We start from the raw sequence: 452436 nt of genomic DNA, 5'->3' as shown, positions 1-452436 counted from the left end.
GGGAGTTGATTGCTGACGAGGCGGTTCACTCGATGAACGCCGTCAATGTTATCCGCGCGCGCTACCGCGACCGCATTGGCCAAGTGGACTCAATTCTCGATAATCTAATCCGCGCGACCGAAGGTCTAAGCTATTCCGGCACCTTCGTCCTCGACTACTTCGGCGCAGTGTACTCTAAAGAACTGCTTGCCGACTCTCGCATCGTGACCATGAGAAATATCGCCAGGCCATTCTCTGTGTAGAGCAGAATGTTGACAGCGAGCCTATCGACACTTGAGTCGGCGCCACTTCGCCGCCCTTCCCCGTCGATTTCCGTTGTGCCAGTTGGCTCCAGCTTCTCGTTTGCGTTCGAGCGTTTCGAATTTCGACGATCGCATCGGGAACGCCCGATCTTGTACAGGTCCGCCCTAGCTCGATAGATGCAGTTGTCGTCACGCGCGATGTTGTCGGACCGGCGCACCGGCGATTTTGCGTCGTCGCGGATTTACGAACTGACGAGACGCATTCTAGCGAAAACGCCATCACGCTTCTGGAGATACTAGATCGGGCCACCCCATGTCGAACGAGCTAGATCCGCGACTACTCTCCAGGCAGTGCAGCACCACCTCATTCCTGTTTACATCGATGCTACAAGCTGACGCCGCGTAAGGTTCACGTCCTTCATGCCGATCCAACAATCGGTAGATAGAACGCTATCGCAACGATCATCAGGCTCACGATTGATCCTTCGACGCCCGGCCTTCCGGCTACTCACGAACCTGACGTAAATCACGAGAAGGAGCGATTACTTGCTACTCTCAGCGTGCGCCGACGTCTCAGTCAGACCGCGCAACTCGCTCGATGTTGAAAACGTTGGTCAACCTGATGAGCTCTCGCGTCTAAAATTCAATTACCCTTCTTTCTGCCATGTTCTCACCCAAAGCAGTGACGCGCCGATTGCGCACTTCGCGCGCGGCAAGAGCGAGTGCCTCAGGAGAATTCGATGGTGAAGCCAGTTGTGATTGTGGTGGGTGCAGACAAGGGAGGAGTCGGCAAGACGACCGTATCACGAACGCTGCTGGACTACTTCAGCGTCAACAACGTGCAAACACGCGCCTTCGATACGGAGGTCTCCGCGGGGAACGCTGAAGCGCTTTTATCCCGAGATCACAGAGATCGTCGACATGACGACGACCGCGGACCAGATGAAGATTTTCGATACCCTGAACTCCGGGCTATCTGTCACCGTCATCGACGCTCGCGCCGGATTACTGTCCTCAGCGCTGGCCTCCTTGCGCGACATCGGATTTCTGGATTCGGCTCGGTCCGGCCAGGTTACCTTTGCCGTATTCCACATTCTAGGATCGTCTATCGCTTCGCTCGACGAGATCGAGGAGACCGCCACCTTCATGAGCGGCGCAAAGTACTATCTGGTCAAGAACTTCATCAATGACACTCAGTTCTTCCAGTGGGACCAGTCGACCTATAACTCCTATTTTCACCGCATCAAACAAGCGACCGAGTTGACCATCCCGAAACTGAACGAGATGGCATATGAGCAGGTCGAAGTCGCATCCGTCCCGTTCATAGATTTCGTGGCAAACAAGGGCCGCAACGATGAGCCCGCGAACAACTCTTTCGTGCTACGCGGTTATGTCCGGCACTGGCTGGCAAATGTCTGGAGCGAATTTGATCGCATCAACTTGACGGAATTGACCGGCGCCAAGTCCGCTACGCGGAGTGGCGAGAAGTAGTCGCATATTCTTGCGGGCCAAGAGCAGGCCCATATACGAAACGAGATTGATCTGCTGGCTATGGTAGCGACCCCTATCTACATCATCTGCTCTCCTAGCCCGCAGGTCGGAAAAACCCTCATCGCTCGCGTCCTGAGCGAGTTCTTGCTGCTCAAAGACGGCGCCGCCCTGTCGTTCGATGTCAATCTAAAAGAGCCATCACTGCTCGATTACCTGCCTATGATCACCGAGACCGCGGATGTGACCGACACTTACGGCAAGATGCAGTTGATGGACCCGCTTATCGTCCACGACCGGGTACCCAAGGTGATCGATCTCGGCTTCCATGCCTTCGACGAATTCTTCAAGATGTGCGAGGAAATCGGCTTCATAAAGGAGACGGCGCGCCGCTATGTCGCTCCTATCATTCTCTTCATCGCAGGCGCTGACCGCATTTCCTTGCGCGGCTATGACATACTGCGGCGGCAGATTCCGCCAGCATCGCTGGTCACCGTCCACAATGAATTTGCGCTGCGTGGCGGATTACCTGAAGTCATGGATGGCGAGCGGGTGCTCCGGATTTCCGCGCTACCGCCGTTTCTCAAGAGATATATCGACCGACTTGGCTTTTCCTTTACTGGATATCTGCGGGACGAAAAGGACTGGTCCACCGAGCTGCATCAGTGGATACGACGGAACTACACAATGTTCCGCGATCTAGAATCGAGTTTGTTGCTGCGAAGATCCTATCGATCGCGGGGGACGAACATCGAGAGCCTGCGTTGCACAAAGGCAACTTGAGGCTGAGACTACTCGCCATCCACTCGTTAAGCTTATGAGCAGCCGTTTGACCGGCCGCCAATGGCTTTGGCCATATTGATATGCACTGTGCGAATCCCCGTCTGGATTGGGTGCAATCAAGCGTACTTTTTGTTGAGCTCATCCGCCCCCAATCGCGCGACCGGCAACTGCCCTCTTGGGCTTTGCGGGCGACGAGACGCATCGATGATGCCAGCGGAGGAGCTCATAGCTCGAAGCCGAGCTCCCCGAGCACCCGGTCCATGACCGCGCCTTTGATCTCGCGGGCGATCTCGTTGCGTATCTGGGCGCCGAGCACCCGCTCGGCATCGGCGTCGCCTGTCAACCCATCTTCCGCCAGCCGCCGATCCAAGCGGGCTTGAAACGGCTCGCCCATCGCATCGACGAGCCGTTCCTGCATCTCAGCATAGTCTTCGGGCGCGATGCGCCTTAGCACACTTTCCCATGGCTGCCATCGGGTCGCCAGGAACTGCGCAAATTCGGTCGCTTCCTGGTTCCGCACTGCCGTCTCGGCCCTGGCGACATCGTCCCCGGTAACGTGAGAGACGCTCATAAAGCGCATATCGGGAGCGATGTGCCGCAGCTCCAGCGCATCACGCAATTGGGTTTGGTAGGCAAGGTAGACCTCGATCTCATCGACGTCCGTGTCCGGATCGGTTCGACGAAGCGAGTTGACGGTCTCGCGCGCGATTCGGTCCAGGGCCTCCAAGCGAAACATGACGCGGCCGTGCTGGAGCAGTTCGCCAAGGCGTCCGTCATAGGCGCCGTCCTCGACATCCGCGTTCACACGTGCGCTCTGCATGCCGTTCCAGGTCAAAGTGATGCGATCTTCGCAGCTCGCGCTCGCTCCGGAGGCCAGTTCGAAATACTGCTCGCGTAAATTCGGCCTGATGACTGCCTGCCGCAGATCTTCGACGACCGCGTGCCGGAACGCGTCGTTACCATAGTTCACGGTGCCGCGGAGCCTGTCGAGAAGCGTGCATAATCTAAGGCACCCGGCTCTTCGGCGAAGGCCTGCCAAGCGGTTATTGCTGCCGGCTCGCCCTCGAGCCAGTGCGCGACAACCTCCTGCAGCGACCGCGGCTCAACTTGCACCGCGCCTGCGGTGTTCGAGAAGAAAACCTGCGGACCGGCATAGTCTCCGGCATGCATGGCAGTCGCCAGGCCGGCCAGCACCGCGTCGGACAGAGGATTGTTCTCCAGATCAACACTCGCGTCGCGGCTTAGCTGTGTCAGCATAGTCTCGGGCACGCTGGTTAGCTGGTTGTTGCTGGCGCCAAGCCATAGCAGCTCGGCCGGAAACGTCTCGGGCAGACTGGTCAGCCGATTATGGCTGGCACTAAGCCATTCAAGCCCGGCCGGAAGAGGCTCGGGCAGATCGGTCAGCTGGTTATAGTCGACATTCAGGTGCTCGAGCCCGGCTGGAAGCTCGGGCAGACGCGTCAGCCGATTACCCGAGACGTCCAACTCCTGAAGCGTCGCTGGAAGGCGATCGGGCAGACTGGATAACTGATTGTTGTCGACATTCAGGCGCCGCAATCCAGGCGGCAGCTCTGCGGGCAGGCTGGACAGCCCATTGCTAATGGCATAGAGCCGCCGCAGACCGGGCGGAAGCTCGGGCAGGCCGGTCAGCCGATTATTGTTCGCGTAGAGCCGCTGCAGACTGGCCGGAAGAGTTTCGGGAAGGCTGCTCAGCTGATTGTCGTCGACATTCAGGCGGCGCAAGCCGGCCGGGATCGGGGCCGCCAAATTGGTCAGTGACAGGGACGACAGATCTATTGGCTCATTGAGATCGCCCGTGTCACTCCAGGCCCTCATTCGACTTACCTGCCGATCCTCATGCTGCCCCTGCCCGTCTTCGGCAGCCCAATCCGTCAAGACCTGATCCGGCAAGTCGGCAGACGCCTGCGCTTCCGTCAAGGCTTCGTCCCATTGCGATGAGGCCGGTGACCCTGGTTCGGAGCTTTCCCAATCGGAAGCTTCGGAAGGAGCCCCAGTGCCAAGCTGTTCTGCATTCACAGATGTCGTCTCTTCGGTTGCTAAAGGAAGCAAATGCACCGGGGCGGCGTATCATGAAGCCGGTAGAGCCCCGCTATGGATGCGCTTCATCGGCTGACGAGAGCACATCACGAATCGGTCGCCACGCAGGGCTTGGTGCGATTACTCTGCGCCCGATGGCGACCGAGGACCAATCTCAAGGGGCCTCGCTCGCGGATCGGGTTGATACTGGAATCCATCTCCCCTTTCCTGCCATGCCTGAGCACATCGAGCCGGCCTTGCCAGCAATTCGGGACATTCAGCCTACGAGATATAGCTGTCGACAAGCTGACAGCCTCGAAGCGATGATCAATGCGCCGCCCAACTTTCCTTCGATGTTTCTCGACGCTTAGGCGCAGCGCTCCGCAAAAAGTCCGACGGGAACGAAACAGTTTCCAGCTCGGTAAATTTGGTGTGCGAGCGGCGGTACGCCGGCAGCGTGATGCTGACAGGACGGCGACGCTGCCGCTCCTGTGCGGTCGAGGCTACCCTTCTGGGAGACGTTGTGTTGATCGACGAGCCGAACGCTAGTAGATTTTTGCGCGTAACGCGCTCGCTCTTCACCGATGGCCAAGGCGCACACCCAATCAGCAAAGCCGACCTGAATGATTAGCCTTCAGCTACTAACGACCGCGGACATGATCCTCAAGCTCGACTGGCGCTTTCGCGGCTTGCGGCAAGCAAGCGGTGATTCCGCTCGGGGATCCCTCCCGAGTCGAACAGACACCGCACATCACTGTCGGCATCGAATTTCCTTACATTGCGCTCAGTGTAGCCAACCCTCACCGCGACCAACGAACTCAAGCACCGACTGCGCTTGGTTGATCTCGCGCGACACGCGCTTCAATATCCGTATTGCGACCTCTTCCGTCGCGATCAACCCCGCTCTTTCGCAGGCCAGCCCGAAATGATACATCACCTGTTCGTCGGATGGCGCGATACGATTCTGAAACAAGCTGATCGTCAATGATGAGAGCATATGCTCGACGACGTCGTTTTCAGCCTGACTCACGAATCTACGTCCTTCTGATTAGTCGCTCAATATTGTACAATATGGGCGTCGCCGATAGAGCTATGACACCTCTCATTGTTCCGGGTTGTCGTGCCATGGCATCGCCCCATGAGTATCGAACACCACTAGCTGGCGCTTTCTTTCCTCGATCGCCCCATCTGGTAACATCGCTTCTCCTCTCAGGGCCTACGCGGTCTCAGACGCGAGTTGCAGCTCCCTGACGATCTCGGTCACCCTCCCTTGCCCGGCGGCGTGGTGCGGCCACTTGCTAAAGCCACACAGCAAATTCTCCGCTTCCAGCTTGGTAAAATTAAGGAGCCTGATACCGCGGCCAAGGACCTCATTGACGATCGTGATCGTGGCTTGGCGAGCGGCACTTTCTTGTGGCGATCTGTTGAAGCCGATCAGCAGGCCCCTGAGATCCTGGGTAGTGAAATCCGAGAGCCCCGTCCTCCGATCGGCGCGGCGAAGGACCTCGCCTGCGAGCACGACGGTCACTTGACCGCACGGCAGCTCGTCCGGCCAGTTACTGAAGCCGCTGACTAGGTTCGCAAGTCCCTGCTGTGAGAACTCGCAGAGCTGAGCGGCGCGGCGCAGGACCTCGCGAGCGAGTGCGACCGCGGCTCGGCGAGACGCGGCCTCTTCGGGCCACTTACTGAAACCGTTCACCAGGTTTGACAGCCCCTGCTGAGTCAGATCGGGGAGCTGAGCAGCACGGCAAAATACTTCACCTGCGATCGCGACCGCAGCCTTACGGCAAGTCGCATCTTCAGGCCATTTGCAGAACCCGTTCACCAGGTTCGCCAATCCTTGCTGGGTATAATGCGGAAGCTGGACGGCACGGCGCAGGAGCTCACTTGCGATCGCGACTGTTGCCTGACGAGATGCATTCTCCTCTGGCCATTTGCTGAAGCCATTCACCAAATTCGCCAGATCCTGCTCGCTGAACTCGTGGAACCGCGTCGCACGTCCAAGCACTTCGATTGCAACCGCGACGGTGACTTGACCACAGGGCAACTCCTCAGGCCACTTGCTAAAACCGTTTACAAGGATGGCCAACCCCTGCTGAGCGAAATCGGCGACCCGTGTCAAACGCCATCCGGAACTGCCCCCTTTGCGTCATGAAGAACTGCCCCCACCATCGGGATTATGATCTCGGTTGAAGGTTGGCTCCGCCGCTGACGGGACGGAGGGAGGCGGAGCCGACCGGAGGGCCGTCAGCGGCGGGCGGCTTGATGAGGCCGCTCTTGCGCTTGGCTCGGAGCCGGTAGCTGTCGCCGCGGATCGTCAGCACGTGGCTGTGGTGCAAGAGCCGGTCGAGGATCGCGGTGGCGACCACGGGATCGGCGAACACGGTGCCCCATTCGGCAACACTGCGGTTCGAGGTGATCAGCATGGCGCCAGTTTCATAGCGCCGACTGACCAGTTGGAAGAACAGATGCGCCGCGTCAGGTTCCAGCGGCAGGTAGCCGAGCTCGTCGACGATCAGCAGCTTTGGCTTCGACAGCGCGAGCAGCTTCTCGTCCAGACGCCGTTCGCCATGCGCCTTGGCAAGGCCCGCGACCAGCGTCGTCGCCGTGGTGAACTGCACCGTGTACCCGGCCAGGATCGCCTCTCGCCCCAGCGCGATCGACAAGTGCGTCTTGCCGACTCCGGGCGGCCCGAGCAACAGCACGTTCTCTCCGTTAGCGATCCAACGTGATGCGGCAAGGTCGCGGATCTGCTTGGGATCAATCGAGGGCTGCGCCTCGAAGTCGAAGCCTGCGAGCTCCTTCACGGCCGGGAAGTGTGCAAGCTTCAGCGCCATATCGATGCGGCGATGATCCTTGCGCGCGATCTCACGTTCGCACAGCAAGATCAGCGTCTCACGCGCCGACAGGTTCGCGCGCGCCGCCTCGTCGAGCAAACTATCAAGCTGATCGCGGATGCCGGAGAGCTGCAATCGCGCCAGCATGCCATCAAGGGGATCAGTCGGTGCTTCGGTTGCCTTCTTTGCGCGCGTCATCAGAAGCTTCCCCCGATCACGGCTTCATATTCGGTAAGCGGACGCAACAACGAATGCGGTGGAGACGATCCCGGCACCGCCGCTGCAGTCTCCGGCCGGCGGACCGCGCCATTGCGCCCGGCAACACCGTCGAGATGAACCGGATCGACGATCCGCAGCCGGCGCCCCTTCGATTGCTCGTGAACCGCGACCTGGTGCACGCCATGGCGGATCCGCACCTCGCCGGCCGCGATCGTTACCGCTACGCGCTCGCCAATAAGGCGCCACGGCACCGAGTAGCTGTTCGTATCAATCTCGACGGCGCAATCATTGCCGACGACGCGGGTCAGTTCACGCAAGGATCCGAACGACGGCTGCCCGCCGAGCGGCTTCAACCGATGTATTTCGTCACGCGCGAAGCGGATGATCGGCGCCTCGCCGGTCGTGCCGTGGATACGAACGTTCGCGACCTCACGCTCCCACCTGTCGAGATGCGCCTCGAATGCTTCCCAACTAGGGAAGGAATGACCGGCGATCGCGTTCTTCTTCACGTAGCCGACGCCGTTCTCCGTCTTGCCCTTCGTGCGCGCCCGATATGGCGCGCACGCGCGAGGACGGAAGCCCCAATGTTTTGCGAAGGCTATCAGCTTGTCGTTGAACTGAACCGACCGGCTCACCGCGTCGTGGCGCACGACAAGCGCGCGTGGATTGTCCATCAGCACTTCCTCCGGCACACCGCTGAAGGTCGTGAACGTGCTCTCGAGCCCGGCGAACCAATGCTCCTGCCTCTCGGCCCGGAACGCACGCACATGGAGCCGTCGCGAGTGTCCAAGCGTTGCCACGAACACGAATGCCTTGACTTTCTCCCCTCCGATCTCGACCAGACGCTCCCCGAAGTCGATCTGCAGCTGCCGGCCCGGCGGCGTCTCAAACCGCGTCGTCGCCAGCGCCTCCGCCTTCAGCGCTTGGCGATAGGGCTGCACGGAGCGTTGCAGTGTCCGTCGGCTGACGGCCACGCCTTTCTCGGCCAACAGGTCCTGGCGCACCACGTCGGCATTGCCGCAATGCCGAATGAGCCTCTCGCGCAGCCAGCCCTCAAGGCCGTCGAGACGCTTCGGCCGCTCAGGCGACTTGAACGGCTTCACCCCGCCCGCCGCCACGTAGTCCTTCACCGTGTGATGGCTGCAGCCAAGCTGCCGCGCAATCCGCTTCACGCCCCACCCGCACGCTCTCAGGCGCATCATTGCCGCCACGTCATCCGGCGTCTTCATCACCTGCCCCCGTGGATCATTCCACGGCGAGCCTTCAGTGATTCGTTCCCGCTTCATTCACTCTCTCCTCAGCTATCCGAGGAGGGGGCAATTCCTCGTGACGCTGAGGGGGCAGTTTTCCATGGCGCGCGACAACCCGGCGGGGGCGCCGCAAGATTTCCAGTGCAAGCGTGGTCGCGGCTTGGCGCGAGGCCACCTCTTCTGGCCATTTGCTAAATCCGTTTACCAGGCTCACCAAGCCTTGCTGTCTAAATTCAGAGAGCTGATGGTGGCTGCCCGCTCGGCGGATGACCTCGCCCGCGATTGCAACCGCGGCCTGTCGAAAGTCACTCCCTTCCGGCCACTTGCTGAAGCCGTTTATCAGCCCTGCCAGGCTGAGATTGTTCAATTCTTGAAGCGATCTGCTTTCCTCGCGACAAAATTTGGCTATTCGGACCGCCCCATGGCGACATTCCGCTCTCCTGGCGTGCCTGCCGAATGATGCCGCAAATATGGAAAGCGCCCTGATACCGATCTTCTTCATCAGAGCATGGTCCAGCTGCGACACGCGAGAAGCTATTCTCTCGCAAGTATCCCGACCCGCCTGACCTCCGGCCCTTCGGCTCACCGCATTGCATGTCGTCGCATAGCCCCACGATTTCTCTGCACGGATGCTTTCCTCGAAACTCGGTAGAAATCTGGATTGAAACTCAACGGCTGCTTGTTGCAGAAACACCGGTAGGTCCGCCTTGCACAGTTGCTTGTCGCGCCTGACGACTGCAGTCGAGAATTCAACAATGCCGACAGCGCGATCGATTTCGCTTAACGCCGTCGTGAGACTAGTTTGAACGGACATAAGACCTTCCGAGCTTTCATCGAAGCACCCTGCGGCTATATGCAAGCAGTCATCGTCTCTGGCTGGATATTAATCGTCCACGCTCTTTGCAGCATCTGCCTGCGAGCGCCGGGCTGTTCACTCTGCGCACTTGCCCTGCGCAACCAAAAAACGTGATTGCAGTTGTGGCCAACCACATTTTGCTGCCCGTTTCATCTCATCGTTCCAGCCATATGGCGACACCATTTGCCAGCCCTTGACAATGGCTGGCCCAGCGTTCCCGTGGCGATGGTGCAACTGCCCTTCCTGGCCATCGCCTGAACAAGATTGGCAATCAGCCAGCCATTCCCCCTCATCTCGATTTGCCAATGAGCCGTCGACGCGCGCCCCATCCCGAGCTTTGTCTTGATCCATCGGCAAGTCTACAACCTGTCGCAGCGTGAGATTCAAGCTGTAAATCGACCTCCTGAGGCGCAGGCGGATTGTACAAGGCGGATATCGATTGCAACGATTTGCGGTGGAGTGGCTATTCAGCTCGACACCGCGTCCAGCTACATTTGCCGTCGATAGCTGAGATTCCACCCTTGGCTCATGCGCTTTGTTTGATCGGTTCGCGAGCGCCGTCGGTCGCGCTCAGGCCCGCCCCACCCTTCCCCGCAGGGAGAACATCTCCGCCATGCCATTTCCCATGCTGTGGATGAGGGCCCTCAGGTCGCGCCCAGCCTAGACAATCAACAAAGCCACCGGACGCTTGTAGGTTTTGGTGCCATAAGGACCTTCGCGACATGCGCCATGCTTTACCAGCTCATGCTAAAGCCACCTAATGCCGGACGTGACTTAGCATCTCACCATCCTTGGTATCTGATACGCACAAATAAATTGTAGAGCGCAGGAATTGTGCAAGATACGCCATCACGGCGCAGTGAAAACCCGTGGAACTGCCACGATTTTTCGTTAGACGCGGGCCGCAAGGTGATATCGATTAACAGGAGCCTTGTACCAATCCAACTGCTCGCCACATCTGCGGAGAAACGGGTGGGAAGTCGCAAGTCCTCAGACGGAATTATTCGACATGAATGCGGCGGCACCGGTACTCATGACGATCCGCGTGCGTAATGCTCGAATGGCAAAGTGAACTACATCTGCAATGACTTCGATCGACGATAGATTAAGTGAGATCAGGTGGCTGCGGAACGAGATCTGGCGCTGCCGTCGGTTACTTAAAACGGGCCTATCTGGCGCAGAGCGCAAGGGCATTGAGAAGCACCTGCTCGAACAGCTGTCTGCCTTTGAGCGGCTCTTGTCGACGACGTTTCCTTTGGCCTTGAACCCTAAAGTGAATTCGACCAAGAGCACCACGCCCCCGCCAAGCGGCTCCTCTGAAGCGCCCATCGAAAACGCCGCAATGGCATCAAGCAGTTCCTTCTCGAATTCGATTGGGAGCTAACCTCAGCAGTTTCTCGGCTCGATTCGCACTCTCCAGCCCAACCTAATCCAAAGGCGACGATATCTGGAAGAGCGCGATCGAATGTGCCCAACGCGAGCATTCCGGCCATCTTTTGCCAAGCATAGTCGATCTGGTCACCTGCTGGAAATGCTAGGCTGCCGACAGCAACGCCATATTAATGGACAACACGAATTCCTGAACGATGTGCGGCCTAACGACTTCCGTCGTTGAACCGGATTCGTTCGTCGGACCATTTCCAGCCAGACGGCGGTAACTTCGCGGTTGCCTTGTCCGACGAACGGACTGCAGCGCCGGCATCCGCCGTAGTAGCACATCGAACCTCAGAGCGCACCATGACCTCGTAACACGGGTGATGGCCCAGTCGATCGCCGAATGAGGTCAATCGAAGTCCAGTGCCGCGGTTGGATGAGCTCCGACTCGGTAGCGTGACGCTCCAGCGCGATAGACTTTCGAACAGCAAGCTGGTCAAAGTCCGGCGCCAATCAGCCTGGAACACGGCACCGTGCGTCTACCTCTGTAACCTCTGCTCGGACGGCTCACTCTCGATGAAGGACGATCGGAACTCTATTGAGGCGTCGTTTCGGTCCGCCGTTTCTGTCCGCCGCAGTTGGCATCGCGCGGCGACATTCGACGCCCAAGCTTTTGAAATTGTCCCTAAGACAAAACATGGCTGCGTCTACATCCCTCCGTCCTGTGAAGCGCTCACAGAAGCGCATTACGTCTGGTCTGCACGACGTGAGGACCTCTTCGGCCCGCCGATCTCGCGCGCATGCGTATCCTGGGCACCACATGGCTGCGATCGCGATCGCAGCAAGGGTAGTTGCGCAGCGGCCATTGTAGGTCCACCCCATTCGTCGCTCTTGATTCACCAAACCCTTCTTAAGCCGCATATCCTTCACTATTGTTATTTTCCCAACGAGCATCATCTGTTTTCCAGGAACCAGGCGGCAGCTCGGCAGCAGCCGTCGTGGCGCCGCCGCAATCATTACGGTCTCCCGAATCATCGTCTCACTACGCGCAACGCGTTCACTGCGAAGACCGAGAGGTCGGTTGCGCTTTGCAGCGCGCGCAATGCGCTCCAGCCTTTGTGACATTCGCGAAGCTAGTTCCCAATGTGGCGTCCCCTGGTGCGAGAGTTCTACTTCGCAATGCCTACAACCTGACGCTACGATCGATTCAAGCATTTTGAGCGTCTAGCGAGCATAAATACGCCCTGAGACAGGCACATCCGCATTGTGGACGAACTCCCGCCAGCTGCACGCTTCACCGGTGCAGTGTACGACACGTCACCGGTGTTGGTCGATGATCGCTCGGCTTGGTGTTGAGATTGAAGGCGCAAAGGACACCCGCTGGGACGATCGGCGAGAAGTTGTCGCCGAGTCGGCTGGCTTGTTCGTCGTCCGAGCCAATGATCTTACCGTGGATTCCGCAGGCTTAGATTGCTTGCTGCTATTCCAGGTTTGCAACTGCTCGACCCCAGCTCAGCGGCTTCGACCTTGAGCCACGTTGGCACGGCAGTTGCTACTCGGCGCGTGAGCTGGGCGCAGCCTAGCCGCAACGCTGAAGATATCATTCGTCGTTGATTGCTGCGAGTCGTTCTTCGGACGGACTGAGTCGCGCGCACCGCTCTATGTTCGCGATTGCATAATCTACGACGAACGAGGCTTAATATGAGGAAACCAGCGGCAGACGGGCTTTACATCGTAGGCAAGCTATTTGTCGTGGCTATTGCCATTCTGGTTTCGTCAGCGGCAGGTGCCAATGATGATCTAATGAGCGCCGCCAGGCGACTATTCAAGCCGATCCCCTCAATGGTTCCAGCGGTCAAGGACAACCCGATCACTCACGAAAAGGTCACCCTTGGCAAATCCTTGTTCTTCGATCCGAGGCTTTCGGCGAGCGAGGTCATTAGCTGCAACACGTGTCATAACGTTGGGATGGGCGGGGTAGATGCCGGTCCGACTTCGATCGGTCATCGCTGGCAGCAGGGTACACGTCGCGCGCCAACCGTCTTCAACGCGGTCTTCAACGTGGCACAGTTCTGGGACGGGCGCGCGGCAGACCTCAAGGCGCAGGCCGCGGGACCTATCCAGGCCGGAGTCGAAATGAATGCGACGCCCGATCGCGTGCTCAGCACGTTGAATTCAATGACGGAATATGTCGTTATGTTCAGTAAGGCGTTCCCCAACGATGCGGCGCCCGTTACCTTTGCAAATTTTGCCAAGGCCATCGAGGCTTTCGAGGCGACCTTGATCACACCCGCCGCCCCTTTCGATCAGTACCTTGAGGGCGATGGATATGCTCTTAGTGACCACCAGAAAGCCGGGCTAAAGCTATTCATCGAAAAGGGATGCTCCTCTTGCCACAACGGAATTAATGTCGGTGGACAGGATTACTTCCCGTTCGGCGTGATTGAAAGGCCCGCCGCAAACTTGCTTCCGAGAGACGATAGGGGACGTTTTGCCGTCACTAAGAATCCTAGCGATGAGTATGTTTTCCGCTCCGCACCATTGCGTAACGTCGCATTGCGGTCTCCCTACTTCCATTCCGGTCAGGTCTGGAGCCTCAAACAAGCGGTTGGCGTAATGAGTGAGGTTCAACTCGGTATAAAACTGAGTGACAAAGAAACTGACGAAATTGTCGCCTTTCTAAACTCGCTTACCGGGCAGTTTCCGAAGATCGACTATCCGATACTGCCCACACGCACCAACGTCACCCCAAGGCCCTCTTTAGACAAATAGGCCGTCACGATCGCGACACTCCGTGTGATTAGCGTGAACGCAGGAGCTCGAGCACGAAAGCTTCTAGACCTCCAAGTCAAGCCCCCCAGGTTGCGAATAAGCCGACCATCTCCTCCGGAGGATCAGGTCTGACAAACTGGATCATATCGCTTTGTGCGTTATTAGCGAGTTTGACGGTCGCCTGTTCGCCAACGCACCGTTTCCAAAGCGCAAGTGACGATGGTACCCCGCCCCGCTTCCATCTCATCGCCCTGCATGTGCGGTTGATGACGCGATCGTCCAAAACCCTACCATAAGATACGACCATCTTTGACGTCGGGCTGAGACCGATGCGAAGCCCCTTTGTCACGCCAGCCGCGCACCATATTCCCAGCAACGGCACGCGGATTGCTGGGCAAGGACTAACGTGCTGGCGCGAAGAAGGCGGCCGCAGCGGACCCGGAGTCAAAGATGAGGCTTATTCGATTGATCTTGATCGATCTGACGTTGATGCTGCTTGCACCCGGGAGCGCAGAAGCCACGATTTTGGGCGCCGGCGTAGCCTTCACATCTGCTACCAAAGCTGTGGCGTCATGGGAGGGGATTTCGGCCGCAGAGCCAATCTTGAGCTCTGGCGCGAGCCGACAGCCTTCCCGTCAAACATCACAAGCGGCGCCAATTCAGCTTGCAACGAACACCCTCGGCCACCCGGCCAAGCCGGCTGAGCATTCCACGATGCTGGAATTGGGCTCTCCCTGCGTGATCGGCAAGCGCGCAGGGCAGCGTCCGATTACCTCGATCATCAACGGCTCGGAGATACTCAACAAGCCGCTGACACCATCGATCTGTAATGCCGCAGCCACGCGTTATGGCCCCCTTGGGGAGGAGACACCGCGCTGGAACGCAACAGACTGGACTCTCGGAGGCATGGTGATCGCGGCGATTCTGCTCGTGATCTTGGTAGAAAGATACATCACAGGCGCGGGCACGTGAGAGAAGCAAAACCTGGCTTTATCGAATTCGCCTTCAACGGCTCTATCGCAAACATCCCGTTAGTGGCCCAATTTAGCGTACCCGCGAAAGGCGTCACGGCAATTTTCGGCCCGCCTGGCTGCGGCAAGACCGCGGTCGCACGCTGCATCGCCGGCGTGCAGCGTCTGCCGGGTGGATTTTGCGCAATCGATGGCGAGATTTGGCAAGATCAAACGACGTTTCGGCCGCCTCATCTGCGTCCGGTCGCTTATGTATTCCAGCGCCCAATTCTTTTTTCTAATTTTTCCGTCAAGCGTACCCTTCTGTTCAACGCATCGAAATCGAAACCGACACTGATCGATTTTGATGGGGTGGTCGAATTGCTCGCCCTTACCCCACTGCTCGAGCGTTCGCCATCGCATCTTTCTGGCGCCGAGCGACAGCGCCTTGCCCTGGGCAGTGCGCTGCTAGCACAACCTCGACTACTTTTGCTTGACGACCCGCTCACTTTGCTCGACCGCTCCGCCAAATGCGAAATTTTGACATTTCTCGAGCTCATGCGAGAAAAGCTCCCATTGCCCATGATCTATGTCAGCCATGACATGGCTGACATCGAGCGCTTTGCCGATCATCTCGTCATGATGAAAGATGGCATTGTGACTGCGGCCGGGCCACTCAACGTCGTTCAGAGCGCCCCGGCGCTTGCCGCGCGCGGCGATGCGGCGGTCTGCCTTGATACCGTGGTCGGCGGCTATGACGGGCGCTATGGGCTCGTCATCCTCCGCCTCAAAGGAGCGCGCCTGTTGATCCCTGGAGCGCCTCTTAGGCCGGGCGCACAGCTGCGGCTGCGCGTCGCAGCCGACGATGTCAGCATCGCTTGCGAGCCACCGCGCGCCAGCTCTATCCTCAATGTTTTTCCAGCACGCATCAAGGCTTCTCTGCCGTTCGACGATGCCGAGGTCACCTTGGTCCTAGCTCTCGAAACTGGCCGTTCGGGCGTACCGCTTCTGGCCCGCATCCCACGTCGCTCCTTTGATGCGCTACGGCTCAGCAATGGCACTGACGTATTCGCCGAGGTCGCGCGCGCCTTGCCGGTCGTAGTCCCAGAGCGGTTGCTCGTAAGGCCTTCCACATCAGCAGGAGGCGTTCGACAGACGAGCGCCGATACGAGAAACGAACAGCAATCGGAGTACGACAGTGAGCGGCAATCTTGATGAGATAGATCCGAAGCATATTGCGGCCGTGTTCGACTGGCCAGACAATGTAGATATGCAGCAGGGCGATTTGGCCCAGAATCTCGCGCGGCGAGGCGTACGCGTCGGCGGCATCATCTGGCGACGTTTGACGGGCGCACACGGTACGCCCTGCTTGGTCGCAGGGGACATTACGTCAGGGCAACAAATCTCGATTTGCGAGCAAGTCGGCAGCGCAGTCTTGTCTTATAAGCTCGATATAAATGGACTTGCGAAGGCCGCAGCTATCGTTTCCCGAGCGCTTCGCCACCTGGTCAATCTCCTCGCGACGAGCACATTTTGCCGGCAGCAAGCAGCTGGCAGCAGCCTGCGCGCCGAATTCGTGGACTCAATTGGCCGTGGCGTACCACCTATGATAGCCGTTCTGGTTACATGCCTTGCCGCCCGGCGAACTTGCACGGGTGATGTTGGCACGTTGCTACTTTGCGATCGCCAAATCGTTCAGCGATGGTGGCGCGATCTCCCCTCGCGCCTAGGACACAGCTGGGCTTTCATCCCGAGCCGCGACTATTTAGGCACTGTGATACCGGAGCGTTTGATGACGACTATACGACCAGCGGATACGTCCGCTCCGAAATAGCCCGTCGGGCTCCTTCGCCGTCTCTGAAAAAAGCCTTAGCTCGGGCCTCCGCTCCTCGTTACGAGACACCATGATGCATTATGCTTTGCGAACGCTCCGATTGCGGACGTTTAATCGGCGGGGAGTCGCAGTTCAAGCAGCTGCGCGCGCTATTCGGTTGAAGCCGACATCAGCCCCTCAGTCTGTTCTGCAGTGCCTGCCGATCGACGACGAGGTCGCTAAGGTTCAGATCTGGCTGCCGTCTTCCCGCCAACCGCCTGACCAGCGCCTGCGTCCCGTCGACCACAAAGACGCCGCATCATAGCCGTTCCTCTGCTGGCGTACGGAGGCGTCTTGCAGCCATCCGCGCTACGAGCATTGCTGCAGGTCTGTCGTTTTATCAGCGCGCGGAGTCGTAGTGGTAGGCAACCGGCCTGGCGCAATCGCGGCGGTCCACCAGCAACAACGACCAATGGGAGCCGCGGTGATCGAGGTCCGTGGCGCTGGCATCATTGACCGGCAAGAACAGGAAGTCGACCGACCTCTGCTTCTTGTTGCGCGCGCTGCAACTCCTGCTGCTCAGCGTACCAACATCCAATAGTTCGGATCGTTATAGACCGGTTCCACACCATTCTCCTTTGATGAGATGACTCTTCACAGCTGCACCAGCTCGCGCTCCGGTGCACTAATCACGGAGCCTCCGGCCTAAGGAAGCCGGACGCCAAGCTCGTCAAATTGAACAAAAGCGACTGTCCTCGCGCTCCTCTCTGGGCGCACGCATCACTCTTATCTGCCCGGCCCTGGCTGCTGCAGAGGGCGCTCCGGCCTCCAAGGCAATAGGTGCTTGCTGGATATCCTCAAAACAACCAAGAGAAACGAAAGCCAGATACTTGTCATTCGAAAAGCAAGGCGTTCGGCCACCCGCCCGGCTGGGGTCGCATGCGGCACATCGCGACAGAAAGCGGGCCGCGCCATTGCCGCTGGCCCCCCCGGATCTGCTATTGGCACTGCAGATTCTGCTTTGTCTCGACCCTTCAGTTTACGTCTCACATTAGCTACAACCAACCGGGTCGTACCTGCACAGAACATACTCCCGCGCACCATTAAAGGACCTGACATACTGAAGCCTCTCCTCGTGCTCACGAAGCCTCAGAGCCATGCCCTATGTACGATTGAAACTCTGCAACCTGACGCTACGTAGACTTCATGCCTTCGTTGCTGCCGCCGCGAGCCTGGTCGGTTATCATTCCCGTTTCAGGTGCGGCAAATCCTTGCAGCTTGGTGAGCTCCTGCCGTTTCGAGCGGGCTTAATGCGCGAGGGGGAAATCTGCAGCCAAGCCGCTGCGCGGCGCAACTAGGACAATCGGCTCTTGAAACTGATGGCATATCGTTTGCTTCATCAGCGTGGTCACCATGTCAGGAAAACAAACGTGTGAGGACCGCATGCTTGGAATTGGAAGTCAATTGCCGCCGTTCGAGATCACAGGCGTGAAGCCTGGCTTTCACGCGCACGAAGAAGATGGGCAGAGTGCATTCGAGACATTGACCGAAGCTAGCTTTCCAGAAAAATGGAAGATCATCTTCTTCTATCCCAAGGACTTTACCTTCGTCTGTCCGACCGAAATCGCCGAGTTTGCCCGGCTTTCCAAGGAATTCGTTGACCGCGATGCAGTGATACTGGGGGGCTCGACTGACAACGAGTTCTGCAAGCTTGCGTGGCGACGCTCACATGTCGACTTGCAAAATCTGCCAATCTGGCAGTTTGCCGACACGAAGGGGACCTTGGTCGATGGCCTTGGTGTGCGTTCCCCCGAAGGGGTCGCGTATCGCTACACCTATATTGTTGACCCCGCCAACACGATCCAGCACGTCTACGCGACCAATCTCAACGTCGGACGCAGCCCCAAGGACACACTGCGCGTGCTGGACGCTCTCCAAACCGACGAGCTCTGTCCCTGCAATCGCGAAATCGGCGGCGAAGTCCTGAAGGTCGCTTGAGGCAGCATGTCGTCGATTGAACAGTTGAACGAAAAGATCCCCGATTTCGCCAAGGACGTCAGGCTCAATCTGACTTCCCTGATGGCCGATGAGACACTCTCTCCGCAGCGGCAATACGGGCTTCTGCTGGCGAGCGCAATTGCCACCCGCAATGCAGACGTAATTGCCGCAATGGAATCCGCCGCGGCCGCCATCATGACGCCCGTGGCGATCGCCGCAGCGAAATCCGCCGCCGCTGTGATGGCGATGAACAATGTCTACTACCGCTTCGTTCACCTGGCCTCCAATCCGGAATACAAGACGATGCCGCCACGGCTGCGCATGAACGTGATTGGCAGTCCAGGTGTTGACAAGTCTGATTTCGAGCTATGGTCGCTTGCTGTGTCCGCCATAAACGGCTGCGGTGCTTGTATCGATGCCCACGAGAAGACACTGCGAGCTGCGGGAATCAGCTCCGGAGTGATCCTCTCCGCCGTGCGATCTGCTGCGATCGTCCAGTCAGTGGCGACTGCAATCGAGGCCGCTCGGCCGAGCTCATCCCAGGCAACGGGCTGATTTCTCCTCTGCCATCCGATCGATAGAGTGTGGCGCCGTTCCGTATCGCCACACCGGTTACCTTGAAACGTGCCTAGCTCGAATTGCTCGCGCCCGTGCCAGAGGCGGAACGCGCGAATATGCTAATATTCGGACGCTTAGGGGCGGTTCGTACCACGGCTTCGTTCCATCCTCACCTTACCCTCAGCCAAACTTGAACAGCACCCCATATCCGCCGCGCGGGTAACTCCACTGGATATCGCCGGTGGGCTCGGCGATCACCCGGCAGGTACCGCACTCGATACAGCCGTCGACAGTCACCTCGACCCGCCCCTCATCGTTCAGCTCATAGCATCGCGCGGGGCACGCTTTCAAAAGCGCGACTAGCTGCGGCGATGGGGACGTGTGTGCGCGAACCTTGACGTGCGGACGACCAATGTCGACAAGGTAGCGGTTGTAATACAGCTTGTCTTCCACGCGCACCGAGGGCTCGGCATCCATGCTTTGTCCTTCCATACTTGGAACTCACACTGTTGATAATTAGCGCCAGGCTCGCGCAAAACGACATGCATCGCCGAACAGACCGGTCCATGAGCGCGCCTTGACAAAGGATTTCAAGGTCGCATTCTCCTTCTCAACCTTGGGCGTACCATCGACCCGCACAAAGTTTTGCATTGCCTTAGAGATGAGCTGCGGATAGGTGAGAAAGAAGTTTTGTGAGTGAGTATGCATCAGGGGCGGCAAATCCTTGTACTTCTTGAGGTCCTTGATGACGAAGGACTCATCCAACATCTTCTTGTAGAGCGACAGATTTGTCGCTGTCATCGGCTCGCCGCGCGATTTAACCAGGCCGATCGCGTCGGCCGCTATGCGACCTGAGGTCATCGCGAGATTGGACCCCTCGCGATGAACGGCATTGTTGAGTTGCGCCGCATCGCCAACGACCACCCAGCCTTCCCCGTAGAGCTGCGGGATCGATTTGTAGCCTCCTTCAGGGATGAGATGCGCTGAATATTCCTTGACTTCGGAACCTGCTAGCAGAGGCAACACAGAGGGATGCCTTTTGAATTGATCGAGCAAGCCGTAGGGCGTCTGGCCGGTGCGCTGGAAATCGGCGACGAGACAACCGATGCCCAGCGAAATACACTCTTTGTTGGCATAGATGAAACCCATTCCGGTCATACCGCGGGAAATGGTGCCCGCCGCCTCGATCACGACGCCTTCTTCGCCCTTAAGATTGAAACGCGCTTCGATAGTCTCGCGAGGCAAGAAGTGCATTTCCTTGACGGCGAGCGCAACGTTATCGGGTGTCGGCCGCGCGCGCAGGCCCGCGCGCGTCCCAAGCAGACCATTGACCCCTTCAGCGAGCACGACGACATCGGCGTGTATTTCGCCGTCGCGGCGATCTGTACGAACGCCGACAATCCTTTCACGCTCGTCGCGTACGAGCTCCGTCACGGTCGTCTCGCAGAGCACGGTCGCGCCGGCTTCGCGCACCTTTGACGAGAACCATTTGTCAAACTGCGCGCGTATGATCGTGTAACGGTTCGGCCGCTCCTCGTTGAAGTCGTCCGAGCGGTAATGCATCCCGACATGCGAGCGGTCGTCCATCATCCAGAACCGTTGTTCAACCAGATGACGTTCGAGCGGCGCCTCTTCGCGAAACTCGGGAATTAGCTTTTCCATCATGTCCGCGTAGAGGATTGCGCCCTGCACATTTTTCGATCCAGGATATTCGCCGCGCTCGAGTTGCAGCACCTTCATGCCTTGCCTGGCCATGGACAGCGCCGCCGCGTTACCAGCCATACCGGCTCCTACCACGATGGCATCGAACCTCTCTTCAATCATCATAATCTCCTCTAGACCGCGATCCGGGCGCGCGAATTCGGCAAGAGCCGAGCGCGAAATGCCGCCGTCAGCGCCGGCAGCAATTGCATGGCATCACTGACGATCGCAACATGGGCGAAGTCGAAGATCGGAGCACGTTTGTCAGTATTGATGGCGACGATCAGATCCGCCCCCTCGACACCCACCCGGTGCTGGATCGCGCCGGAAATACCGGCCGCAATATAGAGCTTTGGCCGGATCGTCTTGCCGGTCTGACCGATCTGCCGATCAGACGTAACCCACCCCTTCTGCACCAGAGGACGCGAGCAGCCATATTCAGCGCCAAGAAGAGTTGCGAGCTCGCGCACCAGCCGGAAGTTCTCAGGCGATCCCAGTCCCAAGCCACCCGCAACCACGACGTCGGCATAGGCTAGATTTGATGTCTCGGAATCACGATCTGGGAGGAACGACAGAACTTTCGTGACAATATCGTCTTCGACAAGGCCGAGCGGATGGACGATGATACGGGCAGCATCACGTTCGACGCGCTCAGGCATCGGCATGACCCGCGGGCGCACTGTTGCCATCTGCGGACGATAATTCAAGGTATAGATCGTGCAGAGTAACGAGCCGCCAAAGGTCGGACGCGTCGCCGCAAGAGAACCATCGGCGTCGACATCGAGCGCGGTGCAGTCGGCAGTGAGTCCCGTTGACAAAGTCGTCGCCACCGAACCCGCGAGATCGCGTCCCAGCGTTGTCGCGCCCAACAGCAGGATCTCGGGCTTGTAGGTATTGACGAGTTCGGTGAGCGCCTTGGTATAGGATTCATTACGGTAATCCGCCAAAACGTTGTCGCTCACGAGATAGGTCAGATCGGCCCCATAGCAAAAGGATTCAAGCGCGGCGTTACGGGTGGACTGCCCCTCCGGGCCGACAACGACCGCGGCGAGATTCACCTTCAGCTTGTCGGCAAGCCTGCGCCCCGCTCCCATGAGCTCCCAGGAAACCGGATGCACCTGGCCGCGCTCCAGCTCGACGAAAACCCAGACATGCTTGTAGGCCTTAAAGTGCTCCGGCAGTTCCTTCTTGGCTGCTGCCCGGCCGGCCGCCGCAGGCACAGCCGTTTTGGTGACATTGCTCATGCTTTAAAGTCCCCTCAAGAATACGCGCGCCCGCGCCACAGGTTTGTATCTAGATTCAGTTGACTGAGGATCAGTTCTGATCAGCAGATGGCCGGCTGCTCGGCTGCCCGGCCCGCTTAGTGCAAACCGACCAGGCAGTAAAACTCGTCATCGACGTAGACGCTCCGGGCGGGCCAGAGCCAGAGATGTCCTCGACGGTAGTGCCTCGCGCGCTCGGTTCGACAAGCGCCACGGTGCCCGCGACGCCGCTACGGCATCTGTGCCCGGAAGAGTTGTTGCGTCCGCCTGCTCTGCAGTATCGGCGCCTCGCTTTCGGCCCAGCGCTCTGCACCGGGTGCGCCCACCAAAGCGATCGGATCTGCGCACCTGTCATGCACTGCGTGGTCAGCCTCCAGCCCCGGCACCTTGCATCGGCCGAGCTTGGCGCCTCCGCCGGACGCATGTTGCTATCCGCATTGCGACGAATGCCACTTTGCGCGCATCCGCGGACTCGCTCGACGCTGACGACTATGTACATGCCCTCTCCAGATGTTGCGCAACGGACGACTTAGCCACTGACCACCATCTCACGGTCGGTGTCGGCCTCGTTCGCATCAAAGGCCATATCGAACGGACCGGGCGCGAGCGTGAGCCGCGAGATCATGCCGCATCGCTCGGCAGGCGGTAGAAGCAGCGTCATAGGTGTTCCTTTTTCATCTCGGACGACCGCCATCTGTCAGCATCGATGACGGGATAGGCACGACGACAGCAAGTGTCGTACCACTTGCAAGAACCATCAAAAGTCAGGCGGAAGCAATGATTTGACAGAAACTTAAATGCTCGCTCAGGGCATTGGACACGATCAGTCCGGACATGGGTCGGGAATGCGACAGCGTCGCTCGGGTCATGGCTGGCGGAGAGATGATCCGGATGAAGGAGCTTTCAGACCGCACGGCAATCGTTAGAGAACACCTCATTACGGCGGAGCGCGAAGTCACTTCAGCTCGCTCAACGGAACAAAAGCTGTCGGTTTGCCTGGGCCTGCAACCGCGTCCTTCAAAACCTTGAATACTCGTTGATCAATCGGCGGCGATGCCACGAAATCAGCATAAGCCTGCTCCAGCATCGCTTTGCACCGAGCTCTGATTTCCGGCTCTGTGGCGCCAGAGAATTGCTCTTTGGCGAAATATTGTCCCATGCGCTTTAGGATGTGAAGGCGCGCGACATTTACAATCTTCGGATCATAATCGACGCCAAGCAGCGAAAAGAACTCCTCTGCCGACGAGGCGTTGCTAAGCCGGTCCAGGATAGGGGCTGCCGGGGATGAGTTGATCATCGAAAGGTCTCCTTTGGATCAGCTCTCGGACGCCAAATAAGATACTCTTAGCGCCTGATGATATTGCCGCGGTTCTACCTCGCACAGCGGGTGCGCATCGCCAACGCCCGCCCCTGGAACGCCGAGGCGCTCAACTTCGCTCTCCAGATCTGCAGGTTCGGCTGGCGCCGACGTCAGCCCGGATGAGGAAGGAGCATGAACGGCCAAACCGCAATCGGTGCTGATGCTCGTCGGACCGGTGGTCGGGCGGGACAGCAGCCTCAAGAGAAGACGTCGCTTGGCAGTCCGCGGACCGCTCGCTGCTGGATTGCAGATCACAGCATGTATGCTGGAATGGTCCGCAATAACTGGAGCGGAGATTTGCGGCCGGCGAATCGGCCTGAGGAAGAGGGGTATTTTTGCGCCGGTCAGTGGCATCGGATAGCCTCCTTGCGACACACTTGGTCTCTCGAATAGTCGGCGCAAACGTTGCTAAGCACGGCTCTTCACCCGCTTTGGCTGGCTGGGCATCCGCACACGTCGCGCCAGATCGCCGCCACCGTTTTGCGCTCGACTGGCAGCTTGTGCTCGATCGCATGCTTGCGAACTTGCGACAGGATCTGTCTGGCTTGATCGGCGCTGGCGGCCAGCTTGAGTTCATCGAGCAACGCCGTAATCGCCGCAAGTCCGGAATGCTTGCCGATCACAAAGCGGTTGCGGCGGCCAAGCAAAGCCGGATCAAGCGACTGATAGGTGCGCTGATCCTTCAAAAGGCCATCGACATGAATGCCGGATTCGTGCGTAAATACGTACTCTCCAACGATGGCCTTATTCAGAGGAATGGCACGCGCGGCTGCCGCAGCCACCAGTGCGGCGACGTTCTCGAGCTCCGGAAATATGATGCCGGTCTCGCGCCCGTAGAGCTGCTTGAGTGCGACCGCGACTTCCTCGAGCGGCGCATTTCCGGCCCGCTCGCCTAACCCGATGACGGTCACCGAAGCGTGGCTCGCGCCAGCTTTGATGGCTGAGAGTGTATTGGCGGTTGCGAGTCCGAGATCGTCGTGGCCGTGAAATTCCAGTTCCAAGTCGGTGGTCACACGCAGTTTCCTGACCAGCGCGTAGGTTGCGTCGGGATCGAGCACACTGAGCGTATCTGCAACACGAAAACGACACGCGCCCGCGGCTTTTGCGACTGCAATCAGCCGGATCAGAAACTCGACGTTGGCGCGCGAAGCGTCCTCGCCACCAACAGAAACTTGAAGCCCCTTCTGACGAGCATAGCCGACCAGTTGCCTCACCTGTTCCAGTGCCAGGCTGCGATGACCACCGAGCTTGGCTGCGATCTGCACATCGGAAGTCGGGATCGACATGTTGATCATGGACACCCGGGCTTCAATCGCCGCATCGACGTCCGCTTTCCTCATCCGGCACCAGCCTATCGTCGTCAGCGGAAGATCTGCTTCGACAATGGCGCGGATTGCTGTGATTTCCTCATTGCCCATCGCGGGCGTTCCCGCCTCGATCTCCGTGACCCCGGCCCGCGCAAGCGCCCGCGCGATCGCCAGCTTTTCCTTCGTGGTGAACGCAACACCGGGCGCCTGCTCCCCGTCCCTTAGCGTCGTATCGTTAAGCACGGTCGGCTTCGCGCGTTCTTGATCGAACCATGAGGGTTCTTCGCTAGAGGCGATCACGCAGGCTGACCCCTTATCCTTGACCACATCCCCTTCAGCAACCCGCACGCCACTGCGCTATCCCTGCCAACGGATTGAAAATCTACGCTTCCTTCCTTAACCTCCTCCCGCCAATGGATTGTCGCAAACGCGACTGGCTCATGAAACGGGCGCTTTTGCCACTCCCAGGTCGAGTTCGAAAGCCAAGGCGATTGCAGCGCGCCGCGATGTTGCCGATTGGTCCCGGAGCAATTCAGGCCGGCATGTCTTGGATCCATGGTCACTTGCTCGCATTAAAGCGGCGTTTATCCGCACGATGACATGCTGCGGGGATCGCCAGATCCTGGAAGCGTTGTCGCGCTGCAACGCACGAGAACATTTGTGGCAAGTCAGATGGGCCAATCAGCGGTGACCTGCTGGCGAGCCGCCTCCAGCAACTGGTCGCGCCGGCGCTCGGCCATCCGGCTCTCACCGCTTTCTTCGCCGAAACAAAGATTGAAGTCGTTACATTGCGTGCACACTGGTGTTGTGCACGTCGCGAGGCCTTCATCCTCGCAAAGCATGCGATAGAAGAAACGCTTCCAACGCATATTGTTGACATTGCGCGCGGCGAGCGGCGCGTAGTGACGGCTGAGCAGCCGAGAGAGCTCGCCACGATTGCGCAATCCGAGATCTTCCCATAGATGGTCTGGTTCGATGGCTCGTCGGGCGATCATGGCAGCCAGCCAGCGGCCGAGATCTCCTTCCGTCGAGCGGTGCTTCAGCAGAAGATCGCGCACCATTGCGATTTCGTCGTTCTCGTTGCATTTGTACCTTAGGAGCTCATCTGGAAGGTCGACCTCAAGTGAGGGAAAGTACTGCGCGAGCAAAGCCGCGAGTTCATCGCCCGATAGGCCAGTCTTCTCCGGAAGAGCGCCGCCATCCATCGTGGCAGCCGCCAGAATAGATGCCAAAGCGTGGCGGTCGAAATGACTGTCACTGGCAATGTCGGCATCCGCAGGAAGTACGCCGGTGAGGAGGCGGTAGGCTACAATTCCGTTGGAACTGCTCGCATCAGGCTCACAAGCAGCCATAAGCGGAAGGAAGTGCACTTCGGACATGATTTTGTGGGTCTCTATAGCGGCCAGGTTTGCCTCGCCGCGTCCTGGTCCCGGCCGGGAGCGCTGATCAGAATGCCGGCCTCCCCGGATGGGGGGTGAGGGAGGCCGGCATCCGTCGCGCGCCTTCACAAGGCCGCGACTCACGACCTTTACGAGGCCGCGAGTTCGGCGGCAGTTTTGCCGATGATGGATTCGTCGACCGGCTTCATAATGCCATGCTCCATCAGCATGTCCTCGAGCTCGTCCATGGAGATCGGTGTCGGAATGATACCCTTGCCACCATTGTTGTGAACCTTGGCAGCGAGATTGCGATAGTGATCGGCCTGCTTCGAATCCGGCGCATACTCGAGCACCGTCATGCGGCGGAGTTCGGCATGCTGGACCACGTTGTCGCGCGGCACGAAGTAGATCAGCTGAGTGCCTAGCTTCTTGGCCAGCGCCTCCGCCAGTTCCAACTCCTTGTCCGTCTGTCGTTCATTGCAGACCAGGCCGCCCAGCCGCACACCGCCCGAGTTGGCGTATTTCAGGATACCCTTCGAAATGTTGTTGGCGGCATACATGGCCATCATTTCACCGGACATCACGATGTAGATCTCCTGCGCCTTGTTTTCACGGATTGGCATCGCAAAGCCTCCGCAAACGACGTCGCCGAGCACGTCATAGGATACGTAATCAATGTTCTCATAGGCGCCGTTCTCCTCGAGGAAGTTGATCGAAGTGATAACGCCACGACCGGCGCAGCCGACGCCCGGCTCAGGACCACCGGACTCCACGCATCGGATGTCCTTGTAGCCGACCTTCATCACGTCCTCGAGTTCAAGATCCTCCACGCTGCCGGCGCTCGCCGCCAAGCTCAGAATCGTGTCCTGCGCCTTGGCGTGCAAGATCAAGCGGGTCGAGTCCGCTTTAGGATCGCACCCGACAATCAGGATTTTCTGACCCATCTCGGCCAGCGCCGCCAACGTGTTCTGGGAAGTCGTCGACTTGCCGATGCCACCTTTTCCGTAGAACGCGATTTGCCTTAGTGAAGACATGTTGCTCTCCATCAACCGATTTGCCAAAAGTTGCGCGCTTCTGACGCGCGAGCTTGTTTCTCTCTCTCAGAAACGGGGCACACGGGTTCAAGGGAAGGAGCACATCGCTCGTCTTACGCGTCGGCGTGCACTCAGCCCTCACTCAGTGTTGCTGCCCGATATTAGCAACCGCCGTGCCAACGCTCGTAAGCGCTGCCCAAGTCTTTGATTACATTTAAAAAGCCACCTGCCCGCAAGAGCGCCTGGCTGTTTTGGAACCTATCGGTCAGCGCGGCTGTCGGAAAGCGAACAAGAGCGGCAACCGCTGACACGAAGCCCATTTGCATCGGCTGTCCCATATCTTCAGCCACGGAATGGGACTTGCTACTCCACTCGTGAACCGGCTTTCTGGGACTTGAGCGGTGCGACAATGTCGGTTGCGATCCAGACTGACCGGACAGCGGATGCCAGCGGCGCTTGCCAACTGACATTGAAGATAATCGGCAAGACCATCGAATGGGCGTCGAACGCAGCAGCGACATGGCCATCGTTCAGCTCAGCGCTGCCAACATAGGTATGACATGGCGACAATCACCTTTTATCGAAAGCCCGGCTGCGCGACCAATGCGCGTCAGATTCAAGCGTTCAACGCTGCCGGTCACGACATCATAGCCAAAGATATTTTGATGGAGCCATGGGCTTCGCAAGAACTGCGCCGCTTCTTCGGCAATACCCCGGTTGCCTCCTGGTTCAATCAAGCGGCCCCCCGTATCAAATCAGGCGAAGTCAATCCCGCCATGATTGACGCCCAGCGCGCACTGGCGTTGATGTTAGACGATCCGCTCCTGATACGCAGACCTCTGATCGACGTCGATGGATCACGATGCGCCGGATTCGATCATGAGCTTGTGCTGTCGCTGCTTGGCCGCAAGACCCCAGATGATCTCGAGGGATGTGTGCATGACGCAAACGAGGACGCGCTGTCCGCAAACGTGAGGCTCGGACAGAAGGCTTTGATGCGAAGAAACACATTTTTTGCGTCCGGCTTGGTTCGTGACCTCCGACTCGGACCCTCGCTGAGAAGGCCAAGCTGGCTGTTCCGTAACACGGATCTGCCGATATTGCGCCTCGGGTGAATGCTGCCTCTACCGGCCCTGCAATGTGCGAGGTTGCTGCATTGTCACTTTGATTTTGCATGGCCCAACGGGCATGGATTGGACCGGGGCATCAAGCCAACAAACACTCTCCTGAAGAGATTGGACTCAGCACGGACTATGAATCGAACAGCTATCAAGCCAGGACAACGACGCTTTTAGCCGTGCTTCTTATGCAACTCAGCCGCATAATTCCGGTGAGCGCGCCACTATTTTGATCCGCATCAAATCCTCCGCCGCTTGTCATGTGTGACAGAGATCTCGCGCGCCTTATCGCGCGACTTTTGGAATGGAGAATTCGATGAGAACAAGAACAATTCTGACGACGACGTCGCTCCTCACGCTCGCGATCTCGCTGGCCAGCATCTCGGCACAGGCTGCAGATCTCGGTCCGGCGCCGGTTTATTACAAAGCCCCCCCGATCGAACCGTTCAATCCATGGATGATCCGCCTGCGAGTGCTCGGCGTTTTGCCGGATACCGCAGGCAGTTCAGTCCACGTCTCCGGGGTACCTTCGCTGTCTTCTCCCAACTCCGGTCTGTTGATCAGCGATCAAGCCATACCGGAGCTCGACATCACCTATTTCTTTACGAAGAACATCGCGGCCGAACTCATTCTCGGCGTGACCCGCCATCACATCAGCGGCACTGGCGCGCTTAATGGACTCGATATCGGCAAAGCCTGGCTATTGCCGCCGACGCTGACCCTGCAATATCACTTCAACGATTTCGGCCCACTGAAGCCTTATATCGGCGCAGGCATCAACTACACTGCATTCTTCAATCAGTCGGCGGCCAATACGTCGCTCGCCGGCCTTACCGTGACGGATCTGCACATCAGCAACCAGTTCGGCGCGGCGGTCCAATTTGGCTTCGATTACATGCTTGACAGTCATTGGGGCCTCAACTTCGACGTGAAGAAGCTGTGGCTGCGGCCAGACTATTCTGCGACCGTAAACAATGCGATTCCCGTCTCCGGGCGCGCCAATATCGACCCATGGCTCATCAGCGGCGGCATCGCTTACAAGTTCTGACGTCAGAACAGGATCCAGAGAGAAGAGACAAGGTTGATCAAATCCGGACGCGGCGAGCCACCGAGCGCGTCCTTCAACCGCACCGCAGTTCATCCGCGAGCGAGATGGCGTGTCAATGACGCGTCGTCTCGCGAAGATCGTGAGCGCCATCCGCGCCTTGCGCTTGCGGCGTGCTGCGTAGGGGACAGTATTAAGTGACGCGAACAGATTGATCGAACAGCCATCGAACGAAACACGTTCTTGCTTTGTCAGCCGTTGCGACCGTGCCAGTTGCCGATCGGGTCTGAAAATTCAAGGCGCCGCGCTGCGCCGTGACAATGATAGTCTGACAAGGGAGTTGACGCTCAAGGTTCAGGGCCCGGGCACGAGCAGCGCTCTAATCTGGGCCCGTCTCACCGAACATCTCAAGGAGCGCCATAACGACAAGCTCCATGACGCGCTGTTCGAACGTCCTGACCCCTGAGGGCCACCCGGTCACCCTGAGCCGACCGACGTACCGAGGGAACAGCTCATCGACGGAGAAGCTGTCCATGCTTGATTGCCCGGCCAAGCGGCGCGAAACAAGGCGTTTAGCTGCGCTTTAGCACCATCACGAGGCGGTCGACACGTTTACCCTGCTTGAGATGGGATTCCAGGATTTCGTCGACGTCTTCCGGCGTAGTCGCGCGGTACCAGATTCCGTCAGGATAGACGACCATCAAGGGACCGGAGTTACAATAGCCGAGGCAGCCAGCCATCGTGAAACCGATATCGTTAAGGCCTTGCGCTTCGATCGCCTTGCCCATTCGATCCCACAATGCTTGCGCGCCAGAGGCGCCGCAACTGCCGTGCGGATGAGTGGGCGGACGCTGCGTGTTGCAGGCAAAGACATGATGCCTATAAATTTGGGGGAGCTCGAATTCGGTTTCTGAGTCCATGCGCTTATCCTGTGATCAATGCGAGCGATCCGAAAGAGACATGGCCCGGGCTCGCATCGCCCTCACAGGGTCTCTTGCTGTCGAACGCCGCATCGATAGATTGATGCTACTGATTGCGATGCGCGCCTGCGAACGCAGGCGAAATGAGCGAACGCAACACTAATTGTAAACGCTGAAGATCAGCCACAGATCACTCACGTCTGGCACAAGCTTCCTGATTCGTTTCAACGTCTTCTCCTACCATCGCAATCTCTTCGCTCCTACATTGCTCAACCATCCGATTGCTGCAAAGCAAGTTCCACACCAAATGCAGAATCCTCGCGTTTTTACGACTAACTCTTGTTCTGCCGAGGCGCTCCTCATCGTTGATGCTGGAGTTCCGACAATGTCGTTTTTCTTCTGTTCTGGACAGGACAATCGTTGGCTTCGCGTTTGACGCCCCCCCATTCTGCTCCAGCCGTTCGCACGCATGATGTGCGCTCCGCTGTTTCCGATCTATTGTTTACCTCAACAGGATAGCGCCTGGCGCAAACGCCCCGACAGTCAGAGTGAACGCGGACCCGCGTTCAAGGCTATAGGTTAAGCTGCCCGGAGATCGTGTCCCGTTGCGTGGTGTAGCTGGCGGCGGGAGACCGCGTTCACCGGCAAGAGCCGGGCAGGTCAGCTGGCGATCGCCGGAAGGCTGACAGTGGGATCATCGCTCAACGGCGCGATGGTTTCCAGCGTCATATAGCGAGCGCGCTGGACGGCCCATTCATCATTTTGCTCGAGCAGGATCGCGCCGATGAGGCGGACGATGGCGTCTTCATTGGGGAAGATGCCGACGACCTCGGTGCGGCGCTTGATCTCGCCGTTGAGGCGCTCGATCGGGTTGGTCGAGTGCAGCTTGGTCCGGTGTTGCGGCGGGAACGCCATATAAGCGAGCACATCGGTCTCGGCCTCGTCGAGGAAGCCGGCAAGCTTGGGCAGCTTGGGACGAAGCTGGTCGGCGACCTTCCGCCACTGTGCTTGTGCGGCCTCGGCATCGTCCTGGGCGAACGCCGTGGCAATGAAGGCGGAGACGACGCGGCGGCCGCTCTTGCCGGCATGGGCCAATGCATTGCGCATGAAGTGCACGCGGCAGCGTTGCCAGCTGGCATTGAGCACCTTGGCGACGGTGGCCTTGATGCCCTCATGGGCGTCGGAGACGACCAACTTGACGCCACGCAAGCCCCGGCGAGCGAGCTTGCGCAGGAACGCCGTCCAGAACGTCTCGGCCTCGGAAGGGCCAATATCCATGCCGAGAACTTCGCGCCGGCCGTCGCTGTTGACGCCAACAGCGACGATCACTGCGACCGACACGATGCGCCCCTGCTGGCGCACCTTCACGTAGGTGGCGTCGATCCACAGATATGGCCAGTCGCCCTCGATCGGCCGGGCGAGGAACGCCTTCACCTTGTCGTCGATCTCCGCGCAGAGCCGGCTCACCTGGCTCTTGGAGATGCCGCTCATCCCCATCGCCTGGACCAGATCGTCGACCGAGCGGGTCGAGACGCCCTGCACATAGGCTTCCTGAACTACGGCGGTGAGCGCCTTCTCGGCCATCCGGCGCGGCTCCAGGAAACCCGGGAAGTAGGAGCCCTTGCGCAGCTTGGGGATGCGAAGCTCGACCGTGCCGGCCCGGGTCTCCCAGGTCCGGTCGCGGTAGCCGTTGCGCTGGGCCAGCCGTTCGGGGTTCTTCTCGCCGTAGGCTGCACCGGTTTGGCCTTCGACTTCCAGCTCCATCAGCCGCTGGGCAGCAAAGCCGATCATCTCGCGCAACAGATCGGCATCAGGGGTCTTCTCCACGAGCGTGCGCAGGTTCATCATGTCGTCGGTCATCGGTGGTTCCTCGGTTGCGTTGGCGTGTCGCAACCCGATCCTACCGGAGAACCGCCGGTGACCACCGCAAAGCCGCCCGCCCGCTACGGCGCTAGTTGAGGCGCGCGTCCGGGCGGCTTTGCTCTACCGAGCTACACCACCACCGGGGACACGACCTGCCCGGACTTGATCGGCCGTCACGAAACCGGCAACACAGCGGTCCTGGATCGCGCCCACAAGCCCTCCACGATACCGTCAAGGCGCACTTGCCGCCTCAATGCCGAACAGCGAACGCGTGTTCATTCATGCATGCGTCCGTAAACCGGCGGCCCCCGAAGATCGCGGCGCCACTCGCTGAGAGGTCACATTGAGGCGTTTGGCATCGCAATTGCAGCGCAGAAAATAAGCCAGCCGTCGCTGACGGCCAAAAGCTTCTGACACAGGATCGTCATTCTTCCTCCCAAACGATCCTGTCAGTCTGGGTCTCCCCATTCTCGCAGCCCAGACGGTGTCCTCGGCGGACTTCCAGCCGCCGAGGACATTTCTTGAACATGTTCTATCGACCGGCAGCAAGAAGCACGTCCCGCCTGAGAGATCCATTTGGCGAGTTGATGTAAGAGCAACCTTTTGTTGGTACGGCAGAGCCCGCTGGCGCCCGGCAGCAAGGCGTTGGACTGCCGTTTGCTCTGACACGCTAAGAGAGCATAATACCCATCTGCACCAACGCTTAGGAGCGACGATTTCGTCCTCCGATAAAATCCCTCAGCCAACTTGAACAACAGCCAAACGATACGCCGTCAATCCGGATGGATCGTGATATCCATTGTTTCTTCGCTGTCCTCGAAGCGCTCGGAAGCCCGATCTTCCTCCAGTAGCTCGACGCCGCATAGGCAAACGTCACCTTCGATCACGGCGAGCGCTACCGGCTCAAGCGCTTGTCCATTGCAGGGACCATCGATGCACATTCCGGTCTTGATCTCGAACCTTGCACCATGCCGGCCGCATCTGAGAAAGGAATGGTCTGCCGAGAAAAACTCGCCGGAGCCGATGTTCAGCCAGACGCCGTCATGCGGACAACGGTTCACATAGCCAAAATAGTCGTCGCCGAAGGTGCGCACCACAATAATGGAAAACAACCGGCTCTCGCCGCTATCATCGATACGCGACAGGCTAAAGCCCCTGGCGCCACTCCGCTCGATGGCATCGGCCGGACAGACGGTAAAAACCTCGATCTGATCGCCCATTGGGTTCCCGATCATCGCTTGGCTCATCCCGGCCTCGCAGTTTCCTGCTTGAAGGCTTCGACCGTAGTACGGCTCAATCGGAAGATGCCACGGCCACGAGCGAGCGGTCGATATGCCGAGCTAGCGCGGGCGTTGAGAACTTCAAACCATTGGTTCGGCGTGAGCTTTGCCGGGCGCTCGCTGATCTGGACCACCCTTCCATTCGGAGCGAAGCGGACGTGAATGATGACTTCTTGTACGTTCATAGTAATCTCTGTTTGACTAACTTGAGACACAGCGTGCTCGGATTCGAGCATCTTGGCGCGTAGGCCTTAAACCACGGCGTGGGCACGACACTTTGCGACGATCGAGCAGGCTTTCTGCGAGGAGCATTTTCCCGCAGCTTCCCGAACAGTACATGATGCAGCGGCATGCGACGTGTTCCGCATTTATGCGGATATCTATCCGCCCGCGGGGCATCGCATGACATGCGCTCGATTGATTTCTCATCTCGCGCACGCCCAGAGCTACGATTGTGCTCAATCAATCCTCCTTTCATGTGGTGCACAAAGATCATCTTAGTAGATCGCCGCACCTGCGCCCACGTTGATCGAGGCATCTTTCATGGTCTCCACGATAAACGCGATCTGCTTGTTCGTGAGATGGGTGTGAAACGGCAGCGCTAAAGCACGATCGGCGACCTTTTCGGTAACCAGGAAATCGCCACGGCGATAGCCGAGGTCAAAATAGTGGCGTTGCAAATGCAACGGCTGGCTGTAGGCAGCGGACTGAATCTGGGCGGCGCGCAGATCATCGATGATGGCGTCCCGACCGGATCGCGTGAAGCGTGTCCCCAATTGAACGAGATAAAGCATCCAGTTCACATCCGTCACATCGGGAGCGACATAAGGCGGCTTGATGCCTTCAAATGACTGGATATGCGCGTTATAGAGCTGCTCGATGAGCCGACGCCGCTCCAGGATTTCATTGAGACGCGTCAGCTGCGCCAGCCCCAAGGCAGCCGTGAGATCGCTGATGCCAGCCTGGTAAGGTGCTGTGCTCGCGACGACGACTGAGAATCGCTCGTCCAGGCGGTGGGCGCGATGGCGGCGCAACCCAAGCGCAATATCGATGTCATCCGTCACCACCATTGCGCCTTCACCGCAGCTTAGGGCTACCGGCTGGGCAAAGTCGAACACGGCCAGGTCGCCAAATCGGCCGACGAGCTCCCCCTTGTAGCTCGACCCGATCGCCTCGGTAGAATCCTCCAAGAGCAGCAGCCGGTGGCGCTGTGCGACCGTCCGCAGTTCTGCCCATGGCGCAGGATGACCGTTGGGATTGCCGGCGACAATCGCCCGCGTGCAGGCCGTAATGCTCTCTTCGACCTTCGCTGGAACCAATGTTCCCGACCAATAGTCGACGTCGGCAAATACCACCCGTGCGCCTGCGAGACTGATGGCATGCGCTGTTTCGCGAAAAGCGTAGGGCGAGGCGATGACCTCATGTCCTGCTCCGATCCCGAGCACCCTGAGTGCAAGCAGGAGCCCAATCGTACCACTCGAAACCGCAACGGCATGTTTGCGGCCCAGATAGACCGCGAAAGCCTGCTCGAACGCCTCAGTGATCCGCCCGCTGGAAATCTGCGACGAACATAGCAGGGTTTCAACTGCAGAGAGCTCAGCGACGGTAATATCCGGGTCCGACAGTGGGATAAAGGATGCATTATTCTCCACATTGTGCGGGCCATCGCACGGATGCTCTGCGAGCTCAGTGCCGCTCACTGCGCAGCGCTCCTTTTGGCCAATATGATGCCAGTCGCCCGTGCCGGATCGGCCGTAATCTGCACGCAGTGATCCGATCCATCGATCAGATGGAGATCGAAACGCACAAACTGCCGGAATGGCTGCTCCGGCATATCCGACGCATCACAGCGCACACAAGCAAGCTGCGGAAAGCGGCGCCGCAGCTCGACAAACAGCCCCTCCTCGGCCCTGTCGGCCGCAAGCAGCTGCTCGATTTCAATCAATTCCTGCCCAGTGAGCGTCATCGTGGCTCCTCTGTGACCCCTCAAAAGCCGCCCCTCATTGCCAGAACAGACGCTCCGGATCCGCGTTCAATTCGTCGATCGCTGAAGTCAGGCGGTGATACAGGCTGTAAAATTCCCAGATTCCTTGGGCGTGGTTCTTGCAAAACACCTTCCAAATTCCGCTCACGCGATCAAAAAGAATCAGCGCGACGTCGATTAGCGCGCCGTCCTTGTCAATATTGCGCGAGCAACAGGGGCTCTCGACGAGGTAGCCGCCTTTCACCGGTGTCACCTTCGGCGAGACGTAGAGATAGCGCGTACGGGAGCTCAAGCTGCGCTCGATCCGCTTGCGATCAAGCTCGTTGGGGTGCGCCACCAGCCCGGTCTTGACCTTCCTCATCAGCCCGGCATTCATCGCGAAAGCCTCCCTTCAAAGACCTGTGATTTCTTCTTCAAGACAGCCGATGAGCAACCGTTCTCCAAAATCGACAGTATAGATCGGAACGTTCGCATCGGTATGGATGGCAACCCTGATGATCTCTCCGGCCACTCCGGCGCCGAGCAAGACGCCGTCAGGCGCCGCATTGGGAAAAGAGCCGTCGTTGATGATATCGACTGTGGTTTTAACCCGCTGGCCCCGCCGATATTTCAGAAAGCCGGGTTCACTCACGACACGGCCTCCTCCGGCAATGGCAGATCATCGATCTCCTCGCAGGCATCCACCGGCACGAGTTCCTTGCGCTTCATGCCAACGCGGTAGCCGCTTTCCAGAAACTCGACACTATATATGTAGAACTGCTGCAGGAATGTCCCGATCGAGATGACGTAACCGACCTCTCCTTTCTTGACCAAAATGTCGCCAATCTCCTTGCCACGAAAGGTGCCATCATTCCGGATGGTGCGATTGGCTCGTACCTTTTGGCTAAAACTGAAGACAGGCGGCTCGTCGAGCTCGACGACGTCGCTGTCGCGAACAATACCGCTCATGTAGCGCTCCTCATGCATCGTTGCTGGTAGACATCAGGGGTGCTGCCGGTCCGACCAGGAGCCATCCTCCACAATTGTGCTCATCCCTCGCCGCACTCAGCCGATTCGCTCTCCGCAATGCGGTTCGCCAGTTCGTGTCGACGTGCTGACCAGGATGTCGCTGTAGGGCAGTTCGTGCTCCGCGTGACAGCCGTTCTGCGGTATCTAGCCGCGCTCTAGCGTATTGGCCCGTAGCTACACCAAGTAGCCCCGCAACGGCAGCGCGACGCGGTACGATGTGGCGGAACTGGACGTCCTCAGCGCAGATCGATTGATTGCGGAGCTGCGGGGCCAAGTGGCACGCGAGGACGTCGCCAGCTCCTTGTCGGTCAGCATCGGCATCATTTCCCCGTACGAAACGATGTTGCGGCTGGGGAGACGAGGCTTCTATGGCCATCAAGCATCGACGATAAGACGACGGCATTAGCCTGCGTGGACACGATCGCTCAGACCTCGACCTCTGCGCGCCATGTGCCGCCATTGCTGAGCGCGGGATTCCGCCGGGAGACGTGCCGGAGACGTAGCCGGCACAATCATTTGTGCAAATAGCCGAACGCCGGCAGTCGCAGCCCCTCTTGCGCGACGGACGAGCGCAGGCCCTGTAATTGGAGTGATGCCCCAGGGCGGTGTTGCCAATGTGGTCGATCTTCGGATTGGCTCCTCCGCTCCAGGACGTCCGCGAACGATTCGGTACCGATGGTGTCAGACGGTTCGAGTTCGAGCAGCTTGGTCGCGGCCTCGTCCCTTCTTCCCGATTGCCTGCCCATATCGGCAGGCCGGCGAGGTCCTTCAACACGGCGGGATGCAACCGCGGCATGATGATATCGGCGTGATCAAGTGCAGCATCAGTCGCGTTAACCATCCGCCAGTCTTGGCCCGGGACTTCGCCGAACAAAGTGCGCGCGATCAGCGTTCCCTGACCGGCAAATGGCAACCTGGCTGCGGCCTCGAAGGTCATCGGCAGCTTCGTTCGCCCGGCGCATTCCGCGATGTTGCGGCTCGGTAAGGCTGATCCCGCCGCGCATGCGCCGATCAGCGTGATCTCGTCAGTCACATCAACGATAGTGGCGCGGCCCAGAAGCCTACGCTCGGAGCTGAGAGGCGTTTTTGGCCTGCCGCGCCAAATGAAATGCCTGCCAACGCTCCGCTGCCGGCGAGCAGCAGCACGATCGCAGGGACATCCGGAGCAGCCGCCTTCGCGACGGGAGACGCGAAGGTCGAGACCTGCGGTGTCGACAACGCGCCGCACGAAGTTTGCAAATTTTTCAGCCGCAGCTCTTGGCATGCCGTTCATGGAAGCTCGCGTCCTAAGCTGGCGCCTGATAGCGGGGTAAGGACGTGTCAATTACGCAGGTGTTGTCGACCGGACAAGCCGCGGCGCATTGCGGCTCGTCGAAATGGCCAACACATTCGGTGCATTTCGTCGCTTCGATGACAAAGCTTCCTCCCTTTTCCGAGATGGCAACGTTCGGGCATAAGGGTTCGCAAGCTGAGCAGCTGGTACACTGAGAGGCGATGATCTTGAATGGCATATACCCCCCTTACGCCGCGGAGATCAGAGCTCCCTGGCGGATCGCGGCGTCGCCGCGCTCCTCGTGCTGGACATCGCCGCTCTTTACCTTGTCGAGATAGGACCTGAACCAGGCGATCGTCGACTTCTCGATGAACTCATGCGCGTATTGATCGACTGGCTCGATCCCGGCCTTGATCAGGTTGCTTTTTGGGCAGCCACCGATCTTGGCCACGAACACCGCATGGCAGTCATGGATGCCACGAATGATGGTCGAAAGCCTGTCCTCCTCGCCATAACCGTCCTGGCAGTAGACGTCGACGCGACGGTGACCGATGAATTTGGCGCCGGATGTAGAAAGTTCATATACTTGGAATTCCTTTGTATGCCCAAAGTGCTCGTTGATGAGTCCCGCACCCTTGGTTGCGACCGCCACCAGAACCGTGATCGCGCTCGTCTCGCCGGCGAACTGTGAAAGCTCTTGTTGGTGGGCCACGACGCTGGCGGCCCGCTCGTCCTCCACCCTGTCTTGATAAGCCTTCCGCGTCCCAAGGTCGTATTTGACGTCCATTTTCATGATCTGATCGGCACTGAACTCTGCGCTGCGATCCTCTCCGATCAGTCCGACAGCATCAGCGCGGCACTGGCGACAATGCCGCATCATGTTCATCTTCCCTTCACAAGCATCCTGCAGCGTCTTCAATTCCTGCGCCGTCGGCCCCCGCTGACCGTTTAGGCCAAACACCGTGCCGTACTCAGGCGCGGAGATCAGCGGCATGATATTGTGAAGGAAGGCACCGCGCGCCTTCACCGCCTTGTTGACCTCGACCAGGTGCTGATCGTTGATGTGGGGGATCATCACCGAGTTCACCTTGCACAGGATCCCACGTTCGCTAAGCATCTCCAGTCCTTGCAGCTGACGGTCGGTGAGTATCCTCGCCGCGTCGATGCCGGTGTAGCGTTTATGGTTGAAGAAGATCCAGGGATAGATCTTGGCGCCGATTTCGGGATCGATCGTGTTGATAGTGATGGTGACGTGGTCGATTCTGGACCTGACGATCGTGTCAATATGGTCCGGCAGAGCCAGTCCGTTGGTCGATAGACACAGCTTGATGTCGGGCGCCGCCTTGGCGACCAGTTCGAATGTCTTGAACGTCTTTTCTGGATTGGCGAGAGCATCGCCGGGACCAGCGATTCCGAGCACGGTCATCTGCGGAATGGCGGTCGCGACCACGAGCACTTTTCTCACCGCCTGCTCGGGGGTAAGCTTTTCGCTCACTACGCCCGGGCGAGATTCATTGGCGCAGTCATATTTGCGATTGCAGTAATTGCACTGGATGTTACAGGCTGGCGCGACCGCCACATGCATGCGGGCGTAATGATGATGCGCTTCTTCGCTGTAGCAGGGATGGTTCTTCACCTTTTCCCAGATTTCGCTCGGCAGATCGCCTTGGCTTGTCTGTGACCCGCAGCCTGCCTGGGCGGTCTTGGCTGCGGTGCGACAGCCCTTATGCTCGGCGGCAGACTGCATCATCGTGCCGTTATCCAGCGCAGCTTTGGCGTATCCTCCGCTCCCCACGATCGCATTCATTCTCTTTCTTCCCCGCAGGCACATTGGCTTCCCAGGACCATCCGTGAGCGAGCCTCAAGACGAGGCGTAGCAACTCACATGCCACGGCGCAGAAGACGATATTTGGTCAGCATGTCATAGCGTTATCGGGCCACGACCGACGTTGAGACATGTAAGAGCGGCAATGATACGCTTGTTAAGAATGCGACAGATACGTCCTCATCCTCACTCAGAACTCTGCTGGCTGGCGCATCAATGATGGTGCCAAAGCGCGCGCAACACCCGGCTTCATCCGAGCGGGCGTTTCGTCCATCGCGCCATCTCACAACTGGCGATACCAGTTGGGCATCGAGCTTCACACATCTAACGGGTGAGCAGTATCTCAACCGCGCAAGGGAGCCGAATCGCAAGCGGCGACAGACCTTGTTCGAGTAGAAAAAGGAACTCGTTGCGCGACAGCGTATCCGGATCGACGATCGCATAGCGGGGGCCACCCGAGCGCTTGATAATCTGCCGCGCATAGCTGCGCAACAGCTGGTCGTTAAAGCGACAGCCGATGAAGAGAAAGGTCCGTCCGCTCCGCCTTTCCTTGATGATGTCCGGAATTGGCGTCTGAATGTCGATCTCGGTCAAGGCCTCGACATAGTCAGCATCGGAGATCAGGAAGTTGTTGGCCGGGTGCACGCTGCCATGCGGCTTATAGAGCACCGTCGCCCAGCTGCCGGCCATGGCACTGTCGACCTCTTGGCCACAGGAATCATAGAAGCGATACCAACGATTCTCGGCAATGCCGGCACGGGTAATGCCCTGAACTTCACCCCATCCCTCGCGCTTGCCCAGCGCGGCGCGCATCGCCCCATCGTACCATGCATCGACGATGACGGGCGGCGACAGGGACGCGAAATGATGATGTAACGGCGTCGGCTCCGCTGATCGAGCGAAGGCCTGCACCATCAATGTCGTCAGCGTAGAGCGATGTTTGCTGACCTCGATATGCTGCGCCGACGCCCACGCATTGCCTTTGATCCGCCGAGGCAGCGCAACCTTGCGGGCGAAGAAGTCGGCCAGCGCCTCGGGCGAGGTCGGCACATCGGATCTGGACAGTCCGGTGAGGCCAGGACCGAGATAGGGAACCACGCGCGCAGCCCTTAACCCGGCAGCGATGTCCGCGAGCATGGTCTTGGCATCGGCTGCATCGACAAAGTCGACCCGCCGAGGCCCCTTCACGGACCCTCTCCGTCCGCGCTCCGCTTTTTAGCGTCGATTGTGATCGGTAATTTTGTATCGCTCGCCATCTTGGGCAAATCGAGTACCCAGCCATTGGCTATTTTGATCCACCCGCCCCAGAGGGTCTCATATTCGGACTCGACGATCGGCTCTTCGAGATCTTTCTTTGGTACGTAGATCGACAGGCCCGCGTCCGGAGACCGGCGGATCATGATTTTCACGTTGAACTCCTTGACTGTGAATCATGGCTGGCCAAGCGGGCCGACTCCCGCGAAGTGGCGCGCAGACGAGCCACGATGTCAGACACGGCGCACACGACCTCGTCGACCTCCGCGAATGAGGTTTCTCGCGATAGCGAGAAGCGCACCGCACCGCGCATGCTCCACGCCGGCACCCGCATGGCCTGCAAGACATGCGATGGCTCCATTGAGCCCGCGTTGCAGGCTGATCCGAGCGACACAGCAATGCCGGCCCGATTGAGATGGTGGGCGATCGCTTCGCCTTCGAGATGGTCGAAGGCAATATTGGTCGTGTTCGCTAGCCGGTTGCTGATATCGCCGAGCGCAATACACTCGCCAATGTGCAGTATTCCCTGCTCGAGGCGGTCGCGCAACGCAGCAATGCGAACGCGCTCAGGTTCGAGCCGCTCCGCCGCGAGCTCTGCAGCCTTTCCAAGGCCCACGATTGCGGGAATATTCTCCGTGCCGCCGCGGCGCCGTCGTTCCTGCGATCCGCCCCAGATCAGCGGTCGGAAACTTGTCCCCTTGCGCAGATATAGCGCGCCGATGCCTTTGGGTCCATGCAGCTTGTGCGCGGATAGCGACAGCATGTCGATCGCACTGTCCTTAAGGTCTACGCGCATCTTGCCGACGGCCTGGACCGCATCGGTGTGAAACAGCGCGCCCGCCTCATGGGTCAACCCTGCAAGGAACTCTACAGGAAATATCGTACCGGTCTCGTTGTTGGCCCACATAACGGAAGCAATCGCTGTCCGTGGCCCGAGAGCGCTGCGAAACGCCTCGATATCGAGCCGGCCGCGGGAATCTACCGGTACGACATGCGTCTTGACTCCGCTTGCCCCCAATTGCTCCGTTACGGCAAGAATGGCAGAATGCTCGACCGAGGTGGTGACGATCTCGTCGCGGCCCTCTTGGGTCGCAAGCGCAGAGAGAATCGCGGCATTGTTGGCCTCGGTCCCTCCCGAGGTGAAAACGATCTCATGATCGTATGCGCAGCCTAGCAACCGCCGTAAGCTACCCCGGGCCTGCTTCACGGCGACTGCGACTTCGCCGCCAAAGACATGCGTGGATGATGCGTTGCCGAATTGCTCTGTGAAGAACGGCAACATGGCTTGCACGACGGATGGATCGGTCCGGGTCGTTGCATTATTGTCGAGGTAAATCGGCACTTGAATCCCGCTCAATCCAGCGCCTCGCCGACAGCCGCAATCGGGACGAGACGAACGCATTCGCCTATTTTGTCGATCAGCCTCGTCTGAATGCGGTCCAGCGTCAGTCTAGGACGCTTACAGAACGCGGATGCGCCGTTCAGACTGGCGATGGTCCTGTGGCTATTGGTCCGGATGAGCCGACGGTCGCCACGATCGCCATGCAGATCCGCTCGCATCTGTCCGATTGCGTCGCGAATGCGAAGCGCTCTCGCAGCCGACGACTGCCATACTTCTTCCGGTTCGGCCAGCATGCTGCGATGTTTCCTCTTTATTAGCTGAACGATTTGCCGCAGGAGCAGCTCGCGGCGGCGTTCGGGTTTTGAAAGATGAATCCGGAACTATCCGGCGCCAGGACGAAATCAATGGTCGTGCCGATCAGATGCTCATGGCTCTTGCTGTCGACAAATACCTTCAGACCCCCGCGTTCGATCACGGTGTCACCAAGCGTCGGCACCTCGGCCAAGCCCATCTTGTATTTGAACCCATTGCAGCCGCCTGCTTCGACCAAAATGCGCAGGCCGCCGGTCGGGTGCATTGATGATGCCATCGCGCCTTTGATGGCACTCACTGCGCTATCTGTCAGGTTGATCATGGCTTACCCTCTCATGAGCTAGGTCTGCCCGACAATGGCAAGTCATGTGCCAGCGTGCACAGCTTGATCCCGCTTACTTTTTTTGGTGGCATCTGTCGGCTTCATCAGCGCCGGTGTCGAGTTTGTGACAACGCTGCCTGGGACGATCGCCTCTCGCATAGGCGTTTTGTTTCGCGGCACGGCTGGAGGTCGTTACAGAGGCGGCGGCAAGCAACTTGCATCGCATCTGGCATCGGCCAGCGCGCCGGTGAAAAGCTCAAATCGAGGACGAATTTAATGACTGCAATCGAGAACACCGCACTCGGTCGACTTGAGAAGGAGGGCCGCCTGCTCAATGCTGTACTCAAGGGCGGGACGACCAAGCCTGGCCGGTTTGGCTTTCGCGGCGACATAGCACTAAAATTTCAGACGCAAGTCGCGGACGAGAAGCGGCCGCCGGACTATTCGATCGAACAGGTTCTGACGATCGCGCAGGACGGAGAACGTACTATCCCGGTGCTGGCCGGCTACCTGCACTCCTTCGCTTATCTTGCTGACGTCGCGGCCGTGCTTGACGGTGCGTTAAGCCAAAAGGGCAGTTATTTCTTGTTCTGTAACAACGTCGATTTGCTGGCGAAGTACCACATCAAGCTCGGTGGCATTACCTTCCACGTCCTGCCGTGCGATGAATCCACTGTTTGGAAGGAGATGATGGACCTGGTCGGGCTCAACAAGGACGACCTCAAGAAGCTGGATGCGGGCGGCAAGCTTGATTACCTCCTCGATGCGGCGAAGGCTCTCGACCTATCTTACGACGAGATCTCCTATGAAGACGGGCTGGAGAGGATGGAGCCGGTAAAAAACCGCAACGAGAACCGGCCGGTTTGAGCGCGGACTTCATTCGTCCCGGGACGCGCCGTCTTCGACAAGACGCACGCCGACGACACAGATATCGCCATCCAGCACTGTCAAGGCGATTGGCGTGAGCGTTCTGCCCTTGCACGGACCATCGACGCACAGCCCGGTTCCGAGCTCGAAGGTGGATCCGTGTTTGCCGCACATCAGCCGGACGCCGTCTGGATCGAGGAACTCGTTTCGTTCCCAGTCCAAAGCAACGCCGTTGTGCGGACATCTATTGAGATAGCCAAGCACCTTCTTACCCCAGCGTACCACAACGATGGACCACGGCCGGTGATTGCCGTCATGATCGAGGACCATAAGGTGAAATCCCATGGCCTTGCGGCTCGGAATGTCGTTAAAACCACAAATCGCGTAAATAGCATCTACTTGCATTCACTGCTCGCCTATCACAAGGGCTCTGCCCTGTTGCTGTGCCTTGTGCTGCAAGAATCGTCGGAGTTCTGCTCGGCGTTCTCTTAGCCCAACGCGCAGCCTTAGCGGTGCCGCACGACTTGACCGGCTAGCAGAACCGCAAGCGCGTGCGCAGCTCGTTGCTCCTGGCGTAGGGGATCCATTCCGGCTTCCCAGCGTACGCGCATTGGTACTCCCAGGGTCTCTATAAAACAGGGTCTCTATAAAACTGATGCTCTATTGTACTGATAATTACATCCATTTGCTGGACGAGCCCGACAAGACGCTCGATCGTATGCTGGAACGCTCGCTTGGTCGCACACCCGATGGGGCACCTCGCGCTAGCCGTCGCAGAACGATTTTCACGATCGCCAACTTCGCAACCCGTTCAGTGATACCAGATTCAACGGAAGTACTGACATCGTGAGCGCAATCGGTTCCCGCATTTGCCTCAGATTGCCGCTCAAAAGCCGGATTAAAACAGGTCCTCTCCCAAACCGCACACCAAGGCCCTGCTGGCTAGGCGAAGCAGGCCCCCCGGCTCGATGACACAAGGCCGGCCCAACTCCACCAACCAACTCGCGAACTGGCATCTGGCAAGCATAAGGGAGCGCGACGTGGCGCGCGCTCCCCTCAAGGCTACGCCTTCTGCTCGTACGCGAGCCAGGGCGAAAAACCCATCAGTTCCGCCTCACTCCCATTATTCCGAATCGCTTTCAACAGCCATTCGTCGAAGTTCACGCTCCAAATAAAACGAGGGATCATCGTCAGATGAGTCCGTCTCAACGCTCTCTCGACGACCGCTGCCGGCTTCTTCGACCTTGGAAAGATATTTTGTAGGCTTGCCTATTCGCTGCCACTCGTTGTTCTCGTTCTTCGTCCACACTTCGGGATTCTGGTGAGGGTCGAGCACCCAGTGATTGCGACCCACGTGAACAAAACCCATTTCAGCTAGACGGGGCTCCATCCCCGGTCGGGCAGGACGCGACAATACCAATGGATGATCGCCGTCCAAACGCAATTGATGCTCGAGCAGGATATCGCCTGCGTTTTCGACAAGCGGGTGAGTAACGCGTAGATTTACTACGGACGTGATATCGTTACGCCCGAACTGTTCTCGAAACCGGTCTCCCTTGATCCGGACCGGGCCACCCACTGCTAGCAGGCCGACACTTTCCTCACCCAGCTGATAGCTGAAAAACTTCGCGGGGTTATTCGGATCACGGTAAGTGTTGGCATAGGATCCAGCAACAGTTGCAGCCCACTCAGCTTTCCTCGAAACAAACTCAGAGTACTCTTGTGGGTTGTCGGCGATGTCCCTGATATCGCGACGCAAGTATCTCTCCACGAGATCCATGAAGTCTTCTTGTTCGTCGATTTTGATAATGGGTGGATCGGAACTCAGAGAGTATGGCGCCGCGGCCCCCGACGACGACCCACCTCGCTCCATGCGCGCAACTGTTTCCGCAAAACGGGGGCTATCTCCCGCCTCGCTCGAATCATCAGCTTGATTCGCGCTCGTGGACTGGCTGGATGAGCCAACGATTCTGCCATACATCCGGATCGCTCTCCTATCGGCGAATTGCACGCAATCGAGCTCGTGCCGCGCAAGCTCTGCAATGAGGATACAATCTCTAGCTGACCACAAGCTTACCGCGCCACCGGCCCACTACGGGGTCGGCAAGGCATCCGCCGGAAGACAGACAACGACTCGGCCGCCCTAAGGCTCCACTGGATAGGTGAACCGCGCGTCCCTTGTCGCGGACGGGCGATCAACGACGTGCCGCTCGACGTTGTTGCTCTCAACCAGTACTAAAATACCCGATCAATCATTTCCAAGTCACTTAGTCTCGGAGGTTTGAGCACGATGGCCTGATCAAAGATGCGAGCTCACTGATCACGTGCGCGTCACCCGCCCAGGTCGCGCATGTGATTGCACTATCCTTTCCTGCTGCTGGACGAGGCGGTCCTCGCTCACGTGACTTCAGCTCCGACTGAGGTGTGGATCTGACAATTGGCCGGGCACACTCTTGCGCAGGCGCCGCAGCCGATGCAGGCGCCCTGATCATTTAGAACCATGATCTTCTTTTCGATCTCATCATCCGCGTCATCGTCTAGATCGACAAGCTCGCCCTCTTCGCTGATTCCCTTCAAAGTCATGACATCTCGACCGCACACCTTGAAACAGCGCCCACAACCGATGCACTTCTTGTCATCGATCGATGTCAAGTATTCTGGTATCCACTCGCGGCCATCGCGCGCTGCAAATGACATGAGTCAGCCCCTCTGGTTATTTTCCAGCGCCTTCAAATCATGGCTCTTGCGCTCGAGTTCGGCATAGGCATCGTACGCCTTCTGCGCCAGCGTCATAATCGAGCTCCAGTTGACAGGCAATTCCTCCGACAGATCGTGCAAATCCATTTTGGCTTGCAGCGCTTTGCCAGACAGTTTCTTCAGTTCTGCTTTCAATGCTTCGCGATCGCTCATGAGCGCCCTCAATAGTTAGCCACGTCCGGAAATCTGCGAATCATCTCGATTCCGTCGTTGACATATTTGTCGCCTTCCTGTGCCAGCTTTACGAGATTAACGAAGCCGAAACGATGTACATCGCGTAGCTGCTTGCTCACGGCGATCAGCCGTCCTGCGATCAACACCACGCGGCCGAAGCCTTCATGATGCAGCTTCATAATGGGCTGGATCATCACGCCGGTGACCCTCTCGATCGAGAGCGCGACCGCGTCGAAGAATAGCTCAAGCCGCCACAGCGTGTCGGGATCGGGATCGCCGACAATCGGCAAGGCGCGCCGCTTCTCCTTGTCCAAGATGTAGGGTTCGAGCAGGTCGAGATCGCCCTTGCTCGCCCAGGCGCCGTTGGCATCCTGAGCGCGCCAAATCTTGATCAGCTCCACGAGGAACGGCGCGTCGATGCCGCTACCCTGCCGCACGATTTCTTCGGTCATCTCACCTCATTCGTCGAACTCAAACGCGCGGCGCTGGTCCTTGGCCATGGCCTTGCGCAGCCAGGGAGGTGGCGTTCCCTTCAGTACGTCCTGAAGCTTTTCAAGCAGCATCAGGATGCTTTCCGGCTTGCTCACCTTGATAGGATGGATCTTGTTGGCCACCACCCTCGCGGCACCAGCACCGCCGATGGCGGCGACGTAGAGAATTGCACAATCCTTGATTGCATCGATCTTAGGCGCCAACTTATCGTAGTTGCCGTCTTCCTTGAGATCGCCCTCAAACTCAATTGCTTTAAGAAAGACGTGCCCGCCCGGCGCGACATCATAAATTGCGATATTCTTCGCCCAACCAAAATGTGCATCGACCCGTCTAAGATCTTGCGTAGCGAATGCGACCTTCATGCCGTCGACCTCTCAGCTGCGCCACTCGAGCTGTGGCCGGCTCGTCGTGGCAGTGCGGCCGGAGCCCGCCAGCTATCCGGCGTAGGCTGATGGTTCTCCTCGCGGTCAGCAATCACGAGATTGGCGATATCGAAGATCATGTCCCGCGTACCACGGTAGCCGACGGATAGTTGGTGTCCTGCACCAAGCCGATCGAACATCGGAAAACCTGCGCGATAGAACGGAATTTTCAGCCGAGCCGCCGCTTGCCTACCATGCGAATGCGTGACCAGTAGGTCGCATTGCTTGGTTCTGGCGAGTTCTTTTAGGTCCTCGAGGTCGCCAATGAGGACCTCCTCGGTCTTAACTCGCTCAAGAACGACCGACTGCGTCGTTGTCACTGCTGCGGTCACCTGCGCACCCATGTCATGCAGCATACTGGACAGGTCGAAGAGGAGGTCTGGCTCGGCGGCGATCGCAACTCTGCGACCACCAATATGGAAGTGCGCGTCCAGCATTGCATCGGTGAGCTGGCCACGCTGACGCCGATATTTCACCGGTACGGGGCGGCCGCTGATCTCGCTCAAAAAGGCGATGAATTCGTCGTTAGCATCCAGACCGCAAAGCCGTTCGAACAGACGAAATGGCACGCCGCCCTTGGCCTGCAGGACCTCCGCCGCGCGTCGCATCTGTGCGCCAATTGCGATCGTCCATTGAGCGCGTCCCATGCTCGCAATTTCGTCGATGCCGATGCCGCCTATGGTTGTCGGCGTAAACTCATCGGGGATATGCCCATCAAGCGAGCCTGCCAGATCAGGCAAAAAGGACGGCCGCAACCCGAAATCCTCCAGGATGGCCCGGAGTTCGTCTAGATCACCGGGGGTGAGGTGGCATCCTGGAAGAACATTCACCTTGGACGGGTCGCGCAGTCCACTCACGCCCGGCTCCTCGACCAACGCCTCCACAATGCGCGCCACAGCCTTCTCCCAGCCGTCCTGGAACGCTCCCTTGAAATCTGGTGTCGAGACATAGACCAGCGGCAATTTTGCAAGTTGCGGATGCTTGTCCCGGATCAGCTTGAGGTAGGCATCGACATCGTCGCCATTGGTCTCTGTAACCCCGGTTGAGCAGATCCCCACGATCTTTGGCTTGGCTCGCCTGTGGATATTGAGTATCGCCTGCTCGAGATTCTCGTAGCCACCGAGCACGGTTGCGACCTCGCTCATAGCGGTGGTTTGCAGCGGTACTGCTTCCTTGAAGTGGCGCACGAAGAGCGTGAGCCCGAAGGATGTACAGCCTTGCGAGCCGTGCAGAAGCGGCATAGCCCCACGCAACCCCATAAAGGCGAAGGCTCCGCCGATCGGCTGGCTCATCTTCAGCGGATTGACCGCACAAGATTTAGTAGACGCTTTGACGAGGGCCATAACAGGTCCTTATTCTGCGGCCTGTGGCAGGGCAGATGGTGAGGCCGCCAAGATTCCCTCGATGCGTCTGTTGCAGCAGCCGCCGACCGCATTGGTGTGCTCTCTGACAGCTTCCACGCTGATCAAGCCATGGGCGGTGATCGCATCCTCGATTGTTCCGAGATCGACCTTGTTGCAGAAGCAGATCTCCTTGGCTCGGCGCGCCGTTTCGCCGAGCACAGGATCGCAGGCGATCTCGGCCAGCGGTGATCGCATCTGCACCATCGCCTTCGCCAAGAATTGCCATGGCGCAGGTCGACGCAGCTGCTCCCACATCGGATTGGAGAGCGACTTGTCGATCTCCTCCACCAGTTTGACCGTTCCAAGATAGCCCAGATAGGCATGGCACCGCTCTTGGTTGATATCGATCCAGGGCATCGCCGCCTTCAGTGCGACAAACTGCGATTTGCCGCCCGACAGCATGATGTCCGCTTCCGCTTCTTTCAACATTCTGTACATTTCGCGCGGCGTCATCTCCTCGATCATGTGGGCATCCTGCCCCATCAGCTCCTTGATGCGTTCCTTGTCCTCCCTGGTCGATTTCTTCACGCTGGTTCCGACCAATTCGAGACCGGCTTCCTGCAGTGCCGCCACGACCGACCATGACTTGACGCCGCCGGTAATCAACAAGGCCTTCTTGCCTTTGAAACGTGGCTTGTACGGTTCGATGGCAGCCCAGGCGCGCGTTTCCTCGCGCGCGATCACCGCATCAGTGCGCCCGAGCAACTCTTGGGGGGCGCCGCGCTCGACCAATAAGCGGGCGATCTGGCGAAGCGAATCACTCGAATCCTGGATACCGTAGAACGACCCCTCGAAGAACGGGATCCCGTAGCGTTCCTTCATTTTGCGTGCGACGTTGATCATAGATTTTGAGCATGCCAACATCGCCGCCCGCGCACGATGAGAAGAAGCGACCTCGCGATACTTTCCGTCGCCAGAGATGCAGGAGAGAATCCGGACTCCGAGTTCGTCCAGCAATGGCTTCACTTGCCAGAGCTCTCCTGAAAGGTTGTATTCTCCGATCAGGTTGATGTCGTACGGCGTTGTGTAGTCCGGCTCCTGCGTTCCGATGACATGTTCGAGCAGGGCCTCGCCGGCGAGCTTGTTACCCAGGTTTTTGGAGCCAACGAACCCCGGGGCATTGATCGGTATAACTGGTTTGCCGAACCTTTGAGACGCAGCCTTGCAAACCGCATCGATATCGTCGCCGATCATCGCCGGGATGCAAGTCTGATAGACGAAGATCGCGGGAGGGTCCCACTTATTGATGATTTCTGTGATTGCCTTGCACAGCCGCTGCTCGCCTCCGAATACGATATCTGTTTCGTTCAGGTCGGTTGTGAATGCGGTCCGCCACAGATTTGAGCCAGACGACGCCGAGCCGCGATTGTCCCAGGAGTTGCCTTCGCACGCAATCGGACCGTGCACCAAGTGAGCGACATCGGTAAACGGCTGCAGCGCGATCTTGGCACCGTCGAAAGCGCAGCCGCCCGCGGCACTGCCCGGCTGCAGTTGCCTGGTGCAGCCCTTCCTGCGAGCAGCCTTCGACTTACTGCCATTCTTGGCGCAGCCCGGCTCGTCGAAGATATTCTGGACCGTGGCCGCTAGCGAACTCATCCGTTTTCCCCTCAGCAAACTAATTGGAGATTAACCGCCGTGCATTTGTGCCACCGCCGGGTTTGGCGATGGCACGCGCACCGTTCGTCATCAGCGAATGATGTCGAAGCTGTAGTCGGTTTTGCCAAGAAGGTTGGTCTTCTTGTCGATTTCGTCGAAGATCTTGTCGAGGATCTTGACCAGCACATTCAGGCCACCCTGATAACCCCAAACGGGCGAGCGGTGATGGTGATGCCGATCAAAGACTGGAAAGCCAATTCGGATCAGTGGCGTTCCAGTGTCACGCTCGAGGTACTTGCCGTACGTGTTGCCAATCAGAAAATCGACCGGCTCGGTAAATAGGAGCGAGCGCAAGTGCCAGAGGTCCCGGCCAGGGTAGACTTGGCAGCTCTGCCCAAACGGCGAGCTTGCAAGCAGCGCCGCCATTTTTGTCTGCCATGCCTTGTTGCCGTTGGTGGAAAGCACATGGGTTGGCTCGGCGCCCAGTTCGAGCAGAAAGGCAGCTACCCCGTAGCAGAGATCCGGATCACCATAGATCGCGAACTTCTTGCCATGGATATGCGCACTGGAATCGGCGATGGCATCGACCAAGCGGCCACGCTCTCGTGCGAGTTGCTCCGGAATGTCCTTGCCGCCGATCCGCGATAACGCCAGCAGCAAGTCATCCGTTGCGGATATGCCAATCGGGTAGTTGAAGGACACGACATCCTGCCCATGCTCGGCCACGAATTGCAACGTTTTCTCCGTACACCACTCCTGCATGGAGATTGTCGCCTTGGCGTGAACGGCGTTGGCTGCGTCTTCCAGCGTGGTGCCACCGTCATACATCCGGAACTCGCCATCTGTCGGGGTGTCGAAGACTTCGGAGTTGTCGGCGAGTATGGTGTGCTGGATTCCCATCAGTTCCAGGATGCGCCTGATCTCGCGAAGGTTTCCGACGGTATAGCCATCGAAACCGCCGATGATGTTGATGGCCTGGTTCGGCCTGCGCTCCAGCTTCGGCACCGTTCCGGCCTTGCCGTCCCAAAAATGCTCCAAGATGCCCTTGAGCGCGTTGTCGTAGCCGGTGACGTGGCTGCCGACGAAGGCCGGCGTGTGGGCGAACGGCACGTCGAACTCCGCCGGAACCGAGCCCTTCTCTTTGGACGTCTTGATGAAGGCGTTCAGGTCATCGCCGATCACCTCAGCCATGCAGGTCGTGGAGACCGCAATCATCTTGGGTTTGTACATGTTGTAGCTGTTTGCGAGCCCGTCGATCATGTTGTTCAGGCCACCGAATACAGCAGCGTCCTCGGTCATCGACGAAGAGACGCAGGAACACGGCTCCTTGAAGTGTCGCGACAGATGGCTACGATAATAGGCCACGCAGCCTTGCGAGCCGTGAACGAAAGGCAGCGTGCCTTCAAAGCCGACGGAGGCGAATACGGCGCCAAGCGGCTGGCAGGCCTTGGCCGGGTTTATCGTTAGCGCCTCCCGCGCAAAATTCTTCTCGCGGTACTCCGGCGTTTTCGTCCATTCCTTGATACGCTCGACTTCGGCGGGCTCGCGGGGATCCTCGAACATCTTCTTCTTGTCCAGCATCTGCTGGTATTCTGGACCGCGGAACAGTTCGAGATGATCGAGCACGTGCTCGGCACTTTGCGCCATTATTAAGATCCTTTTAATATCGAAATTGACCGCCCCGCTCTCCGCTGAGAGCGAGACTTGTTGCCCTATTCTGCAGCCAAGAGCTTGGCCCTCGGCGTTTCCTTCCAGGGCGCCTTCGTCTTTTTCCAGACAGGCGAGTTGACAGCCATGTCCATGTCGCGCGCAAAGATCGCAAAGCCGTCATAGCCGTGATATGGACCCGAATAGTCCCAGGAATGCATCTGCCTGAACGGCACACCCATCTTCTGGAACACGTATTTTTCCTTGATGCCCGAGCCGATGAGGTCAGGCTGGAGCTTTTCGACGAAGCGCTCGAACTCATAGCCATTGACGTCGTCATAGATCAGCGTGCTGTCCTTTACGTAGTTCTGAGCGGTGCGCTGATAATCGTCGTTGTGGCCAAACTCGTATCCGGTGCCCACGACTTCCATCCCGAGGTCTTCGTAGGCGCCAATCACATGACGCGGACGAAGCCCGCCGACATATAGCATGACCGTTCGGCCCTCCAGGCGCGGGCGATACTTCGCAACCACCGCGTTGACGAGCGGCTGGTACTTTTCAATCACCCGCTCGGCCCCTTCCTTGATCTTGTCGTCGAAATAGGCCGCAATCTTCCGCAGCGATTCTGCGATCTTTGAAGGTCCGAAGAAGTTGTATTCGCACCAGGGGATGCCGAATTTCTCTTCCATGTGGCGGGAGATGTAGTTCATTGAACGGTAGCAATGCAGAAGGTTGAGCTTGGCTCTCGGAGTTGCCTCGAGTTCAGCGAGTGAACCGTCCCCGGACCACTGCGCGATCACCCGCAGGCCCATTTCCTCCAGCAGAATTCGCGATGACCAGGCATCACCGCCGATATTGTAGTCGCCGATGATTGCAACATCGTAAGGCGTCGGCTCGAACTTTGGTGCGCCGTCGGGCTCGAGCTTGTCGAAGATCCAGTCACGCACCGCGTCGTTGGCAATGTGGTGACCTAGTGACTGCGACACGCCACGAAAACCCTCGCAGCGGACCGGCACGATGGTCTTGCCTCCATACTCCTTGGATTTAGTTCTTGAGACAGCCTCGATATCGTCGCCGATCAGTCCGATCGGGCATTCCGATTGGATGGTGATGCCGTTGTTGAGGGGAAACAGCTCCTGGATTTCGTCAAGAACTTTGACCAGCTTCTTGTCACCACCGAATACGATATCCTTTTCCTGGAAGTCGGAGGTGAATTGCAGGGTCACGAAGCTATCGATACCCGTCGTACCAACGTAATAGTTGCGGCGCGATCCCCACGAATACTGGCCGCAGCCAACAGGACCATGGCTGATATGGACCATGTCCTTGATAGGTCCCCAAACCACGCCCTTGGATCCCGCATAGGCGCAGCCCCGGATCGTCATCACGCCGGGTATGGATTTGATGTTGGACTTCACCCCGCAGTCGGACTTGCCGGCCTGGTGAACGTTGAGGTGCTTGGCACGCCTTTTCGCGGTTTTCTCCGGATAGACCTTCAGCACCTCCTCGATCAGCTGTTTGTTGCGAGCCCTGATATCTGCGATACTCTGGGTCGTGGCGAGACTCATCTGATGTCCTCAAGGTTAGCTGTTGCAAGAGCGGCTTCTGACCAGAACTTTTGCAACCAGCATGCCAGCGCTTCGCGAACACAAAACCCATAACGATTAACGGCAGTTAGCGCGTCTCGCGCGGCGGCAACGCCGTTGTTGCGAACGCGACATCGCGCTTTGCTCGGAGGCTTCTTGGTTTGACCTGTTCGAAACGGAACAAGGGGGAGCTATGTGCGAAATGGCCCCGCTCAGCTATCAGCGCGTGTTTTCGTTCTAGGCGTGAACCCACAAATCTGCCGGGCGGACGGCTTGCCAGAATCCGCTATGGCCCGATAGCGACCAAATTCCGCAGCGCGACGAAATAACGCGAAGGGTGAGGAGCGGACGTCAGCTCCAGTTCACGCTACTCTATAAACTTGACGCAATCTCAGACCTGATCCATTCCACGAAGGTCTGCAAAGCGCGGCGCTGACGGCCAGCGCGCGGGAACACTAAATGATGACCAACGTAGCGGATGTCGGTGGAGCGGCCAGCCAGGGGCGCTATCAGGCGCCCCGATGCTATCTCACTTTCAGCCAACCGAGTTGATTCCAACGTCACGCCAACCCCGCCGCAAGCCATGGCTATTGCGAGGAAGCTGCGGTCGAATCGCATTCCATGGATCGCTGGAGGTTCGAGCCCGTTCGCGGCGAACCATTGATACCATTGAACCTGCTTGACGTCGGAGCGAATAAGAACTTGGCTCAACAAATCCTTTGGCTGGCGGATTCTCTTCGCAATCTGAGGAGCACACAGAGGGGTGACGGTTTCTTCACCAAGCGGGATCACTTCGAGGCCCTCACCGCGAGGTGAACCGTAGACGATGTCCAGATCGAAATCGTCGTTCGTGAAGCGGGCGTACTCCGTATTGGCGGCGAGCCGAACCTCCAGTTTCGGTTCGGCCGCGAGAAATTTGGTCAGGCGCGGGGCCAGCCATTGCGCTGCGAAACTTGGGGCACAATGCACCCTCAGGAGCTGCGGCCCGCGACCTGCGACTTCTTCGATCCCGCGCCGCAAATTGTCGAAGGCCGCACCGGCGTGGCGCATCAGGTTCTCGCCAGCAGGCGTTAGACGGACGGAACGAGCACTCCGCTCGAACAGAACGGTGCTCATGGTGCTTTCCAGCTTGCGGATCGCGTGGCTGACGGCGCTCGGCGTCAAATGCAATTCGTCGGCCGCGTCGCTGAAGGAGCCGGTGCGCGCAGCCGCTTCGAAGGCCCGGATAGCGGAGATCGGGATGCTCGACAGCAGCATACCCATAAGTGAACCAGATTCACACATCCAAGACAACTGCGCGTTTGTCCCGGCCGGCCCCTCGGCTCTAGCAATGGGGCAAGAGGACCGGCTGCCACCCGCGGCGTCCAAAACGACAGGGACAGGGAGGATTCGAATGCTGCTTCGCGGCAAAACGGCGATCATCACAGGGGCGGCCTCGCCCCGCGGGATTGGCCTCGCAACTGCCAGACGATTTGCCGAAGAGGGCGCGCGGGTTGCCATCCTCGACATCGATGGGACCGCCGCACAAGCCGCCGCGCAAGGCCTCGGCGGCGCTCATATCGGAATTGCTTGCAACGTCGCCGACCAGGCTTCGTGTCAGAAGGCAGTCGAAGCTGTCGTCGACGGTTTCGGCCAAATCGATATCCTGATCAACAACGCCGGCATCACACAGCCGGTCAAATTCCTCGACATCACGCCGGCCGACTGGGACCGTATCCAGGACGTCAACCTCAAGGGCATTCTGTTCCTGTCCCAGGCAGTGATCCCGCATATGCGGAAGCGCAAGTCGGGATCGATTGCATGCATGTCGTCGGTATCGGCCCAGCGCGGCGGCGGCATTTTCGGTGGTCCGCACTACTCGGCGGCGAAGGCGGGGGTCCTTGGGCTTGCCAAGGCGATGGCTCGGGAATTTGGCGCCGATGGTATCCGCGTCAACTGCGTCACGCCGGGATTGGTAGGCACCGACATCACCTCCGGCAAGCTCAACGACGAGATGAAAGCGAAGATCCTGGAAGGCATTCCGCTCGGACGGCTCGGGGAGGCCAAGGACGTTGCCGGCATCTACACGTTTCTCGCATCGGACCTCTCCGCATACGTCACCGGCGCCGTGATCGACGTCAACGGCGGGATGCTCATTCACTAAGAGCAGCAATGGAGAGACGGATGTCCACGAGTTTACTTGTCAACGCGCCTAGCCTTTCGCAGCGTGCGTGCAACATTCGCCGCAACGCCCTGCGCATGGGCGAAGTTCAAGGCCAGGGCTATATCGCGCAGGCGCTCGATATTTCCGACGTGTTGGCGGTCGCATATTTTCACGCGATGCGCTACCGGCCCGAGGAGCCTACCTGGGAAGATCGCGATCGTTTCCTCCTTTCCAACGGTCACTACGCGATCGCCCTTTATGCCGCACTGATCGAGGCCGGCATTATCCCCGAAGTCGAACTCGAGACGTATGGCTTCGACGAAAGCCGCCTGCCGATGTCGGGCATGGCGTCCTACACGCCCGGCATGGAAATGTCCGGCGGGTCCCTGGGGCTCGGACTGAGCATCGCGGTCGGCATGGGCCTCGGGTTGAAGCGCAAGGACTCCAAGAGCCGTGTCTTCACGCTGTTCTCGGACGGAGAACTCGACGAGGGTTCGAAGTGGGAAGCGATGATGTCGGCTGCACACCACAAGCTCGACAATTTGATCGCGATCATTGACGTCAACAACCAGCAGGCCGACGGCCCTTCGAAACAGATGATGGGGTTCGAGCCGTTGGTCGACAAGCTCGAGGCCTTCGGCTGGTTCGTACGTCGAGTCGACGGCAATGACCTGGACGCCGTCGTGGCAGCATTCGACGCAACGATTTCGCACCCCGAGCCGCAACCGAGGATCATCATCGCCGACACTGTCATGGGCAAGGGAGTTCCGTTCCTCGAACAGCGCGAAAAGAACCACTTCATTCGGGTCGAAGCGCACGAATGGAAGTTGGCGCTGGCAGAACTTGATGCGGGAGACAGGTCATGAAGTCGGTTACCTCAGCTACGCCCCGGAAACCGCGGCTCACAACCTCCGCGATGATCGCGTCGATCGCCGCCGAGGGACAAAAGACGAAACCGGCGCCGTTCGGTCACGCGCTCGTCGAATTGGCCCGGAGCCGTCCCGAGGTGGTGGGCCTCACCGCCGATCTGGGCAAGTACACGGACTTGCACATTTTCGCCAAGCAGTTTCCAGACCGCTATTATCAAATGGGTATGGCGGAGCAGCTCCTCTACGGTGCGGCTTCGGGCATGGCGGCTGAAGGATTCTTGCCCTTCGCTACCACTTATGCGGTGTTCGCCTCTCGGCGCGCCTACGATTTCATCCACCAGACGATTGCAGAGGAAGACCGCAACGTGAAGATCGTCTGCGCCTTGCCAGGTCTCACCTCCGGCTACGGCCCAAGCCACCAGGCGGCGGAAGACCTCGCGCTGTTCCGCGCAATGCCGAACATGACCGTGATCGATCCCTGCGACGCTCATGAGATCGAGCAGATCGTTCCGGCCATCGCGGCGCATCACGGGCCCGTATATATGCGGCTCTTGCGTGGTCAGGTGCCCCTCGTCCTGGACGAGTACAACTACCAATTCAGGCTCGGCGACGCATCCTTGATTCGGGACGGTCGGGATGTCCTGATCATCTCCTCTGGAATCATGACCATGCGGGCGCTGGAAGCCGCAAAGGAACTCGTCGGTGATAGCGTGGACGTGGCCGTGCTGCATGTCCCGACAATCAAGCCGCTCGACCACGGAGCGATACTGCGCGAAGCAGGGAAACCTGGCCGTCTCGTCGTGGTCGCCGAGAACCATACCATCATCGGCGGGCTCGGAGAGGCGATTGCAGCGTTGTTGATGCGCTCCGGCGTCCATCCCACCTTCCGCCAGATCGCGTTGCCCGATGAGTTCCTTGCCGCTGGGGCGCTTCCCACGCTGCACGATCGTTACGGCATTTCGACTGCCGCAGTTGCAAGGCAGATCAAGGAGTGGCTGCGCTAGGCGCGCACCTCGATACGTCAAGTTCGACTGAGGGAATAATCGCTTACGCGGCGTCGCCGCGGAGAACGATGGCCACTGCCTGGCGGTCGGTGCCCGAGAACCGGCGGGAGCAGAAGCGTGCTGCTGGCGATCAATATACCGATACTCAACAAGGAGGAAGCAATGACCAAACGCAAATCGACTGCCATCACCCGTCGCAAGTTGCTCCTGGCCGGCGCGGCCGTCCCCTTGTGCGCCATCCTCAGCCGCCCGGCCGCCGCCGCAGAGTTCACCTACAAGCTCGCGACCGGGCAGGACCCCGCGCATCCGGTGAATGCTCGGGCCAAGGAGGCCGCCGATCGCATCAAGGAAGCGACTAGCGGTCGCCTAGAAATCAATCTCTTTCCGGCCAACCAGCTTGGCTCGGATACGGATCTGCTGACGCAGGTTCGCAACGGTAGCGTCGAGCTTTTCAACCTCTCCTCTCTGATCCTCGCCACCCTTGTACCCGCCGCTGGCATCGTGAATCTCGGCTTCCTCTTCCCCAACTACGATGCCGTCTGGAAGGCCATGGACGGCGAACTCGGCGCCTACATCCGCGCGCAGATCGCCAAGACGCCCGTCATGGCGGTGTCCAAACCTTGGGACAATGGCTTCCGCCACATCACGTCGTCGGGTCGTGAGATCAAGACACCGGACGACCTCAAGGGCTTTAAGCTCAGGGTACCTGCCGCACCCAATCTGACGTCGCTGTTTCTTGCGCTCGGAGCCGGACCAGCGCCGATCAACTTCAACGAGGTCTATTCCGCGCTCCAGACCAAGGTCGTGGACGGTCAGGAAAATCCCCTTCCGATCATAGCAACGGCGCGCCTGTATGAGGTGCAGAAGACCTGCAGCCTGACGGGTCACGTCTGGGACAATTACTGGATCCTCGGCAACAAGCGCGCGTTCCAGAAGCTTCCGCAGGACGTGCAAGAGATCGTGACGCGCGAATTCGATCGCTCGGCCAACGATGAACGAGCCGACATCGCAAAGCTCAGTGAGTCCCTCCGCACCGATTTGACAGCCAAGGGGATGCAATTCCTCGACGTCGACCGATCCGCCTTCCGGCAGGCGCTGGCAAAGACGAGCTTCTATGCCGACTGGAAATCCAAATTCGGCGAGGAGGCCTGGGTTCAACTTGAGAAAGCCGCGGGCAAGTTGGGGTGAGTCATGGAACATGCGCACATGGACGGGGCGACACTCGCTCTTCCTGAGCCTGCCTCCGGATGGCGCAAGGCTGTTGTGAACCTGAACAAGGCATTGAAGCCCGTCGTCGCCATTCCTGCCGCACTGTTGGTCATTGCGGAGGTGATCGTCCTTTTCGTCGGCATCGTCTCTCGCTACGTGCTCCACACCCCGATTGTCTGGTCGGATGAGCTCGCCGGCATCCTGTTTCTATGGCTGGCGATGCTGGGATCGGTCGTCGCCTTCCAGCGGGCCGAGCATATGCGGATGACGGCCATCATTGGCATGATCCGACCGGAAGCCAGGTTGTTCCTTGACGTCTTTGCGACGGCTGCCGCGTTCGCGTTCCTGCTTCTGGTAGTTCGCCCCGCCTACGAGTTTGCGGCCGCCGAAGTCTTCGTCACAACTCCGGCTCTGGGAATAGTCAACACTTGGCGCGCGGCCGCCCTGCCGGTCGGCGTCGGCTTGATGCTGGTCGTAGCCACCCTGAGGCTGGCAGCCACAGCCAATGTGAAGCACCTTGCGGCTGCAATCGCTGCGGTAGGAACGCTGATCGGGGTTCTCGCGCTGCTCGCACCAATCCTTAAACCCCTCGGCAATCTGAACCTGCTGATCTTCTTCGTGTTTATCGTTGGCGCTATGGTTTTCGCAGCGGTGCCGATCGCCTTCGCGTTCGGCCTGGCGACCATCGGCTACATAACACTGACGACCAACACACCCGACGTGGTCGTTATCGGTCGCATGGACGAAGGCATGAGCCATCTCATCCTGCTCGCGGTACCGATGTTCGTGTTCCTCGGCTTGTTGATCGAAATGACCGGCATGGCCCGCGCTATGGTCGGTTTCCTCGCCAGCCTGCTCGGCCACGTTCGGGGCGGCCTCCAATATGTGCTGGTCGGTGCGATGTATCTGGTCTCGGGTATTTCGGGATCCAAGGCGGCCGATATGGCAGCAATAGCGCCTGTGCTCTTCCCCGAAATGACCAGACGCGGCGCGAAGCGTGGTGACCTCGTCGCGCTCCTGGCGGCGACCGGTGCTCAGACCGAGACGATCCCCCCATCATTGGTGTTGATCACGATCGGATCGGTGACGGGTGTGTCGATCGCGGCCCTGTTCACGGGCGGGTTGTTGCCGGCGATCGTGCTCGCGGTCGGACTGTGCGCGGTGGTGTGGTGGCGGTACCGTCGAGAGGATTTGTCGCACGTTCAGCGGGCGACCAGGCGTGAAATCGGCCGTTCCTTTCTGATCGCGATTCCCGCCATTGCCCTTCCATTTGTGATCCGCGCCGCAGTGGTCGAGGGGGTAGCAACAGCCACCGAGGTCTCGACGATAGGCATCGTCTATTCCGTATTGGCCGGGCTTTTTATCTATCGCCGGTTCGACTGGCGTCGCCTCTATCCGATGTTGGTTGAGACCGCGGCTCTTTCCGGCGCGATCCTCTTCATCATCGGTGCGGCGACGGGGATGGCCTGGGCTTTGACCCAGTCGGGCTTCTCGGCATCTCTTGCGAAGTTCATGACCTCCTTGCCGGGTGGTGCGCCGATATTTCTGATCGTCACCATCCTTGCGTTCGTCGTCCTGGGAAGCGTGCTCGAAGGCATCCCTGCCATCGTGCTCTTCGGTCCGCTGCTTTTCCCCATTGCCCGTCAGGTGGGGGTGCATGAGGTCCACTATGCCATGGTCGTCGTTCTGGCGATGGGGATTGGACTTTTCGCGCCGCCATTCGGCGTCGGCTACTATGCGGCGTGCGCCATCAGCCGGATTCATCCCGACGAAGGCATGGGTCCGATCCTGGCGTACATGCTGGCCCTGCTCCTCGGCACGGTCATAGTGGCTGCAGTGCCGTGGATTTCCATAGGTTTCCTTTAAGATCCGCGAAACGTCTCAGCTGCGCGGAGATCGTCCGCAAGGTGAGCTTCTGGCGAGCTAGACAGGTTGTTCGCACAGTTCTTTGCCCCTCGTGGAGGCAACGATCCGGGCGCGAAGCGACACACGGCGTTCAGGGGCATACCCGACTATGGATCGCGCATCGACCAGATCACCATGCGAGTTTTCGAAAAGGCCTGACGTGAATGCGGGTCGTCCTTCGCTCGAAGCTCCGATTACTTTCACGACAGCGCGACTAGCCTCTGAAAGGCCGATCCTACGTCATGTCCACTTCGATCATGGACGACCGGGTCGAGCCACTAGCAAGCCCGGCCAAGTCCGCTATGCCGCCGAAAGCGGAAGCATATGCAAAGCGTTACCGGTACGGCCGCGGGGCGTTGCCGATTGATGGCCGGCCCGAAACATGATTCAAGCTCCGAATTTGGAGCCTCGAATCATGCGCTACGAACTCAGCGATTACGAATGGACCGCCATCAAACCGATGCTGCCGAACAAGCCGCGTGGCGTTCAGCGCGTAAATGTCCGTCGCGTGCTTAATGGCATCTTTTGGGTCCTACGTTCAGGTGCGCCATGGCGCGACCTGCCGTTAGAACTACGGACCCCGCGCTCGACGAAGGCGGACGCAAAGGGAAAACGGCTGCAAGGTGCCCTGGCCGACCAGGCTTGCCAATGCGAACTTAGCTTGCCGAGAACTCAGGTGTTGATCTTCTGCGATGACGATGATCAGGCACGACGTCATTCTACTTCGCAACTCAATGCGGCCTCCCTCTCACCTTGACGCAGCACGCCCGCCGATCACGCAAATAGCTGGCGTGCCTTGATAAGTGCGCGCGCGAGCACATCAATTTCTTCACGGGTGTTGTAAAGTCCAAGGGACGCACGGCATGTTGCCAGTGTGCCGAAGCGCTTGAGCAGCGGCATCGCGCAGTGCGCCCCCGCCCGCACCGCTACGCCGGCGCGATCGACGACGGTGGCAATGTCGTGCGCATGCGCACCTTTCACATCAAACGAGATGATCGGCCCCTTCTCGGCCGGCGTCCCGATCATGCGCACAAAGTTGATGTCCCCGAGCTTCTCCTGCGTGTAAGCGAGCAGTGCGCTCTCGTGCTTGCGGATCTGCACCTTGCCTATCGAATTGATGTAATCCACGGCTGCGCCCAACCCGATCGCCTCAACGATCGGCGGCGTACCCGCTTCGAACCGGTGCGGCGGATCCCCATAAATGACGCCGGAACGCGAGACCTCGCGGATCATCTCGCCGCCGCCATTGAAAGGCGTCATCGATGCCAGATGCTCGGATTTTCCGTAAAGCACGCCGATTCCGGTCGGACCATAGAGTTTGTGGCCGGTCATGACGTAGAAATCGCAATCAATGTCGCAGACGTCGACGCTCAGATGGACGCATCCCTGTGAACCGTCGACCAGCACCGGGATACCACGAGCATGTGCGACCCTCACCAGGTCTTTCACCGGCAAGACCGTGCCGAGCACATTTGACATCTGTGTGATCGCAACCATCTTGGTGCGCGAGGTCAGCAGTCGCTCAAAGTCATCGAGCAAGAAGTTACCGTCATCATCCACTGGTGCCCATTTGATCACTGCACCGAGCCGTTCCCGAAGAAAATGCCACGGCACAATATTGGAGTGGTGTTCCAAGATTGACAGAACGATCTCATCACCCGGGCTGATGCGCTCACGACCAAACGTCTGCGCGACCAGGTTGATTGCCTCGGTGGCGCTGCGGGTGAAGATGATCTCTTCGTTCAAATGCGCGTTCACAAACCGCGCCACCTTGGCACGGGCACCTTCATACGCCTCGGTCGCCGCATTGGCGAGATAGTGCAAGCCGCGATGAACGTTGGCATATTCGCTGGAGTACACCTGCATCATGCGGTCAAGTACCGCATTTGGCTTTTGCGCGGACGCAGCGTTATCGAGGTAGACAAGCGGCTTGCCGTAAACGGTCATGGCCAGCGCCGGAAAGTCACTACGTAGACGGTCGACCTCGTAACGACCATCGCTGACCGCGGGATGTTCGCTCACAGCCGTTCCTGCAGCCAGTGTTCAGCTTGCGCGGTCACAAAATCGCGCAGGTTATCGGCGAATATCTCCTCAATCGACTCTCCAATGAACGCTTTAATGAGCAACATCTGCGCATCCTTGTCGGATAGCCCCCGCGCGCGCAGATAGAATACGAGATTACCATCCAGCGCTCCTGAGGTCGCTCCGTGGCTGCAGGTCACGTCGTCGGCCGAGATTTCAAGTTCCGGCTTATTGTCCGCCTCGGCCTGATCGGATAAGAGCAACGCTCGGGTCGACAGGCTGGCGACGGTCTTTTGGGCGACGGGACGAACAACGATTCGGCCCTGAAACACCGAGCGGCCGCAATCATCAACGACCGCGCGGAACTTCTGCCGACTGGTGCAATGCGGCACGGCGTGGTCGACCACGATTGTTGTGTCGGCGTGCAGTTTATCTTTGATGAGATTAACCCCGTTCGCAGAGAGCTTGGATCCCTCGCCACCCAGCGTCACGAATCCCTGATAGCGATTGATGGAGCCGCTGCACGTCATGCTGAAGAGATCGAGCTTAGCTCGGGTGCCGACCGCGATGATCCCCGACGAGATGTTCACCGCATCAGCGGCGTCAGCCGCTATGCGGAGATGCGAAAGGCTCGCCTCGTCCCCAGCCAGGGCGATTAAGACATCGTTGGCCTGATAGCCGCTCGCGCCTTCGGCCGAGATGAAACTTTGCACCACGGTCGCATGCGCCCCTTTATCGAGCTGCAGATATGAGCGTGTAAAAGCGGACACCGACGATCCCGTTGCGACCTGAACGATTTGAATAGGGCGTCTAATCGTGTTGCCTTCGGCAATCGAAATTACCAGACCATCTGAGGCCATTGCCGCATTGAGCGAGATCACCGCATCGTCCGTCGTCGAAAGCACCAACCCGGCCATTGCGCCAGTGGCCGAATTCTCCAACACCTCTCGCAGTGACTGCACATGGAGCTCGTTTTCCAGCTCGCCGAGATCCGATAGCTCAGGCGCGAATATGCCGTCCACCAAGACCAATTTGACCGCCTGATCGACAGCCACTCGCCTGGCCGACGCCTTTGCGCGCGCCAACGCCGCTGCATCCGGTCGCGGAGCGAGTGGCAACACCTCGCCGATCAGGGCACGCAGATCCGTGTATCTCCAGGCCTCCATGCGCCGATGCGGCAGGCCGGCGCGCTCATAGGCTTCGAATGCCCTCGCACGGATATGGGGGACGAGGCCCGCGCCAGGCAACCGTTCGAGAGCGGCTGCGAGAAAATTGCTCGTTGCGCACCCGGCATCGGCCTTAGCCAATACTTGCTTCATGGGGAAATCCCTTGAGCCGTCAGGCCGCGGTTTCGAACTGGGCGTAGCCACAGGCCTCGAGTTCCAGCGCGAGTTCCTTGCCGCCACTCTTCACGACGCGGCCTTTCGACATCACGTGCACATAATCGGGCACGATGTAATGAAGGAGCCGCTGATAGTGGGTGATCACGATCATCGCCCTTTCCGGCGAACGCAGGCCGTTGATGCCGCTCGCGACAATACGCAGAGCGTCGATATCCAACCCGGAATCGATCTCGTCCAGGATGCATAGACTCGGCTCGAACAACGCCATCTGCAGTACCTCGTTGCGCTTCTTCTCGCCGCCCGAGAAGCCGACATTGACGCCGCGCTTGAGCATATCCCGGGTAATGTTGAGTGACCCGGCCACCTCACGGACCTTTTTCAGAAATTCGGGCGTGGATAATTCCCCTCGGCCGCGCGCCTTGCGCTGGGCGTTCAGCGCCGTGCGCAGGAAGTTCATGGTGGTGACGCCGGGGATCTCGACCGGGTACTGGAACGCCAGAAACACGCCCTTGGCGGCGCGCTCATTGGGCTCCATCTCCAGGAGGTCCTCGCCCCTGAAGAGGATCTGGCCGCCCGTGACTTCATAGCCCGCCTTGCCGGCGATGACGTGCGACAGCGTCGACTTGCCGGAGCCGTTCGGCCCCATGATCGCGTGCACTTCGCCCGCATTGACCATAAGATCGAGGCCACGGATTATTTCACGACTGTCGACATCAACATGCAGATCTTGGATTTCGAGCAGCGTCATTTTTGATCTGATTCCTCAAAATGCGTCGTCCGGAACGGCGAGCCGCGTTCGGGCTCGCGGGACGTTTGGTTATCCGACAGATCCCTCGAGAGAGATCGAGATCAGCTTCTGCGCCTCCGCTGCGAACTCCATCGGAAGCTTTTGCAGGACATCTTTCGCGAAACCGTTGACGACAAGGCCGATGGCCTGTTGCTCGCTCAAGCCTCTTTGCGAGCAGTAGAACAGCACGTCCTCGGAGATCTTCGACGTCGTCGCCTCATGCTCGAACGTCGCCGAGGAGTTCTTGGCCTCGACATAAGGCACCGTGTGCGCGCCGCACTTGTCGCCGATCAAGAGCGAATCGCAGGCGGTGTAGTTGCGCGCGCCGGTCGCCTTGCGATGGGCACTAACGAGGCCGCGATAGGTGTTCTGCGACTTGCCGGCGGCGATGCCCTTGGAAATGATCCGGCTCGACGTGTTCTTGCCGAGGTGAATCATCTTGGTGCCAGAGTCGACCTGCTGGAAGCCGTTCGAGATCGCGATCGAATAGAACTCGCCGCTCGAATTGTCGCCGCGCAGGATGCAGCTCGGATACTTCCAGGTGATCGCCGAACCGGTCTCGACCTGGGTCCATGAGATCTTGGAATTCCGGCCGCGGCAGTCGCCACGCTTGGTGACGAAATTGTAGATGCCGCCCTTGCCTTCCGAGTTACCCGGGTACCAGTTCTGCACCGTCGAATACTTGATCTCGGCGTCGTCGAGCGTCACGAGCTCGACCACGGCGGCATGCAGCTGGTTCTCGTCGCGCTGCGGCGCGGTGCAGCCTTCGAGATAGGAGACGTAGGAGCCCTTGTCGGCGATGATCAGTGTGCGCTCGAACTGGCCGGTGTTGCGCTCGTTGATGCGGAAATAGGTCGACAGCTCCATCGGGCAGCGCACGCCCGGCGGCACATAGACGAACGAGCCGTCCGAGAACACAGCCGAGTTCAACGTCGCGAAATAATTGTCCGACGTCGGCACCACGGTGCCGAGATATTTCTGCACTAGTTCGGGATGCTCGCGGATCGCCTCCGAGATCGGCATGAAGATCACGCCGGCCGCCTTCAGCTCCTTCTGGAAGGTGGTCGCAACCGACACCGAATCGAACACCGCATCGACCGCGATCTTGCGATTCGGCACCTGCTCGCCACCGGGCGTCGGCTCAACGCCTTCCAGGATCGCGACCTCGCGCAGGGGAATGCCGAGCTTCTCGTAGGTCTTGAGGATTTCCGGATCGATCTCGTCGATCGAGGACAGCGTCTTCTTCGGATTCGGCGCCGCGTAGTAATAGATGTCCTGGTAGTCGATCTTCGGATAGTCGACGCGCGCCCAGGTCGGCTCGGTCATGGTCAGCCAGCGGCGATACGCCTCCAGGCGCCATTCCAGCATCCAGGCCGGCTCATTCTTCTTTGCCGAGATGAAGCGGACGGTGTCTTCCGACAGCCCCTTCGGGGCCTTGTCGGACTCGATCAGCGTCTCAAACCCATATCGATACTGGTCGACGTCGATGCGCCGGACGCGCTCGACCGTCTCTTGTACAGCTACCATTGCCCACTCCGTTCACGCATGGACGATTCCCGGCGGCAATGATCGCGTCGCCTCTCCTCCGAGCGGATCGCGCAAGTCACGGCCGACTCGAGGCCAGTTTGGGAAAGAACCAGGAGACGAACCCAAAAGGGAGCCGCCCTCGATAGGGTTTCGATCATGTTTTGCGCCGGAGTGCCACCCGTAGGCTATGCCGGCACACAGGTATCAGGAACCGGACAAACGACGGCGCATTGCGGCGCATCAAAATGCCCTTCACATTGAGTGCACTGGCTCGGATTAATCACATATATGTCGTTCTTCAGGCTGATCGCGGCGTTAGGGCATTCGTACTCACACGCACCACAGACCGTGCATTGTGACGCGATTATTTTGTAGGCCATCACTACGATTCCATAAGCAAAGGTGCGAGACGACGCCTTGCTTTCAAGTCTCATGCCAAGGAGTCTTGTGCTTGATTTGTCTTGGCTACTTTCGATAGCGCAAGCCGCCGCCTCGACCAGGTGTCGTAAACCCTACAATCGGCATCGCAGCTGCTTGTTCTCGTAGCTTGCGCATTGTCGAGATTTCGCGATAGCCAGCGATCATGTGAAGGGGTTCGCCAATAAGAAGCAGCTCGGCTCGACCTGACGTGGCGGCGGAGCGCTTTTGAAGTGGTATCGATTGTAGCCGTGCCACCGTCTTGGCGGGATCGCAGATCGCCCTCTGGTGATGGTTCTGCTCACCCGGACAGCGGCAGGGAAGGCACCACGATGTCAATCGGGCAACGTCGTCATCGGCTCAAGCAACGTCTCCATACCGCAACCAGAAAAATCGTCGCGATGGCGCTAAATGGAGCCGAGGGCCCCCTGGCCGAGCTGGCGCACGCAAATGTTCAAATCTCGCAGATTACAGCCGCGCTCGGCGTCGCGAATAAATCTCAGCGGACCCCAGCAGATTGATAGAGCCGAAAAAAAAGCCACCCCGGAGGGTGGCCCAAGTCAGGGAGGAAACGCCCATAGGGGCCTCTGGGATCAGGCTGCAGCCTGCTCGATCGGTGAGAACGGGAGCCCGAGACTGTCGGCCACCGCCTTGTAAGTCAGCCGGCCTCGATGGACGTTGAGGCCTGCACGCAAATGCGGATTTTCCAACACGGCGGAAAAACCCTTATTGGCTAGAGCCAAGCCAAACGGCAGCGTGGCGTTATTTAGTGCCTGGCTCGAGGTCAGCGGCACGGCGCCGGGCATATTGGCCACGCAATAATGAATGATGCCATCCACTTCATAGGTTGGATCGGCGTGAGTGGTTGGGTGGGAAGTCTCAAAACAGCCGCCCTGATCGATAGCGACATCCACGAGCACGGCCCTCTTACGCATCGAGCTCAGCATGCTCCGGCGGATCAGCTTGGGCGCACTCGCACCTGGAACGAGCACGGCACCAATCACAACATCGGCCGCAAATACCTCTTCCTCCACAGCTTCGATGGTCGAAAACCTGGTTCGAACGCGCCCTTCGAATAGCTCATCCAACTCGCGCAACCGAGGTATCGAGCGGTCGATGATGCTCACCTCTGCACCCAGACCGGCCGCCATCCGTGCCGCGTGCGTACCAACGACGCCACCACCGACCACCACGATGCGGGCCGGCTGAACACCGGGCACGCCACCGATCAACAGCCCTCGTCCGCCTGCACTGCGCTTTAGCGCGCTACCCGCCGCTTCGACCGCGAGCCTGCCTGCGACCTCGCTCATCGGAGCCAGCAGCGGAAGGCCACCATGCCCATCAGTCACGGTCTCATAGGCGATTGCCGTGCATCCCGATTTTAGAAGCCCCTTGGCCTGCTCCGGGTCCGGCGCCAGATGCAGATATGTGAACAGGATCTGGCCCTCCCGCAGCTGGCTCCATTCGGACGGCTGAGGCTCCTTGACCTTCACAATCATTTCGCTCGATGCGAATACCTCAACTGCAGAATCCAGAATCGCTGCGCCGGCGCTGCGATAATCGTCATCGGTTGCGCCGATGCCAGCGCCGGCATTGGTCTCGATCATTACGCGGTGTCCTGCTGCCGCGTATTCGCGGACGGCTCCAGGGGTCAGGCCCACTCGATATTCGTGTGCCTTGATTTCCTTGGGAACTCCGACCTTCATTTGCAAACTCCTTGCTAGTGCGCCTTTCTAATTGAAAGAGCGCAGCGATATTGCGACGCAGCAGCCCAAATTGCGCAGGAATTCAGCGATCTTTGACCAGCCGTGCAGGTTTTCGATGCCGAATGGGTTGAGCGACCGTGCTCGCTAAGCTTAACCGTCGTACTCCGCGATGGAGATGACGCGCTTAATCGGATTCTCGGCTCGCGGAAAAGTTAACAACGATTCCAGTCTTGCCGACATTGTTAAAGAGCGAACAACGTAGTCTGCCAGTGAGGCAGGATTTGCCCAGCGGCTGGATTGCTTGCCACCGCTGATGGCCAAATGACCATTGATCATCAATCTGATTCTTAGATGCGCACGCTTGACGCCTTCATGCTCGTCGCAAATGGGCGTGGATTGTTCAACATATCCGAGGCAACTGTTCGCCTGACAACCAATCGACGATCCGTCCGCCGCCGAAACTGGTCGCTATCTGCACAAATTTGTGATCGTCAGCTACCGTCTCGCCAATATCAGCAGCATCGCGTCCGAGCGGATGCGCCTTCATAGCTGCAAGCACTGCATCGGCCAAATCGGGCGCGACGATCGCAACGAGCTTGCCCTCATTGGCGACATGGATCGGATCAAGCCCAAGGAGTTCGCAGGTTGCCGCGACCGCTGCCTTCACCGGAATGGCTACTTCCTGTAGACGGAAGCCAAGGCCCGATTGATGCGCAATTTCGTTGAGGGTTGCGGCAAGACCGCCGCGCGTGGGGTCGCGCATCACCCGGATGCCGGCGCCGCCAGCCGCAATCATAACGGCGACAAGGTCATGTAGCGCTGCGGAATCCGACACGATCTCGGTTTGAAACGCGACGTTCTGGCGTTTTGACATGATCGCCACGCCATGGTCGCCAAGGCTGCCGGACACCAACACACGGTCCCCGACCATAGCCTTATCGGCGGAGAGATCGAACCCATGGGCCAGAGCCCCGATTCCGGTCGTGGAGATAAACAGACCATCAGCCTTGCCGCGCTCGACGACCTTAGTGTCCCCCGCAATGATGTAGACGCCCGCGCCGCGTGCTGCCGCGCCCATCGAATCCGCAATCGTCTTCAGATCAGACAGCGGGAACCCCTCCTCAATGATGAAGCTGGCCGACAGATAGAGAGGGCGCGCGCCGGACATCACGACGTCGTTGATCGTCCCGTGCACAGCGAGTGAGCCGATATTGCCGCCAGGAAAGAACAGCGGCGAAACCACATAACCGTCGGTCGTCATCACCATTTTACCCGTCGCAACGTCAAAGGCCGATTGATCATTGCAGCGGGCAAGCCATTCATTACCGAAGGCTCGGTGAAAAAGGCTGGAGATCAGCTGTGCCATGGCTCGTCCCCCGGCCCCATGGGAAAGATCAACGCGTCCGTTCTCGATATCGAGCTTGCGTTGATAGCCCTGTACGCTCATGACGTTCGCCTCACCTGATCATCGCGAACCCGGCCATATGTCCAATACGCCGCACAGGCGCCTTCCGATGAGACCATGCAGGATCCTATGGGAGTTTCCGGCGTGCAGAGGGTTCCAAACAGCTTGCAATCGACTGGCCGCTTGGCGCCGCGCAGGATGGCGCAGCACTCGCACGCCGGATTGTCGGCGACCCGCAGTTCGTGCATCGCAAAACGCGCCTCCGCGTCGAACCGCGCGTAGGCCTGCTTCAGCTTCAGTCCACTATTTGGTACGAAACCGAGCCCGCGCCATTCGAACTGCTCACGCGGTTCGAATGCCTGCGAGACCTCGTCTTTGGCGCGCCGATTGCCTTCACGCCTCACTGCACGGCTGTATTGGTTCTCCACGTCGTAGCGGTCTTCGTTCACCTGTCGCACCAGCATCAGGATCGCCTGCATCACGTCGAGCGGTTCAAATCCCGCGATCACGATCGGCTTGCCGAATTGTTCCGCCAGGAGCTCGTAAGGCTGCGTCCCGATGATCGTGCTGACATGTGCAGGCCCGACGAAACCGTCGATTGCAGCCCCGCCGATATTGCGGATCTTCGGGTTCTCGAGAATGCTCTGCATCGCAGAGGGTGTAAGCACGTGGTTGCAGAACACGCTAAGGCTCTTCAGCCGCTTCTTCTCGGCTATCCGGATCATCACGGCCGTCGGGGGTGTCGTGGTCTCAAATCCGATGGCAAAGAACACGACCTCGCGGCTCGGCGCCTGTTCGGCGATCCGGATAACGTCGAGCGTCGAGTACACCATCCGGATGTCTGCGCCGAGCGCCTTGGCTCGCAACAGGGACTGTCCTTGCGAGCCGGGCGCCCGTATCAGATCGCCGTAGACGCAAAGGGTGACCTCCGGCCGCTCGACGAGACGAATCGCCATGTCGATCCGGCTGGCAGGTAGAACACAGACCGGACAACCGGGCCCGTGGATCATGCGCACATTCGCGGGCAGCAGATCCTCAAGGCCATAGCGTGATATCGCATGAGTGTGTCCACCGCAGAATTCCATGAACCGATAGGCTTTTTGCCGATCGGCTTCGGCGCTAATCGCAGCGGCGAGCCCCTGCGCAAGGGTCTTGTCGCGAAATTCGTCGGTATATCTCATGGCCGGAGTTCCTGCCCTGTGCTGCCTAGCTCCTGCAGGAGCTCCAGCGTGCGCGTGGCTTCTATCGGATCGATCTTGGCCAGCGCATACCCAACATGGACAAGGACGTGATCACCGACGTCGAGCTCGTCGATAAGAGCAATCGATATCTCCAGGCTAACACCATCGATGCACACGGCGGCCATGTGGTCAGGAAGAATTTTTACGATCTTTGCCGGAACCGAAAGACACATATCAGCCTCTCCCTTCGCTGGCGGACGACTGTTCAGCAATCTGCAAAGCGGCAATCCAGGCTTGGCCAAGGCTCAAACCACCGTCGTTGGGCGGCACCCGCTGTGGCACCAGCGGGGTCAGGCCGGCAGCGCAGCACCCGCGCCAGATTTCATCCATCAGTATCGCGTTCTGAAAGCAGCCTCCGCTCAGAACGACGGTATTGACGCCGGTTGTCCGCGCGGAGCGCATGACCCAGTCAACGCAGGCAGCGGCGAAGGTGCCATGAAACAAGCCGGCTCCGCCCGCAGCGTCAATGTCGTCCGCAATCAACCGCGCAAACAGCGGACGAAGCGACAGAACGCCACCATCGATCGTCCACCCGGCCTCTAGAATCGCAGTCCGCCGCACTAGCGCCTCAAGCTTGATCGCGGCTTCTCCTTCATAGCTCTGCCAACTCACAATCCCCAGCAGCGCCGCCACCGCGTCGAATAGCCGGCCCGCGCTGGTGGTGGTGGCCCCGCCCGACTGATCGAGCAAGGCCGAGATACATCGAGCTTGCCGTTGCGCTGCAAAGCGCGGCGCGATTTCGTTACCCCGTCCGAGCCAGTGTAGTATCGCGCTCGCCATGCGCCACGGCTCACGGGATGCGCGATCACCACCAGGCATTTGCAGCGGCGCGAGATGCCCGATGCGTCGGCACATCGCGCCTTCGCACAACAATAGCTCGCCACCCCAGTTACCAGTATCCGAGCCAACGCCATGGCCGTCGAGCACCAGAGCTAGCGCCGGTCCCGCATGGCCATGTTCAGCGATCACGGCGGCGGCGTGTGCGTGGTGGTGCTGGACTGCAATCAGCGCGCGGCCGCTTGCTTGCGCAAAGCGGGTGGATGCCATGTCGGGATGCAGATCATGAGCGATGACGACAGGCTCTACGTCAAGGATCGATGTAAGGTGTTGGATCGTCCCCTCGAACACACGGATGCCTTCGGGCGTATTGAGATCGCCAATATGTTGGGAAACGAACGCTTGGTTGTCGCGCGTGATGGTGACGGTCGATTTCAGCGCGCCGCCGACGGCGAGCACGGGCGGCACAGATTGCGCGAGCTGGATCGGTTCGGGAGCATAGCCACGAGCGCGACGAATGAATTGGGAGCGGCCAGCCACCACCGCGACCACGGAGTCATCAGCACGCGTTAAAATATCCCGATCATGGGTCACGACAAGGTCGGCGATCGCCTCGAGTCGGCGCTCCGCCTGCGCGTTGTCGATCAGGAGCGGCTCGCCGCAAGGATTGGCACTGGTGACGACAATGGCCGGGCTTGGTTCCGCAATCCACGCTCCTGTCGAGCGAAGCGCATGAAAGATCAGATGATGCAGCGGGGCTACAGGTAACATGACGCCAACGCGAGACAAGCCGGGCGCTATGGCGGGCGCCAGACATTTGCGCGAAGTTAAGAGCACAATGGGCCGCGCTGCGGATTCGAGTAGGGCGAGCTCGAGAGCGTTCGCTTCCGCGATCTCGTTGACGCACTCTATGGAACCGAGCATAACTGCAAACGGCTTCTGACGGCGCTGCTTTCTGCTGCGCAGGCGCTGCACAGCGTCCTGGTTACGGGCATCGCAGAGGAGCTGGTAGCCGCCGAGACCCTTTATGGCTATGACTTGACCGCCTGCGATTGCAGCGACAATGGCGTTGATCCCATGGCTAAGCCGAGGGCCGCATTCTGGACACGCGATCGCCTCCGCATGAAACCTGCGGCTCGCCGGATCCGCATATTCGGCCGTGCAGGCGGCGCACAGCCTGAACGCCTTCATCACCGTGTTGTGGCGATCGTATGGGAGCCGCCCGGCAATAGTGTAGCGTGGACCACAATGGGAGCAACTAATGAAGGGATAAAGGTAATGGCGATTCTGTGGATCGAATAGCTCGCTGAGGCATTGCCCGCAGGTCGCGGCGTCGGCGATAATGTGCGTTGACAATTTTCCGCCTTCGCTCGCGCCGATCGAAAAGTTTTCTGTCGCGAGCGCCGCTGTCTCCTGAACGCAGATGTGGTCGATGCGCGCCAACGGAGGCGCCTCGAGCGGCAATGTGGCAAGAAATTCTGACGCACGGCCACCTTCGACTTCGATTGTGACGCCCTCCGGGCCGTTGGCGACAAATCCCGCCAATCCGTACCGCGTAGCGAGGCCATAGACGTAAGGACGAAAGCCGACCCCTTGCACCGCTCCGCTCACGCGCACGCGCAGTCGTGTTTGGTCGCAAATGGTTGCGGCGCTCATCGCCTGGCGTCCTCTACGGCCTGCCTTTGGTGGGCCACCTGTCTATCGATCCAAGCGTAGAGCGCGCCAAAACCCTCGCCGGTACGGGCCGAGACCGTGAGCACTTCGATCTTTGGGTTGGCGCGTCTGGCATATCCAATGGTCTTGTCCAGATCGCACTCAAGCAGTGAGGCCAGATCGATCTTGTTGATCACCATGAGTGAAGAAGCCGCGAACATATCGGGATATTTCAGCGGCTTGTCTTCACCTTCGGTCATCGACAACACAACGATCTTGCAGGCCTCGCCAAGATCGAAGGCCGCGGGACAGACTAGGTTACCGACGTTCTCGATGAAGAGAATACCGCGCGTGAGCCGCGGCAAGCGGCGATAAGCCTCGCCAATCATTGCAGCATCGAGATGGCACCCCTTACCCGTATTGACTTGAATAGCTGGCACACCGGCCGCTCGAATGCGTTCGGCATCGTTTGAGGTCTGCTGATCGCCCTCGATGACTCCGGTCGGATAGCTGAGCTTGAGCTCGGATACGGCGCGGACGAGCAACGAGGTTTTGCCCGCACCGGGACTCGACATAAGATTAAATACCAGCAGCTCATCGGCCGCAAAGAGCGTCCGGTTGGCGGCCGCGATCGCATTGTTCTTGCCGAGGATGTCACGCTCGACCCAAATGATGCGTTCGCGGCTCGTGCCCTTGACCTTCAATCCAGCTGGGCCGGCGCCGCAGCTCAGAAGCGCTTGCCGACCACCATCACTCTGATAATGTTCGAGATCATGACCGTGGCGGGCATGGGACGAATGCTGCACCCTCTCGTCGCCGTGAAAATGCGCGTCATGGCGCTCGCCATCGTTCTGCTTATGAGGACAGCAACGGCCTTGGCTCTCCGGATCACGCCCTCTGGCAAGTTCGAACGAAGACGTCGCTTGGCTGCAACCGCAAACGGTACACATCAATCGATCTCCAGTTCTTTCACTCGCATCTGTTCGCCGCCGGTTACTTGCAACTGGTAGCTCCCGCAGCAAGGACAGGGGTCACCGCGGCGAGCAATTTCGACACTGCTAGAACAGCTCATGCACCAGGCGACCCCCGGGAGTTCGAGGATCTCAAGAGCTGCCCCCTCGGCAATCGTTCGCGTTGCAACGACAGCAAAGCAGAACCTGATCGCATCAGGCGCGACATGGCTGAGCGCCCCGATTTCGAGACAGATGCTCCGCACCCGCGACAACGATCGGTGACGCACCTCCTCCTCGACGATTTGGATGATGCCCAGACAAACCGCCATTTCATGCATCTTCAACTTTGCGAAACCTGAGTGTGAATCCGACACAGGGGTCGAGCGATTCAATCACCGCACGAACCGCTTTCTGATGCCGTCTCGCCGTCAGCGCCGCGCCCTGCAGGTTCCGGACAACCGGTCCGCTCCTATGGAAATTCCATTCCGTCGGAGCAAGAAATTCGAAGCGGCATATCTGGCCCTGAGGATCAAGCTCAACCGCGTGATAGAGCCTGCCCCTGGCGCATTCGACCGCGGTCGCGGCGCGTCCCGAACCCAACCGGTAGCTTTCGATGATCCCAGGCTCCGCTGAGTCGATATGAGCGCCGGACTTGAGCCAATCGCAGAGCCGAACGATCTCTGCAATTCTGGCCTTCAGCCGCTCGACCGCACCCGACCGACCCAGCCAGAGCCGATCACGCGTCATTTGGCGTGCCCATGGACCCGTCTCGGGCGCGCGCCCCCCAAGGTCGGGACAATGACAAAATGTCGGATCATCGCCGAGCAGCCGTTCAATGATGTTTCGGTCGTCGGCAACGGACAGGAACGAGTGCGCGATCCGGATCGATTTCAAGTCGATCTCGTCCAGCGCGGCTATACGAATTGCCAATGGGCTGCCGGGCCTGGGCGCGCCATCTCCGTTCGGCATGCCGATCGCGGCCAGCCCAGCCACAATTCTTGCCGTCGCTTCGCGTCGAGCAGCACCGCAGGCCGGTTGTCCGCTGCCGATAAGTGCGGACATTCCCTGCATCACGGAACGAATCGCGGCGGCACCGGCGATGTCCTGCGCAAGGTGTCCGACCAAGAGGCCCCGCAGCAATTCCGCGATGCGCTCGGCAACGACCAGCGCAATACGATGCTGTTTCGTCGTGCGGGTAATCGCTTCGTCCCGCGCCGTCTCGATCGCAAACAGCAGCGCGGTTTGTTGCGCAACAGCACACAATGCGAAGAGCCGGGGGATCTGTTTGAGCAGCGACGAAGCCGGTCTGCCGGCGAACAGCCGCGCCAGCAGTGGCCGGGCTCGTGGCAGGATCTCGACCGCGGCAATTACGTCGGCAGCAAGCCAGACCGTGACATCGATTTTGTTGCGGATCGCGAAGCTCATATGCACCGCTGCGTCATTAGCTTGCGCGGAACGGCAGCCGCGCTGTCTGCGAGATCCCGCTGGATTTCGAGTATCTTTAAGTTCTTCATGTGAGGTACGCCTCCATAATTGCCTGCAGGCGCCCGGCGGAGTCCTCGAAATCCTCGTCAGCAGCCAAGGCTACGATCGGCACGTCTCCCACCTCCACCGTATCGAGGATGACGTCGTCCAAAGAATTGAAGTACTGTACCGACCAGACGTTCCTCACCCCGGTCGCCTGCACGCGGCATGTGCCGTAACCGCGGAAGATGAGCTGGACCGGACCATTGCCCAAACTTTGCTGCAGGAACGCCATGTCAACAGCACTCATCGGCAGCAACGTCAGATTGATAACATGCGCCCGCATGCCTGACCGCCAGACACGCGCCCGCTCGCGTATTTCCGCAAGTACCGCGAGCACGTTCATGGCGCCGTCCGGCGCCGCGCCGATCGGAAAGTCGGCAGACGTCAACTCAGTTGCGGCGCGCTGCACAATCTGCGGGATTGCCCCAACCTCGACATATTCGTGCGTCGGCTCGGACCCGATACGCACGCGCCAGATTCCTGCAAGGACCGTCTCCCGGAGTTGCGCAAAAGAGCCATCTGGCAGCGCGACCACGCCGGCGACCTCGCCCTCCCCGAGCACCTCGCCAATCAGCTTGCGCTCGAGCTCGCTGAGATTGGCGAGTCCGTACAGCTGCGTCCGAGTGCTCTGCCTCTGGCCGCGAGCGGCAGCGGCGACATTCGACAACAGCACCGTGACATTCGGATAGTTCCTTGCAAGCTCGTTGCCGTCGCGCTGGGCGCGCTTGACTACCGCCTCCATAGTCGTCAGGCCGCGATGGAATACATCGAGACTTTCCGTCCCCCTGGCAGACTTGCTCACCACCTGCTCGACGTCCCCGGATACGACGCGGACCGCTGTTTTCATGATACGATGTCCCGTTGGATCTATCGGGAGGCATAGCCGGCACAAATGCTACCCGCGTACAGCCAAACGATCGGTACGACGATGCGGTTCATCTTGACCAAACGGACCAGGCGCCTGCCGATCAGGCAGAGCGTATCGTGCCGATGGCACAAATTGGTGTCGATCGACGACGCGGGCCGAGTCTTTTGACCAGCTTTCCGGTCAACGCATGCGCAGGCCCTGCGCCTTGCACGCAACGCCGAGAAGCCTTGATCAATTAAAGCCTTGATCAATTCAGGAAGGGATAATGCGACATGGACGGCCCGGAGCGAATGCATGGCAGCGACCGCCAGCAGCACTTCGGGCGCGCTCGCGGAAGCGTGCGTGGCCAGGCGTGCATGCGCGCTGATGCTCTCCACCTCGGACGGACAGGTTGCGAGATCATGCCGCGCCGGCTGGAACTTCATCAGACTCCCTTCAGATAGTCCTTGGTTTGAGCTAGGTGAGATGTAGCAAGGCACGTGCCAATCATCGTCGCGCTGTGAGGGAGACTGGAATCATCGCTCGAAGCATTGACCTTTCCATGCGGAAGGTGCGCGCGATTGATCGATTCGCGAGCAGGCTTAGTCACCGCAACATCCGCAGCAGAACCGCTAACGTAGATGCTCGGGCAATTGCGGCTCACGACCGACCAGGTCCGCAAAGAAGGGGCCGCAGTCCTGGCCGTTACGGCTGGCGTCAAGCCCGTCGAGTGCTTCCGAGATCAGTCTTGCTTCATCCTCATTCAAGAGTCGCACGGCGGTGTCGATATGAACGAGCACCCTGGCACCGACCGGGGCGCAGTAGAGCAGCATGACCGAGACACGCCGCTGTTCGTTGCGATACTCACAAAGTGCCGTGATGCCGTCCGTCTCAACAATCATCATTGGTAAGCCAAGGCACATGATCAATCGCGGGCCGCTAGATCGGCTGCGCTCCCATCTCATAACTTGCATGGTCGATATTGTTCGCCAACAGCCGTTCTGATGCAGGCAGCGGCGCCGTTCGCGGTGCGGCCGGCGAGCCCCACTGCGCCAGGAGTTTGCAAGCCAATTCGATCGCCGGCGCAATCTGGAAGCGCACCGGAGCCGTCAGCGGACCGCCCCAGTGCTGCAGGTCCAGCGCCTGACATCCGATGAGAGCGAGGTCTCGCGGGCAGCGACCAAGCAGATCGGCCGCGCTCAAGACCTCCTGAAAGCCGGTCTGATGTAGACTTATCTTCTTGGCACCAGCAAATTTTGGCACCTCGGCATCCCGCATGAGCTTCAACTCTCCGGGCGGGAGTGCAAAGTCGATGGCATCGAACACGATCAGGCAATCGGCCTGCTCAAGATAACTCACGAGGTAGAGCCCCTGCGTGCCGCCATCAAGGATGGTGACGTTGTCAGCGACTACATAGCGGCGATGGAACTCCTCTACCGCCCGCACGCCGAACCCCTCATCGGCCCACAGGATATTGCCGATGCCAAGCACAAGGATCCGTTGCTTGTTCTCCGGAACTAGTAACCGCGTGCTATTCAATCGCGAAACTCGCGCTCACCCGAAATCATGGAGGAGATGCTCCGGCGCGACATGATGTCCTCTCGGATCACTGCGTAGATGTGAACCAGAACAAAGACCAAGATCACCCACAGGCCCAGATGATGCCAGGTATGGACGTCCTGGCTATTCGGCCAGATTGAAAACACCCAGCCGAACAGCCTGTCCTGCCAACTGTCGCTACCGGCGCCCTGCCCATAAAGTGCAAAGCCTGTGACGATCATGAACGTGATCGTTTGCGTAAACATAAGGAACATTGCGAGCTGAGCCAGGGGGTTGTGCCCGACGCGTCTGTCGGGCTCAACTGCAAGGAACCCGTACCGGCGAATCTCGTGGTGCACCTCGCGCCAAAAGCACCCGCGCCAGAGCGGAACACAAAAGATCTGCGTGGCATGTCGATTTCCAATCAGGGCCGAGTAAATGCGCAGAACAAAGCCGACGCTGAGGACATATCCCGCAGAGAAATGCGCAAATCGGATATAGCCGAACAGGAAATTGCCGCTTGCTTGTCCCGACATCGCCGGTGTGCCCGTTCCAATCAGATAGCCGGTTAAGGCCAACATCAGAATGGCCGCCGCATTGACCCAGTGCCACAGTCGCACCGGCGCGTCATAAACGTAGGCGCCGCGATGGCCGATGCCGCGCTCGGTCGGTGCCGCATCGACGGCAGCGGGAGGCTGCGGAGCCTTGTTCAGCATGGCCCTAACGAACATTGACTGAAGCCATCTCTTGGCCGTCAAGACTCATCACATGGGTCGAGCACGCCAGGCACGGATCAAAGGAATGGATCGTACGCAAGATCTCCAGGGGTCGCAGCGGATCGGCCAACGGGGTGCCGATCAGCGAGGCTTCAAAGGCGCCAATATTGCCCTTGGGATCGCGAGGAGATCCGTTCCATGTCGTCGGCACGACACATTGATAGTTGTCGATCTTTGTGTCCTTGATCTTGATCCAGTGTCCAAGCGCACCGCGCGGCGCCTCAGCGAAACCGTAGCCCATGGCCTCCTTGGGCCAGGTTTCCGGCTTCCATCTTGTGACATTGGCAGTTGCCGTATTGCCTGCCTTGATGTGGGCGACCAACTTATCCTGGAAATAACGCAGCTGATGCGCCGCCCACTGACATTCGAGTGCCCGCGCCGCGGTACGGCCGAGCGTCGAGAACATCGCCGTCAGGGGAAGATTCAGTCCCTTGAGCAGTCTGTCGGCCGGCTCCTTGAACTCGGCTTTGCCCTGCGCATAGCCGATGATGTATCGCGCCAAAGGCCCGACCTCGACGGCGTGGCCACGCCAGCGCGGCGCTTTGATCCACGAATACTTGCCGCCTTCGTCGAGTTCCTTGATATCAGTCTGACTGCCCTTGACTTTTGGCCCGAGCTCGAAACTCGGTTCGGTGATGCCATCCCATGGATGCAGTCCACAGCAATCGTGCGGGTATTTATACCACGAATGCGTGACGAACTCCTGGATCTGCTCCGGATCACTATGGTCGATCGGCAATATCTCCGTGAGGTTGCCATCAAGGATCACGCCGCGCGGCAGCTTGAGATTGTTCGAAGAACAGTCGTTGGCGTTTTCGAGGATGTCGCCATAGGACATTACGCTTTTGCTTGAAAGTCCGCCGCCATGGAGCCAATCCTTATAGAACGAGCCGATCATTGCGACGTCGGGCAGATAGACCTGCTCGACAAACTCGATCGAACGGTCGATGATCGAGGATACGAGATTAAGGCGCTCCATGTTGAGCGCACCCACCGCACCAGTTCCGTCGATGTTGATCGCACAGGGCACGCCGCCGACCAGCCAGTTCGGATGCGGATTCTTGCCCCCATAGACGGCCTGGATTTTGACGATCTCCTTCTGGAAGTCGAGCGCTTCCAAATAATGCGCCAGGGCCATCAGGTTCGCCTCCGCTGGAAGCTTGTAGGCCGGATGCCCCCAATAACCGTTCTTGAAGGGACCTAATTGCCCTGATCCGAAGAATTTAGTCAGCCTGATCTGCAGATCCTTAAAATAGCCAGGAGACGACAACGGCCACGGCGAGATGGACTGCGCCAGCGCGGAGGTCGACTTGGGGGCGGCCTGGAGCGCGGAGACCACGTCGACCCAATCGAGTGCGTGCAGATGGTAGAAGTGCACGAGATGATCATGCACGAGCAAGCACAGCTGCATCATGTTTCGGATCGAATTGGCATTCTCCGGAATCGTGATCCTTAACGCATTCTCAACCGCGCGCACGGAGGTCAGCGCATGGGTGCCGGTGCAGACACCGCAAATCCGCTCAGTAAACGCCCAGGCGTCGCGTGGATCGCGCCCGCGCAGGATGACTTCGATGCCACGCCACATCGTCCCGCTCGAAACCGCATTGCGGATCACGTTGTCGGCATCGACATTGGCTTCGACACGCAGGTGGCCTTCGATGCGCGTCAACGGATCGATGACAATTCGCTTGCCGGAGCGATCGAGATTGAACCCATTTGGTATCTGTCCGGCCACCGTCGCCCTCTTCTCAATTCCGTTTACTTTGGTGGAGCTGTGCGATCCGGCTTGTTGGTCAACCGCTTCACGGCGGTGACCGCCGCATGGGCGGCGACGGTCAGCCCAACCACCCCGGCAGCAGCCATACCAATCTGATCGGCGTTCTTCTCAATGCCGAACTGCTTGATGGTCGTGAGTCGGTCGTAAAATGAACCCTTGTCCCAAAAGTCGTCTTCGGAGCAACTGAGGCAGCCGTGGCCGGATTGAATGGGAAATGAAACACCGCCGTTCCACCGAAGGGCCGAACAGGCATTGTAGGTGGTTGGCCCCTTGCAGCCCATCTTGTAGAGGCAATAACCCTTGCGCGCGCACTCATCGTCCCACTCTTCGACGAATTGGCCGGCGTCGAAATGGGAACGTCGATAGCATTTGTCGTGAATGCGCTCGGAATAAAACATCTTTGGGCGCCCTTGGCGATCGAGCTCCGGAAGCTTTCCGAACGTGGTGATGAAAGTCACCAAGCCGCTCATGACCTCTGCGATAGGCGGACACCCGGGCACCTTGATGATCGGCTTGTTCTTGATCACCTGATCGATCGGCGCAGCGCCAGTCGGATTGGGCTTGGCCGCCTGGACGCATCCCCAGGACGCACACGTGCCCCAAGCGATGATCGCCATCGACTCTTCCGCCATCGACCTGAGCTTTTCAACGAACGGCTTGCCGCCGTCAATGCAGAACATGCCCCCCTGCTTCAGCGGCGGATTACCTTCGACCGCAAGCACATACTTTCCTTTATACTTGGCGCGGGCTTCCTCCAGGATGGCTTCAGCCTGGTGTCCAGCTGCCGCCATGATCGTATCGTCATAGTCGAGCGAAATCATCGACAGCAGCGTGTCTTTGATCAGCGGATGGGCCGAGCGGATAAAGCTTTCCGAGCAGCAGGTGCACTCGAGCCCGTGCAGCCAGATGACGGGTACGCGCGGTTTGGTCTCCAGGGCATCGGCAATAGTGCTCGCGGCAAGCGGACCAAGTCCGAAGCTTGCGGCCGTCAAACTGCAGAATTTGTGGAAACTACGACGCGTGATGCCCTGACGTCTGATCACGCTGTAAAGCGTCTCCGTTGCCCCACCCATGAACCCTTCCATGTGAGTCGTCGTCGGCAGTAACGAACTGCTGACACAGCAGCAAGAAACAGGCCATCGGAGCGCAACACTTGACTGGTTGCCAAGCCAGCCTTTCGACACTTGCCCTATCGGCGGGCCGGCCAGCCTGCCACAGGCTCGCACCGTCGAGCCCTGTCATACCAGTGATGTCGGGCTTTGAACGTCGATGTGAGAACTTCAACAGAGCTGCACAATGATTTGCCAATCCAGGGCGACCACATCATACTCACTTTTGCACGATCGGAACACGCGCGCGCATGCCCATTGTTGAAGGAGTTGGTGCAGTTGACGGGCACCGCGCCAGCCGTCCATCTCAATCAGACTTGCTCTCTGCGGACCAATGGCGGGTTCGATCCGCGTCATAGTCCGACTGCGGAAACACGCCAAAGTGGCGGCCCAGCGCCGCACAGAACGCGATGCCGAGCCGCGCAGCGTACATGCTTTGATTTGCAGGGCGGATCGATCCGATCTGTCTGTCATTCAATGTGGCTGCCGCACGGCATTACCACGGGATCGAGCGCGAAGGTCTGGATGTTCTGAAGCGATCATCTAGGAGTGCATCGCGCGAACCAATCGACGGCAAGGCGCGGTCCTCTTAGCATATCACGACACCGCACTCACCTGCGAGAGTCTCTTCGCGATGCCGGAGGCGTCGCGTTCGTTCCTAGCACCGGCGCAATCTGGCCGAGTATAGCGGGCGCTGACGTTCAGTCATCGGTGTCCAGCGGCAACGCCGGTTGCCAACTAGCCAAAAACCGTCGTCGGGCTCGTTCAACGCCGGGCAAATTATCGAAGTATTCCAGCATAGACGATGTACTGGACTTGTTCGCGATAGTACTTCCGGATTTCTCCGGGCGCGGCCGTTCCGACGACCACGATCAGACGCTCCTTCGGGTCGCAGAAAAATTGTGTTCCGTAAGCGCCGGTCCAGGTGAACTCACCTGGATTGCCCGGAACCGCCGAGATACCCTCGCTTATGCGCACAGCCACTCCGAGTCCAAAGCCGAAGCCGGCACGATGCGCCTCCACATTGGCGACCTTATTCTTGATCTCCGGCCCGAGGTGGTTGGAGATCATGTGGCGCACCGTCTTCGGGCCGAGAATGCGCTGCCCATCGAGCTCCCCGCCGTTTAGCAGCATTTGCCCGAAGCGCACATAGTCACCGACGGTCGCAAACGCGCAGGCTCCTCCGCAGTCAAACATTGTCGGACTTTCGAGGAGCTCGATCTCTTGAGGCTTTCCAGTCAGCGGGTCGTCTGGAAACGGATGCGCGAGGCGCTCGCGTTGTGATGTGGATAAATGGAAAGTGGCATCCTGCATCCCGATCGGCTTCCACAGGTTGCTGGCAAGATAGTCGCCCAATCGTTGTCCGCTGACCTGTTCCACAACAGCTCCGAGCACGTCGGTCGAGAAGCCGTATTCGAATTCCGTCCCCGGTTGGTGCGCTAGCGGCAACTTGGTAATGGCCTGGATAAAAGTCTGCTTGTCACCCTTTAGCGGCGGGGCTGCAAAATTCGGGTACAGACGCGCCACTTGGTCTGGACTATCTGGAGGCGCGCCATAGGTGAGACCTGATGTGTGCCGATAAAGATCGTGGATGTAGATCGGAGAACTCTGCGCTTGATACTTTAACGAACCGTCAGGCCGTGGCACCGCGACCTTCATGTTTGCGAATTCCGGGTAATAATCCGTGAGCCTGCTCCGTAGAGGCAGGCGACCTTGCTCCATGAGGGTGAGCCCGGCAACGGCCACCATCGGCTTGGTCATAGATGCAAGCGCGAACATCGCATCGAGCCGCATCGACGATCCTTTTGCAGGATCAAGTCGGCCATACGCCTTGTAATGAATCAGCTTGCCGTCTCGGGCGACTGCAACCACCGCGCCCGGCACGCGCTTGCTTTCGATCTCACGATCGAAGAACTCGTCTAGCTTGGCAAGGCGTTGCTGAGAAACTCCAACGTCATCGGCCATGGCCTCGGGCAGAGGCGCTGAATGCACTGAATTGAAGCCGATTCCAGCAACCACTGCGGCCATAACAAGCTTGTTCATTCTATCCTGGCTCGCGCTGCTCCAGCTCTGGCATGTCTGGTCTGACAAGCCGAAAGCCACTCGATCCGGTCTGGCGCGCCTGCGCTCATGTGCTTCTCCTGGCACCGCGTCTGTCGAGGAGAGCTAAGGTGAAGATGACCGCAAGAGCGAACATCACCATACCGCCCGCAACTACAGTCGCCTCGCGCCAGCGTGACGCTTGGACGTAGTCTATGACGTAGGCCGACAACACCTTGGTGCGCCCGGGAATATTGCCGCCGATCATCATCACGACACCGAATGTGCCGATCGTATGAGCAAAGCCAATCACAGCGGCTTTGACAAACTCCAATCGCGCCAGCGGCAAACCGATGGTAATGAAGGCATGCAACGGAGAAACCCGCGCCGCGGCTTCCAGCGGAGGGTCGCCCATCGCAACAAAGGCGTTGCGGATCGGCTGCACCACCAAAGGCAGCGCCGAGAGCACCGATCCGACTACGATTCCTGCGAAGGTAAAGGCGAGCGAGCGCTCGCCCCAGAAAGAAGCGAGAAGCCCCCCCGGTCCGGCGGGCCCGAGCAGCACGAGGACACAGAAACCGAGTGCCGTCGGCGGTAGCACCAGCAGAAGCGTGATGATCGCTGCCACCGCCTCGCGCAGAACAGTATGTGAACGCGCTAGCCACCACGCGAGCGGCGCACCAATCACCAAGAGGATGATGGTCGTCACGCTGGCAAGCTCGATCGTAAGCGCAACGGATTGCCAAATCTCTGCCGAAAACGCATCCATAGGCGTCAGCCCCCCAGTGAGAGACGGTCGCCGTCTCGGGGCAGTGATCGCCTACACATCCGGCGCGCCGAGGCGTGGGGCGCGCAGCGCCTCTTAGTGGTGCGGACCTTCGCGGCGACCACTACATTGACGCGCGTCGTTTTCGCGAGCAAGAGCAGCGTCGCACACTTCATAGGAAACTCCTGCACGGGGCCGCGTCGACCGGTCTGACGGCTGCAGCTCCTCGTTTGTCATCCAGCAATCCCTGTGCCGCTTGCGCAATGTGGTGCATTCTAGGCTCAACGGGAGAAAATGCGCACAGACGACGAGTTCGCTGTGGAGTGGGTCTTGCGCTCTGTCAGGTTTCCGGCATCTTTGTTCCCGAGCAGACAGCGACGGCACAATGATTGGCAGAGTTTGACGCCCTCAGGGTTGTTATTGGATCTTACGGCGCTTAATGATCGCTCGACGCGATCCTTAAGTGGATTCTGTTTCGAAAATTGCCCCGGCCACTTGGAGTTCGCTCGAACGCGGGCGCGGCTGAGCGCGAGCACAACCCGCCGCATTCCCATTTACGATAGGGACGCGGCTGCTAGCAAGGACATCGGAATTAATGCCTTTGCTGGACATTGCCGGAAACGACCGTCAAGCGGAGACGCCTTCATCCGGCATGCAGCCCGTTGTGCAGGGGCCGGGACCTGCCGCCGAGAACGGTTTGCAGCGAACCTACAGAGCGTCCGGGCGGTGCCGTATGTCGACCGTGATAGTGCCTCGGGCGCAAAGATCTTTTCGTTCGCGCGTTTCTGCGGCTCGCTGAAGAAGACGTCGCGGTGGTCAAGCTCACCGTCGGTCTTGACGATGTCGATGGCGCAAACGCCACACTCGCTGCGCACCAAATCGCCGAAGCGCGCCTCTGCGCGATTTACGATAGTGGCAGCCCCTCCCCCGATGCGCATGGTGGCGTGAAGGCGCGTTGCTCAAGCATCGCGCACGCTTGGACAATCCGATAAAAACGACAGAATCAGCGCGCCCAATCATCTTGCGGCGCGCCGCATGCGCCGTGCTCGGAGATTCTCATCAAACGACGATGCGGCTCTGCAGTGCGCGCCTACATGCGGGAGCTATAGAGCATGTGCGGCGTTCCCATTCTGGTCAACCGCGTCGAGCAGCGACGACGGTAGCCGGTCTTGAGGGGCCACGCTGCCGCTGAACTCGGCAACAGACGGCAGGACTTCAAGGGCCATAAGATTCCCTCTTCTTGGACGACCTCTGCGGGCTCTTGTGCGCACAGCCAGATGTCCGCCTTCTGCTGAACTGTGCGGTCACTTCACCTGGAGACAAATGCCCCGCGAACGGACATGCTCTGCCGCTAGCGAAAATGTAGCACCTCCATCACAGATTTGCGAGGCAATATGGGGTTCTAGATCTTCGATGTGCCAGACTTCCATCGTGTGAATGCCTACGATCGAAACTATGGATTTTACCAATCTCACGCAGTGTTGCATCAACCTCATCAGTCGGCGCATACCGATCACGCCAAGCTTCTAGGTCGAGACGTGCCCGCGTTACGCCCAGCCGACCAAAGATACGCAATATGCTGCAATGTCATGTTCGAGCTTGCGACCGCGGTCGGAGCGCCTGGACCGAGCCAACGGTGAGAGACGGTTTATCCGCGGGCACTTGATTCGCCGCAGATCGGGCATCTGGTGCATATCTTGCTTAGCGAAAAAAGATAACGTAACTGAACGCCTGCCTTTGGGATGACGCGCCGCCTCTCGGATCGTCTTCTATCGGACACGGCTAAAACAACGAGCCTCGCATGATGCTGTCGCCTCTCAACGGCGCGGCGGCTTGCATTCGAGTATATTCGGGAAGGAAGCGTCATGACCACCATGGCAACCGCGGCACCCGCGCGCGCGTCGCAGACTTGGTATAAGATCCTCTACGTCCAGGTGTTGATCGCCATCGTGGTTGGTGCCTTGGTCGGTTGGCTGTGGCCATCTGTCGCGACCAACGATTGGGTCAAGGCGCTCGGTGACGGATTCATCAAACTCATCAAGATGGTGATCGCACCGATCATCTTCTGCACCGTCGCATCCGGCATCGCGCACATTCAGGATGCAAAGAAAGTCGGTCGCGTCGGCGTCAAGGCATTGGTCTATTTCGAGATCGTCTCCAGCTTTGCGCTGCTGTTGGGCCTTATTATGGGTAATCTGGTCCAAATCGGTCGTGGCCTTGCAGTCAAGCCGGACGCGGCAGCGGTCGCCAATTACGTCAAGCAAGCGGAAGCGTCCAAGAGCGTCGATTTCATCCTCAACATCATTCCCGATACCGTGGTCGGCGCGTTTGCTCGCGGCGATGTTTTGCAGGTACTCCTGTTCGCGATCCTGTTCGGCTTTTCTCTGATGGCGCTAGGAGAACGCGGGGAGCGGCTGCGCGGCATGATTGACGACGTCGCGCACGCGGTGTTCGGCGTAATCGGCATCATCATGAAAGCGGCCCCGATCGGGGCCTTCGGCGCCATGGCCTTCACGATTGGCAAGTTCGGGCCGACGGCGCTCGGCAATCTGATCGGTCTGATCGCGCTATTTTACGTGACGGCTGCGCTTTTTGTGGTGGTGGTGCTCGGCGTTATCGCACGGATCGTCGGCTTTTCGGTTTTCAAGTTCATTGTCTATATCAAGGACGAGCTTTTGATCGTGCTCGGCACTTCGTCCTCGGAAAGCGCGCTGCCGCAATTGATGGAGAAGCTTGAGCGGCTGGGCTGCTCTAAGCCCGTGGTCGGCCTGGTGGTCCCAACTGGGTACTCCTTCAACCTCGATGGTACCAACATCTATATGACGCTTGCCACATTGTTCATTGCCCAAGCACTCGGAGTCGATCTCACTTTTGGCCAACAGCTCACGATCTTGCTCGTGGCCATGCTGACCTCCAAGGGGGCAAGCGGCGTCACCGGCGCGGGCTTCATCACGCTCGCCGCAACATTGTCGGTCGTCAACCCAGCGCTGGTACCGGGTATGGCAATCGTGTTCTCGATCGACAAGTTCATGAGCGAGGTACGCGCCCTTACCAACATCACTGGCAACGGCATTGCAGCCGTGTTCGTATCCTGGTGGGAAGGCGAGCTAGAGCACGCGACGTTGCACGCTCGGCTCGACCGGCCCACCACTGTGGACACAAGGAGGTAGGCCCCGGCTCTCGGTCGCCGTCATTGCCAAGACGCGTCGAATCCAAGCGCAACCGCATTCACAATGCTTCGCAGTTCAAGTCGGCACCGTGCTTGGACCGGCGAATCGAACCTTCTCCCACGGCATCCCCAGAACGCAGCTCTTGCTCCGCGTCACGCCCCCGGCAAGAGCCTGTGAAGGGTTACCGTACGCGAGAAGGAGCTGCGATTTTAGAAAGTCATTCTCAAGCGTGGTCTTTCAAGGTCAAGGCTCCTGACCAGCCGAGCGCCTATGCAACATTGCCGAGCCAGGTAGTAAGATTGCGAAAGAACGGATCCAGCGTGACGGACCAAGGTGTTGGCCTGCCCACAATGCCCATGTGCGTGGTCACCGCACTTGCCTTGCCCGGCCGACAAGGTGGTAGCATCCTCCACGTTCAACTCAGTCATACTACGGTGCGTAGCAGATCGCGATGGTGTCATCAGCGTGGACTAGATTGGCACCTTGACTGAGACGAGGCGGCTAGCACATAGCTAGTATTGGCTCGGCGTCATATACGCACTCTCGATTCCGGCTAACGGCTCGTCGGCACCGAGCCTGGGCGGAGATGGCCGCGAGGCATAGACAGCAGTTGCATAACTTCGCCTTTCTATCTCGGCACATTACATTGCTCCCTTCCGCATGATCGATCGCGAGATGCGTGGTCGCGCAGCTTGCACCCGTCCTTTCCGGGCTCGGCGAGGGAGCCTGCTTTTTCGGCCGCGACGTCCTGGCTAAACTGGAGTCCTCGTCCTCGTCGTGAGTGCCACTGGGTCGCGGCGGTCCTCGGCCGCAGCCTCGAATGCCTGCCCCGAGGTCACCGGCAGCGGAGGAAAGCAGACAACCCAGCCTCGATTGTACAGAGGTCAGCGCGGAATATTGAAAGGTTTAGGACAACTATACGTACGTTTGTAATGCGTCTTCCTTCGGCGCGTGCTGAGTTCAATGGAAGGCAATATCTCGGAACCGCGCACGAGCGTCTGTCGGCACGGAAAGAATTGCCTCATTTTTGCCTAAAATGTTATAGCTCTCCCGCCGAGAAAGGCCGGACGATATAAAAATGCGTAGCCAGATCAGCAGTTTGAAAGTTTCAGCGCCCCAGTTTACCTTCGGCAGCATAACGTTGGCCGTGGTAACGCTGGCCTGCTTGTACCTTCACGCGCAGTTCGCTGCGACGGCGTTCGCCTATTTGTTAGTCGTATTGCTGTTTTCGTTGATGGGCAGCCTCATCGCGTCATCCGCGCTTTGCGTCGTGGCGATCGCGGCTTTAGCTTACTACTTTGCGCCGCCGGCGTTCAGTCTGCGGATCGATGATCCACAAGATCTTCCGGTGGTCTTTGCGTTTTTCGTTGTCTCGATCGTCGGAACGCACCTGATGGGAAAAGTCCGCCAGGAAAGCCAAGCCGCGCGTGAGGCCGCAGCCAAGCTCCGGATCAGCGCGGCCGATTTGGAGGACCGCGAGAAACGCTGGCAAGCGATCTTTGAACACAATCCGGCCATGTACGTCATGGTCGACGAAGCCGGTACCGTCCTCAATACCAATACGTTCGGCGCGGCACAGCTCGGCTATGCGCGTTCCGAACTGATCGGCCACTCCATCCTGGGAGTCTTTCTGGAGGAGGATCGCGAGTTAGCTCGCGAATGCATTCGCGCCTGCCTTGAAGATATCGGTCAATCGCGAACCTGGGAGGCCCGGAAAGTCAGGAACGACGGCTCGGTACTGTGGGTACGTGAAAATGCCAAAGCCATGATCTGGGCTGATGACCGGCCCATTGTTCTGATATCCTGCGAAGATATCACCGAACGGAAGCGGACCGAGTCTGCCCTGCAGCGGAGCGAAGCACATTTGGCCCAGGCGCAGGAGCTGAGCCATACAGGCAGCTTCGGCTGGAATGTCGTCACCGGCGAGGCCTTCTGGTCAAAGGAGACGTTTCGAATATTTGAGTTGGACCCGCAGACCGTTCCGTCGCCGCACCTCGTCGTCGAGCGCACCCATCCAGATGATAGGGCTTCGGTTCAAGAGGTCATTGATCGGGCGATGCGAGATCCGAAGGATTTCGAACATGAATACCGGCTGTTGCTGCCGGACGGCTCGGTGAAGCACATCCATGCGCGGGCACGAGCCACGAGAACCGCCAGCGGTGATATTGAGTTTGTCGGAGCAGCGACGAATGTTACCGCGGAGCGGCAAGCAGAGCAGAAGCTGCGCCGCAGTGAGGCCTATCTCGCCGAAGCCCAGCATCTCAGTCACACGGGCAGTTGGTCCTGGGACGTTCATGGGCTCGATTTTGTGTATCGCTCCGCCGAGGTCGATCGTCTGTTTGAGTTCGATCCGCAAGAGACTGTATCAATAGAGACCATTCGCTCGCGCATCCATCCAGACGATCTCCCCGGGCTCCAGGAGGTTCAGCGCCAGGCTATCGAGCTCAAGAAAGATCGCTTCGAGTATGATTTTCGAATCCTTCTGAAAGACGGCGGGATAAGGCGCATACACTCCGTTGCGCATATCGTGGTCGGCAACGATGGCAGCGTGAGCGAACTGATCGGAACGCATATGGATGTGACCGAGCAATACGCCGCCAGAGAGCGCCTGGAAAACACACTGGCTGCGCTGCGCGAAAGCGAGCAGCGCTTTCGCGATTACGCTGAGACGGCTTCCGATTGGCTCTGGGAGACCGGGCCTGATCACCAGGTTACGCGCTTGTCCGAGCACACCAGCGCTGCGGGAATCTTAGCGACAGGATTGATGGGCCTGCTCCGCTGGGACATTGCGTGCGATGTGGAAGAGGAACCTGAGAAGTGGCGGCAGCACCGGGCCACACTGGAGGCGCATCTGCCGTTCCGGGATCTGGTCTACCGTACTGTCAACCGGACCGGATCTCCGATCTACATTCGGACGAGCGGCAAGCCCTTTTTTGATCCGAACGGCAAGTTCCTTGGTTACCGCGGCGTCAGCACCGACATCACCGCTATTATTCGCGCAGATCAAGCCGAACAACAGTTGCGGAAGGCACAGGCGGAACTTGCGCATGTGACACGTGTGACGACGTTAGGAGAGCTGACAACCTCCATTGCCCATGAAATCAACCAGCCACTCGCTGCTATTATCAACAACGCCGATGCGTGCCTCGGTTGGATGGGCCGCGAAACTCCTGATCTTTGCGCGGCGCGCTCTTCGGTTGAGTGGATCATCGATGACGCAATACGGGCAAGCGAAGTGATCCGTCGCGTGCGTGCTCTTGCGAAGAAGGGCGAGATCGAGATGGTGCCGCTCGATATCAATGAGGTCGTTGGGGACGTCATTGCGCTGGTGACACGAGAGCTGGTGAGCCACCAGGTGGCGTTAAGAACCGAGCTGACGGCAGCGCTGCCTATGATTCTCGGTGACCGGATTCAGCTGCAACAAGTGATCATCAATCTGGTGATGAACGGGATCGAAGCCATGGACGCAGTCACGGACCGGACGCGTGAGTTGCTGATTCAGTCATCTATGGACGATATAGGGCATGTGCAGGTGGCCGTGACAGATTGGGGCGTCGGGATCGCCGAGAATGATACTGACCGCGTGCTAGATCCTTTCTTCACCACGAAGTCCAGCGGCCTTGGAATGGGTCTTTCGATCTGCCGGTCGATCGTTGAAGCTCACGGAGGACGGCTGTCAGTGGTGCGCAAGCAGCCGCCGGGCGCGACCTTCCAGTTTGCCCTGCCGTTGCATGAGGAGGTCGTCTCGTGACGCGACGCTCGCCAACCAGCAAACCCGAGGCTTCGACAACGGCGACCGTCTTCGTCGTCGAGGACGACATCTCCATGCGTCGGTCGCTCATCAACCTTTTTCGATCGGTAGGCTTGGACGTCGCTGCATTTGGATCGGCCCGCGAAATGCTGCAGAGCGCACTTCCGGATGTTGTTAGCTGTCTGGTTCTTGATGTCCGGCTCCCAGGCTTGAGCGGCCTGGAGTTCCAGACTGAGCTGGCGAAGTTGAACATCCATATTCCGATCATTTTCATTACCGGCCATGGCGACATTCCCATGACCGTCAGGGCGATGAAAGGAGGCGCGGTCGATTTTCTTACCAAACCGTTTCGCGATCAGGAATTGCTTGACGCGGTGATCGCTGCGACCGAGCGCGACCGCAAAAGACGGGAGGCCCAGCAAACCGTCGCGGAGCTGCAGTCCCTATTTGAGACCCTAAGCCCCCGCGAACAAGCGGTGATGAAGCTGGTCGCTGCCGGCCTGATGAACAAGCAGGTAGCCGCTGAGCTTGGGCTCGCCGAGATTACGGTCAAGATCTACCGGGGACACGTAATGAGAAAGATGCGTGCCCGCTCGCTGGCCGATCTGATCAGAACGGCTGAGACTCTAGGGATCGGCGCCAAATCGTCCTGAACAAACCTAAGTATGATTTTACAATTTCGTCACTCGAGCCCACTTTTCGCCCAGGGTCGCTAATGCCTCGGCAACCGTTAGTCCCGCGCCAGGAGGAATCGTCTTGTCCACGCCTTTGATTTCTGTCGTTGACGACGACGCATCTGTCCGTGCGTCGACGGAGAACCTATTGAAATCGCGCGGCTACATAGTTCAAACATTTACATCGGCGGAGGATTTTTTGACATCGCCGCGGTTGAACGAGACCTCTTGCGTAATTACGGACGTGCAGATGCCGGCTATGAGCGGCTTGGACCTGCTGGCGGAAATGCGGACTCGCGGTTACGGGGTGCCGTTCATTTTCATTACTGCCTTCCCGAACGACCGCGTGCGCGCCTCAGCCTTGAGCGCAGGAGCGATTGGCTTCTTGGCCAAGCCCTTCGCCGGACATGCACTGATCGAGCACCTCGATGCCGCACTGAAGGAAAACCGCAACGGAGGACGCACTTGAAACCAACAGCCGGCGGCGAGTTATTTCAGCCCTGAATGTTGAGATTCGGTCGCGAGCCCGGCGCGATCTTATTGAAGCGGGCTCTCCGAAATCAGGTGGCACCAGCGGCAGTCGATGTCGTATTGCCTTCTTGGCCCGTGAGCTGTCCACCAGGCATCAGGCCGCTCAGAACGACGTTGCCACCAAGAGTCGGTATACTTGGCACCTCTAGACGCCGCTCGTCTCTGCTTTTTGGCACTTCAGGTGACCTTGCGCAGAAGTTATTCGACAAGCTCAAGCGCTTCTTCGCTCAGATTCGTAGCAGCTAAATGCGATTGCGACATACCGCCTGGCGCAACAAAAGAGCTTCGTTCAACTCAGAAGCTCTCTGTGGGGCCATCGTGAGAAATCACGCGTGTTTTGGGTGACATTGATTGGCGCGCGAAAGCTCTGCGCGAGCTCCTTTGGCTACGGCGCCAGTCGGCATATTTTTGCCCTGCTTGTCTATGGTGCCTGGCATCGCTCCGCGCTTTTCTTCAGACCACCCCTTATGGTGGCCTCTTCGACCCTCCCCAACTCCTGCGCATGTTAGATGGTGTACAAGACCTCCACAGCCAAGCCGCCCAGATACTCATGCGAAACGCCCGGCAGCCTAACGGCGGCCAGGCGTATCTTGGTATGATCCGACGCAGCCCATCACCGGATGCGAGCCATTCCATTGCGCATCGGATCGGCTGCTCAGTAGACACTAAGTCCGGCGACGCGGCTGCACTCTAGACGGACTCGAAGCCAGCAGGCTCTCTACGGGCTGCGGCCGCAATAGGCCGCTTAGTAACGCAAGATTTCCGAAGAGCGGCGCTAAATAGTCTAGACGACGATCTTATGTAAAATCCTCCCGTCACGTGAAATCGTCCTCGTAGTCGTACGTTGACGAGCTTACTGCGTTCTCGTCATCGCTACCGTCACTGTCGTCGGCTTTTTAAAGGTACCGGCCAGTGGTGCCTTTCCGCTGCCATTCACCATCACTGTTCCTTATCCAATTGGCCGACTTTTCTGGGTCGAGAACCATGTCGTCTTCAATCAACCTCGACGACCCCCATCTTTGCCGCACGGGCTCTTGCTTCCGGATTAGCCGGACGCAAATTGAGCAATGGCCTTTCGCCGTCCATTCGGAGCTGGTGCTCTCAAGATATCGCCGGTGTTCTCGACAAGCGGATGAACGACTTGAAGGTCCACAGTTGATGTAGTCCCAGTTCGCCCAGGAAATAGCTGCTGCCATCTCTTGACGTCAAACTCCGTCATGCTGTCGCCGCCCTCCATTCTTAGAAGTCCGACACTCTTGTTCCCCAACTGGTAGCTGAAGTATCGCGCGTCGTCGGGGCCTGCTGACTCCAAGCGGATCGTTGGCTTTCCAAACTCCCACCGCACCGCCTCATATCCCGTTCTTCGTTTCGATGCTTCAGTGCAGGTCGTAAGCGGGTCGTCTTAAATAGATTGACGATGTCCAGGCTTTGACCGGCGATATCGCCTATCTAACGGCGGCTCGTGGAAGCGCGCCCTTTGTCGGCGTCAGCGCTCATTTATCCAAATCCGCATTTCGCCTTCGCCGCGGTTAGCCCAGCTGAACCACGGAATGAATGTCAACCGCTGCGGTTCTAGCTGTCCAGGCACCTTGTCGTAGTGATAAAGTGCCGCTTCTTCGGATTGCGTGTGTTGCAGTCGCACTCCGTCAGCCTGCAGCAAAATCTTGCCCTTGAAGAGACCAGTTCCGTCGACAAGCGAAAACTGGCTGTCTGCATGAAGCCAAACGTTGTGTAACTCGGTCCCGTTGTCGACTTCCTCAAGGCAATAAACTAACGGGCCACGCTCTATGGCCACCTTGCCGGCCAAATTGCGAACTTGCGGATGGCCGTAGACGCGACGCACTTGCATCGGCAGCAATAGTTTGACGCGATCTCCCTGCCTCCATGTCCGGTGAATGTGCAAATAGCCATTTCGCGGCTCGCAATTGATACGTTCTCCGTTCAGGCTCGCCGCCGGCGCGCTGCACCATTGTGGAAGGCGCAGAGCGAGCGTGTGAGAAATTGGCAGTGCGGATTCGACGGCGATCTCCACCTCGTCTTTCCAGGGATAGTTGCCCTTCATGAGCAATCGCAGCTTAGCCCCGCCGACCGACATTTCCACCCTATTGCCGACGTAGAGATTTACATAGAGCGCATCGGCGCGGAGCGTATAGATATAATGACCAATCGATGCGAAAAGCCGTGCGATGTTCGGCGGACAGCACGCGCAGCCAAACCAGGGCCTTCGCACCGGCGAGACATGATTATAAATGCCATTGGACCTCAGCGTTTTGGGATGCATTTCGAGCGGGTTAACATAGAAATAATGACGACCGTCGAACGCGATACTGCCGAGAACGGTATTGTAGAGCGCGCGCTCCATCACGTCGGCATATTGACCATCCAGCTCCAACTCCAGCATACGACGCGCGAACATCATTAGGCCAATGGACGCGCAACTTTCCGCGTACGCCGTATCGTTCGGCAGATCGTAATCGCAGCTAAACGCTTCGCCCGCGCTTTGCGAGCCGATGGCTCCGGTGATATAGATCTGGCGCCGCACCATGTTTTGCCACAGCCGTAGGCAAGTCTGGCGTTGCTGATCGTTCTGACGCAGACGCGCAAGATGCGCTACCCCAGTCATGAGGTATACAAAGCGAACCGCATGGCCGGTGGCAGTCCGCTGCTTGGAAAGTGGCAAATGCGCTTGGCTATATGCTTTGTTTTTTAACATCCAGGGCAGGCCGCCTGATTCTGTGGCACAGGATTGCCGGCGCTTCTCGTACTCAATGTCGTAAAAATGTGGCTCCGAGCCGCGTTGCTCCACGAAAAAATTGGCTAGCGTGAGATATCGCTGCTCATGCGTCACTTCGTAGAGGCGCGTCAATGCAAGTTCAATTTCCGGGTGGCCATCGTAGCCATGTAGCTGATCGCGTTCCGGGCCGAAAACCGTGTCGACGTGGTCAGCAAGTCTGCAACCAACCTCGAGCAATCGCCGTTTGCCAGTCGCCTGAAAAAAAGCGACACCCGCTTCAATCAAATGGCCGGCGCAGTAAAGCTCGTGGCACTCCGCTAGGTTGCTCCAGCGCTCCTGAGGCGCGTTCAGCATGAAATAGGTGTTAAGATAGCCATCGCCACATTGGGCGGTTGCAATCAATTCAATCAGCTCGTCGGCAGCCTTCTCCAGCTCTGGATTGGGTGCCTGGCATAGTGACCAAGCAACCGCCTCTAGCCATTTTGCGACGTCACTGTCCTGAAAAACCGTTCCATGGAACGCGCCTCTCGCATCTCCTGCGGCGATGCGGAAGTTCTCCACCGCGTGGCTCGGTATCGCCTCGGGATTGCGATCGTTCAACACCTCCCATTGGTAGGGAATTGCCACTTCCCTTACCAACTGCTGACATTTCCCAATCAGCGGATCCAAGACGTGTAGGTTGTGAAGATCGATTTCGGCCACATTCCGCTCACTCATTTCGTTCCTCCCTGTTGGGTCGGAAGGACGCCTAGCAAGGCAAGCCAACTCACCTTGTCTACGTTGCTGGGGTTGCGACACTGAGGTTTGCGGCTGCACAGTCCTATTCCCGAAGCAAGCGTTGCAGTGACAGAAATGGAGAGGGTTCTCCTGCGGCGTCGTACGACCAGACATGTGCGGGCAGCGGCCCGTTCGAGGAGCGGGCCAGCAATTCCCATGCCGAGAATGAGGGCTGTTCTTCTGGTCGATCCGATCTGCGGCTCTGCGAGCGTCCGTTGGTCCGCCCAACCAACCGGATTTACCAGTCGAGCTAAATCCCGCATCGCCGCAGCGCTGGGTCGATCCTGGTATACGAACCGATCGGCTGTCCCCGGGCAGATAATCGCCCAGGGCCCTCGCCAGCCGCAGATACAGCCGGAACGCCGCTCCTTTCGTCGCGACAAGCCGCCCGCACCTGATCCGAGGCCTTTAATGCGCTGCGCGGGAATGTCCGGTTTCGAACAATCCTTTGATGACGCGTGGCAGGTGGGCGGACCGCAGGGCGCGTGAAACCCAAGTCGGATCGAATGGGCCGCCGCTACGCAGGATTCAACGGAGACGCTGGGGCGTTAATCCTAGGCAATCCCGACGGGTCGAAGCGCATGCTCGTGAGCGTCACGAGAGGATCACCGGTTCCTGGGCTTGACCTGCGCGGAATGCTCTGGATAGCACGGTCGGGATGATTGACGCCGCCGGCGCGCGATGATGGGTTGATCACGGTTCGGAGCGGGCAACGGGGATCAGAATGACCAGCGAGTCGCAGCTGCGCGAGAAGCTTCGGAAGATCGAGGCGTTGTTCGTGGGTGCCGGAACTGCTGGTGAGCGCCTTGCAGCGGAAGCCGCACTGCAGCGGGTGCGGGCCCGGGTCGAGGAACTTGCTCGCCACGATCCACCGATCGAACAGCAATTCTCACTTCCCGACCAGTGGTCTCGGCACTTGTTTCTGGCGCTTTGCCGCCGATATGGGCTGCGGCCGTTTCGTTATCGCCGGCAGCGACGCAACACGGTGATGGTCCGTGCGTCACGGGGCTTCGTTGATCGGGTCCTGCTGCCGGAGTTCACAGAGCTTGAGGGTGCGCTACAAGTGTATCTGCACGAGGTGACGCTGCGCGTGATCCGCGAAGAGATTTACGACGACGCCAGCGATGCGCAGGAAGTTCCCGACGCCTTGCCGTCGAACTGATCAAGCAGCGATCTTTGCGTCGGAACCGTCGCGCTCGGCTTTCCAATGCCACGGCAACAGCGTGTTCAGCTGATTGATCTTGGTGCGTCCGGAGACGATGCGCTTGAGAACGTCATTAACATAGTGCCGCGGGTGGATGTCGTGAAGTTTTGCCGTGTTGATGAGCGCGCGAGAATGGCCCACGTCTCGGTCCCGCGTTCACTACCGGCGAACAGATAGTTTTTCTTTCCTACCCCGATCGGCTTGATGCTGCGCTCGACCGTATTGCTGTCAATCTCGATGCGCCCATCATCGATGAATCGCGTCAGGCCTTCCCAATGCTTGAGAGTGTAGCGGATCGCCTTGCCAAGGCCGGATTTCTTCGAGACTTCCAGCAGTCGCGCTTCGAGCCAGGGCTTGAAGTCCTCGATCAGCGGCCTCGTGTCGGATTGTCGCACCGCAACTCGTTGCGTCGCCGGCAAACCGCGAATGCGATCCTCAGCGGCGTAGAACATCGCGATCCGCTGCAGCGCTTCCGCAGCAATCGGCGACTTCGTCGCGACGTGAACGTCCCAGAACTTCCGCCGCGCATGCGCGAAGCAGAACGCCAGCTGCATCAGACGGCTGCCGCTCTTGATCAGGCCCTTGTAGGCGGCATAGCCGATGGAGTGGACGCCCCCCGACGGCATCGATTGTGCCAAGATGTGGGTGTTCAAACCCGGTAAGGAGGACGTCCGTGGACGAGGTTAGCATCATTGGTTTGGATTTGGCTAAGAACGTGTTCCAGGTCCACGGAGCCGGGCGGGATGGGAGGACAGTTCTGCGTAAGAAACTCAATTGCAGCAGATTGCTTGAGTTTTTCGCGAGGTTGCCGAGGTGTGTGGTCGCGATGGAGGCCTGCGCCAGCGCCCATTATTGGGGACGGGAGATTGGTAAGTTTGGCCACGATATCCGGTTGATCCATCCCTCGTACGTGAAGCCCCTCGTTAAGCTTCAGAAGAACGATGCGGCGGATGCCGAAGCGATCGCCGAAGCCGCGTCCCGACCAACGATGCGCTTTGTCGGCGTTAAGAGCGCCGAGAAGCAAGGCTCCTCAATAGCGTTCAAGGTTCGTGATCTCTTAGTTCGACAGCGCTCACAGGCGATCAATGCTTTGCGCGGACATCTTGCGGAATTCGGTTTGATCGTGGCTCAGGGCGTGAGACATATCCCCCGATTGGATGAGCTCCTTGCAACATATCCGGACCTGCCCGATCTAGCCCGCAGCCTTTGCCAGAATCTCTTGACGCATGTGAAATCCCTGTCGGAGCAGATAGCAGAGCTGGAGAAGGGACTACGGGTGCGCGCGAGACAGAACGAAGTCGCCTCTCGCTTGATGACCATTCCGGGAATCGGCGCAATCTGCGCTACAGCGATAGAGGCGTTATCGCCGTCGGCGGAGACCTTCTCGAAGGGGCGCGATTTTGCGGCCTGGATTGATCTCACGCCTAAGCAGAATTCTTCCGGAGGCAAGGATAGGCTCGGCAAGATCTCCAGGATGGGCCGGCGAGATCTGCGACGCCTCCTTGTGCTTGGTGCGACCGCCGTTGTGCGATGGGCAAGACGCTATGGATTGCCAGCAGGATCCTGGCTGGCAAGAATGCTCTCGAAGAAGCCTCCAAAGCTAATCGCGGTCGCTCTAGCGCACAAAATGGCGCGTATCGCCTGGGCCTTGACGGTCCGCGGTGGCGCTTACCAGGCTCCAGCGTCTGGCGCTGCTTAACGCAAGGCCAGAAGCCGAGAGACATCGGGAATGTGGTAAGGTCTAACGGAGGGTTATGGGCAATCGGTCAGGGACTGGGATTGGAAGAATCAACAGGTCGATGAGTGCCAGCGAGCACGCGTAGCTGAATTGGATCCAATCCACGCATTCCATAAGGGCCCGCGACGTGTCGAGGTCGCATTCCGAGGCCGGACACACGTCAGCACCCGACCACATGCCTGGTCCGAAGTTATATTTTGCTTGCATTCACTGGGGCGTCCACACACATCGACCTGCAGGATGCCGCGGTACTCTCCGAACAGCCGCTTGGCGCGGATCGCCTTGCGATCCTCGGCGAACACGTAGATCACCGCCGGCGGCGCCGGGCCGCCCCATGGGCGGTCATCGGTGGCGATCGCCCAGAACTGGCAGACTTTGGTTCTGCCACGGCCGGGATCGAGGACCGGCAGCGGCGTCTCGTCGGCAAACAGCCGCGGGTAGGACATCACCGCGTGGTGCAACAGCGCGTGAAGCGGCTTCAGCCACCAGGCGAGGCGGCCCATCCACGAGGCCAGTGTTTGCCGGTTGAGCGTGATGCCTTGGGCGGCAAACATCTGTTCCTGGCGATACAACGGCAGCTGGTAGCCATATTTCATCACCGCGACGTGGGCCAGCAAGGCTTCCGTCACCATTCCACCGTTGATCGCCTGGGCCGACGCGGGTGCCTGTACCACACCCTGGCGGCAGCCCCGGCAGCCGTACCGCGGACGCACGATGCGCTTGATCCGGTACTGCATCGCCATGACGTCGAAGGCTTCCTTGACGGTCTCCGCGACCTTGTGCAGCTGCTCGCCGCAGCAGGGGCAGCCGTGGCTCTCGATATCGATCACGACGTCGATGCGCGGCATATGCTCCGGAAGCTTCCCGCGGTTGCGTCGCGCCGGTCGCTTTCCACCGCCCTCCGCTCCGTCAGGCAGCCTGCCTCCAATCACATCGTCGTTGGCGGCGGCACGAGCCGCCTGTGCGCTGATGGTGAAGAGAGACAGCTGTCCGATATCCAGTGTCTCGGAGCGCGCACTGAAGATCGCGCGCTTGTACTGGGACATGATCATCAGGAGCTTGTCGTTCTCCTGGATCGCAGCGTCGCGGTGAGCGATCGCTGCATCACGCTCGGTCGCCAGCGTGCTGCATTCCTCCGACAACGCTGCAAGCCGTGACGATAGCGCCATCACGGTTTGTCGGAGCAATGCTGGATCGGAAGGCCAATCACTCGTGCAGAGTAATTCTACAACAACTCCGCATGAGTGACGAACGCCTCTTGATAATGATCAACCAGCTCGTACCGGCTGATCCACAGGTCGCATCGGCACACGCTTGCAGTCCGAGCCATCGCCGACCTTCCCGCTTCGCGTCTGCACGAATTGCTGCCCTGGGAATGGAAGCTCCCGCACCAAGCCGACGAGCCCACCGATCAGCAAGCTGCCTAACCTTCACGCAGCGATATCACAACGCTACCCGGGTTCGATCCTAGGTCTTGATCGCAAGCCGCAGATGTCGGTTGGTCTGCGCTCCTAGCTCCACCTCGTTCATGGATTGGGGAGATCTCACGTCACATAAAGTCTCCATCCGAGTCGGACTCTGACGAAGATTCAGGATCGCTGGCGTATTTGGAAAGATACGTCGAATGCTGGGTATCACGCTGCCATTCACCATCCCTGTAGCTCCAGGGTCCGGACCGGGTTGGGTCAAGTACCATATCGTCTCGGTCCACATGGACGAAGCCCATTTGTTCTGCACGGGTTCTCGCTTCGTCATTCGCAGGACGCCAGTTCACCAGAGGCCGTTCGCCGTCTCGCCGAAGTTGATGCTCGAGCAGAATATCGCCGGCATTCGAAACGAGCGGATGAGCAACCTGGAAATCCACGATGGACGTGACGTCAGTTCGACCGGGAAACTGTTCTCGCCAGCCTTGGCTGTTGAAGTCAGTCATAGGAAATCCGCCTTCCGTTCTTTGGAGACCGACGCTCCTATTTCCGAGTTGGTAGCTGTAATATCGGGCGGCGTCCGAATCTCTTCGGATGCCATAATCCCTAGCGACGTCCGCCGTGCGCCTAGCCCTTTCGGATACAAATTGTGAGTATTCCTGTGGATTGTTGGCGATATGATCGATTTCTTCGCCATGAAAAGTCCTCACCTCTCGCCGGAATCTCTCTTGGTTGATCTCGATAATAGGAGGTCTTGGATTGTTGTAATAACTTGGACCCGAGGATGAGCTGGCGTCGGAATCCTGCAATCGCATTCTAGAGAATGCGTCCGCGAAGTCGTCGGCATTCCCGTGCTCCGGAGAGCTTGCGTGATGATATTCATCATCGGATGGAACACCCGACCAATTATTAATTCGACCGTACATGACGACCACACTCCTATGGATGTTGCATTGTGTTCAGGCCGTTAGACCTGACTCCGCTGATAAGCAGCTTAGCTGTCCGTAAGCTGACGCGGGCAAATAAAGGGAGAGCTAAATTCGGTGAAACGACAGGGCCAGGCCCGCAGTCCGGCGCCGCGCTCGCGGGGGCGTCTTCATAAGTGTCGGCCGTGAAGAAGTGTCCAAGCCGTTGAGTGAGAGTCGGTTTTTGGCCCCGCTGCGATACGAGATTGCAAGCTTTTCACGGCGGAAGGCCGGAAAGCCTGCAGAATAGCCAGCCGTGATTCCATCGTAGCGGAGGCGCGCGATGCGCCCGAAGAAGCCGGAAACGACGGGGGAAGGCGACCTGTTTCGCGCCAGGTTCGATCGGATCATCCACCTGAAGCACGAGCAAGGGTTTACTCGTTGCTTTCTTGAGGCGTTTCCGTGATCAGGATCTTTTCGATGCGGTGCGACTTGGCATGGAACACGACCAAACTCAGTGGCTCTGCGTCGCCATTCAGGGAGGATGAGGCCTGACCACGGGCCGATCTTGAGTAGTCGATTAATTGTAATTGCGAAGTTCGGTGTCATACGTCCTGGTGCGCGTTAGACTCAGAGCAGGGCCGAATGCGTCAACGCTTATTCGTTCCTGTGCCTTGCCAGAAAGAAAGAGGAGACATCGGCAGACATTATAACGACGAGCGGCCCCTGAGGGATCGGCAGTCACCTCCGATTTTTTCTGCACTATCACCTCGCCGCAATCAGCCCGCAACGTGATGACGCTGTTCACAAACAGGAAGGGGCCGCCGCTGTTCGGCTCAACAAGGAGCCGCTAAGCGATGGCGCCCGCAAGTTCGTTAGTATCCGTCCGGTGAAGCTTTCAATTACCCACAAGCCATTGAATCATTTGGGGTGTTTCCAATCTTAAAAACTTGCATCGGATGAATCGGTTATGATTCATTGCTGAGCACCTGAATCGCGTCGACGAGGTGCATCATGCGTCCGAGCAGCGTCAGATTGAATGGTTTAGCTTCCCGGAATGGGCGCCCTGATGGCGGCGACTCGCACGAGGTCGAGCACTGGACAAAACACGAGATTGACGAAGACGCCTTCAAAGACGCCCCCCTAGGCCGACGATTTGGCGAACTGCTGAGGCAGATTGGCGACAGCATGGGCGAGAGCATTCCGTTTGCTTGTCAGGATTGGGCGAGCACGAAAGCAGCTTACCGCTTCTTCGCGAACGAGCGCGTTGAGGAAAGCGATATTCTGAGCGGCCACTTCGCGGCTACGCGCGCACGTTACGATGACAGCAAGGGCCCGGTCCTTCTCATCCAGGACACGACGGATTTATCCTATCAACGCGCAAACCCGCACGCGATCGGCATTACCAAGAATGTCAATTGTGGTGAGCGGAAAAGAGACGGCCGCTGGCGTCAGCACACCGTTTGCGGAATGTTGATGCATACGAGCCTCGCAGTGACGTCCGAGGGACTGCCGCTGGGATTGTCGGCCGTGAAATTCTGGACGCGAAAGAAGTTCAAAGGCATCGTGCAACTTAAGCAGAAGGTCAATTTGACCCGCCTTCCGATCGAGAAGAAGGAAAGCATTCGCTGGCTTGAGAACCTTCGGCAATCGATCGAGCGGCTTGGCGACCCACATCGCTGCATCCACATCGCAGATCGTGAGAGCGATATCTACGAGTTATATTGTCTCACGCAGGAGCTGGGCACTCACTTTATTGTTCGTGCCTGTGTTGATCGACTTGCAGGGGATGGCGGACACACGATCGCAACTGAGATGGAAGAAACCAGTATCAGGGGCTTGCATCACATCGAATTTCGAAACGATCGCGGCGAGATGACGAGGGCCGCTTTAGAAATTAAGTTTAAGCGGATCAAGGTCCTGCCTCCGATTGGCAAACAGAAGCGCTATCCTGGGCTCAATCTGACCGTCATACATGCCAGCGAACGCGGAGCCCCAAGAGGCCGGAAGCCGATCGAGTGGAAACTAATAACGGATCTGCTGGTGCACGGACGCTCCGAAGCGATCGAAAAGATCAACTGGTACGCTCTGCGATGGAAGATCGAGGTGTTCCACAAGATTCTGAAATCGGGCTGCAAGGCCGAGGACCCAAAGCTGCGCACGGCTGATCGTCTCGCCAATCTGATGGCGATGTTTTGCATTCTCAGCTGGCGCATCTTGTGGCTGACCATGCTAAACCGCACAGACCCCAACAAGTCGCCCACTACGGCATTCACTGGCGTCGAAATCGCTCTGCTCGACGCGCTCGTAAACGGCGTCGGTAGCCGCAAGTGCCGCATAGCGACGCTCGGCTACTACCTTGTCAAGCTCGCAAGACTAGGCGGCTATTTGGCCAGAGCCAACGATCCACCGCCCGGAAACATTGTCATGTGGCGTGGCTTATCGAAGCTTACCGACATCGAGCTCGGCGTTGAACTCAGCACAATCAAAAATGTGGGTAATTGAAAGCCGGTGAAGGCCGCCTTGCCGAATGAGGCGCGTTGTTGAGAACTGTCCTTATGGACAGTGATAGGCGCAGTGCCCAAGTCGAGCGGCTTGAGGTGGTGGACACGGGCCGGCGGCGGCGCTGGTCCGAGGACGAGAAGGTCAAGATCGTCCTGGAGAGCTTACAGGCGCCGCGCCAGGTCGCGGCGACAGCGCGGCGGTATGGCGTTTCGCGCTCATTGCTGCTGCGATGGCGACGGTCGTTTCGACCTGAGCCGAAGGATGCCGCCGATCAACCTGGCTTCGTACCGACGATGGTGGTCGCGGAGCCGACGCCTTGTCCAGTCGCGCCGGCCAGTAGCGGCGGGGCGATCGAGATCGAGTTTGCGAGCGGAACTCGGATGCGGATCACGGGTGCGGTCGACGCGGCGACGCTGAAGGCCGCCGTGGCGGCGCTGGCATATGGGCGCCTACGGTGATCCCCATTGCGTCGGGCTTGCGGGTGTGGATTGCGACCGGTCACACCGATATGCGTCGCGGCGTGAACTCATTGGGCTTGCTGGTGCAGGAAGTCCTTACGACTATCCTTGGACATTGTGACCTCGCGACAAGCCATTCCGCGAGATCTTCCTAGCCGCCCAGATCAACCTTCAGGCGAGGTCTCCTCATGACGCTCACCACGCTCAAGTTGGCCGACATGGCGCGCATGCTGTCATTTTGAAAAAAGTCAGTTGCCGCGCCTACGCGCTGCCAATGAGCTAGCCGCGGTGGAGGAGCCCGAAGCTCCCTACGCCGGTCTGCTCGTCGGTTTCGGCAAGGGCGCGAGGATACAGAGCATCGGTTCTGAATCGGCTTCAGGCTGATTTGGCCCTGTAGGAAGGGGGGGGCCTGGTCCCCATCAGCGTTAGTCAGGGGTTAACGATGATAACCCAAACAAGATTGAATCTGCTCGTCCAGCTAATCGGTCTATGATTGACCTGTTGATGCCGGGATCGTTCTCCTTCGAAGCTCACCTGTCTGGCCGATCAGCGGAGCCAGGGGCGGCGCAACAGGATTGCGTGAGCGCGCAACCAGACAGAGGCTACAAGCAACTTCGGATGCAACTACATCGAGAACTTGTCCGGCTCCGTCATCCACAACCAACACAACGGAACGCAAACTTAACAGCCCGATGCCGAGGCGGGAGGCTCCGACATTACCACTGCGGCTTCATTCGACAGTCACCGATTTGGCGAGATTACGTGGCTGATCTACGTCCGCGCCTCTTACGAGGGCGGCATGGTAAGCCAAGAGCTGAAGCGGAATGGCATAGACCATCGGCGCAAAGTTTGCGACCATCTCCGGCAGCACAATGGTCATGAGCGTGTCTAGCGTCGCTTCCAAAGCGCCCTTCGCATCGGTGATCAAAACGATCTTGCCGCCGCGAGCTGCAACTTCTTGCATATTCGATACGGTCTTCTCGAAGAGCTCGTCGTAAGGCGCAATCATCACCACAGGCACGGCCTCATCGATCAAGGCGATCGGTCCGTGCTTGAGCTCACCGGCGGCATAACCTTCTGAGTGAATATAGGAAATTTCCTTCAACTTGAGTGCGCCCTCCAACGCCAGGGGGGCCGACGTGCCACGGCCGAGATAGAGCACGTCCCTCGCGTTGGCGATATCACCCGCGAGCTTTTCGATCTGCGGCTCAGTCAACAGCGCCGCAGCAATCAACCCCGGCACTTCGATGAGCTCGCGCACGAGCTTCGATTCATGGATCTCTAACAGCTTACCGCGCTCTTTTCCTGCTGCGACGGCAAGCACCGCCAATACCATCAGCTGGCAGATGAATGCCTTCGTAGAAGCGACGCCGATTTCTGGCCCCGCCAGCGTCGGCAGCACGGATTCGCTTTCGCGCGCAATCGTCGACGTAGAGACGTTGACTACAGATATCGTGTGCAGGCCTTGGCTCTTGGCGTATCGCAACGCAGCTAGTGTGTCAGCGGTTTCGCCGGACTGCGAGATGACGATCGCGAGATCACCCTGGCGCAAAGGCGCCTCCCTGTAGCGAAACTCGGAGGCTACATCTATCTCGACAGGCAAGCGAGCCAACCGCTCGAACCAGTATTTGGCGATGTGACCGGCATAGTTTGCCGTTCCGCACGCGGTAATCGAGATGCGCTGAATGGAGCTAAAATCGAACGGCAATGTGAGCGGCAGGGCTACGCGCTCGCCTGACCTATCAAGATAATGCGCCAGTGTCTTGCAGGCCACTCTCGGCTGCTCGTGGATTTCCTTGGCCATGAAATGGCGATAGTTCTCTTTATCCACAAGGAGTGACGATACGCCAGGCTTTGATGTCTCCCGCTGGACGACTGAGCCGTCTGCGCCATAGATCACGCAGATCGCGCGGGTAAGCACGGCCCAGTCGCCGTCTTCAAGATAGGTAATGGTGTCCGTCAACGGCGCGAGCGCGATCGCGTCCGACCCCAGATACACTTCGCCGTTGCCATGTCCGATCGCGAGGGGCGATCCCTTGCGCGCACCGATCAAAAGGTCGTCGTGGGCCTTGAAGAGGAATGCAAGCGCGAAGGCTCCGCGCAGCCGCGGGAGCGAAGCTTGTACTGCATCCTGCGGCGAGTAGCCATTCTTGAGATAAGATTCGACGAGATGCGCCACCACCTCCGTGTCCGTCTCTGAGCGGAAGTTGGCCCCATCCCGCTCCAGCTCGGCTCGCAACTCGCGGAAGTTTTCAATGATCCCGTTATGAACGACCGCGACATTTTCCGTAGCATGCGGATGAGCATTGCTCTCGGTCGGTTTTCCATGAGTAGCCCAGCGGGTATGACCGATACCGGCATGACCCGCGGGCGGACAATAGCGCAGCCGCTCCTCAAGGTTTCTCAGCTTACCTTCAGCCCGCCGGAGCTCGATACGTAGCCCTTCGAGCGTCGCAAGGCCTGCGGAGTCGTAGCCACGATATTCCAATCGCCTGAGCGAAGCGACCAACTGCCCGACGACCGGACCACGCCCCAAGATGCCGACAATTCCACACATATCGACTAATGCCGCCCAAGCTCAAAGAGCCCGACGTCCCCGACAGGAAATCTGGTCATGAAATTCGCTTTCGACAAAGACTGGCTTTCGCTGGATAGCGACGACCGCGTCATCGCCGCACAAGGCCGTCGCAAGAATACATCGCGCAAGTAGTGTGGCGTCACCTTACAACGTCCTGCTCTCGCCTTCACGCAACCGTCCTAGGGTTTGTCGCGCGGGTGTAATAGGCTCATCAGCCTCTGACGGTTTCCAGCTATGTTGGTCGGGATGAGACTAAACAATTGGCACCGAACCTCCATTGTACGGACGTAAGTTTTCGATATCGAACTTGTTTGAAGAACTATACCAACGTTTGCTGCGTTCTCACATTTCGTGCTTGCGTCGACCATCCGCCGCTTACGCGAGCGGGCCGTCAGCAGAAGAGCGATGATCATCGTCGATGATCCTGCCGCCCAAATTATGGGTTCCATTCAGAAGAAGGATCGGGGCATTTTGTAGGGCCAACGTTGTTGATGCGCAGGCTTCGCCGTGCGCTTGCTTGCGTGCCAGAGTTCAGACGAATACATCGACTACCGCGGCTTCAGCAAGTCACCCTCTTGCACCACGGCCACACCGAGCGAATGCACCCATGCGCCCAATGAAAGATAGAGAACACAGACTTTCGGCCTCTCTCATTGACGTGCGCACGTAACGGGGTTTCCCATCTGCGAGCGTTCGTTGGCCTTCATTTTGGAGCTCGATGGCAGTCCCCCTCCAGCACGATATAAATCAATGTATGTAGTGTGCGTTCCTGCGCGATGTGTATGACTAGATCTAACGATCGGCTTCCTCTGATTGCGGGTGAAGTGCGCCGGAAGCCCGTTTCGCAAAGGACGATTCGAAGGGAAGCTTTCTTTCCAGCGCAGCTAAGAGAGACCATGGCGGTTCAGGATTCGAAGCGGCGCGTTGCGCTGATCACCGGCATCACCGGGCAGGACGGCGCGTACCTCGCCGAATATCTGCTTGGGCTCGGCTATACCGTGCACGGGATCAAGCGCCGCTCGTCCTCGTTCAACACCGCCCGCGTCGACCATCTCTACCAGGATCCGCATGCCGACAACGTGCCGTTCCTGATGCACTATGGCGACATGACCGATTCGACCAATCTGATCCGGCTGGTGCAGCAGATCCGGCCGACCGAGATCTACAACCTCGCCGCCCAGAGCCACGTCCAGGTCAGTTTCGAGAGCCCGGAATACACCGCCAACGCCGACGCCATCGGCGTGCTGCGCCTGCTGGAGGCGATCCGCATCCTCGGCATGGAAAGGGAGACCCGGTTCTACCAGGCGTCGACCTCGGAGCTGTACGGGCTCGTGCAGGAGGTGCCGCAGAAGGAGACCACGCCGTTCTATCCGCGTTCGCCCTATGGCGTCGCCAAGCTCTACGGCTACTGGATCACGGTGAACTACCGTGAGGCCTACGGCATGTTCGCCAGCAACGGCATCCTGTTCAACCACGAAAGCCCGATCCGCGGCGAGACCTTCGTGACGCGCAAGATCACCCGCGCCGTGGCCCGCATCGAAGTCGGTCTCGAGACCAAGCTCTATCTCGGCAATCTCGATGCCAAGCGCGACTGGGGCCACGCCCGCGACTATGTCGAGGGCATGCACAAGATCCTGCTGGCGGACGAGCCCGGCGACTTCGTGCTCGCGACCGGCGAGACGCGCTCGGTCCGTGAGTTCGTCGAGCTGGCGTTTGCCGAGGTCGGCCGCAGCATCGAATGGCGTGGCAAGGGCGTCGAAGAGGTCGGCGTCGACAAGGCGACCGGCAACACCCTGGTACAGATCGACCCGGTCTATTTCCGTCCGACCGAGGTCGATCTTCTCATCGGCGACGCCAGCAAGGCGCGCGCCAAGCTCGGCTGGACGCCGAAGACGCCGTTCGCGCAACTGGTAAAGGAAATGGTCGCCAGCGATCTCGTCGAGGCCAGGCAGGATGCGGCCAATGGCAAGCGCGGCGTTTGAACTGAAGGGCAAGACGGTTTTCGTCGCCGGCCATCGCGGCATGGTCGGCTCGGCGCTGATGCGCCGGCTGGCGCGCGAACAGGCGGATCTGCTGACCGTGTCGCGCGGCGAGGTCGATTTGCGCGACCAGGCCGCGGTCAACGCCTGGTTTGCCGCGAAGCGGCCGCAGGCGGTGTTCCTCGCCGCCGCCAAAGTCGGCGGCATCGTCGCCAACAACACGCTGCGCGCGGAATTCCTCTACGACAATCTGGCGATCTCGACCAATGTGATCCAGGCGGCCCACGCCAATGGATGCGAGAAGTTGATGTTCTTCGGCTCGTCCTGCATCTATCCGCGCCTGGCGCCGCAGCCGCTGCGCGAGGATTCGATGCTGACCGGCCCGCTGGAGCCGACCAACGAGCCCTATGCCATCGCCAAGATCGCCGGCATCAAGATGGCCGAGGCCTATCGCAGCCAGTATGGCGCCGATTTCATCAGCGTGATGCCGACCAATCTTTACGGTCCCGGCGACAATTATCATCCCGAATACAGCCACGTCGTCGCCGCGCTGATCCGCCGCTTCCACGAGGCCAAGGTTTCGGGGGCTGGTAGTGTCGTGGTGTGGGGCACCGGCACGCCGCGCCGCGAATTCCTCTATGTCGACGATCTCGCCGACGCCTGCATTCATCTGATGAAGACCTATTCCTCGCCGGAGCTGGTCAATATCGGCACCGGCGAGGACATCACCATCGCCGAGTTCGCACTCATGGTCGCGGCCGCCATCGGCTTTCGCGGCGAGATCAGCTTCGACACTTCGCGCCCGGACGGCACGCCGCGCAAGTTGCTCGACGTCAGCCGACTCGCCAAGCTTGGCTGGCGCGCGCAGACTTCACTGCAGGAGGGCATTCAGTTCGCGTATCGGGCGTATCTCGCCGGCAGCAGATGGACGGCCCCAGAGTAACCGCGTGTCTCGACAAGCGGGCGCAGGGCCGATCCCAGAATTACTCGGCGGTGAACGTCCCAACATAGCCGGGCTAACCGCTCGCGCAAACGATCAACTTCGCCGCGCAGTCCACCCAGTTCGCTAACAACAGCGCTCGGTGGGACGCCCAACATCCGAGTGACCGGTGTGTCAAAGCCACGGCTCAGCCAGCCGACTTGCAGGGACAGAGGCATGATCGACGTGCTGTTCTACACCCATCAAGTTGCGAGCTATCGACGCTCGGCACGAACGCCGCCTCGCGACCGGTCATTAGCTCGACGCGCGTCGCTGTTTCCTCTGGCCCGACGCTTAGAGAGACTCTGCCATCACCTTCCGCGCCGACAGCGTCGCGATGCACATGAGCACGCCTAACATCGCGAACGCCAACGGCAAGCCGACCATGTGTGCGACGAGCCCGATGCTGGCGGGACCGACCAGTATACCCGCATACCCGGCTGTGGTGATGACTGCAATCGCAACGCCTACGGGCATCACTTTCTGTTTGCCGGCGCGTCGACACAGTACGGGTACAACATTTGAAATGCCCAATCCAATAAGCAGGAACCCCGCCATGGCAATCAACGCAATCGGCGCGACCACCACGGCCAAGAAACCGGTCAAGATTGGCACGGTCCCGAGCATCAATGTGGCACGGTCGCCGAATCGAGCTACCATGGTATCTCCGCTGAGACGGCCTACGGCCATCGCAATTGAGAAGAGCATACAACCAAGGCCTCCGTGCGCCTCTGCGAGGAGGCCTTGTCCAACGAGAAGCAAAGCGCTCCAATCAAGCATTGCACCTTCGACGAGAAAGGTGATAGCCGCGAGTACGGCTACTAGCAACACACTGCGATTGGGCAAGACAAACAACGGTTCCTGCCGTCTCGAACTCATGGCGAGCAACCGCGGCCAAGCTGACATAATCGCGATCATCATTATGGCCGAACAGACCAACGTCGAGATAAACGGGCCACGCTGCAGCGAAAGGAACGAGGTCACCGCGGCAGAGCCGGTGAATTCGCCAATGCTGTACTGGGCGTGGAAGCCGGACATCAATGGACGTCCAGTGGCGTGCTCCAATTCGATCGCATGAATATTCATGGCTACATCGATCGAACCAAGTGAAACACCGAAAGCAAACAGCATGGAACCGAGGCTGAGAGGTGTGCCGGCCACTGCAAGCCAGGGCAGGATGAGCGAGATGCCAAGCCCACCCGCGATGATGATGGGCTTGCTGCCATAGCGCGCATTCGACACACTAGTCGAAAGCATAGCGATGACGGACCCCGCTCCGAGACAGAGTAGCAGAAGACCAAGCACGCGGTTATCCACCCCGAGCCGCTCCTTCGCGAGCGGCACCAAAGGCGCCCAGGCCGCGAGGCCGAAGCCCGCCACGAAAAATGCGAGCCGCGTCCCGAGCAGGCCGGCAGACCAATTGGAAGATGGTATCACAGGCACTCCTGAGAGGGCGGGCTCGCGAGCGCGGCGCCTTTCATCCCGTGCGCGAGGCCTGCAAGCGGCCCGAAGCTCGATGATGAAGGGCTCAAGTTGACCATCTTCATCTCTGCAAATGCGATGCCGTCGCAAAACTGGCCCAGGTCCTGGCGCGCAAACGCCAAATGAAAGTGATTGTCGAGCTCCATCCGGCGTGTCGCGCAATCTTTCTGGGATAGACTAGCCCTACGAGTGACAATCGTCCTTGCTGGTAACCGACGGTCGGAAGCGCAGCGTTCACGGATCCTTGTCGCAAAACATACAAAGCCCAACGCGTCCTGCCCGTATTGACTTACCTCGAACACGGTCGTCAGTTTTTATGACAGAACTTTTCAGCCAATCTGGAAGCTCTCATCATGAGCAACCGCACTGCGTTGCAAGATCAATACAACGAGCATCACGAGAGCGGGCTTACAGATCAACACCTAGCTTTATTCGGCACTGTCGCGAAGGCCAAGGACTCCTTCATTCGTGCGGCGTGCGCGACGCCTCGGGCCTTGCGTCTGGCTTCTCCGCAAGCGCTTCCGTCAGCCCAATGAGCTCAGCGAATTGCCACCTCGTTATCTGGGAGAGATCGCGCCGAATGCGACGATGGTAGAAGCTGAGCAGGCTGAACGTGCGCGCAGAGATCTCTCGGACGCAATTAAGTCCCCGCTGATGACGAAAAGACATCTGCGCCGATAAAGCCCGCCGGGGACGATTGAGCCGTAGTGAAAGACGATGACCGATAGGACGGCGGTCGCGCGCAAGCCGTCAATGTCGGTCCGATACTTGTGAGATTCCATTTATTTCCAGCTTCAGGCTGGTGATTCCCTATGCCGTGCCAAATGTCTTCGTATTTCGGGTGATCCGCTCTTTCTGGGTAGTGTGCACTGACGAAGATCACCACCATTTCGAGTGAAACGGCGAGAACATCAGCCTCGAAATGTTCTGGGTTTTCCTCTGATTTTGGATATCTGGCCCGTGCGTTGGGTTGTCTTGGAGCAATCAACCGGATGTCCATGTCGTTCCTGTCGACCCCGAAAAGGGCCAGCGCGGTGTCGCGAGCACATCAATGAGCTCTGCAATCGCTTGGCCAGGTCCAGGACGGGTGCCTTCGACATCAAGGCGCCCGCTGGCATCGTTCAAGCGCTTATATCCGCAGCTTGCCGAGGTCGCCGCTCAGACCAGCTCGAACGGCGCGTGGTAAGGAAGGAATATAGCAACCAAAGATCGATCAATATCGTCGCCGCTAGCACGCTATAAGCCCATGCGCTCTGCACTAGATTGAGCTCGATCAGAACCCGTGACAAACCAAAGCCCACGATCCAAGCATCGAAGCTCATGCAGATGCGTCGAAATATCTCCGGATCAAGTCGGCGAATGACGTAGGATCCCAGCGGGATGCCGAGCGCAACGCTGGGTACTAAGACATGGAGAAGACTGCCGCTTTCGGAAATGAACAGACCGAGCTTGTAATAGACGAAAGCGGTCACGCTCGATTCCGCCACGCGCACCAGGGCAAGGCCGGCGCGAAATTCGTTTTTGACCAGGCCTTGGTTGTTAAACAGCATCGCCAAGGGCGGGCCGGAAATAGTCGTGACCGAATAGAGGATGCCCAGCATCGCTCCGAATGGCAGACCGATCAGCCAGCTTGCTTCGATAGGGCGGCGCCAACCGGCGGCTTGCAGCAGGATCAAAGGTAGAATGATCGTGTAGGTGGCGAATTTGATCCAGCCCGGCTGCAGTGAAGCCAATGCATAGCCGCCAAGCGCAATGCCTGGCAAGAGTCCAACCAAGATGGGAAACACGCGTCTCCAAACCGCCGGTACGCCCTTCAGATTGATGAGGAGCACGTAAACGTTGACGAAGACTTCGACGATGACAATGGCAGGATTGAGAATGCGATTGGTGTAGAAAATCAGCGCAAGCGGCACAGTGAGCGACGAAAAACCGTAGCCGATGGCTCCGTTTACGAAAGCCGCAAAACACGTCGTTGCGGCCAGGAACCAGATAGAAGCATCAAACCCAGGCATTTCCTTAACTTTCTCACGCCAGATGGCGTCCAATCCCTTCGGGGAATCAGACGTAAACATTGGTCTTCAGGATTGCGAAAGATTCTGACCACTCGCTTACGAGCTCCCGCTGCCTTGGCCGTGGTCAAGTGCAGAGCTTCTACATTTGCTCCCTGTTATGGGCTGCAGTTGTGCAACAAAAAGCGGCGCTGTACTTCCCGCCACCTAACTAAATCACTCAGCATGCGCCTCAGTTTGCTCCACCAATGGTCTTCGTATCGAAACCGCAACTGCGTCGGCATCCGTATAAGTGCGGACAACCAGTTCTCCAACCCCACAGAATTACACGTGTCGGCAGCCACGCTAAGGCGGATCAGACTGGAGTTCATCTCGTTCAGCTAGCAATTCAACGCGGTCAGATGAAAGCAAATAAATTCTCCTTTAGGGGCAATTTGGATGATGGAGGAGCTGCCTTTTTCTCGAGAACGCATTGTTTCTCTCCGGGCCCCGGCGCAGTGAGCCAACGTTCGGCTGCGGTAAACGTCGGCAATTCATCGTGGCGAAGCAACAGCGGATTGTTGACGTGTTCTTCGAGCGTCCGATTCGCACCAATCTCGGCAGCAATGGCGCGAAGATCTCGATGCAGGCCGTTCGCCACGCCGACACCTTGAAATGATAGTCTTTTGCCGCGGGCGAACGATAGGTCGAGAGGAGCGCAGCCGCGAGGGACCGTCCTTTGGTCCCGTCACGAATTTCGGGCGCGTCAGATCACCGCGTTGCGAGTAACGCCCTGGCCTAGCAGCAATCGGTCAATCCGGCCTGATCTTAGCGTCATTACTCGGCCGGCTGGGCCTCAGCAGTGCTGGTGAGGTCGAACTTGGGGCCCTTCTTCGCGTGACCGGCACTCGCATCGAAACGGTGATCGGAGGCAATCGCGACATAGACCGCCGGCACGACGAAGAGCGTGAACAGCGTGCCGATAGACATGCCCGCGACGAGCACCAGCCCAATCGAGAAGCGGCTCGCGGCGCCAGCTCCTGTTGCCGTCAACAAAGGTACCAGGCCTGTGACCATCGCCGCCGTCGTCATCAAGATTGGACGAAGTCGGACGCGAGCCGCCATCTCTATCGCCGAGCGACAATCAAGTCTCTCCTTGAGCTGCACCTCATTGGCGAACTCAACCATCAGGATCCCGTGCTTGGAAATTAAACCGACGAGCGTCAGCAGCCCGACCTGAGTGTAGATGTTCATCGTCGCCCAGCCAAAGAATACCGGTATTAAGGCGCCGACAATTGCCATGGGTACACTGATCATAATAATGAGGGGATCGCGCAGACTTTCGAACTGCGCCGCAAGCACCAAAAATATGACGATCAGTGCAAATGCGAAGGTGATGGCCAGTTGGTCACCCTCGTGCACATATTGCCGGGCGTCGGCAAGGAAGTCGTGGCTGAAGCCTGCGGGCAGCTTCTTTGCCTCCGCCTCCAGGAAGTCCACGGCTTGACCGATCGTGACCCCGGGCATCGGCACGGCCTGAAAGGTCGCGCAGTTGAGCTGGTTGTAGTGGGTGAGCGCGTTCGGATCAGTCGCAGTCTCGACCGAGACGACGGTAGACAGCGGAAGCATCGAGCCCGTCGCTGTCTTTACATAATAGTTCCCAATCGCTTCCGGAGCCATGCGTTTCTCGCGCGGCACCTGCGGGATCACCTGGTAGGACCGGCCTTGCAGATTGAAGCGATTGATGTAGTTTCCGCCAAGTAGGATGGCGAGCGCGTCACCGATATTCTGCATGGTGATGCCAAGATCGTTAGCCTTGGACCGATCGACCTTGATTCGCACCACCGGCTGGTTGAACTCGAGGTCAGAGTCGCTGATCATGAACAGACCGCTCTTGCGCGCGGCGTCCTTCAGTTTCGACATCTGCTCATAGACGGATTGGAAGCCCAGCGTCGAATTGATCACCATCTGCACCGGTAGGCCGTCCGATCCGCCCGGAAGTGCCGGCAAGTTAAAAGCAAATGCGTTAATACCTTCGATTTTGGACAGCTCGGCTTGAACAAGGGACCTAAGCACGATCGATGATCGCTTACGCTCGTCCCATGGCTTCAGCAACATTCCGGCCATGCCTGCTTGCGAGCCGCTACTACCATTGAGCACGAAGGTCAAATCGGTCTCTCGGAAAACTTCCGGAATGCCCTTTCGAGCTTGGCGCCGTAATAGTCGAGATAGTCAATATTGGCATATTTCGGCGCCTTCGTTAGTGCGAATACGATACCTTGATCCTCCTCGGGTGCAAGTTCCTTGGACGAATGCATGTAGAGAAAGCCGACGAGGCCCAGCATGGTCAGCGCAAACAGCCAGGTAATTGGGCGATAGTCGAGCGAGCGATCGAGCTTGCGGCCGTACCAGCATGTCATGGCAGCGAACACGCGGTTCACGAATCTCGCAAACCGCCCCTCCTCGGCGCTCTTTAGAAAGACCGAGCACATCATCGGCGACAGCGTCAAAGCGATCACGCCAGACACGATCACCGCCGCGGCCAGCGTGAACGCGAACTCGCGGAACAGCGCACCGGTGAGGCCACCAAGAAAGCCGATGGGGGCGTATACGGCCGCCAACGTAATCGTCATGGAGACAACGGGGACCACAATCTCGCGCGCTCCCCTCGTGGCGGCCTGCAGGGGCGGCCGCCCCTCTTCTAGATGACGATGGATATTCTCCACCACGACGATCGCGTCGTCGACTACAAGACCGATCGCGAGCACCATCGCTAGGAGCGTCAGGAGGTTGAATGAAAACCCCAGCGCCAGCATTATGCTGCAGACGCCAACGAGCGACAGCGGAATGGTGACGACGGGAATGATGACCGATCGCAGCGAGGCCAGGAACAGGAAGATCACCACCATCACGATCACGATGGCCTCGATGAGCGTCTTTTCCACTTCGTCGATCGACGATTGGATGAATTTCGTTGAATCGTAGGCCACCTTCATCTTTAGCGATGGCGGCAGGTTACGCTCCATTTCTGGAAACAGCGCGCGAACGCCTCGCGCTATATTCAGCGGATTTCCTTGCGGGCCCGCCTGCACGCCGATGAAGACCGCATGCTCGCCGTTCATGGCCACACTGACGTCTGCGGTCTGCGCTGCAAGCTCGACTGTCGCAATATCCTCAATGCGCACAAAGCCCCCATCAATGGCTTTGACGATCATGCGCTTGAATTCATCAACACTCCGTAGATCGGTATTTGCCGTGACGTCGGAGATCGTGAAATATCCCTTGGTCTGGCCGGCCGCCGCCTGGAAGTTATTGGCGGCGATTGCAGCCGAAACATCAGCCGGCGAGACGCCGCGCCCTGCCATTTTCGCAGCATCGAGCCATAGCCGCATCGCAAGACTTTGGCCGCCCAAGATGTCTGCCGCGGCGACGCCGTCAACGGTTGACATAACCGGTTGCACGACTCGCGAGAGATAGTCGGAAATCGCGCTGGCCGTCAGTTCCTCGCTGGAGAAAGCGATATACATGACAGCGGTGGCCTGACCCGTTGCCTTAGTGACGACTGGATCGTTTGATTCCTTCGGGATTAAATATTTGATTGAGTTGACCTTAGAAAGCACCTCGGTGAGCGCCTCGTTGGGATCGAAATTCAGCTTTATGTAGACTTGGATCGTCGACTTACCGAGCACCGATGAAGAAGTGATGTAGTCGACGCCCTCAGCGGAAGCGACGACCTGCTCCAGGGGAGCGGTGATGAACCCCTGGATCATGTCGGCGGAGGCGCCAGGATAGGAAGTCGTGATATTGACGACCGTATTGGACAGCTTGGGATACTGCCGGATCGGCAGAACGGTGGCCGCGCGAAGTCCGATCAGCAGGATCAGGAGACTGAGGACGACAGACAACACCGGACGTTTGATGAAAAGTTCGGTAGATGCCATCTCAACTCTCATTCAAGGTAACGCAAATTCGCGAGCAGGTCGCGCTACCCGCGGCTAATGCGCGTAATATTTGGGAACTGGAAACACCTGATCCAAAGGGACATACTCCCAACCAGGGAGCTCAGTTCTGCGCCTCTTACATCGTGGTTGCTTGGATGAACATCGGCCCTGCCCTTCTCGTCACTGACCGCGACCTCAAATTGCGGAGCATTTCCCAAGTTAAACATCCATGTCTTTTTTGCGCCTAAGTAGCCTGCGGCCCGCCTCAAGACGTGGAATTGGGCTCACCTGTTTCCATGTAGTTTCGTCCTCAGGCCTTGATGGAACACAACGACTTCCAGCAAGGAATCAAGCCAGCTCAAGGCTTCGCTTCGATCGCTCGTTCGTATGATCCAGCTTCAATGTCGAAAGTAGAATCGACCTGACGGATGCTCAACTCTACAAAGGTGAGTGGGTAATATAGGATGGGCTGTCAAACCTATACCAAGGTTTGTCAAAAGGAACGCTGAAGCCTAATCGCCCCCTCACCACCAGTGAAGAGCTCGCTGGGTTGGAAAAGCCTCTCTTTTGACTCCGCGCCGGCGCGGCCTGCTGATTCTACGCACGTCGCTCGTTTTCATAAGGACACATGATAACTGCGCCAAAGCAAGCCCTTGGACCGAATTGACGCTTCGAGCTACAGAACGGGAAGCGGAGAAGTCCAAAGCGCGGGCGCGGAAGCGTGACTGAACCTTGCCGGAGCGGCAGACAACCTGTAACGATGCCAGCATGCCGCGCCGCCGCCTTTCAGTGGCGGGGCCTGTAGCTCAATGGTTAGAGCCGGCCGCTCATAACGGTCTGGTTGCAGGTTCGAGTCCTGCCGGGCCCACCAGCGGCGATTTCCTTCTTCTGGTCTTCATGACTGTCGAAAAAGCAGATCAACCAAGTTCACCCGACTGCGATAGAGACCTACGGTTGATTAATCGCGACAGGTGACCTCTATTATACGACGCATGTCGCGAGGCCACGATGACTGCTGCAGCCGAGACCCCGGCTCCAAAGATGCCAGGCAATGATCTCCGGAAGGTGGCCGATTTGCTCGGCGGCCGCGCATCCTGTCACGCCGCATCACGAGCACCCTGGACGCCCACGAACTGCTGCCGGACGGCCTGCCCGGCTCCGCGCTGACCCGCTTGGTCAGTCACCTCCTCTTCATTCAAGTGGACTCGTTGGAAAAAGCCCTCGGAATGAGCCTTCGCACCTTTCAGCGACGCAGGGGTGCTCCAGAAAAGCCGCTCAGCCAGGAGCAAAGTGGGCGGACCTGGAGGTTTGCCGAAATCCTGGCCAAGGCCACGGACGTGTTCGGTTCGCAGGAAGAGGCAGAGCAGTGGCTCGAGCGTCCAGCCATCGGTCTTGACCAGCGCCGCCCGATCGATCTGCTTGCCCCTCCGGTGGGCATCGAACTCGTTGAACAGTACCTCAAACGCCTCGCATACGGCGTCTATGCATGACGCCTTCTACAGAGCGATTAGGAGGCGGTAGGCTCATCGCTTGGCGTCTCGACCAGGCACGCTCTGCGTCGACTTCGGACAATGGCGAGGGCGCGTTCCAAGGTCGGCGGCCGATGGAACAGCAAAGGCGCTCGCGTCGTGTATTGCGCTTGATCCTGCGACCGCGATCCTCGAATTGGCGGTTTACAAAGGCTTCAAAGCACTCGACACTCCGCCGCGTTTTGAACCGAGCTTCATATCGCCGACGTGTTTCCCTCGCTCGCGTCTTGCAGGATGCGGTCATAGAATCTTCGGCAACAGGAGTGCCGACGATGAGAGCCACCGATATTGCAGCCTACTTTGTGAAGAAGATCGCCAAGCCAATTCAGTTTGATCTTGTTTGTGGAAGCGACCACCGCTTCTATGCAATCGAGCCGACTGCAGTCGAAGACGACGTCATCCATGTGCTGGTTTCGCTGAAATACGAGATGTGGGGGCCCGAGAAGCGGAAGCGGGACGAGTATCTCGGGGCAGTCGCGATCCCCTTTTGTGACGGCGACACCGTGGAAGGCGTCTTCGATACGGCCATTGCAGTCGCCGCCTTTGGGGAACGAAGTGAAAAGATCCACACCGGCGGAGACGACGACAACCGAATCCGCCGGGCCTACGCAAAGTATGTGGAGCGTTCAGAAGCGCAATCAGCGCGACCGCGGATCTAGATCTGGGCAGCACCAACCTCAGTGGTTAGCCAGGGAGGGCCTCGGAACGTGGCCGGGATCTAGAACCGGGCTCATCTCCTCGATTTTGGCATCGATCTTACTAAGAACAGCGGCCGGAACGACTTCCCGCTCTGGGAGCTGCCACCAATGGTCGTTCACCAACGATACGACCTCCTCGACGGCCGAGATGACCGCCGGTTCGGGTAGCCGGGCGCGATTGGCGAACTTTCGCCAGCGGTCCGGAGTAAGCGCTTTGAAGGATTTCTCTCCTCCCAAAGAGAGCGCCATATCGTCCTTCGGAAAATAAGCGGTGGTTGATAGGACGTCGTACACGGGGGCGATGGCCGGAGTGCAACCATCACCTGGGTATATTGTGGACCAGTTCTTCAAGTGCATGTCGCCGTTGCCGACAAGTGCGGCAAGTGCCAGTCGGCGAACGAATTCGAGTGCGGCGTCGGTCGAAACCGCCACGTTCAGCGCGGAGGCGATGTCGTGGTATGATGCGTCATCGTATTTTTTGGATGGCTGCCGACCAAAGATCTGAGCGAAGTCTTCGATGTGAATTCGGGTACCTTTGGGCCCACGGTCGAACCGCTTCACCAGCAAGAACTTGCCGGTCGACAGCGTATTGAATTCTTCGGGAATTCCCTCGAAATCGGATTTTTCGACAAGCTCGCGTTCCGGCACATCCATTCCGAGGATTTCGGAGAGCGCCAAAATGGCGAATTCGTTTTCCGACAATCCGACAAGATTGGTCGAGGGGAATTTTGCGATGTACTGTCCTTGCTCGTCGCCGATAGGCAAAGTCAGCCCGCCACCCTTGCCCGTGTTTTTCATCACGGAGAGCTTCATCTGAACTCCGGCCAAGGAAAACCGCGCTTTGATCTCACGTGGATTGGCTTGAACGGCTATCGTGGTGCTACCGTCGCTCGGCACGACGCGCACTGCACCTGGCAGGTCTTCGCCAAGCGCCGCCAGGAGGTCGAAATCGTTTCCTTGCCTCACTGTTCCCGCGTGGTGCTTTTCCATCGCCTCGCGAAGCTTGTCCTCGGGCAACATATTCGCGAAGAACGCGGGCAGCATGTGTGCTGCGGGCTTCGGATCCTTGCGAAGGCCACCATCGGCGGAGCGGAGCGAGAGGCTTAGTATCGGGGGCTTCGCCATAGCTCGATAGGCCGGATCGAGACTGAAGGCATTGAAATCGCCTGGCGTACGCACGACCGTTCCGACCTTGAGGTCTTGAAGGAACACGTCCAGCGACTGGATGGTGTTAGGGGCGCGGACCCGGGTGCTCATCATCATCATCCATATCGGTGGTGAACGCTGGTCGGTCCTCGTCTTCGGACGGCCGAAGGAGTGCGTTGACGCCGGGCACCATGGCCTGTGGGATCAGCATTAGCTCCATGCCGAGAGCGCGCGCGACGTTAACCAGCGTAGTCGCCCGCGCAGCGGCGTTGCCCTGCTCAATATCGCGGTAACGCGGCCGGGAAATGCCCGCACGTTCGGCCACCTGCTCTTGAGTTAGGCCTGCTTGCTTTCTTGCATCCCGGAGGAGGCGTCCTAGCTGTTGGGTTGCTTCCGAGTTCCGTTCCATGATCTGTTTACGCATCTTTTTTCTAAGATACGCAAAGGTATCATTTGTTGCCAACTTCGTCAAGGCTTAGATCTGTTTACGTATCATTGCACAATAAAAAGATCCTCAAACGTATCTTCAAAGCCAAAGCGCGGTTCCCAATGCCTAAAGCAATCTTCGACCAGCGCTGGGCGAACCACCGCGTCCGCATGGACTTCTACGACTCCCGCCGCCCAGCCAAAACGGCTGTCGAGCAAGTCTTCGACGGCGCCGGCGACACGCCAAAATCAAGGAATTTTTTCAGTATTTTTTCAAGTGCAGGCAATAGGTTCGCCGCGGGCGGTTTTGCCCCAGAGCAGATCCAAGCTGGTTACCTACGCCGGTAGTTTAACTCCGGTCAGCTTGCCCAACTTATCGATGAGTTCGTCCTGGAAGCTCGGATCAGTCGCCTCATTGGCCGGCTCCTGTCGCCGGAGTTGATGCCAGTAGCGGCCGCTAACTAGCGCGGCCGGATCGTCGCTCACGGCCAACCAGGCTTGCGTCTTCTGACCCGTTTCGACATCTACCGGGCCGCCCGCGCCACCCATCTTCGTGCGCGCTCAGCCTGGATCGACCGCGTTACTTAGGACGCTTGGCCAGCGTCGCGCCAGCGCGGACGCAAGCGCGACGAGGTGCAGCTTGCTCTCGGCATAGGCCCTGGCCGAATCCCAAGACCTTTTGGTCCAATCAAGGTCATCCAACGAGCCTTCCCCGTCACGATGCAGCCGCTGGTGAGATAGACCAGTCTAGCGGGGCGCTCGATCAGTGCCGTCAGCAAGTAGGGTGCACGAGTATTGATCGCCAGCGTTCCAGCATGGCCTTCTGGAGTCGAACCACGACTCCGCCGTGTGTAGACGCCCGCGTAATGGATGATCGCATCCATGCGCCCGATCGCGTTCATTTGGTCCGTGATGCCTTTCGTCTCGGCGCCGCTCTGCAGGTCCCCGACCACAACTCGTTCGGAGCGCAACGCGAGCTCTCCGAGGGCTGCGGCCCGGTCGACGCCATCGCGCGTGTAGCACCACTCCGATGCCCCTGATCGAGAAGCGACTGCGCCGCCGCCCAGCCGAGACCATCCGTACTGCCGGTAATGAATACGATCGCCATGCGATGCACCTCCGGATGTTTCGGAACGCACTCTACAGCACCAACGCATCACTACCGATAGCGCTCGCCGCTGACGTCCCGCGTTGAGGGGGGCAAAATCGCAACGATTTGCCAACCATAGATGCTTTCCGAGCCGGCCGCTAACCAATCGAAAATCGATCCGCCTCATGTTCGCGTCTCGAAGCTGAATGGGAAGAACAAACATGACGGGATCGGCAATTCTTGAAAACGTGCGTCGCTACCGCGCAATAGCTTCGCTGTGCCGTCAAGCCGCAGCATTCCGCCCAGTCCAACGAATTTCATTGCTGACACAGGCCGACGAATGGGAGCAGAGAGCGGTTGGTGAGATCGAAGAATACTTTGACGCCCAAGACTGTCCGATATCGGATGCACCATCGGCTGCATGATGTATGAGTTCAAGGCCCTTCAGAGAGAGCAAGACGACGCAGAAGGCTCATCATCGGCCCAGCGGTCATCCGCTCAAGGCAGGTCACGGCTTTGACAAACGCCGGAAACGCTGTGCGTACTCCAGCAAGGTTCTTGTCGACTTTTCGCGGATCAAGATCAAACCCATACCGATGCCGGACGACGTGACGGAATCCCTTCAACTCGACAAGGAGGCCGTAGAGTTCGGAGTCAAACAAGGGAGGACGTTTGCCATCGATCCGCGGCCGACATCTGATCCAGCAGGTCCTGACGAGCCGACTCGCCAGTCGGCACATGGCCGTCAATGTCGTTTGCGAGGAGTTAATGGATTTTGTTGTCCCTCCCCCTCGCGGCCGAAAGCTCGGACGGCTACGTGCCGCCGGCCATCGCCGATATGTCCGCTATCTTGCCGCGGTTCTGCTTGGCCCAGAGCGATCGTGCTAATCCTTCCGGGACCTGCTCTCTGAACTTTCCGACCTTGATGTTGGCGACGAATTCCGCGACGTCCTCGGAATCGATCTCCCGCATCTGCGCGAGCTTGTCCAAGATCGGGCGAAGCTCCTCCTGTTTGATCTTGGAGACCGAAACGCCCAGTTCGTGAACGCCGGATTTGAGGCCGGCCATCGCCAAGGCTGCACTGAAGACCGCGGTCGCTTGGGATCCTCTCCATAGAAAGACGTGCATGTCCCGGTCTTCCGGCACCAACCATCGATGTTCCAGATCGAGACTTCTGAACATCTCGCGTCCTTCGGACAACAGGACCTTGGCCTTTTCGTCGAGGTAAGATGGCACGTCGTTCGCGAGATAGACCGATCGCATTTCCGCTATTAGCCTGTCGTGCGCGGGCTCGCCGGTCGAAGGTTCGAAGCGCGGCACGACGCCGCCCGGAGCCAACAGCCGTCTTCTTCGTGACGGCCGGTCAGCCGAGCGCAGGCATCGTCGAGGAGCCCCTGGCCGACCTCCTGCCAGACGGACTGGGGACCGTACAGTCGTAGCGCTGGCGCCCGCCGGTCCTTTGTCCGAATCCTGGATGTCCCGATGGCGCCATTACATCATCTGCCCCTCTCTCGGGAGGCCCTCAATAGCGAGTTCGGGAAGGCAGGAGATGATGAATATCCTTATCGACCTCAATATCGAAGCAAAATGGCGGATCCAATTATCGCCAACAGGATCGCTCTTGATCTCGGACCCGCCCTAGCTGCCATTCGACAGATAAGGCTCCGTTTAAAGCGCCTTGAGAAGACGGCGGGAGTCTTGCCGTGGACATGGACGCCGCTGGTCTGATCGAGACCGTCGACCTCCCGACAGCACACCTCCTGGTCGCTCTAGAGCATTTTCCGACGGGAATGAATCGGTAGGGATTCCCAAAGCAGCACGAGTCAGATTCAAGGGACATGCTGACGAAGGAGGTCAGCATGTATGACCAGGGCGCTTTCAGTTGATCTTCGCCAGAGGGTGGTAGCCGCGATTGACGGTGGCTTGTCCTGTCGACAGGCCGCGGAGCGTTTTGGTGTCAGCGCGGCGAGCGCGATCCGCTGGCGCAGTCGCCTCAAGGAAGTTGGCGACATCGTTCCTAAACGCCAGGGCGGTGACCGCAAATCGCAGCGCATCGAAGCACATGCACAGTTGATCTTGGACGCGGTGACAGCGAAGCCGGATATCACGCTCGCCGAGTTGCAAGAACTATTGAAGCGTTGTGGCATATCGGCCGGCATCGCGTCGCTCTGGCGTTTCTTCCAGCGCAGAAAGATCACACTCAAAAAAAGACAGCGCACGCTGCCGAGCAACGGCGCCGCGATATAAATGCCGCGCGTGAGGAGTGGTTCGAAGGGCAAATCGATCTTGACCCAGAGCGCCTCGTCTTCATCGACGAAACCAGCGCCAACACCAAAATGGCGCGGCTTTACGGGCGCTCGCCACGCGGCGAGCGATGTCGCGCGGCCGTCCCACATGGACATTGGAAGACGACGACATTCACCGCTGGATTGCGCGCAAACGGTCTAATCGCGCCGCTTGTTCTGGACGGTCCAATGGATGGCGACGCTTTCCTGGCCTACGTCGAACAATTGCTCGCCCCATCGCTGCGGCCCGGCGATACCGTTATCATGGACAACCTGCCCGCTCATAAGGTCCATGGCATTCGAGAGGCCATCCAGGCGGTCGGCGCAAGCCTGCTCTATCTCCCTCCCTACAGTCCGGACTTCAACCCGATCGAGATGGCCTTCTCTAAATTGAAGGCGCTGCTGCGCGCCGCGGCCGCGCGCACCATGCCCGATCTCTGGCAAGCAATCGCCAGCGCGCTCAAACGCTTCTCACCCGAGGAATGTCAAAATTATCTCGTCGCGGCTGGTTACGACGCAACGTGATCGGAAAATGCTCTAGCATCGCCACCGGCAATGGAGAGCTATTCCACAAGAGAGACATCTCATGTGCGCCAAGGTTGGCAAGGTTCCCCTAAATTCGACTTACTCTCCCCCCTCGTAGAAGAGCTCCAGCGGCAGACCGACCAGCGACTTTCCGATCCAGTCGCGCGCGATGACGTTGGAGGGCCCCATCGCGATCGCTGCACGGGCGTCGCGATAGGCGCGCTCGATCGGACCGCGGTGATAGCCGTAGCCGCCCGTCACCGTAAGCGCCGTCGCCGCGACCTTGTTGGCGACCTCGGCAGCATGCACCTTGAACTCGGTCAGCGGGATCAGGATTTCGCTTTGCGGCTTGCGGGCACGCCAGAGCGCGTCGAGCTTGCCCGCGAGTTCGTTGCGCCACGGCCGCAGCGTCTCGACCAGCACCTTGGCTGCGCCGAGCTCCTGGCGGATTGCCTGATAGTCCGACAGGCTCTTGTTCCTGTCCTTGTGCACGAAGCTCGTGGTGTGGGCGATCGCAGCGTTCAACGTGCCGCGCGCGACGCCTTCCCAGACCGCGCCGAGCCCGATCAGATAGACCGGGGACACGCCGTCATAGATGATCTCCTTGCCCTGCCCTTCGGCACCGAGCCGGTCGCGTTGCGGCACATGAACATTGCTGTAGCGGATCGCCCCGGAATGGTTGGCCCGCACGCCGAGCGCATCCCAGGGCCGGGACTCGATCCCCTCTGCCTTGCCGTCGACGATGAAGAAGATGATGTCGGCCTGATCCTTGGCGCCCGGTGTGCGCGTCTGCACCACGTAATAGTCGGCCTGGCCCGAGCTCGTTGTGAACGACTTCTCCGCGTTGACGCGATAGTCGTCACCGTCGCGCGAGGCTTCGGACAGATTGTACCACCAGTGCCCGCCGGTGGCGCGTTCGCTGGTCGAATAGGTGCCGAGCAGACTGCTATTATTCGCCTTCAGCCAGCGCTCCTTCTGGTCGGCGTTACCGAACAGATTGATGGTCTGCGCCGCACCGACATGCATGACATAGACCAGGCCGGTGGAGGCATCGACCTGCCCGATCCGGTAGGCGGCTTCCGCGAAGTCCAGATGGCAGAGGCCGAGCCCGCCGAACTGCGGCTCGTTCAGCACACCGGTCCAGCCGGCCTCCGCTAGCGCGCGAAGATTCTCGCGCGGAAAGCGGCTCTCGCGGTCGTTGCGGTCGGCATTCACCTTCACCGTCGCGTCGATGGCGGCATCGAGCCTGGCATAAACGTCGTCGTCGATCTTGCGTGCGAGATAGTTGTTGGCCATGGTCAGTTTCTCCGGGTTGCAATCATGCGACAGCTTCGCGCGGCTGCCTCCGGCCCTGATCGCCCTGCGACGATCCGCCGAGATAATGGGTCTTGATGTCGGCGCGCTGCCGCAGTTCGGCCGCGCGGCCGGCCAGCACGCCGCGCCCGTTCTCGAGCACGACCGCGTGGTCGGCAAAGCGCAGCGCCACGGTCGAGTTCTGCTCGGCGACCAGGATCGACAGTCCCTGCTCGCTGTTGAGCTGCTGGAGCACGCGAAAGATTGCCTCGACGACCAGTGGCGCGAGGCCCATCGACGGTTCGTCGAGCAGCAGAAGCCGCGGGCGCGACATCAGGGCCCGGCCGATCGCTGTCATCTGCTGCTCGCCGCCCGAGGTCAGTCCGGCGAACGTGCGGCGATGCTGCTTCAGGCGCGGAAACAGCTGATAGATGCGATCGAGGTCCGCGGCGATCTCCGCCCGGCGCGCATCGCGCCCCATCGCGCCGGTGATGAGGTTTTCCTCCACCGTCAGCGAGGCGAAGCAGTGCCGCCCCTCGAGCACCGGCACGAGGCCGGCGCGCACCAGGGTTGCCGCCGAGGTGCCGGCGATTTCACGGCCATCGAAAACAATCCGGCCCGCGGTGATCTGGCCGCGCCGCGCCGAGAGCAACGCCGAGACTGCCTGCAGCGTGGTCGACTTGCCGGCGCCGTTGGCGCCGAGCACGGCGACGATCTCGCCGCGCCGCACGGCAAGCGAGACGTCGCTGACGGCCGCGATCGCGTGGTTGTAAGTCGCGGCCAGGCCTTCGACCGAGAGCAGGGTTTCGCTCATCTGTTGATCCATCGTCTTGAGGGACGCGGGAGCCGGACAGCTCCCGCGCCCGTTGCGGCGTCAGTTGCTGACGGGATCGTCGCCGGAGGTCCGCACCTTGATGCCGTGCTCCTTGGCATAGGCGGCGGCCGACTTCTCGATGATCGGACGCAGGAAGGCCCAGTCCGGCGCGATCCAGCCGGAGACGACCTTCCACTTGCCGCCGTCCCACTGCTGGAAGGTGACGCGGCCGTCGCCCTCGTGATTGTCCCAGGTGACGTTGATCGAGTGGAACAGATCCTTGGCGCCGAGCGCTTCGACCCGCGCCGGATCGAGCTGCAGATGCTCGAAGCCCCTGCGCACTTCGTCGCCGGTCAAGATGCGCTTGCCGAACTTCGCCTGTGCGATGCGGATCGCCTCGACATTGAGGATGCCGTTCACGATGCCCAGATTGTGGTAGACGCTGCCGATCCGCTTCTTGTCGTCGAGATTGCCCTTGCCGGCGCCATAGACCGTCTTGATCACCTCCTGCAGCACCGGATACTGCGCGCCCGAGGCCTGCGTCGTGATCGCGATGTAGCCCTTGGCGGCGTCGCCGGCCGGGATCACGTCTTCCTCGGAATTGGACCAGACGTTGCCGATGATGTGGTCGGCCGGAAAGCCGACCTTCTGCGCGGTCTTCAACGCCACCGGGTTCATCACGCCCCAGCCGCGCAGCACCACGTAATCGGGCTTGGCGCGGCGGATCGACAGCCATTGCGACTGCTGCTCGTTGCCGGGATGCGGCACCTCGATCTGCTCTAGACTAAACTGGTACTTGTCGGCCAAGAGCTTGTAGATCGGGATGGTCTCCTTGCCGTAGGGCGAGCCGTGATAGAGCACGACGATCTTCTTGTCTTTCAGCTTGTCGACCCCGCCCTCGCGGCTCGCGATGTAGTTCACGATTCCGGAGGTCTCGCTGTAGGGATTGAGCAGCAGCGGGAAAACGTAGGGGAACACGCGGCCGTCGGTCGAATCGGTGCGGCCGTGATTGATGGTGATGAGCGGCACCTTGTCCTTGGTGATGCGGTCGATCATGGCGTAGGCGATGCCGACCGACAGCGGATTCCAGGCGGCAACGCCGGGCCGCCCCTTCAGCCGCTCATAGACCTCGACGCCGCGCTCGACCTCGTACTGGGTCTCGCCCTCGTCCCAGGTCAGCTTGACGCCGTTGACGCCGCCGTCGCGGATGTTGATCAAATTGAGATAGTCGATGAAGCCGCCGAAGAAGCCGGTGCCGCCGGCCGCATAGGGACCGACCCGGTAGCTCTGCAGCGGGAAGAACTGCTCGTCGGCCCGCGCCGCCGGTGCTGCGGCCAGCACAGAGGCCACCGCCGCGGCGAAGGCAAATTTCAGATATCTCGATTTAATCATCTTGGGTCTCTCCAGTGGTGCGAAATGTCAGGTGTTGCGGATGGCGGCCGGCCGCGCGACCGCTCGCCAAAGCCGGTCCCACAGCGCGATCAGGCCGCGCGGTTCGGCGATCAGGAAGGCGATGATGAGCACGCCGACGACGATGCGCTGGCTCATCTCCAGCACGCCGGAATCGAACACGCCGCCGAGCAAGGCCGCGCCGGCGCGTGACAGGATCAGCGGAAACACCACGATGAAGGCGGCGCCGAGAAATGCGCCGCGCAGCGAGGCCAGCCCGCCGATGATGATGATGAACAGGATCTGGAACGAGCGATCCAGATTGAAGCCGGCCGGCTCGACCGTGCGCAGATAGGCGAAGGCCCACAGCGCGCCGGCAATGCCGATCAGGAACGAGGAGACGCCGAAAGCGAGCAGCTTGGTGCGTAGCAGCGGCACGCCGATCACCTTGGCGGCGAGTTCGTGGTCGCGCACCGCGATGAAGTTGCGGCCGCTCTGTGCACGCAACAGCCGCAGCGTCAGGAACGTCGCGACCGCCACGACACTCAGCGAGAACACGTAGCGCCCTGCCGGGCTGGTGAAGGTGAAGCCGGCCACGCTGAGCACCGGGGCATCGATCACACCGGACGGATTGTCGTTGGAGAACCAGCCGAACTTGGTGAGCGCCCATTGCACGAAGAACTGCGCGGCGAGCGTCGAGACCGCGAGGTAAAATCCGCGCAGCCGCAGGCTCGGCAATCCGAACACGATACCGATCGCGGCCGCGATGAGGCCGGCGAGCACCAGATCGACCAACAGCGGCAGCTCCGGCAGTCGGAGGTGAAGGTTGTAGGTGGCATAAGCGCCGACCGCGAGGAACGCGGCGGAGCCCAGGGACACCTGCCCGGCGTAGCCGGTGAGCAGGTTGAGCCCGACGGCCGCGAGCGCCAGCGCGAGGAACGGCGTCAGCACCGCGTCCATCAGATAATCGGAGCCGAGCAGCGGAACGGCGCCGAAAGCGATGGCGGCCCCGACAGCAATCGCAAAGGCTCCGGCGCCGGGCGAGAGCTGTGCGGTCGATGGTGCTGCGCTCATGGCCTAGACCCTTTCGACCAGCTTCTGCCCGAACAGCCCCGACGGCCGCACCAGGAGCAGCACCAGCGCCATGACATAGGCCGCCCAGGCCTCGATGCCGCCGCCGAACAGCGGCCCGACATAGACTTCGGAGAGCTTCTCGATGGCGCCGATCAGCAGACCGCCGATGATCGCACCGGCGATCGAATCGAAGCCGCCGAGCACCAGCACCGGCAGCGCCTTCAGCACCACCAGCGACAGCGAGAACTGCACGCCGAGCCGCGCGCCCCACAGCAGGCCCGCCACCAGCGCGACGATGCCGGAGGCGGTCCACACGCTGGCCCAGACCCGCGGCAGCCGCAGGCCGACGGCCAGCGCCGCGAACGGATCATCGGCGACTGCGCGGAACGACAGCCCGGTGCGGGTGTAGCAGAAGAACAGCGCAAACAGCGCCACCAGGCTGCCCGCGACCGCCGCGGCGAACAGGTCGAACCGGCTGATGAGGACCCCGGCGATGTCGAGCGGCACGTCGTTGATCCCGATGTCGAGGCCGTGGACCTGGGTGCCCCACAACAGCTGCGCCGCGCCCTCGATCACATAGGACAGCCCGAGCGTCGCCATGAACAAAGTGATCGGCGGCTGGTTGACCAGCGGCCGCAGCACCGCGCGCTCGACGCTGACGCCGAGCACGACCATGATCGCGAGCGTGATGACGAAAGCAACCGGAAACGAGATGCCGCGCTCGATCAGGCTGACGAAGGTCAGCGCCGCGAACAGCAGCATCGCGCCTTGCGCGAAATTGAGTACGCCCGAGGTCTTGTAGATCAGCACGAAGCCGATCGCGACCAGCGAGTACATCACCCCCGACAGCAGGCCACCGACCAAAACCTCGATCAGAAACTGATAATCGAACATCAGACCGCGAGCTCCGTGACGTCCTGATGCGCGACACCGAGATAGGCGTCGATCACCGCCTGGTCGGCCCTCACCTCGTCGGGCGTGCCGTCGGCGATCTTGCTGCCGTTGTCGAGCACCGCGATCCGGTCGGAGAGGCCCATCACCACACCGATGTCGTGCTCGATCAGAACGATGGTGGCGCCATAGAGGTCGCGCGCATTGCGCACGTGCTCGGACAGATCGAGCTTCTCGCTCAACGTGACACCGGCGAACGGCTCGTCGAGCAGCAGCAGCCTCGGCCGCGCCACCAGCGCCCGCGCCAGTTCGACCCGCTTCTGCAAGCCATAAGGCAAGCTTCCGGCGGCGCGCTCGCGGACGTCGCCGAGATGCAGGAAACCGATGACGTCTTCGGCAGCGGCGCAGTTTTCCGCCTCGATCCGGCGCGCCAGCGGCGAGCCGATGATCTGGCGCAGGAAGCCGGCGCGGACGCGGTGCGCGAGCCCCATCAGGACATTGTCGAACACCGACAGCCCCTTGAAGATCGCGAGGTTCTGGAACGTGCGCGCAACGCCGTGCGCCGCCAATCGCGCCGTCGGCACCTGGGCGAAGGCGCGTTCGCCGAGCCAGACCCGGCCGCGGTCGGGCCGGTAGAGCCCGCTGATGACGTTGAGCAGCGAGCTCTTGCCGGCGCCATTGGGCCCGATGACGGCACGGATTTCACCCGGTGCGACCGCAAGGTCGATGTCGCGCAGCGCGGCGACGCCGCCGAATGTCAGCGCGATATCGCTCAAGGCCAGCACCGGCCATGCCACGCGATCTGCGGCCTGCGCAAGGCGCCGATCGGGAGCATCGGTCGTCGCCGTTGCGAGCGCCCTGCCTTGCGCCGGGGCCGCCTCCAGCGCGAGGACGCCGGCATCTGTCGCTATCGCCGTCACGCCGCGCGACTCCCCGTCACTCGGCTGCCTGGGCGTGCACGGCGGTCTTCGCCTCCAGCGCACGGACCAGCGGAATGACGCGGCGGCCGAAATACTCGACCTCCTCCTGGAAGTGCAGGAAGCCGAGCAGCACGAGATCGACCCCTACCTCCTTCAGCGCGACGATGCGCTCGGCGATCTGTTCCGGCGTGCCGATCAGATTGGTCTTGAAACCGTCATTGTACTGGACGAGATCCTCGAAGCTGGATTGCGCCCAATTGCCCTGACCTTCCGGCGAGGCCTTGCCGGCATTCTTCACCTCATGCCCGAACGCGTTGACCGCCTCCGGATCGGCCTTGACGATGATCTCGTCAAGCACGGCGCGCGCCTCGGCCTCGGTGTCGCGCGCGATCGCGAAGGCGTTGACGCCGATCTTGACCGAATGATTGTTGGCGCGCGCCTTCGCCCTGATGTCGTCGACCTGCTTCTTGATCTCCGCGACCGAATTGCCGTTGGTGAAGTACCAGTCCGACACCCGTGCGGCCATGTCGCGCGCGGCGCGCGAGCTGCCGCCCTGGAAGATCTCGGGCAAGGGATGCGCCGGCTTCGGCTTCAGCGTGTAGTCGGAGAAGCGGTAGAAGTCGCCGCGGAATGTGAAATTGTCCTGGGTCCAGATTCCGCGCAGCGCGCGGATGAACTCCTCGGAGCGGCGATAGCGCTCGTCGTGGTCGAGCCAGGGCTCGCCGATCGCGGTGAACTCGCCGCGGAACCAGCCGCTGACGATGTTGACGGCGACGCGGCCCTCGGTGAGCTGGCTGATGGTCGCGATCTGCTTGGCTGCGACCGCCGGATTCCACGGTCCGGGCAGCAACGCCGCGATCACCTTCAGCTTCGTGGTCGCGGCGAGCAAAGCGTGGCTGAAGGCGACAGGCTCATGCTGGAACTCGGCGCCATAACCGGCGGTGAAGCGGATCTGGCTCAGCGCATAATCGAAGCCAGCCTGCTCCGCGATCTGCGCCAGGCGGCGGTTATAGTCGATGTCCCATCCGGTTCGCTGTTCGATCTTGCTGATTACAAGGCCACCGGAAACATTTGGAACCCAGTAAGCGAATTTGACCTGATCATGGCTGGTAGTCATTGGAATTGCCTCAAACGTTGGACGTGACGGGGTGAAGAAGGCAGCACGAAGCGTTCGCGCGGGCGCCCATCCAGTGGGTTACAGCGCGGCTCATGCGAGCTGCCGGCAGATTTGAACTAGGGGAAGGGTGGCCGATCAGTATCCGTGATACGCGCCGGCACACGCTCGCTGCGTCAACAACACACCGTTCGATACGATGTCAGCGGCGCGGCGCGACTTCGAGATCGGTCAAACGGGCCATTGCAAGTCATCCGCATTCCCCTCGCAGGCAGCATCGGCGAACGATCAATAGTCTCAGAGAAAGCAGAGACGAGCGAGTCCAAGGCAATCTCTTTTTCAGCCAGTCGGGGAAAGCGGTATTCTTTTGTTGATGCAAAATGCATCGTTTGATGCTGAGCGGTCGATTTTCTTCGGATTGAACGTGCCGCTAAACACCGAGCGACGCTTATAACGCGCTGGTATTGCGTCTAGCCCCGAGCCTTGCTGCTCCATTCGGTAAGGCGAGCATGCATGCGCGAAGAGATGAGGAGCTGACTATCGCGGACCAATGTGGGTTTTGGCGCCTCCAGGAGGTGTCGGCACATTATTCCAGCGATTAGTAGTTGCCCGATGAAGCCAAAAGCATTTCTCTGTCGAAGCCAATATCAATTACCGCATGGTAGGCCGGAGTGGCCGTCCGGTTAGAGATGCGAGCAATAATCGGGATAGCTTTTTTTGTTTTTCTGCGTGGCAACCGAAGCCACGGTATCAAAAGCGATATGGCAATATGTGTTTTTGTATTTTAAGCTCGATCTGTAATGCTCAGGAGGTTGCCAGCATGGATGGTGCAGACTCGATGTCTGATTTGGTCGATTTCGCGTTCGAGATCGCTGGAAGCGCAGGTTCTCACGCCACCGAATGGTTTCGACGGCCGATAGACATCAACACGAAGGATGACGAGAGCCCCGTTACGGAGGCAGATCGGCGTGTCGAGGAAGCCATCAGAAGGGCGATTTCCGCTCGATTTCCAGAGCATTCGATTTTCGGTGAAGAATACGGGATCCAAGGTGATCTCGATTCGCCTACGTGGGTGGTCGATCCCATAGATGGCACGCGCAGCTTCATTTCCGGGTCTCCGCTTTGGGGAACGCTGGTCGCGCTCGCTATCCAAGGGCGTTCACAGATTGGCGTCGTCGAGATGCCCGCATTGCGGGAACGCTGGACGGGCGCAACCGGCCTGGGTAGCTGGTTTGTCAACTCGAGCGGCATTCGCACAAAATGCCAAGTTCGCGACTGCCGGCGCCTCGCCGACGCGAACTTCTACACCACGTCGCCGCTCTATTTTGCAGAATCAGAACGCGATCAAATCCTGGGCATCAGCCAAACTGCCCGGATGTGTCGCTTCGGCGGCGATTGCTATAATTATGGGTTGCTTGCATCGGGACACATCGACCTCGTCATCGAGACGCGGATGGAGCCTTACGATTTCATGGCGCTGGTGCCGGTGATCGAAGAAGCCGGCGGCATTGTCACCGACTGGGAGGGCAAGCCGCTCACGATCACCTCCGGCAAGCGGGTCATCGCTGCAAGCACGGCAGAACTTCACGCCGAAGTTCTGCCGTTGCTCTAGAAACGATAGAAGCGCGGCTGAGTCGGTCAGTTACGTGGAAGGATGGGCGCCAGCATCATGTCGGTTGGACGCATCGAGCCTATTGTCGTATCGCGCTATGGCCCGAAGCCGACGATAGAAACTGCTAAGATACTGGGGAACATCTATGTGGCAAGAGGAACGACGGCGTCACATTCGATCGATGTTGGCAACGTTCGGCACGCTTAGCGTTGATCGGCTGACGGAAGATTTTGGAGTGTCGCTCGAAACGATACGCCGCGATCTCATGGAAATGAAAGAAAGCGGAGAACCCCGCCGGGTCCGCGGCGGAGTCGTTCCGGTTGCCAAGGACAAGGAGGCTGCCTGCCAATTGCGCACTGCCGTACGTAGCCGCGAGAAAAGAGCGATTGCCAGGGCAGCGGCAGCAATGGTCGAGGCCGGTCAGACGATCCTTCTCGACGCGGGAAGCACGACAACCACCCAACGCTCAGCTCAGATGGAAGGGCTCATTGTCGTCACCAATTCTCTGAATGCCGCCAAGTGCTCAACTTCCGCGGGTGATTGCACGCAGCGCGGAAACAGAGGTGTAATCCTGGGTGGGCACGGACGATCCGTCCGCAACGCTCGGGGCGATTACCGTCAATGAGATAGCACTCGCTACCGAGAAGATTTAGCGATGGTCTCTCCGTTCGGTCTCGATGCGACCGCGGGTGCGATGAGCTACATCCCGACGAAATAGAGACAGCGAGAGCGATGTTTGATCATGCGCGGAAGCGCGTTATTCTCGCCGACTATTCCAAAGTGGGTGTCGTTAGCCGGGTTTCGTATTGCGCGCTGGTAGACGCAGACTGCGTGATCGTCGACGTCAGGGCCCGTCAGAACGCCATGTTTCCGCAACTGTGCTCAGTCAATCCGAACGTAGTTGTCGCTTAGGGACTGCGGCGCATCGAGAGGCACGCGAGGCATTTCCTCCATCCCAACATACCTAGATTCCAAATTTGTAAAAACTTAGCGACCGCTTGCGGCTCGCGCCATTGTGCCGCCATCGAATTGCTCAGAAGTGAGCGGAGCGCGTGTCCGATGTAGCGCAGCGCCGTGCTGCCTTTGCGATACAGCCGCGCATCCGGATCGCTCGTGGACACGTGTGCATGGTTGCTGCGCGATTGTCCGCGGAAGTCGCTGCCGCCCTCGTCATCGCCGTCCTTCTTGAACCTCTTCTGCCCGGCCCAAGCCTAGATCAACGTGCGATCCACACTGAAATTTTCGCCCGACAACCAGCCCCGGTCATTGGCGATCTCCACCACTTTGTTGAACAGCGCGATCACCGCATCGTGTTCGATCAATCGCTCGCAGTTCTTGCAACCTTGGCCGGCGCCGTTTGCCGACCCAGCACGAGGTCCAGATGGCTGTCCTTAAGCCGGCTCAGGGCGCCGTGTCGCTCATGTTCGCTCCGTCGGTCGCATCGGGCGACGGCGTTGCGCCGGATTGGACCGACGGCAGTGCGTGCACGCCATCGCCTCCCGCGCGTTCAAGCCGGCGCACGCTAGCCTCCCCCCGCGGCGTCGCTGCGGTAGCGGCTGGTCGAGGTCTGGTAGTACTGGGCGTGGATGGCCGCCATGGCCTCGATCAACGCTCCCCACGGCGCGGGAAAGCGTTCTTCCGCCATCAGCCGATACAACATGCGCGTATGGCCGGCCAGCTCGTCGTTAAGGAACTCCACGACAGGCATAGCCGGATAGCGCTGCAGCAACAGGATCGCCGCGTTGCCGGCCTCGCCGGCCGACCTGTCCTTGTCCCGTCCATGCAGATCGTTCTGCAGGCGCCCTATCGCGGAGATGAGCCGCAGGACCTGGCGAAACGCCGGACGCGCGCGCAAGGTCGCCATGTCCAGCCCCCACAGCAACGACAGGCAACAGAACACGTTCGTGTAGGCGATCGAATCGATGCCGTTGTGCAGGTACTCGGCGTAGGACCAACGTTCCGCGTCTGCCGTCTGCGCCTGTCCGGCGCGCAGCGCCGCGCAGTAGCGCCGGGTATCGTCGAGAAGCTGAGCATAGTCGCGACGATCGTAGGCAAGCGCAGCCAGCGAAGCGCGCAGCACAGCGCAGCCCTCGAATCCGGGGAGCGCGCACGGCTCGCCATGTCCCAGCGCCTGCTCCACCGCGGCGAGTTGTTCCGGCGCGATCAGGCCAAGGTCGTTGCAATCGTCGAGCCAGAACAGCAGCGCCAATTCGCGATAGAACGCCACGATCAGCGTTTCGTCCTGCGGATCGCGGCCGGTTCGGGCGCTGATTTCGCGCAGGCTCGGGTGGATGCGCTGCAGGATGTACCGGCCGCCCCTGACGGCTTCCATGGCATGCTCGTCGGCGAACCCGGTCAGGGAACGCCCCCACTCCAGCACCTGCTGCAGCGCGCGTTCGGGCTGGATCATGGCGCCGCTCCTGCTCCCTCGGCCAGGACCCGCCGCTCCCAACGAAGCGCCAGCCACAACCCGGCGAGTTCGGCCACACGCACGACCCGGGTGGGGCAATACAGTTCCTTGCCGATCCACAGCGGCGTTTGCGGCAATGCATGCGCCGCATGGCGGGCGAGCATCCAGTCCAGCGCACGTGCGACCGCCTGCGCGATGCGCCAGCGCCCTGTCGGCTCTTCGCTCCCGTCCATCACGCGCAACGCGAACAGCGCATAGGCGGTTTCCTCGAATGTGGACGCGCGACCGGCGCCCCAGCCGCCGTCGTCACGCTGCGCCTGTAGCAGCGCCGCCAGCGTGCGCTCGTCGCGCCACTGCGGCTTGCCTTGCGCCAGCGCAGCGAGCGCATGCGCAGTGGGATACAGCCACGAAACGTGCCATTTTTCGTTGTCCCATAGACCGTGCGGGTTGCGATTGGCCTCGACGTAGGCGCTGGTGCCGGCGGCGGGCTTTCCCAATAGTCGCAAAGCATGCAGGGCATGGATGTTGGTCGACACCGAAGCATTGCGCTCGCCGGGGAAGGTGGCGAAAAGCCCGCCAATTTCGAAATGGCGCAACGCATCTACCGCCGGGTCACGGCCAGCAAGTCGCAGGACGCACAACGCAACCGCGGTGTCGTCCGCATCGGCCGCGAAGTGCAAGGCCGGGCCCAGACCGCGCCCGCTCAGACGCGCGTCAAGCTGCGCGACGATCACGCGCACCGCCTCGGCGAGCGCGGGATGCGCGAACAGCCCGGCCAGATGCAGGGTGTACAGCGACCAGCATGGCTCGAACACATTGATCGGCCAGACGTTGGGAACGACCCCTTCGATGCCGCTGCGCGTCGCCCGCGATGCCGTCTGCAAATACGCGTCGGCGCGCCCGACCTGCGGCGTGCTCCTCTGTGTCACGGCGTGCGCGCGCCACGCGGCGGTGGCCGCCGGACTGATGCCGATGCTGCCGTCCTCATCCGGGAGTGCGGTGGTCGGCGACGTCCCCCAGGCTTCCCAGGAGTGCAGCAATGGATGGCCGCTCGGCAACGTCGTCACCGCCGCCAGCTTGACCAGGCGCGTTTGCCGCAACGGCAACAGCGCCGGGTGGCGCGGAAACGCCACGCCGGCCAGCGAGGATGTGGCCTCGCCGCAAAACTGCGGCAGGATCAGCTCCGCGCCGATCGGCGCGTCTTCCGGGACCGCATGCGCGTAGGGATCGGGCTGGCGCTGGAGGAACCGGATTGCAGCCTGGACTGCGTCGGCAGCGCCGGGAAGAGGATAGGCGCGCTGCAATGCCAGCAATGCCGCCCACGTAGGCGCATGGCGGAACAGCGGGAAGTCCGCGCTTCCCCATCCGCCATCGGCCTGTTGCTGCGCCATGAGCCACGCGTATGCATCCTGCCGACCGGTGACGTTGCCATGGAACCGCAGAGCTCGCGCCGTGTCGTAGACGGACGGACCGACGCTGCCGCCATCGCTCATCTCGCTCAGCAGGCGACGCAATTCGGAGAGGATCTGTTCGGACAGCGCGTTCACGCGGGATGCTCCTTCAGACGGATGGGCAAACGTCGCGCGCATGTCGCCGCATGGCCGTCGCTTAGGCAGTGCCGGACGGCCGCCCTGCTCCGGCGCGGCGACCACCCCAATGCTGGCGCCGGCCCGCCGCATAGGCTTGCGGGCAGCGCGCCCGCGTGCGCCGCGGCCGTGCCGGGCAACCGCTGCGATCGGCGCCGGAGACTTCGCACATAGTGCAGCATGCACCGCTGCCGCCGGCCAATCGCAGCGGCACATGAGCGTCTCCAAGCGGACGGGCACGCTCATGCGCATGGCGCGTGCTTGAACAGATACGCGTTGGCCCGCTGCAGGATTTGCGCCAACCGTTCTGCACGCGGCCCCAGCGGCGCGATGGCCTCCCCGGCATCGCGCAACAGATCCAGCGCGAACTGGCGCGCTGCCTGCAGTCCCATGATCGACGCGCAGGTCGGCTTCTGCGCCGCCGCGTCCTTGCCGGGGGTCTTGCCCAGCGTCGCGGTATCCGCTGTCACGTCGATAATGTCGTCGATCACCTGCAACGCCAGGCCGAAACAGGCGCTGTAGCGATCGAGCGCACAGTACAGCGCAGCGTGCGCGGCATCCTCAGCGATGGCGCATAGCGCGCCCATGCGAACGGACGCGCGCACTAGCGCTCCGCTCTTCATCCGGTACATCGCCACGATCCTGTCCAGCTCCACGTGCTTTCCGACCAGCGACAGATCGATGGCCTGCCCGCCTGCGGCCCCCTCGGCGGACACCGCCTGCGCCAGTTCGCGCACGAGCGCGATACGGTAGTCGCTCGGCGCATCCAGGCTCGCCAGGGTCAGAAAGGCGTGCGCCTGCAGCGCATCTCCGACCAGGATCGCAGTAGCTTCGCCGAACTTGACGTGCACGGTCGGTAGGCCGCGACGAAGCACGTCGTCGTCCATCGCGGGCAGATCGTCGTGGACCAGGGTACAAGCGTGCATCATCTCGATGGCGGCGCCGACGTCGTCGAGCATGTGCGCCGGCTTGTCGGCCAGTGCGCCGGCAGCCAGACAGAGCAAGGCGCGGGTGCGCTTCCCGCCATGCAAGGTGGCGTAGCGCATCGCCGTCATCAGCTCGGTCTCACCGTCACGTTCGGCGCAGAGAAGGCGCGCCAGCACCTGTTCGACCCGCTTTGCGCCGTCCTGCATCCAGATCTCGGGCAGCAGCCCGCCGGATGCGCCGCGCGCCTGTCCGCCCAATCCGCCGAGCGCGGAATCACCAGTCCTGTCGTCCTGTGGCGTGGAACCGGTCTGCATGTTGTTCATGTCCTTGTTCCTGACAGGCGAGCCGCCGAGGTGTCGTCCGCGTCGCACCGTGCGCGCGCGGCGAGTGCAGCAATGCCGCGCGTCGCCGGCACCGCTGCCTCGCCACAGGGGCATGCGGTGCCAGCTCATGAGAATCCGATGCGGATAGTCATGGACGGATGTGCGGTCGGGTAATACCGCCGGCCTTTTTCGACGCTGCTCAGCAACCGCGGCCGCACCCCGGCCTCGTGCATGGTCAGCGCCAAGGCGATGCAGAACTGCACCAGTTCCAGCCATGCCAGGTGGTAGCCCATGCAGACGTGTGGGCCGGTACCGAATTGCAGCATGTCCACCGGACGGATCGGCTCGGTGCGTTGCAGCCACCGCGCCAGCCGAAACTGATCAGGTGCGTCATGCAGCAGCGCCGAGGTCGAGAAATGCAGCAGCGGGATGCACAGATCGGTGCCCGCGGGAATGCGCCGTTGGCCGAGGCGCAATTCACGCACTGCGCGACGCACTAGGAGGGGCGTCGGCGGATGCACGCGCAGCGTTTCGCGGAACAGCGCCTCGGCGACCGGACACTGCGCCAGGTCCGCGTGCCGGGTCGGCACCGCGCCCACGCGTTGCGCCTCCTCGACCAGGGCGTCCCACAGCCCAGGCTGCCGCGCCAGCTCGATCACCATCCAGGCCATTGTCGAGGCGGTGGTGTCGTGCCCACCAAGCAGCAGCAAGCGGATATTGGCGACCAGGACGTCATCGGTAAGCGCATCGTCGCTGCGATCGAAGTCGCTCACCATGTCGTTGATTAACCCGGTGCGCGAGACATGTTCGCGCGCGGCGCGGACGAACTCGCGCAACCGCGCATCGATCCAATCGCGGGCGGCGCGGCCGCGCCGCAAGGGCAGCCCGGGCAGGTCGACCGGGGGCGCGACGATCAAGTGCAACAGTTGCCGGTACTTGCGATGCCATCCCGGCAGGTCCTGCGCGGGGATTCCCATGAGACTGAAGATGAGCTTGAGCATCAGATCGCCGGTTTCACGCAGGATAGTTACGTCGCCGCGGTCGCGCCACCTCTGCACGCGCGCCCGGATGACGGGCGCGAACAGCTCGCCGATGCCGGCCTGGGTCAGCCCCTTGGGCAGGAGCGCCGCCTGGATCGCATCGCGCGCCTGCCGGTGCGCGATGCCGTCCTGGGCGACCAACGTTCCGCCAAACAATTCGGGCGCGATGTCTTCGATCAGCGCCGATGACACGTCCTTGTGCCGGAGCAGTGCGAGAGCATCCGGGTCCAGACTGGTCATCAAGTGTCCGGCAGGGCCGAAATCCAGCCAGAATTGGCTGCCCAGCGTCCGTTCCGCGCGCCGCAGCAGGCGCGGCAGGTCGCAGACGACGGCGGGAAGATGCCCGACCAAGGGGAAAGCACCCGGCACGACCGGGATGTCGTGCCGCAGGCGATGCCGACGGTTCAGCGGGTTGAGCAGCATGTCCATCAGCAGCGCCGCGACGCGTCCGCCTCGGCGGTCTTGCCGGAAGGCCGCGCGGCGCGGCTGTTGCCACCATCGGCGTACGTCGGCACATGCGCCAGCATGCCGCCGTCGATGCACACGACTTGGCCAGTAATGAACGCAGCATCGTCGGAGAGCAGGAACGCCACCAGCGCGGCCACGTCTTCGGGGCGGCCGACGCGCGGCAGAAGCTGGTGCCGGCGCAGATGCCCTTGCGTGCACTCGTCCAGCTTGGCAAGGAGACGATCGGTCATGATGAGACCCGGCGCAACCGCGTTGCAGCGGATCTGCGCATGACCGTACTGGGTGGCGAGCGAGGCGGACAGCATGTTCATCGCCGCCTTCGACGCGGCGTAGGACGTCTGCGCGGTGTCACCGCTGAGCCCCTGGCACGACGACATGTTGACGATCGCGCCACCACTGCGGGCGATCATCCGTGGGATGGCCTGCCGGCAGCAGAGCAACGTGCCGCGCAGATTGGTCGCCATTGTCTGATCCCAGACCGCCAGGTCCAGGTCGAGGATCGCGCGGTCGCGCGGAGTCAGGTGCATGGCGCTCGCGTTGTTCACCAGCAGGTCGACCCCACCGAAGTGCCGCTCCGCCGTTTCGAATAGCGCAGCCACCGCCTGCGCATCGGCGATGTCTGTGGCCAAGGCCAGCGCGTGGTCCGCTTCGGATGCAATTTGCGCGGTGCAGGCGATAGCCGCCGAGCCATCAATGTCGGCGACCACCACCCTGCCTCCCTCGCGCGCGATAGCGAGGGCGCATGCCTTGCCGATGCCGGCGCCGGCACCGGTCACCACGGCCACCTTGCCTTCAAACCGTCCCATGGTGTCCTCCTGGATGGCGTTGGTCTCTTGCGGCATGCCGCTCGGCCTCCGGTGGAGAAGGCGGAGGGTCTGTGCTGCCGCGCTCGTCATCGCCAGCGTCGCTTTCGATGACCCGAATGGCGGCGACTGGGCACTGGCTCGCCGCGAGCCTCACGGCGGCGTGCAGCGCCTGCGGGACCGTCGCCACGCACACTTCAGCCACGCCGTCCGATTCGCGCTGGCGAAAGGTGCCCGGCAGCGTCAGCACGCACTGCCCGCTGGTTCCGCACAGATCCTGGTCGACCACGACGCGCATCTCAGCTCCGCTGCGCATGCATCCGCACCGGCAGCGCGCGGAACGTCCGAAGGAATGCGGAGGGCTCCCGGGTCGGCTCCCCGGCCAATGCCAGCGTGGGGAAACGGGCCTGGATCCGCGGCAGGCTCTCGGCCAACTGCACCCGGGCCAGTTGCGCACCGAGGCAGAAGTGAATGCCGTGGCCGAAGCTCAGCATGATCTGCCCGTCGGTCGACATACCTGGACTGGTGCCGTAGAACCGCGCCGGATCGAAGCGATCGGGATCGGCGAAGGCGTCCGGGTCGCGATTGCCGGACGCGATCAGCACGCGCACGTCCGCGTTCTTCGGGATCACCACGCCGCCCAATTCTATGTCGCGCTGGGCGATACGCGGAATGGAGCTGAACATCGCGGGCGCGTCGCAGCGCAGGACTTCTTCGACGAACGCCTTCACCCCCACGGCGTCTCCCTGCAGCCAGTGCCTCTGTTGGGGATACGCCAACATCGCCAGGACCGCATGGTCGATGGTGGCAGCAGTGGTGGCGAAGCCGCCCAGCAGCATGCCCCACAACATGCTGATCAACTCCGCATCCGACAGCGTGTCGGCATCATCGTCGTGTGCGCCGACCAGCATCGACACGATGTCGTAGCTGGGATCGGTGCGCTTGCGCTGTATGAGGCCGCCGAAGTAGGCCTTCACTCTGGCACTGGCCGCGTCCGCCGCGGCGATCTGGGGATCGCTGGCGTGCGGGCTCAGGCCTTCCAGAACGGCGCCGATGCCGGCGGCGAGTCCGAACATGTCGTCCTGGGGCATGCCAAACAGTTTGGCGAAGACCAGCATCGGCAAGGCCAGCGCGAATTCCCGATGCAGGTCCACGGCCTCCCCGCGCTCCAGTGCGGGCGCCATGCCGTCCAGGCGCGCGGCGACGATGCGCGCGATGCTCGGCCGCAGGTCGTCGATTTGGCGCATGGTGAAATCGCGCGAGATCAGCCGGCGCAGACGCGTGTGCGCCGGTGGGTTCTTCATCGCTAGCGTGGACGCCAGCAGATTGAGCGACAGGCTGGTCGCCGCATGCGGGAAATAGCGCGCCAGTTCGCCTGGCGCCGGTCCCAGAAACGCATCGCCCGTGGCCTTGAGCGCCCAGTAAATGTCGGCGTGGCGGCTCAACAGAAAGAGGCCCGACGCCGCGCGATGCACCGGATCGTGCTCGCGCAACCACCGCATGAACGGATACGGGTCGTGGATGCACGCCGGCGACGCCAGTTCGGCGAAGGCGTCCCGGTATGCTGCCCTAGTTTCTTGCACGTCCATCCTGATTACCTGTCGGCGGCTTGATCTGAGCGGCGCGCCCCAGGCGCGTCGGCAAATTGCGGAGAAGATCGCGATCCGCGGCGCGGTCCGCGCATCACCAGAGCACCGGGAACTCCTCGAAGCCGCCAGTAATGATCTCCTTGCGCAACTTCAGTTCTTCAGGCGCCACGGCCAGACGCAGCGCGGGAAAGCGCTGGAAGATCGAACCGAACACCGCCTTGAGTTCCAGCCTGGCCAGCGCCCCGCCGATGCAGGAGTGCGGCCCGTAGGAGAACGCCAGGTGCGGCTCTCCCTGGCGTTCGATATCGAAGATTTCCGGGTCATCGAAATGGCGCGGATCGAACGACGTCGCCGGTAGGCCGACCAGCACTTTGCTCTCCGCGGGAATATCCACGCCCGCGATGGTCACGTCGGTCCTCGGATATCGCATGATGCCGTCCCAACCCGCGCCCGGCGGGTACATGCGCAGGATTTCCTCCACCGCCTTGTCTACCAGGGATGGGTCGCCGACCAGGCGTTCGCGCTGTTGCGGATGGCGGAACATGGCCAGAAGGCCGAATTCGATCTGCGCGACGGTGCTCTCGTGCCCCGCCACCAGCATGCCCGCCGCCAGGCCGATCGCCTCTTCCTCGGTCGCCTTGCCCTGGTCGACCGCCGCGAGCAGATCCGTCAGCAGGTTGTCGCCCGGAGCCTGGCGCTTGTCGCGCATCTTGCCGCGCATGTAGGCGCGCAGTTCTTCCCAGGCCCGGCACGACTCACTGCGCGGGCCGCTTTCATGCTGGTGCGTCATCACCTCGTCGGACAGCCGGGCGAAAAAGGCGCGATCCTCGTAGAGCACGCCCATCAGCGCGCTGATGACCATGGCCGGAAGCGGAAAGGAGAGGTGGCGCCTCAGGTCGGCGGGCTGAGGCTGGGCCGCTAGTTTCCCAAACAACTGCGCGGCGATCGCTTCGACCTGCTGCGCGAGCAGCTTCAACCGGCGGTTGCTGAAGGCCGGCGCCACGATCGTGCGTAACCGAGCATGCTCGCCCCCCTCGTGCGAGACCAGCCAGCCCGGCGAACCGAGAATCACCGAATCCGGGGTGAATGCCGGCGGCGGCATTCCCGCGGGCCGGAACGCCGCGTCGCACAGCACCGCCTTGGCCTCGTCATAGCCCGTCACCCACCAGCCTTCGTGTCCGGACGGGAAGCGCACGCGGTGGATCGGACCGTTGGCGCTTAGCGTTAACATCTCCGGCGAAGGCTCGATGTGATCGACGCGCCACATCGGCAGCGTCGGCAAGGATTGTTCGGACATGGTGGCACTTCATTCTCTAAGCGATGAATGGGCGGAAGGTTACCGATAGGAGCCGCGGGCAGCGAATGCGCAAGACGGCAGGTAGACGACATCCTCCCCGGCGATGGTCAGCGCCAGATCCCCCATCCGCACGAGCGGCGCGAGGAAGGCGCAGCGCAATTCCAGGCGTGCCAGCGCAGCGCTCAGGCAGAAATGCGGCCCCTAGCCGAACGAGAGGTGCGGGTTGTGCCGCCGCATGACATCGAACCTGTCGGCATCGCCATAAATCGACTGACCGTAGGGATCGGTGAAGGAGGTCGAGGTACCCGCCACCGACTTGTCCGCCAATATAGCCTCCGGGTCGCACACTTCCCGTGGCAGTTTCACTGGCTCCCAAAAGAAGAACTCTAGATCGCATCCAACCCTTCCCTGCATTTGCTCGTCCACAACCGAGCGCCAAGTCATTGCACAGCAAACCGTCGGAACGGACGAAACGCGAACAGCGACGCGCGCCGTGTCCCGAAGACCATCGCACTGCGATTGGTGATGATGCCGTAAACAGAGCAAATCGCGTGCCGAGGTGAATTCGCAGGCTCAGCAGGCACTTCGTAGCGCGCGTATGTCAGGTTTCTGGCATTGGGTTTCAATGCCGACAATGGCGCAGCAAGTGCCCGACAGAGGTCTGCTCTCGCGCTGAATGTGCGGGGCGGCCTTGCGCGGATTTCAAGCAACCGGATTGGCTGTGGAATGTGGTTCGCAGGAAACCACTGCGATGTCGGAGGTAGTTATCCCGAAAATGAAACCCGCCTCTCCGACATCTCGCTGGGTTGGATGGCGCATGCGGCCCAGACCTTTCCCGACCGCAAGGGGCCCGACGGATTCGGCATCAAGGTACACGATAGATTCCTGAAGCTGAATGCGGATCGCTTGGTCTCTGGCGCGACGAGCGCGAACTCGGTCACTTGCGGCTGCAAGTCAGGGGCCGTTTCCCCCCAACACATGAGAGCGCGGTGCGGCTCTGGCTGCACGCGCAAAGACCTAAGCGAACGTGATGCTGGCCATCCTGCAAGAACCGCTCGGCATCTTTCACAGGGATCTCAGAATTGGGGAAACCTTGTCCTCTGCTTACAGGGAATCCGGCCTTGTGCGAGGAGCCGGAACAGATGGCGGACCACAGGATTCGTCGTATTCGAGGTCTACTTCAATGCTGATGACTACTGAACGAAGGCCGACAATACGGACGCTCTGGGGACGGGCGATCCACGTGCTCCATAGCGGGCGCCATCCGCGAGTGCGAGGAGCACGGTTGGATGCAGGACCGCGCCGATCCGCATGCACGAGAGCGGGCCTTCGATATCGCCCGTCGAGACCCGCTAATAGGCGTTTCCGCTGGGGCAGCGGAAGCCGCGGTTCGCGACGTGCTGGACTCGATTGGAGACACCTGTCCAGAATGCCCCCAACGAGGAGGACCGGCACTAAGCATCCACGCCAATTCGTCTCCGACTCAGCGGCCTTACCGTTCCCCCACCCGCTTGCGCGGTTGCCGACCATCTTGACGGCCTTCTTCACCGCCGGTGCCGACTTCCGGTCTTCTCCGCCTCGTACTGTACTTCGTAGTCCTGCCCGCCTGCCCCCCGCGCCCGGTCCTGGTTTCGTCCGCGCGCCGTCTTGCTCTTCTTCGCTGCCGCCATCGGTGCCTCCTGTTGTGACATTGAAGCAACGCGACAGGGATTCGCAGGTTCCGGAACGATTCGAACCGTACGTGGAGTTCTTCCAGTGGCGTTTCAGCGTAACAAACCGATGGCGGCCGACGGCACGACCGACTTCTCGATCCTGCAGAACGAGCTCAAGGGCAAATCGAAGAGCATCATCCTCGTGGCGTTCGATAACGTCAGGCTCAAGGAGACCCGGCCACTCGGCTGGTGCGCGCGTGCGCAACGGCTACGGTTTCAACAAATGACCACGGACCGCACAAGAAAAGACTCGGCCAAAATGCAAGAATGCGATCCGACTCAAAAGACAATGCAGCGAAATCAACGAAGCTACTCGTTACCCCGTTGCTCATCACGGTGTGCTGCGGGAATTGCCGAGCCTGTCATCTGCGAGAGCATAACGCCTGCTCAGATCTCAACGCTTCCGAGAAGCTATCGAATTTTCTTTCGATCATATCCAATTCTGCGATCGATGTCCAAGAAACCTACCCTTCTTGAACCGCTTGCAGCATCCTGGCGTTATGAAGCGAGCGAAAGCGAAGGAAGTTCTTCATCATGCACCACGGTGTGTAAACTCACCTGGAATAGATCGTGCCTTGGTCAAATTCGTTGAAGCCCTTGCAATCGCCGATGCGAGGCGCGATCATCTCTTCGAGAATGAGCGGCTGATGAAAACTCATATTGACGCCGCCAGCGAGAAACGCATCAGCGGTGGTGTTCAAGATGAAGTCCGCAGCGGTTTATGCTCGGTTCTCGACCGAGCTTCAAAACGAAAAGTCGACTGAAGATCAGATTGCTCTGTGTAGGGCCTATGCGGCCCGTCATCAGCTCGACGTCGTTGCGACCTTCGAGGACAAGGCTCGTTCTGGAGCCTCTGTATTCGGCCGCGATGGCTTGATGCAGCTTATGGATGCGGCGCGCCAACAACGTTTCTCCGTCGTCATTGTGGAGGCGTTGGATCGGCTTTCTCGTGACATGGAAGACCTGGCCGGCATCCACAAAAGACTGTCTTTCCAAGGCATCCAAATCCAAGCCGTTCATGATGGCACCGCGGACTCGATCTTGATTGGAATTCGCGGCCTCGTTGGACAGATGCAGCGCGAAGACGGAGCGAAGAAGGTCCGTCGCGGTATGGCCGGTGTGATACGCGACGGTCGACACGCCGGCGGACGCGCCTACGGATATCGAGCTATTCCCGGCAAAGCCGGCGAACTCGAAATCGTCGAAGACGAAGCTGCGATCGTCCGGCGAATTTTCACGGCCTATGCCGGGGGACGAACGCCGCGGGACATCGCACACGATCTCAACCGAGAGAACGTTCGTCCGCCGCGAGGCCGGCTATGGAACGCGTCGACGATCAATGGGAACGCCGAACGTGGTGCTGGGCTCATCTTGAACGAACTCTATGTCGGGCGGATCGTTTGGAACAAGGTCCGGATGGTCAAGGATCCTGACACCGGCAAGCGGCTGTCTCGCCCGAACCCTCGCGAGGAGTGGCAGAGCATCGAGGCGCCTCAGCTTCGGATCGTCGAACAGTCCGTTTGGGAGCAGGCTCACGCTCTGAAAACCGAGAAGAGCCACTTGGCCAGCCACGTGAAGCGGCGGCCACCGCACCTCCTTTCCGGTCTCCTTCGCTGCGGTTGTTGCGGATCGGGGATGTCGGTCCATGACCGTGACAAGACTGGAAAGACCAGGATTCGCTGCTCGGCGGTTCGCGAGAGCGGGAGTTGTTCGAATCGAAAGATCATCTACCTGCGCGACGTCGAAAGACTTGTGCTCAGCGGCATGGCGGAAGAACTGAAAGACCCGCAGCTGATCGAGACTTATGTCCGCAACTACAACAGTGAACGGGAGCGGCTTGCTGGGCACGCGGTCGCAGTGCGCGCGCGATTGGAAGCAAAACGTGATCGGATCGAAGGGGAGCGCCAGCGCAACATTGATCTCGTGATAAAGTACTTAATTTCCGAGGAGGACGCCAAGCAACGGATCGGGGACCTGAAGGAAGAGCGATTGCGCGTCGAGGCCGAACTAGCCGCACTCGAAGAAGCTCCAGTCTCCGTCGCGCTCCATCCAGCTACTTTGGACCGCTACATGATCACGGTGAACGCACTTGCGGAGACAATGGCCGGCCACGCCGAGGCGAAGGACGACCGAGGTTCCCTGGTCGACGACTTTCGGGCGCTTGTGCACAGCGTCACGGTCCACCCGAAAGGGCCACGGGAAGGGTTCGAGGTCGAGGTGAAAGGTAAGCTCGCCGCGCTAATCGGCGGGGACGCCTTTCCGCAGGCCCACCGCGATAGTGGGTTATACATGGTAGCGGGAGAGGGACTCGAACCCCCGACCCCAGGATTATGATTCCCGTGCTCTAACCAGCTGAGCTACCCCGCCATGGGCTCGCGATCGGCGGCATGCAAGCCGCGGGTGCGAACGCGCGGCATATAAAGAGTGGCATGCGCGCCTGTCAAGCAAACCCGGACGCGGCCGCAAACTATTGCAGGCGGGGGTTATTTCGGCCTGAGCGAAGGATCGCCGCCGGGGCTGCCGGGCGGTGGAATCACGGGCGTATTGCCGCCTGGCGGGGTTGGCGCACGCATTTCGGGATCAACGCCGGCCGGCGGGCACAGCACCCCGTCCGATCTGGCGAGTTTGTCGCCCAGCGGCTCCCTGGCCTGACCGGTAGTGGTTCCCTCCGGAACCGCCGGACCGGGATGCGAAGGCTGCTGCGGCGCGCAATTCGCGGCGGCACGCGACGGCGCCGGCGGCGCGGTCTGGGCCGGCGGCGTGGTCGGCGTGGGCGGCGCCTGCGCCGCGGCAACGACGGGCGCCATGATCAGGGCCCAGGACAACGCGAGTGTTCGATTGATCCTCATGACGAGAAAACCGTGACGACGCGCCGATGTTCCCGATCAAAAGCGCCGCAGTCTCACGATTTGCGGAAACGGATCAGCGAGAAATGCCCCATCGGCGGCATCGGCCGGCGTTCTGCAAGGCTGACGCCGCCATGCTTGGCGGCCCAATTGGTCAGCCGCTCCCACGGAAATTCCGGACGCCAGCCGAGCCGCCGCGCCAGCGGCGCGAAGGCGACCTCGAAGATCCGGCGCGGGCCGCTCTCGGCGCCGATGTGATTGACCAGGATCAGTTCGCCACCCGGCTTCAGCACGCGAATGAAATCATCCAGCGTGGCTTCGGGATCCGGCACTGCGGTGATGACGTATTGCGCGACCACCGCGTCGAAAAACGAATCCGGAAATGCGAGGTGCTTGGCGTCCATCACCGCCAGCGTCTCGACATTGCTGAGGCCCAGCGCGCGCACGCGCTTGAGCGCCCGCCGCAGCATCGGCTCGGAAATATCGACGCCGCACAGTTTCGTGGTGCGCGCATATTCCGACAGCGACAGCCCGGTGCCGACGCCGACGTCGAGCACGCGTCCGCCGATCCGGTCGGCCTCCGCGATCGTCGACTGACGGCCCTGATCGAACACCTTGCCGAACACCAGATCGTAGATCGGCGCCCAGCGGCCATACGCCTTTTCGACCCCCTCGCGGTCGATGTCCCCAGCCATTCCCCTGCCCCGATGCTTCTGCTGTCTAGCCGCGAACCGCTTCCGCGAGCGGCGCCATCGCATCCCGCGTCGCCGCCCGCGCCGCGCGGCTCGCGCTCGCACTTCTGATGAAGCCGCCGCCGAGCACGCGCGCCTGCCCGGAGGCCGCGTCGTAGAACACGCAGGCCTGGCCGGGCGACACGCCCTCCTCGCCCGCGACGAGTTCGACCTCATAGCCGCCATCCGTGCCGCGCAACCATGCCGGCTGCGGCGCGCGCGTCGAACGCACGCGGACATGGATCTCGATGCCCCCGCCGATCACGCGGTCCAGCGCGCCGTCGCCGATCCAGTTGACGTCGCGCAGCGCGATGCGATCCATGCGCAGCGCCTCGCGCGGCCCGACCACGACCCGGCGCGTCGCCGCATCGAGCTTGACCACATAGAGCGGGTGGCTTGATGCGATGCCGAGGCCCTTGCGCTGGCCGACGGTGAAATGAACGATGCCCTGGTGCTGGCCGATGACATTGCCGGCGAGATCGACGATGTCGCCCGGCGCGATCGCATTCGGCTTGAGCCGTCCGATGATGTCGGTGTAGCGGCCGGTCGGCACGAAGCAGATGTCCTGGCTGTCCTGCTTGTCGGCGACCTCGATATCGAAGCGCCGCGCCAGCTCGCGGGTCTGCGGCTTGGTCATGTCGCCGAGCGGGAAGCGCAGGAAGTCGAGCTGCTCGCGCGTGGTCGCGAACAGGAAATAGCTCTGGTCGCGATCGGCATCCGCCGCGCAAGTCAGCGAGCGCGACCCGTCCGCAAGCCGGCGCGAGGCGACATAATGACCGGTGGCGAGGGCCTGCGCGCCGAGTTCGCGCGCGGTCGAGAGCAGATCGCGGAACTTGACCGAACGGTTGCATTCGATGCACGGCACCGGAGTCTCGCCGAGCGCGTAGCTGTCGGCGAAATTGTCGATCACGGATTGCTTGAAGCGGCTTTCGTAATCGAGCACGTAATGCGGGATGCCGATCCGCTCCGCGACATTGCGCGCATCGTGGATGTCCCGGCCGGCGCAGCAGGCGCCCTTGCGATGGGTCGCGGCACCATGGTCGTAGAGCTGCAGCGTGATCCCGACCACGTCATAGCCCTGCGACTTCAAGAGCGCAGCCGTCACCGACGAGTCGACGCCGCCGGACATGGCAACGACGATCCGCGTGTCTTCAGGGCGGCCTTCAAGATCCAGACTGTTGAGCATCTCTAAGCGGTCATTGGTCATTGTCGCGGCGAGCTTATGCGCTCCGTGACGAAATTGGAAAAAAGCCTTTGTCCAGAGAGCCTTGGAACGCGTCCAAGGCCGGTTCGGTCGGTTCGGGACGCGTCGGAGGCCACCTTTAATATAGGCCGTATTCCGGCGAGGCAATCCGGCGGAATCCGTGTCTTGCCGCGCGCGAACGGCAAATCTTGCCGCCGGGCAAAAAGGAGACCTGTCTGGAACCTGTTCCGGGGCGCACACGCAAACCTTAACCAATTGAAATAATTCACTATTTGTAACGCCCGATGATTGGCCCACTCCTTGCTGACAAAACGCCGGAAGTCTCATTTGCGAGGGTTGGCAGTGGTCAGCGTGACGTCGGAAGCATTGGCAAGCCGGTCTTTTCAGGGCGCGGCGCCGCGGTCGGCGCGGCCCGATCCCGCCTCGCAGGCGGGGAACGACGGCTTTGCCGCACTGGTCGACAGCAATTCTGCGTCCACGAGCGACAACACCAGGCACGACACCCAACCGTCGCCCGCGCGCCGGTCCGACGATTCGACCTCGACCACCGATGCGCGCTCCCGCGACACCAGCACGGCCCCCGATCGGACGTCGCGGGATTCCGGCAGCTCGCGCGAAGAAAACAAGGTCGATAGCAGCAGCGACGCGCCGCCCAAGACCAAGTCGAAATCGAAGTCGAAATCGGACGATTCGCAGTCGAGCACCGATGCGCAATCCACCGGCGACAAGGCCACGGCGCAAGCCGTGCCGCAGCCGGACCCAGCCAATGCGGCGGCGGCCAGCGCCGTGGTTGCCGTTCCCGTCGCCGCCGCACCGGCGACTGACCCGACAGCGGCGACCGCGCCAGCCGGCCAGCCGGCCGCACCGCTTGCGATCGCGGCTGCGGCCATCGCGGCAAGCTCCGCCCTCGCCGCGACCGGCACGCCGGCCGGCAGCGGTGCGCCGGCCGGCGCCGACCCCGCAACGGCGGCGACCACCGCAGCGAATGCCGACAAGGTCGCCAAGGCGGCTGGCGTCAAGGCCGAGGGACAGGTCATCACGACAGATGCGGCAACGGTTTCCGGCGCAGCGACGGCGACCGGCGATGCGACACTCGCCGCCACGGTTGCCACGGGAACGCCCGCCACGAAGACGACGACGCAAGCCAAGGTACAGGTGGCCGCAAAGGACGCGACGGCGACAACGCCAACCGGCCAGGACGGCGCGGCGCAGGGCAACGCCAACACCGCGCAGGCTGCTCCGACCAACATCGTTCCCGCAGCCACGCAGCCGGCGGCTATATCCGGCAAGGCGAAGGCCACCACGGACGGCGCAGCCGATTCCATCAAGGCCGATGCGAGCGGCGACGGCAACCCCGCGCCGACGCCGACGCCTGGCGGCCACGCGGCTGCCCAGGCCCAGCTCACGACACCCGATCCCGGCGCGCAGGCGGCGAATGCGCTCCAGGCGCAACTGCCGGCCAGCCAGACGACGCCGTCTGCGACCGCGCAATTGACCGTGACCAACGCCGCGCAAACCGCCGCCGTGCCGCTCAGCGGACTTGCGATGCAGATCGCCGCCTCCGCCAAGAGCGGCAAGAGCCGCTTCGAGATCCGGCTCGACCCCGCCGAGCTCGGCCGCATCGATGTCCGCATCGATGTCGATCGCAACGGCCAGGTGACTTCGCATCTCACCGTCGAACGCCCGGAGACGCTGTCGATGCTACGCCAGGACGCCAACCAGCTGCAGCGCGCGCTCGACAATGCCGGCCTCTCGACCAGCAATGGCGGATTGCAGTTCAGCCTGCGCGATCAGTCGCAGTCGGGCCAGAACAACAACGGCCAGTCCAATCCGAACGCCCACCGTTTGATCGTCACCGAGGAGGACAGCGTCCCCGCCGCAGCGGCGGGCCGCTCCTATGGCCGCGCAACCGGTGCCCTCGGCGGCGTCGATATCAGAGTGTAAGGAATTCACCATGGCAGTCGATGCAACCATGCCGACGCCGGTCGTCTCAGCGCCGGGCACCAGCAACGGAGCGAACTCCGGAAGCGGCAGCAGCACCGGCAGCGGCCTGACGACCTCGTCGCAGGGCATCGCCGACAATTTCCAGACCTTCCTGACGTTGCTGACCACGCAGTTGCAGCACCAGAACCCGCTCGACCCGCTCGACACCAACCAGTTCACCCAGCAGCTCGTGCAGTTCGCCGGCGTCGAGCAGCAGCTGAAATCCAACGATCAGCTCAAGCAGCTGATCGCGATCGAGAAGAGCGCGCAATCGACCCAGGCGCTGGTCTATGTCGGCAACACGGTCGCCGTCGACGGCAGCAAGACGCAGCTCAACAAATCCGCGACCTGGAACCTGGTGTCGCCGCAAGCCACCAGCGCCACCATCACGATCACCAGCGCGACCGGCCAGACCGCCTATTCCGGCAATTTCAACCTGAACCAGGGCAACGCCAGCTTCGTCTGGGACGGCAAGGGCACGGACGGCACGCAGTGGCCGGCCGGCACCTACACGCTGACCGCGACCGGCAAGGATTCCAAGGGCAACGACCTCGCCATCTCGACCGAGATTCAGGGCGTCGTCGACTCCGTCGACCTGACCGCCTCCCCGCCGCTGCTCTCGATCGGCGGCCAGACCTACACGACCGACAAGATCAAGCGCGTGGTGCGCGGCGCGACGAGCAGCAGCTAAGCTTTGTCGCCTCGACTTGCGCCGCGCCCATGATGGCGGTGGTTCTCGATTCACTATCGAACATCGCGGTGTCATCACCCGCGCATTGTCTGGACTCGAGACATGGCTGACACCTGTTCCGACACATCACTGACCGGTTCGCCATTGGTCGATTCGATTGATTCGACCTGCCAGCTGGCGAAGAAGATTCCGTAGTTGCCGTCGCGATCGAGTGGATCGCTGGCCAAGATAGTTTGCGCGATGCGAGTTCCAAGCAACCATGAGACCTGGGCGGTCGATGGGTCCTGCGGATTGTCTCGCATCGTCGCTCGATCGCTCCATCTGCTCTTGCAGCTCCGGGTCGGCTGACGAGCGAGCCCGCCGACCAGACATAAACAGCAATAAATTACGACACGTCAGCTTCCTGTAAGCAAGCGGACGTTATCTTCAGATTCCGCGCTTGAACGCCGCTTCCGCCCTGAAACTCCGCGGCTGCCCAGGCTGCGCGCCTTGACCGCCGGCAAGAGCTAGCCTGTGACGCCGACACGCCCGACACCGCCAGAACGCACCCAGACCACTCCAAGCCGTGCCGGGGCACCCGACCCGCAGCTTGCCGAGACAATGACCGAGAACGCGCGCCTCAGGACCATCGCCATCACCGTCATGCTCGAGATCGCAGCGCTTCGGGAACGGCTGCCGCCGACTGCCGGCGAGTAGCAACGCGGCCGGAGTGGAATGACAAGGCGAGGCTGTCTCGCCGCGCTCACGAACCCCGAACGCCAGTCATGGCTGGCAGTCTGGGCACTGTGGCTCAGCTGGCCGCCTTTCGGGCAAGCCGAACGCCGCGCGGAGAATCGCCGAAACGAATTCGGAACAAGCGATTGAAATGCGAAACATCCGAGAAGCCGACCTCCAGCGCGATATCGGAAATCCGCTGGCGACCGGCGTGAGACCCGGTCAGCAATTCGAACGCCCGCTGGAGACGCAATTCGTTCAGGCGCTCCGTGAACGATGTTTCCGACGACGCCATCAGGCGTTGCAGATAGCGCGGCGAGATGCCCTGGCAACGGGCGACCGTTTGAACGCTGAGCCCAGGCTCCTGAAAGTGTGCGGTGATGTAGTCGAGGGCTGCACTGTGCCGCGCAGCCATCACGGCGCTCGCGCTGCTCTCGCCCAAGGCAGAACACTCGTCGATCGCGAGTGCGACGAGATCGTGGATGTGGATTACGACCGTATAACGAAGTTTGGGGCGGTCAGTGCTCTCGCCTTGAGCACCGACTTCAGATATGCCGCGAATAGCCGGAATGCTTCTTTTCGGTGCCCGATCGGCTGCATAGCCAGGCTTTCGACATCCGATACGCGCTGCTCAAGCTCCGCGCGCGGCACCGCGAGACCAAATAGCAATCCATCAACGTAGGTAACGCTGGCGGGCTCGGAATGCAGAATTGCGATCGCATCGCCGGCGCGAAGCTCAACTTCCCGGCAGCGCTGCGATAGCTGACTTCTGCCGGGAGAGCAGAAGATGACGCCGACGGAATCATCGCCATCGGCGAGGTTCGCCTGCGAACGCTTGAAGCGCATCGACGTGCCCTTCAGCGCGAGCATCCGCAGACCTTGAATCGCCTGTAGCGACGCATCGGCCTGGATCGGAGCGTTCGACAGCGGCTCGATATCGGCGTGCACGACGCATCGTCCAAAGTGCTCGCGCCATAGAGGGAGACGAATACGCTCCGGAAGGTCGCGCGTCGAAAAACGATGCGATGCAAAATTGGCTGCGTCCGTAGACATGGGGACCTCCAGCCTTCACAGAGCATCAGGATGAAATGCTGCGGCACACCATTTTCAATGTCTGCATTTTGCAATTCACGCACCGGCCCTCTCAGGGTCCGTGCGCACAAGTCCAAGAAGCCATGCTATCGATCTGCTAGTCTGATTTGCCTGTGATCGATGCAGATGTGAACTGGTTCACCTGTCGGTCAGAATATTACGCTTATACTGATCGCGAAAGTCGCGGCCTTTATTTCTCCCTTAGGAGGAGACGGTCGTGATGGCTCTATCTGTAATTGCCGCCAACGGAATCATTGGACATCCCTGGCGGCACGCAAGCGCAGATCGGCTTGATGCCCCTGTTCGCACTTGATCCGATTTGCGGAGCCGCGGGCAGGTTGTTTTGAAAGATTGCCGGTACCGATTGTAGTTCGCTGCTCTAGCCAAATCGCTAGGCAGAATTTGTGGGACATAAAATGCCTGCGGCACTGTTGGCTTTTGGCCGCCGGTTGAAATGGTCGAAATGTGTCACGTGGGAAGTCAACCTCAGTGATCAAGAAGGCGTTCGATCATGTCCATCATATTCGACATGCTTTATCACGAGTACTGTCGTGCCCGCCTCGCCGAAATGCGAAAGCAGCTTTTGATACCGCTCGTCGGCGAAGTCCTGGCGGCGCCGACGGAAGACGGCGAGCGTTCCGGGCCTCTTGATTGCGGCTGGCCGGCGAAAGCGCCGCCAACCCTCGGGTAGCCGGAGCGTCCAATCCCATGGCTCGGCCGGAGGCTGGTCCGGCACGCGCACGCCCTGGAGCATCCAAGTGTTCCTGGGATTTGCGCCCGACGAGGCCGCGCGCACGCCGGACAGATCGACAGATGCATGATCGAACCCACACCTCGAAGCGATTGATCGACGAAACTCCGCCGGAATTCAGATCGACCGGCCGCGACCCGCGCATCGACGTCTGTCGCGGGATCGCGTTATGGTGGATCTTTCTCGACCACGTTCCAAATAACGTCGGAAGCTGGCTGACGCTGCGCAACTACGGCTTCTGCGATGCTGCCGAAATATTCATGTTCATTTCGGGCGTGACTTGCGCGCTGGCCTACGGCAGAGCCCGTCAACGTGACGGCTGGAGAGGCGTGATCGCCCGTTCGCTGCGGCGGGGATGGGATATCTATGCCGCCTTTCTCTTGCTCGCGCTCGCTTGCGCCGTGCTCGTCTACGTCGCGGGCAGCGATCATCTTGCCGATGACAGCAATACGCGGATTCTGTTCGAACGTCCGGGCGCGGCGCTTGCGCACGCCGCAATCCTGCAATTCCGCCCTGTCAATACCGATGTCTTGCCAGTCTTTGTGGTCTGCCACGTGTTGTTCGCACCGTTGTTGTGGCTTCTGCTGCGCGCACCAAACGTTACGCTCGGCCTTTCGCTGTTGCTTTATGCGCTGGTGCACGTCTTCGGCTGGCGCGTTACCGCCTGGCCCGACGGCGTCTGGTTCTTCAACCCGCTGGCATGGCAGTTTCTGGTCGTGCTGGGCGCATGGTACGTCATCAAGGGAAGGACAATCCGGGATCGGATAACGTCGCGCCCTGCGCTGGTCCTTTCCACCCTCTTTCTCGCGATGAGCCTGGTCCTTGCACTCGGCCAGCACGTCAAGCCGGTGGTGCCGCAGGCTTTGACGGACCTGCTATTTCCATTGGACAAATCGAATCTGAGCCCGTTGCGGCTACTGCATTTCCTGGCTCTCGCGATCGTGGCGTCATGGCTTATTCCCGAGTGTTGGCAAGGACTATCGACGCCGATGCTGCGTGGCGCGCGGTGGTGTGGCGAGAATTCGCTACCGATCTATTGCCTCGGCGTCCTCCTGGCGCTGGTCAGCCAGTTTGATCTGTTCAACATCCCGAACCGGCCTGCGATGCAGATCGCGCTCAGTCTCGGCGGCGTCTTGATGATGACCGCCGTCGCGGCGCTCCTGAACGCGCTCAGCACCAAGCGCAAGCCTGCGGTGGATACCGTCGACCGGGAAATGTCCGCCGCCGTTACGAACCGGAAAGTCGAGGATCGCGCACGCCGGACCGTTCCTGATGCACAGCTGAGAGCCGTCACCGCTTCGTCGACGTACTGCCCTTGATGAAATTTGGATCGTGCCGGACATCGGCTGTTTGCCACGTTCTCCCGCACACGCATTCGCGACGCAACCATTCCGACCTCTCCCACACGCGGGGAGAGGCGAAAACGGAGCTCGCTGCCGAAGCACGCTTGCCGCCGATACTCACTCCGACCGGCCCGCGGCCTCGAGGATCAGCCGCGCAATCGGCTCAGGCTGCGAGATCAACGCAAGATGGCTGGCCTTCACCTCGATCGTGGTGGCGCCCATCCGCTTGGCCATGAAGCGTTCGAGATCCGGATTGATCGTGCGGTCCTCGGTCGAGACGGCATAGTAGCTCGGCTTGCTGCGCCAGGCCGCGTGGCTGGTCTTGCCTGCCAGCAGTTGCTTGTGGAACGGCTGCTGCACGGCATAGAGCACCTTCGCCTTGGCTTCCGGCAGGTCGCCGGCGAAATCGCGCAGGAACGCCTCTTCGCTCAGCCGACCCTCGTCGCCATCGAACACGATGCCGGCGCTCGCGGGCGGCGTCGGATAGGTTTTGGTCAGCGCGGTGTAGTCCTCCTCCGCATCGGGTGCGCGCGCGGCGACATAGACCAGCGCCGAGACATTCGGATGCACACCGGCCTCGGTGACGATCATGCCGGAGAAGGAATGGCCGACCAGAGCGGTGGGGCCATCCTGACGATCGAGCACACGCTGCGCCGATGCGACCGCTTCCGGCAGCGTGGTCAACGGATTTTGCACGGACGTCACATTGAGCCCTGCCGCCTGCAGGCGCGGAATGACTTCCGACCAGCACGAGCCGTCGGCGAACAGGCCGTGCACCAGCACGACGTTGCGTGCCTTCACCGGCGGCTGCGTTGCAGCGATGCCGCGCGAGGACACCAGCGAAGCTGCAGCTCCGGCAAGCAAGGCGGTCGAGAAAGTGCGTCTGTTCATCATCATGACAAAGGCTCGGATGGAGTGATTGGGAAACGCGCCCATCTGCGGGGAGCGGACAACGGCTCCTACGCACACGTGAGCACGTCGTTACGGCGCTACGCTGTTGTCAAAGAGAAGTGATGACGGTCCGTCCGGCAATCTTTCGACACACGTCGTGACGCACGACGAGATTGTGAAAGCGAGATTCATGTCAATCATCTCGCCCGGGGCCACCCCTCTCCCCAGCCCTCCCCCTCAAGGGGGGAGGGAGCCCGATAAGTGTGCTCATCTCACGTTGAGCAACCCAATTACATGAGAGGGACGCACTGGCGGGCGGGTTCCCTCCCCCCTTGCGGGGGTCCGAGGCGAGCGAAGCTCGCTCTCGAGGTTAGGGAGAGGGGTGCAGCTTGTTCCGCCGCCGGATGAAACGTGCGCACAACCGGCAGCGCACGGCTCCCAAGCCCCCGATCCGCCGCCCTGTTCCCGGCCGTTCCAACGAGATTCGTATTGAACGCTTGGGCTTAGGCAAATTTTAAACCGGTAGGCGTAGGTTACCTCCTGCGAGTTCAGTGGTTGAGAGTTTGTGAGTACGCCATGACAGAACCCCATCGCCCGAGGGTGAAATACGTCATCGGGCCTGACGGCAGCCCGTTAACGATTGCGGACCTGCCGGCCCCCGGTACCAAGCGGTGGGTCATCCGCCGCAAGGCCGAAGTCGTCGCTGCGGTCCGCGGCGGCCTGCTCTCCCTTGAGGAGGCTTGCAGCCGCTACACGTTGACCGTCGATGAGTTCCTTTCCTGGCAGTTCTCGATCGACCAGCATGGTCTGGCCGGACTGCGCACGACACGTATCCAGCAGTACCGGCAGTAAGTTTCGCCCAAATAGCGGTATTTGACGAAAACCGGCCTCGCTATGCGAAGCCGGTTTTTTTCATGTCCGCGTTTTTGCCGCGGTTCTTAACCTTCGTTAACCATATGGAAACCATACCCTAGGCAATATTTGCCCAGTCGGACCCGCGTGGGCCGAATCCCTGGGGGCCGTTGGTGCAAAGTCTGGTTGCTTTCTTCAGAGGTCTTGGTGCGGCCCGCCTCGCGGCCATGGTTGCGGTCACCGCGGCCCTGATCGGTTTCTTCGCGTTCGTCATCATGCGCGTCACCACGCCCCAGATGACCACCCTCTTCACCGACCTGTCGACCGAGGATTCCTCGGCCATTATCAAGGAGCTGGAGCGCCAGGCGATCCCGTTCGAGCTGCGCAGCGACGGCGCCGCGATCATGGTGCCGAAAGACAAGGTGACGCGGCTGCGGATGAAGCTCGCCGAGGGCGGCATGCCCAAGGGCGGCGGCGTCGGCTACGAGATATTCGACAAGTCGGATGCGCTCGGCACCACGAGCTTCGTCCAGAACATCAATCATCTGCGCGCGCTGGAGGGCGAGCTCGCCCGCACCATCCGCGCCATCGACCGCGTCCAGGCCGCGCGCGTCCACCTCGTGCTGCCGGAAAAGCCGCTGTTCTCGCGCGAGACGCCGGAACCATCGGCCTCGATCGTGCTCCGGGTGCGCGGCGCGCTGGAGCCGCAGCAGATCCGCGCGATCCGCCACGTCGTCGCCTCCGCGGTCAACGGGTTGAAGCCGCAGCGGGTCTCGATCGTCGACGAGGCCGGCCAGCTGCTCGCCGATGGCGCCCAATCCGATGCCGATGCCGCGGTCGGCGACGAGCGCCGCGCCGCCTTCGAGAAGCGGATGCGCAAGCAGGTCGAGGACATCGTTTCCTCGGTGGTCGGCGCCGGCCGCGCCCGCGTCCAGCTCTCCGCCGATTTCGACTACAACAAGATCACCCAGACCTCGGACAAGTTCGACCCCGAAGGCCGGGTGCTGCGCTCGACCCAGACCCGCGAGGAATCGAGCCTCACCGCCGACAATTCCGGCCAAGTCACCGTCAACAACGAATTGCCGGGCAACCAGAACCAGGACAACGCCGCCCGCGCCCGCGACCAGAGCAAGAAGAGCGAGGAAACCAACAACTACGAGATTTCCCGCACCACCAAGACCGAGGTGACCGAGGCCGGCCGCGTCAACCGCATCTCGGTCGCGGTGCTGGTCGACGGCGCCTACGCCAAGAACGAAAAAGGCGAGATGGTCTACCAGGACCGCACCAAGGAGCAGCTCGACCGCATCGCCGCCCTGGTCCGCTCCGCGATCGGCTTCGACCAGAAGCGCGGCGACCAGGTCGAGGTCGTCAACCTCCGTTTCGCCGAGCCGCCCGCAGCGCAGCCGATCGCGGAGCCGACGGGCCTGCTCGGCATGCTGCAATTTACCAAAGATGACGTGATGTACGTCATCGAGCTAGGCGTCATGATGATGCTCGGCCTGGTCGTGCTGTTCATGGTGGTCCGCCCGCTGGTCAAGCGCATCGTGGCCGCCGACGTCATTCCGGCGCCGGGCGGTGCGGGCGTGCCCGCGCTGGCCGAAGCCCATGCCGAGAGCGCCGGTGCGCCCGGCCAGGCGCTGATCCCGAGCGGCAGCGGCGCGGCGCAATTGATCGACGTCGCCCAGATCCAGGGCCAGGTCCACGCCCAGGCCGTGCACCGGGTCGGCGAACTCGCCGAGCGCAATCCGAACGAAACCGTCTCCATCGTCCGTCAATGGCTGAGCGAGCCGGTAGAGAACTGACATGGCCGCCGTACCCCAGACCACCAACGCCAACGACATCGCCACCGTCCTCTCGACGCTGGCGAACCGGCAGAGCGCCCGGCCCAAGGGCAAGCCGCTGCCCGGCCCGAAGCGCGCCGCGATCCTGATGCTCGCGCTCGGCGAGCAATACGGCGGCAAGATCTGGTCGATGCTCGACGACGAGGAGGTCCGCGAGCTGTCGGTCCACATGTCGACGCTCGGCACCGTCGAGGCCGACGTGGTCGAGGACCTGATGCTGGAGTTCGTCTCGCGGATGTCGGCCTCGGGCGCGCTGATGGGCAATTTCGACGCCACCGAACGGCTGCTGCAGCAATATCTGCCGGCCGAGCGCGTCACCGGCATCATGGACGAGATCCGCGGCCCCGCCGGGCGCAACATGTGGGAGAAGCTCTCCAACGTGCAGGAAGAGGTGCTCGCCAACTACCTCAAGAACGAATACCCGCAGACCATCGCCGTGGTGCTGTCGAAACTGAAGCCGGAGCACGCCGCGCGCGTGCTGGCGATCCTGCCCGAGGACATCGCGCTCGACGTGGTCGGCCGCATGCTGCGGATGGAGGCGGTGCAGAAGGAAGTGATCGAGCGCGTCGAGCAGACGCTGCGCACCGAGTTCATGTCGAACCTGTCGCAGACCCGCCGCCGCGACGCCCATGAGGTGATGGCCGAGATCTTCAACAATTTCGACCGCCAGACCGAGACCCGCTTCATCACCTCGCTGGAAGAGGAAAACCGCGAATCCGCCGAGCGCATCAAGGCGCTGATGTTCACTTTCGACGACCTGATCAAGCTCGACGCCGCCTCGGCCCAGACGCTGATGCGCAACATCGACAAGGACAAGCTCGGCGTCGCGCTGAAGAGCGCCAACGAGGAGGTGCGCAGCTTCTTCCTCGGCAACATGTCCTCGCGTGCCGGCAAGATGCTGATGGACGACATGGCCGCGATGGGCCCGGTGCGCCTGCGCGACGTCGACGAGGCCCAGGCGCTGCTGGTCAACCTCGCCAAGGACCTCGCCGCGCGCGGCGAGATCACCCTGACCAAGAACCGCGCCGACGACGAGCTGGTGTACTGATGGCTGCACCCGCAAAATTCCTGTTCGACACGGACTTCTCGGCGCCGGATCGTTCGCGCGAGCGCGCGCCGACCCCGGCCGAGGTTGCGCAGAAGGTCGCCGACGCCGAGGCACGGGCCTATCGCGCCGGCTACGAGGCCGCGCTGCGCGAGGCCAAGGTCGAGAGCGACCGCCGCGCGGCGCAGGCGCTGGAAGAGATCGGCACCGCGATCAAGGGCATCGCCGCGCGCTTTGCCGGCATCGAAACGCGGATGGAGACCGAGGCCGTCGATGTGGCGGTCGCGGTCGCCCGCAAGCTCTGCTCCGAACTGGTCGCACGCGAGCCGCTCGGCGAGATCACCGCGCTGGTCTCCGACTGCTTCTCGCATTTGGTGGCGACGCCGCATCTCGTGGTCCGCATCAATGACGCGCTCTACGAGGCGGCGCATGACAATATCGAGCGGACGGCGGCACAGTCCGGCTTCCAGGGCCGGCTGGTCATCCTGGCCGAGCCCACGATTGCGACCGGCGACTGCCGGATCGAATGGGCCGACGGCGGCGTGGTGCTGGAGCGCGCCGCGATCGAAGGCAAGATCGACGAACTCGTCGGGCGCTATCTGGCGTCCCGCAGCCAGGCCGGCTGAAGGATTGAGGGCTGAACCATGAGCGACACCGACACCCAAGTCCCGCTTCCCGATCTCAACGGCGCCGACGCGCCCGGGATCGACGACATCGGCTACAACGAGGACGAAAATGCCGCGCGCATCGCCGCGGACCTCGAGGCCGTGTTCGACGTGCCGGTGCAGGTCTCGGCGGTGCTCGGCCGCTCCAAGATGGATGTCGGCGATCTGCTGAAGCTCGGGCCCGGCACCGTGCTCGAACTCGACCGCCGCGTCGGCGAGGCGATCGACATCTACGTCAACAACCGCCTGGTGGCGCGCGGTGAAGTGGTGCTGGTGGAAGACAAGCTCGGCGTGACCATGACCGAAATCATCAAGGCAGAACGCTCTTAAACGAACGCAACGGTAGCGCGCGGAACCTGCGCGACCAGACGAACAGGAGATCATCATGCGGCTTCTCATCGTTGGCACCCTGAAGGGCCAGCTCACGACCGCGACCAAGATCGCGATGGACAACGGCGCCTCGGTGACCCACGCCGAGGCCGCCGAGCAGGCGATGAACGTGCTGCGCAGCGGCAAGGGCGCCGACCTCCTGCTGGTCGATGTCGGCCTCGACATCCGCGACCTCGTGATGCGGCTCGAGGCCGAACATATCCACGTGCCGATCGTCGCCTGCGGCATCTCCAACGATGCCCGCGCCGCGGTCGCCGCGATCCACGCCGGCGCCAAGGAATACATCCCGTTGCCGCCCGACCCCGAGCTGATCGCAGCGGTGCTCGCCGCGGTCGCCAACGACGCGCGCGATCTCATCTACCGCGACGAGGCGATGGGCCGGGTGATCAAGCTCGCGCAGCAGATCGCGGGCTCCGACGCCTCCGTGATGATCACCGGCGAGTCCGGCACCGGCAAGGAGGTGCTGGCGCGCTACGTCCATTCCCGCTCGGCCCGCGCCAAGCGGCCGTTCATCTCGATCAACTGCGCGGCGATCCCTGAGCACCTGCTGGAATCCGAGCTGTTCGGCCATGAGAAGGGCGCCTTCACCGGCGCGGTGGCGCGCCGCATCGGCAAATTCGAGGAAGCGACCGGCGGCACGCTGCTGCTCGACGAAATCTCCGAGATGGATGTCCGCCTGCAGTCCAAGCTGCTGCGCGCGATCCAGGAGCGCGTGATCGACCGCGTCGGCGGCACCAAGCCGGTTCCGGTCGACATCCGCATCATCGCGACCTCGAACCGCAATCTGTCGGAGGCGGTGCGCGAGGGCTCTTTCCGCGAGGACCTGCTGTTCCGCCTCAACGTCGTCAACCTGAAGATCCCGCCGCTGCGCGATCGTCCGGCCGATATCCTCGAATTGGCGCAGCATTTCGCCAAGAAATATGCCGAAGCCAACGGCGTGGCGGTCCGCCCGATCTCGACTGAGGCCCGCCGCGTCCTGACCGCGAACCGCTGGCAGGGCAACGTCCGCGAGCTCGAGAACACCATCCATCGCTCGGTCCTGATGGCGCAGGGCGACGAGATCGGCGCGGACGCGATCCTGACCCCCGACGGCGACCGTCTCGACCTCGCCAAGACCGCGCCCGCGGTCGCGCACGCCACGCTGGCCGCCGAGCAGGTCACCCGCGCGCTGGTCGGCCGCACGGTTGCCGACGTCGAACGCGACCTGATCCTGGAAACGCTGAAGCACTGCCTCGGCAACCGCACCCATGCGGCCAACATCCTCGGCATCTCGATCCGCACGCTGCGCAACAAGCTGAACGAATATGCCGACGGCGGCATCCCCATCACCCCCGCCGGCAATGGCGCACCCGATTATCAGCGCATGGCGAGCGCCGGCTGAGAAAGAGGAGCGGCGGGACGATCCCGCCGCGACCGCCGCGCCTCACGAATAGTTGGGCGCATCGGGCTTGCGAAAGATCCGGATCGGATCACCGGGTGTGATGTCGCGGCCGGTGAAGGTCACATACGCATAGAGCGCAAGATAAGCGACGGCGATTGCGCCGACGAGATAGAACAGCCAAGCTCCCACGCGCTTCATCGTACCGTCACGTCTGCGAAACATCCGCGGCTTTTAGTGCGCTTGCCGGCAAAGCGCCACGGCCAACATGCCGCCCCGGCCCCCTGCCGTTCCCTTGCCATTCATCCCTTGAGTCTCGCGGCCAGCTACGTTATTCAATCTCCTATTGTATTTCTATCTTAGACAACTGGAGAGTGATATGGCCCTTTACGCGCAGACCAGCGGCACCCTGTCCACCACCTCCGCGACGTTCACGGCGATGCAAGGCCTCAGCCTGACGATCCCGGAGGGCGTCGGCACCACCGCGATCATCACCCTCAATGTTCCGAATCCCTACGCCACCGGCAACGATATCCCGGGCGGCATGTTCGGCATCACTGTCAATGGCGCGGTCTCGCCGGTGGTCGCGAGCTTCACCTATAACGAGACCCCGTCGAGCTTTGGCCGCATCCCGACCACGCTCGTCGTCGGCATTCCGCTGGGCAATTCGGCTCAGACCATCCAGGCCGTATGGGCTGGCGTCCGCGGCAGCACCGTGATCATCGACAGCCCGGCGTCGCTGAGCGCAGTCTTCTGACGCCTGATCCGGACAAGCAGCGCGCTAGCGCACGCCCCGGGGATGAACGTGACGTGACGGCAGGCTGACCTCGGCCAGCCTGGCGGCGTCTTCGTCGCGGTCGATCGCAACATATTCGCCGTGCCAATACGCCAGCGCGGCGGTGCGCTCCGATGCGATCACATCGAGCACGCGACCGATGACGATCGCGTGCGAATGCCGCTCGATGACCTCCTCGACCTCACAGTCGATCGCAGCCAGTGCCCCGACCAGCAACGGCGCGCCTGAGGCGCGCGTGGTCCATTCGGCCCCAGTGAACCGGTCGGCGCCCTTCAGGCCGCCCTTGCCGGTAAAGCGCTCGGCGATGTCGAGCTGATCCGCGGTCAGGATGTTGACGCCGAACACGCCATGGCGCGCGATCAGCTGATATGACGAGGCGGCGCGGTTGATGCTGACGATCAGCGACGGCGGCTCGACCGACAGCGACGACACCGAGGTCACCGTCATGCCCGAGATCTCCCGGCCGCGGCCCGCCGTGATGACGCTGACGCCGCCGGTGAGATGGCGCATCGCGCCACGGAATTCATCGGCCGCCACCGCGGGCTCGATCGAAACATTGCGGACGACGGAATTCATGGCGACCTCACAGATCGGATGTGTCTTCGCTGCCCTCGAGCAGGTGCTTCAGGATTTCGCCTTCGAGTGCGGCGAGCTCGGCCGAACCGCGCCGGCGCGGCCGCGGCAGGTCGATCGTGACATCCTCGGCGATCCGGCCGTCCTCGATAACCAGCACGCGGTCGGCGAGCGCGACCGCCTCGGCGACATCGTGCGTCACCAGGATCGCGGTAAAGCCCTGGTCGCGCCAGACCCGCTCCAGCAATTGCTGCATCGAGATCCGGGTCAGCGCATCGAGCGCGCCGAGCGGCTCGTCGAACGCCAGCACGCGCGGCTGGCTGACCAGCGCCCGCGCCAGGGCCACACGCTGCTTCTGACCGCCTGACAGCACCGACGGCCACTGCCCGCGCTTGTCGCCGAGGCCGACCTCGACCAGCGCCCGCTCGGCGCGCGCCTGCGCGTCGGCAGATGAGCGCTCGCGCCCAAGCCCCACCTCGACATTGGACAGCACCCGCGCCCAGGGCAGCAGGCGCGGCTCCTGGAACATGACGCGGACGTCCTGCGCCCGGGGTTCTTCACCGAAGGCAATGCTTCCCGCCGTCGGCGCGTCGAGGCCGGCGATCAGGCGCAGCAGCGTGCTCTTGCCGCAGCCGCTGCGGCCGACGATCGCGACGAACTGGCCGGCCGGGATGTGCAGGTCGATGCCGCGCAGCACCTCATTGTCGCCGAACGCCTTGCGCAAGCCGCGGATGGTCATCGACAGGCCGCGGGCCGCGCCTTCCGCCACGCGCCGCAAATACCGCGCCTTCACGGCGATGTCGGCGTGCTCGACCGGTTCGGCGTCGACCGGCTGGAAACGAAGCGCTTCTTGCATTCTCATTCTCACTTCTTCTGGAAGGCGGGATGCCACGACAGGGTCAGCCGCTCCAGCGCCCGCGAGGCGCTGTCGGCGAGCTTGCCGAGCAAGGCGTAGATCAGGATCGAGAGCACGACGACGTCGATCAGCATGAACTCGCGCGCCTGCATCGCCATGTAGCCGAGGCCCGACGAGGCCGCGATGGTCTCGGCGACGATCAGCGTCAGCCACATGATGCCGAGCGCAAAGCGCAGCCCGACGAAGATCGAGGGCAGCGCACCCGGGAAGATCACCCGACGGAACAGTTCGCCGTCGGTCATGCCGTAGATGCGGCCCATCTCGATCAGCTGCGGATCGACGGTGCGGATACCGTGCAGCGTGTTGAGATAGATCGGGAAGAACACGCCGAGCGCGACCAGGAACAGTTTTGCCGACTCGTCGATGCCGAACCACAGGATGACGAGCGGGATCAATGCCAGGTGCGGGATGTTGCGCACCATCTGCAGCGTGGTATCGGTGAGCTTCGCCGACAGCTGCGACAGCCCGTTGGCAAGGCCAAAGGCGAAGCCGATGCCGCCACCGATCACAAAGCCGATCGAGGCACGCCAGAAGCTGACCCAGATATTGCGAACGAGTTCGCCCGAGAGCAGCAGCTTCCATCCCGCCAGCGCGACGTTGGTCGGCGCCGGCAGCACACGCGAGGGCACGAAGCCGGTGACGCAGGCAAGCTGCCAGACCAGCACGATCGCGAGCGGCACGATCCAGGGGATCAGGCCGTCGACCTTGGGGAGTTTCGGCGCGCCGACGCGTGGTAATGAATCGATCAAGCTCATGATTGCGATGCCTGCTTCTGCGGACGGTAGTCGTTGCCGATGGTTTCTCCGAACGGCCCGGTGTTGACGCGGATCGGCGTCACGTTGCCCGGCTGCGCCAGCGACAGCAGCGGGAACACCAGCTCGGCGAACCGATAGGCTTCCTCGAGATGCGGGTAGCCCGACATGATGAAGGTATCGACGCCGACGTCCTGATACTCCTTGATCCGCGCGGCGACGGTCTGGGGATCGCCGACCAGCGCGGTGCCGGCGCCGCCGCGCACCAGCCCGACGCCGGCCCAGAGGTTCGGGCTGATCTCGAGCTTGTCGCGCCGTCCGCCATGCAGCTGCGCCATGCGCTGCTGGCCGACCGAATCCATCCGCGCAAAGATCTTCTGCGCGGCAACGATGGTGTCGTCGGTGACGTACTGGATCAGTTCGTCGGCGGCGCGCCACGCCTCCGCGTTGGTCTCGCGCACGATCACATGCAGGCGGATGCCGAACGAGAGCTTGCGGCCGCGTTGGGCGGCAACAGCCTTCACCTTGGCGATCTTCTCGGCGACCTGCGCCGGCGGCTCGCCCCAGGTCAAATATTTGTCGACGGTGTCGACCGCGACATCGATGCCGGCGTCCGACGAGCCGCCGAAATACAGCGGCGGGCGCGGCGACTGCACCGGATTGAACAGCAGACGGCCATCCTCGATCCGGATGTGCTTGCCTTCGACATTGACCGTCTTGCCTGCCAGCAGATCGCTGTAGACGTTCAGGAACTCGCGCGTCACCGCGTAGCGTTCGTCGTGGTCGAGGAAGATGCCGTCGCCCTTGTTCTCGATCGGATCGCCGCCGGTGACGACGTTGATCAGCAGACGACCGTTCGACAGCCGGTCCAGCGTCGCGGTCATGCGGGCGGCAACGCTCGGCGACTGCAGGCCGGGCCTGACCGCCACCAGATAGCGCAGCCGCTCGGTCCAGGGCGCGACGGCTGAGGCCACCACCCAGGAATCCTCGCAGCTCCGCCCGGTCGGCAGCAGCACGCCGTAATAGCCGAGCTGGTCCGCGGCCTGCGCGATCTGGCGCAGATAATTGAAGTTCACCTCGCGGCCGCCGATCGACGTGCCGAGATAACGGCTGTCGCCGTGGGTCGGCAGGAACCAGAGGATGTTGGCGTTGGTTGGGGTGCTCACGTGCCCGGCCTCCATGCGACGTCGGAAATCTTGATTTGTTTGGGGATCAGGCGGAGCGCGAAGAACGTGTCGGCGACCTGTTGCTGATCCGCGATCACGGCGTCGGTGACCGGCTTGATGCCGTAGGCCTGCCGCTTCAGCGCGACCTCGACCACCGGCACCGACAGGCCGATGCTCGGCGCGAGTTGTTCGGCCACGACGTGGATGTCGCCCTTGGCCCAGTCATCGACCTCGCTCAGCTGCGCCAGCACGAGCTCGACGATCTTCGGATCGGTCTGCAGGAACTTCTTCGAGGCGAAGTAGAACTGATAGTTGGCGACGATGCCGGTGCCGTCGGCGACGGTGCGCGCGCCGGTCGCGGCCTCCGCCGCCGCCTGGAACGGATCCCAGATCACCCAGGCATCGACCGCGCTGCGCTCGAACGCCGCCCGCGCATCGGCCGGCGCCAGGAACACCGGCTCGATCTCGGAATATTTGACGCCGGCTTTCTCCAGCGCCTTCACCAGCAGATAGTGGACGTTGGAGCCCTTGTTCAGCGCGACCTTCTTGCCCCTGAGATCGGCGACCGATTTGATCGGGCTGTCCTTCGGCACCAGGATCGCCTCGCCTTTCGGCGCCGGGGGCTCGTAGGCAACATACTGGATCGGTGCTCCGGCGGCCTGCGCGAAGATCGGCGGCGCCTCGCCGGTGTTGCCGAAATCGATCGCACCGACATTGAGCGCTTCAAGCAGCGGCGGGCCCGACGGAAATTCGGTCCACACCACCTTGGTGCCGACCGATTTCAGCTTCTCCTCGAGCGAGCCCTTGCTCTTCAGCAGCACCAGCTTGCCGTACTTCTGATAGCCGATGCGGACAACCTTCTCCTGGCCGTAGGAGGCGCTGACGGTGGCGGCGACGATGCTGACCGACAGCACCGCGCGGGCGACCCAGCGCCGAAATAAACGCGTCATGGGAATGTCCTCTGCATATGAATTGACCAAACGCGCCGATCAGGTCTGGGTGTTGCGCCAGACGATGTCGCGGATCGCGATCTGCTTTGGGATCAGGCCGAGCTTGAAGAAGCGGTCGGCGACGCCCTGCTGGGTCGCAATGATGTCGTCGGTGATGGGTCCGACCGAGAAGCCCGCGCGCTTCGCCGCGATGGTCTGGATATCGAGCGGCACGCCGGTGACGGCGGCCAGCGATTTCGCGACCTCATCGGGATGCGCCTCGGCCCATTTCGCCGTCGATGTCGTGACATCGACGATCTGCTGCAGCAGGGCGCCGTGCCTGTTCGCGAAATCGCGGTTGGCGATGTAGAACGCGTTGGTCTTGGTGATATCGCTGCTCTTGACCAGAATGCGACCGTTCTGCCTGGTCTCGGCGATCGCAAAATACGGATCCCAGATCGCCCAGGCGTCGATGCCGCCATTGGCAAAGGCAGGACCTGCGTCCGGCGGCGTCAAATAGACCGGCGTGATGTCGTCATAGGTCAGCCCGGCCTTCTCCAGCGTCTGGATCACGACGTTGTGCGCACTGGATCCCTTGGTGAAGCCGACACGCTTGCCCTTGAGATCGGCGATGGCGGTGATTGCCGAATTCTGCGGCACCAGGATGCCCGAGCCATTGATGATGGGCTGCGCGGCGGCATAGACGATGGCCGCGCCCGCGGCCTGGGCGAAGATCGGCGGGGAATCGCCGACAGCGCCGTAATCGACGCTGCCGACATTCATCGCCTCCATCATCGGCGGCCCCGAGGAGAACTCGACCCATTTCACGCTGACGCCCTGCGGCTTGAAATGATTTTCCAAGGCCTCACGCTGGCGCGTGATAACGAGCACGCCGTTCTTCTGATAGCCGATACGAATTTCTTTCGCGTCCGCCTGGGCCTGCGCGCGCCCTGACAGCGCAGCAGCAGCTGCTGTGGCAAGCGACAGCTTGAGGAACTCACGACGCTTCATTCCAAGACTCTCCTGACGATCAAGCGCGCTTCTCAACACGCGATCATGCGTTGTCAGGATGATGGGGCGCGCGAATGAAGCTGTCGAGCACCGCACAAAAATAGCGATGCCGGCACTTCGGTGCAGGCATCGCACGTGCCGTTTCGTTCAAGGCGCGGGTCGCGCGTAGCGAATTATTTTCTTCACGCGATCGCGAGGTCGCTGCTCAGGACGAAAACGTGATGAGATCAGAGCAATCTCGAGCAACGTCGGTTGTTCACCTCTCCCTTGGGAGAGGTCGGCGCGCAGCGCCGGGTGAGGGGTCACGGTCTCTCGCGGGAGCTGCGGCCCCTCACCCGATTTGCTGCGCAAATCGACCTCTCCCCGTCGGGGAGAGGTGGACCGAACACGCGGCCACACCGATTGAAGCTACTGCTCTCGATCAGCCCGCGGCTGCGGTCTTCGGGCCGACATTGACCGCGAGTTTACCATAGCGGTCCGAGAACGCCTGGGTGTCGATCTCCTCGAGCTGAATCGAGCCGTCAAGCACGCCCTTCTTCCAGGCATCGTGCTCGGGATCGTGCTGGAACTCCGGCATCACTTCCTTGGCGAACAGCTCGAGCGACTCGCAGATGTGCTCATGGGTGTTCTTGCCGGCCTGGTTGAGCAGGATCACCTGGTCGATATGCGACGCGCGGAAGCGCCGCAACTTCTTGGCGATCGTTTCCGGCGAACCGATCAGGCCGCCGCGCAGCGCGGCCTCCTGCGCCTCGGGATTCTCGCGCTTCCACTTGTTGTACTCGTCCCACATGTTGACCGTACCGGGCGCCGGCCGCTGCCGGTTCTGCGCCTGGCCGTAATAGCGCAGCGCGAACTGGAAGAAGGTCGCGCCGTCGGCGCGCCTCCGCGCCTCTTCGTCCGTCTCGGCGCACATGAAGAACGAGACCAGTGCCATGTTGGGATTGATCTCGTAGTCGGCGAGCTTCTTCAGCCGCTTGGTGATCGCATTGTAATAGGCGTGCACCCAGGCATGCGCCGCCTCGGCGCTGACGAACTGGAAGCCGAGCGCACCAAATCCGTTCTGCCCGGCGCGTTCGATCGTCGGCAGTTGCGAGCAAGCCATCCAGAGCGGCGGATGCGGCTTCTGCACCGGCTTCGGCACGACATTGCGCAGCGGGATGTCGAAGTACTTGCCGTGATGTTCGGTGCCGACCCTGGTGAACATCGGGAAGATCGCACTCACCGCCTCCTCGAACACCTCGCGCTTGGTCTCCATGTCGCGGCCGAACGGCGTCAGCTCGGTGATCGAGGCGCTCTCGCCCATGCCGAACTCGCAGCGGCCGTTGGAGAGCAGATCGAGCACCGCCACCCGCTCGGCGACGCGCGCGGGATGATTGGTGGTGAGCTGGAAGATGCCGTGGCCGAGCCGGATGTTCCTGGTGCGCTGGCTCGCGGCGGCGAGGAAAGATTCCGGCGCCGGCGAGTGCGAATATTCCTCGAGGAAGTGATGCTCCACGACCCAGGCGTAGTCGTAGCCGAGCCGGTCGGCGGTCTCCAATTGCGTCAGCGCGTTCTGGTAGAGCCTGAGCTCATCGCCGTCGTTCCAGGGGCGCGGCAGTTGCAGCTCGTAAAAGATGCCGAATTTCATGGCGTCACTCCCAAGGTCGCGTGCTTGACCATTTGTCGTGGTCTCCGACCATTTGTTGTTTTGCGGCAGTCTAGTGCCACAGCCCCCCAAAGTCTAGCCTCGGGGACGAAACCCCAATTCCGCGCAGCGGAAGCCGGCTTGATCGGCACGCACGAATGGTTAGCTTGTAACGAGCTGAGTCGCGGCGTTATTGATCGCGCGCTCACCCTTCCGAAAGCTCATGACCACCTTTACGCCGCACCAGGACTCCGCGCTGAAAGCCGTTGCCGACTGGCTGAAAGCCAAGCCCGGCCAGAACGGGACGCCGCCGGTATTCCGCCTGTTCGGCTATGCTGGAACCGGCAAGACCACGCTCGCCCGCCACATCGCCGAAGGCGTCGACGGCGAGGTCAAGTTCGCGGCCTTCACCGGCAAGGCGGCGCTCGTGATGCGCAACAAGGGTTGCGACAGCGCCTCCACGATCCATTCCCTGATCTACCGCGCCCGCGAGTCCGGCGTCGAGCAGCCGAGTTTTGAGCTGTGGGACGACGCTCCGGCATCAAAGGCGAAGCTGATCGTGATCGACGAATGTTCGATGGTCGACGCCGAGCTCGGCCGCGACCTGATGTCGTTCGACTGCCCGCTGCTGGTGCTCGGCGATCCCGCGCAATTGCCGCCGATCCAGGGCGGCGGCTTCTTCACCGACGCCGAGCCGGACGCGATGCTGACTGAGGTGCACCGCCAGGCGCAGGACGATCCGATCGTGCGGATGTCGATGGATATCCGCGAGGGCCGCGAGCTCGAGATCGGCCGCCATGGCGAGAGCGAGGTGGTGTCGCGCAAGGAGCTCGATCCGGACCGCGTGATGAGCGCCGACCAGGTGCTGGTCGGCCGCAACAACACCCGCCGCGCCTACAACATGCGGGTGCGGCAGCGACAGAACATCGAGGATCCCCTCCCAGTCGCCGGCGACAAGCTGGTCTGCCTGCGCAACAACCGCAAGAAGGGCCTGTTCAACGGCGGGCTGTGGCGGGTCAAGGCGCGCGCGCAGTCGAAGTCGAAGATCATCACCATGCGCGTGATGCCGGACGAGGATTTCGGCTACAAGGTCACCAAGGTCTCGGTGCGCGGCGAATGTTTCGACGGCGGCGTCGAGGGCGTGCCGTGGGAGCAGCGCAAGCCCTATGACGAGTTCGACTACGGCTACGTGCTGACCGTGCACAAGTCGCAGGGTTCGCAATGGGACGACGTGGTGCTGTTCGACGAGAGCTTTGCGTTCCAGGACTCGCGCGCGCGGTGGCTGTACACCGGCATCACGCGGGCGGCGAAGCGACTGAGCATCGTGGTGTGATGGTCCCGCGCACTCTGCACTTCCTGGAACCCATCATCCCGAGGTGCGAGCGGAGCGAGCCTCGAAGGATGATCGGCCACAGCCGGGCCGTGCATCCTTCGAGACGCCGCTCTGCGGCTCCTCAGGATGACGGGTGCATGGCACCTCCACGGCACCTACACGTCTGAATAACCAGCATTTTGCTCACGAAACCGTGTGGCCGGCGCCGTAACAAAACGCCCCCTCGTCCGTATTTTGAAGCGTCGGAGCAGCCCGGCCCGATTTGCCAATGCCGGCTCCCGCTCTAGACTGGCCCCCAATTGCGATCCCACGAGGAACCCATGCCCAAAAGCTCCCTCAGCCGCCTCTCGCTTTACGCCGCCGCGATCGGTGCGCTGGCCGTCACAGCTTTTGCCGTTGCGCCCTCGCTTGCCGCCGAGGACGCCGTGGTCATCCCGCCGCCGGCCGCGAGCGCGCCGGAAACCGGCATCAAGACCGCGGTGCTTGCCGGCGGCTGCTTCTGGGGCGTGCAGGGCGTGTTCCAGCACACCGCCGGCATCGTCAGCGCGGTGTCCGGCTACTCCGGCGGCAGCAAGGCAAATGCCGATTACGAGAAGGTCTCGACCGGTACCACCGGCCACGCCGAATCCGTCGAAATCAAGTACGACCCGCAGAAGATCTCCTACGGCAAGATCCTGCAGATCTTCTTCTCCGTCGTGCACGACCCGACCCAGCTGAACCGCCAGGGCCCCGACTCCGGCACGCAATATCGCTCGGCGATCTTCACCACCAGCGACGAGCAGAAGAAGGTGGCGGACGCCTATATCGCCCAGCTCAACGCGGCCAAGGTCTACAAGAAGCCGATCGTCACCAAGGTCGGAACGCTCGAGGCGTTCTATCCGGCCGAGGGCTACCACCAGGACTATCTGACGCTGCACCCGAACCAACCTTATATTGCGTATAACGACATCCCGAAGGTCGAGAACCTGAAGAAGATCTTCGCGGAGAATTACATCGAGAAGCCGACGCTGGTGAGCAGCACCAAGGTCACCAACTGAGCATCTCGCAAAGGAGGTCGAATGTCCGACACCAAGACCGACGGCAAGGTCCGCAAGAGCGAGGCCGAGTGGCGCCAGCAATTGACGCCGATGCAGTATGCCGTGCTGCGTGAGAAGGCGACCGAGCGCCCGTTCACCGGCGAATATGAGCACGATCCCCGCAAGGGCACCTATGTCTGCGCCGGCTGCGGGCAGACGCTGTTCGAGTCCGACCAGAAGTTCGACTCCGGCTGCGGCTGGCCGAGCTTCTCCAAGCCCGCGGCCGAGAGCCATGTCGACGAGGAGCGCGATATCAGCCACGGCATGATCCGCACCGAGGTGCTGTGCTCGAAATGCGACGGCCATCTCGGCCATGTCTTCAACGACGGCCCCGGCCCCACCGGCCTGCGCTACTGCATCAACTCGGCGGCGCTGAAGCTGAACGAGAAGAAGTAACGACGGCAGCGAACCGGCAAATCACTCGCCCTCGCTCCGATCGCCATTTTCGCCCCGCGTGACCCAGGACCGGCCGCGCGGGGCTTAGTTTTGGCCGCCCCCGGGGCGCCCAACAATATCCTCGTGATCGGCCGGCGGCCTTAACGACTCGCGCCCCGGAATGTGCTTTGCTTGGAACCTGCGGGGCCGTAGGCGTCTCGCCATGCGGCTGCCGCCTGTTCTGAGGAGGGCGCCATGTCGCTTGGACTGATCCTCATCATCCTCCTGCTGATTATCCTGCTGGGCGGCTATAGCGGCCGCATCCGCGGCTACGGCTATGGTCTCGGCCACTCCGGAATGGGCCTTTTCGGGGTGATTTTGATCGTGGTCGCGATCCTGGTCTGGCTCGACAAGATTTAATGGCTATAAGCCATTGAAATAAATGGAGTTATTTTGACCGACCGCGTGCCATGCGCGGATTCAGCATGTGCCCTGCCGGGGGCACTTCTGGGGTCGCATTTTTGTCAAAGAGGCCTATATTAGGGATCGAAATGACATGCACGGCACGCCGCCGATCATAGGCCGCCGTCCCCCAAAATCCCTTTCGCCGCTCTATGCCAAGAACACAAGAGGTCGTCGACCATGCGTCCCCTGCGTCCGTTCAACTATAACACATCAGCCGAACTGTTCCCTGCCGCGATCCGCAAGAAGAAGCGGGCCGGCTTCGCCTATCGCCGCTTCGGCACTGCCGCCGAAGCCGTGCGTTTTGCGATGGAAGAGCTGCCGGCGGACTCGCTGAACGGCGCCTATCTCCAGGTCGAGGAAGCCCGTTTCGACCAGAACGGCATCCGTTCGCTGTATGAGAGCGAAGGCTTCCCGCTGCCGCGCCGTCCGCGCCCCGAGCCGGCCCAGACCGACGCCGACGCTGCATAGACCTTCTACTCGTCGCTAACGAAAAGCCCTCGGACCGATCCGGGGGCTTTTGTTTTTGAGGTTAGAGCGTTTTCGAGCGAAGTGGACACCGGTTCGCGTGAAGAAAACGCGTCAAAACAAGATTCTAGAGCTTCGGTTCTGATTCAATCAGAACCGAAAATGCTCTAGAGTCTCGGCTGCTTGTCGAGCCAGCGCCGCAGCATCCGCACATTGCGGATATTGGCGCGGAACATGACGTCGAAGGCATCGCCCGCCACCGGCACCATGCCGACCACGCCGTCGACCGCGACATTGGCAAGCATCCGCGCGGTGATGTGCCAGGGCGCACCCAGCAGACGGGCCTCGCGCACCAGCCACAGCGAGATCGCGGTGGTGATGAGATCGCCGATCACCGGGATCAGGCCGATCAACCCGTCGATACCATAGCGGACATTGGTGCCCGGCACGACGAAGGCGACGTCGAGCAGCTTTGCGATCATCTCCAGCCGTGCGAGCCGCTCCTCGCGCGTCAGATTGCCGAACGGGTTGGCGGTGGAGTTGCGGAAGTCGAAGCTGAAGCCTTCCTGAAAGCCTTGGAATTGCGGATGCAGCGGACCATCGCCGAGCTCGCGCCCGTCCTGATCGATGACCTTGTTGCGCGCCTGCGCCCCGCCGAACGGCGGCCGCGATCGCGTGGCGTGGGGGGAGAAAATGTCGTCTTCGGGCATGGCCATCAGATGGTAAGGTAGGCAGGTGGTTCAAGTTGCGTCACATTACCACTGTGTCACGTTCAAGGCCGTTCAAGCCGCGTCACGTGCCGCGCGCCGCCGACGGCGTCAAGCCGAAGCAACGGCGGACGGGAATGTCCGCCATTTTGCGTGCAACGACCAGCGAGAGGTTTTCGCGCGAAGCGTGAATTGGCGAGATGCTCTGTTCGCCTCGCCTAATAGACGCCCTTGTTCATGGTTCTGAGCCGCTGGGCCAGCGTCCTCATCACCTTCAAGGCAAAATGCGGCGTCTGGCTGACGAGGAAGAGGAACTGCTTTTCCGAGACCGGGACGAGTTCGACATCCGTGAGCGCCGTGGCGGTGGCACTCCTTGGCTCGTTGTCGATCAACGCCATTTCGCCAAAGATCGTGTCAGGCGCCAGCTCAGCCATGGTCTTGTTACCGACCTGAATGCGCACATAGCCGCTCTTGATCACGAACAGCTCGTTGGCCTGCTCACCCTCGCGAAAGATAAGGCCGCCGGCGCGGACTAGGCGTGTTTCGATGTCGTTGCCCGTCAGAAGACTGAAGCTTGCGTCTGCCACTCGAAATTCCTTTCCCCGAATCCGGATGCAGATCTCCTACATCCAGTTGCCTTGCTGCTCCGGCTAAAACAAATGCGCGAAAACAAAGTAGAGCAGGCCCGAGATCAGCATCGCCACCGGCAAGGTCAGAACCCAGGCCATGGCGATGTTGCGGACTGTCGACCATTGCAGGCCGGATCCGTTCGCGGTCATGGTGCCGGCGATGCCGGACGACAACACATGCGTCGTCGACACCGGCAAGCCGTACCCGTCGGCCGCGGCGATGGTCGCGGCCGCCGTGATCTCGGCGCAGGCACCCTGCGCATAGGTCAGATGGGTCTTGCCGATCTTTTCACCGACCGTCACGATAATCCGCTTCCAGCCGACCATCGTGCCGAGGCCGAGCGCGATGGCGACCGCAATCTTCACCCAGGACGGGATGAATTTGGTCGCGGCATCCAGCGAGCCCTTGTAGCGATTGAGCGTTGCGACATCGGCATCGTTCAGCCCATTGTCGCCGCTCTTCATGAGCAAGCGCAACGCCTCCGACACCAGATATATGTCGTTGCGCGTGTTGCCGACGGCCTCGGCCGGGAATTTCGCCAGCGAACCGTACTGAACGACCTGGTCGCGGATTTCGCCGACGAGAACGCCAAGTGACGGATAGGTATCGTCGGTGAGTTGCCGAAGGGCGATGTAGTTCGTCACCGCCGGACGCGGGTTGCCCGTCACCCTGCGATCGGCTCCCCTATCCTCGATCACCTTGCTCGCCGCCGCCGAATTCGCGGAGGTCTTGCCGGCGCCCGTCGCGCCAACGTCCGCATAGATGCTGTAGGCCACGAACAACAGCGCGGCGCCGATCACGCCGAGATAGATGATGCCGGTGAGAGGATGAAAGCCTTTCTCGAGATCGGGCCCGCCGCGCCGTGCGAGCTCGATCGAACCAGGTAACGCCACATCGCTCATGGATCGCCCCTCACAGCCGCGGGAGGACAAAAGCGGCCATGTGACATTGGGACTACGTTTACATGACGCCCATATGACAATTCCATGAACGCCGATGCGGCCGGCGCCTAATCCATTGACAAGATTACTATAATTACGCGACCCGCGGCTCGCCGTGCATTGGCATGGCCTCTTCTCCGGCTGCGATGCGCTGATTGCGCCGACCGGCCAGATATCGCCAATCACGTCGAAGCTAACAACTTCTGTTTTCAAGAAGCAATGAGTACGTGCCCTAATGCTGGGATGCCGGCGTCGCCGGCACGTGCTGCTCCTCGGCATATTTGTGCGCCAGCCAGGACGTGATCACACCCGGGATGAAGCCGACCATCCCGTACAGGATGAACTGCACGGCGCCGCTTTCGGAGCCGTGCGAGGCGTAGGTCAGCGCTGCGCCGACGAACGCTACGGCGCCTACGATCAGCATCCGCACCGTCGGCGTGATCCGCCGCATATGCATCAGGATGTCGTCGACCGCGCCGAACATCAGCGACGGCACGATGCCGAACAGATAATTGTATTGCAGCGACTTCACGAACACGACGAGCAGCTTCGTCACCTCGCCGCCATTGATCTCGGTCCAGTAGCCGGACTGATAGGTGGTCATGAGCAGTAGCAGGAAGCCGCCGATGAACGGCCCGATGGCTGCGAAGATCAGATAGCGTTTCATGGCGTGCCCCTGCCCGACATCAGGCGAGTGTAACGCAGTGACGCGACGGTTCTAGGGAAAATCGAAAGCGCCCGGTAATGTTCCGGGATCATCGCCTCGATGCGCTGCAACAGCCGGACTTCGCTGCGATACGGAATCGCCCGGACAGTGCCGGGCGATGAGAGCGTGAGTACCGAGGTGAAGCTGTTACTCACCCCAGGCCGCGAAGGCGTCGTTGAAGGCGCGCTCGCCGGGGGCGCCCTTTTCGATCGCGATGATGGCGCGGCGCTGGTTGGTGTAGACCAGCGGCACGTCGAACCAGGAGCGCTCCTTCAAGAGCTGCAGATTGCGCGAGCGATCGGCGTCGACGTTGGAGAGGCCGACCAGGAAGAAGCCGTCGGTGACCTTGACCGCGAGCCCGGCCAGCGGCGTGCCGCGCGCCTGCTCGTTGGACTTCATCAGGATGCCCGGCACGTTGCCGACGCCGCCATTGGCGAAATCCTGCGGCAGGATGAAGGTCAATTCCGCGGTGTGGCTCGCCGGCAGCGATGAATCGGTGTTGCGGCGGAACGACATCGTCATCTTGAACTTGCGATCGGGGATGTCGATGTCGGCACGCACGGCGATGTCGGGCTTCTGGTTGCCCGAGCCCTTGATTTGCTCGGTGCGCCAGACCACCGAACCGACATATTGCTTGCCCTTCGGATCCGACGGGTCCTCGTCATAGAGCACCACGCGCTGCGCCACCGGAGCGACCGGCTCGCCGGACGAAGACGGCTGGCCGACGCGGTCGGTGATCTTCTTGCTCGAAGGCGTCGCCGCGGCATCCTTCGGCGCCTCGACGGGGGCGGAGGATTTGAACAGGCTGCTGACGAGGGTGGCGGCCTGCTGGTGGAACAGAAAGCCGGTGCCGACCAGGATCAGCAGGATGCCGATCGCGATCGCGGTCTTGAACGGGAACGTCGAACCGACACGCGGCCGCTTCGGCTCGCGCTCGGCATTGCTGACCCGCGCGCGTGGCGGCGGCGCCTGGGGCGGCTGCGGGGCGTAGCGCTCTGCCTCCTCGATCGATTCCTCGTAGGAATACGGCGCCTCGGGATCGCCGCCGCGGTTTTCGAGGCTCGGCTCGAGCCGGTCGAATTCCGGCGAGGGCGACGGCACGTTGGCGTAGGTCTTGCGCGCGTTGCGGCTGGCCTGCGCGGCGGCACGGCCGAGATCGTCGGCGTCGGCGGTGATGTCGCGGAAGCCGCGCACACCGGGGGCTGCCGGCGGCGTCTGGGGCGGCGCGCCTTCGGGGCCACGGCGCGGCGCACCTGGCCGGGCGGGCGTCGCCTGGGTATCGGTGCCGGCAGCAACCTGTGGGTTCTGCGGCCGCGGCGGGGCCGGCGGCGGCGCGTCGGGGCGCAAATTGCGCGGCGGGCGGGGTTCGGCTGGCGGCCGCGGGCGCGCGGCATTATCGGCGGAATTGGCCTCGGGCGGCCGTGTATTTGCCTCCGGCGGTCTTGGATTGGCACGGCGCAGCGGGTCGCTGCTGCGGGCCGCCCCGCCGCCGGGCCGCGAGGCCTCGCGGGCGCGCTGCGCGGCCTCGGACTCGACCTTGCGCACCGCCTCTTCCAGCGACAGCCGTTCGCGGGTGATCTCGGATTCGGAGAGCGGCGGCTGCACGCCGCGGAGTTGCTGGATCAACGCCGTCCGCGCCCGCGCGTACAGCGCACGGCGGGCTTCGCCGGGGGCGTTGGGGTCCAGTCCGGCGATGGCACGGGCGATCAGCGGGTAGTAGTCAGCCATTTCCACACAATTGGTGGGATATAGGTAATATCCCGTTAAGCCTCGAACGGATTCTGTACCAGAATAGTATCTTCACGTTCCGGGCTGGTGGAAAGCAGGGTGACCGGGCACCCCACCAGCTCCTCGACCCGGCGGACATATTTGATGGCCTGGGCCGGCAGGTCCGCCCAGGACCGCGCATTGGCGGTCGGCTGCTTCCAGCCCTCGATGATCTCATAGATCGGCTCGATGCGGGCCTGCGCGCCCTCGCCCGCCGGCAGGTGGTCGATTTCCTTGCCGTCGAGCTTGTAGCCGATGCAGACCTTGATGCTGTCGAACCCGTCGAGAATATCGAGCTTGGTCAGCGCCAGCCCGGCAATTCCGCAGGTGCGGACGGTCTGCCGCACCAGCATCGCGTCGAACCAGCCGACCCTGCGCTTGCGCCCGGTGTTGACGCCAAATTCCTTGCCGCGGCGGCCGATTTCCTCGCCGATCTCGTCGTTCAGCTCGGTCGGGAACGGACCCTGGCCGACCCGGGTGGTGTAGGCCTTGCAGATGCCCAGCACATAGCCGACCGCGCCCGGACCCATGCCGGTGCCGGTCGCGGCCTGCGCCGCCACCGTGTTGGACGACGTCACATAGGGATAGGTACCGTGGTCGACGTCGAGCAGCGCGCCCTGCGCGCCCTCGAACAGGATGCGCTTGCCCTCGCGGCGCTTGATATCCAGCAGCCGCCACACCGTCTCGGCATACGGCAACAGTTTCGGCGCGAACGCCGTCAGTTCGGCGAGAATGCCCTTGCCGTCGATCTCCGCCAGATTGTTGCCGCGGCGCAGCGCATTGTGGTGCGCCAGCAGGCGTTCGATCTTGTGCGGCAGGGTATCGAGATCGGCGAGATCCATCAGGCGGATGGCGCGGCGGCCGACCTTGTCCTCATAGGCCGGGCCGATGCCGCGGCGGGTGGTGCCGATCGAGGTGACGGCGTTGGAGGATTCGCGCAGCGAGTCGAGCTCGCGATGCAGCGGCAGGATCAAGGTGACGTTCTCGGCGATCCGCAGATTGTCCGGTCCGACCGCAACGCCCTGGCCCTTCAGCTTGGCGACCTCGTCGAGGAAGGCCTGCGGGTCGAACACCACGCCGTTGCCGATCACCGCAAGCTTGTTCGGGCGCAGCACGCCGGAGGGCAGCAGCGCCAGCTTGTAGGTCTCGCCATTGATCACGAGCGTATGGCCGGCATTGTGGCCGCCCTGGAAGCGCACGACGATGTCGGCCTGTTCCGACAGCCAGTCGACGATCTTGCCCTTCCCTTCGTCACCCCATTGGGCGCCGACGACGACAACATTGGCCATTGCGAAGATGTTCCCTTCAGATGTTTCAGAGACCATGATCACGGCGAAAACGCGTCCGCCCAGGCGACCATGCATGATATGCCCAGCCCAAACAGCGGCGGCCGGCCGCGCGCATGCAAGGCGCCTACCGGATAAAGGAAGCGGGTCGGCTGCGCAAGCAAGAAGGGGGTCGTTTACGCCTTTTGGAGGGGCGACAAGCCTTTGATATCCCCGGAAAATTCCATGCTGCGCCCGGCTGCGGCGGACTGGCGGGAATTTAATGTTGGGGTGGCCTGACCCTGACCGTACGGCCGATTGATCGCCGGGCTCATTGCGGCGATCATTCGCCCGTATCAACCGGCCCGGACCATGCCCAATTCGACACAAGCGACGATTGCACTGCGCAAGCTAGGCATTGCCTTCAAGCTCCACACCTATGTCTACGATTCCAGCGCCGAGAGCATCGGGCTGCAGGCGGCGGAGGCGCTCGGGGTCGACCCGAACCGCATGCTCAAGACGCTGATGGCCGAGGTCGACGGCAAGCCGGTCTGCGCCGTGGTGCCGTCCGACTGCGAGGTCAGCATGAAGAAGCTTGCCGCGGCCCTCGGCGGCAAGTCGGCCAGGATGATGCGCCCGGCCGATGCCGAGCGGCTGACCGGCTATCATGTCGGCGGCATCAGCCCGTTCGGCCAGAAAAAGAAAGTGCCGACCGCGATCGACGAGACCGCGCTCACCCATGTCACCGTGTTCGTCAATGGCGGCCAGCGCGGCCTGCAGATCGAGATCGATCCGAACGACGCCGCGCTTGCCGCCGGCGCCACGATGAAGGCGCTGGTGGCGACGCAGGATTAAAGCTTCGATTCCGATTGAATCAGAATCGCAGCTCTAGATTCTTTGTTTTTAAGCGTTTGCTTCACGCGAACCCGTGCCCACTTCGCTCGAAAACGCTCTGCGCGATCAATGCGAGGGCTTGTCCCTGTTGTTGAACTCCGCGCCGACATAGTCGGACAGGCCGGACAATTCCTCCGCCGAAATATCGTTGACGTTGAGCCTGAGTTGCATGATCGCGAGGTCGAGCAGATGTGCGGCGAAGGTCGCGCCGGCCGCCGTCACGATGCTGCGCTGTTCGATCAACACCGCGATGACGTCGCGCAAGCTGCGCATTTGCACTTGATCCATGGCCCTTTGCCCGATGCCGGCCGTCGTGATGTGTGTTGTCATTGGGATACCGATTGTAATGTGCTGATGGACGCCGCGCCGGCGGATGAAATGTATGGCAGCCGCTCGGCTTCCTCGCCGAGATGCAGGATGCGCGATGGCAGCTCGCGGACTTCGATGTCGATCGTCATCGGCGGCGGAATCAGCGTCACCGAAGCTTTCGGCCAGGGCGCCGGATTCGGGCTGACGGCGGTGAAGCGATAGGCCGCGGCGATCTCGAGCGCGAGCAATTGCAACTCGAGCATCGCAACCCCCATCCCGGCGCAGGCGCGCGGGCCGGCGCCGAACGGGATGTAGGCGTCGGTGTTGTAGCGCCGCGTCATCAGGAAGCGGTCGGGATCCTCGAAATGCCTGGGATCGCGCTGCAACTGCCAGGGACAGATCAACAGCGAGGTGCCGACCTTGAGGTCGCGCCCGCCGATCGTCACCGGCTGCATCACCTCGCGCGAGAACCACCAGGCGCTGGGATACAGCCGGCAGACCTCCTTGACAAACGTCGCGCTCAGATTGGCGCGCTTCACCGCGTCAAGCCGCAGCTCGCCGTCGTCGCCAAGGCACTCCGCCGCCTCGTCGGCAATGTCGTCCATCAGGGCGGGATCGGCGGCCATCTGGTAGAACATCCACGCCGCAGTCGAACCCGTGGTGTGATGGCCGGCCAGCAGCAGTGTCAGGATCTCGTCCTCGAGATCGCGATCGCTCAGGCCGAGCGCCTCGAGATCCCGCAGCGCGCTGCTTGAGCCTGCCTTGCGGCGCAGGCGCTGCACCACCGTCGACATCGCAAGCTTGGCGCAGACCCGGTTCTGCCGGCGCCGGTACCAAGCCACCGGACCGAACGGCAACGCGCGGAACATCTCCTCGGCCAGATCGTCCTCGATCACGCCGACGGCCTGAACCAGCGCTTCCTCGTCGCCGGACGACATCAGCTGGGAGCCGAAGATCGCGACGCAGATGGTCCGGAGCGCCAGCATCGCCGTGACATGGTGCGGATCGAACGATCCGAGCCGGGCCAGGCTGGCGCCGACCGCGCGGATCTCGGCGCACATATGCGGCAGGAATTTCTCGACGCTGCCCTTGGCCATGTGCTTCTGCAGCACCGCACGGCGCCGCTTGTGCTCCTCGCCGCTCAGCATCAGCGAGCTGCGGCCGAGCACCGGCGTCAGCTTCTTGATCAGCTTGCCCTTTCCGATGTCGGTCTCTGGCGCCTTGAGGATCGGGCGCAGCAGATCGGGATCGTTCACCAGAAAGACGGGCGCAGGACCGAGCCGCAGGGGCACGAGCCCCGGCTCGGCCTCGTTGCCGCGCGTCAGCAACAGACGCAGCGGGTCACGCTGGAATGCTCGAACGTCCGAGAACATGTGAGGCATCGTGAATCTCCAATTGCCGTCCAAGGTCGAGGAATTTGGTCAGGCCGGGATTGTCGGCGAGACCAAGCGGGATTTCTCCGGCGAGCGCCGTCAGCGGGCGGCCCATGCGATCATTGCCGATCACCTGCGGCGGCCCGTAGCGGCGGGTGCGGATGTCCATGCGGGTGAGAAAGCGCTCGTAGGAAAGGTCGGCGAGCGCCACGAGCGCCGCCGCCCCGCGCAGCTCGGCGAAGCGGAACATCAGCGCGTAGTTCACGCGCGCCGTTCGCGACCTCGCGACACCAGGCAGCACGCCGAACCGGCTGATTTCCCAGGCATCGCGACGGCTCGGAAAGCGGCGCACCGCAAGCTGCGGGAACACCGACCTGGTCAGATAAGGATAATCGGTGCGGATCGCCCGGAAGCCGCCGACCAGCTCGACGCCTGAGAACAACAGGCAGTGCTCGGTATACCAACAGTCGAACTGATCGCGTTCGACGTCGCCGGTCGTGCTCAGAAGCCAGCCGCAATGGTCGACGAACAGCCGCTTGCGCAACCGCAACATCGCCCCGACATGCGCCGGATCAAGCTCTTCCCGGGTGATGAGTGCATGATATCCGTCCAATGAATGCGACATTATCCCTTCCTCCAAATGCGGAACATCTGGAACGAAAGGGGTTAACTGTGGTACCCCCAGAAACCGGGGGATTTAGTCAATGGGCCTGGTAGACGCGATTGCAACCATCGAGGCGTCGGATACCATCGACGAGCTCAGCTCGTCATTGCACCGTGTCGTCCAGAACTACGGCTTCTCGGGCTTCGCCTTTGTCGATGCCGGCCGGCCCGACCTTGATCTGCCCTATCATGTCGGCACCTTCCCCGACGCCTGGAAGCGGGCGTATGTGCAGAACGAGTTCGTCCATGCCGATCCGGCGCTGGCGCGGTCGCGACGCACCAACACGCCATTCAGCTGGAGCAGCCTGAAGCTGCCGGAGCGAAGCGGGCACAAGCGGTCGCCCGAGGCCAGGACGATGGATGCCGCCCGCGAGTTCGGCTTCAAGGACGGCTTCGTGGTGCCTTTCCATTACCGCGACCGGCTCGGCGCCGTGCATTCGAGCTCGACGGTGTTCTTCTGGGAAGACGAGCGGCGCGACTTCGACAAGCTGTTCGTCTGCCATCGCCATGAACTGCATCTGTTGATGATCTACTGGGTGCAGCGGGCGATGGACATCGTCAACCGCGACCAGCGCAACGCGCCGACCATCCTGAAACCCGCCGACGCCGCCGAGACCATCAAGCTGACGGGACGGGAGAAGGAAGTGATCGCCTGGGCGGCGCGCGGCAAGACCGTGGCCGACACCGCGCAGATCCTCGGCATTTCGCCGGAGACGGTGGAAGGCTTCATCAAGCAGGCGCTGCGCAAGCTCGAGGCCTCCAACAAGACGCACGGGGTGGCGAAGAGCATCGCGCTCGGGATCATCGACCTGTGAGCGGGGCCGCGCGGCCGTCGCGGCGCTCTGAGGGCTGCTTCGGTGCGCGCTGCTTCCGTGCGCCCCGTATCGCCGCGCTCGGCGGCAACGCCGCGAACTGTGGCAGGGTCACACATCAGGGTTGGATTTGCCTCCAAAATCATCCCCAGATTGCATTCGCGTACGATCTTGATAATAAGGCTGCGGCCCGATCACAGGGATTTCAGACCATGGGTGCGTATTGCAGTGCCCGCCCGACGCGACTGCCGAGCCGTCGTGAAAGCACGGATCGTCCTGCGCCTCGCCCGGTGCGCCGGGACCGATTGTCGATCCGGGTGATCCGTAGAAGTCCCGTCGCGACGAACCGCTGTTCCATTTGCTACCAATCATCGTCGCGGACATGCTGTCGACGGACGTAGCTGGAGATCGCGCAAGCGCACCATGAGCACATCGCAGGACGACCAGATCGATCAACTGGTGCAGGCACGCTGGCGCGCAATCGGGCTGTCGCAGGCCGATCTCGCCGAGATCCTGTGCGCGGGAGCCTCCCTGCAAAAGAACGGCGTGGACGGCACCGTCAAAATCGATACCGGGCGCCTGGCGACCGTCGCCGAGATGCTCGGGATCGCCGCCGACATCCTCAATCACCGGCCCGCCGCCACAGCGCAGACGCAAGGCGGCCAGGCGTCGGAATCGCTGCAATCCCTGCTCGAGCTGCGCATGCTGCGGGTGTTCCGCGACGTCAAGGACCCCGACACCAAGCGGATCCTGATCGAGCTCGCCGAGCAGATCGTCAAGCGCCAGACCACGCCGCCGGAGGCCGGCTAGAGCATGATCCGGAAAAGTGCGACGCGGTTTTCCCTCGCGACAAACGCGGAACGCGTTTGCGCGGCGATCATGCTCAAACAAGAGGCTTGTGGCGGATCGGCGGGTGCCGACCGGCCTGGCAAAGCGCCATCGCGCCTTCCGTAAGAGGCCTTCGCGCATGGTCGCGATGCGTCGATCCCCATTGATAGAACGGCGGAATCCGTGTCTGTGACGGAGCGCCGGGGCGATCCATACCGGCCCGGCGACGGCCGGGCGGGCGGGCCGCGGCGCCGTGAACCCGGGCCTTTCGCATGTCTGCCACCGATTCCACCACAACGCCTGCGTCCGGCTCCTGGATCGCCAACCAGCCATATCTCTTGCTCTGCATCACCGCGATGTGCTGGGCCGGCAATGCCATCGTCGGCCGGCTCGCGGCCGGCCATATTCCGCCGGTGACGCTGTCGTTCCTGCGCTGGTTCGTGGCGTTCCTGATCATCCTGCCGTTTGCCTGGAAGCACCTCGCCAGCGACTGGCCCGCGATCCGCAAGAACCTCGGCATCATGATGCTGCTGTCGATGACCGGCATCAGCGCCTTCAACACGCTGCAATACTGGGCGCTCGAGCACACCCAGGCGCTCAACACGCTGCTGCTGCAATCCTCCGTGCCGCTGATGGTCGCGCTGTGGTCGCTGATCTTGCTCGGCGCGCGGCTGACGCCGGCGCAACTCTGCGGCGTGTTGCTGTCGCTCGCCGGCGTGCTGGTGATCCTGCTGCACGGCGATCTCACGACGCTGTCGAAGATCGAGTTCAACAAGGGCGACCTGATCTTCATCGCCGCGCTGGTGATCTTCGCGCTGTACTCGGTGCTGACCCTGAAGCGGCCCAAGATCCACGGCCTGTCGGTCGCGGCCTTCACCTTCGGCTGCGGCGCGCTGTTGCTGATCCCGTTCCTGATCTGGGAACTCGGCACGCGTCCGGTGATGCAGCTCACCACCGGCAATCTGCTGTCGCTGTTCTATGTCGCGGTATTCCCCTCGACGGTGGCCTATCTGTGCTTCAACCGCGGTGTGCAGCTGATTGGCGCCAACCGCGCCGCGCCCTTCTTCCACATGGTTCCGGTGTTCGGCACCATCATGTCGATCGTGTTCATCGGCGAGCATCCGCAGGCCTTCCATTTCATCGGCTTCGCGCTGGTGCTGGCCGGCGTCTTCGCGGCGTCGCGGCGGCAGTCGGCGGCGTGAGCTCGGTGAGGAGCTCTATCGTTCCCTCTCGCCGTTCTTACGGGGAGAGGGTTTAGGGTGAGGGGCTCGTTCCACAGCAACGGTGAAAGATGAATGTCCGGAGACTCCCCCTCACCCGGATCGCATTCCGCTGCGCTGCATGCGATCCGACCTCTCCCCGCAAGCGGGGCGAGGTAAGAGCACGGACGCGGTGACTATCCGCCGCAAATCCGCTATCTCTTGAGGTCTGCTTCGCGGACAGGTCCCCAACGCATGGCGCGCGCCAGCAATCTCGTGATCGGCACCCTGACGCTGGCTTTGATCGCCGGCTCGCTCGGCGGCTGGCTGGGCTATCAGCGCTATGCCGGCATCAAACGGATGGTGCCGTTCCGCGTCGTGTTCGAGGGCTCGGCCTCCGGCCTGCGCCGCGGCGGCAGCGTCAACTTCGCCGGCGTGCGGATCGGCGAGGTGGTCTCGATCAGGCTCGACCGTCACCGCGTGGTGGCGATGACGCGGATCGAAGGCAACGCCCCGATCAAGAAGGACACCCAGGTCGGCCTCGAATTCCAGGGCCTCACCGGGATCGCCTCGATCTCCTTCACCGGCGGCACCGACGATGCTCCGCCGCCTGCGCTCGGCGCCGACGGCATTCCCGAGCTGACCGCCGACGCCGAAGGCACGATGGGCATCCAGGAGAAGCTCCGGGTCGCGCTACGCAATGTCGACCGCGTCATCACCGAGAACGAGGCAGACATCAAGGACTCGCTGCTCGGGCTCGAGAACTTCACCAACTCGCTGTCCGGCAGTGGCGAGCTGATCGCGGGCTTCATCGATGCCGCCGAGGACGGCGTCAACGCGGTCGACACCAAGTTGACGTCCGCTGACAAGTTCCTGAAGAGCTTCGGTAGCGACAAATATGGCGGCGAGTTGCTGCCGACCGTGATCTCGCTGCGCGAGCTGATCCAGAGTTTTGACAAGAAATCCGGCGCCATGATCGCCGAGACCCGCAAGACGCTCTCCGACGTCAGCCAGTCGGTCAACAAGTTCAACGAGAAATTTGTCCCGCCCGCCGCAAGGCGCTAGCCTCACATTCCAACCAAGAACCAAGAACAACGGAAACGCCCAACGTGCACGACCGGACCGCAGCCCCTGCCCCGCCTTCCGCATCCGTCAACCGCGCGGCGAGTGCCGTGCCCCGGCATCTGCGACGCTATCTCACGCTCGACGATTTCGAGCCGCAGGCGCGGCGGCTGTTGCCGAGATTCCTCTACGGCTACATCTCCGGCGGCGCCGAGACCGACGCGGCACGATCAGACAATCGCCGGGCGTTCGACGAATACGGCTTCGTGCCGCGGGTGCTGAAGGACGTCTCCGGCCGCGACCAGACCACGACGCTGTTCGGCAAGAGCTACGCCTCGCCGTTCGGGATTCCGCCGATGGGCTCGTCCGCGCTGTGCGCCTATCGCGGCGACATCGTGCTGGCGCGCGCAGCGGCCGCGGCCAATGTCCCGATGATCCTCTCGGCCTCCTCGCTGATCACGCTGGAGGACGTCCACGCCGCCAATCAGCAGGCCTGGTACCAGGCCTATCTCGCCGGGCTCGACGAACGGATCGAGCCGCTGGTCGATCGCGTCGACGCGGCCGGCTACGACACCTTCGTCGTCACCGCCGACGTGCCGGTGCCGCCCAACCGCGAGAACAACATCCGCAACGGCTTCCAGGTGCCGCTCGAGATCACGCCGCGGGTGTTCTGGGACACCATCACCCATCCGGACTGGCTGCTGAACACCTGGGCACGCACCGTTTTCAATCACGGCATGCCGCATTTCGAGAACATGGACGCCAAGCGGGGCCCGCCGGTGCTGTCCAAGAATTTGATGCGCAACATCGGCAGCCGCGACCAGCTCGCCTGGAAACACGTCGAGCTGATCCGCAAGCGCTGGCACGGCAAGCTCGTCGTCAAGGGGCTGATCTCGCCGGAGGATGCGCGGCTGGCGCGCGAGCACGGCTGCGACGGCGTGATGGTTTCCAACCACGGCGGCCGCCAGCTCGACTATACCGTCTCCGCGCTGCGCACGCTGCCGGAGATCGCGGCGCAGAAGGGCAGCATGACCGTGATGATGGACGGCGGCATCCGCCGCGGCACCGACGTGATCAAGGCGCTCGCGCTCGGTGCGGACTTCGTCTGGATCGGCCGTCCGTTCCTCTACGGCGCGGTGGTCGCGGGCGAAGCCGGCGTCTCGCGCGCGATCTCGCTGCTGCACGCCGAGATCGACCGCGACCTCGCACTGCTCGGCATCCGCAGCCTGAACGAGATCACCCCGGACGTGGTGCGGAAGTTTTGAACTCAGGCATAGCGCGCCGCGCCCATGCAGAGCGCGGTGATCGCGAGCAGCCCGGCCGCGATGCGTTGGGCGACCGCGAGCCGCGAACGTGCAGCTGACGGTTCGGCCGCGCCATTGCGCAATTGCCTGATCGCGCCGCCGCCGACAATGATCTGCACGGTGATCGCGGCCAGTGCGGCGAGCGCGCCGCCCGCCAGGATCTGCTCCGACAGCGCGAACGAACCTTCATGGACCAGGCGCCACAGCGTGGCGCCGGTCACGATCGCAACCGTCGCCGCGCCGATTTGCGGAACCAGCAGCTTTTCGCCACCGAGACCGCCAGTGCGCGCCAAAGTGAAGCTGGAGCCGGCCCAAAACACCGATGACAGGACGTGAAGGGACAGGGCTAAGATGAGGACGATCTGCATAATCTCACTCCAATGGGCATTGGAAATTAGATATACATAATGTATAATCAATTCGACGAAAGCAAGGCTAGCCGATGCCGCCGCGCAGTTATGTGAGCCCGGCGCGCAGCGCCGCCGCCGCCGAGACCCGCGAGCGCGTGATCGAGGCCGCCTCGCGCACGCTGCGCGAAGGCGAGAGCATTGCGCGCTTCTCGCTGGATACGGTGGCGAAGGCCGCCGGCGTGACGCGGCTGACGGTCTATAACCAGTTCGGCTCCCGGCGCGGGCTGCTCGAAGCCGTGTTCGACGAGATCGCGCGCCATGGCGGGCTGCATCAGCTCGCCGATGCCATGGCGATGGCCGATCCGCGCGCCGCGCTCGACCGCATGGTCGAGATCTTCTGCGCATTCTGGAGCCGCGATTCCGCGGTCGCCCGCCTGCACGACGCGATGGCGACCGATCCCGAATTCGCCGAAGCCTTGAGGGAGCGCAACGAGCGTCGCCGCCGCGGCGTCACCGCATTGGTCGACCGCATCGCGGGCAGGCATGCCTCAGCGCAGGTCCGTAAGGACGCCGTCGACCTGATCTTCGCACTGACGAGCTATCCGACCTTCGCGTCGCTCAGCGCGGGACGATCAAGGGATGAGGTCTGCCGCGTGGTGCAGGCGGCCTGCCGCGCGGCACTTGCGCCGCTAATCAACCCGTCATCCTGAGGAGCCGCGAAGCGGCGTCTCGAAGGATGAATCGGCCCCAGCCGGGCCGTCGACCCTTCGAGGGCCGCTGAAGAAGCGGCCACCTCAGGGTGACGGGACAACATCTTGGCCGAGCGCTCGCCCTCACCCAACCCTAAACTTGCTGTAGGCCTCGCGCGTCGCGATGATGACGTGCTCCTCGCAGCCGTTGCGGCGATGCGGGTCGCAGCGGGTCTCGTAGTCGGCCGAGGTCATCATGTCGAGGAAGGCCGCGACGCTCGGGTAATAAACCAGCGCGAGGTAATCCCAGCGCTGGCTGGCCGGTTCGCCCAGCGCGACCGTCTCGGCGCTGCCGGTCCAGAGCAGCGTGCCGCCGCGTGCCTTGATCATGGGGACGGTGAGCGCGCTGTAGCGCAGATATGCATCCCAGCCCGAGCCGTCGCCGTCGAGCGACCGCTGGCGAAATCGCATCAGGTTGACCATGACGACCGGAGCCTCTTGATCCAGTTCGCCCAAGCCCCTTGACGTTCAAGAGATCGACACCCATCCACCAGCTCCCGCCCAAAGTCGCATCAGTCCGGGCCGGGTCGGTCCGGCCGCAACGATTATGTCACATCGCGGGACTACCCTGAAATGCCGGCAGGCCGTAAGCTCGTCACCCGATCTCGGAGGTCAATGCCGTGATGACCCTTCCCGAACTTGCGGCCGACGCGCTCGGCAAATTCCTCGGCGAATACATGCAGCGCCGGTTCGGCTCTTCGCAGACCCAGCTGGTCGAGATGGTACCCTCGATCGCGAGGATTGCCATCGAATGCATCGGCAACAGCGACGCGCTCTATCACAATGTCGAGCACACCATGCTGGTGACCCTGGCCGGCCACGCCATCCTGCGCGGCCGCGCGCTGCACTCGCACATGAGCGCCGAGGATTATGCGCATGTCATCGTCGCCTGCCTCACTCATGACATCGGCTATGTGCGCGGGCTGTTCGATGCCGACGACCACAACGGCTATCTGGTCGCTGCCGACGGCCGCAAGGTGATCCTGCCGCGCGGCTCGTCGGATGCGGCGCTGATGTCCTATCACGTCGACCGTTCGAAGATCTTCGTGATGGAGCGGCTCAAGGGCGTCGCCCTCCTCGACAAGGAGCGCATCGCGCGCGCCATCGAGGGCACCCGGTTTCCGCAGAGCGCGCCGGACGGGAATGAGGAGTTCGGCGAGGAGGCCAGCCTGCTGCGGGCGGCCGACCTGATCGGCCAGCTCGGCGATCCCCATTACATCCGCAAGGCCAACGCACTGTACATCGAATTCGAGGAGGCCGGACTGAACCGCCAGCTCGGCTACGATTCGCCGGCCGATCTCGTCGATCTGTATCCGCGCTTCTACTGGGACAGCGTCGCACCGCATGTGCAGAAGGCGATCCGCCACCTCAACATCACCTCCCGCGGACGGCAATGGATCGCCAACCTCTACAGCAACGTGTTTCGCGCCGAGCGCGACATCTCGCTGTCGGGGCCGCAGAGATAGGCGAGGATGCAGCGCAATCTCTCCGCTCGTCGTCCCGGCGAAAGCCGGGACGACATCGAGTATGTTGCGTCATCGAGAGGCATATATTCACGGTCTCTCAGGATGACGGGTTCTGTTGTTCCGCGGCGGTGTAGCTTCCGCGCCGGATTGAGCCCCCGCACGCATGGCTCCAATCCGCTCTTTCGTCTTGTGGCGGCGGCGGAATCGGGCACAACATCCGCCAGATAATGACCGCCTTGCCCGCACCTGCCATAACCCCGCGTCGCTCGCCGCTGCACTGGCTCAACAACCAGCCCTATCTGCTGCTCAGCCTGACGTCGCTGTTCTGGGCCGCCAATATCGTGCTGGCGCGGCATGTCGGCAGCCATGTGCCGCCGGTCACGCTGACCACGATCCGCTGGTTCGGCGTGTTCCTGATCCTGCTGCCGTTCGCCTGGCCGCATCTGAAGGAGGACTGGCCGAAGCTGCGCAGGGCACTGCCGCTGATGCTGCTGTTGTCCGCGGTCGGCTTCGCGTTCAACAACGCGATCTCCTACTGGGCGATGCAATATACCGAGGCGTTGAACGCGCTGCTGATCCAGTCGGCGGGGCCGCTGTTCGTGGCGCTGTGGTCGCTGATCCTGTTCGGCGTCCGGCTGACGCCGGCGCAGCTTGCCGGCATCGCGATCTCGCTGGCCGGCGTGCTGACCATCATCCTGCGCGGCGATTTCTCGGCGCTCGCCAGCATCAGCTTCAACCGCGGTGACATCATGTTCGGCGCCTCGCTGGTGTCGTTCGGGCTGTATTCGGCGCTGATCGCGCGGCGGCCGAAGATCCATCAGCTCTCGCTGATCTCGTTCACCACGTGCTGCGGTGCGCTGATGCTGTTGCCGGTGGCGGCCTGGGAATTCGCCAACGGCGTGACGCTGAAGCTCGACGTTCTGACCTTTGCCACGCTGGGCTACACGCTGATCTTCCCGTCCACGCTCGCCTATCTGTTCTTCAACCGCGGCGTCGCATTGATCGGCCCGAACCGCGCGGCGCCGTTCTTTCATCTGGTGCCGGTGTTCGGCTCGGCGATGGCGATCCTGCTGCTCGGCGAGACGCTCGCACCGTACCATTTGATCGGCTACGCGCTGGTGCTCGCCGGCGTCATCATCGCTTCGCGGCAAGGATCGGCGAAGCGCTAGCTGACGCCGGGGATATGGCTTGAGCGTTTTCGAGCGAAGTGGGCACCGGTTCGCGTGAAGAAAACGCGTCAAAGCTCTAGCCTGCCTTGCGCAAGCCGGCGGATTTGCGTGGCGAATGGGACTTTGCCGCCAGCGTTTCCGTGATGAAGTCGATGAACCGCCTCACCTTGGCCGGCACGTGGTTCCGCGAGGCGTAATAGACGTAGAGCGGAAAATGCTCGTCGGGCCAGTCGGGAAACAGCTCGATCAGCGCGCCGCTCCTCAGGTGATCGTCGAGGCCGAGATCGATCACCTGCGCGATGCCGAAGCCGGCCAGGCAAGCGCCGAGCTTGGTTCCTGAATCGGTCACGGTGAGCCGCCCGTTGACAGCCACCGGCACGACCTCGCCGCCGCGCCAAAACTCCCAATCGAAGGGACGCCCGGTCGCCGCGTCGATGGCCAGGATGCACTGATGGTCGCGGCTCGCCAGCTCCCGCGGATCAAGCGGCCGGCCGTGTCGCTCGAGATAGATCGGCGAGGCCACGGTGAGCACGCGCGCATCGAGGACGCGGCGCGCAATCAGCGCCGAGGGCGCGGGCTCGCCGAAACGCACCGCCAGATCAAAACCGTCGCTGACCAGATCCGCGATCCGGTCGCGGGTCTCGATCCGCAGCTCCATGCCCGGATTCTGCAGCAGGAACCCGCTCAGCTTCGGCGACAGCACCATGCGGGAGAACAGCGGATCGACATTGACCCGCAGCCTGCCGCGGACCGCATCGCGCGATTTCGCGGTCTCCGCCGCCGCCTCGCCGATCCCGGCCAGATGCGCGGCAACCCGCTCGACCAGCGCGCGTCCTTCCCCGGTGAGCTCGACGGCGCGGCTGGTACGGTGAACCAGCCTGGCATCAAGGCGCGCCTCGAGCTTGGCGATCGCCTTGCTGACCCCGGATTGCGTCATGCCGAGCCGTTCGGCAGCCCGGCCAAAACTGCGCGCATCGGCCAGCGCCGCGAGCACCACCAGGCCGCCAACCAGCCGACCGTCAACTTCATCCATGTTGATGCCTCTCAGTCATCCAAGAGATGACCGGCCAGTCGTAGCACTCCGCCACCATATCGGCCACTGTCGGCGCAGATCACCGGTTCGATCCGGTGCGGCCACCACCACATCATCCGCTACGGAGATTTTGCAATGAGCGACATCCAGGCCATCGCATCCGCGATCGATGGATATTTCAACCTGATGTATGACGTCGACGATAGCCGGTTCCGCGACGTCTTCTCCGATGCCTGCATCGTGCACGGCATCCGCGACGGCAAGCACACGGTGCGGTCGGCCGCGGAATTCCGCGACTTCATCCGCAGCCGTCCCTCGCCGGCGTCGATGAAATCGCCGCGCGAGGATGCCATCATTAGCATCGACCAGACCGCGTCCGATCTGGCCATCGCCAAGGTGCGCGTCAGGGCCGGCCAAACCGGCTTCATCGACCATCTCGTGTTTCATCGGATCGACGGCAGGTGGCTCATCACCACCAAGGCCTTTCACGTCGCGCAGGTCTTCCCGGCGGGATCATAACGTCAATTTTTCGGAATATTAGAAATGTGACACTGATTTGCCCGACGTGTCAAGTCGGCTGGTCGACCGCCGGTCGCCACCGGCTCCTTGGCATGGGGTTGTTTTCGATATTTTCGGCAGCCCGCCCCTGCGACGGCCCGGGAGCACCCATGCGGCGAAAGGCTGCTCCCGGCACCTGCCAATTCCGTCATCTGAGGTGCGCGCTCTTGCGCCGTCTCGAAGGATCGACGGCCACCAGCCGGGTCGCACGTGCTTCGAGGCTCGCCCAGCGGCGCAATTGCGCCGTAAGGCTCGCACCTCTGGATGACGGGATGCGCAGTCGTGGAATGCGCCGGGTGGGTTGCGCTTCGCTAGCTAACCCACCCTGCGTAATCCGTTACGCCGCACGTACCTTCTGCAGGAACTCGTCGACCGCGTTGCGCAGCATGCCGGACTGGGTGTCGAGCTCGCGCGCGTTCGACAGTACGTCGCTGGCCGCACTGCCGGTGGCGGCGGCCGCGGTGGTGACGCCGCCGATATGGGCGGAGATCTCGCTCGAGCCGGCCGCGACCTGCTGAATGTTGCGCGCGATTTCGCGCGTCGCATCGCCCTGCTGGTCGATCGCGGTCGAGATCGAGGCAGTGATCTCGCTCATCTGCGCGATGGTCGCGGTGATGCCGCCGATCGAGGTCACCGCCTCGCCGGTGGAGGCCTGCATCGCCGCGACCTGCGCCGAGATCTCCTCGGTCGCCTTCGCGGTCTGGTTGGCCAGCGCCTTCACCTCGGAGGCGACCACCGCGAAGCCGCGGCCGGATTCGCCGGCGCGCGCCGCCTCGATGGTGGCGTTGAGCGCGAGCAGGTTGGTCTGGGCGGCGATCGAGTGGATCAGCTTGACCACCTCGCCGATCTTCTCGGCGCCGGTGGAGAGCGCCTGCACGGTCGCGTTGGTGCGCTCGGCATCGGCCACCGCCTGGCTTGCGACTTCGCTGGAACGCGCCACCTGACGGGAGATTTCCGCAACCGAGCTGGAGAGCTCCTCGGCCGCCGCGGCGACGGTGCCGACATTGTCGGAGGCAGAATCGGAGGCGGCCCCCACGGTCGCGGCCCGCGCGCTGGCGTCGCTGGCGGTCGCGGTCATCGACTGCGCCGTGGTCTGCATGCCGGCGGCGGCGGAGGCCACCGTACGGACGATGCCGTTCACGCTGCGCTCGAAATCGCTCGCAAGGTCCTGCATCGCGCTGCGCCGCTCGGCGGCGGCGCGCGCCTGCGTCTCGGCCTCGGACTGCTCGAGGCCGCGGATGCGGATCGCATTGTCCTTGAAGATCTGCACGGTCGCCGCCATCCCGCCGACCTCATCGCCGCGGCCGACACCCGGGATGTCGCCGTCGAGCTTGCCGTCGGCGATGTCGCGCATGCGTGCACCGAGCAGGTTGAGCGGCCGGGAGATGCTGCGGCCGATCAGCCAGGCGACCGAGCCGGAGATGATGCCGATGCCGAGGATCGCAAGGCCGAGCAGCCACGCGATCGGCCGCATCTTGGCGTCGATATCCTCGAGATAGGCGCCGGTGCCGAGATACATGTCGAAGCCGGGGACCGCGACGGCATAGCCGAGCTTGTGGATCGGCGTCTCCTGACCGGGCTTCACGTAATCATAGAACAGCAGGATCTCGCCCTTGGATTTCACGCCGTCCATCAGTTCCTGCGAGAGCTTGCGGCCATTGGTCACGACGTCCATGCGGTTGGTTCCGACCTGCTTCGGATCGGGCGCCAGCACGGTGATGCCGTTGTAGTCGGTGCCGAACAGATAGCCGGCGCCGTTGTCATAGGTCATGGCGTTGGCGCGCTTGCCGAACTCGGCCAGCGCGGCCTCCTTGGTCATCTTGCCGGCGTCGACTTCCTTCTTCAGGCCCGCCGCCATGTTCTTCGCCATCTCGACGATGGCCTTGGCCTGGTCGATGCGAGCATTGGTCATCTCACGCTGCATCAAGTGACCGGCGAGGATGCCGGCCGTGCACAGACCAAGGAGGGTCACCCCCACCAGAATGCCGAGCTTGGGGGTGATCTTCAGATTTGACAGCTTCACGGGGATCTCCAGAAGAGGCGGGGAACGCGACGCGATTGGCGGATTGATTCCGCTCACCGTAATGTGAGACCCTTTACCTGATGGTTACGGAGGTTCCCCGTAGAAGCCCGGAGAATCGGGCCGCGGACCAACCGGCAATTGTGGAGACAACAGCGCCGCTCGCGTAGAAGTAGGGACAGCGGTGATCCAAGCCGCACTCCGGCAAGCAAGAACATCAAGAAGCAAACCAGCAAGAAGCAAGAACAGAAGACCTCACATCGGGAGCAGACAATGTCGAAATTCAGGGTGGTGACGCCGAAGGGCGCGAGCTTTACGGTCGCCGGCGGCGGCTATGATTATGAGCGCGAGGCGCTCGATCCGATCGGCGCGGAGATCGTCGAGGCGCCGGCCAACGAGGCCGAATTCATCGCCGCGGCGCGCACCGCGGACGCGATCTACGCCAAGGGCATGCCAATCACCAAAGCGGTGATCGATGCGCTCGAGAACTGCAAGGTGATCACGCTCGGCAGCGTCGGCGTCGACTCGGTCGACGTCAAGGCCGCGACCGCCCGCGGCATCCCCGTCACCAACATCCCCGATACCTTCATCGAGGAGGTTGCCGACCACGCCATGATGCTGCTGCTCGCCGGCTTCCGCCGCCTGATCGAGCAGGACAAGATGGTGCGCAGCGGCCGCTGGGCCGAGGGCCGCCCGGCGCTGCTGAAGATTCCGCGACTGATGGGCCAGACGCTCGGCTTCATCTCGTTCGGCCGCGTCGCCCGCGCGGTGGCCAAGCGCGCCGCGCCGTTCGGCCTCAGGATGGTGGCCTATGATCCCTTCATTCAGGAAACGCTGATGTACGACCACGGCGTGATTCCCTCGACGCTGTCGGAGGTGCTGTCGCAGTCCGATTTCGTCTCGATGCACGCCCCGGCGCGGCCCGAAGTGCATCACATGCTGACCGAGAATCATTTTCGTCAGATGAAAAGATCCGCCATCTTCATCAACACCGGCCGCGGCGCCACCGTCGATGAGCAATCGCTGATCAAGGCGCTGCAGGAGGGCTGGATCGCCCACGCCGCGCTCGACGTGCTGGAGAAGGAGCCCCCGTCGCACAACAATCCGATGCTCGGGATGGACAATGTTACCTTGACCGCCCATGTCGCCTCGGCATCGGCACGTTTTGACGAAGCGCGCAAGCGCCGGGTGGGCTACGAATTGTCACTAGTGCTGCAAGGCATGTGGCCGGTAAGCTGCGTCAACCCGTCGGTGCTGCAAGACACCGCGCTGCGCCGCTGGCAACCCGTCAGCATGGATCGCGGTCCGAACAGCTAAGGCGGGAATGCGCTCTTCGCGCGAGGACCCGTCATGCGGGCCCTTCGCGCGGGCGCGCCGCGACCACGAGACCCTTCACCGGCGGCCAACGCCGGGAAGGAACAATGACAACCAAACAATAAGAACGGGAGTGCGAACGACATGAAGTACGAGATCACGCGTCGCGACGCGCTGGCGCTGGGGGCGTCCGCGGCGGCACTGGCGGTCACCGGGGCCTCGGCGCAGGACGCATCGAAAGTGAAGGCTGCCGACGTGGCGGCGCCGTCGCTGCCGATCGAGAAGGGCGCGACCTTGCGCATGTTGCGGCCGGTGCGCTTCGTCCAGGCCGACGAAGACGTGTTCCGCGCCAATGCCAAGCGATTCACCGACAAGACCGGCGTCGAGGTCAAGGTCGACTTCGTCGGCTGGGAAGACATCAATCAGCAAACCGCGGTGACCTCGAACTCCGGCGCCGGTCCCGACATCATCATCGGCTTCGGCGACGCGCCGCACATCTATATCGACAAGCTGATCGAATTGACCGACGTCGCCGATTATCTCGACAAGCGCTATGGCGGATGGCTGACGCTGGCACGCCGCTACGGCATGCGTTCGAAGTCGAACAGCTGGGTCGGCCTGCCGTTCGGCGCCTCGGGCGGTCCGCTGGTCTACCGCAAGTCGCTGGTCAATGCGGCCGGCTTCGACAAGGTGCCGGAGGACCACGCCGGCTTCCTCGAACTCTGCAAGAAGCTGAAGGCGGCCGGCAAGCCGCCGGGCTTCGCGCTCGGCAACGCCGTCGGCGACGGCAACGGCTTCGCCAACTGGCTGTTGTGGTCGCACAACGCCGCGCTGCTCGATGAGGAAGGCAATATCATCATCAACAGCAAGGAGACCATCGCCGCGCTGAAATATTTGAAGGAGCTCTATCCGACCTTCATCGCCGGCACGCCGTCCTGGAATGACGTCTCCAACAACCGCGCCTACTCGTCGCAGGAAATCGGCCTGACCGCCAACGGCGTCTCGCTGTATTTCTCGCTGAAGAACGATCCCGCGACCAAGGCGATCGCCGACGATACCGCGCATCAGTTCCTGATCAAGGGGCTGGCCTCGACCTCTCCGATGTCGGGCCTGACCCTCAACGCGATGGCATTCAAGCACAGCCCGTATCCCAACGCGGCGAAGGCGTTCCTGCAATTCATGCTGGAGAAGGAGCAGTACGAGCCGTGGCTCAACGCCAACTCCGGCTACTGGTCGCAGCCGCTCGCAGCCTACGCCGACGCTGCGGTGTGGTCGGGCGATCCCAAGGTCGCGATCTTCAAGGACACGATGAAGAGCCCCTATTACAACGGCTACAAGGGGCCGATCTCGACCGCGACCGGTGCCGTCAACGCCGATTATGTGCTGGTGCAGATGTGCGCCTCCGTCGCCACCGATGCGGCCACGCCGGAAGCCGCCGCCGCGGAAGCCGAGCAGCGCGCCAAGCGGTACTTCCGACGGCAGGGCCGGTAACGGCGGTCATTGAACTGCGCAACTGAATCAGCCGTCATTGCGAGCGAAGCGAAGCAATCCATAGCGCCAGAGACGCGAAATGGATTGCTTCGTCGCTTCGCTCCTCGCAATGACGAGAAAACGAGCATTCAATGTCCGTAACGACCCTCCCATCGCGCGGCGCAGCGCTCCGGCAACCCGGCTGGCTCGCGCGCCTGTTCGACTACAAACCGTTCCTGATCGTGATGTGCCTTGCGCCCGCGATCGGCCTGCTGCTGGTGTTCCTCACCTATCCGCTCGGCCTCGGCATCTGGCTCGCCTTCACCGACACAACGATCGGCCAGCGCGGCATCTATATCGGGCTCGAGAACTTCCAGTATCTGCTCAAGGATCCCTTATGGTGGAACGCGGTATTCTACTCGATCTTCTATACCGCGGTCGCAACCTTCGGAAAGTTCGCGCTCGGCTTCTGGCTGGCGCTGCTGCTCAACAACCATTTCCCGTTCAAGAGCCTGATCCGCGCCATCGTGCTGCTGCCGTGGATCGTGCCGACAGTGCTCTCCGCGCTGGCATTCTGGTGGATCTACGATCCGCAGTTCTCGATCATCTCCTATCTGCTGGTCGACGTGCTGCACTTGCGCGACAGCAATGTCGATTTCCTCGGCTCGCCCTGGCCGGCGCGGTTCTCGCTGATCGCGGCCAACATCTGGCGCGGCATCCCGTTCGTCGCGATCTCGCTCCTGGCCGGGCTGCAGACGATCTCGCCCTCGCTCTATGAGGCGGCGATGCTCGATGGCGCCACCTCCTGGCAGCGCTTCCGCTACATCACCTTCCCGATGATGATGCCGATTCTCGCGATCGTGATGACGTTCTCGATCATCTTCACCTTTACCGACTTCCAGCTCGTCTACGCCATCACCCGCGGCGGCCCGGTCAACTCGACGCACCTGCTCGCGACGCTGGCGTTCCAGCGCGGCATCGCCGGCGGCGAGCTCGGCGAGGGTGCCGCGATCGCGGTCTCGATGATCCCGTTCCTCGTATTCGCGACGTTGTTCAGCTACTTCGGCCTCGCCCGCCGCAAATGGCAGCAAGGAGAAGCCAATGACTGACGTCGCCGCCCAATCCTCCAACGTCGCCAGCGCGACGCCCGACACGATGGCGTGGGATTCCCGCGCCCGGCGCGTGGTGATGATCTATCTGCCGCTCGCCTGCTTCATGCTGATCCTGCTGTTCCCGTTCTACTGGATGGCGATCACCTCGTTCAAACCGAACGCGGAGCTCTTGAACTACAAGGAGCACAATCCGTTCTGGATCACCTCGCCGACGCTCGCGCATGTCAAGCATCTGTTGTTCGACACGTCGTATCCCCGCTGGCTGAAGACCACCATGCTGGTCGCGATCGGCTCGACCTTCCTGTCGCTGTTCGCCTCCACGCTCGCCGCCTACGCGATCGAGCGGCTGCGCTTCCGCGGCAGCCCCTATGTCGGCCTCGGCATCTACCTCGCCTATCTGGTGCCGCCGTCGATCCTGTTCATTCCGCTGGCGACCGTGATCGTGCAGTTCGGCCTGTTCGATTCACCCTTGGCGCTGATCCTGGTCTATCCGACCTTCCTGGTGCCGTTCTGCACCTGGCTCCTGATCGGCTATTTCAAGTCGATCCCCTACGAGCTCGAGGAATGCGCGCTGGTCGACGGCGCGACGCGGCTGCAGATCCTGTGGCGGATCACGCTGCCGCTCGCGGTACCCGGCCTGATCTCGGCCGGCATCTTCTCCTTCACGCTGTCCTGGAACGAGTTCATCTACGCGCTCGCCTTCATCCAGAGCGGCGCCAACAAGACCGTGCCGGTCGCGATCCTGACCGAACTCATCACCGGCGACGTCTACCAGTGGGGCGCGCTGATGGCAGGCTCCCTGCTCGGCTCGCTGCCGGTCGCGCTGTTCTACTCGCTGTTCGTCGACTATTACGTGTCGTCGCTGACGGGAGCGGTGAAGGAATAGCGGAGCATCGGTCGAAGCGAACTCAGCCTTTCCCGTCATCCTGAGGAGCGCGAAGCGCGTCTCGAAGGATCGACGGCCACCGGCCGGGCCGTGCATCCTTCGAGGCTCGCCCAGCGGCGCAATTGCGCCGCAAGGCTCGCACATCAGGATGACGGGAAAAGAAGTGCGGCCTAGGTCAGTGAGGCTTGGTACTACCGCGGCACGAACGCGACCGGCACGCTGAAAGCCATCGAGCCCTGCGTGACCTCGGATGGAAACGCCGGAAACGGCTGGGCCTGGCGCACCATCGCCAGCGCCCGCGTGTCGAAGGTCGGATTGCCGGAGGAGCCGCCGAGATGGCTCGACAGCACCTGCCCGCCGCGGCCGAGCGTGAACACCAGGCGGACCACGCCGCGCTGGCCGTTGCCCCCGGCCGGATAGGAATGGAAGCGCAGCAAATGCGCGCGAACGCGTGCGTTGTAGGCCGCGATCGCCGACGCGGCTGCGCCGGCGCTGATCGCGGATGCCGCGGGCGCCTGACGCTCGGCGCGGCTCGGCGCGCTGGTGCGAGGTGCCGGCGTCGCCTCGGATGGCGTCTTTGCCTCCCGGCGGACCACCCTCGGCTTGATGGGTTCGGGCTTCTGCTCCGGAACGACCTTCGCGGGTTCGGGCTTCGGCGGCGTGGCCTGCTGCTTCTGCTCGGGCGGCGCCGTCACCTCGGGCTTCTCCTGCAGCGGCGTCGGCGCGATCTCCTCCTGCACCGGCTGCGCGGCGGCAGGCTCCGGCGGCGAGGCGTCAGCCTCCTGCATCGCCGGACCCGGCGGCAGTTCGGTCTCCGAAATCGCCGGCGCCGAGGTAATCGGCGTCAGGTCGACCAGCACTGCGGGCACGGCAACGCCCGGCGGCGGCGCCGAGACCCAGGTGATGCCGAGCGCAATCAGCGCCGCATGCGCCGCCAGGATCGCGGCCGCCGACAGGCCCCACCGCCGCAACCTGATATCGTCGCCTGCGTCATGAAGGGCGTAAGCATTCATGGAAATCAGCTTCGTCCGTCGAGGCCGACCAGCGCGATCTTCAGATAGCCGGCATTGCGCAACAGGTTCATTACCTCCATCAGGTCGCCATAGCTGACTGCCTTGTCGGCGCGCAGGAAGATGCGCTCGTCCTTCTTGCCTTGTGTCGCGCCGTCGAGCGTCGCGGTCAGCGTGTCGCGCGCGATCACGTCCTCGCCGACCGCGACCGAGAGGTCGGGCTTCACCGTGACGAACACCGGCTTGTCCGGCCGCGGCTGCGGCTCCGCGGTCGAGGCCGGCAAATCGACGCCGAGATCGACGGTCGCCAGCGGCGCCGCCACCATGAAGATGATCAGCAGCACCAGCATCACATCGATGAACGGCGTGACATTGATCTCATGCGCCTCGGTCAGCTCGTCGTCGCCGCGACGCCGGCCGCCGAATGCACCGCCAGAACCAAGCTTCGCGCCCATCCCCTACTCCGCGGCGCGCGCCAGCCGGAACAGGCTGCGATCGCCCTCGCGGCTGACCAGCAGCATCACCATGACCGAGGCATCGCCGAGCAGCGCACGGTAGGCCGCGATCGAACGCGTCAAATGATTGTAGATCACGACCGCCGGGATCGCCGCGACGAGGCCGAGCGCGGTCGCAAGCAGCGCCTCCGCAATACCCGGCGCGACCACCGCGAGATTGGTGGTGTGGGCCTCGGAGATCCCGATGAAGGCATTCATGATGCCCCACACTGTACCGAACAGGCCGACGAATGGCGCGGTGGCGCCTATCGTCGCGAGCACGCCGGTGCCGCGCGCGATCTGCCGCGACATCGCCGCCTCGACCCGCTCCAGCCGTAGCGCGATGCGCTCCCTGAAGCCGTCGTCGAACATGCCGCCGGAAAGCGCGGCCTCGCGCGACGCCGACTGCACGATCTGCGCCACGGCATCGTTGCCGTCGCGGCTCGCCTGCTCGACCTCGGCAAGCTGCGTGTCGCGCTCGAGCAGCCCTATCCGCTGCCGCGCAAGCGTCGTCTTGCGGCGGATCTCGACGGTCTTGGCGAGCCAGATCGTCCAGGTCACGAGCGAGGCGAAGGCGAGCCCGATCATCACCGCCTTCACGACGATGTCGGCGCTCTCGAACATGCCCCAGGGCGAGAGATTGCGCGGCAGCAGCGCGGCGTCGGCTGCAGCAAGGCTTGCGCCCGGTAGCATGCCGAACACGGCGCCCGCCAACATCCCGATACGTCGCCCAAGCCTGCGCTGCGACATGGTCGCCTCCCGTCCTTCGTCGGTCTCAGGCCGCTTTCGGTGCAATGCGGTCCGCCAACGTATGGAATCGCGCCAGCTGGTCGCCGCGCAACGCGCGCGTCTCGTCGCGGCCGACGAACACCTTGAACATGATGCCGCCGTCGAGATTGATGAAGGCGATGAAGGCCGACACCTTGCCCATGAAGGGCCGCTCGACGAACGCGATCGCCGCACAGCGCCCATGCCTGAGATGGCCATGCAGGCCCTTCGGCTGCATCAGATTGAAGTAGCCGCGGCCCACTTCGCCCTTCGGAATGGCGCCGGTGAACTCGAAGATCGCGTCATCGGTGTGCACGACCAGCGTTACCTTGCCCCATTCCGCGATGTCCTGCATCGTGGCGGCGAACTCGGCAGTGCCGATCCGCACCATGCTTTCGGGCAGCGCCTCGAGCACCGCGCGCGGCGTCACCTTGCGCTCGCGCGCGACGTCCTCGATGACTGCGCCGGGATTGTCGGCCATATAGGCCTTCAGCCCGGCGAGCTCCGCGTTCCGCACAGCCGCCTCCGTCACGCCGGGCTCTTGGCGCGCTCGGTGATCAGCACCTCGAAACCTTCGAATTTGGGATGGCCGAGATAGAGGCTGCCGCCGGTCTCGTTGCCGGCGCGGGAATGGGCGCGGCGGAACGCATCGGACTTGGTCCAGTCCTCGAACGCCGACTTGCTGGCCCACACCGTGTGGGTCGCATAGAGCGTGTGGTCCTCGGCCTCGGGGCCCTTCACGAGGTGAAACTCGATGAAACCCGGCAGATCGCCGAGATAGGATTCGCGCGTCCTCCAGACCGTCTCGAACGCCTGTTCCTTGCCCTTGATCACCTGAAACCGGTTCATTGCGATGAACATGAAAGCCTTCTCCTGTTTGACGGCGGATACTTCGGACGACGCCTTGGATCCTGCCGGTTGAGCTCGTTGATATCATGAATGCGCCAAGGAATACGCCAAGGCCGCGCTGGGAGCACCAGCGCGGCCGGAGCAACCTGGATGGAAAGATCGGCTCGTCGCTTTACGCTCCACCTAGGTGAATCCTGAGCCCGGCCTTGTAGACGGTGCCCGGACCGGGGCTCGAGAACAGCACGTCGTTCTGCGTGGTGCCGTCAGTCGAAGAGCCCGGGATCGCATAGGGCCGGTAGTACTGGTTCAAGAGGTTGTCGACCGACGCCGTGAATGTGATGTCCTTGGTGGCGTTCCAGGTCAGATAGAGATTGACCAGCTCGTAGCCGGTCGAGGGCAGATAGCCCGCCGGCAAATCGTTATTGGCGCCGAACGAGGACCATTGCGCGGCGATGATCAGCGAGCGGTCGAGCAGGCGGACGCCGGCCGTCGTCGTCACCTTGCGCGGCGTGATGGTGGCGAGCGCGACATTGGTCGCAGTGTTCCGGCCGCGCATCAGATGGCCGGCGACCCCCACGAACCAGTCGCCCGTGTCATACATCGTCTCGACTTCGAAGCCCTCGACGCGGGCATGGGCGATGTTCTGGTACTGGTAGAACTGACTGAAGCGTCCGAACGGCGTCGTGGTCGGCGTCGATGCGACGAGGTCGATATAGCCGTCGACGTCATTGCGGAACACGTTGATCTTGCCGCGGAATGAATCGTTCGCGGTGAAGATGCCGTCATACTTCAGATTGATACCGGCCTCCTTGTTCTTGCCGACCTCGGGCCGCAGCGCCGCATTGGGCAGGAAGCAGAACAGGCCGCTGGTGCCGTCGGGGCAGTTGAACAGCGCCGGCCCGCCGCCGGTGGCGTGGCCGCCCGAGATCAGGGTCTCGGTGATCGACGGCGCGCGATAGCCTTCCACATAGCTCACATAGGGCGTGAAGCCCGCGACCGGCGTGACGCCGACCGTGATCTTCGGCGACAGCCGGTCGCCGCTGGTCGTGGTGTTGATCGAGGTGAGCTCGTAGTGATCGTAGCGGACGGCGCTGACGAGCTCGAGCCAGGTCGAGTAGTTCTGCTTCAACTGGACGAAGCCGCCCGACACCGTGCGCTGGCCGCCGGGCGTCGTGATGTTGGAGTTGCCGCGGGAATCGAAAGTCTCGACATCGTCCCGGAAGGCGTCGAAACCGTAGGTTAGGGCGTTGCGCCAGTTGCCGAAATTGAAGCGCGAGGTGTTGTTGACGTCGAGGCCGACGGTGTCGAGCGAATAGCCGCGCTTGTCGCCGACGCAGCCGGAGATGTTGTTGCCGGGATTGGCCAGCGTGCAGACGCCGCCGCCTGACGTGATGCGGTTGTTGTAGGTCTTGACCTGGTCGTTGTCGGTGCGGTTGCTGTAGACCGAGATGTTCCAGTCGAACAGCATGTCGTCGGGCTTGGAATATCGCCAGCTCAGCGTACCCGTGTAGTTCCTTGCATCGGAAGCGTAGACCGAGGAGCCTGCGATCGCGGCGAGCGGCGCCGCCGTCGTGGTCGGGCCGCGGTTTTGCTGACCGATATTGTACTGGTAGTCCTGGAACACACCGCCGATCTTGAACTCGTGGCCTTCGGCCGGGCGGATCGTCACCTTCATCAGGCCGGCCACGATATCGTTGCCGGTGTTGCCGATCTCGGTGCCCGCGCCGTCCTCGTAGTTGCTCTGGGTGCGGTAGACCGCGCCGCCGAACACGTCGACATTCGGATCGGCGCGCACGCCGCCGAACACCGAACCCATGCCGCGGTCCTTGTTGCTGCCGTATGACCCCGACATGTCGACGCCCCAGCGTTCGCCGGGACGCACCACATCGTCGATGTCCTTGGTGCGGAACGAGACCACGCCCCCGATCGCGCCGGAGCCGTAGATATTCGCGGTCGGGCCGCGCACCACGTCGACGCCGCCGATCAATTCGGGATCGAGGAAGAAGGAGCCGTTGGCGTTATGGCCGGTGCGCTGATAATTCTGCCGCGCGCCGTCGACCACCACGGCGACGCGGCCGAAGTCCTGCAGGCCGCGGATGTTGATGACGGTCGCCGGATCGTCGCCGCGCTCCTGGAACGAGACGCCGGGCACGTTATAGAAGATGTCGGACACTCGGTTCGGCTGCAGGCCCTGAATCTTCTCCAGCGTGACGGAGCTGACCGGCGCCAGCGCGTCGATCGCGCGCTCTTCGGTCTTGGATGCGACCGCCGTGATGGTATCGAGCGACTGCACCGGCACCGCGCCGATCTGTGCGCGCGCATTCATCGCAGGCGACGCCGCTGCCTGCGGTTCGGCGGCGGACTTCGGCTTCCGCTTGGCCTGCTTCGGCCGCTCGGTTGCGGGACGCGCAGCCGAAGGATCCGCGGTTTGTGCCAAACCGCTTGCCGGCACTGCTGCCGAAAATGAAAACACCGACGCACCCAAAATCAAGGCGCGCGAAACCCTAGCCCCGTCAGCCATTCTAGCCCCAGCCCGATCATCGCATTTCTGGTTTGGCTGGCGTGCGCTCCACTGAGCGGCTTGCTGGCTACGTTGCGATGCAAGCCACAAGCCTGCATCGTGTGATGATTGGTTACGAGCCGGCAACAAAACGGTCAAGAATGCGGCGGCGCTGTTTACATCGATTGTAAAGTGCAGCCGTTGGAATGCGCCTTCGCCCGCTTATACAAGCAAGCATCATTTGAAGATTTCGTAGGCGCAGCACCACGAGCATGTCGGCAATTTCCGGGGACAACATCGGCGCGGCGGGAAAACAGGCCGCATCAGCGTCTGACGCGGCCAAAACGCTCATCATGCATGGGAATCGCCTCGACAGCCGCGACCTGTTCTCGGCCGAGCGCGAGATCATCATCGTGCATGGCGAGGAGCATTACCGCTTGCGACTGACCTCGCAGAGCAAGCTGATCCTGACCAAGTGACCGCCCCGATGACAATTTGTCGCACGCTCGCTCTGCTCGCGCTCTCCTGTCTGCTGCCGATCGGCGCAGCGATCGCCGAGGGCATCACCGTGCACGACGCACGCGACCGCGACGTCGTGATCGACGATCCCACGCGAATCGTCTCGATCGGCGGCGCGATCACCGAGATCCTCTATGCGCTCGGCTTCGAGGACCGCATCGCCGGCGTCGATGCCACCAGTCTCTACCCGCCGTCCGCCCTGCGTGAGAAGCCCGACGTCGGCTACATGCGCCAGCTGTCGCCGGAGGGCGTGCTCGGCCTGCATCCGTCGCTGGTGCTTGCGGTGCAGGGCTCCGGGCCGAAGGAGACCATGGACGTGCTGGAGGCGGCCAAGGTGCCGCTGGTGCTGGTGCCGGAGACGTTCTCGGAGGCCGGGCTGGTGGAGAAGATCAAGCTGGTGGGCCACGCCATGGGCGCCGATCCGCGCGCCGCCTGCCTGGCCACGGCGGTGGAAAGCGATCTCACACAACTGCGCGCACTGCGCGCCAAAGTGGCAAAGCCGGTGCGCGTGATGTTCGTGATGTCGCTCTTGAACGGCCGGGCGTTGGCCGCGGGCCACAAGACCGCCGCGGACGAGATCATCCAGCTCGCCGGCGGCGTCAACGCGATCGACGGTTACGACGGCTACAAGCCGGTCAACGACGAGGCCATCGTGGCGGCAAAGCCGGATGTCGTGCTGTCGATCGATCGCGGCAAGGACTCGCTGACGTCGGAGGCCGTGTTCGCGCATCCGGCCTTCGCGCTGACACCGGTCGCGGCCGACAAGGCCTTCATCTCGATGGAGGGGCTTTACCTGCTCGGCTTCGGGCCGCGCACCGCGGCCGCGGCACGCGACCTCGCGGTCAAGCTCTATCCGGCGCTGGCGCCGGAGGCCGCCACCTTCAAGCCGGCGGCGCTGACCGCGAACTGCCGGCAATGAGCGTGCTGGCCGAACGCCCCGCGCGTGCGAAACGACGGCGCGCCGGCATGTCGCTGCGGCCAGCGACGACACTCACTTTGCTCTGCCTGCTTGCGGCGCTCGCAGCAAGCGCGCTGATCGCCCTGACGGTCGGCGCCGCGGGTATCCCAATGGCACGGCTTCCCGCCGCGCTCGGACTATGGGCCGACGGCGCGGCCAACCCGCTGCTGGCGCGCGACCAGCTCGTGGTGTGGTCGATCCGGATCCCGCGGATCGCCGCGGCCGCGATGGTCGGCGGACTCCTTGCCGTATCAGGCACAATCATGCAGGGCCTGTTCCGCAACCCCCTCGCCGACCCGGCGCTGGTCGGCGTCTCCTCCGGCGGCGCGTTTGCGGCGGCCGCGGCGATCGTGTTCACCGACAGCCATCTCGGCGAAAGCCTGCGCTTCCTGCAACATCAATTGCTGCCGATCGCGGCCTTTGGCGGCTCACTGATCACGACCATCGTGCTTTATGGCATTGCCAGCCGCGGCGGCCGGACCTCGATTGCGATCTTCCTGCTCGCCGGGCTTGCAATTGCCGCGATCGCCAATGCCGGGATCGGTCTCCTGGTGTTCGTCGCCGACGACCGCCAGCTCCGCGACATCACCTTCTGGATGCTAGGTTCGCTGAGCGGCGCAACCTGGACCAAGCTCACGGCGCTGGCGCCGGTGCTGGCCGCGGCTCTGATCGCTTGCCTCTGGATCGCGCGCGGGCTCGACGTGCTCGTGCTCGGCGAGGCCGAGGCGTTCCACAGCGGCGTCGATGTCGAACGGCTGAAGCGGATCTCGATCGTGCTGGTGTCGGCGATGACCGGGGTCGCGGTTTCGGTCTGCGGCGTGGTCGGTTTCGTCGGCATCGTGGTGCCGCATCTGCTGCGGCTGGTGATCGGTCCCGCGCATCGCCTGCTGCTGCCGGCCTCCGCGTTGCTCGGCGCTATCCTGCTGGTCGGCGCCGACACCGTGGCGCGCACCGTCGTAGCCCCGGCGGAAATGCCGATCGGCATCCTGACCGCGGCGATCGGTGCGCCGTTCTTCCTCGCCATGCTGCTGCGCCAGCGCTCGCTGGTGTCGCTATGAGCGCGCTGCTGCAGGCGCAGTCGGTATCGATGAAGGTCGGCGGCGCCGCGCTGGTCGATGCGGTCTCGCTGCAGATCGGCGCCGGCGAGATGATCGCGATCGTGGGTCCCAACGGCGCCGGCAAATCGACCCTGCTGCGGATGCTGTCGGGCGATCTCCGTCCGTCGCGCGGAACGATCCGGCTCAGGCAGCGCGACCTCAACGCCTATGGTCCGCGCGAGCTGGCGCAGCACCGTGCGATGCTGTCGCAGCACGTCAACGTCACCTTTCCGTTCACCGTCGAGGAAATCGTCAGCATGGGCGCCGGCGAGAGCCCGCGCGCGGTGACGCGTGCGCTGGTCACTGCCGCGCTGGACGAGGTCGGGCTCGCGCATTTCCGCTTCCGGCAATTGCCGACGCTGTCCGGCGGCGAGCAGCAGCGCGCGCATTTCGCCCGCGTGTTGGTGCAACTTGCCTGCGGCGAGGCGCTGCATGGGCCGGGGCTCTTGCTGCTGGACGAGCCGACCTCGAGCCTCGATTTGCGGCATCAGATCGATCTGGTCGAGACCGCCCGGCGGCGCGCCGCGCGCGGCACCGCCGTGATCGCGATCCTGCACGACCTCAACCTCGCGATGCGGTTTGCGGACCGCATCCTGCTGCTGCATCGCGGCCGGATTGCCGTCGACGGCGACCGTGCCGCCGCGATGCGGGCCGACACGCTGAGGCAGATCTTCGAGATCGACGCCACGATCGACTACACCGGCAGCGGCGTGCCTTTCCTGCTGCCGCAGACGATGCGGCCCGTCTAGACCCTCAACCTCGTCATTGCGAGGAGCGGCAGCGACGAAGCAATCCATGTCTGCGTTTGCTGCGCTAGGGATTGCTTCGCTTCGCTCGCAATGACGTGACAGACAGTCTCACAACCTTCTCGGGACGACATTTGTGGCCAGGAGGCGACGTAACGCCGCAAGGCTTATCCCGTCGCAACATCCACGGTTCACAAAACTGTCAGCCGGCTGTAACAGGCGGCCCGGAGAACACCGCATCGTTTATCCTTTTGGGAGATCAACCATGCGCCTGTCACTGCTCTGTTCCGTCGCCTCGATCCTGCTCGCCACATCCGCGTTCGCGCAGAGCGAGGGCGAATTCCCGGCGACGCTGGCAGGACACGCCGTGATGCCGGCGGAGAGCTTCATCGACGCCCCCGCCGATGCGCCGAACGATTTGAAGACGTCCGGCAAGTACACCACCGGCAAGCGCGTCGATGCCATCGGCACCGTGATGGGCAAATCCTACGAGCGGCCGACCGGCGTGTCGCTGCCATTCAAGGGCCAGCCGCTGCAGGGTCATTCCGGCATCAAGGCGATGCCGGACGGCTCGTTCTGGGTGATCACCGACAACGGCATGGGCGCGCGCTACAACTCGGCGGACTCGATGCTGTACCTGAACCGCTACAAGATGGACTGGGCGAACGGCAAGATCGAGCGTCAGGAGACCGTGTTCCTGCACGATCCCGACAAGAAGGTGCCGTTCCGCATCGTGCATGAGGACACCGCCAAGCGCTACCTCACCGGTGCCGACTTCGATACCGAGGGCTTCCAGATCATCAACGACACCTTCTGGATCGGCGACGAGTTCGGGCCCTACATCCTCAAGGCCGACAAGACCGGCAAGATCCTCGCGGTGTTCGAGACGGTCGCCGACGGCAAGCCGGTGCGCTCGCCGGATCACTGGGCCGTGCAGTCGCCCGGCGCCCCTGGCGCCACCTACACCAACGTCAACCTGCGCCGCTCCAAGGGCTATGAGGGCTTTGCCTCCTCCAAGGACGGCAAGTTCCTCTACGGCCTGCTCGAAGGGCCGCTGTGGGATGCCGACAAGAAGGATTGGGAGAAGGTCGACGGCAAGGAAGCCTCGCGCATCCTCGAATTCGACGTCACGGCGGAGAAGTTCACCGGTCGCTATTGGCAGTATGTGTTCGAGCAGAACGGCAATGCGATCGGCGACTTCAACATGATTGATCCGACCCAGGGCCTCGTGATCGAGCGCGACAATGGCGAAGGCACCGCCGACAAGGCCTGCCCGCAAGGCCAGCGCGGCGAGAACTGTTTCCCTGACCTCGCCAGGTTCAAGCGCGTCTACAAGATCGAGCTGTCCGACGCCAATGTCGGCAAGCCGGTGCGCAAGATCGCCTATATCGACCTGATGAAGATCCGCGACCCGAACAAGAAGGCCCGCAAGCCGCTCAACGACGGCGTCTACACCTTCCCGTTCTTCACCATCGAGAATGTCGACCGGGTCGACGAGACCCACATCATCGTCGGCAACGACAACAATCTGCCGTTCTCCTCGAGCCGCGACCCGAACAAGGCCGATGACGACGAGTTCGTGCTGCTCGAAGTCGGCGACTTCCTGAAGGCGAAGTGAGTGGTTGCGCTTGCCGCTAACAACAGCGTCGTCGCCCGGCTCGCCGCCTCCGCTACAGCTTCGGCGCGCCATGCACTCATGGCCTCGTCGAAGCCTTGGCGTAGACGGGACCGGGCGACCCAGTATTCCAGAGAGGTCTGAGTTCAATCGATAGGCCGCGGCGTACTGGAGGCCCGCTCAAGGCGGGGCATGACAGTGAATATGCGGAAGCAGTCCCGTCATCCTGAGGTGCGAGCGGAGCGAGCCTCGAAGGATGCACGGCCCCGACGATGCCGCGCGGAGCAAGCCGGGCCGTCGCCCTTCGAGACGGTCGCTTTGCGACCTCCTCAGGGTGACCGTGATAGAGCTGCCCCGCCTCACTCAGCGTTAGCTCGCTCCTTCTTCATCCGAATCCCCGAACATAGGATCGCGCTGGACAAGGCGCCAACGGTTGTCTTGCAATTGCCCTTCTACCGAAGCGCTCGATGATGATAGCCTCGGTCGATGCTTGAATCGCTTCGGGGCCAATCATGCGAGAAAAATCCAGCCTGACCTACATCGAGGCGTTGATCGCCGCGGGCTTCGTTGCGTATCTGAGCTGGGACCAGAGCTGGGGGCTTCCGCCAGGACTGGTCGCTTTGATGCTCGGCGTGATCGTCTACTTTGCCTACCTGGCCTTGATGCGACAACTGGTGAGATTTCATCAGAACAGCTATGAGGTCGTGGCGACGATCCTGGCCGTTGCGTGGGGCATGTTGGCTTATCTGGTCACGGGTGCGCTGCAGGCGGGATTCGCCAGTCAGATACCCGCCTCGCTGCAGATGCATCTGTGGCCCTGGATCGCGGCGATCGTGGCTTTCATCGGAGCACTCGCCAGCAAAGTGCGCTTCATGGACGATGTTCGCGAATATGTCGTCGGCCGCCGCGCGCGCTGGGACAATCAGCAATGGCTGGAGGAGGACGCGGGCTTCTAGCCCGCGTTCGCCCGTCAAGCCGTCACTCCTTCTTGGTCCGGTAATCGCCGAATGTCGTGTCGCGCTGGTCGAGCTGCGCCTTCACGCTGCCGCCGTCGCGGCGGAAGCCGGCCATGTAGGCCTTGCTCGCCTCGGTGGTGAAGGCCAGCGCCTGGATTTCGGTGCCGGCGCGCATCGCGGCGCGGGCGCCCATAATCTCCATCGCGCGATGCACGCTGCGCTTGTTGAGCTGCTGCAGCTCGACCGGCACCTTGGCCGCGCGCTCGGCGAAATCCAGCGTCTTCGCCTCCAGCTCGGCGAGCGGAAACGAGCGGGTCGCATAGCCCCACTCGGCGGCCTCGCGGCCGGACATCGCATCGCCGGTCAGCATCAATTCCATGGCGCGGCGCATGCCGACCAGCCAGGGGTGGTACTGCATGTCGGGCGGGCTCATCAGCCGCACCGGCGGATAGCCGATCTGGGCATCGTCGGCGACATAGACCACGTCGCAGGCGGTCGCGAGCTCGGTGCCGCCGGCGAGGCAATAGCCGTGCACCTGCGCGATCACCGGCTTTGCCAGATCCCAGATCGAGAACCAGCCCTCGACGACGTGGCGCGACCACTGGCCGGGGCCGGACGCCGAATGATAGGGCTGGTCGACGCGGTTGTCGGCGGAGAGATCATAGCCTGCCGAGAAGCACGGACCCGCGCCGCGCAGGATCGAGATCGAAATGTCGGGGTCGCGATCGGCCTGCTCCAGCACCTCGAAAATCTCGCCGCGCAGGCGGTTGTTCAGCGCATTGCGCTTCTCGGGCCGGTTCAGCGTGATGCGGCGGACGCGCGGACGCGGATCATCGACGATGATGTGCTGGTAGCTCATGGATCCTCCCGATCTCGGCTTTTTGCCGTTGGCAAAGTGATGCCCGAGATCGGGAGGGATGTCATCGGCTGCCGGTGCAGATCAGCCCGCCGGCACCATCACGACGCCCTTGTCCTTGGGCCAGCGCATCCGCCAGGCGAAATTGATATCACGGACCTCACCGGCCTTGGCCTCGAACGCCCACTCCAGGACCCCGCGTCCATCGCGCAGGTTGGTTGTCGTCGCAGGCGTCGACGACGGTAGCATCTCGACCACGATATCGTCGTTCTCGCTGACCGGGAGCTGATCCTGGATCGCGACCTTGATCGGGAAGTCGTGGCCGTTGCGCACCGTGGTCTTGAAGGCGCGCTCGTCGGTCTTCGACGTCGTCACGATGAGGCCGGCGGAGCCTTCATTGCGCTTCACCACCGTGCGCTCGATCTTGACCTTGTCGTCGGCGCCGAAGCCGAGCCGCACGGTCTCGTCCTTGGCGGCGGTGGCCATCCGGCTGCGGCCGACAAAGATGCCGTCGCGATAGATCGAGACTTGCCCCGGCAGCAGCGGCGCCTCGTCGGCCTGCACGAAGCTCGCCTGCAGGAACGCGGTCGGATCGATCACGGGCACGGCGCGCACCGCGAGATCAGGGGTGATCATCGCCGTGGAGATGCGCAGGCTCTTGGCGCCCTCGTTGGCGGCGACGCTGACGCGGCCGGGAATTTTGAACGTGGCCTGGAAGGCGCCGACGTCAGCTGTGGCCTCTTGTTCCGCAATGACCGCCCCCCCACCAAGGTGGAATTCCTTGAGCGCATCGGCGACCGGAGCGGGCGCCGCAGCCGAGCGCTGTTGCACGCCGTCCTCCCTATTTCGCCACGCAAGCGGCCGCGGCGGCTGCGGGTACTGCACGATCAGCGAATGGAGTTCGGGTGCATTGCCGCCACGAGCGACACGCACGGTGGAGACGGCGAGCGCCACGTTCGACCAGTCCTCGCCGGTCGACTGGGTGATCTCGGCGCGGCGCACCAGTTCGATCGCCGGCTTGCGATCCTTGGCGCCGGTATCGAGACGGGCGTCGTAGATCGGCATCCAGCGCGCGTTGCGCACCGCATAGGTCACCCGCAATGTCGCGCGGGTCGCGGCAGCGGAGGCCAGCTCGATCCGCACCTCGAGCTTACTCGGCGGCTTGGCGGCGCGGTCGGCTTCAAGGCGCGCGATCTCGCGATCGATGTCGCGCTGCTTGCGCGCGGCGTCGCGGATCGCGGTGTCGGCGGTTGCGACTTCGTCCCCGACTGCCGAGAACGCGGCGCGCCACTCGCTGACCGGACGCGCCTCGCCCTTCTCGCCGATCCCGACCGGCGAGGCCTCGGCGAAGTGTTCGGCGAATTTGCGCCGCGCCTCGGCCGACGTGATGATCCCCTGCAGATCCTCGCGCTGATCCCGCAGCGCCTCGATCCGCTTGTCGATCTCGGGCAGGTTCGCCGGCTCCACCGGGCGCGGCGGCCGCGCGTCGATGGCCCCGATCGTCAGCCTGCCGCCTGTCTCACCCTCCACGCGGAGCGAGGACGGATCGAGGCCCATCGGGAAATCCTTCGCGACCAGCGTGTTGTCGCCGGCGGGCAGATCGAGCGTGATGACGCGGGTGACGCTCGCGCCATCGGGATAGACGGTCACGGCGTCGACCTGCGACGCTGCGTCGAGATTGGCCGCATGCAGCGGCCCGGCAACCAGCGCTCCCGCCAGCACCAGGCTGGTGGTCACAAGACAATTCGCAATCTTTCGCATCACATCCCTCCGGGAAACATCGCATCGCGCGAGACCAACGGTGCGCTGGGCTCAGAGCGCGCCGTTTCTCGTGGTGAGACGCAGCGAGGAAAGGACTGGTTCGATTGAGGTTTCCCTGCGGCACGATGATGGCGTGCTCGCGGCCGCCGGATGGCGCGGCGGCGGCTTTGACCCGCTAGCGGTCCGCCCTGCGCCGGATGAACAGGTAATTCGGCACGAAGCCGGCAATGGTGATGGCGATCATGATCCACCAGCCGCGCTGAAACGCCGCGATCCGCTCAGTCATCGAGGCCGGCGTTGCCAGGATCGCGATAAAGATCGCGACGCCGATCGCAAGCGCGGCCTGCCGGATCATGTTGATGACACCGGAGCCGGTGGCGAACGACGACGGCGGCAGCGAACCGGCGCCGACGCCCATCAGGGTCGGAAAGGTCAGCCCGACGCCGATGCCAGTGAACATCATTCCGACTACAAAGGCAGGCATGTCGGGGTCAACCCCAAGCAACGTTGCCCAGATCGCAAGACCGCCCGCGAACGACGCGATCCCGGCGGACACGACGGCCGCGGCGCCAAATCGCGCGATCAGGCGGCGGGCAAACAACAGCGAGGTGAACGGGACAAGCAGCGGACCCGGCGCGATCGCAAGGCCGGTCTTCAGCGCCGACCAGCCCCACACCGTTTGCTCCCACAACGCCACCGACAGCAGCATCGCGCCGAAGGCCGCCGAGTATGGCGCCATCACAAACGTCGCCCCGGTGAACGGCCGCACCTTGAACAACGTAGGATCGACGAAGGGATTCTTCGAGTTGAGGCAGTGCCACGTAAAGGCAGCGAGCGAGACGGCTGCGATGGCAAAGCCAAGCTCGACGCCGCGCGAACCCCATCCCCAGTCATTGGCCTTCACGATCGCAAGGGTGAGCGCACCGATGCCGCAGGTGACCAGTAGCGCCGCCCATGAACTCGGACGCGGCACGTCATGGCCGGGCACTTCCGGCAGTTTCAGCCATCCGATGATCAGTGCGACGATGCCGATCGGGACATTGACGATGAAGATCCAGCGCCAGTCGAAGGTGACGAGCACGCCGCCCGCCAGTGGCCCGAGCGCGGCGGCAAGGCCGCCGATCGCCGTCCAGGTCCGCACCGCGCCGGGACGCTGCTCGGGCGGGAACGACGCCAGCAGCAGGCCGATCGAGGTCGGGGTCATCAATGCCGCACCGGCGGCCTGCGCGATGCGGGCGACGACCAGCAATTCGACGTTGGGCGCGAGCGCACAGGCCGCCGACGCGGCCGTGAACAGCGCAACGCCGAGCAGGAAGCTCAGATTGCGGCTGTGGCGTTCGGCGAGCCGGCCGAAAAACACCAGCAGCGCCGCATAGACGATCGCGTAGCCATTGAGGATCCAGGACAAATCCTCGAGCGAGGCGCCGCGGAATTCCTGCGCGATGTTCGGCAACCCGACATTGACGATGAACAGGTCGAGGTTTGCGAGGCAGATGCCCACCGATACGATCGCGAGCACCTGGCGCGGCGTCGCTACGCGGGACCGCGGCCGCGCGTCAGTTCCGATAGCCAGCCCGATCGTCTCCGCCTCGATCTCCGACATCACAGCCTCCAAATATGTGCATATGCATCTCTTGCCATTAGGTGCATATGCATGTATCTGTCAAGCCTAGTTTGGAGGCAGCGATGGTGAAAACGGAATCCAGCCGGTGCAATCTCACGGCGTTGCGCAAGGCGACGCGGCGCGTGTCGCAGCTCTACGATCAGGTCCTGGCGAGATCCGGCCTGCGCGGCACGCAACGCGCCATTCTGGTCCACATCAGACGTTCGGGCGCGCCGACGATTGGCGAGCTGGCCGCTGCGCTGGTGCTCGACCGCACCGCGCTCAACCACAACCTCAAGCCGCTGGAGCGCGACGGCCTTTTGACCATCACCGTCGACAAGAATGACCGGCGTAGCCGCTTGGTTCGGCTGACCAATCGCGGCGAAGACCGGCTTGACGAGTCGCAGGCCGCTTGGCGTGAGGCGCAGGAACGCTTCGAGACCGCCTTTGGCACGAAACAGGCGGCCGATCTGAGGCAGACGCTCGAACTGATTTCCACGCTCGAGTTCGGCGAACGCGCGGCGGATTTGCCGGCAACATAACCGGCTTCAAACGGACGTGGCCCGGCGTTACCGCCGGGCCACTCGTTCTGACACGATCAGGATCGATCGCGCTTAGCTGTAGATCTCGAACAGGCCTGCGCCGCCCTGACCACCGCCGATGCACATGGTCACGACGCCCCACTTGGCCTTCCGGCGACGGCCTTCCTGCAGCAGGTGGCCGGTGAGCCGAGCGCCGGTCATGCCGAAGGGATGGCCGATCGCGATCGAGCCGCCGTTGACGTTGTACTTCTCGGGATCGATGCCGAGCTGGTCGCGCGAATAGAGGCACTGGCTGGCGAAGGCCTCGTTGAGCTCCCAGAGATCGATGTCGTCGATCTTGAGGCCGTGGCGCTTGAGCAGCTTCGGCACGGCGAACACCGGACCGATGCCCATCTCGTCGGGCTCGCAGCCGGCCGAGGCCCAGGCGACGAAGCGCCCCATCGGGTTGAGGCCGCGCTTCTCGGCATCCTTGGCTTCCATCAGCACCACCGCGGCGGCGCCGTCGGACAGCTGGCTGGCATTGCCGGCGGTGACATACTTGCCGGGGCCCTTGACCGGTTCGAGCTTGGCAAGGCCTTCCAGCGTGGTCTCGGGACGGTTGCACTCGTCGCGATCGACCACATAGTCGACGATCGACTCGGCCTTGGTCGCCTTGTCGACCACCTTCATCTTGGTCTTCATCGGGACGATTTCGTCCTTGAACTTGTTGGCCTGCTGCGCGGCCGCCATGCGGCGCTGCGACTCCAGCGAATACTCGTCCTGGTATTCACGGCTGACCTTGTAGCGCTCGGCGACGATGTCGGCGGTGTCGATCATCGCCATGAAGATGTCGGGCGCGGTCTTGAGCAGGTCGGGATCGATCGATTCCTTCGGCGAGCCGCCGCCGGGAATCGAGATGCTCTCGACGCCGCCGGCGACGATGCAATCGGAGCCGTCGGAACGGATCGAGTTCGCAGCCATCGCGATGGTCTGCAGGCCCGACGAACAGAAGCGGTTCACCGAGACACCGGCGGTCGACTTCGGCAGGCCGGCGAGCAGCGCCGCCTGGCGGCCGATATTCGGCGCGCCATGCGCGCAATTGCCGAGATAGCAATCCTCGACATAGTCCTTGTCGACGCCGGCGCGCTCGACCGCGTGCTTGATGGCATGCCCGGCCAGCGACATCGGCGGGGTGATGTTGAATCCGCCACGGCCGGACTTCGCCAGGCCGGTGCGCGCATAGGAAACGATTACGGCTTCACGCATTGTTTTCTCCCTCTGAGATCGCCGGATAGTGGCGCGTCTTGACGCCTTCGTACACATATTTTGGGCGCTGCAACAGGAATACCAGACGCCCCGGAACGGCAAATGCCGCCTCCGGGGCCGGAGACGGCGTCATGTTCCGCAGATCGGAATTTGGGTGTGCTTGAACGAGATCCGGTGGTGACCAAGAGTTCGCTTTACCCCCTCTCCCGCTTGCGGGGGAGGGCTGGGGTGGGGGTATTTCCGCAATCAAGAGTCTTCGTGAGGAGAGAGCCCCCACCCGGATCGCATCTATCGGTGCGATCCGACCTCCCCCGCAAGCGGGAGAGGTGAAGCGAGTGTGCGGACAAACCGCCGATCGCAAAAACTAGAACGTCAGCGCCTTGGCCTGCTTCACCTGCGGCAGCTCCTGCACCTTGGCGAGCAGGTCCGCCGGCACCGCACCGTCGACCTCGACCAGCGCGATGGCGTCGCCGCCCTGCTTGACGCGGCCGAGATGGAAGGTCGCGATGTTGATCTTGGCATCGCCGAGCAGGCTCGCGAACGCGCCGATGAAGCCCGGCTTGTCCTCGTTGGTGACGTAGATCATCGACTTGCCGAACTCGGCGTCGACGCGGATGCCCTTGATGTCGACAAGGCGCGGTTTGCCGTCGGCATAGACGGTGCCGGACACCGAACGCTCCTGGCGCTCGGTGGTGACGGTGACCGTGATCAGGCTTTCATAGTCGCTCTGCGCGGCGCGGACGACCTCGTCCACCACCATGCCGCGCTCCTTGGCGACGACAGGCGCCGAAACCACGTTGACCTCGCCCAGCATCGGCCGCAGCAGGCCGGATAGCACCGCCGAGGTGATCGCCTTGATCTTCATCTCGGCGACGTGGCCTTCATAGGTGATCGTGGTCTTGAGGATGCCGCTCTCGGTGAGCTGGCCGGCGAACGAGCCGAGCTTCTCGGCGAGCTCGATGAACGGCTTCAGCTTCGGCGCCTCTTCCGCCGTGATCGATGGGAAGTTGACCGCGTTCGAGATCGCGCCCGACAGCAGATAGTCCGACATCTGCTCGGCAACCTGCAACGCGACGTTCTCCTGCGCCTCGGTGGTGGAGGCGCCGAGATGCGGGGTGCAGATCACGTTGGGATGGCCGAACAGCACGTTCGACGTCGCCGGCTCCTCGACGAACACGTCGAAGGCGGCGCCCGCGACATGCTTGGAATTCAGCGCATCGACCAGCGCCTGCTCATCGACCAGGCCGCCGCGCGCGCAGTTGATGATGCGCACGCCCTTCTTCATCTTGGCGATCGCGGCCGCGTCGATGACGTTGCGGGTCTTCTCGGTCAGCGGCGTGTGCAGCGTGATGAAATCGGCGCGCTTCAAGAGATCGTCGAGCTCGACCTTCTCGACGCCGATGTCCTTGGCGCGCTCCGGCGACAGGAACGGATCGAACGCGATCACCTTCATGCGCAGGCCGAGCGCGCGATCGGCGACGATCGAGCCGATATTGCCGCAGCCGATCACCCCGAGCGTCTTGGCGGTGATCTCGACGCCCATGAAGCGGTTCTTCTCCCACTTGCCGGCCTGGGTCGAAGCGTCGGCCTGCGGGATCTCGCGTGCCAGCGCCAGCATCAAGGTGATGGCATGCTCGGCGGTCGTGATCGAATTGCCGAACGGCGTGTTCATCACGATGATGCCCTTGGCGGTGGCGGCCGGAATCTCGACATTGTCGACGCCGATGCCGGCGCGGCCGATCACCTTCAGCTTCGTCGCCTTCTCGATGATCTTGGCGGTCGCCTTGGTGGCCGAGCGAATCGCAAGGCCATCATAGTTGCCGATGATCTCGGCGAGCTTGTCCTTGTCCTTGCCGAGGTTGGGCTGGAAGTCGACCTCGATGCCGCGATCCTTGAAGATCTGCACGGCGGCGGGAGACAGCGCGTCGGAAATCAGAACCTTGGGTTTTGTCATGTGACTGTTCCTCTGCCCTGCAGCGGGCGGGTCTCTTGGACCAATGTGGTGACGTCTCTGATCACTTCTCCCTTTCCCCGTTCTTGCGGGGAGAGGATTGGGGTGAGGGCAGCCACGGGCGAGGAATAAGCCGAGAAGGCCCCTCACCCGGATCGCTGCGCAATCCGACCTCTCCCCGTAAGAACGGGGAGAGGTGACAGGAGAAAGCTTAGGCCGCCTTGGGCAGCGCTGCCTTGGTTTCGGCGAAGGCCCAATCGATCCACTGCGTCAGCAACTCGACGTCCTTAGCTTCGACGGTGGCGCCGCACCAGATCCGCAGGCCGGCCGGCGCATCGCGGTAGTACGCGAAGTCGAAGCCGGCGTTCTCCTTCTCGACCAGCGCGACAAGCTTCTTGCAGAAGTCGGCCTGGGCGTCTGATGGAAGCGAGGTGATCGCGGGATCGGTGAACTTCAGGCACACCGAGGTGTTGGAGCGGATCGCGGGATCCCTGGCCAGGAAGTCGATCCAGGGCGTCCGCGCCTTCCAGTCGGCGAGCGCCTTGGTGTTGGCATCGGCGCGCGCGATCAGCGCCTTCAGGCCGCCGATCGACTTCGCCCAGTTCAGCGCGTCGAGATAATCCTCGACGCAGAGCATCGACGGCGTGTTGATGGTCTCGCCTTCGAAGATGCCCTGATTGAGCTTGCCGCCCTTGGTGAGGCGGAAGATCTTCGGCAGCGGCCAGGCCGGCTTGTAGGTCTCGAGCCGTTCCACCGCACGCGGCGACAGGATCAGCATGCCGTGTGCCGCCTCGCCGCCGAGCGCCTTCTGCCAGGAGAAGGTGACGACGTCGAGCTTGGCGAAATCGAGCGGCTGCGCGAAGGCGGCCGAGGTCGCGTCGCAAATCGTGAGGCCTTCACGGGTTGCGCTGATCCAGTCGGCGTTCGGCACGCGCACGCCGGAGGTGGTGCCGTTCCAGGTGAAGACGACGTCGGACGCGGGATCGACCTTGGCGAGATCGGGGATTTCACCGTAAGCCGCGTTCAGCTTGGTGATGTCCTTCAGCTTCAATTCCTTGACGATGTCGCTGACCCAGCCCTCGCCGAAGGATTCCCAGGCGAGCGTGGTGACGGGCCGCGCGCCGAGCAGCGACCACAGCGCCATCTCGACCGCGCCGGTGTCCGACGCCGGCACGATGCCGATCTTGTAGTCCGCAGGCACCTCAAGCACTTCGCGCGTCAGTTCGATCGCGAGCTTGAGCTTGGCCTTGCCGACCCTCGCACGATGCGAGCGGCCGAGGGCGGCGTCCTTGAGATTGTTGGGGTTCCAGCCGGGGCGCTTGGCGCAGGGGCCGGAGGAGAAATGCGGCACATTGGGCCGCGAAGCGGGCTTCGCTGCAGTCATCATCTACCCTTCCAGATAGCTGCCTCTCGGTGGGGAGAGGTTTCCCGCCGTCGGCAATAGTGGAAGGGCACCAAAACGTCAAGGAAGTTCCGACTTTTCCGGGATAGTCGGGAGATCACGGCTGATTGATGGAGCGTCCTCGACCTGCTGCATCGACTCCTGATCGAGCAAATCTGCCGCGAGAGTCATGATCTTAACTGCCCTGCGCCGGCTCGATATTCTCAAAATGCTGTTATCGCCGGCCTGCACGATGTACTCGTTGCCGACCCGCACGATCGAATAATTCGACATCCAAATCCCCAGTTGCCCGCCGCCCCGTGGGTGACGCCCGGCATACCGGACTCGTTCCGACCGGTAAATTCACGGAGACCGGCTTAGTTTATTGGCTGTTAACCGGATCGCGCAGCAGCGGCTACCGCAGGCATTGCCGTGTGTGCGGCACAACTCGCGCAGGTCAGAAGCGGAGCGTCATGCCGACATGGCTGCGCGCGAATCCGAGCCGCTCATAGAAGCGCTGCGCATCGACGCGCGTGTGATGCGTCAGCAACTCTACGAGCATGCAGCCTTGCGCACGCGCTTCCGCGACCGCCCACTGCACGAGCTGCTCACCGATGCCGCGGCTGCGGCAGTGTGTTGCGACGCGGACGTCCTCGAGCAGGCCGCGCGAAGAGCCCTGCGAGCTGATACCCGGAAGCACCGCAAGCTGCAGGCAGCCGACGACGGCGCCGTCCCCGTCGACGGCGACGACAAGCTGCAGGTTGGGATCGCGCTCGACCCGCGCGAAGCCGTCGTAATAGCTCTGTGGCAGCGGATCCTCGATCCGCTCGCGCGCACTGCCGAGCGGATCGTCCGCCAGCATGCCGACGATGGCGGCGACATCCTCGCGGCGAGCGCGGCGGATCGTGATCGATGAAGCTTCACGCATGGCGAGGTTTACCCGAGATCAGCCGACCGGCGGCAGAGCGAGCACATGCTCCGCGTCGGCGATCCAGCGGCGGGTCATGGGATAGCGCGCGAGCGCGAGGCCGCCATCCTCCGCCATGCGCGTATAAGCGAGCAGCGAGACGTCGGCGAGCGAGAACGCATCGCCGACCAGGAATTGCGCGCCGGCAAGATGCCGCTCCAGATGATCGAGCGCCAGATAGCCGCGCTTGATGAGGTTCGGATCGATCTCCGACACCGCCTTGCCGAGATACACGGCCTGAAAGCGGCAGACGGCGACATAGGGCTCGTGGCTGTTCTGCTCCCAGAACATCCAGGCATCCATCTGCGCCGCGCGATAGGGATCGCCGGGGATCAAATCGCTGCCGCGCGCGAGGTAGCGGATGATGGCGTTGGATTGCGCGAGCGTGCGGCCGTCATCCAGCTCGACCGTCGGCACCTGACCCCAACCGTTCAGCTTGAGGAATTCCGCTGTCCGGCTGCCGCCCTTCATGGTGTCGATCTCGACCCATGTGTACGGCAGCGCCAGTTTGTCGCACACCCATTTCACCTTCAGGCAATTGCCCGAATTGGCGTCGCCGTAGATTTTCATCTGAGGTCGCTCCGCTTGCGGAGCAACATCCGATCAGCCGCAGTTTGCGGTGTCAAGCGACGCAGCGCGCATCAGAACTTGTAGCCGATGGCGGCACGTACGCTGTTCTGCGTGACCGACGTGTTCTTGACCGGGCTGAACTTGACGTATTCCCACTCGCCGCGCACGAAAACACAATTCCACAGCATGTATTCCAGGCCGAGACCAGCGGTCCAGCCGGCAACGTAGGCGTCCGTCTTCGCATCTGTCGCGGTTTGCGAAAACTGCGGCAGTGCAAAGGTGGTCGAACTTCCGTCAGCAAAGTTGATCGTTCGGTTCACGGAGCTTGTGACCGTGCGCGAAACATCCATTCGGCCGACCGCGAGGCCGCCAAAGACGTAAGGCAGAAAGTCACCGGTTGCCCAACCTGCGCGGCCGCGGAATGTCATCTCGTCCTTGAGCTTCAGCGAAGCGCTTCCATTCAACGTCACGCCGTCGGCGGCAGACGCGCCGGCTGGGAGGACCAAGGTTGGTTGAGCGACTTGGATCGGACCCAGACTTCCGGAGGTCGTCGTCGTCAGGCCGGACCAATAGGTATAGTTTGCTTCGACACCCACCACGACGTCGTCAAATTGATAGTTGCGTCCGACAAACGCTCCGAAACCCGAGCTTTGCGCATTGACCCGACCCAGCAGATTGAACTGGGACGTCGGCCCCTGCAGCGTGGTGTTGCGGAAGATGGAATTGGTCAGGGAAGCAACGCTGCCCCCGAAGTCGGTGTTGATCCATGTTTGGCCGACCTGACCGCCGGCATACCAGCCGTCCCAGTTTCTGGTTGGCGCGCTGGAAGCGGGAAGACTGCCGCGCAGGAAATCGGGCATGTCGGCCGCCTGTGCGCCGGTCACCGCCCCGAACATCATCGCCGCCAGCAAGAACCTACGCATTGCAACGCTCCATCCCACTCACCGAATGCGCGTTGATCATCGCCTGTTAACCTTAACCAATCGTTGTCGCCGACGGCTTTCGAGCACGCAAGTTGCAGAAAGCGCGCGACGTGACACGGCAAAGCAAAACGGCGCGGGATGATCCCGCGCCGTTTCAATCGTTAGCCGTGAAGGCTCGAAATTAACCCTCAAATTAGCCCTTGCGGATCAGCGGGGGCGGCGGCGGCGGGGGCAGCACGTCGCAGCAGGGCAAGGCGAAGCGGACGCCGAGCTTCACATCCTGCGAGGTCATGTCGCGGTACTGGAAGGTCGAGGGACCGGTCGGCGTGCCGTCGAAGAAGTGACCCTGGCCGTGGCCGGCGGTGCCCATGTCGAGGTAGCGATAGGCCAGTTCAACCGTGAAGTTGTTGGTGACCTTGTAGGCGACACCGGCATGCAGCGCCCAGGCGAAGTTGGTCTTGGTGGCCCCGTCGGCGACGAAGGAGCTGGTCAGGCCGGACCCACTCGGGAACGTGGCGACGTCGGAGAAGGCCGAGGTCTTGATCGTCGCGGCACCGACACCGGCGCCGATGAACGGGGTCAAGCAACCCCAGGTGCCGAGATCGGCGTAGACGTTCACGAGGCCGACCCAGCTCTGGACCCCGCCATGATAGGTGTCGCCCAGCGAGCTCGGCCCGGGGAACGTGAAGAAGTCGGTGCCGTTGAAGCTCACCTTCGAGCGATATTCACCGGTGATATCGGCGCGGAACCAGCTGTTGAACTGATAGCCGACGCCGACGCCGAACAGCATGCCGCTGTCGAAGCCGGTGCCGAACTGACTGAACGCGGTGCCGGGCGGCAGCGTGTCGTAGCCATTGGCATGCAGCTTGGCCTGGGTGTTGGTCATGCCGATGTCGCCGCGCAGATACCAGCCGCCGAAATCCTGGACCGGCGGAGGAGCATACGCCATCGGGGGCGGCGGCATGATCGGCATGTCGGCAGCGAACGCCACCGAGGACAGCAGGGATGCCGCGCCTGCGGCAATCAGGGTCGTTACGCTACGCATTGGCTTCGTCCTTTTGGGCCAGTGAGGCGACACGAAAGCCCCACGTCTGAAACTCACGGGCCGGACGATGCCAGCAAATGTTTAAGCGGCACTTAACCCTAATTTTTAAGGTTGATTTTCTCTCACCTTTTGCTGCGGCTGGTGCTTATGGGTCCATAAACGCGTGCGTGCGGCGGCGAAAGATGGCGATCTCGCCACAGGTGCTAATGAAGCGTTGATGCAGGCGCAGGGTTTGCCGCGCACGCAGGCCCTGAGTGTTAGCGAGTGCTTAATGCGGAGCGGCGCCCTCGCCGCGGACGTTCAGCGAACGGCCTTCGGCATCTTCGGCAGGAACACCGCGAGCAGGCCGATCGCCGGCAGGAATGCGCACAGCTGATAGACGAAGGCGATCGAGGTGTGGTCCGCGAGCTTGCCAAGCACCGCGGCGCCGAGACCGCCAATTCCGAAGGCGACGCCGAAGATCATGCCGAAGCGAAACTGCACCGTGCCGTACGACGCGGCGGTAGGGCAAACCAGTTGCATTAGCTAATGGCAGCGATGCGCTGTGGAGTTCTCATCGACGACCCGTCATCCTGAGGAGCGGCCGGTTGGCCGCGTCTCGAAGGATGAATCGGGCACCGGCCGGGCCATGCATCCTTCGAGACGCGCGCAAGGGCGCGTTCCTCCAGCGACAAAGGCGAAGCCTTTGCGCGGGGATGACGGGACCGGCAGATGCGAGATTGGAATCAGCAGCCCTAAGCCGCCGCGGCGTGGCCGAGCGCGCTGACGATGTTGTCGACGACCTCTTCCACCAGGATGCGATCGTCACCCTCGCCCATCACGCGGATCACCGGCTCGGTGCCGGAGGGACGGATCAACAGGCGGCCATGGCCGTTGAGGCGATTCTCGCCGTCGGTGATCGCGGACTTGACCTCGGCGTCGTCGAGCGGCTTGCCGCTGCGATAGCGCACGTTCTTCAGGATTTGCGGCAATGGGTCAAAGCGCCGGCAGATCTCCGACACAGGACGGCGCAACTTCTGCACCACGGCCAGCACCTGCAGCGCAGCGACGAAGCCGTCGCCGGTGGTCGAATAGTCCGACATGATGATATGGCCGGACGGCTCGCCGCCGAGATTGTAGCCGCCGCTTAGCATCTGCTCGAGCACGTAGCGGTCGCCGACCGGCGTGCGCACCATCGAAATCCCTTGGCCCTGCAGGAAGCGCTCCAGTCCGAGATTGGACATCACGGTCGTGACGATGCCGGGCTTGGCGAGGCGCCCCTCTTCCTTCCAGCTCTGCGCGATCACCGCGAGCAGCTGGTCGCCGTCGACGATGTGGCCGCGCTCGTCGACCAGGATGACGCGATCGGCGTCGCCATCGAGCGCGATGCCGATGTCGGCGCGCATCTCGCGCACCTTCCGCGACAGCGCTTCCGGCGAGGTCGAGCCGCATTCCTTGTTGATGTTGAAGCCGTCGGGTTCGACCCCGATCGGCACCACATCGGCGCCGAGTTCCCACAGCGCTTCCGGCACCACCTTGTAGGCGGCGCCGTTGGCGCAATCGACCACGACGCGCAGGCCATCGAGCGAGAGGTCGCGCGGCAGGGTGCGCTTGGCGAATTCGATGTAGCGGTCGTGGACGCCGTCGATGCGGCGGGCGCGGCCGAGGCTCGCGCTCTGCGCCAGGCGGCGGTCGAGCGATTCGTCGAGCAGCTGCTCAATCTGCTTCTCGACGTCGTCGGAGAGCTTGAAGCCCTGCGGGCCGAACAGCTTGATGCCGTTGTCCTCGAAGAGATTGTGCGACGCCGAGATCATGACGCCGAGATCGGCGCGCATCGACTTGGTCAGCATCGCGATCGCCGGCGTCGGCATCGGGCCGACCAGCAGCACGTCCATGCCGACCGAGGTGAAGCCTGCGACCATGGCGTATTCGATCATGTAGCCGGACAGCCGCGTGTCCTTGCCGATCACGACACGATGGCGATGGTCGCCACGCTGAAACACCAACCCTGCGGCCTGCCCCACCTTGAGCGCGAGCTCCGGCGTGATCAGCCCATTGGCGCGGCCCCGAATTCCATCGGTCCCGAAATATTTACGGCTCATGATACCCCCAACACGGACCTCTCGAACCACCCGGCGAGAGAGTCCCGAACGCCTACCAGTGTAGCGTGCATCGGCCTTATAGACTGCCAGGCGCTAAAATGACTTCAAAAAATATGATGAATCATTACCACGGCCGAACCGCGTTTTTCGGCATTAAGGTGCTGAAAAATATAACATTATGGCCCTTCAGGCAATCCCCGGCAACGGGCGCCGTCCCCTACGTCTTGCCGCCTCGCTTGACGTGCTGGTCGCCCTTGCTGGGGGCCGGCTGGGTGACATTGACGGGGTCGGAACCGGGAAACGTCTCCTCCAGGCCCTCTTCCAGGGCCTCGTCGAGCCGGCGCTTTTCGGCATTCTCGTCTGGCTTCGGCTTGGAGCCTGATTGCGTCATCGTGCTCTCCCATCCGTCTTCAGATTTGGCGGGCCATCTAACCATGCTAGATGACTGCAAGACCGAACATCCGCAAGACATCTGCATCGAACTTGCGACCGAGAAGAAGGGCCGGGAACGTCCATGAAGCACATTACCTGCATCGAAGATCTGCGCCAGCTGCACAAGCGCCGGGTGCCGAAGGCGTTTTTCGATTATGCGGACCGCGGCTCCTACACCGAGGACACGCTGCGCGCCAACTCCGAGGACCTGCAGCAGATCAAATTCCGCCAGCGCATCCTGGTCGATGTGTCCAAGCGCAGCCTGGCGACCACGATCCTCGGCGAGCCCTCGGCGATGCCGCTGATCCTGGCGCCGGTCGGCCTGCTCGGCATGCAGCATGGCGACGGCGAGATCTACGCCTGCCGCGCGGCGCAAGCGGCCGGCATCCCGTTCACCCAGAGCACGATGTCGATCTGCTCGATCGAGGACATCGCGGCCGCCGTCGACAAGCCGTTTTGGTTCCAGCTCTACGTCATGAAGGACCGCGGCTTCATCAAGTCGCTGATCGAGCGCGCGATCGCGGCGAAATGCTCGGCGCTGGTATTGACCGTCGACCTGCAGGTGATCGGCCAGCGCCACCAGGACATCAAGAACGGCATGACGGTGCCGCCGGAATGGTCGCTGTCGAAGCTCTTGGACTTCGCGAGCAAGCCGTCGTGGGTCGCCGGCGTGCTGCGCGGCAAGCGCCGCAGCTTCGGCAACATCGTCGGTCACGTCAAAGGCACCGAGAATCTGACCAAGTTGTCGGAATGGACCGCCTCGCAGTTCGACACCTCGCTGAGCTGGAAGGACATCGACTGGATCCGCAGCATCTGGCCGGGCAAGCTGATCCTTAAAGGGATTCTCGATGTCGAGGACGCCGAGCTCGCCGCCAAGACCGGCGCGCAGGCGATCGTTGTCTCCAACCATGGCGGCCGCCAGCTCGACGGCGCGCCGTCCTCGATCGAGGTGCTGCCGGAGATCGTCGACGAGGTCGGCTCGAAGCTCGAAATCATGTTCGACGGCGGCATCCGCACCGGCATGGACATCATGCGCGCGCTCGCGCTCGGCGCGAAGTCCTGCATGATCGGCCGCGCCTATGCCTACGGCCTCGGCGCCGGCGGCCAGGAGGGCGTCGCCAAGGCGCTCGACATCCTCGGCAAGGAGCTCACCACCACGATGGGGCTGTGCGGCGTCAACACCATCGCCGAGATCGACGACAAGGTGCTGGCGGTTTAGCGCGGCTACACACTCCCCATCGTCCCGGGCAAGCGAAGCGCGACCCGGGATCCATAACCACAGCGGTGCAAGATTTGGCACGGCTGTGGCCACAACACTGTTCAACAATGATGATCGGTGGTTATGGGTCGCGGCTTTCGCCGGGACGACGTGTTGAAAGAGCTTCGCTTCGCGTCACATCGGCGGTGCGATTCCGTCGCGGCCGACATTGACGCGGTTGGCTTCCAGCGTGCCGTCGTCCTTCTTCACCGCGCCGAAGATGATGATCTTGGCGCCCGGCTTCAGCTCCGACTTGTCGCCGGAGACGAAGGTGACGACCGGGGTTCCCGGCGGCACCACGACCTTCTTCTCACCGTCCTTGTATTTCACCGTGATGTTCTGGCCGTCGGTGCCCTCCACCGTCTCGGCGACGGTGGCGTTGGTCATGGTCGAGGTGGCACGCAGGTCCCAGGGACGAAAACCTTCGGCCGCGCCGCGCTGGTTTTCCGGGAAGATGTGCACGGCGATCGCCTTCTGCGTTCCGTCAGGCTCGGGCATCGCGGTGACGCCGATATAGGAACCGGCCTTGATCTCCGACAGATCGGTCTTGGCGACGCCGAATACCGCGACGGTGTCGGTCGTGCGTACCTTCATGTCGTCGCCGCCGCGCGACTTGATCGACAGCATCGCGCCATCGACGGCCTCGATGGTGCCGCGGATGCGCACCGTCGGCGGCTGCTGTGCGGATGCGGCCGAAGCGAAGGCAACGAGAAGCAATGCGGCGAACAGCGTCGATTTCGGCATGGTGTCCCTCATGGGTTTGGCTGGCGAATCAGGGAACACCGGGGGGTTGCAGGTATTCCGTGCGGCTACCTCCCCTTCGCGGGAAGGCGACACGCACGACAACTACGGACCGGATGAGGATGCCGTTACTGCGATAACGGACAGGTGATGCGTTTGAATGTTCTCCTGTGGCTCGCCCGAGCTACGCAATCTTCGTCGTCCTGGCGTTCGCCGGGACGACGTGCGGAGAGAGATTCGCTGCGCCTCACATCGGCGGCGTCAGGCCGTCGCGGCCGACGCTGACGCGGTCGGTCTCAAACGAGCCGTCGGGCAACTGCTTCATGAAGGCGATCACCTTGGCGCCGGCTTTCAGATCCACCTTGTCGCCAGGAATATAGGTCACGACAGGCGTGTCGGACGTGACCTGCACCTTCTCGCCGTCCTTGTACTTGACCAGCGATGTATGACCGTCATTGCCGACGACGGATTCAGCGACGGTGGCGTTGGTCATGCTGCTGTTCGGCTTCAGATCATACGGCCGCGAACCCTCGCCGGTGCCGCGCATGTTTTCGGGGAAGACATGCACCTCGACCGCCTTCGGCACGCCGTCGGGCCCCGGCACCGTGGTCGTACCGATGAAGGAACCGACCTTGATGTCGGACAGCGCGATCTTGGTGAGGCCAAGCACCACCATATGGCCCGCCATGTGCAGCTTGACGTCCTCGCCGCTGCGCGACTTCACCGCCAGCGCATCGCCAACGACGCTCTCGACGGTTCCACGCACCCGCGTCGGCGTCGGCGGCCGCTGGGCAAGCGCGTAGAGCGTGGATGCCGTCACCATCGCAAGCGCAATGAACGGACGAATGACATGGGAACGGCTGGCAGGCATGGTGATCTCCGGGAGGGAACGCGGGGGGGCCAACACGAGACCCCGTTCCGGAGACGCTATTCCAGGCCTCAAGTCTTTGTGAGATCGGCCTCGACAAGCGCACGCAGTTCCGGCGTGACGTGCGGGCGCTGGCCGAACCACAGCTCGAAACCCCGCACGGCCTGATGCAGCAGCATGCCGAGCCCGTCGGCGGTCTTCAGCCCCCGCGCCGCTGCCGCGGCAAGCATCGGCGTCACCAGCGGTACATAGACAAGATCGGAAACAACAGCGCTCTGCGGCAACAACCCGACATCGATCTCGAGCGCGGGTTGGCCATGCATGCCGAGCGACGTCGTGTTCACGAGCAGGCCCGCGCGCGGCAGCAGCTCACCGACCGTGTCCCACGTCGCAGGATGAACGCGCGCGCCGAACTGATCGGCCAACGCGCGTGCGCGGTCGATGGTGCGGTTGACCAGATGCACGCGCGCAATCCCGCGCTCGATCAGGCCGAACACCACCGCACGCGCCGCGCCGCCGGCGCCGAGCACCAGCGCGTCCTCCGTGTTGTCCCAGCCCGGCGCGCAGGCGTCGAGATTGTTGATGAAGCCTTCGACATCGGTGTTGGTCGAGCGCAACTCGCCGTCGGCGAACCACAAGGTATTGGCGGCGCCGACGGCGCGGGCGCGATCGTCCGGTGTCGACAGCGCCAGAGCGCGCTCCTTGTGCGGAAGGGTGACGTTGGCGCCGACGAAGCCGCGCAGCGACAAACGGAACAGGAAATCCTTGAAATCCTCCGGCGGCACCGCCTCGATCACATAGCCGCCCTCGATGCCGAGCGTGCGCAGCCAGTAGTGATGGATCAACGGCGAGCGGGAATGCGCCGCCGGCCAGCCGATCAGGCACGCGGCGCGGGTTTTGCCTTGGATATTGCTTTGGGCGTTGCCTTGGGATGTCATGGCCGTGACATCGGCCAAGGCAGGCGCACTGTCAATCCGTCCGCTTCGCGGTTGCGGCAACCAGCGCGCTGAGGGCGAACGCGGTGGCCGCGCCAAACCAGATCGCGGCGAGGTTGATCCAGCGGTAGGCGAGTGCGCCGGCAAGCGCGCCGGCGACCATAGCCGCCCATAGCAGCAAATTGGGCAGCCAGGCCCAGCCTGCACCGCCGGTCAGCGCGGCGGCGATCAGCTGGCCGGCCTTCACCAGCGCCCCGGTGACATAGGTGAGGCCAAGCCCGGCCCCGCCTTCGAGCTGGAACACGGCGTTCTCGAGCCCCATCGCCAGCACGATGGCCGCAACCGCGGTGTTCGGCAGGCCGTAGGCGGAAGCCACGGCTGCAGCCGTCAACAGCAGCGCCTCGGCGAGCAGGATCAGCGGCTGGCGATACGCGAAGCGGCCGAGCACGACCAGGCTGCCGGCCGCGGCGCCGGCGACGAACAGCGCGATCAGTTTCAGCGCATCCAGAGCGTGCTGCCAATGGCCCTCGGCCAGCGTCACGCCAAGCCGCGTCGAATTGCCGCTCATGAAGGACACGAACAGCCCGCCGAGATGCAGATAGCCGATGCCGTCGACATAGCCGGCCAGCGCGCTGAGCACGCAGGCCAGCGCCAGGTTACGGCGAGATTCAAGTCGTTGCGCCCCCATCAGGGACGCAAGTTAGCTGCCTCAGCCCATCCTGCCAACGATCACGCCCGCGCGGGGCGTGATCGCGGGGGCCGGCCTCACGCCGCGTCGCGATGCGCGGCGATGATCTGGTCGGCGGCGCGGCCCGTCACCTCGGCCATGCGGTCGAACTGGCGGGTGAACGTGCCGGCGCCGGCAGTGGCCGAACGCAGCTCGACGATGAGATCGCCGATCTCGGCTTCCGGCATCGTGGCACGGACGCAGTCCCAGCCGCTCCAGCCCTCGCGGGTGTCGAAGCCGAGGATCTGGCCGCGGCGCGCCGACAGGATCGCGTTGATCTTGGCGGTGGCATCGGTCGGACAGACGATCTCGACCAGATGGATCGGCTCCAGCAGCACCGGCTGGCACTGCGGCAATGCCTCGCTGACGCCGACCCGCGCCGCGGTGCGGAATGCAAGGTCGGAGGAGTCAACGCTGTGATAGGACCCGTCGGTCAGCGTGACGTCGACGTCGATCACGGGGAAGCCGAGCGGGCCGCGCGCGAGCGCGTCGACCACCCCTTCCTCCACCGCGCCGATATAGTTGCGCGGCACCGCGCCGCCGACCACCTTCTCGTGGAATTCGAAGCCGCTTCCGCGCGGCTTCGGCTTGATGTCGAGCACGACATCGCCGAACTGGCCGTGGCCGCCGGACTGCTTCTTGTGCCGGCCGCGCTGGGTGACCGCCTTGCGGATGGTTTCCTGATAGCCGATCGCCGGTGGATGCGATTTGACGTTGACACCGTAGCGGTCCTTCAGCCGCTCCTGCGCGACGCGCAGATGCATCTCGCCCTGTCCCCACAGCACGGTGTCGTGGGTGCGCGGGTTCTGGATCATCGTCAGCGACGGATCCTCTTCGTTCAGCCGCAGCAGCGCCTGGCCGAGCTTGACGTCGTCCTTGCGGTCGGTCGCTGCGATTGAGATCGACAGCACCGCCGCGGCGGGCTCGACCTTGACCAGCGAGGCCGGGGCGGTCTTGCCGCTCGAGACCGTATCGCCGGTCTTGATCGCATCGAGCTTGCCGAGCGCGACCGCGTCGCCGGCTTCGGCCTGCGGCCGCTTGCTGTCATGTATGCCCGAGACCGCGAGGATGCCGGAGACGCGTCCGCTTTCGCCGCTTGAGGATTGCAGCGTCGCGCCGTCGTCGAGCCGGCCTGCGAGCACGCGCGCCAGCGACAGCTTGCCGCCGTGCTGCAGATGCACGGTCTTGAACACATAGGCCAGCGCATCCTTCTGGTCCTTGACGCCGAGCCGGCTGGCGGTCTCAGTGACGCCGGGCGCCTCGTGACGCAACGCCTTCATCAGGCGGAGCACGCCGTTCTCGCGGCTCGCCGCACCAAGCAGCACCGGACAGATCAGCCCTTCGCGCAGTTCGCGCGCGAGATCGTCGAACACCGCATCGCGCGGCGGCTGGATATCCTCCAGCAATTGCTCCATCAGCGCATCGTCGTGATCGGCGAGCTTCTCCAGCATCGAGAAGCGCGCTTCCTTCTCGCGATCGAGATTGCCGCCGTCCAGCGCCATCACCTCCGACGGCTTGTGCTCGCGATAGACGAAGGCGCGCTCGAGCGCGAGATCGACGAAGCCTTCGATCAGATCGCCGTTCCAGATCGGGATCTGGCGCAGCACCAGCGGCACGCGCGACGCCGGCTGCAGCGTCGCAAGCGTCTCGCGGACGCGCTTGTTGGCACGGTCGATCTTGTTCAGGAACAGAAAACGGGGAATTCCGAGCTCCTCGAGCTCACGCAGAATGATCTGCAGCTGCGGCAGCTTCTTCTCGTCAGCTTCGCAGACCACGACCGCAGCATCGACCGCCGGCAACGCGGCACGCATGTCGTGCGCGAACTCGATCGAGCCGGGGCAATCGATAAAGGTGTAGCTGTCTCCCATGAAGGTGGTGGCGGCGGCGGTCAGGCTTACGCCCATCTTGTGTTGGCGCGCCTCGGGGTTGGCATCGCCGACGGAGGTTCCGGCATCGACGCTGCCGGCTGCCTTGATGGCGCCCGTACGCGCCAGAATCGCTTCCAGAAGTGTGGTTTTACCGCTTTGGAAAGGGCCCACCAGCGCGATGCACCGTGGACCTCGGGGACTTCTGACGTCTTGTCCCATTGCCGCCTCCTCGTGTTGGAGCTCGGCCCATGATTGGGTCGGCGACCGTTTATGGTCTGCCTGCGTTTGGCGTTTGGCAAGCGGGAAAACGTCGCTGCGGTGCGGCGTCGCGGAAGTTTGCGATGGCGGAGCTGCGCGCCGCCATTCGCCGGACGATTGCGTCCGATGCGTCAGTTCCTTGGCGCAAGTGCCGGCGCAATCTCGCGCCAGCGCGTCGCAAGACCGAGCAGGCGCTGTACGGCAGGCGACACGTCTTCGTCGCGCCACGCAATCGTAAGCGGAGCCGTCACCGCCGGCGCGGCAAGCCGCACATAGGTCACGCCGCGACCGGTCTGTGCGCGCGCCGCACCTTCCGGAACGAGGGACACGCCGACACCGGCGGCGATCAGGCCGATCGCGGTTTGCAGATGCAGAACTTCCTGCGCGAGCCGCGGCGTAAAGCCGGCGGCCTGGCATGCCGCGACGATCAAGCCGGTGACCGAAGGCTCCGGCTGCGCTGGATAGAGCACGAAGGCATCGTCGGACAGTTCGGCGAGCGCAATGTCGCCTCGCGCCGCGAGGGGATGCACGCGCGGCAGCGCCGCGACATAGGGCTCATCGAGGATCAGGCGCTGCGCGAGACCCGCTTCGGGCAACAGCGCCGGGCGAGCGAAGCCGACGTCGATCCGGCGCCGCCGCAATGCCTCGGCAATCTCCGCCGCCAGCATCTCGTCGAGCACGAGCTCGACGTCGGGACAGGCGTCGCGATAGGCGCCGATGATATCGGGCAGGCCGGCAAACATGGCGGAGCCGATGAATCCGATTGCGAGCTTGCCGGCCTGGCCGCGCCCGACGCGCCGGGTGTCGGCAACCGCGCTCTCGAAACTTGCGAGCAGCGCGCGAGCGCGCGCCAGAAACAGCTCGCCGGCCTCGGTGAGCCTGACAGGACGGCTATTCCGCTGCAGCAGCGTCACGCCGAGCTCGTCCTCGAGCTGACGGATCTGCTGGCTCAGCGGTGGCTGCGCGATGTGCAGCCGCTCCGCCGCGCGGGTGAAATTCAATTCCTCGCCGAGCGCCACGAAATATCTGAGGTGTCGCAATTCCATGCCGGCGATATAGCACGGCGGCCGGCGCCGGCAGCCATACGCAATAGCTCTGCTACCGTATCGAACGGGTATTAGACCGGACGCGCGAACGCGGACAGCCTGCGGCAAACCACAGGAGGTCGCCATGACGGCACTGGAGAAAGCCTTCGCTGACGCAGCCGCGGCCGGCATCACGCAACAGCAGATCGACATCGGCGGCCTATCCGTCAACGTCGCGCGTTTCGGCAAGGGGCCGCCGCTGCTCCTGCTCCACGGCTGGCCGGAGTTCTGGCTGGTGTGGCGCCCGTTGATGCTGCGCCTCGGCGACAGTTTTGAGCTGATCGCGCCGGACCTGCGCGGCTGTGGCGACACCGGCAAGCCGGTGCCGGGACCTGACGCGTCCGCCACGGCCGATCGACATGCGCAGGATATGTTCGCGCTCATGGACGCGCTCGGTCATATCAGCTTCGGCGTGATCGGCGGCGATCTCGGCGCCTATGTCATGCAGGCGATGTCGCATCGCGAGCCGCGGCGGCTGACCGGCACGCTCTATCTCTGCACGCCCTATCCGGGCCTCGGCCAACGCTACGGCGAGTCCGGCCACCTGATCGAGGTCTGGTATCAATATTTCCAGCAGCTGCCATGGGCCGCGCAACTGGTCGGGAGCTCGCGCGAGTCATGCCGGCTCTACTTTCGCCATTTCCTCGACCATTGGTCGGGCGACAATCCCGCGGTATTTGGCGACCTGCTCGACGCCTATGTCGATAACTTCATGAAGCCGGGCAACATCCAGGGTGGCTTCGACTGGTATCTCTCGTCCGCGTCCAACCGCCGGCTCTGGCTGGAAGGCAAACTGCCAGCACAGCCGCGCATCGAAATCCCGTCGCGTTTTCTCTGGGGCCGCCGTGACCCGCTGATCTCGCCGGAATGGTCGGACCGGCTGGGGGACTACTGGAGCGAACCTTCGATCAGCTTCGTCGACACCGGGCATTATGTTCACGCCGAGGCGCCCGGGATCGTTGCCGAAGAAGCGCGCGGCTTCTTCGGCCGATTGCGGACCGGTGCACGCGCGCTTTAGCGTCCCGGACGCAGCTCCAGGCTCTCGAGGCCGGCGGCGATGTTGACGCCGACCTGGCCCTGCACGCTGAGCGGCTGCAGCGCGATCGTGTTGTCGGAGCCGCCGACCAGCACATTGCCGCCGACGCCGACGCCGAGCGTCGCGCTGCCTTGCGCGCCGGCGTAATTGCCGGAGAGCGCACCCGGCCCGAGCCGCTCCACCGGTGCGTAGACGCCCCAGGCCAGCGCCGATTCCTGGGTGAGGCCGAGATCGATGCCGACCTTCTGGATAGTCGCGATGTAGCGATCCTCAGGCAAGCCGTTGGCGCGCAGCACGCAACCGAGATGGGTCACGGAGCCGACGATGAAGCCGACGCTCGCGCCACCGCGGCATTCCAGGACGCCGACCTGCACGCGCTGGCTCGGCTGTTGGGCGTTGGCGCCAACGATTGCGGTCAGCGTGGCGATGGCGGCACCGGCAAGGACAGTGAAGCGACGCATGTTGGAGAGTCTCCGGCTGAGGGGCATGACGCGAGCTGAGAGCAGAACGGCGCCGTGTCTGTGGCGCCTTTCGCATCCTATGCCATAGCATCGATTGCGCAGCCAGAATTTGCGGTGCTCGGCCACCAATTGTTGCAGGATGTGGCGCTATTGCTATCCCCCGCGCCCCCTGCAGAAGCTGTCACGCAACAGACAGCAAACGACAGACGGCAAAAAAAGAGGCCCGCTTTCGCGGGCCTCCTTGATCGAACACCGACCGACTTAGTGGTGGTGATGATGACGGTGGTGGCGATGATGCCGGCGCGGACCAGCGGTGCGGACCGGCTCGAGATCGATCCCGGCGATGCCGGCCGCAACGTTGAGGCCGGTCTGGCCCTGCACGCTGATCGGCTGCAGCGCATAGGCGTTGTTCGGGCCGCCGAACAGGAAGTTACCGCCGGCACCGAGGCCTACCGACGCATTGACGCCGACGCCGCCGTAGCTGCCGGCAAGCGCACCGCGCGGAAGCTGCGTGGTCGGCGCGCTGACGGCCCAGGCAAGCTGGGTCGTCGCGGTGACGCCGAGGTCGACGCCGATCCGCTTCACGGTCGCAACATAGGGCTCGGGACGGCGGCCGCCGCTCTGGAACACGCACTCGAGGCGGGCAACAGAGCCGACGACGAAGCCGACATTCTCGCCGCCCTGGCATTGCAGTACCCCGGCCTGAACCTGCTGAGGTGCCGCGTTGGCGGTGGCGAACGGCGCCAGCAACGCAAGCGCTGCAAGGGTGAGAGTCGAAAGTCGCATTGGTCTGTCTCCGCAAGGTGAACTGAATTTGCGCGGCGGACAGAATGCAAGGGTCGTGTCCAAAACAAGGCAGTTCGCAAAGAGGCCGTAAAAACTTCCCGCGTGTGGCATCGATGTTCGCGCACACACGCGTGAGATGAGCACGTTGTGATTTGACTCCGCGATTTTACCGGCACGCGACGTCACTGCACAAACAGAAACGCTCCCGCACCAGGTGCGGGAGCGTTTCTTGGCTTCCCAGTTCAGAACCGATTACCGCAGATTACCGCAGAAGCGCTGGATGCGCTTGCAGGCATCCTCGAGATCCGAGGTCTTGGTGGCGTAGGAGATGCGGAACGCGGGTCCGAGGCCGAACGCCGACCCCTGCACGACCGCGACGCCTTCGCTCTCGAGCAGCTCGGTGACGAACGCCTCGTCGTTGTCGATCACCTTGCCCGAGGGCGCCTTCTTGCCGATCGTGCCGGCGCAGGACGGATAGACGTAGAACGCGCCTTCCGGCCGCGGGCACTCGATGCCGTTCGCCTGGTTGAGCATCGACACCACGAGGTCGCGGCGTTCCTTGAACACCTTGTTGTTCGCGGCGATGAAGTCCTGCGGACCATTGAGCGCCTCGACCGACGCCCACTGCGCGATCGACGACGGGTTCGAGGTCGACTGCGACTGGATCGTCGCCATTGCCTTGATCAGCTGCGCCGGGCCGCCGGCATAGCCGATGCGCCAGCCGGTCATGCAGTAGGCCTTCGACACGCCGTTCACGGTCAGCGTGCGATCGTAAAGGCGCGGCTCGACCTGCGCCGCGGTGGTGAAGACGAAGTCGTCATAGACGAGGTGCTCGTACATGTCGTCAGTCATCACCCAGACATGCGGATGCCTGACCAGCACGTCGGTGATCGCCTTGAGCTCGCTCCTGGTATAGGCCGAGCCGGTCGGGTTCGACGGCGAGCACAGGATCACCCACTTGGTCTTCGGCGTAATCGCCTTCTCGAGATCTTCCGGGCGCAGCTTGAAGCCGGTCGAGGCCGGGCAAACCACCGGCACCGACTCGCCGCCGGCGAGCGCGACCATCTCGGGATAGCTGACCCAATACGGCGCCGGGATGATCACCTCGTCGCCCGGATTGATGGTCGCCATCAGCGCATTGTAGAGCACCTGCTTGCCGCCGGTGCCGACGATGATCTGGTTCGGCTTGTAGCTCAGGCCGTTCTCGCGCGAGAACTTGTTGATGATGGCTTCCTTGAGCTCCGGAATGCCGCCGACATCGGTGTACTTGGTCTTGCCGGCCTCGATCGCGTGGATCGCAGCCAGCTTGATGTTGGCAGGCGTGTCGAAGTCAGGCTCGCCGGCGCCGAGGCCGATGACGTTGCGGCCCGCGGCTTTCAGCGCGCGTGCTTTGTCCGTGACCGCGATCGTCGCGGACGGCTTCACACGGTCGAGCGCAGCGGACAGGAAGGCCATTATCATCTCCTGGCAAACGTCGTGAGCCGTTGGGCCACGACTTGATTTGAATGGGATCGCGGCACCCTAGGCCTGTCGCCGCTGCATCGCAAGAAGCTTGGCGGTAAAGCACGAAAACTTTCCTGCATGGCTCGCAACATGCGCAATATTCCGCAAGTTCCGGCCCCGAATGACTCATATCCGGCAAGTCCGCTGATGGCCGCTCCAGCCTTGCCGGCAAGGCCTGCGGCCGCGTGCGCCGGCGCGGATTGCTCCGAGGACAATTGCCATGCGGTGCTTGCCTGATGGCGCCGACGGCAGACAGTCCGTCGCAGCCCCGGTGGGCACATCGCGCGATAGGGACGGCGCGTTAACGTTTGTGAATTGCCGCGCACCGGCCAAGGTATCAACCACGGCATCGATGCCACCGACCGGCACCGTGCACAGCGTCGCGCAGCCGTGATCCGAGTTGTTCTGCCGTGTTGATGGAATCATTCCGCACGCGTGCAGTGCGGTAGACGTTTCGACTTTTTCCACGTTTCAGGGCTTGCGACGCACCGCTGTCGGCATCATTGTTTAGCGGCATTGCGGTGTGACAGGCCGCGCAATTTTCAAGCGTACCGTCTCCTTGCAGCCCGACTTCCTGATCGAGTGAACCCCGACGCAATGTACAAGCTCTATTCGATGCGCCGCTCCGGCAACAGCTACAAGGTCCGGCTCGCGCTTGCGGTGCTGAACACGCCATACGAGGCGATCGAAATCGACATCCTGCGCGGCGAGAGCCGCACCCCGGACTTCCTGGCCAAGAATCCGAGCGGCCAGGTGCCGTTGCTCGAGGTTGCCGAAGGCCGCTATCTCGCCGAGTCCAACGCCATCCTCTGGTACGTCGCGATCGGCACGCCGCTGGCGCCGGAGTCGCGGATCGAGCGCGCCGAGGCGCTGCAATGGATGTTCTTCGAGCAGCACGCGCTGGAGCCGAATATCGGCGCCGCCTATTTCTGGCTGTCGCTGGTCAAAGGCGGCCGCGACCTGCAGACGCATGCGCTGGAGGACTGGATGGAGCGCGGCTATGCGGCGCTGCAGGTGATGGAAAATCACCTCAAGGGGCACGCCTATTTCGCGGCCGAGCAGTTCACGGTCGCCGACATCGCGCTCTACGGCTACACCCACGTCGCCGACCGCTGCGACTTCGACCTGACGACCTTCCCGTCGATCCGCGCCTGGCTGAAACGGGTTGAGCAGACCCCCGGATTTGTCTCGATGGACTGGCAGCCTGGTCCCGAGGCGGAGCCTCAGGCCCGCCTGGTGGCAGGCCTCTGAACAGCTGGCCCTGAATTGCGGGAACAGCGGGGAAATCGCCTAAATTGCGGGCAAAACTCCCTTTGACGCCGCATTTCGGCCATTTTGATAGAACCCCGCCGCCGTAATCTTGCCTGTGACAGTGGGCAGATTTGCTCGGATGTCGCGAGTGATTCGCTCGCGGCCTGAGGGATTTAGACCATGAAACGGTGGTCCGGCACGGCAGGCTTCCATGGCCGCCCTGTCCCAGTGGCATCATCCCGCCTGACCAACGCGATCGCCGCGTCGCTCGCGCTTGGCGCACTGACGCTGTGCCTCGTCGTCGCCGTGACGCTGCTGGCGAGCAACATCGGCATGGCGACATCGATCCCGGCGTAATCCAGCAATTTCCATTTGGCACCTGATCCGCGGCAAGGCGCGGGAGAGACAGCGGCGCGACATGATGAAGACCCCCGTCGGACTTGTGACCGTGACGCTGTCGGCGGCGATCCTGCTCGCGGCCTCGCTCCTGATCGTGACGGGCACGCAGGGCGAAGACCGCGCGCACCCGGCGCACGTCACGGCGCCTGCCGCCAAACCGGCTCCGCACCCGCAAGCGCGCTAGCTCCATTTGTGGAAGATAAAGAACGCGCCGGTGGCGATGAAGGCAAATCCGAGCACGTGATTCCAGCCCAGCGGCTCTTTCAGATACAACACCGAGAAGCCGGCGAACACGACCAGCGTGATCACCTCCTGCATGGTCTTGAGCTGCGCCGCGCTATAGACCTCGCTGCCCCAGCGATTGGCCGGCACCGCCAGCCAGTATTCGAAGAAGGCGATGCCCCAGCTCACCATGATGACAAGGGGGAGCGAATGATCCTTGAACTTGAGATGGCCGTACCAGGCGAAGGTCATGAAGACGTTCGAGGCAAACAGCATCAGGATCGGCAGCAGCGAAGGCGAAATGGCGGGCATCGATGTCCTCTTGCAAGCAAAGCACGCGGTAACCCGCAGGCCCGGAACCGGGTTCCATGCCGATCTGCATATCATTTGATTTGAAAGCAGCGAAAGCTGGTTCGGCCGGCGCAAGGCCCGCTTAACGGTCGGGACCGAAATGCCGGCGCCGTTGCGGCACTGTCGTCAAACTGCGGCTTTATCGTGTGTTCGACAGACAACGAGAACGCGCATGCGGTTCGACTGGCGTGGAATTTCAGGTCCGGCGCTGACGGCGATCACGGCGCTTGCCGCCTTCCTGATCGATCGTCTCGTCGTCGCGGTCCCCAATCCCGCGCCGCTATTCGTCTGCATCGTTGCGCTGGCGAGCTCGATCAGCGGCATCAGCTCCGGACTGGTCTCCGCCGCGATCGCGGTGGCCGGCTCGGCGCTGTTCTTCCTCGATCATCGCGCGCTGCCCGGCTACGACGCCGCCGACGTCGCGCGGATGTTGATGCTGGCCGCGACCGCGGCCGGCACCGCCCTGATCACCGGAATGCTGCGGCAGAAATGGATCGACGCCTTTGCAGCGGACCAGCAGCATCACGCCACCTCGGCGCGGCTCGCCGCCGCGCTCGACCAGGTCGACATCGGCATCGTGCTGCTCGACGCCGACACCCGCGCCGAATTCATCAACCGCGCCTTCCGGGAATATTTCGCGCTCTCAGACGCGCAGGCCGACAGCAAGCCGCCGTTCGTCGCGCTGATGTATCATGGCCGCGACACCGGCGCCTACGAATTGCCGGAAGACGAGCTGAGCGCGTTCATCGCCGAGCGCATCGCGATGATGCGATCAGGCGATTCCACGCCGATCAACCTCAATCTCGCCGACGGCCAGGTGCTGCGCTTCAGCTGCACGGCGCTGCCGGACGGCGGCCGCATGCTGAGCTATACGCCGGTGACCGACCTCGTGCGGCACACCGACGATCCGGCCAGGGCCGACGAATATCGCGCGCAGCGCGCCGGGCGCGAACGCCATCTGGCGCGGCTGCTGCGCGCCGCCGAATGAGGCGCGACAGCGTCGGCAATTGATCCCGCGCGATAGCGACTCCTGTTGAGCATGATCTTTTCGGAAAACCGCTTCACACTTTTCCGGATCATGCTTTAAAACGTCGCGAGCGATGCGCAGGCATCGTGCAACGCGGGATCATCCAAGGTTCGCTTATGTCCGACGACGTCACCATCCGCTTCGTCACGCGCGACGATTACGCCCAGTGGCTTCCGCTGTGGGACGGCTACAACGCCTTCTATGAACGGTCCGGACCGACCGCGCTCGCGCCCGAGATCACCGCGATGACGTGGCAGCGCTTCTTCGATGCCTACGAGCCGGTGCATGCGCTGGTCGCCGACGCCGGCGGCACGCTGCTCGGGCTGACGCACTATCTGTTTCACCGCTCGACCACGGCGATCGCGCCCATCTGCTATCTGCAGGATCTCTTCACCAGCCAGGCCGCGCGCGGCAAGGGCGTCGGCCGCGCCTTGATCAACGGCGTCTACGCGCAGGCGAAGCTCGCGGGTTCTCCGCGCGTCTACTGGCAGACCCATGAGACCAACCACACCGCGATGCAGCTATATGACAAGGTCGCGGACAAGCCCGGCTTCGTCATCTATCGCAAGATCGTCTGAGCGCGCCTGCGCGGCCTGTGGATGGAATGGAGATGTCACCGGCGCGTTACAAAGCCCGGCTAGGCTTCCGCTTGCGTAAGATCAGGCCCCCCGTCTCAGATCTTCGCCCCCGAGCGGTCCCCGTCAGTCGCCGCGTCTGACCGGGACCGCTTTTTTTGTGACATTGCCGTCCGTGATAGGTGCCATGCGTGATCGGCGGTAGGGCGGCACCTTGCCGCCCCTCGGCGTGCTTGTCACAATGCACGGCATTCCTCGCCTATCCCACAGGATCGTCTCATGGAAATTCGTAATCTCGGCGGCTCCGGCCTGCGCGTGTCCGCGGTCGGCATCGGCTGCAACAATTTCGGCCAGCGCACCGACCTGGAAACCTCGCGCAAGGTGATCCACAAGGCGATCGATCTCGGCATCACCCTGTTCGACACCGCCGACATCTATGCCGGCATGGGCGGCTCGGAGACCGTGCTCGGCACCGTGCTGGGCGATCGCCGCAAGGACATCGTGCTCGCCACGAAATTCTCCAAGCCGATGGCGACCGACGGCACCAAGCAGGGCGCCTCGCGGCGCTACATCATGTCGGCGGTCGAAGCGAGCCTCACCCGCCTGAAGACCGACTACATCGATCTCTACCAGCAGCATGATTATGATCCGCTGACCCCGATCGACGAGACGCTGCGCGCGCTCGACGATCTCGTGCGCCAGGGCAAGGTGCGCTACATCGGCAACTCCAACTTCCCGGCGTGGCGGATCGCGGAGGCGGAATACGTCGCGCGCGAGCTTAACGTGAACCGCTTCGTGTCCTGCCAGGACGAATACAGCCTCGTGGTGCGCGGCATCGAGAAGGACCTCTTGCCCGCCGCGCAGCAATACAATCTCGGCCTGCTGCCGTTCTTCCCGCTCGCGAGCGGTCTTCTGACCGGCAAGTACCAGCGCGGCACTGCTGCGCCCGCCGACACCCGCTTCGCCAAGGCGCCGGCGCTGAAGGACCGCTACGTCACGCCGCGCAACGAGGATATCGTCGAGAAGCTGCAGGCCTTCGCGCAGGAGCGCGGCCACACCATGCTCGAGCTCGCCTTCTCCTGGCTCGCCGCCCGCCCGCAAGTCGCAAGCGTCATCGCCGGCGCAAGCGTCCCGAGCAGATCGAGCAGAACGTGAAAGCAATCGGCTGGAAGCTGAGTGCGGAGGAGATGGCGGAGATCGACAGGATCACGAAGTAGCACTCGCTGTCGTCCCTGCGAAAGCAGGGACCCATAACCGCAAATGTTTGGGGTGATACTGCGCTGGGGCCCCAGCGCGTTCCAGCAACTCGCAACTGTGGTTGATGGTGTGGACGGCCCCCTACGGCATCAGTGTGCCAGAATGAGGTTGTTACAAATCTCAGACATGGGAGCCGTCCGTGAACCAGATTATCCGCATTGGGATGGATACGTCGAAGCATATTTTTGTGCTGCATGGGGTTGATGCGTCCGAGCAGCCGGTCTTACGCAAGAAGCTTTCGCGCAAACTCGTGCTGGAGTTCTTCGCCAAATTGCCGCCGACGGTGATCGGGATGGAGGCCTGCGGGGCGTCGCAATATTGGGCGCGAGAGCTTTCCAGGCTGGGCCATGAGGTGAAGCTGATGGCACCGCAATTGGTGAAGCCCTACGTGATGCGGAACAAGAATGACGGGCGAGACGCAGAAGGCCTGTGTGAGGCGATGAGCCGGCCGAGCATGCGCTTTGTGCCGGTGAAAAGCGCCGAGCAGCAGGCTGCGCTGATGCTGATGGGGGTCCGCGACGGACTGATCGCCCAGCGCACCCAATTGACCAACACGATCCGCGGCCATGCGGCGGAGTATGGCCTGATCGCGCCCAAGGGGCTGGAGGCGATCGAACCGCTGCTGGCGCGGATCGCGCAGGACGAGACGCTTCCCGCTCTGGCGCGCGAGCTGTTTGCCATGCTGGGCCGGGAGTGCGTCAGGCTCGAGGACGAGTTGGAGGCGGTTGAGGCCAAGCTGATGGCCTGGCACCGCGGCGATGCCACGGGCCGGCGCCTGGCGCAGATTCCGTCGATCGGTCCGATCATTGCAACGATGCTGGTGATGAAGACACCTGATCCGGCCGCGTTCCGCTCAGGTCGTCACTTTGCGGCTTGGCTCGGCCTCACGCCCAAGGACCACTCCACCGCAGGCAAGACCAGGCTTGGCAAGATCACGCGGGCGGGCGATGAGGACCTGCGCCGTCTGCTGGTCGTCGGGGCCACGGCGGTGATCCAGCAGGCCAGGCGCGGACGCGGTCATCACTCGCGCTGGCTACTGGCGCTGATCAAGCGCAAGCCGCCGAAGCTTGCGGCCGTAGCGCTTGCCAACAAGGTGGCGCGCATCGCCTGGAAGCTGATGGTGACGGGTGAGAGTTATGACGCCGCACGGCTGAATGCCGCTACGACGGGTACCGCTTAACAGATTGGCCGGCCGGCGGGCTCGCTCGCCGACCGACCGACCGGAGCTGCAAGAGCAGATGGAGCGATCGATCGAGCAACGATGCGAGACAATCCGTGGGACCCATCGGCCGTCAACAGGTCGCGTGGTTGTTTGGAACTCGCATCGCGCAAACCATCTTGGCCAGCGATTCATTCGATCGCACTCAACAGGCCGGACATATGGATGCAAGCGATCCGATCAATCCCAGAAAGCTCTTGTGCCACGGGGGCCGTCCACATATGGGTCCCGGCTCGCGCTTCGCTTGCCCGGGACGACACCGAGTATGTGACGGCCGCTTACACCACCAGCCCCTTCATCGGCTTCACCGGGGCGCTGTCCGGGAACACGGCGTCGGCCAGCACGCGCTCGCCGAGGCCGAACTGGTCGTGCAGCACGCCCTTGATCACGGCGCGCAGATCGGTGGTCGGGGCGAGGTCGCGGGCCTGGTAGAGATTGGCCGGCTTCAGGCCCGGCCAGTCGGTGATCATCCGGCCGCCGTTCACCGCGCCGCCGGCGAGCAGCGCGACCGTGCCGGTGCCGTGGTCGGTGCCCTCGGTGCCGTTGATGCGCGCGGTGCGGCCGAACTCGGTGGCGACCACGATCACGGTGTCGCGCCAGCGCGCACCTAAGCCGCTCTGAAATTCCGCCAGCGCGCCGTCGAGACCGCCGAGCAGCTGCGCGAGCCGGCCGACCGGCCCGCCTTCGTTGGCATGCGTATCCCAGCCATCGAAGGCCAGTGCACCGATCCGCGGGCCGTCATCTGACGCCATCAATTTGGCGGCGCCGCGCGCCACCAGCCGCATCGCCGCGACGCCGCCACCGCCGGGCTGCGGCTTCATCTCGCTGCCCTGCGCCTGCCTCTCGAGCTGCAAGCCCTGCGTCAGCGCGCTCGCCAGCGTCGGATCGCGGTGCTGGTAGAGATCGAGCAGCCGCATCGCGGTGTCGTCGGCGGCCTGTGGCAGCGCGGTCGGTGCCCAGCCGACGGTCGGCGCTGCGCCGCGCAACACCAGCGGCGTGGTCGGGCCGACCGCAAGCGCGCTCGTCACCCGCTCACCCCTCGGCAAGGCTTCGAGCGCGCGGTTGAGCCAGCCGGACTGCACGCGGCCGGGCCCGGGGAAGCCGCTCTCCAGCACATCCTGGCCATCAAAGTGCGAGCGATCGCGATAGGAGGTCGCAACCGCATGAACCACCGCGGCCTGCTTGGCGCGATACATCCGCGCGAATTCCGGCATCGCCGGATGCAGGCCGAAGAAGGGTTCGAGCATCACGGCCGCGTTCGGCCCATCGGCCTTCAGCGCGATCGCGCCGTGCAGGCCGGCATAATCCGGGTCGCCGACCGGCGCCACGGTAGCGAGGCCATCGAGCGCGCCGCGCAGGATGATGGTGACGAAGCGCGGATCGCGGCCATCGGCGGCGCGCGCGAATTTCGGCAGATAGGCCCAGGCCGCGAAGGAGGCGCCACCGAGCAGCAGCGCGCGCCGCGATGTCGCCTGCAGCATCAAGCTCTCGGAGCAATCCATGGTCATCTCCTCTGGAATTCCGGCGACATCAGCAGCAGCGCCAGCGCCTGCTGCCGCGATTCCGCGCGCTCGATCGTGCGCCGCGTCTCGACCGAAGCGGCATCAGCCGCAATCAACTCGAGCAGGTCGCGCGGGTCGAACCGGTCGGCGAGCTGGGAGCCAAGCTGCGCCGAGATGTCGAGCCTGAGCTTGATGCCCTCAGGCGCGGCCCATGCCGCCGCGGTATCCGGAAAGCCGTTCGGCCCGGCCGGCGACCACAGTGGCTGGCCGAGCACGTTGAGACCGTTGAGGTAGCGGCCCGGATCCTCCGGATTGCGTGCCAGCAGCCGGCCGGAGGCGAGCAGGAATTCATAAGGCGAGCGCATCTTTGTGAGTGGCGCCTGCCACGCCTCGTTCGACCGAACGAGCGCGGTGGCGAGCGCCCTGAGATCGCCGTCGGTCCTGGTGAAGGTGTCCTGCAGCTTCGCCACCAGCGCTGGCGGCGGATCGTCGGCCACGAAATGACGGGCGAACTTGGTCGCGATGAATTTCGCTGTCGAGGGATGCCGCGCGATGTCCGATAGCACAGCCTCGCCCTGTGCGAGGCCGGCCTGCGCGTACGTCTTGCCCAGCACCTGCTGCGGCCCGGGCTGGTGCGCATTGGCATTGAACACGAAGCTGCCGGGCGCACCGAGCTGGCCGCGGCGGCCGGCAAAGGTCCAGCCGGTGATGACGCGCGCCAGCGCGGTCACGTCGTCCTGGGTGTAGCCGCCGCCGACGCCGAGCGTATGCAGCTCCATGATCTCGCGCGCCAGATTCTCGTTGAGGCCGCGGTTGCGATTGATGCCGGCACGCGACTCCGGCCCGAGCGATTGCTGGTTGTCGAGGAAGAACAGCATCGCCGGATGCTGCTCGACAGCCTTCAGCATGTCGCCGAAGCGGCCGAGCACGTGCGGGCGGATCGCCTCGCGTTCGAACGAGCCGGCCCACATCCGCGCCAGCGCGCCCTTGTTGGCCGAGATGCAGAAGTGGTTGGACCAGAAGACCACGAGCCGCTCGACAAAGCCGCAATCGGCGACCACGCCGCGCTGCAGCCGCGCCAGCGCCTCGGCACGGAACGTCTTCTGGATGATGTTGAGCGGCTGCGCCGGCGGCTTGGGTGGACCAGCCGGCGGCTGCATGGTCGGAGGCTGCATCGTCGCCGCATTGGCGCTGTCGGCCGCCTGCGGCTGCATCGTCGGATCCTTCCCGGCGATTTCCTTGGCGGCTGACGACAGCGACAGATTACGCCGCTGCTGCGGCTTGGCGTCCGCCCCTTGCGGCGGCATCTCGCTCGCGCCTTGCTGCGCCGCCTTCGCGGCATCGCGCGCCTGCTTGATCTCGAACTGATAGTCGAACACCTGCTTGCCGAGCTCCGGCGTCGAGAGCAGGCCCGGCACTTCGAGCAGCGCGCCGTTCGGACGCGCCAGTTCCGCCAGCACGAAACCGCGCGGATCGGCGGCCGCGTTGATGAAGTCGCCGGCCGTCCCGCCGCGGGCGCCAAATCCAAACCGGTTGAGAGCAATCAGCGCGGCTTGCGAATCACGGGCCATCAGAATTCCATTAACGGCCGATCCCGGCTATATCAGTTGCCCGGCATCATAGCGCGGTCCGGGATGAACCCGAGATTAATTCGCGCATTAAATCGCGGTTAGAATGGACCTCACGTCACACGATCGTTCCGAACCAGCCTCTCCGCGCCGGCTTGCCTGCACGGCATGCGGTAGCGAATTCTCCTGCTCGCTCGCGGGATCGTGCTGGTGTTCCGACGAGAGCTTCCGCTTGCCGATGCCGGGCGATGGCAGCGACTGCCTGTGCCCCGCATGCCTGCGGAAACTGGCGGACCAGCAAGCCGCGGTGAGCACCACGTGAACGGACGCTGGACCGTCGACGCCATCCTGCTCGACATGGACGGCACGCTGCTCGACACCGAGAAGGTCTATTTCGACAGCCTGGTCGCGGCGCTGAATGCCTGCGGCTACGCCGACGGCGTCGTCGCGCTGTGCCATGCCATGGTCGGGCTCCCCGGCCCGGTCTGCGAAGCGATGCTGCGCGATCATTACGGCGCGGCGTTTCCGCTCGAGGCCGTCAACCAGGCCTTCCTCGAACACCGCGATCGGATGATGCGCTCGGGCCTGCCCCTCAAATCAGGCACGCTCGATCTGCTCGACGCCATCGCCGCCGCGGAGCGACCGATGGCCATCGTCACCTCGTCGTCGCGCCGCTCGGCCGAGCGCAACCTGACGCTTGCCGGCATTCGCGGCCGCTTCGAGACGCTGCTGACGCTTGACGACGTGACGCACGGCAAGCCGGATCCGGCGCTCTATTTGAAGGCCGCCGCGCGGCTCGGCGTGACGCCGGCGGCTTGCATCGCAGTGGAAGACTCCAACCACGGCGTCACCGCCGCCCACGCCGCCGGCGCGATCACGTTGATGGTGCCGGACATGGCACCGCCGACCGAAGCGGCCCGCGCGAAATGCGCAGCCGTGCTGCCGGACCTCAATGCGGTGCTGGCACTGCTGCAGGAGCGCGGCGCGCTTTAGCCGTTCCGAGCATTTCGGGTACGACGCTGGCGGGTTACGCCGGAGCCGTCATCGGACCGTGCTTTTTGCGCAGACCCGGTGGGCTAACCCACCATACGAACCATCGCGAACCCGCTCAGATCGTTCGCACCTTCGATGACTTCGCGGTCTTTGCGCGTTTCACCGCCGCGCGATTGTCGTGCGCTGCGTCGCGGCTGCGTGTCTTCGCGTCCGTCGCCGCGCGCCGCGTTTCGCCACCGCGGTGAGCGGCATATTCCTTGCCATCGATCGGCGCCAGATGAGGCGGGTCAAAATCGAGATAGGGGCGCGCGACGCCAAACTCCTTGCCTTGCGCGTCGATCCATTTCCAGAGCCTTTCCGACGATTTCCAACGGTCGTCGCGAGTCGCGCCGTCGATGCTGACGATGTCGGCCGCGAGCCCATGGCCGTAGCCGCCACGGAAGCTGCCGCCGTGATACGACTTGTTGCTGGCCGCCTTCAGCCCGCTTGCAATCGACTGGCGGTAGTCATCGCGGAAAGCGCTGGTGATGCCGGGCGACAGTCCGGCCTGTTCCGCCGCGAGAAGCGCCCGAAAGAGCTTCAGCTTGAAGCTCCGATCGACGCCCCCCATGACGTAGTCCATCATCGGCATGCCGGCTCTTTCGGCCGCCTTGGTGTCCTTCCAGGCGAAATCCTCATCGACGAGCCTGGTGAAGGTTCTGGTGACCGTCACCATTTTCTTCTTTCTCTTGACCGTCACCTGCCGCTGCTCCGGCACCTTGATGGTGTCTTCCTTGGGCGTCCTTTGGTAGAGCGCCCACAGATAGCGATCGATGCAGGCATTGACGTCCCAGCACTCGTCGAGGATTTGGACGGAGTCCACCGCCGGCTTGACCACGCGAGGCTCCGGATCCGGCGTGTTCGCTGCCGGCGCCTGCAGCGGTTGGATGTCCGGCAGCGCCGGATCGGTCAACGCGGCCTCGACGACAGGTTCCGTCTCGTGCGCGGTCGGCACAGCATGGGCGGTCGCCACCGCTTCCTGTTCGCTCATGGTCACGGCATGAGAGCCATCGACGGCAGCATTCGACGTGGCAGTTGCCGGCGATATCGCCGATACGGCATCGGCGACGACAGCGGGTGCGCGGGGCTCATCAACTGATGCACCGGTGACTGACGCATCGGTGACTGACGCATCGGTGACTGACGCACCGATCTTCTCGATGCCAGCCGAACCGGACGCCGCAAACCACGAGACAATGCAGCCCGACAGAACGACGACCGTCCCGCCCAACGCCGCCGCCCGCACCCGCCGCGAGTTCATCATCCCAGCCTCCACGGGCTCCTCGGGAGCCAAGATTGCAAGCATGTGACGATGCGGATTGTCTGCTCAGGGCGTGGTCGCGCAATGGCGAATGAAGGTTAACGCCCCATCTTTCCGAATGATGTTGCCCGAATGCAACTCGGGCCCTACCCCCCGCTTTCGTCCCGATTTCTTCAGCGCCGTCTCGATCAGCGAGCGCGCGGCTTCGCCCGCCGTCTCCATATAGCTGGCGTCGCGGTGCAGCAGCACGACGGCGAATGATCCGTCCAGCAGCAGCAATACCTGCCGCGCCAGTTTGAGAGGATCGGCGATGCCCTGCTCCGCGAAGGTCGCGCGCAGCCAGTCCTCGAACTTCTTCTTGTGCGCGGCGCCGATCCGGATCGCGGGATGCCCGGGCATGTTGGCGAGCTCGGCCGAGGTGCGCAGGAAGCCGCAGCCTTTCCACTTCGGATGCCGCGCCGAGCGCGCAAGGTTCTTGAAGATCGCCTGGACCTTCGCCGGCAGCCCGCCCTCGGCCTCCGCGAACCACGTCCGGAACAGCGCGAGATTGGGCTGGTCGCGCGCGGCGAGATAGGCGGCGACGAGGTCGTCCTTGCTCTTGAAGTGATAATACAGCGTGCGCTTGGTGAGGCCGGCCTTGGCGGCCACCTCGTCGAGGCTGACGCGGCGGATGCCTTCATTGTAGAACAGCGCATTCGCCGCCTGGACGATGCGCGCGCGGGTTGGCTCGGAGGGTCTCGGCATCCGTCGTATGTATACTCACCAGTGAATATACACAAATTCCGGGAGCCTCTAGGTTCGGCGCCACGAACACCCGTGCCGGAGATTCACCATGCCCGACCCCATCCTGCTCGCAATCGACGACGGGATAGCCCTGATCACCCTGAATCGCCCCGCCCAGCTCAACGCGCTCAATTACCAGCTGATCGATCAGCTGATGGCGGCGCTCGACCGCATCGAGGGCGAGGCTGGCGTGCGCGCCGTGATCCTGACCGGCGCCGGCGAGCGCGCCTTCTCGGCGGGCGCCGACATCAAGGAATTTTCGGAAAGTGTCAAGCAGAGCGCCGCGGTCGCAGTGCGCGACTTCGTCCGCCGCGGCCAGGCCATGACCGCGCGGCTGGAGGCGTTCAAGAAGCCTGTCATCGCCGCGGTCAACGGGCTCGCCTTCGGCGGCGGCTGCGAGATTACCGAAGCCGTGCATCTCGCCATTGCCAGCGACCGCGCGCTGTTTGCAAAACCCGAGATCAAGCTCGGCATGCCCCCGACCTTCGGCGGCACCCAGCGGCTGCCCCGGCTGGCGGGGCGCAAGCGCGCCCTCGAGCTGCTGCTGGCCGGCGATCCGTTCCCGCCCGAGCACGCACGCGAGATCGGGCTGATCAACCGGATCGTGCCGCACGATCAATTGCTGGCCGCCGCGCGCGAGCTCGCCGGCCGCATCGTCAGGCATTCGCCCGGTGCCGTCGCCGGCACCATCACCGCGGTGACGCGCGGGCTCAACGTGCCGATCGCCGAGGGCCTGCTGGTCGAGAGCGAGCAGTTCGCCGCGCTGGTGCCGAGCCGCGACCTCGCCGAGGGGCTCGCCGCGTGGAAGGAGCGGCGGCCGGCGAAGTATGTGGGAGCGTGAGCTCCGCTGGTACCACACCCGTCATTGCGAGCGAAGCGAAGCAATCCATGTCCCCACGCGGCGAAACATGGATTGCTTCGTCGCTTCGCTCCTCGCAATGACGGCGAAGGAGACCTGCGCCCTACCGCACCACCGCCGCGGTCTGCCCGAACAGCAGCTTGCGCTCTTCCTCGGTGCGGATCGCGGGCTGGCCGAAGTTCGGGTTGACCTCCTTGGCCTTGGCATAGGCGCGCTCGGTCGCCGGGCGCTTGCCGATCGTCTCCAGCCAGCGCTTCAGATGCGGGAAGTCGTCGATCTCCTGGCCCTGGTTCTTGTAGGGCACGACCCAGGGATAGCTCGCCATGTCGGCGATCGAATAGTCGCCGGCGATGAATTCGCGGTCGGCAAGCCGCTTGTTGAGCACGCCGTAGAGCCGGTTGGTCTCGTTGACATAGCGATCGATCGCGTAAGGCAGCTTCTCGACCGCGTAGTTGCGGAAGTGATGGTTCTGCCCGGCCATCGGCCCGAGCCCGCCCATCTGCCAGAACGTCCACTGGATCGCGTCATAGCGGCCGTAGAGATCCTCGGCCAGGAACTTTCCGGTCTTCTCGGCGAGGTAGAGCAGGATCGCGCCGGATTCGAACAACGAGATCGGCTTGCCGCCGCCCTTCGGCGCGTGATCGACGATCGCCGGAATACGGTTGTTCGGCGCGACCTGCAGGAAGTCCGGCATGAACTGATCGCCCTTGCCGATGTTCACCGGGAAGATCTTGTATTCGAGGCCGGTCTCCTCGAGGAACATCGTGATCTTGTGACCGTTCGGCGTGGACCAGTAGTGTAGATCGATCATGGGCGTGATCCTGTTGTCGGACATGTTGCGCGGCGAAAGATGCGTTTGCATGAATTTGAATAATCCGGATGCCAAGTCAATGCCCGGCACCCCCATTCGCGCGCAATTGTGATGAGCCGATTGAGCGGGTCCACGATTGGGAATAGGCTCCGCAAATAGTTTTGTTTGTTTCCCTGACGACATTTGCAGCGGGAGGAATTGCGATGATCAAGGATCTGGCACGACGCGACTTTCTGAAGGGTTCGGCGGCACTGGCTGGCGCCGCGGCCGCGGGTGCATTCTCCTGTGTCGAGATCGCGAGGGCGGCGCCGATCGAGGTGCCGACCGTCGACAAGCTCTCGATCCGCGTGCTGGTCGATTCCAGCTACGATTTGTTCTTCAAGCCGAAGCAGGCGAACGGCGTCACGATCGCGCCGCCGCCGCGCACCGCGGACTACCAGAAGTCGCTGCACAATGAATGGGGCCTGTCGCTGTGGTTGGAGTCGGAAGCCAAGGGCGCGCAGCGTACGCTGATGCTCGACTATGGCTACACGCCGGACGTGCTGCTCAACAACATGGCGCTGGTCGGCGTCGATCCGGCCAAGATCGACGCGCTGATCGTGAGCCACGGGCATTACGACCATTTCGGCGGCCTCAACGGCTTCCTCGACAAATTCCGCGACAAGCTGCCGGCCGACGTGAAACTCTATGCCGGCGGCGAGGACAATTTCTGCCACCGGGTCAGCGCAACGCCGACCAAGGGCCAGTTCACCGATTTCGGCACGCTGGATCGGCGCCAGCTCGCGGCGCAACGCATCACGACGGTGCTGTGCGAATCTCCGACCGTGATCGCCGATCACGCCTTCACCACCGGCAAGATCAACCGCCGCAGCATCGAGCGCGTGCTGCCCAACACCTGGGTCGAGTTCAGCATGAAGGACGGGCTCGGCTGCAACGCCAGCCACTATCTGCCGGCCGAGCTCGAGGGCAAGATCGTGCCCGACGAGCACATCCACGAGCACGCCACCTGCTTCAACGTGCGGGACTTCGGCCTCGTCGTGATCTCGTCCTGCGGCCATGTCGGCATCGTCAATTCGGTGAAGCAGGCGCAGGAGGTCTCCGGCATCCAGAAGGTGCACGCGATCGTCGGCGGCTTCCATCTCGGACCGGCGCCGAAGGACTACCTCACCGAGGTGGTCGCCGAGATCAAGAAGCTCGATCCCGACGTGGTGGTCCCGATGCACTGTTCCGGGCTCAATTTCGTGCAGGAGGCCACCGCGCAGATGGGCGACAAGGTGCTGGTCACCACCACCGGCAGCCGCCTCTCCTTCGGCATATGATCGCGCCGATCCTGCGCGTCATTGCATGCGCTGGCGCGGCCCTGGCTTGCGCCGGCCTGTGGCTGGCGCCGGCGCTGGCCGGCGATGCGCCGGCGCAATCGGCGCGCTCGGCCGCCGAGATCATGGACATCCTGATGTGGAACAGGGAGCCGGTCGGCGGCCCGTTCGCGCTGACCGATCAGGCCGGGCATGTCCGCACCGACAGCGATTTCCGCGGCCGGCTGATGCTGATCTATTTCGGCTTCACCTATTGCCCCGACGTCTGTCCGACCGATTTGCAGGCGATCGCGCTGGCGCTCGACAAGCTCGGTCCTGACGGCGATCAAGTGCAACCGATCTTCATCACGGTCGATCCCGAGCGCGACACCGCGGCCCACCTCGCGGAGTACGTGCCGCTGTTTCACCCGCGGCTGATCGGGCTGACCGGCAGTGGTGAGGCGATCCGCAAGGTCGCCGATGCCTACAAGGTCTACTATGCCCGCGTGCCGCTGAAGGACGCCGGCGACTACACCGTCGATCACACCGCCTACATCTATCTGATGGACCGCGACGGCAATTATCTCGGGTTCTTTCCGCCGGGCACATCGGCAGACCGCATGGTCGAGATCATCCGGCCACGGCTCGCTGCGCCGGCGCGCTAGTGCTGCAACGGGACTGCCTCCCTCTCCCGCTTGCGGGGGAGGGTCGGGGTGGGGGCTCTCCCCACGAGTCGGAATCTTGATGTGGAAGCACCCCCACCCGCCGCGCTGCGCGCGTCGGCCTCCCCCCGCAAGCGGGAGAGGCAAAGAAAGACGTTCTCAATGCATCCGCCCATGCGCGCGCAAAAACGTCTCGCCGCTTTCCGTCACCATCACCCGCATGCCCTCGACCGAGGGGCGGCGCGCGACATAGCCGCGGTCGACGGCGTCTTCCCAGATCGTCAGCCGCGGGCATGAGGTGCGCCAGACCTCGAGCACCTCGGCATAGGGCCGCGGCTCGCGCGCGACCCATTCCACGAGATCGAGCACCAGGGCGTCTGTGGTCTCACTCATTTGCTCCTCGCCGGGGTCAGCAGGGCTTCACGTCTCCGGTATTTCTGCGCTGCTTGGCCTCTGCCGGCAAACTGAGTTATCTTGCCCTTGCATCAGTTTTCCTGAGGGTTCATGCGGCGGCTGCTCTTTCTCAACGGCATCAAGGCATTCGAGGCCGCGGCGCGGACCGGTAGCTTCGCCGCGGCGGGCAGCGAGCTCAACGTCTCGGCCGCCGCGATCAGCCGGATGGTGCATCTCTTGGAAGAGCGGCTCGGCGTCGCACTGTTCGAGCGCAAGGCCAATCGCCTCGTCACCACACAGGCCGGCCGCGCCTATCAGGGCGGGCTGACGCCGATCTTCGACGCGCTGGCGAGCCTCACCGCGCAGGTCACGGCGTCGGCGAGCGCGCGCGTGCTGACCGTCGGCGTCGGCCCGACTTTCGCGCTGAAATGGATGATCCCCCACCTCGCCGAGTTCCGCAAAGCGGAGCCCGACATCGAGGTGCGGATCACGACCGGCGGCATGGCGGTGCCGTTCGCCGACGACTGGAGCTGCGGCATCCAGCTCGGTGACGGCCAGTGGCCGGGGCTCGTCGCCGAGCCGCTGTTCGCCGCCGACCTGATGCCGGTGTGCACCGCGCGGCTCGCCAACACCCTCAAGCGTCCGGGCGACCTGAAGGGGCCGAGCCTGATCCGCGTCGCGCATTCGCCGGACGACTGGCCGTCCTGGCTGAAGGCCGCGGGCGTGCCGCGCCTGACGGCGCGCGGGCCGGAATTCCAGTTCTACGGCCAGGCGCTGCAGGCAGCGAGCGATGGGCTCGGGATCGCGATGGGCATCCGGCCCTATATCGACGACGATCTCGCCGCCGGTCGGCTGGTGGCGCCGTTTGCGCTCGGCGTACCGAAGGGCATGCGCTGGTATCTGGTCTATCGCGGCTTCCACGCCGAGCAGCGCGATTTCGCCGCGTTCCGGCGCTGGATCATCCGCGCCGCCGCGGAACCCGCCGCGCGCCGCAAGGGAGCGCGCAATGCCTGACGAGAGCATCGACACGCTGGTGATCGGCGGCGGCCAGGCCGGGCTCACCATGAGCCATCGGCTGAAGCAGCGCGGCATCGACCATCTGGTGCTGGAGCGGCGGCGGATCGCCGAGCGCTGGCGCAGCGAACGCTGGGACGGCCTGATGTTCCAGTTTCCAAACTGGTCGGTGCGGCTGCCGGAGTTTGCGTTTCCGCACAGCGATCCCGACGGCTTTTCGGACACCGCCTCCATCATCGCCTTCATCGAGGACTATGCCGCCTTCGTCGCGCCGCCGATCCGCTGCGGCGTCGAGGTCACCAAGCTGCGCCGCGACGCCGATGGGTTCCTCGCCGAATTTGCCGGCGGCACCATAACCACCCGCAACGTCGTCATCGCCACCGGCCCCTATCAGCGGCCGCTGCGGCCCGACGTGCTGGACGGTCATCCCGGCCTGTTTCAGGTCCACGCCAGCGGTTACAAGAATCCCGCGCAATTGCCCGACGGCGCGGTGCTGGTGATCGGCGCCGGCGCCTCGGGCGCGCAGATCACCGAAGAGCTGGTGCGCGCCGGCCGCAATGTCTTCCTCTCGGTCGGGCGTCACAACCGCCTGCCCCGCCGCTATCGTGGCCGCGACCTGTTCTGGTGGCTGGCCGAGATGGGCGTCGACGAGACGCCGGTCGAACAGCGCGGCCCGTCGCGCCTGCTGCCGGTGATTACGGGCGCCCATGGCGGCCACACCATCGATTTCCGCCGCTTCGCCGCCGATGGCGTGGCGCTGCTCGGCCGCGTGACGGCGGCGCGCGACGGCGTGCTCGAGATCGCGCCCGATCTCGCCACCAACATCGCCAATGGCGACGCCTACTACGCGACATTCCTCGGAATCGTCGACGACTTCGTCGCGGCACGCGGCCTCGAGCATCCCGACGATCCCTTGGCGCGCCTCCGCCTGCCCGATCCGCCGTCCCTCACTGCGCCGCTGCGCACGATCGACCTGCGCGCGGAGCGGATCAGCAGCGTGATCTGGGCCACCGGCTATGGGCTCGATCTGGACTGGATCGACATGCCGGTGCTGGACGCCGATGGAGCACCACGACACCGTCATGGCGTCTCCGACGTCCCGGGCCTGTATTTTCTCGGCCTGCAATGGCTGTCGAAGATGAAATCCTCGTTCCTGTCGGGCGTCGGCGACGACGCGGCCGTGCTCGCCGATCACATCGCCGCCCGCGGCTAGCGCTTGATGAGATTGGGTTGAATCGGCTTGCCGCGATTTCAGGCCACCTCTCCCCGTCGGGGAGAGGTCGGATTGCTCTCGGCGATGCGAAGCATCGTCCGGTGCAATCCGGGTGAGGGCGCTTGCTCTCTCGATAAACCGTAACCCCTCACCCGATTTGCTGCGCAAATCGACCTCTCCCAAGGGAGAGGTGAACATTCGATGCCGCTCGAGCTTGACCTAATCTCATCATGCGTTAGGGCGTTGGTGCGGTTCGCCTGAAGAAACCGCGTCAAACAAAAAGCTGGAACTCCTTGGCCCGTTGGAAATAAACCGCGCGACTTGTGATCTGGTTCACATTAGGCGCCGCGCGCCCATGCTTCCTATGAGAACGGGCACGAGGTCGCCATGATTTACAGCGGTTTTGAGATCAAGTCGTTCGAGATGGGGAAGGGGCAATGGCACGCCAGGATTCAACGGGTCGATCAAAGGCCGGTCGTCATCGATGGCATGCCGTTTCCGATGCTCGACATCGGCTTTGCGTGGTCCGATCCGGATGCGGCGATCGACGACGCGAAGCGGACTATCGACCGGTTCCCACCACGATATGGCATGACAATGCCGTCGGAGTGACCGGCAACGTCGTGGTCGCGATCGTCCCGCAATGCGAGCCGGATCCGGTCTGGCCGGCGCAGGTCAGCACCAGCTGCCCGGAATGCGCCGCCCCGCTCTCGCTGCTGCGCGTCATCCCTGGTCGCGCCGCCGAATACTGGACCATGCGCTGCGACGGCTGCGGCGGGATCCATCTCGACATCGTCGACCTGCCGCGCGCCTGACGGCCGCGACGGCGCCGGCTGCTGACACCCTGCTGTCAGCAGCCTCATCTGTGCACCAATCCAGCGGTCGATTGCCCTTTTCTCGCTGCCGGACTCGTCCCATATTCCCGGCATGGCGAAGACACCGAACACTCCGAAAAAGCCCGGCAAATCTCCCAAATCCAAGGCACACCGGCCCGACGTCCAACCGATCGGACCGGCGCTGGCTGAGTTGCTCAATCCCGCGATCAACCGCGGCGATGCCGGCATGGGTTCGGGCACCGGCCTGCAGCCGCCGCCGGACAATTCCTGGGACCGTCGCGCCGGCGGCGAGGCCGCCGCGCATCGCGCGCGGGCGTCGACGCGCGAGACCAGCGTGGACGTCGCCAGGCGCGACGCGTCCGGCCTCGAGGAAGCGCCGCAGGCCAATTACGGCACCTCGGCCACCATCCCGACGCTCGATCCGGAACTGGCGCGGCAGCTCGGCCTGCCGACCGCCGAGGACGATGACGAGGCCCTCGCCCGCCCGCCGCGCAGCAAGATGGAGGCGCTCGGCGTCAAGGCGACCGCCGACGCGCTGGAAAACCTGATCCGCGACGGCCGCCCGGAATTCCGCAGGGATGACGGCTCGATGCGGGTGTGGACCCCGCACCGGCCGCCGCGCCCGGAGAAATCCGAAGGCGGCGTGCGGTTCGAGATCAAGTCCGCCTACGAACCCAAGGGCGACCAGCCCACCGCGATCGCGGAGCTGGTCGAGGGCATCAACCGCAACGACCGCACCCAGGTGCTGCTCGGCGTCACCGGCTCGGGCAAGACCTACACGATGGCCAAGGTGATCGAAGCGACGCAGCGCCCGGCGCTGATCCTGGCGCCGAACAAGACGCTGGCCGCGCAGCTCTATGGCGAGTTCAAGAGCTTCTTCCCCGACAACGCGGTCGAGTATTTCGTCAGCTATTACGACTACTACCAGCCGGAGGCCTACGTTCCGCGCACCGACACCTACATCGAGAAGGATTCCTCGATCAACGAGCAGATCGACCGCATGCGCCATTCGGCGACGCGCGCGCTGCTCGAGCGCGACGACGTCATCATCGTCGCCTCGGTGTCCTGCATCTACGGTATCGGCTCGGTCGAGACCTACACCGCGATGACCTTCGCGCTGAAGAAGGGCGAGCGCATCGACCAGCGGCAGCTGATCGCCGACCTGGTCGCGTTGCAATACAAGCGCACCCAGGCCGACTTTACCCGCGGCACCTTCCGCGTCCGCGGCGACGTGATCGACATCTTCCCGGCGCACTATGAAGACCGCGCCTGGCGCGTGAACCTGTTCGGCGACACCATCGAGACCATCGAGGAGTTCGATCCGCTCACCGGCCACAAGCAGGACGAGCTCGAATTCATCAAGATGTACGCCAATTCGCACTATGTGACGCCGCGCCCGACGCTGGTGCAGGCGATCAAGTCGATCAAGAGCGAATTGAAGATGCGGCTCGACCAGCTCAACGACCAGGGCCGCCTGCTGGAGGCGCAGCGGCTGGAGCAGCGCACCACCTTCGATCTCGAGATGATGGAGGCGACCGGAAGCTGCGCCGGCATCGAGAACTATTCGCGCTACCTCACCGGGCGCCGCCCCGGCGAGCCGCCGCCGACGCTGTTCGAATACGTGCCCGACAACGCGTTGATCTTCGCCGACGAGAGCCACGTCACCGTGCCGCAGATCGGCGCCATGTTCCGCGGCGACTTCCGCCGCAAGGCGACCTTGGCCGAATACGGCTTCCGCCTGCCCTCCTGCATGGACAACCGCCCGCTCCGCTTCGAGGAATGGGACATGATGCGGCCGCAGACGGTGGCGGTGTCGGCGACGCCGAGCGGCTGGGAGATCAACGAGTCCGGCGGCGTGTTCGTCGAGCAGGTGATCCGCCCGACCGGACTGATCGATCCGCCGGTCGACATCCGCCCGGCCCGTACGCAAGTGGACGACCTCGTCGGCGAGGTCCGCGCCACCGCGGCCGCAGGCTATCGCTCGCTGATCACGGTGCTGACCAAGCGTATGGCGGAGGACCTCACCGAATATCTGCATGAGCAGGGCATTCGCGTCCGCTACATGCACTCCGATATCGACACCATCGAGCGCATCGAGATCATCCGGGATCTCAGGCTCGGCGCGTTCGACGCGCTGGTCGGCATCAATTTGCTGCGCGAGGGCCTCGACATTCCCGAATGCGCGCTGGTCGCGATCCTCGACGCCGACAAGGAAGGTTTTCTGCGCAGCGAGACCTCGCTCATCCAGACCATTGGCCGCGCCGCGCGCAACGTCGACGGCAAGGTGATCCTCTATGCGGATCAGATGACCGGCTCGATGGAGCGCGCCATCGCCGAGACCAACCGCCGCCGCGAGAAGCAGGTCGAGTACAACGAGGCCCACGGCATCACGCCGGAGAGCGTCAAGAAGTCGATCGGCGACATCCTCAACTCGGTCTACGAGCGTGACCATGTGCTGGTCGAGATCGGCGACGGCGGCATGGCCGACGACGTGATCTCGATCGGACACAATTTCGAGGCCGTGCTGAACGACCTCGAAACACGGATGCGCGAGGCCGCGGCCGATCTGAACTTCGAGGAAGCTGCCCGGCTCCGCGACGAGGTCAAGCGGCTGCGCGCCACCGAGATGGCCGTGGTCGACGACCCGACCGCCAAGCAGCGCAACGTGCAGAGGCAGGCCGGCGCCTATGCCGGCACCAGGAAATACGGCGACTCCGCCAACCTGCCGGTCGCCGCGCTGAAGAACAAGCCCGCGCAGACCTCGCTCAAGGCGAGCCGCGGCGGCAAGTCCGGCTCACGGGTGCACAAGCCCGATCTCGACGAGATGCACGGCCCGGAATCGCTGCCCTTCCGCCCGGGCGGCGCGCTGCCGGCAAAGCCGTTCGGCACGACGAGCCGCATCATCCAGCCGACCGACTCCCGGCAGTCGGGGCCGGAGTTCGGGCCGGCACCGCGGTCGAGCGGGGGAGCGCCGGGCAAGCGCGGCGGGTGGAAGAAAAGGTAAGGCACTAAGCCCACCCGAAATGATTTCTGGCTCGTCCCACAAGCATTTCATGCTGTGAGCGGTCCCTCGCCAACTTCGCTGCGTTAACCAGAGGGTAAAGAGGTGCGCCGAAATCGAAATAGAGAGCATCCCTCCGTTCCAAGTAGTCCAAGACGATTAGAGATTCCAAACTCCATCCGGATCGAACAAAGTGTGAGAGATAGTCGCTTGCACGCGGCAATCCATTGATTGAGTCCGTTCTGATCGCGAGAAGCAGATTTAGATATCCAATCGAAATACCTTTGCGGCGTTGGAGCTTGCGTGCCAACTCCAAAGTTTCACGCACGACCTTCTCCGGCGATCGCTTTGCTTCCTGTAACGACTGTCTCCGCGCGTTCAGCTCAAGGGTCCCCCCACCACGCAGCAAAATATGCCTCGGCCCGCCGGGGCCCCTCCCTGTCTGAGAAATCAGACCTCCAATGACGGTGCTTTTTCCTGTCGTGCCTTCGCCGAGGATAGCCCACAATCTAACTCTGAAAGCGTCGGCCATGTTTGTTCTCCCCAAGATTTCTAGTATTCGTCAATTCCGATAATCGCTTCTCTCACAACGAAATTGCAGCGAAGACGCAGCTCCAACTAAGCATTCAGACAATGAACAACGTACTCCGACATCCAATCCCACATCGCTCGAAGATGATCGGATGAAGGAGCAAAATTTGGAGAGTGGACGTATCGGTTCAAGGTATCAGCAGAGAGAAGCTGATCATGCTGCGGAAACTTGCTGAGAAGCTGAGAATATTTCTGATCAATCTTACCGTTCGCTTGCAAGTCTTGGGCAACCTTCAGCACCCGCTTAGCAAGAGCATCGCTCGATGCAATCGTCGCCAGTTTCGTTTGCTCAATGTAGTTCTCAGTGGCAAGTTCTACGAGCACTCGAAACAGAACCGAAACAGCATTCGGGTGATCACTTAGGTTCAGATGGAATTGCAATTCTTCCCATATTGCCCTATGCCGCTGAAGCCTTCCGGCCCACGCGATCGGATACACCGCATTTGGTATGAGCGCAGTTCTAGTTTGCGGCTTCGCAACACGCGTTGGTCGGGTTAGCGCCGGCCTTTCGGTGGCTTGTCTTGGCTCCTGTTTTGACGCGAGCGAATTTGCCGCCGTGGGCAGCAGTCCCTCGCTTTCCAAGCGATCCAAATAAGAGCGTTTCGCGTCGACGTCCCAGATGTCGCCCAGAACTACATATCGATTTGCAAGGTCATCCGCTATACGCCTAAGTGCTCGAAGCACAACTGGCTCATCGTGCGTGAATTCAAACTTCCCTCGAGCACCCGTGAAACCAACTCGGTTGCGAAACGCTTCCGCAGATAACAGTCGATTCAAATTGGAGCGCGGAATCTTCTTGTGAGGCAGCATCGACGCCTCACCAAGCCGCCTTTCGACTTCATCCGCGACATTGAAACCTCCACCCATCCCAGTACGATTGACGAAGTTCGACTTCATCCGATCGTCCCAGGTGGATTGGCCTACCCCTCCCTGACTCCCCGTGTGCCGACGGAACAGAATGTCGTCTATTCGGTCACGATCTGTCTCCACCTGACACTCGATCGTTGAAGGAAAGTCACCGCGCCATCTAGAGCGTTGCTCGGAAAAGAAGTCCTGCAACTCGGTTGTTGGAGCTCTTCTCGGCTTCTCCAAGAGCTTCAAACAGGTCATTCGACGATTACCATCGAACAACACAAACTGCTGTCCGTCGGGAAAGACGAGCGGCGGCTCGAATACCTGAGCATTCGCGACAATATCTTTGGCGAGATTTCGCATGTGCAATTCGAAGTTGTTGAATAGCCACGCTATGGCAGCCGTTTCATTTTCGAGCTCTCCATGTCGGTCATTGGCGCGATTAATTGCAAGCGAATCGAGTGACAAATATCGATAGCTCATTGTCCTTACCCCTTAGGCCATTATACTCCTACTCTCCCGCTGGTTGTATAGCCGCAAAAAGTACTATGAAACTCGGCTTCGAAGAATCGCAAACGTCCTACACTAGTGGCTCGCAAAGCGCTCGCGCCTGGACTGAGGCCTGGGTCAAGGCTTGGGCCTATTGTCCGCATTGCGGCACCGCGAAGATGTCGCAATTTCCCAACAACAGCCCGGTGGCCGACTTCTTGTGTGGATCGTGCAGCGAGGAGTTCGAGCTAAAAAGCCAGAAAGGAAAGTTCGGCCCGAAGGTCGCTGATGGCGCCTACAAGACGAAATGTGAGCGCCTTGCCGCGAGCAACAATCCCAACCTTCTACTGATGAACTACGATCTGAAGACGTTTGCGGTCGTCAATTTGCTGATTGTCCCGAAGCACTTCTTCGTGCACGACATCATCGAGGAGCGGAAGCCGCTGGCTGCGACAGCCCGGCGCGCTGGGTGGGTCGGGTCCAATATCCTGCTCGGGAAGATCCCGGAGTCGGGGAAAATCCGCATCGTCCAGAACGGCATCATTCGCGACAAGGAGCTTGTTCTTGCGGAATGGCAGAAGACGCTCTTTCTCAGAGATCAATCGCTGGAGTCGCGGGGCTGGCTACTCGACGTGATGAAATGCGTTGAATCGCTGGGCAAGCGCGACTTTACCCTTGGCGAAGTCTATGCCTTTGAGCGCCATCTTGGCGATCTATATCCAGGCAATCAAAACGTCCGGCCGAAGATACGCCAGCAGCTTCAATTCTTGCGTGACCAAGGGTTTATCGAATTTCTGACGCGAGGAAATTATCGCCTGAAATCCTGAGGAGTCGACATGGCCTGGTTTCTCAATTTCTACAAGTGTGATTGTTGCCGACGTCGATGGACGGATGAATGGTCGTGCGCATGTGACGACGAATGCCCTCATTGCGGCGCACGCGACATGACGCCGATCAGGAGTGAAGACCTGACCGAGCTCATCGAAGAGGAAGGCAGCGAATTCGTCGTGATACGTTCACCCGATACGGCGGAGCATGATCCCGATTATGAAGAAATCGGACGCTTTCCCACGCGCGCACAGGCGGAGGAGTTTCTGGCCTCTACCGAGCAGGACTAGCTTTCAAGCGGCATCGTCGAACGCGTCGGACCTTGCTTAACCGATCATTTGAGATCGAATGCTCTATGATAGCTGACATCCCCCTTCGGCGCCCCGCCCTTCATCACGAGCCGCTGCAAGTACCGGCTTCGCTTGTCGCCATAGGTCAGCGCGCGATCATCGAGGAAGCCGAAGCGACGGTAGTACGCGGGATCGCCGAGCACGACGCAGCAATCGGCCCCGAGCGCAGCAAGCCGGATGAGTCCCTCACAAATCAGCGCGCTGCCGATTCCGACCCGTTGCAGCTCCGGTGCGACCGAGACCGGGCCGAGGCCGTACCAGCGCCCGGCGGTGCGATCGATCTGCACCGGCGAGAAGGCGACGTGGCCGACGATGCTGCCGTCATCGGATACAGCCGCCAGCGAGATCGTCAGCGCGCCGGCTTGGCGCAGCGCCGCGACGATGCGGGCTTCGGTGCCGCTGCTGTGAGGTGCGTTCGCGAATGCGGCGGCCGTGACGCGGCTGATCGCCGCGGCGTCTTCATCGCGTTCGTCCCTGATCTGCATGCGCGCAGATAAGGCTGATCGGCGGAGCGGCGCAAGCTCAGCCCACACTGACGACCGCGACCGCCAGCAGCGACATCATGATCATCGTGGTCATGAGTTGCAGCGAGACGCCGGGCTGGCTCCGCCATTGCGCGATCTTCTCGGACAACGACAGGCTGGCGTCGAAGAACATCGGCGCGTAGGCGTGCGCGAACCGCTTTGGAAATCTTGCCGCAAGCAATGGCGAGATCGCGGCAGAGAGTAGCGAGGCCAGCACGACAAAGATCGCGGCGCCATAACGTTCGCCGACGATCTCACGGGCGCCGAGGATCTTCAGCACCAGCACGGCGGCGGCGAAGGTCGGCAGGCCCTGGAGGATAGCGGTGAGCGCAAAGCCTTCGAGCCGGTTCTGCGCTGAAGATTTCGGTGCGGCGATGGCATTCATGGCGGCGATCCCTTCTCAATCGGGTGATCCGATGCCGCCACGCTAGCCGCGCGCCCGCGCCTGCGGCGTGACGCAGGTCACGCCGACCCGCGTCGTCCCGGCGTTCGCCGGGACGACGGCGGAATATGCCGCGCCGCCTCGCGCCCTACCCGGACCGCCTGTTGCTGGTGTTCTGAATCAGATTGCCGTGCGCGGCCTGCTCGCGGATGTTGTGCTTCTCGTCGTCGCGATGGCCCTTGGTGGTGTCGAGGGGAACGCCGGGGGCGCTGCCGGGGCCCTTGTGGCTTTTGTTGTCGTCGGGAACGGGCTGGATGGTCTTGTTCAGTGGCTTCGTCATCATCGTCTCCGGTACGCAACGAGACAACGCCGCCCGTGCGGGCGGCGTTCCCGGAATGAGACCTTGCAACTGGTCGGGCCTTACAGCTTTTCCTGCTGCGAGGGCTGCGCCTGCTGCTGTTGGCGCTGACGTTCCTGCTCCTTGGCGTGATGGCGGCCGTAGAGGCATCCGGCGGCAGCGCCGAGCATGCCGTGGTGGCCCGCATAATGACCCGCGACACCGCCGACGACCGCGCCCTTGATGCAGCCCTTGGCGTCGGCGGGCGAGGTGGCGGCAAGCGCACTGACGGCAATGGCGGACGCGAGAAGAATCGATTTCATGATGCGGCTCCAATGGAATTCTTAAGGCATCAACGGCCGAGCCGCCCCGCCGGTTCCCGCCGCGTCAGGGCCAACGTGAAACGCCCGGGAGTTCTCACGAATTCGCGGCCACCTGCCCCCGCGCTTCACGTCGTCGAGACGCGATCAGTTCAGCTTCATCAGTTCAGTTCCTGCCACGTCGGGATGGCACCCCGGCGCAAGCGCATGCTCGTTGTGCCGCAGTGCACGCTCCGGTTGCCGAACCAAATCACGTCTCGTGCGTCAAACATATGTTTGAGAGTGGAACGCTTCGGTTCACAATGCGGGCCAGGGCCAGTCGAAGGCGAGTCGGACTGAACCGACGGGGTCGAACATGGGCGAGGATTTGAACCGGCAGCGCGTCTTGAACTTCCTCGACGTCTATTATGCCGGCGGCATCGAAGGCGCGCTCGATCGCTGCAGCGACGACGTCGCGTTTCTCCCCAACGCCCCGATCGACATTCTTCCGCATATGGGCCAGCACCGCGGCAAGGCTGCTCTGCGCCAGATGTGGACCACGATCCACGAGCGCTATTCCGACATGCGCTACGAGGCGCCGATGGTGGTGGCCGAAGGCGACAAGGTCGCGGCGCAGCTGCGGGTGTTCTTCCGCAAGCGCAACAACGCCCGCGTCGTGCAGTTCGACGTCGCGGTGTTCTACACGCTGCGCGACGGCAAGATCACCGAGATCCGCGAGATCATCGACACATTCGACCTCGTCCAGCAGGTGCTGGAGCGTGATATCGCAGCGGCGCTGACCGGGCAGAACGCGGACTAGCTCGCGGAACACGGGGCAACGGATGGCAGCGCCCCCGCCCCGCAAATTCGCAACGCCAGCGTTGAACCTCGAAGGCCCGGCGCTGACCTATCACTGGGCTTGTTGCGGTCGGGGCTGACATCACCATGAAAATCGCATTGCTCGCTGTGCTTGGCCTTGCACTGGGCGCTCTTGGCGGCGCCGCGCTCGGCATCGGAGCCGGGCTCACCTGGATCGGACTGGCCAAAACCTCAGGTCTCGACAGCGGAACGCTGGTGTTTTTCACCTTCATGCCGCTCGGCGCCGCGATCGGCGGCATCGGCGGCGCGCTATTGTTCGCGGTGGTGGCGATCCGCGACGCCGAGATCGTGATCGAGCGGCAGCCGCTGCGGCAGCGCGACCGCTGAATTGTGGTGACAAGCGGGCGGTCACATTCCGGTCAAGGCCGGTGCAATTGTGCATTGCAAAAAAGTCATTTGCGTTTTGGCCGTTCCGCCCTATTTGAGGCCGTAATCGTAATAGTGACGTGCAGCAACCTGGCAGGGCGTCGACGCTGACCGCCTGCCATTCGTTTGCTTTGAAAATCCAGTTTCAGGACGAGACCAAAATGACAGAGCACAGCCTCTGGCGTTTTTCGCGCGCGTTGCATCGCGCGATCAACGAACGCCAGCTTGCAGACATCGAGCCGCTGCTCGATGACGAGGTCGAATGGGCCATCTACGGGCCGATCGACCTGTTTTCCTTCTTCGGCTCGCGCCGCGGCAAGGCCGCCGTGCTCGAGGTGATCAGGCAGATCGGCGAGAACCTGAGGGTTCACCGCTTCGATCGGGAGTCCATCATGCTGGGCGCGGATTCCGCGGCCTCGATGCTGCGCTATTCGCTGACGGCATTGGACTCCAACAAGCCGATCTCGCTCAGGATCGCGCATTTCGCGCAGTTCAAGGCCGGCAAGCTCACGAGCTTCCGCGTGCTGGTCGACAGTTTCGACCTGGTCGAGCAGACCGTCGGTTACCCGATCCATCTGCCGCGCATCGCGGTCTGACGGGCCTGCGATTTCACGCCTTCGTCATGTCCGGGGCCGCGCCTTCGTCAAGGCGCCCCGGCCGCTGCGGCCTGTTTTGCCAGCCCCGAACGGCCGCGCCCGGGACGTTTGTCCCGGACATGACGATCACGCGTTGATCAGTTGCCTTCGCAGCGCCGTTGCCACAATTTTGCGCCGAGAAAACCGCATGTTGCGGCGCTGGAATTTGCGGGCTGGGAATGACTTCTACATCACGATTTGGCTGGACAAGGCTGCCGGTGCTGGCGGCCGGCTTCAGCGTGGCGATAGCGGTTTCGGCCACGGCGCAGACCTCGCCATGGGCGATCGCTCCCGCCGCGCAAGAAACCGCGAAAGACACCCCCGCTGACGATGCCGAGGCTGCGGCCGACCCGGCGCCGCCGGCAGCCGATGCCAATGACGCCGACATCCTGAAGGACATCGACCAGAGCAAGCTCGACTGGAGCCAGCTCGATACCGACTCCACCAGCCTGCCCACGCTGGCGCCGAAGAGCGCGGCCAAGCGCAGCGCCGTCGCCGGCAACGATCCGTCCTGGTCGACCAACAACAACGCCAACGGCTCGTCGGCGGTGTCGGTCAAGCAGTCGGTCTCGCCGTTCCTCGACACCCGCATCGGCGCCGACATGACGGTCGCCAAACAGGGCACGATGACGACCTCGGAGCAATTGTCGGAGCGGCTCGCCAATGGCGGCAGCCTCCCGCAATCCGGCGGCTCGGCCTGGGCTTCGATCTCGACGGGTGGCGTGGCTTCGATCTGGGACAAGACCTCGGTCGAGGCGCGGGTCGATCCGGGCGCCGACCAGAGCAAGGTCGGCACCTCGCTCAGCAAATCGGTGCCGCTGTCGGAGCAGTATTCGCTGACCTTGCAGAGCGGCTACAATTTGATCCAGCAGGGCGTGGTGCCGGTGCCCGGCGTCGACGGCCATCCGTCGCGCAGCTACGATACCGATCAGTCGGCGCGCCTGTCCGTTACCGACACCGGCACCAGCATCACCGCCGGCCAGACGCTGTCGACCGCCGAGGACCGATGGCTGCGCCGGGTCGGCGCCGAGCAGAAGCTGTTCGACGGCGTCACCATCTCGGGCTCGGTCGGCGAGACCCCCCAGGGTACGATCAACAAGAGCATCGGCGCCGGCTACAGGCGCTCATGGTGAACGATCTGTTAGCCCTGTCGCGCTAATGATCAGGCATTGCCCCAACTTGGCCCAGATGCGGTCAAATTCGGCGGCACTGATAGGTCCGTAACTTCATCAATTCGTCGTGCGGGGGACAAGCCGCGCTTCGCTATTGCGACCAGGGGAAAGCCGATGAACGCCACCAACCGTACCGAGGAAGCCGAAGCCGAAACGACGTCCGAGGTCGATTCCAACCTTGCTGCAGTCTCGGAAGTCGAAGCCGGCATCCGCGACTTCGTGCGCAACGACATCGCCTATCTGCGCCGGCCGGTGGCGAGCCCGGAGACCGCGCCGACCGACACCAATACCGATGCCACTGTCAGCAACGTCAACTCGCTGATCCAGCGCGTCGCCGGCACCTCGCTCGCCGAGATCGAGAAGCTGATCGGCGAGCTCGAGAGCCTGCGCGACCTGCTGCATGCCGAGGGCCAGCGCGTCCAGCGCGAGATCTCCGGCTATGCCCAGCTGAGCCAGGCCGCGATGAAGTCGACGCGCATGATCGCCGACAACGTCTCGCAGTGGAAGCGCGCCGCCGACGGCCTCCGCAACAGCTGATCCCGATCAGTTTTCCAGACTGATGGCCGCCGCCTCCCGAACAGGGGGCGGCGGCTTGGTTTTGCGTGGGCCGATTCAGCGCAGAACGATTCGTTATTCGGCGCGCTGTAAACTCCGCGGCGTCAATTCTTGCAGAAGCCGATTTGAACTTGAGATGCCGAGCCCGCGTTCAATCCGGAATTCGCGTCCGGACCGCGCCTTGGCGGGGCGTCCATTTGGAGAGAATACATGCAGAGCGTCCGGCCGGATAACGCCGCCGATCCGATCCCGCTGCGCCAGCCGCAGCAGGGCATCGGCACGATCATGATCCGGTTCCTCGGCATCCTGGCAGCCGCGACCGTCGTGATGGTGCTGATCTGGAATCGTTGAATTTCGGGATCGGGAGAAGTGTGACGCAGCCTGCCGACGGGTCACATTGAAAAGCGCGAATGCGCGCTACAGCGCCGAGGGTTACAGACGGTCGATCAGCGATCGATGCTCGCGGTGGTCTCGAAGGAATAATTGCCGTCGGCAAAGCCCTTCACGACCATTCCGGTGGCCAGCATCACGACAACCGTCACCGTCGCAAAGATAATGCCGACGAGTTTCAGCGCACTGCGATCTGCCATAGTCGTCCCCAGGTGTTCGGCCCAAGTTTTCGGCCCACGTGCCAGGCCAAGTGTTCGCCCAAGTGCTCATGCCCCCGGCCATAAGGCAGGGACAAAGGTTCAAAATGCGTTAGCAAAAAATGAGTTCCACGCAACGCACAACTACGTCGGCAGCAGAAGTAGCTGCCGACCATGGCGTCCGTGCAACATCAGAGGCGCTGGGGCAACATCAGGAACCGGTTTTCCGGCGCGGCACGAAGGCGGTCGCGAGGAACGAGAACACCACCTCATTGCGCTGATTGACGCCGGTGTTGCGCGCCTGAAGGATACCCCATTCCGGCCGTTTCTCGGACGTCCGCTTGGTCTCGATCTGGTTGGTGAAGCTGATGGTGTCGCCGGCCAGCACCGGGCGGATCCAGCGCAGCTCACGGAAGCCCGGCGAGGGTCCCCAGACCGCGACCGTCTCGCCGCGGGCGGCGGCTTCCGCGGCGAGCCGCTTGCCGTCGGCGACGAGCAGCTTCATGCACACGCTCGCGACGTGCCAGCCCGATGCGGCGAGCCCGCCGAACAGCGACTTGCGCCCCGCCTCCTCGTCGAGATGGAAGCGCTGCGGATCGAACTGCGCGGCAAACCGCTTGATGTCCTCGGCGGTAAAGGTGAATGAGCCGAACTCGCGCCGTGCGCCGATCTCGATGTCTTCAAAAAAGCGCATGATGTCTCCTATGCGCTCGCAGCGTCACGGCGGCTGATCATGATCGGCGCCTCCATCTCGCACAGCATCTCGCCGCGCGCGTTGCGGATCGTGCTCTTGAAGGTGACGATGCCGGTCTCGGGGCGGCTCTTCGAGACGCGCGCTTCAATGACATCGACATCCAGCGTCAAATCGTCGCCCGGACGCAGCGGCGCCACCCAGCGCATCTCGTTGACCCCGGGCGCGCCGAGCGATGCGGTGCGGCCGATGAAGCCGTCGAACAGCATCCGCATCATCAGCGAGCCGAGATGCCAGCCCGAGCCCGACAGGCCGCGGAGCATGGATTTCTTCGCCGCCTCCTCGTCGAGATGCATCGGCTGCGGGTCGAACTCGGCGGCAAAGGCCAGGATTTCCTCGCGCGAAACATGGCGCGGGCCGAACGTGCCGAAACGGCCGGGCTTGAAGTCTTCGAAGGTCAGCGTGGTCATTGGGTGAGGATATGCTGGAGGGAAGCCCGATTGTGGCCGTTATTTGCAGCAATCACAACCAGCCCACTCGCATAGCTCGCCCCTGGACTGCCGGCGCCCGGTCCCGGGCCTGGCTTTGGCGAGACTGATTGGGCTTCTGCGTTATCGATCCCTCTGGGTGCGGAGGCGCTTTGACGCCGCCCCGAACCATTGGCCCGGCGAAACGCCTCGTCCTGTCGGAGCCTGCTGCGCAGGCTGCCGGGACGAAGTGATCACGCCGGGGGTGACGCAGTAGGATGAACGAGACGCGAATCATATTTCGGCTGGCCGGGAGAACCATGATGTTCGATTTCCAGGATCTGTTTCAGTGGGACCGCTTCATCACGCCCACGATCATCAAGACGTTCTACTGGCTGGTGATCGCGGTCATCGTGCTGTTCGGGATCTCCGGCATCCTGTGGAGCCTCACCGCGATGGCGATCAGCCCGTTCGTCGGCTTCATCCAGTTGCTCGCGTCGATCGCCAGCATCTTCGTCGGCATCGTGTTGTCGCGCATCGCCGCCGAGTTCATCCTGATCGTGTTCCGGATCAACGAGCATCTCGGCGCGATCCGCGATCGGGATGGAGGCATGCACTGAGGCTTTGGGCCTCCCGCCGGATGCAGCCCGCCGCCCGGGCTGTGGTTAATCCGAAGTAGCACCCGCGCGCAAATGCCCGCGAAATTCCGAGCGGGATATTAAAACCGCTCGCATATCAGTCTCCGCATTGCGCTTAAGGCCAACGCGGGGGCGTCGTGAATTCGAGGAATGGTTTTATTGCCGTGAGGCCGGGTCAGCCGGGCTTTACGACCGAGGATATTCTTTGGGCCGTCGGCATCTGGTCGGTGATCCTGACCCTGGCGCCGGTGATCGTTTTTTATCTGCTGATGGTGGCGTAACGCCATCCATCGCGTGATCGCCAAAGCCAACGAGGCAATCTGCGATTGCCTCGTTGCCTCAACACGCAAAAAACGCGCGAGTGCCGCGCGTTCTTTCCAGTTCGAACCAAAGCGGCGTTGTTACGCCGCCTGCTTGTGCATCGCGCCGGACGCCGACGCCGTGCCGCGGATCGCCTTGATCGAGCGTTCGATCGCGGCCCACAGCCGATTGATCTCGGCGGCAGCGCGGCCTTCCGCATAATATTCGCGCGCGCCTTCACCCTGGCCGAGCGCCATCAGAAGGTCGGCGCGGTTGGTGATCTGGCCGCTCCACACCGGTGCGCGGAATTTCGCCAGCGCCTCACGCGCGATCGCGACGATGCGGCTTTCGGCGCCGTCACGCTGTGCAGGCGCGCCGTTGATCACGACGGCGTAGGGCTTGCGCATCGAGCGGCAGGTCTGAATCGTTTCCTGCACCGCGTTGACGTCGAACACGCCGGGCCGCGCCGGAATGATCACCATCGTGGCGTTCTTGATGGAGTCGTCGACCACAGCAGACAAATTCGGCGGCGTGTCGATGAACACCCACTCGATGCCGTCGCGCTTGGCTTGAGAAATGATCCCGCTGACCGAGTTCACCGCCGTCTTGATCGCCGGCTCGTTGGTGCCGCGCAATTTATGCCAGAGCGTCAGCGAGCCCTGCGGATCGGCGTCGATCAGCAGACAGGGCTTCGTTGCCTTGTGCACTTGCGCGGCGAGGTGAGCAGCCAGGGTACTTTTCCCCGAGCCCCCCTTACGCGAAGCGAAAACAATCACGTTCATACGTTGGCCTCCAGATTGACCCCAGGAGGCGAAAATGAATCAGCCCACTGATTCGCGAAAGAAGAAACTTCTTGCAATCCGCAAAGTGGCCAAGATTACCGGTGCATTCTGCTTTTTGAGTCACACTCAACTTATGACACAACCGAAAATGGAAGCGCTAAGCGTTTGATAAGACTCACGCCTAGCGCTTTTCGGCAGTCTTGGCGCGCTGGCGCGCGATCCACTTGCGCTCGATCCAGCCGAGCAATTGCGCCGTCGGTCTCTGCAGGAGCGGGACATCCTGCGCGAACAAAAGGAGTCCGAGCGGCAGCATCCAGAGTCCGAGCACCGGCAGGAAGCTGAAGATGCCGCCGATGATCAGGAGGATCGCGAGCGGAATCCGCACGTAGCGCGATGACGGCTTGCGCAGCCACGCGACGAAGCGTGCCGGCCTTTCCGGAAGCTTGGCTTCGAACCAGGCGAAGTGCCGATCGACCTCTTGCTTGTCGTATTCGCTCACGCGCCTCACTCCATCCGTTCCGTCGCGAAACGGATTCTGCAAACAGCACCAGAGATGATGCTGCGTGACAGCGTCACAAGGCGTCAGTCTGTCGCGCATGACGGTCTTGAAATAGCCGCCGCATGATCCAGCGCGCGCAAGGCGCACACCCGTTCGCGTCAAGACAACGCAGCGGGCTCGCGGCTCTCGCATGCGCGCGATGGGAACAAGATCAGTGGGTGGACTTCTTCGCCTTGTGCGGCTTGGAGACCTTCCGCTTCGCAGGCCGCCGCTCGCTCGCTTCACGCGGCGCGGGATCTGCGCGGAAGAACACGCGGCAGTCCGGCGACAGCTGCGCCCTGTTCCTGATCATGCAGGCCGTGATGCGATCGACATCCGGAATCTCGGGGCTACAAAGCCGGAACGCGTCCGGCGTACAGGCCTGCTGCTGGTCGGGCGTGTAAGCCTCACCCCGGGCCGGCAGCAGCAGCGCGGCAAAGCCGACCGCTGATATCAACGCAAACGAAAAACTCCTTGAACCGGCGGTCCCCATGCGTCCCCCCAAAGGTGTCACTAGGCGTCGTTAAGGCGTCGTTTTGCGGAGTGTGGGTGATGGTACGAGGAAGTGCAAGCGGGCGAGATGACACGCCAATGGCGATCGAGCCGACGGCGATCGATCTTGCGATGGTCTGATCCTGCGATGTGGCGTTGGGTAATCGTGTGGATGGTACAGTTGGGTGGGCTCGAACCACCGACCTCCTGTTCCACAGACAGGCGCTCTAACCAACTGAGCTACAACTGCATCCTGACGCACGGCCCCGCAAAAAGGGGGCGGCGATTTCGGCGGAAACTAGGTGCAACGCCCGCCTTTGGCAAGGCCGTAACGCGCTGATTTCCGCTCTTATCTCGGGCCAATCCACGGCCCCCGTCCAGCAAAAAGGCCCGGACCGCATCGGCCCGGGCCTTCCGCTATCTCATGCCGGCTGCGATCAGGCGGCCGGCTGCTGGTAGAATTTCGAGGCGCTGGCCTTGATCGGCTCGGCGGTCTCGCTGGCGACCTTCTGGCCGAGTTCGGCCAGTTCCTTGGCCTGCGCGGTGTAGGCCTCGAACTGCTTGCGGGCGTGCGAGGTCCACAGCTCGACCGCTTCGGTCGGCGACTTCACGCTGAACAGTTCCTGGGCGAAGTCGAGCGAGGAGGTGGTGTTGGCCTTGAAGAACTCGATCAGCTTGGCCGAATAGGCGGTGGCGCCCTTGTTCATCGAGGTGAATACGGCCTCGACCGTCGAGTTGTGAGTCTCGGCAGCGTCCTTGAACTTGGCGTAGCTGTCGCGGGCCTGCAGCACGCCCTTTTCAGCGAACGCGCGCATCTGCTCGGGAACCTCGAACGGGATGATCGAGGCGGAAAACGGATCGGACGGGTTGGTCATACGTGTAATCCTTCGCAACGGGTGAGTAGATGTGACCATTGCGAACGTCCCGGAGACAGAAAGGCCGGGAACGTTGAAATGGATCACGCTGCCTTGATTCACGGGAGTGCCCTTCGTCGGGCGCGCCTAATAAACACCCATATCATGTCAATTTTGTGCAACGCAACGTGAGATCGCGTGCGGCGCCACATTTTTTATGTGGCGGAATATGGAATTACCGCCTCGACCAGGGTTGGGGCCTGCCACAGTCGGCCTGGGGTCAGCCGTCCCGTCAGCTCCCTGTTAGCTCTTGGGCTTGACCGCATCCATCGCGGCGCGGCTGACCGCCTGGCCCATCTCGCTGGCCTGCTCGGCGAGCGAGCGCATCTGGCCCTGTACATATTCGCTGTGCAGCCGCATCACCTCGGTGAGGTCCTTGGCCTTGAGCAGCGACTGGGCGTAATCCAGCGACGACTGCACGTTCTTCTCCGCGTAGCCGAGCGCCTTGGCGGAAAGATCCTTGGCGCCGGCGCGCATCGTGGCGTTACGCTCCTCGATCTTGCCGGCGGTGTCCCGCGCGTTGGTCACGAACTGCTCGAACGCCTTGCGCGCCTGGTCGAAGTTCGCCTCCGCCATCGACCGCATGTCCTTGGGAATCTCGAACTTGGGCATCTCGAATTGGTCACGCCCGTTGTCGCTCATGGTCGCTCTCCCTCGCTTGATGGTCGGCCCGCCGGTTGGCCTTGCGGGCCCAAGGCAGAATACAAGGTAGAATGGACGGCAGAACATATCGTGGCACGGCGATCGCAGGTGTGACGCGCTGCCGCCCTGGCTCCGCAACACGCTGTCGCAGCCGCCTCTCTCTGCCCGACAACGCCAAACGGCTGTGGATCGTTCAGCCAAGTTAACGTTATCCCGGCTTAAGCCGGGGCACGCTGGCCGCGGACATGGACCTGCAGCCCCCCAGTTGCGATACTAACCTTCTGTTAAGGCTGTCGTCCTGCGGCCGCCGGCGCTCCGGCAAAGCTAAGGAAGAAGCCAAACCATGCGGTCAAATCTTGCGTGATGAGTGACGCGGAATTCCAGATCCAGGCGCTCGGCGATGTGAGGCTGGCGGACCATGCGTCGGGCGCCCTGCCGGCATGGCTGTGGTCGGCCGACGGCGCACGGATTTTGTGGGCCAATCCGGTCGGCGCGCAGGTATTTGGTGCCGCCAATGGCGCCGAGCTGGCGAAGCGCGCCTTCGGTCCAGCCGATCCGCATCGCCGCCAGGTCGCGCGGCTCGGCCCCAGCCTCGACGCAGGCGGCGCGGTGCGGCTGGAGCGGCTGCGCGGCTTTGGCGCGGCGCCCGGCATGCTCGCGACCTGCGGCTGCAGGCGGATTGACCTGCCCGACGGCAGCCACGGCATCCTGATGAGCGCGCTCGATGCCTCGGGTCGCAACATGCCGCTCGCCGAGCGCTTGCTGCGCCTGGTGCAGGGGCTGGCGCGTCCGGCGGCCGCCTTCAACGGCGACGGACTTTTGGTCGCAACCAACGAGGCGGCGCGTTCGCTGCCCAGCCTGCACGATCTCACCGAAGCCGGCCTCGATGCCGCGCGCGACGAAGCGCTGGCGCAGGGCCGCGCGGCGGCGAGCGTTGCGATCGGCCGCGTCGTGCTGCAGCGGATCGGCCGTGGCGCCGATCGCGCGCTGATCGCGCTGATCAAGCCGGCGGCGCATCTCGCCGCCAAACCGGCGGCACGGATCGTGCCCGAGCCGGTTGCGCCGGTAGCGGCAGCAGCGCCACAAGAGGCCGCAGCCATGGAGCAGCCGCCAGCGCCTGCCGCCGTCGAACAGCCAACCGCGCATGAAGAAGCCCCCGCGCCCACGAACGAAGCGCCGGCCAGCTTCACGCTGTTCGATGCGCTCGACCCGCAGTTGGAACAGCGCGTCGCGATCGAGCCGATCGTCAGCGTGACTGAATCCGAGCCTGCGCGCGCGGCTCCATCTCCCGCGTCGGAAGAGATGCACATCGAGACCGCGCCCGTCGCGACCGCGGCATTCGACACCACACCGGACGAAACTCCCGCCGTCGAGGAGCCAATATCGGAAGCGCTCATCGAAGTGCCGATCGAGGCGCAGATCGAAGGGCCCGCGCACCCTGCTCCACCGCTCGCGTCGGCAGAGCTGACGCATGCAGAGCAAACACCGGTCGAGACCACGCCTCTCGACACCGCGCCTGACGAAACTGCCGCGGTCGAGGAACCGTTATCGGAAGCGCTGATCGAGGTGCCCGCTGCGGCACAGGTCGAAGCGCCCGCAGCTGAGCCTGCGCCCGTTCTCGAAGAGACCGCCAACGCGCCAACTCCAGAAGCATCGGCGCCACCGGCCGAGCCCGCCCCCTCGCCTTATGCGATCGCGGATGTGCCACCTCCGCCGCCTGCCACCGAACCAGCGCCCGCGACACTGGCGCCGGCGCCGCCGCCATCCTGGCTCGGCGAACCGTTGCCGGTGCGGCGGCATCCGCTGCGCTTCACGTGGCAGATGGACCATGAGGCGCGCTTCTCGCTCGGCTCCGACGAATTCACCCGCCTGATCGGCCTGCACACTGCGGCAGGCTTCGGCCGTCTCTGGAGCGACATCGCCGAGAGCTTTGGCCTCGATCCCGAGGGCCGCGTCCTCAAGGCGGTCGCCAGCCGCGACACCTGGAGCGGCATCACGCTGCACTGGCCGGTCGACGGCGGCGGCCGGCTGCCGGTCGAACTGTCCGGCCTGCCGGTGTTCGATCGTTCCAGGAATTTCGCCGGCTACCGCGGCTTTGGTGTGTGTCGCGACCTCGACGGGCTTGCGCGACTCGCCGCATTGCGCCGCTATGAGTTCTTCAGCGGCTCGATCGCGCCGCGATCGCTGTCGTCCGATGCTGCGCCGGCGCCGCGCACCGCCGCGCCGCCTGGGCCAGCCGCGCCGCATGATGTTGCTCCGCCACCCGACCCGACCGCAGCACCGCCCGAGGAATTGACCGAGCCGACAGCAGCAGAGACTTCACACCAAGCCGATCCGGATCACGCCGTGGAAACGCCCCAAGAAACGACCGGAGAAGCGAACGGAGGAACGCACGACGTGCGTCACGCCCCGCCGCAGAACGTGGTGCAGTTCCGCCCCGCCGGCGACAACCGGCCGCCGTCGCTGACGCCGGTCGAGAACAACGCCTTCAACGAGCTCGCCCGCCAATTGTCGGCGCGGCTCGAGAGCGAAGCCGGCCTCACCGCGACGGCGAACGAGCGCGCCACCGCGGAGGCGGTTGCCGAGGAGCCGCCCGCCAGCGAACCGCCGCAGGAGGCGGATACGCCGCGGCCGCAAGCGACGGTCGCGGAACTGGAGACGCCGGCCGACCTGCCGAAGGCCGGTTGGCTCGCCGCGACGGAACCTGCACCGCGCGGAGAGTCCCGCCGCGACCGCGCGCTACTCGATCTCTTGCCGGTCGGCATCCTGATCTACCGGCTCGACCGCCTGCTCTATGCCAACCACGCCTTCCTCACCCGCATGGGCTACGACAGCCTGCACGCGCTGGAAGCCGCCGGCGGGCTCGACGCGCTCTATGTCGAACCCGGCGTCTCGCAGGCAAGCAGCACCTCCGGCACCGGCACGCCGGTGACAATCTCCGCGAACCAGAACGCGGACGATGGCGCGCAGTCAGTGTCCGCGGAGGCACGGCTGCACACCATCACCTGGGACGACGATTCCGCGCTGGCGCTGATCTTCTCGCGCACGCTGGACGAAGACGCCGCGGTCTCGGCCGCCCTGTCCGATCCGAAGCCCGAGCCTGCGGCTGCCGCCGAGCCGGTACTCGCGCCACTGCCGCCGCAGGCCGGCCACGCCGACGCGGAGGAGCTCGGCGCGATCCTCGACACCGCGGCCGAAGGCATCATCATGTTCGATGCCGAGGGCAACATCCATTCCTGCAACCGCAGCGCGGAGGCGCTGTTCGGCTATGACGGCGATGAGTTCATCACGCATAATCTCGCCGACCTGTTCGCGCCGGAAAGCCAGCACGGCATCTTCGACTATCTCACGAGCGTGAAATCGGCCGGCGTCGCCAGCCTGCTCGACCATGGCCGCGAGACGCTCGGCCGCGTGCGCCAGGGCGGCATCATCCCGCTGTCGGTGACGATGGGCCGCACCCGCGCCGACGGGCCGAATTTCTTCGCCGTGTTCCGCGATCTCTCGCAGACCAAAAAGAGCGAGCGCGAACTGCGCGAGGCGCGGCGGCTCGCCGAACGCGCGGCGAACGCCAAATCCGACATGCTGGCGCGGATCAGCCACGAGCTGCGCACGCCGCTCAACGCCATCATCGGCTTTGCCGAGGTGATGATCGGCGAGCGCTTCGGTTCGCTCGGCAACGAGCGCTATGTCGAATACATGAAGGATATCCGCGCCTCCGGCGAGCGGGTGATCGCCATCGTCAACGATCTGCTCGACCTGTCGCGGATCGAGACCGGCAAGCTCGACCTCGCCTTCACCAGCCAGAACCTCAACGAGATGGTGGAGAGCTGTGTCGCCGTGATGCAGCCGCAGGCCAATCGCGAGCGCATCATCATCCGCACCTCGCTCGCGCACACGTTGCCGCCGGTGGTCGCCGACGCCCGCGCGCTGCGCCAGATCACGCTGAACCTGATCGGCAACTCGATCCATCTTGCCAATGCCGGCGGCCAGGTGATCGTCTCGACCGCGCTGTCGGATTTCGGCGAGGTGATGCTGCGCGTGCGCGACACCGGCCAAAGCCTCAACGACAACGAGGTCGCCGCCGCGCTCGAGCCGTTCCGGGCGCCTGCGCCGTCCGATCATGCCGGCTCCGGCGCCGTCAGCCTGTCGCTGACCAAGGCGCTGGTCGAAGCCAACCGCGCCAAATTCCAGATCCGCACCGGCGGCCGCACCGGCACGCTGATCGAGATCGTGTTCTCCCACGCCGCCGCGCGGGTCTGAGGGGCGGGCACGCTCCGTTGCCCGCGTTAGGAATGCACTGGCGGAGGGCCTCCCTCCCCCCTTTGCGGGGGAGGGCGGGAAGAGGGGTGGCCACACGGCACCTCTCTCCGTGTAATATTCTTCAACGCCACGCGGCCGAGATTGTGAGACCGACACTCATCTCGATCATCTCGCTCGGGGCCACCCCTCTCCCCACCCTCTCCCACAAGGGGAGAGGGAGCCTGGCCAGCGTGCCTACCTCACTGCGGGAAACTGTCGCGCTTGATCGGCGCGGCACGGCATAAATCTTGCTGCAGTTCCGATTGTTTGAAATTCATTATCTTCCGAACCCAGCCCGCTTTCCGGGCGTCTGGATCTGGCGGATGCGCTGCCTCGTCGTCGCCGACCTGCATTATTCATTGCCGCAGTTCGACTGGCTGCTGGCGGCCGCGCCGCAATTCGATCTGGTGATCTTCGCCGGCGATGCGCTCAACCTCGGCTCGGCGGTCGATTTCCGCGCCCAGATCGTGGTCGTCAAGAAATACCTCGCGCGCCTCGCCGGTCTCACGCGCGTGATCTTCTGCTCGGGCAATCATGATCTCGACGAGCGCAACGCAGAGGGCGAGAAGGTTGCGCGATGGGTCGCCGCCGTCAGGGAATTCGGCGTGGCCTGCGACGGCGACAATCTGACCATCGGCGATACGCTGTTCACGGTGTGCCCGTGGTGGGACGGCCCGATGGTCAAGGCGCGGATCGACGAGCAGCTGCGCGAGGCAGCCGCCATCCCGCACCGCCGCTGGGTCTGGGTGCATCACGCCCCGCCGGCGGATTCCCCGATCAGCTGGGGCGGCAAGCGCTTCTTCGGCGACCTCGAGCTGCTGCGCTGGATCGAACGCCACCACCCGGCGGTGGTGATCTCGGGCCATGTGCATCAATCGCCGTTCATCCCGAACGGCTCGTGGTTCGACCGGATCGGGACGACCTGGGTGTTCAATACCGGCCTGCAGCCCGGCCGGCCGCCGGTCTACATCGTGCTCGATCTCACCCTGGAGCAGGTTTTCTGGCTCGCCGCCGGCGACGCGCAGATCGTCGATCTCAACGCCCCCATGCATCGGCCGGCAACGCCGCTCGGCGAGGCGCCCGACTGGCTCACATCCTTGGATCGGATTGCCGATCCGAGCCTGGCGCGACCTGCATCGGCGGCAGGTTGATCATGCTCTGCAGCACTTCGCTGACCATCGCCAGATGGGTGCCGTGATCGGCATATTGATGCATCAGATCGGCAAGATAGGTCGTGGCGACATGCAGCCGTTGCGCCAGGAGCTGCGCGATCAGCAGCGCCAGCGCAGGCTGCTCCCGCAGGAACGACGCCGCATCGTCGAATTCGTACAGGACGCAGTCGGACGCAGCGCGCACCTTTGCGCTGTGCGGCCTGTCGAGCAGAACACTCATCTCACCGAACACCGCGCCGGGCTCGTCGATTACCGCGACCAGACTGTCGCCCTTCACGACCTCGACCTTGCCCTCCAGCAGCACGAACAGATGACCCGTCTTGCCGCCCTCCTCGATGAAATCCGTGCCGGCCGGCAGGCTGCGCCTGCTCCCGCCGGTGCAGTGATCAAGGATCGCCCGCATGCTGTTTCGCCTCCGTCTGCTGTCAGACTAGGCGGAGATGTGGCCGAGGTGAACGGGATTAGCCGGGCGGTATGCCCAAATTGTCGGCAGGCGTTTGCGGGCGGGAAGTGGCGCGTGGAGGCGTAGGCGTAGTCTCCATGCACTCTTGTGTGAGGGACGCACAGTGCACGGGCTCCCTCCCCCCCTTGCGGGGGAGGGTTGGGGAGAGGGGTAGCCGCACGACGGACTCCCGATGCCCAACTCGCTCCAACACCATACGGTCGAGATTGTGAGACCGACCTTCAACTCGAACATCTCGCCCGCGGCTTACCCCTCTCCCCACCCTCCCCCGCAAGGGGGGAGGGAGCCTGAGAGGCGTGCTCACCTCACGCGCGAGCGGCGCTGGGCAGCGGCGCCCCTACTGCCTGATCTCCAGCGTCTGGCGCTTGCCGGCGGCGATCGAGAACGGCTTTTCCGCCTTCTGGCCGTCGGCATAGGTGGCGACCGCGACATAGTCGCCGGCGCTGAGCGCAACGTTGGTGGTCGCCTCATAGCTCACCGAGACGCGCTTGCGCTCGTCATTGATGTCGCGCTCGGTGCTGAGGATGTCGATCTCCTGGCGCCGTCGGCCTTGATCCCGACCACGCCGGCGTTGAGGTTGACGTTGATCCGGGTCGGCGCGCCGGACTTTACCTCGGCGCGCACCGTCGCCTTGGCCTCGCCGACCACCGCGGTCACGTCGTAGCTGCCGCTCGGCAGATCGAACCTGGATTCGGCGTCATATTCCTGCGCGACCTTCTCGCCCTCATCGCCGTTGGCCTTGGCCGGCTGGTAGACCGCGACCACGATGTCCTTCTCGACCTTCGGGCCGCCCTCGGCATAGGTCGAGGTCACGATCAGCTTGCCGACATCGAGGGTGAGCTGGACGTTACTCGAATCGCCGGCGGCGACCACGAACGGCTTGCTGGTCTTCGACTGCCCCTTGGTCAGGGTCAGCGTATAATTGCCCGCGGCGAGCACGAAGCGCGGCACCGCGTCGTATTCCTGCGCGACCAGTCTGCCGCCCTTGTCGGAGACCTGCCAGACCACGTCGTCGACCTTGCCCGCACGGCCGGCCACCGCGCCCTCGCTGGTGACGTAGCCGGCGTCGAGAATGACGTCGAGCATCGCGGGCTTGCCGTTCTCGACCTTGAGCGCAAACTCGCGCTTGAGCTGCCGGTAGCTCACCTCCACGATGTAATCGCCGGGCGCGACGTTGTCGGCGAACGGCGCACCGTAGAAGGTGTTGACGTGCTCGCCCTTCTCGCCTCCGGCGCGCTTGTAGACGCCCCAGTTGACGTCCTCGTCGCTGATCGGATCGAGCCCTTCGGCGAGCCGTGCCACGCCGCGAAGGTTCTTGCCGAGATAGCGATCGGCGGCCGCCGGCTTCGGCGGCGCCTCGCTTGCGACCTTGGTGCCTTGCGTCGCCGCCACCGCCTTGGTCAGTGCGCCGGTCAGGCTCGCGGCGTTGCCGGCATCGAGATAGACGCCGCCGGTCGCGCGCGCGATGCATTGCAGCTGGCTCTTCGCCGCGGGATCGGCGACGTCGAGGCCGATGACATGGGCGGTGAAGCCGATGCCGGCCTTCTTCAGCTCGGCCGCGGCCGCGCACGGATCCGGCGCGCAGGTCTCGATCCCGTCGGAGACCAGGATCACATTGGCCTTGTTCTCGGTCGAGTGCAGCGCCTCGGCGGCGGCACGGAGCGAATCCGAGATCGGCGTCTTGCCCTTCGGGTTGATGCCGTCGATCGCGGCCTTGATCCGCGCCGGATCGAACTTGCTGACCGGCACCATCAGCTCGATGTCCTTGCAGTCACCCTTCGAGCGGTGGCCTTAGACCATCACGCCGAGACGATCGGCGGGATTCCATTTCGACAGGATCGCATCGACCGCCTGTCGCGCAGCGGAGATCTTGCTCTGCCCGTCGACCAGGCCCCACATCGAGCCGGACGCATCGAGCACGATAATGGTGTCGGCCCCCTGCGCCTGTGCTTGCGCCCGGGCGCCATGAGATGACAGCAACGTCAGGCCAAGCGACAGCAGGCCGGCAACGAACGAGCGGCAAAAAACCTTGATCACGGATCAGTCCTCGATGATGGAGACAATCGGAGGGCAGAGACGGCTGCGGCGGCGCGATGTATGTCGTGAGATCACCCGTGCCCTGCCTCAGCCGCGCCCTGCTTCGATCTCGATTTTGTTTTTTGTTGGCCGGATTGCTGACGCGACACAATAGCGGTGCGCGCGCAACGAAACGCCAAAACACCTTCTATTGACGTAACTTGCGCCTGAGCGCTTGGACTATTGCGACAGGCATTTGGCCTGACGCGACACCCGGATGACGATTTGGATTGCTTCCGGAGTTGCGATCATCATCACCATCGACGTGAGCGTCATCACAGATGACGCTCCTTTGCACGCTGCGGTGCTCAATCGACGCCGCGGCCCGCGGCATCGAGCGCGCCCGCAAGCAGCTCGAGCGCCTTGACACGGCGTCGCCGTGCCAGCCGTTCTTCGCCGACCTTGCGTTCATGCTCGCCGGCGATGAAGGCCTGAATGTCCGGCAGCAGACGAATGACGCCGCGGCTGCCCCACTGGCCATCCGGTATCTCGGTCGGAAAAACCCAGACTCGCGGCGCCACATCCTCGTACGAACCGCCGTCGGCGCGCACCACGGCAGCGGTCACCTCCTTCACCAAAGCCGCGCGCGAGGCTTCGGTGTACTGCCCCTCGGGCACCGTCGGGACGATGCGATAGCGTGGCGACGGCGATGGCGCGCCCGCGACATAGACCGCGGCCGGCCGATGCAGGAACACAACGGTGACGCTTTGCGCGACCTTGTTGGCCGGATCGAACCCCTCATGGCCGATCAGGATGTCGCCGAGCTCCTTGATGAGCCGCGCCTCCGCTGCCGGCTTCAGGGCCCCTTCGGGAATTGTCACGTCGATCATCGGCATTGAGAAACCTCCTGTTGTTGTCTGCAGGAAGGTCTATGCGCGAGCTGCTTCCGGCAGCAGTGGCAGTATCGCCATTCTCAGGGCAAATTCGGACACAGCGTCGTCAGCCGGCTGATGCGATGCGCGCGGCGGGACGGGCAAACCGGCGCTGGTATTCGCGTGGCGAGAGCCCGGTTTCGCGCTTGAACAGGCGCCGAAAGGTCGACAGGTCGTTGTAGCCGACGCGCGCACTGACCGCGTCAAGCTTCAGCCGCCTGGATTCGATTAGGCGCTTGGCCACATCGACGCGCAGCGCCTGCAGATATTGCAAGGGTGCCTCGCCGACCGCCAGCTTGAAGCGGCGGTTCAAGGTCCGCTCGCTCACCGACAGGTGGCGGGCCAGCCTGGCGAGGCTGAAGCCCTGTTGCAGCGACTTCTCCATCAGGCTCTGTGCCTGCGCCACCAGCGCATCGGAGTGCTGCATGTCGTGCGTGCGGCTGGCATAGCAGGCCTGCGAGACGCGACCGCCGTCGATCAGCATCAGCTTGCCGGTCTCGCTGGCCACATCGGTGCCGGCGAACTTCTCGACCAGCCGCAGCGCAAGATTGAGCGACGTGGTCACAGCGCCCGAGCACACGATCCGGTTCTGCTCGGTGAGGATCTCGGCGACGCGCAGATCCACCGCCGGATAGCGCATCGCGAATGTTCTCCCTTTCGCCCAATGGGTGGTCGCGACCCGGCCGTCGAGCAGACCGGCCTCCGCGAGGATGAAGCTGCCGGTGCAATAGGATGCGAGCACGGTGCCGCGCTCATGTTGCCGCCGCAGCGCGGCGAGCAACGGCCCGACCGTATCGAGGCGCGCGAAGAAGCGCTCGATATCGCCGACGAACGGCCCTGGGATCACCACCGCATCCGCCGCAGAGCGTGCGCTGATCGCTCCGTCGACACCGATGATTTGGCCGGACACGGTCTGCACCGGCCGGCCATTGAGTGACTCGACGCGCCACCGCAGCTGCGACGGCTTGCCGTTGTCGCGCCGCGGTCGCCTCGCCGCCACCGAATTGGCGGCGGTGAACACGTCGACGACACCAGCCACACCCGAAGCGAGGATGCCGTCATAGACCCAAATCCGGATGAGGGGCATGGCGATGTCCGATCTTGCACAAAGTGAGGCAATTCTGTCATCGCGCGCGGGAGCGGGCAAGCGACGGGTGCCGCATCGTGAATGTGACATGCCATGTGACTGCCCGACGCGGGCGTGGCCTACTACGTCAGCCTAGGCGTGAAGGCGGGCGATCCAGCACGCCGCGGCTTCTCGGCTCACGCACAGGCGCCTCTGGAATACTGGATCGCCCGGTCGGGCGATCAGCACGAATGGGGACGGATCAAACCGCCGTCGCGCGGGCGAACTCGACGTAGATCTCGCGCAGACGGTCGGTGATCGGGCCGACCTTGCCGCTGCCGACGGTCTTGCCGTCGATCGCGACCACGCCCTGCACGAACACCGAGGCGCTGGTGATGAAGGCTTCCTTGGCGGCGAGCGCTTCCTCGACCGTGAAGGCGCGTTCCTCGATGCGCAGCTGACGCTCCTCGGCGAGCTTGACCACCGCCTTGCGGGTGCAGCCGGGCAGGATCTCGTTGCCGTTCTGCCGGGTCACGATGACGTCGTCCTGGGTGACGATGAAGGACGAGGACGAGCCGCCCTCGGTGACCTTGCCGTCCTCGATCATCCAGGCTTCGCCGGCGCCGGCCGCGGCCGCGGCCTGCTTGGCCAGCACCTGAGCCAGCAGCGCCACGCTCTTGATGTCGCGCCGCTCCCAGCGGATGTCGGGCACCGTGATGACGTTGATGCCGGTCTTGGCCGACGGCGCATTGATGATGTCCTTTTCCGAGGTGAACATCACAAGGGTCGGCTTGACGTCGGCCTTCGGGAAGGCGAAGTCGCGCCCCTTGTCGGCGCCGCGGGTGACCTCGAGATAGACCATGCCGTTGACGAGGTCGTTGCGCTTGACCAGTTCCTTCTGGATCTCCTCGATCCGCTCCAGCGTCTCGGGGAGCGCCAGCTGGATCTCGCCGACCGAGCGCTTCAGCCGGGCCAGGTGCGAGGCGTTGTCGATCAGCTTGCCCTCGAGCACCGCCGCCACCTCGTAGATGCCGTCGGCGAACAGGAATCCGCGGTCGAACACCGAGACCTTGGCCTCCGAATGCGGCACGAACGAGCCGTTGACGTAAGCGATCTTTTCCACGCGAGTTCTCCTGCGGACGAGGGGGGCTTCAGGCCTTCGTATACGCAAATTGTCAACGGGGGAAAACCCTAAAGCCGCCGTCATTCCGGGGCGCGCCGCTTGGCGCGAGCCCGGAATCCATTTCACCATGGAGGATGCGGCCTGACGGATTCCGGGCCCGCGCTACGCGCGCCCCGGAAATGACCTGGATGGGCAGACCCCTAATGCTGCAAGATCTTCGACAGGAACTTCTGCGCGCGGTCGCTGCGGGGCTTGCCGAAGAAGTCGGTCTTCTTGGCGTCCTCGACGATCTCGCCGCGGTCCATGAAGATCACACGGTCGGCGACCTTGTTGGCAAAGCCCATTTCATGGGTCACGACCATCATGGTCATGCCCTCGCGGGCGAGATCGATCATCACGTCGAGCACTTCGCTGATCATCTCCGGGTCGAGCGCCGAGGTCGGCTCGTCGAACAGCATCGCGATCGGGTTCATCGCGAGCGCGCGGGCGATCGCGACGCGCTGCTGCTGGCCGCCGGACAATTCGGCCGGGAATTTCTTGGCGTGATCCTTCAGCCCGACGCGGTCGAGCAGCTTCATGGCCGTGACCACGGCGTCGTCATGCTTGCGTCCGAGCACCTTCTCCTGCGCGAGGCAGAGATTGTCGATGATCCGCAGATGCGGAAACAATTCGAAGTGCTGGAACACCATGCCGACGCGGGAGCGGAGCTTCGGCAAATCGGTCTTGGGATCGTTGACCTTGATGCCGTCGAGGATGATGTCGCCGCCCTGGATCGGCTCCAGCGCGTTGACGCATTTGATCAGGGTCGACTTGCCCGAACCCGACGGGCCGCAGACCACGACCACTTCGCCCTTGGCGACGCTGGTGGTGCAGTCCTTCAGCGCCTGGAAGCTCGGCCCGTACCATTTGTTGACGTGATTGATCTCGATCATGATGGCTCAGCTTGTTGTTCAGCGAACAATGGCGATCCGCGCCTGCAGGCGGCGCACGCCAAAGGACGCGACACAGGAAATGACGAAGTAGACCAGCGCGGCAAACAGGTACATTTCGACCAGGCGGCCGTCGCGCTGTGCGACCTTGCTGGCGGCGCCGAGGAAATCCGGGATCGACAGCACGTAGACCAGCGAGGTGTCCTGGAACAGCACGATGGTCTGCGTCAGCAGCACCGGCAGCATGTTGCGGAACGCCTGCGGCAGCACGACGTAGCGCATCGACTGTGCGTAGGTCAGGCCGAGCGCGCTGGCCGCGGCCGGCTGGCCGCGCGAGATCGACTGGATGCCGGCGCGCATGATCTCGGAGAAATAGGCCGCCTCGAATGCGACGAAGGTGATCAGCGAGGAGGCGAACGCGCCGACCGAGATCGGCCGCGACGCGCCGGTCAGCCACTGCCCGATGTAAGGCACCAGGAAGTAGAACCAGAAGATCACCAGCACCAGCGGCAGCGAGCGGATGAAGTCGACATATAAGCCCGCGATGCGCCCGAGCACCTTGTAGCTCGACAGCCGCATCAGGGCGATCAGGGTGCCGAACACGAGGCCGCCGAACGCCGCGAGCGCCGTCAGGGTCAGCGTGAAGCGCATACCCTCGAAGAACAGATAGGGCAGCGAGCGGCGGATGACGTCGAAATCGAGATTGCCGAGCATCGTCATTTGCCCGTGATGTAGCCGGGGATCGCGACATAGCGCTCGAGCAGGCGCATCGCGGTGACCACGACGAAATTGAGGAGAAGATAGAGCACGGTTGCCGCGGTGAACGCCTCGAACACCTGGAACGAGAACTCCTGCATCGAGCGCGCCTCGCCGGTCAATTCGATCAGGCCGATGGTGATGGCGACCGCGCTGTTCTTGATGGTGTTGAGGAATTCGGAGGTCAACGGCGGCAGGATGATGCGGAACGCCATCGGCAGCAGCACGTAGCGATAGGTCTGCACCGTGGTGAGGCCGAGCGCGGTCGAAGCCTGCTTCTGGCCACGCGGCAGCGAGCCGATCCGCCGGCCTGCAATTGCACGGCGACGCGCGCCGACATGAAGAGGCCGACGCCGATCGCCGCCGTCCAGAACGGCGCGTTCGGCAATTGCTTCAGCCACAGCCCGGCCGATCTCGGCAGCAGTTCGGGCAGCACGAAGAACCACAGGAAAAGCTGCACCAGCAGCGGCATGTTGCGGAAGAACTCGACCCAGCAGAAGCCGATCCACGACGCCGTCCGCGACGGCAGCGTGCGCAGCACGCCGATCACCGTGCCGGAGACCAGCGCGATGATCCAGGCGAGCACCGACACCTTGATCGTGACCACCAGTCCCGCCAGCAACAGGTCGAGATAGGTACCGGTCCCCATCGGGTTCGGCTCGAGAAAGATGTGCCAGTTCCAATTATAGTTCACGGGTCCCCCGCGCTATCGCGCCGATCAGGCTTGACGGCAACGTATGCGCATCCAAACGCGATGCGCCGACTATATGCAAATGTCCGGCCATTTTCCTCCAAAAACGGCCGGACACGCTTAGTTAGTTCTCCGGTCCCTCATGGTGGGGAGGCGCATTGCGCCGTCTCGAACCATGAGGCCCCGGCAGCTTACTTGTAACTATCCGGATCCGGCGAGTCCGACGGCTTGGCGAACTCGTGCTTCAGCTCCGGTCCGAGCGGCACGTTGAGGTTCAGGCCTTTCGGCGGAATCTTCTGCATGAACCACTTGTCGTAGATCTTTTCGCCCTCGCCGCTGGTGTAGAGCGCGGCCGTGGCGGCGTCGACGACCTTCTTGAACGGCGCATCATCCTTGCGCAGCATGATGCCGTAGGGCTCGGGCTTGGAGAACGCATCCTTGGAGATCACGTAGTCGCCCGGCGACTTCGAGCCGGCGACGAGGCTCGCGAGCAGGATGTCGTCCATCACGAAGGCGACCGCGCGGTCTGTCTCGACCATCAGGAAGGCTTCGGCGTGATCCTTGGCCGGGATGATGTTGGCGCCGAGGCCGCGCGCGACATTGGCTTCGGTGAGCTGCTTGATGTTGGTAGTGCCGGCGGTCGAGACCACCGCCTTGCCCTTGAGGTCGTCGATCGACTTCAGCCCGCTCGACTTCTTGAAGACGTAGCGGCTGGCAGTCAGGAAGTGGGTGTTGGTGAACCAGACCTGCTTCTGGCGCTCGGCATTATTGGTGGTCGAGCCGCATTCGAGGTCGACGGTGCCGTTGGCCATCAGCGGAATACGCGTCGCCGAGGTGACCGGGTTGAGCTTGACCTCGAGCTTGTCGAGCTTCAGCTCCTTCTTGATGGCATCGACGATCTTGTAGCAGATGTCCATCGCATAGCCGATGGGCTTCTGGTTGTCGTCGAGATAGGAGAACGGGATCGATGAATCGCGAAAGCCGAGCGTGATCGCGCCGGTGTCCTTGATGTTCTTCAGCGTTCCGGTCAGCTCCTCGGCCTGCGCCTGGCTCGCGCCGAGGGCGCCGGCGAGCGCCAGGCCGATGAGATATTTGCGTGTCATACGTCTACTCCTTGCGTGGAAACGGTCGATTTACTGCGTGAGAATGTCGGCGAGGACGGGTGCGATATAGCGGCGAAACTGCTCCGGATTCTCGCTCATCGGAAAATGACCGAGCTTTTCCATGATCGTGACGCTGGCGCCCCCTATAGCCGCTACCGTCCGCCTCGTGTCCTCGGGCGTGCAGGAGAAATCATACTCGCCCGTGAGGAGATAGAGCTTGCATACTTTAGTATCGATTGACGCGACCCGGCCGCGCAGGTCGCCGTCGACACGGTAGAAATGAAGGTCGCCCTTGAACACGCCGGGACCGCCCTGCTTGTAGGCCCACAGCGTTTCCATCCGCGCAGGCGCCGGGCTTTGCGGCGCGATCAGCCCCGACACCAGCGCGGCACAGACCTCGCCGCCGTGAACGTCCGCCCGATTGAGCCAGTCGGTGTCGTACCACGGCTCCTGGAAATCGGCAGCCTCGAGCCCGATCAGCGCGCGAAACTCGGCGGCATGTTCGATCGCAAGGTTGAGCACGATGCGGCCGCCGATCGAGCAGCCCATCACGACAGGCTTCTCCAGCCCCAATGCACGGCAGAAGGCGCGGATGGTCTCGGTGTAGCTGTTGGTGGTGAGTTGGTATTCATCGCCGGTCCAGCTTTTCGGCGGATTCGACTTGCCATGCCAGGGCATATCGAAGGCAATGACGCGGAAATTTTCGGCAAACGCGCTATCTGCGAGCAGATGCCGCCACTGCCGCGCGTCTGATCCCGCGGTGTGCAGGCAGACCAGCGGAATGCCCTTTCCGTTCTCCTCGAAATAGATCCGGTGCAGCTCGCCGCCGATCTCGACGTGAACGTAGCGGCCGACCATCGGCTCGATATGGCCGTCCATGATCGTGCCGCTCATGATAGGGCCGCCGCGAAATGCTGCCGCGGCAGCGCCAGCAGGTCCTTGAAGTATTGCAGGTGCGCCATGAAGGGATGCAGATCGCCTTCGAGCACCGCCTCGCCGCGCTTGGTCAGCGCCAGCAGATCGTGCCAGCCGGGTTTCGGCTCGGCCTGCCAATAGGCGGCCCAGGCCTGCGGCGTCGCACGATAGGCGAAGCGCCACGAGCGCATCAGGACCGGCGAGGGCACGAGCTCGACGATGCGGCCGCCACGGATCGCGGCGTGAAACGGCCGCGCCATCGGGCCGAGCAGGCAGTCGCAATCGAGCAGCCGCCCGCGCGAGACCAAGAGCGGCGCCTGGTCGAGCAATGCGGGAATGCCGGCAAACGCCGTCGTCACAGCGTCGTCGGTGGCGTCGGGCGATAACGTCATCTGTCGAGGAAGTTTTCCTGCGGCGGACGCCCCATGATGACCGGAAGGGCACGATCCCGCAAGCCGCCGATGCCCTCGGATGCCCTTGGGTTCCCTGGATTATTCGCTTGACCAAACGCCGCTTGCGGTTCAGGGCGCGGGGCGGCGCGCCCTCCCCGCATGCTGCCAGGAGCTGCCACTCCGTCAGACCAAAGGCCGATTGAATTCCGCGGCACGGCAGGTCGCGGCACGCCAATTGTCGCAGTCGGCGCCTTCGCTCTTCCGTTGCCCGCCCTGTTCTGTCCAATGCGCAGCGTGTCCCTGCGACGCCAGGGACGATCATTGCCAACACCGAACAAGACGCCGCCGCGATCGAACGCGGCCACACGGGGAGAGATCGAGATGTCGCAGCGCAATTCCTGGATGGTCCTGCTCGCCGCCGCCGGCATGCTGCTGTCAACAGCGGCGCAGGCGCAGGATTATCCGACCAAGCCGATCACGCTGATCGTGCCGTGGCCGGCGGGCGGCTCGACCGATATCTCGATGCGCGCGATCGCCGAGAGCGCCTCCAAGGTGCTGGGCCAGCCGATCGCGGTCGACAACAAGGCGGGCGGCGGCGGCACCGTGGGCCCGGCGACCATGGCCGCCGGCGCCAAGCCCGACGGCTACACCATCGCGCAGATTCCGATCACCGTGTTCCGCCTGCCCTTGATGCAGGACGTGTCGTGGGACCCGGCGAAGGATTTCTCCTACATCGTCCACCTCACCGGCTACACCTTCGGCGTCACCACCAATGCGGAGTCGCAGTTCAAGACCTGGCAGGACGTGGTCGATTTCGCCAAGAAGAATCCCGGCAAGGTGACCTATGCGACGCCGGGCACCGGCACCTCGCTGCATATCGGCATGGAGCAGATCGCCTTGATGGCCGGCGGGATCAAGCTGACCCAGGTGCCGTTCAAGGGCGGCGCCGAGACCAACGCTGCGGTGCTCGGCCAGCACACCATGCTGCAGGCCGATTCCACCGGCTGGCGGCCGCTGGTCGACGCCGGCAAGCTCCGGCTGCTTATGGTGTGGACCGGCACGCGCTCGCCGAACTATCCCGATGTGCCGACGCTGAAGGAGCTCGGCTATCCCATGATCTACGACTCGCCGTTCGGCATCGCCGGCCCCAAGGGCATGGACCCCAAGATCGTCGCCAAGCTGCACGACGCCTTCAAGAAGGCGATCGAGGACCCCGCCGTGATCGCGACGCTGGCCAAATACGACATGGTGCCGAACTACAAGAACACCGAGGACTACAAGAAGTTCGTGGTCGAGGTCACCGAGTCCGAGCGCAAGGTGATCGACACGCTCGGGCTGGCGAAGAAGTAGCGCTGGGCTGGCCGCGAAGTCTCTCTCCGTCATTGCGAGGAGCGAAGCGACGAAGCAATCCATCGTTCCGCACACGCGGTGAAATGGATTGCTTCGCTTCGCTCGCAATGACGGGGACAGGTCAATGCCCAACCTTGCGATGTGACGAGAGCACCTCCATGACAGACCAAACCAACGTCAAACTCCGCCTCAACAACTCCGAACTCTGGGGCGGGCTGATCGGGCTTGCGCTCGGCGGCTTCGTGATCTGGTCGGGGCTGAAGCTCAAGCTCGGCACCATCAACGATCCCGGCTCCGGCTACGTGCTGTTCTATGCCGGCATCCTAATGTGCGTGTTCGCGATCTCGATCGTTGTCGCGGCGGTCACCGAGGGCGGCCCGACCTTCGCCTCGCGCTGGGAGAATGCGCGCTGGGGCAAGCCGGTCCTGGTCATCGTCTGCCTCGCCGCGTTCGCCTTTGCGCTGGAGCCGCTGGGCTTCCTGCTGTCGGCGATCCCCCTGATGCTGTTGCTGCTCCGCGTGATCGATCCGGTGCGCTGGTCGCTGGCGATCCCGCTGTCCATCCTTGCCCCGCTCGGGATGTGGTGGGTGCTGAAGCACCTGCTCGCGATCCAGTTGCCGAGCGGCATGTTCGAGATCGGTTGAGCGCCCATGGATACTCTCGTCAACGTCGCCCACGGCCTCGGCGTCGCGCTGCTGCCGGTCAATCTGCTCTATTGCTTCATCGGCGTCTTCATCGGCACGCTGGTCGGCGTGCTGCCCGGCATCGGCCCGATCTCGGCGATGTCGCTGCTGCTTCCCGTTACCCTGTCGGGCACGCCGGAGTCCGGCATCATCATGATGGCCGGCATCTATTACGGCTCGATGTATGGCGGCTCGACCACCTCGATCCTGGTCAACATTCCCGGCGAAGCCGCCTCCGTCGTCACCTGCATCGACGGCCACCAGATGGCCAAGCAGGGCCGCGCCGGCCCCGCGCTCGGCATCTCCGCGTTCGGCTCGTTCATCGCCGGCACTTTCTCGCTGGTCGCCCTGATGCTGGTGGCGCCTTCGCTCGCCAGCGTCGCGATCGCGTTCGGCCCGGCCGAATATTTCAGCCTGATGGTGCTTGGCCTCGTGGTGCTGACCTTCCTCACCCAGGGCTCGATGGCCAAGGCGCTGTTGATGGCCTGCATCGGCGTCGTGCTCGGCCTGGTCGGGCTCGACAGCATCACCGCGCAGCCGCGGCTGACCTTCGGCCGCATCGAGCTGATCGACGGCATCGGTCTCGTGCCTGTGGTGATGGGCCTATTCGGCGTCGCCGAGGTGCTGCTCAACACCGAGCAGGCGATCAAGCGCGACATCATCAAGACCAAGATTACGCAGCTGCTGCCGAGCAGGGAGGACTGGAAGGCCAGCGCCGGGCCGGTCGGCCGTGGCACCGTGCTCGGCTTCTTCCTCGGCATCCTGCCCGGCGGCGGCGCCGTGGTGGCGTCGTTCGCGTCCTATGCGCTGGAGAAGCGGCTCTCGAAACATCCGGAGCGGTTCGGCCATGGCGCGATCGAGGGTGTGGCGGGGCCGGAATCGGCCAACAATTCCGCTGCCGGCGGCGCCTTCATTCCGCTGATGACGCTCGGCATCCCGCCGAATGTGGTGATGGCGCTGCTGCTCGGCGCCTTCGTGATCCACGGCCTGCAGCCGGGACCCCTGATGATCTCGCAGAACCCGACGCTGTTCTGGGGCATCGTCGCCAGCATGTATATCGGCAATCTGATGCTGCTCGTGCTCAATCTGCCGATGATCGGCATGTGGGTGCAGCTGCTGCGGCTGCCCTACAATGTGCTATTCCCGCTGATCATCCTGTTCACGATCATCGGCGTCTACTGCTCCAGTAACAACGTGTTCGACGTCCATGTCATGATCGCGTTCGGCGTGATCGGCTATTTCATGCGCAAGCTCGGCTACGAGCCGGCGCCGCTGGTGCTCGCCTTCGTGCTCGGGCCGATGCTGGAGAACAATCTGCGCAAGTCGCTGATCCTCTCGCAGGGCGACCTCATGACCTTCGTGGAGCGGCCGATCTCGGCGATCTGCCTCGCCTTCGCATTGGTGCTGCTGGTCGGCCCGTTGCTGCCGTCGCTGCGCAGGAAGCGCGAAATGGTGGCGCTGGATGAGGGGGCGTGAGCCGGCACATCGCGTTCACCTTCGTTTGAAGATGGACTCGAATTAACAAAGCGACGCTGGCCGTCACAGCCGGCGTCGCCATATGTCCTGATGCATGCGGTGAAACATCGCTGCGAGACGCACAACCTCCGATCCTGACGACGAGTGCCGTCACGGAATCGCTCCGAGCCGGGATCGGACGGTGCGCCGACATCCGTCGTAGATCCGTCGGGATCGCCAAGCTCGATCACACGCCGTCCGGTCGTCCGCGTTCCCTTCGTGGTCCTTTGGACAAGGAGATTCCCACGATGGCCGACTCTATCTCCGCGGCAAAAATCCTGACATCCGGCAAGGCCTCGCGCCGCGACTTTCTCTATGTCGCCACCGCCGCCTTCGGCGCGGTTGGCGCCGTGGCATCGCTCATCCCCATGATCAGTCAGATGAACCCTGACGCCTCGACGCTGGCCGCGGGCGGACCGGTCGAACTGGACCTCTCGAAGATTGCACCGGGCCAGCAGGTGGTGCTGCGCTGGCGAACCAGACCAGTGTTCGTGACCCACCGCACACCGCAGGCCGTCGAGAAGCTGAAGGACCCGGCACTGCTGTCCCAACTGGCGGATCCGCAATCGTCCGAGTTGCAGCAACCGGACTATGTTGCGAACTGGCATCGCTCCATCAAGCCGGAGTTCGGCGTCGTGATCGGCATCTGCACCCATCTGGGATGCATCCCGTTGTTCGAACCGGACCCGAACCCGACCTCGCCTGCGCCGAATTGGCCGGGCGGCTATTTCTGCCCGTGCCACGGTTCCAAATACGATCTCGCGGGACGCGTCTATCACGGCGTGCCGGCGCCCTATAATTTGCCGGTTCCTCCGCATCACTTCCCGAGCGACACCGTGCTCCGAGTCGGCGAGAATCCGCCGAACTCCGATTTCGACTTTGCCAGGATCCGGCAGATCTAAGGCGTTTTCAGGCGAGGTGGATGCCGCTTCGCGTGAAGAAAACGCGTCAAGGCAAAAAGCCCCGTTCCGATTCCATCGGAACGGGAAAGGCTCTTGACGATCATCGTTCGTCGATCACGAGGCTGGCTTGACCGCGCGCCCGTTCTTCGGCGCCTGGGCCATCGCGCGGGCCAGCACCTGGGCTTCCTTCTTCAGCATGTCGGCGAGCTCGCTTTCGCGGCGGCGGATGCGGTCGGATGCCGCGCCGATCGAGAGCGCGGCGACCACCTCGCCGGCATCGTCGCGAACGGGAACGCCGACGCCGCCCATGCCGGGGAATGCGGCGTCGATCAGCACGGTATGGCCGACCTTGCGCGCCACGACGATCCGCTCGCGCAGGAATTTTGGCGTGATGCGCGGCGATTTCGCCAGCCGCGGCACGATCACCTCGATCACGGCCTCGATCTCGGCGTCCGGCAGCCAGACCAGAAGCGCCAGCGCGCCGGCGCCGACGCCGAGCGGACGGCGGCTGCCGATCTGCAGATAATTCGGCTGCAGCGGATGGCTGCCGACCGAGCGCGCCAGATACAGCGCCTCGACACCGGAGCGAACCGACAACAGCGCCGTATCCGCGGAGCGCTCCGACAGCCGCAGCAGGCTCGGCTGCGCCAGTTCGGCGATGTCGACCGAGCGGCGCGCGCCGACCGCCATCACCCGGGCCTCCTGGCCGAGCTCATAGGTCTTGGCGCCGGCGACCCGGCTGACGAACCCCTCCTCGATCAGCGAGTTGAGGATGCGCAGCGCGGTCGCCTTGTTCAGCGAGGTGGTGTCGGCGATGTCGGTCAGCCGCAGCGGCGAGCGCTGCGCCAGCACGCGCAGGATCGCGCAGACCTTCTGAATCGCGTTGAACTTGTCGGGTTGGCCCGGCTCCGGCGGTGGCCTCTTGCGGCTGGTCCGTGCGGTCGCAGTCGTGGAGGCGTTCATGCCTTGGTCTTCCTTGCCTTCAAATCCAAATCCTGAACCGGGCACAACGAAAGGCCGTGCCCGGCGGACATCATCCTAAGACGGATGACGTGCGCCGGACATCGTATACTTTCGTCAGATGAAACTTTGATTGCGACCATCTGCGCTGCTTCGCAGCAACGAAGACATTCGAATTTCGCTTCACGAAATCAAGCCAGCCGCAGCCGGCGGATCGTGAAGAGCGACCACAGGCTGAGCAGGCAGACGCCGGTGAGGTAGTAACCCGGTGCGAGCTCGCCGATCGGCGCGAAGCCGCCCATCCAGGTCATGATCGCCGGGCCCATGCCGCCGAACAATGTGACGCCGATATTGTAGCTGAGGCCGAGCCCGGTCGCACGCGTCGCCGCCGGAAACAGTTCCGACATCAGCGCGGCGAGCGGCCCGTAATACAGCGACTTGAGGACGCCGAGCCACAGCACGCCGATCAGGATGATGGTCGGCGTCGGCCTGCCCGTGAGCAGCAGGAAGGCCGGGAAGATCGAGACCAGCAGCAGCAGCGCAAACAGCATCATGTGCGTGGTGCGTCCGATCTTGTCGGAGACGAGGCCCGCGATCGGCGCCAGCAGCGCGACCGCCGTCTGCGCGGCGAATGCGGCGATGAAGCCGACCGACGGCGCGAGGTTGAGCGTCTTCACCACATAGGTCGGCATATAGACGATCAGATAGTTGACCGCGGTCGACACCGCGAGTGCGCCGATCGCGAGGATGGTCGGGAGCATCTGTTTCGCGAACACCTCCTTGACCGGCGATCCCTGCTCTGCGGCCGGCGGCGGCGTCGCATCGTCGACATGGTTGCGGATGTAGATGCCGACCGGGCCGATCAGCACGCCGAACAGGAACGGCAGGCGCCAGCCCCAGGATTGCAAATCCTCGGGACTCATCAGCGAGGTCAGCAGCGCGCCGAAGCCGGCCCCGAGCAGGCCACTGACGCCCTGGCTCGCGAACTGCCAGCTCGCCACGAAACCGCGCCGCTCCGGCATGTGCTCGACCAGGAACGCGGTCGAGGAGCCGAACTCGCCGCCGGCCGAGAAGCCCTGCACCAGCCGCGCCAGCATCACCGCGATCGGCGCCAGGATGCCGATGGTTTGATAGGTCGGCATCAAGGCCAGCACCAGCGTGCCCAACGTCATCAGCACGATCGACAGCATCAGGGAAGCCTTGCGGCCGTGACGGTCGGCATAGGCGCCGAGCACGACGCCGCCGATCGGACGGATCAGGAACGACAGGCCGAAACTGCCGAAGGTGAGCAGCAGCGAGGTGGTCGGATCATTGGCCGGAAAGAACGCCTTGGAGAGATAGACTGCGAAATAGGCGTAGACCGAGATGTCGTACCATTCGAGCGCATTGCCGACCGAGGTTGCGACGATCAGGCGGGTGATGTCTTTCTTGGCGGTGGCGGCCGTATGCTGCGCGTCAGCCGGCGTTGATAAAGTCATTCCGTTTTCCTTGCCGGCGTCGGGCGCCAGTTCTCCGCTCGTCATGCCCGGCCTTGCCGGGCATCCATGTATCCCCGTCATCCCCGCGCAAAGGCTTTGCCTTTGTCGCTGGAGGTGCGAGCTCTTGCGAGCCTCGAAGGATGCACGGCCCCGCTGGTGCCCGATTCATCCTTCGATGCTCGCTCCGCTCGCACCTCAGGATGACGGGGAAAAAGCGAGCCCGTCCTTCAACCTTAAAGCTGCGCCTCGCCGAGATCCCAGAACAGGCCGGCCATGATGGTCAGCGCCTCCTCGGTCACCGGCAACAGGATGTGCTCGTCGGGCGCATGCTGCGAGCAGCCCGGATAGGAATGCGGCACCCAGATCGTCGGCAGGCCGAGGCCTTCGGAGAACACGTCGTTCGGCAGCGAGCCGCCGAAGTTCGGTAGCACGGCCGGCGCCTTGCCGGTGGTGGTGCGGATCGAATTCGCCGCCCACTCGATCCACGGGCTGTCCATGTCGGTGCGCGAGGCGCCAAAGCGCTGCGCGCCGGAGACCTCGACCATCGGAAAGCCGTTCTTGTGCAGATAGTCGCGCACCCCATCGATCACTTCGAGATACTTCGTGCCGACGACGAAGCGGAGCTGCAGCACCGCGTTCGCCTTGCCCGGAATTGCGTTGGCGGGCTTGTCGATATTGCCTGACGACATCGCCAGCACCTCCAGCGTGTTCCAGGCGTAGAGCCGCTCGGCCGCGGTCAGGCCCTCCTCGCCCCAGTCTTCCGCCAGCGCCGGTTCGTCCGCCGTCGGCTTGATCTCGACGTCGGCAAGCGCGGCGCGAACGCGGTTCGAGATCGGCGGCGGCTTCAGGATATCGAGCTTCATGCGGCCCTTGCCGTCGACCAGGCTCGCGATCGCGTTCGCCAGGATCGTCGCCGGATTGGCCAGCACGCCGCCCCAATTGCCGGAATGGTTGCCGCCCTCGCGCAGATTGACGTCGAGATGGATGCGGTTGCCGCCGCGGCAGCCGAGGAAGATGGTCGGCCGTTCCGCCGACAGCCGCGGCCCGTCGGAAGCAATGAACAGGTCGGCCTTCAGCTCCTCGCGATGCGCCTCGCAGACCTCGCGCAGATCGGGCGAGCCGATCTCCTCGCCGGTCTCGATAATGAACTTGGCATTGAAGCCGAGCTTGCCGCCGCGCGCCTGCTTCACCGCGCGCAGCGCGGCCATGTTGATCGAATGCTGGCCCTTGTTGTCGGCGGTGCCGCGGCCGTAGACCCGGTCGCCCTTGACCGTGGTCTGCCAGGGATTGAGTCCGTCGCGCCATTCGCCGACCATGCCGTCGACGACGTCACCATGACCGTAGGTCAGCACGGTCGGCCGCGCCGCATCCTCCTGGTAGTCGGCGATCAGGTAGGGCCCGCGGCCGGTCGGCGATTCGATCAGCCGGGTCTTGAAATCGAGCTGGGCGAAGGCGGGCTGCAAATTCTCGACCAGATAGGCGCGCAGCGCATCGGCCTTGTCGGCATTCAGGCTCTCGGTCTGGTAGCCGACCCTGCGGTCCAGCTCCTGCAAGAACTGTCCCGATTGAAAATGCTCTCGCACCTTTGCGATTGCGTCGGCCCGTGTCGCCATGATTGTTCCTTCGTCCGGTCGCGTCTTGGCATGATCCCACCGGAACGCGACGCTTTGCGCTCCGATCATGCTTCTGGAGGCCGGCAACCTATCGGGATCGGCCCGCCACCGGAAGGGTGTGAATCGCGAAGGGGGCCTTGCCAAAACGTGGGAAGTCGCAACAAGTTGATGCGGGACGCCCGACATCCGACCGGGCAGCATTCGAAGCGGCGCTCAAGGTTTCGACCAGGGTTTCGACAATGACAAAACAAATCCGGCTCAACGCCTTTGCCATGAACTGCGTGGCGCATCAGTCGCCCGGGCTGTGGACCCATCCGCGCGACCGCACCAAGGACTACAACAAGCTGTCCTACTGGACCGATCTGGCGAAGACGCTGGAGCGCGGCCGGTTCGACGGCCTGTTCCTCGCCGACGTGCTCGGCGTCTATGATGTGTATGCCGGCAATCCGGATGCGGCGCTGCGCAACGCGGCGCAGACCCCGGCCAACGAGCCGTTGATGCTGATCCCGGCGATGGCCGCGGTGACCGAAAATCTCGGCTTCGGCGTCACCAGCAATCTCTCCTTCGAGCCGCCCTACCCGTTCGCGCGGCGGATGTCGACGCTCGACCATCTGACGAACGGCCGGGTCGGCTGGAACGTGGTGACCGGCTATCTCGATTCCGCGGCGCGCGGCGCCGGCAAGGACAAGCAGACCGCGCATGACGACCGCTACGAGCTCGCCGACGAGTACATGGAGCTGGTCTACAAGCTCTGGGAAGGCAGCTGGGAGGACGACGCCGCGATCCGCGATGTCGCGCGCGGCATCTTCACCGACCCAAAGAAGGTGCATCGCGTCCAGCACGAAGGCAACAACTACCGGCTCAACGCGATCCATCTCTCCGAGCCGTCGCCGCAGCGCACGCCGGTGCTCTACCAGGCCGGCACCTCGCCGCGCGGCCGGCAATTCGCCGCCGAGCACGCCGAATGCGTCTTCATGTCCGGCCCGTCGGCGAAGGTGATCGGCCCGCGCGTCTCGGCGATCCGCGAGCTCGCCGCAGAGAAGGGCCGCAGTGCGGCCGAGATCCTGATGTTCTCGATGATGTGCGTCGTGGTGGCGCCGACCGAGGCCGAAGCCAAGGCGAAGTATGCGGAGTACCGCAGCCATATCAGCCATGAGGGCGCGCTGGCGTTGATGTCGGGCTGGACCGGCGTCGACTTTTCGACCTATTCGCTCGACCAGCAGGTGCGGCACGTGCAGAACGACGCCGGCCGCTCCGCGATGGACAACGTCACCCGCGCCGACCCCGATCGGGTCTGGACCGTGCGCGAGGTCGCCGAGCATGTCGGCATCGGCGGCGCCGGCCCCGTGGTGGTCGGCTCGCCCGAGCAGGTCGCCGACAAGATCGAGCAATGGTTCGAGGACACCGACGTCGACGGCCTCAATGTCGCGTTTGCGATCTCGCCCGGCGATTTCGAGGATATCGCCGACATGCTGGTGCCGGAGCTCGTCAAGCGCGGCCGCTACAAGCGGGAGTATGCCAAGGGCACCTTGCGGGAGAAGCTATTCGGCGCGGGGCGCGCCAGGCTCGATGCGACGCATCCTGCGGGGCGATATCGGGTGAAGTCGCAGACAGACGCAGCGGAGTGATTGCCTCTGCCATTGCCAGCGAAGCGAAGCAATCCATCGTTCCGCATATGCGGGCCAATGGATTGCTTCGTCGCTTCGCTCCTCGCAATGACGGGGTTACGCACAGCTCACCATCCCGTCATCCTGAGGAGCGCGCCCTTGCGCGCGTCTCGAAGGATCGACGGCCACCGGCCGGGCCGTGCATCCTTCGAGGCTCGCTCCGCTCGCACCTCCAGCGACAAAAGCGAAGCCTTTGCGCGGGGATGACGGTGAGAGAGGAGAGCGCACGGAGAAAAATCAATTCACCGAATTGCTCACCATCACCTCGATCAGCTTCGCACCGGGGCGGCTGAACGCCGACGTCATCACACCCTTCAGCTCCTGGGGGTCGGTGACCTTGATCGCCTCGAGCCCGAGCGAGCGCGCGACGCCGGTGAAATCGACCGGCGGGTCGATGAAGTCCATGCCGACATAATTGTCGTCGCCGTGGAAGGCGAGCAGACGCTGCTTGATGATGCGATAGCCGCCATTGTTGACGATGACGAAATTGAGCGGCAGCTTGTGGTTGGCCGCGGTCCACAGCGACTGGATCGAATACATCGACGAGCCGTCGCCGGAATAGCACACCACCGGGCGCTGCGGATTGGCGAGGCTGACGCCGACCGCGGCCGGCAGGCCCCAGCCGATGCCGCCGGAGGCGAGCGCGTGATAGCCGTAGCGGTCGCGATGCGGGCGTAAGCCGAGGATCTGCCGCGACGAGGTCAGGCCCTCGTCGACCAGGATCGCGTTGTCGGGCATCGCCTCCACGACCTGCAGCGCCAACCAATCGGGATCGATCGGCGAGGTCTGGCTCGCCTTCGATATCTGCTCGACCAGCGCCTTGCGCTTCGCCGCCCAGTTCTTCGTCGAGAGCGCCGCGAGCCCCTGCTTCGCACGCGCCTCCAGCGCGCCGCCGCCGAGTTCCTTCAATGCCGGGACCAGCGCGCGCAGCGTCTCCTTGACGTCGGCCTTGACCGCGATCTCGGCGCCATAGTTCCTGGCGAGGTCGCTGTCGACCAAGCCGACCTGCACGATCGAGAGCCCGTCCGGCAGCGGATCGACCTCGCTATAGACCGACATCCGCAGCGGATCGCCGCCGAGCGCGATCAACAGATCATGCGGCGCCAGCACATCGCAGGCGACCTTCTGCAGCCGCGCGATGGCGCCCATGAAGCTTGGGCTTTCGGAGAGAAAATGCGAACCATAGGGCGTCGGCGATTGCCAGGCCGGGCAGCCCAACGTCTCGGCGAGATCGGCCGCCTCGCGCAGCGCGTCGCTTTTGACGATCTCGTCACCGACGACGATCACCGGACACTCGGCTTTCAGGATGCGCGCGGCCAGCGCCTGCAAGGAATCCTCCGACGGCCGGACGCGGGCGTCGACCCGGGTGGAGCGGCCGAGCTCGATACCGGCCTCAGCGTTGAGAATGTCGCCGGGCAGCGAGATGAACACCGGTCCGGTGGGCGGCGTGGTCGCGATCTTGGCGGCGCGGCGCACGATGCGCGGCAGGTCCTCCAGCCGCGTCACCTCGACGGCCCATTTCACCAAGGGAGTGGCCATCTGCACCAGCGGGCCATAAAGCACCGGTTCGGTCAGGCCGTGGCCCTGTTCCTGCTGGCCGGCGGTGAGGATCAAAGGCGTGCCGGTGAAGCTCGCATTGTAGAGCGAGCCCATCGCATTGCCGAGGCCGGGCGCGACATGGACGTTGCAGGCGACGAGCTTGCCGGAGGCGCGGCTGAAACCATCGGCCATCGCGACGACCAGGCTCTCCTGCATCGCCATCACATAGGTGAGGTCGGGATGATCCTTCAGCGCATGCATGATCGGCAATTCGGTGGTGCCTGGATTGCCGAACAGATGCGTGACGCCCTCGTCCTTCAGCAGCGCCAGGAATGCCGATCGGCCGGTGATGCGATTCTTCATGTTCCCTCCAGGCCTGCCGGCGCATTGGCCGACGGCACCGGCGGAGATGACCAAACTTGCGCTTGGAGAGCAATCGAGCGGCCGGTCATGGCCGCATTCCGCTGGCGCGCGCCTGGCTCTCCAGGGCACGTGCTCGTCATTTCACTGCGTCGGCCAGTCCCTCGAAAGCCGGCGTGGGGAAAGCCGTGAACCTCCGCGGGAGCCATCGAATTGCTCGGCCGACTTTAACGCTACTTTAGCCAGAGTGCCCTAAAGCGAAGATGGTTTGCCTTCATCAAGCATACAGAAGAGCATGCAGGGCCCGCAGACGGCTCGCTTCGATCGCGGGGGCTCAGTCATGGACGCACTTGCGGCCTGGAACGGAACCAGGCTCGATAGAGGACCGGGAACGATCGGGCGCGAGAAGCCGGGACTCTATGTCTTCCTGATCGCAGTCACGTCCGTGTATTACCTGTCGAACGGGCCGCTCCTGCTCGGCCACCTTGATCTCGGATGGCACCTCGCCGCCGGAGACCTGATCAGGGAGCGCGGCAGTGTCCCCTTTCAGGATCCATGGTCATTCACCCTCGGCGACAGGCAATGGTACAATCTATCCTGGCTCTGGGACGTGATCGCCAGCGTGGTGTTTCAATACACGGGATATACCGGCCTCACATTGGCGGTCGTTGCGTGTGGCGCCGTCATCGCCGGATATCTTGCATCGATCTGCCTGCGCAGCGGTGCCTCGACGCTTGCGGTTGGCATTTCCGTTCTCGCCGCGTGCCTGCTTTACCCCGCGTTCGTGACCGCGCCGAATTCCTATCTCGCCGCTTCGCCAAACACCCCGACCATGTTGTTCTGCGTCGTCTTCTACGCAGAGTGCCTGAAGCGAACCAGATGGTTCTTGCTGCCGGCGCTGATGGTGCTTTGGGCCAATCTGCATGGCGGCTTCGTGCTCGGGCTCTTCATCATCGGCATTTTCGGCGCCGCGTCCGTGCTCAGGCGAGACTGGGCAGGTCTTAGAATCTATGGTTTCGCAGCCGCCGGTTGCCTTGTCGCAATCCTGATCAATCCGTTTGGCTGGCACATCTACGACGGCGTCACGACCACGCTGGGCCACTTTGCGCAGGCGCACATCACCGAGTGGTGGTCTTACTCCGCGAACTTCACCGTGCCCGGGAGCATTCCCGGCATCGTCTACATCGCGATATTTGCCGCGTTCGAGCTGCGCCACCCGGCTGCTTCGCCCGCTCCGCTGGAGTCGCGGCTGCTGTCCTGGCTGTTCCTGCTGCTGGGATTCTATCAGTACCGGTACATGTCGTTCTTCTTCATGTTCGCGACGGTGCCGCTGGCGCTTCACATCGACCGGCTGCTGCCCAAACGACTGAACGATCTCAAGGTCCGAGGCTCGTTGCTGGTTGCCGGCATCGTTGCAACGTGCGCGCTGCCGCTGACGCTGATGGTCGTCAAACCGGCTCTCGCGCTTCCGCAGCTACTCTCGGAGCAGGATGCGCGCTATCTTCAAAGCCATTTTCCGCATGCACGGCTGCTGAACCACTGGAACGTCGGCGGCCTCCTGATCTTCTACACACGTGGCGCGGTGCCCGTGTTCATCGATGGCCGGTCGGCCACCGCCTATCCCGACGAGCTGCTGCGCGACTATTTCAGCCTGATCAAATGGGAGATCGATGAGACCGCCTGGGACACCGTCCTCGCCAAGTACAAGATCGACACGGTGCTCTGGGTGAAGGCGCACGAACCTCTGAAGAGGTTCCTCGTGGACAAAAGAGGGTGGACCGAGGAATACGCAGGGTCGGATGAGGTCATCTACGTGAAGCACTGACGCTTTGGTGCGACCGCCCGCCCCGAATGCCGACACGCGCGGCTTGGTGTCCTAGAACATCCCCTCGCGCTCGCTGCGCTTCTTCTTTTTCGAACGCTGCCAGACCACGCCGGGATAGCCCTTCAGCGGCACCAGCGGCTCACCGGTGTAGGCCCATTCCTGCAATTCCTCGATCGCGATGTGATAAAGCGGCTGCCGGCCGGTGCGCCCGGAAAACAGCGCGCGCGGAATGTTCACCATGTGCGGCGACCGCGCGCGCTCGTAGATGACGGGCGTGCCGCAATTGGCGCAGAAGCTGCGCGCGGTCTTGGTCGCGCGATCCTCGTAGCGCGAAAGTTCGCCCGCGCCTTGCGTGATGCGGAACCGCTTCTTCCAGCTACCGACATAGGTCGCATAAACAGCGCCATGGGCGCGACGGCTCGCGGCCGTATGATCATGCCAGGCCCAGCGCGCCGGCACGTCGATCTCGAACCGCACCTTGCCGCACAGGCATTGGCCGGCCGCGGGCTTTGCCAGCGCCACCGGCTTGGGCTTTTTCGTCGGTTCGAACTCGTCGTCCGGAAACATCGGGGATCACCGTCATTGCGAGCGAAGCGAAGCAATCCATCGACCCGCATGCGCGGAGCGATGGATTGCTTCGTCGCTTCGCTCCTCGCAATGACGGCGCGTAAAGACGGCGTCGTCTACGCCTGCGCCATCTCGTCGTGCACGGGATAATCCGTGTAGCCCTTCTCCTCGCCGGCATAGAAGGTGGCGCGGTTGTACTTGGTCAGCGGATAGCCGCGCTGCAGGCGGCGCGGCAGGTCCGGGTTGGAGATGAAATAACGGCCGAACGCGATCGCATCGGCATGACCTTCCGCGACCGCGCGCTGCGCGCTGTCGCCGACGAAATTGCCGGCGGTGATTAGGACACCGCTCCATATCGGGCGATACAGCACCATTGCGGACGGCACGTTCTGCCAGTCGACCTCGGCGCGACCGGTGCCCGAGGCGCGCGGTTCGATGAAATGCAGATAGGCGAGCCCGAGCTTGTCCAGCGCCTTGATGGCGTAGCTGTAGAGCGGCATCGGGTCGGCCTCGCCGCTGCCATTGGCGATGCCGTAGGGCGAGAGCCGCACGCCGACACGATTGGCGCCCCAGACCTCGGTCACCGCCTGCGTCACCTCCAGCAGGAAGCGCACGCGATTCTCGATCGAGCCGCCATACTGGTCGGTGCGCAGATTGCTGCGCGATTGCAGGAACTGCTCGATCAGATAGCCATTGGCGCCGTGGATCTCGACACCGTCGAAGCCGGCGGCGAGCGCGTTCTTCGCGCCCTGCCGATAGGCCTCGACCATCACGGCGACCTCGCCGGTCTCAAGCGCACGCGGCGTCTCGTAGTCGACCACCTTGCCGTCCGCCGTCATGCACTTGAACTCGGGCGGGATCGCGACCGCCGACGGCGCCACCGGCAACGCGCCACCGGGCTGGAATGAGGAATGCGACACGCGGCCGACGTGCCAAAGTTGCAGGAAGATCAAGCCGCCCTTGGCGTGCACGGCATCCACCACCTCGCGCCAGCCTGCGATCTGGGCCTCGCTGTAGATGCCGGGGACGCCGGGATTGCCGAAGCCGGTCGCGACCACCGGCGAGGCTTCCGCGATCAGCAGGCCGCCGGGCGTGGCGCGCTGCGCGTAATATTCCGCGTTCATCGGCCGCGGTGCGAGGCTCGGCCGCGCCGCCCGCATCCGCGTCAGCGGCGCCATCACGACGCGATGCTTCAGCTCATAGGGACCGACCTTGAGCGGCGAAAACAGCAATGGAGAACTCATGCCTACCCCAAATATTCTTTTGCGATTTCCCGTTATGTAACGGGTTCATCTTGTTCATGAAAGGAGGTAGTGGCAATCTGTTGCCAAGAGAAGGTCTCCCATGTCGAAAACGAGCGCCCCATCGCTCCCCTCGTTGAGCGTCCGCATCGATCTCGATGCCGAAGACCGCATCGGACCGGGCAAGATCCTGCTGCTCGAGCGGATCAAGGAATGCGGCTCGATCTCCGCCGCCGGCCGCGCTATGGACATGAGCTACAAGCGCGCCTGGGACCTGGTCGACGAGATCAACCGCATCTGCCGGCAGGCGGCGGTGGAACGCCAGACCGGCGGCAAGAATGGCGGCGGCGCGGTGCTGACCCCGTTCGGCCTCTCCCTGGTGGCGCGCTACCGAAAGATCGAGCGCGATGCGGCCACCGCCGTGCGCAAGGATCTCGAGGCGCTGCGCAGCGACATCGGCAAGCCGAAGAAGGCCGCGGGAAGGTAGACTCAAGACCCGGCGCAGGGGCGCGCTGCGAAAACATCGAAAACAACCCCATGCAAAGCAGCCGGCGGCGGTCGGCATTCGACCAGGCCACTTGACGCGTCGGGCAAATCAGGGATATTCTTCTAATATTCCGAAATTACGCGGGTGTTGGGGTGACGGGCTTCGCTGCGCGAGTGCGTCTATCGTTGAGACCTGTACCTCCCTCACCCGGATTGCATCTGTAGATGCAATCCGACCTCTCCCCGCAGGCGGCAGGGCAATCGCATATGAGATTCGAGCGGCTCGGCATAGGCAGTCAGCGCCCTCTCCCGCTTGCGGGGGAGGGTTGGGGTGGGGGCTCTCTCCGCGAGTCATATCGTGGAGAGAGCCCCCACCCGCCGCGCGCTGAGCGCGCGTCGGCCTCCCCCGCAAGCGGGAGAGGCGAAGGGAAGCCGCAGACGGCCTCCGCAGATTTCATATGCGATTGCCCTACCGCAGGCGGGGAGAGGTGAAGCGAGCGAGCCTCGCGGCGCTAACCCGTCTTGATCCAGACCGCCTTGACGTTGAGATATTCCTCGACGTGCTGCTTGCCGGACTCGCGGCCGTAGCCGCTCATCTTGTAGCCGCCGAACGGCACCGCCGGATCCATCGCCTGGTAGCAATTGACCCAGACCGAGCCCGCGCGCAGCGCCTTCGCGACCTGGTGCGCCTTGCTGACATTGGTGGTCCACACGCCCGAGCCGAGGCCGAAGGTGGTGGCGTTGGCGCGCTTGATCAGTTCGTCCGGATCCTTGAACGAGATCGCCGAGATCACCGGGCCGAAGATCTCCTCCTGCGCAATGCGCATGTTGTCCTGCACGTTGGCGAACACGGTCGGCTGCACGAAATAGCCCTTCGACAGCGCGCCCTCGGTGAGGCGGCCGCCGCCGGCCAGCGCCTTGGCGCCTTCCTTCTGGCCGATGTCGAGATAGCCGGAGACGCGATCCATCTGCTGCTGCGACACCAATGGCCCGATCTGGGTGTTGGGATCGAGGCCGTTGCCGACCTGCAGCTTCTTGCCGAACTCGGCGACGCGGCCGACGAATTCGTCATAGACCTTCTGCTCGACGAACAGCCGCGTGCCGGCGCTGCAGATCTGGCCGGAATTGGCGAACACCGCCATCGCCGCGCCCGGCACCGCCGCATCGAGATCGGCATCGGCGAACACGATGTCCGGCGACTTGCCGCCGAGCTCGAGCGAGACGCGCTTGAGGTTGCCGGCCGACGCACGGATGATCGATTGTCCCGTGACGTGCGAGCCGGTGAAGGCGACCTTGTCGACATCGGGGTGCGACGCGAGCGCGGCGCCCGCGGTCTCGCCATAGCCTGGCACGACGTTGACGACGCCGGGCGGAATGCCGGCTTCCATGCAGAGCTCGCCGATGCGCAGCGAGGTCAGTGGCGATTCCTCGGCCGGCTTCAGCACCACGGTGCAGCCGGTCGCAATCGCGGGGCCGATCTTCCAGATCGAGGCGGTCAGCGGCCCGTTCCACGGGATGATGGCGCCGACCACGCCGATCGGCTCCTTCAGCGTGTAGGAGAAGATCTCGCCGGGCAGCGAGTTCTCGATGGTCTCGCCGTGGATCGCGGTGGCCTGGCCGGCATAGTAGCGCAGCATGCCGAGCGCGCGCAGCCGGTTGCCGCGGGTGCGGCTGATCGGCGCGCCCATGTCGAGCGTGTCGAGCTGGGACAGTTCCTCGAAATTGGCTTCGACGAGCTCGGCGAGCTTGAGCAGCATGTTCTGCCGCTCGAACGGCTTCACCTTGCTCCAGGGCCCTTCGAAGGCGCGGCGCGCCGCTGCAACCGCACGGTTGATGTCCTCGGCATCGCCCTCGGCGACGGATGCGAGCAATTCACCGGTTGCGGGGTTATGGGTTTCGAATGTCTTGCCGGAGGCGGCGTCGACCCATTTGCCGTCGATCAGCATCTTCTTGTAGGAGCCATCGGCATAAGGATGGCGCGTGATCGGAACAGCCTGCGAAACAGCCATGTTTGCACTCCCTGTAAAATGTCGGCTGAGGTGTTTTGGAAGCGTTATATCGAAAATTCTACAGCGCGGCCGCGAAACCGTAAAGCGAGGCAAGCGTTGTCGAGGGTGGCGGGCATGAAAACCTCCCATGCGCCTGCGTGCATGGTGGGTGCGATATGCTAAAGCATGATGAGATCAGGTTGAGCCGGAACGGCGTCGAAAGTTCACCTCTCCCTTGAACCGAAACCGCGCCGGGCCGATTCCACCATAATCTTCAGGGTTTGAACGTCAGCCACAGATGTGTCCGGAGACCGACGATGCCCCACCCCGTGATGTCAGCCAATCATGTTGCCGTGATCACCGGAGGCGCATCCGGCATCGGGCTTGCCGCGGCGACGCGGTTTGCCGAAGCCGGCATGAAGGTCTGCATCGCCGATCTCGGCGATGACAGGCTGAAGGCAGCGGCGGCAAGACTGTCGTCTGCCGCACCTGGCGGCGCCGCCGACATCATGACGGCCGCGGTCGATGTCAGCCGCGCCGACGAGGTCGCAAGCCTCGAGGCCGCCGTCGCGAAAAGGTTCGGCGGCACCGACATCCTGATGAACAATGCCGGGATCCAGCCCGGCAGCGCGATGTTCGGACCCGCGGACAATTGGCAGCGCATCCTGGGCGTCAATCTGTGGGGCGTCATCAACGGCACGCAGGCGTTTGCGCCTGACATGATCAAGCGCGGCCGGCCCGGGCTGATCATCAACACCGGCTCGAAGCAGGGCATCACCACGCCGCCGGGCGATCCCGCCTACAACGTCTCCAAGGCCGGCGTGAAGGCGTTCACCGAGGCGCTGCAGCACGAGCTGCGCAACACCGACGGCTGCAAGATCACGGCGCATCTTTTGATCCCGGGCTTTGTCTTCACCGGGCTGACCGCGCGCGGCCGCACCGAGAAGCCGGCCGGCGCCTGGACATCGGAGCAGACCGTCGACTTCATGATCGAGCACCTCGCAGCCGGCGATTTCTATATCCTGTGCCCCGACAACGATGTGCCGCGCGCGCTCGACGAACGCCGCATCCTGTGGGCCGCCGGCGACATCGTCGAGAACCGCCCGCCGCTGTCGCGCTGGCATCCGGATTTCGGCGATGCGTTCGCCGCGTTCGCGAAGGGGAAGTAAGCGCCACTCGTCATTGCGAGGAGCGAAGCGACGAGGCGATCCATACTTCCGCATATGCGGAGCGATGGATTGCTTCGCTTCGCTCGCAATGACGTGGAAGCGTCACCGAGCGCGGCTAATTCGCCCGCACGCGCACCGGTGTCGGCTGCACCGCCAGCGCCTCGCCGAGCTCGCTCTGCTGAGCACGCGGGATCGCGCAGCCGTCGGGCGCGACTTCGCAGGTGGTAAGCTCCCGGGTTTCGATCTGCATACCGGCGCTCCGGATCATTTCTTCGACGGCAAGGGCCTTGGTTTTGTGATCGAGCGCGCGCTCGACGCCGACATTCCCGTCGTGATCGCGGTGTCACGCCGAAGCTTTGCCGACTGGATCAGGTTCGCCGGCGGCATGAGCGTGAAGCTCGCCTGCGATCACCACGCGCTGGACGCCGGGTGGCGCAGCGTCTCGCTGCGGATCACGGCCCGGATCGCGCCGGATCACACCACGGTCTGTGAGGCGTCCAAGTAGAGGGGCTTTGTGGGGCGGGTACGCTCGGCATCCTACCTGCGGGCTATCACCGTCATCCTGAGGAGCGCGCTCTTGCGCGCGTCTCGAAGGATGCACGGCCCGGCCGGTGGCCGTCGATCCTTCGAGACGCCGCTTCGCGGCTCCTCAGGATGACGGGACAATAGAACCGGATGCGTTAGGGGCTTGCCTACAGCGTTTCCTGCTTGTGGTCGCAATTCTTGCAGGTGAACTTGACGCGGGACTGGCCCTTTTCCGCCTGCACCCGGTTCGGCGCGCCGCATTTACCGCAAACGGCCTCGATCCGGGTCGTGCCCTGCTTGATGACCAGGTTCCGCTTTTCCATGGTCTCGCGGATCAGGCGTTCGGCCTCCTCGCGCAGCGATTGCTTCGACATCATCTCCACCGGTCTTTGGTTAGCGGGCGGCGTCATAGCACGACCGCATGAAGCTTTGACAGCGGATATCGCACCTTGATCTGTCGGCGCCTAAAGCGTGATGAGATCAAGTCGAGTTGGAGCGGCATCGGAGGTCCATCTCTCCTTTGGGAGAGGTGACCCGAATCCGGGGCCAAACACGATTCAACCTAACTCGATCCCACTCTAGACGATGAGCCGATCGACCGGCAGCCGGAAATGCCGCGGTTTCAGCGGTTTGGAGGGCCAGCCGATGCGGAACACGTTGACGAGGCGAAGATCGGTGCCGATCTTGCCGAGCTTGCGCAGCCGGTCGTTGAAGTCAGGGTGATCGGCCAGCCCCGAGATCGGGCACGCCGCGAGCCCGGCGCGATCGATCTCCAGCCAGCTACGGTAGAAATGCCGTCCCGTCGTGAGTGGATCCTCACCGACCGGACGACAGAGCAGGACGATCGCCGCGGCCGAAGCGGTCTTGGCGCTGTCTGACAGCAGCGATGCGGCGAGGCCGAGACGATCGAGCGGCTTGAACAGGCTGCCGAGCACGAAACCGGCGGCGGTGGCCTCGACCGCGTTCATGGCGAGTGCATCGCGATTGAGACCATCCAGCAGATAGTGCGGATGGCCGGGCGACAGTCGCATCCATTCGAGCAGCTCGGCCCGATAGTCGTCGCCGCGGACAAAGGAGAACTCGGCCTGGTCGGCCCAGCCGGCGATATCGGCAATCGTCCGGCGGTCACCAATGCAGATCAAATCCTCACGCGCGACGGCGAGTTGCACCAGCGGCGCGGCCTGATCCGGCGACGGCGCGAACTTGCCGCGCCACGACATCCGGTGCGCCACATGGCCGGCCAACGGATCGGACGCGACACCTTGCCTGATCGCAAAGCTGCAGAGCGCGGTAAATTGCGGCGACAGCGGCTGCTCGATCGTGGTCATCGCCGTGATGGCGAGGCCGCGGCGGTTAAGCGCGAGGCTCATGCCTTCGAGCGCCGCGCCGTGCGACACAAGCACGTCATGTCCGGCGGGGTCCGCGACCGGCGCGCGGACCCAGGTCGCGTCGACCAGCGCCAGCCGCCCGTCGCCAAGCAAGCGCCAACGGGTCGGCTGGATGTTGTGGACGCTCGGGGCGAGCCGCGCCTCCGCGACCAGCTCGCGCAGCAAATCCGGCGTCAGCTCGCTCATGCTGCGGCCAGCCGCTTGGTGAACAGATGCAGCCGGTGCAGCGGCGTGGCGCCGGCCTTTTCGACCTGGCGCAACGACGGCGCGTTGATGTCAGCGATCCAGGTGCCGCCGAGCGTGCGGTAGCCGGCTTCCTGCAACGCCAGCGCGGTGCGGTAGAGCATGGCGCCGTTGAGGCCGCGATTGTGCAGGTCGCGGCAGACCGACTGATAGATCAGCACCGCGCGGGTGTTCATCATGCGGTGCTGCATGAATCTGAACGGCGCCGATAGCCCGATCCGACCACCGATCGCCTTGATCAGCGGGTTGAGATCGGGGATCGCGATGATCGCGCCTGCTGGGCGGCCGCGATGATAGACCACGGTCGAAATCCGCTTGTCGATGATCCACATCATGTCGCCGGCCTGGAACAGATATTCGGCCGCGGTCGGCGGCACGAACATCGGGTTGTCGGCAAAGCCGTCGTTGAGGATCAGCCGCGCATCCTCCAGCCGCACCTTGAAGGCGGAGCGCTTGATCGGCTGCCAGACAAAATCCGGATCGGTGAGCACCGCGCGCTGCTTGTCGCCGAGCAGCTGCTCCGGCTTGCCGCCGTCGAGCGCGATCTCGAACGTCGTCATCGGGAAAGACGCCGCATAACCGGCGCGTTCGAGATGGCATGCGATATGCGGTGGCGACCACATCATGTCGGTGAACGGTGCACGGTCGAACCCGTCGGTCATCACGCCGATCTGCTGCATCGCCGTGAGATTGAAATTGCCGGCGATGCGGCTCATGCCGCGCGCGGCCAGCCACTGCTCGGCGGTCCGCAGCAGCGCATCGGCCACTTCGACGTCGTCGACACAGTCGAAGAAGCCGAACGCGCCGTGACGCGTGCCGTGCTTGCGGTTGGAGGCGTCGTGGATCGAGGCGGCGATGCGGCCGACCGGCCGGCCGTCGCGATGCGCCGAGAACAGCGCATAGCGGCCATGGCCTTCGGTGACGAACGGATTCTTCGCGGCATCGAACATCCGGTCGAAATCGCTCCACAGCGGCGGCACGTAGAGGCTGTCGGGCCCATAGGCGTTGAGGGCGGCGTCGAACGCGGCCCTGCGGTCCCCCTCCCGGATATCCAGCGTCATTTGGCCTCCGGGGTCAGCGCCAAGAGCCGCCGCACCAGCGCCAGCGCGGTTTCGGTGGCGGGATCGGCCGCGGTCACAGGCACGGCCAGCACGATCAGGTCGAGCGGATCATGCGCGAGCACGATGACATGGGAGGCGCTGTTGGCAGCCATTAGCGAGACCATGCGCTCGGCGGCCGGGTCGGTCGGCGCCAGTCCCCACGGCGCCTCGGACCGGCGCAGCACGCGCCTCGTCGACAGGAAGTCGCGGAGCAACGGCGGATCGTAGGGTCCGAGTTCGTCTTCGCGGAAGCGACGCGCGCTCTCGAAGATCGGATGCCGTGCGAGCTCGGCGATCAACTGCTCCCGCGTCTGCGCCGGCGACGCCGCGACCGAGTTGAGCACGCCGGGCTCCTGCGATTCGAACAGCGCGCGCAGCGCGTCGGTCATCAGCCCGATGGTCAGCACGCCGGCAATCGCGACCGCGACGAACCGGATCATCTCGGCGGCATCGACGTCGGGCGCCATGAAGGCGGCGGCGAGGCCGAGCAGACCGGAAGAAATCAGCCGCAGCGCCATCATCGCGAGCCCATGCCGCCGTGTCTCGGCGCCGCCTCCGGCAATCAGCATCACGGTGACCGTGAGCAGCGCACCCAGCGCGCCGAGCCGGACCGGAATGTCGGGAAACAGCGTGCGGAAATCGGTGAGGATGAACGGGATCACCACCAGCGCCCCGACCGCCATGCGGCCGATGCTGCGGTTTTCCGAGGCCATCAGCGATGCGCGGTCGCGCGTCGCCAGCAGCAGCGCGCAGGTCGCAAAGCCAAAGAGCTGGAACAACGCCAGTGTGATCGCATAAGGCATCACCAGGCGCTGCAGCCCGAACGTGCCGCCAAGGCCGAGCAGGATGCCGCCGCCGAGCGCTGCGATCTTGACAGCGCGCGGCGCGTGGCGGCGCAGGATACCTTCGGTGACGATCAGCGCGCCGAGCGGAATCAGCGAGGCCGGGATCACCGAGAGATGGTCGAGCAGCCAGCTGCCGCTCCACCACGCAAGGCCACGATCAAGGAACAGGGTCGCGATCACGCCGAGCACGAGCAGCAGGCGGCGGGTCAATGGGCTCCTCGGATCGCGCCGGTAGAACGTCATCATCGCCACCGCGACGCCGATGGCGCCGCAGAGATTGACAATGGAATCGGCAATCACCCCCGAGGTCATGCGGCGCCCGTCAATTGATCGATCGCCCGCCGCACCAGCGGACGCATCAGGGCGGCGACCAGCGCATTGCGCGGCTTCTCGATCGCCGGCCGATGCGGGTTGAGAAACCAGCCGCGGCAATCGGTGCCGGAGGTGCGGCCCAGGATCAGCGCGACCGCCTCATAGGCCATCAGCATGCCGGTCGAGATCACCATCGGCGCGAACGACATCCGGCTGCGGCGGCCGGCCGCGACTTCGCCGGCGATCGCGAGATCGACATAGTTGCGCGACGAGGAATGCAGCATCACGTGCTCGATCTCGGCGCGCATCGCGGCGCGACGGTCGTCCTCGGTGATATCAGTCCAGTCCTTGGCCAGCGTGGGAAAGCCGAGCCGCTCCTCCGGCCGCGGATCGTGCGGGCGCACCACGATCACCGACGGCAGCGGCGACATGTAGGCGTCGATCACGGTTGCATCGGCGCGCTTGGCGGTCCGGTACAGATGCACGCCGGCGGCGATATCGTCCATGCCGTTGACGATGACCGCGCAGCGTTCGGCAATCCCGGCGAGCGCACTGGTCCAGTGCTCGCCGAGCACCTCGACCTCGATGGTCGGGTTGATGCGTTTGGCGGCTTCGGCGGCGACCGCCGCCTTCTCGCGGCCGACCTCGTCGGCGAAGGCGAATACCTGGCGGTTGAGGTTGGAGACCTCGAAGCGATCGATGTCGGCGATCACGAACTTGCCGACGCCGGCGCGCGCCAGCGCCATGAAGGCCGCGCCGCCCATGCCGCCGACGCCGCAGACGAACACCCGCGACTGGCGCAACAGCTGCTGCTCGTGCTCGTCGATGAAGCCGATGTTGCGGCCAGTGAAGGAGTAATAGTCGAAATTCATCGCACGGCCCCGTTGTCCTGCCTGCGTGGCCGCAGCGTGCCGAAGGCGCGGGTGTCGTCCATCCAGTAGACCACCGGCAGCACCAGCCGCTGCAATGCCAGCATCGCGGACGCAGCGAGCAGCGCCGGCAGCGAGCCCGAGGGCACCTCGCTCATCAGGTAGCGGCGCGCGCCGGCAAGATCGACACGGCCGATCTGCAGCACATCGTCGCCTCGGCCGTAATCGAGCTCGCGCTCGCAAAATTCGTTGTAGACGGCGTCGCGATGCTTCGGCGCGGTCTCGAAGGTCTTCTTCAGCGCATCCGAGCCGCCGGTATAGGCATTGGTGATCACCGAGCGCGCCTCGTCGAAGCCGGCCTCCTCGCCGACGCCGAACACCGCGCGATGCCTTGCCATGATGCCGCGGGCGAGTTGCAGATGCGCAAAGCTCTGCCGGGCGCCGGGCGACGGTGACGGGAATACGTCCGAGAAGGTGTCGCTGACCATGCCGACCACCGCCGGCACCTGGGTGACATTGGAAATCCATTTCGGCCGCAGCCCGTCGCGGGCGAACAGCACCAGCGCGGTCAGGCCGTAGAGCACCCAGGACAGTCCCTGCCCGCGCACATCGGGGTCGACCATGACGAGGCCGAGATGGGTGACTTCGGTGGGCTCGCCGTCGAGCGGCACCTCCATCACCGACAGCGCGTTGAACGCGATCGGCCGTCCGCTGTCTTCCTCCGAGATCAGCGTGATGATGGCGCGCGCCAGCCGCTCCGGCTCGCCGGAGAAGATGCCGTAGCTCAGGCTCTCCTCGGGCAGCGTCTTGGCGGCCACGACGCGGAGCTGCCCGACCAGCGCGTCGAGCTCGTCCTTCGGCAGTGACAGGCCGGGCGATTCGACGATGCGGGTGCGCTGGCCGGCCTGGGTGCGCAAGGTGAGATCTATGGTCGGTTGCGACAGTGCCTTCAGCCAGAAGCCGCCATGGCTGCGCAGGCCGTCAAAGGCCGCGCGCGCTTGGGCAAGGCTCCTGCTGCCGCGCGAAGCGGGCGTGCGATTGTCCGTGGACGCCATTTCTCTGTCCCTCGGGCGCGATCTCTGCACTCTGGCCTGTTAAAGAGCCATGAGTGCAACCTGGCGCGGTTTGCCGCAGGGTAAACAAGGCCTTCCGGAAACGGAACAAGTTGGCTGCAAGGTTCGCAGCCTATCCACCCCGTCATTGCGAGCGGAGCGAAGCAATCCATCTGTCCGCACACGCGGCACGATGGATTGCTTCGTCGCTTCAGCGCAAAATTGCTTTGCAATTTTGTCGCGAGCTCCCGCAATGACGTCGAGGGCTTTGGGCAGGGGCTTTTATTCGAAAGCGGCGAGTGAAAGCCGCCCGCCGCTTCGTCTCCGGCTCACCCCGCCTTGGAGACTTCCATCAGCAGGCGCTCGGCCTTGGCGTCCTCGATGCGGTTTACGAACTTGCTGCTCTCGTAATTGTCGCGCACCGTCTTGGTCAGCGTGACGCAGGTCTGGACCAGCATCACGATGCCCATCGTGAGATAGCCCTGCATCCAGGGGCTGATCGGCAGGAAGAACACGCCGACGGCGACGAGGAAGGCGGAGGCCGCGAAGGACGCGTAGGTGAAGGTGACCCAGGCGCCGCTGTGGGGTTGGATGGTCTGGTTCATGGTCGTCTCCTTGAGAGGTGATTTGAAGTTGACTTCGTTTCAGGCTTGAGATTTCAGGCTCGAGAATTCAGGCTTGAGATTTCAGGCTTGGGGCGGCCGCCTGGCTTTCAAGCGCGCCAGCACGTCGTCGGCGGTCGATTTCATCCGCGGGCCAAAGCCCTGCTCGGCGAGCTTCTCGGCGGTGGCGAGCGGACCCGAGGCGGTATCGATCTCGACCAGCGCGTCATCGGCCGCCTGGGTCTCCATCTGCCGCTCGCGCAGCCGCTTCAGCGTGGCTTCCGCTTCCGGCAGCGTCGACTCATAGGGCCGCGCCGCCTCGATGCCGCTCCGGCGCAGCGAACGCACGGCTTCCGAGGCACGGGCGAGGCGCCGGCCGCGGTCGAGCTCGGCAATGCGCGCCTCGGCATTGGCGACGTGGCGCTTCAGCCGGGTGATCTCGGTGGCGAACAGCGTGCGCGCGGTCATTGCGGCGTCGCGTTCGGCTTCGAGGTTGGCGATCGCCTGCGCGGCTTCGCGGGCGAGGTCGTCCCGGCCGCCCTCGAGCGCCGCCGACGCGCGCACCTCGAGATCGGCGATCCGGGCATTGGTCGCCTCAAGCCGCCGGCCCTCCTGCTGGTCGCCGGCAATGGCGAGCGCCAGGGTCCGTTTCGAGCGGTCGACCGCGGCGGCGGCATCGCGCATCTGCTGGTCGAGGACGACCAGCGCGGTCCGATCTTGCAGTTCCTCCTCGGCTGCCGCCACGCTGCCGCGGAAAATCGTCAAAACAGTTTTGAACATTTGGTCACTCCCTGTTATGAGCATCGCTCATGAATCTTTTGCACCACATAATGAGCGATGCTCAATATTTATTTGAGCAGCGCTCAAAAATGTGACTAACGACGGGTGAACCATGTCCAAGGCATTGGAACGGCGAGCGAAACTGCGCGAAGCGCTGATCGAGGCGGCGGAACGGGCAATTGCGGCAAAGGGCCTCGGTGGCCTGAAGACCCGCGAACTGGCCCAGGAAATCGGCATCGCCAATGGCGGCGTCTACAATCTGGTCGAGGATGTCGACGAGCTGATCCTGCGCGTGGGCTCGCGTACGCTGGCCCGGCTCGATGCTTCGCTGTCGCTGGCCGAGATCCGCGGCGCAGCCGCGCCGCGCGAGATGCTGGTGCGGATCGCGGTCGCCTATTGCGACTTCGCCGCCGACAATCTCGAGCTGTGGCGCGCGTTGTTCGAGCACCGCATGCAGCCCGGCAAGCCGGTGCCGGAATGGGCGATCACCGAGCAGATGGAACTGTTCCGCCACATCTACAAGCCGCTTGCCACGCTGTTTCCGCAGCGCTCGCCGGCGCAGCTCGGCGTCACTGCGCGCAGCCTGTTCTCCGCCGTGCATGGCATGGTCGCGCTCGGGCTGGAGCACAAGCTGATCGCGGTGCCGATCGGCGCGCTGCGCAGCGAGATCTCGACCTTGACGCGGGCGATGATCGACGGCCTGACGGCGAAGAAGGATTAGGCCGCATCGCCCCAAGCCGCACGGTGTCCCCGCCTTGCGGTCAGGCCGACTGACCGCAAAGCGCCATGAATTGCAGCCATTGCCTCAGGGGACGTAGCGGTCGAGGTCAGAAAGGGCGGCAAGGCCCCTTGCGGAATGACCGAACCGTAGCCATCTGCCTGGGATCGAGTTTCGGCCGACCGACTTGGCCTCGCCGCTGACAGCGTGCCTGACTGACGACCCTCACCCCCTGAACTTCGAATGAGCCTGCTGCGCCCTCGGGTGCGGCTCCAAACACGCATCCATACTAAAGGACGATCTCCCATGAATACGGGAACTGTGAAGTGGTTCAACAGCCAGAAGGGTTTCGGCTTCATTCAGCCGGACCAGGGAAGCCAGGACGTTTTCGTTCATATCAGCGCAGTCGAACGCGCCGGCATGAGCACCCTCAACGAGGGACAGAAGGTTTCTTTTGAAATCGTTGCAGACCGCCGGACCGGCAAATCTGCTGCGGACAATCTCCGCGCGGTGTAAGCTGCGACAATTAGCCATGCTGCTTTGACCACGGATGAACTGGCAGAGCCTCTGGTTACGCGACCCCGCGACTGGTCACCCGGCCGCGGGGTTCTCTTTATCAACACCGCGCGCAATGCCCGCCAGGACCCGGACTTGAACCGTCTGCCGGCGAACCGGCCTGCGCATCGAAGCAGCTGAGGTCGCGAGCGTGTCCACCAGTATCGATCCAGCTTCGCAGCACGACGACATCATGTACCCGCAGGTCCTGCCGTTCGTGCTGGTCCACGTCGGGTGTCTTGCAGCGATCTGGTCGGGCGTCTCGTGGCCAGCGATCGCAATTTGCGTCGCGCTGTACTGGGTGCGCATGTTTGCGATCACGGCCGGATATCATCGCTACTTCTCGCATCGAGCTTATTCGACAAGCCGGGCGTTTCAATTCATCCTCGCATTCCTTGCCCAAAGCAGCGCCCAGAAGAGCATCCTCTGGTGGGCCGCGAAACATCGACATCACCACCTTCATTCGGATACCGAACAGGATGTGCATTCACCGCTGCACAAGGGCCTCGTGTACAGTCATCTCGGCTGGATCTTCTATCGACAGCACGATGCAACCGATCTGACGAAAGTTTCGGATTTCGCCTCGTATCCGGAGTTGATGTGGCTGCACAAATTCGAGGTTTTGCCGGCGGTCGTGGTCGCGTGTCTGTGCTTCCTCCTTGCCGGATGGCCGGGACTTGTGGTCGGCTTCTTCTGGAGCACCGTGCTGCTGTATCACGCAACGTTTTGCATCAATTCCCTCGCACATGTTCACGGACGCAAGCGGTATGTGACGGGCGACGACTCCCGCAACAATTGGCTGCTGGCGCTGGTTACGATGGGTGAGGGTTGGCACAACAATCACCACGCCTACCAAAGCAGTGCGCGGCAAGGCTTCCGCTGGTGGGAGATTGATGCGACCTATTATGTCCTCGTGGCCTTGTCCTGGCTCGGTATCGTCTGGGATCTGAAGGCGCCGCCCACCCAGGTTCTCCAGAACGAACAACGCCTCGGATCGCGCGTGATCAAGCGGACGGCCGAGCAGCTCGCCGGCCGTTTCAATCCCGAATACATCGCACAGGCGATCAAATCCTCAGTCCATGAAACCGGATTGTCGGTGCGGGACGCGCTTTTCGTGTTGCAGCATCGTGCCGACTTGCATCTGCCCAGCATGCCGACGCGCGAGCAGTTGTTGGCTGAAGCCCAGGCCATGTTCGCGAAGACGCGATCGTTGGACGATATCGTCGACCGCGCGCATGAGCTCCTGGTGGAATCGGTTTGCTTCCTTCTGGCCGTTCCGCCGCCGGTGGCCGGTGTAAACCCGAAAGCTTGAGGGAGCGGTAGCATTTTGCCTCGGGCATCCCCATATAAAGCCAATGACCAACTGGCAAAAACCGAGCAAGCGCGAACCACCCAAGACCAAGGCCGAATTGCGCGAGATGCTGACCGAGGCCGTGCGTAACACGCCAAGCCCGGACCAGGCGTCGAAGCAGCGCCCGGCAAAAGTCAAAAAGGCCGCGGCTGGAGCCGCCGGCATCGATTAGAGCGTTTTCGAGCGAAGTGGATACCGGTTCGCGTGAAGAAAACGCGTCAAAACAACAATCTAGAGCTTCGGTCCTAATTCAATCAGAACCGAAAATGCCCTAGCCCCGCGCGCCACCCGACCGGCTCGCCAGCCCCGGGATGCGACCTAATTCCATTCGCGACGAGCGCGAAGATTTTCGTGAAGGAGCAGCATGCGCAAGCTTCCCAAGCCTACCGAACAAGAGATCAATGAGGGACCCCAAGCGGTGTCTTTTCAGATTGCGAACGGAAACGCGCGGCAGGACTGCATCCTGCAAACCACATTCCCGACGAAGATGCAGGCGCACAAATATCTGCTCGCGAATTGGCCGACCTTCGAAAAGATGGCTCGCGATGCCCTTGCGGCGGGAACCATTGAAGGCGGCCGGATCAAGCTCGCGATGATCTGAACAGCCCACGGAAACACCCGGACCTCACGGCTCCATCGTGTAGGCGCGCCCGGGTTCGAGCGCATAGATCGTCAGAAAGCGCAGCGGCCGTTCCGGGTCGCAATTGCGAAACAGCGTGTGCGGAACATCGGCCCGATCCTGCAGGGTCTCGCCGGCCCGATATTGCCGTGGCGCCTCGCCGCCATACGCGGACTCGGCAACGCCTTCGACGATGAAGATCACACCGCCGACCGGATGCCGGTGCAGCGGAGCAACCCCGCCGGGCGGATAAGTCACCTCGGCAACGACAAGCTCGCGCTGATCGCCGGGCAGTTGCAGTCGCTCAAGGGTCTTGCGCGTGACGCCGGCAAATCCGGCTGGCCGGGCGTTCGACTGCCCCTCGTTGCTTTCAGCCATTGGAAGCCTTTCTCGTCTTGCGAACGACCGTGTCCGGATCACATCGCAGAGCGATGACTATGGGGGCGCTGCAACGACGCAACAAGGTGCCCGGGCTATTTCAATCCGTGCAACCCATGTGAGCCGAAGTCCTTGCCACCCCTGCTCCGGCGTTGCAGGATTCCCTTGCCGAAAACCTTCAGCAGTGGGCCTTGCATGAGAACGAGTATCGTTACGACGCGATTGTCGGGAGCAGCCTTCCTGGCGCTCATCCTCGCGGCATCAAGTGTCACGCCGGCGTCGGCGGCACCGGCCGTGCCGGAATGCTCGATGTCAGTGACGCTGGCGGATTGGGGCGAGAATTCGACCGGCGATATCGACGTCGCCTCGGGCGAGAGTTGCCAGATCCCGATCGGAATCCGCGGCACCGTGACGGACTCGTCGATCTCGCAAAAGCCGGCCTACGGCAAATTGAAGAAGATCAACGCATCGACCTTCGAATACAGGGCGAAGGCCAAGTACAAGGGCAGCGATACGTTTGCCATCAAGGCAACAGGTCAGGGACCGAAGGCGTCCGGCACGTCGGTCATCACCGTGCACGCCACGATCAAGTAGTCGCCGATCCAGTTAGATTGCCGCGCGGCTGGCGCCCATTTTGCCGGCCGCCAGGCCTCACGCGCCAGTCGCCGGCAGCTTGACGGTCACGCGCAAGCCTGAACGTCCGGCACCGGTCACATTTTCGAACAGGACTGAACCGGCGGCATGATCGACGATGCGCTTCACGATCGAGAGCCCGAGCCCGGCGCCCTCTCCGCTCGGCTGGCCACCGCGAAAGAACGGCTCGCCGATCCGCGCCAGATCCTGCGGCGGAATCCCCGGCCCGGTGTCCTCGATCTGGATGACGGCCATTCCGTCCTCCCGACCGACGGCAAGATCGACAGCCCCATTATTTGGCGTGAACTTGATTGCGTTCTCCACCAGGTTCCGGACCGCCGAGATCAGCGACAGCTCATCACCGTTCACCGCGACCATCTCGACCGTCGTGAAACCGAGATCGATGTTACGCGCTGCCGCCTCAGGCAGCAGATCGGCGACGACGCCTCTTGCGATCTTGTCCAACTGCACGGGTACACGCACGATGGACGGCGCAGCGTCCTGACGCGCCAGCGCCAGGAGTTGCTCGAGCAGATGCTTGGTGCGCCGCATGCCGCTGTTCAGCGCATCGAGCCGGTCGCGCGTCTCCGCCGGCATGTCGAGCGAGGCGAGATTTTCCGCCTGCAGGCTGAGCGCGGTGACCGGTGTTCGAAGTTCATGGGCCGCGTCGGCGATGAAACGCCGTTGCTGGTCCATCATGACGCGCACCCGGCCCAGCAACCCGTTGATCGAGCCAAGGAACGGCTGCAGCTCGCTCGGCGCGCCCATCGCCGGCAATGCACCGACGTCATCCACCCTGCTCGCATCGAGATCGCCAGCGAGGCGCAACATCGGCCGGAACGATCGGGCGATCACGAATGCCGTCATCAGCAGAAGGCACGGCACCAACGCGGCAATCGGCAACAGCGTGCGCACGGCCATATCGCCCGCGATCTCGGTGCGGATCTCGGTCTGCTGCGTCACCGCGAAGCGGCTGCCGTCCGGCCGGGTCCGAAGCAGCGCGCGGACCGGCTGCCCGTGATAGACATCATTGTGCAGCCCATCCTTCTGTCCCCAAAGCCGGCGATCGTCGGCGGAGCCGCGCGGCGCCTCGCCCAGTTCGACGACGGCGACCTCGGCTTCCGCGTCGACGCCGGTGACCGGGCGGCTTTGCCGGATCGGAGCGCCGAGCGCGAAGCTGCCGATCTGGATCAGGACGGAGTCCTGCATCTCGATCGCTTCGCTATAGGCCCATCTGTACGCGAGGAGTCCGCCGACGGCGCCCGTCAACAGGATGATCGCGGTGAGTCCGACGAACAGGCGCCCGCGCAGCGATCTCATCATTTCGAACGATCCACCATCCATCCGACGCCGCGCACGTTCCTGATCGCCGTGGCGCCGAGTTTTCTGCGCACAGCGTGGATCAGGAACTCGACCGCGTTGCTCTCGACCTCCTCGCGCCAGCCATAGATCTGGCGTTCGAGCTCGGCACGGGACAGGATCGTTCCCGGCCGCGCCAGCAGCGCCTGCAGCAGGGCGAACTCGCGAGCGCTGAGCACGGCCTTCTCTTCGCAGAACGTGGCTTCCCGCGTCGCCGGATCGAGATGAAGCTCGCCGTTCGTCAGCACCGGCGGCGCTCCGCTGCCCTCGCGCCGCAGTACCGCGCGCATGCGCGCCAGCAACTCGACGATCTCGAACGGCTTGACCAGGTAATCGTCGGCGCCGAGATCGAGCCCCCGGATGCGATCGTTCAGCGCATCGCGTGCGGTGAGAATGATCACGGGAAGGCGCGAGGTGCGCTCCCGGATCGCCTTGAGAACGTCGAGACCGTCAGTCAATGGCAGGCCGAGATCGAGCAGCGCAATGTCGTAGGTCTCGCTGCGGCTGGCTTCGATGGCGAGATCGCCATTGCGCACCCAGTCGACCGCATAGGCGGCATCCCTCAGCGCCTCGACGACGGCGGCGCCGATCATCCTGTCGTCCTCCACCACGAGCACCCGCATCGCCTGGCAAACCGATCCCGATCCGCGCCGGGAGGTAGGCCCGGCTAACTGCGTCGCACCGAACAGCCCGCGACGCCTGCGCGATCATATCAGTTTCGACTTAGCCGCGGCTTAGGGGCTTTCGGCGCCCAAATGGCGGCCACCGCGCCCACCTAAGCCGGGGCTAAGTCTCGCAGTGCACGCTCCGTATCGAACTCGGCGGAACCGCCGACCCTGTCAAAGCGGAGCTTCACACCGTGCTGGATATCAGACCCATCGGCCGCAGCATGCAGAACAAGGTCCCCGAAGTCACCCTCGTCTTCTGGCTCATCAAGATCATGTCGACCACGGTCGGCGAGACCGGCGCCGATTATCTCGCCGTCCATGTCGGCCTTGGCACCACTGTGACCGGTCTGCTCATGATAACCCTGCTTGCCGCAGTGCTGGCCATCCAGCTGCGGATGGACCGTTACGTGCCATGGGTCTACTGGCTGACGGTCGTGCTCGTCAGTATCGTCGGGACGCAGATCACCGATGCACTGACCGACAAGCTCGAGATCAGCCTCTACGTCAGTACGGCCGCCTTCGCGATCGCCCTGGCCGCGACCTTCGCAATCTGGTTTTCGGTCGAGGGGACGCTGTCGATCCACAGCATCGTGACCAAACGGCGCGAAGTGTTCTACTGGGCCGCGATCCTCTTCACATTCGCGCTCGGCACGGCTGCGGGCGATCTTGCGACCGAAGCACTGGGCCTTGGCTTCAACGTCGGGGTGGTGGCGTTCGCGGCACTCATCGCGGCGATCGCGGCAGCCTACGCACTCGGCGCCGATGCGGTGCTGACCTTCTGGCTCGCCTACATCCTGACGCGTCCGCTCGGAGCATCGTTCGGCGACCTGCTGTCCCAGGCCCGTGAATACGGCGGGCTCGGCTTGGGCACGATCTACACCAGCCTCGCCTTCCTGACGGTGATCGTCGCGCTGGTCGCCTGGCTGTCGTTCGAAGGCGACGCCGGCGGAAAGCCCGAGGCGTCGCCCGGCGCGTGAGTTCGACATGCGCCCCCACGGACACCAATCGAAGCCCCTCACACAGGAGAACCACCCATGAACAAGACGACACTTGGCCTTGCGACGGCGATTGTTGCGCTCGCAGTCATCCAGCCGCTCCCCGGTGCCAACGCAGGCCTCAGGCTGCTGCCGCACACGCAGACGGCCGCCTCCAGGCTCGGCGACCTGGCGCCATTTCGCAGCATCGCCGCCGATGTCGCGGCGCTGGTCGACAAGGGTGACCTGGCCGGCGCCAAGACGCGGATCAATGATCTCGAGACCAAATGGGACGAAGCGGAAGCCGGATTGAAGCCGCGCGCGGCCGCGGACTGGCACACGGTCGACAAGGCGATCGATCGTGCCCTCGAGGCGGTGCGTGAGACCAATCCGGATGCCGCCAAGTGCAAGGCGGCGCTCGCCGAGCTGCTATCGATCATGGACTCGATGAAGGCCTGATCTCGCCATCCAGCATTTCGACCGCCCGCCGGCGGCATCGTCCGCCGGCGGCCCCGCCTCCCGGAGCGAAGAACCCCATGGAATTATTGTTCCACGACACCACCGCGGACGAGCGCGCAGGCAAGGTCCCCGCCGTCACGCTCGGTTTCTGGATCATCAAGATTCTCGCCACGACGCTCGGCGAAACCGGCGGTGACGCCGTCACGATGTCGATGAATCTCGGCTATCTCGTCGGCACTGCGATCTTCGCGGTCATCTTCGCTGTTGCCGTCGCGGCGCAGATGGCGGCGAAGCGCTTTCATCCGCTGCTCTACTGGACGGTGATCATCGCGACGACGACCGTCGGCACGACCTTTGCCGACTTCGTCAACCGTTCGCTGGGAATCGGATATCTCGGCGGCTCATCGCTGCTCGCCGGACTGCTCGTTGTGTCCCTTGCCGTGTGGCATCGTACCATGGGAACGGTCTCGATCGCGTCGATCGACAACAAGGCGGCCGAAACCTTCTACTGGATCACGATCCTGTTCTCGCAGACGCTGGGAACAGCGCTTGGCGACTGGATTGCCGACTCCACAGGCCTCGGCTATAGCGGCGGCGCCATCGTGTTCGCCGCCGGCATCGCCGTCGTTGCTGCGGCCTATCTGTGGATCCGCGTGTCGCGCACGGTGCTGTTCTGGATTGCGTTCGTCCTGACCAGGCCGCTCGGCGCGACCGTCGGCGATTTTCTCGACAAGCCGCTCGATCACGGCGGCCTTGCGCTGAGCCGCTACACGGCATCGATCGCCCTCGCCGCTGCGATCGCCGCTCTTGTCTTCATCCTGCCGCAGCGGGCGGGGGAGCACGCGTGAACGCTCGCACGGTTCTCCAGACCCCGGCACGTTCCGCGAACTTCGTACAGAGGACCGGCGCGCCTCAGCAAGACCTGCTCGAACTGTCGATCAGGCCCTGTTGGGCGTGAAGATGACCTTGCCCTTGAATGCTGCCGCCTTCGCGATGGCCTCGGGGAATCCCTCGAGGCCATAGCTCCCGACCACCGGTGCGCTGATCGCGCCGGATGCGACCATCGGCACCAGATGGTCGTACATCCTGGCCATGGCTTCGTCAGTTGCAGTCTTGCCCCAATGGCCGAGCCAGAAGCCCCGCACGGATACCTCTTTGAAGATCACGCTCAACGCCGAGCCGGAGAACGGCTGTCCGCTCATCGCGCTGTAGATGACGAGCACCGCCTTCGGTGCCAGGCAGTTCATCAGGTTCAACGTGGACGCGCCGCCGACAACGTCGAGCGCCAGCAGGATCGGCGCCCCGCCGGTCTCCTTGGCGACGCGCTTGGCGAGATCCGGCCCGTCGACCAGCACGACATCACCGCCGACCGACCTGACCTCGTCCACGACCTCCTCGCGCCGGACGACGTTGACGGTCTTCAGCCCGAGCGATTTGGCGACGGCGATCACCGCCCGCGCCGTCGCCGAATTGGCGCCGTTCTGGATCACCCAGCCGCCGTGCGGAATCTTCACGAAATCGGTCAGCAACAGATAGGCGGTCGCCGGGTTGACCCCGATCATCGAGAGTTGCTGGATATCCGCTTTCTCTGGCAACGGCCGCTGCCAGGACGCCGTGAACTTGACGCGTTCGGTCCAGGTCGGGACCGTGAACGGGATCAACGTGCGATCGCCGACCTTCAGGTTCTTGACCTGCGATCCCGCGGCAACCACCCGCCCGACGCCTTCGATCCCGAGTGTCGCCGGCGGCGTCGGCAGATAGCCGTAGCGCCCGGCGATGACCATGAAATCCGAGTTGTTGATCGGCGCAGCCTCGACGGCGACCACGACCTCGTTGGGACCGGGGCTGCCGACGTCGGGCACCTCATTGAGCTTGACCACATCCTGGGCACGTCCGAACGCAACGACCTGAACAGCCTTCATGGCCCGATCTCCTGATTTTCATTATGTACTAGTAAGTACAGAATTTAGATGACGTCAATGGCCCGAATCACCTTCACAGCAAGGTGAAGGCTTCACATCCGACGCGGGAGTACATAAAAGAACGATATGGCAAGACCGCGCAGCTTCGATCCAGACGATGTCCTGGAAATCGCCCGTCAGGTATTCTGGCAGAAGGGTTTTCAGGCGACCTCGCTCGACGAGATCACGGCGGCGAGCGGCGTCGCGAAGCCCAGCCTCTATGCGGCGTTCGGCGACAAGAACGCGTTGTTCCTCAAGGTGCTGGACCGCTATCACGACGGCATCCTGGGCTGGGCCGAGCGCGTGCTGGCACAGCCTGTGCCGGCCCGTGAGGCGATCAGGCAGTGGCTGACCGGCTTCATCCCCTACTGCTCGGGCGAGAAAGGACAGCGCGGCTGCCTGTCGATCAATTCCGCGACCGACGGCTCGCTCGATCAGGCCGAACTCCGCAAGAGCATCGAGCGCTACAACCGGCGGCTCGAAGAGCTGTTGCGCGCGCGGCTGCGCGCCGACCGCGCCCAGTTCAGAAAGGGCTTTGACCCCGACGTCACCGCGCACACCATCATGGTGGTGCATGCCGGGCTGCTGGCGCTCGCGCACCAAAGGCCGGATCCGAAACGGGTGAGGGCCGTGATCGACCAGGTGATGGGCCTGCTCGCATAGTTGCGCCGGTCAGAGCGCGAGCTCGATCCGCTCCTCGCCGCCCGCCTCCGGCCTCGCCGGCACAGCGCAGCAGATCAGCACCTCGTCGTCAGCCACCTCGGCGGTGGGCTCTTTCAGATAGGTCACGGCGCCGGCCTGCAATCTGGTTCGGCAACTACCGCAACTGCCTTCCCGGCAACTGAAGGCCGGGCTGAGGCCGCGCGCCTCCGCCAGTTCGAGCAGCGTTCCCGACTCCGGCGTCCAGCGCGCTTCCTTCATCGATGCGGTGAACGCGACCGGAACCGGCATCGTCGCAGCCGGCGGGCGCGGCAGCGGCGTCGTGGCCACGTCCGGCTTCCGCACCAGCGACGACGGACCAAACGCCTCGGCGTGAATCCTGCCATCGGCAATGTTGTAGCCGCGCAGGGCGTCATAAAGTGATTGGGTGAACTGCGGCGGCCCGCACAGATAGAAGTCGTAATCGTTGAACGGCAGGACGCGCGACAGCAGCGCCATGTCGATCCGCCCCGCGGCGTCGTAGTCCGTGCCCTGCTCGGCGCCATCGACGTCGCTGAGGACGCGGATGATCCGGACTGCGCCGCCTGCGGCATCAACCAGTTGCTGCAATTCGTCGCCGAACGCGCGGTCCGCCTTGGCATGCGCGGCCTGGAACAGGAAGGTCGGCCGGATGCCGCGGGTGCGCAGCCCCTCATAGACCACGTGGCGCAGCATCGCGAGCATCGGCGTGATGCCGACGCCGCCGGCCAGCAGCACCGCGGGCCGCTTTTCGCGCGCATCGATCGTGAAGCCGCCCCCCGGCGCGCGCGCGCCTCGATGATGTCGCCGACACGGATATTGTCATGCAGATGCCGCGACACCAGGCCGACGCGCTTCACGCTGATGCGGTACATGCCATCCGACGGCGCGACCGAGAGCGTGTAGGTGCGGATGACCGGCTTGTCGGCACCGGGCAATGCGATGCGGATCGGCAGATGCTGTCCCGCCCGGTGCGGAAGCCGTCCTGCCCCGTCGTCCGGCTGCAGATGAAACGAGCGGATCGAGCGGCTTTCGTCGACGATCCCAGTGACCCTGAACGGGCGCCACTGCGTCGCAAGCTCGGCCGCGCGCATCCGGTCGGCGGCCTGCGCCCAGTCGCCGGTCATCAGCGCGTTCGGCGACCAGCCATCGGCCCGGAGCGCCCAGCGCAGCGGCAGCGCGCCGCGCCTGCGCACCATGCGGCGGGCACGAAAGCTCCACAGCCGCTCGGCGCCCTGGAATGCCGCGATCTCCGGCGAGTCCAGGATCACCTCGGCATCGCCGGTCAGCTGCAGCATGTCGCCGGTTTCGAAATCGACGAATGCCAACCCGGCCTTGCCGTTGACGAAGATGTTGCCGAGCGTGTTGAAGAACAGATTGCCGGCGAAATCGGGGATCGTCAGCGTGCCGTCGGCGGCGACGCGGACGAAGCCCGCTCTGCCGCCGCGATGCGAGACGTCGACCTGGCGACGGTCCTCACGCTCGGCATAGGACGCCACGAAGAACGTGTCCGCCGCCGCGATCGTGTTGCGCGCAGCCTGATCGAGCGTCGCGCTCTCCTCGATCGCTCCGGTGAACGGTTCGTCCGGCTCGCGCACGAAGGTGAAGTCGCGCAGCTGGATATATTGCGGACAATTGCCAAAGCTCTGATCGAGCTCGAAGCTGAGCGCCTTGCCTGACGATGCGCGCAGCAGCCCGTTGGCACGGTTGCGACGCCGGGTGTGCAATTCGATTCCCAATAGTCCGATCGCATCGCCCTCGCGCATGCCCTCCGCGACTGGATCGCTCGGATCAGGCTGCGCATCGATTTCGAGGCTGCGCGGCGTCGGCGAGGCGATGAACCCGGGCCGGCCGGCCAGCAACGAGGCCCACACGTCGCCGCTCCGGTCCACGCTGCCGACCACGACGAAGGGAATCTGCGCGAAGAAATCGCGATGCTGGTCGGGCATGAAATCCCGCACCGCGCGCTGGCCGACCGCTGCCATCTTCTCCTCAACGCCGGCTTTCCGCTGGATCGCCATCTCGCCGGCGTGCCAGGTCGCGAGCTTGCTCTTGGTTCGCCTGTCGCTCATCGCATCGCCCTCCCTTTCGGGGTTGGACGGGCGCGCCCGCGGGCACGCCCGGTCGACATGTCACGCAGCCGCTGCCAGACCGACGGGGGTCTTGGCGAAGGGCACGAAGCCCGGGAGCGCCTCGATCCGGCGCAGGAATGCGTTGACGCGCGGGTAGGCGGAGAGATCGACGTTGCCTTCGGGAGCGCTCGACAGATAGCTGTACAGCGCGACATCGGCGATGGTCGGCTGCGCGCCGACCAGCCAGTCGCGATCAACGAGATGGGCTTCGAGCCGCTTCAGCAGCACATGGGCGCGCGCGATCACGTCGTCCGGATTGAACTTCGCGCCGAACACCGTGATCAGCCGCGCCGCGGCGGGCCCGAATGCGAGATCGCCGGCGGCGACCGACAGCCAGCGCTGCACCATGGCGGCGCCCTTCGCATCCTGTGGCAGCCAGTCGGTGCGGCCGAGCTTGGTCGCCAGGTAGACAAGGATCGCGTTGGAGTCGCAAACGATGGTGCCGTCATCGTCGAGCACCGGCACCTGGCCGAACCGATTGAGCGCGAGGAATTCCGGCGTCTTGTGCGCTCCGGACGCGAGGTCGACGTCGACCACCTCGTGCGGAATGCCGAGCAGGGACATGAACAGGCGGGCGCGGTGTGCGTGGCCGGAGAGAGCAAAGTGATAGAGCTTCATGGTGCCGTTCCTGATGTCATGGACGGGGTTATCCCGTCCGCGACCTCAAGGTGACCCATTGCACCGAATATTATAATTACTGCCGTTGGAACTTCATTATTGCAAGTATTGCAATAACACTATGTACCATCATGGCCGGGCTTGTCCCAGCGGTTTTACGACGCAGCCCTTACACCTCGACGATCACGTAATTGTCCTCGATGTGCACCGGAAATGTCTCGGCGACATACGGCCCCTTCTGCAACTCGGCACCGCTCTCGACCGCGACCGGATAGGAGCGGATCCTGAACCGCTTGGGATCGAACCAGGACTGGCCGTTGCGGATGTCGAATTCCCAGCCGTGCCACGGACAGCGCAGCATCTCGCCGATACGGTCGCGCTGATAGGTGCCGGGCTCCGGCGAGGTCAGGCGCGCCACGCAGGCCGCCTTCTCCAGCGGCGCGCCCTCATGCGGACAGCGATTGAGCAGCGCGAAGAACTCGCCATTGACGTGGAACACGACGATGTCGCGGCCCTCAAGGCCGAACACCTTGTTGCCACCGGCGGGAATCTCACTGGTGCGCGCGACGATGTGACGGGCCATCGCTGTCCTAGTGCAAGATGAGGTCAGGTTGAAACAGTCTCGCAACAGACTCCCTGCACCTCTCCCGCTTGCGGGGGAGGTCGTATCGCATCGTTAGATGCGATACGGGTGGGGGTTCTCTCCACGCGAAGAGTGTCGCGAGCGGCGACACCCCCACTGCAGCCCTCCCCCGCACGCGGGAGAGGGAGCGCAGTTTCGTCGCGGTTGCTGCTCGATCCAATCTCATCACATTCAGAACTTGTAGACCGCGCGGGCATTGCTGTTGAAGATCTTGCGCCGCTCGGCCTCGTCAGCGGCGTCTTGAAGGCGTAGCGCGCGTCGTCATAGTCCCAGTGCGGATAGTCCGACGAGAACAGCAGCCGGTCGATCCCGACCCATTCGATCAGCTGGCGCAGGTGCTTGGCTTCATCCGGCTCGTCGATCGGCTGGGTCGTGAACCAGAAATGCTGCTTCACATATTCGCTCGGCTTGCGCTTCAGATGCGGCACCTCACTGCGGAAGCGCTCGAAATGCTGGTCCATCCGCCACATCGTGGCGGGGATCCAGCCGAAGCCACCCTCGATGAACACGATCTTCAGTTTCGGGAAGCGCTCGGGAACGCCTTCCAGCACGAGGCTCGTGAGGTTCGAGGCCACCGTATGCGCGTTCGACTGATGCTCCTCGCAGTAGTAGGACGGCCAGCCGCCGCCGGTCGGCGCATGCCCGCCATAGCCGCCGACATGGATACCGAGCGGCAGATCGAGCTCTTGCGCGCGCTCGTAGATCGGCCAGTAGCGCCGGCGGCCGAGCGGTTCATTGGCGCGCGGCGACACGTTGATCTGGATGTACTCACCGGTTTTGGCGCAACGGTCGATCTCGGCGAGGCCGAGGTCGGAGCCGTCCTGCCCGACCAGGATCGAGGCCTTCAGCCTGGGATCGCGGTGCGCCCAGAAGGCGAGCTGCCAGTCGTTGATGGCGCGCTGGATCGCGGCGCCGAATTCCAGGTTCTGCTGCGAGAAGATGAAGAGGTCGAGCACCTGCAGGATGCCGAACTCGACGTCGAACGGGTCGAGATGCTGCTTGCGCATGAAATCGAGGTCGGAGCCCGGCACGCCGCCGGTCGGCGGCCAGGCATCGCGCCGCGCGATCAATGGCGAGGAGCGTGGATATGGGGTGGTGCCGATATAGGGCGTGCGCAGATGACTGCCATATTCCTTGAGATGCTGCTGCCAGCGCTTCGGCAGGAACTCGTTGAGGTCGCTGTGCGCATGAATGCTCGGATGGATGTCGCAATCGATGATCTTGAGCCGCGTCGCGGCGGCGGTCTCCCGGTCGAGCATCGGGCGGTCGATGACGTCACTCATGCGATCCTCCATTGAATTGAGCCGGTGTAGCCGTCACCTCTCCCCAGCGGGGAGAGGTCGGATTGCATCGCCAGATGCGATCCGGGTGAGGGCCTTACGGTCCCTCGTGAGACCCGCGCCCCCTCACCCGGCGCTGCGCGCCGACCTCTCCCCGCTGGGGAGAGGTATGAGACCCCCGATGTCGCGTCGAGCTTCGTCATGGTCAGGCGTCGAGCTTCATGCGCGGAAAGGTTTCCAACGGATTATCTTCGCACATCCGCTTGACGAGGCTTGCCGACAGATGCGGCGGCACCGGATCGTCGCCGTCGAACTGCCAGTGCGGATAGTCGGACGCGAACAGGAACATCTTGTCCGAGCCGATCTGGTCGATGATGTCGGCGACGCCGGTTGCATCCATCGGCGCGTCGAACGGCTGCATGGTGACGCGGAAATGGTCGCGGATGATCGCGGCCGGCTCGCGCTCGACCCACGGCACCTCGACGCGCACGCCGCGCCAGGTCTTGTTGGCGCGCCACATGAAGGCCGGCAGCCAGCTGACGCCCGACTCCATCAGCACGACCGTCAAGCGCGGATACTTCCCGAACACGCCCTCATAGATCAGGCTCAGCGTCTGCGCCTGGAACGCCTGCGCTTCGGCGAGATAATATTCGTAGCGATAGGACGGCCAGCCGATCGAGCTCGGCGCGCCGCGATAGGCGCTGCCGGCGTGGATTGCGATCGGCAGTTTGTGTTGCTCCGCGGCCTGATAGATCGGCCAGTAGTGCCGCCGCCCGAGCAGCATCTCGCCTTGCGAGGGCACCAGCACGGAGACGAAGCGGTTGTCACCGGCGCGGCGCTCGATCTCCTCGACCGCGAGATCCGGCGCCTGGATCGGCACCACGATCGAGGCGCGCAGCCGCGTGTCCCTGGCAAGCCACTCCGCCGCGATCCAGTCGTTGATCGCCTTGCAGAAGTCCGCCGCCATGTAGGGATCGAACACCGCCTGCGCGCCGTAGACGACGTTGCAGATCGCGTGGCTGGCGCCGAGTTGGTCGAACGCGCCGCGCTGCACCATGGCGAGATCGCTGCCGGGCTTGCGGCCGTCGGCCGGCCGCCAGTCGGCGCGGCCCGACAGCGGCATCGACGGCGGATAGGAATTGAGGTCGAGCCCGTCGATGGCGCGGCTGACCACCTGTTCCTTCCAGTGATCGCTGAGATAAGGCAGCAGCGTGGTGCGCGTTCCCCCCACCGCGGGATGGATGTCGCAGTCGATGCGCGTAGCCGCCATGATGCTCCCTAGATGTTCCGTTCCTCGGACTAACGTCTTGTCTTGGTTGTTGGCGGCATCGCTGCCGCGGAGCGGACTGTGACGCCGAAGGCGCGATTGCGCAAGCCGATCCGCGCGGGGCCGCCCTGCCCTATGCGCGCACCGGCCTCACGTGAAGTTGCGGGATCGCGTGTGAACGGCATCACCCATTCAGGTCACAAGGCGTGCTAGCGATTCCGCGCCGCGGAAAGCGCAGATGCAGGAGACGGGAATGAGACTTGGAATGAGGCTTGGCCGATTGACGATCCTCGCATGTTCATTGTCGCTGGCCTCGTCCGCCGCATGGGCCGCGCCCGCGACCACGTCCGGCTCGGTCGCGCTGGCGCTCGCAGGCGTGGTGGCGCCCGATTCGCCGCTGCCGGCCAAGGAGAAGAAGGCGGTCGCCGCGTTCTTTGGCGGCAACAGCAATGTCCGCGTCACCGGAAAGATCACCGTCAGGGCCGACAAGGTCGTCTGCCGCGCCAGCAATGTCGACATCACCTCGCGCTCCTGCGCGCTGACCTTCGGCAGCAGGACCCACACCGTGAAGGGCAGCGAGGCCAACGCGATCTACGCGACCGTGGCGCTGGCCGGCGTGCCGCCCGACGGCGCCGCGGGCACGATCTACGAGGCACTGTCGAAACTGTCCTGCACACTCGATCCAAAGGTGATCAAGGACAAGGCCGGCGGCAGCGCCGACTGCAGCTTCGAGCCGGGGAATTAGCCGCCGCGCTCAATCTCCCTGCACCACGACACCCAGCCTGGCGGCCACGCGGCGTGCGGTCTCCTCCCGCTGCGCGGTGATCGCGCGCACGGCCTCGCGCGACTGCTGCAGGATCTCGGGTGGCGCGGTCTCCGGCGTGCCGCAGTCGAACGGCGGCTCCGGCGCATACACCATATAGAGCTGGATCGCGCGCGCGGCATCGTCGCCGCGCAGTTCGGCGGCGAGCCGCAATGCCCCGTCGATGCCTGCCGTGATTCCGGCGGCGAAGACAAAGCTTCCGTCCACCACCACGCGCTGGTTCACGGGCGTAGCGCCGAAGAACGGCAGCAGATGAAACGACGCCCAATGTGTCGTCGCCCTGCGCCCCTTCAGAAGACCGGCCGCGCCGCAGATCAGCGCACCCGTGCAAACCGAGAAGATGCGGCATGCCGCCGCCGCCTGCCGGCTGATCCAGCCGAGCACTTCCGCGTCCTCCATCAAGGCTTGCTGACCGAAGCCGCCCGGCACATGCAGCACATCGAGCGGCGGCGCGTCGGCCAGCGTCGCATCCGGTGTCAGCCGCAATCCCTTGATGTCGCGGACGGGCTCGGCGGTCTTGCCGTAGATGCGGTAGGTCGAATTCGGAATCCGCGACAGCACCTCGAACGGCCCGGTCAAGTCGATTTGATCGACGCCTTCGAACAGCAGTGATCCGATCCGCAAGTGGACATCGTGAGCAATCATTGCACTTCCCTCAAACTTCGCTTGAACTATGGACAAAGCGAATCTAGCGCGGCACGTTTCGGCGATGACGCCAACCAGCCCACGTTTCTCGCCAAACGGCCGCCGCCTGATCGAAGTGCTGGCTTATCCGGCGGTACAATTGCTCGACGTCACCGGGCCATTGCAGGTGTTCGCATCCGCCAACGCGCTGGCGGCCAGGGCAGGCAATGCCGAGCCTTATGAGGTCCGCGTCGTCGCCAAGGATGGGCCCACGATCGAAGCATCGGCCGGCGTCGGGCTGGCGGTGCACCCGCTGCCCGCCATCAGCACCGCGGTCGACACGCTGGTGATTCCGGGCGGCGACGGCGTCAACGCAGCGGCGGCCGATCGCGTCCTGGTGGACTGGGTGCGCGGACGCGCCAGGCAAGCGCGCCGCACCGCATCGGTCTGCACCGGTGCGTTCCTGCTCGCCGCATCGGGCGTTCTCGATGGCCGTCGTGCCGCGACGCACTGGCAATTCTGTTCGGAACTCGCAGAACGCTTTCCCGATGTTCGTGTCGAGTCCGATCCGATCTTCGTTCGCGACGGATCGTTCTGGACGTCGGCCGGCGTCACGTCCGGCATCGATCTCGCGCTCGCCCTGCTGGAGGAAGACCTCGGCCGCGCGGTGGCGCTTGCCGTCGCCCGCTATCTCGTGGTGTTCTTCAAGCGGCCCGGCGGACAGGCGCAGTTCAGCGAAATCCTGTCGCTGCAAACGACCGACGACAGGTTCGGCGCGCTGCATGACTGGATCAGCGGCCATCTGGCCGACGACCTCTCGCTTTCGACATTGGCGAAACAGGCCGGCATGAGCGAGCGCAGCTTCAGCCGGCACTACGCTGATGCAACCGGGTTGACGCCGGCCCGCGCGATCGAACGGTTGCGGGTCGAGGGCGCCCGGCACCTGCTCTCGGAGACGCGCTTGCCGGTCAAGCGGATCTCGCAGCGCTGCGGCTTCGGCTCCGAGGAGACGATGCGCCGCAGCTTCCTGCGCGTGCTGTCGACCACACCGCAGGATTACCGCGCCAGATTTGCGCGTTAGCTAGAGCGTGATGAGATTGGGTCGAAGGCGATTGCGACGGCTGCTGAGCTCCCTCGCCCCGTTCTTACGGGGAGAGGGTTGGGGTGAGGGGCTGTCTCCGCATATACCGCAATAGCTGCGTTTGCGGAGGCTCCCCACACCCGGAACGCATCTAGCGATGCGTTCCGACCTCTCCCCGCACGCGGGGCGAGGTAAAGTAGAGCGCCTCGCTTGTGATCAACCGGCCGGCTGAGATCGGCTCAGCCATTCCAGGCATGCGCCTGCAACGCCGGCTCCAGCGGCGGATTGGTCACGCTGCCGGTGTAGTTGGTGATGGTCGATGCCGCCACGATGGTGATCACCTCGAGCACGAGGTCCTTGTAGAACCCGGCCGCCAGGAATCGTTCGATTTCCTCGTCGTCGAGCCGCCCGCGCTTTTCGATCAGCGACCTCGCCAACGTCGAGAGTGCGCCGAGGGTCTTGTCGGCAGGCGAGCGGCCGGCACGCATCGCATCGACATCTTCAGGATCGAGGCCGGCCTGCAGGCCGAGCGCGGAATGCAGCGCGACCGCCCAGGTGCAGCCATTGGTCACCGCATCGGTGAGCAGCACGGTCTGGATCTGCTGCTCGGTGAAGCTGCCGCCGTGAACCTTGTCGAAGATGCCGATGAAGCTCTGGATCAGCACCGACGACGTCGCCATCGTCGCCGCAAGGTTAGGGATCGTGCCAAACCGCGCCTCGACGTCACGCAGGGCGGGCCTTGAGGCTTCCGGCGCGGAGTCGAGCGTATGGACAGGAAAACGTGCCATCGAACTGCCTTTCACTGTGGTGATTGAACCCGAGGCCGCCGGACTCAACCGAGCTGTTGCGATCGACGCGCCGGCATCGGAGTTCGATGGGAGCTATCTAGCCGCGCCCGGACGCGAGCGTTCGCCAAACTCCCCACATTCCACGCCATCCGCGGGGCCTGCGCTGGCGCCCGGCTAGGTCGCGCGATACTGCCTCAAACTCCGGCACGGTCCTTCACCCGCCGCGTCACGATCCCGAGCAGGCGGCCGAGCGTGCCGGCGGCGGGGCCCTTCTTGCGGGCCAGCGCGAGCGGCGCGACCAGGCCGGTGGCGCGGTCGAGGCGGAGATAGGACACGCCCGCGGTCCCCAGCCGCGCCATCGATTCCGGCACGATCGAAATGCCGAGCCCGGCCGCGACGAGGCTCAGCGTCGACACCATCCGCGTCGCCTCCTGCGCCACTTTTGGGCTGAAGCCCACCGCGCGGCAGGCGGCGATGATGCTGTCGTAGAGGCCGGGCCCGGTCGGACGGCGGTAGAGGATCAGCGGCTCGTCGGCGAGCGAGGCCAGCGAGATCCGCCGGCGCGTGTCCTTGCGGGCGCGCGGATGATGGTCGGGCAACGCGACCAGCATCTCCTCGTCCAGCAGATGCGTGATCGTCAGGTTCTCCAGCCGCTCGCTCGGCGAGCGCACGAATGCGGCGTCGAGCCGGTCGGCTTCGACGGCTTCGATCAACTCGCCGGTCGAGGCTTCTTCCAGAGACAACGTGATCGCCGGCGCGCGCTCGCGCATTTCGCGCATCACGCCGGTGACGAAGGGATGGAAGGCGGCCGACGAGGTGAAGCCGATCGCAAGTTGCCCCTCCTGGCCGCGGCTCGCGCGGCGCGCGGCTTCCACCGCGAGCTCGGCATCGCGCAGGATCGCGCGCGCCTTGCCGACGAAGGCACGGCCGGCGGCGGTCAGCTCGACGCCGCGCGGCTGCCGGCGAAACAGCGGCGCGCCGATCGCGGTTTCCAGCGCACGAATCTGCTGGCTCAGCGGCGGCTGCTGGATGCCGAGCCGCGCGGCGGCGCGGGTGATGTGACCTTCGTCGGCGACCGCGACGGCATAGCGGAGATGGCGCAGCTCGATCATCAGTCGATCCATATGCATTAGATATGCAAATTCCCATATCCATATATTGGATATTTGGCACGCGGCCAACTAGAGTCGGTTCAACAACGAACGAACCGGAGCCGCCCCGCCGATGGACGCCATACCCGCCGCACAGACCGCCAAGCATGACGCACCTGATGTCGGCGAGTTGTTCACGGGCTTCTTCATCCTCGGACTGACCGGCTTCGGCGGCGTGCTGCCGCTGGCGCGCCACATGATGGTGGAGAAGCGCGGCTGGCTGACCGGCGCCGAGTTCACCGATTTGCTCGGTCTCTGCCAGTTCCTGCCCGGCGGCAACATCATCAACATGTCGGTGGCGGTGGGGCTGAAGTTTCGCGGCATTCCCGGCGCCATCGCTTCGATCCTCGGCCTGATCGCGGTGCCGACCGCGGTCGTGATCGGGCTCGGCGTGATCTATGACCGCTTCGCCGACGACCCGGTGGTGCGTCATCTGTTCGGCGGCCTCGCCGCGGCGGCAGCCGGGCTCCTGATCTCCACCGCGACCAAGATCGCCTGGCCGTTGCGCCGCGATGTACTCGGCCTCGTCATCGGCGCGCTCTGCGTGCTGGCGATCGCGGTGTTCAGATTGCCGCTGCTGCCGACGCTATTGACGCTCGCGCCGCTCAGCATTGTGCTCAGGTCGAGGCAGGCGTCATGACCGCAATCCTGGTCACGCTCGCACTGATTTTCGCCGAGCTCTCGCTGCTCGCCTTTGGCGGCGGCAACACCATCCTGCCGGAGATGCAGCGTCAGGTGGTCGACATCCATCACTGGATGACGGCGCAGGAATTCGGCGCGCTGTTCGCGCTGGCGCAGGCCGCACCCGGGCCGAACATGATGGTGGTCCCGCTGGTCGGCTGGCACGTCGCCGGCTTCCCGGGCGTATTGGTGACCTCGCTCGCCAAGTTCGGGCCGTCGTCGCTCGTCACCGGCTTCGCGCTTCGGCTCTGGGAACGCTTCAAGGACCGGCCCTGGCGCCGCACGGTGCAGGCCGGGCTCGTTCCGGTCACCGCCGGCCTCGTCACCGCCAGCGCCATCGTCATCACCCATGCCTCCGCCTCGAGCTGGGGCACTGTCCTGATCGCGGCAATGGTCGCGATCGCCACCACCACGACCCGCATCCATCCGCTGCTCGCGCTCGCCGCCGGCGCGATGCTCGGCCTCACCGGCATCGGCCAGCCCTGACGCCAGGCTGTTGCGGCGATGGCGCGTCGTTCCAGGCGGCGCGTGCGCGCTTTCGCCGCAATGGATGCGACGTCACGAGCGGCTATGTTGATGGTGCCATGATCGACATGTTGATCATCGACACCCGCATTGCGCGCCTCGGTTTGCGCGCTGGACGTCTGCACGCAGGCAATTAGCCGGCCGGCGATCGCGCGCCGTCCGGATTCTCGACATCGTCAAAATCATAACATCATCAAAATCATTCGGCCCGTCGCATCGCGCGAGACATCCGCGCGCCGGCGTCGCCGCGCCTGCGATCAACCGCAAAGATCAACCGACATGACCCGAACCATTCAGAACGACTTTACCGCTCCTGCATTGCCGCCGATCGTCATCACCGCGAGCGAGGCGCATCGCCTCAGCGCGCTGGCCGATTCCAGCATGGCGGTGTTTCCGCGCGTGGCCCAGTTCCTTGCCCGCGAAACCGACCGGGCCCGGGTCGTCGCCGACGATTCCGAACTGCCCGACGTGGTCCGCATGGGCTCGCGCGTGCGCTACCGCGACGACGAGACCGGCGACATCAGGGAAGTCGTGCTGGTGTATCCGCACGAAGCCGACATCGCGCTGCGGCGCATCTCGGTGCTGACGCCGGTCGGCGCCGCACTGATCGGATTGTCGGTCGGCCAGACCATCGATTTCCAGACGCCGAGCCACCAGACACGCGCGGTGACGATTCTGGCCGTGAAGCAGCAGAGCTAGCGGCACACCCTCGAGGGGTGACTAACTTCTCGTAGGGGAGTCACCGGCGGAAGGGCTCCCTCCCCCCTTGCGGGGGAGAGTTGGGGAGAGGGGTGCCACACGACGGTCTCTCTCAAGATTCGTACGGCACGGTCGGCGCGGCGATAGCGACACCCACGTCAATCATCTCGCCCGGGGCCACCCTCTCCCCACCCTCTCCCGCAAGGGGAGAGGGAGCCTGGCCGGCGTGCTCACCTCACGTGCTGGCGATATCAGAATCGCTCAGCGCGTGGCTTAAGCCGCCAGGTGGCCCTGCCCCATTTCCAGCCCGTGCCGGCGCCCGCGCGCAATGCCCTCGGCGATCGCTTTCACGACGATCTCGGCGTCGTCGGGGGAAAGCTGGTCGAGCGGCTGCCAGGCGCGCATGATATCGCGCGCGCGGTCCAGGTCGCCGTAGATTGCAAGAAGAGGAAGCGTTTTGATCGGCATGTTGGTGGCTCCCAACTGCAACTGCGCGAGCGTAGCCCAGCTGAACAGGCCGAGCCATGCGTTCGGCAGTCGCGATCACAGGCTTTGCTGATCGCCGATGCATGGCGAGGGCGCTTCCCGCCCCCGCCAACACGTCGTTCGGTTACTCGGCGCCCGAGCCGCCCTGCACGATCTTCTCGTTCAGCTTCTGGTCGACGGTCTCGACGGTGCGGTCGATCTCGGCGCTCGGTGTGCCGAGCTGATGCGAGATCAGCTTCACCAGCAGGTCGACGCGCTCGATGAACGGCGCGCCGGCGGCGACCGCGCGGGCCGCCGATGACGGCTTGAGCAGGCTTTCGGCCGCCTTGGCGTATTTCGCGAACGGCACCTGATCGCCAGGGTCGGCGCCGAGCTGCCGCGCGATGGCGTCGACATGATCGTAGATCGCCTGCGAGCGGCTAAGGTCGCCGTGCACGGCGTCGCGGATCGATTGCGGCTCGGTCGGCGTGATGCAGCGATAATTGCCGGTCAGCAGCATCGACCATTTCGCCAACGGCACGAATAGCGAGTCGAAGACTTTCAGCTTCACCGGAACGTCCTGCCCGTCGAGCGTCACCGCGTCGATGTCGGCTTCGAGCTCGCGCAGCACCTTGTTGTGCTTGTCGTCGGCGAACACGGCGGCCTTGAAATTGGTCGGCAGGCCGACATGCAGCACGTTGGCCTTCTCCTCAGGCGGACGGAATGCCTGCGGATCCGGCGAGCACAGTGTGACGAGGCCCGGCTCGAAGCGCTCCCAGACCTGAGCGTTGGTGTAGGCCTCCTCGAGGTCCATGCCGGCGAGCGCGGGGATCCGCTTCAGATACGGCAGCGGCGGCATGTTCATGATCGAAAGGCACGGCAGCTTCGCCGCCGCGATCTTGATCATCAGCACGCGCACCGTGTGGTTGGTATATTGCGGCTCCTGCATCGCGAGGCCGACCATGTCGTAGCGCGACACGTCGACATCGGCGGGCGTGACGGCGTCGAGGTTGCCCGGCAGGTCGCGCGAGAAGATCGAGCGATGCTGCTTCTCGTCACGCAGCTTGATGCGCACCTCGGTGCCGTCGCGGTTGATCAGGTCCGCAGTGTTTTTGCGGCACACCAGGGACACGTTGTGCCCCGCCATCAGAAGCTTGGTCCCCAGCAGGGAGCCGTAGGAAGCCCCAAGGATCAGAATGTTGCGCGCCATGCTCTCTCCAAAAGCCGCTGGTGTATGGTATACCAACGTCTATCGCAGATCGACAAGCTGCTGCCAAGGGGATTATCTCGCGTACGGATTTTCGTCCCGCGATCAGGAAGGGCATTCGAGCTTGCAAGTCGCCGCCGACCCGACGGATCGGGCTGAAGAAATCCTACTCTCAGCTTCCCGGCTGTTTGCCCGCCACTCCTACGCGAACGTGACGATGGAGCAGGTCGCGGCGTCCGTGCGGGCCGTGCCGGGCGCGCTGTACCACTATTTCCGCGACAAGGAGGATCTGATCTTCCACTGCTATCTGCGCGGACTAGAGATATATCGGCACGAGATCGAAGCGGCCGCCGAGCCCGGCATCGACGGGCTCGAGATTATCAGACGCTTCGTGCGCGGCAGGCTGCGGCCTGAAGCCCAGCGCATGATCCTGTTCACCGATATCGATGCGCTTGCTGCGCCCTACAGCAGCGAAGTCCACGCCAAGCGCTGGCAGAATGCCGCGCGGCTTGCGGAAATTCTGGATCGGGGCGTAGCGGACGGCTCGATCGCCTGCGACGAACCGCTGCTCACGGCGGTGGCGCTCATCTCCATCCTGGACTGGGTTCCGTTCTGGCTGTCCGAACGCGACTACTACACGCGCCAGCAGGCTATCGATGCCATCGATGACATCATCACGCACGGCGTTTACCGGCGCGAGATCGCGGTTCCCGAGATGCCCGAACCGCTCAGCCTTGCCCCGTTCCTGGCGTCTCGCGCGGCGTTGAACAAGCGGGCCGCGAAGTTCGACAGGATGCTTTCGATTGCTTCCGACAGCTTCAACCGCAGAGGCGCATCAGGCACGTCGCTCGAGAGCATCGCCGTCGATGCGGGCATGACCCGCGCCGGCATCTACTATCACTTCAGTGAGAAGGAGAGCCTGCTGCTGGCTTGCCTGCGACGCGGGCTCGCCGGCGAGATCAGCATTCGCGAGCGCCTGCAGGACCAGAGCCTCGGCGCATTCGATCACATCGTGCAGAGGATCCGCTTGCTGTTGATGCTGCACGACACGCCCTGCGGCCCGAAGGCGACCTACCACAACATCAACTATCTCAACGAAGTCGACCGGAAGGCCTATGTCGGTCAGGTGCTGGCGACGATCCGGCAGGACCAGGACAGCTATCAGCGCTGGATCGACGAGGGCCGCTTCCGCCGCATCGATACCTACTTCGCGGAGCGTATTCTGACCGGAATGGGCCACTGGTATCCGATCTGGTTCAAGACCACGCGTGACTGGTCTCCGGCCGAGATCGCCGATCATTTCGCGCAGTTGTTTCTCTCGGGACTCAAGCCGCGCCGGCATCCGGCTTGAATCGCCATTCGCGTCCCGCCACTGGCGCGATCCCGGTCGTCTCCTTCCCCCTGAAAGGGGGGAAGGTCGGGATGGGGGTCAGCCGCGGGCGATGCTGTCCGCGGAGAGAGCCGATCCCCACCCGCTTCGCTCTCGCGAGCGAAGCGACCTCCCCTTTTCAAGGGGAGGTAAAGAGCCGCGGACCACGGACGACGCCGGTTCCGAACCGAGAACCAGGCGCGCGCTCTCATCCAAAAGTTTACTTATGGTTCAAAACGGCCTCGGGCTTCGTCGGCCCATAGCCTATAACATCATACTACCTTGCGCTAAAACTTGACGCCATATTCAAAGCGAAAGTTGCGGAGGCGCGGCAATTGGGGTTATGAGACGGCCTCGATCGCTGAAGATCAATCAGAAACATGAGCATAGGAGGAACGCAGGATGCGTAAGCTGATCGTTGCCGCTGCGGCAGCGTTGACGGTGTTGGGAGGCGCGGCGTCCGCGCAGGAAACCATCAAGATCGGCTACATCGATCCGCTCTCCGGCGGCGGCGCCAGCGTTGGCGAAGGCGGCCTGAAGACGTTTCAGTACCTCGCCGACGAATTGAACGCCAAGGGCGGCATCCTCGGCCACAAGGTCGAGATCGTCCCGCTCGACAACAAGACCAATCCGCAGGAAAGCCTGGTGCAGGCGCAGAAGGCGGTCGACGCCGGCATCCACTACATCACCCAGGGCAACGGGTCGTCGGTCGGCGCCGCGCTGGAGGATTTCGTCACCAAGAACAATTCGCGCAACCCCGGCAAGGAAGTGCTCTACTTCAACTACGCCGCGGTCGATCCGAGCATGACCAACGAGAAGTGCAGCTATTGGCATTTCCGCTGGGATGCGAACTCGGACATCAAGATGGCCGCGCTGACCAACTACATGAAGGGCCAGACGTCGATCAAGAAGGTCTATCTGATCAACATGGACTACTCGTTCGGCCAGTCGGTGCGATCGGAAGCGCGCAAGATGCTGGGCGAAAAGCGGCCGGATATCCAGATCGTCGGCGACGAATTGCACCCGATGCTCAAGGTCACCGACTTCTCGCCCTACATCGCCAAGATCAAGGCGTCCGGCGCCGACACGGTCGTGACCGGCAATTGGGGCCAGGACTTCGCGCTGCTGCTGAAGGCCGCGGCCGATGCCGGCCTCAAGGTCAACTGGTACACCTATTATGCCGGCGGCGCCGGTGGACCGACCGCGATCAAGCAGACCGGTCTCGACCACCAGGTGTTCCAGATCAGCGAGGGCATCCCGAACTCCGGCAACAAGGCGGCGATGGATTTCGAGAAGGACTTCCGCGCCAAGACCGGCATTTCCGTCTGGTATCCGCGCGCCGTCAACGAGATGCGGATGTTCAAGGCCGCGGCCGAGAAGGCCAATTCGATCGATCCGGTGAAAGTCGCGGCTGCACTCGAGGGCATGAAGTTCGAAGTGTTCGACGGCGGCGACGGCTTCATGCGCAAGGACGACCACCAGTTCTTCCAGCCGATCATCATCTCCTCGTTCGGAACGCTGGCCGACAAGGCCAAGGAGCCGTTCGACGAAGAGAACACCGGCTGGGGTTGGCACCCCGTCTCCAAGATCGACACCGATCAGACGATGCTTCCGACCACCTGCAACATGAAGCGGCCCTGATCGGCCGCTGCAAGGCGCCTCCGCGACCACAGGGTTGCGGAGGCGTTCGTCTTCCGGCAGCGTGATGGTGCCGTAGTTCATTTCATCGACAGGTTATTGATTACGTGAACCGTTCCAGTCTCAAGCGGGTGCGCCGTGGCTGAGCTCATCGTCATCTCGACGCTCAACGGCGTCCTGTTCGGCATGCTGTTGTTTCTGCTGTCCAGCGGGCTCACCGTCATCTTCAGCATGATGGGCGTGCTCAACTTCGCGCATGCGAGCTTCTACATGCTGGGCGCGTTCTTCGGCTATCAGCTCACCCGGTGGATCGGCTTCTGGCCGGCGCTGGTGATCGCACCATTGCTGGTCGGCGTGGTCGGCATGGGCGTCGAGCGCTACGGCCTGCGCAACACCCACAAGCATGGCCATGTCGCCGAACTGCTGCTGACCTTCGGTCTCGCCTTCGCGATCGAGGAAATCGTCTCGATGATCTGGGGCAAGAGCCCGGTCGACTACCGGGTCCCGGCCGCACTCGACTTTCCGGCCTTCACCGTGTTCTCCACCAACTACCCCGCCTACAAGATCTTCATGCTGGTGGTCTCGGTCGTGATCTTCATCGCGCTGCTGGTCACGCTGAAGCGGACGCGGGTCGGCCTCATCGTGCAGGCCGCGCTGACTCATCCGAGCATGGTCGGCCATCTCGGCCACAATGTCGGCCGCGTGTTCATGCTGGTGTTCGGCGTCGGCAGCGCGCTGGCGGGTCTCGCCGGCGTGATCGCCGGTCCCTCGCTGGTGACCCAGTCCGACATGGCCGCGCTGCTCGGCCCGATCCTGTTCGTCGTCATCGTGTTCGGCGGCCTCGGCTCGCTGCCCGGCGCCTTCATCGCTTCGCTCCTGATCGGGCTGATCCAGACCTTTGCGGTCGCGCTAAATGGTTCGCTCGCCAGCGTGTTCGGGCCGCTCGATCCGAGCCTCGGCGCCTCGCCCCTCACCGACATCTGGAACGTCACGATCGCGCAGATCGCGCCGATCCTGCCCTATCTGCTGCTGGTGCTGGTCCTGATCTTCCGCCCCATGGGCCTCTTGGGAACGCGCGAGTCATGAGCAACGCTGCGACCCCCGCTGCCGCAGTGGCCAAAGAAGAGTCCGGCGGCGCCCTGAGCTTCTATGGCATCTGGCTGATCGCAGCCGTAGCGCTCGTCGTGCTGCCGCTGGTGTTCTCGTCCGGCGGCTCGCTGACCTCGTTCAGCCTGATCGGCATCGCGATCATCTTCGCGCTATCCTACAACATCCTGCTCGGCCAGACCGGGCTATTGTCGTTCGGACATGCCGTGCAGTACGGCCTCGGCGGCTTCCTCGCCGTCCACGCCATGAACGCCGTCGCGAGCCACAACTGGCCGATCCCGTTGCCGGTGATCCCACTGATGGGCGGTATCGGCGGCATGGCTTTCGCATTGCTGGTCGGCTGGGTCATGACCAAGCGCGCCGGCACGGTGTTTGCGATGATCTCGCTCGGCATCGGCGAGCTGGTCGCCTCGTCGTCGCTGATCCTGCGCAGCGTGTTCGGCGGCGAATCCGGTATCACCACCGACCGCACCGCGCTGATGCCGCTGTTCGGCTGGACCTTCGGGCCGCAGCTCCAGGTCTACTATCTGATCGCGTTCTGGGTAATGGTCTCGGCGATCGCGATGTATGCGCTGACCCGCACGCCGCTCGGGCGCATCTGCAACGCGGTGCGCGACAATCCGGAGCGGGTCGAGTTCATCGGCTACGATCCGCATGTGGTGCGCTACCTCGCCTACATGTTCGCCGGCTTGTTCGCCGGCATCGCCGGCGGCCTCGCCGCGATCAATTTCGAGATCGCCAACTCCGCCTATCTCGGCGCGACGCAGTCGGGCCTCGTGCTGTTCGCGGCCTTCATCGGCGGCACCGCCTATTTCTTCGGTCCGATCCTCGGCGCCATCTTGGTGACGTATCTGCAGCTCGGGCTGACCAACGTCACCTCGGTCTGGCAGCTCTATTTCGGCATCATCTTCATCGCCATCGTGATGTTCGCGCCGGGCGGCATCGCCGGCATCCTGATGAAGCACCGTCCGCTGATCCGCGCCGGCACGCTCCGCACCGTGATCCCGTCCTATCTGGTCGCGGCGATTCCGACCCTGGCACTCGCGCTCGGCATCATCCTCGCCATCGAGACGGTCGCGCGCTTCTCGGGCGGCGACGCCATCAACCTGCTCGGCATTCCCTTCGCCGCCACGGCGCCGACGACCTGGGCGACTGCGGCGATTCTCGTCGTCGGCGGCTTCCTGGTTGCGCGCATCACCTGGCGGCGCGTCGCGGAAGCCTGGGATCGCGCCGCGACGGTGGCTCGTGATCGGGGGTATCTGGCATGACCGCTGCCATCCAAGTCAACGCCGTCGAGAAGAGCTTCGGCAATGTCGCCATCATCCGCGACCTCAATCTGACCGTCGCCAAGGGCGAGCGTCACGCCATCATCGGCCCGAACGGCGCCGGCAAGTCGACGACGTTCAACCTGATCAGCGGCCACATCAAGCCGACCTCGGGCGAGATCCGGCTGAACGGCGAGGTCACCTCGGGGCTGCGGCCGTTCGAGATCAACCGGCGCGGCCTGTCGCGCTCGTTCCAGGTCACCAACGTGTTCGCCCGCATGACGGTGTGGGAGAACGTCCGCTGCGCCGTGCTGTGGGCGACCGGGCACCGCTATGCGTTCTGGAAGAACGTCGACAGCCTGCCCGAGGTGAAGCAGCGCACCGCGCAGATTCTCGACGACATCCATCTCAGCCATCGCCGCGACGTGCCGGCGGGCCTGCTCACCTATGCCGAGCAGCGCGAGCTCGAGATCGGCATCACGATCGCGGGCGGCGCCAGCGTCATCATGCTGGACGAACCGACCGCGGGCATGAGCCACGCCGAGACCGAGCGCGCCGTCGCGCTGATCCGCCGCCTCACCGAAGGACGCACGCTCGTCATCGTCGAGCACGACATGAGCGTGGTGTTCGGCCTCGCCGACCGCATCTCGGTCTTGGTCTACGGCCACATCATCGCCTCCGGCACCCCGGAGGAAATCCGCGGTAACCCGAAGGTCAAGGAAGCCTATCTCGGCGAGGAGGTCGACTGATGCTCGAGGTCAGGAATCTCCACGCCTATTACGGCAAGAGCCACATCCTGCAGGGTGTCGATCTCGACATCGCCGCCGGCGAGGTCGTCAGCCTGCTCGGCCGCAACGGCGTCGGCCGCTCGACCACCGTCAAGGCGATCATGGGCGAGGTGCCGCCGCAGGGCACCATCCGCTTCAAGGGCAAGGACATCGCAGGCCTGCCGAGCCACAAGATCGCACGCCTCGGGCTCGGCTATGTGCCGGAGCATCGCGACATCTTCCCGAGCCTGACGGTTCGCCAGAACCTGATTCTCGGCATCAAGGACCCGCGACGCCCCGGCAAGTGGCGGCTGCAGGAGATGCTCGACATGTTCCCCAACCTCGCCCGCCGCGCCGACACGCCGGCCGGCGTGCTCTCGGGCGGCGAGAAGCAGATGCTGACCACCTGCCGCACCCTGCTCGGCGATCCCGAATTGATGATGATCGACGAGCCGACCGAAGGCCTCGCACCACTGATCGTGCAGCAGGTCGGCGAGCTGATCGCGCGGATCGCCAAGGCCGGCGTCGCCATCCTGCTGGTCGAGCAGAAGCTGTCGATCGCGATGAAGATCTCGAACCGGGTCTACATCATGGGCCACGGCCGCGTCGTGTTCGAAGGCACCCCCGACCAGCTCAAGGCGAACGCCGCCATTCGCGAGGAATGGCTCGAGGTGTGAGGCGGGATTGGCTCCGTCATTGCGAGGAGCGCAGCGACGAAGCAATCCCCCTCCGCTGCTGTGGCACCATGGATTGCTTCGCTTCGCTCGCAATGACGCGGTTGGCGTCGCAGCAATGGAACGAAACGATTTACCCCGGCCGGATCAACGCCACCACGTCGCCCGCGCGCAGCGTTTGTCCGGGCTTGACCGGCACCGACGCAATGCGGCCCGCCGCGGGCGCGTGGACGCTAATCTCCATCTTCATGGACTCGATGATGGCGAGTGTGTCACCGGCTGCGACCTTGACGCCCTCCTCGACCAGGATCTTCCAGATGTTGCCCGGCACTTCGGAGAAGGCGCCGACCTGGCCGTCGGGAATCCCCGTCGCGATTGCCGTCGCATCAATCGACTCGGCCGGCGCCTCGTCGAGCTTCATCTCGCCCCAGCGCTGGCGTTCGGCATCGAACGCCGCCTGCTGCGTCGCCTTGAATGCCGTGATCGACGGCCGCGCGGCGGCCAGGGACTTGGCATAGTCGGCGTAGGAGAACTCGCCCTGCTCGATCCTGATGTCGTATTGGCCGTGCGGGAATGCGGCGCGGGCGTCCAGCAGTTCATCGGCATCGACCGGGAAGAAGCGGATCTTGTCGAAGAACCGCAGCAGCCAGGGATGGCCGGGCTCGAACACCCGCGTGGTGCGCCAGGTGTTCCAGACCTGGATGGTGCGGCCGAACAGCTGGTAGCCGCCCGGCCCCTCCATGCCGTAGATGCACATATAGGCGCCGCCGACGCCGACCGCGTTCTCCGGCGTCCAGGTCCGCGCCGGATTGTACTTGGTGGTCACCAGCCGGTGCCGCGGGTCGAGCGGGGTTGCCACCGGCGCACCGAGATAGACGTCGCCAAGGCCGAGCACGAAATAATCCGCGTCGAACACGATGCGGCGGACGTCGTCCTCGCTGCCGAGGCCGTTGATGCGCCGGATGAACTCGACATTCGACGGACACCACGGCGCATCCGCGCGGACCAATTCCTGATACTTGCGCATCGCAAGCTCGGCCTCTGGATCCCGCCACGACAGCGGCAGATGCACGGTGCGGCTCGGCACCCGCATCGCGTCGACCGGCGGCAGTTCACGCTCGGTCCGCCGCAGCACATCGAGCAGCTTCGTTCGCGACAGCGCCGTGCCGTCATAATGGATCTGCAACGAGCGAATGCCGGGCGTGAGGTCGATCAGGCCGCCGAGTTTTGCTTCCTCCAGCGCCTGCGCCAGCACATGCACGCGCAGCCGCAGCGCGATGTCGAGCTCCATCGGGCCATATTCGACCAACAGATTGTCGTCGCCGGCGCGCCGGTACACCACCGGGATCGGGCCATCATCGTTGCGCCCGACGATGGCCGAGCCGAGTTCGGGCGCGCGCAGCACCGTAGGGCCGGCAACCGGATCGTCGCGTTTCACCGGAACGAACCGAACCGTGTCGCCGGGCCGGAGCTGGCCGATCTTCCACAGCTCGTCGCGCGCGACGACCGCCGGACAGACGAAGCCGCCGAGACTCGGTCCGTCGGGGCCGAGAATGATCGGCATGTCGCCGGTGAAATCGATCGAGCCGACCGCATAGGCGTTGTCGTGAATGTTTGACGGATGCAGCCCGGCCTCGCCGCCATCGGTGCGGGCCCAGCGCGGCTTCGGACCGATCAGCCGCACGCCGGTGCGGGCGCTGTTGAAATGCACCTCGTAGCTCGACACGAACAGCGTTTCGATGTCCTCGTCGAGGAAGAAGTCCGGCGCACCGTGCGGGCCGTAGACCACGCCGATCTGCCACGTCGATGTGAGCTGTGGATACTCGTCCTCCGTGGCGCGCCGTGGCGCTGCAATGTCGGATGATTCCGCACCGATATGCAGCACGTCTCCGGCCTTCAGCGAACCCGTTGCGTGGCCGCCGAATGCGCCGAGTGCGAACACAGCACGCGAGCCGAGAATTTCGGGAACGCCGATGCCGCCGCGCACAGCAAGATAGCTGCGCTGCCCCGGCCCCTTGATGCTGCCGATCGCGAGTGTCTGGCCGGCACGCACCGCGACCGGTTCGTGATAGGCGATCTCCGCGCCGTCGAGCGACGCCTTCATCCGCGCGCCTGTGAGCGCCACAATTGCATCGGTGTTGAAGCGCAAGGCCGGCCCGTTGACCGTCAGCTCCAGCGCGGTCGTGGTTTCCGGATTGCCGACCACGCGGTTGGCGAGACGAAATGAGCGCTCATCCATCGGCCCGCTCGGCGGCACGCCGACATGCCAGAGGTGCAAGCGGCCGGGCAATTCCTGCACCCCGCTCTGCGCACCGGGTGCGACGACATCGATGGTGCGCGGGCGATAGGCGAACGCGCCGAGCACGCTGGTCGCCACCTTGCCGCTGCGGAACACGTCAGACGCCGCGATCGCGCGGAGATAATCTAGATTGGTCTCGATCCCGGCCACCACCGTCTCATCCAGCGCCTGCGTCAGCTTTGCGATCGCCGCCTCGCGCGTCTCGGCCGACACGATGATCTTGGCCAGCATCGGATCGTAGAACGGCGAAACCTCGGTGCCGGTCTCGATCCAGCCGTCGATCCGCGCGTCGGGTGAAAAGGCGACCTGCGTCAGGCGGCCCGCACTCGGGCGGAAGCCGGCGCCCGGGTTCTCGGCATAGAGTCGCACCTCGATCGCCGCGCCCCTTGGTGCGAGCGCGCCGGCCTTGCCCAGCACATTCTCGCCGGCCGCCTGCCGGATCATCCATTCGACGAGGTCAACGCCAGTGACCTGCTCGGTGACGGGATGCTCGACCTGGAGACGGGTGTTGACCTCGAGGAAGTAGAAGTCCTCGCGTTCGACGTCGTAGATGAACTCCACCGTGCCGGCGGATTCGTAGGCCACCGCCTTGCCGAGCGACACCGCGGCCGCGTGCAGCCGCCGCCTGATCTCGGCGGACAGCCCCGGCGCCGGCGTCTCTTCAAAAACCTTCTGGTTGCGCCGCTGCAACGAGCAATCGCGTTCGCCGAGCGCGACCACATCGCCCCTGCCGTTGCCGAAGATCTGCACCTCGATGTGGCGCGCCCGGGCGACGAACCGCTCGAGATAGACCCGGGCGTCGCCGAAGCTCGCCCGCGCCGTGCGCTGCACGGATTCAAAGCGTTCGCGCAGCGTCGCCATGTCGTGGCAGAGCTGCATGCCGATGCCGCCGCCGCCCGCCGTACTCTTCAGCATCACCGGAAAGCCGATCGCTTCCGCCTGTTGCACCGCCTCGTCGATAGTCTCCAGCAGGCCGGAGCCGGGCAGCAGCGGCACGCCGCTGCGCTCGGCGATCTCGCGCGCACGGTGCTTGAGTCCGAAGGCGTCAAGGTGCTCCGGTCGCGGCCCGATGAATTTGATGCCATGTTCGGCGAGCCGTTCGGCAAAGCGGCGGTTCTCCGACAGGAAGCCGTAGCCGGGATGCACCGCCTGCGCGCCGGTCGCAAGACAGGCCGCCATGATCGCATCGACGTTCAGATAGCTCTCGGCCGCCGGCGCCGGGCCAATGCGCACCGCCTCGTCGGCCTCGAGCACCGGCCGCGTGAAGCGGTCGGCGTCGGAATAGACCGCGACCGAGCCGATACCCATGCGGTGCAATGTTCTGCCGATCCGCCCGGCGATCTCGCCGCGGTTGGCAATCAGGACCTTGCTGAACATGCCTCACGCCTCCGGCTCGAAGATCGTCGCATCGAAGATCGTGACTTGCACCGGCGTCGGGAAGAAGCCGTTGCAGGGATTGTTGATCTGCGGACAGTTCGAGATCAGGCACAGCACGTCCACCTCCGCCACCAGCTCGATCGCGTCACCGGGCTTGGAGACGCCGTCGACCACCGTGAAATTGCCGGCGGGATCGATCGGTACGTTCATGAAGAAGTTCAGGTTCGGCACGATGTCGCGCTTCGACATGCCGTACTTCGCGGCTTCGATCACGAAATTCTCGCGGCAGGCGTGCTGGTAGCGGGTCTGGTGCCCGAACCGCACGGTGTTGCTTTCGCAGGAGCAGGCGCCCGCCGATGTGTCGTGCAGGCCGCAACTATCGGCGGTGACGCGCAACATCACGCGGCCCTCATTGGACATGATCCGCGTGCCGAGCCCGACATAGGCCGAGCCCTGCGCGCGCAGCGTATCCTGGCCGCTGTAGCGCTCGCCAAAGTCGTCGGCACGATAGAACAGCGTATCGACCGCCTGCTGGCCATGAGTGTCCGTGATCCGCAGCGTCTGGCCTTTGCGGATGATGGCCGACCACGGCTTGCGCGCGGGAATTTCGACGTCGAGAACGACGCGGCCACGGGTCTCAGCGGATTGCGTGGTCATCGCGCGGCTCCTTCGCAGGTCTCGCCGAAATACAGCGCATTGTTCTGATAGGCGCGGATCGCCTCGGCGGTAGCGGTACGACACAAATCGTCAGCCGCAATCGCATCGGCGCGGTAGCGCACGATCTCCACGCTCGCCTGCGGATAGCTTTCCGCCGGATCGAGCGGATGCGGACAGTTCGACAGCGCGATCAGCAGGTCCATCTCCGCGCGCAGATCGACGAAATCACCCTTTTGCCGGCGCGCGTCGGACCAGACGAACTTGCCGTCCGCGGCGATCGCGACCGGTGCAAAGAAGCTGACGCAGGGATGGACGTCGCGGCGATCGAGCCCGAGCTTGGCCGCGGCGAGGATGAAATTGTCGCGCGTATTGCGGAAATTCCCTTCGCCATATTTGGCAAGGTTGGTCGCCGCGGTCGAGCCGCCGACCACCGCATCATGCGCGGCACTGCTGTCCTCGGTGATGCCGAACAGCGCGCGCCCCATGTCCGAGAGCAGCACGCGTCCCTTCTGCAGCCGCGCCGCCCACTGCACCTTGATGGTGTCGGCGTGGTTGAGCCGCTCGGTGGTGTCAGCGCCGTTCCAGGCGAGCAGGCTGACGGTCGATGTCCCCGAGCTGTTGACGATACGCAGCGTATCGCCGCGGTTCAGCCGCGTGGTCCAGTACCAGCCGGCCGGAATCACCTCGCGATGGATGATCGCATCGGTGGCGATCGGCGCAGCGTCGCGCGCGGTCGGCGGCGGCAGCGCCCGCGGCGCATGCTCCTGCCCCGCTGCTTTCAACTCGTTGTAGCGCCGGGTATGCGCCGCGATCTCGGCCTTCTGTTCCTCTGCGAGGATCATGGTTGCTCCTTCAAGACGAGAGCGCCGGGCCGTCCCGGCTGATGCTCCTTGTCTGACCGGGCCGTCCCGGTCGGAGCTGGTTGAATGGATGACCGCGGCTCCGCGCTGCGGCGTGGGAAGATCTCGAGGTCGCGCGACACCGTGGCGCCGTAGCGCTCGCGCTCCTCCGGCCGATTGCGCTGCCGCTCCAGCGCGATCACGCGGGTCGCGAGCCCGAACGCCTCGCTGAGGTCGTGCGTCACCATCACGACCGTCAGGTGGGTCTCGTTCCAGAGCCGCTTCATCAACAGATGGATGTCGGCGCGGATCCCCGGATCGAGCGCGCCGAACGGCTCGTCGAGCAGCAGGATTTTTGGACCGCGCATGATCGCCTGCGCCAGCGCGAGGCGCTGCTGCATGCCGCCCGACAGCGCCGACGGATATTTGCTCTCCTGACCGGCGAGCCCGACCTCCGCGAGCAGCTTCATGGCGTCGTCGGTCGCGGCGCGCCGCGCGGCGCCGAACAGCCGCGCCGTGAATTTGGCGTCGCGCAATTCGCGGCCGAGCATGACGTTCTGCAAGACGGTCAGATGCGGAAACACCGAGTAGCGCTGGAACACCACGCCGCGGTCGGCGTCCGGCTCGCCGGGCAACGGCTTGCCATCGACCAGGATATGGCCGCGCGTCGGCTGCTCCTCGCCGAGCAGCATCCGCAGCAGCGTGGTCTTGCCGCAGCCGGACGGACCGACCAGCGCAATGAACGCGCGCGGCTCGACCTCCATCGTGATGCGCTCGAGCACGATGTGGTCGCCATATTCCTTCCAGACGTCGTCGAACCGGATCGCGCTCATTCCGCCCTCACCGAGGCGAACCAGGGAAACAGCCTGCGCTGCATGACGCGCAGGCCGACATCGATCAGGAACGCCAGCAGCGTGATCCAGGCGACGTAGGGGATGATGACGTCCATCGCGAGATAGCGGCGCACCAGGAAGATCCGGTAGCCGAGCCCGGAATCCGAGGCGATCGCCTCGGCCGCGATCAGGAACAGCCACGCCGGGCCGAGTTGCAGCCGCAGCACGTCGATCAGCCGCGGCAGGGTTTGCGGCATCGCGACGCGCAGCGCAATCTGCCAGGTCGAGGCGCCGAGCGTCTGCGCCTTGACGATCTGCTCGCGCGGCAGCTCCTGCACCTTCATGGCGAGGTCGCGGATCATGCAGGGCAGCGTCCCGATCACGATCAACGCAATCTTCGAATTCTCCCCGAGCCCCATCACGATGAACAGGATCGGCAGCAATGCCAGCGGCGGCACCATCGAGGTGACGGACACGAACGGCCCGAGCAAAGCATTGGCGCCCGGCAACAGCCCGATCACGATGCCGAGGACGAGCGCCGCCACCGTCGAGATCGCCAGCGCCGACCCCAGCCGCCCCAGGCTGGCGACGGTGTCGGAGGCCATCAGATAGCCGCCGGTGCGCGGGTCGACCTCGAACGCCATCTGCTTGACGGCCTGCACCATGCTGGGCAGCGCCGGCAGCAGCTTGTCGTTCGGGTTTTGCGTGAGCCGCGCGCTGGAGCCGGCGAAGTAGGCGATTGCGACCAATACGAACGGCAGCGCGAGCAGATAGAATCGCGTCTGCCGTCCCGGCCGTATGTTCACAAGTCGCATGTCCAGCTCCTGCTTGAGGCGACGCGATGCGCGTCAGGGCTTGGCGTCAGAGCTTGGCGTCAGAGCTTGCCCTTGGCGGCTTCGTCCATGTAGGTCGGGTCGAAGCGCAGCTTGACGTTCGACTTGTCGCCCAGCACCGACTTGTCGGCGAGCTCGATCCCGACCGCGTCGACCGACTTCGCGCCCTTGCCCAGCAGATCCTTCTCGAACAGGAACTTGCGGACGCGGTCCATGGTCACGCCGATGGTCTGGCTGCGCGTAAACGCTTCGGCGTCGGTGGCCTTGTCGAACAATTTTGTGGTCGAGAGCTGGCTGTCGAAGCCGGCAAGGTCAGTGCCGGATGCCTTGGCCATCGCCTCCTTGGCGGCCTTCGCGGCGGGATCGTTCGCCGTCATCTTGGACAGCGTCTCGTACCAGATGCCGACCAGCGCCTTGGCGAAATCCGGATTGTCCTTGGCGACCGCCGTATTCACCACCATCAGGTCCATGATCTCGCCGGGGATCTGCGAGGAGTCGAACACCTTCTTTGCATCGGGCGAGCCGAGGATTTCGGTCACGATCGGATTCCAGGTCACGACCGCGTTGACGTCGGGCGTCTTGTAGGCGGCGGCGATGTCGGCATCGGAGGTGTTGACGACCTTGACGTCCTTCTCGCTCAGCTTGCTGGTCTCGAGCGCGCGTGCCAGCAGATAATGCGACACCGAGAATTCGACCAGATTGACCGTCTGTCCCTTGATCGCGGCCAGATCCGACTTGTTCTTGAGGATCACGGCATCGTTGCCATTGGAGAAATCGCCCATCACGATCGCGGTGGTGTCGACACCGCCTGCCGCCGGAATCGACAGCGCGTCCATGTTGGTGATGGTGACGGCATCATAGCCGCCGGCGGTGTACTGGTTGATCGATTCGACGTAGTCGTTGAACTGCTTGACCTCGATCGTGATGCCGTATTTGTCGGCCCACTTCTTGACGATGCCGGTGTCGGCCGCATAGCCCCACGGCATCCACCCGACATAGATCGACCAGGCGACCTTGAAGCTTTTCTTCGGTGCGGCGTCAGCGACGGATGCGGCCGCGAGCACGATCGCGCAGCCGGTGACAACAGAGCGGAGGAAGAAAGAGAACTTGTTCATTGCCGATCCCTCTTGCGAAACTTCACAAAAAGGGACTGGCGAAAAGACCATCGCTCCGCCAATCCCTTGGCTAACGAGGTCTCCCGGGCTTTTATCCCGCCGTGCACCTGCGGGGATGTCTCCCCCGCAAGCGGCTGCTCTCGGACCAGCACCTTGCTTCGCAAGATCGGAACCCTAGCGGCCAACTCAGCGCCATTGATGCACGAGGCGTGCCACGGGGCCGGTATTTGAATCTCATGAGATTCTTTGGCGCGGGTCGCGTCGCAGCAATGGCCGTTTGCTCAAAAACTACGCAGGCCTGCCCAGAAATGGCTCTGTCATTTCGCCGGTGACATCAGCAGGATCACGCCAAAGCTAATGTCGAGGGGATGTTCGGTGCGCAAACTTTTGAGTGCCCTGTGCGACGGCCTCTGGCGCGGTCTGCATGGCCGCTACGGCCTGGCGCCGCGATGCGACGTCGGCAGTCCGAACAAGCGAACCGTCAGGCCTTTGCTATCTACCAACCCATGAATTTTGCTCGTCGAGCCGGCACGCCCGCACAGCAAGAATTCAATTTGGCGGCAGCATGCTCGAACCTGGGGCTCGCAGATCGAACGACGGAGAAGCCGCTCTCGCGCTCAGCCCGCCAAACGTGAGGCTTGCCGGGCATTGGGATTACCCCTTCTGAGCCGATCAGCGTCCGCTTGCTGGCAGAAACTCTTTCGATTGGTTTGGCCGTAAGATCAGCTTCGGGAATTGGCGGCCAGTCCGCATCCCCGAAGCGTGGCCCCGCGGAATATCTAGCAATCTGGGACTTGTAGGGCTCTCGATCCGCTGTCATGCTGGAGCATGCGGAACTCGCATGGCTGCCGCCCAAAAAAGGACGGCATCACCATAAGCAGGAGCGAACCAACGCGCCGGTTTTTGGGATCGAGACCGACATGGCAGGCGGCGGATCGTTTGATACGTTCCCCAAATTGCTGCTGCGAAATGCTTCGCGGTTTGGCACGCGTCCGGCGTTTCGTCATAAGGATCGTGGCATCTGGCAAACCTGGACTTGGGCCGAAGTTGCCGAGATCGTGCGTGCCTATGCCGCGGGCTTGCATCGGCTTGGTTTGCGGCAGGGTGAGATAATCGCGGTCGTCGGCTCCAATCGGCCGAAGCTTTACTGGACCATGATGGCAGCGCAGACGCTGCGCGCGATTCCTGTTCCGGTTTACTCGGATGCGGTGGCCGACGAACTTGCTTTTGTGCTCGCTCACGCAGAGGTGAAGCTCGTCGCAGCGCAAGACCAGGAGCAGGTCGACAAGGTCTTGTCCGTGGCCGACCGGCTGCTGCAACTCGACAAGATTGTCTATGACGAGCCGCGCGGCCTTGATGGGTATGATGACGGTCGGCTGATCGCAATCGGCGATGTCATCGAAGACGGCCGCGCAGCGCTTGCGGCTGACATGGCGCTTGGCGAACGGATCGATGAATACGTTCAGGCGGGCAACGGTTCGGACATCGCAGTCATCCTCTACACCTCGGGAACGACCGGCGCGCCGAAGGGCGTCATGCTGTCGGCGCGAGGCTGCATCGATGCTGCGACCGACACCACGCGGTTCGACAGACTGACCGACAGAGACGTAGTGCTCGCCTATCTGCCACTGGCCTGGGCCGGCGATCATTACGTCAGCTACGTGCAAGGCCTCGTGGCCGGATTCTGCATGGCATGCCCCGAGAGCGGCGACACGATTGAGCAGGATCGGCGTGAGATCGGACCAACCTTCTACTTGGCCCCGCCGCGCGGTTTCGAGGCCATGCTGACGCGGCTGATGGTCCGGATGGAGGACGCAGCGCCGCTCAAGCGGCGATTGTTCAGCTACTTTCTAGACGTCGCGCGGCGGTATGGCGAGCAAGTCTTGACGGGACGTCCGGTGCCGCTGTCAGGCCGATTGCTCTATGCGCTCGGGCGCTGGCTGGTCTACGAGCCTCTCAAGAACGTTCTTGGCCTGTCTCTGGTGCGCGTTGCATACACTGGAGGCGAAGCAATCGGTCCGGAACTGTTCGCGTTCTACCGCTCGATCGGACTGAATCTGAAACAGCTCTACGGCCAGACCGAAGCGTTCCTTTATGTAACGTGCCAGCCGGATGGCGAGATCTACTCGGATACGGTTGGTCCGCGGGCGCCCAATGTTGACATTCGCATTGCGGAATCGGGCGAAGTGCAGTTTCGATCACCCGGCATGTTCCTCGGATATTTCAAGGATCAGGCAAAGACCGCGGAAGCCATGACGTCCGACGGATACGTCAGGACTGGTGATGCGGGCTTTTTCGACGAGAAGACCGGGCATCTGAAGATCATCGACCGCGCCAAGGACGTCGGTCGGCTGGCGGACGGCACGATGTTTGCCCCGAAATATCTCGAGAACAGACTGAAGTTCTATCCCAATATCAAGGAAGCGGTCACTTTCGGTGACTCCCGAGATTTTGTTTGCGCGATGCTCAACATCGACCCGGTCGCCGTCGCAAATTGGGCGGAACGCAACAACGTTGCCTACGGGTCGTATCAGGAACTGGCCGGGCATCCGCTGGTCTACGACATGGTGGCGAAAGACGTTGCCGAGGTGAACCGCTCGCTTGCCAAGGAAACGGTGCTGGCGGGCGCGCAGGTTCGCCGCTTCCTCATCCTGCACAAGGAGCTCGACGCGGATGACGGTGAGTTGACCCGCACGCAGAAGGTACGCCGCCGGTTCATTGCCGAGCGCTATGCGCCGCTGGTCACGGCGCTCTACAACGGCTCGCAGGAAGCCGACATTTCCACCGAGGTCACGTTGGAGGACGGTCGCAAAGGTACGATCGCGGCACGGGTCAAGGTTCGCGACATGCAAGTCATCGGTCCGGCAGAATCGCTGGGAAGAGCAGCATGAGAGCGCCGGACACCAACGAAATCCTGCTGCAGGTCGAGGGCGTGGCACTGGCCTTCGGCGGTGTCAAGGCGCTGCGGGACGTTTCGTTCAACGTCAGAAAGGGTGAAATTCGAGCCATCATCGGCCCCAACGGGGCCGGCAAGACCTCGATGCTGAACGTCGTCAACGGTTTCTATCACCCCAATCATGGCGCCATCACCTTCAAGGGGCGCACTCGGGCCAGAATGCAGCCTTTCGAGGCGGCGCGCGGCGGAATCGCACGCACCTTTCAGAATGTCGCCCTGTTCAAGGGCATGAGCGCGCTCGACAACATCATGGCAGGCCGCAGCCTGAAGGTGCGCCGGGGGCTGTTGTGGCAGGTGCTGCGTTATGGCCCTGCCCTCGCAGAGGAGGTCGAGCATCGGCGCAAGGTCGAGGAGATCATCGACTTTCTGGAGATCGAGACAATCCGCAAGGTACCGGTTGGGCGTTTGCCATACGGCTTGCAGAAGCGTGTCGAACTCGGTCGCGCTCTGGCGATGGAGCCCGACCTTCTTCTCCTCGACGAGCCGATGGCAGGCATGAACCTCGAGGAGAAGGAAGACATGTCGCGGTTCATCATTGATGTGAACAACCATTACGGCACGACAATCGCCCTGATCGAGCACGACATGGCCGTGGTGATGGATCTGTCGGATCGCGTAGCGGTGCTTGATCACGGCGTAAAGATCGCCGACGGCACGCCTGATGAAGTGAAGAAAAGTCAAGCCGTCATCGACGCATATCTTGGCGTCGCGCATTGAGGTGCGTCCATGATCGCACTGGGTCAGTTTCTCGAGGTCCTTATCGGCGGATTGATGTCCGGCGTACTCTATTCGCTGGTCGCGCTCGGCTTCGTGCTGATCTTCAAGGCATCCGGCGTATTCAATTATGCCCAGGGAGCAATGGTATTGCTCGCGGGATTGGCGCTGGTTCGCTCCCTCGACCTCCTGGTCGCCAACGGCTTTCCGCTTTGGGTCGCGGTCGTCCTCGCTGTCGGCTTTGCCGCCGTGATCATGGCGGCAACGGCCTGGCTCATCGAGCGGTTCGTGATCGGACCTCTTGTCAACCAGGACGGCCTGACGCTCTTCATGTCGACGATCGGCGTGACATTCGTCATCGAGGGCGCCGCGGAGATGATCTTCGGATCGGATGTCTACCCGTTGCGGCTGTTCCCGACCGATGCCTGGTTCTTGTTTGAAGGCCTGTTCCCGGGTGGCATTCTGGTCAACAAGCTGGATGTCTGGGGCGCATTGATCGCAGGCATCCTGGTCGCCGGCCTCGCAATTTTCTTTCAGCGTACCAAGACCGGTCGCGCACTCAGGGCCGTGGCCGACGACCATTTGGCCGCGCATTCAGTCGGTATCCCGATCAGCTGGATCTGGTTCGTCGTCTGGCTTGCCGCCGGCCTCGTTGCGCTGGTCGCGGCGACCGTATGGGGGACCAAGCTCGGCGTGCAGTTCTCCATCACTTTTCTCGCGCTGAAGGCGCTGCCGGTTCTGATCATTGGAGGCCTCACCTCGATTCCGGGAGCCATCGTCGGCGGGCTCATCGTGGGGGCGGGCGAGAAGCTTGCCGAGGCGTATCTAGGGCCATCCATCGGTGGCGGTATCGAATATTGGTTTGCGTTTGTGCTGGCGTTGGCGGTGCTGCTCGTGCGGCCGCAGGGGCTGTTCGGCGAGCGGATCATCGAACGTATCTGAAACAAGGAGTTCGTCGTGCTTTATCGCGAGGCCGGCCAGTTCAAGACGAGCTACGCAGAGGACATGGCGATCTTTCCGATCCGTCAGGACCGTATCGCGCTCGCCGTCTTGCTCGCGATCGCTTTCGTTGGCGTGCCGCTGTTGGCCACCTTCCGTATCTGGCCGTTCAGCACCGACTATCTGTTGTGGGCGATCTTGCTGCCTTTCCTTATCCTTGCGCTCGCCGCCATCGGCACGAACATACTTGTCGGCTATTGCGGCCAGATTTCGCTCGGCAGCGGCGCGTTCATGGCCATCGGCGCCTATTCCGCCTACAAGCTGGCGACAGGCGTCCATATTCCGCTTGCCTTGCTTGGCTTCGCGATCTCGATGCCGCCGCTGCCCGTGCTGGCATCCATTCTGCTTGGTGGGTTCATGGCGGCGGGTGCCGGAATCCTGTTCGGCATTCCCAGTCTGCGGATCAAGGGTCTCTACCTGGCGGTCGCAACGCTCGCCGCGCAGTTCTTCTTCGATTGGGCGTTCCTGCGAATTCCGTGGTTCACCAACTACGCCCCGTCGGGATCGGTCAATGCACCGGCACTGGATTTCTTCGGCATGGTCGTTCGCACGCCGGTCGAGCGCTATCTGCTGTGCCTGCTCTTCGTGACCGTGATGGCGGTGTTGGCGAAGAATCTCGTTCGCGGCAATCTCGGCAGGCAGTGGATGGCGATCCGCGACATGGATATCGCCGCTGAACTGATCGGTATCCGGCCGCTCTATGCCAAGCTCACGGCCTTCGCGGTCTCTTCATTCATCATCGGGGTGGCGGGTGCGCTCTGGGCGTTCGTCTACCTCGGTTCATGGGAGCCGCTTGCGTTCTCGATCGACCGCTCGCTGGAGCTTCTGTTCATGGTCATCATCGGCGGGCTTGGATCGATCATGGGTTCGTTCATCGGGGCGGCTTTCATCCTCATTGTGCCGATCATGCTGAATGTGATTCCAACCGAACTCGGCCTGCCACTGTCGACACAAACAATCACGCACCTCCAGTTCATCACCTTCGGATCTTTGATCTGTTATCTGCTGATCAAGGAACCCCATGGCTTCGCCCGGCTGATATCGATCGGCAAGGAGAAGCTCAGACTTTGGCCGTTTCCCTATTGAAAGAGCGATCGCAACGCGGATGGCGGCCGCTGACAACGAAAAGGAAGGAAGCACCGCGGACGGGAAAGAGGGATTCTAATGAGGAGGATGTCAATATGGCAAGTATTGCACGCAGTTTACTGATACTAGCGACCGCCTTGGCCGGCGCGGCGTTTGGCCCACCGGCCGCAGCGCAAAACGAGCAGTTCATTCCAATTCTGTCCTACCGGACTGGACCGTACGCCGTGAACGGTGCGCCCTACGCAAACGGCGTTGCCGACTACTACAACCTGATCAACGAGCGCGACGGCGGCATCAACGGCGTCAAGCTTCTGGTCGAGGAGTGCGAAACCGCCTACGCGACCGACAAAGGCGTCGAGTGCTATGAGCGTCTCAAGAGCAAGGGTCCAACCGGCGCGGCCTTCATCAATCCGCTGTCGACCGGCATCACCTTCGCGCTCACCGAAAAGACCGCGACCGACAAGATCCCCATCATCACGATGGGGTACGGCCGTGCCGATTCCAAGAACGGCGCGGTGTTCCCGTACAACTTCCCGCTGCTCGGCACCTACTGGTCCGCGGCGGATATCGCAATCCAGCACGTCGCCAAGGAGCTCGGCGGGTTCGACAAGCTGAAAGGCAGGAAGATTTCGCTGCTGTATCACGACAGCCCGTATGGCAAGGAGCCGATTCCGATGCTGCAGGTGCTGGCGCAGAAATACGGCTTTGAGTTCACGCCGATACCGGTCACGCACCCGGGTGTCGAGCAGAAATCGCAATGGCTGGCGATCCGCCAGAATCGGCCGGACTATGTCCTGGTCTGGGGCTGGGGCGTCATGAACAGCACGGCAATCAAGGAAGCGGCGGCCGTCGCCTATCCGCGCGACAAGATGATCGGTGTTTGGTGGTCGGGCGCAGAGCCGGATGTGACGCCGGCAGGTGATCAGGCCGCCGGCTACAAGTCGCTGATGCTTCAGCATGGTGCAGGAAAATATCCCGCGCACACGGACATAGAGAAGTACGTCTACGCCAAGGGCAAAGGTTCGACGGAACCTGGCAAGATCGGTGAAGTTCTCTACAACCGCGGCATGACGAATGCCATGCTCGGCGTGGAGGCGATCCGCAAGGCGCAGGAAAAGTTCGGCAAGAAACCGCTGACGGGCGAGCAGGTCCGTTGGGGGCTTGAGAACCTCATCCTCACCGATGCACGTATCAAGGAACTCGGCTTTGAGGGGATGTTGAAGCCGGTCAGCATTTCCTGCTCCGACCACGAGGGCGCGCGCTACGGGCGCGTCCAGCAATGGGATGGCAAGGGTTGGAAAGTGATCTCCGACTGGTACACGGCTGACGAATCGCTCATCGAGCCGCTCGTCGCCGATGTGTCCGCGAAGTATGCCGCGGAGAAGAAGATCAAGCCGCGCGACTGCGCGAAAGAAACCTGAGCCCGTGCAAGTGATCCGGGAGGCAGGTTTGCCTGCTTCCTGGATCCCCAGTTTGGAGGTCTGCGCGTGTCAATCGCCAAGGTCGTCACCGCTGCGACGGAAGCGGCAGCTCTGATTCTATCGGTCAACAATATCGAGGTTGTCTACGATCACGTCATCCTCGTGTTGAAGGGCGTCTCGCTGGAGGTCCCGCGAGGCGGCATTGTCGCGCTTCTCGGCGCAAACGGCGCCGGCAAGACTACGACGCTGAAGGCGATCTCCAATCTGCTGCACGCCGAGCGCGGCGAGGTCACCAAAGGCTCTATCCTGTTCAATGGCGTCGAGGTGAAGTCCCTGTCGCCAAACGACGTGGTGCGACGCGGCTGCATTCAGGTGATGGAGGGGCGGCGCGCCTTCCCTCATCTTACGGTCGAGGAGAATCTCCTGACCGGCGCCTTTACGCGGACGGATGGCAAGTTCGCGATCACGCAGGACCTTGAACGGGTCTACGCCTATTTCCCCCGTCTCAGGGAGCGGCGCGGCTCCACTGCCGGCTATACGTCGGGCGGCGAACAGCAGATGTGCGTGATCGGGCGCGCGCTGATGTCGCGCCCGAAGATGATCCTGCTCGACGAACCTTCGATGGGGCTCGCGCCGCAGATCGTCGAGGAGATCTTCGAGATCGTGAAGGATCTCAACGTCAAGGAAGGTGTTTCGTTTCTCCTCGCCGAGCAGAACACCAATATGGCGCTCAGATATGCGAGCCACGGCTACATCCTCGAGAACGGCCGCGTGGTGATGGATGGCGAAGCGCGCGCCCTCGCCGCCAACGAGGACGTCAAGGAGTTCTATCTTGGCATCGCCGGCGACAAGCGAAAATCATATCGCGACGTGAAGCACTACAAGCGGCGCAAGCGTTGGCTCGCTTAGAGCGGTCGGGGATTCCTGGTCCGCTCATGACCCTTCTGCGACCTCGTGCGAGGCGTGCTTCCGCCGTTGTGGGGGGGGTCGAGCTGACATCAGTCAGCCAGCCGCCCAATGAGTACACGCCCCAGGCTCTGACGCGTGTCACCGATCAGCTCTTCACGGTATTGATCGCGACGCTTTCCCTATAGGCCGGCCGCGCCGTGACGCGGTCGAGATAGGGCGTTGCGACGTCGCAAACCCCGACGCCATAGTCGATCGCCCATACCAGGCAGGTCGCGAGCAGGATATCCGCGCTGGTGAACTGATCGCCCATCAGATACTGGCGGCCATCCGACAGGGCGACTTCGACATGGCGCAGCTGCTGGCGAAAATACTCGGCCGCTTTCACGACCACATCCGGCGCATGGCCGTAGATATGGGCGAGGCCTTGGACGTCATGGCGGCGCATCACGTAGAGGCTGGTCGAGTCCAGTTCCGCCACGATGAAGAAGCACCATTCCAGCCATCGTGCGAAATCGCGTTCCTCGACGGGAACGAGCGAAATGTTCGGGTTCGAGTAATGGCGCGCCAGATAGGCCACAATCGCCGCGCTCTCTCCGATCGTGAAGTCTCCGTCCTGCAGCAGGGGAATCTTCTGCCGCGGGTTGAGCAAGGTGTATTCCGGCGTCTTGGTCTCGCCGGAACGCGGCAGGATCGGCTTGCAGTGATAGTCCAGCCCCAATTCGTGCAATGCCCAATGGGCCCGGATCGTCCGCGATGTCCCCACCCCCCATAACGTGAGCGTCTCAGGCATGACGTCACCATTTCTCGACGGAGGGACGCAGATCGAGCTCATGGCTCCATCCGTCGCGGCTTTGCTGGTGCACGAACCAGTAAGCCTCGGCGATGGAAGATGTCCGCGTCAAGGAATCCGGCGGGATCGCCGATGCGTCGACGCCGGTGGCGGCTTTCATCCGCTGGTGGATCGCCGGGCTGTCGACGCCGGCATCGATCAGGAGATGCGCGACATGGATGTTCTTCGGTCCGAGCTCGCGCGCCATCGCCTGGGCGACCGCGCGCAGGCCGAACTTGGCGGACGCGAATGCCGCAAAGCCGCTGCTGCCGCGCACGCTCGCGGTCGCGCCGGTGAACAGCATGGTGCCGCGGCCATGCCGCAGCATGTGCCGGGTCGCCTCGCGCCCGACCAGGAAGCCGGCGAAGCAGGCGAGCTCCCAGGCCTTGAAGAACAGTTTTTCGCTGGTCTCGTGCAGCTCCTTTTTGACGTTCGAGCCGGCATTGAACAGGCAGACCTCGATCGGCCCAATCTCGCGCTCGACCCGCTCGCACAGCTCCTGCACCTCGGTCTCGCGCCGCGCGTCGACACTGAACGCATGCACATGGCTTCCGGCTTCGGTCAGTTCCTCCACCAGGGCGCTCGATTTGCCCGCATCGCGCCGTGCGATGCAGACGGTGTAGCCGCCGGCGGCGAAGCGCCGCGCCACCGCGGCGCCGATCGCATCGCCCGCGCCCACTAGCAACGCAGTCTTGTTCGTCTCGGCCATAGGACATCTCCCACCGACGGCGGTTGTTCGGTTCAGCAATGGTGACGTTGCGCGGCGCCGTCGCTCAGACCGCGCGCACGGCCTTCTGCTCGATCATCTCTGCGATGGCAGCATCGCCGTAGCCGAGGTCGGACAGCACCTGCCTCGTATGCTGTCCGATGCGCGGCGCAGGACCGCCGATCGCGGCAGCATCGACCTCGAAGCGCGCCGCAGGCTTCGGCTGCCGCACCGTGCCGACCCCGGGCTGCTCGAGCTCGGCGATCAGCCCGCGCGCCACCACCTGCTCGTTGGCGATGATCTCGCCGCGCCGCAGGATCGGCGCGCACGGCACGTCGGCCGCATCGAGCCGCGCGAGCCATTCGGCGGTGGTGTGCCTGCCGATATAGTCCTGCATCTTGTTGATGCGCGCGGTTGCATTGACCGAACGCGAGGCCGGCGTGGCAAAGCGCGGATCGTTGGCGAGCTCCGGATCACCGGTCGCCTTGCAGAAGCCCTGCCATTCGGAGTCGGAGATCGTCCCGCAGGTGAGATAGCCATCCGAGGTCTGGAACACGAGATCGGGACGATCGTTCGGATCGGCCGTCGCCTGCTCGCGGCCGACCACCGTGTATTGCATCATGCCTTCCGGCCAGAGATAGGCGATCATCGCGTCGAGCATCGCCACCTGGATATGCTGGCCGCTGCCGGATTTTTCCCGCGCGTAGAGCGCCGCCGAGATCGCTTGCGCGGCATAGACCGCCGTGGTCTTGTCGGCCACGATGGTCCGGATCATCTGCGGACGGTTGGTCACCGGCTGCGCCTGTATATCGCAGAAGCCCGACAGGGCCTGCACGATCGGATCGTAGACGCGCTTCTTGGCGTAAGGCCCGTCTTCGCCGACGCCGCTGATCGAGACATAGATCAGCCGCGGGTTCTTCTTGCGCACTTCGTCCGGACCGAGCCCGAGGCGTTCCATCGTGCCGGGCCGGAAGTTCTGCACCAGCACGTCGGACTGCAGGACCAGTTTGCCCAGCACGTCCCGGCCGGCATCGGTCTTCATGTCGATCGAGAGCGAACGCTTACCGCGGTTCGACGAGATGAACAGCGCCGAGAACTCGCCGGTCTTGTCGACATTGGCCCGGCTGCGGCGGGTGATGTCGCCGCCGATCGGTTCGACTTTCAGAACATCCGCGCCCTGATCGGCTAGAAACATCGTCGCGAACGGGCCCGAGACGACACCGGTCAGATCAAGTACGCGAACTCCCGCCAATGGCCCTGGCATGTCTTGCTTCCTTCTCCAATGCGCGGTCGCGACCAAACCTTGGGCGCAACCCGGCATACGATGGACCCTGCGCCGGCGCTTGCGGGAAAGCGCCTCGACTTGCGAAAAAGCGCCGAAACTCACACCCGGCCCTGCTGCCGGAACACCGACGGGCTAACACCCGTGACCTGCTTGAACGTCGACGAGAAATGCTGGGCGTGGCTGAACCCCGACGCCAGCGCGATGCTGGTCAGGCTCTCATCGCTGTCGCTGAGGCGACGCTTGGCCACCTCGATGCGCAGGCCGAGCACATAGCGATGCGGGCTGGTGCCCGTGCTCTCCTGGAACGCGCGCAGGAAATGCCGCTTGCTCAGGCCGGCGACATCGGCCAGTGCCGACAGCGAGATCGTCTCGCCAAGATTGGCCCGGACGAACGCCTCGATCCGCCGCAGCTTGAGCGCCGGCAGTCCGCCGCGGCTCGGCGCCTTCGCCGGTTCCGCGCCGCGCGACAGCCGCGCCATATGGGCCAGCGCCTGGCTGGCCCAGCCTTCGGCGAACAGATCGAACAGATTGTCCGGCGTGGTCGCTTCCTGGCAAAGTTCGGAGAGACCACGACAGAGCTGGTCATGGCCGAACGCAATCGCGGGCGTTTCGATCAAGCCATTGAGACGGCTCTGTACGAACTTCGGGTCGAGGAAGACGACCACATAGTCGAACGCCGGCCTGACCGACCACTCCCCCTCGATCTCGGTGCCGGCGGGAAACAGCGCGAGATTGGCCGCCCTCGAGAACTCATATTCGACCGGACGGCCGTTGATCGTGGCCTGCAACCGCGAGCAGCCGTTGCGGAACCAGAACAACGTCAGCTCGGGCTGGCGGAAGTGCCAGTTCATGCGGGGCTGCGAGGTCCGGCTGAGCAACTCGACCCTGATCGGCTCTGACCGCGCGATGACCGACGACACCAGCTCCCCGCCGACCTTGCGGACAAACCGCTCCGGACGCGCTTCCTCCATGGGACATCTCCTCCGCGTTTGGCACGGATGGTAAGTTCTAAATCAGAATTGACGATCCGGAGCCGGAAATCCAGCCCTTTGATGGCTGATCGCCAAGATGTTAGCGGACAGGTTCGGAGGCCAGCGCACGCGACAGACCGCGTGCCGCCCTCGTCTTCGGTGGCTCGCGGGGGTTCGGCGCCGCGATTGCCAAGTGCCTTGCGGAGGAGCGGTGGATGCGAGGAGACACGCGCCCGGCGCAGCTGGCGCCGAGCGGCCGCGTTATCCGGCGACCCGCAGCGCGGTCACCGCGACGCAGGCATTGCCGAACGGAATCAGCAGCACCTGCGCGCCGTTCGGCAGCGCGATCGTCGCGAGATCACCGAGCGTGCCGTTCTGCCCGTTGAGCTTCGCGAGTTCCGCAGCAACTGTCGGGCAGCTTTCCGCGCTTGGCGTCACCCGCACCAGATTGCCTTCGCAGGACGACCCGACCGGCGCGGCGAACACGATGCCGGCGGCGCGCTGGGCAGCGCTGCCCTGGGGCGCCTGGATTGGCGCGAGCGCAACCAGCGACTGCACCGAATGCGAATTACCGGCCTTGGCATCCCACTGCGACTGCGCGGTGTAGTTGGAGTTGGTCGCCAGACCGCGGCCGAGCGTTCCGAACAGATTGGCGCAGGTCACGACGTTGCCCTGTCGCGCATGCTCGTCGAACACCGTCGGCTGCTGCCCCGCCTGCTGGGGCGGAACGGATGCCGCGGCCGCCGGTGGCGTCTGCGCCTCCTGCGGACGCTGTTTGTGCGGCTGCGGCTTCGCAGCGACAGCAGGCTTCCTGGCCGGTGCGGGCGCGGCCGGCTGCAATGGTACCGGCTGGGTCTGCTGCGCATAGACCACGACGCCGGCGGCACCGAGCGCGGCCACGACGACCGCAACAAAGATCAATCCCAGGGTGTGCCGCATCGACCATCCGTCCTTTTCACTTCGCGTGTCAGTCTCGAGCCGAATACCGGAACGCCACATCCGCATGTCCGACCCCGGCTTATTTCAGTTTCGCCAGCACGCCGGACAGTCCGTCGAGCGGCGCCTCCAGCACGACCGGCCCGCCATGCGGCAGCGGATAGGACACCAGGCACGGCGTCGCCGCGCGGATGTGCCGCCTCAGCACATTGCCGATCGCGATCGTCGCGAAGCAGAAACTGGCGTCGCAGCGATCGGTCTGCGCGACGATCCGATCGGGACTATCGCCCATTGCGAGCTCGATCTGCGCGCCGACGCCGGCGGCCGCGGGAATCCGCATCGCCATCAGCGGCTTGCCGTCGGCGGTCGCAATCAGCGACCAGTTGAAGGCGACCGCGCCCTGCGCGTTGACGATCGATTGCGTGATGTTGCAGACGCGGCGCTTCGATTGCAGGCTCTCGTCGCAGATCAAGGTCCAGTTCTTGAACGGCTGGATCATCCGCCTGAACTCGCCGAGCGTCTCGCCTTCCGGCACCACGACGTCCGATGGCTTCACGGCATAGGCGGGTGGCGGCGCAGGCTGCGCGGTAGCGCTTGCCGCCTCCGCCAGCCAGATCGCCAAAGCCAGACACGCCAGCCGCCTCGTCGACGTCAGGGTCAATTGAGCGTCAGGCTCACGCCGGCGCTGACGCCCCAGTCGCTTCCGGCGGTGGTCGCCGCCGCGTTGGTGCGCAACCGGCCGTTTTCGCTGGTGTAGCCGATGCCGAAGGCGAGCGCGCCCTGGCTGCGCCAGACGCCGCCGCCGGCCGATGCGCTGATCTTGCCCGGCCTGTCGTCATAGCGCAGCGATGCGGCCGCCATGCCGATCGCCGCCGCACGCCAGGCGTCCTGCCGCACCTCGCCGATCTGGCCGTTGAGCTGCTGGAACGCGCTGTTGAGCTGGTTGACGTTGACCGCGTCGGTGCCGGCGACGCCCGCCGCCACGTTGCTGATGGTGACCGGCCCGCTGCTGCCGCTGTTCAGCGTCACCTTGTTGGTGGTATTCCCTGAGGCATCGGTGTCGTAGCGGATCGAGCTCGACGCAACCGCCTGCAGCTGGCTGACGTTGACCGCATCGGTCGCAGCCGATCCCGCGGCAACATTGGTGACGCGGCGTTCGGCCCCGGCTGAGCCGACCGACACTTCGCCGGTCGCGACGCCCGCCACCGTCTTGCCGACCACAGGCGTATAGGCCGCATCGCTCAGATTGGCCGTGGTCGTCGAGTTCGCGCCGAGCGCCAGCGAGTTGGCCGAAGTCGCCTTGGCGCCGGCGCCGATCGCGACCGAATTGTCGCCCGACGCCGCCGAGCCGTTGCCCATCGAGATCGCGTTCGCCCCGCTTGCGACCGACTGCGGTCCGATCGCGACGCTCTCCGCACCGACGGCGGAGGAATCCGCCGCGGAGGAATTGGCGTGGAAATATTTCACGCCGCCACCGCCGGTGCTGATGTTGCTGACGGTGGTATAGAGGGCGGCGAGCGAGGTGTTGGTGGCCCACAGCTGCGAACCGTTGATCGCGTCCGTCGAGGTCGAGGTGATTTGGCCCGCCGCGACATTGGTGATGGTGCGCTCGTTTCCGGCGCTGCCGACGCTGACGGTCGAGGTCGGATTGGTGCCGGCGAAGGCGTAGGTGGTGCCGCCGATCGTGGTGCTGGCGGTTTTGACCACCGTCTGTGTGGTCGAATTGGCGCCGATCGCGACATCGCCGGCCTGCGCCGTCGCCTTGGCGTTCGGACCGAGCGCGACGCTGGTCGGGTTCGTGGTCTGGGCTCCCGCGCCGATCGACACCGACTGGATGCCGTTGGCCTGCGCACTGGTTCCGAACGCGATCGAATCGGCGAAGTTGGACAGCGAATTCTGACCGATCGCGATGCCGCCGGGCGCGGTCTGCTGCACGGTCGCGCCAAAGCCCATGCCGATGCCGTTGTCGCCGTTGACCACGGTCGCAGGTCCCACCGCGACCGAATTGTTGCCGACCGCGAGCGAGTCGGCGAGCGTCGAGTTGGCGTGGAAGTACTTCGACGTGGTGGTCGCGAACGAGGTCAGCGCGCCGGTCAGCTGCCGCACGGTGACGGCGTCGCTGTCCTGGGTGCCATCGGCGACGTTGGTGATCTGCCGGTAGCTCGTCGCATTGCCGACCGACACCGCGCCGAGCAGCGCAAGATCGTTGGTGTTGTAGGGAATGATCGTGCCGCCGATCTTGCCGGAACCCTGCGCGATCGGGCGGTCGGATACCGAGCCCGAGCCGATCGCGACGCCGTCGGCGATCGTCGCCTGGGTGTTGTAGCCCAGTGCCGTCGCACCGGCGGCGGTCGCCGAGGCGGCGATGCCGGCCGCCATCGAGTTGACGCCGGTCGCGCCGTTGTTGTTGTAGTTGGCCTGCTGGGTGCCGCCGTCGTTGACGCCGTAATAATGCGTCAGGCCGTTGCTGACGACGGTCGACAGGCTGTCGATCGCCGAGGTGGCGGCCCACAGCTGCGAGCCGTTGATCGCATCGGTCGAACCATTGCTGATCCGTCCCGCCGCGACATTGGTGATGGTGCGCTCGCTGCCGACCGAGCCGACGCTGACCGTCGAGAGCGGGTTAGTGCCGGCGAATGCATAGTTGGTGGTGCCGATGGTGATGCCTGATGTGCCGACCGCCGTGGTGGTCTGGCTGCCCGAGCCGAGCGCGATGTCGTTGGCGTTGGCAGCGGTCGCGCCGTTGCCGATCGACACCGAGCCGCTGCCGGTCGCGGTCGACACTGGTCCGATCGCGACCGAGTTGGTCCCGACGGCGGAGGAATCCGCCAGCGTCGAATTGGCGTGGAAGTACTTGATGCCGCCGCCGGTGTTGATGTTGTTGACGGTGGTGGCGAGGCCGTCGACGGCCTGGTTGGTCGCAAACAGCTGCGACCCGTTGATCGCATCCGTCGACCCGTTGTTGAGCCGCCCGGCGGCGACATTGGTGATGGTGCGCTCGGCACCGGGTGCGCCGACGCTGACGGTCGAGGTCGCCGTCGTGCCGGCGAAGCTGTAGGTGGTGCCGTTGATCACCGTGTTCGGGGTGTTGACGGCGGCGGCGGTGACGCTGCCGTAGCCGAGAGCGACCGCGTTTGCGTTCGAGGCATTGGCGTTGGCACCGAGCGCGAGCGCGTTCGAGGCACTGGCGCTCGAATTGACGCCGAGCGTGCTCGCCTGAACGCCCGACGCAGCTGCGTTCTGGCCGATCGCGGTGCTGGAGTCGCCAGAGGCCTGGGCGTTGGGGCCGACCGCGGTGCTGAACTGGCCTGTCGCCTTGGAGATGTATCCGAACGCCACGCTGTCGAGCGCCGATGCAGTGGAGGAAGTGCCGACGGCGATGGCATTGGGGCCGCTCGCGGTCGCCACCGGGCCGACCGCGATCGAGTCGGTCCCCACCGCGGACGAATCGGCCAGCGTCGAATTGGCGTGGAAATACTTGATGCCGCCGCCGGTGCTGATGTTGTTGATCGCCTGGTTGGTGGCAAACAGCTGCGACCCGTTGACCGCATCCGTCGACCCGTTGTTGAGCCGCCCGGCGGCAACATTGGTGATGGTGCGCTCGGCACCGGGTGCACCGACACTGACGGTCGAGGTCGCCGTCGTACCAGCGAAGCTGTAGGTGGTGCCGTTGATCACCGTGTTCGGCGTGTTGACGGCGGCGGCGGTGACGCTGCCGTAGCCGAGCGCGACCGCGTTGGCGTTCGAGGCATTGGCGTTGGCACCGAGCGCGAGCGCGTTCGAGGCACTGGCGCTCGAATTGACGCCGAGCGTGCTCGCCTGAACGCCCGACGCGGCTGCGTTCTGGCCGATCGCGGTGCTGGAGTCGCCAGAGGCCTGGGCGTTGGGGCCGACAGCGGTGCTGTATTGGCCTGTCGCCTTGGAGATGTATCCGAACGCCGCGCTGTCGAGCCCCGATGCAGTGGAGGAAGTGCCGACGGCGATGGCATTGGTACCGCTCGCGGTCGCCACCGGACCGACCGCGATCGAGTCGGTCCCGACGGCGGAGGAATCCGCCAGCGTCGAATTGGCATGGAAATACTTGATGCCGCCGCCATTGTTGATGTTGTTGATGGTGGTGCCAATGGCGTTGACAGCCTGGTTGGTCGCAAAGAGCTGCGAACCGTTGATCGCGTCGGTCGAGGATCCGCTGATCCGCCCGGCGGCGACATTCGTAATGGTGCGCTCGGCACCGGGTGCGCCGACGCTCACCGTCGAGCTCGGAGTCGTGCCCTGGAAGGTGTAGGTGGTGCCGTTGATCACAGCACTTGGCGTGCCGACCGCGGCAGCCGTGACGCTGCCGGAGCCGAGCGCGACATCGCCGGATTTTGCTGCCGCCGTTGCGCCGTCACCCAGCGCGACGTTGCCGGCGAGACCGGCCGCGCCCGCGATGGAGCCATTGCCGAGCGCCACGGAGCCCTGCCCGATCGCCTTGTTGTTGTTGCCGATCGCGACGGCGCCGTTGGCCTGGTTGGCGGCGGTGGCGCTGGCCGTCCCGTCGCTGTTGGCGATGTTGTTCGCGCCGCCGGTGAAGGCGCCGGTGCCGCTGGCATAGCTGGGATCGCCGATCGCCACCGCGCCATTGCCAAAGGCGGTGTTGTTCGCGCCGATCGAGACCGCCTGGCCGCCGGCCGCCACCGCGTTGGTGCCCAGGGCAACCGCGTTGGCGGAACTGGCCGCGGCATTGCTGCCGATAGCGACGGCGCTTGCAGCCGACGCCTTGGCGCCGATGCCGAGTGCGGTACTGCCGATTCCGCTAGCGCTGGCGCTGACGCCGGCCGCGAGAGAATTGTTTCCTGTCGCGTTCGCTCCAGACCCGAATGAGGAGGAGTTTTGGCCGCTGGCAACGGCTGTGTTGCCAACCGCCGTACTGGCGGCGGCACTCGCATTTGAGGTCGTGCCGATCGCCAGCGAGCTTGTGCCGGCGGCACTGGCCCCGACGCCGGTAGCGATCGAACTGATGCCGGCGGATGCCGCATTGTTGCCGAGTGCGATGCCGCCCGTCGCTGCACTGTTGACGATTGCGCCCGATCCAACTGCGACCGAGCCCCCGGTGCTCAGCGCCTGTGCCTGGTTACCCACAGCGACTGAGAAATTCCCCGACGCGGTGGCGGAGCTGCCGCCAGCGAAAGTGTTGATCCCCGACGCGACCGCCTGCTTGCCGACGGCGGTTGCGCTGTCCGCCGAGGCAACGGACGACCAGCCACCCGCCCATGAATAGTTGCCGCTGGCCGTGGAACTGACACCGACAGCGGTCGCATTCCCCCCGGTGGCACTGGCGAATGTGCCCAAGGCGCTGGTGCCGGCGCCGGTGGCGTTGGCTTGAACGCCGAGCGCGACTGAATTGACGCCGCTCGAGACCGTGCCCTGGCCCAGCGCCATTGCGCCGCCCGTGCCGGTTGCCTTCGCGTTCAGGCCAAGGGCCACCGAGTACTGCGCTGACGCAACGGATGCACGCCCAACCGCAATAGCATCGGCTTGGGATGCGGTGACATCCGTACCAATGCCAATGGCGCTCTGCGCAAGGGCGCCCGTTCCGGCAGCCGTGCGCGATCCCAGATAGAGGGAGTTCAACTGGGAAGCGATCGACTGAAAGCCGATCGCGATGGCATTCTGGGCGCTCGCGGTCGTGCTGCTGCCTTGGGCAACGGAATCCAGTCCGGACGCCGATGCCGCGCTTCCAATCGCGATGGCGCGCAGGCCGCTTGCCGACGAGTTAGTGTCGATCGCCACCGAATCGGTGCCCGTCGCAGACCCGCCACCAAGCTGCACGCTTCCCGCGCTCGCGGCCGAGGCGGTGACCACGACGACGGCGAACGCGCCAAGCATCGTCGCGACCGATGCCCCGCCGGCGCCCAGCGACCCAAGCCCCAATCTGCCACGCTTCATGCCCAGCGCCCGGTGGGCCTTACGCAGCACGGCCAACAGCCGGCGCCGCAGCGAATGGCTTTCCGCATTGCCCGATGCGACCCAGTTCCGCACGAAACCGGTTCGGCCCCGACGCTTCAGCGATGCGGTTGGAATCTGTGCGACGGCCATGGTGTGCCCCTTTTATGACATCTTGCCCAGACGTCGGAGGCACCGCGCCGCTGTAGACCGAATGCGTGCCCGCCGGGCACGCATATGGAGAAATCAAGAGCGCGCGATGCGCGCCCGTCTTCCGGTCTTGGTTGATGATCTGTCGCGTTCAGCGAGCGCGTCTTGCCACCCAGCGCTCGCCCGACTTCCTCATCACCGTTGCCCCGAGTCGTCATGCAAAAATGATAGACACATATTTGACAACGTCACTCAGCAGGCCGTCCAAATAGCGCGCAGATCGTCTCACAAGTTGAATGATTTGCTCGATGCACCGTGGGGTATTCCGCAAATCCTCAACCGGCAGTTGATCTGCGGCGCACGCGTTCACGCATCTCGCGCGGACTGACGCCGAATTCGCGACGAAACGCGCGGGTGAAATCCGACGCCAGCTTGAAGCCATGACGATAGGCGATCTCCTGCACCTGCCTGTCAGTGGATGCGACCAGTTCTGCATGTGCTGCACGCAGCCGCTTGCGCAGGATATATCCGGCGACGCCGCCGACGCTCTCGAATGCACGGTAGAGGGCAGAGCGCGAGATCCGCAATTGCTGCGCAATGCGGTCCGGCGTCAGATCGAAGTCGCCGAGATGCGTCTCTATGTAAAGACGCGCACGCTCGAACAGCACCGACTCGATCGAACCGCGCGCCTGCTCCAGCCGGTCCGAGGATAGCTGAATGCATGCGGCAATCATCTGCGCGGTCGCCCGCCCCGCCTGCCTCAACTCCTCCGGAGACATCAGGACCATGCGCGTTTCGAGTCTGTCGAGGTAATCGGCCAGCAGCTCGATCAGGTTGCCCGAGAGCAGGATGTTGCAGGCGTCGTTGAGTTGATCCGCCACGTCGGCAAATGATCTGCGCGGCAGAGCCAGCACCAGGCCGTCATAGTTCGTGATGCTGCCGCGAAAATCATCGTCAAGCGAGATCAGGAACATCGTGCCCGCCCCGGCATGAAGCTGCCGGCCCGCGGTTTCGAAGCGGGCTTCGCCGGAGCGCAGCCGGAACAGCCACCAGATGTCGACCGGCGCGCCCTGCGACGGCTCGGCGGCGCGCGCGAATGTTTGCGCGGCAAAGCGTCCGGACGTAAAGACGACATCGGCCATGTTGCAGGTCAGGTACTCCACCTCGAACCCCTCTGCAGGGTCGTGGCCGTCGGGCGGCGCTACGTCGACCAGCGAGGCCATGCGCGTCTTCCAGACCTCGAACTGCTCCGACGGCGGATAGGGCCGTGTCGTAAAAAGCCGCGGCGTCGCCGGGACTATGTCCCTGATGTTACGGGGCTCACGTGGCAGGGGAACTTGTTCAAGGAGCTTGGCGGCGCTCGCCGGCGCATTGTCGTCTTCTGGCATGTCATTCCGTGCCCCGTTGTCGCAAACGACGAACGTCGTCTCAACGGGGGCGCATTCCCAAGGTTGCGTCGCCGGCCTCTGGCTGGCAGGCGAATTTCTGGCGGACAAGGAAGCAGCATATTTTGATGCGAACATCACCCGTCTACGCCGGCCGCTCCTGATAGGGCCGATGCAGGTTCCTGGAGCAGTCGTGCTCATACATGGCATTCATCACTGTCTCATCATTGTCGGACTCGGCTCGGAAGCTCCGTCACGGAACCGGTTCGACTGATCTAGAGAACAATCGGTGCGAGAACCAGAGCGGCGGCAACGCGGATCGTGAAGAAATCCAAAATTGCTTTCGCAGCGATGCGATCGGGCAACGCATCACCGCAGGGACTTCAGAAAGTTTTCTCGATCTTCGCGCTGAGACGAAATGAACGTCGCGAGAGCGCAGCAACTTAAGCACGGTACATGACACATCGCGAATCTCGCGCACGGGATTCGCGTCGACCGCGCCTGAAGACGCTTGCCTAATCATGCGGCATTCCACCACGTGCAACGTGAATGCGATCGATGGGAACGGAACACGCGCGCCGCACGAGGCGCACATGTTGTGGCACGCTGCGGCATTTTCATTAGAACGTCGAGATGACGAAAGTAACAACGGCTCACCATATTCGTCGGTGAGCACGCCCGCTATGCCGGCGGGGCGACCCTGATCGCCGGAAGCTGCAACAGCAGCGACGGAGCATGCGGTCCTCGATCGCACGCCGCCCGGCTAGGCCTTGGCTTGCCCGATCCGGTCGAGCCATGCCGCAAAGCGCGGATGCTTCGCGAACCTGCCTTGCACGACCGCCAACTCCTGCTCCCTGATCTTCCAGATTCCCGGCGGAACGAAGCCATGCACCTTGAGCTCGAAGATCGAGAAGATGACTCCATGCGAAATTCGGCGCTCGTCCGGCGACATCTCAGTGGCGCCGCCGGCCTGACGGCACGAGTCCACCGTCCAAGCCGCATTTTCATGGCTCCCGGCAGCACTGGAGTTCTCACCGGGGAGGCGTGCCGCGCCCCGGCGCCCGTTCGGAATAGCCATGCGTCGGCACGGCGGCAATTTGGCCCTCGACGAAAGTCGCAACAAATGGGCCGCGCGCCTGTCGTAGATTTGTAACCATCTTGCAAATCGTTATCGCGCAAAAGTCGCAGGCAGCCTTCACGCAACCTTTTGCAAACTCCAGACTGCCTACCGTCACCGGATATTATAGTGATAGTGGGGACGGGAATGGCTGGGCTGCGGCCGAATATCCCAACACGGCTCGGGACTGCATTCAGGGAACGGCATTCGGGCGTGGAGCGCGATCCCGCCGTTCCATCGGTCGGAACAAGCTCGGAGGTCGAGCGCCTGCGCGGCGTCATTGCACGCCTGATGCACACGGCCGCGCATGACCAGCTGACCGGACTTCCGACGCGCAGCCTGCTGCTCGAGCGGCTGGATCGTGAGCTGGCGTGCGAGGCCGATGACGGCGCGCGGATCGCGGTTCTGTTCGTCGATCTCGACAACTTCAAGCTCGTCAACGATTCACTTGGCCATAGCAGCGGCGACGAGGTGTTGTCCGAAATGGCCCGCCGCATCCTTGGCTGTCTCGGACCGGACGATACGGCGAGCCGGTTCGGCGGCGACGAGATGGTGGTTCTTCATCCGCGCGCCTCGGATTCCTCCGGAGCGGAACTCGGCAGGCGGATCCTTGCAGCGCTGGCGGAGCCGATCCTGCTCTCCGGCAAGGAAGTCGTGGTATCGGCAAGCGTGGGGCTCGCGCACTGCAAGCCCGGCACCAAGTGCGCCGAACAATTGCTGCGCGAGGCGGACACCGCGCTCTACGCGGCAAAGGTCCGTGGCCGGGCCCGATTGGCAGAGTTCAACGACGAGCTGCATGCCCGCGCCGAGAAGCGTGTTCAAATCGAATCCGATTTGCGGGCGGCGCTGCGGGAATCGCAGCTGTTCGTGGAGTATCAGCCGCAGGTCCGCCTGAAAGATGGACGCGTCGTCGGCGTCGAGGCGCTGGTGCGCTGGCGGCATCCCGAGCGCGGCATCATCTCGCCCGCCGACTTCATCCCCGTCGCCGAGGAATGCGGGCTCATCGTCAAGATCGGACGGCAGGTGCTGCAGGAATCCTGTCGCCAGCTCGCCGAGTGGACGAGGCTGATGCCGGGCTGCCCGCTCGCCATGACCGTGAACGTGTCGCCGCGCGAGATCGCGGAGCCGACCTTCATCCAGGAGCTCGGCCAGACTCTCGCCAGCACCGATGTCGATCCGGCCGCCCTGTGTCTCGAAATCACCGAAAGCGTCATGATGAGCGCCCCGGAGGAGGTCGTCCAGGTGCTCGATCAGATCCGGCAGCTCGGCGTGTTCGTCGCGATCGACGATTTCGGCACCGAGCACTCATCGCTGTCGCGGCTTCGCGACATGCCGGCCGAAGTCCTGAAGATCGACCGCAGCTTCATCGACGGTCTCAGCAGCGAGCCCGGCGATACGGCGATCGTATCGTCGATCCTGAGCCTGGCCTACGCGATGGGCAAGCACGCCATCGCCGAGGGCGTCGAACGACGTGAGCAGGCCGCAATGCTGCTCCGCATGGGTTGCGACGTTGCCCAGGGCTATTTCTTTTCGCGGCCGGTTGCCGCCGAACAGATCGCGCCGATGCTGACCAGGGCACTCTGGCATCCGAGTTCGGGACGCGCGCTGCACGCCGCGCAGCCGGTGGAAGGACCGGTGCGGCGCGGCCATCATTATTTCATCGACGAATTCCTCGATCACATCGGAGCTCCCATGGGCACCAAGGCGACGGTCTCGCGATGATGTATCTCGTCATTGGTCTCAGCAATCTGGCGATCGGGCTGGCTTACGCGGGCCTTGGGCTGTTGTCGGCCTGGGAGACGGTCAGCCTGCATCGTTACCGCGGCTGGTCCCGCTTCGGCATCGGATTTTCGATGATGGCTGCGAGCTGCGGCCCGCATCATCTGGTGCACGGCTTCCAGGTGCTGCAGGGCGAAAGCGTGTCCTGGTCGATGCTCGCCGTCAACCTGCTCGGACTGCCGGCAGGTTTGACATTTGTGTTCCTGCGGTTCGAGACGATATTGGGTGGCCAGGGCGAGCGATTGATCGCCCTCTCGCCGCATCGCGCGATGTTGCTGGTCGGCGGCTTCGCCATGACGGCGGGCTGGCTGGCGGCCTGGGCGATGGCCCAGCCCGGCGCAAACGTGCCGTTCCTTTGCACGTCGGCCGAGCTTGCCGCGCGTGTGGCGTCTCCGAGCACCTGGATCGACGTTGCCTCGGCGACGTTCTACGCCAATGTGTTCGTCACCGTGACCTACGGCCTGGTCGGCTGGTATCTGGCTGACCATCAGGTGCGCCGCTATCTGGCGACCGGTGTGTGGTCGCTGTCGGGGGCCGCATTGGCGGGCGTCTTCTTCTCCTGCGCGCTGATCCATCTCATTGACGCGACGACTCACGGCAGCGGATCGATGCTCGTCTTCGACCTGATCGGCATTCCCGCCTCGGTCTATTTCCTCTGGGTCGTCGAGCAGCTGCACAGCGACTCCGTGCTGGACTGGAATCGGCGTCCGCTGGTCGGTGCCGCGGCCGCGCCGGCGCGGCCCTCACCCTGGAGCGGCAGGAACCTGCAGCACTGACCGACCTTGTGGGTGCGATCGGCCACCCGGCTTTCCCCGCGCCTTCTTCAAGAGAGAGCACGCGCGAGAGAGAGACGAAAGGCAAGACTCGGACAAATCATGTCGCGAGAACGCGGATGTATGACTCACCGATCGCGCAACTGACTCGGTGTCGTCCAGGACCCATTACCCCAAATCTCAATTGTTGCGCGACGCCGGGGCCACGATGCGGTTCATCACTGAATGCGGTGGTAATGGGTCCGGCTTTCGCCAGGACGACGACGTGGGGGGCCGGGGTGGCGTCGAACCAGCTGTTTGACGGGTTGAATCGGAAGCCCGCCGTCATGGCGTGGCTTGCCGAACCATAGCTCGCGGCCAAAGGCCCGCCTTCGCCCTTTGGGCTCCGGCGCGGCATCCTTCTCTCGCTTCGCAACGATAGGACCAGCTCGCTTGCGGCGACGGTCCGTCTTCGCTTTCGCAAGCTCAAGCTACGCCGGACACGCTTCGACCTGAAGGTCTCCGCGTGGCTGCGCCACGCGAAGCCCCGAGCAAGAAGATATAATTAAGCATGGCTTGCCGAGCCGTAGCTCGCGGCCAAAGGCCCGCCTTCGCCCTTTGGGCTCCGGCGCGGCATCCTTCTCTCGCTTCGCGAGCGAAGGATGGTGGGTGCGACAGGGATCGAACCTGTGACCCCTACCATGTCAAGGTAGTGCTCTCCCGCTGAGCTACGCACCCAAAGCCATGTTTGGATCGGGACCCTATAACGGACGGCGGCGGGGCAGGCAAGGATGCAAAGCGAAGGTTTTTTGGCGAATCAGGCCGCCAGCAACTTATTCACTTCGCTAACCAATTCCCGGAGGTGCACGGGCTTGGCCAGCACCTTGGCGTTTTTCGGCGCCTCCGAATCGGAATTGAGGGCCACCGCGGCAAAGCCGGTGATGAACATGATCTTGATATCGGGATCGAGTTCCGTGGCACGGCGCGCCAGCTCGATGCCGTCCATCTCGGGCATCACGATGTCGGTGAGCAGCATTTCGAACGGCTCCTCACGCAGCCGCTGATAGGCCGACATGCCGTTGTCGTGCGGCGAGACCTTGAAACCCGCATTTTCCAGTGCCTTGACCAGAAAGCGGCGCATATCGGTGTCGTCTTCGGCGAGAAGAATTTTCGGCATGGCAGGGATCGTCGAATCCGGCTTGAGGAGCAGTCCGAACAGTAAGCCCGACAGACGGTAAATTTCGGGTGAAATTTGCGTCAAGCCAGCGGCAAATGCGCGCCAGCCAGTTGTGGACCGAACCACGCATCGAATCAACCTCGTACGGCATTTGCCGCCTTCAAGACGCGTTCCAGCCCGCGCCACGCTCTTTTCACTTGGCAGAATGATCGCGATTACCGACAATGCCCGCCCATAAATCTCCGCCTTTCCGGCAGAATCAGTTCTTGCGGGGCGAGGCGGACGCAAGGGACGGCGCCAAGGGAATGACCGAATTTGCTGGCGAGTTGTCGCCCCCGTTCGAGATCGTTGAGCCGCAGGCCTGGCGTGCACCGATCATCTTCAATTCCCCGCATTCGGGCTCGGCCTACCCGGCCGAGTTCCTCGAGGCGTCGCGAATCGACGTGGCGGCGCTGCGCCGCTCCGAAGACTCCTTCATGGACGAATTGATCGCCGGATTGAGCGATCGCGGCTTTCCGATCATCCGGGTCAACTTCCCGCGTTCCTATGTCGACGTGAACCGCGAGCCCTATGAGCTCGACCCGCGCATGTTCACCGGGCGGCTGCCGAGCTTTGCCAACACGCGCTCGATGCGGGTGGCCGGCGGCCTCGGCACTATCCCGCGCGTGGTGGGCGACGGCCAGGAGATCTACCGCGAGCGGCTCGACGTCGACGAGGCGCTGCGGCGGATCGAGGTGCTTTACAAGCCTTATCACCGTGCACTGCGCCGGCTGATCAACAAGGCGCACCAGGCGTTCGGTGCCGTGATTTTGGTCGATTGCCATTCGATGCCGTCGGTCGGGGTCTCGCGCGACGAGCCGCGCCGGCCGGACGTCGTGATCGGCGACCGCTACGGCACGAGCTGCGCGCCGCTGCTGCCCGACCTGGTCGAGGAGATGATGAGCTCGCTCGGCTATTCGGTCGGTCGCAACAAGCCCTATGCCGGCGGCTTCATCACCGAGCATTACGGCAACCCGGCGAGCGGCCTGCACACCGTGCAGATCGAGCTCAACCGCGCGGTCTATATGGATGAGCGCCAACGCGAGCGCGGACCGCGCTTCGCCCAGGTGGCGGCCGACTTTGCGTCGCTCGCGGATGCGCTCGCGAAGATTCCGTTCGGAGATATCGGCCCGTTCCAGGCGGCAGCGGAGTAAATCCTTCGTCGGCCACCCGTGGTCCCGACGAAGTCATGAACCAAGAATTCAAATTGGCGACGCGATAGGCGGCGAATTGGATTCTCGGTTCACTCGCGGAAATAACGGCCCAAAGAAAAAAGGGCCGCTTGAATGAACAAGCGGCCCAAGTCTAGGGAGGAAACGCCCAAGGAGGGCAGCGATAGCGCGAGGCGCTACCGCACCGCAACAATATGCGACCGCGCTGCACAAAACGCAAGAACTTTCGAAACATTTCTTTTGTAATGTTGGTAAGTCTGGCGAAACTGCAACACGGCCCGCGGGCCAAATTAAGATGTTGAATATCAACACCTTACACGAAACGTCGGCGGCCAGTCAGCGTTCAGCGCATAGCTTGTATACCAGAACTCGCAACTTCGTGATCCACCCCGAAGCCAGGCGGACTTTCGAATCGAAGCCAAATCGAAAGTCCGGAACCGCGTCATCAGGCTGGGATAACACTCCGTTAATCGTGCGCGCCGCATGGGATTGAGCTAGGCAAGAGCACATCCGGTATCTATCGCGTCGTTTGCGCATTTCAGGGACATGCCGTGACGGTCATCGACTTTACCGCCTTCATCGGCCGCCTCGCGACCGCATCCGGCGAAACCATCCTGCCCTTCTTCCGCACCTCACTCTCGGTCGACAACAAGAGCTCGAGCGATTTCGATCCGGTCACCGAGGCCGACCGGGCCGCCGAAGCCGTGATGCGGCGGCTGATCAAGGCGAACTTCCCCCAGCACGGCATCGTCGGCGAGGAATTCGGCAATGAGCGCCAGGACGCCGACTATGTCTGGGTGCTCGATCCGATCGACGGCACGAAATCGTTCATCGCCGGCTTTCCGATCTGGGGCACGCTGATCGCGCTGCTGCACAGAGGTACGCCGGTATTCGGCATGATGCACCAGCCCTATATCGGCGAGCGCTTCTCCGGCGACAACGGCTCGGCACATTACTCCGGACCGTCGGGCGAGCGGCGGCTCTCGGTGCGGCGCTGCGCCTCGCTGAAGGAAGCGACCGTCTTCACCACCAGCCCGCTGCTGATGAATCCGGATGACCGCGCCCGCTTCGGCCGCGTCGAGCAAGCGGCGCGCCTGTCGCGCTACGGCGGCGACTGCTACTCCTATTGCATGCTCGCGGCCGGCCATCTGGACCTCGTGGTCGAGACCGAGCTGAAACCCTACGACATTGCCGGCCTGATCCCGATCGTCACCGGCGCCGGCGGCGTCGTCACCACCTGGGACGGCAAGCCGGCGCAAGGCGGCGGCCGCATCATCGCAGCCGGTGACCCGCGCGTGCACGAAGCCGCGATGAAGCTGCTCAACGCCTGATCCTTGCTCCGCCTGATTTCTTGAGTTGCCGGGCGATTGATCTGCGCCCATCCTTAGGGCAACGAGAAAAGTCAGGGACGGGCGACATGACGATGTGCGGCAGGCTGCTGGCAGCCATTCTCCTGCTTCTCGCGCCCGTCACCGCCAGCGCCTAGCAGTTCCCGACCAAGCCGATCCGGCTGATCGTGCCGTTCCCGCCCGGCGGGCCCAACGACATCATCGTGCGGGTGATCGGGCAGAAGATCTCGGAACTGGTGAAGCAGCCGATCATGACAACCGCGCCGGCCAGGGCGGCGTGCTCGGCACCGATGCGGTCGCCAAGGCCGCACCCGACGGCTACACGGTTGCGATCGCGAGCGCCGGCGCGCTGGCGATCAGCCCGAGCATGGAGAAGGTCGCCTACGACACGCTGAAGGATCTCGTGCCGGTGACGCTGGTCGCGACATGCCGGAGCACTTTCGCGACTTCATCGCCGCCGATATCAAGAAATGGGCAAAGGTGATTCAGGACGCCGGCGTGGTGACGGCGAAGCAAGACCAATAGTCGAGCCCGCCGAATGCGCCGCCGGCATCGATGTGCTCATGCGCCAGATCGAGCTCGCCGATCAGCCACATCACCTTCTGCACGTTGAACGAACTGCGCCGTCCCCAGACCCTGAGCATTGCAGTCTCCTCGGCTTCGTCAGCGCTGCGCTTCGGCCCGCAGATATTCCACCAGCTGCTTGGCCGCGCGCGGCAATGCCTTGAAGCTGCGCGCGCAGATGGTCAGCCGGCGGTTGGCCCAGGCGTCGCGGATCCGGATCGTCGTGATCGGCATCGCCGCCGCACAGCGTCGCGCCGCGGTTTCCGGGATCACCGCGATGCCGACATCGGCGGCGACCATCTGGCAGATGGCGTCGAAGCCGCGCAGGCGGGCGCGGAAGCGCAACCGCGCACCAAGTTTTGCCGCGTGCCGCGAAATATGGACCTGCAGCGCCGACGTCGCCGTGAGGCCGACGAAATCGCGGCCGACCACCTCCTGGAAGTCGATCTGGCGGCGGCCGCCGAGATCGCCGCGGCGCGACGCCACCAGCATCAGGCGGTCCTCGCTGAACAGGAAGCGTTCGACGCTGTCGGGCAGCGCATGTTCGGCGGCGAAGCCGAGATCGGCGGCGCCGCTCGCGATCGCTGTCGCGATATCGGTGCTCTCACGCTCCTCGACGTCGACGCTGATGTCGGGATGTCCGTGCAGGAACGCCGCCAGCGCCCGCGGCAGATGCTCCGAGAGGCCCGAGGTGTTGGCGAGCAGCAGCACATTGGCACGGACGCCGCTGGCATAGGCGGCGAGATCACTCTGCAGGGCCTCGACATTATGCATCACGATCCGCGCGTGACCGAGCAGGCTCTCGCCTGCCGCCGTCAGTTCGACGCCGCGGCGGCCGCGCTTGAGCAGCGCGACGCCGAGCGCCTCCTCGAGGCCCTTGATCCGCTCGCTGGCCGAGGCTAGCGCAAGGTTTGCGCGCGCCGCGCCCTGGGTGATGCTGCGTGCATCCGCCACCGCGATGAACAATTGCAAGTCGATCAGGTCGAACCGCATGACGTCTCCCGCCCCGCCCTTCGGACGATCCGAAGGCTAACTCCGTAACCTCCAGATTGTGCCGATCGGCTCGATCGGTCAATGTGCCGCCATGGTCGACCATCTCCTGATCTTCATCGCTTTCGCATTTCTGCTCGCCGGTTTCGTCAAGGGGACACTCGGCCTCGGTCTGCCGACGGTCGCGATGGGACTGCTGGCAACCACGATGGCGCCGGGCCAGGCGATCGCGATCGTGATCGTGCCGGCGATTGTCACCAATATCTGGCAGACCTTCGTCGGCCCGTATCTGCGCGACATCCTCAAGCGGTTGTGGCCGCTGATGCTCGGCACCGTGGTCGGAATCTGGATCAATGCCGGGCTATTGACCGGTCCTTACGCAGCCTACGGCACCGTGGTGCTCGGCGCGCTGCTGGTGATCTACGCGATCGTCGGCCTGAGCAGATTCAACTTCAAGGTCGCGCGGCGCCACGAGACATGGATCGGCGGCATCGTCGGCGTCATCACCGGGCTGATCTCGGCGGCAACCGGCGTCCAGGTCATTCCCTCGATGCCGTTCATGCAGGCGATCGGCATGGAGCGGGACGAACTGGTACAGGCGCTCGGCGTCTTCTTCACCACCGCGACCATCGCACTCGCCTTCAATCTTACGGCCTCGGGCCTGCTGACCGCGGCCACCGCGCTGCCGGGCGCGGTGGCGATGGTGGCGTCGTTCACCGGCATGTTCGTCGGCCAGGCGGTCCGCACACGGATGCAGCCGGACGTCTTCCGCCGCTGGTTCCTGATCTCGATGATCCTGCTCGGCATCTATCTGGCCGGCGGCGCGCTGCTCAATATCCACGGCTAAGAACCTAGCGCGCCTCCAGCATGGCAACGCGGACGCCGAGATAGATGAAGAGCGCGCCGAGCGAACGGTTGATCCAGGCGATCACGCCGGTCGATCGCCGGATGCGGCCGGCAGCCCGCGCCGCAAAGGCCGCGAGGCCGAGGCACCACAGCGTGCCGCCGGTGATGAAGATCAGCCCGAGCACCAGGAAGGCGAGCGTCTTGTGGGCTGAGTCTGCCGCCACGAACTGCGGCAGGAATGCCAGGAAGAACAGCGCCACCTTGGGGTTGAGGATGTTGGTCAGCGCCCCCTGCCAGAACACACGCGAGATCGAGGTCTCGTCACCTCGCCCGGCGATCTCCGCGATCGGCTTGGCGCGCGACAGCAGCATCTGCAGCCCGGTCAGCACCAGATAGGCCGCGCCGATCAGCTTGACGGCCAGAAACGCGGTGGACGACGCCATCAGCAGCGCCGACAGCCCGATCGCCGCGCCCAGCACGTGGACTAGGCAGCCGCAACTGATACCGATCGCCGCAGCGGCGCCGCCGCGCCATCCGTGCTGAATCGTGCGCCCTATGATATAAGCGGTATCCGGTCCCGGCGTGACGTTGAGCAGCAGCCCGGACAGGACAAACAGCCAAAGCTCGTGAATTCCCAGCATCTCGGCCACATTAACCTATGTAAGTAAACCGAAGGACCGTCAGCCAACCTGCGCCATCCCAGCGACACACGAATTCAGTAGAGAAACGGACGGTACGATCCGTTGGTCGCATGCCAATTCCTGCTACTATGCATTATAGGTGCCCGTAAACCGAGCTTCCGCCGGACCCGACCTGTCTTGTAAGTATCGGATTCGGTCACCTCGGCTAAGTGGCCAATTCCAGGGCACAGGAGACATGGAAAGACGGCTCGCTGCCATTCTTTGCGCTGATATCGCCGGCTACTCCCGCATGATGGGTGTCGACGAGGCGGGGACGCATGCCTCGTTCAAGGCGCATCGCAGCGCGATCTACCCGATCATCCTCAACCATGGCGGCCGAATCGTCAAAAACACCGGCGACGGCTTCCTGCTGGAATTTCCGAGCATCATCGGCGCGATCGAGGCTGCCGTCGCGATGCAGACCCTGATGGCCGAGCGCAACGAACATCTGCCGGCCGACCGCGCCATGCACTTCCGGATGGGCGTCCACATGGGCGACGTCATGGCCGACGAGGACGAGGTGTTCGGCGACGACGTCAACATCGCGGTCCGCCTCGAGACCGTTGCCGTGCCCGGCGGCATCGCGGTGTCGGACAAGGCGCGCACCGAGTCAGGGCGGCGGCTTGCCGTCACCCTGGTCGATGCCGGCCCGCACCGCTTCAAGAACATCGCTGAACCGGTCCATGTCTGGACCTGGGCGCCGGCCGGATCCGATCTCCAGGAGAAGACGCCGGATGACGGCCCGCATCTGCCGGGACAATACCGGACCGCGATCGTCGGCGTGCTGCCGTTCGATAATCTGAGCGGCGGCGCCGACGAATATTTCTCCGACGGCCTGACCGAGGATCTGATCCACGCGCTGTCGCTGCAATCCTTCTACCGCGTGCTGAGCCGCAACTCGACCTTCGCCTACAAGGGCAAGAATGTCTCGACCCGCCTGATCGCGCGCGAAATCGACGCGACCTACCTGATCCAGGGCTCGGTGCGCCGCGCCGGCAACAAGATCCGCGTCTCCGCCGAGCTGATCGCGCCCGAGAAGGGCGAGCAGCTGTGGACCGGCCGCTACGACCGCGACATGGGCGACCTGTTCGCGATGCAGGACGAGATCACCGCCAACCTCTCCGCCGCGGTGGCCCAGGAGATCTACCGTGCCGAGGCCTCGGCACCGGCGCGCTCGCCGAACGCCGAACTGACCGCGTGGGATCGCTTCCTGAAAGGTCTGTCGCACTACTATCACCAGACCAAGGACGATTGCGAAACCGCGATCGCGCTGTTCAAGGAGGCGATCGAGCTCGACCCCGCGTTGTCGATCGCGCGCGCCTATCTCGCGCTGATCCAGATCCAGAGTATCCAGTTCGGCTGGATTCGAAGCACACGCGAATTGTGGGCCTCGTCGGTCAGCCTGGCCGAGAGCAGCGTCCGGCTCGACCCGCGCTCCTCGTTCGCGTTTTCGCTGCTGGCCTATCTGCATGCGATGCAGGGCCACTACGAAGCCGCGATGGACGCCATCAAGCGGGCGATCGAGCTCAACCCCTACGACATGGGCGCCCGCGGCGTGCTTGGAATCTGCCACATGGTGATCGGCGATCATCGCAAGGCGGTCGATCTGTTCTCGACGGCGGTCCAGCGCGGCAACAGCGACCCGCGCTACCAATGGGGAGCTTTGAACGCGTTCAGCCATTACCTGCTCGGACAGTACGACGCATCGCTGTCATGGTCGCGCGAAACGCTCTATCTCAACCCGAACCACCTGCAGGGCCTTGCGGTGCGCGCCGCGGCACTCGCCCAGCTCGGCCCGCGCCGACGAAGCCGCGCAGGCCGCCGAGGCGCTGCTCGCCAATCATCCCGACCTCACGGTCGAACGTCACTTGCGCAATTTCCACTGGAAGAACCCGGCCGACATCGCGCTCTATCGCGAAGGCCTCTTGAAAGCCGGCCTCCCCTTCGGCAAACTCGCTCTGGTTGCATCCAACTCGAAATTCGCCGCCGATTCCTGAGCGAATTCATCCACCGGTAATGGATGCTTTTTAAGCTGAAGCTTTTTCAGGATGTGGATTGATGTCCGATACGGCTGCAAGCGCGGCACCCGCCCCGCAGGTTTCCCCTGACAATCCGTGCCCGTTCCTGCGTGCGCTGGTCGCCGGCGACTATGTCGGCGGCCATATCGTGCCGCTGCCGAAGCTGACCGAAACCATCGACCGCGCCACCGGCAAGACCGGCCTTCCGGCGCTCAGCGCCGGCGCCAAGATCTTCATGGTCGCGCAGATGGCCAACGGCATCGGTCCGTTCAGCCAGATTCGCAGCCTGTTGCAGGGCGCGATCCTCGACGAGTTGCGCAATGGCCCGCTCGACAAGCACGGCGCCGGCTCGCGCATCCTCGATCAGCATGCCGTCGTGCATGAGGACGAGATCGCGCGGCTCGCCACCTTCGGCACGGACCACAAGGCCCCCGACGGCAGCGTCGAACGCGGACTGTCGGCCTCCGAGATCAAGACGTTCATGGCAGCGAACTTCCAGCGCGCCAAGGACGAACACCCGCCGTCCTACGCGATCCTGCACTGCTACTATCCGCTGCTGATGCTCGGCGAGTGGCCGGTGCTGCTCGACATCATGGGCAAGGGCGAAGGCAAGGACCGCTATCTCAGCGTCGCCGAGGTCCGGACCTTGTTCGTCGAAAAGCGCTTTCCCGACCGGATCGTCGCGCTGCTGGAGGGCTAGATTTCTTTTTGACGCGTTTTCTTCACGCGAACCGGTATCCACTTCGCTCGAAAACGCTATCGTTCACTTGAACAGCGGCGTGCCCGGCACGAAGGCGTCGAACGCCGCCCAGAATTGCCCGCGGTAGCGATCCTGCTCCTGCAGGATCTCGTGCTTGGAGCCGGCGATCACGAGATGCGAACCGGCGCGCAGATGGTAGGCGAACTCCTCGATCGCCGCCGTCGACACCACCTCGTCATTGCTCGCCGCCAGCATCAGGATCGGCTGGCGGATTTCGGACGGATACGACATGCCGCGAAAAGTGCGCATCGCGGTGAATGCGGTGTCGGCCCAGGCGATCGTCGGCGCAGCGATGCCGAGCGACGGGTCTTCTTCCAGAATCGCCGCGTTGCGCGCGTGGCGCACCGGGTCGCTGGTCACGGGATTACCAATGAAGGGCGCGAGGCCGACCAGTTCGTCGCTGCTGCCCGGAACGTAGCGGCCGCCCTGCCCGGCCAGTCGCATGATCCGGAGCAGCGCGCTTGGAAAGAACGACACGCGCCCGCGCGGCAGGTCGATCATCGGCGCCGACAGCACCATGCGATCGAACCAGCGCTTGCCGGCATGCGCGATCCGCAGCATCACCGCGCCGCCCATCGAATGCGCCAGCGCGAAATAGGGCGGCGGGCAATCCGGCAGCACCACCTGCTGCACGAAGGTCTCGACGTCGACCTCGTAGTCGGCGAAGTCGCGGACGTAACCCTTGCGTGGATCGCGCAGCCGCCGCGACGAATGCCCTTGCCCGCGCCAGTCGATCATCGCCACCGCAAAACCGCGGTCGCGCAGGTCGCGCACCGTCTCGAAATATTTCTCGATCATCTCGCCGCGTCCGCCGAACACGCAGACCGTGCCCTTGCGGCCGGGCGGCGGCGCCCAGCGCGCGAAGCGCAGCTCGGCCCCGTCCGGTGTCTTGATGGTGCCACTGACAACGTCGTCCGGAACCGGGTTGGCGGGGATCGAGACGAGCGTCATGCAGGAGACCGGAGTGGAGGGACAGGGTGGAAATCAAGGACGCCGGCGCCGAAAAAAAGCGACGCGGTTTCCGCCTCTTGAACGCGACGTGACCCCTCCCATATCACCTCAGTGCAGGCCGCTACCAGTGTTTCGGAACCGGAACATCAGGCTGCACACATCTAAGCCCGGCCCGATGGCGGGCGGGTAACTGAAACAGTCGCTCATTGGAGGACTACCCCTATGCGTACCTACGACCTCACTCCGTTTTATCGTTCCACCGTCGGCTTCGACCGCCTCTTCAGCCTGCTCGATCAGGTGACCTCGGACGGCAGCCCCGGCTATCCCCCCTACAACATCGAGCGCACCGGCGAGAATGCTTACCGGATCAGCGTTGCGGTCTCCGGCTTCTCGCAGGCCGAGCTTTCGATCGTCGCGAAGGAGAACACGCTGACGATCAAGGGCGAGAAATCCGCCAACGAGAACTCCGGCAACAGCGCCGAAGTGCTCTATCGCGGCATCGCCTCCCGCGCCTTCGAGCGCGTCTTCCAGCTTGCCGACTTCGTGCAGGTGAAGAACGCGTCGCTCGAGAACGGCCTGCTCCACGTCGATCTCGTCCGCGAGATTCCCGAGGCCAAGAAGCCCCGCAGCATTCCGATCGGCGGCGGCGAGAAGGCCCCGCAGGTGGTTGACGGCTCGGCCAACAAGGTCGCGGCCTAAGCGACACATCCCGCGTCGGCAGATATTGGCTGGACGCGAAAACGCCCCGGGAAACCGGGGCGTTTTTGTTGCTGGCTTTCGCGCGAGCCGTTGGCTCCATCCGGCAATCTTCCCCTTCCCCCTGAAAGGGGGAAGGTCGGGATGGGGGTCCGGCCACGGACGACAGTGTTCGCGGAGAGAGCAGATCCCCACCCGCTTTGCTCTCGCGAGCAAAGCGACCTCCCCTTTTCAAGGGGAGGTTTGAAGAGCGTAGATCACTCCAGTCCCTGCACCTTCGGCATTTCCTGGGTCGGCAGGATCGCAGGCGCCGGCGGCGGTGGAGCGGCCTGACCAACGGTCGGAGCCTCGGCTTGCTGGACGGCCTGCGGTGCGGCCGCCTGGGTTTCGGCCGGCTTCGGTGCGGCCGCGGCCTGCTCGGCCGGCGCGGGTGCAGTTGCCGGGCTCGCAGTGGTCGGGGCGACGGCGGCCTGAGCCGCCGGCGCGGGAGCCTGGGCCGCCGCCGGGGCAGAAGCCGGCGCCGGACCGGGCGCTGACCTGGACGCGAGCGGGCTCCGCTTCGGCACCGGCACGCGGCTCGCGACATGCGGGATCGGGAGCGGCGGCCGCGGCACTCTCGCCTGGATCGCCCGCGGCATCGGGCCGACCGGGCCGTAGGTCGCGCTCATCTCCTCCTCGTAGTTGTCGCCGAGCCGGTAGGCCGGGGTGAAGCGGATGATGTGCCCGTCGCGGGCGTCGATCACCAGCCGGCCGTCGTCGCCGCCCTGGTCGATCACCGAAATCGTGTAGACGAAGCCGCGCTGTCGGGGGGCGCCGAGCGGCAGATAGCCGTTCTCGCGCAGCACGGTGTAGACCTCGACCGGCGGCAAAAGGCTCGGGACGCGGCCGAAGCGCGGCGGCGGCGGAACCTCGGGCATGGCGGCGTAGGGCCCGTCCATGTCGGATACCCGGACGAGAGCCGGGCTGCCGATCCGAACTGATGTCACCAGCTGCGCCTGGGCCGAGGCTGCGCTGAGCGCGAGAGCGGCGGCTGCAATCGAACCTGTGAACAACTTCATCGCCGTAACTCCTGTCTGGCCACGCCTTAAGGAGCTTCCCGCTCTCTTGCCGGCTGGCCGGGCAAAATTTCGGTTTGAATTTCGGCGGTCCTTGGTCCCTCCTTGGGCCAGATCACGGCGTGTTTGCTTCGAATCAGGGGCGCGGCGGGCCCGTCGAGCTGTCCGATCCAAGCATGCGGGCGAGGACTTCCTCGCGCTTGTGTGATAGACAAAAATTTGGCAAGGTCGAGGTTAGGACAGCAAAGCTGTCTCAATTTCGAGGCCATTCCGGCATAGGGATTGCAACGAAACCTCGGCGCCCCGGGCTCCGAGAATGCTGCAGGCAGGGCCGTCCCCTAGGGGACGTTGAAACGCCCGTCGCCTGAATTTAGGAAAATGCGGCTCGCGGCGGACGAGCGGTGGCCCGGTGGGTGCCGCAACGTCCAAGGTGCGCCAAATACGGTGAGGCCCCTTACGAAAGGGAGAGGACACATGAGCGGGTCGGAATTCGAGCGCGAAACCATCGTGGCAGGCATGCTGTCGGCGACCGCGGACTCGAAAGCCGCCGATGCCGCGCATGATGCGTCCTTTGGACCGCACACCCCCGAGCTTCACACCTGGCGTCCACAGGCCGAAGGCTTATACGACCTGAGCCTCGAAAAGGACTCCTGCGGCGTCGGCTTCATCGCCAACATCAAAGGCCAGAAGTCGCACCAGATCGTCTCCGACGCGCTGAGCATCCTGTGCAACCTCGAGCATCGTGGCGCCGTCGGCGCCGACCCGCGCGCCGGTGACGGCGCCGGCATCCTGGTGCAGATCCCGCACGCCTTCTTCGCGCGCAAGACCTCGGAGCTCGGCTTCAAGCTGCCGAAGCCCGGCGAATACGCCATCGGCGCGCTGTTCATGCCGCGCGATGCCGCGTGGCGGAACGTGATCAAGAGCATCATCGCCGCCGAGATCAAGAACGAGGGCTTCAAGCTGCTCGGCTGGCGCGACGTGCCGTCGGACAATTCCTCGCTCGGCGTCACCGTGAAGCCGACCGAGCCCTATCACATGCAGGTCTTCATCGGCCGCAACAATGCGGTCAAGACCGAGGACGATTTCGAGCGCCGGCTCTACATCTTGCGCAAGTCGATCTCGCAGGCGATCTATCAGCGCCGCGATCGCGGCTTGGCGGGCTATTACCCGTGCTCGCTGTCGTGCCGCACCGTGATCTACAAGGGCATGTTCCTCGCCGACCAGCTTGGCAAGTACTACCCCGACCTGCACGAAGCGGATTTCGACAGCGCGCTGGCGCTGGTGCATCAGCGCTTCTCGACCAACACCTTCCCGACCTGGTCGCTCGCGCACCCCTACCGGATGATCGCCCATAACGGCGAAATCAACACGCTGCGCGGCAACGTCAACTGGATGGCGGCGCGGCAGGCTTCCGTGCATTCGGAGCTCTACGGCAAGGACATCAGCCGCCTGTGGCCGATCTCCTATGAAGGCCAGAGCGACACCGCCTGCTTCGACAACGCGCTCGAATTCCTGGTGCAGGGCGGCTACTCGCTGCCGCATGCCGTGATGATGATGATTCCGGAAGCGTGGGCCGGCAATCCCCTGATGGATGAGCAACGCCGCGCCTTCTACGAATATCACGCCGCGCTGATGGAGCCGTGGGACGGCCCCGCCGCGATCGCCTTCACCGACGGCCGCAAGATCGGCGCGACGCTCGACCGCAACGGCCTGCGCCCGGCGCGCTACCTCGTCACCAAGGACGACCGCATCGTGATGGCGTCCGAAATGGGCGTGCTGAAGATTCCGGAGGACCAGATCGTCACCAAGTGGCGGCTGCAGCCCGGCAAGATGCTGCTCGTCGACCTCGAGCAGGGTCGACTGATTCCCGACGACGAGATCAAGGCCGACCTCGCCAAGAGCCATCCTTATAGTGACTGGCTGCACCGCACCCAGATCCAGCTCGAGGAACTGCCGGATGCGCCGGCCAAGGGCGTGCGCTCCAACCTGCCGCTGCTCGATCGCCAGCAGGCGTTCGGCTACAGCCAGGAAGACATCACCATCCTGATGACGCCGATGGCGGCCACCGGTGAGGAGGCAGCCGGCTCGATGGGCAACGACACGCCGATCTCGGCGCTGTCGGACAAGCCGAAGCAGCTTTTCACCTACTTCAAGCAGAACTTCGCGCAGGTGACGAACCCGCCGATCGACCCGATCCGCGAAGAGATCGTGATGAGCCTCGTCTCGATCATCGGGCCGCGGCCGAACCTGTTCGACCTGCAGGGCGTCGCCTCGACCCAGCGCCTCGAAGTGCGGCAGCCGATCCTGACCGATGCGGATCTGGAAAAGATCCGCTCGATCTCCGACGTTCCCGAGACCCACTTCAAGTCGCGCACGCTCGACACCACCTTCCACGCCGGATTCGGCGCGGCGGGCATGGAGCAGGTGCTCGACGAGCTCTGCGCCCGCGCCGAGGGCGCGGTGCGCGAGGGCATCAACATCATCATCCTGTCGGACCGCATGACCGGCACCGACCGGATTCCGATCCCGTCGCTGCTCGCCTGCGCCGCCGTGCATCATCATCTGATCCGCACCGGCCTGCGCACCTCGGTCGGCCTCGTCGTGGAATCCGGTGAGCCGCGCGAAGTGCATCACTTCGCCTGCCTCGCCGGCTACGGCGCCGAAGCGATCAACCCCTATCTCGCGTTCGAAACCATCCTCGCGATGAAGGATCGGCTGCCCGGCGCGCTCGACGACTACGAGATCGTCAAGCGCTATATCAAGTCGATCGGCAAGGGTCTGCTCAAGGTGATGTCCAAGATGGGCATCTCGACCTACCAGTCCTATTGCGGCGCGCAGATCTTCGATGCGGTCGGCCTCAAGGCGGACTTCGTCGCCAAGTATTTCGCCGGCACCCACACAAGGATCGAGGGCGTCGGTCTCGGCGAGATCGCCGAAGAGACCGTGCGGCGCCACACCGATGCGTTCGGCGACGGCCAGATCTACAAGAGCGCGCTCGATGTCGGCGGCGAATATGCCTACCGCACCCGCGGCGAAGACCATGCCTGGACCGCGGAATCGGTCTCGACGCTGCAGCATGCCGTGCGCGGCAACTCGCTGGAGCGCTACCGGGCATTCGCCAAGATCCTCAACGAACAGTCGGAGCGTCTGTTGACGCTGCGCGGCTTGTTCCGGATCAAGAGCGCCGAGGACGACAAGCGCAAGCCGGTCAAGCTCGAGGACGTCGAGCCGGCCAAGGACATCGTCAAGCGGTTCTCGACCGGCGCGATGTCGTTCGGCTCGATCTCGCGCGAGGCGCACACCACGCTCGCGATCGCGATGAACCGGATCGGCGGCAAGTCGAACACCGGCGAAGGCGGCGAGGAATCCGACCGCTTCAAGCCGCTGCCCAACGGCGATTCGATGCGCTCGGCGATCAAGCAGGTCGCCTCGGGCCGGTTCGGCGTGACGACGGAATATCTCGTCAATTCCGACATGATGCAGATCAAGATGGCGCAGGGTGCCAAGCCCGGCGAAGGCGGCCAGTTGCCCGGCCACAAGGTCGACGCGACGATCGCGCGCGTCCGGCATTCGACGCCGGGTGTCGGCCTGATCTCGCCGCCGCCGCATCACGATATCTACTCGATCGAAGACCTTGCCCAGCTGATCTACGACCTCAAGAACGTCAATCCGGACGGCCAGGTCTCGGTCAAGCTGGTGTCCGAAGTCGGTGTCGGCACGGTTGCCGCCGGCGTCGCCAAGGCACGCGCCGATCATGTGACCATCGCGGGCTTCGAGGGTGGCACCGGTGCTTCGCCCCTGACCTCGATCAAGCATGCCGGCTCGCCGTGGGAGATCGGCCTTGCCGAAACCCATCAGACGCTGGTGCGCCAGCGGCTGCGCAGCCGGATCGCGGTCCAGGTCGACGGCGGCTTCCGCACCGGCCGTGACGTCGTGATCGGCGCGCTGCTCGGGGCCGACGAGTTCGGCTTCGCCACCGCGCCGCTGATCGCAGCGGGCTGCATCATGATGCGCAAGTGCCACCTCAACACCTGCCCGGTCGGGGTTGCGACCCAGGATCCGGTGCTGCGCAAGCGCTTCACCGGCCAGCCCGAGCACGTCATCAACTACTTCTTCTTCGTCGCCGAGGAAGTACGCGAGATCATGGCGCAGCTCGGCTTCAAGACGTTCGACGAGATGGTCGGCCAGGTCCAGATGCTGGACCAGACCGCGCTGGTCTCGCACTGGAAGGCCAAGGGCCTCGATTTCTCCAAGCTGTTCGTGCGGCAGAAGGAGGATAAGGGCCAGACGATCTATCACTCGGAGGGCCAGAACCACCATCTGGAAGCCGTGCTCGACCGCCGGCTGATCGAGAAGGCGCAAGCCGCGCTCGATCGCGGCGCGCCGGTCAAGATCGAGGAAGAGATCAACAACACCGACCGTTCCGCCGGCGCGATGCTGTCGGGCGCGGTGGCCAAGATCTACGGTCATGCCGGCCTTCCGCTCGACACCATCCATGTCGGCCTGAAGGGCACGGCGGGACAGGCGTTCGGCGCCTGGCTCGCCAAGGGCGTCACCTTCGAGCTCGAGGGTGAAGGCAACGACTATGTCGGCAAGGGCCTCTCGGGCGGCTGCATCATCGTCAAGCCGCCGAAGAACTCCGGCATCGTGCCGGAAGAATCGATCATTGTCGGCAACACCGTGATGTACGGGGCGATCGCTGGCGAGTGCTACTTCCGCGGCATCGCCGGCGAGCGCTTCGCGGTGCGCAACTCCGGCGCGGTCGCGGTCGTCGAAGGCGCCGGCGACCATTGCTGCGAGTACATGACCGGTGGCATCGTGGTGGTGCTCGGCAAGACCGGGCGCAACTTCGCGGCCGGCATGTCCGGCGGCATCGCCTATGTGCTGGACGAGAGCGGCGACTTCAACAAGCTCTGCAATCTCGCGATGGTCGAGCTGGAGCCGGTGCTGTCGGAGGAGATGATCAACGAAGGCACCTATCATCACTCCGGCGATCTCGAGGCGCATGGCCGGGTCGACGTGTTCCAGAACCTGCTCGACTCCGACGTGGAGCGGCTGCATGTCCTGATCACGCGTCACGCCAAGCTGACCGGCTCGAAGAAGGCGGCCGAGATCCTCGCCGACTGGAAGAGCTGGCTGCCGAAATTCCGTAAGGTGATGCCGGTGGAGTACCGCCGCGCGCTGAAGGAAATGAAGGCCAACGCCGACGCCGAGCCGAAAATCGCGATCGGCGCGTAATATCACCGGGCGTCATTCCGGGGCGCGCCATCGGCGCGAGCCCGGAATCTCGCCAAAGCACTTCGAGACCTCCGGGTCTGCGCCTCGCGGCGCAGCCCGGAATGACGGACAACTGAGATGCAGGGGCATCGGGTTTCAATGGGTAAGATCACAGGTTTTCTCGAGATCGAGCGGCATGACCGCAAGTACGAGCCGGTCGCCGAGCGGCTCAAGAACTTCAACGAGTTCGTCATTCCGCTGAGCGAGAAGGACACGCGCGACCAGGCGGCGCGCTGCATGAACTGCGGCATCCCGTATTGCCACGGCACCGGCTCGACCGCGCCGGGCACGCCGGGCTGCCCGGTCAACAACCAGATCCCCGATTTCAACGACCTCGTCTATCAGGGCAACTGGGAAGAGGCCTCGCGCAACCTGCACTCGACCAACAATTTCCCCGAGTTCACCGGCCGGATCTGCCCGGCGCCATGCGAGGCGTCCTGCACGCTCAACATCGACGACAACCCGGTCACCATCAAGACCATCGAATGCGCGATCGTCGACCGCGCCTGGGACAATGGCTGGGTGAAGCCGGAGATCGCAGCGCAGAAGACCGGCAAGAAGGTCGCCGTGATCGGCTCAGGCCCCGCTGGCCTCGCCGCCGCGCAGCAGCTCGCGCGCGCCGGCCACGAGGTGCATGTCTACGAGAAGTTCGCCAAGGCCGGCGGCCTGCTGCGCTATGGCATTCCCGACTTCAAGATGGAGAAGAACATCATCGACCGCCGCGTGGCGCAGATGGAAGCCGAGGGCGTCACCTTCCACTACGGCAAGGCGGTGGGCGGCTCGACGCCCGGCGCGATCGACCCGCAGGAGCTCGCCAAGCAGTATGACGCGGTGGCGCTGACCGGCGGCGCGGAAGCCTCGCGCGACCTGCCGATCCCGGGCCGTGAACTCGCCGGCATCCACTTCGCGATGGACTTCCTTCCGCAGCAGAACCGCCGCGTCTCCGGCGAGCCGCTGAACGGCGCCGCCGACATCCTGGCCGGCGGCAAGCATGTCGTCGTGATCGGCGGCGGCGACACCGGATCGGACTGCATCGGCACCTCGTTCCGGCAAGGCGCGAAGTCCGTGACCCAGCTCGAGATCATGCCGGCGCCGCCCGAGCACGAGAACAAGGGCGTGACCTGGCCGAACTGGCCGCTGAAGATGCGGACCTCGTCGAGCCAGGCCGAAGGCGCGGTGCGCGAATACGCCGTGCTGACCACGAAGTTCGAGGGCAAGGACGGCAAGGTCACCAGGCTGCATTGCGTCAGGGTCGACGACAAGTTCAAGCCGCTGCCCGGCACCGAGTTCACGCTCGACGCCGAGTTGGTGCTGCTGGCGATGGGCTTCGTCCATCCGGTGCACGAGGGCCTGCTCAAGACGCTGGGCGTCGAGCTCGACCAGCGCGGCAACGTCCGCGCTTCCCTGCAGGACTATCAAACCTCGCGCGCGAAGATCTTCTCCGCCGGCGACATGCGCCGCGGCCAGTCGCTCGTGGTCTGGGCAATCCGCGAAGGCCGCCAGTGCGCGCGCTCGATCGACAGCTTCCTGATGGGCAAGACCGACCTGCCGGGGTAGTCGCTCGGCCGTCAAGCCGGACTGCATCTCCAAACTCGACTGTCATCGCCCGCGAAAGCGGGCGATCCAGTATTCCAGAGACGTCAGAGCTTGAACGGACAGGCCGCGGCGTACTGGATGCCCCGCCTGCGCAGGTGAAGTGCTCCGGCCGCGGGGGACGGCGGTAACGAGTTCCCTGATCGCTATGCTAGCCAGATTGAGGTGCCGACACTCGTCGTCAGCGCCCAATGCGAGCGTCAGGCTAGAATCACCTTTCCCGGATTGATGTCCTTCGGGTGGAAGAGTTGAGGTGTATCTGCCTCGGTAATTGAAGCAGCCTCAACTGCAACCGCTCCCTGCGAAAACGCCGATCTGATCGACTGACCGCTGGCAATTGCAGCATAAAAGCGAGGAGCGAATGTAATCGCGGCGAGGTCAGAGATCGAGGTTCTCATGGAAACCACAATCAATCCCAATTTCAGCAATGCTCTACGCGCGCCCGAGCTATCGCATGAATTTAGTACAACGATCTGAGGTGGGTTGTCGGTTGCCGCAAGGGCTTTAGCAAGAAGCGAAAATGAAATGCTCTCGTCAGCTTTTGCTCCGACCCTCCCGTTGTCCATGGCTATTCCACCTGCGCTCCCGTGTCCCGAGAAATGTATGATCTGAGGCCGAAAATCATTGAGCCCGTTCAATAGCGTCTTGAGGCCCGCGGCGGGTGAATACTCGACGATCACATTATCGCGGTACTCGGATGCTCGAATCGCTTCCTTCACCTTACGCACCTCAGCGTCGACGCGAAGCGAGTGAGCTTTGTTGGGATCAGCAGTTAGATAGAGAACGCTTAGACGCTTCTTTTTTCTTAGAACTTGACGTCGTATGCTACGAACTGACGCGATAGCTGTGACAACGGGCCTTCGCTTGGTGGGAAGCCTCTCCCGCGATCCGCGATCATCGGCATATCGAACGATCTCCTTCCGCACAGCCCGCACGCTTTCATCCTTGCGATAGAGATAGCGGCTGCCATCCTTTACAAGGCCGTCGTTGTCTTGACGCACGATGAGGTGGTGTTTCGCCAGGTGATCGATCTGATTCTGTGCCTGCTGAGCGGCCGCAGGCGGAATACCTGCCATTTCCATAATCTGTTTCTTAGATCGTGGAAGACTACCGCGACCGTAGACAGCGTCGAATAACTTCCGTCGTAATTTGTCGGTGCCTAGGTGCTTTGCCAAGCGTTCGACCGTCTCCTCATGGTCACCCGACAGATTTACGATAGATGTTCTTGCAACCATTTATCAGCCCTTCTTAAGCGGAATCTTAGGTACCATTCGGCTGATCGTCGGCTGACTTACGCCCAGCACCTGCGCAAGTTGAGATTGCGAATACCCCTTGTCCATAAGCTCCAAGATGCGAAGCTTGCGCAGCATTTCTAGTTCTTTGAGAATCTGGCTAGCTTGCTCCTCCGTCATTTAGCTCTCCGTGTTGCCTCGCACCGCTGGAAGCCCTTTCGGCATCATGCGACTGACCGTTGCTTCGCTCACACCAAGGGCCGCCGCAATGTGCTTTTGCTTGTACCCCGCTGCCAGCACTTGAACATGAGCAGCTTACGCACCCACTGCGTCTCTTGAACCAGAACTTTTAAGTCAACCTCGTCCACCACTACCTCCCATCTTCATAACACTATTTCTTCTTGGCCCTGCGAGCGGTCGACAGCGTCACGTTCACATGATTTGCAGTTGTTCCAACAATCTCGGCAATCAACGTAGGCCTCAAGCCAGCCGCCGACAAAAACACAATCTTCTCTTTTGATGATTCCATGCTGACTGTAAGCGCGGCAGCCTGAAGCCTGATCAGCACATCAAGCTTCTCGCCAATTTCGTCGGTCATCATCGCTCTTTCTCTTGTTTCAGGGTTTCTGCCGAAAGTGGATAGATATGCAACGGCAGTTGCTCTTCTCCGATGCGCACAACGATGCCTGCTTCGACCCATTTTGCCATCGCGCCGCTCAAGGTCCCGTTATCAAGCTTCGCTTTCCTTGCGATCTCGACCTGTGGTGTTTTGCCGTCACGCAAATTGTAGGCGGTAACCTGCTTGTTGCTTCCCCCATACGGCGTGATGATCCGATAAACATCCTTGGGCGAGAAAGTGCTTCGCGCAACGGTAGCAAATATTGCGCGAAGCAAAGACTCATTCATGTCCATCTAAATTTCATCGAATAAGCTATACCTAAATAGGCCACCATATCACGGGTTCAAGGCTTCAGATTATTCAGACGACGTGTAAACTAAGTGCCAATCTGTGGATAATCAGACCATCCAATTGAAAATTATTGCGTATTTTACAGCGAGATGTCGTGGACTTAGTCTCTCACTTGCATAAGTGACAAAACTAGTTCTGCACCCGCACGCCCAGCATCACGACCGTCGATGCCGAGCTCTGTCCGGCCAGGTTCGAATCCAGCCAGTCGCGGCGGACCGTGCCCTTGATCCAGAGGCTGCGGGTCATCTTGTAGATCAGGTCGGCGGACACCGAGTAGACGGTGTCGTTGCGATTGTCGCCCTGGTACTCGAGCGTGCCGTAGGTGAACTTGCCGATCGCGGTCAGCCAGCGGCGGAAGTCGTGGTCGACCTCGACGGTGTAGGTGCGCGACAGCACGCCGGAGGTGCCGGGCAGCGTGGTCTCGCCGAGCTGGGTGTCGGAATAGAATTTGGCCGTGGTCAGCGGCGTCGCGGTCCAGGTCAGCGAGGCCGTGGTCAGCAACCCTTCGAGCCGGTTGAGCCGGGTGTCGGCGTAATCACGCATCGCGTAACCGATCGAGATCTCGCCGAACAGCATGCGCGTGAACTCGAACGAGGTGCCGACCTTGGCGTAACCGCCCGATGAATCGCGTGCATAGCCGGCGCGGTCGAGATAGAGATCGTGGACACGACTGTCGCCCTGCACCTCGATGAAGGGCTTTACCGCCGGGTTGAGCTCATAGCTGACGCGGCCGATGCCGCCATATTGCGTGAAGTTGCGGTCGTCGTTCGACGACGAGGTGCCGTCGGTCAGCTTCGACCACTGGTAATCGGTGCGGTCGACGGTGGCGCCAAGCGAGACCTGCATGCGGTTGAAATTCTGGTCGATGCCGAAGGTGCCGCCGACCGTAGAGTAGATCGGATATTTGGCGAGGCCGGCCTGCACGTTCGGGCTGCCGGGATTGTCGGTCGAGACCAGCATGCGGGCCTGCGCCAAGAGATGCGTGTCCCTCGACACATCGAGACGGCCGTCGATATGGCCGGTGAAATTCGGACGGTCGACGTCGAGCGGCGCCGACAGCGGCGTGCCGTCGATCGGCGTGAGCTCGGAGCCGTAGCCGGTGAACGAGCCGCGCAGATCGGCGACGACCGCGTGGCGCTCCCAGTCCGACACTGCGAGGAATTCCGGCGCGACCATGTAGAATGCCCGGCCCTGCGGCGAGTAGAGCCGGCCGGGGTTGGTATCGTAGCCGGCCATCACCTCGACCGCGGTCTTGACCATGAACGAGCCGGCGTAGTCGCCGACCGCGCCGAACGGATCGTCGTCGATCTTGAGCCGCCTGCGCGGCGGCTGGCCGACGATGGTGCCGGCCATCGCCGGCGGCAGCGGCGGCTTGCTGGCGGTCTCCGACGGCGGGATCGACAGCCGCAACTGCCCGGCCGCGGTCAGCGGTGGCGGCGTGGGCACCGGCGAGCCGGGTCCCGGCGGCGGCTTCGGCTTGGCTTGGCCCGGATAATATTTCGACTTCAGCCGCTTCCGGTTGAGCGAGTCGTAGCCTGACGTCGCCGCGCCGTTCGCCGCGGGGAGTCCGTAGGTCGGGACCTGTCCGACACGGTCCGAGGTTGCTGTCGACGAGGAGGCACGCCGGCCGGGATCGGCGTCGGGCAGCCTCAAGCCGTTGAGCGGATCCATGGCATCGGCGGTGGTCCGGCGCAGCGGCGAATCCTGGGTGATGACCTGGCTCTGCCGGTTCGGGCTGAACAGATCCGGCGTCACGGTCTGGGCGTTGGCGAGCCCGGTCGTCGCGGTCAGCGCAGGAGCCAGCAAAAGGCATGGCAAAACCACGCGAATGCAGCATCCGCGCCGATTTGGGCCGCTTGCTGGCCGCCGCCACACGATGGAAATACCCCAACGAATCCATGCACTTGACGTACGCATCCCGCCGGGCGGCGAAAAACGTCGTTAATGGAGTTAAAACAATTATGGTTAATGAGCCGTTGAGGATCCGCCGCCGCGCGTCGCATCGCGGAATCGAACGTGCTAAGGGAGACGCCCGGGTGCAAAACCCTCCCCCTGGAATCCGAAATGGCCAAACCGAAACCGCTGATGACCAAATCATCCGGCCCCGATGACGGCGCCGTTCAGTCGGCGCTCCGCACCCTCGATGCCGAAGCAAGCGGCGTCGCAGCGCTCTCTGCGGCACTCAAGTCCGACCTCGGCGCGGCGTTCACGGCGGCGGCCGAGCTGATCCGCAAGGCCAAGGGGCGGCTGATCGTCACCGGGCTCGGCAAGTCGGGCCATATCGGCCGCAAGATCGCCGCGACCTTCGCCTCGACCGGCACGCCGGCGTTCTTCGTGCATACCGCCGAAGCCAGCCACGGCGACCTCGGCATGATCACCGCCGACGACGCGATCCTGGCGCTGTCATGGTCCGGCGAGCAGCCGGAGATGCGCAACCTGATCGCCTATGCCGCGCGCTTCGGCATCCCGCTGATTGCGATGACCGCCGACAAGGACTCGACGCTGAGCAAGGCGGCCGACGTGCAGCTCACCATGCCCAAGGCCCGCGAGGCCTGCCCGCATAATCTGGCGCCGACCACGTCCTCGCTGATGATGCTGGCGCTCGGCGATGCGCTGGCGATCGCGCTGCTCGAAGGCCGCGGCTTCACCTCGACCGATTTCAGCGTGCTGCATCCGGGAGGCAAGCTCGGCGCGCTCCTGAAATATGCCCGCGACCTGATGCACAGCGGCGACGCGCTGCCGCTGAAGCCACTCGGGACCAAGATGTCGGACGCGCTGGTCGAGATGACCTCGAAGGGTTTTGGCTGCGTCGGCATCGTCGACCGCCACGGCCATCTGGTCGGCATCGTCACCGACGGCGATCTGCGCCGGCAGCTGACGCGCCCCGAGCTTTTGACGCTGTCGGTCGACGAGGTCATGACCAGGACCCCGAAGACGATCAGCCGCGACACGCTGGCCGGCGAAGCGCTGGAGCTGCTCAACGCCTCGAAGATCACGACGCTGATCGTGACCGATGCGAAGAAGCCGGTCGGCATCATCCATCTGCACGATCTGCTGCGCGCGGGCGTGGCTTAGGGCCACGCTTCTTCCCGTCATTGCGAGCGAAGCGAAGCAATCCATCTCTCCGCTCGCGGAGGCATGGATTGCTTCGCTTCGCTCCTCGCAATGACGGCGGTTAGCTCGGAAACCGCGCCGCGGTCACTTCCAGCGGCAGCGCCAGCGCGTTGGCGAGGTAGGAGACCGTGCGGTAGAAGCCGCACAGCAGGATGATCTCCAGCACCTGATCGTCATCATAATGCGCCGACAGCGCCGCGAATTCGGTGTCGCTCAGCGTCGCGCGCGCATGCAGCGCGTCGACCGCGGCGATCATCGCCTGTTCGGCCGGCGACCAGCAGCCGGCATCGGCCGCACCACGCACGGTGGCGTGGATCTGCTGCTCCGACAGCCCGGCAGCAGCGCCGAACGCCGTGACGTGCACGCCCCATTCATATTCGCATGCATTGAGCGCGCAGGTGCGGTCGATCACGATCTCGCGGTCCCGCAACGGCAGCGGCCCGCGGTCCAGCAGGCTGCCGCCGCGAAACTTCTCCCAGGCGCGCGGGTGCCCCGCCATCATGCGGAACAGCACCAGCGGCGGCTTGCCGCGCATGATGCGGTCGAAATGCTGTTGAACATCCGCCGCATAGGGCGGATCGAGCGGCGCGATGCGTGACATGGGCTGATCCCGTTGCTACATTTACTGTAGCGATACGCTACAATATTTGTAGCGACCGACGCAAGCGAGATTCAAGAGGGGTTCGCGACATGGCGAAGCAGGTTCCAGCCACGAAATCCGGCGTCCGCGGCTCACGGACCGGCCGCCCGATCATGGCGCTGCTCGATCTCTTGGGGCGGCGCTGGACGTTGCGCATCGTCTGGGAGCTGCGCGAGGGCGCACTGACCTCGCGCGCGCTGCGCACCGCCTGCGACGAGGCGTCACCGACGATCCTGCAGACGCGGTTGACCGAGCTGCGCGAGGCCGGCTTCGTCGAGCTGACGGAGGATGGCTACAGCCTCACCGCGCTCGGCCGGGAGCTGTTCCAAACTTTCACCCCGCTCAGTCGCTTCGCCGAGCGCTGGAGCAAGATCTGATCGTCTCCCTCTCCCCGTTCTTACGGGGTCGAGACGAGCGAAGCTCGCTCTTAGAGGGTTGGGGTGAGGGGGTCCCTCCGCGAGCGAGCCGATAATTGAGACCTGTACCCCCTCACCCGGATTGCTGCGCAATCCGACCTCTCCCCGCAAGCGGCAGGGCTGTCCGGGGAATGATTCACTGTGTCGCGGTGCATGCTCGGCGAAACCGAGGCAAATCGGTCTTTTCTGGTTGTCGAGACACAGAAGGCCGAGCATGCGATTTCGCGATAGCATTTTTAGTAGGCTGCTTGAACCGATCAATCGGCGGCAGTTTCAGGCGGCTGTGGATCGTCTGGACGGGGATGCCTATGACAAGTCGTTCAAGAGCTGGGATCACCTGGTAGCGCTGATCTATGCGCAGTTGAGCGGGAACAACAGCCTGCGCGCCGTGGTGACCGGCTTCAACGCCAATCCTCAGCATCACTATCACCTGGGCACCGGCAGGTTGTCCCGCTCGACACTGTCGGATGCCAACAGCCGCCGCCCGTCCAGCATTTTTGCGCAAACCTTTGCACGATTGTCGGCGATGGCAAGCCGGCAGTTGCGGGGCGAAGGCACGGAGATGGTGCGCCTGATCGATGCCAGTCCGATCCCGCTTGGCAAAGTTTGCACCTGGGCGGCGTGGAACGGCCGCATCCGCGGCATGAAGCTGCACGTGGTCTACGATCCCAAGGGCGATATCCCGAAGTGCGTCGAGGTGACGGCTGCCAACGTCAACGATATCGAGATCGGTCGCCAGACTCCGATCCAGGCCGGCACAACCTATGTGTTCGACAAGGGATATTGCCGTTTCGACTGGTGGCATAAGATCAATGACAGCAAGGCTTTCTTCGTGACCCGGCCGAAGACGAGCATCCGGCTACGCGCGGTCAGGCATCGCACCATCCGCAACAGCAAGGGGGACGGCTTCAAGATCATCGTCGACGACGAGGTGAAGCTCACCAGTAAGGGCGACTCGCGTTTGCCGATACCGCTGCGGCGCATCAAGGTCAGGCGGGAGAACGGCGGCGTGATCACGCTTCTCACCAACGACACGACCCGAACGGCTGTCGAGATCGCCGCCCTCTACAAGAGCCGGTGGCAGATCGAACTGCTGTTCCGCTGGATCAAGCAACACCTCGACATTCGCAAGTTCCTCGGCACCAATGACAATGCAATCCGCCTGCAAGTCCTTGCTGCGATGATTGCCTACCTACTGTTGCGCATTGCCGCGCGGTCCCACTGCATCAAAATGCTGCCGCTCAGGCTCGCCGAACTCGTCAGCCAGTTCCTGTTCACCCGGCGAGCCTTCGCCAGCATCGAAAAGCCTCCGCCAATCAACCCTGGCCGTCGCAAATCCACAACGTCCCTCGACCAGATGGAACTCTGCTATGGTTGAACTTCCCCGGACAGCCCTGCGCAAGCGGGGAGAGGTGACAAACAAGAGCGTCAACCGACGAAGCTAGACCGCGGCCACCGTCAGGCTCGCGCCGTCGGCGCGGACCACCTTGACCCGGCTGCCGGCGGGCGCATCGGGGCCGGCGACGCGCCAGACCGTGTCGTCGATCCGCACCGTGCCTGCCCCGTCGACGATCGGCTTCTCCAGCGTGAATTCGCGGCCGACCAGGGCTTCGTTGCGGCGGTTGAGGAATGGATTGGTCTTGCTCGCCTCGGTCGCGCCCCGGGCAAAATGCCGCCACACCGGCACCGCCAGCGCGGCGAACACCGCGAACATCAGGAGCTGCATCTGCCAGGACGGTGTGAAGGCGAACGACAGCAGGCCGACCAGCAGCGCCGCGAGCCCGAGCCAGAACAGGAAGACACCTGGCGCCGCGAGCTCCAGCGCCATCAGGATGAAGCCGAAGATCAGCCAGTTCCAGGTACCCAATGTCGAAAACATCTCGGCCATGACGTGACCTTTCAACAGTCTAAAGCCCCTCTCCCCTTGTGGGAGAGGGGTTGGAGTGAGGGGTAACAGTCTCTCCGCGGAGAGAGACCCCTCACCGGGATTGCATCTAGCGATGCAATCCGACCTCTCCCGCAAGGGGAGAGGTGAACGGAGCGCGCCGAAGCAATCATTGTCACGCCCTTACCGCTGCGGCGGCACCGGCGGTGGCGGCGTCGGACCGGCCGGGGGCACCGAGCCGCGCCGCGCGGCGGCCGCGGCGGATGCGGCACTCTCGCCGAAGGTGGCCTTGGCGATCTCGCCGATGCCGGCGAGCGAGCCGAGGATGCTGGTCGCCTCGATCGGCAGCATCAGCACTTTCTGGTTCGGCGAATCGGCCAATTGCCCGAACGCCTTGATGTACTTGTCGGCGATGAAATAGTTCAGCGCGGCGACGTCGCCCTTGGCGATCGCATCGCTGACCATCTGGGTGGCTCTCGCCTCGGCCTCGGCGGAGCGCTCGCGCGCCTCGGCGTCGCGGAACGCAGCCTCCTTGCGGCCTTCGGCCTGCAGGATCTGGCCCTGCTTGGCGCCCTCGGCGCGCAGGATCTCGGACTGCCGCTGGCCCTCGGCCTGCAGGATGTCGGCGCGCTTGACGCGCTCGGCCTTCATCTGCCGGCCCATCGCCTCGACGAGGTCGGCCGGCGGCACGATGTCCTTGATCTCGATTCGGTTGACCTTGAGGCCCCACGGCGAGACCGCGGCGTCGACCACGCGCAGCAACCGCTCATTGATCTCGTCGCGATGCGACAGCACCTGGTCGAGATCCATCGAGCCCATCACCGAGCGGATGTTGGTCATGGTCAGCACGATGATCGCCTGGTTGAGATTGGCGACCTCGTAGCTCGCCTTCGCGGCATCGAACACCTGGAAGAACGCGACGCCGTCCACCGTCACAGTGGCGTTGTCCTTGGTGATCACCTCCTGTTCGGGGATGTTGATCACCTGCTCCATCATGTTCATCTTGCGCCCGATGCGATCGAAATACGGCACGATCAGATTGAGGCCCGGCGACAGCGTACGGGTGTATTTGCCGAACCGCTCGATGGTCCAGTCATAGCCCTGCGGGACGGTCTTGATCCCGGCGAACAGCGTGACGATGACGAGAAGAACAAGCGCGATCGCGAAAATGTCGAAGCCAGTCATAAAGTCCTCCAAGGCACCGCGAGACCCGCGACACCGTCGCCAGGCACGGTCGTGCATTGGTCGGCAGGACCGCTGCGCCGGTTCAGCCGGCTGTTGTTCTCTCTAGCACATAGGAAGCGGTTGTCGGACTGCCAGATGCACGCAAGCGAACACGAGATGCAGCAAGGCTGAACGAACCGCGGTGTCCGCTGTCACCGATCGTTAACAATCAGATCCAGCCCGCCTGGATCAAGCCTTGCTAGATCCAGCCTTGAAGCTCGCGCAGCACGAGCTGGCGGATCACGTCCATGCCGCTGTCGCTGTCGTTGAGGCAGGGGATGGCTGCGAATTGCTCGCCGCCATTGTGCCGGAAGATCTCGGCATTCTCCTGCGCGATCTCCTCCAGCGTCTCCAGGCAGTCGGCGGAGAAGCCGGGCGTGACCACGGCAATTCGCCGCACGCCGTCCTTGGCCAGCTTCTCAACCGTCTTGTCGGTATAGGGCTGCAGCCACTCGGCATTGCCGAAGCGCGACTGGAAGGTGAGGATCAGCCTGCCGGCATCGAGCCCGAGCCGCTTGCGCAGCGCGTTGGTCGTGGCAATGCACTGCGCCTGATAGGGATCGCCCTTGTCGACATATTCCTTCGGCATGCCGTGGAACGACGCGAGGATGATCTCGGGCTGGAACGGCAGCGTCGCGAGATGGTCGTTGATCGAGACCGCGAGCGCCTCGATGTAGTCAGGGTCGTCGTAGTAAGGCGGCGTCACCCGCAGGATCGGCTGCGCGCGCATGCCGGCCAGCACGCGAAACGCCTCGTCGCAGACGGTCGCCGACGTCGCCGCGGAATATTGCGGATAGAGCGGCACCAGCAGCAGCCGGCTGCAGCCTTGCGCCGCCAGAGCCTCGATGCGCTGCTTGATCGACGGGTTGCCATAGCGCATCGCCCAGTCGACAACGACGTGATCGTGATCGGCGATCGCCTCCGCCAGCTTGCCGGCCTGCGAGCGCGTGATGGTCTTCAGCGGCGATTCGTTCTTCTCGGTGTTCCAGATCTTCAGATAATCGCGCGCCTTGCGGGCCGGACGGACGCGCAGGATGATGCCGTTGAGGATCAGCTTCCAGAGCAGGCCCTGATCCTCGATCACCCGCGGATCGGACAGGAATTCCCTCAGATAGACCCGCACGCCCGCGGCATCCGCCGTATCCGGCGTGCCCAGATTGACCAGCAGCACGCCGACGCGTTCCGGCTTCGGCGCCGCGGCTGGCTTCGCACTCTCGAAGGGGATCACCGTGCTCATGATGGCGTTGCGCCTAAAGTCCTTCGCTTGGGGGCTTTGGGCTTCGCGCGTTGCTCCAACCTTGTCAAGCCGAGTGCGGGTTGGCTACGTTCCGGTCCGTGAATGGGGAGGAACCATGACGATCGCCGAATGGTGCGTCTTCGGGACGCTGCTGCTCTCGCTGCTGACGATCGTAACGGTGAAATGGGCCGGCATAAGCGGTTTTGACAATTCGAAACCGCGCGATCCCGATTTCTACGACGATCCGATCCGCTCGCGCGCGCTCGGCGCCCACCAGAACGGCATCGAGGCCTTCCCGTTCTTCGCCTTCGCCGTGCTGCTCGCCGAATTCCGCGTCGGGCCGCTGCGGCTGATCGACGAGCTCGCGGTGCTGTTCCTGATCGTGCGGATCGCCTACGTCTTCACCTATATCGGCAACCGCCCGACGCTGCGCTCGATCCTCTGGAGCATCGGCTTTGCGATCAACATCGCGATCTTCTTCCTGCCGGCGATAAGGGGATATCTGACGAGCTAGGCACGTCGCAGCCCAGTTATCCCGTCATCCTGAGGAGCCCGCGCTTGCGGGCGTCTCGAAGGATGCACGGCCCCGCTGGTGGCCGTCGATCCTTCGAGGCTCGCTGCGCTCGCGCCTCAGGATGACGGTCCATTGGGATTCGCCAGACGAAGAGCGTCAAAGGCACGTCGCCCGTTCGGCCGCGACATAGCCGAACAGCAGCCCGAGCCCGAACAGCAGCACCAGACCCGCGGCAGCAAACTCCAGGCCGCGCATGATCACCATGCCGCCCCCGTCGCGCGCCGCGCTCAATCGCTCGGCCACGCCGCGCGCCGACACCGCGACGAGCGCGATCGCCGCCACCGTGATGGCGGTGCCGAGCCCCATCACGAAGGTCGCGGCAATGCCGCCCCAGAACAGGCCCTGCGCCAGCGCGAACACCAGCACCAGGATCGCGCCCGAACACGGCCGGATCCCGACCGTGAGGATCGCACCAAAGCCGCGCCGCCAGCCGCCGGGACCGGCGAGCTCGGCCGGCGTCGGGCCGTGCGAATGGCCGCAATGCTCGTCATGGACGTGCTGCGCGTCATGCCCGTGATCGTGGCCGTGATCATGATGATGGCCATGATCGTCATGCGCATGACGATGATGGTGCTGATGGCCGTGAACGTGGTGATCGTGATCATGGTGGTCGTGATCGTGCTGATGCGCACCGGCCAGCGCCAGCGCCGGCCGCGGCAGCTGGAGCGCGCGGAGGAAGCCGCCACCCTTGACCCAGACCAGCCGGGCGCCGAACGCCGCGATCAGCGCGTAGCTTGCGATCTCGATCGCCTTCTCCGCCCCGCACATGGTCTTCGCGGTCGCGTTGAGCAGCCAGGCGCAGACGCCGACGATCAGAACCGCGACCAGCGACTGCATCAGCGCCGAGGCGAACGACAGCACGATGCCGCGCCGCGCGGTCTCGCGATTGGCGACCATGTAGGACGAGATCACCGCCTTTCCGTGGCCCGGGCCGGCGGCATGGAAGATCCCGTAGGCAAACGAGATCGCGAGCAGGGTCCAGACCGCCGAGCCGTCGGATTTCGCGGCGCGGATGGTCGCCGAGATCTCGCGGTAGAATTCCGACTGTTTTGCCAAGAGCCAGCCGACGATCCCGCCCTGCGGCTCCGCCGCACGCGGCACGCCGAACGGATTCTGCGCCAGCAGCGCGTGAACCGCGCCATCCAGCACCGCGAATGCCGCCAGCACGGCAGTGGACACGGCAAGGCCGCGCATCACGCGGGAGGCGATCGGCGTCATGGGCACTCCACCGTGATCTTGTTGGCGAACATCATCGCGAAATTGCCGGCACTTCCGTCGAGGAAGTTCTGCTCGCCGAGCTTCTGCGCGGCGGCGGTGCCATCGTTCGGCCGCTCGAACTGCATCTTGCAGTCTACAGCGGCCCCGACCAGCTTGACCGGCTCCTTCTCCGCGAACTGGAAGTCGATGAAGTAGGTCGGGTCGAACACTTCGAGCGAGAGCTGCCTGGCCTTGAACGGCGTCTTCACCGGCAGCGTGAAATGCAGCGTCAGCGCCGAATCCTTGTATTCGAGAAAGTAGTCGACCGGCTCGGTGAACTTCTGCTTCTTGCCGTCGCCCTTGGCGAAGGTGAAGTAGGCGTATTCCTTCAGCGACTCGACGTTGGTCTGCGCCAGCGGCGCCAGCTCCTCGCGGCTGTACGCGCCCTTCACCTTGGTCTCGATGCCCTGCAGCGCATAGGTCGAGAACATGTCGTCGAAGGTCCAGGCGTGGCGGACGGCGGTGATGGTGCCGTCAGGCGCGTAGATCAGCTCGCTTTTGGCCACGATCCAGACATGCGGATGGGCCTCGGCGGCCGCCGTGCCGAGCACGACGGACACCGCGAGCACGAGCCCGGCGATCAGGCGGTTCAGAGACGGCACCTTCAGGCCGCCTCAGGCGTCTCGAGCAGGCCGCGACGGCGCAAGAGCGCGTCCGGCTCCGGCTCGCGGCCGCGGAAGGCGACATAGGCCTCCTCCGGATCGCGCGAGCCGCCCGACGAGTAGATGTCGTCATGCAGACGCTTGGCGGTCGCCGGATCGAAGATATCGCCGGCCTCCTCGAAGGCGCCGAAGGCGTCGGCGTCCATCACCTCCGACCACATGTAGCTGTAATAGCCGGACGCATAGTGGTCGCCCGAGAAGATGTGGCCGAACTGGGTCGGTCGGTGCCGCAGCGAGATTTCGGCGGGCATGCCGATCTTCTCCAGCTCCTTCTGCTCGAAGGCGCGGACGTCGCGGCTCGCCGCCGCCGGCTGGGTGTGGAATTCAAGATCGACCAGCGCCGAGGAGACGAACTCCACGGTGGCAAAGCCCTGGTTGAACTTGCGCGCGGCGAGGAAGCGCTTGAGCAGGTCGTCCGGCAGCGCCTCCCCGGTCTGGTAGTGGCGGGCGAAGCGCTGCAGCACCTCGGGCCGCTCCTGCCAGTGCTCGTAGAGCTGCGAGGGCAGCTCGACGAAGTCGGTGAAAACAGATGTCCCCGACAGCGAGGGATAGGTCACGTCGGAGAGCATGCCGTGCAGGCCATGGCCGAACTCGTGGAACAGGGTCCGCGCGTCGTCCGGCGACAGCAGCGACGGCGCGCCGTCGGCGCCCTTGGCAAAGTTGCAGACATTGATGACCAGCGGCGCGACGTCGCCGTCGAGCTTCTGCTGGTCGCGCAGCGAGGTCATCCAGGCGCCCGAGCGCTTGGAGGGCCGCGCGAAGTAGTCGCCATAGAACAGCGCCTTGTGCCGGCCGTCGCGGCCCTTGACCTCCCACACCCGCACGTCCGGGTGCCAGACCGGCACGTCCTTGCGCTCGGCGAAGGTGACGCCGAACAGGCGGGTGGCACAGTCGAAGGCGGCCTCGATCATGTGGTCGAGCACCAAATAGGGCTTGATCGCGGAATCGTCGAAATTGGCGCGGCGCTGGCGCAGCTTCTCGGCGTAATAGCGCCAGTCCCAGGCCGCCAGGGTGAAATTGCCGCCTTCTTCGGCGATCAGCGCCTGCAGCGCATCGCGGTCGGCGAGTGCCCGCGCCCGCGCCGGCTTCCAGACCCGCTCTAGCAGGCCGCGCACCGCCTCCGGCGTCTTGGCCATGGAATCCTCGAGGCGGTAGGCGGCGTAGGTCGGGAAGCCCAGGATCTTCGCGGTCTCCTCGCGGAGCGAGAGGATCTCCACGATGGTCGCGTTGTTGTCGTTGGCGTTGCCATTGTCGCCGCGGGCCGTGAAGGCCTTGTAGACCTTCTCGCGCAGGTCGCGCCGCGACGAACTCTGCAGGAACGGCTCGACCGAGGAGCGTGACAGCGTCACGATCGCCTTGCCGGGCTTGCCGCGCTCTTCCGCCGCAGCCTTGGCGGCCGCCACATATGTGTCGGAGAGGCCGGCGCGGTCGCCCTCGCCGAGCTCCATGAACCACTCCTGCTCGTCGCCGAGCAGATGGTGGCTGAACGCGGTGCCGAGCTGGGCGAGGCGCTCGTTGATCGCGGCCATGCGGGCCTTGGCGGCGTCGTCGAGCCCGGCGCCGGAGCGGCGGAAGCGGGTGTAGGTGCGCTCCAGCAGCCGCATCTGTTCGCCGGTCAGGCCGAGCGAGGCGCGCTTCTCGTGCAGCATGGCGATGCGGCCAAACAGCACAGCGTTCATCATGATCGGATTCCAGTGCCGCGCCATTCGGGGCGACACCTCCTTGTCGATCTCCAGGATCGCAGGGCTCGAATGGGCCGAGACCAGGTCGTAGAACACCGCCGAGACCTTCGACAGCAGCTTGCCGGAGCGCTCCAGCGCCGTGATGGTGTTGTCGAAGTCCGGCAGCGCCGGATCATGGGTAATCGCAGCCACTTCGGCCGAATGGTCGGCGAAGGCCTGCTCGAAGGCAGGGAGGAAATGCTCCGGCTTGATCTCGGCGAAGGGCGGCGTCTCGAGCGGCGTCTGCCATGCCTTCAGGAGGGGGTTGGCGTGAGCGTCTGCGCTGGTTTCTGACATCGAATATCCCGTTTTCCGCCTTGAAAATGCGGCCCAATCTATATCACGCGTTACGGCATTTTGGGCCTTTTGCGCTTGATACATGGGCACTTTTCGGAGAGATTGCGCCCCCTGAACAGGACCTATTCCATGACCATGCAGCCCTCCACCGCAGGCACCAGCCGGATCCTCTGGCCGAGCGTCATCACCGTGATTTCGGCGGCGATCCTGATCGGCGCCGAAGTGTTCGGCGCGGCCTTCGCCGGCGGCTGGGCGCTCGCGATCGCGCTCGGGCTCGGTGATCTCGGCGCGCACATCCTGCAGGCCGTGCTGTTCGGCATCGGCGTCCTGATCATGATCGCCTTCATCCGCGCAGCTCAACGCATCGAGCCTTTCACGCGTCGCGCGTGAGCTGAAGCGATTCAAGAAAGCGCTGCGGCACAGGGCTTAAACGCACACGCTTCGTTAGTCATTCTTAACAGCCGTTCATCTTCAACGCCTGCTGCGCGCGCCATCGCAAGCACGCGTTAGGGAAATTTGCCGCTATCGCAAAAAAATTCTTGCGAAGCGAATTCAAAAGACTTATTTCCTGCCTTGCCCAATTTCGCACGTGCCTGTGGTCGTGTGTCAGTCGGTAGGTATCCGGACAAGAGGCCGGACAGCCGCCAAGGGGTGGAAGAACCGAGGGTCGCTTACGTCCGTCAGGACACGAGGCGGCCAGCATCTCTCTCCAGAGATGCCTTGTTGAAGGTCTCGCCACTCTTTGCAACCGTGACTGGCAGCCGGAGGCGAACCGGCGCACCCCGCTCTCCACGGGGGACGCGACTTAAAGCAACGACGGATCGGGCTTTTTTGGTCTCTACCGGCAGTCCAACGCCGGCGCGGGCTACTGAAAAGGCTTGTCCTTCATTGCCAGGTGAGCGGGCGGGAAACTCTCCCAACCAATCCACGGCAGCACAGTCTGGTTTGAGTCTTTTGGCTTCGTTGCGCCTCCATCGCGCGATGTGGCCGGAGCACTCTGACTAGACGTCATGTTGATGCGGATCCCGTCGCTGGGGCCGCTGGAGAGTGCCATGACTGAACGTATTCAGGAATTCCTGCGCAGCCGCCGCCAGGATGGTCTCGACACCGAGCCGTGCCTCGTCGTCGACCTCGAAGTCGTGCGCGACAATTACCAGACCTTCGCGAAGGTGCTGCCGGACAGCCGCGTGTTCTACGCGGTGAAGGCCAACCCGGCGCCCGAAGTGCTGGCGCTGCTCGCCTCGCTCGGCTCCTGCTTCGACACCGCGACCGTTGCGGAAATCGAGATGGCGCTGGCCGCCGGCGCAACGCCTGACCGCATCTCCTATGGCAACACGATCAAGAAGGAGCGCGACATCGCGCGTGCCTTCGCGCTCGGCATTCGCCTGTTCGCTGTCGACTGCGCCGCCGAGGTCGAGAAGATCTCCCGCGCCGCTCCCGGCGCGAAGGTGTTCTGCCGCATCCTCTATGATTGCGCCGGCGCCGAGTGGCCGCTGTCGCGCAAGTTCGGCTGCGATCCGGAGATGGCGGTCGACGTGCTCGACCTCGCCAAGCGGCTGGGGCTGGAGCCGTGCGGCATCTCGTTCCATGTCGGCTCGCAGCAGCGCAAGGTGAAGGCGTGGGACCGCGCGCTCGCGATGGCCTCGACCGTGTTCCGTGACTGCGCCGAGCGCGGGATCAACCTCACCATGGTCAACATGGGCGGTGGTTTCCCGACCAAATATCTCAAGGACGTTCCGCCGGTCCTGCAGTATGGCCGGTCGATCTTCCGTGCGCTGCGCAAGCATTTCGGCAACCAGATCCCGGAGACGATCATCGAGCCGGGCCGCGGCATGGTCGGCAATGCGGGCATCATCGAGACCGAAGTCGTTCTGATCTCGAAGAAGAGCGATGAGGACGAGGTTCGCTGGGTCTATCTCGACATCGGCAAGTTCGGCGGTCTCGCCGAGACGATGGACGAGTCGATCCGCTACGCCATCCGCACGCCGCATGACGGGGCGGACATGACGCCGTGCGTGCTCGCGGGCCCGACCTGCGACTCTGCCGACGTGCTGTACGAGAAGCTGCCGTATCCGCTCCCGGTGACGCTCGAGATCGGCGACAAGCTGCTGATCGAAGGCACCGGCGCCTATACGTCGACCTACTCGTCGGTGGCGTTCAACGGCATTCCGCCGCTGAAGACCTACCACATCTAAGCCGCCTCCTTTTCGAGGCCTGATAAACCGGGAGCCGGCCCCGCCGGCTCCTTCCCGATCATTTTTGATTTTTCTGAACGACGCTTGCGCGGCGTGCGACATGCCGTTGCAAGCGGGGACTGACGTGCCATGACTGCAAAACGGAACACCCCCGTTGCCCTCATCCGAAAAGCCGCCCCGTTCGCGATCCGGGCGGAGCGCACTTCGGACGTCGTCGCGCGCGAAGCGCTGCTGGATGCCTGCTTTGGCGAGAACCGCCATGCCCGCACTTGCCAGCGCCTGCGCGACGGACGCGCGCCCGCCCAAGGCCTGAGCCTTGCGGCCGTGCGCCAGGACGGCCGGCTGGTTGGAACCGTGCGGTTGTGGCACGTCAGCGCGGGGGTCCGCAGCGCGCTGATGCTGGGGCCGCTGGCGGTCGACGACGACTACCGCGGCCTCGGCGTCGGCGCCGCGCTGATGCAGCGCGCGCTGGCCGTAGCGAGGGCCCGCGGCCACGGCGCGGTGATCCTGCTTGGCGATGCGCCCTACTACGCCCGCTATGGCTTCACCGCCGCCAGGACCGGCGAATTGTCGCTGCCCGGCGCATTCGAGCACGACCGGCTGCTCGGCCTCGAGCTGGTCGAGGGCGCGCTCGACGGCGCCTGGGGGATGATCACGCCGACCGGCGCACCGCTGCCCAAGAGCAAGGCAACCCGCAACCGGAAGGCACCGCTCGCCGTGCCGCGCGCGGCGTAAGGCGGGCGCCATGGCAGAGAACCTTCCCGCAATCGATGGCGCGCGCCCGCGTTGGCGCGGCCTCGTCACCACGGTCATGCTGGTCCTGATCTCGGTTATGATCGTCCGGGACATCCTGATCCGGCGCTGGACCGGCACGCCGCCGTCGCCGCCGGACAGCACGCAGCAGTCCCGCTAGCGCCGGCTCTCAGGCTAGAATCCAAGGGGTTGCGCGGGCGGCAAAAATGCCCGTAAACCCCCGCGCAGAACCTTTTCCCGTCGAGGTCCAGCATGCCCCGCCGCCTGATTTCCACCGGCTCGCCGTTCGAGAGGACCGCGGGCTACAGCCGCGCCGTGATCGACGGCGACTTCGCTTTCGTCGCCGGAACCACCGGCTACGACTACACCACCATGACCATGCCTGATGATGTCACGAGCCAGTCACGGAACTGCTTCAAGACCATCGAGGCTGCCCTGAAAGAGGGAGGCTTTGCGATGGCCGACATCGTCCGCGCGACCTACTACCTCACTGACATCAGTGACGTGGATGCCCATTTCGCGGTCTGCGGCGAGGTTCTCGGCGACATCCGCCCGGCCGCAACGATGCTGATCGTCGCGGGGCTCTACAAGCCCGAGATGAAGGTCGAGATCGAAGTTACCGCAAAGCGACGCAACCCCTGATCCACTCTACCCGCCGCTCGGCGCTCTCCTGGAGAAAATGATGAGCCCCTCCTCGCAGATCTACGCGAAAATCACCGGTCCCATTGTCATGATCGGCTTCGGCTCGATCGGCAAAGGCACGTTGCCGATGATCGAGCGGCATCTCGATTACGACAAGTCGCGCATCACCGTGATCGATCCCAAGGACGAGGGCCGCAGGGCGCATTGCGAGAAGCAGAACGTCAAGTTCATCCAGCGGGCCGTGACCAAGGACAATTACCGCGACCTGCTGACCCCGCTGCTCACCGAAGGCGGCGGCCAGGGCTTTTGCGTCAATCTCTCGGTCGATACCGGCTCGACCGACATCATGGAGCTCTGCAACGAGCTTGGCGCTCTCTACATCGACACCGTCAACGAGCCCTGGCTCGGCTTCTACTTCGATTCGTCAAAGGGCCCGGAAGCGCGCTCCAACTACGCCCTGCGCGAAGTGACGCTGGCCGCCAAGAAGGCGCGCCCCGCGGGCTCGACCACGGCCGTTTCCTGCTGCGGCGCCAATCCCGGCATGGTCTCGTTTTTCGTCAAGCAGGCGCTGCTCAATGTCGCCGCCGATCTGAAGCTCAATGCCCCGAGGCCGAAGACCAGGGCCGAATGGGCGGACTTGATGCGGCAGGCTGGTATCAAGGGCATCCACATCGCCGAACGCGACACCCAGCGCTCCAAGTCGCCGAAGGAGCCTGATGTCTTCGTCAACACCTGGTCGGTGGAAGGTTTCCTGTCCGAAGGCGTGCAGCCGTCGGAACTCGGTTGGGGCACCCATGAAAAATGGATGCCCGCGAATGCGCGCACCCACGAAGCCGGCTGCGGCGCGGCGATCTATCTGATGCAGCCGGGCGCCAACACGCGGGTGCGCACCTGGTGCCCGACCCGCGGCGCGCAGTATGGCTTCCTCGTCACCCACAACGAGTCGATCTCGATCGCCGATTACTTCACGGTGCGTGACGCGTCGGGGAAGGCGATCTATCGGCCGACCTGCCACTATGCCTATCATCCGGCCGACGATGCCGTGCTGTCGCTGCATGAAATGTTCGGCCGCGCAGCGAAGATGCAGGAGAAGCACCACATCCTCGATGAGAACGAAATCGTCGACGGCATCGACGAGCTCGGCGTGCTGCTGTTCGGCCACGACAACAATGCCTATTGGTACGGCTCGCAGCTCTCCATCGAGGAGACCCGCAGACTCGCGCCCTATCAGAACGCGACCGGCCTGCAGGTGACCTCCGCGGTGCTCGGCGGCATGGTGTGGGCACTGGAGAATCCGAACGAAGGCATCGTCGAAGCCGACGAGATGGATTTCGATCGTCTGCTGGAAATCCAGTTGCCGTATCTCGGCCCGGTGAAGGGTTTCTACACCGACTGGACTCCGCTGACGGATCGTCCGGGACTGTTCCCGGAGGATATCGACACCAGCGATCCCTGGCAGTTCAAGAACATCCTGGTGCGCTGACCACACAGCGTACGTTGAGAACGAAAATGCCCGGCTCACGCCGGGCATTTTTCTGTCTGGCGCCGCTCACTTCGCCATGTAGTCGAACGCGACCGAGCCGAGGCCGAGCGTCAGATCCGCCTTGTAATGCAACGCCGAGACCACCTCGCGCACCGGCAGGCGCGCGACGTCGCACAGCGCGTGCGGAAACAGGCCGAGCGCGGCGGGGCCGGTCCAGGCCTCCTTCAGCACGATGTCGTCGAGATGGAAGCGCACCAGCTCGCAGATCCGCGGGCTGCCGTCGACATGCGGGATGATTTTCAGAATGAAGTTCGGCGCCTTCATCGCGTTCAAGACCGTGTCGTGATCGACCTTGTGGTACTTGTAGCCCATGGTGGCGGAGGCGCAGAGCACCGAGCCGTAATGCAGCGAGCCGACCAGCACGTCGCTCTCGACCGCGATCTTGGGCCGCGCCAGCTTCTTCGGAAATCCCCACAGCTCGCGGCCGCCGGCGATCGGAGCCTCGTCGTCGAGATACATCGCGTGGGTATAGGCCCCGAGCTCGCCCTTGAAGCGGACCGGGATCACCTGGCCGGTTTCGGTGTAGTCGCCGAAGCCGGTCGAGTCCGGCATGCGGATGAATTCGTACTTCACCACGGGCTCGGCGACCTCAAGCGGCTCCGGCACCACGGCCGCCAGCGCTTCGGGGTCGGTCTTGTAGGTGATGATGAAATATTCGCGGTCGAAGAACCGATACGGCCCCGGCGGAAACGACGGGTTGGTGAGCGGCATCGAATAGGCGGTGCGCCTGATATCCTCGATCTTCATGAAGGGCCCCATCTGTCGTTGGCAAGACGACAGATTATGGCGTGCGCGAGCGGCGGAGGCGAGGCCGTATAATCGGCAACATCAGTCAAATGGGCGTCACAATGCTGGCCCGCGGCACTGCTATTTCTTCTCGATCGGCGGCGCGGTCTTCTCGGCGGGCGCCGGCGGCAGCAGCGGCTTGGCGCCGGCCTTCTGCGCTTCAGCGTCGGGACGCGCAGGCTCCGGCGCCGGCGTCGTCGGCCGCTCGCCGCCGGGCTTCGACTCGGCCGGCCGCAACGTCTTCTGTGGCTCCGGCGTGGGCGTCGTCCGCAGCGGCTGGGTCGCCTGCGCCATCTCCTGCGGCGGCGCTGCGTTAATCGCGTGCAGCGACAGCGCCGCGATCGCAACGCCCGCCACCACCAGCGTGGAGGCGATCAGCACGTCGTTCCGCAGACTGGTCCGATCCGCAGCCATCTCGTTCACCCGCGATTGTCAGCGAGGTCAACGATCCGGCCACCGCATGGTTCCTGAGCAGAGCTTACGGGAGTCTCGCCTCAATCCGTGGTGCTGATTTCCCAGGTCACGTGCCGCACGCCGGGCTGATGCTGCAGGTCGACCACCACGGCATTCAGCTCGTTGGGGTCGACCGCGGTCGAGACCAGCTCGGCCACGATCTCCAGGAAGTCGTCGCCGGCCTCGACCACGTTGACATCGGCGACCGGATAGTTCGCGGCCTCGAGCTTCTCGACCAGGCGGTCGCGCATGTCGGGCAGCGCCTCGGGGGTTACCACGAGCTTGAAGTAGTAGGTCGCCTCCGAGGCCTTCTCGTTCAGCGGGATGCGGTTGATGGCGTTGACCAGCGGGCGCAGCAGCGTGTTGCCGGCGATCACGAACACGGTCAGCGCAGCCGCCTGCGCCACCAGATCGGCGCCGGCGCAGGAGCCGACCGCGGCCGAGGCCCACAGCGTCGCCGCGGTGTTGAGGCCGCGCACGTCCATGCCCTGCTTCATGATGACGCCGGCGCCGAGGAAGCCGATTCCCGACACCACATAGGCGATCACCCGCACCGCGCCGTCGGCTCCGGCCAGATGCATCGCGAGGTCGACGAAGGCGGCCGCGCCGACCGCGACCAGCACATTGGTGCGCAGTCCCGCGGTGCGCTGCCGGTACTGCCGCTCGGCCCCGATCAGGGTGCCGAGCACGAAAGCTGACGTCAGGCTGACCAGAGTGTCGATGAAGTCGGCGAGCTGGAATGTGGTGAGAAATCGCATAGCGCTGCCGATTCTTCCTCGCCCGAGAACGATGCAGCGATCTCTTACATTTCCAGGATGCCCGCGTCACCATCTTCCGTGCCGTAGGCGAGCAGCGTGCCCTTGGCATTCCATCCCAGCGCCGACACCGCCGCGCCGGTATTCCGGCGCACCAGGATCTCGGCGCCGTCCTCGAGCCGGACCATCAGCACAGTACCGTCGGCGTAGCCGACCGCCATGATATCGTTCTTCGGATGGCACGCGACCACCGCGACCCGCGCCGGCATCGGCGCCAGCATCGCCGGCTCCTTGCCCATCGGGCCGTCCTTGCTGGTGAACGGCCAGACGATCACGGCATCGGCGCCCGAGGTCGCGAGCCCCTTGCCGCCGGCGCTCCATGACATCGAGCGCACGCGGCCGGGATAGCCGCTCATCCGCATGTGCCGGTTATCGGCGAGCCGCCAGCCATGCATCGCGGCCTCGTGCATCGCGGTGACCAGGAATTTGTTGTCCGGGCTGAAAGAGACCGCGAGATGCGAGCCGGCCCATTCCAGGAATTCCGGGTTGGCGGCCATGTTCGGAAACCACAAGGTCACGCCGTTGTAATGCGCGATCGCAAGCCGCAGGCCCTTCGGCGCGAATGCCAGCCCGCCGACAGTCGACGGTACCTCGAAGGTTTTCTCTTCGCCCTTGGGATTGCGCACGAACGCGGTCTTGCCCGCCGACCACGCCACGGTGCCGTCGCTGTGCAGGGCGACATTGTCGATCCAGCGCCGCTTGGCGTCGGTCGCAATCGTCGAGGTCTCGCCCTTGGCGTCGATCACGGTCAGCTTGCCGTCGTCACCGCCGGTGACGAGCCGCTTGCCGTCGGAGGCCGCGCACAGGATGGCGCCGAAATGCGTCTCTGTCCGCGTGACCTCGCCGTCGGCGGTCGCGATCACGACACTCTCCTCGGCGCCGACGAAGAACGCGCGGTCGCCCAGAAAATGAACCGAACCGACTGCCGCGCCGAGCGGAAGCTGCTTGACGCGGTCGGTGATCGACACGATGGAAGAAGGGGCCTCGCCCGGATCGAACTCTTTCATCACGTGGTGATGCACTGCTCGAAGCCGTCGCGGATCGCCTGTTCCGGCAATTCGCGACCGATGAACACGACGCGGCTTTCGCGCTTCTCGCCGTCCTTCCACTGCCGCTGATGATCGCCTTCCAGCATCATGTGGACGCCCTGGAACACGTAGCGGTCATCATCGCCTGCGAAGGCGAGGATGCCCTTCGAGCGCAGGATCTTCTGGCCCTCGGTGGCGACGAGGTTCTGCAGCCAGGGCATGAACTTGGTCGGGTCGAGCGGCTTCTCCGAGCGCAGCGACAGCGACTGCATGTCCTCGTCGTGATAGTGCTTCAGCCCGCCATGGCCGTGATCGTGGTGATGGTGGTCATGGTCATGACCGTGGTCGTGATGGTGGTGATCGTGGTCGTGACCGTCGCCGGCCTCGAGGAAATCCGGCTCGATCTCCAGGATGCGGTCGAGGTCGAACGCGCCGCGCTCCAGCACGTCAGCGATCCCGACCTGGCAACGCTCGGTGCGGTGCAGCTTGGCATAGGGGTTGATGCCGCGGATGCGGGCCTCGACCTCGGCAAGCTCAGCCTTCGAGACCAGATCGGTCTTGTTCAGCACGATGACGTCGGCGAATGCGATCTGGTTCTTGGCTTCCGGCGCGTCCTTGAGGCGGTCGCTCAGCCACTTGGCGTCGGCAACAGTCACCACCGCGTCGAGCCGGGCGTTCTTCTGCACATCCTCGTCGACGAAGAAGGTCTGCGCGACCGGTGCCGGATCGGCAAGGCCCGTGGTCTCGACGATGATGGCGTCGAACTTGCCCTTGCGCTTCATCAACCCGTCCATGATGCGGACCAGGTCGCCGCGCACCGTGCAGCACACGCAGCCATTGTTCATCTCGAACACTTCCTCATCGGCGCCGATGATGAGGTCGTTGTCGATGCCGATCTCGCCGAATTCGTTGACGATGACGGCGTATTTCTTGCCGTGGTTCTCCGACAGGATGCGGTTCAACAGCGTGGTCTTGCCGGCGCCGAGATAGCCCGTCAGCACGGTCACAGGAATTTTTTGCGAAGCTTCAGCCATAACAACTCCGAGGAACTTGGGGCCGCGCTCAACCCCGGCAGGGAGGCCCCTGCCCTAGTCGGCGAGCGCGCTGGTCAGGGCCTTTATATTGTGCCTGACCATATCAATGTAAGTGGGTGCCTGGCCCTTTTCGCCCGTCAAACTGTCCGAATACAGGGCCCCGCCGACCCTGGCGCCGGTCTCGGCCGCGATCCGCTCGATCAGGCGCGGATCGCTGATATTTTCGAGAAAGACTGCCGGAATTTTCGCATCCCTGATCTGGGCGATGATGGCGGCGATATCGCGTGCGCTGGGCTCGGAATCGGTGGAGACGCTGAGCGGCGAGAAAAACGTAATTCCGTAGGCGTCGGCGAAATAGCCGAAGGCGTAGTGGGTCGAGATCACCTTGCGCCGCGCATCCGGTATTCTCGCCACCGCCTCGTGCACCTCGCGGTCGAGCGCGTCCAGCCTGGCCAGATAGGCGTCGGCATTGGCCTTGAAGTCGCTGGCATGGTCAGGGGCCGCGGCAATCAGCCCATCGCGAATATTGACGACGTAGATCTTCGCGTTAGCCACCGATTGCCAGGCATGCGGATCGTCATGGCCGCCCATCTTGCGCGGCATGATCCCCTTGGTTGCCACCGCGACCGGCGCCTTGCTGCCGGAGGCCTGCAGCAGCCGCGGCAACCAGCCCTCGAAGCCGAGGCCGTTGATGACCAGCAGCCTGGCGTCGGCGACCTTCTTGGCGTCCGCGGGCGTCGGCGCATAAACATGCGCGTCGCCGTTGGGCCCGACCAGCGCCACCACGTCGACGCTGTTGCCGCCGACATTGCGCACCATGTCGGCGAGGATCGAGAAGCTCGCGACGACCTTGATGCGCTCCTCGGCGCGCGCCGTGCCGCTCGCCAGCATCAGTGCCAGACCGATCAATCCAACCAATCGCCGCATCGTCCTCACGCCTCGAGATGGCGGCCGGGAAACAGCTGCCGCACCAGGCCGCTGACATTGCCGAACAGCAGCGACACAATATAGAGCCCCGCCGCAACCAGGATGATCGCGGGGCCGGAGGGAATCCGCGTCTCATACGACAGCACCAGCCCGGCATAGCCCGAAACAGCCGCGCTCGCGACCGCGATGCAGATCATGGTGGTGATGTCGCGCGACCAGAACCGCGCGATGCCGGCAGGCAGGATCATCAGCCCGACGCCGAGCAGCGTGCCGAGTGCATGGAAGCCGTTGACGAGGTTGACCACGACCAGCGCGAGGAAGGCGAGATGCGCCGGCGCGCCGGCCCGGCTCACGGTGCGCAGGAACACCGGATCGACGCATTCGATCACCAGCGGGCGATAGATCACCGCAAGGACCAAGAGCGTGAGCGTGGCGTTGAACGCGATCACCAGCAGGGTCTGATCGTCCATCGCGAGGATGTTGCCGAACAGCACGTGCAGCAGGTCGATATTGGTACCCTTGATGGACACAATGGTGACGCCGAGCGCGAGCGAGACCAGGTAGAAGGTCGCGAGCGATGCGTCCTCCTTCAGCTCGGTGGTGCGGGCGACGAGGCCTGCGAGCAGCGCTACCGCAAAGCCTGCGATCAGGCCGCCGGTCGTCATCGCGAACAGATTGAGCCCGGACAGCAGGAAACCGATCGCAGCGCCCGGCAGGATGGCATGCGCCATGGCGTCGCCGACCAGGCTCATCCGCCGCAGCATCAGGAACACGCCGATCGGCGCACCGCCGAGCGACAGCGCGATCACGGCCGCGAGCGCGCGGCGCATGAACTCGAATTCGGTGAAGGGCGTGATCAGCGCGTCAGTCAGCATCAGCGTCAGGCGGCCCGTGAGCGCGGATCGGCGGCGCAGGCCGCGGCACTGTCGTCGAACGCTTCGCACATCCGCATCGCGACCGTCAGATTTTCCGGCGTCAGCGTCTCCGCGGTCGGGCCCCATTCCACCGGGCCGCGCGCCAAGAGCAGCGTTTCCGGGAAATTGTTGCGCACCATGTCGAGGTCGTGCAGCGCCGCCAGCACCGTACGCCCCTCGCCGTTCCAGCGCTTCACCAGCGCCAAGAGATCGGCGGTGGTCTTGGCGTCGATGGCGTTGAACGGCTCGTCGAGCACGATCAGGCGGGCATCCTGCAACAGCACGCGCGCGAACAGCGTGCGCTGCATCTGGCCGCCGGACAGCGTGCCGATCGGGCGGTTCTCGAAGCCGTTGAGGCCGACCGCGGCCAGCGCCGCCCGGATCTTGTCGCGCGCGGCCTTGCCGATGCCGCCGAAGAAGCCGGTCGAGCGCCACAGCCCGGTGCCGACGAAATCGAACACCGAGATCGGAAACGTACGGTCGATGTCGGTGGATTGCGGCAGATAGGCGATGTCGCGGTGCTGGAGCCCGTCGAGATCGATCACGCCCGACAGCGGCTTCAGCACGCCGGCGATGCCGCGCAGCAGCGTCGACTTGCCGGCGCCGTTCGGGCCGATCACGGCGAGCAGCGCACCCGCCTCGACCGCGCCGTTGAGATGGTGCACCGCCGGGTGGCGGTCATAGCCGAGCGTGACGTCGCGGAAGGTGACAAGCGCGCTCATGGTCACCTCATCGCCAGCCAGACGACGGCCCACAGGCAGGCAGAGACCGCGAGCGCCGCGGCCAGCCGGGCCGGCACGGGCATGCGGAGGATCGACCAGGGCGCGGCCTGGGCCGGATGCGCCGAGGGGCCATGGCTGTGCCCGTGGGGATGGCCGTGGCCGTGATGGTGGTCGTGGGTGTGCGTATGCGCCATAGAGAAACTGTTATATTATAACATAACGAGAGTCTACAAACCAGGAACTCATGGCCCCTCCGCAAAACCGGGAGAGATTCGAGCTGCGCCGGCAGAGTGACGACCTGGTTTACAGCTTTGTCCGGAAAGCCCGCCCCGATGGAACCGTCGGCTACCAGCGTCAGGATCAGGATCTTTGGATCGAGCACTTGCCGGGCTGGGGCTGGGTGGCTTGGGATCCGGCGAGCCAATCTTGCACCGGCCGTCCCTGGAACGTGCTGCCGGCCGCCCAGGGCGATCACCCGCCGGAAGGCGACTGGGTGAGCCGCAAGGGGGCGAAGTCGTATGTTTATAGCCTCGTGTATGTGAGCTAGGCGAAGAGTCATCGCGACACGGTCTGTCTCAAGTTCGTCGTCTCGGCGTGAGCCTCTCCGTTCGTCGTCCTGGCGAAAGCCCATAGGCGCTAAAATAGGATTTGCGCGTTGAATTTGTATGTGATTCCAAGAAGGGATGAGACACGAATCGCTTGTGAACGAAGACTGGGCGCGTGTTGTTGCTCGGCTTGGTGGGGCTGAGGCTCTGGAGGTTGGCGCGCGCGAGACGAAGGCGTTTGTTCGTCCGCGCGAGATCACCAATGCGGTTGATTTGCTGCGGCTGATCCTTGCGTATTGTCTGGGCACGCGGGGTTTGCGGCTGACGGCGGCGTGGGCGACGTCGGTGGGCCTTGTCGACATCTCCAACGTGGCTCTGTTGTATCGCTTGCGTCAGTCCGGAGATTGGCTGGCGCAACTGATAGGTCAGGCACTTGCGAGTGGTGCGCCGAAGGCAAGCCGCGGTCGGCTGATCCGCATCGTTGACGCCACGACGGTCCCCAAAGCCGGAACCGAGGGCAGGCAAAACAACGCAGTGTGGCGTATCCACAGTGCGTTCGATCTTCCGCAAGAGCGCTTTGGGCACTTCGAGCTGACCGATGAGGGCGCAGGCGAGACACTGGATCGGATACCCGTGACTGCCGGCGAGATCCGTCTTGCCGACCGTGCCTACCTGCAACCAGAGCGCATGGCGCATCTGGTCGATGCCGGCGCGGACTTCGTGATCCGCGCGGGCTGGAAGAGCGCGCGTTGGCTGGATCGCAACGGCAACCTTGTCGATCTCATCGCAGAGCTGCGCAAGGCCTTGGCAGGCGGCATGATCGATCGACCGATCTGGATAGAGCGCAAGTCCGGTGCGCAACCGCTTGCTGTGCGCTTGGTCGCGGTCAAAAAGCCGGCGCATGCGGCCGCGGAGGCGCGACGCAAGGCACGCAGGACAGCCCAGAAGGGAGGCCATCAACTCTCCAGGCAAACGCTTGAGGCCGCAGATTGGGTAATCCTGGCGACCTCGCTCAAGGGCGAGGACTTCACGGCTGCTGACGTCATTGCCCTCTACCGGTTGCGATGGCGGATTGAGCTCGGCTTCAAGCGGCTGAAGAGCTTGATTGGCTTGAAGGGACCTCCCGGAACTGACCAGCGGTCCGCTAAACCCCATATCCTCGCTCACCTGCTGATCACTCTACTGCTCGAGCCGTTGGTCGACGAACTCGAGGACTCTCCCCGCTTGGACGAAGCCGCCTGACCGGACCTTCCGCATGGCGCCTGCTACGTCAGCTCATCGCCTCATTGCTCCAAGCCGTCATTCCCCAACCCACGATCGCTTGTCTGCGCAGAGCAAGCCGTGCTCTCCGGCGACATCTGCGCGAGCCCCCCAGACGCAAGCGCCGCTATCAGGCAATGATCAAACTATCTTAGCGCCTATGGGCGAAAGCCAGGACGACGATGAGGATGGCTCTCGATTCAAGGGAGAGACGGGAGCCAGCCTACTGGCACACCGGCGCGGTCAGTTTCGGGTCGGCTGGTCTTGCTGACCAATATCCCCGCTGACCGAGCTCCGCATCGTTTGTCGAGGGAGCACATACGTAGCTCGTCTTGCCAATGCACATGGGCGAGCCAATCGAGAAGATGAGGTTTTCGTAGATGCAGTAATTGCCGATCCCGGACGGCAGATCGGTCGGCGGCGAAGTGGATCCGCCCAAATAAGGCTGTGAAGAAATGCCCGGCGCCCTGTCTTGCGCCTCGGCCGCATGAAGGGAAATCAAAAGCGTCAGACACGTGACGATGCGGAGCATGATTCCTCCGGTCAGGGAATGCCGCCGAAGCGTCGGGCGACTTCCGGCGCGGGAAGCGCACTGGCAGCCGCGACGGAATCGCTAGCAGGCTAGTACGACAGTTGCTTTGCAAATTCTCCGAAGGACAGACACGCTCTCGGCTTGAGCCGAGGTCGCGTTTTGGTCCATTGTATCATCTGCTGCGCCTGCGCAGAAGTGGTCGTTGTTGCAGCGAAGCGGGCCACGGCTACCAAGCGTCGTCAAGCCTCGCGCGCGTAGCTCTTCAGCCTTGCCTCCAGCACCGCGATCACCTGGTCACGGACCGGATCGCGGGAGCCTTTCAGCCAGGCGGCGGCGAGCGGCAGGCGGCCGGTGCTGCTGCCGCGCTTGAGCCTAAGGGGAACGAAACGCACGCCCGGGATCGCCATCCGCGCGGTCCAGCGCGGCACGATGGCGACGCCGAGCCTTGCTGCGACCATGTTGACGATGGTCTGCTTCTCGTCGGCGATCTCCTGGATGCGCGGCGTCAGCCCGGCCTCGTCGAACAGCTTTGTCGTGAGGTCGTGGCTGTGCGGCCGCGAGCGGCGCTCCGGCACGATCAAGGGCTGATCAGCGATGTCGGGCAGAACGATCTGCTTGCGCCGCGCCAGCGCGTGCTTGTGCGACAGCGCCACCACGGCGGTCTCCTGCAGCAGCGGAACAAACTCGATGCGCCGGTCGGGCCGCTCTGGCGGGCGCACGAAAGCGAGATCGAGCGCACCCGACAGCAGTTTTGGAAGCAGCCGGATGGTCTTCTCCTCCAGCAGTTGCACGGCGACGTCCGGATGGGCGGCGCGGAGGTCGCGCAGCAGCGGCGGCAAGAGGCCGGCCGCGGCGCTGTCGATCGCGCCGATCCGGAAGCGCCGCGCCTGCGGCTTGCGCAGCCGCCGGCGAAAGCCGTCCTCGATCGCCTCGGCACGGCCAAGCAGCGCCCGTCCCTCGCGCAGGAGCACAGAGCCGTCCTCGGTCAACGACACCGCACGCGTGGTGCGCGCGAACAGCCGCACCCCGAGATCCTCCTCCAGCAGCTTGATGTGGCGGCCGAGCGCCGACGGCATCATCTGCAGGCGCTGCGCGGCACGGCCGAAATGCAGTTCCTCGGCGGCCGCCACGAAGCAGCGCAGCTGGTGCAGTTCCAAAGTGGGTTCCTGTCCGTTTGATCCGCCGTTGCCGGCTGGGGCAATTATATCATTTTTTTGTATAAACCGGCGCGGATTGAACCGGAAGGGCGCGAGCCTCTAGGCTTCCCGGTGGCGCGGCGACACGCGCCGTCCCAACAAACAAGACCAACCCTGAGGAAGCCCATGGAAAGCCAGCTTGGCACGCGCGTGTTGCGCAAGATCACCCTGCGCATCGTGCCGTTCATCATGCTGCTGTACTTCGTGGCCTTCATCGACCGCGTCAATATCGGCTTCGCCTCGCTGACCATGAACAAGGACATCGGCCTGTCGCCGACGGTCTATGGCTTCGGCGCCGGTATCTTCTTCTGGGGCTACTTCCTGTTCGAGGTGCCCTCCAACATCATCCTGCACAAGATCGGCGCGCGGATCTGGATCGCGCGGGTGATGATCACCTGGGGCCTGGTCTCGGCGGCGATGGCGCTGGTTCAGGGCGCGACCAGCTTCTACGTGCTGCGCTTCCTGCTCGGCGCCGCGGAAGCCGGCTTCTTCCCCGGCATCATCCTCTACCTGTCCTACTGGTTCCCGGCGCGGCAGCGCGCCGCCGTCACCGCGCTGTTCATGGCCGCGGCGCCGCTCTCGACCGTGCTCGGCTCGCCGGTGTCGGGCGCACTCTTGGAGATGGACGGCCTGTTCGGCTTCAAGGGCTGGCAATGGCTGTTCGTGCTGGAGGCGGTGCCCGCGGTGCTGCTCGGCTTCATCGTGCTGGGCTTCCTGACCGACCGGCCGGAGCAGGCGAAATGGCTCGCGGATGACGAGCGCGCCTGGCTGGTCAAGACCATGAAGGCCGAGACCGACGGCAAGGCCTCAACCGCGAGCCACAGCATCTGGCGCGGCCTGGCCGACCCGCGCGTGCTGGCGCTGTCGCTGGTCTATTTCGGCACCTCGGCCGGGCTCTACACACTTGGCGTGTGGGCGCCGCAGATCATCAAGGCGTTCGGGCTGTCGTCTCTGCAGGTCGGCTTCCTCAACGCGGTGCCGGCGACCATCGCCGTGATCGCGATGATCCTGTGGGCGCGGCATTCCGACCGCACCGGCGAACGCACCTGGCATGTCGTGATCGCCTGCCTGATCGCGGCCGCAGGACTTGCGCTTGCCGGGCTGTGGACCGGCCTTGCCGCCGTGATCGCGGCGCTGACCCTGGTCAATATCGGCATCTCCTCGTCGAAGCCGCCGCTGTGGAGCATGCCGACCATGTTTCTATCAGGCTCGGCCGCCGCCGCAGGGATCGCCACCATCAACTCGATCGGCAATCTCGGCGGCTTCGTCGGCCCCGCGATGATCGGCTGGATCAAGGAACGCACCGGCAGTTTCGAGGGCGGCCTTTATTTCGTTGCCGGCCTGCTGGTGCTGTCAGCCGTCCTCACGCTGCTGCTGTCGCGCGCGCAAGGCGCACCCGTGCCGGCCGAACCGCAACCCGATCCCGTGCGAACCCGCTAACCACTCATCCGGAGACAACCCATGCGTACCCATTCCATCGCCGCCATCCCCGCCGACGGCATCGGCCCCGAAGTGATCTCCGCGGGTGTTCGCGTGCTCGAGGCGCTGGCAAAGCGCAGCGGCGACCTCAGCTTCAACGTCAAGACCTTCGACTGGGGCTCGAACTACTACAAGAAGCACGGCGTGATGATGCCGGCCGACGGCCTCGCTGACCTGAAGAACTTCGACGCGATTTATTTCGGCGCGGTCGGCGCGCCCGACGTGCCCGACCACATCACGCTGTGGGGACTTCGCTTACCGATCTGTCAGGGCTTCGACCAGTACGCCAATGTGCGGCCGACCAAGATCCTGCCCGGCGTCGCCTCGCCGCTGCGCAATGTCGGCGTCGGCGATCTCGATTGGGTGATCGTGCGCGAGAATTCCGAGGGCGAATATGCCGGGATGGGCGGCCGCGCCCACAGGGGCCTGCCGGAAGAAGTCGGTACCGAGGTCGCGGTCTTCACCCGGGTCGGCGTGACGCGGATCATGCGCTACGCGTTCCAGCTCGCGCAGTCGCGGCCGCGCAAATTCCTCACCGTGGTGACCAAGTCGAACGCGCAGCGCCACGGCATGGTGATGTGGGACGAGATCGCCGCCGAAGTGGCCAAGGAGTTCCCCGATGTGACCTGGGACAAGATGCTGGTCGACGCCATGACAGTGCGGATGACGCTCCATCCGAAGAGCCTCGACACCATGGTGGCAACCAATCTGCATGCCGACATCCTGTCGGATCTCGCAGGTGCCCTGGCCGGCAGCCTCGGCGTCGCGCCGACCGGCAACATCGACCCACAGCGCCGCTTCCCCTCGATGTTCGAGCCGATCCACGGCTCGGCCTTCGACATCACCGGCAAGGGCATCGCCAATCCGGTCGCGACCTTCTGGACCGGTGCGCAGATGCTGGAGCATCTCGGCGAAAAGGACGCCGCGGCGCGCCTGATGGCCGCGGTCGAGAAGGTGTGCGCGGCCGGCGTGCTGACGCCCGACGTCGGCGGCAAGGCGACGACCAAGGAAGTCACCGACGCCGTGATCGACGCGATCCATGGATCGAATGTGTGATGCGTCGGAGAGAAATGCAGTGAGGTGAGCGCGGCGGAAGGGCTTCCTCCCCCCTTGCGGGGGAGGGTTGGGGAGAGGGGCACCGCTTGCTCCGCCCGCTAATTGAGAAGGACAGGCCCTCTCAGGTGTTCGAGGTGTGTGTTGATGTGATCGAACCGACGTCTTGCATCACTCCCGGGCCCACCCCTCACCCCAACCCTCTCCTGCAAGGGGAGAGGGAGCCTGACCGGGACGCCCACCTTACGGTGGTGCGCCTGCTTCCGATACCGCAACCGGGGAACGAACCGTGCTACCCGATCTGACCAGACGACACTTCATGACTGCTGGAGGACTATCGATCATGGCCGCGATGACGGGGATACAGCCGGCAGGCGCCGCGCCATGGCGCGATGAGATCCGCGCCATCGCGTTCGACGTGCAGGGGACGTGCGTCGATTTCTATCAGCCGATCCTGCGTGCCGGGCAGGCCGTCAACGCCGCGAAGGGGCTCGCGCTCGACTGGGCCAAACTCTCGAGCGAGTGGCGCGATCTCTATCGTACCGCGCTCGACGATGTGATCGCGGGCAAGCGCCCATGGATTCGGGTCGACCGCATCTATCGCGAGGCGCTCGATGTGCTGCTCGATCGCCACGGCCTCTCGGAGGCCTTCTCGCGCGACGAGCGCGACGAACTGAACACGGTGTGGAGCAAGCTCGACGCCTGGCCCGACAGTCTCGAAGGCCTTGCGCGCCTGCGCAGCCGGTTCGTGACCTCGACGTTGTCGAATGCCGGCATGGCCGCCGTGGTGGCGGTGGTCAAGCACGCCAAGCTGCCGTTCGATGCCGTGCTGACCGCGGAGCTTGCACGCAGCTACAAGCCGTCACCCGCGGTGTATCAGCTCGCCGTCGACTACCTCGGCTATCCCGCCGACAAGATCCTGATGGTCGCCTGCCACAAATACGACCTGAAGGCGGCCCGCGCCTTCGGCATGCGCACCGCGTTCGTCGCCCGTCCGCTTGAGTTCGGGCCGGCGGCGAAGGTCGACGTTGCGCCGGAATCCTGGATCGACCTCCACGCCGACAGCTTTACGCAACTCGCCGACAGGCTCGTGCCGGCGTAACGGCGCGAGGGGGGCAGCGCGGTTCACCCACCCTAGAGCGGGATGACGTTTCTTCGAAACATCATCCCCCTCTGTCTCTTTGGTTTGGCAGGATCTTCTCGGAAAACCGCTCCACACTTTTCCGGATCACGCTCCAGACGCACCGGCCTCCGCGCAATTGGTCAGCCGCGCCGGCACACCGACGGCGGTGCAGCCGGCCGGCACATCCGACGTCACCAGCGCACCGGCGCCGATCTTGGCGAAATCACCGACAGAGAGGTTTCCGATCAGCGTTGCGCCGGCGCTGAGCAGCACGCCGCGGCCGATCGTCGGGGCGTGACGCGGGTCATCCTGATGCCGCGCGATGGTCACGTTCTGCAGGATCGTGACCTCGTCGCCGACGGAAGCCAACGCGCCGATGATGATACCGGTGCCATGATCGAGGAAAACCGCCGTTCCGATCCGGGCCGACGGGTGAATGCTGATCTGCAACTCGTCCGCCGCCGCACTGTGCATCAACAGCGCAAGATCGGGGCGATCATGGCGCCACAGCCAGTTCGACACCCGCCAGGCTTGCAGCGCGACGTAGCCTTTGAAGTTCAACAGCGGCAGCAGCAAGCCCGTGATCGCCGGGTCGCGGCGCACGATGGCCACAAGATCGGTGGCCGCGGCATCGACCAGCGCGGGCTCGGCCGCGAACGCCTCGCGGGCCGTCCGCATGAACTGCGCGCGATCGGCCTCGGCGCGGCAGATAGCCCGGCCGATCAGGGAGGCGAGCACACCGCCGAGATCGCCCTGGTCGAGGATGAAGGCAGCCGACGCCTCGAGAAAGCGATCGGCGACAACAGCAGCTTCCGCCTCGCGCCGGATCGCAAGCCAGAGATCGTCGGGACTCGCCGTCGCAAATGCCGCCATGATCACCTCATCGCCCGCTTCAGGACGATAGAGTGGGCATGACCATCGCACAATGCAAACCGCCCGCTTGCTTGGCGCAAACGGGCGGCTCAGGCCATCAGGTTCTATGGGGGCACATCGCCTGAAGGCTCAGTGCTTGCCTCGCGGGATCAGCTCTGCGGCGGCTGATCGTTCGGCGGGGTCGGACGGGTCTTGTGCTGCGCCATGAAGGCGTCGAACTCTTCCTTGTCCTTGGCGTGGCGCAGGCGATCGAGGAAGTTCTTGAACTCGACCTGCTCTTCCTCGAGCCGGCGCAGCGTGTCCTGGCGGTACTCGTCGAAGGCGCGGTTGCCGCTCGAGGGCGGGCCGAAGCCGCCGAACGGGAAGCCGCGGCGCTCCATGCGGCTCTTCATCCGCTCCATCCTGTCCTGCATGCGCTCCATCTTGTTCGCCCAGCGATCCTGATCGTAGTGACTCCAACAGGCCATTTTTCTGCTCCCGAGTGTGAAAAAGAGAAGGGCGAGGCCGATCGGCCACCAGATCATGAAGCCGAGGATGATCCCGGCGATCTTCAGGGGATGCCACGGCGTCGCGTAGAAGTGTGGACGGTAGGGCTCTTCGACGGGGCCGCGCCAGCGATTGACATCTGCGGTGTAGGCCATTTCCTTCTCCATCACGGCAATCACGCCGTTGTGAATGTAAATAACATTTACATAGATAGCCGAGCCCTTGGGAAAGTCAAGCGGAGCAGATGACGCACCCCTCGGATTATTTTTGGCTTGGTCGTTGAACCTTATTTCGGCTTGCCCCACGGGCCGGATCTGTCGCCGGCAGGCTCTTCGTCGGCTGCCGCGGTTCCCGGCCTGCGATCGGTGAGGAAGCCAAGGCCGCGCAGATAGATCAGCACTTCGGCCTCGAGCAGATCCTCCGGCGACATCGGCAGCTTGCGCCGCGCGGCATCGCCGCGGCCGAACAGCGAGGCGACGCCGTGCGACATCGACCAGATATGCAGCGCCATCATCATCGCCGGCGGACGCGGTGTGCCGGGCGGCGCCAGCGCCGCGAGCCGCTCGGCGGCGGCACGGATGATCGCAAATGCGCGTTCGCTTGCCGCCATCAAGGTCGGATTGGAATCGACCGGCAGGCCGGATTCGAACATCGCGGAGTAGAACGCGGGCTCCTCACGCGCAAAGGCGAGATAGGCCTTGCCGAGCCGCTCGAACGCCGAGACGGTGTCGGGGCGGCCGTCGTCCCAGGCCTGCGTCAAGAGCGCCTCGAACTGCTCGAAGCCGCGCTGTGCGATGCTGGCGATCAGTTCGTCACGGTCGCGGAAGTGGCGGTAGGGCGCTGCGGGGCTGACGCCGGCCATTCGCGCGGCGTCGGCAAAGGTGAAGCCGGCCGGCCCCTTCTTCGAGATCAGGTCGAGGGCTGCCTGCAGCAACGCCTCTTTCAGATTGCCGTGATGATAGCCGCGCTCGGCGCGGCCTTGGTCCTTGCGCCAGCTCATGTGAACGGCTTTTACATGAGCCAGCGGTAAAGGTCACTAGCGGCGGGATCACGGGGTCATCAAGATTAACGGACCGGCAGGCTGAATGCGCGACTAGGCGGGGATGTAGGTCAACCTGATCGTGTTCGCGCCCAGCCGATCGCTTGCCACGAGGCGCAGCGGGGCGCAGGGCCCGGCGAAGAAGGGCTTGCCGCGCCCGAGCACGACGGGCCGGAGGTAGATCTGATATTCATCGATCAGGCCGAGCTCGGTCAGACGTCCCGCCAGTTCCGGTCCGGCGACTTCGATCTCGCCGTCGAGCCGCGCCTTCAGCCCGCGCACCGCGGCCTCGAGGTCGCCATCGATCAGGGTCGCGTTGGGTCCGACGGACTTCAGCGAGCTTGATACCACCCACTTCGGTTGGCTCCGCCACACGGCGGCATAGTCGCGCTCCTCCGCATCCCAATCCGGGAGGTCGTCGTCCCAATAACGCATCGCCTCGTACATGCGGCGGCCGTACAGCATGCCGGTCATGCCGCGCACCTGCTCGATGAAATGACGAAATAGCCCGGGTTCTCGCGGCATTGGCTGATCGTGATCGACATAGCCGTCGAGCGACTGGTTCAATCCAAAGACGAGCTTCGCCATGGCGCACGATCTCCATCGACCCGAGAACCGAAGTTCGGATGCAAATGCCTCTCCCGTTGCGAGCGGGAGAGGTGCGTTGAGTTTGCGGCTTTGCCTCCCCTGGGGCGCTATCTTCCCGGGATCGGCAGCACCGGCATGATCTCCACGGCCTCGCCCGGGAAGATCGAAAAGTGCGGGTGGTTCTCGAACAGCTTTGCCGCCGCCTCATGGGTGGGCGCGCGCACCACGGTGAAGCCGGTCATCAGATTGGCGATGTCGGTGGTGCCGCCGGCCCCGACCCGCTTGGTCTTGCCGAGCGGCCCGCCCATCTCGACGATCACGTCGTGGTGCTTCTCGACCCAGGCGCCCCACGCGGCCATGCCCTGCTGCTCCTTGGCACGCCTTTCGGCCTCCGGCAGCGCGTTCCAGGCTGCCATGCGCGAACCGGATTTGCCGCCGCCGAGGTAGACGGCGAGGAAGGTGTTGCTGCTCATCGTGCTTCTCCGTTGTGGTGGTTCGACGATCGGTCGGTCGCGCGATGCCGTTTTGGAGCGGCATCGCTTCTCGTTTGAGATCTAGCGGAGCGCCTTGCCCCAGCCGCCCTGCGGATGCTCGAAGGTGGCGGCCGCCTGCTGCACCTCTTCGGAGAAATCCGCTATCTCCTGCACCTGGCGGATCTCGATCATCTCGTTGGCGGAGGCCGGGCACTGCTTCGCCCATGCGATCGCTTCGGCGCGCGAGGCGACCTCGATCATCCAGAAGCCGCCGATCACTTCCTTGGCTTCGGTGAAGGGGCCGTCGACCACGATCGGCTCGCCGGTATCGAACTTGACGCGCGCACCCGACGCCGGCGGATGCAGGCCTTCCAGCGTGATCAGCACGCCGGCATCCTTCAGCGCCTGATTGTATCGCATCATCGCGGCGACCCGTTCCGGGTCGAGCTCGAGCTTGGCCGGTGCGGACTCATAGCCGAGCGGGATCATCAGCATCATGAAACGCATTGGTCGGACTTCCTTGCTAGTTGAATCACGTGGAGTTCTATCCCCGTCATTTCAGGAATGCGCCGTCCGAATTCGAGTTTACCCGAATTCGGCACTTAGTATTTGTCCAAGTCGGCAACAGCCGACTTGGACAAGCAAGCCGGCAATGACGAAGTCGTCACCTGTTTCCGGCCTGCGCGCGCAGGCGCTCTTCCTGCTCGCGGAGCTCGGGCGTCAGCGCCTCGCCGAAATCCTCCGCGGCAAACACCTGGCGGATCTCGATCTCGGAGCCGCCGTCGAACGGCGCGCGCTTCATCCAGTCGATCGCTTCATCGAGCGAGCTGGTCTCGATCAGCCAGAAGCCGCAGACCAGATCGCCGGTCGGGCTGAACGGTCCGCGGCTCACGGTGCTCTGCCCGCCGGCATATTTGACGCGCGCGCCCTTGCTGGTCGGATGCAGGCCCTCGCCGGCCTGCATCACGCCGGCCTTGACCATCTCCTCGTTGAACTTGGCCATCGCGGCAAGCAGCTCGGTGCTCGGCATCACGCCGGCCTCGGTATCCTTGTTCGCCTTCACGATCACCATGAACTTCATCGTCCTGCTCCGTTGTCTCTGAGCCGATCACAGCACCGGCGCTCGATTGAACGACGATGCAGAGTTTGCGATTCCGACACGGCGTTTGAAATTATTCTCGAGGTCATTGACGCACGCTCCGCGCTAGTCATCGATCGCCTGATTTTCCAGGTTTCCTTCGCAGAATTCGAGCTCGCCTGCGACGATCGGGCGAGCGATATCACCGAGGCTGCCTCATCGATCCTGCCTGACGAGTTCACCGTCCTGATGCGACGGGCCGAAATAGACATCGATCCGCGACACCTTGTCGCCGTCGAACACGAAGAACTCGGTGTTGCGAAAGCTCTTGCCGTCCCTGGCAACGCAGCGATAGGTGACGAAGGCTTCAGTGCCGTCGACCATGATGCGCTCGATCTCGTGGCGGCCGATCCAGCCGGAGTCGCGCCAGCACTCGGCGAAATAGCGCGGCTTGTCGATGTTCTCGCCATAGGGCGTCGAGAAGCGGAAATCCTCCGCGAACGCGGCCTCGACGCTCGCGCGGTCATTGGCGAGGTAGGCGGCGAAGATCCCGCGGATGATCTCCGCCCTGTTGCCAGCTGCAGCCATGTCATCTCCACACAAATCTCGCCCGGGCCCCTCGGCGCGACCGGCGCTGCAGAACCCGGGCTTCAGGGAGATGACGAACGGGGCGGCGCGAAAACGACATCGCGCCGCATTTATTTTCGGGGTCCTAATCGGACCTCAGGTTCCTCATTTCGGGGTTTCTTTTCAGTCCTCCTTGGGAAACATGCCGAAATAGGGCTCGGCTTCCTTGAGGACGCGCGCGAAGGATGGTCGCGCCTTCAGCCGCTCGAGATAAACAGCCAGATGCCGGTGGCCCTCTCCGAACTGCTCGACCTTGTTGCCGTAGAACAGCGCCGGCGCGGCGGAGCAATCGGCCAGCGAGAAGCGCTCGCCCATCATCCAGCCGCCATGCGCGAGTTGCTGGTCGAGGATTGCATAGGAGGTGCGGAGTTGCGTCCGGGCCTCGGCTACGCCATGCGGGTCCTTCTTGTCGGCAGGCCGCAGCCGGTCGCCGACGATCTTCTGCAACAGCAGATGGACATAGAGATCGAGGAAGCGATCGCGCAGCCGGGTCTGCAACGCAAGCTCCGGGTCGTCAGGAATCAACCTGGCGGTGCCGGGATAGTGCCGGTCGAGATATTCGATGACGATGCTCGATTCAGGCACCGTCTCGCCACGCGCCTCGTCGCGCAGCACAGGAAAGCGGCCGATCGGCCACAGCGCGAGGAGCGCCGCGCGCTCGGCGGGATCGCCGAGATTGACCATGTTCGGCGTGAACGGCGCGCCGTTCTCGTAAAGTGCGACCAGCGCCTTCCAGCAGAACGACGACAGCGGGTGGTAATGCAGGGTCAGTGACATCAGAACTCCATCATGGAACCAGTACCCGGAGGACGAACCCGGGACCGCCCTGCCGACATCTCGTGCGGCAATTATTTCGGCCGGCCCCGGGCGCCGAGAGCGGGCATCGCCGCGACGCGCATTCGTCGAGTCGCGAATCGACGTGCAGGATCGATCCGTGAAGGCCGTCAGCAATATCAGCCTTCGTAATAGGTCTATCAGCGTTGCTGAAGTGCACGCGTTGCAATCATCTGCATCAGACCAAAGTTGTCATCGATTTCGTCCGTAAGATTACGGTGAACATCGCATCACGACTATGGATGATGATGTGCAGATCAGAAAATTACTTCGCAAATTGAGATAGATGCACCCGCGGCGCATTGCATTATGCAGTCCGTGCCAAGCCGCAGGCTTTACCGATGCTAAACGGCTCGCTGCAACCTTTCCGTGAGTTGTCACGATCTGCTTTTCCATCCCGCTTCATTTGGACCTTTCACGGAGCCCTGATGTTCAGTTTCAGCAGCAAGGCAAACATCGACAGTACGCTGGCGCAAGCCGCAGCGATCGGCAGGTCGCAAGTGGTGATCGAGTTCAAGCTCGACGGCACCATCGTCACCGCCAACGAGAACTTCCTGAACGCGATGGGCTACACGCTCGAGGAGATCAGGGGCAAGCACCACAGCATGTTCGTCGAGCCGGCGTATCGCGACAGCCACGACTATCGCGCGTTCTGGGCGAGCCTGAACCGCGGCGAATTCCAGGCCGCGCAGTACAAGCGCATCGCCAAGGGCGGCCGCGAGATCTGGATCCAGGCGTCCTACAATCCGATCCTGGACAAGAACGGCAACCCGGTCGGCGTCATCAAGTTCGCCACCGACATCACCGCGCAGAAGATCCACAGCATGGAAGACGCCGGCAAGATCGCCGCGATCGGCCGCGCGCAGGCGGTGATCGAATTCAACATGGACGGCACCATCGTCAATGCCAACGAGAACTTCCTCGGCGCGATGGGTTACTCGCTCGCGGAGATCCAGGGCAAGCATCACAGCATGTTCATGCCTCCGGCAGACCGTGACAGCCCGGCCTATCGGGAGTTCTGGGCACGGCTGAACCGCGGCGAGTTCGTGACCGGCGAGTTCAAGCGGCTTGCCAAGGGCGCCAAGGAGATCTGGATCCTCGCCAGCTACAACCCGATCCTCGACGACCGCGGCAAACCGTTCAAGGTCGTCAAGTTCGCGAGCGACGTCACGCAGCAGAAGCTGAAGGCCGCCGACAATGACGGCCAGATCGATGCGATCGGCAAGTCGCAAGCCGTGATCGAGTTCAACATGGACGGCACCATCCGCACCGCGAACCCGAACTTCCTTGCCGCGATGGGTTATTCGCTTGCTGAGATCCAGGGCAAGCATCACAGTATGTTCGTCGAGCCGGTCGAGGCAAGCTCGAACGCCTATCGCGAGTTCTGGGGGACGCTGAACCGCGGCGAGTTCCAGGCCGCCGAATACAAGCGCATCGCCAAGGGCGGCCGCGAGATCTGGATCCAGGCGTCCTACAACCCGATCCTCGACCTCAACGGCAAGCCCTACAAGGTCGTGAAATACGCGACCGACATCACCGCGCAGGCGATCGGCCGCAAGAAGGCCGACAGCGCGCGCGGCCTGATCGAGGCGGTTGCCGCCGGCAGCGAGGAGATGAGCGCCTCGATCCGCGAGATCTCGGAGACCATGACCAAGTCGAAGCAGAACGCCGCGGTCGCCACCGGCCGCGTCGAGGCGGCCGACGGACAGGCGCAGAAGCTCAATGCCGCAGCGCAGGCGATGAGCGGCATCGTCGAGATGATCTCGAGCATCACAGGCCAGATCAACCTGCTCGCGCTCAACGCCACGATCGAATCGGCGCGTGCGGGCGAAGCCGGACGCGGCTTCGCGGTGGTCGCCTCGGAGGTGAAGAGCCTCGCCAATCAGGCCAAGCAGGCGACCGACACGATCTCCTCGGAGATCGATGCGCTGAACTCGATCGCCGCCGAAGTGGTCACCTCGCTGTCCGAGATCAAGGCGGCGATCGCCGGCGTCAACGAATACATCACCTCCACCGCCGCCGCGGTCGAGGAGCAGAGCATCGTGACGCAGGACATGTCGACCAATATGCAGCGCGCCTCCGCCGAACTCGCGGCGTAGGTAGCGGTGCCATCCGCGAAGGATGGACGGCCCAGGCTGGTGGCTGTGCATCCTTCGAGACGCGCCTTCTCGGGTCAAACGAGTGTAGCGCTGCTGCCGCTGCCCACGTATTGCGAGCGAAGCGAAGCAATCCACCGCGCCGCGCGGGGAAAATGGACTGCTTCATCGCTATCGCTCCTGGCAATGACGGCAGAGCAAGCTTAGCGCCTCTCAGGTTGACATCACCGGACAAAGGTCGCAGACGGTCGGGACTTGCTGCCCGAACCGATGGACCATCCGATGAATTCCGCTTCCCCCAAAGTCGCACTCGTGACCGGCGCCGCGCGCGGTATCGGGCTTGCCGCAGCGAAGCGCTTTCTCGCCGACGGCTGGCGCGTCGCGCTGCTCGATATCGAGGGCGAATTGCTGCGCGCAGCGGTCGCGGCATTGAAGCAGCCCGACACGACGCTGGCGCTGACCTGCGACGTATCGGATGCCGCCGGCGTGGAAGCCGCGATCGCGGCGATCACGGACCGCTTCGGCCGGCTCGACGCGCTGGTCAACAACGCCGGCATCGCCGTGTTCACGCCGGTGCTGGAGACTTCGGACGCCGACTGGAACCGGATCATGGCGGTCAACGTCACCGGCCCGTTCCTGTGCACCAAGGCGGCTGCGCCTGTGATGCGCGAGCATGGCGGCGGCGCAATCGTCAACATCACCTCGATCTCGGCGGTGCGCGCCTCGACGCTGCGCTCGGCCTACGGCACCAGCAAGGCCGGCCTCGCCCACCTCACCAAGCAGCTCGCGGTCGAGCTCGCCTCGCTCGGCATCCGCGTCAACGGCGTCGCGCCGGGGCCGGTCGAGACCGCGATGGCCAAGGCCGTGCACACGCCGGAGATCCGCGCCGACTATCACGACTCCATCCCGCTCAACCGCTACGGGCTGGAAGAGGAGCTGGCGGAGGCCATCTTCTTCCTGTGCTCGGATCGCGCCAGCTACATCACAGGCCAGATCCTCGCCGTCGACGGCGGCTTCGACGCCGCCGGCATCGGCCTGCCGACCCTGCGCGGCCAGCGGCGGAATGGGTAGTGCCTTTCTGGAGCAGCACTCCTCCTCGTTGCCCGTCCCCCTGAGGAGCGCGCTCTTGCGCGCGTCTCGAAGGGTCGACGGCCCGGCTGGTGGCCGTGCCCCCTTCGAGGCTCGCTCTGCTCGCACCTCCAGCGACAAAGGCGAAGCCTTTGCGCGGGGGTGACAGGTAGAAAGCAGAGAAGGCCTACCGCCCGTTCACCGCCACGACGCGCCAGACGTCAGCCAGCCGGTCGATCCGCGTCAGCGACAGCGGATCGATGACGAAGCGCAGCGCCAATTCCGGCGCGAGCTCGAGTGCGATTGCGAGGATTGCGCGGATGGTGCCGGAGTGCACGACCAGCACGACGTCGCCGGCCGGCAGGCGCGCCAGCCCTGTCCTTGCCCGCGCGATCTGATCGGCAAAGCTTTCGCCGCCGGGCGGTCGATTGGTCGCTGGCGAATTCCAGAACGCGCGATAGGCCGCCCCGAGTTCGGCCTCGATCTCGCTGTGGCGCCGGCCGGTCCAGTCGCCAAAATCCTGCTCGCGGAAGGTATCGTCCGAAAGCGCCGCAAGGCCGAGCCGTGCCGCTGTCTCGCACGTTCGCCGCGCGGGACTACAAACCGCGCGAGCACCAGTCGGCAACCGCGCCTGCAGCGCCGCGAACGCCGCGGCATCACCGAGATCGGCCGGCGCATCCGGCGCGTGGATCACGCCGCGCGGACCGTCGACCGGCGCGTGCCGGATCAGCCAGAGACGCGTTTCGTCTTCCATTTTCCGCCTGTTCATCTTGAAGCGCTTTCTTCACGCGAACCGGTCTCCATTTCGCATGGAAATGCTCTAGCCGAGCCGCGCCGCGAGCAACACCAGGATCGCTGTTTCCGCGACCTGCTCGGCGCCGCCAAGCACGTCGCCGGTTTGGCCGCCGATCTGCCGCTTTGCCAGCAGCGCCGTCATCAACGCGCTCGCGCCGGTCGCGATCGTCGCCAGCAGCGCGCTGCCGAAGGGCAGAGCTAGGAGTGCGATCACCAGCGCGATGCCGGCTGCGACCACCGCAATCGTGCCATCGGGCCGGCCGGCATTGGCCGCGAGTCCATCCTTGCGCGCGTAAGGCAGGCTGATCGCGATCCACGGCAGCACACCGCGGCCGAGCGCATGCGCGGCGATCAGGCTCTGCACCACCATGCCGTCGGGAAGCGCCGCCAGCGCCGCAAGCTTGGTGGCAAAGCTCACCATTAGCGCCAGCGCGCCATAGGTGCCGAGCCGGCTGTCGCGCATGATCTCGAGCTTGGCCGCAACGTCGCGGCCGCCGCCGAACCCGTCGGCGACATCGGCGAGCCCGTCCTCGTGCAGCGCGCCGGTCAACAGCGCGCCGCCGCCGAGCGCCAGCGCCGCCGCGGCGAGGTCCGGCACGCCGATCGTCCGCAGCAGCAGGCAGAGCAGGCCGATCGCCGCCCCGATGCCAGCCCCGACCAGCGGAAACAACCGCTGCGCCCGGGCAAAGCCCTCCGGCCGCGCGCCGTCCGGATGCGGCATCGGCAGCCGGGTCAGAAAGGCGATGGCGGTCCTGAGATCGTCGAGCAACTCACGCATGGTTTTGGTATTCAAAGTCCTGGCCTTCAAATTTTCTAAAGCGCGATGAGGTCAGGTTGGACCGTCGCCGCGCTTCAGCCTCCTGTTAGGGCACGATCTCCGCGCAAGCGCTACGCGTTTGTCGCGCGGGAAAAACCGCTTCACAGCGCTCCGGAACATGCTCTAGTTTGCGGCCCGCTCGACGAGGGAATCGCATGCAGTTCAGTACTCTAGACGACATCCGCAGCTTTTGTCGCGAGCTGCCCGAAGGCGACGCGGCGAGCGCCGCGGCCGCCACGCTGCGCCAGCAGAACCTGACCAAGCCGCCGGGGAGCCTCGGCCGGCTGGAAGAGGTCGCGATCTGGCTCGCACGCTGGCAGCGCCGCGAAATCCCCCGGCTCGACCAGGTCACGATCGTCGTGTTCGCCGGCAATCACGGCATCGCCGAGCGCGGCGTCTCCGCGTTTCCTTCTGAAGTCACCGCGCAGATGGTGGCGAATTTCGCCGCGGGAGGTGCCGCGATCAACCAGATCGCCAAGCTTGCCGGGGCCGAGCTGCGCGTCGAGCCGCTCGAGCTCGCACGTCCGACCCGCGATTTCACGATGGCGCCGGCGATGGATGGCGCCGATTTCCTCATCGCCTTCGACACCGGCTGGCGCACGGTGCCGGAGCGGTGCGATTTGCTCGTCGTCGGCGAGATGGGCATCGCCAACACCACGGTCGCCGCGACGCTGTGCGCGGCATTGATGGGCGGGCGCGGCGCGCGCTGGGCCGGCCGCGGCACCGGCGTCGACGATGCCGGCCTGCTGCGCAAGCGCACCGTGATCGATACCGCGCTGAAGCTGCATCGCAGCCTGCTCGACGATCCCCTCGCCGTCGCCGTCGCGCTCGGCGGCCGCGAGCTCGCGGCCATCTCGGGCGCCGTGCTGGCAGCACGTGCGCGATCGATCCCGGTGCTGCTCGACGGCTTCGTCGCGACATCGGCGGTGCTGCCGCTGGCGCGGCTTGCGCCTGATAGCCTCGCGCATTGCCGCGCCGGCCATGTCTCGGCCGAGCTCGGCCATCGCCAGCTGCTGCGCGAACTCGGGCTCGCGCCCCTGCTCGATCTCGAGATGCGGCTCGGCGAAGCCTCCGGCGCGGCGGTTGCGATCCTGCTGCTGCGTGCAGCGCTCGCCTGTCATGGCGGCATGGCGACCTTTGCCGAGGCCGGCGTCTCCGGCGCGGGCTGACAAACTGTCGCCGCATGCGCTAGACAAACTGGAGCATGGCGCGAGCCGGAGCGACGCTAACGGAAGGAACCGCCGCATGCGCATCGGTGCGATCTGGAAGATGTCGACGATCTCGACGATCTTGGGGATGGCAGCGCTGCTTCCCGGTGTCTCCGGCGCGCAGGCCGATGTCCGCATCCTCGCCAGCCCCGGCGGGGAGGTCGGCCCGTTCATCGAACTGTTCGACAAGGTGCGCGAGTCAGGCGAGCGCGTGGTGATCGACGGGCCGTGCCTGTCGGCCTGCACGCTGGTGCTCTCGATGGTGCCGGGCGACCGCATCTGCGTGACGCGGCGCGCCGTGCTCGGCTTCCACGCCGCGCGCTCGATCGACCGGCGCGGCCGGACCTATGCGGAGCCGGAAGCATCCGAGGCGGTGCTGGAGGCCTATCCGGCGCCGGTGCGCGGCTGGATCGTGCGCCGCGGCGGCCTGACCTCACGCCTGCTGCTGCTGCGCGGTCGCGAGCTCACGGCGATCTATCCGCGGTGCAGGTGAAGCGCTCTCTCCGTCCCGTCATCCTGAGCTGCGAACCTTGCGGCGCAATTGCACCGCTGGGCGAGCCTCGAAGGATGCGCGGCCACCAGCCCGGCCGTCGATCCTTCGAGGGCCGCTGAAGAAGCGGCCACCTCAGGATGACGGTCCCGACCGGGTCGCTTGCGGCCTACATCTGCTGCGGGCAGTTCACCATCCAGGGGATGCCGAACTGATCGACGCACATGCCGAAGCCGTTGGAGAAGAAGGTCTTGCCGAACGGCATGGTGACCGTGCCGCCTTCGGACAACGCCTTGAAGCGGCGCTCAGCCTCCGCGGGATCCTCGACCTGCAGCGCGACGTGAAACCCCTGCGGCTTCTGGAAGTGGCCGGGCGGGGCGTCGGAAGCCATGATGATCTCGCCGTCGATCGAGACCCTGGCGTGCATGATCTTGTCCTTCCAGCCGGGCGGCGTCTGCATCTGCGGATTGCCCTCGCCGTAGGGATAGGTTTCCTCGATCCGCGCACCGAGAACCTTCTGGTAGAAGTTCAGCGCGGCGCCGCAATTGCCGTCGTAGGAGAGATAGGGGTTGACCTGCATCACATGCTCCCTGGGTAACTATTTTTCCGTGAGTTTCTTCAGATTGGCGAGACCGACCTCGAAATCCTTGCCGATCATGTGATCCAGGTTCATGAACACCTGCATCACCTTCGACATGAAGACGGCCGGACCATACATGGTCCATGTGACGCTGGTCGCATCTCCCTGCGGCAGCATTGTGAACTCGGCGGTGTTGTGGCCCTCGAACGGCTTGAGGAAGTCGAGCTTGATGACGATCTTCGACGGCGCGGACGATTGCAGGATCTCCATGCGGCCGGTGCCGACATTCTTGTTGCCGTCCCAGGCATAGACCGCCCCCTGCCCGCGCCCGGCGCCGTCATAGGTGCGCTTCATGGCCGGATCCCGGTTCTCGTAGGGCGACCAGACCGTCCACTGCCGGAAATCGTCGATCAATGGAAAGATCCGTTCCGCCGGCGCATTGATGCTGGTCGCACGCGTGACGCGGAATGTGCTCGGCTTGGTCGCCGCGAGGACGAGGATGACCGCAATCGCGACCGCGAGGATGACAGCGATGATGGCAATGGTCTCGAACATGATGGTCTCCAGGTCGATGAATGAAGAGGAATAGCTCAGCGGCGGAACGGAAGCAGCGCGCGCAGATTGCCGTCGCGCAGATAGAGCCCGCCCCACACCATCAGGCCGAGATAGAGCCCGAACAGCGTGTGGCTGAACAGCGGGCTGCCGATCCGCACATGGGACGCGATCGCACCGCCGAGATAGCCGGTGAGCAGGATGGCGCCGAGGATCGAAGTCGGCGGCACCGAGTACAGCAGCGTGCAGACGATGGTGATGATGCCGAGGCTGCGCGCCAGCGTATCGCTGGCGCCAAAGCCCATCTTGTCCATGGTCTCGGTGACGACAGGCAATGGCAGCAGCTTGATCGCGCCATCGAACAGCAGAAAAAGGATAACCACGCCGCTCATGACGCGGCCGGTGATGCGGGCGGGCTTTGAGACTTCGGTGTCGACGATCGTCGGCATGGCGGGCTCCGTAAGGCTTGGTGATGCTCTCTGCCTTCATGACGAACGGAAGAGCGCGGGGCCGACAAGGACGGTGAAGATTTTTTGAGAAGCACGACGGGTGTTACGAGAGCGACGCACACAATGATCGTCTCGCCCGGGGCTTACCCCTCTCCCCGCCCTCCCCCGCAAGGGGGGAGCGAGCCTGACCAGCGTGCTCACCTCACTTGCGCTCGTTCACAAAATTTCAGCGCTTGATAATCCGACGTGAGGAAGCCACCGGCGGAGGGGTTCCCTCTCCCCTTGCGGGAGAGGGTTAGGGAGAGGGGTGCCACACGGGATGTTTCTCAACGTGCACTCGAACGAGGCACGACCAGCGACCGCTACTTCGCTTTCACATTGCGCGGCTGGCTGTCGCGCATCAGTCGGTCGATATGCATGCGGATATGGGCGGCTTCGGCGGTGGTGTTGGCGAGCGCGATGGCGCGGTCGAAGGCGACGCGGGCCTCC

Annotated in this window: 431 protein-coding genes, 4 tRNA genes, 25 pseudogenes and 1 riboswitch (2 of these 461 running past the window's edge); of the genes and pseudogenes, 177 read left to right on the top strand and 283 right to left on the bottom strand. The window is 63.2% G+C overall.

All coding sequences use genetic code 11. From position 1 onward, the window contains the following. The 3 genes and pseudogenes from ACVW1C_RS27760 to ACVW1C_RS27750 all read left to right on the top strand — a co-directional run. A protein-coding gene (locus ACVW1C_RS27760) for a hypothetical protein (protein WP_456761080.1) crosses the window boundary here: on the top strand, window positions 1-242 show its end. 469 nt of this gene lie to the left of the window's left edge; only the last 242 of its 711 coding nucleotides appear in the window; its start codon lies off the left edge, out of view; it ends in the stop codon at window positions 240-242. 740 nt (window positions 243-982) lie between these two features. Further along, window positions 983-1733, top strand: a pseudogene (locus ACVW1C_RS27755) (hypothetical protein). A 60-nt stretch (window positions 1734-1793) separates the two neighbouring features. Continuing rightward, window positions 1794-2513 (top strand): hypothetical protein, encoded by a 720-nt coding sequence (locus ACVW1C_RS27750; protein WP_456761079.1) that lies wholly within the window; start codon window positions 1794-1796, stop codon window positions 2511-2513. 223 nt (window positions 2514-2736) lie between these two features. Here the strand turns inward: ACVW1C_RS27750 and ACVW1C_RS27745 are convergent. From ACVW1C_RS27745 to istA, 5 genes and pseudogenes are all read right to left on the bottom strand, one after another. Then, a pseudogene (locus ACVW1C_RS27745) lies at window positions 2737-4550 on the bottom strand (NEL-type E3 ubiquitin ligase domain-containing protein). Window positions 4551-5334: 784 nt separating this feature from the next. After that, window positions 5335-5580, bottom strand: coding sequence for a hypothetical protein (locus ACVW1C_RS27740; protein WP_244485016.1), 246 nt, complete (start codon window positions 5578-5580; stop codon window positions 5335-5337). 186 nt (window positions 5581-5766) lie between these two features. Then, window positions 5767-6672 (bottom strand): hypothetical protein, encoded by a 906-nt coding sequence (locus tag ACVW1C_RS27735; protein WP_456761078.1) that lies wholly within the window; start codon window positions 6670-6672, stop codon window positions 5767-5769. A 55-nt stretch (window positions 6673-6727) separates the two neighbouring features. Beyond that, window positions 6728-7585, bottom strand: coding sequence for an IS21-like element helper ATPase IstB (istB, locus tag ACVW1C_RS27730; protein ID WP_456761077.1), 858 nt, complete (start codon window positions 7583-7585; stop codon window positions 6728-6730). Beyond that, on the bottom strand, window positions 7585-8892 hold the full coding sequence (istA, locus tag ACVW1C_RS27725) for an IS21 family transposase (protein ID WP_456761076.1): 1308 nt from the start codon (window positions 8890-8892) through the stop codon (window positions 7585-7587). Before istA ends, istB begins: the two co-directional genes overlap by 1 nt. A 64-nt stretch (window positions 8893-8956) precedes the next feature. Here istA and ACVW1C_RS27720 point away from each other — a divergent pair, with 64 nt between their 5' ends. Beyond that, a complete protein-coding gene (locus ACVW1C_RS27720; RefSeq protein ID WP_456761075.1) occupies window positions 8957-9316 on the top strand; it encodes a hypothetical protein in 360 nt (119 codons plus the stop codon). Between the two features lie 471 nt (window positions 9317-9787). Here the strand turns inward: ACVW1C_RS27720 and ACVW1C_RS27715 are convergent, their stop codons facing one another. Continuing rightward, the gene (locus ACVW1C_RS27715) at window positions 9788-10099 is read right to left on the bottom strand and encodes a hypothetical protein (RefSeq protein WP_456761074.1); all 312 of its coding nucleotides are present in this window, start codon (window positions 10097-10099) and stop codon (window positions 9788-9790) included. A 603-nt stretch (window positions 10100-10702) separates the two neighbouring features. Beyond that, on the bottom strand, window positions 10703-11041 hold the full coding sequence (locus tag ACVW1C_RS27710) for a hypothetical protein (protein WP_456728277.1): 339 nt from the start codon (window positions 11039-11041) through the stop codon (window positions 10703-10705). 1746 nt (window positions 11042-12787) lie between these two features. Between ACVW1C_RS27710 and ACVW1C_RS27705 the strand changes: the two genes are divergently transcribed. From ACVW1C_RS27705 to ACVW1C_RS27680, 6 genes are all read left to right on the top strand, one after another. Further along, complete coding sequence (locus ACVW1C_RS27705; RefSeq protein ID WP_456761073.1) at window positions 12788-13858, top strand: cytochrome-c peroxidase; 1071 nt, start codon at window positions 12788-12790, stop codon at window positions 13856-13858. 450 nt (window positions 13859-14308) lie between these two features. After that, window positions 14309-14830, top strand: a complete 522-nt coding sequence (locus ACVW1C_RS27700; RefSeq protein ID WP_456761072.1) for a hypothetical protein — start codon at window positions 14309-14311, stop codon at window positions 14828-14830. After that, window positions 14827-16023, top strand: coding sequence for a molybdenum ABC transporter ATP-binding protein (gene modC / locus ACVW1C_RS27695; protein ID WP_456761071.1), 1197 nt, complete (start codon window positions 14827-14829; stop codon window positions 16021-16023). Before ACVW1C_RS27700 ends, modC begins: the two co-directional genes overlap by 4 nt. After that, window positions 16007-16642 carry a DUF2478 domain-containing protein gene (locus ACVW1C_RS27690; RefSeq protein WP_456761070.1) on the top strand — a complete coding sequence of 212 codons (636 nt, stop codon included), beginning with the start codon at window positions 16007-16009 and terminating at the stop codon, window positions 16640-16642. The genes modC and ACVW1C_RS27690 overlap by 17 nt, the downstream gene beginning before the upstream one ends. A 1422-nt stretch (window positions 16643-18064) precedes the next feature. After that, window positions 18065-18619 (top strand): peroxiredoxin, encoded by a 555-nt coding sequence (locus ACVW1C_RS27685; protein WP_456761069.1) that lies wholly within the window; start codon window positions 18065-18067, stop codon window positions 18617-18619. Between the two features lie 6 nt (window positions 18620-18625). Continuing rightward, the gene (locus ACVW1C_RS27680) at window positions 18626-19174 is read left to right on the top strand and encodes a carboxymuconolactone decarboxylase family protein (RefSeq protein WP_456761068.1); all 549 of its coding nucleotides are present in this window, start codon (window positions 18626-18628) and stop codon (window positions 19172-19174) included. Between the two features lie 183 nt (window positions 19175-19357). On the opposite strand, the gene ACVW1C_RS27675 is transcribed toward ACVW1C_RS27680, so the two are convergent. From ACVW1C_RS27675 to nifH, 8 genes are all read right to left on the bottom strand, one after another. Then, entirely contained in the window at window positions 19358-19654 is a 297-nt protein-coding gene (locus tag ACVW1C_RS27675) for a ferredoxin family protein (RefSeq protein ID WP_157348532.1), read from the bottom strand. A 39-nt stretch (window positions 19655-19693) separates the two neighbouring features. Beyond that, window positions 19694-21001: an FAD-dependent oxidoreductase gene (locus ACVW1C_RS27670; protein WP_456761067.1), complete on the bottom strand. Its 1308-nt coding sequence runs from the start codon at window positions 20999-21001 to the stop codon at window positions 19694-19696. Window positions 21002-21012: 11 nt separating this feature from the next. After that, entirely contained in the window at window positions 21013-22122 is a 1110-nt protein-coding gene (locus tag ACVW1C_RS27665; RefSeq protein ID WP_050420689.1) for an electron transfer flavoprotein subunit alpha/FixB family protein, read from the bottom strand. A gap of 547 nt (window positions 22123-22669) precedes the next feature. Next, on the bottom strand, window positions 22670-22801 hold the full coding sequence (locus tag ACVW1C_RS27660) for a hypothetical protein (RefSeq protein WP_456728285.1): 132 nt from the start codon (window positions 22799-22801) through the stop codon (window positions 22670-22672). A gap of 294 nt (window positions 22802-23095) precedes the next feature. Then, the gene (nifW, locus tag ACVW1C_RS27655; RefSeq protein ID WP_050402987.1) at window positions 23096-23437 is read right to left on the bottom strand and encodes a nitrogenase stabilizing/protective protein NifW; all 342 of its coding nucleotides are present in this window, start codon (window positions 23435-23437) and stop codon (window positions 23096-23098) included. 485 nt (window positions 23438-23922) lie between these two features. Next, window positions 23923-25104, bottom strand: coding sequence for a homocitrate synthase (gene nifV / locus ACVW1C_RS27650; RefSeq protein WP_456734186.1), 1182 nt, complete (start codon window positions 25102-25104; stop codon window positions 23923-23925). A gap of 371 nt (window positions 25105-25475) precedes the next feature. Next, window positions 25476-26186 carry a nitrogen fixation protein NifQ gene (locus tag ACVW1C_RS27645; RefSeq protein ID WP_456761066.1) on the bottom strand — a complete coding sequence of 237 codons (711 nt, stop codon included), beginning with the start codon at window positions 26184-26186 and terminating at the stop codon, window positions 25476-25478. A gap of 149 nt (window positions 26187-26335) precedes the next feature. Continuing rightward, window positions 26336-27220, bottom strand: a complete 885-nt coding sequence (nifH, locus tag ACVW1C_RS27640) for a nitrogenase iron protein (protein WP_157348527.1) — start codon at window positions 27218-27220, stop codon at window positions 26336-26338. Between the two features lie 560 nt (window positions 27221-27780). Here nifH and ACVW1C_RS27635 point away from each other — a divergent pair. Continuing rightward, window positions 27781-28195: pseudogene (locus tag ACVW1C_RS27635) on the top strand (ArsC/Spx/MgsR family protein). Window positions 28196-28642: 447 nt separating this feature from the next. Then, window positions 28643-29386: an OmpW/AlkL family protein gene (locus ACVW1C_RS27630; RefSeq protein WP_456761065.1), complete on the top strand. Its 744-nt coding sequence runs from the start codon at window positions 28643-28645 to the stop codon at window positions 29384-29386. Between the two features lie 569 nt (window positions 29387-29955). Here ACVW1C_RS27630 and ACVW1C_RS27625 read toward each other — a convergent pair. The 15 genes from ACVW1C_RS27625 to ACVW1C_RS27555 all read right to left on the bottom strand — a co-directional run bounded on the left by ACVW1C_RS27625 (window position 29956) and on the right by ACVW1C_RS27555 (window position 42766). Continuing rightward, window positions 29956-30303 carry a (2Fe-2S) ferredoxin domain-containing protein gene (locus ACVW1C_RS27625; RefSeq protein WP_050420686.1) on the bottom strand — a complete coding sequence of 116 codons (348 nt, stop codon included), beginning with the start codon at window positions 30301-30303 and terminating at the stop codon, window positions 29956-29958. A gap of 660 nt (window positions 30304-30963) precedes the next feature. Further along, window positions 30964-32163 carry an IS256 family transposase gene (locus ACVW1C_RS27620; protein ID WP_456724903.1) on the bottom strand — a complete coding sequence of 400 codons (1200 nt, stop codon included), beginning with the start codon at window positions 32161-32163 and terminating at the stop codon, window positions 30964-30966. 776 nt (window positions 32164-32939) lie between these two features. Further along, on the bottom strand, window positions 32940-33413 hold the full coding sequence (locus tag ACVW1C_RS27615) for a Rieske (2Fe-2S) protein (RefSeq protein WP_456761064.1): 474 nt from the start codon (window positions 33411-33413) through the stop codon (window positions 32940-32942). A gap of 530 nt (window positions 33414-33943) precedes the next feature. Continuing rightward, the gene (locus ACVW1C_RS27610) at window positions 33944-35098 is read right to left on the bottom strand and encodes a DegT/DnrJ/EryC1/StrS family aminotransferase (protein WP_456763193.1); all 1155 of its coding nucleotides are present in this window, start codon (window positions 35096-35098) and stop codon (window positions 33944-33946) included. A gap of 44 nt (window positions 35099-35142) precedes the next feature. After that, window positions 35143-35412: a hypothetical protein gene (locus tag ACVW1C_RS27605; RefSeq protein WP_456728291.1), complete on the bottom strand. Its 270-nt coding sequence runs from the start codon at window positions 35410-35412 to the stop codon at window positions 35143-35145. A 34-nt stretch (window positions 35413-35446) separates the two neighbouring features. Beyond that, a complete protein-coding gene (locus tag ACVW1C_RS27600) occupies window positions 35447-35806 on the bottom strand; it encodes a DUF3024 domain-containing protein (protein ID WP_456728292.1) in 360 nt (119 codons plus the stop codon). A 15-nt stretch (window positions 35807-35821) separates the two neighbouring features. Beyond that, complete coding sequence (locus ACVW1C_RS27595; protein ID WP_456761063.1) at window positions 35822-36061, bottom strand: nitrogen fixation protein NifZ; 240 nt, start codon at window positions 36059-36061, stop codon at window positions 35822-35824. After that, a complete protein-coding gene (locus tag ACVW1C_RS27590; RefSeq protein WP_456761062.1) occupies window positions 36058-36378 on the bottom strand; it encodes a nitrogen fixation protein NifZ in 321 nt (106 codons plus the stop codon). The genes ACVW1C_RS27595 and ACVW1C_RS27590 overlap by 4 nt, the downstream gene beginning before the upstream one ends. A 1346-nt stretch (window positions 36379-37724) precedes the next feature. Continuing rightward, window positions 37725-37949: a 4Fe-4S binding protein gene (locus tag ACVW1C_RS27585; protein ID WP_128970651.1), complete on the bottom strand. Its 225-nt coding sequence runs from the start codon at window positions 37947-37949 to the stop codon at window positions 37725-37727. Between the two features lie 9 nt (window positions 37950-37958). Further along, window positions 37959-39518, bottom strand: a complete 1560-nt coding sequence (nifB, locus tag ACVW1C_RS27580) for a nitrogenase cofactor biosynthesis protein NifB (protein ID WP_456761061.1) — start codon at window positions 39516-39518, stop codon at window positions 37959-37961. Window positions 39519-39860: 342 nt separating this feature from the next. Next, window positions 39861-40673, bottom strand: coding sequence for an SIR2 family NAD-dependent protein deacylase (locus ACVW1C_RS27575; protein ID WP_456763192.1), 813 nt, complete (start codon window positions 40671-40673; stop codon window positions 39861-39863). A gap of 47 nt (window positions 40674-40720) precedes the next feature. Beyond that, window positions 40721-40945, bottom strand: a complete 225-nt coding sequence (gene nifT, locus ACVW1C_RS27570; protein WP_076828206.1) for a putative nitrogen fixation protein NifT — start codon at window positions 40943-40945, stop codon at window positions 40721-40723. After that, window positions 40942-42147, bottom strand: a complete 1206-nt coding sequence (gene nifS / locus ACVW1C_RS27565; RefSeq protein ID WP_456761060.1) for a cysteine desulfurase NifS — start codon at window positions 42145-42147, stop codon at window positions 40942-40944. Before nifS ends, nifT begins: the two co-directional genes overlap by 4 nt. After that, the gene (locus tag ACVW1C_RS27560) at window positions 42144-42425 is read right to left on the bottom strand and encodes a NifU family protein (RefSeq protein ID WP_456728295.1); all 282 of its coding nucleotides are present in this window, start codon (window positions 42423-42425) and stop codon (window positions 42144-42146) included. The genes nifS and ACVW1C_RS27560 overlap by 4 nt, the downstream gene beginning before the upstream one ends. Before the next feature lie 20 nt (window positions 42426-42445). Continuing rightward, window positions 42446-42766 (bottom strand): HesB/IscA family protein, encoded by a 321-nt coding sequence (locus ACVW1C_RS27555; RefSeq protein WP_456761059.1) that lies wholly within the window; start codon window positions 42764-42766, stop codon window positions 42446-42448. 276 nt (window positions 42767-43042) lie between these two features. Between ACVW1C_RS27555 and ACVW1C_RS27550 the strand changes: the two genes are divergently transcribed. Then, on the top strand, window positions 43043-43633 hold the full coding sequence (locus ACVW1C_RS27550; protein WP_456728296.1) for a hypothetical protein: 591 nt from the start codon (window positions 43043-43045) through the stop codon (window positions 43631-43633). 9 nt (window positions 43634-43642) lie between these two features. Here ACVW1C_RS27550 and ACVW1C_RS27545 read toward each other — a convergent pair whose 3' ends face one another. The 11 genes from ACVW1C_RS27545 to ACVW1C_RS27495 all read right to left on the bottom strand — a co-directional run bounded on the left by ACVW1C_RS27545 (window position 43643) and on the right by ACVW1C_RS27495 (window position 54964). Next, the gene (locus tag ACVW1C_RS27545) at window positions 43643-44038 is read right to left on the bottom strand and encodes a Rieske (2Fe-2S) protein (protein WP_456728297.1); all 396 of its coding nucleotides are present in this window, start codon (window positions 44036-44038) and stop codon (window positions 43643-43645) included. A 718-nt stretch (window positions 44039-44756) separates the two neighbouring features. Then, complete coding sequence (locus tag ACVW1C_RS27540; protein ID WP_456761058.1) at window positions 44757-45614, bottom strand: host specificity protein; 858 nt, start codon at window positions 45612-45614, stop codon at window positions 44757-44759. 416 nt (window positions 45615-46030) lie between these two features. Next, complete coding sequence (fdxB, locus tag ACVW1C_RS27535) at window positions 46031-46330, bottom strand: ferredoxin III, nif-specific (RefSeq protein ID WP_456718482.1); 300 nt, start codon at window positions 46328-46330, stop codon at window positions 46031-46033. Between the two features lie 3 nt (window positions 46331-46333). Further along, window positions 46334-46543, bottom strand: coding sequence for a CCE_0567 family metalloprotein (locus tag ACVW1C_RS27530; RefSeq protein ID WP_456761057.1), 210 nt, complete (start codon window positions 46541-46543; stop codon window positions 46334-46336). Window positions 46544-46551: 8 nt separating this feature from the next. Then, entirely contained in the window at window positions 46552-47016 is a 465-nt protein-coding gene (locus tag ACVW1C_RS27525) for a NifX-associated nitrogen fixation protein (RefSeq protein WP_456761056.1), read from the bottom strand. A gap of 6 nt (window positions 47017-47022) precedes the next feature. Further along, window positions 47023-47418: a nitrogen fixation protein NifX gene (gene nifX / locus ACVW1C_RS27520; protein ID WP_456761055.1), complete on the bottom strand. Its 396-nt coding sequence runs from the start codon at window positions 47416-47418 to the stop codon at window positions 47023-47025. Continuing rightward, window positions 47415-48821 (bottom strand): nitrogenase iron-molybdenum cofactor biosynthesis protein NifN, encoded by a 1407-nt coding sequence (gene nifN, locus ACVW1C_RS27515; RefSeq protein ID WP_456761054.1) that lies wholly within the window; start codon window positions 48819-48821, stop codon window positions 47415-47417. The genes nifX and nifN overlap by 4 nt, the downstream gene beginning before the upstream one ends. A gap of 9 nt (window positions 48822-48830) precedes the next feature. Further along, window positions 48831-50477 (bottom strand): nitrogenase iron-molybdenum cofactor biosynthesis protein NifE, encoded by a 1647-nt coding sequence (nifE, locus tag ACVW1C_RS27510; protein ID WP_456761053.1) that lies wholly within the window; start codon window positions 50475-50477, stop codon window positions 48831-48833. Between the two features lie 90 nt (window positions 50478-50567). Then, on the bottom strand, window positions 50568-52124 hold the full coding sequence (gene nifK, locus ACVW1C_RS27505) for a nitrogenase molybdenum-iron protein subunit beta (protein WP_456761052.1): 1557 nt from the start codon (window positions 52122-52124) through the stop codon (window positions 50568-50570). A 65-nt stretch (window positions 52125-52189) separates the two neighbouring features. Continuing rightward, window positions 52190-53692, bottom strand: coding sequence for a nitrogenase molybdenum-iron protein alpha chain (gene nifD / locus ACVW1C_RS27500; protein WP_456761051.1), 1503 nt, complete (start codon window positions 53690-53692; stop codon window positions 52190-52192). 390 nt (window positions 53693-54082) lie between these two features. Further along, window positions 54083-54964 (bottom strand): LysR substrate-binding domain-containing protein, encoded by an 882-nt coding sequence (locus ACVW1C_RS27495; RefSeq protein ID WP_456763191.1) that lies wholly within the window; start codon window positions 54962-54964, stop codon window positions 54083-54085. Window positions 54965-55103: 139 nt separating this feature from the next. Between ACVW1C_RS27495 and ACVW1C_RS27490 the strand changes: the two genes are divergently transcribed. The 6 genes and pseudogenes from ACVW1C_RS27490 to ACVW1C_RS27465 form a co-directional block, all read left to right on the top strand. After that, window positions 55104-55853, top strand: coding sequence for an SDR family NAD(P)-dependent oxidoreductase (locus tag ACVW1C_RS27490; protein WP_456734191.1), 750 nt, complete (start codon window positions 55104-55106; stop codon window positions 55851-55853). A gap of 20 nt (window positions 55854-55873) precedes the next feature. Further along, complete coding sequence (locus tag ACVW1C_RS27485; RefSeq protein WP_456761050.1) at window positions 55874-56719, top strand: transketolase; 846 nt, start codon at window positions 55874-55876, stop codon at window positions 56717-56719. Further along, window positions 56716-57726 carry a transketolase family protein gene (locus tag ACVW1C_RS27480; protein ID WP_456761049.1) on the top strand — a complete coding sequence of 337 codons (1011 nt, stop codon included), beginning with the start codon at window positions 56716-56718 and terminating at the stop codon, window positions 57724-57726. Before ACVW1C_RS27485 ends, ACVW1C_RS27480 begins: the two co-directional genes overlap by 4 nt. Window positions 57727-57888: 162 nt before the next feature. Further along, window positions 57889-58914: a TRAP transporter substrate-binding protein gene (locus ACVW1C_RS27475; protein ID WP_456763190.1), complete on the top strand. Its 1026-nt coding sequence runs from the start codon at window positions 57889-57891 to the stop codon at window positions 58912-58914. A 3-nt stretch (window positions 58915-58917) separates the two neighbouring features. Next, on the top strand, window positions 58918-60801 hold the full coding sequence (locus tag ACVW1C_RS27470; RefSeq protein WP_456761048.1) for a TRAP transporter large permease: 1884 nt from the start codon (window positions 58918-58920) through the stop codon (window positions 60799-60801). 454 nt (window positions 60802-61255) lie between these two features. Then, window positions 61256-61432 (top strand): annotated as a pseudogene (locus ACVW1C_RS27465) (transposase); the annotation flags it as partial. 182 nt (window positions 61433-61614) lie between these two features. Here ACVW1C_RS27465 and ACVW1C_RS27460 read toward each other — a convergent pair. The 22 genes from ACVW1C_RS27460 to ACVW1C_RS27355 form a co-directional block, all read right to left on the bottom strand. After that, on the bottom strand, window positions 61615-62862 hold the full coding sequence (locus ACVW1C_RS27460; RefSeq protein ID WP_456728308.1) for a cysteine desulfurase: 1248 nt from the start codon (window positions 62860-62862) through the stop codon (window positions 61615-61617). Continuing rightward, window positions 62859-64181 carry a Fe-S cluster assembly protein SufD gene (sufD, locus tag ACVW1C_RS27455; protein WP_456761047.1) on the bottom strand — a complete coding sequence of 441 codons (1323 nt, stop codon included), beginning with the start codon at window positions 64179-64181 and terminating at the stop codon, window positions 62859-62861. Before sufD ends, ACVW1C_RS27460 begins: the two co-directional genes overlap by 4 nt. Before the next feature lie 19 nt (window positions 64182-64200). Further along, a complete protein-coding gene (gene sufC, locus ACVW1C_RS27450) occupies window positions 64201-64953 on the bottom strand; it encodes a Fe-S cluster assembly ATPase SufC (RefSeq protein ID WP_456761046.1) in 753 nt (250 codons plus the stop codon). 69 nt (window positions 64954-65022) lie between these two features. After that, window positions 65023-66519 (bottom strand): Fe-S cluster assembly protein SufB, encoded by a 1497-nt coding sequence (gene sufB, locus ACVW1C_RS27445; protein ID WP_456761045.1) that lies wholly within the window; start codon window positions 66517-66519, stop codon window positions 65023-65025. A gap of 185 nt (window positions 66520-66704) precedes the next feature. Next, a complete protein-coding gene (locus tag ACVW1C_RS27440; RefSeq protein WP_128971097.1) occupies window positions 66705-66899 on the bottom strand; it encodes a 4Fe-4S dicluster domain-containing protein in 195 nt (64 codons plus the stop codon). 630 nt (window positions 66900-67529) lie between these two features. Then, a complete protein-coding gene (gene ald, locus ACVW1C_RS27435; protein WP_456728312.1) occupies window positions 67530-68642 on the bottom strand; it encodes an alanine dehydrogenase in 1113 nt (370 codons plus the stop codon). A 400-nt stretch (window positions 68643-69042) separates the two neighbouring features. After that, window positions 69043-70089 carry a hydrogenase expression/formation protein HypE gene (gene hypE, locus ACVW1C_RS27430; protein ID WP_456761044.1) on the bottom strand — a complete coding sequence of 349 codons (1047 nt, stop codon included), beginning with the start codon at window positions 70087-70089 and terminating at the stop codon, window positions 69043-69045. Next, window positions 70086-71228, bottom strand: a complete 1143-nt coding sequence (hypD, locus tag ACVW1C_RS27425; RefSeq protein WP_456728314.1) for a hydrogenase formation protein HypD — start codon at window positions 71226-71228, stop codon at window positions 70086-70088. The genes hypE and hypD overlap by 4 nt, the downstream gene beginning before the upstream one ends. Then, on the bottom strand, window positions 71225-71461 hold the full coding sequence (locus tag ACVW1C_RS27420; RefSeq protein ID WP_456728315.1) for a HypC/HybG/HupF family hydrogenase formation chaperone: 237 nt from the start codon (window positions 71459-71461) through the stop codon (window positions 71225-71227). The genes hypD and ACVW1C_RS27420 overlap by 4 nt, the downstream gene beginning before the upstream one ends. Window position 71462: 1 nt before the next feature. Next, on the bottom strand, window positions 71463-73721 hold the full coding sequence (gene hypF / locus ACVW1C_RS27415; protein ID WP_456761043.1) for a carbamoyltransferase HypF: 2259 nt from the start codon (window positions 73719-73721) through the stop codon (window positions 71463-71465). Then, the gene (gene hypB / locus ACVW1C_RS27410; RefSeq protein WP_456761042.1) at window positions 73718-74668 is read right to left on the bottom strand and encodes a hydrogenase nickel incorporation protein HypB; all 951 of its coding nucleotides are present in this window, start codon (window positions 74666-74668) and stop codon (window positions 73718-73720) included. The genes hypF and hypB overlap by 4 nt, the downstream gene beginning before the upstream one ends. Next, a complete protein-coding gene (hypA, locus tag ACVW1C_RS27405; protein ID WP_456734193.1) occupies window positions 74668-75009 on the bottom strand; it encodes a hydrogenase maturation nickel metallochaperone HypA in 342 nt (113 codons plus the stop codon). Before hypA ends, hypB begins: the two co-directional genes overlap by 1 nt. Further along, the gene (locus ACVW1C_RS27400; protein ID WP_456728318.1) at window positions 75002-76096 is read right to left on the bottom strand and encodes a hypothetical protein; all 1095 of its coding nucleotides are present in this window, start codon (window positions 76094-76096) and stop codon (window positions 75002-75004) included. Before ACVW1C_RS27400 ends, hypA begins: the two co-directional genes overlap by 8 nt. A gap of 85 nt (window positions 76097-76181) precedes the next feature. Next, window positions 76182-77045: a hydrogenase expression/formation protein gene (locus ACVW1C_RS27395; protein ID WP_456761041.1), complete on the bottom strand. Its 864-nt coding sequence runs from the start codon at window positions 77043-77045 to the stop codon at window positions 76182-76184. A 20-nt stretch (window positions 77046-77065) separates the two neighbouring features. Beyond that, window positions 77066-77491, bottom strand: a complete 426-nt coding sequence (locus ACVW1C_RS27390) for a hypothetical protein (RefSeq protein ID WP_456761040.1) — start codon at window positions 77489-77491, stop codon at window positions 77066-77068. A gap of 186 nt (window positions 77492-77677) precedes the next feature. Beyond that, the gene (locus ACVW1C_RS27385) at window positions 77678-77968 is read right to left on the bottom strand and encodes a HypC/HybG/HupF family hydrogenase formation chaperone (RefSeq protein ID WP_456761039.1); all 291 of its coding nucleotides are present in this window, start codon (window positions 77966-77968) and stop codon (window positions 77678-77680) included. A 16-nt stretch (window positions 77969-77984) separates the two neighbouring features. Next, on the bottom strand, window positions 77985-78584 hold the full coding sequence (locus tag ACVW1C_RS27380) for a HyaD/HybD family hydrogenase maturation endopeptidase (protein ID WP_456728322.1): 600 nt from the start codon (window positions 78582-78584) through the stop codon (window positions 77985-77987). Next, window positions 78581-79300 carry a Ni/Fe-hydrogenase, b-type cytochrome subunit gene (cybH, locus tag ACVW1C_RS27375; RefSeq protein WP_456728323.1) on the bottom strand — a complete coding sequence of 240 codons (720 nt, stop codon included), beginning with the start codon at window positions 79298-79300 and terminating at the stop codon, window positions 78581-78583. The genes ACVW1C_RS27380 and cybH overlap by 4 nt, the downstream gene beginning before the upstream one ends. 4 nt (window positions 79301-79304) lie before the next feature. Then, complete coding sequence (locus tag ACVW1C_RS27370) at window positions 79305-81095, bottom strand: nickel-dependent hydrogenase large subunit (protein ID WP_456761038.1); 1791 nt, start codon at window positions 81093-81095, stop codon at window positions 79305-79307. A gap of 23 nt (window positions 81096-81118) precedes the next feature. Then, window positions 81119-82210 (bottom strand): hydrogenase small subunit, encoded by a 1092-nt coding sequence (locus ACVW1C_RS27365; RefSeq protein ID WP_456728325.1) that lies wholly within the window; start codon window positions 82208-82210, stop codon window positions 81119-81121. 816 nt (window positions 82211-83026) lie between these two features. After that, window positions 83027-84289 carry a serine hydrolase domain-containing protein gene (locus ACVW1C_RS27360; protein WP_456761037.1) on the bottom strand — a complete coding sequence of 421 codons (1263 nt, stop codon included), beginning with the start codon at window positions 84287-84289 and terminating at the stop codon, window positions 83027-83029. Window positions 84290-84374: 85 nt separating this feature from the next. Then, on the bottom strand, window positions 84375-85055 hold the full coding sequence (locus ACVW1C_RS27355; RefSeq protein ID WP_456761036.1) for a molybdate ABC transporter permease subunit: 681 nt from the start codon (window positions 85053-85055) through the stop codon (window positions 84375-84377). 1862 nt (window positions 85056-86917) lie between these two features. Here ACVW1C_RS27355 and ACVW1C_RS27350 point away from each other — a divergent pair. The 4 genes from ACVW1C_RS27350 to ACVW1C_RS27335 all read left to right on the top strand — a co-directional run bounded on the left by ACVW1C_RS27350 (window position 86918) and on the right by ACVW1C_RS27335 (window position 93116). Beyond that, complete coding sequence (locus tag ACVW1C_RS27350) at window positions 86918-88222, top strand: dicarboxylate/amino acid:cation symporter (protein ID WP_456761035.1); 1305 nt, start codon at window positions 86918-86920, stop codon at window positions 88220-88222. A 1078-nt stretch (window positions 88223-89300) separates the two neighbouring features. Then, complete coding sequence (locus ACVW1C_RS27345) at window positions 89301-91973, top strand: PAS domain S-box protein (protein ID WP_456728329.1); 2673 nt, start codon at window positions 89301-89303, stop codon at window positions 91971-91973. Then, entirely contained in the window at window positions 91970-92626 is a 657-nt protein-coding gene (locus ACVW1C_RS27340) for a response regulator transcription factor (protein WP_456728330.1), read from the top strand. The genes ACVW1C_RS27345 and ACVW1C_RS27340 overlap by 4 nt, the downstream gene beginning before the upstream one ends. Before the next feature lie 103 nt (window positions 92627-92729). Next, window positions 92730-93116 carry a response regulator transcription factor gene (locus ACVW1C_RS27335; protein WP_456728331.1) on the top strand — a complete coding sequence of 129 codons (387 nt, stop codon included), beginning with the start codon at window positions 92730-92732 and terminating at the stop codon, window positions 93114-93116. 1548 nt (window positions 93117-94664) lie between these two features. Here the strand turns inward: ACVW1C_RS27335 and ACVW1C_RS27330 are convergent. Further along, complete coding sequence (locus ACVW1C_RS27330; protein WP_456761034.1) at window positions 94665-96629, bottom strand: glycoside hydrolase family 127 protein; 1965 nt, start codon at window positions 96627-96629, stop codon at window positions 94665-94667. A 784-nt stretch (window positions 96630-97413) separates the two neighbouring features. Here ACVW1C_RS27330 and ACVW1C_RS27325 point away from each other — a divergent pair. After that, complete coding sequence (locus ACVW1C_RS27325; protein ID WP_018268855.1) at window positions 97414-97851, top strand: hypothetical protein; 438 nt, start codon at window positions 97414-97416, stop codon at window positions 97849-97851. On the opposite strand, the gene ACVW1C_RS27320 is transcribed toward ACVW1C_RS27325, so the two are convergent. Both ACVW1C_RS27320 and ACVW1C_RS27315 read right to left on the bottom strand, forming a co-directional pair. Next, complete coding sequence (locus ACVW1C_RS27320) at window positions 97852-98034, bottom strand: transposase domain-containing protein (RefSeq protein ID WP_456728333.1); 183 nt, start codon at window positions 98032-98034, stop codon at window positions 97852-97854. A gap of 62 nt (window positions 98035-98096) precedes the next feature. Then, window positions 98097-98519 (bottom strand): annotated as a pseudogene (locus tag ACVW1C_RS27315) (IS66 family transposase); the annotation flags it as partial. A gap of 47 nt (window positions 98520-98566) precedes the next feature. Between ACVW1C_RS27315 and ACVW1C_RS27310 the strand changes: the two are divergent. Further along, window positions 98567-99592, top strand: coding sequence for an IS110 family RNA-guided transposase (locus tag ACVW1C_RS27310; RefSeq protein ID WP_456761033.1), 1026 nt, complete (start codon window positions 98567-98569; stop codon window positions 99590-99592). Window positions 99593-99681: 89 nt separating this feature from the next. Here the strand turns inward: ACVW1C_RS27310 and tnpC are convergent, their stop codons facing one another. Then, on the bottom strand, window positions 99682-100818 hold the full coding sequence (tnpC, locus tag ACVW1C_RS27305; RefSeq protein ID WP_456761032.1) for an IS66 family transposase: 1137 nt from the start codon (window positions 100816-100818) through the stop codon (window positions 99682-99684). 362 nt (window positions 100819-101180) lie between these two features. Then, the gene (locus tag ACVW1C_RS27300) at window positions 101181-101981 is read right to left on the bottom strand and encodes an effector protein NopP (protein ID WP_456761031.1); all 801 of its coding nucleotides are present in this window, start codon (window positions 101979-101981) and stop codon (window positions 101181-101183) included. Between the two features lie 322 nt (window positions 101982-102303). Between ACVW1C_RS27300 and ACVW1C_RS27295 the strand changes: the two genes are divergently transcribed. The 3 genes from ACVW1C_RS27295 to tnpA all read left to right on the top strand — a co-directional run bounded on the left by ACVW1C_RS27295 (window position 102304) and on the right by tnpA (window position 104923). Further along, on the top strand, window positions 102304-102426 hold the full coding sequence (locus tag ACVW1C_RS27295; RefSeq protein ID WP_283805538.1) for a hypothetical protein: 123 nt from the start codon (window positions 102304-102306) through the stop codon (window positions 102424-102426). 548 nt (window positions 102427-102974) lie between these two features. Beyond that, window positions 102975-104465, top strand: coding sequence for an IS4 family transposase (locus ACVW1C_RS27290; protein ID WP_456761030.1), 1491 nt, complete (start codon window positions 102975-102977; stop codon window positions 104463-104465). A 35-nt stretch (window positions 104466-104500) separates the two neighbouring features. Beyond that, window positions 104501-104923, top strand: a complete 423-nt coding sequence (gene tnpA / locus ACVW1C_RS27285; protein WP_456761029.1) for an IS66-like element accessory protein TnpA — start codon at window positions 104501-104503, stop codon at window positions 104921-104923. 730 nt (window positions 104924-105653) lie between these two features. Here tnpA and glmS read toward each other — a convergent pair. Then, window positions 105654-107480: a glutamine--fructose-6-phosphate transaminase (isomerizing) gene (gene glmS, locus ACVW1C_RS27280; RefSeq protein ID WP_456728339.1), complete on the bottom strand. Its 1827-nt coding sequence runs from the start codon at window positions 107478-107480 to the stop codon at window positions 105654-105656. 917 nt (window positions 107481-108397) lie between these two features. On the opposite strand from glmS, the gene gmd reads away from it, so the two are divergent. Both gmd and fcl read left to right on the top strand, forming a co-directional pair. Next, window positions 108398-109483 (top strand): GDP-mannose 4,6-dehydratase, encoded by a 1086-nt coding sequence (gene gmd, locus ACVW1C_RS27275; RefSeq protein WP_456761028.1) that lies wholly within the window; start codon window positions 108398-108400, stop codon window positions 109481-109483. Then, window positions 109464-110423 (top strand): GDP-L-fucose synthase, encoded by a 960-nt coding sequence (gene fcl / locus ACVW1C_RS27270; RefSeq protein WP_456761027.1) that lies wholly within the window; start codon window positions 109464-109466, stop codon window positions 110421-110423. Before gmd ends, fcl begins: the two co-directional genes overlap by 20 nt. A gap of 330 nt (window positions 110424-110753) precedes the next feature. Here the strand turns inward: fcl and ACVW1C_RS27265 are convergent, their stop codons facing one another. From ACVW1C_RS27265 to ACVW1C_RS27240, 6 genes and pseudogenes are all read right to left on the bottom strand, one after another. Beyond that, window positions 110754-111893 carry an MFS transporter gene (locus ACVW1C_RS27265; RefSeq protein ID WP_456763189.1) on the bottom strand — a complete coding sequence of 380 codons (1140 nt, stop codon included), beginning with the start codon at window positions 111891-111893 and terminating at the stop codon, window positions 110754-110756. Further along, window positions 111893-112087, bottom strand: a complete 195-nt coding sequence (locus ACVW1C_RS27260; protein ID WP_456761026.1) for a hypothetical protein — start codon at window positions 112085-112087, stop codon at window positions 111893-111895. The genes ACVW1C_RS27265 and ACVW1C_RS27260 overlap by 1 nt, the downstream gene beginning before the upstream one ends. 494 nt (window positions 112088-112581) lie before the next feature. Next, complete coding sequence (locus ACVW1C_RS27255) at window positions 112582-112941, bottom strand: hypothetical protein (RefSeq protein ID WP_456761025.1); 360 nt, start codon at window positions 112939-112941, stop codon at window positions 112582-112584. Between the two features lie 121 nt (window positions 112942-113062). Continuing rightward, window positions 113063-113986, bottom strand: a complete 924-nt coding sequence (locus tag ACVW1C_RS27250) for a sulfite exporter TauE/SafE family protein (protein WP_456761024.1) — start codon at window positions 113984-113986, stop codon at window positions 113063-113065. Between the two features lie 361 nt (window positions 113987-114347). Then, a complete protein-coding gene (locus tag ACVW1C_RS27245) occupies window positions 114348-114590 on the bottom strand; it encodes a hypothetical protein (RefSeq protein ID WP_456761023.1) in 243 nt (80 codons plus the stop codon). A gap of 176 nt (window positions 114591-114766) precedes the next feature. Further along, a pseudogene (locus tag ACVW1C_RS27240) lies at window positions 114767-117870 on the bottom strand (efflux RND transporter permease subunit). A gap of 795 nt (window positions 117871-118665) precedes the next feature. On the opposite strand from ACVW1C_RS27240, the gene ACVW1C_RS27235 reads away from it, so the two are divergent. The 4 genes and pseudogenes from ACVW1C_RS27235 to ACVW1C_RS27220 all read left to right on the top strand — a co-directional run bounded on the left by ACVW1C_RS27235 (window position 118666) and on the right by ACVW1C_RS27220 (window position 120058). After that, a tRNA-Ile gene (locus tag ACVW1C_RS27235) sits at window positions 118666-118741 on the top strand. A gap of 137 nt (window positions 118742-118878) precedes the next feature. Then, window positions 118879-119360, top strand: a pseudogene (gene parS, locus ACVW1C_RS27230) (type II RES/Xre toxin-antitoxin system antitoxin). After that, window positions 119357-119568 (top strand): annotated as a pseudogene (locus ACVW1C_RS27225) (RES family NAD+ phosphorylase); the annotation flags it as partial. The pseudogenes parS and ACVW1C_RS27225, both read left to right, overlap by 4 nt. A gap of 103 nt (window positions 119569-119671) precedes the next feature. Continuing rightward, window positions 119672-120058 carry a hypothetical protein gene (locus tag ACVW1C_RS27220; protein WP_456761022.1) on the top strand — a complete coding sequence of 129 codons (387 nt, stop codon included), beginning with the start codon at window positions 119672-119674 and terminating at the stop codon, window positions 120056-120058. Window positions 120059-120076: 18 nt separating this feature from the next. Here the strand turns inward: ACVW1C_RS27220 and ACVW1C_RS27215 are convergent, their stop codons facing one another. Together ACVW1C_RS27215 and ACVW1C_RS27210 are read right to left on the bottom strand one after the other, a co-directional pair. Then, window positions 120077-121354, bottom strand: coding sequence for a type II toxin-antitoxin system HipA family toxin (locus tag ACVW1C_RS27215; RefSeq protein ID WP_456761021.1), 1278 nt, complete (start codon window positions 121352-121354; stop codon window positions 120077-120079). Next, window positions 121329-121652, bottom strand: coding sequence for a helix-turn-helix domain-containing protein (locus ACVW1C_RS27210; RefSeq protein ID WP_456763188.1), 324 nt, complete (start codon window positions 121650-121652; stop codon window positions 121329-121331). The genes ACVW1C_RS27215 and ACVW1C_RS27210 overlap by 26 nt, the downstream gene beginning before the upstream one ends. Window positions 121653-121792: 140 nt before the next feature. Here ACVW1C_RS27210 and ACVW1C_RS27205 point away from each other — a divergent pair, with 140 nt between their 5' ends. Then, window positions 121793-122017: a hypothetical protein gene (locus ACVW1C_RS27205; RefSeq protein WP_456761020.1), complete on the top strand. Its 225-nt coding sequence runs from the start codon at window positions 121793-121795 to the stop codon at window positions 122015-122017. On the opposite strand, the pseudogene ACVW1C_RS27200 reads toward ACVW1C_RS27205, so the two are convergent. Next, window positions 122006-122777, bottom strand: a pseudogene (locus tag ACVW1C_RS27200) (SDR family oxidoreductase). The gene ACVW1C_RS27205 and the pseudogene ACVW1C_RS27200 overlap by 12 nt on opposite strands. A gap of 203 nt (window positions 122778-122980) precedes the next feature. On the opposite strand from ACVW1C_RS27200, the gene ACVW1C_RS27195 reads away from it, so the two are divergent. After that, window positions 122981-123184: a hypothetical protein gene (locus ACVW1C_RS27195; RefSeq protein ID WP_456728346.1), complete on the top strand. Its 204-nt coding sequence runs from the start codon at window positions 122981-122983 to the stop codon at window positions 123182-123184. Between the two features lie 9 nt (window positions 123185-123193). Here ACVW1C_RS27195 and ACVW1C_RS27190 read toward each other — a convergent pair whose 3' ends face one another. The 3 genes and pseudogenes from ACVW1C_RS27190 to ACVW1C_RS27180 all read right to left on the bottom strand — a co-directional run. Further along, window positions 123194-123499: a ribonuclease toxin HepT-like protein gene (locus ACVW1C_RS27190; RefSeq protein ID WP_456761019.1), complete on the bottom strand. Its 306-nt coding sequence runs from the start codon at window positions 123497-123499 to the stop codon at window positions 123194-123196. A gap of 73 nt (window positions 123500-123572) precedes the next feature. Further along, window positions 123573-124097, bottom strand: coding sequence for a DEAD/DEAH box helicase (locus ACVW1C_RS27185; protein ID WP_456728347.1), 525 nt, complete (start codon window positions 124095-124097; stop codon window positions 123573-123575). Then, window positions 124031-124213, bottom strand: a pseudogene (locus tag ACVW1C_RS27180) (hypothetical protein); the annotation flags it as partial. The pseudogene ACVW1C_RS27180 and the gene ACVW1C_RS27185, both read right to left, overlap by 67 nt. Window positions 124214-124622: 409 nt before the next feature. Here ACVW1C_RS27180 and ACVW1C_RS27175 point away from each other — a divergent pair. Both ACVW1C_RS27175 and ACVW1C_RS27170 read left to right on the top strand, forming a co-directional pair. Next, a complete protein-coding gene (locus ACVW1C_RS27175; protein WP_456761018.1) occupies window positions 124623-125006 on the top strand; it encodes an IS630 transposase-related protein in 384 nt (127 codons plus the stop codon). Further along, window positions 124898-125569 (top strand): IS630 family transposase, encoded by a 672-nt coding sequence (locus ACVW1C_RS27170; protein WP_456761017.1) that lies wholly within the window; start codon window positions 124898-124900, stop codon window positions 125567-125569. Before ACVW1C_RS27175 ends, ACVW1C_RS27170 begins: the two co-directional genes overlap by 109 nt. A 99-nt stretch (window positions 125570-125668) precedes the next feature. Here ACVW1C_RS27170 and ACVW1C_RS27165 read toward each other — a convergent pair whose 3' ends face one another. The 7 genes from ACVW1C_RS27165 to sfnG are packed head-to-tail and all read right to left on the bottom strand — an operon-like array spanning window position 125669 to window position 133067. Continuing rightward, window positions 125669-126865: an acyl-CoA dehydrogenase family protein gene (locus ACVW1C_RS27165; protein WP_456761016.1), complete on the bottom strand. Its 1197-nt coding sequence runs from the start codon at window positions 126863-126865 to the stop codon at window positions 125669-125671. 22 nt (window positions 126866-126887) lie between these two features. Next, entirely contained in the window at window positions 126888-127676 is a 789-nt protein-coding gene (locus tag ACVW1C_RS27160; RefSeq protein ID WP_456761015.1) for an ABC transporter ATP-binding protein, read from the bottom strand. Between the two features lie 60 nt (window positions 127677-127736). Beyond that, window positions 127737-129068: an ABC transporter substrate-binding protein gene (locus tag ACVW1C_RS27155; protein ID WP_456761014.1), complete on the bottom strand. Its 1332-nt coding sequence runs from the start codon at window positions 129066-129068 to the stop codon at window positions 127737-127739. 27 nt (window positions 129069-129095) lie between these two features. After that, on the bottom strand, window positions 129096-130139 hold the full coding sequence (locus ACVW1C_RS27150; protein ID WP_456761013.1) for a branched-chain amino acid ABC transporter permease: 1044 nt from the start codon (window positions 130137-130139) through the stop codon (window positions 129096-129098). A 3-nt stretch (window positions 130140-130142) separates the two neighbouring features. After that, entirely contained in the window at window positions 130143-131033 is an 891-nt protein-coding gene (locus ACVW1C_RS27145; protein WP_456761012.1) for a branched-chain amino acid ABC transporter permease, read from the bottom strand. Beyond that, complete coding sequence (locus ACVW1C_RS27140; protein ID WP_456761011.1) at window positions 131033-131950, bottom strand: ABC transporter ATP-binding protein; 918 nt, start codon at window positions 131948-131950, stop codon at window positions 131033-131035. The genes ACVW1C_RS27145 and ACVW1C_RS27140 overlap by 1 nt, the downstream gene beginning before the upstream one ends. Window positions 131951-131966: 16 nt before the next feature. Further along, on the bottom strand, window positions 131967-133067 hold the full coding sequence (sfnG, locus tag ACVW1C_RS27135; protein WP_456761010.1) for a dimethylsulfone monooxygenase SfnG: 1101 nt from the start codon (window positions 133065-133067) through the stop codon (window positions 131967-131969). An 817-nt stretch (window positions 133068-133884) separates the two neighbouring features. On the opposite strand from sfnG, the gene hisN (ACVW1C_RS27130) reads away from it, so the two are divergent. From hisN (ACVW1C_RS27130) to ACVW1C_RS27120, 3 genes and pseudogenes are all read left to right on the top strand, one after another. Continuing rightward, entirely contained in the window at window positions 133885-134676 is a 792-nt protein-coding gene (gene hisN / locus ACVW1C_RS27130; RefSeq protein WP_456761009.1) for a histidinol-phosphatase, read from the top strand. 145 nt (window positions 134677-134821) lie between these two features. Continuing rightward, window positions 134822-135301 (top strand): DeoR family transcriptional regulator, encoded by a 480-nt coding sequence (locus ACVW1C_RS27125; RefSeq protein ID WP_456761008.1) that lies wholly within the window; start codon window positions 134822-134824, stop codon window positions 135299-135301. A 71-nt stretch (window positions 135302-135372) separates the two neighbouring features. Next, window positions 135373-135588: pseudogene (locus tag ACVW1C_RS27120) on the top strand (hypothetical protein); the annotation flags it as partial. A gap of 134 nt (window positions 135589-135722) precedes the next feature. Here ACVW1C_RS27120 and ACVW1C_RS27115 read toward each other — a convergent pair. The 10 genes and pseudogenes from ACVW1C_RS27115 to ACVW1C_RS27070 form a co-directional block, all read right to left on the bottom strand. Further along, a pseudogene (locus tag ACVW1C_RS27115) lies at window positions 135723-136013 on the bottom strand (IS5/IS1182 family transposase); the annotation flags it as partial. 185 nt (window positions 136014-136198) lie between these two features. Further along, window positions 136199-137086 carry a terpene synthase family protein gene (locus tag ACVW1C_RS27110; protein WP_456761007.1) on the bottom strand — a complete coding sequence of 296 codons (888 nt, stop codon included), beginning with the start codon at window positions 137084-137086 and terminating at the stop codon, window positions 136199-136201. Continuing rightward, window positions 137083-138633 carry a hypothetical protein gene (locus tag ACVW1C_RS27105; protein WP_456761006.1) on the bottom strand — a complete coding sequence of 517 codons (1551 nt, stop codon included), beginning with the start codon at window positions 138631-138633 and terminating at the stop codon, window positions 137083-137085. Before ACVW1C_RS27105 ends, ACVW1C_RS27110 begins: the two co-directional genes overlap by 4 nt. Window positions 138634-138914: 281 nt before the next feature. Beyond that, on the bottom strand, window positions 138915-139913 hold the full coding sequence (locus ACVW1C_RS27100; protein WP_456763187.1) for a polyprenyl synthetase family protein: 999 nt from the start codon (window positions 139911-139913) through the stop codon (window positions 138915-138917). A 134-nt stretch (window positions 139914-140047) separates the two neighbouring features. Beyond that, window positions 140048-141391 (bottom strand): cytochrome P450, encoded by a 1344-nt coding sequence (locus tag ACVW1C_RS27095; protein WP_456718557.1) that lies wholly within the window; start codon window positions 141389-141391, stop codon window positions 140048-140050. After that, on the bottom strand, window positions 141391-142236 hold the full coding sequence (locus ACVW1C_RS27090) for an SDR family oxidoreductase (RefSeq protein WP_456763186.1): 846 nt from the start codon (window positions 142234-142236) through the stop codon (window positions 141391-141393). Before ACVW1C_RS27090 ends, ACVW1C_RS27095 begins: the two co-directional genes overlap by 1 nt. Beyond that, window positions 142223-142531 carry a ferredoxin gene (locus ACVW1C_RS27085; protein WP_456761005.1) on the bottom strand — a complete coding sequence of 103 codons (309 nt, stop codon included), beginning with the start codon at window positions 142529-142531 and terminating at the stop codon, window positions 142223-142225. Before ACVW1C_RS27085 ends, ACVW1C_RS27090 begins: the two co-directional genes overlap by 14 nt. Window position 142532: 1 nt before the next feature. Further along, complete coding sequence (locus tag ACVW1C_RS27080; RefSeq protein WP_456761004.1) at window positions 142533-143822, bottom strand: cytochrome P450; 1290 nt, start codon at window positions 143820-143822, stop codon at window positions 142533-142535. 94 nt (window positions 143823-143916) lie between these two features. Continuing rightward, window positions 143917-145119: a cytochrome P450 gene (locus ACVW1C_RS27075; RefSeq protein WP_456761003.1), complete on the bottom strand. Its 1203-nt coding sequence runs from the start codon at window positions 145117-145119 to the stop codon at window positions 143917-143919. A 201-nt stretch (window positions 145120-145320) separates the two neighbouring features. Then, window positions 145321-145446: a hypothetical protein gene (locus tag ACVW1C_RS27070; protein WP_456761002.1), complete on the bottom strand. Its 126-nt coding sequence runs from the start codon at window positions 145444-145446 to the stop codon at window positions 145321-145323. Between the two features lie 399 nt (window positions 145447-145845). Here ACVW1C_RS27070 and ACVW1C_RS27065 point away from each other — a divergent pair. Then, a pseudogene (locus tag ACVW1C_RS27065) lies at window positions 145846-145959 on the top strand (phospholipase effector Tle1 domain-containing protein); the annotation flags it as partial. A 678-nt stretch (window positions 145960-146637) separates the two neighbouring features. Here the strand turns inward: ACVW1C_RS27065 and ACVW1C_RS27060 are convergent. Continuing rightward, window positions 146638-146789 (bottom strand): annotated as a pseudogene (locus ACVW1C_RS27060) (DUF3606 domain-containing protein); the annotation flags it as partial. Between the two features lie 596 nt (window positions 146790-147385). Continuing rightward, window positions 147386-147532: a hypothetical protein gene (locus ACVW1C_RS27055; RefSeq protein ID WP_456761001.1), complete on the bottom strand. Its 147-nt coding sequence runs from the start codon at window positions 147530-147532 to the stop codon at window positions 147386-147388. A gap of 1 nt (window position 147533) precedes the next feature. Between ACVW1C_RS27055 and ACVW1C_RS27050 the strand changes: the two genes are divergently transcribed. Next, entirely contained in the window at window positions 147534-149165 is a 1632-nt protein-coding gene (locus tag ACVW1C_RS27050; protein WP_456763185.1) for a recombinase family protein, read from the top strand. Here the strand turns inward: ACVW1C_RS27050 and ACVW1C_RS27045 are convergent. The 4 genes from ACVW1C_RS27045 to mnmA form a co-directional block, all read right to left on the bottom strand. Continuing rightward, a tRNA-Met gene (locus ACVW1C_RS27045) sits at window positions 149122-149198 on the bottom strand. The genes ACVW1C_RS27050 and ACVW1C_RS27045 overlap by 44 nt on opposite strands. A gap of 116 nt (window positions 149199-149314) precedes the next feature. Next, window positions 149315-149680 carry a hypothetical protein gene (locus tag ACVW1C_RS27040; RefSeq protein ID WP_456761000.1) on the bottom strand — a complete coding sequence of 122 codons (366 nt, stop codon included), beginning with the start codon at window positions 149678-149680 and terminating at the stop codon, window positions 149315-149317. A 53-nt stretch (window positions 149681-149733) separates the two neighbouring features. Further along, entirely contained in the window at window positions 149734-150372 is a 639-nt protein-coding gene (locus ACVW1C_RS27035; RefSeq protein ID WP_456760999.1) for a class I SAM-dependent methyltransferase, read from the bottom strand. A 25-nt stretch (window positions 150373-150397) separates the two neighbouring features. Continuing rightward, window positions 150398-151594, bottom strand: a complete 1197-nt coding sequence (gene mnmA / locus ACVW1C_RS27030; protein WP_456760998.1) for a tRNA 2-thiouridine(34) synthase MnmA — start codon at window positions 151592-151594, stop codon at window positions 150398-150400. A 360-nt stretch (window positions 151595-151954) separates the two neighbouring features. Between mnmA and ACVW1C_RS27025 the strand changes: the two genes are divergently transcribed. Together ACVW1C_RS27025 and ACVW1C_RS27020 are read left to right on the top strand one after the other, a co-directional pair. Next, on the top strand, window positions 151955-153556 hold the full coding sequence (locus tag ACVW1C_RS27025) for a flagellar hook-length control protein FliK (RefSeq protein ID WP_456760997.1): 1602 nt from the start codon (window positions 151955-151957) through the stop codon (window positions 153554-153556). A gap of 10 nt (window positions 153557-153566) precedes the next feature. After that, a complete protein-coding gene (locus ACVW1C_RS27020) occupies window positions 153567-154286 on the top strand; it encodes a flagellar hook assembly protein FlgD (RefSeq protein WP_456760996.1) in 720 nt (239 codons plus the stop codon). A 74-nt stretch (window positions 154287-154360) separates the two neighbouring features. On the opposite strand, the pseudogene ACVW1C_RS27015 reads toward ACVW1C_RS27020, so the two are convergent. After that, window positions 154361-154513: pseudogene (locus ACVW1C_RS27015) on the bottom strand (IS481 family transposase); the annotation flags it as partial. Window positions 154514-154799: 286 nt separating this feature from the next. On the opposite strand from ACVW1C_RS27015, the gene ACVW1C_RS27010 reads away from it, so the two are divergent. Beyond that, the gene (locus tag ACVW1C_RS27010; protein WP_456760995.1) at window positions 154800-154982 is read left to right on the top strand and encodes a hypothetical protein; all 183 of its coding nucleotides are present in this window, start codon (window positions 154800-154802) and stop codon (window positions 154980-154982) included. A 94-nt stretch (window positions 154983-155076) separates the two neighbouring features. Here ACVW1C_RS27010 and ACVW1C_RS27005 read toward each other — a convergent pair whose 3' ends face one another. After that, entirely contained in the window at window positions 155077-155442 is a 366-nt protein-coding gene (locus tag ACVW1C_RS27005) for a helix-turn-helix domain-containing protein (RefSeq protein WP_456760994.1), read from the bottom strand. A 47-nt stretch (window positions 155443-155489) separates the two neighbouring features. Further along, window positions 155490-156053, bottom strand: coding sequence for an AraC-like ligand-binding domain-containing protein (locus ACVW1C_RS27000; protein WP_456760993.1), 564 nt, complete (start codon window positions 156051-156053; stop codon window positions 155490-155492). A gap of 550 nt (window positions 156054-156603) precedes the next feature. Here ACVW1C_RS27000 and ACVW1C_RS26995 point away from each other — a divergent pair. Then, window positions 156604-156783 carry a hypothetical protein gene (locus tag ACVW1C_RS26995; protein ID WP_456760992.1) on the top strand — a complete coding sequence of 60 codons (180 nt, stop codon included), beginning with the start codon at window positions 156604-156606 and terminating at the stop codon, window positions 156781-156783. Between the two features lie 122 nt (window positions 156784-156905). Then, window positions 156906-158162, top strand: a complete 1257-nt coding sequence (locus ACVW1C_RS26990; protein ID WP_456760991.1) for an OpgC family protein — start codon at window positions 156906-156908, stop codon at window positions 158160-158162. Window positions 158163-158303: 141 nt separating this feature from the next. On the opposite strand, the gene ACVW1C_RS26985 is transcribed toward ACVW1C_RS26990, so the two are convergent. Continuing rightward, a complete protein-coding gene (locus ACVW1C_RS26985; protein WP_456760990.1) occupies window positions 158304-159083 on the bottom strand; it encodes an alpha/beta fold hydrolase in 780 nt (259 codons plus the stop codon). A gap of 570 nt (window positions 159084-159653) precedes the next feature. On the opposite strand from ACVW1C_RS26985, the gene sciP reads away from it, so the two are divergent. From sciP to flbD, 6 genes are all read left to right on the top strand, one after another. After that, window positions 159654-159929 carry a CtrA inhibitor SciP gene (gene sciP / locus ACVW1C_RS26980; RefSeq protein ID WP_002714638.1) on the top strand — a complete coding sequence of 92 codons (276 nt, stop codon included), beginning with the start codon at window positions 159654-159656 and terminating at the stop codon, window positions 159927-159929. A 227-nt stretch (window positions 159930-160156) separates the two neighbouring features. Further along, complete coding sequence (fliF, locus tag ACVW1C_RS26975) at window positions 160157-161731, top strand: flagellar basal-body MS-ring/collar protein FliF (protein ID WP_456763184.1); 1575 nt, start codon at window positions 160157-160159, stop codon at window positions 161729-161731. A gap of 1 nt (window position 161732) precedes the next feature. Then, complete coding sequence (fliG, locus tag ACVW1C_RS26970; protein ID WP_029079136.1) at window positions 161733-162818, top strand: flagellar motor switch protein FliG; 1086 nt, start codon at window positions 161733-161735, stop codon at window positions 162816-162818. Beyond that, on the top strand, window positions 162818-163441 hold the full coding sequence (locus tag ACVW1C_RS26965) for a FliH/SctL family protein (RefSeq protein WP_456760989.1): 624 nt from the start codon (window positions 162818-162820) through the stop codon (window positions 163439-163441). The genes fliG and ACVW1C_RS26965 overlap by 1 nt, the downstream gene beginning before the upstream one ends. A gap of 18 nt (window positions 163442-163459) precedes the next feature. Beyond that, window positions 163460-163810 carry a flagellar motor switch protein FliN gene (gene fliN, locus ACVW1C_RS26960; protein ID WP_456760988.1) on the top strand — a complete coding sequence of 117 codons (351 nt, stop codon included), beginning with the start codon at window positions 163460-163462 and terminating at the stop codon, window positions 163808-163810. Window positions 163811-163865: 55 nt separating this feature from the next. Further along, window positions 163866-165251, top strand: a complete 1386-nt coding sequence (gene flbD, locus ACVW1C_RS26955) for a sigma-54-dependent transcriptional regulator FlbD (protein WP_207835228.1) — start codon at window positions 163866-163868, stop codon at window positions 165249-165251. A 42-nt stretch (window positions 165252-165293) separates the two neighbouring features. On the opposite strand, the gene ACVW1C_RS26950 is transcribed toward flbD, so the two are convergent. Next, complete coding sequence (locus ACVW1C_RS26950) at window positions 165294-165449, bottom strand: hypothetical protein (protein WP_171947754.1); 156 nt, start codon at window positions 165447-165449, stop codon at window positions 165294-165296. 178 nt (window positions 165450-165627) lie between these two features. Between ACVW1C_RS26950 and ACVW1C_RS26945 the strand changes: the two genes are divergently transcribed. Continuing rightward, complete coding sequence (locus ACVW1C_RS26945) at window positions 165628-166005, top strand: hypothetical protein (RefSeq protein ID WP_456760987.1); 378 nt, start codon at window positions 165628-165630, stop codon at window positions 166003-166005. A 24-nt stretch (window positions 166006-166029) separates the two neighbouring features. On the opposite strand, the gene ACVW1C_RS26940 is transcribed toward ACVW1C_RS26945, so the two are convergent. The 7 genes from ACVW1C_RS26940 to ACVW1C_RS26910 form a co-directional block, all read right to left on the bottom strand. Continuing rightward, complete coding sequence (locus ACVW1C_RS26940) at window positions 166030-166620, bottom strand: flavin reductase family protein (protein WP_456760986.1); 591 nt, start codon at window positions 166618-166620, stop codon at window positions 166030-166032. Between the two features lie 7 nt (window positions 166621-166627). Continuing rightward, window positions 166628-167473: an ATP-binding cassette domain-containing protein gene (locus ACVW1C_RS26935; RefSeq protein WP_456760985.1), complete on the bottom strand. Its 846-nt coding sequence runs from the start codon at window positions 167471-167473 to the stop codon at window positions 166628-166630. 8 nt (window positions 167474-167481) lie between these two features. Further along, on the bottom strand, window positions 167482-168288 hold the full coding sequence (locus ACVW1C_RS26930; protein ID WP_456760984.1) for an ABC transporter permease subunit: 807 nt from the start codon (window positions 168286-168288) through the stop codon (window positions 167482-167484). Further along, a complete protein-coding gene (gene ssuD, locus ACVW1C_RS26925; protein ID WP_456760983.1) occupies window positions 168285-169466 on the bottom strand; it encodes an FMNH2-dependent alkanesulfonate monooxygenase in 1182 nt (393 codons plus the stop codon). Before ssuD ends, ACVW1C_RS26930 begins: the two co-directional genes overlap by 4 nt. Continuing rightward, window positions 169448-170401 (bottom strand): sulfonate ABC transporter substrate-binding protein, encoded by a 954-nt coding sequence (locus ACVW1C_RS26920; protein WP_456760982.1) that lies wholly within the window; start codon window positions 170399-170401, stop codon window positions 169448-169450. Before ACVW1C_RS26920 ends, ssuD begins: the two co-directional genes overlap by 19 nt. Window positions 170402-170440: 39 nt before the next feature. Then, window positions 170441-171391 (bottom strand): sulfonate ABC transporter substrate-binding protein, encoded by a 951-nt coding sequence (locus ACVW1C_RS26915; protein ID WP_456760981.1) that lies wholly within the window; start codon window positions 171389-171391, stop codon window positions 170441-170443. A gap of 421 nt (window positions 171392-171812) precedes the next feature. Next, entirely contained in the window at window positions 171813-173018 is a 1206-nt protein-coding gene (locus tag ACVW1C_RS26910; RefSeq protein ID WP_456760980.1) for an LLM class flavin-dependent oxidoreductase, read from the bottom strand. Between the two features lie 220 nt (window positions 173019-173238). On the opposite strand from ACVW1C_RS26910, the gene ACVW1C_RS26905 reads away from it, so the two are divergent. The 5 genes from ACVW1C_RS26905 to ACVW1C_RS26885 all read left to right on the top strand — a co-directional run bounded on the left by ACVW1C_RS26905 (window position 173239) and on the right by ACVW1C_RS26885 (window position 176732). Next, window positions 173239-174348, top strand: a complete 1110-nt coding sequence (locus ACVW1C_RS26905; protein ID WP_176533423.1) for an ATP-dependent DNA helicase — start codon at window positions 173239-173241, stop codon at window positions 174346-174348. Window positions 174349-174668: 320 nt separating this feature from the next. Next, complete coding sequence (msrA, locus tag ACVW1C_RS26900; RefSeq protein ID WP_456760979.1) at window positions 174669-175385, top strand: peptide-methionine (S)-S-oxide reductase MsrA; 717 nt, start codon at window positions 174669-174671, stop codon at window positions 175383-175385. A gap of 21 nt (window positions 175386-175406) precedes the next feature. Continuing rightward, the gene (gene msrB, locus ACVW1C_RS26895; RefSeq protein WP_456760978.1) at window positions 175407-175820 is read left to right on the top strand and encodes a peptide-methionine (R)-S-oxide reductase MsrB; all 414 of its coding nucleotides are present in this window, start codon (window positions 175407-175409) and stop codon (window positions 175818-175820) included. Between the two features lie 234 nt (window positions 175821-176054). Continuing rightward, complete coding sequence (locus tag ACVW1C_RS26890; RefSeq protein WP_456760977.1) at window positions 176055-176219, top strand: DUF3309 family protein; 165 nt, start codon at window positions 176055-176057, stop codon at window positions 176217-176219. 222 nt (window positions 176220-176441) lie between these two features. Continuing rightward, entirely contained in the window at window positions 176442-176732 is a 291-nt protein-coding gene (locus ACVW1C_RS26885) for a hypothetical protein (RefSeq protein ID WP_092117298.1), read from the top strand. 164 nt (window positions 176733-176896) lie between these two features. Here ACVW1C_RS26885 and ACVW1C_RS26880 read toward each other — a convergent pair whose 3' ends face one another. The 6 genes and pseudogenes from ACVW1C_RS26880 to ACVW1C_RS26855 all read right to left on the bottom strand — a co-directional run bounded on the left by ACVW1C_RS26880 (window position 176897) and on the right by ACVW1C_RS26855 (window position 182769). After that, window positions 176897-177445: a DUF4112 domain-containing protein gene (locus tag ACVW1C_RS26880; RefSeq protein WP_456760976.1), complete on the bottom strand. Its 549-nt coding sequence runs from the start codon at window positions 177443-177445 to the stop codon at window positions 176897-176899. 209 nt (window positions 177446-177654) lie between these two features. Continuing rightward, window positions 177655-178023: a Crp/Fnr family transcriptional regulator gene (locus ACVW1C_RS26875; RefSeq protein WP_456760975.1), complete on the bottom strand. Its 369-nt coding sequence runs from the start codon at window positions 178021-178023 to the stop codon at window positions 177655-177657. Window positions 178024-178086: 63 nt separating this feature from the next. Continuing rightward, window positions 178087-178923 (bottom strand): annotated as a pseudogene (locus tag ACVW1C_RS26870) (inorganic phosphate transporter); the annotation flags it as partial. Between the two features lie 316 nt (window positions 178924-179239). Then, the gene (locus ACVW1C_RS26865; protein ID WP_456760974.1) at window positions 179240-179674 is read right to left on the bottom strand and encodes a DUF5413 family protein; all 435 of its coding nucleotides are present in this window, start codon (window positions 179672-179674) and stop codon (window positions 179240-179242) included. A gap of 186 nt (window positions 179675-179860) precedes the next feature. Beyond that, window positions 179861-181441 (bottom strand): hypothetical protein, encoded by a 1581-nt coding sequence (locus ACVW1C_RS26860; protein WP_456760973.1) that lies wholly within the window; start codon window positions 181439-181441, stop codon window positions 179861-179863. 35 nt (window positions 181442-181476) lie between these two features. Next, on the bottom strand, window positions 181477-182769 hold the full coding sequence (locus ACVW1C_RS26855; protein ID WP_456760972.1) for an adenylosuccinate synthase: 1293 nt from the start codon (window positions 182767-182769) through the stop codon (window positions 181477-181479). A 348-nt stretch (window positions 182770-183117) separates the two neighbouring features. Here ACVW1C_RS26855 and ybaK point away from each other — a divergent pair, with 348 nt between their 5' ends. Continuing rightward, a complete protein-coding gene (gene ybaK, locus ACVW1C_RS26850; protein ID WP_092117318.1) occupies window positions 183118-183600 on the top strand; it encodes a Cys-tRNA(Pro) deacylase in 483 nt (160 codons plus the stop codon). Window positions 183601-183705: 105 nt separating this feature from the next. Here ybaK and ACVW1C_RS26845 read toward each other — a convergent pair whose 3' ends face one another. From ACVW1C_RS26845 to ACVW1C_RS26835, 3 genes are read right to left on the bottom strand one after another with little or no spacing between them, the layout of a single operon-like run. Beyond that, window positions 183706-183927 (bottom strand): hypothetical protein, encoded by a 222-nt coding sequence (locus ACVW1C_RS26845; RefSeq protein WP_456659291.1) that lies wholly within the window; start codon window positions 183925-183927, stop codon window positions 183706-183708. A 38-nt stretch (window positions 183928-183965) separates the two neighbouring features. Then, the gene (locus ACVW1C_RS26840) at window positions 183966-185330 is read right to left on the bottom strand and encodes a cytochrome P450 (protein ID WP_456760971.1); all 1365 of its coding nucleotides are present in this window, start codon (window positions 185328-185330) and stop codon (window positions 183966-183968) included. Next, a complete protein-coding gene (locus ACVW1C_RS26835) occupies window positions 185290-185946 on the bottom strand; it encodes an acyl-homoserine-lactone synthase (protein WP_456760970.1) in 657 nt (218 codons plus the stop codon). Before ACVW1C_RS26835 ends, ACVW1C_RS26840 begins: the two co-directional genes overlap by 41 nt. 79 nt (window positions 185947-186025) lie before the next feature. Here ACVW1C_RS26835 and ACVW1C_RS26830 point away from each other — a divergent pair, with 79 nt between their 5' ends. The 5 genes from ACVW1C_RS26830 to ACVW1C_RS26810 all read left to right on the top strand — a co-directional run bounded on the left by ACVW1C_RS26830 (window position 186026) and on the right by ACVW1C_RS26810 (window position 191150). Beyond that, window positions 186026-186799, top strand: coding sequence for a LuxR family transcriptional regulator (locus ACVW1C_RS26830; RefSeq protein ID WP_456760969.1), 774 nt, complete (start codon window positions 186026-186028; stop codon window positions 186797-186799). Between the two features lie 420 nt (window positions 186800-187219). After that, entirely contained in the window at window positions 187220-187606 is a 387-nt protein-coding gene (locus tag ACVW1C_RS26825; protein ID WP_456760968.1) for a hypothetical protein, read from the top strand. Between the two features lie 290 nt (window positions 187607-187896). Continuing rightward, window positions 187897-188826 carry a DMT family transporter gene (locus tag ACVW1C_RS26820; RefSeq protein WP_456760967.1) on the top strand — a complete coding sequence of 310 codons (930 nt, stop codon included), beginning with the start codon at window positions 187897-187899 and terminating at the stop codon, window positions 188824-188826. Window positions 188827-189078: 252 nt separating this feature from the next. Then, window positions 189079-189888: an MlaD family protein gene (locus ACVW1C_RS26815; protein ID WP_456760966.1), complete on the top strand. Its 810-nt coding sequence runs from the start codon at window positions 189079-189081 to the stop codon at window positions 189886-189888. Between the two features lie 107 nt (window positions 189889-189995). Beyond that, window positions 189996-191150 (top strand): alpha-hydroxy acid oxidase, encoded by a 1155-nt coding sequence (locus ACVW1C_RS26810; protein WP_456760965.1) that lies wholly within the window; start codon window positions 189996-189998, stop codon window positions 191148-191150. 2 nt (window positions 191151-191152) lie between these two features. Here ACVW1C_RS26810 and ACVW1C_RS26805 read toward each other — a convergent pair whose 3' ends face one another. Next, window positions 191153-191557 (bottom strand): hypothetical protein, encoded by a 405-nt coding sequence (locus ACVW1C_RS26805; protein ID WP_456760964.1) that lies wholly within the window; start codon window positions 191555-191557, stop codon window positions 191153-191155. Window positions 191558-191631: 74 nt separating this feature from the next. Between ACVW1C_RS26805 and ACVW1C_RS26800 the strand changes: the two genes are divergently transcribed. Then, window positions 191632-192249: a TetR/AcrR family transcriptional regulator gene (locus ACVW1C_RS26800; protein ID WP_456760963.1), complete on the top strand. Its 618-nt coding sequence runs from the start codon at window positions 191632-191634 to the stop codon at window positions 192247-192249. 123 nt (window positions 192250-192372) lie between these two features. Here the strand turns inward: ACVW1C_RS26800 and ACVW1C_RS26795 are convergent. Further along, window positions 192373-192775 (bottom strand): annotated as a pseudogene (locus ACVW1C_RS26795) (DUF1330 domain-containing protein). 133 nt (window positions 192776-192908) lie between these two features. Here ACVW1C_RS26795 and ACVW1C_RS26790 point away from each other — a divergent pair. Beyond that, window positions 192909-193754, top strand: coding sequence for a metal-dependent phosphohydrolase (locus ACVW1C_RS26790; protein WP_456760962.1), 846 nt, complete (start codon window positions 192909-192911; stop codon window positions 193752-193754). 227 nt (window positions 193755-193981) lie between these two features. Further along, entirely contained in the window at window positions 193982-194923 is a 942-nt protein-coding gene (locus ACVW1C_RS26785; protein WP_456760961.1) for a DMT family transporter, read from the top strand. A gap of 76 nt (window positions 194924-194999) precedes the next feature. On the opposite strand, the gene ACVW1C_RS26780 is transcribed toward ACVW1C_RS26785, so the two are convergent. Further along, window positions 195000-195956, bottom strand: a complete 957-nt coding sequence (locus tag ACVW1C_RS26780) for a LysR family transcriptional regulator (RefSeq protein WP_456760960.1) — start codon at window positions 195954-195956, stop codon at window positions 195000-195002. 135 nt (window positions 195957-196091) lie between these two features. Here ACVW1C_RS26780 and ACVW1C_RS26775 point away from each other — a divergent pair, with 135 nt between their 5' ends. After that, window positions 196092-196475: a nuclear transport factor 2 family protein gene (locus tag ACVW1C_RS26775; protein WP_456760959.1), complete on the top strand. Its 384-nt coding sequence runs from the start codon at window positions 196092-196094 to the stop codon at window positions 196473-196475. 376 nt (window positions 196476-196851) lie between these two features. Here the strand turns inward: ACVW1C_RS26775 and ACVW1C_RS26770 are convergent, their stop codons facing one another. Further along, window positions 196852-198537 carry a methyl-accepting chemotaxis protein gene (locus tag ACVW1C_RS26770; RefSeq protein ID WP_456760958.1) on the bottom strand — a complete coding sequence of 562 codons (1686 nt, stop codon included), beginning with the start codon at window positions 198535-198537 and terminating at the stop codon, window positions 196852-196854. Window positions 198538-198807: 270 nt separating this feature from the next. Between ACVW1C_RS26770 and ACVW1C_RS26765 the strand changes: the two genes are divergently transcribed. From ACVW1C_RS26765 to ACVW1C_RS26750, 4 genes are all read left to right on the top strand, one after another. Then, the gene (locus ACVW1C_RS26765; RefSeq protein ID WP_456760957.1) at window positions 198808-199851 is read left to right on the top strand and encodes a C-terminal binding protein; all 1044 of its coding nucleotides are present in this window, start codon (window positions 198808-198810) and stop codon (window positions 199849-199851) included. 141 nt (window positions 199852-199992) lie between these two features. Next, a complete protein-coding gene (locus ACVW1C_RS26760; RefSeq protein WP_456760956.1) occupies window positions 199993-201339 on the top strand; it encodes an ABC transporter substrate-binding protein in 1347 nt (448 codons plus the stop codon). Between the two features lie 131 nt (window positions 201340-201470). Further along, on the top strand, window positions 201471-202427 hold the full coding sequence (locus ACVW1C_RS26755; protein WP_456760955.1) for a carbohydrate ABC transporter permease: 957 nt from the start codon (window positions 201471-201473) through the stop codon (window positions 202425-202427). A 46-nt stretch (window positions 202428-202473) separates the two neighbouring features. Continuing rightward, window positions 202474-203316 carry a carbohydrate ABC transporter permease gene (locus ACVW1C_RS26750; protein ID WP_456763183.1) on the top strand — a complete coding sequence of 281 codons (843 nt, stop codon included), beginning with the start codon at window positions 202474-202476 and terminating at the stop codon, window positions 203314-203316. Window positions 203317-203507: 191 nt separating this feature from the next. On the opposite strand, the gene ACVW1C_RS26745 is transcribed toward ACVW1C_RS26750, so the two are convergent. The 7 genes from ACVW1C_RS26745 to ACVW1C_RS26715 form a co-directional block, all read right to left on the bottom strand. Further along, window positions 203508-204329 carry a TonB family protein gene (locus ACVW1C_RS26745; protein WP_456760954.1) on the bottom strand — a complete coding sequence of 274 codons (822 nt, stop codon included), beginning with the start codon at window positions 204327-204329 and terminating at the stop codon, window positions 203508-203510. Between the two features lie 5 nt (window positions 204330-204334). After that, complete coding sequence (gene exbD, locus ACVW1C_RS26740; RefSeq protein WP_456760953.1) at window positions 204335-204781, bottom strand: TonB system transport protein ExbD; 447 nt, start codon at window positions 204779-204781, stop codon at window positions 204335-204337. Window positions 204782-204784: 3 nt separating this feature from the next. Then, window positions 204785-205537 carry a tonB-system energizer ExbB gene (gene exbB / locus ACVW1C_RS26735; RefSeq protein WP_456763182.1) on the bottom strand — a complete coding sequence of 251 codons (753 nt, stop codon included), beginning with the start codon at window positions 205535-205537 and terminating at the stop codon, window positions 204785-204787. Window positions 205538-205595: 58 nt separating this feature from the next. Next, on the bottom strand, window positions 205596-206069 hold the full coding sequence (hutX, locus tag ACVW1C_RS26730; protein ID WP_456763181.1) for a heme utilization cystosolic carrier protein HutX: 474 nt from the start codon (window positions 206067-206069) through the stop codon (window positions 205596-205598). 47 nt (window positions 206070-206116) lie between these two features. Continuing rightward, window positions 206117-206449 carry an antibiotic biosynthesis monooxygenase family protein gene (locus ACVW1C_RS26725; protein WP_456760952.1) on the bottom strand — a complete coding sequence of 111 codons (333 nt, stop codon included), beginning with the start codon at window positions 206447-206449 and terminating at the stop codon, window positions 206117-206119. A gap of 160 nt (window positions 206450-206609) precedes the next feature. Then, complete coding sequence (locus ACVW1C_RS26720) at window positions 206610-208958, bottom strand: TonB-dependent hemoglobin/transferrin/lactoferrin family receptor (protein ID WP_456760951.1); 2349 nt, start codon at window positions 208956-208958, stop codon at window positions 206610-206612. Between the two features lie 112 nt (window positions 208959-209070). Further along, window positions 209071-209292 (bottom strand): hypothetical protein, encoded by a 222-nt coding sequence (locus ACVW1C_RS26715; RefSeq protein WP_456763302.1) that lies wholly within the window; start codon window positions 209290-209292, stop codon window positions 209071-209073. Between ACVW1C_RS26715 and ACVW1C_RS26710 the strand changes: the two genes are divergently transcribed. The 6 genes from ACVW1C_RS26710 (at window position 209210) to ACVW1C_RS26685 (ending at window position 214828) form a co-directional block, all read left to right on the top strand. After that, entirely contained in the window at window positions 209210-209416 is a 207-nt protein-coding gene (locus ACVW1C_RS26710; protein ID WP_456760950.1) for a hemin uptake protein HemP, read from the top strand. The two genes, ACVW1C_RS26715 and ACVW1C_RS26710, sit on opposite strands and share 83 nt — an antisense overlap. A gap of 8 nt (window positions 209417-209424) precedes the next feature. Then, window positions 209425-210375 (top strand): heme/hemin ABC transporter substrate-binding protein, encoded by a 951-nt coding sequence (locus ACVW1C_RS26705; RefSeq protein WP_456760949.1) that lies wholly within the window; start codon window positions 209425-209427, stop codon window positions 210373-210375. Continuing rightward, window positions 210372-211472 (top strand): FecCD family ABC transporter permease, encoded by a 1101-nt coding sequence (locus tag ACVW1C_RS26700; RefSeq protein WP_456760948.1) that lies wholly within the window; start codon window positions 210372-210374, stop codon window positions 211470-211472. The genes ACVW1C_RS26705 and ACVW1C_RS26700 overlap by 4 nt, the downstream gene beginning before the upstream one ends. After that, window positions 211469-212260: a heme ABC transporter ATP-binding protein gene (locus ACVW1C_RS26695; protein ID WP_456760947.1), complete on the top strand. Its 792-nt coding sequence runs from the start codon at window positions 211469-211471 to the stop codon at window positions 212258-212260. Before ACVW1C_RS26700 ends, ACVW1C_RS26695 begins: the two co-directional genes overlap by 4 nt. A gap of 262 nt (window positions 212261-212522) precedes the next feature. After that, window positions 212523-213875 (top strand): esterase-like activity of phytase family protein, encoded by a 1353-nt coding sequence (locus ACVW1C_RS26690; protein ID WP_456760946.1) that lies wholly within the window; start codon window positions 212523-212525, stop codon window positions 213873-213875. Between the two features lie 509 nt (window positions 213876-214384). Next, window positions 214385-214828: a hypothetical protein gene (locus tag ACVW1C_RS26685; protein WP_456760945.1), complete on the top strand. Its 444-nt coding sequence runs from the start codon at window positions 214385-214387 to the stop codon at window positions 214826-214828. A 22-nt stretch (window positions 214829-214850) separates the two neighbouring features. On the opposite strand, the gene ACVW1C_RS26680 is transcribed toward ACVW1C_RS26685, so the two are convergent. The 3 genes from ACVW1C_RS26680 to ACVW1C_RS26670 form a co-directional block, all read right to left on the bottom strand. Next, window positions 214851-215687: an enoyl-CoA hydratase-related protein gene (locus ACVW1C_RS26680; RefSeq protein WP_176533463.1), complete on the bottom strand. Its 837-nt coding sequence runs from the start codon at window positions 215685-215687 to the stop codon at window positions 214851-214853. Between the two features lie 81 nt (window positions 215688-215768). Continuing rightward, window positions 215769-217445 (bottom strand): mucoidy inhibitor MuiA family protein, encoded by a 1677-nt coding sequence (locus tag ACVW1C_RS26675; protein ID WP_456760944.1) that lies wholly within the window; start codon window positions 217443-217445, stop codon window positions 215769-215771. Between the two features lie 175 nt (window positions 217446-217620). Then, on the bottom strand, window positions 217621-219048 hold the full coding sequence (locus ACVW1C_RS26670; protein ID WP_456760943.1) for an MFS transporter: 1428 nt from the start codon (window positions 219046-219048) through the stop codon (window positions 217621-217623). Between the two features lie 71 nt (window positions 219049-219119). On the opposite strand from ACVW1C_RS26670, the gene ACVW1C_RS26665 reads away from it, so the two are divergent. Continuing rightward, entirely contained in the window at window positions 219120-219590 is a 471-nt protein-coding gene (locus ACVW1C_RS26665) for a MarR family winged helix-turn-helix transcriptional regulator (protein WP_456760942.1), read from the top strand. A gap of 72 nt (window positions 219591-219662) precedes the next feature. Here ACVW1C_RS26665 and ACVW1C_RS26660 read toward each other — a convergent pair whose 3' ends face one another. The 11 genes and pseudogenes from ACVW1C_RS26660 to ACVW1C_RS26610 form a co-directional block, all read right to left on the bottom strand. Further along, window positions 219663-220835 (bottom strand): thiolase family protein, encoded by a 1173-nt coding sequence (locus tag ACVW1C_RS26660; protein WP_456760941.1) that lies wholly within the window; start codon window positions 220833-220835, stop codon window positions 219663-219665. Between the two features lie 364 nt (window positions 220836-221199). Continuing rightward, window positions 221200-222789 (bottom strand): phosphoglycerate dehydrogenase, encoded by a 1590-nt coding sequence (gene serA / locus ACVW1C_RS26655; RefSeq protein ID WP_456760940.1) that lies wholly within the window; start codon window positions 222787-222789, stop codon window positions 221200-221202. Between the two features lie 208 nt (window positions 222790-222997). Further along, a complete protein-coding gene (locus tag ACVW1C_RS26650; RefSeq protein WP_456763180.1) occupies window positions 222998-224170 on the bottom strand; it encodes a phosphoserine transaminase in 1173 nt (390 codons plus the stop codon). Between the two features lie 78 nt (window positions 224171-224248). Next, window positions 224249-224461, bottom strand: coding sequence for a hypothetical protein (locus ACVW1C_RS26645; protein WP_456760939.1), 213 nt, complete (start codon window positions 224459-224461; stop codon window positions 224249-224251). A 163-nt stretch (window positions 224462-224624) separates the two neighbouring features. Beyond that, window positions 224625-225095 (bottom strand): GNAT family N-acetyltransferase, encoded by a 471-nt coding sequence (locus ACVW1C_RS26640; protein WP_456760938.1) that lies wholly within the window; start codon window positions 225093-225095, stop codon window positions 224625-224627. An 18-nt stretch (window positions 225096-225113) separates the two neighbouring features. Then, window positions 225114-225704 (bottom strand): glutathione S-transferase family protein, encoded by a 591-nt coding sequence (locus ACVW1C_RS26635; RefSeq protein ID WP_456760937.1) that lies wholly within the window; start codon window positions 225702-225704, stop codon window positions 225114-225116. Between the two features lie 71 nt (window positions 225705-225775). Continuing rightward, entirely contained in the window at window positions 225776-226627 is an 852-nt protein-coding gene (locus ACVW1C_RS26630) for an outer membrane protein (RefSeq protein ID WP_456760936.1), read from the bottom strand. A gap of 193 nt (window positions 226628-226820) precedes the next feature. Continuing rightward, window positions 226821-227672, bottom strand: a complete 852-nt coding sequence (locus tag ACVW1C_RS26625) for an outer membrane protein (protein ID WP_456760935.1) — start codon at window positions 227670-227672, stop codon at window positions 226821-226823. 300 nt (window positions 227673-227972) lie between these two features. Further along, window positions 227973-228155 (bottom strand): annotated as a pseudogene (locus tag ACVW1C_RS26620) (MFS transporter); the annotation flags it as partial. Between the two features lie 251 nt (window positions 228156-228406). Next, on the bottom strand, window positions 228407-229753 hold the full coding sequence (glmM, locus tag ACVW1C_RS26615; protein WP_456760934.1) for a phosphoglucosamine mutase: 1347 nt from the start codon (window positions 229751-229753) through the stop codon (window positions 228407-228409). A 217-nt stretch (window positions 229754-229970) separates the two neighbouring features. Then, window positions 229971-230144, bottom strand: a complete 174-nt coding sequence (locus tag ACVW1C_RS26610) for a hypothetical protein (RefSeq protein WP_456760933.1) — start codon at window positions 230142-230144, stop codon at window positions 229971-229973. 123 nt (window positions 230145-230267) lie between these two features. Here ACVW1C_RS26610 and ACVW1C_RS26605 point away from each other — a divergent pair, with 123 nt between their 5' ends. After that, on the top strand, window positions 230268-231404 hold the full coding sequence (locus tag ACVW1C_RS26605) for an alpha-hydroxy acid oxidase (protein WP_456760932.1): 1137 nt from the start codon (window positions 230268-230270) through the stop codon (window positions 231402-231404). Window positions 231405-231578: 174 nt separating this feature from the next. On the opposite strand, the gene ACVW1C_RS26600 is transcribed toward ACVW1C_RS26605, so the two are convergent. The 6 genes from ACVW1C_RS26600 to ACVW1C_RS26575 all read right to left on the bottom strand — a co-directional run bounded on the left by ACVW1C_RS26600 (window position 231579) and on the right by ACVW1C_RS26575 (window position 237886). Beyond that, window positions 231579-232187 carry a hypothetical protein gene (locus tag ACVW1C_RS26600; protein WP_456760931.1) on the bottom strand — a complete coding sequence of 203 codons (609 nt, stop codon included), beginning with the start codon at window positions 232185-232187 and terminating at the stop codon, window positions 231579-231581. A 244-nt stretch (window positions 232188-232431) separates the two neighbouring features. Further along, the gene (locus tag ACVW1C_RS26595) at window positions 232432-233007 is read right to left on the bottom strand and encodes a hypothetical protein (RefSeq protein WP_456763179.1); all 576 of its coding nucleotides are present in this window, start codon (window positions 233005-233007) and stop codon (window positions 232432-232434) included. Between the two features lie 116 nt (window positions 233008-233123). Next, window positions 233124-233990, bottom strand: a complete 867-nt coding sequence (locus ACVW1C_RS26590; RefSeq protein ID WP_456760930.1) for a shikimate dehydrogenase — start codon at window positions 233988-233990, stop codon at window positions 233124-233126. A gap of 31 nt (window positions 233991-234021) precedes the next feature. Then, on the bottom strand, window positions 234022-234675 hold the full coding sequence (locus tag ACVW1C_RS26585) for a YoaK family protein (RefSeq protein ID WP_456760929.1): 654 nt from the start codon (window positions 234673-234675) through the stop codon (window positions 234022-234024). A 77-nt stretch (window positions 234676-234752) separates the two neighbouring features. Beyond that, on the bottom strand, window positions 234753-236801 hold the full coding sequence (locus ACVW1C_RS26580) for an elongation factor G (protein ID WP_456760928.1): 2049 nt from the start codon (window positions 236799-236801) through the stop codon (window positions 234753-234755). Between the two features lie 170 nt (window positions 236802-236971). Further along, window positions 236972-237886, bottom strand: a complete 915-nt coding sequence (locus ACVW1C_RS26575) for a LysR substrate-binding domain-containing protein (RefSeq protein WP_456760927.1) — start codon at window positions 237884-237886, stop codon at window positions 236972-236974. 124 nt (window positions 237887-238010) lie between these two features. Here ACVW1C_RS26575 and ACVW1C_RS26570 point away from each other — a divergent pair, with 124 nt between their 5' ends. Then, window positions 238011-238943: an alpha/beta fold hydrolase gene (locus ACVW1C_RS26570; RefSeq protein ID WP_456760926.1), complete on the top strand. Its 933-nt coding sequence runs from the start codon at window positions 238011-238013 to the stop codon at window positions 238941-238943. Here the strand turns inward: ACVW1C_RS26570 and ACVW1C_RS26565 are convergent. The 3 genes from ACVW1C_RS26565 to ACVW1C_RS26555 form a co-directional block, all read right to left on the bottom strand. Then, window positions 238940-239422 (bottom strand): DUF992 domain-containing protein, encoded by a 483-nt coding sequence (locus ACVW1C_RS26565; RefSeq protein WP_456760925.1) that lies wholly within the window; start codon window positions 239420-239422, stop codon window positions 238940-238942. The two genes, ACVW1C_RS26570 and ACVW1C_RS26565, sit on opposite strands and share 4 nt — an antisense overlap. A 261-nt stretch (window positions 239423-239683) precedes the next feature. Then, the gene (locus ACVW1C_RS26560; protein WP_212316213.1) at window positions 239684-240208 is read right to left on the bottom strand and encodes a DUF992 domain-containing protein; all 525 of its coding nucleotides are present in this window, start codon (window positions 240206-240208) and stop codon (window positions 239684-239686) included. Window positions 240209-240460: 252 nt separating this feature from the next. Next, window positions 240461-241663 (bottom strand): pyridoxal phosphate-dependent aminotransferase, encoded by a 1203-nt coding sequence (locus ACVW1C_RS26555; RefSeq protein WP_456760924.1) that lies wholly within the window; start codon window positions 241661-241663, stop codon window positions 240461-240463. A gap of 645 nt (window positions 241664-242308) precedes the next feature. Here ACVW1C_RS26555 and ACVW1C_RS26550 point away from each other — a divergent pair. The 3 genes from ACVW1C_RS26550 (at window position 242309) to ACVW1C_RS26540 (ending at window position 243545) form a co-directional block, all read left to right on the top strand. Beyond that, window positions 242309-242962, top strand: a complete 654-nt coding sequence (locus tag ACVW1C_RS26550) for a glutathione S-transferase family protein (RefSeq protein ID WP_456760923.1) — start codon at window positions 242309-242311, stop codon at window positions 242960-242962. Between the two features lie 180 nt (window positions 242963-243142). Next, window positions 243143-243319 carry a hypothetical protein gene (locus tag ACVW1C_RS26545; protein ID WP_456760922.1) on the top strand — a complete coding sequence of 59 codons (177 nt, stop codon included), beginning with the start codon at window positions 243143-243145 and terminating at the stop codon, window positions 243317-243319. A gap of 61 nt (window positions 243320-243380) precedes the next feature. Continuing rightward, on the top strand, window positions 243381-243545 hold the full coding sequence (locus tag ACVW1C_RS26540) for a hypothetical protein (RefSeq protein WP_456760921.1): 165 nt from the start codon (window positions 243381-243383) through the stop codon (window positions 243543-243545). On the opposite strand, the gene ACVW1C_RS26535 is transcribed toward ACVW1C_RS26540, so the two are convergent. Continuing rightward, entirely contained in the window at window positions 243542-243895 is a 354-nt protein-coding gene (locus ACVW1C_RS26535; RefSeq protein ID WP_456760920.1) for a DMT family protein, read from the bottom strand. The two genes, ACVW1C_RS26540 and ACVW1C_RS26535, sit on opposite strands and share 4 nt — an antisense overlap. 211 nt (window positions 243896-244106) lie before the next feature. Between ACVW1C_RS26535 and ACVW1C_RS26530 the strand changes: the two genes are divergently transcribed. The 4 genes and pseudogenes from ACVW1C_RS26530 to ACVW1C_RS26515 all read left to right on the top strand — a co-directional run bounded on the left by ACVW1C_RS26530 (window position 244107) and on the right by ACVW1C_RS26515 (window position 247973). Further along, window positions 244107-244922 carry a PAS-domain containing protein gene (locus ACVW1C_RS26530; protein ID WP_456760919.1) on the top strand — a complete coding sequence of 272 codons (816 nt, stop codon included), beginning with the start codon at window positions 244107-244109 and terminating at the stop codon, window positions 244920-244922. Between the two features lie 155 nt (window positions 244923-245077). Beyond that, a complete protein-coding gene (locus ACVW1C_RS26525; RefSeq protein WP_456760918.1) occupies window positions 245078-245539 on the top strand; it encodes an N-acetyltransferase family protein in 462 nt (153 codons plus the stop codon). Between the two features lie 276 nt (window positions 245540-245815). Then, window positions 245816-246753, top strand: a pseudogene (locus ACVW1C_RS26520) (aldo/keto reductase). Between the two features lie 179 nt (window positions 246754-246932). Then, window positions 246933-247973 carry an IS110 family RNA-guided transposase gene (locus tag ACVW1C_RS26515; protein WP_456760917.1) on the top strand — a complete coding sequence of 347 codons (1041 nt, stop codon included), beginning with the start codon at window positions 246933-246935 and terminating at the stop codon, window positions 247971-247973. 317 nt (window positions 247974-248290) lie between these two features. Here ACVW1C_RS26515 and ACVW1C_RS26510 read toward each other — a convergent pair whose 3' ends face one another. Both ACVW1C_RS26510 and ACVW1C_RS26505 read right to left on the bottom strand, forming a co-directional pair. Continuing rightward, entirely contained in the window at window positions 248291-249520 is a 1230-nt protein-coding gene (locus ACVW1C_RS26510; protein WP_456760916.1) for a DUF1501 domain-containing protein, read from the bottom strand. After that, entirely contained in the window at window positions 249517-251085 is a 1569-nt protein-coding gene (locus tag ACVW1C_RS26505) for a DUF1800 domain-containing protein (RefSeq protein WP_456760915.1), read from the bottom strand. Before ACVW1C_RS26505 ends, ACVW1C_RS26510 begins: the two co-directional genes overlap by 4 nt. 315 nt (window positions 251086-251400) lie before the next feature. On the opposite strand from ACVW1C_RS26505, the gene ACVW1C_RS26500 reads away from it, so the two are divergent. Next, a complete protein-coding gene (locus tag ACVW1C_RS26500; protein WP_456760914.1) occupies window positions 251401-252075 on the top strand; it encodes an HAD family hydrolase in 675 nt (224 codons plus the stop codon). 115 nt (window positions 252076-252190) lie between these two features. On the opposite strand, the gene ACVW1C_RS26495 is transcribed toward ACVW1C_RS26500, so the two are convergent. Then, window positions 252191-253375: a peptidase M15 gene (locus ACVW1C_RS26495; protein WP_456763178.1), complete on the bottom strand. Its 1185-nt coding sequence runs from the start codon at window positions 253373-253375 to the stop codon at window positions 252191-252193. Between the two features lie 66 nt (window positions 253376-253441). Beyond that, the gene (locus ACVW1C_RS26490; protein ID WP_456760913.1) at window positions 253442-254119 is read right to left on the bottom strand and encodes a TetR/AcrR family transcriptional regulator; all 678 of its coding nucleotides are present in this window, start codon (window positions 254117-254119) and stop codon (window positions 253442-253444) included. An 88-nt stretch (window positions 254120-254207) separates the two neighbouring features. Between ACVW1C_RS26490 and ACVW1C_RS26485 the strand changes: the two genes are divergently transcribed. Next, entirely contained in the window at window positions 254208-254999 is a 792-nt protein-coding gene (locus ACVW1C_RS26485; RefSeq protein ID WP_456760912.1) for a crotonase/enoyl-CoA hydratase family protein, read from the top strand. 121 nt (window positions 255000-255120) lie between these two features. On the opposite strand, the gene ACVW1C_RS26480 is transcribed toward ACVW1C_RS26485, so the two are convergent. Beyond that, a complete protein-coding gene (locus tag ACVW1C_RS26480; RefSeq protein WP_456760911.1) occupies window positions 255121-255828 on the bottom strand; it encodes a glutathione binding-like protein in 708 nt (235 codons plus the stop codon). Between the two features lie 203 nt (window positions 255829-256031). On the opposite strand from ACVW1C_RS26480, the gene ACVW1C_RS26475 reads away from it, so the two are divergent. Next, entirely contained in the window at window positions 256032-257147 is a 1116-nt protein-coding gene (locus ACVW1C_RS26475; RefSeq protein WP_456760910.1) for an MBL fold metallo-hydrolase, read from the top strand. Beyond that, window positions 257144-257788, top strand: coding sequence for an SCO family protein (locus ACVW1C_RS26470; protein WP_456760909.1), 645 nt, complete (start codon window positions 257144-257146; stop codon window positions 257786-257788). The genes ACVW1C_RS26475 and ACVW1C_RS26470 overlap by 4 nt, the downstream gene beginning before the upstream one ends. A gap of 156 nt (window positions 257789-257944) precedes the next feature. Here ACVW1C_RS26470 and ACVW1C_RS26465 read toward each other — a convergent pair whose 3' ends face one another. Next, window positions 257945-258178, bottom strand: a complete 234-nt coding sequence (locus ACVW1C_RS26465; RefSeq protein WP_456760908.1) for a hypothetical protein — start codon at window positions 258176-258178, stop codon at window positions 257945-257947. A 111-nt stretch (window positions 258179-258289) separates the two neighbouring features. Between ACVW1C_RS26465 and ACVW1C_RS26460 the strand changes: the two genes are divergently transcribed. From ACVW1C_RS26460 to uvrB, 5 genes are all read left to right on the top strand, one after another. Further along, window positions 258290-259192 carry a LysR substrate-binding domain-containing protein gene (locus ACVW1C_RS26460; RefSeq protein ID WP_456760907.1) on the top strand — a complete coding sequence of 301 codons (903 nt, stop codon included), beginning with the start codon at window positions 258290-258292 and terminating at the stop codon, window positions 259190-259192. Then, entirely contained in the window at window positions 259185-260405 is a 1221-nt protein-coding gene (locus ACVW1C_RS26455) for an NAD(P)-binding domain-containing protein (RefSeq protein WP_456760906.1), read from the top strand. The genes ACVW1C_RS26460 and ACVW1C_RS26455 overlap by 8 nt, the downstream gene beginning before the upstream one ends. Window positions 260406-260792: 387 nt before the next feature. After that, window positions 260793-261017 (top strand): hypothetical protein, encoded by a 225-nt coding sequence (locus ACVW1C_RS26450; protein WP_456760905.1) that lies wholly within the window; start codon window positions 260793-260795, stop codon window positions 261015-261017. Next, window positions 261014-261220, top strand: a complete 207-nt coding sequence (locus tag ACVW1C_RS26445) for a hypothetical protein (RefSeq protein ID WP_456760904.1) — start codon at window positions 261014-261016, stop codon at window positions 261218-261220. The genes ACVW1C_RS26450 and ACVW1C_RS26445 overlap by 4 nt, the downstream gene beginning before the upstream one ends. A gap of 112 nt (window positions 261221-261332) precedes the next feature. Further along, window positions 261333-264245, top strand: a complete 2913-nt coding sequence (gene uvrB / locus ACVW1C_RS26440; protein ID WP_456760903.1) for an excinuclease ABC subunit UvrB — start codon at window positions 261333-261335, stop codon at window positions 264243-264245. 615 nt (window positions 264246-264860) lie between these two features. On the opposite strand, the gene ACVW1C_RS26435 is transcribed toward uvrB, so the two are convergent. Then, window positions 264861-266168: a hypothetical protein gene (locus ACVW1C_RS26435; RefSeq protein WP_456760902.1), complete on the bottom strand. Its 1308-nt coding sequence runs from the start codon at window positions 266166-266168 to the stop codon at window positions 264861-264863. A 65-nt stretch (window positions 266169-266233) separates the two neighbouring features. Between ACVW1C_RS26435 and ACVW1C_RS26430 the strand changes: the two genes are divergently transcribed. Together ACVW1C_RS26430 and ACVW1C_RS26425 are read left to right on the top strand one after the other, a co-directional pair. Beyond that, the gene (locus ACVW1C_RS26430; protein WP_456760901.1) at window positions 266234-267001 is read left to right on the top strand and encodes a DpnI domain-containing protein; all 768 of its coding nucleotides are present in this window, start codon (window positions 266234-266236) and stop codon (window positions 266999-267001) included. Between the two features lie 9 nt (window positions 267002-267010). Beyond that, entirely contained in the window at window positions 267011-267292 is a 282-nt protein-coding gene (locus ACVW1C_RS26425; protein ID WP_456760900.1) for a hypothetical protein, read from the top strand. 44 nt (window positions 267293-267336) lie between these two features. Here ACVW1C_RS26425 and ACVW1C_RS26420 read toward each other — a convergent pair whose 3' ends face one another. The 4 genes from ACVW1C_RS26420 to ACVW1C_RS26405 form a co-directional block, all read right to left on the bottom strand. After that, the gene (locus ACVW1C_RS26420; RefSeq protein WP_456760899.1) at window positions 267337-267837 is read right to left on the bottom strand and encodes a GNAT family N-acetyltransferase; all 501 of its coding nucleotides are present in this window, start codon (window positions 267835-267837) and stop codon (window positions 267337-267339) included. A gap of 37 nt (window positions 267838-267874) precedes the next feature. Next, the gene (locus tag ACVW1C_RS26415) at window positions 267875-268261 is read right to left on the bottom strand and encodes a hypothetical protein (RefSeq protein WP_456760898.1); all 387 of its coding nucleotides are present in this window, start codon (window positions 268259-268261) and stop codon (window positions 267875-267877) included. 145 nt (window positions 268262-268406) lie between these two features. Continuing rightward, entirely contained in the window at window positions 268407-268598 is a 192-nt protein-coding gene (locus tag ACVW1C_RS26410) for a hypothetical protein (RefSeq protein WP_456760897.1), read from the bottom strand. Between the two features lie 80 nt (window positions 268599-268678). Continuing rightward, the gene (locus ACVW1C_RS26405) at window positions 268679-268918 is read right to left on the bottom strand and encodes a hypothetical protein (RefSeq protein WP_456760896.1); all 240 of its coding nucleotides are present in this window, start codon (window positions 268916-268918) and stop codon (window positions 268679-268681) included. Between the two features lie 352 nt (window positions 268919-269270). On the opposite strand from ACVW1C_RS26405, the gene ACVW1C_RS26400 reads away from it, so the two are divergent. The 6 genes from ACVW1C_RS26400 (at window position 269271) to ACVW1C_RS26375 (ending at window position 272852) form a co-directional block, all read left to right on the top strand. Further along, window positions 269271-269714, top strand: a complete 444-nt coding sequence (locus ACVW1C_RS26400; protein ID WP_456760895.1) for a nuclear transport factor 2 family protein — start codon at window positions 269271-269273, stop codon at window positions 269712-269714. A gap of 125 nt (window positions 269715-269839) precedes the next feature. Then, window positions 269840-270100 (top strand): hypothetical protein, encoded by a 261-nt coding sequence (locus tag ACVW1C_RS26395; protein ID WP_456760894.1) that lies wholly within the window; start codon window positions 269840-269842, stop codon window positions 270098-270100. A 200-nt stretch (window positions 270101-270300) separates the two neighbouring features. After that, window positions 270301-270735 carry a nuclear transport factor 2 family protein gene (locus ACVW1C_RS26390; protein WP_171947760.1) on the top strand — a complete coding sequence of 145 codons (435 nt, stop codon included), beginning with the start codon at window positions 270301-270303 and terminating at the stop codon, window positions 270733-270735. Between the two features lie 218 nt (window positions 270736-270953). Next, a complete protein-coding gene (locus ACVW1C_RS26385) occupies window positions 270954-271907 on the top strand; it encodes a hypothetical protein (protein ID WP_456760893.1) in 954 nt (317 codons plus the stop codon). Window positions 271908-272060: 153 nt separating this feature from the next. Continuing rightward, window positions 272061-272483 carry a hypothetical protein gene (locus tag ACVW1C_RS26380; RefSeq protein ID WP_223969771.1) on the top strand — a complete coding sequence of 141 codons (423 nt, stop codon included), beginning with the start codon at window positions 272061-272063 and terminating at the stop codon, window positions 272481-272483. A gap of 228 nt (window positions 272484-272711) precedes the next feature. Then, window positions 272712-272852, top strand: a complete 141-nt coding sequence (locus tag ACVW1C_RS26375) for a hypothetical protein (RefSeq protein WP_173640867.1) — start codon at window positions 272712-272714, stop codon at window positions 272850-272852. A gap of 95 nt (window positions 272853-272947) precedes the next feature. On the opposite strand, the gene ACVW1C_RS26370 is transcribed toward ACVW1C_RS26375, so the two are convergent. From ACVW1C_RS26370 to ACVW1C_RS26360, 3 genes are all read right to left on the bottom strand, one after another. Next, the gene (locus tag ACVW1C_RS26370; protein ID WP_016841369.1) at window positions 272948-273091 is read right to left on the bottom strand and encodes a hypothetical protein; all 144 of its coding nucleotides are present in this window, start codon (window positions 273089-273091) and stop codon (window positions 272948-272950) included. A 208-nt stretch (window positions 273092-273299) separates the two neighbouring features. Then, window positions 273300-273782: a MaoC family dehydratase gene (locus tag ACVW1C_RS26365; protein ID WP_456760892.1), complete on the bottom strand. Its 483-nt coding sequence runs from the start codon at window positions 273780-273782 to the stop codon at window positions 273300-273302. A gap of 8 nt (window positions 273783-273790) precedes the next feature. Beyond that, complete coding sequence (locus tag ACVW1C_RS26360; protein WP_173640865.1) at window positions 273791-274249, bottom strand: MaoC family dehydratase; 459 nt, start codon at window positions 274247-274249, stop codon at window positions 273791-273793. Between the two features lie 320 nt (window positions 274250-274569). Here ACVW1C_RS26360 and ACVW1C_RS26355 point away from each other — a divergent pair, with 320 nt between their 5' ends. Further along, window positions 274570-274866 carry a DUF4282 domain-containing protein gene (locus ACVW1C_RS26355; RefSeq protein WP_092126096.1) on the top strand — a complete coding sequence of 99 codons (297 nt, stop codon included), beginning with the start codon at window positions 274570-274572 and terminating at the stop codon, window positions 274864-274866. A gap of 155 nt (window positions 274867-275021) precedes the next feature. Beyond that, on the top strand, window positions 275022-275165 hold the full coding sequence (locus tag ACVW1C_RS26350) for a hypothetical protein (protein ID WP_173640864.1): 144 nt from the start codon (window positions 275022-275024) through the stop codon (window positions 275163-275165). Between the two features lie 120 nt (window positions 275166-275285). Here ACVW1C_RS26350 and ACVW1C_RS26345 read toward each other — a convergent pair whose 3' ends face one another. The 6 genes from ACVW1C_RS26345 to ACVW1C_RS26320 all read right to left on the bottom strand — a co-directional run bounded on the left by ACVW1C_RS26345 (window position 275286) and on the right by ACVW1C_RS26320 (window position 278552). Then, window positions 275286-275966 carry an AAA family ATPase gene (locus tag ACVW1C_RS26345; protein ID WP_456760891.1) on the bottom strand — a complete coding sequence of 227 codons (681 nt, stop codon included), beginning with the start codon at window positions 275964-275966 and terminating at the stop codon, window positions 275286-275288. Between the two features lie 181 nt (window positions 275967-276147). After that, window positions 276148-276474, bottom strand: coding sequence for a hypothetical protein (locus tag ACVW1C_RS26340; RefSeq protein WP_456760890.1), 327 nt, complete (start codon window positions 276472-276474; stop codon window positions 276148-276150). Window positions 276475-276676: 202 nt separating this feature from the next. After that, window positions 276677-276961: a hypothetical protein gene (locus ACVW1C_RS26335; protein ID WP_456760889.1), complete on the bottom strand. Its 285-nt coding sequence runs from the start codon at window positions 276959-276961 to the stop codon at window positions 276677-276679. A 208-nt stretch (window positions 276962-277169) separates the two neighbouring features. Then, window positions 277170-277246, bottom strand: a tRNA-His gene (locus tag ACVW1C_RS26330). Between the two features lie 187 nt (window positions 277247-277433). Next, entirely contained in the window at window positions 277434-277871 is a 438-nt protein-coding gene (locus ACVW1C_RS26325; protein ID WP_456760888.1) for a phasin, read from the bottom strand. Window positions 277872-278153: 282 nt separating this feature from the next. Then, entirely contained in the window at window positions 278154-278552 is a 399-nt protein-coding gene (locus ACVW1C_RS26320) for a phasin family protein (protein WP_456760887.1), read from the bottom strand. Window positions 278553-278915: 363 nt separating this feature from the next. On the opposite strand from ACVW1C_RS26320, the gene ACVW1C_RS26315 reads away from it, so the two are divergent. Beyond that, the gene (locus ACVW1C_RS26315) at window positions 278916-282812 is read left to right on the top strand and encodes a PAS domain-containing protein (protein ID WP_456760886.1); all 3897 of its coding nucleotides are present in this window, start codon (window positions 278916-278918) and stop codon (window positions 282810-282812) included. 362 nt (window positions 282813-283174) lie between these two features. Then, window positions 283175-284002: a metallophosphoesterase family protein gene (locus ACVW1C_RS26310; protein WP_456760885.1), complete on the top strand. Its 828-nt coding sequence runs from the start codon at window positions 283175-283177 to the stop codon at window positions 284000-284002. Here the strand turns inward: ACVW1C_RS26310 and ACVW1C_RS26305 are convergent. The 13 genes and pseudogenes from ACVW1C_RS26305 to ACVW1C_RS26245 all read right to left on the bottom strand — a co-directional run bounded on the left by ACVW1C_RS26305 (window position 283941) and on the right by ACVW1C_RS26245 (window position 294409). Further along, window positions 283941-284426, bottom strand: a complete 486-nt coding sequence (locus ACVW1C_RS26305) for a cyclic nucleotide-binding domain-containing protein (protein WP_456760884.1) — start codon at window positions 284424-284426, stop codon at window positions 283941-283943. The two genes, ACVW1C_RS26310 and ACVW1C_RS26305, sit on opposite strands and share 62 nt — an antisense overlap. Window positions 284427-284823: 397 nt before the next feature. Next, window positions 284824-284964 carry a hypothetical protein gene (locus tag ACVW1C_RS26300; RefSeq protein ID WP_456760883.1) on the bottom strand — a complete coding sequence of 47 codons (141 nt, stop codon included), beginning with the start codon at window positions 284962-284964 and terminating at the stop codon, window positions 284824-284826. Next, entirely contained in the window at window positions 284961-286238 is a 1278-nt protein-coding gene (locus ACVW1C_RS26295; RefSeq protein ID WP_456760882.1) for a vWA domain-containing protein, read from the bottom strand. The genes ACVW1C_RS26300 and ACVW1C_RS26295 overlap by 4 nt, the downstream gene beginning before the upstream one ends. A gap of 39 nt (window positions 286239-286277) precedes the next feature. After that, window positions 286278-286523, bottom strand: coding sequence for a hypothetical protein (locus ACVW1C_RS26290; RefSeq protein ID WP_456760881.1), 246 nt, complete (start codon window positions 286521-286523; stop codon window positions 286278-286280). Between the two features lie 347 nt (window positions 286524-286870). Beyond that, the gene (locus ACVW1C_RS26285; RefSeq protein WP_456760880.1) at window positions 286871-287398 is read right to left on the bottom strand and encodes a tautomerase family protein; all 528 of its coding nucleotides are present in this window, start codon (window positions 287396-287398) and stop codon (window positions 286871-286873) included. Window positions 287399-287501: 103 nt separating this feature from the next. After that, the gene (locus ACVW1C_RS26280; RefSeq protein WP_456760879.1) at window positions 287502-288521 is read right to left on the bottom strand and encodes a GlxA family transcriptional regulator; all 1020 of its coding nucleotides are present in this window, start codon (window positions 288519-288521) and stop codon (window positions 287502-287504) included. A 241-nt stretch (window positions 288522-288762) separates the two neighbouring features. Continuing rightward, window positions 288763-289623 carry a D-amino-acid transaminase gene (locus tag ACVW1C_RS26275; RefSeq protein ID WP_456760878.1) on the bottom strand — a complete coding sequence of 287 codons (861 nt, stop codon included), beginning with the start codon at window positions 289621-289623 and terminating at the stop codon, window positions 288763-288765. A 200-nt stretch (window positions 289624-289823) separates the two neighbouring features. Then, window positions 289824-290555 (bottom strand): amino acid ABC transporter ATP-binding protein, encoded by a 732-nt coding sequence (locus tag ACVW1C_RS26270; RefSeq protein WP_456760877.1) that lies wholly within the window; start codon window positions 290553-290555, stop codon window positions 289824-289826. An 18-nt stretch (window positions 290556-290573) separates the two neighbouring features. Continuing rightward, the gene (locus ACVW1C_RS26265; protein WP_176529188.1) at window positions 290574-291266 is read right to left on the bottom strand and encodes an amino acid ABC transporter permease; all 693 of its coding nucleotides are present in this window, start codon (window positions 291264-291266) and stop codon (window positions 290574-290576) included. A gap of 2 nt (window positions 291267-291268) precedes the next feature. Further along, window positions 291269-292002, bottom strand: a pseudogene (locus ACVW1C_RS26260) (amino acid ABC transporter permease). Window positions 292003-292190: 188 nt separating this feature from the next. Beyond that, window positions 292191-293102, bottom strand: coding sequence for an amino acid ABC transporter substrate-binding protein (locus ACVW1C_RS26255; RefSeq protein WP_456760876.1), 912 nt, complete (start codon window positions 293100-293102; stop codon window positions 292191-292193). Window positions 293103-293132: 30 nt separating this feature from the next. Continuing rightward, window positions 293133-293996 carry an alpha/beta fold hydrolase gene (locus tag ACVW1C_RS26250; RefSeq protein WP_456760875.1) on the bottom strand — a complete coding sequence of 288 codons (864 nt, stop codon included), beginning with the start codon at window positions 293994-293996 and terminating at the stop codon, window positions 293133-293135. After that, a complete protein-coding gene (locus tag ACVW1C_RS26245; protein WP_456760874.1) occupies window positions 293993-294409 on the bottom strand; it encodes a hypothetical protein in 417 nt (138 codons plus the stop codon). Before ACVW1C_RS26245 ends, ACVW1C_RS26250 begins: the two co-directional genes overlap by 4 nt. A 381-nt stretch (window positions 294410-294790) precedes the next feature. Between ACVW1C_RS26245 and ACVW1C_RS26240 the strand changes: the two genes are divergently transcribed. From ACVW1C_RS26240 to petA, 4 genes are all read left to right on the top strand, one after another. Then, window positions 294791-295759, top strand: a complete 969-nt coding sequence (locus tag ACVW1C_RS26240; RefSeq protein ID WP_456760873.1) for a Bug family tripartite tricarboxylate transporter substrate binding protein — start codon at window positions 294791-294793, stop codon at window positions 295757-295759. Window positions 295760-295917: 158 nt separating this feature from the next. After that, entirely contained in the window at window positions 295918-296403 is a 486-nt protein-coding gene (locus tag ACVW1C_RS26235) for a tripartite tricarboxylate transporter TctB family protein (protein WP_456760872.1), read from the top strand. 6 nt (window positions 296404-296409) lie between these two features. Beyond that, complete coding sequence (locus ACVW1C_RS26230; protein WP_456760871.1) at window positions 296410-297918, top strand: tripartite tricarboxylate transporter permease; 1509 nt, start codon at window positions 296410-296412, stop codon at window positions 297916-297918. A 287-nt stretch (window positions 297919-298205) separates the two neighbouring features. Further along, window positions 298206-298859: a ubiquinol-cytochrome c reductase iron-sulfur subunit gene (gene petA / locus ACVW1C_RS26225; protein ID WP_456760870.1), complete on the top strand. Its 654-nt coding sequence runs from the start codon at window positions 298206-298208 to the stop codon at window positions 298857-298859. Window positions 298860-298973: 114 nt separating this feature from the next. Here petA and ACVW1C_RS26220 read toward each other — a convergent pair whose 3' ends face one another. The 3 genes from ACVW1C_RS26220 to ACVW1C_RS26210 all read right to left on the bottom strand — a co-directional run bounded on the left by ACVW1C_RS26220 (window position 298974) and on the right by ACVW1C_RS26210 (window position 302910). Next, window positions 298974-299822, bottom strand: coding sequence for an IclR family transcriptional regulator (locus ACVW1C_RS26220; RefSeq protein WP_456760869.1), 849 nt, complete (start codon window positions 299820-299822; stop codon window positions 298974-298976). A gap of 188 nt (window positions 299823-300010) precedes the next feature. Continuing rightward, a complete protein-coding gene (locus ACVW1C_RS26215; RefSeq protein ID WP_456760868.1) occupies window positions 300011-301297 on the bottom strand; it encodes an MFS transporter in 1287 nt (428 codons plus the stop codon). 233 nt (window positions 301298-301530) lie between these two features. After that, window positions 301531-302910, bottom strand: coding sequence for a M20 family metallopeptidase (locus ACVW1C_RS26210; RefSeq protein ID WP_456760867.1), 1380 nt, complete (start codon window positions 302908-302910; stop codon window positions 301531-301533). Between the two features lie 239 nt (window positions 302911-303149). Here ACVW1C_RS26210 and ACVW1C_RS26205 point away from each other — a divergent pair, with 239 nt between their 5' ends. Beyond that, complete coding sequence (locus ACVW1C_RS26205; protein ID WP_456760866.1) at window positions 303150-304538, top strand: LLM class flavin-dependent oxidoreductase; 1389 nt, start codon at window positions 303150-303152, stop codon at window positions 304536-304538. A gap of 276 nt (window positions 304539-304814) precedes the next feature. Here ACVW1C_RS26205 and ACVW1C_RS26200 read toward each other — a convergent pair whose 3' ends face one another. Then, a complete protein-coding gene (locus ACVW1C_RS26200; RefSeq protein ID WP_456760865.1) occupies window positions 304815-306479 on the bottom strand; it encodes a thiamine pyrophosphate-binding protein in 1665 nt (554 codons plus the stop codon). Window positions 306480-306816: 337 nt separating this feature from the next. Here ACVW1C_RS26200 and ACVW1C_RS26195 point away from each other — a divergent pair, with 337 nt between their 5' ends. Next, window positions 306817-308301 (top strand): hypothetical protein, encoded by a 1485-nt coding sequence (locus tag ACVW1C_RS26195; RefSeq protein WP_456760864.1) that lies wholly within the window; start codon window positions 306817-306819, stop codon window positions 308299-308301. A gap of 51 nt (window positions 308302-308352) precedes the next feature. Here ACVW1C_RS26195 and ACVW1C_RS26190 read toward each other — a convergent pair whose 3' ends face one another. Both ACVW1C_RS26190 and ACVW1C_RS26185 read right to left on the bottom strand, forming a co-directional pair. After that, a complete protein-coding gene (locus tag ACVW1C_RS26190; RefSeq protein WP_456760863.1) occupies window positions 308353-308868 on the bottom strand; it encodes a GFA family protein in 516 nt (171 codons plus the stop codon). A 116-nt stretch (window positions 308869-308984) separates the two neighbouring features. Beyond that, window positions 308985-310112 carry an alkene reductase gene (locus ACVW1C_RS26185; protein ID WP_456760862.1) on the bottom strand — a complete coding sequence of 376 codons (1128 nt, stop codon included), beginning with the start codon at window positions 310110-310112 and terminating at the stop codon, window positions 308985-308987. A 100-nt stretch (window positions 310113-310212) separates the two neighbouring features. Between ACVW1C_RS26185 and ACVW1C_RS26180 the strand changes: the two genes are divergently transcribed. Continuing rightward, a complete protein-coding gene (locus ACVW1C_RS26180; RefSeq protein ID WP_456760861.1) occupies window positions 310213-310596 on the top strand; it encodes a winged helix-turn-helix domain-containing protein in 384 nt (127 codons plus the stop codon). 511 nt (window positions 310597-311107) lie between these two features. On the opposite strand, the gene ACVW1C_RS26175 is transcribed toward ACVW1C_RS26180, so the two are convergent. Beyond that, window positions 311108-312604, bottom strand: a complete 1497-nt coding sequence (locus ACVW1C_RS26175; RefSeq protein WP_456760860.1) for an aldehyde dehydrogenase family protein — start codon at window positions 312602-312604, stop codon at window positions 311108-311110. 296 nt (window positions 312605-312900) lie between these two features. On the opposite strand from ACVW1C_RS26175, the gene ACVW1C_RS26170 reads away from it, so the two are divergent. After that, window positions 312901-313752, top strand: a complete 852-nt coding sequence (locus tag ACVW1C_RS26170; RefSeq protein ID WP_456760859.1) for an SDR family NAD(P)-dependent oxidoreductase — start codon at window positions 312901-312903, stop codon at window positions 313750-313752. Window positions 313753-313867: 115 nt separating this feature from the next. Here the strand turns inward: ACVW1C_RS26170 and ACVW1C_RS26165 are convergent, their stop codons facing one another. Continuing rightward, a complete protein-coding gene (locus ACVW1C_RS26165; protein WP_456763301.1) occupies window positions 313868-314002 on the bottom strand; it encodes a hypothetical protein in 135 nt (44 codons plus the stop codon). On the opposite strand from ACVW1C_RS26165, the gene ACVW1C_RS26160 reads away from it, so the two are divergent. Continuing rightward, window positions 313997-314257: a DUF2478 domain-containing protein gene (locus ACVW1C_RS26160; RefSeq protein ID WP_456763177.1), complete on the top strand. Its 261-nt coding sequence runs from the start codon at window positions 313997-313999 to the stop codon at window positions 314255-314257. The genes ACVW1C_RS26165 and ACVW1C_RS26160 overlap by 6 nt on opposite strands. Before the next feature lie 187 nt (window positions 314258-314444). Here ACVW1C_RS26160 and ACVW1C_RS26155 read toward each other — a convergent pair whose 3' ends face one another. The 8 genes from ACVW1C_RS26155 to ACVW1C_RS26120 form a co-directional block, all read right to left on the bottom strand. Then, window positions 314445-314651 carry a hypothetical protein gene (locus tag ACVW1C_RS26155; RefSeq protein WP_024581255.1) on the bottom strand — a complete coding sequence of 69 codons (207 nt, stop codon included), beginning with the start codon at window positions 314649-314651 and terminating at the stop codon, window positions 314445-314447. A gap of 204 nt (window positions 314652-314855) precedes the next feature. Next, entirely contained in the window at window positions 314856-315851 is a 996-nt protein-coding gene (locus ACVW1C_RS26150; RefSeq protein ID WP_456760858.1) for a hypothetical protein, read from the bottom strand. After that, a complete protein-coding gene (locus tag ACVW1C_RS26145; RefSeq protein ID WP_456760857.1) occupies window positions 315848-316969 on the bottom strand; it encodes a GNAT family N-acetyltransferase in 1122 nt (373 codons plus the stop codon). Before ACVW1C_RS26145 ends, ACVW1C_RS26150 begins: the two co-directional genes overlap by 4 nt. Next, complete coding sequence (locus ACVW1C_RS26140; protein WP_456760856.1) at window positions 316966-318165, bottom strand: hypothetical protein; 1200 nt, start codon at window positions 318163-318165, stop codon at window positions 316966-316968. The genes ACVW1C_RS26145 and ACVW1C_RS26140 overlap by 4 nt, the downstream gene beginning before the upstream one ends. Further along, window positions 318162-319037, bottom strand: a complete 876-nt coding sequence (locus ACVW1C_RS26135) for a HesA/MoeB/ThiF family protein (RefSeq protein WP_456760855.1) — start codon at window positions 319035-319037, stop codon at window positions 318162-318164. The genes ACVW1C_RS26140 and ACVW1C_RS26135 overlap by 4 nt, the downstream gene beginning before the upstream one ends. Further along, a complete protein-coding gene (locus ACVW1C_RS26130; RefSeq protein ID WP_456760854.1) occupies window positions 319034-320089 on the bottom strand; it encodes a hypothetical protein in 1056 nt (351 codons plus the stop codon). Before ACVW1C_RS26130 ends, ACVW1C_RS26135 begins: the two co-directional genes overlap by 4 nt. Window positions 320090-320415: 326 nt before the next feature. Beyond that, window positions 320416-320691 carry a YiaA/YiaB family inner membrane protein gene (locus tag ACVW1C_RS26125; protein ID WP_456760853.1) on the bottom strand — a complete coding sequence of 92 codons (276 nt, stop codon included), beginning with the start codon at window positions 320689-320691 and terminating at the stop codon, window positions 320416-320418. Between the two features lie 81 nt (window positions 320692-320772). Then, on the bottom strand, window positions 320773-321468 hold the full coding sequence (locus tag ACVW1C_RS26120) for a PspA/IM30 family protein (RefSeq protein ID WP_456760852.1): 696 nt from the start codon (window positions 321466-321468) through the stop codon (window positions 320773-320775). A 112-nt stretch (window positions 321469-321580) separates the two neighbouring features. Here ACVW1C_RS26120 and ACVW1C_RS26115 point away from each other — a divergent pair, with 112 nt between their 5' ends. The 5 genes from ACVW1C_RS26115 (at window position 321581) to ACVW1C_RS26095 (ending at window position 324693) form a co-directional block, all read left to right on the top strand. Beyond that, window positions 321581-322189, top strand: a complete 609-nt coding sequence (locus ACVW1C_RS26115) for a TetR/AcrR family transcriptional regulator (protein ID WP_456760851.1) — start codon at window positions 321581-321583, stop codon at window positions 322187-322189. Between the two features lie 303 nt (window positions 322190-322492). Continuing rightward, window positions 322493-322702, top strand: coding sequence for a cold-shock protein (locus ACVW1C_RS26110; protein ID WP_173638660.1), 210 nt, complete (start codon window positions 322493-322495; stop codon window positions 322700-322702). A gap of 232 nt (window positions 322703-322934) precedes the next feature. Further along, the gene (locus ACVW1C_RS26105) at window positions 322935-324053 is read left to right on the top strand and encodes an acyl-CoA desaturase (RefSeq protein ID WP_456763176.1); all 1119 of its coding nucleotides are present in this window, start codon (window positions 322935-322937) and stop codon (window positions 324051-324053) included. 43 nt (window positions 324054-324096) lie between these two features. Further along, window positions 324097-324264, top strand: coding sequence for a hypothetical protein (locus ACVW1C_RS26100; RefSeq protein WP_456760850.1), 168 nt, complete (start codon window positions 324097-324099; stop codon window positions 324262-324264). 192 nt (window positions 324265-324456) lie between these two features. Further along, a complete protein-coding gene (locus tag ACVW1C_RS26095) occupies window positions 324457-324693 on the top strand; it encodes a hypothetical protein (RefSeq protein ID WP_176529167.1) in 237 nt (78 codons plus the stop codon). A 24-nt stretch (window positions 324694-324717) separates the two neighbouring features. Here ACVW1C_RS26095 and ACVW1C_RS26090 read toward each other — a convergent pair whose 3' ends face one another. Further along, window positions 324718-325089 (bottom strand): cupin domain-containing protein, encoded by a 372-nt coding sequence (locus ACVW1C_RS26090; protein WP_456760849.1) that lies wholly within the window; start codon window positions 325087-325089, stop codon window positions 324718-324720. 195 nt (window positions 325090-325284) lie between these two features. Here ACVW1C_RS26090 and ACVW1C_RS26085 point away from each other — a divergent pair, with 195 nt between their 5' ends. Beyond that, window positions 325285-325683 carry a hypothetical protein gene (locus ACVW1C_RS26085; RefSeq protein WP_456760848.1) on the top strand — a complete coding sequence of 133 codons (399 nt, stop codon included), beginning with the start codon at window positions 325285-325287 and terminating at the stop codon, window positions 325681-325683. 57 nt (window positions 325684-325740) lie between these two features. Here ACVW1C_RS26085 and ACVW1C_RS26080 read toward each other — a convergent pair whose 3' ends face one another. Beyond that, window positions 325741-327045, bottom strand: a complete 1305-nt coding sequence (locus ACVW1C_RS26080) for an ATP-binding protein (protein WP_456760847.1) — start codon at window positions 327043-327045, stop codon at window positions 325741-325743. After that, a complete protein-coding gene (locus ACVW1C_RS26075; RefSeq protein ID WP_456760846.1) occupies window positions 327042-327704 on the bottom strand; it encodes a response regulator transcription factor in 663 nt (220 codons plus the stop codon). The genes ACVW1C_RS26080 and ACVW1C_RS26075 overlap by 4 nt, the downstream gene beginning before the upstream one ends. Window positions 327705-327970: 266 nt before the next feature. Between ACVW1C_RS26075 and ACVW1C_RS26070 the strand changes: the two genes are divergently transcribed. The 3 genes from ACVW1C_RS26070 (at window position 327971) to ACVW1C_RS26060 (ending at window position 330030) form a co-directional block, all read left to right on the top strand. After that, a complete protein-coding gene (locus ACVW1C_RS26070; RefSeq protein WP_456763175.1) occupies window positions 327971-328726 on the top strand; it encodes a COG4705 family protein in 756 nt (251 codons plus the stop codon). Window positions 328727-328783: 57 nt separating this feature from the next. After that, window positions 328784-329182: a hypothetical protein gene (locus ACVW1C_RS26065; RefSeq protein ID WP_456760845.1), complete on the top strand. Its 399-nt coding sequence runs from the start codon at window positions 328784-328786 to the stop codon at window positions 329180-329182. 77 nt (window positions 329183-329259) lie between these two features. Beyond that, a complete protein-coding gene (locus tag ACVW1C_RS26060; RefSeq protein WP_456760844.1) occupies window positions 329260-330030 on the top strand; it encodes a COG4705 family protein in 771 nt (256 codons plus the stop codon). 90 nt (window positions 330031-330120) lie between these two features. On the opposite strand, the gene ACVW1C_RS26055 is transcribed toward ACVW1C_RS26060, so the two are convergent. Continuing rightward, on the bottom strand, window positions 330121-331104 hold the full coding sequence (locus tag ACVW1C_RS26055; protein WP_456760843.1) for an MDR family NADPH-dependent oxidoreductase: 984 nt from the start codon (window positions 331102-331104) through the stop codon (window positions 330121-330123). A 126-nt stretch (window positions 331105-331230) separates the two neighbouring features. Between ACVW1C_RS26055 and ACVW1C_RS26050 the strand changes: the two genes are divergently transcribed. Then, window positions 331231-331806 (top strand): TetR/AcrR family transcriptional regulator, encoded by a 576-nt coding sequence (locus tag ACVW1C_RS26050; protein WP_456760842.1) that lies wholly within the window; start codon window positions 331231-331233, stop codon window positions 331804-331806. A 9-nt stretch (window positions 331807-331815) separates the two neighbouring features. Here the strand turns inward: ACVW1C_RS26050 and ACVW1C_RS26045 are convergent. From ACVW1C_RS26045 to ACVW1C_RS26025, 5 genes and pseudogenes are all read right to left on the bottom strand, one after another. Then, window positions 331816-333893 (bottom strand): annotated as a pseudogene (locus tag ACVW1C_RS26045) (2Fe-2S iron-sulfur cluster-binding protein). A gap of 60 nt (window positions 333894-333953) precedes the next feature. Further along, a complete protein-coding gene (locus ACVW1C_RS26040; protein ID WP_456760841.1) occupies window positions 333954-334571 on the bottom strand; it encodes a glutathione S-transferase family protein in 618 nt (205 codons plus the stop codon). Window positions 334572-334740: 169 nt separating this feature from the next. Beyond that, entirely contained in the window at window positions 334741-335154 is a 414-nt protein-coding gene (locus tag ACVW1C_RS26035) for a Rieske (2Fe-2S) protein (RefSeq protein ID WP_456760840.1), read from the bottom strand. A 231-nt stretch (window positions 335155-335385) separates the two neighbouring features. Next, window positions 335386-336497: pseudogene (locus ACVW1C_RS26030) on the bottom strand (amidohydrolase family protein). Window positions 336498-336699: 202 nt separating this feature from the next. Continuing rightward, entirely contained in the window at window positions 336700-337764 is a 1065-nt protein-coding gene (locus tag ACVW1C_RS26025) for an amidohydrolase family protein (RefSeq protein WP_456760839.1), read from the bottom strand. A 250-nt stretch (window positions 337765-338014) separates the two neighbouring features. On the opposite strand from ACVW1C_RS26025, the gene ACVW1C_RS26020 reads away from it, so the two are divergent. Next, window positions 338015-338506 (top strand): hypothetical protein, encoded by a 492-nt coding sequence (locus ACVW1C_RS26020; protein WP_456760838.1) that lies wholly within the window; start codon window positions 338015-338017, stop codon window positions 338504-338506. Window positions 338507-338515: 9 nt separating this feature from the next. Here ACVW1C_RS26020 and ACVW1C_RS26015 read toward each other — a convergent pair whose 3' ends face one another. Beyond that, the gene (locus ACVW1C_RS26015; protein WP_456760837.1) at window positions 338516-339229 is read right to left on the bottom strand and encodes a DJ-1/PfpI family protein; all 714 of its coding nucleotides are present in this window, start codon (window positions 339227-339229) and stop codon (window positions 338516-338518) included. A 64-nt stretch (window positions 339230-339293) separates the two neighbouring features. Between ACVW1C_RS26015 and ACVW1C_RS26010 the strand changes: the two genes are divergently transcribed. Then, the gene (locus tag ACVW1C_RS26010; RefSeq protein ID WP_456760836.1) at window positions 339294-340289 is read left to right on the top strand and encodes a GlxA family transcriptional regulator; all 996 of its coding nucleotides are present in this window, start codon (window positions 339294-339296) and stop codon (window positions 340287-340289) included. Window positions 340290-340528: 239 nt separating this feature from the next. On the opposite strand, the gene ACVW1C_RS26005 is transcribed toward ACVW1C_RS26010, so the two are convergent. Together ACVW1C_RS26005 and ACVW1C_RS26000 are read right to left on the bottom strand one after the other, a co-directional pair. Then, complete coding sequence (locus ACVW1C_RS26005) at window positions 340529-341077, bottom strand: carboxymuconolactone decarboxylase family protein (protein WP_456760835.1); 549 nt, start codon at window positions 341075-341077, stop codon at window positions 340529-340531. 194 nt (window positions 341078-341271) lie between these two features. After that, a complete protein-coding gene (locus ACVW1C_RS26000) occupies window positions 341272-342189 on the bottom strand; it encodes a LysR family transcriptional regulator (RefSeq protein ID WP_456760834.1) in 918 nt (305 codons plus the stop codon). 112 nt (window positions 342190-342301) lie between these two features. Between ACVW1C_RS26000 and ACVW1C_RS25995 the strand changes: the two genes are divergently transcribed. The 3 genes from ACVW1C_RS25995 to rnk all read left to right on the top strand — a co-directional run bounded on the left by ACVW1C_RS25995 (window position 342302) and on the right by rnk (window position 344133). Further along, window positions 342302-342868 carry a chromate transporter gene (locus ACVW1C_RS25995; protein WP_456760833.1) on the top strand — a complete coding sequence of 189 codons (567 nt, stop codon included), beginning with the start codon at window positions 342302-342304 and terminating at the stop codon, window positions 342866-342868. Then, window positions 342865-343395 carry a chromate transporter gene (locus tag ACVW1C_RS25990; RefSeq protein ID WP_456760832.1) on the top strand — a complete coding sequence of 177 codons (531 nt, stop codon included), beginning with the start codon at window positions 342865-342867 and terminating at the stop codon, window positions 343393-343395. The genes ACVW1C_RS25995 and ACVW1C_RS25990 overlap by 4 nt, the downstream gene beginning before the upstream one ends. Before the next feature lie 318 nt (window positions 343396-343713). After that, the gene (gene rnk, locus ACVW1C_RS25985) at window positions 343714-344133 is read left to right on the top strand and encodes a nucleoside diphosphate kinase regulator (RefSeq protein WP_456760831.1); all 420 of its coding nucleotides are present in this window, start codon (window positions 343714-343716) and stop codon (window positions 344131-344133) included. 273 nt (window positions 344134-344406) lie between these two features. On the opposite strand, the gene ACVW1C_RS25980 is transcribed toward rnk, so the two are convergent. Together ACVW1C_RS25980 and ACVW1C_RS25975 are read right to left on the bottom strand one after the other, a co-directional pair. Continuing rightward, the gene (locus ACVW1C_RS25980) at window positions 344407-344601 is read right to left on the bottom strand and encodes a hypothetical protein (RefSeq protein WP_456760830.1); all 195 of its coding nucleotides are present in this window, start codon (window positions 344599-344601) and stop codon (window positions 344407-344409) included. Between the two features lie 142 nt (window positions 344602-344743). After that, window positions 344744-345808, bottom strand: a complete 1065-nt coding sequence (locus tag ACVW1C_RS25975; RefSeq protein ID WP_456760829.1) for a ketopantoate reductase family protein — start codon at window positions 345806-345808, stop codon at window positions 344744-344746. Between ACVW1C_RS25975 and ACVW1C_RS25970 the strand changes: the two genes are divergently transcribed. The 6 genes from ACVW1C_RS25970 to ACVW1C_RS25945 all read left to right on the top strand — a co-directional run bounded on the left by ACVW1C_RS25970 (window position 345795) and on the right by ACVW1C_RS25945 (window position 352628). Further along, window positions 345795-347156 carry a TetR/AcrR family transcriptional regulator gene (locus tag ACVW1C_RS25970; RefSeq protein ID WP_456760828.1) on the top strand — a complete coding sequence of 454 codons (1362 nt, stop codon included), beginning with the start codon at window positions 345795-345797 and terminating at the stop codon, window positions 347154-347156. The two genes, ACVW1C_RS25975 and ACVW1C_RS25970, sit on opposite strands and share 14 nt — an antisense overlap. 420 nt (window positions 347157-347576) lie before the next feature. Continuing rightward, complete coding sequence (locus ACVW1C_RS25965) at window positions 347577-348815, top strand: branched-chain amino acid ABC transporter substrate-binding protein (protein WP_456760827.1); 1239 nt, start codon at window positions 347577-347579, stop codon at window positions 348813-348815. Window positions 348816-348950: 135 nt separating this feature from the next. After that, window positions 348951-349898 (top strand): branched-chain amino acid ABC transporter permease, encoded by a 948-nt coding sequence (locus ACVW1C_RS25960; RefSeq protein WP_229167922.1) that lies wholly within the window; start codon window positions 348951-348953, stop codon window positions 349896-349898. Beyond that, a complete protein-coding gene (locus tag ACVW1C_RS25955; protein ID WP_456760826.1) occupies window positions 349895-351187 on the top strand; it encodes a branched-chain amino acid ABC transporter permease in 1293 nt (430 codons plus the stop codon). The genes ACVW1C_RS25960 and ACVW1C_RS25955 overlap by 4 nt, the downstream gene beginning before the upstream one ends. Then, complete coding sequence (locus ACVW1C_RS25950; protein ID WP_456760825.1) at window positions 351184-351933, top strand: ABC transporter ATP-binding protein; 750 nt, start codon at window positions 351184-351186, stop codon at window positions 351931-351933. The genes ACVW1C_RS25955 and ACVW1C_RS25950 overlap by 4 nt, the downstream gene beginning before the upstream one ends. Further along, entirely contained in the window at window positions 351933-352628 is a 696-nt protein-coding gene (locus ACVW1C_RS25945) for an ABC transporter ATP-binding protein (RefSeq protein WP_176529142.1), read from the top strand. Before ACVW1C_RS25950 ends, ACVW1C_RS25945 begins: the two co-directional genes overlap by 1 nt. A gap of 130 nt (window positions 352629-352758) precedes the next feature. Here ACVW1C_RS25945 and uca read toward each other — a convergent pair whose 3' ends face one another. The 6 genes and pseudogenes from uca to ACVW1C_RS25915 form a co-directional block, all read right to left on the bottom strand. Then, entirely contained in the window at window positions 352759-356301 is a 3543-nt protein-coding gene (gene uca, locus ACVW1C_RS25940) for an urea carboxylase (protein WP_456760824.1), read from the bottom strand. 3 nt (window positions 356302-356304) lie between these two features. Next, window positions 356305-356958, bottom strand: a complete 654-nt coding sequence (locus tag ACVW1C_RS25935; RefSeq protein WP_456760823.1) for an urea amidolyase associated protein UAAP2 — start codon at window positions 356956-356958, stop codon at window positions 356305-356307. After that, window positions 356955-357800 (bottom strand): urea amidolyase associated protein UAAP1, encoded by an 846-nt coding sequence (locus ACVW1C_RS25930; RefSeq protein ID WP_456763174.1) that lies wholly within the window; start codon window positions 357798-357800, stop codon window positions 356955-356957. Before ACVW1C_RS25930 ends, ACVW1C_RS25935 begins: the two co-directional genes overlap by 4 nt. A gap of 42 nt (window positions 357801-357842) precedes the next feature. Next, window positions 357843-358630 (bottom strand): annotated as a pseudogene (locus tag ACVW1C_RS25925) (ABC transporter ATP-binding protein); the annotation flags it as partial. Further along, complete coding sequence (locus tag ACVW1C_RS25920) at window positions 358627-359445, bottom strand: ABC transporter permease (RefSeq protein WP_456760822.1); 819 nt, start codon at window positions 359443-359445, stop codon at window positions 358627-358629. The gene ACVW1C_RS25920 and the pseudogene ACVW1C_RS25925, both read right to left, overlap by 4 nt. A gap of 59 nt (window positions 359446-359504) precedes the next feature. After that, a complete protein-coding gene (locus ACVW1C_RS25915) occupies window positions 359505-360578 on the bottom strand; it encodes a putative urea ABC transporter substrate-binding protein (protein ID WP_456760821.1) in 1074 nt (357 codons plus the stop codon). Window positions 360579-360656: 78 nt separating this feature from the next. Continuing rightward, a riboswitch (guanidine-I (ykkC/yxkD leader) is annotated at window positions 360657-360767 on the bottom strand. Window positions 360768-361498: 731 nt separating this feature from the next. Here ACVW1C_RS25915 and ACVW1C_RS25910 point away from each other — a divergent pair. From ACVW1C_RS25910 to ACVW1C_RS25885, 6 genes are all read left to right on the top strand, one after another. Next, window positions 361499-363469 (top strand): AMP-binding protein, encoded by a 1971-nt coding sequence (locus tag ACVW1C_RS25910; RefSeq protein WP_207840368.1) that lies wholly within the window; start codon window positions 361499-361501, stop codon window positions 363467-363469. Further along, window positions 363466-364251 (top strand): ABC transporter ATP-binding protein, encoded by a 786-nt coding sequence (locus ACVW1C_RS25905; protein ID WP_207832960.1) that lies wholly within the window; start codon window positions 363466-363468, stop codon window positions 364249-364251. Before ACVW1C_RS25910 ends, ACVW1C_RS25905 begins: the two co-directional genes overlap by 4 nt. 9 nt (window positions 364252-364260) lie before the next feature. Beyond that, a complete protein-coding gene (locus ACVW1C_RS25900) occupies window positions 364261-365190 on the top strand; it encodes a branched-chain amino acid ABC transporter permease (RefSeq protein ID WP_084518351.1) in 930 nt (309 codons plus the stop codon). Window positions 365191-365205: 15 nt separating this feature from the next. After that, complete coding sequence (locus ACVW1C_RS25895) at window positions 365206-366333, top strand: branched-chain amino acid ABC transporter permease (protein WP_456760820.1); 1128 nt, start codon at window positions 365206-365208, stop codon at window positions 366331-366333. A 95-nt stretch (window positions 366334-366428) separates the two neighbouring features. After that, window positions 366429-367754 (top strand): ABC transporter substrate-binding protein, encoded by a 1326-nt coding sequence (locus tag ACVW1C_RS25890; RefSeq protein WP_176534843.1) that lies wholly within the window; start codon window positions 366429-366431, stop codon window positions 367752-367754. Between the two features lie 66 nt (window positions 367755-367820). Further along, on the top strand, window positions 367821-368663 hold the full coding sequence (locus ACVW1C_RS25885) for an ABC transporter ATP-binding protein (RefSeq protein WP_176529131.1): 843 nt from the start codon (window positions 367821-367823) through the stop codon (window positions 368661-368663). Window positions 368664-368808: 145 nt separating this feature from the next. On the opposite strand, the gene ACVW1C_RS25880 is transcribed toward ACVW1C_RS25885, so the two are convergent. The 9 genes from ACVW1C_RS25880 to ACVW1C_RS25840 form a co-directional block, all read right to left on the bottom strand. Then, window positions 368809-369453, bottom strand: a complete 645-nt coding sequence (locus ACVW1C_RS25880) for a glutathione S-transferase family protein (protein ID WP_456760819.1) — start codon at window positions 369451-369453, stop codon at window positions 368809-368811. A 4-nt stretch (window positions 369454-369457) separates the two neighbouring features. Then, on the bottom strand, window positions 369458-370201 hold the full coding sequence (locus ACVW1C_RS25875; RefSeq protein ID WP_456760818.1) for an SDR family NAD(P)-dependent oxidoreductase: 744 nt from the start codon (window positions 370199-370201) through the stop codon (window positions 369458-369460). Window positions 370202-370265: 64 nt separating this feature from the next. Then, the gene (locus ACVW1C_RS25870) at window positions 370266-371462 is read right to left on the bottom strand and encodes a CaiB/BaiF CoA transferase family protein (protein ID WP_456760817.1); all 1197 of its coding nucleotides are present in this window, start codon (window positions 371460-371462) and stop codon (window positions 370266-370268) included. Between the two features lie 119 nt (window positions 371463-371581). Beyond that, the gene (locus ACVW1C_RS25865) at window positions 371582-372454 is read right to left on the bottom strand and encodes a helix-turn-helix domain-containing protein (protein WP_456760816.1); all 873 of its coding nucleotides are present in this window, start codon (window positions 372452-372454) and stop codon (window positions 371582-371584) included. A gap of 261 nt (window positions 372455-372715) precedes the next feature. Beyond that, entirely contained in the window at window positions 372716-373393 is a 678-nt protein-coding gene (locus ACVW1C_RS25860) for a hypothetical protein (RefSeq protein WP_456760815.1), read from the bottom strand. A gap of 79 nt (window positions 373394-373472) precedes the next feature. Continuing rightward, window positions 373473-374051 (bottom strand): invasion associated locus B family protein, encoded by a 579-nt coding sequence (locus ACVW1C_RS25855; protein ID WP_456760814.1) that lies wholly within the window; start codon window positions 374049-374051, stop codon window positions 373473-373475. After that, entirely contained in the window at window positions 374048-379468 is a 5421-nt protein-coding gene (locus ACVW1C_RS25850; RefSeq protein WP_456760813.1) for a beta strand repeat-containing protein, read from the bottom strand. The genes ACVW1C_RS25855 and ACVW1C_RS25850 overlap by 4 nt, the downstream gene beginning before the upstream one ends. 332 nt (window positions 379469-379800) lie before the next feature. After that, window positions 379801-380688, bottom strand: coding sequence for a helix-turn-helix domain-containing protein (locus ACVW1C_RS25845; protein WP_456760812.1), 888 nt, complete (start codon window positions 380686-380688; stop codon window positions 379801-379803). Between the two features lie 925 nt (window positions 380689-381613). Next, the gene (locus tag ACVW1C_RS25840; RefSeq protein WP_456760811.1) at window positions 381614-381928 is read right to left on the bottom strand and encodes a hypothetical protein; all 315 of its coding nucleotides are present in this window, start codon (window positions 381926-381928) and stop codon (window positions 381614-381616) included. Window positions 381929-382114: 186 nt separating this feature from the next. Between ACVW1C_RS25840 and ACVW1C_RS25835 the strand changes: the two genes are divergently transcribed. Next, window positions 382115-383689: a putative bifunctional diguanylate cyclase/phosphodiesterase gene (locus ACVW1C_RS25835; protein WP_456760810.1), complete on the top strand. Its 1575-nt coding sequence runs from the start codon at window positions 382115-382117 to the stop codon at window positions 383687-383689. Beyond that, window positions 383686-384522, top strand: a complete 837-nt coding sequence (locus tag ACVW1C_RS25830) for a hypothetical protein (protein WP_456760809.1) — start codon at window positions 383686-383688, stop codon at window positions 384520-384522. Before ACVW1C_RS25835 ends, ACVW1C_RS25830 begins: the two co-directional genes overlap by 4 nt. 639 nt (window positions 384523-385161) lie before the next feature. On the opposite strand, the gene ACVW1C_RS25825 is transcribed toward ACVW1C_RS25830, so the two are convergent. After that, window positions 385162-385236, bottom strand: a tRNA-Val gene (locus ACVW1C_RS25825). Between the two features lie 79 nt (window positions 385237-385315). Beyond that, on the bottom strand, window positions 385316-385675 hold the full coding sequence (gene cpdR / locus ACVW1C_RS25820; protein ID WP_456763173.1) for a cell cycle two-component system response regulator CpdR: 360 nt from the start codon (window positions 385673-385675) through the stop codon (window positions 385316-385318). Between the two features lie 305 nt (window positions 385676-385980). On the opposite strand from cpdR, the gene ACVW1C_RS25815 reads away from it, so the two are divergent. From ACVW1C_RS25815 to ACVW1C_RS25805, 3 genes and pseudogenes are all read left to right on the top strand, one after another. After that, window positions 385981-386868, top strand: a complete 888-nt coding sequence (locus ACVW1C_RS25815; protein WP_456760808.1) for an N-formylglutamate amidohydrolase — start codon at window positions 385981-385983, stop codon at window positions 386866-386868. A gap of 569 nt (window positions 386869-387437) precedes the next feature. Further along, window positions 387438-388217 carry a histidinol-phosphatase gene (gene hisN, locus ACVW1C_RS25810; RefSeq protein WP_456760807.1) on the top strand — a complete coding sequence of 260 codons (780 nt, stop codon included), beginning with the start codon at window positions 387438-387440 and terminating at the stop codon, window positions 388215-388217. Window positions 388218-388303: 86 nt separating this feature from the next. Continuing rightward, window positions 388304-388662 (top strand): annotated as a pseudogene (locus ACVW1C_RS25805) (Bug family tripartite tricarboxylate transporter substrate binding protein); the annotation flags it as partial. 58 nt (window positions 388663-388720) lie between these two features. Here the strand turns inward: ACVW1C_RS25805 and ACVW1C_RS25800 are convergent. Both ACVW1C_RS25800 and ACVW1C_RS25795 read right to left on the bottom strand, forming a co-directional pair. After that, on the bottom strand, window positions 388721-388879 hold the full coding sequence (locus ACVW1C_RS25800) for a hypothetical protein (RefSeq protein ID WP_456760806.1): 159 nt from the start codon (window positions 388877-388879) through the stop codon (window positions 388721-388723). Between the two features lie 19 nt (window positions 388880-388898). Continuing rightward, window positions 388899-389792, bottom strand: a complete 894-nt coding sequence (locus tag ACVW1C_RS25795; RefSeq protein ID WP_456760805.1) for a LysR family transcriptional regulator — start codon at window positions 389790-389792, stop codon at window positions 388899-388901. A gap of 91 nt (window positions 389793-389883) precedes the next feature. On the opposite strand from ACVW1C_RS25795, the gene ACVW1C_RS25790 reads away from it, so the two are divergent. Continuing rightward, the gene (locus ACVW1C_RS25790) at window positions 389884-390636 is read left to right on the top strand and encodes a sulfite exporter TauE/SafE family protein (RefSeq protein WP_456760804.1); all 753 of its coding nucleotides are present in this window, start codon (window positions 389884-389886) and stop codon (window positions 390634-390636) included. 4 nt (window positions 390637-390640) lie between these two features. Here the strand turns inward: ACVW1C_RS25790 and ACVW1C_RS25785 are convergent, their stop codons facing one another. Then, window positions 390641-391276 (bottom strand): LysE family translocator, encoded by a 636-nt coding sequence (locus tag ACVW1C_RS25785; RefSeq protein ID WP_456760803.1) that lies wholly within the window; start codon window positions 391274-391276, stop codon window positions 390641-390643. A 235-nt stretch (window positions 391277-391511) separates the two neighbouring features. Here ACVW1C_RS25785 and ACVW1C_RS25780 point away from each other — a divergent pair. Both ACVW1C_RS25780 and ACVW1C_RS25775 read left to right on the top strand, forming a co-directional pair. Next, window positions 391512-393312 (top strand): annotated as a pseudogene (locus ACVW1C_RS25780) (adenylate/guanylate cyclase domain-containing protein). A gap of 61 nt (window positions 393313-393373) precedes the next feature. Then, entirely contained in the window at window positions 393374-394033 is a 660-nt protein-coding gene (locus ACVW1C_RS25775) for a hypothetical protein (protein ID WP_456760802.1), read from the top strand. Between the two features lie 63 nt (window positions 394034-394096). Here ACVW1C_RS25775 and ACVW1C_RS25770 read toward each other — a convergent pair whose 3' ends face one another. Then, window positions 394097-395044, bottom strand: a complete 948-nt coding sequence (locus tag ACVW1C_RS25770) for an alpha/beta fold hydrolase (protein WP_456760801.1) — start codon at window positions 395042-395044, stop codon at window positions 394097-394099. Window positions 395045-395266: 222 nt separating this feature from the next. Between ACVW1C_RS25770 and ACVW1C_RS25765 the strand changes: the two genes are divergently transcribed. Beyond that, complete coding sequence (locus tag ACVW1C_RS25765; RefSeq protein WP_456760800.1) at window positions 395267-395743, top strand: Hsp20 family protein; 477 nt, start codon at window positions 395267-395269, stop codon at window positions 395741-395743. A 254-nt stretch (window positions 395744-395997) separates the two neighbouring features. Here ACVW1C_RS25765 and ACVW1C_RS25760 read toward each other — a convergent pair whose 3' ends face one another. Beyond that, window positions 395998-396798 (bottom strand): hypothetical protein, encoded by an 801-nt coding sequence (locus tag ACVW1C_RS25760; RefSeq protein ID WP_456760799.1) that lies wholly within the window; start codon window positions 396796-396798, stop codon window positions 395998-396000. Between the two features lie 471 nt (window positions 396799-397269). On the opposite strand from ACVW1C_RS25760, the gene gltB reads away from it, so the two are divergent. Together gltB and ACVW1C_RS25750 are read left to right on the top strand one after the other, a co-directional pair. Beyond that, window positions 397270-402033, top strand: coding sequence for a glutamate synthase large subunit (gene gltB, locus ACVW1C_RS25755; protein WP_456760798.1), 4764 nt, complete (start codon window positions 397270-397272; stop codon window positions 402031-402033). A 138-nt stretch (window positions 402034-402171) separates the two neighbouring features. Further along, a complete protein-coding gene (locus ACVW1C_RS25750; RefSeq protein WP_456760797.1) occupies window positions 402172-403629 on the top strand; it encodes a glutamate synthase subunit beta in 1458 nt (485 codons plus the stop codon). Window positions 403630-403865: 236 nt separating this feature from the next. Here the strand turns inward: ACVW1C_RS25750 and ACVW1C_RS25745 are convergent, their stop codons facing one another. From ACVW1C_RS25745 to ACVW1C_RS25725, 5 genes are all read right to left on the bottom strand, one after another. Further along, window positions 403866-404900, bottom strand: coding sequence for a CHAT domain-containing protein (locus ACVW1C_RS25745; RefSeq protein WP_456760796.1), 1035 nt, complete (start codon window positions 404898-404900; stop codon window positions 403866-403868). Between the two features lie 3 nt (window positions 404901-404903). Continuing rightward, entirely contained in the window at window positions 404904-405077 is a 174-nt protein-coding gene (locus tag ACVW1C_RS25740; RefSeq protein WP_456760795.1) for a helix-turn-helix domain-containing protein, read from the bottom strand. A gap of 211 nt (window positions 405078-405288) precedes the next feature. Next, window positions 405289-405498 carry a hypothetical protein gene (locus ACVW1C_RS25735; protein ID WP_456760794.1) on the bottom strand — a complete coding sequence of 70 codons (210 nt, stop codon included), beginning with the start codon at window positions 405496-405498 and terminating at the stop codon, window positions 405289-405291. Then, a complete protein-coding gene (locus ACVW1C_RS25730; RefSeq protein WP_456760793.1) occupies window positions 405495-405809 on the bottom strand; it encodes a MarR family transcriptional regulator in 315 nt (104 codons plus the stop codon). The genes ACVW1C_RS25735 and ACVW1C_RS25730 overlap by 4 nt, the downstream gene beginning before the upstream one ends. A gap of 187 nt (window positions 405810-405996) precedes the next feature. Then, window positions 405997-407784 carry an outer membrane beta-barrel protein gene (locus ACVW1C_RS25725; protein WP_456760792.1) on the bottom strand — a complete coding sequence of 596 codons (1788 nt, stop codon included), beginning with the start codon at window positions 407782-407784 and terminating at the stop codon, window positions 405997-405999. A 147-nt stretch (window positions 407785-407931) separates the two neighbouring features. On the opposite strand from ACVW1C_RS25725, the gene ACVW1C_RS25720 reads away from it, so the two are divergent. Next, the gene (locus ACVW1C_RS25720; RefSeq protein ID WP_456760791.1) at window positions 407932-408942 is read left to right on the top strand and encodes a KpsF/GutQ family sugar-phosphate isomerase; all 1011 of its coding nucleotides are present in this window, start codon (window positions 407932-407934) and stop codon (window positions 408940-408942) included. A 100-nt stretch (window positions 408943-409042) separates the two neighbouring features. On the opposite strand, the gene ACVW1C_RS25715 is transcribed toward ACVW1C_RS25720, so the two are convergent. Further along, window positions 409043-409582: a carboxymuconolactone decarboxylase family protein gene (locus ACVW1C_RS25715; RefSeq protein WP_456760790.1), complete on the bottom strand. Its 540-nt coding sequence runs from the start codon at window positions 409580-409582 to the stop codon at window positions 409043-409045. Window positions 409583-409671: 89 nt separating this feature from the next. Between ACVW1C_RS25715 and ACVW1C_RS25710 the strand changes: the two genes are divergently transcribed. Next, the gene (locus ACVW1C_RS25710; protein ID WP_456760789.1) at window positions 409672-409998 is read left to right on the top strand and encodes a winged helix-turn-helix transcriptional regulator; all 327 of its coding nucleotides are present in this window, start codon (window positions 409672-409674) and stop codon (window positions 409996-409998) included. A 253-nt stretch (window positions 409999-410251) separates the two neighbouring features. After that, complete coding sequence (locus ACVW1C_RS25705; RefSeq protein ID WP_456757919.1) at window positions 410252-411415, top strand: IS4 family transposase; 1164 nt, start codon at window positions 410252-410254, stop codon at window positions 411413-411415. A gap of 63 nt (window positions 411416-411478) precedes the next feature. Here ACVW1C_RS25705 and ACVW1C_RS25700 read toward each other — a convergent pair whose 3' ends face one another. The 3 genes from ACVW1C_RS25700 to hemH form a co-directional block, all read right to left on the bottom strand. Next, the gene (locus ACVW1C_RS25700) at window positions 411479-411925 is read right to left on the bottom strand and encodes an NfeD family protein (RefSeq protein ID WP_456760788.1); all 447 of its coding nucleotides are present in this window, start codon (window positions 411923-411925) and stop codon (window positions 411479-411481) included. Between the two features lie 180 nt (window positions 411926-412105). Then, window positions 412106-413107: an SPFH domain-containing protein gene (locus ACVW1C_RS25695; protein WP_420968769.1), complete on the bottom strand. Its 1002-nt coding sequence runs from the start codon at window positions 413105-413107 to the stop codon at window positions 412106-412108. A gap of 238 nt (window positions 413108-413345) precedes the next feature. Next, window positions 413346-414383: a ferrochelatase gene (hemH, locus tag ACVW1C_RS25690; RefSeq protein ID WP_456760787.1), complete on the bottom strand. Its 1038-nt coding sequence runs from the start codon at window positions 414381-414383 to the stop codon at window positions 413346-413348. A 115-nt stretch (window positions 414384-414498) separates the two neighbouring features. On the opposite strand from hemH, the gene ACVW1C_RS25685 reads away from it, so the two are divergent. After that, on the top strand, window positions 414499-414897 hold the full coding sequence (locus tag ACVW1C_RS25685; protein WP_456760786.1) for an MAPEG family protein: 399 nt from the start codon (window positions 414499-414501) through the stop codon (window positions 414895-414897). Between the two features lie 156 nt (window positions 414898-415053). Here the strand turns inward: ACVW1C_RS25685 and ACVW1C_RS25680 are convergent, their stop codons facing one another. From ACVW1C_RS25680 to ACVW1C_RS25670, 3 genes are read right to left on the bottom strand one after another with little or no spacing between them, the layout of a single operon-like run. Continuing rightward, entirely contained in the window at window positions 415054-416175 is a 1122-nt protein-coding gene (locus ACVW1C_RS25680) for a nickel/cobalt transporter (RefSeq protein WP_456760785.1), read from the bottom strand. Further along, a complete protein-coding gene (locus ACVW1C_RS25675) occupies window positions 416172-416807 on the bottom strand; it encodes a DUF1007 family protein (protein WP_456763172.1) in 636 nt (211 codons plus the stop codon). Before ACVW1C_RS25675 ends, ACVW1C_RS25680 begins: the two co-directional genes overlap by 4 nt. A gap of 11 nt (window positions 416808-416818) precedes the next feature. Continuing rightward, window positions 416819-418894, bottom strand: a complete 2076-nt coding sequence (locus ACVW1C_RS25670) for a M3 family metallopeptidase (protein WP_456760784.1) — start codon at window positions 418892-418894, stop codon at window positions 416819-416821. Window positions 418895-419023: 129 nt separating this feature from the next. Here ACVW1C_RS25670 and ACVW1C_RS25665 point away from each other — a divergent pair, with 129 nt between their 5' ends. From ACVW1C_RS25665 to ACVW1C_RS25640, 6 genes are all read left to right on the top strand, one after another. Beyond that, complete coding sequence (locus ACVW1C_RS25665) at window positions 419024-419284, top strand: hypothetical protein (protein WP_456760783.1); 261 nt, start codon at window positions 419024-419026, stop codon at window positions 419282-419284. A 662-nt stretch (window positions 419285-419946) separates the two neighbouring features. Then, window positions 419947-421089 (top strand): type III PLP-dependent enzyme, encoded by a 1143-nt coding sequence (locus ACVW1C_RS25660; RefSeq protein ID WP_456760782.1) that lies wholly within the window; start codon window positions 419947-419949, stop codon window positions 421087-421089. A 129-nt stretch (window positions 421090-421218) separates the two neighbouring features. Continuing rightward, window positions 421219-421824: a GNAT family N-acetyltransferase gene (locus ACVW1C_RS25655; RefSeq protein WP_456760781.1), complete on the top strand. Its 606-nt coding sequence runs from the start codon at window positions 421219-421221 to the stop codon at window positions 421822-421824. A gap of 10 nt (window positions 421825-421834) precedes the next feature. Next, window positions 421835-422002, top strand: coding sequence for a hypothetical protein (locus tag ACVW1C_RS25650; RefSeq protein WP_456760780.1), 168 nt, complete (start codon window positions 421835-421837; stop codon window positions 422000-422002). Between the two features lie 92 nt (window positions 422003-422094). After that, window positions 422095-422484, top strand: coding sequence for a RidA family protein (locus ACVW1C_RS25645; RefSeq protein WP_456760779.1), 390 nt, complete (start codon window positions 422095-422097; stop codon window positions 422482-422484). Window positions 422485-422524: 40 nt separating this feature from the next. Next, entirely contained in the window at window positions 422525-423967 is a 1443-nt protein-coding gene (locus tag ACVW1C_RS25640) for a homospermidine synthase (protein WP_456760778.1), read from the top strand. A gap of 66 nt (window positions 423968-424033) precedes the next feature. Here the strand turns inward: ACVW1C_RS25640 and ACVW1C_RS25635 are convergent, their stop codons facing one another. The 9 genes from ACVW1C_RS25635 to ACVW1C_RS25595 form a co-directional block, all read right to left on the bottom strand. Next, a complete protein-coding gene (locus ACVW1C_RS25635) occupies window positions 424034-424774 on the bottom strand; it encodes an acetoacetate decarboxylase (RefSeq protein ID WP_456760777.1) in 741 nt (246 codons plus the stop codon). Window positions 424775-424894: 120 nt separating this feature from the next. Further along, a complete protein-coding gene (locus ACVW1C_RS25630) occupies window positions 424895-425227 on the bottom strand; it encodes a hypothetical protein (protein WP_456760776.1) in 333 nt (110 codons plus the stop codon). An 80-nt stretch (window positions 425228-425307) separates the two neighbouring features. Further along, entirely contained in the window at window positions 425308-426024 is a 717-nt protein-coding gene (locus tag ACVW1C_RS25625) for an MgtC/SapB family protein (protein WP_298380137.1), read from the bottom strand. A gap of 44 nt (window positions 426025-426068) precedes the next feature. Then, window positions 426069-427088, bottom strand: coding sequence for a WD40 repeat domain-containing protein (locus ACVW1C_RS25620; protein ID WP_456760775.1), 1020 nt, complete (start codon window positions 427086-427088; stop codon window positions 426069-426071). Continuing rightward, entirely contained in the window at window positions 427088-428143 is a 1056-nt protein-coding gene (locus tag ACVW1C_RS25615) for a CobW family GTP-binding protein (RefSeq protein ID WP_456760774.1), read from the bottom strand. The genes ACVW1C_RS25620 and ACVW1C_RS25615 overlap by 1 nt, the downstream gene beginning before the upstream one ends. A 54-nt stretch (window positions 428144-428197) precedes the next feature. Beyond that, on the bottom strand, window positions 428198-429070 hold the full coding sequence (locus tag ACVW1C_RS25610) for a metal ABC transporter substrate-binding protein (protein WP_456760773.1): 873 nt from the start codon (window positions 429068-429070) through the stop codon (window positions 428198-428200). Between the two features lie 5 nt (window positions 429071-429075). Next, window positions 429076-429945 carry a metal ABC transporter permease gene (locus ACVW1C_RS25605; protein WP_456760772.1) on the bottom strand — a complete coding sequence of 290 codons (870 nt, stop codon included), beginning with the start codon at window positions 429943-429945 and terminating at the stop codon, window positions 429076-429078. A 5-nt stretch (window positions 429946-429950) separates the two neighbouring features. Further along, entirely contained in the window at window positions 429951-430706 is a 756-nt protein-coding gene (locus tag ACVW1C_RS25600) for a metal ABC transporter ATP-binding protein (RefSeq protein ID WP_456760771.1), read from the bottom strand. A gap of 2 nt (window positions 430707-430708) precedes the next feature. Next, window positions 430709-430900, bottom strand: coding sequence for a hypothetical protein (locus ACVW1C_RS25595; protein ID WP_456760770.1), 192 nt, complete (start codon window positions 430898-430900; stop codon window positions 430709-430711). A 50-nt stretch (window positions 430901-430950) separates the two neighbouring features. On the opposite strand from ACVW1C_RS25595, the gene ACVW1C_RS25590 reads away from it, so the two are divergent. Beyond that, entirely contained in the window at window positions 430951-431253 is a 303-nt protein-coding gene (locus ACVW1C_RS25590; RefSeq protein WP_456760769.1) for a hypothetical protein, read from the top strand. Between the two features lie 154 nt (window positions 431254-431407). Next, window positions 431408-432493, top strand: a complete 1086-nt coding sequence (locus tag ACVW1C_RS25585) for an IS4 family transposase (protein ID WP_456756830.1) — start codon at window positions 431408-431410, stop codon at window positions 432491-432493. Between the two features lie 241 nt (window positions 432494-432734). On the opposite strand, the gene ACVW1C_RS25580 is transcribed toward ACVW1C_RS25585, so the two are convergent. Then, complete coding sequence (locus ACVW1C_RS25580; protein WP_456760768.1) at window positions 432735-433043, bottom strand: hypothetical protein; 309 nt, start codon at window positions 433041-433043, stop codon at window positions 432735-432737. Between the two features lie 239 nt (window positions 433044-433282). Then, window positions 433283-434200 (bottom strand): LysR family transcriptional regulator, encoded by a 918-nt coding sequence (locus ACVW1C_RS25575; RefSeq protein WP_456760767.1) that lies wholly within the window; start codon window positions 434198-434200, stop codon window positions 433283-433285. A 165-nt stretch (window positions 434201-434365) separates the two neighbouring features. On the opposite strand from ACVW1C_RS25575, the gene ACVW1C_RS25570 reads away from it, so the two are divergent. The 3 genes from ACVW1C_RS25570 to ACVW1C_RS25560 all read left to right on the top strand — a co-directional run bounded on the left by ACVW1C_RS25570 (window position 434366) and on the right by ACVW1C_RS25560 (window position 437873). Beyond that, window positions 434366-435679, top strand: a complete 1314-nt coding sequence (locus ACVW1C_RS25570; protein ID WP_456760766.1) for an MFS transporter — start codon at window positions 434366-434368, stop codon at window positions 435677-435679. Window positions 435680-435700: 21 nt separating this feature from the next. Beyond that, window positions 435701-436774, top strand: a complete 1074-nt coding sequence (locus ACVW1C_RS25565; RefSeq protein ID WP_456760765.1) for a tartrate dehydrogenase — start codon at window positions 435701-435703, stop codon at window positions 436772-436774. A 340-nt stretch (window positions 436775-437114) separates the two neighbouring features. After that, window positions 437115-437873 (top strand): haloacid dehalogenase type II, encoded by a 759-nt coding sequence (locus ACVW1C_RS25560; protein WP_456760764.1) that lies wholly within the window; start codon window positions 437115-437117, stop codon window positions 437871-437873. Between the two features lie 126 nt (window positions 437874-437999). Here the strand turns inward: ACVW1C_RS25560 and ACVW1C_RS25555 are convergent, their stop codons facing one another. The 9 genes from ACVW1C_RS25555 to ACVW1C_RS25515 form a co-directional block, all read right to left on the bottom strand. Next, window positions 438000-438767 (bottom strand): serine O-acetyltransferase, encoded by a 768-nt coding sequence (locus ACVW1C_RS25555; RefSeq protein ID WP_456760763.1) that lies wholly within the window; start codon window positions 438765-438767, stop codon window positions 438000-438002. 149 nt (window positions 438768-438916) lie between these two features. Next, window positions 438917-439408: a DUF2852 domain-containing protein gene (locus tag ACVW1C_RS25550; protein WP_456760762.1), complete on the bottom strand. Its 492-nt coding sequence runs from the start codon at window positions 439406-439408 to the stop codon at window positions 438917-438919. Between the two features lie 131 nt (window positions 439409-439539). Continuing rightward, window positions 439540-440253 carry a TetR/AcrR family transcriptional regulator gene (locus ACVW1C_RS25545; protein ID WP_456760761.1) on the bottom strand — a complete coding sequence of 238 codons (714 nt, stop codon included), beginning with the start codon at window positions 440251-440253 and terminating at the stop codon, window positions 439540-439542. Window positions 440254-440346: 93 nt separating this feature from the next. Further along, the gene (locus ACVW1C_RS25540; protein WP_456760760.1) at window positions 440347-440880 is read right to left on the bottom strand and encodes a dihydrofolate reductase family protein; all 534 of its coding nucleotides are present in this window, start codon (window positions 440878-440880) and stop codon (window positions 440347-440349) included. 107 nt (window positions 440881-440987) lie between these two features. Then, complete coding sequence (locus ACVW1C_RS25535; protein WP_456760759.1) at window positions 440988-441353, bottom strand: hypothetical protein; 366 nt, start codon at window positions 441351-441353, stop codon at window positions 440988-440990. Window positions 441354-441434: 81 nt separating this feature from the next. Next, window positions 441435-441860 (bottom strand): YciI family protein, encoded by a 426-nt coding sequence (locus ACVW1C_RS25530; RefSeq protein WP_456760758.1) that lies wholly within the window; start codon window positions 441858-441860, stop codon window positions 441435-441437. Window positions 441861-442017: 157 nt separating this feature from the next. Beyond that, window positions 442018-442434 (bottom strand): YciI family protein, encoded by a 417-nt coding sequence (locus tag ACVW1C_RS25525; protein ID WP_456760757.1) that lies wholly within the window; start codon window positions 442432-442434, stop codon window positions 442018-442020. Window positions 442435-442647: 213 nt separating this feature from the next. Continuing rightward, window positions 442648-443019: a nuclear transport factor 2 family protein gene (locus tag ACVW1C_RS25520; protein ID WP_456760756.1), complete on the bottom strand. Its 372-nt coding sequence runs from the start codon at window positions 443017-443019 to the stop codon at window positions 442648-442650. Between the two features lie 162 nt (window positions 443020-443181). Beyond that, on the bottom strand, window positions 443182-443835 hold the full coding sequence (locus ACVW1C_RS25515) for a glutathione S-transferase family protein (RefSeq protein ID WP_456760755.1): 654 nt from the start codon (window positions 443833-443835) through the stop codon (window positions 443182-443184). A 485-nt stretch (window positions 443836-444320) separates the two neighbouring features. Here ACVW1C_RS25515 and ACVW1C_RS25510 point away from each other — a divergent pair, with 485 nt between their 5' ends. Beyond that, window positions 444321-445991, top strand: a complete 1671-nt coding sequence (locus ACVW1C_RS25510; protein WP_456760754.1) for a methyl-accepting chemotaxis protein — start codon at window positions 444321-444323, stop codon at window positions 445989-445991. Between the two features lie 279 nt (window positions 445992-446270). Then, a complete protein-coding gene (locus ACVW1C_RS25505; protein WP_456760753.1) occupies window positions 446271-447059 on the top strand; it encodes an SDR family NAD(P)-dependent oxidoreductase in 789 nt (262 codons plus the stop codon). 184 nt (window positions 447060-447243) lie between these two features. Here ACVW1C_RS25505 and ACVW1C_RS25500 read toward each other — a convergent pair whose 3' ends face one another. Further along, entirely contained in the window at window positions 447244-447810 is a 567-nt protein-coding gene (locus ACVW1C_RS25500) for a histidine phosphatase family protein (RefSeq protein ID WP_456760752.1), read from the bottom strand. A 66-nt stretch (window positions 447811-447876) separates the two neighbouring features. Beyond that, window positions 447877-448629 (bottom strand): adenosylcobinamide-GDP ribazoletransferase, encoded by a 753-nt coding sequence (gene cobS, locus ACVW1C_RS25495; RefSeq protein WP_456760751.1) that lies wholly within the window; start codon window positions 448627-448629, stop codon window positions 447877-447879. A 194-nt stretch (window positions 448630-448823) separates the two neighbouring features. Here cobS and cobT point away from each other — a divergent pair, with 194 nt between their 5' ends. Together cobT and ACVW1C_RS25485 are read left to right on the top strand one after the other, a co-directional pair. Continuing rightward, window positions 448824-449837, top strand: a complete 1014-nt coding sequence (gene cobT, locus ACVW1C_RS25490; protein ID WP_456760750.1) for a nicotinate-nucleotide--dimethylbenzimidazole phosphoribosyltransferase — start codon at window positions 448824-448826, stop codon at window positions 449835-449837. 100 nt (window positions 449838-449937) lie between these two features. After that, window positions 449938-450369 (top strand): hypothetical protein, encoded by a 432-nt coding sequence (locus tag ACVW1C_RS25485; protein WP_456763171.1) that lies wholly within the window; start codon window positions 449938-449940, stop codon window positions 450367-450369. A gap of 166 nt (window positions 450370-450535) precedes the next feature. On the opposite strand, the gene ACVW1C_RS25480 is transcribed toward ACVW1C_RS25485, so the two are convergent. From ACVW1C_RS25480 to ACVW1C_RS25465, 4 genes are all read right to left on the bottom strand, one after another. Next, complete coding sequence (locus ACVW1C_RS25480; RefSeq protein WP_456760749.1) at window positions 450536-450946, bottom strand: VOC family protein; 411 nt, start codon at window positions 450944-450946, stop codon at window positions 450536-450538. 18 nt (window positions 450947-450964) lie between these two features. Further along, window positions 450965-451501, bottom strand: coding sequence for an SRPBCC family protein (locus tag ACVW1C_RS25475; RefSeq protein ID WP_229171581.1), 537 nt, complete (start codon window positions 451499-451501; stop codon window positions 450965-450967). A 35-nt stretch (window positions 451502-451536) separates the two neighbouring features. Next, complete coding sequence (locus tag ACVW1C_RS25470) at window positions 451537-451947, bottom strand: DoxX family protein (protein WP_176533584.1); 411 nt, start codon at window positions 451945-451947, stop codon at window positions 451537-451539. A 362-nt stretch (window positions 451948-452309) separates the two neighbouring features. Next, window positions 452310-452436, bottom strand: the end of a protein-coding gene (locus ACVW1C_RS25465) for an RNA polymerase sigma factor (protein WP_456760748.1). 1151 nt of this gene lie beyond the right edge of the window; 127 of the gene's 1278 nt are visible here — the last part of the coding sequence; its start codon lies beyond the right edge, outside the window — the gene reads right to left on this strand; the stop codon is at window positions 452310-452312.

It is taken from the genome of Bradyrhizobium sp. USDA 4011 (genome assembly GCF_054063415.1).
The sequence above is the reverse complement of the archived record's forward strand: the minus strand, read 5'-3'. Positions and strand labels throughout refer to the sequence as shown.

Bases quoted from the DNA above. Each gene is read 5' to 3' on its own strand.
- ACVW1C_RS27750 (WP_456761079.1), top strand. From the start codon at position 1,794: ATGGTAGCGACCCCTATCTACATCATCTGCTCTCCTAGCCCGCAGGTC.
- istB (WP_456761077.1), bottom strand. From the start codon at position 7,585: ATGACGCGCGCAAAGAAGGCAACCGAAGCACCGACTGATCCCCTTGAT.
- istA (WP_456761076.1), bottom strand. From the start codon at position 8,892: ATGAAGCGGGAACGAATCACTGAAGGCTCGCCGTGGAATGATCCACGG.
- ACVW1C_RS27720 (WP_456761075.1), top strand. From the start codon at position 8,957: ATGGCGCGCGACAACCCGGCGGGGGCGCCGCAAGATTTCCAGTGCAAG.
- ACVW1C_RS27710 (WP_456728277.1), bottom strand. From the start codon at position 11,041: ATGGGCGCTTCAGAGGAGCCGCTTGGCGGGGGCGTGGTGCTCTTGGTC.
- ACVW1C_RS27705 (WP_456761073.1), top strand. From the start codon at position 12,788: ATGAGGAAACCAGCGGCAGACGGGCTTTACATCGTAGGCAAGCTATTT.
- ACVW1C_RS27700 (WP_456761072.1), top strand. From the start codon at position 14,309: ATGAGGCTTATTCGATTGATCTTGATCGATCTGACGTTGATGCTGCTT.
- ACVW1C_RS27685 (WP_456761069.1), top strand. From the start codon at position 18,065: ATGCTTGGAATTGGAAGTCAATTGCCGCCGTTCGAGATCACAGGCGTG.
- ACVW1C_RS27680 (WP_456761068.1), top strand. From the start codon at position 18,626: ATGTCGTCGATTGAACAGTTGAACGAAAAGATCCCCGATTTCGCCAAG.
- ACVW1C_RS27675 (WP_157348532.1), bottom strand. From the start codon at position 19,654: ATGGATGCCGAGCCCTCGGTGCGCGTGGAAGACAAGCTGTATTACAAC.
- ACVW1C_RS27670 (WP_456761067.1), bottom strand. From the start codon at position 21,001: ATGATTGAAGAGAGGTTCGATGCCATCGTGGTAGGAGCCGGTATGGCT.
- ACVW1C_RS27665 (WP_050420689.1), bottom strand. From the start codon at position 22,122: ATGAGCAATGTCACCAAAACGGCTGTGCCTGCGGCGGCCGGCCGGGCA.
- ACVW1C_RS27660 (WP_456728285.1), bottom strand. From the start codon at position 22,801: ATGACGCTGCTTCTACCGCCTGCCGAGCGATGCGGCATGATCTCGCGG.
- nifW (WP_050402987.1), bottom strand. From the start codon at position 23,437: ATGATCAACTCATCCCCGGCAGCCCCTATCCTGGACCGGCTTAGCAAC.
- ACVW1C_RS27645 (WP_456761066.1), bottom strand. From the start codon at position 26,186: ATGTCCGAAGTGCACTTCCTTCCGCTTATGGCTGCTTGTGAGCCTGAT.
- nifH (WP_157348527.1), bottom strand. From the start codon at position 27,220: ATGTCTTCACTAAGGCAAATCGCGTTCTACGGAAAAGGTGGCATCGGC.
- ACVW1C_RS27630 (WP_456761065.1), top strand. From the start codon at position 28,643: ATGGAGAATTCGATGAGAACAAGAACAATTCTGACGACGACGTCGCTC.
- ACVW1C_RS27625 (WP_050420686.1), bottom strand. From the start codon at position 30,303: ATGGACTCAGAAACCGAATTCGAGCTCCCCCAAATTTATAGGCATCAT.
- ACVW1C_RS27620 (WP_456724903.1), bottom strand. From the start codon at position 32,163: ATGACCGACGACATGATGAACCTGCGCACGCTCGTGGAGAAGACCCCT.
- ACVW1C_RS27615 (WP_456761064.1), bottom strand. From the start codon at position 33,413: ATGAGCCAAGCGATGATCGGGAACCCAATGGGCGATCAGATCGAGGTT.
- ACVW1C_RS27605 (WP_456728291.1), bottom strand. From the start codon at position 35,412: ATGACGCTCACTGGGCAGGAATTGATTGAAATCGAGCAGCTGCTTGCG.
- ACVW1C_RS27600 (WP_456728292.1), bottom strand. From the start codon at position 35,806: ATGAATGCCGGGCTGATGAGGAAGGTCAAGACCGGGCTGGTGGCGCAC.
- ACVW1C_RS27590 (WP_456761062.1), bottom strand. From the start codon at position 36,378: ATGAGCGGTATTGTTCGCGACAGCGACGTCGTCGAGCTCGACGAGCCG.
- ACVW1C_RS27585 (WP_128970651.1), bottom strand. From the start codon at position 37,949: ATGCCATTCAAGATCATCGCCTCTCAGTGTACCAGCTGCTCAGCTTGC.
- nifB (WP_456761061.1), bottom strand. From the start codon at position 39,518: ATGAATGCGATCGTGGGGAGCGGAGGATACGCCAAAGCTGCGCTGGAT.
- ACVW1C_RS27575 (WP_456763192.1), bottom strand. From the start codon at position 40,673: ATGCTCGCGGACATCGCTGCCGGGTTAAGGGCTGCGCGCGTGGTTCCC.
- ACVW1C_RS27560 (WP_456728295.1), bottom strand. From the start codon at position 42,425: ATGCTGGCCGAACCGGAAGAAGTATGGCAGTCGTCGGCTGCGAGAGCG.
- ACVW1C_RS27555 (WP_456761059.1), bottom strand. From the start codon at position 42,766: ATGATCAACCTGACAGATAGCGCAGTGAGTGCCATCAAAGGCGCGATG.
- ACVW1C_RS27550 (WP_456728296.1), top strand. From the start codon at position 43,043: ATGACTGCAATCGAGAACACCGCACTCGGTCGACTTGAGAAGGAGGGC.
- ACVW1C_RS27545 (WP_456728297.1), bottom strand. From the start codon at position 44,038: ATGCAAGTAGATGCTATTTACGCGATTTGTGGTTTTAACGACATTCCG.
- ACVW1C_RS27540 (WP_456761058.1), bottom strand. From the start codon at position 45,614: ATGTATGGCAGAATCGTTGGCTCATCCAGCCAGTCCACGAGCGCGAAT.
- fdxB (WP_456718482.1), bottom strand. From the start codon at position 46,330: ATGTCATTTGCAGCGCGCGATGGCCGCGAGTGGATACCAGAATACTTG.
- ACVW1C_RS27530 (WP_456761057.1), bottom strand. From the start codon at position 46,543: ATGAGCGATCGCGAAGCATTGAAAGCAGAACTGAAGAAACTGTCTGGC.
- ACVW1C_RS27525 (WP_456761056.1), bottom strand. From the start codon at position 47,016: ATGACCGAAGAAATCGTGCGGCAGGGTAGCGGCATCGACGCGCCGTTC.
- nifX (WP_456761055.1), bottom strand. From the start codon at position 47,418: ATGAAGGTCGCATTCGCTACGCAAGATCTTAGACGGGTCGATGCACAT.
- nifN (WP_456761054.1), bottom strand. From the start codon at position 48,821: ATGGCCCTCGTCAAAGCGTCTACTAAATCTTGTGCGGTCAATCCGCTG.
- nifE (WP_456761053.1), bottom strand. From the start codon at position 50,477: ATGAGTTCGCTAGCGGCCACGGTCCAGAATATCTTCGACGAGCCGGGC.
- nifK (WP_456761052.1), bottom strand. From the start codon at position 52,124: ATGGCGCAAAGTGCCGAGCACGTGCTCGATCATCTCGAACTGTTCCGC.
- nifD (WP_456761051.1), bottom strand. From the start codon at position 53,692: ATGAGTCTCGCCACGACCCAGAGTATCGCAGATATCAGGGCTCGCAAC.
- ACVW1C_RS27490 (WP_456734191.1), top strand. From the start codon at position 55,104: ATGCTGCTTCGCGGCAAAACGGCGATCATCACAGGGGCGGCCTCGCCC.
- ACVW1C_RS27485 (WP_456761050.1), top strand. From the start codon at position 55,874: ATGTCCACGAGTTTACTTGTCAACGCGCCTAGCCTTTCGCAGCGTGCG.
- ACVW1C_RS27480 (WP_456761049.1), top strand. From the start codon at position 56,716: ATGAAGTCGGTTACCTCAGCTACGCCCCGGAAACCGCGGCTCACAACC.
- ACVW1C_RS27475 (WP_456763190.1), top strand. From the start codon at position 57,889: ATGACCAAACGCAAATCGACTGCCATCACCCGTCGCAAGTTGCTCCTG.
- ACVW1C_RS27470 (WP_456761048.1), top strand. From the start codon at position 58,918: ATGGAACATGCGCACATGGACGGGGCGACACTCGCTCTTCCTGAGCCT.
- sufD (WP_456761047.1), bottom strand. From the start codon at position 64,181: ATGAAGCAAGTATTGGCTAAGGCCGATGCCGGGTGCGCAACGAGCAAT.
- sufC (WP_456761046.1), bottom strand. From the start codon at position 64,953: ATGACGCTGCTCGAAATCCAAGATCTGCATGTTGATGTCGACAGTCGT.
- sufB (WP_456761045.1), bottom strand. From the start codon at position 66,519: ATGGTAGCTGTACAAGAGACGGTCGAGCGCGTCCGGCGCATCGACGTC.
- ACVW1C_RS27440 (WP_128971097.1), bottom strand. From the start codon at position 66,899: ATGGCCTACAAAATAATCGCGTCACAATGCACGGTCTGTGGTGCGTGT.
- ald (WP_456728312.1), bottom strand. From the start codon at position 68,642: ATGAAGGTCGGAGTTCCCAAGGAAATCAAGGCACACGAATATCGAGTG.
- hypE (WP_456761044.1), bottom strand. From the start codon at position 70,089: ATGAGCGTACAGGGCTATCAACGCAAGCTCGATATCGAGAACGGACGC.
- hypD (WP_456728314.1), bottom strand. From the start codon at position 71,228: ATGAGATATACCGACGAATTTCGCGACAAGACCCTTGCGCAGGGGCTC.
- ACVW1C_RS27420 (WP_456728315.1), bottom strand. From the start codon at position 71,461: ATGTGTCTTTCGGTTCCGGCAAAGATCGTAAAAATTCTTCCTGACCAC.
- hypF (WP_456761043.1), bottom strand. From the start codon at position 73,721: ATGAGCGCCGCAACCATTTGCGACCAAACACGACTGCGCGTGCGCGTG.
- hypB (WP_456761042.1), bottom strand. From the start codon at position 74,668: ATGTGTACCGTTTGCGGTTGCAGCCAAGCGACGTCTTCGTTCGAACTT.
- hypA (WP_456734193.1), bottom strand. From the start codon at position 75,009: ATGCATGAAATGGCGGTTTGTCTGGGCATCATCCAAATCGTCGAGGAG.
- ACVW1C_RS27400 (WP_456728318.1), bottom strand. From the start codon at position 76,096: ATGAGCTTCGCGATCCGCAACAAAATCGATGTCACGGTCTGGCTTGCT.
- ACVW1C_RS27395 (WP_456761041.1), bottom strand. From the start codon at position 77,045: ATGAAAACAGCGGTCCGCGTCGTATCCGGGGACGTCGAGCAGGTGGTG.
- ACVW1C_RS27390 (WP_456761040.1), bottom strand. From the start codon at position 77,491: ATGAAGTTCCAGCCGGCGCGGCATGATCTCGCAACCTGTCCGTCCGAG.
- ACVW1C_RS27385 (WP_456761039.1), bottom strand. From the start codon at position 77,968: ATGTGCCTTGGCTTACCAATGATGATTGTTGAGACGGACGGCATCACG.
- cybH (WP_456728323.1), bottom strand. From the start codon at position 79,300: ATGCTGAACAAGGCTCCGCAGCCTCCCGCTGCCGTCGATGCGGCACCG.
- ACVW1C_RS27365 (WP_456728325.1), bottom strand. From the start codon at position 82,210: ATGGGTGGGGCAACGGAGACGCTTTACAGCGTGATCAGACGTCAGGGC.
- ACVW1C_RS27360 (WP_456761037.1), bottom strand. From the start codon at position 84,289: ATGAACAAGCTTGTTATGGCCGCAGTGGTTGCTGGAATCGGCTTCAAT.
- ACVW1C_RS27355 (WP_456761036.1), bottom strand. From the start codon at position 85,055: ATGGATGCGTTTTCGGCAGAGATTTGGCAATCCGTTGCGCTTACGATC.
- ACVW1C_RS27350 (WP_456761035.1), top strand. From the start codon at position 86,918: ATGACCACCATGGCAACCGCGGCACCCGCGCGCGCGTCGCAGACTTGG.
- ACVW1C_RS27345 (WP_456728329.1), top strand. From the start codon at position 89,301: ATGCGTAGCCAGATCAGCAGTTTGAAAGTTTCAGCGCCCCAGTTTACC.
- ACVW1C_RS27330 (WP_456761034.1), bottom strand. From the start codon at position 96,629: ATGAGTGAGCGGAATGTGGCCGAAATCGATCTTCACAACCTACACGTC.
- ACVW1C_RS27325 (WP_018268855.1), top strand. From the start codon at position 97,414: ATGACCAGCGAGTCGCAGCTGCGCGAGAAGCTTCGGAAGATCGAGGCG.
- ACVW1C_RS27300 (WP_456761031.1), bottom strand. From the start codon at position 101,981: ATGTACGGTCGAATTAATAATTGGTCGGGTGTTCCATCCGATGATGAA.
- ACVW1C_RS27295 (WP_283805538.1), top strand. From the start codon at position 102,304: ATGCGCCCGAAGAAGCCGGAAACGACGGGGGAAGGCGACCTGTTTCGC.
- ACVW1C_RS27290 (WP_456761030.1), top strand. From the start codon at position 102,975: ATGCGTCCGAGCAGCGTCAGATTGAATGGTTTAGCTTCCCGGAATGGG.
- glmS (WP_456728339.1), bottom strand. From the start codon at position 107,480: ATGTGTGGAATTGTCGGCATCTTGGGGCGTGGTCCGGTCGTCGGGCAG.
- gmd (WP_456761028.1), top strand. From the start codon at position 108,398: ATGGCGGTTCAGGATTCGAAGCGGCGCGTTGCGCTGATCACCGGCATC.
- fcl (WP_456761027.1), top strand. From the start codon at position 109,464: ATGGCAAGCGCGGCGTTTGAACTGAAGGGCAAGACGGTTTTCGTCGCC.
- ACVW1C_RS27260 (WP_456761026.1), bottom strand. From the start codon at position 112,087: ATGGAGCTCGACAATCACTTTCATTTGGCGTTTGCGCGCCAGGACCTG.
- ACVW1C_RS27255 (WP_456761025.1), bottom strand. From the start codon at position 112,941: ATGGACATCCGGTTGATTGCTCCAAGACAACCCAACGCACGGGCCAGA.
- ACVW1C_RS27220 (WP_456761022.1), top strand. From the start codon at position 119,672: ATGAGAGCCACCGATATTGCAGCCTACTTTGTGAAGAAGATCGCCAAG.
- ACVW1C_RS27215 (WP_456761021.1), bottom strand. From the start codon at position 121,354: ATGAGCACCCGGGTCCGCGCCCCTAACACCATCCAGTCGCTGGACGTG.
- ACVW1C_RS27210 (WP_456763188.1), bottom strand. From the start codon at position 121,652: ATGGAACGGAACTCGGAAGCAACCCAACAGCTAGGACGCCTCCTCCGG.
- ACVW1C_RS27205 (WP_456761020.1), top strand. From the start codon at position 121,793: ATGCCTAAAGCAATCTTCGACCAGCGCTGGGCGAACCACCGCGTCCGC.
- ACVW1C_RS27195 (WP_456728346.1), top strand. From the start codon at position 122,981: ATGACGGGATCGGCAATTCTTGAAAACGTGCGTCGCTACCGCGCAATA.
- ACVW1C_RS27190 (WP_456761019.1), bottom strand. From the start codon at position 123,499: ATGTGCCGACTGGCGAGTCGGCTCGTCAGGACCTGCTGGATCAGATGT.
- ACVW1C_RS27175 (WP_456761018.1), top strand. From the start codon at position 124,623: ATGACCAGGGCGCTTTCAGTTGATCTTCGCCAGAGGGTGGTAGCCGCG.
- ACVW1C_RS27165 (WP_456761016.1), bottom strand. From the start codon at position 126,865: ATGGCCAACAACTATCTCGCACGCAAGATCGACGACGACGTTTATGCC.
- ACVW1C_RS27160 (WP_456761015.1), bottom strand. From the start codon at position 127,676: ATGAGCGAAACCCTGCTCTCGGTCGAAGGCCTGGCCGCGACTTACAAC.
- ACVW1C_RS27155 (WP_456761014.1), bottom strand. From the start codon at position 129,068: ATGATTAAATCGAGATATCTGAAATTTGCCTTCGCCGCGGCGGTGGCC.
- ACVW1C_RS27150 (WP_456761013.1), bottom strand. From the start codon at position 130,139: ATGAGCGCAGCACCATCGACCGCACAGCTCTCGCCCGGCGCCGGAGCC.
- ACVW1C_RS27145 (WP_456761012.1), bottom strand. From the start codon at position 131,033: ATGTTCGATTATCAGTTTCTGATCGAGGTTTTGGTCGGTGGCCTGCTG.
- sfnG (WP_456761010.1), bottom strand. From the start codon at position 133,067: ATGACTACCAGCCATGATCAGGTCAAATTCGCTTACTGGGTTCCAAAT.
- hisN (WP_456761009.1), top strand. From the start codon at position 133,885: ATGGATGGTGCAGACTCGATGTCTGATTTGGTCGATTTCGCGTTCGAG.
- ACVW1C_RS27125 (WP_456761008.1), top strand. From the start codon at position 134,822: ATGTGGCAAGAGGAACGACGGCGTCACATTCGATCGATGTTGGCAACG.
- ACVW1C_RS27110 (WP_456761007.1), bottom strand. From the start codon at position 137,086: ATGATCCAGCCCGAACGCGCGCTGCAGCAGGTGCTGGAGTGGGGGCGT.
- ACVW1C_RS27100 (WP_456763187.1), bottom strand. From the start codon at position 139,913: ATGCAGACCGGTTCCACGCCACAGGACGACAGGACTGGTGATTCCGCG.
- ACVW1C_RS27095 (WP_456718557.1), bottom strand. From the start codon at position 141,391: ATGGACATGCTGCTCAACCCGCTGAACCGTCGGCATCGCCTGCGGCAC.
- ACVW1C_RS27090 (WP_456763186.1), bottom strand. From the start codon at position 142,236: ATGGGACGGTTTGAAGGCAAGGTGGCCGTGGTGACCGGTGCCGGCGCC.
- ACVW1C_RS27085 (WP_456761005.1), bottom strand. From the start codon at position 142,531: ATGCGCGTCGTGGTCGACCAGGATCTGTGCGGAACCAGCGGGCAGTGC.
- ACVW1C_RS27080 (WP_456761004.1), bottom strand. From the start codon at position 143,822: ATGGACGTGCAAGAAACTAGGGCAGCATACCGGGACGCCTTCGCCGAA.
- ACVW1C_RS27075 (WP_456761003.1), bottom strand. From the start codon at position 145,119: ATGTCCGAACAATCCTTGCCGACGCTGCCGATGTGGCGCGTCGATCAC.
- ACVW1C_RS27050 (WP_456763185.1), top strand. From the start codon at position 147,534: ATGAAGTCCGCAGCGGTTTATGCTCGGTTCTCGACCGAGCTTCAAAAC.
- ACVW1C_RS27040 (WP_456761000.1), bottom strand. From the start codon at position 149,680: ATGAGGATCAATCGAACACTCGCGTTGTCCTGGGCCCTGATCATGGCG.
- ACVW1C_RS27035 (WP_456760999.1), bottom strand. From the start codon at position 150,372: ATGGCTGGGGACATCGACCGCGAGGGGGTCGAAAAGGCGTATGGCCGC.
- mnmA (WP_456760998.1), bottom strand. From the start codon at position 151,594: ATGCTCAACAGTCTGGATCTTGAAGGCCGCCCTGAAGACACGCGGATC.
- ACVW1C_RS27020 (WP_456760996.1), top strand. From the start codon at position 153,567: ATGGCAGTCGATGCAACCATGCCGACGCCGGTCGTCTCAGCGCCGGGC.
- ACVW1C_RS27000 (WP_456760993.1), bottom strand. From the start codon at position 156,053: ATGTCTACGGACGCAGCCAATTTTGCATCGCATCGTTTTTCGACGCGC.
- ACVW1C_RS26995 (WP_456760992.1), top strand. From the start codon at position 156,604: ATGTCCATCATATTCGACATGCTTTATCACGAGTACTGTCGTGCCCGC.
- ACVW1C_RS26990 (WP_456760991.1), top strand. From the start codon at position 156,906: ATGCATGATCGAACCCACACCTCGAAGCGATTGATCGACGAAACTCCG.
- ACVW1C_RS26985 (WP_456760990.1), bottom strand. From the start codon at position 159,083: ATGATGATGAACAGACGCACTTTCTCGACCGCCTTGCTTGCCGGAGCT.
- sciP (WP_002714638.1), top strand. From the start codon at position 159,654: ATGACAGAACCCCATCGCCCGAGGGTGAAATACGTCATCGGGCCTGAC.
- fliF (WP_456763184.1), top strand. From the start codon at position 160,157: ATGGTTGCGGTCACCGCGGCCCTGATCGGTTTCTTCGCGTTCGTCATC.
- fliG (WP_029079136.1), top strand. From the start codon at position 161,733: ATGGCCGCCGTACCCCAGACCACCAACGCCAACGACATCGCCACCGTC.
- ACVW1C_RS26965 (WP_456760989.1), top strand. From the start codon at position 162,818: ATGGCTGCACCCGCAAAATTCCTGTTCGACACGGACTTCTCGGCGCCG.
- fliN (WP_456760988.1), top strand. From the start codon at position 163,460: ATGAGCGACACCGACACCCAAGTCCCGCTTCCCGATCTCAACGGCGCC.
- flbD (WP_207835228.1), top strand. From the start codon at position 163,866: ATGCGGCTTCTCATCGTTGGCACCCTGAAGGGCCAGCTCACGACCGCG.
- ACVW1C_RS26950 (WP_171947754.1), bottom strand. From the start codon at position 165,449: ATGAAGCGCGTGGGAGCTTGGCTGTTCTATCTCGTCGGCGCAATCGCC.
- ACVW1C_RS26945 (WP_456760987.1), top strand. From the start codon at position 165,628: ATGGCCCTTTACGCGCAGACCAGCGGCACCCTGTCCACCACCTCCGCG.
- ACVW1C_RS26940 (WP_456760986.1), bottom strand. From the start codon at position 166,620: ATGAATTCCGTCGTCCGCAATGTTTCGATCGAGCCCGCGGTGGCGGCC.
- ACVW1C_RS26935 (WP_456760985.1), bottom strand. From the start codon at position 167,473: ATGCAAGAAGCGCTTCGTTTCCAGCCGGTCGACGCCGAACCGGTCGAG.
- ACVW1C_RS26930 (WP_456760984.1), bottom strand. From the start codon at position 168,288: ATGAGCTTGATCGATTCATTACCACGCGTCGGCGCGCCGAAACTCCCC.
- ssuD (WP_456760983.1), bottom strand. From the start codon at position 169,466: ATGGAGGCCGGGCACGTGAGCACCCCAACCAACGCCAACATCCTCTGG.
- ACVW1C_RS26920 (WP_456760982.1), bottom strand. From the start codon at position 170,401: ATGACGCGTTTATTTCGGCGCTGGGTCGCCCGCGCGGTGCTGTCGGTC.
- ACVW1C_RS26915 (WP_456760981.1), bottom strand. From the start codon at position 171,391: ATGAAGCGTCGTGAGTTCCTCAAGCTGTCGCTTGCCACAGCAGCTGCT.
- ACVW1C_RS26910 (WP_456760980.1), bottom strand. From the start codon at position 173,018: ATGAAATTCGGCATCTTTTACGAGCTGCAACTGCCGCGCCCCTGGAAC.
- ACVW1C_RS26905 (WP_176533423.1), top strand. From the start codon at position 173,239: ATGACCACCTTTACGCCGCACCAGGACTCCGCGCTGAAAGCCGTTGCC.
- msrA (WP_456760979.1), top strand. From the start codon at position 174,669: ATGCCCAAAAGCTCCCTCAGCCGCCTCTCGCTTTACGCCGCCGCGATC.
- msrB (WP_456760978.1), top strand. From the start codon at position 175,407: ATGTCCGACACCAAGACCGACGGCAAGGTCCGCAAGAGCGAGGCCGAG.
- ACVW1C_RS26890 (WP_456760977.1), top strand. From the start codon at position 176,055: ATGTCGCTTGGACTGATCCTCATCATCCTCCTGCTGATTATCCTGCTG.
- ACVW1C_RS26885 (WP_092117298.1), top strand. From the start codon at position 176,442: ATGCGTCCCCTGCGTCCGTTCAACTATAACACATCAGCCGAACTGTTC.
- ACVW1C_RS26880 (WP_456760976.1), bottom strand. From the start codon at position 177,445: ATGGCCATGCCCGAAGACGACATTTTCTCCCCCCACGCCACGCGATCG.
- ACVW1C_RS26865 (WP_456760974.1), bottom strand. From the start codon at position 179,674: ATGAAACGCTATCTGATCTTCGCAGCCATCGGGCCGTTCATCGGCGGC.
- ACVW1C_RS26860 (WP_456760973.1), bottom strand. From the start codon at position 181,441: ATGGCTGACTACTACCCGCTGATCGCCCGTGCCATCGCCGGACTGGAC.
- ACVW1C_RS26855 (WP_456760972.1), bottom strand. From the start codon at position 182,769: ATGGCCAATGTTGTCGTCGTCGGCGCCCAATGGGGTGACGAAGGGAAG.
- ybaK (WP_092117318.1), top strand. From the start codon at position 183,118: ATGCCCAATTCGACACAAGCGACGATTGCACTGCGCAAGCTAGGCATT.
- ACVW1C_RS26845 (WP_456659291.1), bottom strand. From the start codon at position 183,927: ATGGATCAAGTGCAAATGCGCAGCTTGCGCGACGTCATCGCGGTGTTG.
- ACVW1C_RS26840 (WP_456760971.1), bottom strand. From the start codon at position 185,330: ATGCCTCACATGTTCTCGGACGTTCGAGCATTCCAGCGTGACCCGCTG.
- ACVW1C_RS26835 (WP_456760970.1), bottom strand. From the start codon at position 185,946: ATGTCGCATTCATTGGACGGATATCATGCACTCATCACCCGGGAAGAG.
- ACVW1C_RS26830 (WP_456760969.1), top strand. From the start codon at position 186,026: ATGGGCCTGGTAGACGCGATTGCAACCATCGAGGCGTCGGATACCATC.
- ACVW1C_RS26825 (WP_456760968.1), top strand. From the start codon at position 187,220: ATGAGCACATCGCAGGACGACCAGATCGATCAACTGGTGCAGGCACGC.
- ACVW1C_RS26820 (WP_456760967.1), top strand. From the start codon at position 187,897: ATGTCTGCCACCGATTCCACCACAACGCCTGCGTCCGGCTCCTGGATC.
- ACVW1C_RS26815 (WP_456760966.1), top strand. From the start codon at position 189,079: ATGGCGCGCGCCAGCAATCTCGTGATCGGCACCCTGACGCTGGCTTTG.
- ACVW1C_RS26805 (WP_456760964.1), bottom strand. From the start codon at position 191,557: ATGCAGATCGTCCTCATCTTAGCCCTGTCCCTTCACGTCCTGTCATCG.
- ACVW1C_RS26800 (WP_456760963.1), top strand. From the start codon at position 191,632: ATGCCGCCGCGCAGTTATGTGAGCCCGGCGCGCAGCGCCGCCGCCGCC.
- ACVW1C_RS26785 (WP_456760961.1), top strand. From the start codon at position 193,982: ATGACCGCCTTGCCCGCACCTGCCATAACCCCGCGTCGCTCGCCGCTG.
- ACVW1C_RS26780 (WP_456760960.1), bottom strand. From the start codon at position 195,956: ATGGATGAAGTTGACGGTCGGCTGGTTGGCGGCCTGGTGGTGCTCGCG.
- ACVW1C_RS26775 (WP_456760959.1), top strand. From the start codon at position 196,092: ATGAGCGACATCCAGGCCATCGCATCCGCGATCGATGGATATTTCAAC.
- ACVW1C_RS26765 (WP_456760957.1), top strand. From the start codon at position 198,808: ATGTCGAAATTCAGGGTGGTGACGCCGAAGGGCGCGAGCTTTACGGTC.
- ACVW1C_RS26760 (WP_456760956.1), top strand. From the start codon at position 199,993: ATGAAGTACGAGATCACGCGTCGCGACGCGCTGGCGCTGGGGGCGTCC.
- ACVW1C_RS26755 (WP_456760955.1), top strand. From the start codon at position 201,471: ATGTCCGTAACGACCCTCCCATCGCGCGGCGCAGCGCTCCGGCAACCC.
- ACVW1C_RS26750 (WP_456763183.1), top strand. From the start codon at position 202,474: ATGGCGTGGGATTCCCGCGCCCGGCGCGTGGTGATGATCTATCTGCCG.
- ACVW1C_RS26745 (WP_456760954.1), bottom strand. From the start codon at position 204,329: ATGAATGCTTACGCCCTTCATGACGCAGGCGACGATATCAGGTTGCGG.
- exbD (WP_456760953.1), bottom strand. From the start codon at position 204,781: ATGGGCGCGAAGCTTGGTTCTGGCGGTGCATTCGGCGGCCGGCGTCGC.
- exbB (WP_456763182.1), bottom strand. From the start codon at position 205,537: ATGTTGGCGGGCGCCGTGTTCGGCATGCTACCGGGCGCAAGCCTTGCT.
- hutX (WP_456763181.1), bottom strand. From the start codon at position 206,069: ATGGCCGACAATCCCGGCGCAGTCATCGAGGACGTCGCGCGCGAGCGC.
- ACVW1C_RS26725 (WP_456760952.1), bottom strand. From the start codon at position 206,449: ATGTTCATCGCAATGAACCGGTTTCAGGTGATCAAGGGCAAGGAACAG.
- ACVW1C_RS26720 (WP_456760951.1), bottom strand. From the start codon at position 208,958: ATGGCTGACGGGGCTAGGGTTTCGCGCGCCTTGATTTTGGGTGCGTCG.
- ACVW1C_RS26710 (WP_456760950.1), top strand. From the start codon at position 209,210: ATGTCGGCAATTTCCGGGGACAACATCGGCGCGGCGGGAAAACAGGCC.
- ACVW1C_RS26715 (WP_456763302.1), bottom strand. From the start codon at position 209,292: ATGATGAGCGTTTTGGCCGCGTCAGACGCTGATGCGGCCTGTTTTCCC.
- ACVW1C_RS26705 (WP_456760949.1), top strand. From the start codon at position 209,425: ATGACAATTTGTCGCACGCTCGCTCTGCTCGCGCTCTCCTGTCTGCTG.
- ACVW1C_RS26700 (WP_456760948.1), top strand. From the start codon at position 210,372: ATGAGCGTGCTGGCCGAACGCCCCGCGCGTGCGAAACGACGGCGCGCC.
- ACVW1C_RS26695 (WP_456760947.1), top strand. From the start codon at position 211,469: ATGAGCGCGCTGCTGCAGGCGCAGTCGGTATCGATGAAGGTCGGCGGC.
- ACVW1C_RS26690 (WP_456760946.1), top strand. From the start codon at position 212,523: ATGCGCCTGTCACTGCTCTGTTCCGTCGCCTCGATCCTGCTCGCCACA.
- ACVW1C_RS26685 (WP_456760945.1), top strand. From the start codon at position 214,385: ATGCGAGAAAAATCCAGCCTGACCTACATCGAGGCGTTGATCGCCGCG.
- ACVW1C_RS26680 (WP_176533463.1), bottom strand. From the start codon at position 215,687: ATGAGCTACCAGCACATCATCGTCGATGATCCGCGTCCGCGCGTCCGC.
- ACVW1C_RS26675 (WP_456760944.1), bottom strand. From the start codon at position 217,445: ATGCGAAAGATTGCGAATTGTCTTGTGACCACCAGCCTGGTGCTGGCG.
- ACVW1C_RS26670 (WP_456760943.1), bottom strand. From the start codon at position 219,048: ATGTCGGAGATCGAGGCGGAGACGATCGGGCTGGCTATCGGAACTGAC.
- ACVW1C_RS26660 (WP_456760941.1), bottom strand. From the start codon at position 220,835: ATGCGTGAAGCCGTAATCGTTTCCTATGCGCGCACCGGCCTGGCGAAG.
- serA (WP_456760940.1), bottom strand. From the start codon at position 222,789: ATGACAAAACCCAAGGTTCTGATTTCCGACGCGCTGTCTCCCGCCGCC.
- ACVW1C_RS26650 (WP_456763180.1), bottom strand. From the start codon at position 224,170: ATGACTGCAGCGAAGCCCGCTTCGCGGCCCAATGTGCCGCATTTCTCC.
- ACVW1C_RS26645 (WP_456760939.1), bottom strand. From the start codon at position 224,461: ATGTCGAATTATTCGATCGTGCGGGTCGGCAACGAGTACATCGTGCAG.
- ACVW1C_RS26640 (WP_456760938.1), bottom strand. From the start codon at position 225,095: ATGCGTGAAGCTTCATCGATCACGATCCGCCGCGCTCGCCGCGAGGAT.
- ACVW1C_RS26635 (WP_456760937.1), bottom strand. From the start codon at position 225,704: ATGAAAATCTACGGCGACGCCAATTCGGGCAATTGCCTGAAGGTGAAA.
- ACVW1C_RS26630 (WP_456760936.1), bottom strand. From the start codon at position 226,627: ATGCGTAGGTTCTTGCTGGCGGCGATGATGTTCGGGGCGGTGACCGGC.
- ACVW1C_RS26625 (WP_456760935.1), bottom strand. From the start codon at position 227,672: ATGCGTAGCGTAACGACCCTGATTGCCGCAGGCGCGGCATCCCTGCTG.
- glmM (WP_456760934.1), bottom strand. From the start codon at position 229,753: ATGAGCCGTAAATATTTCGGGACCGATGGAATTCGGGGCCGCGCCAAT.
- ACVW1C_RS26610 (WP_456760933.1), bottom strand. From the start codon at position 230,144: ATGACGCAATCAGGCTCCAAGCCGAAGCCAGACGAGAATGCCGAAAAG.
- ACVW1C_RS26605 (WP_456760932.1), top strand. From the start codon at position 230,268: ATGAAGCACATTACCTGCATCGAAGATCTGCGCCAGCTGCACAAGCGC.
- ACVW1C_RS26600 (WP_456760931.1), bottom strand. From the start codon at position 232,187: ATGCCGAAATCGACGCTGTTCGCCGCATTGCTTCTCGTTGCCTTCGCT.
- ACVW1C_RS26595 (WP_456763179.1), bottom strand. From the start codon at position 233,007: ATGGTGACGGCATCCACGCTCTACGCGCTTGCCCAGCGGCCGCCGACG.
- ACVW1C_RS26590 (WP_456760930.1), bottom strand. From the start codon at position 233,990: ATGACATCCCAAGGCAACGCCCAAAGCAATATCCAAGGCAAAACCCGC.
- ACVW1C_RS26585 (WP_456760929.1), bottom strand. From the start codon at position 234,675: ATGGGGGCGCAACGACTTGAATCTCGCCGTAACCTGGCGCTGGCCTGC.
- ACVW1C_RS26580 (WP_456760928.1), bottom strand. From the start codon at position 236,801: ATGGGACAAGACGTCAGAAGTCCCCGAGGTCCACGGTGCATCGCGCTG.
- ACVW1C_RS26575 (WP_456760927.1), bottom strand. From the start codon at position 237,886: ATGGAATTGCGACACCTCAGATATTTCGTGGCGCTCGGCGAGGAATTG.
- ACVW1C_RS26570 (WP_456760926.1), top strand. From the start codon at position 238,011: ATGACGGCACTGGAGAAAGCCTTCGCTGACGCAGCCGCGGCCGGCATC.
- ACVW1C_RS26565 (WP_456760925.1), bottom strand. From the start codon at position 239,422: ATGCGTCGCTTCACTGTCCTTGCCGGTGCCGCCATCGCCACGCTGACC.
- ACVW1C_RS26560 (WP_212316213.1), bottom strand. From the start codon at position 240,208: ATGCGACTTTCGACTCTCACCCTTGCAGCGCTTGCGTTGCTGGCGCCG.
- ACVW1C_RS26555 (WP_456760924.1), bottom strand. From the start codon at position 241,663: ATGGCCTTCCTGTCCGCTGCGCTCGACCGTGTGAAGCCGTCCGCGACG.
- ACVW1C_RS26550 (WP_456760923.1), top strand. From the start codon at position 242,309: ATGTACAAGCTCTATTCGATGCGCCGCTCCGGCAACAGCTACAAGGTC.
- ACVW1C_RS26545 (WP_456760922.1), top strand. From the start codon at position 243,143: ATGAAACGGTGGTCCGGCACGGCAGGCTTCCATGGCCGCCCTGTCCCA.
- ACVW1C_RS26540 (WP_456760921.1), top strand. From the start codon at position 243,381: ATGATGAAGACCCCCGTCGGACTTGTGACCGTGACGCTGTCGGCGGCG.
- ACVW1C_RS26535 (WP_456760920.1), bottom strand. From the start codon at position 243,895: ATGCCCGCCATTTCGCCTTCGCTGCTGCCGATCCTGATGCTGTTTGCC.
- ACVW1C_RS26530 (WP_456760919.1), top strand. From the start codon at position 244,107: ATGCGGTTCGACTGGCGTGGAATTTCAGGTCCGGCGCTGACGGCGATC.
- ACVW1C_RS26525 (WP_456760918.1), top strand. From the start codon at position 245,078: ATGTCCGACGACGTCACCATCCGCTTCGTCACGCGCGACGATTACGCC.
- ACVW1C_RS26510 (WP_456760916.1), bottom strand. From the start codon at position 249,520: ATGACCATGGATTGCTCCGAGAGCTTGATGCTGCAGGCGACATCGCGG.
- ACVW1C_RS26505 (WP_456760915.1), bottom strand. From the start codon at position 251,085: ATGGCCCGTGATTCGCAAGCCGCGCTGATTGCTCTCAACCGGTTTGGA.
- ACVW1C_RS26495 (WP_456763178.1), bottom strand. From the start codon at position 253,375: ATGAACTCGCGGCGGGTGCGGGCGGCGGCGTTGGGCGGGACGGTCGTC.
- ACVW1C_RS26490 (WP_456760913.1), bottom strand. From the start codon at position 254,119: ATGCCGAGACCCTCCGAGCCAACCCGCGCGCGCATCGTCCAGGCGGCG.
- ACVW1C_RS26485 (WP_456760912.1), top strand. From the start codon at position 254,208: ATGCCCGACCCCATCCTGCTCGCAATCGACGACGGGATAGCCCTGATC.
- ACVW1C_RS26480 (WP_456760911.1), bottom strand. From the start codon at position 255,828: ATGATCGATCTACACTACTGGTCCACGCCGAACGGTCACAAGATCACG.
- ACVW1C_RS26475 (WP_456760910.1), top strand. From the start codon at position 256,032: ATGATCAAGGATCTGGCACGACGCGACTTTCTGAAGGGTTCGGCGGCA.
- ACVW1C_RS26470 (WP_456760909.1), top strand. From the start codon at position 257,144: ATGATCGCGCCGATCCTGCGCGTCATTGCATGCGCTGGCGCGGCCCTG.
- ACVW1C_RS26465 (WP_456760908.1), bottom strand. From the start codon at position 258,178: ATGAGTGAGACCACAGACGCCCTGGTGCTCGATCTCGTGGAATGGGTC.
- ACVW1C_RS26460 (WP_456760907.1), top strand. From the start codon at position 258,290: ATGCGGCGGCTGCTCTTTCTCAACGGCATCAAGGCATTCGAGGCCGCG.
- ACVW1C_RS26455 (WP_456760906.1), top strand. From the start codon at position 259,185: ATGCCTGACGAGAGCATCGACACGCTGGTGATCGGCGGCGGCCAGGCC.
- ACVW1C_RS26450 (WP_456760905.1), top strand. From the start codon at position 260,793: ATGATTTACAGCGGTTTTGAGATCAAGTCGTTCGAGATGGGGAAGGGG.
- uvrB (WP_456760903.1), top strand. From the start codon at position 261,333: ATGGCGAAGACACCGAACACTCCGAAAAAGCCCGGCAAATCTCCCAAA.
- ACVW1C_RS26435 (WP_456760902.1), bottom strand. From the start codon at position 266,168: ATGAGCTATCGATATTTGTCACTCGATTCGCTTGCAATTAATCGCGCC.
- ACVW1C_RS26430 (WP_456760901.1), top strand. From the start codon at position 266,234: ATGAAACTCGGCTTCGAAGAATCGCAAACGTCCTACACTAGTGGCTCG.
- ACVW1C_RS26425 (WP_456760900.1), top strand. From the start codon at position 267,011: ATGGCCTGGTTTCTCAATTTCTACAAGTGTGATTGTTGCCGACGTCGA.
- ACVW1C_RS26420 (WP_456760899.1), bottom strand. From the start codon at position 267,837: ATGCAGATCAGGGACGAACGCGATGAAGACGCCGCGGCGATCAGCCGC.
- ACVW1C_RS26415 (WP_456760898.1), bottom strand. From the start codon at position 268,261: ATGAATGCCATCGCCGCACCGAAATCTTCAGCGCAGAACCGGCTCGAA.
- ACVW1C_RS26410 (WP_456760897.1), bottom strand. From the start codon at position 268,598: ATGACGAAGCCACTGAACAAGACCATCCAGCCCGTTCCCGACGACAAC.
- ACVW1C_RS26405 (WP_456760896.1), bottom strand. From the start codon at position 268,918: ATGAAATCGATTCTTCTCGCGTCCGCCATTGCCGTCAGTGCGCTTGCC.
- ACVW1C_RS26400 (WP_456760895.1), top strand. From the start codon at position 269,271: ATGGGCGAGGATTTGAACCGGCAGCGCGTCTTGAACTTCCTCGACGTC.
- ACVW1C_RS26395 (WP_456760894.1), top strand. From the start codon at position 269,840: ATGAAAATCGCATTGCTCGCTGTGCTTGGCCTTGCACTGGGCGCTCTT.
- ACVW1C_RS26390 (WP_171947760.1), top strand. From the start codon at position 270,301: ATGACAGAGCACAGCCTCTGGCGTTTTTCGCGCGCGTTGCATCGCGCG.
- ACVW1C_RS26385 (WP_456760893.1), top strand. From the start codon at position 270,954: ATGACTTCTACATCACGATTTGGCTGGACAAGGCTGCCGGTGCTGGCG.
- ACVW1C_RS26380 (WP_223969771.1), top strand. From the start codon at position 272,061: ATGAACGCCACCAACCGTACCGAGGAAGCCGAAGCCGAAACGACGTCC.
- ACVW1C_RS26375 (WP_173640867.1), top strand. From the start codon at position 272,712: ATGCAGAGCGTCCGGCCGGATAACGCCGCCGATCCGATCCCGCTGCGC.
- ACVW1C_RS26370 (WP_016841369.1), bottom strand. From the start codon at position 273,091: ATGGCAGATCGCAGTGCGCTGAAACTCGTCGGCATTATCTTTGCGACG.
- ACVW1C_RS26365 (WP_456760892.1), bottom strand. From the start codon at position 273,782: ATGCGCTTTTTTGAAGACATCGAGATCGGCGCACGGCGCGAGTTCGGC.
- ACVW1C_RS26360 (WP_173640865.1), bottom strand. From the start codon at position 274,249: ATGACCACGCTGACCTTCGAAGACTTCAAGCCCGGCCGTTTCGGCACG.
- ACVW1C_RS26355 (WP_092126096.1), top strand. From the start codon at position 274,570: ATGTTCGATTTCCAGGATCTGTTTCAGTGGGACCGCTTCATCACGCCC.
- ACVW1C_RS26345 (WP_456760891.1), bottom strand. From the start codon at position 275,966: ATGAACGTGATTGTTTTCGCTTCGCGTAAGGGGGGCTCGGGGAAAAGT.
- ACVW1C_RS26325 (WP_456760888.1), bottom strand. From the start codon at position 277,871: ATGACCAACCCGTCCGATCCGTTTTCCGCCTCGATCATCCCGTTCGAG.
- ACVW1C_RS26320 (WP_456760887.1), bottom strand. From the start codon at position 278,552: ATGAGCGACAACGGGCGTGACCAATTCGAGATGCCCAAGTTCGAGATT.
- ACVW1C_RS26315 (WP_456760886.1), top strand. From the start codon at position 278,916: ATGAGTGACGCGGAATTCCAGATCCAGGCGCTCGGCGATGTGAGGCTG.
- ACVW1C_RS26310 (WP_456760885.1), top strand. From the start codon at position 283,175: ATGCGCTGCCTCGTCGTCGCCGACCTGCATTATTCATTGCCGCAGTTC.
- ACVW1C_RS26305 (WP_456760884.1), bottom strand. From the start codon at position 284,426: ATGCGGGCGATCCTTGATCACTGCACCGGCGGGAGCAGGCGCAGCCTG.
- ACVW1C_RS26295 (WP_456760882.1), bottom strand. From the start codon at position 286,238: ATGGTGCCGGTCAGCAAGTTCGATCCGGCGCGGATCAAGGCCGCGATC.
- ACVW1C_RS26285 (WP_456760880.1), bottom strand. From the start codon at position 287,398: ATGCCGATGATCGACGTGACAATTCCCGAAGGGGCCCTGAAGCCGGCA.
- ACVW1C_RS26280 (WP_456760879.1), bottom strand. From the start codon at position 288,521: ATGCCCCTCATCCGGATTTGGGTCTATGACGGCATCCTCGCTTCGGGT.
- ACVW1C_RS26270 (WP_456760877.1), bottom strand. From the start codon at position 290,555: ATGATCGAGATCAATCACGTCAACAAATGGTACGGGCCGAGCTTCCAG.
- ACVW1C_RS26265 (WP_176529188.1), bottom strand. From the start codon at position 291,266: ATGCTCGGCAATCTCGATTTCGACGTCATCCGCCGCTCGCTGCCCTAT.
- ACVW1C_RS26255 (WP_456760876.1), bottom strand. From the start codon at position 293,102: ATGACACGCAAATATCTCATCGGCCTGGCGCTCGCCGGCGCCCTCGGC.
- ACVW1C_RS26250 (WP_456760875.1), bottom strand. From the start codon at position 293,996: ATGAGCGGCACGATCATGGACGGCCATATCGAGCCGATGGTCGGCCGC.
- ACVW1C_RS26245 (WP_456760874.1), bottom strand. From the start codon at position 294,409: ATGACGTTATCGCCCGACGCCACCGACGACGCTGTGACGACGGCGTTT.
- ACVW1C_RS26240 (WP_456760873.1), top strand. From the start codon at position 294,791: ATGTCGCAGCGCAATTCCTGGATGGTCCTGCTCGCCGCCGCCGGCATG.
- ACVW1C_RS26235 (WP_456760872.1), top strand. From the start codon at position 295,918: ATGACAGACCAAACCAACGTCAAACTCCGCCTCAACAACTCCGAACTC.
- ACVW1C_RS26230 (WP_456760871.1), top strand. From the start codon at position 296,410: ATGGATACTCTCGTCAACGTCGCCCACGGCCTCGGCGTCGCGCTGCTG.
- petA (WP_456760870.1), top strand. From the start codon at position 298,206: ATGGCCGACTCTATCTCCGCGGCAAAAATCCTGACATCCGGCAAGGCC.
- ACVW1C_RS26220 (WP_456760869.1), bottom strand. From the start codon at position 299,822: ATGAACGCCTCCACGACTGCGACCGCACGGACCAGCCGCAAGAGGCCA.
- ACVW1C_RS26215 (WP_456760868.1), bottom strand. From the start codon at position 301,297: ATGACTTTATCAACGCCGGCTGACGCGCAGCATACGGCCGCCACCGCC.
- ACVW1C_RS26210 (WP_456760867.1), bottom strand. From the start codon at position 302,910: ATGGCGACACGGGCCGACGCAATCGCAAAGGTGCGAGAGCATTTTCAA.
- ACVW1C_RS26205 (WP_456760866.1), top strand. From the start codon at position 303,150: ATGACAAAACAAATCCGGCTCAACGCCTTTGCCATGAACTGCGTGGCG.
- ACVW1C_RS26200 (WP_456760865.1), bottom strand. From the start codon at position 306,479: ATGAAGAATCGCATCACCGGCCGATCGGCATTCCTGGCGCTGCTGAAG.
- ACVW1C_RS26195 (WP_456760864.1), top strand. From the start codon at position 306,817: ATGGACGCACTTGCGGCCTGGAACGGAACCAGGCTCGATAGAGGACCG.
- ACVW1C_RS26190 (WP_456760863.1), bottom strand. From the start codon at position 308,868: ATGTTTCCGGACGACGAGTTCGAACCGACGAAAAAGCCCAAGCCGGTG.
- ACVW1C_RS26185 (WP_456760862.1), bottom strand. From the start codon at position 310,112: ATGAGTTCTCCATTGCTGTTTTCGCCGCTCAAGGTCGGTCCCTATGAG.
- ACVW1C_RS26180 (WP_456760861.1), top strand. From the start codon at position 310,213: ATGTCGAAAACGAGCGCCCCATCGCTCCCCTCGTTGAGCGTCCGCATC.
- ACVW1C_RS26175 (WP_456760860.1), bottom strand. From the start codon at position 312,604: ATGGCTGTTTCGCAGGCTGTTCCGATCACGCGCCATCCTTATGCCGAT.
- ACVW1C_RS26170 (WP_456760859.1), top strand. From the start codon at position 312,901: ATGCCCCACCCCGTGATGTCAGCCAATCATGTTGCCGTGATCACCGGA.
- ACVW1C_RS26165 (WP_456763301.1), bottom strand. From the start codon at position 314,002: ATGCAGATCGAAACCCGGGAGCTTACCACCTGCGAAGTCGCGCCCGAC.
- ACVW1C_RS26155 (WP_024581255.1), bottom strand. From the start codon at position 314,651: ATGTCGAAGCAATCGCTGCGCGAGGAGGCCGAACGCCTGATCCGCGAG.
- ACVW1C_RS26150 (WP_456760858.1), bottom strand. From the start codon at position 315,851: ATGAGCGAGCTGACGCCGGATTTGCTGCGCGAGCTGGTCGCGGAGGCG.
- ACVW1C_RS26145 (WP_456760857.1), bottom strand. From the start codon at position 316,969: ATGACGCTGGATATCCGGGAGGGGGACCGCAGGGCCGCGTTCGACGCC.
- ACVW1C_RS26140 (WP_456760856.1), bottom strand. From the start codon at position 318,165: ATGACCTCGGGGGTGATTGCCGATTCCATTGTCAATCTCTGCGGCGCC.
- ACVW1C_RS26135 (WP_456760855.1), bottom strand. From the start codon at position 319,037: ATGAATTTCGACTATTACTCCTTCACTGGCCGCAACATCGGCTTCATC.
- ACVW1C_RS26130 (WP_456760854.1), bottom strand. From the start codon at position 320,089: ATGGCGTCCACGGACAATCGCACGCCCGCTTCGCGCGGCAGCAGGAGC.
- ACVW1C_RS26125 (WP_456760853.1), bottom strand. From the start codon at position 320,691: ATGAACCAGACCATCCAACCCCACAGCGGCGCCTGGGTCACCTTCACC.
- ACVW1C_RS26120 (WP_456760852.1), bottom strand. From the start codon at position 321,468: ATGTTCAAAACTGTTTTGACGATTTTCCGCGGCAGCGTGGCGGCAGCC.
- ACVW1C_RS26115 (WP_456760851.1), top strand. From the start codon at position 321,581: ATGTCCAAGGCATTGGAACGGCGAGCGAAACTGCGCGAAGCGCTGATC.
- ACVW1C_RS26110 (WP_173638660.1), top strand. From the start codon at position 322,493: ATGAATACGGGAACTGTGAAGTGGTTCAACAGCCAGAAGGGTTTCGGC.
- ACVW1C_RS26105 (WP_456763176.1), top strand. From the start codon at position 322,935: ATGTACCCGCAGGTCCTGCCGTTCGTGCTGGTCCACGTCGGGTGTCTT.
- ACVW1C_RS26100 (WP_456760850.1), top strand. From the start codon at position 324,097: ATGACCAACTGGCAAAAACCGAGCAAGCGCGAACCACCCAAGACCAAG.
- ACVW1C_RS26095 (WP_176529167.1), top strand. From the start codon at position 324,457: ATGCGCAAGCTTCCCAAGCCTACCGAACAAGAGATCAATGAGGGACCC.
- ACVW1C_RS26090 (WP_456760849.1), bottom strand. From the start codon at position 325,089: ATGGCTGAAAGCAACGAGGGGCAGTCGAACGCCCGGCCAGCCGGATTT.
- ACVW1C_RS26085 (WP_456760848.1), top strand. From the start codon at position 325,285: ATGAGAACGAGTATCGTTACGACGCGATTGTCGGGAGCAGCCTTCCTG.
- ACVW1C_RS26080 (WP_456760847.1), bottom strand. From the start codon at position 327,045: ATGATGAGATCGCTGCGCGGGCGCCTGTTCGTCGGACTCACCGCGATC.
- ACVW1C_RS26075 (WP_456760846.1), bottom strand. From the start codon at position 327,704: ATGCGGGTGCTCGTGGTGGAGGACGACAGGATGATCGGCGCCGCCGTC.
- ACVW1C_RS26070 (WP_456763175.1), top strand. From the start codon at position 327,971: ATGCAGAACAAGGTCCCCGAAGTCACCCTCGTCTTCTGGCTCATCAAG.
- ACVW1C_RS26065 (WP_456760845.1), top strand. From the start codon at position 328,784: ATGAACAAGACGACACTTGGCCTTGCGACGGCGATTGTTGCGCTCGCA.
- ACVW1C_RS26060 (WP_456760844.1), top strand. From the start codon at position 329,260: ATGGAATTATTGTTCCACGACACCACCGCGGACGAGCGCGCAGGCAAG.
- ACVW1C_RS26055 (WP_456760843.1), bottom strand. From the start codon at position 331,104: ATGAAGGCTGTTCAGGTCGTTGCGTTCGGACGTGCCCAGGATGTGGTC.
- ACVW1C_RS26050 (WP_456760842.1), top strand. From the start codon at position 331,231: ATGGCAAGACCGCGCAGCTTCGATCCAGACGATGTCCTGGAAATCGCC.
- ACVW1C_RS26040 (WP_456760841.1), bottom strand. From the start codon at position 334,571: ATGAAGCTCTATCACTTTGCTCTCTCCGGCCACGCACACCGCGCCCGC.
- ACVW1C_RS26035 (WP_456760840.1), bottom strand. From the start codon at position 335,154: ATGGCCCGTCACATCGTCGCGCGCACCAGTGAGATTCCCGCCGGTGGC.
- ACVW1C_RS26025 (WP_456760839.1), bottom strand. From the start codon at position 337,764: ATGGCGGCTACGCGCATCGACTGCGACATCCATCCCGCGGTGGGGGGA.
- ACVW1C_RS26020 (WP_456760838.1), top strand. From the start codon at position 338,015: ATGAGACTTGGAATGAGGCTTGGCCGATTGACGATCCTCGCATGTTCA.
- ACVW1C_RS26015 (WP_456760837.1), bottom strand. From the start codon at position 339,229: ATGATTGCTCACGATGTCCACTTGCGGATCGGATCACTGCTGTTCGAA.
- ACVW1C_RS26010 (WP_456760836.1), top strand. From the start codon at position 339,294: ATGACGCCAACCAGCCCACGTTTCTCGCCAAACGGCCGCCGCCTGATC.
- ACVW1C_RS26005 (WP_456760835.1), bottom strand. From the start codon at position 341,077: ATGGCACGTTTTCCTGTCCATACGCTCGACTCCGCGCCGGAAGCCTCA.
- ACVW1C_RS26000 (WP_456760834.1), bottom strand. From the start codon at position 342,189: ATGATCGAGCTGCGCCATCTCCGCTATGCCGTCGCGGTCGCCGACGAA.
- ACVW1C_RS25995 (WP_456760833.1), top strand. From the start codon at position 342,302: ATGGACGCCATACCCGCCGCACAGACCGCCAAGCATGACGCACCTGAT.
- ACVW1C_RS25990 (WP_456760832.1), top strand. From the start codon at position 342,865: ATGACCGCAATCCTGGTCACGCTCGCACTGATTTTCGCCGAGCTCTCG.
- rnk (WP_456760831.1), top strand. From the start codon at position 343,714: ATGACCCGAACCATTCAGAACGACTTTACCGCTCCTGCATTGCCGCCG.
- ACVW1C_RS25980 (WP_456760830.1), bottom strand. From the start codon at position 344,601: ATGCCGATCAAAACGCTTCCTCTTCTTGCAATCTACGGCGACCTGGAC.
- ACVW1C_RS25970 (WP_456760828.1), top strand. From the start codon at position 345,795: ATGTTGCGCGCCATGCTCTCTCCAAAAGCCGCTGGTGTATGGTATACC.
- ACVW1C_RS25975 (WP_456760829.1), bottom strand. From the start codon at position 345,808: ATGGCGCGCAACATTCTGATCCTTGGGGCTTCCTACGGCTCCCTGCTG.
- ACVW1C_RS25965 (WP_456760827.1), top strand. From the start codon at position 347,577: ATGCGTAAGCTGATCGTTGCCGCTGCGGCAGCGTTGACGGTGTTGGGA.
- ACVW1C_RS25955 (WP_456760826.1), top strand. From the start codon at position 349,895: ATGAGCAACGCTGCGACCCCCGCTGCCGCAGTGGCCAAAGAAGAGTCC.
- ACVW1C_RS25950 (WP_456760825.1), top strand. From the start codon at position 351,184: ATGACCGCTGCCATCCAAGTCAACGCCGTCGAGAAGAGCTTCGGCAAT.
- ACVW1C_RS25945 (WP_176529142.1), top strand. From the start codon at position 351,933: ATGCTCGAGGTCAGGAATCTCCACGCCTATTACGGCAAGAGCCACATC.
- uca (WP_456760824.1), bottom strand. From the start codon at position 356,301: ATGTTCAGCAAGGTCCTGATTGCCAACCGCGGCGAGATCGCCGGGCGG.
- ACVW1C_RS25935 (WP_456760823.1), bottom strand. From the start codon at position 356,958: ATGACCACGCAATCCGCTGAGACCCGTGGCCGCGTCGTTCTCGACGTC.
- ACVW1C_RS25930 (WP_456763174.1), bottom strand. From the start codon at position 357,800: ATGATCCTCGCAGAGGAACAGAAGGCCGAGATCGCGGCGCATACCCGG.
- ACVW1C_RS25920 (WP_456760822.1), bottom strand. From the start codon at position 359,445: ATGCGACTTGTGAACATACGGCCGGGACGGCAGACGCGATTCTATCTG.
- ACVW1C_RS25915 (WP_456760821.1), bottom strand. From the start codon at position 360,578: ATGAACAAGTTCTCTTTCTTCCTCCGCTCTGTTGTCACCGGCTGCGCG.
- ACVW1C_RS25910 (WP_207840368.1), top strand. From the start codon at position 361,499: ATGGCAGGCGGCGGATCGTTTGATACGTTCCCCAAATTGCTGCTGCGA.
- ACVW1C_RS25905 (WP_207832960.1), top strand. From the start codon at position 363,466: ATGAGAGCGCCGGACACCAACGAAATCCTGCTGCAGGTCGAGGGCGTG.
- ACVW1C_RS25900 (WP_084518351.1), top strand. From the start codon at position 364,261: ATGATCGCACTGGGTCAGTTTCTCGAGGTCCTTATCGGCGGATTGATG.
- ACVW1C_RS25890 (WP_176534843.1), top strand. From the start codon at position 366,429: ATGGCAAGTATTGCACGCAGTTTACTGATACTAGCGACCGCCTTGGCC.
- ACVW1C_RS25880 (WP_456760819.1), bottom strand. From the start codon at position 369,453: ATGCCTGAGACGCTCACGTTATGGGGGGTGGGGACATCGCGGACGATC.
- ACVW1C_RS25875 (WP_456760818.1), bottom strand. From the start codon at position 370,201: ATGGCCGAGACGAACAAGACTGCGTTGCTAGTGGGCGCGGGCGATGCG.
- ACVW1C_RS25870 (WP_456760817.1), bottom strand. From the start codon at position 371,462: ATGCCAGGGCCATTGGCGGGAGTTCGCGTACTTGATCTGACCGGTGTC.
- ACVW1C_RS25865 (WP_456760816.1), bottom strand. From the start codon at position 372,454: ATGGAGGAAGCGCGTCCGGAGCGGTTTGTCCGCAAGGTCGGCGGGGAG.
- ACVW1C_RS25860 (WP_456760815.1), bottom strand. From the start codon at position 373,393: ATGCGGCACACCCTGGGATTGATCTTTGTTGCGGTCGTCGTGGCCGCG.
- ACVW1C_RS25850 (WP_456760813.1), bottom strand. From the start codon at position 379,468: ATGGCCGTCGCACAGATTCCAACCGCATCGCTGAAGCGTCGGGGCCGA.
- ACVW1C_RS25845 (WP_456760812.1), bottom strand. From the start codon at position 380,688: ATGGCCTCGCTGGTCGACGTAGCGCCGCCCGACGGCCACGACCCTGCA.
- ACVW1C_RS25840 (WP_456760811.1), bottom strand. From the start codon at position 381,928: ATGGCTATTCCGAACGGGCGCCGGGGCGCGGCACGCCTCCCCGGTGAG.
- ACVW1C_RS25835 (WP_456760810.1), top strand. From the start codon at position 382,115: ATGGCTGGGCTGCGGCCGAATATCCCAACACGGCTCGGGACTGCATTC.
- ACVW1C_RS25830 (WP_456760809.1), top strand. From the start codon at position 383,686: ATGATGTATCTCGTCATTGGTCTCAGCAATCTGGCGATCGGGCTGGCT.
- cpdR (WP_456763173.1), bottom strand. From the start codon at position 385,675: ATGCCGAAAATTCTTCTCGCCGAAGACGACACCGATATGCGCCGCTTT.
- ACVW1C_RS25815 (WP_456760808.1), top strand. From the start codon at position 385,981: ATGACCGAATTTGCTGGCGAGTTGTCGCCCCCGTTCGAGATCGTTGAG.
- ACVW1C_RS25800 (WP_456760806.1), bottom strand. From the start codon at position 388,879: ATGCTCAGGGTCTGGGGACGGCGCAGTTCGTTCAACGTGCAGAAGGTG.
- ACVW1C_RS25795 (WP_456760805.1), bottom strand. From the start codon at position 389,792: ATGCGGTTCGACCTGATCGACTTGCAATTGTTCATCGCGGTGGCGGAT.
- ACVW1C_RS25790 (WP_456760804.1), top strand. From the start codon at position 389,884: ATGGTCGACCATCTCCTGATCTTCATCGCTTTCGCATTTCTGCTCGCC.
- ACVW1C_RS25785 (WP_456760803.1), bottom strand. From the start codon at position 391,276: ATGCTGGGAATTCACGAGCTTTGGCTGTTTGTCCTGTCCGGGCTGCTG.
- ACVW1C_RS25775 (WP_456760802.1), top strand. From the start codon at position 393,374: ATGTCCGATACGGCTGCAAGCGCGGCACCCGCCCCGCAGGTTTCCCCT.
- ACVW1C_RS25770 (WP_456760801.1), bottom strand. From the start codon at position 395,044: ATGACGCTCGTCTCGATCCCCGCCAACCCGGTTCCGGACGACGTTGTC.
- ACVW1C_RS25765 (WP_456760800.1), top strand. From the start codon at position 395,267: ATGCGTACCTACGACCTCACTCCGTTTTATCGTTCCACCGTCGGCTTC.
- ACVW1C_RS25760 (WP_456760799.1), bottom strand. From the start codon at position 396,798: ATGAAGTTGTTCACAGGTTCGATTGCAGCCGCCGCTCTCGCGCTCAGC.
- gltB (WP_456760798.1), top strand. From the start codon at position 397,270: ATGAGCGGGTCGGAATTCGAGCGCGAAACCATCGTGGCAGGCATGCTG.
- ACVW1C_RS25750 (WP_456760797.1), top strand. From the start codon at position 402,172: ATGGGTAAGATCACAGGTTTTCTCGAGATCGAGCGGCATGACCGCAAG.
- ACVW1C_RS25745 (WP_456760796.1), bottom strand. From the start codon at position 404,900: ATGGTTGCAAGAACATCTATCGTAAATCTGTCGGGTGACCATGAGGAG.
- ACVW1C_RS25740 (WP_456760795.1), bottom strand. From the start codon at position 405,077: ATGACGGAGGAGCAAGCTAGCCAGATTCTCAAAGAACTAGAAATGCTG.
- ACVW1C_RS25735 (WP_456760794.1), bottom strand. From the start codon at position 405,498: ATGATGACCGACGAAATTGGCGAGAAGCTTGATGTGCTGATCAGGCTT.
- ACVW1C_RS25730 (WP_456760793.1), bottom strand. From the start codon at position 405,809: ATGGACATGAATGAGTCTTTGCTTCGCGCAATATTTGCTACCGTTGCG.
- ACVW1C_RS25725 (WP_456760792.1), bottom strand. From the start codon at position 407,784: ATGCGTACGTCAAGTGCATGGATTCGTTGGGGTATTTCCATCGTGTGG.
- ACVW1C_RS25720 (WP_456760791.1), top strand. From the start codon at position 407,932: ATGGCCAAACCGAAACCGCTGATGACCAAATCATCCGGCCCCGATGAC.
- ACVW1C_RS25715 (WP_456760790.1), bottom strand. From the start codon at position 409,582: ATGTCACGCATCGCGCCGCTCGATCCGCCCTATGCGGCGGATGTTCAA.
- ACVW1C_RS25710 (WP_456760789.1), top strand. From the start codon at position 409,672: ATGGCGAAGCAGGTTCCAGCCACGAAATCCGGCGTCCGCGGCTCACGG.
- ACVW1C_RS25705 (WP_456757919.1), top strand. From the start codon at position 410,252: ATGCGATTTCGCGATAGCATTTTTAGTAGGCTGCTTGAACCGATCAAT.
- ACVW1C_RS25700 (WP_456760788.1), bottom strand. From the start codon at position 411,925: ATGGCCGAGATGTTTTCGACATTGGGTACCTGGAACTGGCTGATCTTC.
- ACVW1C_RS25695 (WP_420968769.1), bottom strand. From the start codon at position 413,107: ATGACTGGCTTCGACATTTTCGCGATCGCGCTTGTTCTTCTCGTCATC.
- hemH (WP_456760787.1), bottom strand. From the start codon at position 414,383: ATGAGCACGGTGATCCCCTTCGAGAGTGCGAAGCCAGCCGCGGCGCCG.
- ACVW1C_RS25685 (WP_456760786.1), top strand. From the start codon at position 414,499: ATGACGATCGCCGAATGGTGCGTCTTCGGGACGCTGCTGCTCTCGCTG.
- ACVW1C_RS25680 (WP_456760785.1), bottom strand. From the start codon at position 416,175: ATGACGCCGATCGCCTCCCGCGTGATGCGCGGCCTTGCCGTGTCCACT.
- ACVW1C_RS25670 (WP_456760784.1), bottom strand. From the start codon at position 418,894: ATGTCAGAAACCAGCGCAGACGCTCACGCCAACCCCCTCCTGAAGGCA.
- ACVW1C_RS25665 (WP_456760783.1), top strand. From the start codon at position 419,024: ATGACCATGCAGCCCTCCACCGCAGGCACCAGCCGGATCCTCTGGCCG.
- ACVW1C_RS25660 (WP_456760782.1), top strand. From the start codon at position 419,947: ATGACTGAACGTATTCAGGAATTCCTGCGCAGCCGCCGCCAGGATGGT.
- ACVW1C_RS25655 (WP_456760781.1), top strand. From the start codon at position 421,219: ATGACTGCAAAACGGAACACCCCCGTTGCCCTCATCCGAAAAGCCGCC.
- ACVW1C_RS25650 (WP_456760780.1), top strand. From the start codon at position 421,835: ATGGCAGAGAACCTTCCCGCAATCGATGGCGCGCGCCCGCGTTGGCGC.
- ACVW1C_RS25645 (WP_456760779.1), top strand. From the start codon at position 422,095: ATGCCCCGCCGCCTGATTTCCACCGGCTCGCCGTTCGAGAGGACCGCG.
- ACVW1C_RS25640 (WP_456760778.1), top strand. From the start codon at position 422,525: ATGAGCCCCTCCTCGCAGATCTACGCGAAAATCACCGGTCCCATTGTC.
- ACVW1C_RS25635 (WP_456760777.1), bottom strand. From the start codon at position 424,774: ATGAAGATCGAGGATATCAGGCGCACCGCCTATTCGATGCCGCTCACC.
- ACVW1C_RS25630 (WP_456760776.1), bottom strand. From the start codon at position 425,227: ATGGCTGCGGATCGGACCAGTCTGCGGAACGACGTGCTGATCGCCTCC.
- ACVW1C_RS25625 (WP_298380137.1), bottom strand. From the start codon at position 426,024: ATGCGATTTCTCACCACATTCCAGCTCGCCGACTTCATCGACACTCTG.
- ACVW1C_RS25620 (WP_456760775.1), bottom strand. From the start codon at position 427,088: ATGAAAGAGTTCGATCCGGGCGAGGCCCCTTCTTCCATCGTGTCGATC.
- ACVW1C_RS25615 (WP_456760774.1), bottom strand. From the start codon at position 428,143: ATGGCTGAAGCTTCGCAAAAAATTCCTGTGACCGTGCTGACGGGCTAT.
- ACVW1C_RS25610 (WP_456760773.1), bottom strand. From the start codon at position 429,070: ATGCGGCGATTGGTTGGATTGATCGGTCTGGCACTGATGCTGGCGAGC.
- ACVW1C_RS25605 (WP_456760772.1), bottom strand. From the start codon at position 429,945: ATGCTGACTGACGCGCTGATCACGCCCTTCACCGAATTCGAGTTCATG.
- ACVW1C_RS25600 (WP_456760771.1), bottom strand. From the start codon at position 430,706: ATGAGCGCGCTTGTCACCTTCCGCGACGTCACGCTCGGCTATGACCGC.
- ACVW1C_RS25595 (WP_456760770.1), bottom strand. From the start codon at position 430,900: ATGGCGCATACGCACACCCACGACCACCATCACGGCCACGGCCATCCC.
- ACVW1C_RS25590 (WP_456760769.1), top strand. From the start codon at position 430,951: ATGGCCCCTCCGCAAAACCGGGAGAGATTCGAGCTGCGCCGGCAGAGT.
- ACVW1C_RS25580 (WP_456760768.1), bottom strand. From the start codon at position 433,043: ATGCTCCGCATCGTCACGTGTCTGACGCTTTTGATTTCCCTTCATGCG.
- ACVW1C_RS25570 (WP_456760766.1), top strand. From the start codon at position 434,366: ATGGAAAGCCAGCTTGGCACGCGCGTGTTGCGCAAGATCACCCTGCGC.
- ACVW1C_RS25565 (WP_456760765.1), top strand. From the start codon at position 435,701: ATGCGTACCCATTCCATCGCCGCCATCCCCGCCGACGGCATCGGCCCC.
- ACVW1C_RS25560 (WP_456760764.1), top strand. From the start codon at position 437,115: ATGGCCGCGATGACGGGGATACAGCCGGCAGGCGCCGCGCCATGGCGC.
- ACVW1C_RS25555 (WP_456760763.1), bottom strand. From the start codon at position 438,767: ATGGCGGCATTTGCGACGGCGAGTCCCGACGATCTCTGGCTTGCGATC.
- ACVW1C_RS25550 (WP_456760762.1), bottom strand. From the start codon at position 439,408: ATGGCCTACACCGCAGATGTCAATCGCTGGCGCGGCCCCGTCGAAGAG.
- ACVW1C_RS25545 (WP_456760761.1), bottom strand. From the start codon at position 440,253: ATGAGCTGGCGCAAGGACCAAGGCCGCGCCGAGCGCGGCTATCATCAC.
- ACVW1C_RS25540 (WP_456760760.1), bottom strand. From the start codon at position 440,880: ATGGCGAAGCTCGTCTTTGGATTGAACCAGTCGCTCGACGGCTATGTC.
- ACVW1C_RS25535 (WP_456760759.1), bottom strand. From the start codon at position 441,353: ATGAGCAGCAACACCTTCCTCGCCGTCTACCTCGGCGGCGGCAAATCC.
- ACVW1C_RS25530 (WP_456760758.1), bottom strand. From the start codon at position 441,860: ATGCGTTTCATGATGCTGATGATCCCGCTCGGCTATGAGTCCGCACCG.
- ACVW1C_RS25525 (WP_456760757.1), bottom strand. From the start codon at position 442,434: ATGAAGTTCATGGTGATCGTGAAGGCGAACAAGGATACCGAGGCCGGC.
- ACVW1C_RS25520 (WP_456760756.1), bottom strand. From the start codon at position 443,019: ATGGCTGCAGCTGGCAACAGGGCGGAGATCATCCGCGGGATCTTCGCC.
- ACVW1C_RS25515 (WP_456760755.1), bottom strand. From the start codon at position 443,835: ATGTCACTGACCCTGCATTACCACCCGCTGTCGTCGTTCTGCTGGAAG.
- ACVW1C_RS25510 (WP_456760754.1), top strand. From the start codon at position 444,321: ATGTTCAGTTTCAGCAGCAAGGCAAACATCGACAGTACGCTGGCGCAA.
- ACVW1C_RS25505 (WP_456760753.1), top strand. From the start codon at position 446,271: ATGAATTCCGCTTCCCCCAAAGTCGCACTCGTGACCGGCGCCGCGCGC.
- ACVW1C_RS25500 (WP_456760752.1), bottom strand. From the start codon at position 447,810: ATGGAAGACGAAACGCGTCTCTGGCTGATCCGGCACGCGCCGGTCGAC.
- cobS (WP_456760751.1), bottom strand. From the start codon at position 448,629: ATGCGTGAGTTGCTCGACGATCTCAGGACCGCCATCGCCTTTCTGACC.
- cobT (WP_456760750.1), top strand. From the start codon at position 448,824: ATGCAGTTCAGTACTCTAGACGACATCCGCAGCTTTTGTCGCGAGCTG.
- ACVW1C_RS25485 (WP_456763171.1), top strand. From the start codon at position 449,938: ATGTCGACGATCTCGACGATCTTGGGGATGGCAGCGCTGCTTCCCGGT.
- ACVW1C_RS25480 (WP_456760749.1), bottom strand. From the start codon at position 450,946: ATGCAGGTCAACCCCTATCTCTCCTACGACGGCAATTGCGGCGCCGCG.
- ACVW1C_RS25475 (WP_229171581.1), bottom strand. From the start codon at position 451,501: ATGTTCGAGACCATTGCCATCATCGCTGTCATCCTCGCGGTCGCGATT.
- ACVW1C_RS25470 (WP_176533584.1), bottom strand. From the start codon at position 451,947: ATGCCGACGATCGTCGACACCGAAGTCTCAAAGCCCGCCCGCATCACC.